At 72.0% G+C, this 454,232-nt stretch carries 404 protein-coding genes, 1 tRNA gene, 7 pseudogenes and 2 riboswitches (2 of these 414 only partly in view); of the genes and pseudogenes, 222 read left to right on the top strand and 190 right to left on the bottom strand.

The features are described 5' to 3' along the window. From BLW57_RS27150 to BLW57_RS27190, 9 genes are all read right to left on the bottom strand, one after another. On the bottom strand, positions 1-102 hold the 5' portion of the coding sequence (locus BLW57_RS27150; protein WP_176985736.1) for an MCE family protein. Its footprint begins 1,008 nt before the window's first position; the window shows 102 of its 1,110 coding nt (coding positions 1-102); the start codon lies at positions 100-102; the stop codon falls past the left edge of the window. Then, on the bottom strand, positions 99-1,079 hold the full coding sequence (locus BLW57_RS27155) for an MCE family protein (RefSeq protein WP_093480907.1): 981 nt from the start codon (positions 1,077-1,079) through the stop codon (positions 99-101). Before BLW57_RS27155 ends, BLW57_RS27150 begins: the two co-directional genes overlap by 4 nt. Before the next feature lie 257 nt (positions 1,080-1,336). Beyond that, on the bottom strand, positions 1,337-2,377 hold the full coding sequence (locus BLW57_RS27160; protein ID WP_093478073.1) for an MCE family protein: 1,041 nt from the start codon (positions 2,375-2,377) through the stop codon (positions 1,337-1,339). After that, on the bottom strand, positions 2,374-3,630 hold the full coding sequence (locus BLW57_RS27165; RefSeq protein ID WP_093478074.1) for an MCE family protein: 1,257 nt from the start codon (positions 3,628-3,630) through the stop codon (positions 2,374-2,376). The genes BLW57_RS27160 and BLW57_RS27165 overlap by 4 nt, the downstream gene beginning before the upstream one ends. Before the next feature lie 11 nt (positions 3,631-3,641). Beyond that, entirely contained in the window at positions 3,642-4,466 is an 825-nt protein-coding gene (locus BLW57_RS27170) for an MlaE family ABC transporter permease (protein WP_093478076.1), read from the bottom strand. Between the two features lie 3 nt (positions 4,467-4,469). After that, positions 4,470-5,240 carry an MlaE family ABC transporter permease gene (locus tag BLW57_RS27175; RefSeq protein WP_093478077.1) on the bottom strand — a complete coding sequence of 257 codons (771 nt, stop codon included), beginning with the start codon at positions 5,238-5,240 and terminating at the stop codon, positions 4,470-4,472. Continuing rightward, positions 5,237-6,166 carry an ABC transporter ATP-binding protein gene (locus tag BLW57_RS27180; protein WP_093478079.1) on the bottom strand — a complete coding sequence of 310 codons (930 nt, stop codon included), beginning with the start codon at positions 6,164-6,166 and terminating at the stop codon, positions 5,237-5,239. The genes BLW57_RS27175 and BLW57_RS27180 overlap by 4 nt, the downstream gene beginning before the upstream one ends. Before the next feature lie 109 nt (positions 6,167-6,275). Next, a complete protein-coding gene (locus BLW57_RS27185) occupies positions 6,276-7,331 on the bottom strand; it encodes an RNA polymerase sigma factor (protein WP_093478080.1) in 1,056 nt (351 codons plus the stop codon). A 53-nt stretch (positions 7,332-7,384) separates the two neighbouring features. Further along, positions 7,385-8,476: a lytic transglycosylase domain-containing protein gene (locus BLW57_RS27190; RefSeq protein WP_306822927.1), complete on the bottom strand. Its 1,092-nt coding sequence runs from the start codon at positions 8,474-8,476 to the stop codon at positions 7,385-7,387. Positions 8,477-8,733: 257 nt separating this feature from the next. On the opposite strand from BLW57_RS27190, the pseudogene BLW57_RS27195 reads away from it, so the two are divergent. Continuing rightward, positions 8,734-8,973: pseudogene (locus BLW57_RS27195) on the top strand (hypothetical protein); the annotation flags it as partial. Between the two features lie 685 nt (positions 8,974-9,658). Here BLW57_RS27195 and BLW57_RS27210 read toward each other — a convergent pair. Together BLW57_RS27210 and BLW57_RS27215 are read right to left on the bottom strand one after the other, a co-directional pair. Then, complete coding sequence (locus BLW57_RS27210) at positions 9,659-9,997, bottom strand: MazG-like family protein (protein WP_093478085.1); 339 nt, start codon at positions 9,995-9,997, stop codon at positions 9,659-9,661. Between the two features lie 196 nt (positions 9,998-10,193). Further along, on the bottom strand, positions 10,194-10,748 hold the full coding sequence (locus BLW57_RS27215; RefSeq protein WP_093480909.1) for a DoxX family membrane protein: 555 nt from the start codon (positions 10,746-10,748) through the stop codon (positions 10,194-10,196). 147 nt (positions 10,749-10,895) lie between these two features. On the opposite strand from BLW57_RS27215, the gene BLW57_RS27220 reads away from it, so the two are divergent. The 3 genes and pseudogenes from BLW57_RS27220 to BLW57_RS27230 all read left to right on the top strand — a co-directional run bounded on the left by BLW57_RS27220 (position 10,896) and on the right by BLW57_RS27230 (position 13,463). Further along, entirely contained in the window at positions 10,896-11,222 is a 327-nt protein-coding gene (locus BLW57_RS27220) for a nuclear transport factor 2-like protein (RefSeq protein WP_093478086.1), read from the top strand. A gap of 92 nt (positions 11,223-11,314) precedes the next feature. Further along, a pseudogene (locus tag BLW57_RS27225) lies at positions 11,315-11,962 on the top strand (aldo/keto reductase); the annotation flags it as partial. 298 nt (positions 11,963-12,260) lie between these two features. Then, entirely contained in the window at positions 12,261-13,463 is a 1,203-nt protein-coding gene (locus BLW57_RS27230) for a D-alanyl-D-alanine carboxypeptidase family protein (protein ID WP_176985737.1), read from the top strand. 220 nt (positions 13,464-13,683) lie between these two features. Here BLW57_RS27230 and BLW57_RS27235 read toward each other — a convergent pair whose 3' ends face one another. After that, positions 13,684-14,442, bottom strand: a complete 759-nt coding sequence (locus tag BLW57_RS27235) for an SDR family oxidoreductase (RefSeq protein WP_093478088.1) — start codon at positions 14,440-14,442, stop codon at positions 13,684-13,686. A gap of 98 nt (positions 14,443-14,540) precedes the next feature. Next, positions 14,541-15,557 carry a Gfo/Idh/MocA family protein gene (locus BLW57_RS27240; RefSeq protein WP_176985978.1) on the bottom strand — a complete coding sequence of 339 codons (1,017 nt, stop codon included), beginning with the start codon at positions 15,555-15,557 and terminating at the stop codon, positions 14,541-14,543. A gap of 93 nt (positions 15,558-15,650) precedes the next feature. On the opposite strand from BLW57_RS27240, the gene BLW57_RS27245 reads away from it, so the two are divergent. The 5 genes from BLW57_RS27245 (at position 15,651) to BLW57_RS27265 (ending at position 20,695) form a co-directional block, all read left to right on the top strand. Continuing rightward, on the top strand, positions 15,651-16,958 hold the full coding sequence (locus BLW57_RS27245) for a multidrug effflux MFS transporter (protein WP_093478089.1): 1,308 nt from the start codon (positions 15,651-15,653) through the stop codon (positions 16,956-16,958). After that, entirely contained in the window at positions 16,883-18,109 is a 1,227-nt protein-coding gene (locus BLW57_RS27250; RefSeq protein ID WP_371127867.1) for a serine hydrolase domain-containing protein, read from the top strand. Before BLW57_RS27245 ends, BLW57_RS27250 begins: the two co-directional genes overlap by 76 nt. Positions 18,110-18,195: 86 nt before the next feature. Continuing rightward, positions 18,196-19,173 carry a small ribosomal subunit Rsm22 family protein gene (locus BLW57_RS27255; RefSeq protein WP_093478091.1) on the top strand — a complete coding sequence of 326 codons (978 nt, stop codon included), beginning with the start codon at positions 18,196-18,198 and terminating at the stop codon, positions 19,171-19,173. Positions 19,174-19,204: 31 nt separating this feature from the next. Further along, on the top strand, positions 19,205-19,819 hold the full coding sequence (locus BLW57_RS27260) for a TetR/AcrR family transcriptional regulator (RefSeq protein ID WP_093478092.1): 615 nt from the start codon (positions 19,205-19,207) through the stop codon (positions 19,817-19,819). Between the two features lie 138 nt (positions 19,820-19,957). Continuing rightward, entirely contained in the window at positions 19,958-20,695 is a 738-nt protein-coding gene (locus tag BLW57_RS27265; RefSeq protein ID WP_093478094.1) for a bifunctional DNA primase/polymerase, read from the top strand. A 15-nt stretch (positions 20,696-20,710) separates the two neighbouring features. Here the strand turns inward: BLW57_RS27265 and BLW57_RS27270 are convergent, their stop codons facing one another. The 4 genes from BLW57_RS27270 to efeO are packed head-to-tail and all read right to left on the bottom strand — an operon-like array spanning position 20,711 to position 24,948. Then, positions 20,711-21,703, bottom strand: a complete 993-nt coding sequence (locus tag BLW57_RS27270) for an SCO2278 family lipoprotein (protein ID WP_093478095.1) — start codon at positions 21,701-21,703, stop codon at positions 20,711-20,713. Next, positions 21,663-22,535, bottom strand: a complete 873-nt coding sequence (efeU, locus tag BLW57_RS27275; RefSeq protein WP_093478097.1) for an iron uptake transporter permease EfeU — start codon at positions 22,533-22,535, stop codon at positions 21,663-21,665. The genes BLW57_RS27270 and efeU overlap by 41 nt, the downstream gene beginning before the upstream one ends. A 3-nt stretch (positions 22,536-22,538) precedes the next feature. Further along, positions 22,539-23,789: an iron uptake transporter deferrochelatase/peroxidase subunit gene (efeB, locus tag BLW57_RS27280; RefSeq protein WP_093478098.1), complete on the bottom strand. Its 1,251-nt coding sequence runs from the start codon at positions 23,787-23,789 to the stop codon at positions 22,539-22,541. Between the two features lie 22 nt (positions 23,790-23,811). Further along, complete coding sequence (gene efeO, locus BLW57_RS27285) at positions 23,812-24,948, bottom strand: iron uptake system protein EfeO (protein WP_093478100.1); 1,137 nt, start codon at positions 24,946-24,948, stop codon at positions 23,812-23,814. 240 nt (positions 24,949-25,188) lie between these two features. Here efeO and BLW57_RS27290 point away from each other — a divergent pair, with 240 nt between their 5' ends. Both BLW57_RS27290 and BLW57_RS27295 read left to right on the top strand, forming a co-directional pair. Beyond that, entirely contained in the window at positions 25,189-25,833 is a 645-nt protein-coding gene (locus BLW57_RS27290; RefSeq protein ID WP_093478101.1) for a PhzF family phenazine biosynthesis protein, read from the top strand. A 116-nt stretch (positions 25,834-25,949) separates the two neighbouring features. Then, a complete protein-coding gene (locus BLW57_RS27295; protein ID WP_093478103.1) occupies positions 25,950-26,147 on the top strand; it encodes a hypothetical protein in 198 nt (65 codons plus the stop codon). A gap of 72 nt (positions 26,148-26,219) precedes the next feature. On the opposite strand, the gene BLW57_RS27300 is transcribed toward BLW57_RS27295, so the two are convergent. Continuing rightward, on the bottom strand, positions 26,220-26,867 hold the full coding sequence (locus BLW57_RS27300; protein WP_093478104.1) for a biliverdin-producing heme oxygenase: 648 nt from the start codon (positions 26,865-26,867) through the stop codon (positions 26,220-26,222). Positions 26,868-27,029: 162 nt separating this feature from the next. Beyond that, on the bottom strand, positions 27,030-27,887 hold the full coding sequence (gene map / locus BLW57_RS27305; protein WP_093478106.1) for a type I methionyl aminopeptidase: 858 nt from the start codon (positions 27,885-27,887) through the stop codon (positions 27,030-27,032). Positions 27,888-27,945: 58 nt separating this feature from the next. Between map and BLW57_RS27310 the strand changes: the two genes are divergently transcribed. Next, positions 27,946-28,179, top strand: a complete 234-nt coding sequence (locus BLW57_RS27310; RefSeq protein ID WP_176985739.1) for a hypothetical protein — start codon at positions 27,946-27,948, stop codon at positions 28,177-28,179. 50 nt (positions 28,180-28,229) lie between these two features. Here BLW57_RS27310 and BLW57_RS27315 read toward each other — a convergent pair whose 3' ends face one another. Both BLW57_RS27315 and BLW57_RS27320 read right to left on the bottom strand, forming a co-directional pair. Beyond that, complete coding sequence (locus tag BLW57_RS27315; protein ID WP_093478107.1) at positions 28,230-29,504, bottom strand: MFS transporter; 1,275 nt, start codon at positions 29,502-29,504, stop codon at positions 28,230-28,232. Positions 29,505-29,570: 66 nt separating this feature from the next. Next, a complete protein-coding gene (locus BLW57_RS27320) occupies positions 29,571-30,167 on the bottom strand; it encodes a hypothetical protein (RefSeq protein ID WP_093478109.1) in 597 nt (198 codons plus the stop codon). 109 nt (positions 30,168-30,276) lie between these two features. Here BLW57_RS27320 and BLW57_RS27325 point away from each other — a divergent pair, with 109 nt between their 5' ends. The 3 genes from BLW57_RS27325 to BLW57_RS27335 are packed head-to-tail and all read left to right on the top strand — an operon-like array spanning position 30,277 to position 32,359. Further along, entirely contained in the window at positions 30,277-31,350 is a 1,074-nt protein-coding gene (locus BLW57_RS27325) for a sialidase family protein (protein ID WP_093478110.1), read from the top strand. Between the two features lie 38 nt (positions 31,351-31,388). After that, complete coding sequence (gene npdG / locus BLW57_RS27330) at positions 31,389-32,093, top strand: NADPH-dependent F420 reductase (RefSeq protein ID WP_093478112.1); 705 nt, start codon at positions 31,389-31,391, stop codon at positions 32,091-32,093. Between the two features lie 26 nt (positions 32,094-32,119). Next, positions 32,120-32,359 carry a hypothetical protein gene (locus tag BLW57_RS27335; RefSeq protein WP_093478113.1) on the top strand — a complete coding sequence of 80 codons (240 nt, stop codon included), beginning with the start codon at positions 32,120-32,122 and terminating at the stop codon, positions 32,357-32,359. On the opposite strand, the gene BLW57_RS27340 is transcribed toward BLW57_RS27335, so the two are convergent. Beyond that, positions 32,349-33,149: a site-2 protease family protein gene (locus BLW57_RS27340; protein WP_093478115.1), complete on the bottom strand. Its 801-nt coding sequence runs from the start codon at positions 33,147-33,149 to the stop codon at positions 32,349-32,351. The two genes, BLW57_RS27335 and BLW57_RS27340, sit on opposite strands and share 11 nt — an antisense overlap. A gap of 107 nt (positions 33,150-33,256) precedes the next feature. Here BLW57_RS27340 and BLW57_RS27345 point away from each other — a divergent pair, with 107 nt between their 5' ends. Beyond that, a complete protein-coding gene (locus tag BLW57_RS27345; RefSeq protein ID WP_256339603.1) occupies positions 33,257-33,769 on the top strand; it encodes a DUF6578 domain-containing protein in 513 nt (170 codons plus the stop codon). A gap of 14 nt (positions 33,770-33,783) precedes the next feature. Then, on the top strand, positions 33,784-37,047 hold the full coding sequence (locus BLW57_RS27350) for an AfsR/SARP family transcriptional regulator (RefSeq protein ID WP_093478116.1): 3,264 nt from the start codon (positions 33,784-33,786) through the stop codon (positions 37,045-37,047). Between the two features lie 13 nt (positions 37,048-37,060). Here the strand turns inward: BLW57_RS27350 and BLW57_RS27355 are convergent, their stop codons facing one another. From BLW57_RS27355 to panB, 3 genes are all read right to left on the bottom strand, one after another. After that, on the bottom strand, positions 37,061-37,891 hold the full coding sequence (locus BLW57_RS27355) for an ABC transporter permease (protein ID WP_176985740.1): 831 nt from the start codon (positions 37,889-37,891) through the stop codon (positions 37,061-37,063). After that, positions 37,888-38,913, bottom strand: a complete 1,026-nt coding sequence (locus BLW57_RS27360; protein ID WP_176985741.1) for an ATP-binding cassette domain-containing protein — start codon at positions 38,911-38,913, stop codon at positions 37,888-37,890. The genes BLW57_RS27355 and BLW57_RS27360 overlap by 4 nt, the downstream gene beginning before the upstream one ends. A 168-nt stretch (positions 38,914-39,081) precedes the next feature. Further along, the gene (gene panB, locus BLW57_RS27365) at positions 39,082-39,948 is read right to left on the bottom strand and encodes a 3-methyl-2-oxobutanoate hydroxymethyltransferase (RefSeq protein WP_093478119.1); all 867 of its coding nucleotides are present in this window, start codon (positions 39,946-39,948) and stop codon (positions 39,082-39,084) included. A 192-nt stretch (positions 39,949-40,140) separates the two neighbouring features. Here panB and BLW57_RS27370 point away from each other — a divergent pair, with 192 nt between their 5' ends. From BLW57_RS27370 to BLW57_RS27385, 4 genes are all read left to right on the top strand, one after another. Next, positions 40,141-41,727, top strand: coding sequence for an MFS transporter (locus BLW57_RS27370; RefSeq protein WP_176985742.1), 1,587 nt, complete (start codon positions 40,141-40,143; stop codon positions 41,725-41,727). Between the two features lie 74 nt (positions 41,728-41,801). Then, on the top strand, positions 41,802-42,431 hold the full coding sequence (locus tag BLW57_RS27375; RefSeq protein WP_176985743.1) for a TetR/AcrR family transcriptional regulator: 630 nt from the start codon (positions 41,802-41,804) through the stop codon (positions 42,429-42,431). 186 nt (positions 42,432-42,617) lie between these two features. Then, entirely contained in the window at positions 42,618-43,667 is a 1,050-nt protein-coding gene (locus BLW57_RS27380; RefSeq protein ID WP_093478124.1) for an endonuclease/exonuclease/phosphatase family protein, read from the top strand. Between the two features lie 94 nt (positions 43,668-43,761). Next, on the top strand, positions 43,762-44,985 hold the full coding sequence (locus BLW57_RS27385) for an MFS transporter (RefSeq protein ID WP_093478125.1): 1,224 nt from the start codon (positions 43,762-43,764) through the stop codon (positions 44,983-44,985). 83 nt (positions 44,986-45,068) lie between these two features. On the opposite strand, the gene BLW57_RS27390 is transcribed toward BLW57_RS27385, so the two are convergent. The 3 genes from BLW57_RS27390 to BLW57_RS27400 all read right to left on the bottom strand — a co-directional run bounded on the left by BLW57_RS27390 (position 45,069) and on the right by BLW57_RS27400 (position 48,553). Next, positions 45,069-47,012: a S53 family peptidase gene (locus BLW57_RS27390; protein ID WP_093478127.1), complete on the bottom strand. Its 1,944-nt coding sequence runs from the start codon at positions 47,010-47,012 to the stop codon at positions 45,069-45,071. 234 nt (positions 47,013-47,246) lie between these two features. Next, positions 47,247-47,879, bottom strand: coding sequence for a DUF305 domain-containing protein (locus BLW57_RS27395; protein WP_093478128.1), 633 nt, complete (start codon positions 47,877-47,879; stop codon positions 47,247-47,249). After that, positions 47,876-48,553: a DUF3105 domain-containing protein gene (locus tag BLW57_RS27400; RefSeq protein ID WP_093478130.1), complete on the bottom strand. Its 678-nt coding sequence runs from the start codon at positions 48,551-48,553 to the stop codon at positions 47,876-47,878. The genes BLW57_RS27395 and BLW57_RS27400 overlap by 4 nt, the downstream gene beginning before the upstream one ends. Positions 48,554-48,908: 355 nt before the next feature. Here BLW57_RS27400 and glnA (BLW57_RS27405) point away from each other — a divergent pair, with 355 nt between their 5' ends. Further along, the gene (glnA, locus tag BLW57_RS27405) at positions 48,909-50,270 is read left to right on the top strand and encodes a type I glutamate--ammonia ligase (protein ID WP_093478131.1); all 1,362 of its coding nucleotides are present in this window, start codon (positions 48,909-48,911) and stop codon (positions 50,268-50,270) included. Positions 50,271-50,693: 423 nt separating this feature from the next. On the opposite strand, the gene BLW57_RS27410 is transcribed toward glnA (BLW57_RS27405), so the two are convergent. From BLW57_RS27410 to BLW57_RS27420, 3 genes and pseudogenes are all read right to left on the bottom strand, one after another. Then, positions 50,694-51,161, bottom strand: a complete 468-nt coding sequence (locus tag BLW57_RS27410) for a hypothetical protein (RefSeq protein WP_093478133.1) — start codon at positions 51,159-51,161, stop codon at positions 50,694-50,696. 470 nt (positions 51,162-51,631) lie between these two features. After that, positions 51,632-52,024 carry a hypothetical protein gene (locus BLW57_RS27415; RefSeq protein WP_093478134.1) on the bottom strand — a complete coding sequence of 131 codons (393 nt, stop codon included), beginning with the start codon at positions 52,022-52,024 and terminating at the stop codon, positions 51,632-51,634. A gap of 783 nt (positions 52,025-52,807) precedes the next feature. Then, positions 52,808-53,197, bottom strand: a pseudogene (locus tag BLW57_RS27420) (tyrosine-type recombinase/integrase); the annotation flags it as partial. A 35-nt stretch (positions 53,198-53,232) separates the two neighbouring features. Between BLW57_RS27420 and BLW57_RS43150 the strand changes: the two are divergent. After that, complete coding sequence (locus BLW57_RS43150) at positions 53,233-53,490, top strand: hypothetical protein (protein WP_176985372.1); 258 nt, start codon at positions 53,233-53,235, stop codon at positions 53,488-53,490. A gap of 463 nt (positions 53,491-53,953) precedes the next feature. Here BLW57_RS43150 and BLW57_RS27430 read toward each other — a convergent pair whose 3' ends face one another. Genes BLW57_RS27430 through BLW57_RS27440 form a run of 3 tightly spaced genes read right to left on the bottom strand, consistent with a single transcriptional unit; the run spans position 53,954 to position 54,635 of the window. Then, positions 53,954-54,142 carry a hypothetical protein gene (locus BLW57_RS27430; RefSeq protein ID WP_093478136.1) on the bottom strand — a complete coding sequence of 63 codons (189 nt, stop codon included), beginning with the start codon at positions 54,140-54,142 and terminating at the stop codon, positions 53,954-53,956. A 2-nt stretch (positions 54,143-54,144) separates the two neighbouring features. After that, positions 54,145-54,324 carry a pRL2-8 gene (locus BLW57_RS27435; protein ID WP_371127814.1) on the bottom strand — a complete coding sequence of 60 codons (180 nt, stop codon included), beginning with the start codon at positions 54,322-54,324 and terminating at the stop codon, positions 54,145-54,147. Further along, positions 54,318-54,635: a hypothetical protein gene (locus BLW57_RS27440; RefSeq protein ID WP_093478137.1), complete on the bottom strand. Its 318-nt coding sequence runs from the start codon at positions 54,633-54,635 to the stop codon at positions 54,318-54,320. Before BLW57_RS27440 ends, BLW57_RS27435 begins: the two co-directional genes overlap by 7 nt. Before the next feature lie 270 nt (positions 54,636-54,905). Here BLW57_RS27440 and BLW57_RS27445 point away from each other — a divergent pair, with 270 nt between their 5' ends. Further along, complete coding sequence (locus BLW57_RS27445; RefSeq protein WP_256339604.1) at positions 54,906-56,084, top strand: protein kinase family protein; 1,179 nt, start codon at positions 54,906-54,908, stop codon at positions 56,082-56,084. A 154-nt stretch (positions 56,085-56,238) separates the two neighbouring features. Here BLW57_RS27445 and BLW57_RS40975 read toward each other — a convergent pair whose 3' ends face one another. Beyond that, the gene (locus tag BLW57_RS40975; RefSeq protein ID WP_143051623.1) at positions 56,239-57,480 is read right to left on the bottom strand and encodes a hypothetical protein; all 1,242 of its coding nucleotides are present in this window, start codon (positions 57,478-57,480) and stop codon (positions 56,239-56,241) included. A 927-nt stretch (positions 57,481-58,407) separates the two neighbouring features. On the opposite strand from BLW57_RS40975, the pseudogene BLW57_RS43155 reads away from it, so the two are divergent. The 4 genes and pseudogenes from BLW57_RS43155 to BLW57_RS27465 all read left to right on the top strand — a co-directional run. Beyond that, positions 58,408-58,494, top strand: a pseudogene (locus tag BLW57_RS43155) (glutamine synthetase); the annotation flags it as partial. Between the two features lie 139 nt (positions 58,495-58,633). Beyond that, a complete protein-coding gene (locus BLW57_RS27455) occupies positions 58,634-59,239 on the top strand; it encodes a DinB family protein (protein ID WP_093478140.1) in 606 nt (201 codons plus the stop codon). A 198-nt stretch (positions 59,240-59,437) separates the two neighbouring features. Then, entirely contained in the window at positions 59,438-62,131 is a 2,694-nt protein-coding gene (locus BLW57_RS27460) for a SpoIIE family protein phosphatase (RefSeq protein WP_176985744.1), read from the top strand. Between the two features lie 228 nt (positions 62,132-62,359). Then, a complete protein-coding gene (locus BLW57_RS27465) occupies positions 62,360-63,907 on the top strand; it encodes an MFS transporter (protein ID WP_093478143.1) in 1,548 nt (515 codons plus the stop codon). On the opposite strand, the gene BLW57_RS27470 is transcribed toward BLW57_RS27465, so the two are convergent. The 5 genes from BLW57_RS27470 to BLW57_RS27490 form a co-directional block, all read right to left on the bottom strand. Beyond that, entirely contained in the window at positions 63,837-64,274 is a 438-nt protein-coding gene (locus BLW57_RS27470) for a DUF7144 family membrane protein (protein ID WP_093478145.1), read from the bottom strand. The genes BLW57_RS27465 and BLW57_RS27470 overlap by 71 nt on opposite strands. Before the next feature lie 30 nt (positions 64,275-64,304). After that, positions 64,305-64,757 (bottom strand): SHOCT domain-containing protein, encoded by a 453-nt coding sequence (locus tag BLW57_RS27475; RefSeq protein WP_093478146.1) that lies wholly within the window; start codon positions 64,755-64,757, stop codon positions 64,305-64,307. A 124-nt stretch (positions 64,758-64,881) separates the two neighbouring features. Then, positions 64,882-65,901: a TolB family protein gene (locus tag BLW57_RS27480; protein ID WP_093478148.1), complete on the bottom strand. Its 1,020-nt coding sequence runs from the start codon at positions 65,899-65,901 to the stop codon at positions 64,882-64,884. Continuing rightward, entirely contained in the window at positions 65,898-67,181 is a 1,284-nt protein-coding gene (locus BLW57_RS27485) for an MFS transporter (protein WP_093478149.1), read from the bottom strand. The genes BLW57_RS27480 and BLW57_RS27485 overlap by 4 nt, the downstream gene beginning before the upstream one ends. 1 nt (position 67,182) lies before the next feature. Then, complete coding sequence (locus BLW57_RS27490; RefSeq protein ID WP_093478151.1) at positions 67,183-68,070, bottom strand: alkaline phosphatase family protein; 888 nt, start codon at positions 68,068-68,070, stop codon at positions 67,183-67,185. 130 nt (positions 68,071-68,200) lie between these two features. Here BLW57_RS27490 and BLW57_RS27495 point away from each other — a divergent pair, with 130 nt between their 5' ends. Next, positions 68,201-69,106: a DUF72 domain-containing protein gene (locus tag BLW57_RS27495; protein ID WP_093478152.1), complete on the top strand. Its 906-nt coding sequence runs from the start codon at positions 68,201-68,203 to the stop codon at positions 69,104-69,106. Here the strand turns inward: BLW57_RS27495 and BLW57_RS27500 are convergent. Further along, positions 69,054-69,494, bottom strand: a complete 441-nt coding sequence (locus tag BLW57_RS27500; protein WP_093480916.1) for a VOC family protein — start codon at positions 69,492-69,494, stop codon at positions 69,054-69,056. The two genes, BLW57_RS27495 and BLW57_RS27500, sit on opposite strands and share 53 nt — an antisense overlap. Before the next feature lie 617 nt (positions 69,495-70,111). Between BLW57_RS27500 and BLW57_RS27505 the strand changes: the two genes are divergently transcribed. Beyond that, complete coding sequence (locus BLW57_RS27505) at positions 70,112-73,111, top strand: bifunctional [glutamine synthetase] adenylyltransferase/[glutamine synthetase]-adenylyl-L-tyrosine phosphorylase (protein ID WP_093478154.1); 3,000 nt, start codon at positions 70,112-70,114, stop codon at positions 73,109-73,111. On the opposite strand, the gene BLW57_RS27510 is transcribed toward BLW57_RS27505, so the two are convergent. Together BLW57_RS27510 and BLW57_RS27515 are read right to left on the bottom strand one after the other, a co-directional pair. Continuing rightward, positions 73,093-73,953 carry a phosphatase PAP2 family protein gene (locus BLW57_RS27510; RefSeq protein ID WP_176985745.1) on the bottom strand — a complete coding sequence of 287 codons (861 nt, stop codon included), beginning with the start codon at positions 73,951-73,953 and terminating at the stop codon, positions 73,093-73,095. The two genes, BLW57_RS27505 and BLW57_RS27510, sit on opposite strands and share 19 nt — an antisense overlap. A gap of 139 nt (positions 73,954-74,092) precedes the next feature. Continuing rightward, positions 74,093-75,127, bottom strand: a complete 1,035-nt coding sequence (locus tag BLW57_RS27515; protein ID WP_073894112.1) for a LacI family DNA-binding transcriptional regulator — start codon at positions 75,125-75,127, stop codon at positions 74,093-74,095. A 391-nt stretch (positions 75,128-75,518) separates the two neighbouring features. On the opposite strand from BLW57_RS27515, the gene BLW57_RS27520 reads away from it, so the two are divergent. The 5 genes from BLW57_RS27520 to BLW57_RS27540 all read left to right on the top strand — a co-directional run bounded on the left by BLW57_RS27520 (position 75,519) and on the right by BLW57_RS27540 (position 82,236). Beyond that, entirely contained in the window at positions 75,519-76,793 is a 1,275-nt protein-coding gene (locus tag BLW57_RS27520) for an extracellular solute-binding protein (protein WP_093478157.1), read from the top strand. 102 nt (positions 76,794-76,895) lie between these two features. Then, positions 76,896-77,900, top strand: coding sequence for a carbohydrate ABC transporter permease (locus BLW57_RS27525; RefSeq protein WP_093478158.1), 1,005 nt, complete (start codon positions 76,896-76,898; stop codon positions 77,898-77,900). A gap of 13 nt (positions 77,901-77,913) precedes the next feature. Beyond that, the gene (locus BLW57_RS27530) at positions 77,914-78,819 is read left to right on the top strand and encodes a sugar ABC transporter permease (protein WP_093478160.1); all 906 of its coding nucleotides are present in this window, start codon (positions 77,914-77,916) and stop codon (positions 78,817-78,819) included. A 200-nt stretch (positions 78,820-79,019) separates the two neighbouring features. Continuing rightward, complete coding sequence (locus tag BLW57_RS27535) at positions 79,020-80,705, top strand: glycoside hydrolase family 13 protein (RefSeq protein WP_093478161.1); 1,686 nt, start codon at positions 79,020-79,022, stop codon at positions 80,703-80,705. 154 nt (positions 80,706-80,859) lie between these two features. Then, a complete protein-coding gene (locus BLW57_RS27540; protein WP_176985747.1) occupies positions 80,860-82,236 on the top strand; it encodes an alpha-amylase in 1,377 nt (458 codons plus the stop codon). Between the two features lie 453 nt (positions 82,237-82,689). Here the strand turns inward: BLW57_RS27540 and BLW57_RS27545 are convergent, their stop codons facing one another. Both BLW57_RS27545 and BLW57_RS27550 read right to left on the bottom strand, forming a co-directional pair. After that, complete coding sequence (locus tag BLW57_RS27545) at positions 82,690-82,938, bottom strand: hypothetical protein (RefSeq protein WP_093478163.1); 249 nt, start codon at positions 82,936-82,938, stop codon at positions 82,690-82,692. Then, positions 82,935-84,263, bottom strand: coding sequence for a S8 family peptidase (locus BLW57_RS27550; protein ID WP_093478164.1), 1,329 nt, complete (start codon positions 84,261-84,263; stop codon positions 82,935-82,937). Before BLW57_RS27550 ends, BLW57_RS27545 begins: the two co-directional genes overlap by 4 nt. A gap of 609 nt (positions 84,264-84,872) precedes the next feature. Here BLW57_RS27550 and pulA point away from each other — a divergent pair. Together pulA and BLW57_RS27560 are read left to right on the top strand one after the other, a co-directional pair. Beyond that, complete coding sequence (pulA, locus tag BLW57_RS27555) at positions 84,873-90,272, top strand: pullulanase-type alpha-1,6-glucosidase (RefSeq protein ID WP_093478166.1); 5,400 nt, start codon at positions 84,873-84,875, stop codon at positions 90,270-90,272. Positions 90,273-90,304: 32 nt separating this feature from the next. Beyond that, a complete protein-coding gene (locus BLW57_RS27560) occupies positions 90,305-90,667 on the top strand; it encodes a 5-carboxymethyl-2-hydroxymuconate Delta-isomerase (protein WP_093478168.1) in 363 nt (120 codons plus the stop codon). Positions 90,668-90,670: 3 nt separating this feature from the next. On the opposite strand, the gene BLW57_RS27565 is transcribed toward BLW57_RS27560, so the two are convergent. The 5 genes from BLW57_RS27565 to BLW57_RS27585 all read right to left on the bottom strand — a co-directional run bounded on the left by BLW57_RS27565 (position 90,671) and on the right by BLW57_RS27585 (position 96,015). Further along, complete coding sequence (locus BLW57_RS27565) at positions 90,671-91,387, bottom strand: TetR/AcrR family transcriptional regulator (RefSeq protein ID WP_176985748.1); 717 nt, start codon at positions 91,385-91,387, stop codon at positions 90,671-90,673. Between the two features lie 36 nt (positions 91,388-91,423). After that, on the bottom strand, positions 91,424-92,473 hold the full coding sequence (locus BLW57_RS27570) for a PDR/VanB family oxidoreductase (protein WP_093478172.1): 1,050 nt from the start codon (positions 92,471-92,473) through the stop codon (positions 91,424-91,426). Beyond that, positions 92,473-93,369 carry a metal-dependent hydrolase gene (locus BLW57_RS27575; protein ID WP_093478173.1) on the bottom strand — a complete coding sequence of 299 codons (897 nt, stop codon included), beginning with the start codon at positions 93,367-93,369 and terminating at the stop codon, positions 92,473-92,475. The genes BLW57_RS27570 and BLW57_RS27575 overlap by 1 nt, the downstream gene beginning before the upstream one ends. A 98-nt stretch (positions 93,370-93,467) precedes the next feature. Then, positions 93,468-95,378 (bottom strand): hypothetical protein, encoded by a 1,911-nt coding sequence (locus BLW57_RS27580; RefSeq protein WP_093478175.1) that lies wholly within the window; start codon positions 95,376-95,378, stop codon positions 93,468-93,470. A 115-nt stretch (positions 95,379-95,493) separates the two neighbouring features. Continuing rightward, a complete protein-coding gene (locus BLW57_RS27585; RefSeq protein ID WP_093478176.1) occupies positions 95,494-96,015 on the bottom strand; it encodes a tetratricopeptide repeat protein in 522 nt (173 codons plus the stop codon). A gap of 119 nt (positions 96,016-96,134) precedes the next feature. Here BLW57_RS27585 and BLW57_RS27590 point away from each other — a divergent pair, with 119 nt between their 5' ends. After that, the gene (locus BLW57_RS27590) at positions 96,135-96,563 is read left to right on the top strand and encodes a hypothetical protein (RefSeq protein ID WP_176985749.1); all 429 of its coding nucleotides are present in this window, start codon (positions 96,135-96,137) and stop codon (positions 96,561-96,563) included. Between the two features lie 133 nt (positions 96,564-96,696). Here the strand turns inward: BLW57_RS27590 and BLW57_RS27595 are convergent, their stop codons facing one another. The 7 genes from BLW57_RS27595 to BLW57_RS27630 all read right to left on the bottom strand — a co-directional run bounded on the left by BLW57_RS27595 (position 96,697) and on the right by BLW57_RS27630 (position 104,261). After that, positions 96,697-98,259, bottom strand: coding sequence for a DUF1996 domain-containing protein (locus tag BLW57_RS27595; protein ID WP_093478178.1), 1,563 nt, complete (start codon positions 98,257-98,259; stop codon positions 96,697-96,699). 173 nt (positions 98,260-98,432) lie between these two features. Then, a complete protein-coding gene (locus tag BLW57_RS27600) occupies positions 98,433-99,086 on the bottom strand; it encodes a LuxR C-terminal-related transcriptional regulator (protein ID WP_073893257.1) in 654 nt (217 codons plus the stop codon). Next, positions 99,071-100,345 (bottom strand): sensor histidine kinase, encoded by a 1,275-nt coding sequence (locus tag BLW57_RS27605; protein WP_093478179.1) that lies wholly within the window; start codon positions 100,343-100,345, stop codon positions 99,071-99,073. Before BLW57_RS27605 ends, BLW57_RS27600 begins: the two co-directional genes overlap by 16 nt. Positions 100,346-100,376: 31 nt before the next feature. Further along, positions 100,377-101,429: an NAD-dependent epimerase/dehydratase family protein gene (locus BLW57_RS27610; RefSeq protein ID WP_176985750.1), complete on the bottom strand. Its 1,053-nt coding sequence runs from the start codon at positions 101,427-101,429 to the stop codon at positions 100,377-100,379. 62 nt (positions 101,430-101,491) lie between these two features. Then, positions 101,492-102,067, bottom strand: a complete 576-nt coding sequence (locus BLW57_RS27615) for a winged helix-turn-helix domain-containing protein (RefSeq protein ID WP_093478182.1) — start codon at positions 102,065-102,067, stop codon at positions 101,492-101,494. Between the two features lie 500 nt (positions 102,068-102,567). Beyond that, on the bottom strand, positions 102,568-103,599 hold the full coding sequence (gene glnII, locus BLW57_RS27625) for a glutamine synthetase (protein WP_093478186.1): 1,032 nt from the start codon (positions 103,597-103,599) through the stop codon (positions 102,568-102,570). Between the two features lie 197 nt (positions 103,600-103,796). Beyond that, positions 103,797-104,261 carry a MarR family winged helix-turn-helix transcriptional regulator gene (locus BLW57_RS27630; protein WP_093478187.1) on the bottom strand — a complete coding sequence of 155 codons (465 nt, stop codon included), beginning with the start codon at positions 104,259-104,261 and terminating at the stop codon, positions 103,797-103,799. Between the two features lie 64 nt (positions 104,262-104,325). Between BLW57_RS27630 and BLW57_RS27635 the strand changes: the two genes are divergently transcribed. Next, entirely contained in the window at positions 104,326-105,204 is an 879-nt protein-coding gene (locus tag BLW57_RS27635; protein WP_093478189.1) for an alpha/beta fold hydrolase, read from the top strand. A gap of 3 nt (positions 105,205-105,207) precedes the next feature. On the opposite strand, the gene BLW57_RS27640 is transcribed toward BLW57_RS27635, so the two are convergent. Next, the gene (locus BLW57_RS27640; RefSeq protein ID WP_093478190.1) at positions 105,208-105,939 is read right to left on the bottom strand and encodes an RlpA-like double-psi beta-barrel domain-containing protein; all 732 of its coding nucleotides are present in this window, start codon (positions 105,937-105,939) and stop codon (positions 105,208-105,210) included. Positions 105,940-106,059: 120 nt separating this feature from the next. Beyond that, on the bottom strand, positions 106,060-106,428 hold the full coding sequence (locus tag BLW57_RS27645; RefSeq protein WP_093478192.1) for an arsenate reductase family protein: 369 nt from the start codon (positions 106,426-106,428) through the stop codon (positions 106,060-106,062). A 165-nt stretch (positions 106,429-106,593) separates the two neighbouring features. Here BLW57_RS27645 and BLW57_RS27650 point away from each other — a divergent pair, with 165 nt between their 5' ends. Together BLW57_RS27650 and BLW57_RS27655 are read left to right on the top strand one after the other, a co-directional pair. After that, on the top strand, positions 106,594-106,908 hold the full coding sequence (locus BLW57_RS27650) for a hypothetical protein (protein WP_093478193.1): 315 nt from the start codon (positions 106,594-106,596) through the stop codon (positions 106,906-106,908). Between the two features lie 276 nt (positions 106,909-107,184). After that, a complete protein-coding gene (locus BLW57_RS27655; RefSeq protein ID WP_093478195.1) occupies positions 107,185-108,525 on the top strand; it encodes a DUF2252 domain-containing protein in 1,341 nt (446 codons plus the stop codon). Here the strand turns inward: BLW57_RS27655 and BLW57_RS27660 are convergent. Then, entirely contained in the window at positions 108,520-109,278 is a 759-nt protein-coding gene (locus BLW57_RS27660) for an alpha/beta hydrolase (protein ID WP_256339605.1), read from the bottom strand. The two genes, BLW57_RS27655 and BLW57_RS27660, sit on opposite strands and share 6 nt — an antisense overlap. A gap of 150 nt (positions 109,279-109,428) precedes the next feature. Between BLW57_RS27660 and BLW57_RS27665 the strand changes: the two genes are divergently transcribed. Further along, the gene (locus BLW57_RS27665; RefSeq protein WP_093478198.1) at positions 109,429-109,701 is read left to right on the top strand and encodes a hypothetical protein; all 273 of its coding nucleotides are present in this window, start codon (positions 109,429-109,431) and stop codon (positions 109,699-109,701) included. 19 nt (positions 109,702-109,720) lie between these two features. Here the strand turns inward: BLW57_RS27665 and BLW57_RS27670 are convergent, their stop codons facing one another. The 4 genes from BLW57_RS27670 to glnA (BLW57_RS27685) form a co-directional block, all read right to left on the bottom strand. Continuing rightward, positions 109,721-110,305, bottom strand: a complete 585-nt coding sequence (locus tag BLW57_RS27670; RefSeq protein ID WP_093478199.1) for a PspA-associated protein PspAB — start codon at positions 110,303-110,305, stop codon at positions 109,721-109,723. 45 nt (positions 110,306-110,350) lie between these two features. Next, complete coding sequence (gene htpX, locus BLW57_RS27675; RefSeq protein WP_093478201.1) at positions 110,351-111,271, bottom strand: zinc metalloprotease HtpX; 921 nt, start codon at positions 111,269-111,271, stop codon at positions 110,351-110,353. Between the two features lie 132 nt (positions 111,272-111,403). Then, positions 111,404-111,658 (bottom strand): SCO2583/SCO2584 N-terminal domain-containing protein, encoded by a 255-nt coding sequence (locus tag BLW57_RS27680; protein WP_093478202.1) that lies wholly within the window; start codon positions 111,656-111,658, stop codon positions 111,404-111,406. A gap of 278 nt (positions 111,659-111,936) precedes the next feature. Then, on the bottom strand, positions 111,937-113,346 hold the full coding sequence (gene glnA, locus BLW57_RS27685) for a type I glutamate--ammonia ligase (RefSeq protein WP_093478204.1): 1,410 nt from the start codon (positions 113,344-113,346) through the stop codon (positions 111,937-111,939). Between the two features lie 210 nt (positions 113,347-113,556). On the opposite strand from glnA (BLW57_RS27685), the gene BLW57_RS27690 reads away from it, so the two are divergent. Beyond that, positions 113,557-114,024: an RDD family protein gene (locus BLW57_RS27690; protein WP_093478205.1), complete on the top strand. Its 468-nt coding sequence runs from the start codon at positions 113,557-113,559 to the stop codon at positions 114,022-114,024. 113 nt (positions 114,025-114,137) lie between these two features. Here the strand turns inward: BLW57_RS27690 and BLW57_RS27695 are convergent, their stop codons facing one another. Beyond that, positions 114,138-115,784 carry an FAD-dependent oxidoreductase gene (locus BLW57_RS27695; protein WP_093478207.1) on the bottom strand — a complete coding sequence of 549 codons (1,647 nt, stop codon included), beginning with the start codon at positions 115,782-115,784 and terminating at the stop codon, positions 114,138-114,140. Positions 115,785-115,979: 195 nt separating this feature from the next. Here BLW57_RS27695 and BLW57_RS27700 point away from each other — a divergent pair, with 195 nt between their 5' ends. Genes BLW57_RS27700 through BLW57_RS27730 form a run of 7 tightly spaced genes read left to right on the top strand, consistent with a single transcriptional unit; the run spans position 115,980 to position 121,145 of the window. After that, complete coding sequence (locus tag BLW57_RS27700; protein WP_093478208.1) at positions 115,980-117,065, top strand: SchA/CurD-like domain-containing protein; 1,086 nt, start codon at positions 115,980-115,982, stop codon at positions 117,063-117,065. A 58-nt stretch (positions 117,066-117,123) separates the two neighbouring features. Continuing rightward, positions 117,124-117,525 (top strand): cupin domain-containing protein, encoded by a 402-nt coding sequence (locus tag BLW57_RS27705; RefSeq protein ID WP_093480919.1) that lies wholly within the window; start codon positions 117,124-117,126, stop codon positions 117,523-117,525. Continuing rightward, complete coding sequence (locus BLW57_RS27710) at positions 117,522-118,781, top strand: beta-ketoacyl-[acyl-carrier-protein] synthase family protein (protein WP_093478210.1); 1,260 nt, start codon at positions 117,522-117,524, stop codon at positions 118,779-118,781. Before BLW57_RS27705 ends, BLW57_RS27710 begins: the two co-directional genes overlap by 4 nt. A gap of 7 nt (positions 118,782-118,788) precedes the next feature. Further along, positions 118,789-120,033, top strand: a complete 1,245-nt coding sequence (locus BLW57_RS27715) for a ketosynthase chain-length factor (protein ID WP_093478212.1) — start codon at positions 118,789-118,791, stop codon at positions 120,031-120,033. A gap of 20 nt (positions 120,034-120,053) precedes the next feature. Continuing rightward, entirely contained in the window at positions 120,054-120,308 is a 255-nt protein-coding gene (locus BLW57_RS27720; RefSeq protein ID WP_073893207.1) for an acyl carrier protein, read from the top strand. 1 nt (position 120,309) lies between these two features. Further along, positions 120,310-120,789, top strand: coding sequence for an SRPBCC family protein (locus BLW57_RS27725; protein ID WP_093478213.1), 480 nt, complete (start codon positions 120,310-120,312; stop codon positions 120,787-120,789). Between the two features lie 23 nt (positions 120,790-120,812). Then, entirely contained in the window at positions 120,813-121,145 is a 333-nt protein-coding gene (locus BLW57_RS27730) for a TcmI family type II polyketide cyclase (protein ID WP_093478215.1), read from the top strand. A 75-nt stretch (positions 121,146-121,220) separates the two neighbouring features. Here the strand turns inward: BLW57_RS27730 and BLW57_RS27735 are convergent, their stop codons facing one another. From BLW57_RS27735 to lipB, 6 genes are all read right to left on the bottom strand, one after another. Then, the gene (locus BLW57_RS27735) at positions 121,221-122,216 is read right to left on the bottom strand and encodes a methyltransferase (protein WP_093480920.1); all 996 of its coding nucleotides are present in this window, start codon (positions 122,214-122,216) and stop codon (positions 121,221-121,223) included. A 130-nt stretch (positions 122,217-122,346) separates the two neighbouring features. Further along, the gene (locus tag BLW57_RS27740; RefSeq protein WP_093478217.1) at positions 122,347-123,447 is read right to left on the bottom strand and encodes a right-handed parallel beta-helix repeat-containing protein; all 1,101 of its coding nucleotides are present in this window, start codon (positions 123,445-123,447) and stop codon (positions 122,347-122,349) included. A gap of 221 nt (positions 123,448-123,668) precedes the next feature. Further along, positions 123,669-124,358, bottom strand: a complete 690-nt coding sequence (locus tag BLW57_RS27745) for a DUF4191 domain-containing protein (protein WP_093478218.1) — start codon at positions 124,356-124,358, stop codon at positions 123,669-123,671. A 58-nt stretch (positions 124,359-124,416) separates the two neighbouring features. Next, positions 124,417-124,617: an SCO2195 family GlnR-regulated protein gene (locus tag BLW57_RS27750; RefSeq protein ID WP_093478220.1), complete on the bottom strand. Its 201-nt coding sequence runs from the start codon at positions 124,615-124,617 to the stop codon at positions 124,417-124,419. A gap of 230 nt (positions 124,618-124,847) precedes the next feature. Further along, positions 124,848-125,813 carry a lipoyl synthase gene (gene lipA, locus BLW57_RS27755; RefSeq protein WP_093478221.1) on the bottom strand — a complete coding sequence of 322 codons (966 nt, stop codon included), beginning with the start codon at positions 125,811-125,813 and terminating at the stop codon, positions 124,848-124,850. A gap of 108 nt (positions 125,814-125,921) precedes the next feature. Next, the gene (lipB, locus tag BLW57_RS27760) at positions 125,922-126,719 is read right to left on the bottom strand and encodes a lipoyl(octanoyl) transferase LipB (RefSeq protein ID WP_093478223.1); all 798 of its coding nucleotides are present in this window, start codon (positions 126,717-126,719) and stop codon (positions 125,922-125,924) included. A gap of 237 nt (positions 126,720-126,956) precedes the next feature. Here lipB and BLW57_RS27765 point away from each other — a divergent pair, with 237 nt between their 5' ends. Next, positions 126,957-128,414 (top strand): NsdA family TPR-like regulatory protein, encoded by a 1,458-nt coding sequence (locus BLW57_RS27765; protein WP_093478224.1) that lies wholly within the window; start codon positions 126,957-126,959, stop codon positions 128,412-128,414. Between the two features lie 39 nt (positions 128,415-128,453). Here BLW57_RS27765 and BLW57_RS27770 read toward each other — a convergent pair whose 3' ends face one another. Both BLW57_RS27770 and BLW57_RS27775 read right to left on the bottom strand, forming a co-directional pair. Then, positions 128,454-129,818 carry an NAD(P)/FAD-dependent oxidoreductase gene (locus BLW57_RS27770; RefSeq protein ID WP_093478226.1) on the bottom strand — a complete coding sequence of 455 codons (1,365 nt, stop codon included), beginning with the start codon at positions 129,816-129,818 and terminating at the stop codon, positions 128,454-128,456. 193 nt (positions 129,819-130,011) lie between these two features. Continuing rightward, positions 130,012-130,908, bottom strand: a complete 897-nt coding sequence (locus BLW57_RS27775) for a TIGR01777 family oxidoreductase (protein ID WP_093478228.1) — start codon at positions 130,906-130,908, stop codon at positions 130,012-130,014. 73 nt (positions 130,909-130,981) lie between these two features. Between BLW57_RS27775 and BLW57_RS27780 the strand changes: the two genes are divergently transcribed. Continuing rightward, the gene (locus BLW57_RS27780; RefSeq protein WP_176985751.1) at positions 130,982-131,488 is read left to right on the top strand and encodes a GNAT family N-acetyltransferase; all 507 of its coding nucleotides are present in this window, start codon (positions 130,982-130,984) and stop codon (positions 131,486-131,488) included. Between the two features lie 14 nt (positions 131,489-131,502). On the opposite strand, the gene BLW57_RS27785 is transcribed toward BLW57_RS27780, so the two are convergent. Beyond that, the gene (locus tag BLW57_RS27785) at positions 131,503-132,687 is read right to left on the bottom strand and encodes a MarP family serine protease (RefSeq protein ID WP_093478231.1); all 1,185 of its coding nucleotides are present in this window, start codon (positions 132,685-132,687) and stop codon (positions 131,503-131,505) included. 134 nt (positions 132,688-132,821) lie between these two features. Here BLW57_RS27785 and BLW57_RS27790 point away from each other — a divergent pair. Both BLW57_RS27790 and BLW57_RS27795 read left to right on the top strand, forming a co-directional pair. After that, positions 132,822-133,687, top strand: a pseudogene (locus tag BLW57_RS27790) (peptidoglycan recognition protein); the annotation flags it as partial. 93 nt (positions 133,688-133,780) lie between these two features. Continuing rightward, on the top strand, positions 133,781-134,011 hold the full coding sequence (locus tag BLW57_RS27795) for a hypothetical protein (RefSeq protein WP_093480921.1): 231 nt from the start codon (positions 133,781-133,783) through the stop codon (positions 134,009-134,011). 9 nt (positions 134,012-134,020) lie between these two features. Here the strand turns inward: BLW57_RS27795 and BLW57_RS27800 are convergent, their stop codons facing one another. The 4 genes from BLW57_RS27800 to BLW57_RS27815 all read right to left on the bottom strand — a co-directional run bounded on the left by BLW57_RS27800 (position 134,021) and on the right by BLW57_RS27815 (position 139,247). After that, a complete protein-coding gene (locus BLW57_RS27800) occupies positions 134,021-134,539 on the bottom strand; it encodes a DUF4240 domain-containing protein (protein ID WP_176985979.1) in 519 nt (172 codons plus the stop codon). A gap of 56 nt (positions 134,540-134,595) precedes the next feature. Then, on the bottom strand, positions 134,596-135,582 hold the full coding sequence (locus BLW57_RS27805; RefSeq protein ID WP_093478233.1) for a helix-turn-helix transcriptional regulator: 987 nt from the start codon (positions 135,580-135,582) through the stop codon (positions 134,596-134,598). A 78-nt stretch (positions 135,583-135,660) separates the two neighbouring features. Continuing rightward, positions 135,661-138,363: a pyruvate dehydrogenase (acetyl-transferring), homodimeric type gene (gene aceE / locus BLW57_RS27810; RefSeq protein ID WP_093478234.1), complete on the bottom strand. Its 2,703-nt coding sequence runs from the start codon at positions 138,361-138,363 to the stop codon at positions 135,661-135,663. Positions 138,364-138,623: 260 nt separating this feature from the next. After that, on the bottom strand, positions 138,624-139,247 hold the full coding sequence (locus BLW57_RS27815) for a GntR family transcriptional regulator (protein WP_093478236.1): 624 nt from the start codon (positions 139,245-139,247) through the stop codon (positions 138,624-138,626). Positions 139,248-139,545: 298 nt separating this feature from the next. Between BLW57_RS27815 and BLW57_RS27820 the strand changes: the two genes are divergently transcribed. From BLW57_RS27820 to BLW57_RS27845, 6 genes are all read left to right on the top strand, one after another. Next, positions 139,546-139,935 carry a WXG100 family type VII secretion target gene (locus BLW57_RS27820; protein ID WP_256339608.1) on the top strand — a complete coding sequence of 130 codons (390 nt, stop codon included), beginning with the start codon at positions 139,546-139,548 and terminating at the stop codon, positions 139,933-139,935. Between the two features lie 75 nt (positions 139,936-140,010). Further along, positions 140,011-140,325 (top strand): WXG100 family type VII secretion target, encoded by a 315-nt coding sequence (locus tag BLW57_RS27825; protein WP_093480924.1) that lies wholly within the window; start codon positions 140,011-140,013, stop codon positions 140,323-140,325. Continuing rightward, positions 140,325-142,070 (top strand): RNase A-like domain-containing protein, encoded by a 1,746-nt coding sequence (locus tag BLW57_RS27830; protein WP_143051625.1) that lies wholly within the window; start codon positions 140,325-140,327, stop codon positions 142,068-142,070. The genes BLW57_RS27825 and BLW57_RS27830 overlap by 1 nt, the downstream gene beginning before the upstream one ends. Positions 142,071-142,087: 17 nt before the next feature. After that, the gene (locus BLW57_RS27835; RefSeq protein WP_143051626.1) at positions 142,088-142,657 is read left to right on the top strand and encodes a hypothetical protein; all 570 of its coding nucleotides are present in this window, start codon (positions 142,088-142,090) and stop codon (positions 142,655-142,657) included. A gap of 45 nt (positions 142,658-142,702) precedes the next feature. After that, positions 142,703-143,002, top strand: a complete 300-nt coding sequence (locus tag BLW57_RS27840; RefSeq protein ID WP_093478240.1) for an RNase A-like domain-containing protein — start codon at positions 142,703-142,705, stop codon at positions 143,000-143,002. A gap of 16 nt (positions 143,003-143,018) precedes the next feature. Then, complete coding sequence (locus BLW57_RS27845) at positions 143,019-143,669, top strand: contact-dependent growth inhibition system immunity protein (protein WP_093478242.1); 651 nt, start codon at positions 143,019-143,021, stop codon at positions 143,667-143,669. An 85-nt stretch (positions 143,670-143,754) separates the two neighbouring features. Here BLW57_RS27845 and sucB read toward each other — a convergent pair whose 3' ends face one another. From sucB to BLW57_RS27860, 3 genes are all read right to left on the bottom strand, one after another. Beyond that, positions 143,755-145,563, bottom strand: a complete 1,809-nt coding sequence (gene sucB / locus BLW57_RS27850; protein WP_093478244.1) for a 2-oxoglutarate dehydrogenase, E2 component, dihydrolipoamide succinyltransferase — start codon at positions 145,561-145,563, stop codon at positions 143,755-143,757. 61 nt (positions 145,564-145,624) lie between these two features. Next, positions 145,625-147,013 (bottom strand): dihydrolipoyl dehydrogenase, encoded by a 1,389-nt coding sequence (lpdA, locus tag BLW57_RS27855; protein WP_176985752.1) that lies wholly within the window; start codon positions 147,011-147,013, stop codon positions 145,625-145,627. Between the two features lie 280 nt (positions 147,014-147,293). Further along, the gene (locus BLW57_RS27860; protein WP_093478247.1) at positions 147,294-148,838 is read right to left on the bottom strand and encodes a leucyl aminopeptidase; all 1,545 of its coding nucleotides are present in this window, start codon (positions 148,836-148,838) and stop codon (positions 147,294-147,296) included. A 353-nt stretch (positions 148,839-149,191) separates the two neighbouring features. Between BLW57_RS27860 and BLW57_RS27865 the strand changes: the two genes are divergently transcribed. From BLW57_RS27865 to BLW57_RS27880, 4 genes are all read left to right on the top strand, one after another. Beyond that, complete coding sequence (locus tag BLW57_RS27865) at positions 149,192-151,228, top strand: hypothetical protein (protein WP_093478248.1); 2,037 nt, start codon at positions 149,192-149,194, stop codon at positions 151,226-151,228. 121 nt (positions 151,229-151,349) lie between these two features. Next, positions 151,350-152,870, top strand: coding sequence for a GT4 family glycosyltransferase PelF (gene pelF / locus BLW57_RS27870; protein WP_093478250.1), 1,521 nt, complete (start codon positions 151,350-151,352; stop codon positions 152,868-152,870). Further along, the gene (locus tag BLW57_RS27875; RefSeq protein ID WP_093480925.1) at positions 152,867-154,315 is read left to right on the top strand and encodes a hypothetical protein; all 1,449 of its coding nucleotides are present in this window, start codon (positions 152,867-152,869) and stop codon (positions 154,313-154,315) included. Before pelF ends, BLW57_RS27875 begins: the two co-directional genes overlap by 4 nt. Next, positions 154,312-154,962, top strand: a complete 651-nt coding sequence (locus BLW57_RS27880; protein WP_093478251.1) for a spherulation-specific family 4 protein — start codon at positions 154,312-154,314, stop codon at positions 154,960-154,962. The genes BLW57_RS27875 and BLW57_RS27880 overlap by 4 nt, the downstream gene beginning before the upstream one ends. A 114-nt stretch (positions 154,963-155,076) precedes the next feature. Here BLW57_RS27880 and BLW57_RS27885 read toward each other — a convergent pair whose 3' ends face one another. Further along, positions 155,077-155,862, bottom strand: a complete 786-nt coding sequence (locus BLW57_RS27885; RefSeq protein WP_093478253.1) for an adenosylcobinamide-GDP ribazoletransferase — start codon at positions 155,860-155,862, stop codon at positions 155,077-155,079. Between the two features lie 60 nt (positions 155,863-155,922). Between BLW57_RS27885 and BLW57_RS27890 the strand changes: the two genes are divergently transcribed. Further along, positions 155,923-156,687 carry a hypothetical protein gene (locus BLW57_RS27890; RefSeq protein WP_093478254.1) on the top strand — a complete coding sequence of 255 codons (765 nt, stop codon included), beginning with the start codon at positions 155,923-155,925 and terminating at the stop codon, positions 156,685-156,687. Here the strand turns inward: BLW57_RS27890 and BLW57_RS41545 are convergent. From BLW57_RS41545 to cobT, 3 genes are all read right to left on the bottom strand, one after another. Beyond that, positions 156,627-157,367, bottom strand: coding sequence for a hypothetical protein (locus BLW57_RS41545; protein WP_176985753.1), 741 nt, complete (start codon positions 157,365-157,367; stop codon positions 156,627-156,629). The genes BLW57_RS27890 and BLW57_RS41545 overlap by 61 nt on opposite strands. A gap of 34 nt (positions 157,368-157,401) precedes the next feature. After that, the gene (locus BLW57_RS27900; protein ID WP_176985754.1) at positions 157,402-159,198 is read right to left on the bottom strand and encodes a phosphatidylglycerol lysyltransferase domain-containing protein; all 1,797 of its coding nucleotides are present in this window, start codon (positions 159,196-159,198) and stop codon (positions 157,402-157,404) included. A gap of 229 nt (positions 159,199-159,427) precedes the next feature. Beyond that, positions 159,428-160,525, bottom strand: coding sequence for a nicotinate-nucleotide--dimethylbenzimidazole phosphoribosyltransferase (gene cobT / locus BLW57_RS27905; RefSeq protein ID WP_093478257.1), 1,098 nt, complete (start codon positions 160,523-160,525; stop codon positions 159,428-159,430). A 132-nt stretch (positions 160,526-160,657) separates the two neighbouring features. On the opposite strand from cobT, the gene BLW57_RS27910 reads away from it, so the two are divergent. Next, entirely contained in the window at positions 160,658-161,692 is a 1,035-nt protein-coding gene (locus tag BLW57_RS27910; protein WP_093478259.1) for a class I SAM-dependent methyltransferase, read from the top strand. Here BLW57_RS27910 and BLW57_RS27915 read toward each other — a convergent pair. Then, complete coding sequence (locus tag BLW57_RS27915; protein ID WP_093478260.1) at positions 161,668-162,870, bottom strand: bifunctional adenosylcobinamide kinase/adenosylcobinamide-phosphate guanylyltransferase; 1,203 nt, start codon at positions 162,868-162,870, stop codon at positions 161,668-161,670. The genes BLW57_RS27910 and BLW57_RS27915 overlap by 25 nt on opposite strands. 151 nt (positions 162,871-163,021) lie before the next feature. Here BLW57_RS27915 and BLW57_RS27920 point away from each other — a divergent pair, with 151 nt between their 5' ends. Continuing rightward, positions 163,022-163,234 (top strand): hypothetical protein, encoded by a 213-nt coding sequence (locus BLW57_RS27920; RefSeq protein ID WP_093478262.1) that lies wholly within the window; start codon positions 163,022-163,024, stop codon positions 163,232-163,234. Positions 163,235-163,373: 139 nt separating this feature from the next. On the opposite strand, the gene BLW57_RS27925 is transcribed toward BLW57_RS27920, so the two are convergent. After that, positions 163,374-164,075 (bottom strand): class I SAM-dependent methyltransferase, encoded by a 702-nt coding sequence (locus BLW57_RS27925; RefSeq protein WP_093478263.1) that lies wholly within the window; start codon positions 164,073-164,075, stop codon positions 163,374-163,376. A gap of 83 nt (positions 164,076-164,158) precedes the next feature. Then, positions 164,159-164,788: a DUF3043 domain-containing protein gene (locus BLW57_RS27930; RefSeq protein WP_176985755.1), complete on the bottom strand. Its 630-nt coding sequence runs from the start codon at positions 164,786-164,788 to the stop codon at positions 164,159-164,161. Between the two features lie 258 nt (positions 164,789-165,046). Here BLW57_RS27930 and BLW57_RS27935 point away from each other — a divergent pair, with 258 nt between their 5' ends. Together BLW57_RS27935 and BLW57_RS27940 are read left to right on the top strand one after the other, a co-directional pair. Beyond that, on the top strand, positions 165,047-165,838 hold the full coding sequence (locus BLW57_RS27935; RefSeq protein WP_093478266.1) for a PspA/IM30 family protein: 792 nt from the start codon (positions 165,047-165,049) through the stop codon (positions 165,836-165,838). Positions 165,839-165,872: 34 nt separating this feature from the next. Next, on the top strand, positions 165,873-166,151 hold the full coding sequence (locus tag BLW57_RS27940; protein WP_093478268.1) for a PspA-associated protein PspAA: 279 nt from the start codon (positions 165,873-165,875) through the stop codon (positions 166,149-166,151). 19 nt (positions 166,152-166,170) lie between these two features. Here the strand turns inward: BLW57_RS27940 and BLW57_RS27945 are convergent, their stop codons facing one another. Continuing rightward, positions 166,171-167,547 (bottom strand): hypothetical protein, encoded by a 1,377-nt coding sequence (locus BLW57_RS27945; protein WP_093478269.1) that lies wholly within the window; start codon positions 167,545-167,547, stop codon positions 166,171-166,173. Between the two features lie 351 nt (positions 167,548-167,898). Between BLW57_RS27945 and BLW57_RS27950 the strand changes: the two genes are divergently transcribed. The 4 genes from BLW57_RS27950 (at position 167,899) to BLW57_RS27965 (ending at position 175,537) form a co-directional block, all read left to right on the top strand. Then, positions 167,899-169,215 (top strand): sensor histidine kinase, encoded by a 1,317-nt coding sequence (locus BLW57_RS27950; RefSeq protein ID WP_093478271.1) that lies wholly within the window; start codon positions 167,899-167,901, stop codon positions 169,213-169,215. After that, entirely contained in the window at positions 169,212-169,892 is a 681-nt protein-coding gene (locus BLW57_RS27955) for a response regulator transcription factor (RefSeq protein ID WP_093478272.1), read from the top strand. The genes BLW57_RS27950 and BLW57_RS27955 overlap by 4 nt, the downstream gene beginning before the upstream one ends. A 154-nt stretch (positions 169,893-170,046) precedes the next feature. Then, positions 170,047-173,163 (top strand): efflux RND transporter permease subunit, encoded by a 3,117-nt coding sequence (locus BLW57_RS27960; RefSeq protein ID WP_093478274.1) that lies wholly within the window; start codon positions 170,047-170,049, stop codon positions 173,161-173,163. An 85-nt stretch (positions 173,164-173,248) separates the two neighbouring features. Beyond that, entirely contained in the window at positions 173,249-175,537 is a 2,289-nt protein-coding gene (locus BLW57_RS27965; protein ID WP_093478276.1) for a protein kinase domain-containing protein, read from the top strand. A 39-nt stretch (positions 175,538-175,576) separates the two neighbouring features. Here the strand turns inward: BLW57_RS27965 and nadA are convergent, their stop codons facing one another. Next, positions 175,577-176,761: a quinolinate synthase NadA gene (nadA, locus tag BLW57_RS27970; protein ID WP_093480926.1), complete on the bottom strand. Its 1,185-nt coding sequence runs from the start codon at positions 176,759-176,761 to the stop codon at positions 175,577-175,579. Between the two features lie 265 nt (positions 176,762-177,026). Here nadA and BLW57_RS27975 point away from each other — a divergent pair, with 265 nt between their 5' ends. Next, a complete protein-coding gene (locus tag BLW57_RS27975; protein WP_023551351.1) occupies positions 177,027-177,383 on the top strand; it encodes an iron-sulfur cluster assembly accessory protein in 357 nt (118 codons plus the stop codon). A 95-nt stretch (positions 177,384-177,478) separates the two neighbouring features. Here BLW57_RS27975 and BLW57_RS27980 read toward each other — a convergent pair whose 3' ends face one another. Both BLW57_RS27980 and BLW57_RS27985 read right to left on the bottom strand, forming a co-directional pair. Continuing rightward, entirely contained in the window at positions 177,479-178,993 is a 1,515-nt protein-coding gene (locus BLW57_RS27980) for a hypothetical protein (protein WP_093478277.1), read from the bottom strand. A 100-nt stretch (positions 178,994-179,093) separates the two neighbouring features. Further along, entirely contained in the window at positions 179,094-179,303 is a 210-nt protein-coding gene (locus BLW57_RS27985) for a hypothetical protein (protein WP_093478279.1), read from the bottom strand. A gap of 129 nt (positions 179,304-179,432) precedes the next feature. On the opposite strand from BLW57_RS27985, the gene BLW57_RS27990 reads away from it, so the two are divergent. Further along, on the top strand, positions 179,433-180,407 hold the full coding sequence (locus BLW57_RS27990) for a carbohydrate kinase family protein (RefSeq protein WP_093478280.1): 975 nt from the start codon (positions 179,433-179,435) through the stop codon (positions 180,405-180,407). A 16-nt stretch (positions 180,408-180,423) separates the two neighbouring features. Here BLW57_RS27990 and BLW57_RS27995 read toward each other — a convergent pair whose 3' ends face one another. Further along, the gene (locus BLW57_RS27995) at positions 180,424-181,800 is read right to left on the bottom strand and encodes a cysteine desulfurase/sulfurtransferase TusA family protein (protein WP_093478282.1); all 1,377 of its coding nucleotides are present in this window, start codon (positions 181,798-181,800) and stop codon (positions 180,424-180,426) included. A gap of 302 nt (positions 181,801-182,102) precedes the next feature. On the opposite strand from BLW57_RS27995, the gene coxB reads away from it, so the two are divergent. The 4 genes from coxB (at position 182,103) to BLW57_RS28015 (ending at position 186,631) form a co-directional block, all read left to right on the top strand. Beyond that, on the top strand, positions 182,103-183,071 hold the full coding sequence (gene coxB, locus BLW57_RS28000) for an aa3-type cytochrome oxidase subunit II (RefSeq protein WP_093478283.1): 969 nt from the start codon (positions 182,103-182,105) through the stop codon (positions 183,069-183,071). Then, positions 183,068-184,801 carry an aa3-type cytochrome oxidase subunit I gene (gene ctaD / locus BLW57_RS28005; protein WP_093478285.1) on the top strand — a complete coding sequence of 578 codons (1,734 nt, stop codon included), beginning with the start codon at positions 183,068-183,070 and terminating at the stop codon, positions 184,799-184,801. The genes coxB and ctaD overlap by 4 nt, the downstream gene beginning before the upstream one ends. Continuing rightward, a complete protein-coding gene (locus BLW57_RS28010) occupies positions 184,798-185,196 on the top strand; it encodes a cytochrome c oxidase subunit 4 (protein ID WP_093478286.1) in 399 nt (132 codons plus the stop codon). The genes ctaD and BLW57_RS28010 overlap by 4 nt, the downstream gene beginning before the upstream one ends. A gap of 172 nt (positions 185,197-185,368) precedes the next feature. Then, positions 185,369-186,631: a L,D-transpeptidase gene (locus BLW57_RS28015; protein ID WP_093478287.1), complete on the top strand. Its 1,263-nt coding sequence runs from the start codon at positions 185,369-185,371 to the stop codon at positions 186,629-186,631. A 77-nt stretch (positions 186,632-186,708) separates the two neighbouring features. Here the strand turns inward: BLW57_RS28015 and BLW57_RS28020 are convergent, their stop codons facing one another. Then, positions 186,709-187,110: a response regulator gene (locus tag BLW57_RS28020; protein ID WP_093478289.1), complete on the bottom strand. Its 402-nt coding sequence runs from the start codon at positions 187,108-187,110 to the stop codon at positions 186,709-186,711. Positions 187,111-187,264: 154 nt separating this feature from the next. On the opposite strand from BLW57_RS28020, the gene BLW57_RS28025 reads away from it, so the two are divergent. The 7 genes from BLW57_RS28025 to BLW57_RS42905 all read left to right on the top strand — a co-directional run bounded on the left by BLW57_RS28025 (position 187,265) and on the right by BLW57_RS42905 (position 196,898). After that, positions 187,265-187,885 (top strand): aa3-type cytochrome oxidase subunit III, encoded by a 621-nt coding sequence (locus BLW57_RS28025; protein ID WP_014672235.1) that lies wholly within the window; start codon positions 187,265-187,267, stop codon positions 187,883-187,885. A gap of 59 nt (positions 187,886-187,944) precedes the next feature. Beyond that, positions 187,945-188,757, top strand: coding sequence for a cytochrome bc1 complex diheme cytochrome c subunit (locus tag BLW57_RS28030; RefSeq protein ID WP_093478290.1), 813 nt, complete (start codon positions 187,945-187,947; stop codon positions 188,755-188,757). Further along, a complete protein-coding gene (locus BLW57_RS28035) occupies positions 188,754-189,812 on the top strand; it encodes a cytochrome bc1 complex Rieske iron-sulfur subunit (RefSeq protein ID WP_093478292.1) in 1,059 nt (352 codons plus the stop codon). Before BLW57_RS28030 ends, BLW57_RS28035 begins: the two co-directional genes overlap by 4 nt. After that, a complete protein-coding gene (locus tag BLW57_RS28040) occupies positions 189,809-191,446 on the top strand; it encodes a cytochrome bc1 complex cytochrome b subunit (protein ID WP_093478293.1) in 1,638 nt (545 codons plus the stop codon). The genes BLW57_RS28035 and BLW57_RS28040 overlap by 4 nt, the downstream gene beginning before the upstream one ends. Positions 191,447-191,567: 121 nt before the next feature. After that, on the top strand, positions 191,568-192,632 hold the full coding sequence (gene trpD, locus BLW57_RS28045) for an anthranilate phosphoribosyltransferase (protein ID WP_093478295.1): 1,065 nt from the start codon (positions 191,568-191,570) through the stop codon (positions 192,630-192,632). 85 nt (positions 192,633-192,717) lie between these two features. After that, positions 192,718-192,834, top strand: a riboswitch (SAM riboswitch). Between the two features lie 159 nt (positions 192,835-192,993). After that, complete coding sequence (locus BLW57_RS28050; RefSeq protein ID WP_093478296.1) at positions 192,994-194,355, top strand: aminotransferase class V-fold PLP-dependent enzyme; 1,362 nt, start codon at positions 192,994-192,996, stop codon at positions 194,353-194,355. A gap of 59 nt (positions 194,356-194,414) precedes the next feature. After that, the gene (locus tag BLW57_RS42905) at positions 194,415-196,898 is read left to right on the top strand and encodes a protein kinase domain-containing protein (RefSeq protein ID WP_093478298.1); all 2,484 of its coding nucleotides are present in this window, start codon (positions 194,415-194,417) and stop codon (positions 196,896-196,898) included. Here BLW57_RS42905 and BLW57_RS28060 read toward each other — a convergent pair. Both BLW57_RS28060 and BLW57_RS28065 read right to left on the bottom strand, forming a co-directional pair. Then, positions 196,895-197,176, bottom strand: coding sequence for an Lrp/AsnC family transcriptional regulator (locus BLW57_RS28060; RefSeq protein ID WP_073893028.1), 282 nt, complete (start codon positions 197,174-197,176; stop codon positions 196,895-196,897). The two genes, BLW57_RS42905 and BLW57_RS28060, sit on opposite strands and share 4 nt — an antisense overlap. Then, complete coding sequence (locus tag BLW57_RS28065) at positions 197,173-197,916, bottom strand: rhomboid family intramembrane serine protease (RefSeq protein WP_093478299.1); 744 nt, start codon at positions 197,914-197,916, stop codon at positions 197,173-197,175. Before BLW57_RS28065 ends, BLW57_RS28060 begins: the two co-directional genes overlap by 4 nt. 155 nt (positions 197,917-198,071) lie before the next feature. Here BLW57_RS28065 and BLW57_RS28070 point away from each other — a divergent pair, with 155 nt between their 5' ends. The 5 genes from BLW57_RS28070 (at position 198,072) to BLW57_RS28090 (ending at position 203,421) form a co-directional block, all read left to right on the top strand. Further along, the gene (locus tag BLW57_RS28070) at positions 198,072-198,311 is read left to right on the top strand and encodes a hypothetical protein (RefSeq protein WP_014672226.1); all 240 of its coding nucleotides are present in this window, start codon (positions 198,072-198,074) and stop codon (positions 198,309-198,311) included. Between the two features lie 45 nt (positions 198,312-198,356). Continuing rightward, entirely contained in the window at positions 198,357-199,700 is a 1,344-nt protein-coding gene (locus tag BLW57_RS28075) for an NYN domain-containing protein (RefSeq protein ID WP_093478301.1), read from the top strand. Positions 199,701-199,912: 212 nt separating this feature from the next. After that, on the top strand, positions 199,913-200,947 hold the full coding sequence (locus BLW57_RS28080) for a C40 family peptidase (RefSeq protein WP_093478302.1): 1,035 nt from the start codon (positions 199,913-199,915) through the stop codon (positions 200,945-200,947). Positions 200,948-201,196: 249 nt separating this feature from the next. Next, complete coding sequence (locus BLW57_RS28085; RefSeq protein WP_176985756.1) at positions 201,197-202,207, top strand: C40 family peptidase; 1,011 nt, start codon at positions 201,197-201,199, stop codon at positions 202,205-202,207. Positions 202,208-202,233: 26 nt separating this feature from the next. After that, complete coding sequence (locus BLW57_RS28090; protein ID WP_093478305.1) at positions 202,234-203,421, top strand: hypothetical protein; 1,188 nt, start codon at positions 202,234-202,236, stop codon at positions 203,419-203,421. 22 nt (positions 203,422-203,443) lie between these two features. On the opposite strand, the gene BLW57_RS28095 is transcribed toward BLW57_RS28090, so the two are convergent. Then, positions 203,444-204,679: a glycosyltransferase 87 family protein gene (locus BLW57_RS28095; protein WP_093478307.1), complete on the bottom strand. Its 1,236-nt coding sequence runs from the start codon at positions 204,677-204,679 to the stop codon at positions 203,444-203,446. A 141-nt stretch (positions 204,680-204,820) separates the two neighbouring features. Between BLW57_RS28095 and BLW57_RS28100 the strand changes: the two genes are divergently transcribed. Together BLW57_RS28100 and BLW57_RS28105 are read left to right on the top strand one after the other, a co-directional pair. After that, the gene (locus BLW57_RS28100) at positions 204,821-205,963 is read left to right on the top strand and encodes a glycosyltransferase family 4 protein (protein WP_093478308.1); all 1,143 of its coding nucleotides are present in this window, start codon (positions 204,821-204,823) and stop codon (positions 205,961-205,963) included. A gap of 71 nt (positions 205,964-206,034) precedes the next feature. Beyond that, on the top strand, positions 206,035-207,672 hold the full coding sequence (locus BLW57_RS28105) for a GMC oxidoreductase (protein WP_371127815.1): 1,638 nt from the start codon (positions 206,035-206,037) through the stop codon (positions 207,670-207,672). Between the two features lie 28 nt (positions 207,673-207,700). Here the strand turns inward: BLW57_RS28105 and BLW57_RS28110 are convergent, their stop codons facing one another. After that, a complete protein-coding gene (locus tag BLW57_RS28110; protein ID WP_093478311.1) occupies positions 207,701-209,497 on the bottom strand; it encodes an AMP-dependent synthetase/ligase in 1,797 nt (598 codons plus the stop codon). Between the two features lie 296 nt (positions 209,498-209,793). On the opposite strand from BLW57_RS28110, the gene BLW57_RS28115 reads away from it, so the two are divergent. The 6 genes from BLW57_RS28115 (at position 209,794) to BLW57_RS28140 (ending at position 214,879) form a co-directional block, all read left to right on the top strand. After that, a complete protein-coding gene (locus BLW57_RS28115) occupies positions 209,794-210,591 on the top strand; it encodes a metallophosphoesterase family protein (protein WP_093478313.1) in 798 nt (265 codons plus the stop codon). A gap of 122 nt (positions 210,592-210,713) precedes the next feature. Next, complete coding sequence (locus BLW57_RS28120) at positions 210,714-211,154, top strand: SRPBCC family protein (protein WP_093478314.1); 441 nt, start codon at positions 210,714-210,716, stop codon at positions 211,152-211,154. A gap of 100 nt (positions 211,155-211,254) precedes the next feature. Continuing rightward, positions 211,255-212,436 carry an ArsA family ATPase gene (locus tag BLW57_RS28125; protein WP_093478316.1) on the top strand — a complete coding sequence of 394 codons (1,182 nt, stop codon included), beginning with the start codon at positions 211,255-211,257 and terminating at the stop codon, positions 212,434-212,436. 57 nt (positions 212,437-212,493) lie between these two features. Continuing rightward, positions 212,494-212,985 carry a DUF5304 domain-containing protein gene (locus BLW57_RS28130; RefSeq protein WP_093478317.1) on the top strand — a complete coding sequence of 164 codons (492 nt, stop codon included), beginning with the start codon at positions 212,494-212,496 and terminating at the stop codon, positions 212,983-212,985. A gap of 67 nt (positions 212,986-213,052) precedes the next feature. Continuing rightward, positions 213,053-214,006, top strand: a complete 954-nt coding sequence (locus BLW57_RS28135; protein ID WP_093478319.1) for an ROK family glucokinase — start codon at positions 213,053-213,055, stop codon at positions 214,004-214,006. Between the two features lie 126 nt (positions 214,007-214,132). Continuing rightward, positions 214,133-214,879 carry an endonuclease/exonuclease/phosphatase family protein gene (locus BLW57_RS28140; protein WP_093478320.1) on the top strand — a complete coding sequence of 249 codons (747 nt, stop codon included), beginning with the start codon at positions 214,133-214,135 and terminating at the stop codon, positions 214,877-214,879. A 48-nt stretch (positions 214,880-214,927) separates the two neighbouring features. Here the strand turns inward: BLW57_RS28140 and BLW57_RS28145 are convergent, their stop codons facing one another. Then, entirely contained in the window at positions 214,928-215,494 is a 567-nt protein-coding gene (locus tag BLW57_RS28145) for a hypothetical protein (protein ID WP_093478322.1), read from the bottom strand. Continuing rightward, a complete protein-coding gene (locus BLW57_RS28150; protein WP_073892983.1) occupies positions 215,487-216,266 on the bottom strand; it encodes an alpha/beta hydrolase in 780 nt (259 codons plus the stop codon). Before BLW57_RS28150 ends, BLW57_RS28145 begins: the two co-directional genes overlap by 8 nt. Positions 216,267-216,458: 192 nt before the next feature. Between BLW57_RS28150 and BLW57_RS28155 the strand changes: the two genes are divergently transcribed. From BLW57_RS28155 to BLW57_RS28170, 4 genes are all read left to right on the top strand, one after another. Continuing rightward, positions 216,459-217,196 (top strand): lysophospholipid acyltransferase family protein, encoded by a 738-nt coding sequence (locus tag BLW57_RS28155; RefSeq protein ID WP_176985757.1) that lies wholly within the window; start codon positions 216,459-216,461, stop codon positions 217,194-217,196. Positions 217,197-217,232: 36 nt separating this feature from the next. Next, a complete protein-coding gene (gene macS / locus BLW57_RS28160; protein WP_093478323.1) occupies positions 217,233-218,468 on the top strand; it encodes a MacS family sensor histidine kinase in 1,236 nt (411 codons plus the stop codon). Further along, positions 218,465-219,142 (top strand): response regulator, encoded by a 678-nt coding sequence (locus tag BLW57_RS28165; RefSeq protein ID WP_093478325.1) that lies wholly within the window; start codon positions 218,465-218,467, stop codon positions 219,140-219,142. Before macS ends, BLW57_RS28165 begins: the two co-directional genes overlap by 4 nt. A gap of 111 nt (positions 219,143-219,253) precedes the next feature. After that, on the top strand, positions 219,254-220,282 hold the full coding sequence (locus tag BLW57_RS28170; protein WP_093478326.1) for a 6-phosphofructokinase: 1,029 nt from the start codon (positions 219,254-219,256) through the stop codon (positions 220,280-220,282). Between the two features lie 60 nt (positions 220,283-220,342). Here BLW57_RS28170 and BLW57_RS28175 read toward each other — a convergent pair whose 3' ends face one another. Together BLW57_RS28175 and BLW57_RS43160 are read right to left on the bottom strand one after the other, a co-directional pair. Next, on the bottom strand, positions 220,343-222,205 hold the full coding sequence (locus tag BLW57_RS28175) for an anthranilate synthase family protein (protein WP_093478328.1): 1,863 nt from the start codon (positions 222,203-222,205) through the stop codon (positions 220,343-220,345). 110 nt (positions 222,206-222,315) lie between these two features. Continuing rightward, on the bottom strand, positions 222,316-222,372 hold the full coding sequence (locus BLW57_RS43160; RefSeq protein WP_073894098.1) for a trp operon leader peptide: 57 nt from the start codon (positions 222,370-222,372) through the stop codon (positions 222,316-222,318). Positions 222,373-222,478: 106 nt separating this feature from the next. Between BLW57_RS43160 and BLW57_RS28185 the strand changes: the two genes are divergently transcribed. Next, complete coding sequence (locus BLW57_RS28185) at positions 222,479-223,831, top strand: class II 3-deoxy-7-phosphoheptulonate synthase (protein WP_093478329.1); 1,353 nt, start codon at positions 222,479-222,481, stop codon at positions 223,829-223,831. 158 nt (positions 223,832-223,989) lie between these two features. Beyond that, entirely contained in the window at positions 223,990-224,214 is a 225-nt protein-coding gene (locus BLW57_RS28190; RefSeq protein ID WP_093478331.1) for a (2Fe-2S)-binding protein, read from the top strand. Here BLW57_RS28190 and bfr read toward each other — a convergent pair. Further along, positions 224,211-224,690, bottom strand: a complete 480-nt coding sequence (gene bfr, locus BLW57_RS28195; protein WP_093478332.1) for a bacterioferritin — start codon at positions 224,688-224,690, stop codon at positions 224,211-224,213. The two genes, BLW57_RS28190 and bfr, sit on opposite strands and share 4 nt — an antisense overlap. A gap of 178 nt (positions 224,691-224,868) precedes the next feature. On the opposite strand from bfr, the gene BLW57_RS28200 reads away from it, so the two are divergent. Next, complete coding sequence (locus BLW57_RS28200) at positions 224,869-225,501, top strand: sulfite oxidase-like oxidoreductase (RefSeq protein ID WP_093478334.1); 633 nt, start codon at positions 224,869-224,871, stop codon at positions 225,499-225,501. A 13-nt stretch (positions 225,502-225,514) separates the two neighbouring features. Here BLW57_RS28200 and BLW57_RS28205 read toward each other — a convergent pair whose 3' ends face one another. The 6 genes and pseudogenes from BLW57_RS28205 to thiO form a co-directional block, all read right to left on the bottom strand. Beyond that, complete coding sequence (locus BLW57_RS28205) at positions 225,515-226,042, bottom strand: DUF4396 domain-containing protein (RefSeq protein WP_093478335.1); 528 nt, start codon at positions 226,040-226,042, stop codon at positions 225,515-225,517. A gap of 75 nt (positions 226,043-226,117) precedes the next feature. Next, on the bottom strand, positions 226,118-226,999 hold the full coding sequence (locus BLW57_RS28210; RefSeq protein WP_176985758.1) for a deoxyribonuclease IV: 882 nt from the start codon (positions 226,997-226,999) through the stop codon (positions 226,118-226,120). A 56-nt stretch (positions 227,000-227,055) separates the two neighbouring features. After that, on the bottom strand, positions 227,056-228,987 hold the full coding sequence (gene pknB, locus BLW57_RS28215) for a Stk1 family PASTA domain-containing Ser/Thr kinase (protein WP_176985759.1): 1,932 nt from the start codon (positions 228,985-228,987) through the stop codon (positions 227,056-227,058). A gap of 91 nt (positions 228,988-229,078) precedes the next feature. Next, positions 229,079-229,870 (bottom strand): annotated as a pseudogene (locus tag BLW57_RS28220) (thiazole synthase); the annotation flags it as partial. Positions 229,871-229,874: 4 nt separating this feature from the next. Continuing rightward, on the bottom strand, positions 229,875-230,087 hold the full coding sequence (thiS, locus tag BLW57_RS28225) for a sulfur carrier protein ThiS (RefSeq protein ID WP_093478338.1): 213 nt from the start codon (positions 230,085-230,087) through the stop codon (positions 229,875-229,877). Continuing rightward, the gene (gene thiO / locus BLW57_RS28230) at positions 230,084-231,265 is read right to left on the bottom strand and encodes a glycine oxidase ThiO (protein ID WP_093478340.1); all 1,182 of its coding nucleotides are present in this window, start codon (positions 231,263-231,265) and stop codon (positions 230,084-230,086) included. Before thiO ends, thiS begins: the two co-directional genes overlap by 4 nt. Further along, positions 231,263-231,374: riboswitch (TPP riboswitch) on the bottom strand. Its footprint overlaps the gene before it by 3 nt. A gap of 53 nt (positions 231,375-231,427) precedes the next feature. On the opposite strand from thiO, the gene BLW57_RS28235 reads away from it, so the two are divergent. The 6 genes from BLW57_RS28235 to BLW57_RS28260 all read left to right on the top strand — a co-directional run bounded on the left by BLW57_RS28235 (position 231,428) and on the right by BLW57_RS28260 (position 236,249). Beyond that, positions 231,428-231,778, top strand: coding sequence for an avidin-fold protein (locus BLW57_RS28235; protein ID WP_093478341.1), 351 nt, complete (start codon positions 231,428-231,430; stop codon positions 231,776-231,778). A 32-nt stretch (positions 231,779-231,810) separates the two neighbouring features. Continuing rightward, the gene (locus BLW57_RS28240) at positions 231,811-233,043 is read left to right on the top strand and encodes an NAD(P)/FAD-dependent oxidoreductase (RefSeq protein ID WP_093478343.1); all 1,233 of its coding nucleotides are present in this window, start codon (positions 231,811-231,813) and stop codon (positions 233,041-233,043) included. Between the two features lie 84 nt (positions 233,044-233,127). Further along, the gene (locus tag BLW57_RS28245; RefSeq protein WP_073892950.1) at positions 233,128-233,493 is read left to right on the top strand and encodes an Rv2175c family DNA-binding protein; all 366 of its coding nucleotides are present in this window, start codon (positions 233,128-233,130) and stop codon (positions 233,491-233,493) included. Between the two features lie 91 nt (positions 233,494-233,584). Then, positions 233,585-234,232, top strand: a complete 648-nt coding sequence (thiE, locus tag BLW57_RS28250; RefSeq protein WP_093478344.1) for a thiamine phosphate synthase — start codon at positions 233,585-233,587, stop codon at positions 234,230-234,232. Between the two features lie 119 nt (positions 234,233-234,351). Next, a complete protein-coding gene (metF, locus tag BLW57_RS28255; RefSeq protein WP_093478346.1) occupies positions 234,352-235,275 on the top strand; it encodes a methylenetetrahydrofolate reductase [NAD(P)H] in 924 nt (307 codons plus the stop codon). A gap of 56 nt (positions 235,276-235,331) precedes the next feature. Beyond that, complete coding sequence (locus BLW57_RS28260; protein ID WP_093478347.1) at positions 235,332-236,249, top strand: SCO2102 family sporulation regulator; 918 nt, start codon at positions 235,332-235,334, stop codon at positions 236,247-236,249. Between the two features lie 16 nt (positions 236,250-236,265). On the opposite strand, the gene BLW57_RS28265 is transcribed toward BLW57_RS28260, so the two are convergent. The 5 genes from BLW57_RS28265 to BLW57_RS28285 all read right to left on the bottom strand — a co-directional run bounded on the left by BLW57_RS28265 (position 236,266) and on the right by BLW57_RS28285 (position 242,434). After that, a complete protein-coding gene (locus BLW57_RS28265; protein ID WP_176985760.1) occupies positions 236,266-237,774 on the bottom strand; it encodes a phytoene desaturase family protein in 1,509 nt (502 codons plus the stop codon). Positions 237,775-237,831: 57 nt separating this feature from the next. Then, positions 237,832-238,434, bottom strand: coding sequence for a DUF4126 domain-containing protein (locus tag BLW57_RS28270; RefSeq protein WP_093478351.1), 603 nt, complete (start codon positions 238,432-238,434; stop codon positions 237,832-237,834). Between the two features lie 370 nt (positions 238,435-238,804). Then, positions 238,805-239,434, bottom strand: coding sequence for a TetR/AcrR family transcriptional regulator (locus tag BLW57_RS28275; RefSeq protein ID WP_073892937.1), 630 nt, complete (start codon positions 239,432-239,434; stop codon positions 238,805-238,807). 47 nt (positions 239,435-239,481) lie between these two features. Further along, on the bottom strand, positions 239,482-241,566 hold the full coding sequence (locus BLW57_RS28280; protein ID WP_093478353.1) for a YhgE/Pip domain-containing protein: 2,085 nt from the start codon (positions 241,564-241,566) through the stop codon (positions 239,482-239,484). Continuing rightward, the gene (locus BLW57_RS28285; RefSeq protein ID WP_093478354.1) at positions 241,538-242,434 is read right to left on the bottom strand and encodes an ATP-binding cassette domain-containing protein; all 897 of its coding nucleotides are present in this window, start codon (positions 242,432-242,434) and stop codon (positions 241,538-241,540) included. The genes BLW57_RS28280 and BLW57_RS28285 overlap by 29 nt, the downstream gene beginning before the upstream one ends. A 162-nt stretch (positions 242,435-242,596) precedes the next feature. Between BLW57_RS28285 and BLW57_RS28290 the strand changes: the two genes are divergently transcribed. The 3 genes from BLW57_RS28290 (at position 242,597) to BLW57_RS28300 (ending at position 244,716) form a co-directional block, all read left to right on the top strand. Continuing rightward, complete coding sequence (locus tag BLW57_RS28290) at positions 242,597-243,160, top strand: SAV_6107 family HEPN domain-containing protein (RefSeq protein WP_093478356.1); 564 nt, start codon at positions 242,597-242,599, stop codon at positions 243,158-243,160. A 123-nt stretch (positions 243,161-243,283) separates the two neighbouring features. Continuing rightward, positions 243,284-244,054, top strand: coding sequence for a methyltransferase (locus tag BLW57_RS28295; protein WP_176985761.1), 771 nt, complete (start codon positions 243,284-243,286; stop codon positions 244,052-244,054). Between the two features lie 278 nt (positions 244,055-244,332). After that, positions 244,333-244,716, top strand: a complete 384-nt coding sequence (locus BLW57_RS28300; protein ID WP_073892929.1) for a DUF3040 domain-containing protein — start codon at positions 244,333-244,335, stop codon at positions 244,714-244,716. Between the two features lie 213 nt (positions 244,717-244,929). On the opposite strand, the gene BLW57_RS28305 is transcribed toward BLW57_RS28300, so the two are convergent. From BLW57_RS28305 to BLW57_RS28320, 4 genes are all read right to left on the bottom strand, one after another. Beyond that, complete coding sequence (locus BLW57_RS28305) at positions 244,930-247,314, bottom strand: transglutaminase TgpA family protein (protein WP_093478357.1); 2,385 nt, start codon at positions 247,312-247,314, stop codon at positions 244,930-244,932. Next, a complete protein-coding gene (locus BLW57_RS28310) occupies positions 247,311-248,672 on the bottom strand; it encodes a DUF58 domain-containing protein (RefSeq protein ID WP_093478359.1) in 1,362 nt (453 codons plus the stop codon). Before BLW57_RS28310 ends, BLW57_RS28305 begins: the two co-directional genes overlap by 4 nt. Further along, positions 248,672-249,712 (bottom strand): AAA family ATPase, encoded by a 1,041-nt coding sequence (locus tag BLW57_RS28315; RefSeq protein WP_093478360.1) that lies wholly within the window; start codon positions 249,710-249,712, stop codon positions 248,672-248,674. The genes BLW57_RS28310 and BLW57_RS28315 overlap by 1 nt, the downstream gene beginning before the upstream one ends. 248 nt (positions 249,713-249,960) lie before the next feature. Then, on the bottom strand, positions 249,961-250,509 hold the full coding sequence (locus BLW57_RS28320; RefSeq protein WP_093480929.1) for a beta-class carbonic anhydrase: 549 nt from the start codon (positions 250,507-250,509) through the stop codon (positions 249,961-249,963). 419 nt (positions 250,510-250,928) lie between these two features. On the opposite strand from BLW57_RS28320, the gene rsmH reads away from it, so the two are divergent. From rsmH to BLW57_RS28405, 16 genes are all read left to right on the top strand, one after another. Beyond that, positions 250,929-251,885: a 16S rRNA (cytosine(1402)-N(4))-methyltransferase RsmH gene (rsmH, locus tag BLW57_RS28325; protein ID WP_093478362.1), complete on the top strand. Its 957-nt coding sequence runs from the start codon at positions 250,929-250,931 to the stop codon at positions 251,883-251,885. 88 nt (positions 251,886-251,973) lie between these two features. Then, positions 251,974-252,537, top strand: a complete 564-nt coding sequence (locus BLW57_RS28330) for a cell division protein FtsL (protein WP_093478363.1) — start codon at positions 251,974-251,976, stop codon at positions 252,535-252,537. A 5-nt stretch (positions 252,538-252,542) separates the two neighbouring features. Continuing rightward, positions 252,543-254,507: a peptidoglycan D,D-transpeptidase FtsI family protein gene (locus BLW57_RS28335; protein WP_305656976.1), complete on the top strand. Its 1,965-nt coding sequence runs from the start codon at positions 252,543-252,545 to the stop codon at positions 254,505-254,507. 177 nt (positions 254,508-254,684) lie between these two features. Continuing rightward, positions 254,685-256,205, top strand: a complete 1,521-nt coding sequence (locus BLW57_RS28340) for a UDP-N-acetylmuramoyl-L-alanyl-D-glutamate--2,6-diaminopimelate ligase (protein ID WP_093478366.1) — start codon at positions 254,685-254,687, stop codon at positions 256,203-256,205. Positions 256,206-256,209: 4 nt separating this feature from the next. Further along, positions 256,210-257,625, top strand: coding sequence for a UDP-N-acetylmuramoyl-tripeptide--D-alanyl-D-alanine ligase (murF, locus tag BLW57_RS28345; protein WP_093478367.1), 1,416 nt, complete (start codon positions 256,210-256,212; stop codon positions 257,623-257,625). Then, complete coding sequence (gene mraY / locus BLW57_RS28350; RefSeq protein ID WP_093478369.1) at positions 257,625-258,695, top strand: phospho-N-acetylmuramoyl-pentapeptide-transferase; 1,071 nt, start codon at positions 257,625-257,627, stop codon at positions 258,693-258,695. Before murF ends, mraY begins: the two co-directional genes overlap by 1 nt. Continuing rightward, positions 258,677-260,119 carry a UDP-N-acetylmuramoyl-L-alanine--D-glutamate ligase gene (gene murD, locus BLW57_RS28355; protein WP_176985763.1) on the top strand — a complete coding sequence of 481 codons (1,443 nt, stop codon included), beginning with the start codon at positions 258,677-258,679 and terminating at the stop codon, positions 260,117-260,119. Before mraY ends, murD begins: the two co-directional genes overlap by 19 nt. Positions 260,120-260,187: 68 nt before the next feature. After that, on the top strand, positions 260,188-261,549 hold the full coding sequence (ftsW, locus tag BLW57_RS28360) for a putative lipid II flippase FtsW (protein WP_093478372.1): 1,362 nt from the start codon (positions 260,188-260,190) through the stop codon (positions 261,547-261,549). A 6-nt stretch (positions 261,550-261,555) separates the two neighbouring features. Continuing rightward, entirely contained in the window at positions 261,556-262,644 is a 1,089-nt protein-coding gene (gene murG, locus BLW57_RS28365; RefSeq protein WP_093478373.1) for an undecaprenyldiphospho-muramoylpentapeptide beta-N-acetylglucosaminyltransferase, read from the top strand. Positions 262,645-262,670: 26 nt separating this feature from the next. Next, positions 262,671-263,465 (top strand): cell division protein FtsQ/DivIB, encoded by a 795-nt coding sequence (locus BLW57_RS28370; protein WP_093480930.1) that lies wholly within the window; start codon positions 262,671-262,673, stop codon positions 263,463-263,465. A 280-nt stretch (positions 263,466-263,745) separates the two neighbouring features. Next, positions 263,746-264,960, top strand: a complete 1,215-nt coding sequence (gene ftsZ / locus BLW57_RS28380) for a cell division protein FtsZ (RefSeq protein ID WP_093478376.1) — start codon at positions 263,746-263,748, stop codon at positions 264,958-264,960. Then, positions 264,957-265,685 carry a peptidoglycan editing factor PgeF gene (pgeF, locus tag BLW57_RS28385; protein WP_093478378.1) on the top strand — a complete coding sequence of 243 codons (729 nt, stop codon included), beginning with the start codon at positions 264,957-264,959 and terminating at the stop codon, positions 265,683-265,685. Before ftsZ ends, pgeF begins: the two co-directional genes overlap by 4 nt. Before the next feature lie 6 nt (positions 265,686-265,691). Next, positions 265,692-266,411: a YggS family pyridoxal phosphate-dependent enzyme gene (locus tag BLW57_RS28390; protein ID WP_093478379.1), complete on the top strand. Its 720-nt coding sequence runs from the start codon at positions 265,692-265,694 to the stop codon at positions 266,409-266,411. Positions 266,412-266,539: 128 nt separating this feature from the next. After that, positions 266,540-267,181 carry a cell division protein SepF gene (locus tag BLW57_RS28395; RefSeq protein ID WP_093478381.1) on the top strand — a complete coding sequence of 214 codons (642 nt, stop codon included), beginning with the start codon at positions 266,540-266,542 and terminating at the stop codon, positions 267,179-267,181. A 59-nt stretch (positions 267,182-267,240) separates the two neighbouring features. Further along, entirely contained in the window at positions 267,241-267,528 is a 288-nt protein-coding gene (locus BLW57_RS28400) for a YggT family protein (RefSeq protein WP_093478382.1), read from the top strand. A 52-nt stretch (positions 267,529-267,580) separates the two neighbouring features. Next, positions 267,581-268,744 (top strand): DivIVA domain-containing protein, encoded by a 1,164-nt coding sequence (locus BLW57_RS28405; RefSeq protein ID WP_093478384.1) that lies wholly within the window; start codon positions 267,581-267,583, stop codon positions 268,742-268,744. A gap of 183 nt (positions 268,745-268,927) precedes the next feature. On the opposite strand, the gene ileS is transcribed toward BLW57_RS28405, so the two are convergent. After that, positions 268,928-272,065, bottom strand: coding sequence for an isoleucine--tRNA ligase (ileS, locus tag BLW57_RS28410; RefSeq protein WP_093478385.1), 3,138 nt, complete (start codon positions 272,063-272,065; stop codon positions 268,928-268,930). A 594-nt stretch (positions 272,066-272,659) separates the two neighbouring features. Here ileS and BLW57_RS43165 point away from each other — a divergent pair. From BLW57_RS43165 to BLW57_RS28435, 5 genes are all read left to right on the top strand, one after another. Further along, positions 272,660-274,405, top strand: a complete 1,746-nt coding sequence (locus BLW57_RS43165; protein ID WP_093478387.1) for a TraR/DksA C4-type zinc finger protein — start codon at positions 272,660-272,662, stop codon at positions 274,403-274,405. A 67-nt stretch (positions 274,406-274,472) separates the two neighbouring features. After that, a complete protein-coding gene (lspA, locus tag BLW57_RS28420; protein WP_093478388.1) occupies positions 274,473-275,081 on the top strand; it encodes a signal peptidase II in 609 nt (202 codons plus the stop codon). A 92-nt stretch (positions 275,082-275,173) separates the two neighbouring features. Continuing rightward, entirely contained in the window at positions 275,174-276,118 is a 945-nt protein-coding gene (locus tag BLW57_RS28425) for an RluA family pseudouridine synthase (RefSeq protein ID WP_093478390.1), read from the top strand. Continuing rightward, complete coding sequence (locus BLW57_RS28430; protein WP_093478391.1) at positions 276,115-276,582, top strand: GNAT family N-acetyltransferase; 468 nt, start codon at positions 276,115-276,117, stop codon at positions 276,580-276,582. The genes BLW57_RS28425 and BLW57_RS28430 overlap by 4 nt, the downstream gene beginning before the upstream one ends. A 73-nt stretch (positions 276,583-276,655) precedes the next feature. Beyond that, positions 276,656-278,242 carry a Na+/H+ antiporter gene (locus BLW57_RS28435; protein WP_093478393.1) on the top strand — a complete coding sequence of 529 codons (1,587 nt, stop codon included), beginning with the start codon at positions 276,656-276,658 and terminating at the stop codon, positions 278,240-278,242. A 30-nt stretch (positions 278,243-278,272) separates the two neighbouring features. On the opposite strand, the gene BLW57_RS28440 is transcribed toward BLW57_RS28435, so the two are convergent. Beyond that, on the bottom strand, positions 278,273-279,379 hold the full coding sequence (locus BLW57_RS28440) for a mechanosensitive ion channel family protein (RefSeq protein ID WP_093478394.1): 1,107 nt from the start codon (positions 279,377-279,379) through the stop codon (positions 278,273-278,275). A gap of 107 nt (positions 279,380-279,486) precedes the next feature. Here BLW57_RS28440 and BLW57_RS28445 point away from each other — a divergent pair, with 107 nt between their 5' ends. Next, positions 279,487-280,059 (top strand): dienelactone hydrolase family protein, encoded by a 573-nt coding sequence (locus BLW57_RS28445; protein WP_093478396.1) that lies wholly within the window; start codon positions 279,487-279,489, stop codon positions 280,057-280,059. 21 nt (positions 280,060-280,080) lie between these two features. Here the strand turns inward: BLW57_RS28445 and BLW57_RS28450 are convergent, their stop codons facing one another. The 4 genes from BLW57_RS28450 to BLW57_RS28465 all read right to left on the bottom strand — a co-directional run bounded on the left by BLW57_RS28450 (position 280,081) and on the right by BLW57_RS28465 (position 284,872). Continuing rightward, positions 280,081-281,751 (bottom strand): alkaline phosphatase D family protein, encoded by a 1,671-nt coding sequence (locus BLW57_RS28450; protein ID WP_093478398.1) that lies wholly within the window; start codon positions 281,749-281,751, stop codon positions 280,081-280,083. 92 nt (positions 281,752-281,843) lie between these two features. Then, positions 281,844-282,659 (bottom strand): thioredoxin domain-containing protein, encoded by an 816-nt coding sequence (locus BLW57_RS28455; RefSeq protein WP_093480931.1) that lies wholly within the window; start codon positions 282,657-282,659, stop codon positions 281,844-281,846. A 133-nt stretch (positions 282,660-282,792) separates the two neighbouring features. Then, positions 282,793-283,479 (bottom strand): hypothetical protein, encoded by a 687-nt coding sequence (locus tag BLW57_RS28460; protein WP_093478400.1) that lies wholly within the window; start codon positions 283,477-283,479, stop codon positions 282,793-282,795. Between the two features lie 67 nt (positions 283,480-283,546). Beyond that, the gene (locus BLW57_RS28465) at positions 283,547-284,872 is read right to left on the bottom strand and encodes a DUF2252 domain-containing protein (protein WP_093478401.1); all 1,326 of its coding nucleotides are present in this window, start codon (positions 284,870-284,872) and stop codon (positions 283,547-283,549) included. Positions 284,873-285,120: 248 nt separating this feature from the next. Between BLW57_RS28465 and dnaE the strand changes: the two genes are divergently transcribed. Further along, a complete protein-coding gene (gene dnaE, locus BLW57_RS28470) occupies positions 285,121-288,660 on the top strand; it encodes a DNA polymerase III subunit alpha (protein ID WP_093478403.1) in 3,540 nt (1,179 codons plus the stop codon). A 104-nt stretch (positions 288,661-288,764) separates the two neighbouring features. Here dnaE and BLW57_RS41550 read toward each other — a convergent pair whose 3' ends face one another. Beyond that, the gene (locus BLW57_RS41550) at positions 288,765-288,929 is read right to left on the bottom strand and encodes a hypothetical protein (RefSeq protein WP_176985764.1); all 165 of its coding nucleotides are present in this window, start codon (positions 288,927-288,929) and stop codon (positions 288,765-288,767) included. A gap of 225 nt (positions 288,930-289,154) precedes the next feature. On the opposite strand from BLW57_RS41550, the gene BLW57_RS28475 reads away from it, so the two are divergent. The 4 genes from BLW57_RS28475 to BLW57_RS28490 all read left to right on the top strand — a co-directional run bounded on the left by BLW57_RS28475 (position 289,155) and on the right by BLW57_RS28490 (position 292,997). Beyond that, positions 289,155-290,378, top strand: coding sequence for an NYN domain-containing protein (locus tag BLW57_RS28475; RefSeq protein WP_093478404.1), 1,224 nt, complete (start codon positions 289,155-289,157; stop codon positions 290,376-290,378). A gap of 58 nt (positions 290,379-290,436) precedes the next feature. After that, positions 290,437-291,450 carry an ABC transporter ATP-binding protein gene (locus BLW57_RS28480; protein WP_093478406.1) on the top strand — a complete coding sequence of 338 codons (1,014 nt, stop codon included), beginning with the start codon at positions 290,437-290,439 and terminating at the stop codon, positions 291,448-291,450. Between the two features lie 64 nt (positions 291,451-291,514). After that, a complete protein-coding gene (locus BLW57_RS28485) occupies positions 291,515-292,336 on the top strand; it encodes an ABC transporter permease (RefSeq protein WP_093480932.1) in 822 nt (273 codons plus the stop codon). A 34-nt stretch (positions 292,337-292,370) separates the two neighbouring features. Further along, positions 292,371-292,997: an AAA family ATPase gene (locus BLW57_RS28490; RefSeq protein WP_093478407.1), complete on the top strand. Its 627-nt coding sequence runs from the start codon at positions 292,371-292,373 to the stop codon at positions 292,995-292,997. A 30-nt stretch (positions 292,998-293,027) separates the two neighbouring features. Here the strand turns inward: BLW57_RS28490 and ybaK are convergent, their stop codons facing one another. The 4 genes from ybaK to BLW57_RS28510 all read right to left on the bottom strand — a co-directional run bounded on the left by ybaK (position 293,028) and on the right by BLW57_RS28510 (position 297,103). Beyond that, positions 293,028-293,531 (bottom strand): Cys-tRNA(Pro) deacylase, encoded by a 504-nt coding sequence (ybaK, locus tag BLW57_RS28495; protein WP_093478409.1) that lies wholly within the window; start codon positions 293,529-293,531, stop codon positions 293,028-293,030. An 11-nt stretch (positions 293,532-293,542) separates the two neighbouring features. Beyond that, entirely contained in the window at positions 293,543-294,283 is a 741-nt protein-coding gene (locus BLW57_RS28500) for an LON peptidase substrate-binding domain-containing protein (protein ID WP_093478410.1), read from the bottom strand. An 11-nt stretch (positions 294,284-294,294) separates the two neighbouring features. Beyond that, positions 294,295-295,344 carry a hypothetical protein gene (locus BLW57_RS28505; RefSeq protein ID WP_176985765.1) on the bottom strand — a complete coding sequence of 350 codons (1,050 nt, stop codon included), beginning with the start codon at positions 295,342-295,344 and terminating at the stop codon, positions 294,295-294,297. Between the two features lie 181 nt (positions 295,345-295,525). After that, positions 295,526-297,103, bottom strand: a complete 1,578-nt coding sequence (locus BLW57_RS28510) for an oxidoreductase (protein ID WP_093478412.1) — start codon at positions 297,101-297,103, stop codon at positions 295,526-295,528. Between the two features lie 212 nt (positions 297,104-297,315). On the opposite strand from BLW57_RS28510, the gene hisD reads away from it, so the two are divergent. From hisD to BLW57_RS28555, 10 genes are all read left to right on the top strand, one after another. Further along, positions 297,316-298,641: a histidinol dehydrogenase gene (hisD, locus tag BLW57_RS28515; protein ID WP_093478413.1), complete on the top strand. Its 1,326-nt coding sequence runs from the start codon at positions 297,316-297,318 to the stop codon at positions 298,639-298,641. Next, positions 298,638-299,750 carry a histidinol-phosphate transaminase gene (locus BLW57_RS28520; protein ID WP_093478415.1) on the top strand — a complete coding sequence of 371 codons (1,113 nt, stop codon included), beginning with the start codon at positions 298,638-298,640 and terminating at the stop codon, positions 299,748-299,750. Before hisD ends, BLW57_RS28520 begins: the two co-directional genes overlap by 4 nt. Beyond that, positions 299,747-300,340 (top strand): imidazoleglycerol-phosphate dehydratase HisB, encoded by a 594-nt coding sequence (gene hisB, locus BLW57_RS28525; protein ID WP_093478416.1) that lies wholly within the window; start codon positions 299,747-299,749, stop codon positions 300,338-300,340. Before BLW57_RS28520 ends, hisB begins: the two co-directional genes overlap by 4 nt. Before the next feature lie 3 nt (positions 300,341-300,343). Continuing rightward, complete coding sequence (locus tag BLW57_RS41555; RefSeq protein WP_176985766.1) at positions 300,344-300,508, top strand: hypothetical protein; 165 nt, start codon at positions 300,344-300,346, stop codon at positions 300,506-300,508. Next, on the top strand, positions 300,499-301,143 hold the full coding sequence (gene hisH, locus BLW57_RS28530; protein WP_093478418.1) for an imidazole glycerol phosphate synthase subunit HisH: 645 nt from the start codon (positions 300,499-300,501) through the stop codon (positions 301,141-301,143). Before BLW57_RS41555 ends, hisH begins: the two co-directional genes overlap by 10 nt. Before the next feature lie 3 nt (positions 301,144-301,146). Continuing rightward, positions 301,147-301,872: a bifunctional 1-(5-phosphoribosyl)-5-((5-phosphoribosylamino)methylideneamino)imidazole-4-carboxamide isomerase/phosphoribosylanthranilate isomerase PriA gene (priA, locus tag BLW57_RS28535; protein WP_093478419.1), complete on the top strand. Its 726-nt coding sequence runs from the start codon at positions 301,147-301,149 to the stop codon at positions 301,870-301,872. Then, positions 301,869-302,264 carry a RidA family protein gene (locus BLW57_RS28540; RefSeq protein ID WP_093478421.1) on the top strand — a complete coding sequence of 132 codons (396 nt, stop codon included), beginning with the start codon at positions 301,869-301,871 and terminating at the stop codon, positions 302,262-302,264. Before priA ends, BLW57_RS28540 begins: the two co-directional genes overlap by 4 nt. Beyond that, positions 302,261-303,016, top strand: a complete 756-nt coding sequence (gene hisF / locus BLW57_RS28545; RefSeq protein WP_093478422.1) for an imidazole glycerol phosphate synthase subunit HisF — start codon at positions 302,261-302,263, stop codon at positions 303,014-303,016. Before BLW57_RS28540 ends, hisF begins: the two co-directional genes overlap by 4 nt. Positions 303,017-303,116: 100 nt before the next feature. Further along, the gene (locus BLW57_RS28550) at positions 303,117-303,704 is read left to right on the top strand and encodes an ArsR/SmtB family transcription factor (RefSeq protein WP_093478424.1); all 588 of its coding nucleotides are present in this window, start codon (positions 303,117-303,119) and stop codon (positions 303,702-303,704) included. 13 nt (positions 303,705-303,717) lie between these two features. Then, on the top strand, positions 303,718-304,974 hold the full coding sequence (locus BLW57_RS28555) for an MFS transporter (RefSeq protein WP_256339610.1): 1,257 nt from the start codon (positions 303,718-303,720) through the stop codon (positions 304,972-304,974). A 3-nt stretch (positions 304,975-304,977) separates the two neighbouring features. Here the strand turns inward: BLW57_RS28555 and BLW57_RS28560 are convergent, their stop codons facing one another. Both BLW57_RS28560 and BLW57_RS28565 read right to left on the bottom strand, forming a co-directional pair. Next, positions 304,978-305,376: a VOC family protein gene (locus BLW57_RS28560; protein ID WP_093478425.1), complete on the bottom strand. Its 399-nt coding sequence runs from the start codon at positions 305,374-305,376 to the stop codon at positions 304,978-304,980. A 13-nt stretch (positions 305,377-305,389) separates the two neighbouring features. Then, positions 305,390-306,025: a TIGR03085 family metal-binding protein gene (locus tag BLW57_RS28565; protein WP_093478427.1), complete on the bottom strand. Its 636-nt coding sequence runs from the start codon at positions 306,023-306,025 to the stop codon at positions 305,390-305,392. Between the two features lie 82 nt (positions 306,026-306,107). On the opposite strand from BLW57_RS28565, the gene hisI reads away from it, so the two are divergent. The 11 genes from hisI (at position 306,108) to lgt (ending at position 315,881) form a co-directional block, all read left to right on the top strand. Beyond that, positions 306,108-306,500 (top strand): phosphoribosyl-AMP cyclohydrolase, encoded by a 393-nt coding sequence (gene hisI, locus BLW57_RS28570; RefSeq protein WP_093478428.1) that lies wholly within the window; start codon positions 306,108-306,110, stop codon positions 306,498-306,500. A gap of 11 nt (positions 306,501-306,511) precedes the next feature. Further along, positions 306,512-308,008, top strand: a complete 1,497-nt coding sequence (locus BLW57_RS28575; protein WP_093478430.1) for an anthranilate synthase component I — start codon at positions 306,512-306,514, stop codon at positions 308,006-308,008. 51 nt (positions 308,009-308,059) lie between these two features. Next, positions 308,060-308,698, top strand: coding sequence for a TIGR02234 family membrane protein (locus tag BLW57_RS28580; protein ID WP_093478431.1), 639 nt, complete (start codon positions 308,060-308,062; stop codon positions 308,696-308,698). Between the two features lie 174 nt (positions 308,699-308,872). Then, the gene (locus tag BLW57_RS28585) at positions 308,873-309,130 is read left to right on the top strand and encodes an HGxxPAAW family protein (RefSeq protein WP_093478433.1); all 258 of its coding nucleotides are present in this window, start codon (positions 308,873-308,875) and stop codon (positions 309,128-309,130) included. Positions 309,131-309,285: 155 nt separating this feature from the next. Further along, complete coding sequence (locus tag BLW57_RS28590; RefSeq protein ID WP_093478434.1) at positions 309,286-309,738, top strand: DUF2752 domain-containing protein; 453 nt, start codon at positions 309,286-309,288, stop codon at positions 309,736-309,738. Positions 309,739-309,927: 189 nt separating this feature from the next. Then, entirely contained in the window at positions 309,928-310,737 is an 810-nt protein-coding gene (gene trpC / locus BLW57_RS28595) for an indole-3-glycerol phosphate synthase TrpC (protein ID WP_093478436.1), read from the top strand. 22 nt (positions 310,738-310,759) lie between these two features. Beyond that, positions 310,760-310,942, top strand: a complete 183-nt coding sequence (gene trpM, locus BLW57_RS28600; RefSeq protein WP_073894086.1) for a tryptophan biosynthesis modulator TrpM — start codon at positions 310,760-310,762, stop codon at positions 310,940-310,942. A gap of 841 nt (positions 310,943-311,783) precedes the next feature. Then, entirely contained in the window at positions 311,784-313,067 is a 1,284-nt protein-coding gene (trpB, locus tag BLW57_RS28605; protein WP_093478437.1) for a tryptophan synthase subunit beta, read from the top strand. Then, a complete protein-coding gene (gene trpA / locus BLW57_RS28610; protein WP_093478439.1) occupies positions 313,064-313,882 on the top strand; it encodes a tryptophan synthase subunit alpha in 819 nt (272 codons plus the stop codon). Before trpB ends, trpA begins: the two co-directional genes overlap by 4 nt. 129 nt (positions 313,883-314,011) lie before the next feature. Next, a complete protein-coding gene (locus tag BLW57_RS28615; RefSeq protein WP_073892802.1) occupies positions 314,012-314,785 on the top strand; it encodes a DsbA family protein in 774 nt (257 codons plus the stop codon). A gap of 82 nt (positions 314,786-314,867) precedes the next feature. After that, positions 314,868-315,881 carry a prolipoprotein diacylglyceryl transferase gene (gene lgt / locus BLW57_RS28620; protein ID WP_093478440.1) on the top strand — a complete coding sequence of 338 codons (1,014 nt, stop codon included), beginning with the start codon at positions 314,868-314,870 and terminating at the stop codon, positions 315,879-315,881. Positions 315,882-315,968: 87 nt separating this feature from the next. Here lgt and BLW57_RS28625 read toward each other — a convergent pair whose 3' ends face one another. Genes BLW57_RS28625 through BLW57_RS40985 form a run of 7 tightly spaced genes read right to left on the bottom strand, consistent with a single transcriptional unit; the run spans position 315,969 to position 324,601 of the window. Next, positions 315,969-316,781 carry an HpcH/HpaI aldolase/citrate lyase family protein gene (locus tag BLW57_RS28625; RefSeq protein WP_093478442.1) on the bottom strand — a complete coding sequence of 271 codons (813 nt, stop codon included), beginning with the start codon at positions 316,779-316,781 and terminating at the stop codon, positions 315,969-315,971. Next, entirely contained in the window at positions 316,778-317,983 is a 1,206-nt protein-coding gene (locus BLW57_RS28630) for a CaiB/BaiF CoA transferase family protein (protein ID WP_093478443.1), read from the bottom strand. Before BLW57_RS28630 ends, BLW57_RS28625 begins: the two co-directional genes overlap by 4 nt. Next, the gene (rbsK, locus tag BLW57_RS28635) at positions 317,980-318,873 is read right to left on the bottom strand and encodes a ribokinase (RefSeq protein WP_093478445.1); all 894 of its coding nucleotides are present in this window, start codon (positions 318,871-318,873) and stop codon (positions 317,980-317,982) included. Before rbsK ends, BLW57_RS28630 begins: the two co-directional genes overlap by 4 nt. Beyond that, positions 318,870-320,243: an ADP-ribosylglycohydrolase family protein gene (locus tag BLW57_RS28640; RefSeq protein ID WP_093478446.1), complete on the bottom strand. Its 1,374-nt coding sequence runs from the start codon at positions 320,241-320,243 to the stop codon at positions 318,870-318,872. Before BLW57_RS28640 ends, rbsK begins: the two co-directional genes overlap by 4 nt. Beyond that, positions 320,231-321,460: an ADP-ribosylglycohydrolase family protein gene (locus BLW57_RS28645; protein WP_093478447.1), complete on the bottom strand. Its 1,230-nt coding sequence runs from the start codon at positions 321,458-321,460 to the stop codon at positions 320,231-320,233. The genes BLW57_RS28640 and BLW57_RS28645 overlap by 13 nt, the downstream gene beginning before the upstream one ends. A 7-nt stretch (positions 321,461-321,467) precedes the next feature. Next, positions 321,468-322,586 carry an ADP-ribosylglycohydrolase family protein gene (locus tag BLW57_RS28650; protein WP_093478449.1) on the bottom strand — a complete coding sequence of 373 codons (1,119 nt, stop codon included), beginning with the start codon at positions 322,584-322,586 and terminating at the stop codon, positions 321,468-321,470. After that, on the bottom strand, positions 322,583-324,601 hold the full coding sequence (locus BLW57_RS40985; protein WP_143051628.1) for an ADP-ribosylglycohydrolase family protein: 2,019 nt from the start codon (positions 324,599-324,601) through the stop codon (positions 322,583-322,585). Before BLW57_RS40985 ends, BLW57_RS28650 begins: the two co-directional genes overlap by 4 nt. A gap of 255 nt (positions 324,602-324,856) precedes the next feature. Here BLW57_RS40985 and BLW57_RS28660 point away from each other — a divergent pair, with 255 nt between their 5' ends. The 3 genes from BLW57_RS28660 (at position 324,857) to BLW57_RS28670 (ending at position 332,044) form a co-directional block, all read left to right on the top strand. After that, the gene (locus tag BLW57_RS28660) at positions 324,857-325,588 is read left to right on the top strand and encodes a VIT1/CCC1 transporter family protein (protein WP_093478450.1); all 732 of its coding nucleotides are present in this window, start codon (positions 324,857-324,859) and stop codon (positions 325,586-325,588) included. A 407-nt stretch (positions 325,589-325,995) separates the two neighbouring features. Continuing rightward, positions 325,996-330,588, top strand: a complete 4,593-nt coding sequence (gene gltB, locus BLW57_RS28665; RefSeq protein WP_176985767.1) for a glutamate synthase large subunit — start codon at positions 325,996-325,998, stop codon at positions 330,586-330,588. Next, positions 330,581-332,044, top strand: a complete 1,464-nt coding sequence (locus BLW57_RS28670) for a glutamate synthase subunit beta (RefSeq protein ID WP_093478453.1) — start codon at positions 330,581-330,583, stop codon at positions 332,042-332,044. Before gltB ends, BLW57_RS28670 begins: the two co-directional genes overlap by 8 nt. 131 nt (positions 332,045-332,175) lie before the next feature. Here the strand turns inward: BLW57_RS28670 and BLW57_RS28675 are convergent, their stop codons facing one another. Both BLW57_RS28675 and BLW57_RS28680 read right to left on the bottom strand, forming a co-directional pair. After that, a complete protein-coding gene (locus tag BLW57_RS28675) occupies positions 332,176-333,078 on the bottom strand; it encodes a chitosanase (RefSeq protein WP_093478455.1) in 903 nt (300 codons plus the stop codon). Continuing rightward, positions 333,075-333,992 (bottom strand): rhomboid family intramembrane serine protease, encoded by a 918-nt coding sequence (locus tag BLW57_RS28680; protein ID WP_093478456.1) that lies wholly within the window; start codon positions 333,990-333,992, stop codon positions 333,075-333,077. Before BLW57_RS28680 ends, BLW57_RS28675 begins: the two co-directional genes overlap by 4 nt. A 141-nt stretch (positions 333,993-334,133) precedes the next feature. Between BLW57_RS28680 and BLW57_RS28685 the strand changes: the two genes are divergently transcribed. Next, a complete protein-coding gene (locus tag BLW57_RS28685; protein ID WP_093478458.1) occupies positions 334,134-334,859 on the top strand; it encodes a VWA domain-containing protein in 726 nt (241 codons plus the stop codon). A gap of 8 nt (positions 334,860-334,867) precedes the next feature. Here BLW57_RS28685 and BLW57_RS28690 read toward each other — a convergent pair whose 3' ends face one another. After that, entirely contained in the window at positions 334,868-335,911 is a 1,044-nt protein-coding gene (locus BLW57_RS28690; RefSeq protein ID WP_093478459.1) for an acyl-CoA dehydrogenase family protein, read from the bottom strand. After that, positions 335,911-337,050: an acyl-CoA dehydrogenase family protein gene (locus tag BLW57_RS28695; protein WP_093480935.1), complete on the bottom strand. Its 1,140-nt coding sequence runs from the start codon at positions 337,048-337,050 to the stop codon at positions 335,911-335,913. The genes BLW57_RS28690 and BLW57_RS28695 overlap by 1 nt, the downstream gene beginning before the upstream one ends. A 53-nt stretch (positions 337,051-337,103) precedes the next feature. On the opposite strand from BLW57_RS28695, the gene BLW57_RS28700 reads away from it, so the two are divergent. From BLW57_RS28700 to BLW57_RS28710, 3 genes are read left to right on the top strand one after another with little or no spacing between them, the layout of a single operon-like run. Further along, the gene (locus BLW57_RS28700) at positions 337,104-337,889 is read left to right on the top strand and encodes an SDR family oxidoreductase (RefSeq protein ID WP_093478461.1); all 786 of its coding nucleotides are present in this window, start codon (positions 337,104-337,106) and stop codon (positions 337,887-337,889) included. 26 nt (positions 337,890-337,915) lie between these two features. Beyond that, positions 337,916-338,539 carry a TetR/AcrR family transcriptional regulator gene (locus BLW57_RS28705; protein WP_093478462.1) on the top strand — a complete coding sequence of 208 codons (624 nt, stop codon included), beginning with the start codon at positions 337,916-337,918 and terminating at the stop codon, positions 338,537-338,539. A 37-nt stretch (positions 338,540-338,576) separates the two neighbouring features. Continuing rightward, a complete protein-coding gene (locus tag BLW57_RS28710; protein ID WP_093478464.1) occupies positions 338,577-339,734 on the top strand; it encodes an acetyl-CoA C-acetyltransferase in 1,158 nt (385 codons plus the stop codon). Positions 339,735-339,808: 74 nt separating this feature from the next. Here the strand turns inward: BLW57_RS28710 and BLW57_RS28715 are convergent, their stop codons facing one another. The 4 genes from BLW57_RS28715 to BLW57_RS28730 are packed head-to-tail and all read right to left on the bottom strand — an operon-like array spanning position 339,809 to position 343,226. After that, a complete protein-coding gene (locus BLW57_RS28715; RefSeq protein ID WP_093478465.1) occupies positions 339,809-340,873 on the bottom strand; it encodes an NAD(P)H-dependent flavin oxidoreductase in 1,065 nt (354 codons plus the stop codon). Continuing rightward, positions 340,873-341,634: a CoA-transferase subunit beta gene (locus BLW57_RS28720; protein WP_093478467.1), complete on the bottom strand. Its 762-nt coding sequence runs from the start codon at positions 341,632-341,634 to the stop codon at positions 340,873-340,875. Before BLW57_RS28720 ends, BLW57_RS28715 begins: the two co-directional genes overlap by 1 nt. Further along, a complete protein-coding gene (locus tag BLW57_RS28725) occupies positions 341,631-342,482 on the bottom strand; it encodes a CoA transferase subunit A (RefSeq protein WP_093478468.1) in 852 nt (283 codons plus the stop codon). Before BLW57_RS28725 ends, BLW57_RS28720 begins: the two co-directional genes overlap by 4 nt. Continuing rightward, positions 342,483-343,226, bottom strand: coding sequence for an enoyl-CoA hydratase family protein (locus tag BLW57_RS28730; RefSeq protein WP_093478470.1), 744 nt, complete (start codon positions 343,224-343,226; stop codon positions 342,483-342,485). It abuts the gene before it with no gap. A 100-nt stretch (positions 343,227-343,326) separates the two neighbouring features. Here BLW57_RS28730 and BLW57_RS28735 point away from each other — a divergent pair, with 100 nt between their 5' ends. Continuing rightward, a complete protein-coding gene (locus tag BLW57_RS28735; RefSeq protein ID WP_256339611.1) occupies positions 343,327-344,193 on the top strand; it encodes an SDR family oxidoreductase in 867 nt (288 codons plus the stop codon). 1 nt (position 344,194) lies between these two features. Then, a complete protein-coding gene (locus BLW57_RS28740) occupies positions 344,195-345,124 on the top strand; it encodes an SDR family oxidoreductase (protein WP_093478471.1) in 930 nt (309 codons plus the stop codon). Between the two features lie 88 nt (positions 345,125-345,212). Here the strand turns inward: BLW57_RS28740 and BLW57_RS28745 are convergent, their stop codons facing one another. Genes BLW57_RS28745 through BLW57_RS28755 form a run of 3 tightly spaced genes read right to left on the bottom strand, consistent with a single transcriptional unit; the run spans position 345,213 to position 348,440 of the window. Then, positions 345,213-345,692 carry a MarR family winged helix-turn-helix transcriptional regulator gene (locus tag BLW57_RS28745; protein WP_093478473.1) on the bottom strand — a complete coding sequence of 160 codons (480 nt, stop codon included), beginning with the start codon at positions 345,690-345,692 and terminating at the stop codon, positions 345,213-345,215. 28 nt (positions 345,693-345,720) lie between these two features. Continuing rightward, on the bottom strand, positions 345,721-346,602 hold the full coding sequence (locus BLW57_RS28750; RefSeq protein ID WP_093478474.1) for a hypothetical protein: 882 nt from the start codon (positions 346,600-346,602) through the stop codon (positions 345,721-345,723). A 53-nt stretch (positions 346,603-346,655) separates the two neighbouring features. Next, positions 346,656-348,440, bottom strand: a complete 1,785-nt coding sequence (locus BLW57_RS28755; RefSeq protein ID WP_093478476.1) for a glycoside hydrolase family 35 protein — start codon at positions 348,438-348,440, stop codon at positions 346,656-346,658. Positions 348,441-348,583: 143 nt separating this feature from the next. Between BLW57_RS28755 and BLW57_RS28760 the strand changes: the two genes are divergently transcribed. The 3 genes from BLW57_RS28760 to pepN all read left to right on the top strand — a co-directional run bounded on the left by BLW57_RS28760 (position 348,584) and on the right by pepN (position 352,530). Continuing rightward, positions 348,584-349,480: a helix-turn-helix domain-containing protein gene (locus BLW57_RS28760; RefSeq protein WP_093478477.1), complete on the top strand. Its 897-nt coding sequence runs from the start codon at positions 348,584-348,586 to the stop codon at positions 349,478-349,480. Positions 349,481-349,507: 27 nt separating this feature from the next. Then, complete coding sequence (locus tag BLW57_RS28765) at positions 349,508-349,840, top strand: chorismate mutase (RefSeq protein WP_079192473.1); 333 nt, start codon at positions 349,508-349,510, stop codon at positions 349,838-349,840. 83 nt (positions 349,841-349,923) lie between these two features. Then, a complete protein-coding gene (gene pepN / locus BLW57_RS28770) occupies positions 349,924-352,530 on the top strand; it encodes an aminopeptidase N (protein ID WP_093480937.1) in 2,607 nt (868 codons plus the stop codon). 42 nt (positions 352,531-352,572) lie between these two features. Here pepN and BLW57_RS28775 read toward each other — a convergent pair whose 3' ends face one another. Further along, positions 352,573-353,157: a GNAT family N-acetyltransferase gene (locus BLW57_RS28775; RefSeq protein ID WP_256339612.1), complete on the bottom strand. Its 585-nt coding sequence runs from the start codon at positions 353,155-353,157 to the stop codon at positions 352,573-352,575. A gap of 186 nt (positions 353,158-353,343) precedes the next feature. On the opposite strand from BLW57_RS28775, the gene BLW57_RS28780 reads away from it, so the two are divergent. Next, on the top strand, positions 353,344-354,705 hold the full coding sequence (locus BLW57_RS28780; RefSeq protein ID WP_093478480.1) for a pyridoxal phosphate-dependent decarboxylase family protein: 1,362 nt from the start codon (positions 353,344-353,346) through the stop codon (positions 354,703-354,705). Next, positions 354,702-356,111: a lysine N(6)-hydroxylase/L-ornithine N(5)-oxygenase family protein gene (locus tag BLW57_RS28785; protein WP_093478482.1), complete on the top strand. Its 1,410-nt coding sequence runs from the start codon at positions 354,702-354,704 to the stop codon at positions 356,109-356,111. The genes BLW57_RS28780 and BLW57_RS28785 overlap by 4 nt, the downstream gene beginning before the upstream one ends. Before the next feature lie 89 nt (positions 356,112-356,200). Here the strand turns inward: BLW57_RS28785 and BLW57_RS28790 are convergent, their stop codons facing one another. Then, positions 356,201-358,003 carry a bifunctional metallophosphatase/5'-nucleotidase gene (locus BLW57_RS28790; protein ID WP_093478483.1) on the bottom strand — a complete coding sequence of 601 codons (1,803 nt, stop codon included), beginning with the start codon at positions 358,001-358,003 and terminating at the stop codon, positions 356,201-356,203. A gap of 249 nt (positions 358,004-358,252) precedes the next feature. Between BLW57_RS28790 and pyk the strand changes: the two genes are divergently transcribed. Then, complete coding sequence (gene pyk, locus BLW57_RS28795) at positions 358,253-359,692, top strand: pyruvate kinase (protein ID WP_093478485.1); 1,440 nt, start codon at positions 358,253-358,255, stop codon at positions 359,690-359,692. A gap of 83 nt (positions 359,693-359,775) precedes the next feature. On the opposite strand, the gene BLW57_RS28800 is transcribed toward pyk, so the two are convergent. Next, a tRNA-Leu gene (locus BLW57_RS28800) sits at positions 359,776-359,850 on the bottom strand. Positions 359,851-359,950: 100 nt separating this feature from the next. On the opposite strand from BLW57_RS28800, the gene BLW57_RS28805 reads away from it, so the two are divergent. Then, positions 359,951-360,607 (top strand): ANTAR domain-containing response regulator, encoded by a 657-nt coding sequence (locus tag BLW57_RS28805; RefSeq protein ID WP_073892743.1) that lies wholly within the window; start codon positions 359,951-359,953, stop codon positions 360,605-360,607. A 92-nt stretch (positions 360,608-360,699) separates the two neighbouring features. Here the strand turns inward: BLW57_RS28805 and BLW57_RS28810 are convergent, their stop codons facing one another. The 9 genes from BLW57_RS28810 to BLW57_RS28850 form a co-directional block, all read right to left on the bottom strand. After that, positions 360,700-361,416, bottom strand: a complete 717-nt coding sequence (locus tag BLW57_RS28810; RefSeq protein WP_093478486.1) for an ABC transporter ATP-binding protein — start codon at positions 361,414-361,416, stop codon at positions 360,700-360,702. Further along, complete coding sequence (locus tag BLW57_RS28815) at positions 361,413-362,324, bottom strand: ABC transporter ATP-binding protein (protein ID WP_093478488.1); 912 nt, start codon at positions 362,322-362,324, stop codon at positions 361,413-361,415. The genes BLW57_RS28810 and BLW57_RS28815 overlap by 4 nt, the downstream gene beginning before the upstream one ends. A 5-nt stretch (positions 362,325-362,329) precedes the next feature. Beyond that, entirely contained in the window at positions 362,330-364,153 is a 1,824-nt protein-coding gene (locus BLW57_RS28820; RefSeq protein ID WP_093478489.1) for a branched-chain amino acid ABC transporter permease, read from the bottom strand. A 5-nt stretch (positions 364,154-364,158) separates the two neighbouring features. Beyond that, the gene (locus tag BLW57_RS28825; protein ID WP_073892735.1) at positions 364,159-365,091 is read right to left on the bottom strand and encodes a branched-chain amino acid ABC transporter permease; all 933 of its coding nucleotides are present in this window, start codon (positions 365,089-365,091) and stop codon (positions 364,159-364,161) included. A gap of 111 nt (positions 365,092-365,202) precedes the next feature. Next, on the bottom strand, positions 365,203-366,438 hold the full coding sequence (locus BLW57_RS28830) for a branched-chain amino acid ABC transporter substrate-binding protein (protein ID WP_073892733.1): 1,236 nt from the start codon (positions 366,436-366,438) through the stop codon (positions 365,203-365,205). Between the two features lie 304 nt (positions 366,439-366,742). Beyond that, positions 366,743-367,378 (bottom strand): Tat pathway signal sequence domain protein, encoded by a 636-nt coding sequence (locus BLW57_RS28835; protein WP_093478491.1) that lies wholly within the window; start codon positions 367,376-367,378, stop codon positions 366,743-366,745. Next, on the bottom strand, positions 367,375-367,809 hold the full coding sequence (locus BLW57_RS28840; RefSeq protein WP_176985768.1) for a hypothetical protein: 435 nt from the start codon (positions 367,807-367,809) through the stop codon (positions 367,375-367,377). The genes BLW57_RS28835 and BLW57_RS28840 overlap by 4 nt, the downstream gene beginning before the upstream one ends. 218 nt (positions 367,810-368,027) lie before the next feature. Next, positions 368,028-368,519, bottom strand: a complete 492-nt coding sequence (locus BLW57_RS28845; protein WP_093478492.1) for a hotdog fold thioesterase — start codon at positions 368,517-368,519, stop codon at positions 368,028-368,030. Positions 368,520-368,566: 47 nt separating this feature from the next. Continuing rightward, the gene (locus tag BLW57_RS28850) at positions 368,567-370,891 is read right to left on the bottom strand and encodes an FdhF/YdeP family oxidoreductase (RefSeq protein WP_093478494.1); all 2,325 of its coding nucleotides are present in this window, start codon (positions 370,889-370,891) and stop codon (positions 368,567-368,569) included. Positions 370,892-371,069: 178 nt separating this feature from the next. Between BLW57_RS28850 and polA the strand changes: the two genes are divergently transcribed. Continuing rightward, positions 371,070-373,796 (top strand): DNA polymerase I, encoded by a 2,727-nt coding sequence (polA, locus tag BLW57_RS28855; protein ID WP_093478495.1) that lies wholly within the window; start codon positions 371,070-371,072, stop codon positions 373,794-373,796. Between the two features lie 1,188 nt (positions 373,797-374,984). On the opposite strand, the gene BLW57_RS28865 is transcribed toward polA, so the two are convergent. Continuing rightward, a complete protein-coding gene (locus BLW57_RS28865; RefSeq protein ID WP_093478497.1) occupies positions 374,985-375,863 on the bottom strand; it encodes a DUF4184 family protein in 879 nt (292 codons plus the stop codon). A gap of 320 nt (positions 375,864-376,183) precedes the next feature. Between BLW57_RS28865 and BLW57_RS28870 the strand changes: the two genes are divergently transcribed. The 3 genes from BLW57_RS28870 (at position 376,184) to BLW57_RS28875 (ending at position 379,282) form a co-directional block, all read left to right on the top strand. Next, entirely contained in the window at positions 376,184-377,947 is a 1,764-nt protein-coding gene (locus BLW57_RS28870) for a lytic transglycosylase domain-containing protein (protein ID WP_093478498.1), read from the top strand. Between the two features lie 171 nt (positions 377,948-378,118). Then, positions 378,119-378,253 (top strand): SPW_0924 family protein, encoded by a 135-nt coding sequence (locus BLW57_RS40635; RefSeq protein ID WP_107423677.1) that lies wholly within the window; start codon positions 378,119-378,121, stop codon positions 378,251-378,253. 27 nt (positions 378,254-378,280) lie between these two features. Then, positions 378,281-379,282 carry a cell envelope lipid trafficking protein PgfA gene (locus tag BLW57_RS28875; protein WP_093478500.1) on the top strand — a complete coding sequence of 334 codons (1,002 nt, stop codon included), beginning with the start codon at positions 378,281-378,283 and terminating at the stop codon, positions 379,280-379,282. Here the strand turns inward: BLW57_RS28875 and hrpB are convergent. Together hrpB and BLW57_RS28885 are read right to left on the bottom strand one after the other, a co-directional pair. Further along, the gene (hrpB, locus tag BLW57_RS28880) at positions 379,272-381,830 is read right to left on the bottom strand and encodes an ATP-dependent helicase HrpB (protein ID WP_093478501.1); all 2,559 of its coding nucleotides are present in this window, start codon (positions 381,828-381,830) and stop codon (positions 379,272-379,274) included. The genes BLW57_RS28875 and hrpB overlap by 11 nt on opposite strands. 93 nt (positions 381,831-381,923) lie before the next feature. Then, entirely contained in the window at positions 381,924-382,808 is an 885-nt protein-coding gene (locus BLW57_RS28885; protein ID WP_093478503.1) for a class I SAM-dependent methyltransferase, read from the bottom strand. Between the two features lie 312 nt (positions 382,809-383,120). Between BLW57_RS28885 and rpsA the strand changes: the two genes are divergently transcribed. Further along, positions 383,121-384,614, top strand: coding sequence for a 30S ribosomal protein S1 (gene rpsA / locus BLW57_RS28890; protein WP_093478504.1), 1,494 nt, complete (start codon positions 383,121-383,123; stop codon positions 384,612-384,614). Between the two features lie 213 nt (positions 384,615-384,827). Here rpsA and BLW57_RS28895 read toward each other — a convergent pair whose 3' ends face one another. Further along, positions 384,828-385,787 carry a right-handed parallel beta-helix repeat-containing protein gene (locus BLW57_RS28895; protein WP_093478506.1) on the bottom strand — a complete coding sequence of 320 codons (960 nt, stop codon included), beginning with the start codon at positions 385,785-385,787 and terminating at the stop codon, positions 384,828-384,830. Between the two features lie 256 nt (positions 385,788-386,043). Here BLW57_RS28895 and BLW57_RS28900 point away from each other — a divergent pair, with 256 nt between their 5' ends. From BLW57_RS28900 to BLW57_RS28910, 3 genes are all read left to right on the top strand, one after another. After that, positions 386,044-386,982, top strand: a complete 939-nt coding sequence (locus BLW57_RS28900; RefSeq protein ID WP_093478507.1) for a PAC2 family protein — start codon at positions 386,044-386,046, stop codon at positions 386,980-386,982. A gap of 208 nt (positions 386,983-387,190) precedes the next feature. Continuing rightward, the gene (gene coaE / locus BLW57_RS28905) at positions 387,191-387,817 is read left to right on the top strand and encodes a dephospho-CoA kinase (RefSeq protein WP_093478509.1); all 627 of its coding nucleotides are present in this window, start codon (positions 387,191-387,193) and stop codon (positions 387,815-387,817) included. 71 nt (positions 387,818-387,888) lie between these two features. After that, positions 387,889-388,269 carry a tetratricopeptide repeat protein gene (locus BLW57_RS28910; RefSeq protein ID WP_093478510.1) on the top strand — a complete coding sequence of 127 codons (381 nt, stop codon included), beginning with the start codon at positions 387,889-387,891 and terminating at the stop codon, positions 388,267-388,269. Positions 388,270-388,306: 37 nt separating this feature from the next. On the opposite strand, the gene BLW57_RS28915 is transcribed toward BLW57_RS28910, so the two are convergent. Beyond that, positions 388,307-388,639, bottom strand: a complete 333-nt coding sequence (locus BLW57_RS28915; protein WP_093478512.1) for a DUF6343 family protein — start codon at positions 388,637-388,639, stop codon at positions 388,307-388,309. Positions 388,640-388,817: 178 nt separating this feature from the next. On the opposite strand from BLW57_RS28915, the gene BLW57_RS28920 reads away from it, so the two are divergent. Together BLW57_RS28920 and BLW57_RS28925 are read left to right on the top strand one after the other, a co-directional pair. Beyond that, positions 388,818-389,729 carry an acyltransferase domain-containing protein gene (locus BLW57_RS28920; protein ID WP_093478513.1) on the top strand — a complete coding sequence of 304 codons (912 nt, stop codon included), beginning with the start codon at positions 388,818-388,820 and terminating at the stop codon, positions 389,727-389,729. 62 nt (positions 389,730-389,791) lie between these two features. Continuing rightward, positions 389,792-390,487 carry a class I SAM-dependent methyltransferase gene (locus tag BLW57_RS28925; protein ID WP_256339613.1) on the top strand — a complete coding sequence of 232 codons (696 nt, stop codon included), beginning with the start codon at positions 389,792-389,794 and terminating at the stop codon, positions 390,485-390,487. 264 nt (positions 390,488-390,751) lie between these two features. Here the strand turns inward: BLW57_RS28925 and BLW57_RS28930 are convergent, their stop codons facing one another. Continuing rightward, the gene (locus BLW57_RS28930) at positions 390,752-391,471 is read right to left on the bottom strand and encodes an RNA-binding S4 domain-containing protein (protein WP_093478517.1); all 720 of its coding nucleotides are present in this window, start codon (positions 391,469-391,471) and stop codon (positions 390,752-390,754) included. Positions 391,472-391,625: 154 nt separating this feature from the next. On the opposite strand from BLW57_RS28930, the gene BLW57_RS28935 reads away from it, so the two are divergent. Next, positions 391,626-392,333, top strand: coding sequence for a uracil-DNA glycosylase (locus BLW57_RS28935; protein ID WP_093478518.1), 708 nt, complete (start codon positions 391,626-391,628; stop codon positions 392,331-392,333). A 123-nt stretch (positions 392,334-392,456) separates the two neighbouring features. Here the strand turns inward: BLW57_RS28935 and BLW57_RS28940 are convergent, their stop codons facing one another. Further along, positions 392,457-392,915, bottom strand: a complete 459-nt coding sequence (locus BLW57_RS28940; protein ID WP_256339614.1) for a GNAT family N-acetyltransferase — start codon at positions 392,913-392,915, stop codon at positions 392,457-392,459. Next, positions 392,912-393,331: a RidA family protein gene (locus BLW57_RS28945; RefSeq protein ID WP_093478520.1), complete on the bottom strand. Its 420-nt coding sequence runs from the start codon at positions 393,329-393,331 to the stop codon at positions 392,912-392,914. The genes BLW57_RS28940 and BLW57_RS28945 overlap by 4 nt, the downstream gene beginning before the upstream one ends. A gap of 290 nt (positions 393,332-393,621) precedes the next feature. On the opposite strand from BLW57_RS28945, the gene BLW57_RS28950 reads away from it, so the two are divergent. The 4 genes from BLW57_RS28950 to BLW57_RS41560 all read left to right on the top strand — a co-directional run bounded on the left by BLW57_RS28950 (position 393,622) and on the right by BLW57_RS41560 (position 397,919). Continuing rightward, positions 393,622-394,389 carry a nucleotidyltransferase domain-containing protein gene (locus BLW57_RS28950; RefSeq protein WP_093478521.1) on the top strand — a complete coding sequence of 256 codons (768 nt, stop codon included), beginning with the start codon at positions 393,622-393,624 and terminating at the stop codon, positions 394,387-394,389. 244 nt (positions 394,390-394,633) lie between these two features. Beyond that, positions 394,634-396,682: an FUSC family protein gene (locus BLW57_RS28955; protein WP_176985769.1), complete on the top strand. Its 2,049-nt coding sequence runs from the start codon at positions 394,634-394,636 to the stop codon at positions 396,680-396,682. 263 nt (positions 396,683-396,945) lie between these two features. Continuing rightward, a complete protein-coding gene (locus tag BLW57_RS28960; protein WP_093478524.1) occupies positions 396,946-397,590 on the top strand; it encodes a DUF899 domain-containing protein in 645 nt (214 codons plus the stop codon). A gap of 152 nt (positions 397,591-397,742) precedes the next feature. Then, entirely contained in the window at positions 397,743-397,919 is a 177-nt protein-coding gene (locus BLW57_RS41560; RefSeq protein ID WP_093478526.1) for a hypothetical protein, read from the top strand. A gap of 45 nt (positions 397,920-397,964) precedes the next feature. On the opposite strand, the gene BLW57_RS28970 is transcribed toward BLW57_RS41560, so the two are convergent. From BLW57_RS28970 to BLW57_RS28980, 3 genes and pseudogenes are all read right to left on the bottom strand, one after another. After that, a complete protein-coding gene (locus tag BLW57_RS28970) occupies positions 397,965-399,908 on the bottom strand; it encodes an ABC transporter ATP-binding protein (protein WP_093478527.1) in 1,944 nt (647 codons plus the stop codon). A 180-nt stretch (positions 399,909-400,088) separates the two neighbouring features. Continuing rightward, complete coding sequence (locus tag BLW57_RS28975; RefSeq protein WP_256339615.1) at positions 400,089-400,544, bottom strand: hypothetical protein; 456 nt, start codon at positions 400,542-400,544, stop codon at positions 400,089-400,091. 284 nt (positions 400,545-400,828) lie between these two features. After that, positions 400,829-401,548, bottom strand: a pseudogene (locus BLW57_RS28980) (ATP-binding protein); the annotation flags it as partial. A gap of 225 nt (positions 401,549-401,773) precedes the next feature. On the opposite strand from BLW57_RS28980, the gene BLW57_RS28985 reads away from it, so the two are divergent. Both BLW57_RS28985 and BLW57_RS28990 read left to right on the top strand, forming a co-directional pair. Further along, positions 401,774-402,634 (top strand): helix-turn-helix domain-containing protein, encoded by an 861-nt coding sequence (locus BLW57_RS28985; protein ID WP_093478529.1) that lies wholly within the window; start codon positions 401,774-401,776, stop codon positions 402,632-402,634. Then, complete coding sequence (locus tag BLW57_RS28990; RefSeq protein ID WP_073892674.1) at positions 402,635-402,889, top strand: DUF397 domain-containing protein; 255 nt, start codon at positions 402,635-402,637, stop codon at positions 402,887-402,889. 203 nt (positions 402,890-403,092) lie between these two features. Here BLW57_RS28990 and BLW57_RS28995 read toward each other — a convergent pair whose 3' ends face one another. Beyond that, on the bottom strand, positions 403,093-404,541 hold the full coding sequence (locus tag BLW57_RS28995; protein ID WP_093478530.1) for a MocR-like pyridoxine biosynthesis transcription factor PdxR: 1,449 nt from the start codon (positions 404,539-404,541) through the stop codon (positions 403,093-403,095). 46 nt (positions 404,542-404,587) lie between these two features. On the opposite strand from BLW57_RS28995, the gene BLW57_RS29000 reads away from it, so the two are divergent. Continuing rightward, positions 404,588-405,136: a carboxymuconolactone decarboxylase family protein gene (locus BLW57_RS29000; RefSeq protein ID WP_093478532.1), complete on the top strand. Its 549-nt coding sequence runs from the start codon at positions 404,588-404,590 to the stop codon at positions 405,134-405,136. A gap of 75 nt (positions 405,137-405,211) precedes the next feature. Here the strand turns inward: BLW57_RS29000 and BLW57_RS29005 are convergent, their stop codons facing one another. The 3 genes from BLW57_RS29005 to BLW57_RS29015 all read right to left on the bottom strand — a co-directional run bounded on the left by BLW57_RS29005 (position 405,212) and on the right by BLW57_RS29015 (position 408,368). Next, complete coding sequence (locus tag BLW57_RS29005) at positions 405,212-406,699, bottom strand: glutamate synthase subunit beta (RefSeq protein WP_093478533.1); 1,488 nt, start codon at positions 406,697-406,699, stop codon at positions 405,212-405,214. A 290-nt stretch (positions 406,700-406,989) separates the two neighbouring features. Further along, on the bottom strand, positions 406,990-407,469 hold the full coding sequence (locus BLW57_RS29010; protein WP_093480941.1) for an anthrone oxygenase family protein: 480 nt from the start codon (positions 407,467-407,469) through the stop codon (positions 406,990-406,992). Positions 407,470-407,672: 203 nt separating this feature from the next. Further along, positions 407,673-408,368, bottom strand: coding sequence for a DUF2293 domain-containing protein (locus tag BLW57_RS29015; RefSeq protein WP_093480942.1), 696 nt, complete (start codon positions 408,366-408,368; stop codon positions 407,673-407,675). A gap of 296 nt (positions 408,369-408,664) precedes the next feature. Between BLW57_RS29015 and BLW57_RS29020 the strand changes: the two genes are divergently transcribed. Further along, complete coding sequence (locus BLW57_RS29020; RefSeq protein ID WP_176985770.1) at positions 408,665-409,306, top strand: nucleoside/nucleotide kinase family protein; 642 nt, start codon at positions 408,665-408,667, stop codon at positions 409,304-409,306. A gap of 43 nt (positions 409,307-409,349) precedes the next feature. On the opposite strand, the gene BLW57_RS29025 is transcribed toward BLW57_RS29020, so the two are convergent. Continuing rightward, positions 409,350-410,477, bottom strand: a complete 1,128-nt coding sequence (locus BLW57_RS29025) for a magnesium and cobalt transport protein CorA (protein ID WP_073892662.1) — start codon at positions 410,475-410,477, stop codon at positions 409,350-409,352. 331 nt (positions 410,478-410,808) lie between these two features. Between BLW57_RS29025 and BLW57_RS29030 the strand changes: the two genes are divergently transcribed. Next, a complete protein-coding gene (locus BLW57_RS29030; RefSeq protein ID WP_093478536.1) occupies positions 410,809-411,603 on the top strand; it encodes a class I SAM-dependent methyltransferase in 795 nt (264 codons plus the stop codon). 104 nt (positions 411,604-411,707) lie between these two features. On the opposite strand, the gene BLW57_RS29035 is transcribed toward BLW57_RS29030, so the two are convergent. Then, positions 411,708-412,646, bottom strand: coding sequence for a carbohydrate kinase family protein (locus BLW57_RS29035; protein WP_093478538.1), 939 nt, complete (start codon positions 412,644-412,646; stop codon positions 411,708-411,710). Continuing rightward, positions 412,631-413,539: a pseudouridine-5'-phosphate glycosidase gene (locus BLW57_RS29040; protein ID WP_093478539.1), complete on the bottom strand. Its 909-nt coding sequence runs from the start codon at positions 413,537-413,539 to the stop codon at positions 412,631-412,633. Before BLW57_RS29040 ends, BLW57_RS29035 begins: the two co-directional genes overlap by 16 nt. A 97-nt stretch (positions 413,540-413,636) precedes the next feature. Here BLW57_RS29040 and BLW57_RS29045 point away from each other — a divergent pair, with 97 nt between their 5' ends. Then, complete coding sequence (locus BLW57_RS29045) at positions 413,637-414,068, top strand: VOC family protein (RefSeq protein ID WP_093478541.1); 432 nt, start codon at positions 413,637-413,639, stop codon at positions 414,066-414,068. Between the two features lie 5 nt (positions 414,069-414,073). Here BLW57_RS29045 and BLW57_RS29050 read toward each other — a convergent pair whose 3' ends face one another. Both BLW57_RS29050 and BLW57_RS29055 read right to left on the bottom strand, forming a co-directional pair. Then, positions 414,074-414,628 (bottom strand): methylated-DNA--[protein]-cysteine S-methyltransferase, encoded by a 555-nt coding sequence (locus BLW57_RS29050; RefSeq protein ID WP_093478542.1) that lies wholly within the window; start codon positions 414,626-414,628, stop codon positions 414,074-414,076. 40 nt (positions 414,629-414,668) lie between these two features. Next, positions 414,669-415,559 carry a glycerophosphodiester phosphodiesterase gene (locus tag BLW57_RS29055; RefSeq protein ID WP_093478544.1) on the bottom strand — a complete coding sequence of 297 codons (891 nt, stop codon included), beginning with the start codon at positions 415,557-415,559 and terminating at the stop codon, positions 414,669-414,671. A gap of 279 nt (positions 415,560-415,838) precedes the next feature. On the opposite strand from BLW57_RS29055, the gene BLW57_RS29060 reads away from it, so the two are divergent. From BLW57_RS29060 to BLW57_RS29085, 6 genes are all read left to right on the top strand, one after another. Further along, positions 415,839-416,720, top strand: coding sequence for an MHYT domain-containing protein (locus BLW57_RS29060; protein WP_093478545.1), 882 nt, complete (start codon positions 415,839-415,841; stop codon positions 416,718-416,720). Between the two features lie 40 nt (positions 416,721-416,760). After that, a complete protein-coding gene (gene uvrB / locus BLW57_RS29065) occupies positions 416,761-418,899 on the top strand; it encodes an excinuclease ABC subunit UvrB (protein ID WP_093478547.1) in 2,139 nt (712 codons plus the stop codon). Positions 418,900-419,056: 157 nt separating this feature from the next. Beyond that, on the top strand, positions 419,057-419,635 hold the full coding sequence (locus BLW57_RS29070; protein ID WP_093478548.1) for a TerD family protein: 579 nt from the start codon (positions 419,057-419,059) through the stop codon (positions 419,633-419,635). A gap of 64 nt (positions 419,636-419,699) precedes the next feature. After that, positions 419,700-421,718: a TerD family protein gene (locus tag BLW57_RS29075; RefSeq protein ID WP_093478550.1), complete on the top strand. Its 2,019-nt coding sequence runs from the start codon at positions 419,700-419,702 to the stop codon at positions 421,716-421,718. 234 nt (positions 421,719-421,952) lie between these two features. Beyond that, positions 421,953-422,918 (top strand): TerC family protein, encoded by a 966-nt coding sequence (locus BLW57_RS29080; protein WP_093480943.1) that lies wholly within the window; start codon positions 421,953-421,955, stop codon positions 422,916-422,918. 135 nt (positions 422,919-423,053) lie between these two features. Further along, positions 423,054-424,154 carry a calcium:cation antiporter gene (locus tag BLW57_RS29085; RefSeq protein ID WP_093478551.1) on the top strand — a complete coding sequence of 367 codons (1,101 nt, stop codon included), beginning with the start codon at positions 423,054-423,056 and terminating at the stop codon, positions 424,152-424,154. 46 nt (positions 424,155-424,200) lie between these two features. Here the strand turns inward: BLW57_RS29085 and BLW57_RS29090 are convergent, their stop codons facing one another. Continuing rightward, entirely contained in the window at positions 424,201-425,505 is a 1,305-nt protein-coding gene (locus BLW57_RS29090) for an MFS transporter (RefSeq protein ID WP_256339616.1), read from the bottom strand. A 177-nt stretch (positions 425,506-425,682) separates the two neighbouring features. Between BLW57_RS29090 and aroQ the strand changes: the two genes are divergently transcribed. Next, on the top strand, positions 425,683-426,156 hold the full coding sequence (aroQ, locus tag BLW57_RS29095; protein WP_093478554.1) for a type II 3-dehydroquinate dehydratase: 474 nt from the start codon (positions 425,683-425,685) through the stop codon (positions 426,154-426,156). 7 nt (positions 426,157-426,163) lie between these two features. Here the strand turns inward: aroQ and BLW57_RS29100 are convergent, their stop codons facing one another. The 5 genes from BLW57_RS29100 to BLW57_RS29120 form a co-directional block, all read right to left on the bottom strand. Beyond that, positions 426,164-426,916, bottom strand: coding sequence for an amino acid ABC transporter ATP-binding protein (locus tag BLW57_RS29100; RefSeq protein WP_093478556.1), 753 nt, complete (start codon positions 426,914-426,916; stop codon positions 426,164-426,166). Further along, positions 426,913-427,827: an amino acid ABC transporter permease gene (locus BLW57_RS29105; protein ID WP_093478557.1), complete on the bottom strand. Its 915-nt coding sequence runs from the start codon at positions 427,825-427,827 to the stop codon at positions 426,913-426,915. Before BLW57_RS29105 ends, BLW57_RS29100 begins: the two co-directional genes overlap by 4 nt. After that, positions 427,824-428,708, bottom strand: coding sequence for an ABC transporter substrate-binding protein (locus tag BLW57_RS29110; protein WP_093478559.1), 885 nt, complete (start codon positions 428,706-428,708; stop codon positions 427,824-427,826). Before BLW57_RS29110 ends, BLW57_RS29105 begins: the two co-directional genes overlap by 4 nt. 469 nt (positions 428,709-429,177) lie before the next feature. After that, positions 429,178-429,834 (bottom strand): MBL fold metallo-hydrolase, encoded by a 657-nt coding sequence (locus BLW57_RS29115; RefSeq protein WP_093478560.1) that lies wholly within the window; start codon positions 429,832-429,834, stop codon positions 429,178-429,180. 46 nt (positions 429,835-429,880) lie between these two features. Then, on the bottom strand, positions 429,881-430,567 hold the full coding sequence (locus BLW57_RS29120) for a maleylpyruvate isomerase family mycothiol-dependent enzyme (protein WP_093478562.1): 687 nt from the start codon (positions 430,565-430,567) through the stop codon (positions 429,881-429,883). A gap of 224 nt (positions 430,568-430,791) precedes the next feature. Here BLW57_RS29120 and uvrA point away from each other — a divergent pair, with 224 nt between their 5' ends. Further along, positions 430,792-433,818 carry an excinuclease ABC subunit UvrA gene (gene uvrA, locus BLW57_RS29125; RefSeq protein WP_093478563.1) on the top strand — a complete coding sequence of 1,009 codons (3,027 nt, stop codon included), beginning with the start codon at positions 430,792-430,794 and terminating at the stop codon, positions 433,816-433,818. 197 nt (positions 433,819-434,015) lie between these two features. On the opposite strand, the gene BLW57_RS29130 is transcribed toward uvrA, so the two are convergent. After that, positions 434,016-434,927, bottom strand: a complete 912-nt coding sequence (locus BLW57_RS29130) for a carbohydrate kinase family protein (protein WP_093478565.1) — start codon at positions 434,925-434,927, stop codon at positions 434,016-434,018. Beyond that, entirely contained in the window at positions 434,924-436,006 is a 1,083-nt protein-coding gene (locus BLW57_RS29135; RefSeq protein ID WP_093478566.1) for a LacI family DNA-binding transcriptional regulator, read from the bottom strand. The genes BLW57_RS29130 and BLW57_RS29135 overlap by 4 nt, the downstream gene beginning before the upstream one ends. Positions 436,007-436,286: 280 nt before the next feature. On the opposite strand from BLW57_RS29135, the gene BLW57_RS29140 reads away from it, so the two are divergent. Beyond that, positions 436,287-436,715 (top strand): Rieske (2Fe-2S) protein, encoded by a 429-nt coding sequence (locus BLW57_RS29140; RefSeq protein ID WP_093478568.1) that lies wholly within the window; start codon positions 436,287-436,289, stop codon positions 436,713-436,715. A gap of 88 nt (positions 436,716-436,803) precedes the next feature. Here the strand turns inward: BLW57_RS29140 and BLW57_RS29145 are convergent, their stop codons facing one another. Then, positions 436,804-437,751: a hypothetical protein gene (locus tag BLW57_RS29145; RefSeq protein WP_093478569.1), complete on the bottom strand. Its 948-nt coding sequence runs from the start codon at positions 437,749-437,751 to the stop codon at positions 436,804-436,806. Positions 437,752-438,223: 472 nt separating this feature from the next. Between BLW57_RS29145 and uvrC the strand changes: the two genes are divergently transcribed. The 13 genes from uvrC to BLW57_RS29210 all read left to right on the top strand — a co-directional run. Next, entirely contained in the window at positions 438,224-440,347 is a 2,124-nt protein-coding gene (uvrC, locus tag BLW57_RS29150; protein WP_093478571.1) for an excinuclease ABC subunit UvrC, read from the top strand. Then, positions 440,344-441,360: an RNase adapter RapZ gene (gene rapZ / locus BLW57_RS29155; RefSeq protein WP_093478572.1), complete on the top strand. Its 1,017-nt coding sequence runs from the start codon at positions 440,344-440,346 to the stop codon at positions 441,358-441,360. Before uvrC ends, rapZ begins: the two co-directional genes overlap by 4 nt. Continuing rightward, the gene (gene yvcK, locus BLW57_RS29160; protein ID WP_093478574.1) at positions 441,357-442,451 is read left to right on the top strand and encodes a gluconeogenesis factor YvcK family protein; all 1,095 of its coding nucleotides are present in this window, start codon (positions 441,357-441,359) and stop codon (positions 442,449-442,451) included. The genes rapZ and yvcK overlap by 4 nt, the downstream gene beginning before the upstream one ends. Then, positions 442,442-443,431, top strand: coding sequence for a DNA-binding protein WhiA (gene whiA, locus BLW57_RS29165; RefSeq protein WP_073892612.1), 990 nt, complete (start codon positions 442,442-442,444; stop codon positions 443,429-443,431). Before yvcK ends, whiA begins: the two co-directional genes overlap by 10 nt. 174 nt (positions 443,432-443,605) lie before the next feature. Continuing rightward, complete coding sequence (locus tag BLW57_RS29170) at positions 443,606-446,560, top strand: M14 family metallopeptidase (protein WP_093478575.1); 2,955 nt, start codon at positions 443,606-443,608, stop codon at positions 446,558-446,560. Positions 446,561-446,870: 310 nt separating this feature from the next. Further along, complete coding sequence (gene gap / locus BLW57_RS29175; protein ID WP_093478577.1) at positions 446,871-447,881, top strand: type I glyceraldehyde-3-phosphate dehydrogenase; 1,011 nt, start codon at positions 446,871-446,873, stop codon at positions 447,879-447,881. A gap of 134 nt (positions 447,882-448,015) precedes the next feature. After that, positions 448,016-449,227: a phosphoglycerate kinase gene (gene pgk, locus BLW57_RS29180; RefSeq protein ID WP_093478578.1), complete on the top strand. Its 1,212-nt coding sequence runs from the start codon at positions 448,016-448,018 to the stop codon at positions 449,225-449,227. Between the two features lie 5 nt (positions 449,228-449,232). Continuing rightward, positions 449,233-450,009, top strand: a complete 777-nt coding sequence (gene tpiA / locus BLW57_RS29185) for a triose-phosphate isomerase (protein WP_093478580.1) — start codon at positions 449,233-449,235, stop codon at positions 450,007-450,009. A 108-nt stretch (positions 450,010-450,117) separates the two neighbouring features. Beyond that, positions 450,118-450,354: a preprotein translocase subunit SecG gene (gene secG / locus BLW57_RS29190; protein ID WP_093478581.1), complete on the top strand. Its 237-nt coding sequence runs from the start codon at positions 450,118-450,120 to the stop codon at positions 450,352-450,354. A gap of 213 nt (positions 450,355-450,567) precedes the next feature. Continuing rightward, positions 450,568-450,903: an RNA polymerase-binding protein RbpA gene (locus BLW57_RS29195; RefSeq protein ID WP_003957010.1), complete on the top strand. Its 336-nt coding sequence runs from the start codon at positions 450,568-450,570 to the stop codon at positions 450,901-450,903. Positions 450,904-451,025: 122 nt separating this feature from the next. After that, entirely contained in the window at positions 451,026-452,294 is a 1,269-nt protein-coding gene (locus BLW57_RS29200) for an MFS transporter (protein WP_093478583.1), read from the top strand. A 74-nt stretch (positions 452,295-452,368) separates the two neighbouring features. Next, a complete protein-coding gene (gene pgi, locus BLW57_RS29205) occupies positions 452,369-454,021 on the top strand; it encodes a glucose-6-phosphate isomerase (RefSeq protein WP_093478585.1) in 1,653 nt (550 codons plus the stop codon). Positions 454,022-454,111: 90 nt separating this feature from the next. Beyond that, positions 454,112-454,232, top strand: partial view of a DsbA family protein gene (locus BLW57_RS29210; RefSeq protein WP_256339618.1) — the start only. Its footprint extends 653 nt past the window's final position; only the first 121 of its 774 coding nucleotides appear in the window; it begins with the start codon at positions 454,112-454,114; its stop codon lies beyond the right edge, outside the window.

Genomic DNA, 454,232 nt, shown 5'->3' on the forward strand with positions numbered 1-454,232 from the left:
GTACGCCGTGACCCGGACGGGGCCGGGGCCCGGCCAGAGGACGACGGCGAGGCCGACGACGACCGCGAGCGAGGTGAACAGGGCCAGGAGTCTGCGGGTCATCGGGTGCCTCCCGTCCGTGGCGTGACCGGGGCGGCGACCAGGTTCTGGACGTAGGAGTCGAACCAGCGGCCGTTGCCGAGGGTGTTGCTGAAGAGCCGCACGTAGGGGGCGAGCAGCTGGACGCTGCGGTCGAGGCTCGCCTGGTTGCGTTCGAGCATCTTCACGAAGGTGTTGAGGTTCTTCAGGGCGGGTCCGATCTCCTTGCTGTTGTCGTCGACCAAACCGGACAGCTCGATGCCCAGCAGCGCGGAGCTCTTGAGCAGCTTGTGGATCGCCGTGCGCCGCTTGCCGACCTCCTTGAACAGCGCGTCGCCGTCCTTCACCAGCGCGGAGAAGTCCTTCGTGTGGCCGGCCAGCACCTTGGTGACTCCGTTCGCATGGTCGAGGAGCCCGCGCAGCGCCTTGTCGCGGGACGCGACGGTCCGGGAGATGCGCGACAGTCCCTTGATCGACGCCCGCACCTCCGTAGGCGAGTCCTGGAAGGTGACGGAGATCGTGTCCAGCGCCTTCGCGAGCCGGTCCGTGTCGACCTCCTCGGTGGTGGTCGTGAGGTCACTGAAGGCCTGCACGACGTCGTACGCCGACACGGTCCGCCGGAGCGGGATCTCGCTGCCCGGCTTCAACTGGCCGGGCCCCTTCGGGTACAGGGCCAGGTACTTCGCGCCGAGGATCGTCTTGACGCGGATCGACGCGCCCGTGTCGGTACCGAACCCGGGGTGGCCCTTCATCTTGAAGGTGACCTTGACGTGGTCGCCGTCCAGGTCGACGCCCTCGACCTTGCCGACCTTGACCCCGGCGATGCGTACCTCGTCGCCCGGCTTGAGCCCGCCGGCCTCGGAGAAGGCCGCGCTGTAGGTGTCGCCGCCGCCGATCAGCGGCAGGCTGTCGGCGTTGAAGGCGGCAACGGTGAGCAGCGCGAGGACGGTGAGGCCGACGGCGCCGACGACGACCGGGTTCCGCTCACGGAATGGCTTCATGCGCGGACGCCGCAGCCGGATCCTGGGCAGCTTGGGCGGCAGGACGCGCACCTTCACGAGGGGTTCGGGGCGGGGCTTGCGCTTGGGCAGCCGGGGGAGTTTCGGCAGCTTGGGCGGCAGGACGCGCACCTTCACGAGGGGTTCGGGGCGGGGCTTGCGCTTGGGCAGCCGGGGGAGTTTCGGCAGCTTGGGCGGCAGGACGCGCACCTTCACCAATGGTTCGGGGCGGCGGACCTTGCGCCGCCTGATGCGCATGCTCATCCGCCACACCTCGCCCGCGCCACGTGCAGCTCCGGGCTGATCACCTGCTTGGTCTTCGGCAGTACGATCCGGCCGTCGAAGTCGCAGAGGTAGAAGTTGAACCAGGAGCCGTAGGACGCCGTCCCGGTCAGCTTGTCGAGCTTGTTCGGCAGCCGCTTCAGGACGCCCTCCACGGTGTTCTCGTTCTTGTTCAGCGTTCCGGTGAGATCGCCGAGCCCGGCGATGTCGTCCTTCAGCGGTGGGCGCGCGTCCTTCAGCAGCCCCGACGTGACGTCCGTGAGGTCGCCGATGCTCACCAGCGACTCCCCGATGGGCTTGCGGTCGGCGGACAGCCCCGAGACCACCCGGCGCAGCTGCGTGAGCAGCCCGGAGAAGCGGGAGCCACGTTTGTCGAGCGTCTCCAGGACGGTGTTGAGGTTGGCGATCACCGAACCGATCAGCCGGTCGCGGTCGGCGAGGGTGCCGGTGAGCGAGGCCGTGTGCGCGAGCAGGCTGTTCACCGTGCCGCCCTCGCCCTGGAGGGTCTGGACGATCTCGGTGGCGAGCTGGTTGACGTCACTCGGGCTGAGCGCGGCGAACAGCGGCTTGAAGCCGTTCAGCAGGGCGTTGAGGTCCAGCGCCGGCTGGGTCCGGGACAGCGGGATGGTGCCGCCCGGCCGCAGCCGGGCGGTGCCGTCGCCGGTGCCCTCGGTGAGCGCGACGTACCGCTGCCCGACCAGGTTGCGGTAGCGGACGACGGCGTGGGCTCCCGCGAGCAGCGGCCGGTCCGCGCTGACGGTGAACGTGACCTCCGCCAGGGTCCGGTCCTTGATCCGGATGCCCTCGACCTCCCCTACCCGCACTCCGGCCACCCGGATGTCGTCGCCGGTCTCCAGCCCGGTGACGTCGGTGAACACCGCGTGGTAGGTGTCCTTGGGGGTGAAGGAGACGTTGACGATGGTGGCGGCGAGCAGCGCCGTCGCCGCGATCGTGACCAGCGCGAAGAGGCTGAACTTGATCAGCGGGGCGGCGGTCTGCCGGGCTCCTGCCCTGCTCATGCGACACTCACCGCCGTCCCGCGCGCGAGCGGCCCGAACAGCAGGGTCGCGACGGGCGGCACCTCGTCCGCGGGGACGCCCATGACGGGAGCCACGAGCGAGCCGACGGCCCGCTGCTCGGCCCGGGTGGCGGACACGTCGACGCCTCCGGGGAGTGCGCCGCCGGAACCTCCGGCCGACGTACCGTCGTTGAGACGGGGTTTCGGCCCGGGCACCTGCGGATGCGGCAGACCACGGCAGTTCGGGCCGGACCGCTCGCCGTACACCGGCTCCTCACCGGGCTGGTACGCCCCCTGGGGCCGGACGACCTCGAGGGTGATCCGCATCTCGCCGCCCCGGAACGCGTCCTCCGACGCCTTCTCCTGCCGGACCAGTCCCTGGAACAGGCACGGGTACTCGGGGGAGTAGCGGGCGAAGAGCTCCAGCGTGGGACGGGAGACCCGGCCCAGGGTGATCAGCCGGTCGCCGTTCTCGGACAGGAAGCCGTTCGCCGTGCCCGCCACGGAAGCGGTCGAGTGGAGCGCGGCGGCCAGCTGGTCCTTCTTCTCGACGATCGTGCGGCTGGTGGTGACCGTGTTGCGCAGGATCCGCATCAGGTCGGGCGCGGCGTCGCCGTACACCTCGGCGACGTCCGCGAACCGCGAGATGTCCTTCTTGAAGGAGGGCATGTGCGGGTTGAGACGGCGCAGATAGCCCTCGACCCGGGTGAGGTTGTCACCGATCCGGTCGCCGCGGCCCTCCAGGGCGGTGGCGAACGCCGAGAGCGTGGCGTCGAGTTCGCCGGGCCTGACCGTGCGCAGCAGCGGCAACAGGTCGTTCATCAGCTGCTGCACCTCGATGCCGACCTTCGTGCGGTCCTGGGAGATGACGTCCCCGGCGCGGATGGGCCGAGCCGAAGAGTGCGCAGACCCGGCGGGAGCGACCAGGTCGACGTACTTCTCGCCGAACAGCGTCTTGGGCAGCAGGCGGGCGTGCACGTCCGAGGGGATGGACGGGACGTACTGGGGCTTGAGCGCGATGTCGAGCGTGGCCTTCGTGCCGTCCGCGTGCACCTCGCGCACCTCTCCGACCAGCAGCCCGCGCAGCTTGACGTCGGCGCGTGGATCGAGCTGGTTGCCGAGGGTGTCGGCCTCCAGGGTGATGGGCACGACGGACGTGAACACCTGTTGGTAGACGGCCACCGCGAGCGACAGCAGCAGCGCGAGCACGGCGAGGAACGCGATGCCGTACAGCCTGAGTCTCATTCTGTGCATGCGCACCGCTCTCACCCCGCTATCCGTACGGTCGTGTTGGCGCCCCAGATCGCGAGGCTCAGGAAGAAGTCCAGGACGTTGATGGCGACGATCGAGGTCCGCACCGCCCGGCCCACCGCGACGCCGACACCGGCCGGGCCGCCGCTCGCGTGGTAGCCGTAGTAGCAGTGCACCAGGATGATCAGCACGGCGAAGACGAGCACCTTGCCGAAGGACCAGAACACGTCGACGGGCGGCAGGTACTGGTGGAAGTAGTGGTCGTACGTGCCCGTCGACTGCCCGTAGTAGCCGGTGGTGATGGTGCGGGCGGCCAGGTACGAGGAGAGCAGCCCGATCACGTACAGCGGGATCACCGCGACGAAGCCGGCGATCATCCGCGTCGTCACCAGGAACGGCAGCGACGGGACGCCCATCACCTCCAGCGCGTCGGTCTCCTCGCTGATACGCATCGCACCGAGCTGCGCGGTGAACCCGGCGCCGACCGTCGCGGACAGGGCGAGTCCGGCCACCAGCGGGGCGATCTCCCGGGTGTTGAAGTACGCCGACAGGAACGCCACGAAGTTGGAGGTGCCGAGCTGGTTGAGGGCCGCGTAGCCCTGGAGGCCGACCTCGGTACCGGTGAAGAAGGACAGGAACGCGATCACGCCGACCGTGCCGCCGACGACGGCGAGCGCGCCGCGCCCGAAGCTCACCTCGGCGAGCAGCCGCAGGATCTCCTTCTTGTAGCGGCGCAGGGTGCGGCCTGTCCACGCCAACGAACGTCCGTAGAAGGACAGTTGGATGCCCAGCTCTTCGAGTGGGCGCAAGGGGCGATCGAGGACTTTTCGAGGTCTCATCGGCTAACCCCTCTGCGGGACGACCTGGAAGTACACCGCGGTCATCACGAAGTTGGTCACGAACAGCAACATGAAGGTGATCACCACGGACTGGTTGACGGCATCGCCCACACCCTTCGGACCGCCCTGCGCCGTCAGCCCCTTGTACGAGGCGACGATCGCGGCGATGGCCCCGAAGACCAGCGCCTTGATCTCCGCCGCCCACAGGTCGGACAGCTGGGCGAGGGTGGTGAAGGACGCCAGGTAGGCGCCGGGCGTGCCGTGTTGGAGGACGACGTTGAAGAAGTAGCCGCCCGCGACGCCGACCACCGAGACGAGGCCGTTGAGCAGCACGGCCACGACCATCGACGCCAGCACCCGCGGTACGACGAGCCGGTGGATCGGGTCGATGCCGAGCACCTGCATCGCGTCGATCTCGTCGCGGATCTTGCGCGCCCCGAGGTCCGCGCAGATCGCCGTGCCGCCCGCGCCCGCGATCAGCAGTGCGGTGACGATCGGCGAGGCCTCGCGCAGCACGGCGAGCACGGACGCGGCACCGGAGAAGGACTGCGCGCCCAACTGCCGGGTCAGGCTGCCGATCTGCAGCGCGATGACCGCCCCGAAGGGGATCGAGACCAGAGCCGTCGGCAGGATCGTGACGCTCGCGACGAACCACGCCTGCTGGATGAACTCCCTCGCCTGGAAGGGCCGCCGGGGCAGGGTCCGGACGACGTCCAGCGCCATCGCGAAGAGGTTGCCCGAGTGCCGGAGCGCACCCGTCGGGGAGAGTCTCATGCGCTGCTCACCGCCTTCCCGTGCCGCTGGGCCTCCCGTCTCGCGATCGCCTCCCAGCGGGGCGGGCGGGTGATGCCGGGGCTGGGCAGCAGGCGGCGAGTCAGCGCATCGGCCGGGCCGCCCTCGTCGATCTGGGCCAGCTCCTGCTCGACCTGGGCCGCGTCCTTCTCCTCGGCCATGCCGATCGGCCCCTGCATCCGGCCGTTCAGGAACTGCCGTACGACGGGCTGGTCACTGGTCAGCAGCTCCTCGCGGGGCCCGAACATCACCAGCTCGCGCCGGAACAGCAGCCCGATGTTGTCCGGGACCTGGCGGGCCGAGGCGATGTCGTGGGTGACGATCAGGAAGGTCGCGTCGATCTGTGCGTTGAGGTCGACGATGAGCTGGTTGAGGTAGGCCACGCGGACCGGGTCCAGGCCCGAGTCCGGCTCGTCGAACAGGATGATCTCCGGGTCCAGGACCAGGGCGCGGGCGAGCCCGGCACGCTTGCGCATACCGCCGGAGATCTCGCCGGGCAGCTTCCCCTCGGCGCCGATCAGCCCGACCATCTCCATCTTCTCGAGCACGATGCGCCGGATCTCGCTCTCGGACTTGCGGGTGTGCTCGCGCAGCGGGAAGGCGATGTTGTCGTACAGGTTCATCGAGCCGAACAGCGCGCCGTCCTGGAACAGCACGCCGAACAGCTTCCGCACCTCGTACAGGTCGTGCTCGCGCAGGCGGGTGATGTCCCGGCCCGCGACCTTCACCGAGCCGCGCTCCGGCTTCAGCAGCCCCACGAGCGTCTTGAGGAACACCGACTTGCCCGTCCCCGAGGGGCCGAGCATCACCGAGACCTCCCCGGCGGGCAGCGTCAGCGAGACGTCCTGCCAGATGACCTGGTGGCCGAAGGACTTGGTCAGCCCTTCCACACAGATCTCGACACCCATCCGGTTCCACCCTTCGCCCGTGGAGCAGCTACGACATCTGCTCTACGGGGAGGGGCGGGGCGTCCGTCGCGGAAAATGAAGATTTTTTTGCGGACGCGTGTACAGGGCGCTACGGCAGCTTCGGCGACGGCGTGCCCGAAGGTGTCCTCGGGGCAGGGAGGGAGAGCGGAGTGGCCGGTACGGCCGAGGCCGGGGGGAGTGACGGGACCAACGGGGCGGCCGACCTCGTCGGCAGGTCCGGCACCACCTTCGGCACGTCGGGCAACTGTGGGACCTGTGGGACCTGTGGCGCCGACAGCTCCGGGAGCGGGGACGAGGCCACGTCCGGCAGGGACGGCACGGGCACCGGCAGTGGCAGGGACCATTTCCCGATGGGTGACGGCGTCCGGCCCCGGGCCCCGGGCGCCAGGGGCGAGGGGGTACGCGTCCTGAGGGCGCGCTCCCGGCCCGTGGCCTCGCTGTGCAGGACCTGCGCGTCGCTGGACACGGTCGGCCGCGGCGCCGGACCGTTCCCGTTTCCGTCCGCGTCGAGCGCGTACGGCAGCACGAACCCCGCCACCGCCAGGGTTGCCGCCGTCGAGGTGACCGCGACCGCCTGGGCCTTGCCGCCCCCGCGCGGACGCCCGCGCCCGACCAGGAGCAGCACCAGCCCGAGCGTCCCGGCCAGCGAGGCGCGCAGCGTCCGCCGGGCCCGGGCGAGCAGCGACTCGACGGTCCGGTAGCTGAGCCCCATCCGCACCGCGACCTGGCTCACGTCCAGGTCCTCGGACTTCAGCCGGAGTGCCTCCGCCTGCCGGGCGGGCAGCTCACCGCTGCGCACGGCGAGCCACTTCGCCTCGGCCCGGTCGCACACCGCCTCCTCGACGGGTACCGGGCCCGGCGCGACGAGCGTGGGGCGGCTGCCCACCTCGGCCTCGCGGTTGACCTGCCGGTACCGGTCGACGCACAGCCGCATCGTCACCGTCGTCAGCCAGGCGCCGAGCCGCTCGTCGTCGAGGTCCGGGCGCTCCGCGGCCCGCAGCATCGCCTCGTGCACGGCGTCCTCGGCGTCCTCCTGGCTCATGGAGCGCCGCCGGGCCACCTTGAGCAGCTGCTCGCGATGGCTCCACATGCGCTGCCAACGCTCGTCGGCGGCCGCTGTGTCCGCAGGCATGTCCGTCGCCATGAGGGCCCCTTCGAACTCACCCGCCGGTCCTGTGCGTCCGGCGGGTGGCGACATTACCGCCGGGTAGTCGCGGTTGTGGAGGGGGAGACGCTCATCGTGTTCCAGCTGTTGCCGGTGGTCAGCTGCCCTGCGTCGGACAGCACACCGCCGCCGGGCAGCGTGAGGGTCGGCTCGGGGACGGGGACCAGCGGCGTCCCGGACTCCCTCGGGACACCGGCCTTGGGGGACGGGCTGGGGGAGGGTGAGGCGGGCGGCGTCGACGGCGTGCGCGACGGACCGGGGCCCGGCTTCCGGCCGTCCGACGGCATCGGCGGCCGGGGCTTCAGCCTCTTCGGGCGGGACGGCTTCGGCCGGTCCGACCGGGATCCGGCGGACGCGTCCGGCACCACGCGGTGTCCGGTCAGGTAGTACGCGTACCAGGCCTTGACGGTGTGCAGATAGGCGTCCGAGTGGTTGTAGCCCAGGATCGCCCGGTCCAGGTCGGCGGGGTTCGACAGGTCCCCGCCGCCCGCGCACAGGTAGCGGCCGGCGGCGAGCGCCGCGTCGTAGACGTTGTTCGGGTCCGTCCGTCCGTCGCCGTTGCCGTCCGCGCCCCACCGGGCCCAGGTGGACGGGATGAACTGCATCGGGCCGACCGCGCGGTCGTACACCGCGTCCCCGTCGTACGCGCCGCCGTCGGTGTCCGCCACGACGGCGAAGGTGCCGCCGGTCAGCCGCGGGCCGAGGACAGGCGTCACGGTCGTACCGTCCGCGGTCACCCGGCCGCCCCGTGCCTGCCCGGACTCCACCTGGCCGATCGCGGCCAGCAGCTGCCAGCGCAGCCGGCAGCCGGGCGCGCTGCGCGCCAGCTCCTTCTCGGCACGCCGGTACGCGGCGAACACGCTCGCGGGCAGGGCGCCGCCACCCGTCACTCGCTGTTCCGAGCCCTTCTTGTGCGTCCGCAGCGGGGGAAGGTCGGTGCGGTACGGGGTGTCGCCGGACACGCTGGGGCCGTGGTCGGCGGGTGCCCCCTTCCGCGCAGGCTCCGGGGACTCGGCCGAGACCGCCCCCGGCGCCTGCGACGCGGTCAGCACGGCCATCGCCGCCGCCGCGATCGCCGTACCCCTGGCACCCCTCAGTGCCCCCTTGAGTGCACGCGCTGTCACTGTGCAGTCCCCTCCGTGGATGAATCCGTCGTCTGCTCTACGCGGCCGGAGGGCAGGTCCGTCGCGCGGAACCGGGCGGATCGGGTGGGCGCCTTGTCGGGAGCGGGGTACGCATGCGTGTCCGTCAAGGTCTCACCGAGGGGCCGGGGTGGTCGCCGACCCCGATCGCAGGCCCGCCGGAACGTGCGCGGGCCGGAGCAGATGACCCGACGGACATCCCCGCGGAGGTCGCCGACCACCTCGCCGAGCGGCTCGGGATCGCGGACGCGTCGGTGCTGGAGGCGTGGCCCGGCCACGTCACGCCGTGGGACGGGACACCCGAGTGGGAGCGCGAGGCTGCCGCCGCCGTGTGCGGACGGGTGCGCGACTTCATCAAGATCAGCGAAGGGTACGCCACACGGTCCACCCGCGAGCAGAAGGGCCGCTTCGTCGTGATCTGCTGGACCGCCCAGATGTTCAAGCACTTCAAGGACCCGACGCCCGGATACGACGCCGACTAGGCCGACCTTCCGGCCTGGCAGCAGGAGACGGACTCGGACATCTTCGAGGCTTCCGCCGCGCCAGCCTGCCCACCCAGCCCTGAGCGGCCCACCGGGCGACCGCGCCGACGAGGACGGCGATGAGCACGGCCCCCCAGTCGACGACATGTGCAAGCCCAGGCCGGAAGGCGAAGAACCCGAGTACGAACCCGGCCCCGAGAAGGAACGCGACAACCCCGGCACACCGCCGCTGCTGCTCGGTCACACGGCACTCGAGGGGCGAGCGCCCGCCTGGCTCCGATGGTGCCGCTCCGGGAGAGAGTTGTTCCGCATCGGGTCCTCTGCCGTCGGGACGTGCGGTACGTCCGGCGGTCGGTGTCGGCGTGGCCGAAGTCGATGCGCCAGTTGCAGAACCCGCTGCTGCGGACCGCGACGAATGCGCCGCAGGTCGGCATGCCGCCCACGCTGGACTCGAAGGTACGTACGGCAGCTGATCCGCTCGCCGGGGCGTGCACGCCCTGTCGGTGTGGCGAGGACGTGCATGGCCAAGGTGGTCCCTCCCGGTTGTCTCCTGTCGAGCACCTGGGACAACCCGGGGCGGGGGCCGGCGGTTGCAGGTCCGGGCTTGATCGGCCCCTATTGAGTGATCAAGAAACGATCCTCTGACCTGCAGAAACGATCACTTTGCGGGGTGAGAGCGTGTTCACTCCGCCGGGCGGAGCGGGCGGGCGTGGACCCCTTTCAGGTGGGTCTCGAAGACCTCTTCCGCGTCCGGGGTCAGGGTGCGCAGGGCCACCAGGGCGGTGATCGCCACGTCGCAGAGTTCGGACCGGACGTCGTCCCAGGTGTGCGTGGTCCCCTTGCGCGGGTTCTGGCCCGTCGCGCCGATCACCGCCTCCGCGACCTCACCGACCTCCTCCGAGAGTTTGAGGATGCGCAGCAGGACGCCCTCCTGGCCGGCGTGCACGCGCGTCGCCTCCAGACGCGACCAGAGCGCGTCGATCGTCGGCCAGAGGGGAGTGGAGTCACGGTCGTCCGTCATGCCCGGCAGCCTGCCATGCCGACGGGCCCGCCCATGGTCCTTCGGGGCCGCTTCTCGGCGTCCGGCCGCGGGGTGTCGGTGCCCGCGGCCCGCCGTCCGCTCACCACCCGCCCGGCACCCCGGGCCCGCCGAGTCACCCCGACCCGTCGTCCGCTCCCCGCCCCCCGAGCCCGCCGTACCGGAGTGGTCGTACCGGTTACTCCTCGAACCCCTCGAACAGCGTTTCCTGTTCGCCCGTCTTCTGGGCGCGGAGGCGCTTCGTCCGGGCGCCCACCACCACCGCCGTCGCCGCGGCCGTGACGCCCAGGGCGGCCGGGACCATCCAGCCGCGGTCGAAGACATGGCCGAGGGCGTGGTCCAGGGAGAGCCGGCCGGGACCCGTGATGGCCAGGCCCGCCGCCGCGAGGCCCAGGCTCGCCGCGTACTCGTAGCCGCCCTCCTGGGCGAAGAAGCCGTTGGGCACGTGGAGCGCCGCCGCCCCCGCCATCGCGCCGGCCGCCGCCGCGCCCGCCGCCGGTGTGGCCAGGCCCAGGGCCAGCAGCGTGCCGCCGCCGGTCTCGGCGAGGCCGGCCGCCGTGGCGCTCGCCCTGCCCGGCGCGTAGCCGACGGACTCCATGAACTGGCCCGTGCCCTCCAGCCCGTGTCCGCCGAACCAGCCGAACAGCTTCTGCGCGCCGTGCGCGGCCAGCACACCGCCGGTGCCGAGCCGGAGGAGGAGCAGGCCGAGGTCACGCCGGTCGAAACAGCTCACGGTGACTCCCATGCAAAGACGTGCGGACGGAAACGGACGGGTGCCGCGTATCCACCGTGGCAGGTCCGACAACCGTCGGCCCGCCCTGGACGGCGTTCGGGTGGTGCTCGGGTGGCGGGGACCGGGGACCGATGTGAGCCTGGCGCCATGACGATCCAGCCAGCCAAACTCCGCGACCCGGCCGTCCGGGCCTTCGTCAACGCCGTCAACGCCCAGGACCGCGACGGCTTCATGTCCCTCCTAGCCCCCGACGCGACCATGGCCGACGACGGCTCCGACCGTGACCTCGCCGACTGGATCGACCGGGAGATCTTCACGTCCCACGGGCACATGGAGGTCGACAACGAGTCCGGCGGCGGCCGCACCCTCGTCGCCCGCTACCGCAACGACACCTGGGGCGAGATGCGCACCAGGTGGACGTTCATCGTCGAGGACGACGGCCGGATCTCCCGCTTCGAGACCGGGCAGGCGTGACGCGACCGCGCCCCGCGCCCTGAACGGCGGAGGAGAGCCGCGCGTGGGAGGGCTTGCCTTCGCGTGCGCTTCAACTCCCAGCGTCCCCGGGCATGACGAACCTGACGAAGAGGATCCTGGGACGCAGCGGGATCGAGTCCGGCGCACTCGGTTTCGGCTGCTGGGCCATCGGCGGAGAGTGGTGGTCCGCCGACGGGCAGCCGCTCGGCTGGGGGAAGGTGGACGACGAGGAGTCCGTACGGGCCGTACGGCGGGCTCTGGACCTCGGTGTCACCTTCTTCGACACCGCCGACTGCTACGGGACCGGGCACGGCGAGACCGTCCTCGGCCGCGCCCTCGGCAAGCGCCGCGACGACGTCGTACTCGCCACCAAGTGGGGCAACGTCTTCGACCCGGACACCCGCACCGCCCTCGGCCAGGACGACACCCCGGAGTACGCCCGCCGTGCCCTCACCGCGTCCCTGCGCCGCCTCGGCACCGACCGCATCGACCTGTACCAGCTGCACATCTCCGACGCCCCTCCCGCGCGGGCCGCCGAACTCCGCCACGCGTGCGAGGAGTTCGTCCGGCAGGGACTCGTCCGCGGGTACGCCTGGAGCACCGACGACCCCGAGCGCGCCGCCGTCTTCGCCGAGGGGCCGCACTGCACGGCCGTGCAGCACGCGCTCAACGTGCTGCACGACGCCCCGGAGAGAGCGCCGACCGCCGCCGACACGCCCTTCTGCGCGCCGACCCGCTCGACGAGCGAGGACTTCAGGGCCTGACCGCCCTGGGGCGTCACCCGGTCCGAGCTCTGGCTGCTCGTTCCGCTCGACTTGGCGTCGAACCGGAACCGAACATCGCGTTCCTCGAAGGTTCTTGGCACCCGCTGTGGGCACGGCCACAAACTGGGGAGGAACCTTTGAGGGGCCCTGGGTGAGAGATGTGCAAGGGCTGAGAAACCGGGGTAGCTCATGGGATTTTCATAACGCGGCAAATTCCGAGCCGTACCGGCCCCGGGGCGCGAAGCCCCTGCTCGACGCGGTGTACGGTCCCGGGGTGCGTGAAAGTTCCCGGCTCAGTCGACGTGCCGTCCTCGGACTGACGGCCGCCGCCCTCCCTCTGTCCACGGCCACCGAGGCCGCCGCGGCGACGGTCGTCGGCGGCGACCGTCTGGCCCGCGCCGGTGTCCAGGTGCGCGGTGCCACCGGACTGCCCAAGAAGCTCACCGCCCGCTCCTGGATGATCGCCGACTGCGCGAGCGGGGAGATCCTCGCCTCGTTCAACGCGCACCGGCGCCTCGCGCCCGCGTCCACGCTGAAGATGCTGTTCGCCGACACCGTGCTGAAGAAGTTCGACCGCAACGGGCGGTACAAGGTCACGGACGCCGACCTGGCCGACATCCCGGCCGGTTCCAGCCTCGTCGGCATCAAGCCCGGCATCACCTACACCGTCGAGCAGTTGTGGCAGGGCGTGTTCCTGCGCTCCGGCAACGACGCCGTGCACGTGCTCTCCCACATGAACGGCGGCGTCGCCAAGACGGTCGCCGAGATGCAGGCCAGGGCCGAGGACCTGCAGGCCCTGGACACCCATGTGGTCAGCCCCGACGGCTTCGACCACAAGGGCCAGCTCTCCTCGGCCTACGACCTCACCCTGTTCGCCCGCCACGGCCTCAGGAACGACGACTTCCGCGCCTACTGCGGCACGCGGACGGCCGACTTCCCGGCGGGCGGCAAGAAGACCTTCCAGATCCAGAACACCGACCGCCTGCTGACGGGGGCGTGGGGCCTGAAGACGTACGACGGCCTCATCGGCGTCAAGAACGGCTACACCAGCCACGCCGGCAACACCTTCACCGGCGCGGCCACGCGCGGCGGGCGCACGCTGCTGGTCACGGTCATGCATCCGGACGCGGGCGGCAACGGCGTGTACGAGCAGACGGCCGCGCTGCTCGACTGGGGTTTCGGCCACGGGCGTTCGGCGCGGGCCGTCGGCGCGCTGGTCGATCCGCTCAGTGAGGGCGGCGCGAGCGCCAGCCCGGCACCCCGGCACAGGACGGTCCGGGCGGCGGCCGGCGCCCCCGGTTCGGCGTCCGGCAAGGACTCGCCCCTGCATCTCGCCGAGGGCGCGGCGGGGACGTTCGCGCTGCTGGGGGCCGGCGTCTGGGCCCTGCGCCGACGCCGCAGGGCGGCCGGGGCGGTCGCGCCGGCTCCGGAGCCGGCGCCCGACGTCGAGGAGGGCGGGGGCAGGCACCGCCGGTGATTTTCGCGGCGGCCGTTCCACCGGCCGGTGTGTACCCCGCTGTCCCTTGCGAGGTCCACCCCCAACTCCGGCCCGGTGGAACGACCGCCGCCTTCCCCCCTCGGTGTGGCCACGGAATGCTCGTGCTCCAAGTGTGAAGCTCTTGTGGAGGAAAGTTGAGCATATGTGGTCGACCGGCCGCAATACCGCGGATGTTGAAACTCCGTTTGTGTAAGTGGGCTCAGCCCCGCCCGATGTAGGGCATCGCCGTCGCCAGAACCGTCGCGAACTGCACGTTCGCCTCCAACGGCAGCTCCGCCATGTGTCGCACGGTGCGCGCCACGTCGGCCACGTCCATCACGGGTTCGGGTGCCGTCTCCCCGTTCGCCTGGAGCGCGCCGGTCTGCATCCGGGCCGTCATGTCGGTGGCGGCGTTGCCGATGTCGATCTGGCCGACCGCGATGCCGTACGGCCGCCCGTCCAGCGACAGCGACTTGGTCAGGCCGGTCAGCGCGTGCTTGGTCGCGGTGTAGGCGGCCGAGTGGGGGCGCGGTGTGTGGGCGGAGATGGAACCGTTGTTGATGATCCGGCCGCCCCGCGGGTCCTGCTCCTTCATCCGCCGGTACGCCGCCTGCGCGCACAGGAACGCGCCATTGAGGTTGGTGTCCACGACGTGCCGCCAGGCCTCGTAGGGCAGTTCCTCGACCGGGACCCCGCCCGGCCCGAAGGTCCCCGCGTTGTTGAACAGCAGATCCACCCGCCCGAACCGCTCCACGGTCGCCGTGAACAGCGCCTCCACGTCCTCGGGCCGGGAGACGTCCGTGCGCACGGAGAGCGAGGCGCCCCCGGGTGCCGACGCGGCCGTTTCCGCCAGCGGCTCGGTGCGCCGGCCGGCCAGGGCCACCGACCAGCCGGCGCGCAGCAGTTCCACGGCGACGGCCCGCCCGATGCCCGAACCGGCGCCGGTCACCACCGCGATCTTCGATTGCCTGTCAGTCATGGCACCGCAGCGTAGGCGCCGAGTCCGCCATGCGGAATCAGGCGTCCGCCATACGGATGGACCGTGGGCGGCTCACCGACGGCCGTCCGGCACCCCGCTCACGACAGGACGGCCGCCACCGCTTCCCCCGGGTAGCGCACCCCGATCCGCTCCCGCACCGCGTCCAGCGTCCGCAGCACGGCCAGCGTGCCCTCCAGCGGCACCAGCGGGGACTCCTTCTCACCCGCCCGCAAAGCCCGCATGACCTCCCTCGCCTCGTGCCGCAGGCTGGTGCGCGGCCCGTCGGCCGGATCGGCGGTGAACTCCTCCGGCTCCCGGCCGTCCCGGTGCAGTACGAAACGGTCGGGATGGAAGAAACCGGACGGCACGTCGATCCGGCCCCGGGAGCCGGTCACCGACGCCGTGACCCCCGTACCGCCGGTGATCGAGCAGTGCAGCGTGGCCAGCGCGCCGCTCTCCCAGGACAGCAGCGCACCGGTCTGCAGGTCGACGCCCTGCGCCGACAGCACCGCGCTCGCCGTCACCGCGTCCGGCTCGCCCAGCAGCAACTGCGCGAACGACACCGGGTACACGCCGAGATCCAGCAGCGCCCCGCCCCCCAGCGCCAGGTCCCGCAGCCGGTGGGCCGGAGGGAAGGGCCCCGCCAGCCCGAAGTCCGCCTGCACGGTGCGCACCTCGCCGATCGCCCCGTCGTCCACCAGCGCCTTCAGCCGCCGCACCAGCGGATGGCAGTACATCCACATCGCCTCCATCAGGAAGCGGTCGTGCTCCCGCGCCAGCGCGACGAGTTCCTCCGCCTCGCGCAGGTTCAGCGTGAACGGCTTCTCGCACAGCACGTTCCGCCCGGCCTCCAGGCAGAGCCCGGCAGCCGCCCGGTGCGCCACGTGCGGGGTGGCGACGTACACCACGTCGATGTCCCCGTCCGCGGCGAGGGACGCCCAGTCGCCGTACGCCCGGGCGACCCCGAACCGGTCCGCGAACGCCTCCGCCGACTCCCGGCTGCGTGAGGCCACCGCCACGATCTCCGCGTCCGGCAGATCCACCAGGTCCGCCGCGAACGCCGCCGCGATCCCGCCCGTCGCCAGGATCCCCCAGCGCACGCTCCGCTCCAGCATGGCCCCGCCCCCACTCATGTGTGCCTCGTCAGTGTGTGCGAGCTGAGAGCATAGGTGCCGGTCGTTCCGGACACCTCGGAGAGGGAGGGGCAGATGCCCGAGCACGCGGCGGCACCCACGCCGGAGACGGAGCACCCACCCACCCCCGCACCGCGGCCGGCCACCACCACCCGCCGCACCGGTCTGCTCGTCACCCTGGTCCTCGGCGGACTCACCGCGACACCCCCGCTCGCGATGGACATGTACCTCCCGTCGCTGCCGGAGGTCACCCGCTCCCTGCACGCGCCCGCCGCCACCGTCCAGCTCACCCTCACCGCCTGCCTGGCCGGCATGGCGCTCGGGCAACTCGTCGTCGGCCCGATGAGCGACCGCTGGGGCCGCCGCCGCCCGCTGCTCACCGGCCTCGCCGTCTACGTCCTCGCCACCGCGCTGTGCGCCCTCGCCCCGAACGTCGAGACGCTGGTCGCGTTCCGGCTGGCCCAGGGCCTCGCCGGCGCGGCCGGCATCGTCATAGCGCGGGCCGTCGTACGCGATCTCCACGACGGCGCGGCCATGGCACGCTTCTTCTCCACCCTGATGCTGATCTCCGGGGCCGCGCCGATCGTGGCCCCGCTGATCGGCGGCCAGATCCTGCGGGTGACCGACTGGCGGGGCGTGTTCGTCGTCCTCACCGTGGTCGGGGTGCTGCTCGCGGTGCTGGTCCGGCTGCGGCTGCCCGAGACGCTGGCGCCCGGCGAACGCCACAGCGGGGGAGTGGGGGAGGCCCTGCGCGCCATGCGCACCCTGCTCGCCGACCTGCCCTTCACCGGCTACATGCTCGCCGGCGGCTTCGCCTTCGCCGCCCTGTTCGCCTACATAAGCGCCTCCCCGTTCGTGATCCAGGAGATCTACGGCGCCTCCCCGCAGACCTTCAGCCTGCTGTTCGGCCTCAACTCGGTCGGCCTGGTGATCGCCGGGCAGATCAACGGCAAGGTGCTGGTCGGCCGGGTCAGCCTGGACAAGGTGCTCGCCGTCGGCCTCACGGTGATCGTGCTGGCCGCGACCGCCCTGCTGCTGATGTCCGCCGGTGTCTTCGGGCGGGCCGGTCTGGTCCCCGTCGCCACCGCGCTCTTCGTCCTGATGTCCGCGATGGGCATCACCCTGCCCAACGCCCAGTCCCTCGCCCTGCTGCGCACCCGGCACGCCGCCGGCTCCGCCTCCGCGCTGCTCGGCACCTCCTCCTTCCTCGTCGGCGCGGTCGCCTCCCCCCTCGTCGGCGTGGCCGGTGAGCACACCGCCGTACCCATGGCGGTGGTCCAGCTTTCGGGAGCACTGGTCGCGGCGGCCTGCTTCGTGGGAATGTGCCGTCCCTGGGGCACGCGTGGGAACACACGTGCGGGGTCGGAGGGAGACGAGAACTGAGCGCACCGAGACTGCGCGCCGACACAGCGGAACGGGCAGGGCTCGATCCCGTGGAACTCGGGCACCTGGTCGCCGAGGCGCACGCCCTGACCGCCGGAGAGCGCCCCTGGGCGGCCGGCGCCGTCGTGCTGGCCGGCCGCGGCCCCGTGATCGCCGTGGCCGAGGCCGCGGGCTGGGCGGTCCGCTACTCCGCCTACGACCCCGAGACCGACACCGGCGTCGAACTGCCGGCCGCCGCCCGGGTCCCCGTCACCGTCGGCACGCCCTTCGATCTGGCCTCCCTCACCAAACTCTTCACGTCCGTCGCCGCCGTGCAGCAGATCGAGCGCGGCACGCTCGGCATGGACGCCCGGGTCGGCGACTACCTGCCCGACTTCCGGGCCGCCGCCGCCCACGGCGTCACCGTCCGGCAGCTGCTCACCCACACCTCGGGCCTGTGCCCCGAACTCCCGCTGTACGACGGCGCGGACGACGGGGCCAGGCTGGACATGCTGCGCGCGGAGGCACCGTCCGCGGAACCGGGCACCTACCTGTACTCCGACCTGAACATGCTCCTGCTCCAGTTCGTCCTGGAGCGCATCACCGGCCGTGCCCTCGACGTCCTGATCCAGGACGGCATCACCCGGCCCCTCGGCATGACCGCCACCACCTTCGGGCCCTGCCCGGGCGCGGCGGCCACCGAGGACCAGCGCACCCCGTGGGCCAAGGCCGACCGGGGCATGCTGCGGGGTGTCGTCCACGACGAGAACGCCTGGGCGCTCGGCGGGGTCGCCGGGCACGCCGGACTGTTCTCCACCGCCCGCGACCTGGCCGTGTTCTGCCGGGCCCTGCTCGCGGGCGGCTCCTACGGCCCCGCCCGCATCCTCGGCCCCGACTTCGTGGAGCTGCTCCTCACCCCGCCGGGGCTGGGCTTCGCCGTGAACCAGCCGTGGTTCATGGGGGAGCTCGCGGGCCGGGGCGCGGCCGGCCACACCGGCTTCACCGGCACCTCCCTGGTCCTGGACCCGGAGACCGACACGTTCCTGGTGCTGCTGGCCAACACCGTCCACCCCAGACGCCGGCCGGCGGACAGCGGGCCGCGGGCGGCGCTGGGCACGCGGCTGGCGAGGGCGGTGATCGCCAAGCCACCGTGCGGCGCGACCGGCCCGTGAACCACGCGCCCCGTCCGTCCGCACCAGGGCGAGCGGATGCCCGGGGGCAGGGGAACGCGACCCCCGGCAGGACCTAGAATCGCCGGGTGAACGACCCCCTCCGCACCGCACTGGCCGAGCTGCTCGACGGTCTGCCGTCCAAGGAGGTGGCCGCCGCCGTGGAACGGCTGATCGCCAACTACCGCGGCGACACCCCCACCGACGCGCCGATCCTGCGCGACCGCGCCGACGTGGCCGCGTACGCCGCCTACCGGATGCCCGCCACCTTCGAGGCGGTGCGCTCGGCGCTGGCCGCGTTCGCGGACGCGGTGCCGGGCGGGACGCCCGGAAGCCATCTCGACGTCGGCGGCGGCACCGGCGCCGCCACCTGGGCCGTCGCCGCCACCTGGCCCGGCGAGCGCGACGTCACCGTGCTGGACTGGGCCGAGCCCGCGCTCGCCCTCGGCCGGGAGATCGCCGCCGCCAACCCGGCCCTGGGGAACGCCCGCTGGCAGCGCGCCCGCATCGGCGCCGGCCTCACCCTGGACCCCGCCGACCTGGTCACCGTGTCGTACGTCCTCAACGAGCTGTCCGCCGCCGACCGCACCGCACTCGTCGACGCCGCCGCCGGCGCCGCGCAGTCCGTCGTGATCGTCGAGGCGGGCACCCCCGCCGGGTACGCCCGCGTGATCGAGGCCCGCGACCGGCTGATCGAGGCCGGATTCCGGATCGCCGCCCCCTGCCCGCACAGCGCCGCCTGCCCGATCGAGCCCGGCCGGGACTGGTGCCACTTCTCCGCCCGGGTCGGCCGCTCCTCCCTGCACCGCCAGGTCAAGGGCGGCTCGCTGGCCTACGAGGACGAGAAGTTCTCCTACGTCGCCGCGACCCGGCTGCCCGCCGAGCCGGCCCCCGCCCGGGTGGTCCGGCGCCCGCAGATCCGCAAGGGCCAGGTGCTGCTCGACCTGTGCGAGGCCGAGGAACAGCTGCGCCGTGCCACGGTCACCAAACGCCACGGGGACCTGTACAAGGCGGCCCGGGACGCCGAGTGGGGCGACGCCTGGCCGCCCGCCGGTTCCGCGTCGTAGACCCTCCCGGCTCCTTGTTACTTTCGACCCCATGGTCAAGAAGCCCGCCCCCGACGCCACCCGCCGCAGCGAGAAGTCCCGCCGGGCGATCTACGCCGCCGCCCTCGCCCTGGTCGGCGAGGTCGGCTACCCCAGGACCACCGTCGAGGGCATCGCCGCCCGGGCCGGCGTCGGCAAGCAGACCATCTACCGCTGGTGGGCCTCCAAGGCGGACGTGCTGCTGGAGGCGTTCCTGGACCTCGGCGAGCAGGCGGCGCGGGCGGCGGGCCAGGACGCGGACGCCGTCCCGGACACCGGTGACCTCGCCGCCGACCTCAAGGCGGTGCTGCGGGCCACGGTGGACGAGCTCCTCGACCCCCGCTTCGAGACCCCGGCGCGTGCGCTGGCCGCCGAGGGGCTCGTCAACGAGCAGCTCGGCCGCGAGTACGTGGCCCGGCTCCTCGAACCCCAGCTCCAGCTGTACGTCGCCCGGCTGCGCTCCGCCCGGGACGCGGGGCAGGTACGGGACGACGTCGATCCCCGGATCGCACTGGAGCTGTTCGTCTCGCCCCTCGCGCAGCGCTGGCTGCAGCGCACCGGGCCCATCACCCACGCCTACACGGACACCCTGGTCGAGTACGCCCTGCACGGCATCGCGGCGCGCTGACCTCTCCCACCGCCCTGCGAGGCACGTCTCGCCCGCATCCCCCTTATCCGCCCACCCACCCCCCGAAGCACACAAAGGTGGGACCATGAGGCATGCTGTCCGCACACCAGCGAGGCGACGACGAGACCGAGGGGATAGATGAGCGCGACGTTCGGCGGCCGGCCCGGCCGGCAGGGCAAACTCTCCCAGTGGCTGCTCGGCCGGCGCACGAAGGAGGACGCCACCGGCGACGGCGGCCGTGAGGCCCTGCTGCTCGCCGCTGCGGCGGCGGGACTGCCCCTGGCGCCCGCCGCGTACCCCGCACCGGGCTACCGCTGCTCCTGCGACCGCGTAGGCTGCCCCACCCCGGCCCGGCACCCGGTGTCGTTCGCCTGGCAGACCCAGTCCACGACCGACCGCGGACAGATCGAGCGCTGGGCCCGGCACCAGCCGCAGGCCAACTTCATCACCGCCACCGGCATGGTGCACGACGTCCTGGACGTCCCCCTGGAGGCCGGCCGCGAGGCCCTGGAGCGGCTGCTCGGCGCCGGTGTCGAGGTCGGCCCGGTCGCCGAGAGCGACGACGGCCGCATGCTGTTCTTCACCCTCACCCGCGGCACCCCCGAGGACGAGGACGAGTGGTGGCCCTGCGAGCTGGACTGCCACCCGGAGACCATGGACGAGCACCCAGGGCTGCGCTGGCACTGCCGCGGCTCCTACGTCCTCGTACCGCCCGCGCGGCTGCCCGGTGACGAACGGGAGGTGCGCTGGGTGCGCGGTCCGGAGCATCCGCTGCCGGACCCGCTGAGCCTGCTGGAAGTGCTCACCGACGTCGGCGCCCGGTACGCCGGCGCGGCTGCCGACCAGCCGGGCGCGGCCTGGCCGCTGCGCCGCTGAGGCACGGCCGCCGGGTCACTCGCCCTCGGCGGCCGTCAGCCCCTGCACCCGCCCCAGCACCTGCACCGGAGCGCTGCCGACCGGGTCCACGGCGACCTGGTTGGCGATGGACTCCAGCGTCAGGGACTGCTTCACCTCGCCCTTGGTCAGGGCCCGCACGTCCTTGTTCGGGGCGGGCACCGCGGCCCCCGCGGCGGCGGTCTGCTTCTCGTAGTGGTGGGTGCTGAAGAACACCAGCGCCCCGCCGTCCGCGGTGCGCAGCGCCAGCGGCGCGTAGTCGCCGTGGGTGAGCGGCTCGTCGATGAACTGCCGTACCAGGCCGGGCCTCTTGGCCGCCTTCCTGCGGTCCGCGCGCAGTCCGCTGGTGTTGCGGCCGTCCGCGAAACCCTTCCCGCCGGTCTGCAGGAACGCCGTGTACGTCCGGCTCAACTCCTGCGGCGGGACGGCCAGCCGCGCGGCGTCGGCCGGCACGGCCTCGGCCCAGCCGTCCCCGTCCGTGGTGAACTTCGGCACGGAACCGGGTGCGGCCAGCGTCAGATACGCCACCCGCCAGCGCTCGCCGAGGCCGTCCCGGGTGAACACCAGCAGCCAGCGGAAGTCGCCGCCCTTGTTGCCGCGGGCGTCGGCGACGAACCAGCGGGGCCAGCCGGCCTTCCGGGGAATCGTGAACTTCGCGTCGGTCAGCTTCAGCGGCGTGTGGTTCGCGTTGCCCGAAGGGCTGTTGGCGTGGCCCGCCTTGAGCCGCGCGGCGTCGATGTCGGCCAGGGGGCCGGTGACGTAGGGCGCGTCCAGGGAGCTGTCGTAGGCCTTGTCGGCCTTGTTGTAGGCGTCGGTGAAAGCGGCGAGCGCCTTGGCGGCCTCGGCGCGCGTGGCGGCGGGAAGCCTCACCCGCTCCCCGTGCACCACGACGCATCCACTCGCCGTCAGCGACAAAGCGGTCAGCGAGGCCGCTATGAGTGCGTTCCGGCTACGCCTGCGAAGCCGTCGACGGCTGCGTTCCCTGGTCATCGGGCTCCTTCACCTTCCCCTTCCCGGAGGCGAACCCTACCGGGGCGAAGAAGATCGCGAGCGTCGGGACCAGGTACAGCAGCCACACCGTGACCTGGACGACCGTCGGGTCGGGCTGGAAGTTGAGGACGCCCTTGAGCAGCGTGCCGTACCAGCTGTCCGGCGGGATCGCGCCGCTGATGTCGAAGGCCAGCTTGTTGATGCCCGGGATCCAGCCGGCCTCCTGGAGGTCGTGGAAGCCGTACGCCAGCACGCCCGCGGCGACCACGACCAGCATGGCGCCGGTCCAGGTGAAGAACTTGGCCAGGTTGATCTTCAGGGCGCCGCGGTAGAACAGCCAGCCCAGGAGCACCGCCGTGGCGAGGCCGAGGGCCACGCCGACCAGCGGGCGCGGGGTGCCGTCGGAGGCCGCGTGCACCGACGCCCACACGAACAGGGCGGTCTCCAGGCCCTCCCGGCCGACGGCGAGGAACGCGGTGGCGACGAGCGCGCCCGTCCCCATGGCGAGGGCCGCGTCCAGCTTGCCGTGCAGCTCCGACTTCAGGTGCCGGGCGGTGCGCCGCATCCAGAACACCATCCAGGTCACCAGGCAGACGGCGATCACGGACAGCGAGCCGCCGAGCGCCTCCTGCGCCTGGAACGTCAGTTCCTGGGAGCCGAATTCGAGGGCGCAGCCGAAGCCCATCGCGATGGCGATCGCGATGCCGATGCCGATCCAGATCGGCCGCAGGGCGTCCTTGCGGCCGGTCTTGACCAGATAGGCGATCAGGATGCAGACGACGAGCGAGGCCTCCAGCCCCTCGCGCAGACCGATCAGGTAGTTGGAGAACACGGGCTACGCCTCCTTCGAGAACAGCGTGCGGCCCCACCAGTCGCCGGAGTCCCGGACGCCGGGGGGAACCGCGAAGACCGCCGAACCCACGTGCTGGATGTACTCGTTGAGCGCGTCCGTCGCCGACAGCCTGCGCTGCAGGGGGATGAAGCCCTTGCGCACGTCGCGCTGGTAGGCGAGGAAGAACAGGCCCGCGTCGAGCCGGCCGAGGCCGTCGGTGCCGTCGGTGAAGGAGTAGCCCCGGCGCAGGATCGTGACCCCGTCGTTGGAGTCGGGGTGGGCGAGCCGCACGTGCGCGTCCGGCTTCATCGCCTTCAGGAACGGCTCGTCGTGCTCCTTGGCCTTGCCGACGGCGGCGCCCTCGCGTTTGTCACGCCCGAAGACGTCCTCCTGCTCCTGCAGCGAGGTGCGGTCCCAGGTCTCGATGTTCATCCGGATGCGGCGGGCGACCAGGTACGAGCCGCCGGTCATCCAGTCCGTGCCGTCACCGTCGCCGACCCACACGAACTTCTTGAGCCGGTCGGTCTCGGTGCCCGCGATGTTGCGGGTGCCGTCCTTGAAGCCCATCAGGTTGCGCGGGGTCTGAGCGTCGGGGGTGGTCGAGGAGGTCTTGCCGAAGCCCAGCTGCGACCAGCGGACGGCGACCTTGCCGAAGCCGATGCGGGCGAGGTTGCGGATGGCGTGCACGGCGACCTGCGGGTCGTCGGCGCAGGCCTGGACGCACAGGTCGCCGCCGGTGCGGGACCGGTCCAGGTTGTCGCCGGGGAACTGCGGCAGGTCCACCAGGGCCTCGGGGCGCCGGTCGTGCAGACCGAACTTCTCGAAGAAGGAGGGCCCGAAGCCGATGGTGAGGGTCAGCCGGCTGGGCTTGAGGCCCAGGGCCTCGCCGGTGTCGTCCGGGGGCGCCTCGGCGAGCCCGCCGTAGGCACCGTCGCCGACCGCCTTGCCCGCGGTCATCCGCCGGGCCGCCGCCGTCCAGTCCTTCAGCAGCTGGACGAAGGCGTCGCGGTCGTCGGTCTTCACGTCGAACGTGGCGAAGTGCAGCCGGTCCTGGACGGGGGTGGCGATGCCCGCCTGGTGGGCGCCGTGGAACTCCACCGCGCCGCCGGCCTCGGCCGCCGCCGGGTCCATGTCGTTGCCGGCTTCGGCCATCGCGACCGCACCGCCGGCCACGGCGGCGCCGAGCGCGAGCCCGGCCCCGCCCCAGCCGAGCAGTGCCCGGCGCGAAGGGCTGCCGCCCTGGTTCTCCGTCATCGCTTCGCCCTCCCTGACCCGGTTACTTCACGACCGCCGCGGCGAGCTTGGACAGCGGCTCCGCGAGCGCGTTCACCGAGTCCTGCAGCTCCTTGCGCTGGGCCCCGGTGACCTTGTCGTAGGAGACGAAGTCGTACGAGGTCTTGTCCGAGCGGTACTTGTCCAGCAGGCCGTTCAGCGCCGTGAACTGCTTGTCCAGCTCGCCGGTCAGCGCCGGGTCGTTCTTGGTGACGACGGGCTTCAGCAGCTCGTAGGCCTTCTGCGCGCCCTCGACGTTGCCCTTGAAGTCGACCAGGTCGGTGTGCGAGTAGCGGTCCTCCTCGCCGGTGACCTTGCCGGTGGCCACCTCGTCCAGCAGCTCCTTGGCACCGTTGGCCATGGAGGTCGGGGTGATCTCGGCCTTGCCGACCCGCTTCTGCCAGTCCTTGAGGTCGGTCACCAGCTGGTCGGCGAGGGTCTTCTCCTCGGCGCCGATCTTCTTGTCCTGCCAGAGGGCCTTCTCCAGCCGGTGCCAGCCGGTCCACTTCTGGCCCTTCTCCAGGCCGTCGGCGCGGGTGTCGGTCTTCGGGTCGATGTCACCGAAGGACTCGGCGACCGGCTCGGTGCGCTCCCAGCCCAGACGCGAGGGGGCGTAGGCCTTCTTGGCGGCCTCCAGGTCGCCGGCCTTGATCGCCTCGGCGAACTTCTCGGCGAGCGGCACCGTCTGGTCGGCCTGGTCCTGGGCGTACTGGCGGTAGCCGGCGACGGCCTGGTCGAGCTTGGGGTCGCGCTTCGCGGTCCTGCCGGAGCCGGTCACGGTCAGCTTCTGCCGGACGCCGTGGCCCTTCATGCCGGGGCGGCAGGCGATCTCGTACGAACCGGCCTTCACCTCGGCGGTCAGCGTGTACTTGGTGCCGGGGCCGATGTTCTCCTTCTCGGAGACGATCCGGTCGTCGGGGAAGACGATCTCGACCTCGGTGGCCTTGGACCCCTTGTTCTCTATCTTCAGCGTGACGTGCCCGGCCGGCACGGTCTTGCTGGAGGTCTCGCACTTGCTGTCCGCGGCGGTGACCTGGATGGCGTCGCCGTCCTTGGCGTCGCTCTTGGCGGTGCAGGCCGAGAGGGCGGTCAGAGCGGCCGTGGTGACGGCGGCGGTGACGGTCAGTCGGACGGCTCGCATGCAGGCTCCAAGAGGATCTGATTCGGTGAGGCTGCCCTAACTTACATGAGGCTTACCTCACCACTACCCACGGGGGTGGTGATTCAGCTCTCACGGAAAATCACAGACACGGCTTGGTTGCGGCGGCTCAAAGCCGACGCCACAGGGGGGCAAAGGGACGGTCGAAGGGACGGTCCAAGGGGCCGTCCCGTCGCCGAGTTCCTCGGGCGCCCGCGCGGGCCACGATGTTTGAATGCACCGGTGACTGACTACGACGTACTCCGCGTCTTCTGCGGACCGAACGGCGGCTACGGCAACGAGCTGGGCGTCGTCCGCGACGGCTCGGTGCTGCCCGAGCGGGGGGACCGGCAGGAGCTGGCCGCCAAGCTCGGCTTCAGCGAGACCGTGTTCGTGGACGACCCCGAGCGCGGGCTGATCGACATCTACACCCCCACGCTGCGCCTGCCCTTCGCCGGTCACCCCTGCGTCGGCACCGCCTGGCTGCTCGACGTGCCCGAACTGGTCACCCCCGCGGGAGTGGTCGGGGCCCGTCTCGACGGCGAGTTCAGCTGGATCGAGGCCCGCGCGGAGTGGGCCCCGCCGCGCACCCTGCGCCGGTACGCGAGCGCCGCCGAGGTCGACGCGCTCGACGTGCCGCCGCCGGGGGAGTGGCTCTACGCCTGGGCCTGGGAGGACGAGGCGGCCGGCCGGGTCCGCGCCCGCGCCTTCCCCGGCCGGGACGACGGCATCGACGAGGACGAGGCGACCGGCGCCGCCGCCCTGCTGCTCACCGACCGGCTCGGCCGGGCGCTGAACATCACCCAGGGCAGGGGTTCGCAGATCCTCACCGCTCCCCAGCCGCACGGCTGGATCGAGGTCGGCGGCCGGGTCCACCTGGAGCGCTGACCGGCACCGGCGCCCGGGTGATCGTGCGGGGCTCCGTTCGGGTGGACCCGCGTGTGCGCGCCGTGTCGAACGGGGACCTCTGGGCATGACCACATAGCCTCCCCGAGAGGAGCACCATGCGCATCCGTTCTGTCCTGGCCGCGACCGTCCTCGCCGCCGCGCTTGCCGCCACCGGCGCGACGGCGGCCGGCGCCGCCGGTCTCGACACCCGGGAAGACGACGACGCCGTCTGCAGCCCGTACGCCGGCGAACTCACCTCCGCCACCAACCACGTGGCCTGGAGCGGCGCCCACTGCAGCGACTACCTGCGCTGACCCGGGCCCGGCCCCCCTCCCACGCGCCCTTCGCGCCGAGGGGGGCCCGGTCGCTTTCGGTCGTTCGGCGGTTCACGCGGACAGCGTGAACTCCTCGCCCAGGGCCCGGAAGACGGCGGTGTTCAGCGCGAACGCCCGCTTGCACTCGCCCACGACCCGCTGCCGCTCCAGGTCGTCCACCCCTATCGCGTCCAGCAGCTCCCGGTAACCGCGCTTGAACGCCGCCGGGTTGGCGATCTCCTCGAAGACGTAGAAGCGGACGCCGTCGCCCTTCCTGGCGAACCCCCAGGTCCTCTCCGCCCGGTCACGGATGATCTGACCGCCCGACAGGTCGCCCAGGTAGCGCGTGTAGTGGTGGGCGACGTAACCGCCGGGCCAGCGCTCCGCGCACTCGCGCACCCGGTCCGCGTACGCCCGCGTCGCCGGCAGGGCGCTCAGGCCCGCCCGCCACCCGGGGCCGCGCAAATGCGCCAGGTCCCGCTCCAGCGCGGGCAGCCGCAGCAGTTCCGGCCGGACGAACGGCCCGGCCACCGCGTCGGCCGTCAGGTGCTCGGCCGCGCTCTCCAGCGCCTCGTACACGAACCAGAGCTGTTCGGTGTAGCGGGCGTACGCGTCCACGCCGAGCCGGCCGCCCAGCAGGTCGCTCATGAACGTCGAGTTCTCCGCCTCCACGTGCTGTGTGTGCGACGCGGTGCGGATGAGGGACGAGAAGGAGTCCATGAGCACATCCTCTGAGGTAAGCCTTACCTAAGTCAACGTCGTTCCCGACCTAGTGTCGGTAACTTTGCCGACAGCGTGTCGGTAAAAGCCTACAAGAGAAGGCCCGCCCCCGGCAGGGAGCGGGCTCCGCCCGGGTCGGGCCAGGTCGGGGGCCGGGTCGGGTCAGGGGAGGGTCAGGATCTCCGCGCCCGTCTCCGTCACCACCAGCGTGTGCTCGAACTGGGCCGTCCGCCTGCGGTCCTTCGTCACGACCGTCCAGCCGTCGTCCCACATGTCGTACTCGTAGGAGCCCAGGGTGAGCATCGGCTCGATCGTGAACGTCATGCCCGGCTGCATGACCGTCGTGGCGTGCGGGCTGTCGTAGTGCGGGATGATCAGCCCCGAGTGGAAGGACGAGTTGATGCCGTGACCGGTGAAGTCACGGACGACGCCGTAACCGAAACGCTTGGCGTACGACTCGATGACCCGGCCGATGACGTTGATCTGCCGGCCGGGCTTCACGGCCTTGATCGCGCGGTCGAGGGACTCGCGGGTGCGCTCCACCAGCAGCCGGGACTCGTCGTCCACGTCGCCGACGAGATAGGTGGCGTTGTTGTCGCCGTGCACACCGCCGATGTACGCGGTCACGTCCAGGTTGACGATGTCACCGTCCCGCAGGACCGTCGAGTCCGGGATGCCGTGGCAGATGACCTCGTTCACCGAGGTGCACAGCGACTTCGGGAAACCGCGGTAGCCGAGCGTGGACGGGTAGGCCCCGTGGTCGCACATGTAGTCGTGGGCGACCTTGTCCAGCTGGTCCGTGGTGACGCCCGGCGCGATGATCCTGGCGGCCTCCTCCATCGCCCGCGCGGCGATGCGGCCCGCGGTCCGCATGGCCTCCACGGTCTCCGGGGTCTGCACCTCCGGCCCGGTGTACGGCGTCGGCGCGGGCTTGCCGACGTACTCGGGCCGGCGGATGTTTCCGGGCACGGAACGGGTGGGGGACAGCTCCCCTGGTACGAGCAGCGACTGGCCAGACATGCCAGCGAGTCTATCCAGCGGACATGGGGGAACATGTCGGTGGCGAGAGGAGCTGTCCATGGCCCTGTTCAAGAAGCGCACCGCCGGCAAGCCGGGCGAGTGGTACTACTGCCTGGAGCACAAGAAGGTCGAGGAGGGCCCGGACTGCCCGGGCAAGGACCGCTTCGGGCCGTACGCCAGCCCGGAGGAGGCGCGGCACGCGATGGAGACCGCCGCCGAGCGCAACCTGCAGTGGGAGAACGACCCGCGGTGGCACGACGCCTCCGCCGGGGGGAACGCCGACGAGAACTGATCCCGCCCCGCGCGCCCGTCCGCCCGTCCGCGGTGGCGGACGGGCCCCGATCACACCTCGGCGGCGGCGGCGGCGCGCCGCTCGCGCATCCGTACGGCGTGGGCGTTCGTCCGCGCGTCGTAGGACATGAGGCCGGGCAGGCCGAGCGCCAGCAGGCCCATCACGCCCGCGCAGGCCAGTCCGCCGGACCATACCGACGTCCGCACCCCGGCCCAGGCGGCGAGCCCGCCCGCCCGCACCTGACCCAGCTGCGGGCCGACCGAGTACGAGAGCAGTTCGATCCCGGCGAGCCGGCCGCGCAACTCGTCCGGGATCGTCTGGTTCCACATGGCCGCCCGGAAGACCCCGCTCACCATGTCGAAGCCGCCGCCGACGGTGAGGAGGAGCAGGACGAGCCAGACGTTGCCGCAGATCCCGGCCGCGGCGACCGCCAGCCCCCAGCCGGCCGCCGAGAGCACCACCATGAGCCCGTGCCGGTGCACCCGTGAGGTCCAGCCGCTGGTCAGGCTGACCACCAGGGCCCCGGCCGGCAGGGCGGCGTACATCAGCCCGAGCGACCACTCGGCGTGCAGCTCGTCGGCGAGGAACGGCAGCACGGCGAGCGGCATGGCCAGGAACATCGCCGCCAGGTCGACGACGTAGGTGCCGAGGAGTTCCTTGCGGCTCCACGCGTACCGGGCGCCCTCCGCGACGGCCCGCAGATTCGGCTTCGCCGCCTCGTGGGAGGCGGGGGAGGGGGCGATCCGCAGGATGAACGCCAGCGACACGGCGAACGTCAGGAGATCGGCCGCGTACGCCCAGCCCAGGCCCGCGTAGGCGACGACCACACCCGCGAGCGCCGGTCCGGCGACCCCGCCGACGGTCCAGCGCAGCGAGTTCAGCGAGGCGGCGGCCGGCATGTCGTCGTGGGCGACGATCCGGGGCCACAGCGAGTCCAGGGCGGGGCGCTGGACGGAGACCAGCGCGGAGGAGAGCGCGGCGACCGCGTACAGCGGCCACACCGCGGGCCCCGGGAGCAGGGCGTTGACCAGCAGGACCGCGCTGAGCAGGCCCTGGCCCAGCTCCGTCCACACGATGAGCCCGCGCTTGTCGAGGGCGTCGGCGAGCGCACCGCCGTAGAGCCCGCACACGACGAGCGGCAGCAGTTCCACGGCGCCGACCGCACCCACGGCCGCCGCGGACCCCGTCAGCTCCTTCAGCTGGACGGGGAGCGCGACGAAGGTCAGGAAACTGCCGAAATTGCTGATCAGTCCTGACTTCCAGAGCCGCCGGAAGTCCGCGGAGGCCTTCCAGGGGGACAGATCGGGGAGGAGAGCTCGGGTCACCGGTGCATGCTCGGACGGCCGGGACCGCCGGGCAACCGCTTTTTCCCCGCACGGGGCCCGGATCCGTCACCAGGGGGCGGGGGGCGGGGCCGTCAGGATCTCCGCCAGCCGCGACAGCCGGTCGCGCAGGCCCCGGCCGGGCCGCGGGGAGCCCGCGTTCTCGCCCGCCGCCGCGCTGACCAGGTGCTGCACAGTGTCCAGGTCCAGTTCCGCGCCCTCCGGCACGGCCAGCGTGTCGTGCGCCATCGCCGCGAGCTCGCCGCCGCCCGCGCCCAGCGCCAGCACCGTCACCCCGGCCCGCCGGGCGTCGTGCACCCGCTCCAGCAGCGCGGCCGGCTCCTCGGGTGCCACGACCAGCAGGGTCTCCCCGCGCCGCGCCGCCGCGATCCGGCCCGGCCCGACCGCCAGGTGCGCGGGGTCCGACGGGCGTGCGTGATGGCGGACGAGGGTGGGCGCCAGCTCGGGCGTACCCGACCAGGCCGCCTCGTCCACCAGGTGCGCCGCCAGGTGCCAGGGCTCGTGGTCGGGCGTGCCCACCAGCAGCAGCCCACCGCCGTGCGCGACCACCGATCCGCGCAGCACCCCCGCGAACCGCCGGGTGGCGCCGAGCCACTCGGTTCCGGCCAGCACTTCCCGCAGCAACGCGACCCGTACGGCGTCCATGTGACCGCATACTGCCGCAACCGGCCGTTTGTGACGTGGAGTTCACCCCGAATTCGCCCGAACCGGGGATGGGGGACGAACCGTTGCCGTACGTGTGAGGAGCCGCCCGATGACCGACGTGACCGTCCCCTTCCGCGCGGGCCGCGAGGGATACGCGAGCTTCCGCATCCCCGCGGTCGTCGCCACCGGCGCCGGGACCCTCCTCGCCTTCTGCGAGGGCCGCGTGGACTCCGCCGCCGACCACGGGCACATCGACATCGTGCTGAAGCGCTCCACCGACGGCGGACGCACCTGGGGCCCGCTGCGGGTCGCCGCGAGCAACGGCCGGAACCTCGCCGGCAACCCCGCTCCCGTCGTCCTGGACACCGGCCGCGTCCTGCTCGTGCACGTCCGGGCCGCGGCCGGCGCCACCGAGGCCGCCATCCTGCGCGGACAGGTGAAGGACGCCGACGGACGCCGGGTGTGGGTGCAGCACAGCGACGACGACGGCGTCACCTGGTCCGCGCCCAAGGAGATCACCGCCCGCGTGAAGAAGCCCGGCTGGCGCTGGTACGCCACCACCCCCGGGCACGCGCTCCAACTGCGCTCCGGCCGCGTCCTCGTCCCGGCCAACCACACCCTGCCGCCCACCGGCACCGACACCGGCGCGGAGGCGAAGTACAACAGCGGCCACTGCCTGCTCAGCGACGACCGCGGCGCGAGCTGGTACCTCGGCTACCTGGACGAGAACACCGACGGATACGTCAACGTCAACGAGACCACCGCCGCCGAACTCCCCGACGGGCGTGTCTACTTCAACACCCGCAACGACTCTCCCGCGCCCGGCAACCGGGCCGACGCCCACTCCCGGGACGGCGGCAGGACCCTCGTCAAGCCCTTCCGTCCGCAGGCCGGCCTCGCCGCCCCGGTCTGCGAGGCGTCCGTCCTCCAGCTCCGCGACCCCGACCTGCTGCTGTTCTCCGGCCCGGCCGACCCCGCCGCCCGCGCCCTGATGACCCTGCGTGCCTCCACCGACGGCGGCACCACCTGGCGCCCGGCGCTCACCGTCGACGGGCTGCCCGCCGCCTACTCCGACCTGGTCCGCGTCGACCGGGACACGGTCGGGCTCCTGTACGAGACGGGAGACTTCGGCGCGTACGAGACGATCACCTTCCGCCGGCTCCCCGTGCACCGGCTGACCTGACCCGGTACGGGCCCGGACGCGGACGTAGAGTCGGGCCCATGACCTCTAGCGACAGCGCACAGAAGGCCCCCGCCAAGGACCCCTGGGACCTGCCCGACGTCTCCGGGTACGTCGTCGGCGTGCTGGGCGGCACCGGACCGCAGGGCAAGGGCCTCGCGTTCCGGCTCGCCCGGGCCGGCCAGAAGGTGATCATCGGCTCCCGGGCCGCCGAGCGCGCCCGGGCCGCCGCCGACGAGCTCGGCCACGGCGTCGAGGGCGCCGACAACGCCGAGACCGCGCGCCGCAGCGACATCGTGATCGTCGCCGTGCCGTGGGACGGCCACGGCGACACCCTGAAGTCGCTGCGCGAGGAGCTGGCCGGCAAGCTCGTCGTGGACTGCGTCAACCCGCTCGGCTTCGACAAGAAGGGCGCCTACGCGCTCAAGCCGGAGGAGGGCAGCGCCGCCGAGCAGGCCGCGGCCCTGCTGCCGGACTCGCGGGTCACCGCCGCCTTCCACCACCTGTCGGCCGTCCTGCTCCAGGACCCGGAGATCGAGCGGATCGACACCGACGTGATGGTGCTCGGCGAGGAGCGCGCCGACGTGGAGACCGTGCAGGCGCTCGCCGGGCGCGTCCCCGGCATGCGCGGCGTCTTCGCGGGCCGGCTGCGCAACGCCCACCAGGTCGAGTCGCTGGTGGCGAACCTGATCTCCGTCAACCGCCGGTACAAGGCGCACGCCGGGCTCCGCGTGACCGACGTGTGAGCCACGGGCGGGGCATCGGGGGGGGCATGGGGGACACTGGTCGTCGAAGCAGTGTCCCCCGCAAGGAGCCGAGCCCCATGCCCCGCATCGCCCTCTACACCCTCGCCGTCTGCGTCCTGGCCGTGGCCGCGGCGGTCGTCTCGTTCGTCCAGGGCAGCTGGCTGGGGATCGTCTGGGTGCTGCTGGCGGGCCTGTCGTCCAACATGACCTGGTACTACGTGAAGCGCGGCCGGGCCGGCGGGCAGGGCGGCTCGGTCACCGGCTGAGCGTGCAGATCTCCGGGGTGCCCTGCCAGAAGCGGTAGAGCTCCTGCCCGCAGTACTGGTCGAGCACGTCGATGCCCAGCCCGCGCAGGATCGTGTCGATCACGTCGAAGAACGCGCTGTTGACCGACGGCACCCACAGCAGCGCGAACACGAACAGCAGGCCGAACGGCGCGAACGGCTCCACCTGCCGCTTCACCCGGTACGACAGCCACGGCTCGATGACCCCGTAGCCGTCCAGACCCGGGACCGGCAGGAAGTTCAGGATCGCCGCCGTCACCTGGAGCAGCGCGAGGAACGCCAGCGCGTACCGGAATTCCCGGGGGACGCCGTCCAGCGCGTGCAGCCAGAAGGGCGCCGTGCACACCACCGCGAACAGGACGTTCGTCAGTGGGCCCGCCGCCGAGATCAGGCTGTGCCGCCAGCGGCCCCGGATGCGGCCGCGCTCGATGAACACCGCACCGCCCGGCAGACCGATACCGCCCATGATCACGAACAGCACCGGCAGCACGATGCTCAGCAGCGCGTGCGTGTACTTCAGCGGGTTCAGCGTGAGGTAGCCCTTCGCGCCGACCGTGATGTCCCCGCTGTGCAGGGCGGTGCGCGCGTGCGCGTACTCGTGCAGGCACAGGGAGACGATCCAGGCCGCGGTCACGAACAGGAACACCGCGATGCCCGGCTGTGCGGCGAACCCCGTCCACGTGGCCCAGCCGGTCACCGCCGTCACGGCCAGGATCCCCACGAACACGGGACTGACCCGTCGCTCGCCGTGGCGGGTGGTGGCGGTGGTCATGGGAGCTCCTGTCCGGGCGGGGACGATCGGGGACTGCGACCGTACCGGCCGCGGACACGTGGGGAAAACGTCTCGCGGTGGCCGCCAGGTTCCTGGAAGGTGAAGGGATGCCACGGATGAGGGTGTTCTACGAGGACTGGCAGATGGGATGCTGCGGCACACCGTTCGCGGTGGGCGACGAGGTCGCGTGGCGGCTGGTGCCCTACCGCAGGAAGGACCGCCGCAGGAACGCCGGGCACGGCGCCGAGGCGTGGGTGGAGAACCACGGCGGACCCGACCGGGCGACCACCGGCCGCGTGCACGCCATCGAACTGGTGCACCAGGAGTACCTGGCCCGGCACGATCCGCTCGCCGTCGCCCGTCCCGAGCCGGAACCCGGCACGGTGGTCCTGCGGCCTGCCGGACGGGCTCTCGAGGAGGTCCCGGACGGCCGGACGCTGGAGCCCGTCGACGCCTGCCCGAAGTGGTTCGAGGAGGACGAGGAGCCGCCGCCGCGCCAAGTGCCGTACCGGGTCCGCCGTACCGTGGGTGCCCTCGTCACCCTCGACGCCACGGGATCCGTGGACCTCCCCCGGCCGACCCTCGACGCCACGCCGGACGAACCCGGTGACCGCCCCTGACCGCTCCGGAGACAATGGACCCCGTGCGCTATCGCCTGCTCGGCACCACCCAGGCCGTCCGCCCCGACGGCACGCCCGTCCCGGTCGGCGGGGCACGTCTGCGTGCCCTGCTGAGCGTGCTCGCGCTCCGGGCCGGACGGACCGTCCCGGTCACCGTCCTGGTCGACGAGGTGTGGGACACCGACCCGCCCGCCGACGCCGGCGGCGCGCTCCAGGCGCTCGTCGGCCGGCTGCGGCGGGTCCTCGGCGCGGACGCCGTCGCCTCCGTGGACGGCGGCTACCGGCTCACCGCCGCGCCCGACGACGTCGACCTCACCCGCTTCGACCGGCTGACCGGCGACGGCCTGCGCGCCCTCGCCGACGGCGACCCCGCCAAGGCCGCCGTCGTCCTCGACGACGCCCTCGCCCTGTGGCACGGCCCGGTCCTCGCCGACCTGCCCGGCCACACCGCCGAGGCGGCCCGCTGGGAGACCCGCCGCCTCGACGCCCTGCGCGCCCGGCACACGGCCGCCCTCGCCCTCGGGCAGGCCGAGCAGTCGCTGCCCGAGCTGACCGCCCTGTGCGACGGTCACCCGCTGGACGAGCCGCTGCAGGTGCTGCGGCTGCGCGCCCTGCGGGACGCCAGCCGCCCGGCCCAGGCACTCGCCGGCTACGAGGACGTACGACGGCTGCTCGCGGACCGGCTCGGCTCCGACCCCGGACCCGAACTGCGCGCGCTGCACACCGAGTTGCTGAACGAGACGCCCCCCGAGCCGGCCGCGGCACCGGGGGCGCGGCCCGGCAACCTGCCCGCCCGCCTCACCTCCTTCGTCGGCCGGGAACCCGACATCGAGGCCATCGGCGCCGACCTCGCCGCGGCCCGCCTCGTCACCCTGCTCGGGCCCGGCGGCGCCGGGAAGACCCGGCTCTCCCAGGAGGCCGCCGAGGCGGTGCGGCACACCGTCCGGGACGGGGTGTGGCTGGCCGAGCTCGCGCCCGTGGACGATCCGGAGGCCGTGGCGCAGGCCGTGCTCACCGCGATCGGCGCCCGCGAGACCGTGCTGCACGGCGCGGGCGCCGACACCATGCGCGCCGTCTCCGACCGGCACGACGACCCCCTCGAACGGCTCGTGGAGCACTGCGCCCGGCGCCGAATGCTGATCATCCTCGACAACTGCGAGCACGTCGTCGAGGCCGCCGCGCGGCTGACCGACCGGCTGCTGGCCCGCTGCCCCGACCTGACCGTCCTCGCCACCAGCCGCGAACCCCTCGGGGTACCCGGTGAGCTGGTGCGCCCCGTGGAGCCGCTGCCCGAGCCCGTCGCGCTGCGGCTGCTCGCCGAGCGCGGAGCGGCCGCCCGGCCCGGATTCCTCGTCGAGGACGACCCCGAGGCGTGCGCCGAGATCTGCCGGCGCCTCGACGGACTGCCCCTCGCCATCGAACTCGCTGCGGCCCGCTTCCGCATGCTCACCCCCCGGCAGATAGCCGACCGGCTCGACGACCGCTTCCGGCTCCTCACCTCCGGCAGCCGCACCCTGCTGCCCCGCCAGCAGACCCTCCGTGCCGTCGTGGACTGGTCCTGGGACCTGCTGGACGCGGACGAACGCGAGGTGCTCGCCCGGCTGTCCGTCTTCGCCGGCGGCTGCGACCTCGCCGCCGCCGAGGCCGTGTGCGGCCCGGTCGCCCTGGACGCGCTCGGCTCCCTGGTCGACAAGTCCCTGGTGGTGGCCGCCCCCACGGCCCGGGGCGGGATGCGCTACCGGCTCCTGGAGACCGTCGCCGAGTACGCCTCCGAACGGCTCGACGAGGCCGGGCAGCGCACCGGTGCCGAGCGCGCCCACCTCACGTACTACCGCGAACTCGCCCGCACCACCGACCCGTTGCTGCGCGGACCCGAACAGCGCACCGCCATCGACCGGATCCAGACGGAGTACGAGAACCTGCGCACCGCCCTGCGGCACGCCGTCGCCCTGCGCGACGAGCAGGAGGCGCTGTGCCTGACGCTGTCCCTCCAGTGGTTCTGGCAGATGCGCGACCAGCGCCTCGAAGTACGCGCCTGGTGCAAGGAGGTGATGCCGCTCGGCCCCGACCCGTTCACCGAACCCGTCCGTCGCGCCCGCCCGGTGTGGCGGCGCACCACCGACACCCCGCCGCCCTACGAGGGCGAGGTCCTGCTGGAGGCCCGGCGCGGTGTCCACTTGGCCCATCTCGCCATGATGGACACCGAGATGGAGGCCTGGCAGACCCCCGAGGCGAGGGCCAAGCTCCGCGTCATCACCCAGGTCTACGAGCCGGGCCTGCCGCAGACCTGCCGGGCCCCGGGCATGCTGTGGTTCTTCGCCGAGATGCTGACCAACGGCATGGAACGGCTGCGGGTCATCATCGACGCGGCCGTGCGGACCTGCCGGGACACCCCGGGCTACGAGTGGGAGCTGGCCGGCGCCCTGCAGATGCGCGCCAACCTCCTCGCCAACCGCACCGCCTGGGCCGGCGACGCCACCCGCGACGCGGACGAGGCCCTGCAGATGTACCGCCGCCTCGGCGACGACTGGGGCACCGCGGAGGCGCTGTCCGCCCGCGGGGAGGCCCGCGAGCGCAAGGGTGCCTTCGGTGAGGCCGCCGCCGACTACCAGGCGGCCATCGACCACGCCGAACGCCTCGGCGCGCGCGCCCAGATGGCCGTTCTGCGCTCCCGCCTGGGCAGCGTGCTCATGGAGTCGGGCGAGCTGGAGCGCGGCGAACGCCTGCTGCGCGAGGTCATCGCCAGCCAGGACGGCATCCACAACGAGGCGATGCCCGCCGCCCGGCTGTTCCTCGCCTGCTGGCTCGGCCTGACCGGGCGGATCGGCGAGGGGCGGGAGCAACTCCGGTTGATACGCGAGGAGTTCAAGATCGCGCACTTCGTCGTGTTCGACGCGATCATCCTCGGCCAGGAGGCCTGGCTGGACGCCCTCGACGACCGGAGCGAGGAGGCGCTGCCCCGGCTGCGCAAGGCGCTCCGGCTCGCCACCGACCCGCTGTCCGAGGCCATCACCCCGCACATGAACTCCATCTGCCTCACCATCGCCGCGATGGCCCTGGCCCGCGTCGACGGGGGCGTCCGGGCCGCCGACGCGGCCCGCTGCCTGGCCGCCGCCGTGCGTTTCCTGCCGCCCGGCCACGGGCTGTCCGGGGTGGAGCGCAGGCTGTACGACATGACCGAGGCCCGGATCCGGGAGGAACTCGACGGCCCCGCGTACGAGGCCGCGTACGCCGAGGGCGGTGGCCTCTCCCTCGTGGAGGCCACCGCCCTGATCTGACCGTCCCGGCCGGTCAGGCCTTGGTGCGGAACTTGTGGATCGCGACCGGAGCCATGACCGCGGTGAGTCCCACCGACCAGATGAGGGTGACCCAGAGGTCGTGGGCGACCGGGCCGCCCTCCATCAGTCCCCGCGCGGTGTCGGCCAGGGCGGACAGCGGGTTGTAGTCGGTGAACGACTGGAGCCAGCCCGGCATCGACGTGGTCGGCGCGAAGATCGACGAGCCGAACTGGAGCGGCATCAGCACGAGGAAGCCCATGGCCTGCACCGACTGTGCGCTCTTCATCATCACGCCGAGGGTCAGGAACACCCACATCAGCGCCGAGCCGAACACCGCGGACAGGCCGATCGAGGCCAGCAGACCGGCCCAGTGCCTGATGTCGTAGCCCACGAGGACGGCGACCAGCATCAGCACGCAGGTCGCGAACAGCATCCGCATCATCTCCACCGCGATCTTCGCGAAGAGGACGGAGCCGCGCCCGATGGGCAGCGAGCGGAAGCGGTCCATGACACCGGAGTTGAAGTCCTGGTTGAAGCCGGTGCCCACGCCCTGGGCCATGTTCATGCCCATCATGGCCATGAGGCCGGGGATGACGTACTGGACGTACTGCTCCTGGCCGCCGCCCAGCGACTGCCCGATGGAGCCGCCGAAGACGTACACGAACAGCAGGGTGAAGACGACCGGGAACAGGATGGCGTCGAACATCGACTCCGGGTCCTGCCGGATCCACAGCAGGTTGCGGCGGATCAGCGCGCCGGTGTGCCGCAGATGGGCCCGCAGCGGGATCGGCGTGTCGGCCTTCGCGGTGGCCGCGGCGGCCGGGGACAGGGTGGCGGTGCTCATACGGCGACCTCCTGGCGGTCTTCGGCGGGCGCGGCGTCCTGCGGGGCACTGGCACGGTGGCCGGTGAGGGACAGGAACACCTCGTCCAGGCTGGGCAGCTCGGTGGTGATGGAGGAGAGCGTGATGCCGCGCGCGGTGACCGCGCCGACCACGGCGGTCAGCTGCTCGTCGCTGAGGATCGGCACCAGCAGCGTCCCGGTCTCGTTGTCCACGGTGGTGGTCGCGAGGCCGGTGATGCCCAGCTCGTCCAGCATCCCGGCGAGCGGCCGCAGCTGGAGCGGGTCCACCGGGCGCACCCTGAGGGTGCGGCCGCCGACGCGGGCCTTCAGCTCCTCGATGCCACCCTTGGCGATGACCTTGCCGCGGTCCACGACGGTGAGTTCGGAGGCGAGCTGCTCGGCCTCCTCCATGTACTGGGTGGTGAGCAGCACGGTGACGCCGTCGCCGACCATCGCCTTCACCTCGTCCCACACCTCGTTGCGGGTGCGGGGGTCGAGGCCGGTGGTCGGCTCGTCCAGGTACAGCACGGCGGGCCGGCCGATCATGGAGGCGGCGAGGTCCAGCCGCCGCCGCATACCGCCGGAGTACGTGCTCGCCGGGCGCCTGGCGGCCTCGGTGAGGGAGAACCGCTCCAGCAGTTCGTCGGCGCGGAGCCGGGCGTCCTTGCGGGACAGGTCCAGCAGCCGGCCGATCAGGTAGAGGTTCTCCCAGCCGGGCAGCTTCTCGTCCACGGAGGCGTACTGGCCGGTCAGGCCTATCACCCGGCGCAGCTGCCGGGGCTGCCGTACGACGTCGTAGCCGGCCACGACGGCCTCTCCGGCGTCGGGGGTGATCAGGGTGGACAGAATGCGCACGAGGGTGGTCTTGCCGGCGCCGTTCGGCCCGAGCACACCCATCACGGTGCCCTGCCGGACGTCCAGGTCGACTCCGTCCAGCGCCTTGGTCTCGCCGTAGTGCTTGACCAGCCCCCGTACGGTCACGGCGGGGCGCTCGCCGGCGGGGTTGTCATCGATTCGCGTCATGCCGAAGACGGTGCCAGGGCCCGCCGACAAACCGCCGACAGCCGGCCGACACCCCACCGACAGCCCGCCGACAGGGCTGCGGACGGGCCCGCGGACCCGCCCCGGAAAAGGCGGCAGCCCGTCGACGGGGGAAGATCGACGGGCTGCCGGCGGTGTTGCCGCAGTGGTCTAGTGGACGGAGTGCTCCTCCAGCGGGAACGTGCCGCCGACGACGTCCTCGGCGAACTCCTTGACCGCGTTCCCCATGACCTCGCGCAGGTTCGCGTACTTCTTGACGAACTTCGGCACCCGGCCGGAGGTCAGCCCCAGCATGTCGGTCCACACGAGGACCTGCGCGTCCGTCTCGGAACCGGCGCCGATGCCCACCGTCGGGATGTGCAGCACGCGCGTCACCTCGGCGGCCAGCTCCGCCGGCACCAGCTCCAGCACGACCGCGAACGCGCCCGCGTCCTGCACGGCCTTGGCGTCGCGCAGCAGCTGCTGCGCCGCCTCCTCGCCCCGGCCCTGCACGCGGTAGCCCATCGCGTTGACGGACTGCGGGGTCAGGCCGATGTGGGCCATCACCGGGATGCCGGACTCCACCAGCAGCCGGATCTGCTCGTGCGAGCGCTCGCCGCCCTCCAGCTTGACCGCCCCGACGCCGGCCTCCTTCACCAGCCGGGTCGCCGAGCGCAGCGCCTGCACCGGGCCCTCCTGGTAGGAGCCGAAGGGCAGGTCGCCGACGATCAGCGAGCGGGTCGTGCCGCGTACGACGGCCGCCGAGAGCATGGTCATCTCGTCGAGGGTGACGGGCACGGTGGTCTCGTACCCGAGGTGACAGTTGCCCGCCGAGTCACCGACGAGGATCACCGGGATCCCGGACTCGTCGAAGACGGACGCGGTCATCGCGTCGTAGGCGGTGAGCATGGGCCACTTCTCGCCACGCTCCTTGGCGAGGGCGATGTCGCGGACGGTGATGCGGCGAGTGCCCTTCCCCCCGTACAGCGCCTTGCTGCCGTCGGAAGGCTTGTTCTGGGCAGCCGAAAGCTGCGTCATGGCAACGGCTCCTTCAGTCATCTCGAGGCGCCCTCACGGCGTCCCCGGATCCTCTCCATGGTGGCACCTCGTGCCAGTCACGACCAGAGGGGGCCCCGTGATCCCCGCCCATGGCCGGAATCGTGTAAGGCCTTGGTAAAGAAAATAAGATACGAGACGGTTCCGTATCGAAATGGTTCTAGGCTCGGACGCATGACAAGTCCCGTCCCTGCCTCCCGGATACCGGAAGCGGTGCACCGGCGCCGCTGGGCGATCCTCGGCGTGTTGATGCTGAGCCTGCTGATCGTGGTGCTCGACAACTCCATCCTGAACGTCGCCATCAAGACCATCTCCACCCCCGCGCCGATCGGCCTCGGCGCCACCCAGAGCGAGATCGAGTGGGCGATCAACGCCTACACCCTCGTCTTCGCCGGCCTGCTGTTCACCGCCGGACTCGTCGGCGACCGCGTCGGCCGCAAGAAGGTGCTGCTCGGCGGCATCGCCGTGTTCGGCATCGGCTCCGCGCTCGCCGCCGAGTCCGGCTCCCCGGGGCAGCTGATCGCCTTCCGCGCGCTGATGGCGCTCGGCGCCGCCTTCGTCATGCCCGCCACCCTCGCCGTGCTCATGAACGTCTTCGAGCGCGACGAGCAGCCCAAGGCCATCGGCATCTGGGCCGGCGGTGTCGGCCTCGCCATCGCCATCGGCCCGATCACCGGCGGCGCGCTCCTCGACCACTTCTGGTGGGGCTCGGTCTTCTTCGTCAACGTGCCGATCGTGATCGTCGCGCTGGTGCTGATGACCTGGCTGGTGCCCGACTCCCGCGACCCCAGCCCCGGCCGCCTGGACCCGGTCGGCGTGGTGCTCTCCGTCGTCGGCCTGGTGCTGCTGGTCTACGGCATCATCAAGGGCGGCGAGCTGGCCGACTTCACCGACGCCAAGGTGCTCGCCACGATCGTCGCCGGACTCCTCGTCCTGGCCGCGTTCGTGGTCTACGAGAAGCGCAGCGACCACCCGTCGCTGGACGTCACCTACTTCAAGAACAAGGTCTTCTCGGCCGCCATGAGCGCCATCGCGCTGGTCTTCTTCGCGCTGATGGGCGTCACGTTCTTCGGCGTCTTCTACACCCAGAGCGTGCGCGGCTACTCCCCGCTGGAGTCCGGCGTGCTGATGCTGCCGCTCGCCCTCGCCCAGCTGATCTTCGCACCGCGCGCCCGGCTGGTGGTCGAGCGGTTCGGCAACAAGGCCACCACCACGGCGGGCCTGCTGCTGATCGCGGCCACCCTGGCCGTGTTCGCCACCTTCGAGGCGGACACCCCGATCTGGCTGCTGGAGGTCGTCTTCTTCCTCATGGGCACCGGCATGGCGCACATCATGACGCCGACCTCGGTCGTCATCATGCAGGCCCTGCCGCGCGAGAAGGCCGGCTCCGCCTCCGCGCTCAGCAACACCTTCCGCCAGGTCGGCGGCGCCCTCGGCATCGCCGTCCTCGGCTCAGTGCTCGCCACGGCGTACCGCAACGGCATCGAGGGCAAGCTCGGCGCGCTGCCGGCCGGCCTGCGCGACACCGCCGGCGAGTCCATCGAGGCCACCCTCGGCGTCGCCGCCAGGCTCGGCCCGCAGGGCAGGGCCCTGATCACCCCCGCCAACGACGCCTTCCTGCACGCCATGCACGTCACCGCCCTGTGCGGCACGGGCGTCGCGCTGATCGGCGCCGTGGTGACCGCCCTGTTCCTGCCGGGCAAGCCGCCGGCCGGTCAGAAGGGCGAGAAGGAAGCGGAGTTGGTCGCCGCCGCGGACTGAGCACCGGTGCGGTTCCACGGGGGAAGGAGGAGGCTGCGGGACAATTCCCGCAGCCCATCGAGAGGACGGATCGAGTGAGCCTTGCCGACAGCCGGACGCGACCGGTCACACCCGCGCGGGGCCGACCGCGCAGTGAGGCCGTGGAACACGCCATCCTGGAAGGCGTGATGAAGCTCCTGGAGGAGGGCGTGCCCCTCGCCGAGGTCTCCATCGAGCGCGTCGCCCGCACGGCCGGCGTCGGCAAGGCCACCATCTACCGCCGCTGGAGCGGCAAGGAGGAGCTGTTCGTCGACGTCCTGCGCGCCGCCGAACCCCCCGACCCCGAACTGCCCGGCACCTCCATGCGCGACGACCTCGTCGTCCTGCTGGAGTCGCTGCGCCAGCGCGGACTCAGGAGCCGTACGTCGGCCATCCTGCACAACGTGTACGCCCAGATGAAGTCCAGCCCGAAGATCTGGGCCGCCTACCACGCCGGTGTCGTCGCGCCCCGGCGCGCGCTCTCGCTGCAAGTGCTGCGCCGCGGGCAGGAGAACGGCGAACTGCGGCCGGACATCGACCTGGAACTGGCCAACGACCTGTTCAGCGGCCCCATGCTGGTGCGCACCATCATGCGTCCCGACGGCGAACTCCCCGAGGATCTCGCGGAGCGGATCGTCGACACGGTCCTCGCGGGCCTACGACCCGTCAGCTCGACAGCCTCGTAGCATCAATGTGCGCGTTTCGTCACAGACCACGCGTGCCACGGGGGTGACCGGAACTCCCGGCCCCGCTTCGTTCGTCATCGTCTTCCGTACGGCCGTCATGGGACGGCGGAACGGAGCCGATCATCCCCTAGGGTCGGAAGAGCACGGGGGCGGACGGTGTGCACGGCAGGCAGTGAGGCAGACGGTATGGCGCAGCAGGCGTACATGACGGAGACGGACAACGGCGGCTCGGGGCCCGAGCGACCAGGATCCCGGCTTCGGCGCCTCGCGCACAGGCTGCTGCACGGGTGGCGCGGCGATCCACGGATCTGGCGGCGGGGCATCGTCCTCGCCGTGCTCGCCCTGTTGCTCGCCCTCGTGATGCTGGTGCACTCCCGCATCCCCAACCGGGTGGGGAACCTCGGCTCCCTCACCGAGACCTTCCTGCCCTGGGTCGGCGTGGCCGTGCCGGTGCTGCTGGTACTGGCCCTGGTCCGGAAGTCGGCGACCGCCCTCATCGCGCTCCTGCTCCCGGCGATCGTGTGGCTGAACCTCTTCGGCGGGCTGCTCACCGACAAGACCGGCAGCGGCGGCGACCTCATGGTGGCCACCCACAACGTCAACGCGGACAACCCCGACCCGGCCGCGACCGCCACCGACGTGGCCGCGTCCGGCGCCGACCTCCTCGCCCTGGAGGAGCTGCCCGCCTCCGCCCTGCCCGTCTACGAGAAGGCGCTCGCGGGGACCTACCGGCACCACGCGGTCGTCGGCACGGTCGGGCTGTGGAGCAAGTACCCGATGACCGACGTACGGGCCGTGGACATCAAGCTCGGCTGGAAGCGCGCGATGCGTGCCACCGTCGCCACCCCGCAGGGCCCGGTCGCGGTCTACGTGGCGCACATGCCCTCGGTGCGGGTGAAGATGAAGGCCGGGTTCACGGCGCGGCAGCGCGACAAGAGCGCCGACGCGCTCGGTGAGGCCATCGCCGACGAGCGGCTGCCGCGGGTCGTCCTGCTCGGCGACCTCAACGGCACGATGAACGACCGCTCGCTCAACGCCGTCACCTCCCAGCTGCGCTCCACGCAGGGCGCGGCGGGCAGCGGCTTCGGGTTCAGCTGGCCGGCCTCGTTCCCGATGGCGCGGATCGACCAGATCATGGTCAAGGGCGTGGAGCCGGGGAGCTCCTGGACGCTTCCGCGCACGGGCAGCGACCACTTGCCGGTGGCTGCCCGTGTGAAGCTGGACACAGGCTCGTAACCCGCTGGAATACCGGGCCTGAGAGCATTTGTTCCGACGGGGAACTTACTGCGGGACTCGAACCCCGTACACCGTCGCTCTGAGAGGTCCCTTCATGCCCCTGGCCCTGCTCGCCCTCGCCGTGGGCGCCTTCGGCATCGGTACCACCGAGTTCGTGATGATGGGCCTGCTGCCCGATGTCGCGGACGACCTGCACATCTCGATCCCCGCCGCCGGGCACCTCGTCTCGGCCTACGCGCTGGGCGTCGTCATCGGCGCCCCGCTGCTGGCCGCGGTCACGGCCCGCATGTCCCGCCGCACGGTCCTCATCGGCCTGATGGTCCTGTTCGTCGTCGGCAACGCGCTCTCGGCGTTCGCCCCCGGCAACGGCTCCCTGCTGGCCGCCCGCTTCCTCAGCGGCCTGCCCCACGGCGCCTTCTTCGGCGTGGGCGCGGTCGTCGCGACCGCGATGGTGCCGCCGGAGCGCAAGGCCCGCTCGGTGTCCCTGATGTTCCTCGGCCTGACCGTCGCCAACATCGCGGGAGTGCCCGCCGCCACCCTGATGGGCCAGCACCTCGGCTGGCGGGCCACGTTCCTCGGCGTGAGCGTGATCGGGCTCGCCGCGATCGCCTCGCTCGCCCTGCTCATCCCGCACGACCACACCCAGGCCCCCGCGACCGGCCTGCGCGGCGAACTGGCGGCCCTCACCTCCTTGCCGGTCTGGCTGGCCCTCGGCACCACCGTGGCGGGCTTCGGCGCGCTCTTCGCCGCCTACAGCTACGTCACCCCGATGCTGACGGACTCCGCCGGCTTCGCGGAGGGGAATGTGACGCTGCTCCTCGCGCTCTTCGGTGTGGGGGCCACCGCGGGCAACCTCCTGGGCGGCCGTCTCGCCGACCACTCCCTGCGCGGCACGCTCTTCGGCGGCCTGGCCTCCCTGGCCGCGGTCCTGGCCCTCTTCCCGCTGATGATGCGCTCGGAGTGGAGCGCGGCCGTCGCCGTGACCCTCCTCGGCACGGCCGCGTTCGTCACCGGTTCGCCGTTGCAGCTGATGGTGATGGAGAAGGCCGCCGCGGCCCCGTCCCTCGCCTCCTCCGCCAACCAGGCCGCCTTCAACCTCGCGAACGCCGGCGGCGCCTGGATCGGCGGCCTCGCCCTCGCGGCCGGCTTCGGCGTCACCTCGCCGGCCCTCGCGGGCGCCGTGCTGGCCGTCCTGGGCCTGGGCGTGGCGGGCGTGGCCCACGCGGTCGACCGCCGCCGGGACGAGCTCCCGGCGGCGTCCGCGGGGCGGGTCGTCACCTCGCATCTGCCGGAGGAGTCGGGGGCGTTGCGCCCCTGAAGCGGGTGCCCGGCATGACGAAGGGGCGTGGGGTGCCCGGCACCCCACGCCCCTCGGCCGATCCGCTCAGCCGATCCGCGGAATCAGTGCTTGCGGTACGACTGCACGTAGCCGTTCGCGGGCGAGCCCACGCCGGTCACGTCGTCGTAGCCCTTCACCGCGGACAGCGAGCTGTCCTTGCCCAGGCTGCGGGCCGAGGTCAGCAGGCCGTCGGCGGCGTCGAAGCCGTTGGCGAAGTCCACACGGGCGACCGCCAGGCCGGAGCCCGTCGGGTTGTCCGTGACGTCGTGGAAGACGCCCTTCTTGCCGTACTTGGCGTAGATCACCGGGTTGGCGAAGCCGAGCGCCTTGCCGCCGCGCGCCTCCTGGGCGAGGGCCTGGACCGCCGCGATGACCGGAGCGGCCAGCGAAGTGCCGCCGATGCGGTACTGGCTGTACTTCTCCGAGCCGTCGGGGAAGGTCTGGGTCTGGCCCACCAGGAAGCCGGTGTTCGGGTCGGCGATGGCCGCGATGTCCGGGACGACGCGGTTGCCGGCGGCGTTGTTGGCCGTGGCCAGCGCCTTCGGCACGACGTTCTTCTGGTAGTACGGCTGCGGCACGGTCTTGCTGGTGCCGCCGCCCGCGCCCGAGGTGTAGGCGCCGGGGAAGCCGGCCCAGCTCTTGCCGTCGGCCGACAGGGTCGCCTTCTCGGTGCCCCAGCCGGTCTCCCACTGGTACTTGTCGCCCTTGCCGACGGCCAGCGAGGTACCGCCGACCGCGGTCACCCACGCCGAGTTGGCCGGGGTGTCGACCTGCTTCGTACCGGTGTTGGCGACCTCGTCGCCGTTGTCGCCGGAGGAGAAGTAGAAGCCGATGCCCTGGACCGCGCCCAGCTGGAAGACCTGGTCGTACGCGGCGGCCAGGTCCGGCGTCTGGTTGGCCTCGATGTCGCCCCAGGAGTTGGAGACGATGTCGGCCAGGTGGTTGTCGACGATCTTGCTGAGCGAGTCCAGCAGGTCGTCGTCGTAGCAGGACGCGGCGCCCACGTAGGTGACGTCGGCGTTCGGCGCGACCGCGTGCACGGCCTCGACGTCGAGGGTCTCCTCGCCGTACCAGCCGGCCGCCCCGCACTCCTCGGTCTTCGTGTAGTTCTTCGGCAGCACCTGGTGCAGCTGACCGGTCTTCCAGGCCGCGTCACCGTTCTTCTGCGCGTACTTGCCCGCGTCGAAGGCGATGGTCGGCGAGGCGTAGGCGTCCGTGATGGCGACGCGGACGTGCTTGCCGGTGTAGGTGCCCGCGCCGTAGGCGGCGCGCAGCTGCCTGCCGGTGTAGCCCTTGATCGCGTACGGGATCTTGTGGCCGTACGCGTCCGGCAGCGTGCTCGCGGTGTTCGAGCCGTAGTACGAGGAGAACGGCCCGGCGTTCTTGAACACGGCGTCCGGCGGCGGCAGCTGGTCGTGGTGGGACGACTTGTGCGGGGCGTTGTCCAGGCCGGTGACGGTCAGGACGGCGCCACGGAGGCCGGCCGGCACGGACGCGGTCTGCGCGGGGGCGCGGTAGGTCTTCGAGCCCTTGGCGAAGTTGTGCAGCTGGGTGCCGAACGCCTTCTCGGCGGCGGCGACGTCACCGGAGACGGTGACGTAGTGCGCGGTGACCTCGGTGATCTCCAGACCGGAGGACTTCAGCCAGGACTTGACCGCGCTCACCTGGGCCTTGGTGGCCCCGAAACGGGACTCGGCCTTCTTGGCGCTCAGGAACTTGCCGTAGAGCGGCGAGCTCGGGTCGGACACGGCCTTGGCGTAGGCGGCGAGTCCGGCCGCGTCCTTGCCGGCCAGGTAGACCCGGGCCTTGACCTGGGCGCTGTTCGACGCCGCGCCCCTGTCCGCCTTGGCCGTCGCCCAGAGCGGCCTGGAACCCTTCAGTACGTCACGTGCGGGGCTGTCCGCGGCCTGTGCCGCGGGTATGCCCAGCGCCAGCGCACCGGCGATCATGGGCAGTGTCGCTGCCATGCTCACACCGGCGCGCACCTTGGCGCGGTTGGATCTCATAGAACCCCCTGCGATGCGGTTCGCATGCATGTAGTGGCTGGAACGTCGAGCTCCTGCGCGCCGGCCCGCGGCGGTATCGGCCGGCGAATGGATCACACGACGGTGGCCACTCTTGCGATGAACCGTTCATGCCAGGGGAACGTGAAGGTCAAGAGAAGCTCAAGTGCCCGTCACTTGGGGTGAATTGCGTCGTTCATCCCTCACGGTTGGATAACGGAACGGCCTGCCGGCTGTTCACGAACGCGGTCGCGCCCCGCGCTCCTCGAGCATCCCCGCCATCACCTGGAGCTCCGACTGCTGCGCGTCCACCATGCCCTGCGCGAGCCTCTTCTCCACACCGACGGTGCACTTGGCGACGCATCCCTCGGCCATGTGGATACCGCCCTTGTGATGGTCCGTCATCAGCTGGAGGTAGAGGACCTCCGCCTGCTTGCCGCTCAGCGACCGCAGCTTCTTCAGCTCCGTGTTGGTCGCCATACCGGGCATCAGCGCGCCGTCCTTGCCGGAGGCCATGTCACCCATGCCCATCCAGGTCATCGGGGGGTCGGCCGACACCTTCGGCAGGCCCCACAGGTCCAGCCAGCCCAGCAGCATCCCGCGCTGGTTGGCCTGGGTCTGCGCGATGTCGTAGGCGAGCCGCCGGACGTCCTCGTCGCCGGTGCGGTCCCGCACGATGTACGACATCTCGACGGCCTGCTGGTGGTGGACGGCCATGTCCCGGGCGAACCCGGCGTCGGCGGAGTCCGCCGCCGGCGTCTTCGGGTCCGAACCGCCGGTGTCCTCCGCGACCGCGTACGTGATCGCGCCCGCGGCGACGAGCACCGCCGCCGCGGCCCCCGCCACCCAGCCGATGTACCGCCGGCTCATTTCATGGCCCCGCCGGTGCACGAGGCGCCCGGTTCGGGTGTCTGCTGCCCCTGCACATAGGCGGCGAAGAACTTGTCCACCTCGGGATCGCTCGCGCTCTTCACGGTCACCTGGTGGCCCCACGCCGACAGGATCAGCGGCGCGTCCTGGTTCGCGTACGGGCTCATCAGCGAGTACGGCGTCTTCTTCACCTTCGCCGCGAGCGCGTCGACGTCCGCCTTCTTCGCCTTCGCCGTGTACGTCACCCAGACCGCGCCGTGCTCCAGCGCGTGCACGGCGTTCTCGTCCCGCACCGGCTCGGTGTATACGTCACCGTTGCAGTTGAGCCAGACCGGGTTGTGGTTGCCGCCCACCGGCGGGTGCATGGGGTACGACACCTTGGTCGTCACGTGCGTCCGGGCCAGCTTCCCGGACCACGCCCGCACCCCGTCCTTGCCGGTGGTGAAGTGCCCGGAGTCGCCCGAGTTCTTGGCGTCGCCGCTCGCCACCGAGTCCTTCTTGTCGGACTGCTTGTTCACGAGCACCACACCGCCGACCACGAGACCGGCGACGACGACCACGCTCGCGGCGATGGTGAGCACCCGGTTGCGGCGTTCCCGGGCACGCTCGGCGCGCCGCATGTCCTCGATGCGCGCCTTGCGCGCCGCGGTGCTGCTGTTCTTGGCGGAACCCATGAGGCGAGTCCTTCTGGGGGAAAGGGCGGATAGAAGGGGTCGGGCCCGCTGATCGTAGTGCGCGAGAGTGGCGCTTCCGTAGAGAGGGCACGGAATCCTTCGACGGGGAAGGGGGCGGCCCGCGGAAACTCACTCCACGACGCGGATCGGCCATGACGGATGCCGGGGCGAGCAGGCAAGATGGGCGAGAGGGCAGTACACCTGCCGTACGAGAGGCGTTCAGCCCGGAGTCGCTTCGGCGATCAAGGTCCGCAACGCGCATGAAATGGTGTTGTGGTGGGATGCTCAGGTGCCCGACCGCCTCCCGCGGCACCGGGAACCGGCGGCCTGACCAGCAAGGATGGGGAAGCGGAAGATGGACAAGCAGCAGGAGTTCGTGCTCCGGACCTTGGAGGAGCGCGACATCCGGTTCGTACGCCTGTGGTTCACGGACGTGCTGGGCTTTCTGAAGTCCGTGGCCGTGGCCCCCGCCGAGCTGGAACAGGCCTTCGACGAGGGCATCGGCTTCGACGGCTCGGCCATCGAGGGCTTCGCCCGGGTCTACGAGTCGGACATGATCGCCAAGCCGGATCCCTCCACCTTCCAGGTCCTGCCGTGGCGCGCGGAGACCCCCGGCACCGCCCGCATGTTCTGCGACATCCTCATGCCGGACGGCTCGCCCTCCTTCGCCGACCCGCGCTACGTCCTCAAGCGCGCCCTCGCCCGGACCTCGGACCTCGGCTTCACCTTCTACACCCACCCCGAGATCGAGTTCTTCCTGCTGAAGGACCGCCCCCTCGACGGCTCCCGCCCCATCCCCGCCGACAACTCCGGGTACTTCGACCACACCCCGACCAACGTCGGCATGGACTTCCGCCGCCAGGCGATCACCATGCTGGAGTCGATGGGCATCTCGGTGGAGTTCTCCCACCACGAGGGCGCGCCGGGCCAGCAGGAGATCGACCTGCGCTACGCCGACGCCCTGTCGACCGCGGACAACATCATGACGTTCCGCCTGGTCATGAAGCAGGTCGCGCTGGAGCAGGGCGTGCACGCCACCTTCATGCCGAAGCCGTTCTCCGAGCACCCCGGCAGCGGCATGCACACCCATCTGTCCCTCTTCGAGGGCGACCGCAACGCGTTCTACGAGTCCGGCGCGGAGTACCAGCTCTCCAAGGTCGGCCGCTCCTTCATCGCCGGCCTGCTCCGGCACGCCGCGGAGATCTCCGCCGTGACCAACCAGTGGGTCAACTCCTACAAGCGCATCTGGGGCGGCTCCGAGCGCACGGCGGGCGCCGGCGGCGAGGCCCCGTCCTACATCTGCTGGGGCCACAACAACCGCTCGGCCCTGGTCCGCGTGCCCATGTACAAGCCCGGCAAGACCGGCTCCGCCCGGGTCGAGGTCCGCTCCCTGGACTCCGGCACGAACCCGTACCTGGCCTACGCCCTTCTGCTGGCCGCCGGCCTGAAGGGCATCGAGGAGGGCTACGAGCTCCCGCCGGGCGCCGAGGACGACGTCTGGGCCCTCTCCAACGCCGAACGGCGCGCCATGGGCATCGAGCCCCTCCCGCAGAACCTCGGCGAGGCCCTGACCCTCATGGAGAGCAGCGACCTGGTCGCCGAGACCCTCGGCGAACACGTCTTCGACTTCTTCCTGCGCAACAAGAAGTCGGAGTGGGAGGAGTACCGGTCCGAGGTGACGGCGTTCGAGCTGCGCAAGAACCTGCCCGTGCTGTAGGCACAGGTCATGGGGGGGCTCACAGCGTGTACTGCGCTGGTCCGACTGCTGGGGCTGACGGGCGTGGACCGTCGGCACCGCCGCCCCTCATCAGAGTCTGGGCCGTCTCTGGGCCGTCAAGACGAAGCCCCGCCGCGTTGTAGTGCTTCGTGCGCGCCGACAGCTGCGGGGCTAGGCAGGCCGTCAGCGTTGCCTGAGGCTTGTAGGGCCTCTTTGCGCTTTCGCTTCGTCGATCAAGGCTCGCTCGGCTCACTGACCCGCCTGTTGCTTCGACCACCTAAGTCTTCCCGCCCCGCGGCGGGCGAGGTGACTGGACGCTCGCCATGGGCCGGCCTTTGGCGGCGGTGGTGGGGCAGGGCAGGCGGCCGCCGTCGCGTCACCGTACGGTGACGCGACGGCGGCCGCGGCCTTTCACGACCAGAGTCAGAGGGCGACGCAGCTCCAGCCGAAGGAGACCCTCTCCCACTGAGCAGGGGCGTCGGCATCAAGGCCGAGGAGCGTCGGTGCCCACTGCTTGTACTTGCCATGGAAGACGATCTTACTGTGGCCGAATTCGGGGTTGATCATTTCCAGGCTGCCCGTGCCCTCGAACAGGCTCTGCCCATCCCGGGATGCAAGCTCTGCCTTGTATGAGATCTCGCCCGTCCGCGTAAGAAGCTCCTTCACGATCTGCTGGTCGACGACATAGACGCCCGTCAGAGTCGGCTGACTTTCGGACATGTCGTGGATCGAAGCCCTTCCGCCGGGGGCGTCGGAAATCGCCACCGGGAGCCGCAGAGCGCTTTTTCCGAAGAGCACCGTTGCGCCTGATGCCTCGATCCCGAAAAGAGCGGCGTCCCTGAACGTGCTGTCGGCCACGCTCTTCTTCAGATCCGTGTCATACGTGGTCATCCCCGCCTCCTGCTTGTCGCGTCCTCGTGAGCTTTCTGGATGCTGTCTGGTGTCTCCACCACCCCCAAATCTTGATCTTGTTCAGTCGACCGTGCCGTTGAGCGCAGTTTCCGCATTCTGGGATTCGAAAGCGTCGTGCGACAAGTGCGATCGCATCTCCCAGACCTAGCGGGTGCCGGCGTGGCGGATGCTTGCCTAGATGGACAACCTGGTTTTCCAAGCTGGCCCAGGTCAATGACAGTCCGGGAACGGGCTGCACTCGCTCCATCTCACGAGCGCTGAGCGCCCGGACATCCGGGTGGGCCAGGAGCTCCTCGGCAGCGCGTTGATCGGCGAGTCCTACATATGCCAACTCGTCCCTGTAGACGACTACTGCGTCACCGACTTGGTATCTCGTGTCCACCGTGGCGCCCTCGTGGGCCGGCAGCCGAATCGGCACTTCCAGCCATTGAATCCTAGCCATGTGACCCTCACTCGGATCCTTGACCGCAACAACCGGCGACTGGTACGCACCAGTATGAGCATTGACATCCGGCGCACGCGTGGCACTTCACGACGCAGAGTCCGCACCTACCTGCCAGGCAAATGAGGAACTCGGCCCAGCTGCTCTTGGAGCAACTGATAGCGGCGCTGAGGCAAGTTTGCCCACAGTTATCGGCGAGGCAGTCAAGGAGCACGTCCCAGAAGCCGCCGGACCGTTCTCGCAGCTGTCCGTCGGTGTCGTCGATGAAGTGTTCCGTGACGTCATCCAGGAAATTGTCGCTTGACGTTTCGAGGGTGAAGGCTTGCACCTCCTCCTCCCCCGCCGGGTCCCCCCTGATCACGCTCGCGCACATGGCCACGAGCTTGTTGTCGTAGGTCATGCTGTTGACGATAAGCGCAGACTTGATCTGGCTTACTCCTGGACCGTTCTCGCGCCCTCGCGGGTGAACTTCCCTGTCCAGGGCCCAATCTCCGCGAAGGCCGATCGGATCTTGCACGTTGGCGTCGGCGACGTCAGCTCCGAGAACTACGGGAAGAGCTTCTCGCAGCTTGGACACCTGCGAGTAACTCTTGCTCAGGCGATCCCACTCTGCTCTCGCAGTAGCGCCGGTAATCACCGACAGAGTTTCATTCGTCGTGACAGGTATGCCTGCCATCGCTTCCTCCAACTGCGTGTACTGAAGCGGGTGATGTCCACGGTAGCCCCCCGGAACTCCGCTCAATTCTCAGCATGTACCCATTAGGCCGAAGGTGCATCTGGAGTAACCCAAAGCTTAGTTGAGGGTTTCAATAGTTGATTATTCATCAATTTCCTTTGATTGACGCGCAGTCGAGGTGTCAGCCACTTGCGAAGCCCTTATTGTTCTTGGCGCATCGCGATGCAACCCGCATTGCCGGGAGGCGTCGTGCACCGTGGAGAGGCGTAAGGAAGCCCAACGGAAATCAGTTGGGCACCGCCGCAATCGACAACGGCCGCCAGGGCGGGCCCGTATACGGCTATGGATCACCAGCAGCGAATGACAGCGGCACGGAACGCTCCTCGGTTGTCCGCGCTACACCGGTTCGGCCGGGCGGATCGACCGTCCGGCCAAACTCCTAGTCGGGAATCGCCCAAGGACCCTCCGCCGGTGCGGAATGACCAAGCGACGAGCGGGCCAACGCAGTCAAGCTACATTCGGCACCGAGACGATGCCTTCGTAGAGGCCGTCGACGGCTTTTCGGGCCCGTGCGTCGCTGCTCGGCATGAGGTGCGTGTAGACGCGGAGCGTGAAGCCCGGATCGTTGTGCCCGAGGTACTGGCTCAGTGCCTTGATGTTCTCGCCGGCGTCCAGGAGGACCGACGCGTAGAAGTGCCTCAGGGCGTGCATGCCGTGCTCCCGCGCGGCCTGGAACCTCTGCCCCGGTTCCGGCTGCGGGATCACCTTCGCCGCCACGAGAGCGGGTTTCCAGGTGTGGACGTTGAAGTCGGTTCGCCGCACCGCGCCGGCACCGTCCAGCCTGGTGAACAAGAGCTGTTTCGTGAGGGGCGGACCATCCGGCCGTAGCCAGGGGAGACGTCTCCTTGCCCCGCCCCAGATAGGCCAGCGGCGTGACCACGGCCGTGGTGATACCCGCCTGGAGCAGGGGCGGGGCGAGCGCGATCCCGGCTGCGGCGACGGCGACGCCGACGGCGGCGGTGCCGAAGCGCCAGCGGCGGGTCTGGGTCCGGGCCCAGTGCGCGGCCTGGAGCCGGGCGGCCAGGTCGACGTCCTCGGGGCGGACCTTGACCTGGGCCCGCAGGGCTTTGACGGTCGCGGTGTGGTCCTGCGCCGACAGCGTCGGCCACAGCCCGACCACGGCCCGGTAGAAGCCGCGGGCGGCCAACAGCACGGTCTTGACCAGGTACTTCGGGGCGCGGAAGCCGTGGTAGCGGGTGTGCCACCAGGTAAGCCGCCCGAACGCCCGGACGTGTGCGAGCACGGATGCGCTGGAGCGTGCCCACACCGGCAGCACCGGGGCGTCGGGGAGGGTGAGCCAGTCGGCCAGCGGATTGTCCAGCCGGTCAACCGCCTCGCCCGCCGGAGACGGCTCCGCGTCCGCCTCCGTGGCCGTGGCCGGTGCGGGGATGGTGCTGGTGTCGGGTTTGGTCAGGTCGACCACCCAGGCCTTGCGGCCGGTGCGGTGGTCGTCCAGGCGGTGGACGGTTCCCACCGGTGTTGCCTCCGTGGCGGGTTCACTCATGACGGAACTCCTGTCAGCCCGGTCGGGCGGGAAGCTTGGGGAAGCGCCGTCCCCGCCCGCACAGCTGCGGGCGGGGCGGCGGGGAGGGATCAGTGCCGGTGGGTGCGCAGGGCCGTCTTGCAGGCCGGGCACTTGCGTGCGGGGCCGGTGCCGACGACCGGGGCGGGGATCACCTGGCCGCAGACGGCCCGGGTCACGCCGAACACCAGCGGTCCGCAGTCCGGGCAGTGAAAGTGCGAGATCAGGACCCGCGTCGCGCTGCCAGCGGTGCGAGGCATGCTCACCACCACCGGGAGGGCTTCTTGGGGACGAGGTAGGGGTGGCCGTTTCGCATGTGGTCCACGCACTGCGGGCAGTCCTCACGCGGCCCCAGGCGGCGGTGGATGCTGCGGTCGTAGGCGTGCTGCCAGCACTGCGGACACTGCCCCGGAGGCGTCTCGGGAACAGCCACGCTCACCACCACCCCGACGACTTCTTCGCGGCCTTGGTCTTGGCGGCGGCGTTGACGACGCGCTGACGCTCGGCCTGGAGGGCGGAGATCTCGGCGACGAGCCGGGTCTCAGCGGACTGCCACGCGGTCTCGATCTTCCGCTCCGCCCGTCCGGGGCTGTTGCCCCGCACGACGCGGTACGAGCCGGTCGCCACGGCACCGAGGACGGCGCGGCGCTCACGTCCGTCCAGCGGCCACATCTCCCGCTGGCGGACCGCCTCCAGCTTGCGGGTCGCCTCATGGATGGCCTTGTCCAGGCGGCGGGTGTCGGGCTTACCCATCTCAGGCGCTCCTCGAGGTGGTGTCGTCGGCGGGCCGGGCGGGGGTGAGCTGGCCGGGCAGGACGGTGATGGCCTGGGACGCCATGAACCACGCCCGCTCCACAGACGTGTGGGTCGACGGCGGACGGGATGAGAGCGAGGGGGGCGAGTCGTGGGCGAGACGCCGATCTTGCGCCTTTCCCGGATTCTCGTGCCGCAAGCCCCGAACGAACCTTAACCTGGATAGGCATAGGAGGAGGAAGGCGAGCAAACCGCCAGGAGGATAGAGAAGTGGCTGACCCTACAGAGCTAATGCTGGCCGACCTCTCGAATGCGTATGCAGACGCGAAAGTTTCAAATACTTTCCTTCGTCTATATGTGAGCGACTCTCGCTTCGACCGTGCTTTCGCCAGCCTGCACGAGCGTCTGAACGGTCATTTCGCATCCATCAACGACAGGGCGGAGACGACCCACCACTACTGGGCCGAACAGAGCAGGGAGATGCTTGCACTTGTCAAGGAGGTCGCCAATTTCCTGAATTCGCTCAAGCATGCCGGCATTCAGGTGGACCTAGCTGCATCCTACGCAGGCGCCATAAAGAGTTGCCAATCATGGCTGGTGGGCAGCGGAGGCAGCACAATCCCGGATGACTTCGAACAAATCACGCTCATCCAGTACGAGCCAGTTTTTTCCCGCTCAGACACTGAGATCAAGCTAAAGAAGTCCAGCCAACGCACCCAGTTGCAACTGATCGGCGAGGGTTCGTACGCGAAGGTATTCTCTTTTGTCGACCCTGATTACGGCATTAAGTTCGCCGTCAAGCGTGCCAACAAAAACCTGAGCGCACGGGATCTACACCGGTTCCAGCAAGAGTTTGCGATCCTGAAGCGCCTACGGTTCCCGTATATAATTGAGGTATTCCAGTACGACGCAATTCGCAATGAATATCAAATGGAGTTTTGCGAGTCCACGCTCCGCAAGTACATCAAGAAGTTTAATAGCACCTTGTCGTTCTCGTTGCGGAAGAGAATCGCGCTGCAATTCTTGTACGGTGTCAATTACATTCATACTGAAGGCCTGCTTCACCGCGACGTCAGCCTTCAGAACGTTCTCATAAAGACCTTCAATGGCGGGGCTGTACTCGTGAAACTGTCAGACTTCGGCCTCGCCAAAGATAAGAATTCCGAGTACACGCGAACAAAGACAGAGATGCGTGGAACCTATCGGGATCCTGTCCTGGAGAGCTTTAAGGACTACGGCGTGCGCAATGAAATCTACTCGATCGGTTGGGTGCTTTCCTATATTTTCAGTGGAAGGGAGGCCCTTCTGTCTCGCGATGACGCGCCGAGCAAGGTTGTACGGAAATGTACGGCGCATGATGTCGCTCATCGGTACGGGAGCGTGCGCGAACTAATCGGTGACGTTGAGGGGATGGAAGCCACCCCACCCCCCGCGGACGCTCCAGCTTGACGAGGCCTCTGGTATCAACTGCTGACGAAACGGTGTTGGACGGGCATGCACGCCAGCGTCCAAGCCTGGCTGCCTCACCAACCGCGGACAGCACCTGAAGCGAGGGGGCATCGAACCCCTAAGCAGGTCTAGTCTTCCGTGGAAACTTTCCTGCTCACACGCCGAACGACCCCAGTAGTAGCCTCTTGCTTGCTTCCTGTGCTGACTGAACCGTTCCGGCTGTGAAAAGCATCTCCTCATCTTCCATGAAAAGACTCATTCGGCCAAAGCTATTAATTTGCATCTCGGTTCCGTGAAGCCTGCCTTGATGAACAGTTCTTGAGCGTTGAGGGTATGCCTTCGCTAGGTATGTCGCCTGTTCTTCATCAAGGACACCTCGGATGGCATCTTCGAAACGCTTACGGCTGCTGAGTACCATGCCGCACTCCCCGCATTTCTCAGGGTTCTTGTTGATTTGAGCGAGTGTCTCAACGGCTGCCGTGAAGCAGACCAATGCCATAGAGGGATGGTCTCGTCTAAGCATCAGCCCCTCTTGATGCATGAGCAGCGCGTGCGCCAATCGTGGAATCTGAATGATGATCCGTTCAGCATCGATAATCCACGCTGGCACAGAAATTTTCCTACCGCTATCCCGGAGGATTTCATCAGCGATAGGGCGCCATGAGTGGCCCTGGAGTGGGGCATCCGCCTCAGAGAAAGAAACGGCGGGGTCGCGGGGCCCTTCGCGAACAGTCCATGGACTATCCCATGTTAGCGAAAGAAGCGCGCTGAGTCTTCTCAATCGGGCCAGCGCCGTGACCTCACCATCTCTAAGCCAGGTGTAGCAGGAAGTCGATCCACGCACCTCGATGGGCCAGTGACAAAATTGCCCAGCCGCCACCCCTATGCCACTTAGAGGAACTCGAGCATCCTCTGAAACGCCATCAGTGAGTGAGGCAAATGACAAGTCTCCCGCAGTGAAGGGATCTCCGAGGCGCTGCCCGTTCAGCATGTAGGAATCAGGCTGGTACTGGGAGAGGATTGCAATCCACTCCCTCTCAGTTCGCGTCCCCAAGCGCACGATTGCCGACTCAATCCCCTGGCGCCATACTGCAACTTCCTCGTTGCGTTGTTCCCCTTGGCCGGCCAACGCAAGCATCAACCCATCCGGGCGATTTATCACCCACAGGCGGGGAAGCTCACGACCGTCGGAGGTGTTGAGCCTCCACTCATCTACTCGCCCAAACCTCTGGTCCGTTCGCGTCTGGCTGCTGTAGCCGTGATTGAACGTTTGCTGCATGTACTCGAAGAGGTGATGAATAAATTCATCTTTCTCCGCGTCTGGGATTGCCACGATTTCGAGTTCTGGAAGTTGCCCCACCCAATGGGGCGTCCAGACCTCAGGACTATTTTCCATCAGGTCAATATAGGGCTAGGGGCGCGGCATCACCATCGATTTTGGTGAAGTGGGGACCTCCAGACAGTGGCACAATCGCCAATGCCGAGGATTGATCAACTACTACGATGAGCTTGGTGAGGTCGATCCTCGGTCCTTCACCCAGGTCAGTGCCCAAGAGGTCCACACGATCGCACCCTCTCAAGCTGAGGGCTCACTGATGTCGTGGCCCATCAGCCCAGCTGCGCCCCCGAGCAACCGCCTTGAGCCGCCGTGCATCGCTGCGCGGAGTAGTGCGCCTTCCGCAGAGCACACGTGCCTAGTAATCCTGCGCTGGTCCGCACAACGTTCGAGACCGGGGGTGGGAGACGTGGCTCGTACGCAGTCCAGATGTGGAGCGCTCACGGAGAAGGGCACTAGGTGCCGGCGGCTCGCGATGGTCGGTGCGTCGCGATGCAACCTGCACCGTGGCGAGTGGTCGTCGTACACCATCGAGAAGCGCAAGGAAGCCGAACGCAAGGCGAAGATGCGCAAGCGTCGCAAGTGACCTCAGCTGATATGAGGTGACATCCATAACAGATATCAAAGACAGCGGACAGCGGACAGCGGCGGCACCGTGCGGTCTGACACGGCCACGGCCGCACTGCGCGGCACAGGTGGACAGGCGGTCAGACCGGAACTCCCGCGTGGCTCGTCGCCGCAAGGGGCGCGCCTTCGATCACTCCTGATGTTCACAGGTGTTCGGCGCCGACAGCGCCGATCGCCTCATAGCGCCCGGGAGGGGTTACCCCGTCCGTATTAGGTGCGTCTGAGTGGCTGATGCTGGGCCGTCCCTGGGCCGTCGAAGGGTGGCCCACGGCGGCCAACGACGACCGATGACGGCCGCTCGATTGATGGTCAGCGCGGCTCTGACGCCGATCGCGCGAGGTCGCTCGAGGCCGTCCTCACTTCCTGCGCAACAAGAAGTCGGAGTGGGAGGAGTACCGGTCCGAGGTGACGGCATTCGAGCTGCGCAAGAACCTGCCCGTGCTGTAGGGGCGGGCCGGGGCGGCCTCTGTCCAGCCGGCAAGCGGGGCCTGCAGCCGTCTGTTCCGGGACCCGGGTGCTTGCCATGCCTCCAGGGGCCGTCCGTGAGCCGTCTGTGCGGGAGCAGCCCATGGCAGGCTCATGTCGCATGATCGATGAATTCGCGAAGGACAACCTGCACGGGCGACTGCGGCGGGACCGCAAGGCGCTGCTCTGGAAACTCGACGGCCTGTCCGAATACGACGCCCGCCGACCTTTGACAGCTACCGGGACCAACCTCCTCGGCCTGGTCAAACACGTGGCCACCGTCGAGGCCAGGTACTTCGGCGAGGTCTTCGACCGCCCTTCCCCGGAACCGCTGCCCCGGTGGCAGGACTCCGACGGCAGCGATCTGTGGGCGACCGAGGACGAGACCCGCGATCAGATCATCGGGTTCTACCGGCGCACATGGGAACACTCGGACGCGACGATCGACGAGCTTCCCCTCGATGCCCCCGGCCACGTGCCGTGGTGGCCGGAGCCTTGCCCCAACACGAACCTGTTCGCCGTCATGGTCCATGTCCTCGGCGAGTCCATCCGGCATGCCGGGCACGCCGATATCCTGCGCGAGGCCCTCGACGGCCGGACCGGGGTGCGCGCCGAGAACGAGCAGCAGATCGACGAGGAAGCCCGTGCGGCCCACTGCGCGAAGATCGAGCAGGCCGCCAGGTCGGCCGCACCGATCAAGGCTCAGAGGTTGTCTCGCGTGACGTGAAGTTCGTGCGGCACCATGCCCTCAGGCAGGCCGTCCGCGGCCTGCCGGGTCCGTGCGTCGGCTTCCTCGCAGCGGTGTTATCAAGGGTGTATGGAAGCATTTTCCGGGCGCCCACGGGGTCCGGAACGACATCCGCCCGTCGGGGGCTCGCGCGCACGTCGCGCCTCCCTGCTGGACCTGCGCAGTGCGGCCGGTCAGATGTTCCTTCTCCAGGTCGTGATCGTGGTCCTGCTGGTCGTGGCCGCCGTGGGGGTCATGGTGCTCCAGGCGGCGAATGACGCCTTGCAGCAGGGGCGCAGGGAGTCGATCATCGTGGCGCAGTCGTTCGCGAGCGCTCCTGGCGTGGCCGAGGCGCTGCAGAGCCCGGATCCGACGGCGGTGCTCCAGCCTCGGGCCGAGGAGGCGCGCAAGCGCGCGGGCGTGGACTTCGTCATCGTCATGAACACGGACGGGATTCGTTATACGTATCCCTACCCGCGGGAGATCGGGAAGAAGTTCGTCGGCACCATCGAACCGGCGCTGAAGGGCCGTACCGTCGTCGAGCAGGCCGGCGGGCCACCGCTGCCCGCGGGCAAGGGGACGGACGTGCAGGCGGTGGTCCCGGTGACCGACTCGCACGGCAAGGTGGTCGGCCTGGTCTCCGCCGGAATCACGGTCAGGAACGTGGCGGGGCTGTGGCTGCCGGAGGTGCCGATCATCCTGGGCAGCGGCGTGGCCGCGCTGGCGCTGGCCGTGACGGGAACGAGGTTCGTGTCCCGGCGGCTGCGGCGGCAGACGTACGGCATGGCCCCGGTGGAGCTGGCGGAGTTGTACAGGCACCACGACGCGGTCCTGCACGCGGTGCGGGAAGGAGTGTTGATCACCGACGCCGACGGACGACTGCTGATGGCCAACGACGAGGCGACACGGCTGCTCGGACTGCCGGCGGACCCGCGGGGGCGCCCGGTGCAGGAGCTGGGACTGCCGGAGCCGATCACGCGTCTGCTGTCGTCGCCGGAGGCGGTCACCGACGAGGTCCTTCTCGTGAGGGACCGGTTGCTGGCGGTGAACAAGCGGCCGACGTACCCGCAGGCCGATCCGGAGGGCAGCGTGGTGACTCTGCGGGACACCACGGAGCTGGCGGCGGTCTCGGGGCGGGCCGAGGTCGCGCGGGAGCGGCTGAAGCTGCTGTACGAGGCCGGGGTGGGGATCGGGACCACGCTGGATGTGGAGCGTACGGCCCAGGAGCTGGCCGACGTGGCGGTGCCGCAGTTCGCCGACCTCGTCACGGTGGATCTGCTCGAAGCGGTGCTGCGGGGGTGGGAGCCGACGGCGGAGGGCTGGCGGCATCTGCGCCGGGCGGCGATCGGCGGCGACCGGCGGATGATTCCGGTGTATCCGCGGGGCCAGATGATCTCGTTCGCGCGTCGAACGCCGCAGATGCGGGCGCTGCAGGAGCGACGGGTGACGCTCGAGGCGGACCTGCGGCAGGCACAGGGCTGGCGGGAACAAGATCCGGAGCGCGCCAGGAGGGCCCTGGAGCGCGGGTTGCGTTCGCTGGTGGCCGTGCCACTGCGGGCGCGGAACGCAACGCTGGGCGTGGCGAACTTCTACCGGACGGTGGATTCCGCGGCGTTCGAGCCGGATGACCTCACCTTCGCGGAGGAACTGGCCGCGCGGGCGGCGGTGGCCATCGACAACGCCCGGAGGTTCACCCGGGAGCACGCGATGGCGGTGACGCTGCAGCGCAGCCTGCTGCCGCGGCGGCAGCCGGAGCAGGACGCACTGGAGGTGGCCTGGCGGTACATGCCTGCGGAGGCCGGGGTGGGCGGGGACTGGTTCGACATCATCCCGCTTCCGGGCGCTCGCGTGGCTCTGGTGATGGGCGACGTCGTCGGTCACGGGCTGCACGCGGCGGCGACGATGGGCCGGCTGCGCACCGCGGTGCACAACTTCTCCACCCTGGACCTGCCTGTGGACGAGGTGCTCGGGAACCTGGACGACCTGGTCGTCCGCATGGACAACGAGGAGCACACGGACGATGCCTGGGACGGCCAGGAAGGCGAGGGCGTGACCGGAGCGACCTGCCTCTACGCGGTCTACGACCCGGTGGTGGAGGCCTGCACGATGGCCCGTGCGGGGCATCCGGGGCCGGTGGTGGTGCGCCCGGACGGGACGGTCACCTGTCCTGACGTGCCGGCCTCGGCGCCGCTCGGCCTGGGCGGCTACCCCTTCGAGACCGTGGAACTGTCCCTGCCGGAGGGTTCGCAACTGGTGCTGTACACCGACGGCCTCGTGGAGGACCGTACCCAGGACATCGACGTCGGGATGGAGCGACTGCGCCGGGCGTTGGGCGAGTCCGGGGGCCGCTCGCCGGAGGAGACGTGTCGAGCGGTGATCGACTCATTGAAGCCGTCGCCCTCCTCCGACGACATCGCGCTGTTGACGGCACGTACCCGGAGGTTCCCGCGCTCGCACGTGGCCATGTGGGACGTGCCGCCGGACCCGGCGGTGGTTCCCTCGGTACGGGCGCGCTGCCGGGAGAGGTTGCTGGAGTGGGGGCTGGAGGAGACCGCATTCGCCACGGAGCTGATCGTCAGTGAGTTGGTGACGAACGCGATCCGGTACGGCTCGCCACCGGTCGGCGTACGGCTGCTCCACGGACGGTGTCTGATCTGCGAGGTGTCGGACGGAAGCGGCACGTCGCCGCGCATGCGGCGGGCGGCGACCACCGACGAAGGCGGGCGGGGACTGTTCCTGGTGGCGCAGTTCGCCCAGCGATGGGGGACGCGGTACACCCCTCACGGCAAGGTCATCTGGACGGAGCAGCTTCTCCACGACGGCGCATCCGCCGCCTCGGGCCTCGCCCCGGTCGACTTTCTTCTCGACCAGTTCGACGATCCCGGCCTGTGAGCCGCCCCGCCGCTTTCGGTCCTCCATGCAATCAGCCGATCGGATCGTCAGATCGATGTTCGGCATCGATACGTTCGGCAGGAAGGCAGAAGGAGCGGAAGAACCGGAGGTGCGGTATGGGGAGGCCCGTCGATCGCGTGGATGCCGTCGGTCGGGCGGCACGAGGACGGCGTCGCCGCCCGCTGGACCCGGGAGCTGGTGCGATGACCGCGTGCGAAGTGCCTCGTCGTGCCTTCCGCGGGTGAGGAGACGGTCAGCCCTCTGTCCTTCAGGGAACTGCAAGCGATCGCTCTCGCCTCCACGATGACGTCGCTCGACCGGACCGTGGTCGTCATCGCTCTCCCGTCCATGGCCCACGACTTGGGATTCGGGCTGGTGGCGGCTCACTGGATCATCAGTGTCTACGTGCTGACCACGGCTGCACTCGTCCTCCTCGGAGGGCGCCTCGGGAGCACGATCGGGCTCATGCGGACCTTTCGCTGCGGGGTGCTGGTGTTCACACTCGCGTCGGTCGCATGTGCGATGGTGCCGACCGCAGGTACCGCGTTTGCGGCCCTGGTCGGCTTCAGGGCTCTGCAGGGGGCCGGCGCGGCCCTGATGTGGCCCGTCGCCATCCCGATGGTGACGGGCGCCTTCGAAAAGGCGAGTCAGGGCCGGGTGGTCGCCTTGTTCTGCGGTGTGTCCCAGTTCGGCGGAGCCCTGGGGCCTGTGGTGGGTGGAGCCGTCACAGGGGCGCTCGGATGGCGTTACGTATTCTGGCTCAACATCCCGCTCGGTGTCCTCGCGTTCATCCTCACTTTGCGTGGTACTCCCGGTCCACGGCCGACCGGGGACCGGCCGCACTTCACCCAGCTGTTCCTCCTGGTGCCGGGTATCTGCCTTGTCGTACTGGCTCTTCAGCAGAGTGCGGAATGGGGCGTGGCGTCATGGCGATTCTGTGCGTCGCTGTGTGCCGGCCTGCTGATCACCTGCGTCTTCTGCCGCGCCACTCTGCGGTCCCGCCACCCCCAGGTCGACCTGCGACTTCTCGCCGGGCGACGGTTCGGCGCGGACGTGCTGGTCAATTGCGGCCTGCAACTCGGTCTTTTCGCCGTGTTCGTCAACAGCGCGCTCTACATTCAAGAGGTGCTGCGTTTCTCTCCCCTGCGGGCCGGAATCGCACAGATGCCCCTCCTCGTCGGCGTCATCCTGGGGACCCAGGCGGCCGGTTACCTGTTCGACCGCACAGGTAATGCCAGGGTCCCCGTGCTGTGCGGACTGGTCTGCGCGATCGCGGGGGTGGGGATGTGGATCGCGGCACTGTCCTGTACGTCCTACTTCTGGCACCTGCCGGGCATGGTGCTCTGCGGGCTGGGGGCCGGCACGCAGGCGTCGGTGAAGGCCGACGCCATGAACGGGGTGCCTGCGCTTCGGAGACCCGACGCGTCCGGGCTGCTCGCCGTGACGCAGCAACTCTCCGCCGTGGTGGGCCTCGCGGTCGCCGGAACGGCCACTGCGACACACGTGCGAGCGGATGCCGGACCGGCCCTCGTCGACACACAGGCCGTGACCGCGGGGTTCCTGGTCTCCCTGGGCTTTCTGGTGGTGACCCTCGGCGGAGCGGCCTTGTACATGGGCCGGTGCCGCTCGATCACCGGTCGGCGCTGCGCTCGCGGGGCCGGCGGTCACGAACCGTCGGCCCCAGGGGTGCGCCCGTGCCCTTTCGTCAGGGGGTGCGGGGAGCTTCCCGCGGCGGGGTCGTGGTCGCCGGCTGGACCACGCACAGGGCCCAGATGACGACTCCCGCGAAGGCGATCATCAGGGTGGACCAGATGGGGGAGTACGGCAGGGAGAGGAAGTTGGCGATGATGATCAGGCCGGCGATGACGATGCCGGAGATCCGCGCCCACTTCGCCGTCTGGAACAGCCCCATGCTCACCACCACGGCGACGGCGCCCAGGATGAGGGTGACCCAGCCCCAGCCGGTCAGGTCGAAGCGGAAGACGTAGCCGTTCGCCGCGATGAACACGTCGTCCTCGGCTATGCCCATGATGCCGCGGAAGATGTCGATCACCCCGGCGACCATCAGCATGACGGCGCCGAAGAGCATCAGACCGCTGGCCCAGTGCTGCTTCCTGGCCTCTGTGGTGTGTGTCGTGGTCATGTCTTTGCCTCGCTTGCTGTCGTCCGGTGATCAGTGCGGGACGGACGTCGTGGCCGAGCCGGTGCGGTCCGTGCCGTCGTCGCCGCTCAGCACCAGTGCCTTCGCCCTCTGGAACTCCTCCTGGGTGATGTCGCCGCGGTTGCGCAGCTCGGAGAGCTTGGCGAGTTCGTCGGAACTGCTGGGCCGGGCACCGCTCGCCGCCTCCCTGACGTAGGAGTCGAACGCCTTGCGCTGCCGGATCGCCTGCTCCTGCTCCCGGCGGCCCATGTCCTTGCCGCGGGCGAGCAGGTACACGAGGACCCCGAGGAACGGCAGCACGATCACGAACAGGCACCAGCCGGCCTTGCCCCAGCCGCTCATGGAGTCGTCCCGGAAGATGTCGAGGACGACCTTGAACAGCAGGAAGAACCACATGATCCACAGGAAGAACCACAGCATGGTCCCGAGGGCGGCCAGCAGCGGGTAGTCGTAGGCGAGGTTCATCTACGTGGTCCCTTCTTCGCGCATCAGGCCGTTGTCCGAGCCCACAGTGCGCCGGTGCGGGACCGCCCGCCTCACACCCCCCGGGTGATTTCCCCTGCTCCCTCGCCCACCCACGGCCCTGCAGCTAGCGCAGGTACGCCGGTGACACCGCCGCCGTGCTGATCCGCCGGGCCCTGCCCGAGCCGTCCGCCGGGACCTCGTAGAGATCCGCGCCGTAGTCCCCGGGCAGCGCGTACACGATCGTGCGGGTGTCCCGCCAGACCGCCTGGTCGTCCACGCTCCTCGGTTCGGCCAGGGGAGTCTCCCGCATCGTGCGCAGGTCGAGGACGTACAGACGCCACGGGGCGTCCGTCGGCAGCCCCGCCACCCGCTTCTTGTAGGCGACCCGCGTGCCGTCGGGGGACAGGGACGGGCACTCCACGTTCGGGTGCAGCGTGGTGACCGTACGGTGGCGCAGATCGCCGCGGACCAGGTAGGTGCGCCCCCCGGTGGCCAGCGTCGCGTAGAACGTGCGGTCGTCCGCCGCGAACGTCACGCCCCAGAAGTTGACGTCCGCCGCCCGGTAGGGCCGTCCGTCCTTGACGATCCGGAAGTCCTCCAGCGACGGGACCAGGACGCCGGTGCGGGTGTCCGCGATCGCCGTGCGCGTGGAGAAGTTCGTGCCGGCGTACGAGTCGCCGCCGACGAAGGCCGTCCAGGCGGCGAAGCGGCCGGTGGCGGAGACCCGGGCGCGGGAGGGGATGCCGGGGACGTCGTAGTGGTCCACGGTGCGCAGGCGCGCGTCGAGGATCAGGGCGCGGTAGGTGTCGGACACCGGCCCGTGCACCGCCTGGAGACACACGCCGGTGCCCGAGGCGGCGTAGAAGCGCAGGCACTTGACGCCCGAGGCGGTGCGTGGCGCCGCGGGCTCGCCGGCCGGGACGCTCGTCAGCTCGTCCCGGTGCGGTCCCCACGCCATGTTCCGGAACACCATGCGGCCGTGGCCGGTCAGCGCCACCGTGCCGGGTGTGACCCGCGGGCCACCCGCCTGGGTGCGGTCGCGGCGGTCGGCGCGGGCGGAGGCGTGCAGCACGGACGCCAGCCCGACGGCCGCGAGCACGGCGACCGCCGCCGCCAGGATCAGGACGCGGTTGCGTACGGTCATGCGGTCACCGGCTCCTTCGGGCGCAGGGTGAGGGAGAACGCGGCACACGCGGCGAGCGCCACGGCCGCGCCGGCCAGTGCGGTGCGGTCGCCCCACGCCGTCCAGGCCGCGCCGAACAGCAGCGAGCAGGCGAACCGCGCGAGTGCCTGCCCGGTCTGCACCACGGCCAGTCCGGAGGAGCGCAGCGCTTCGGGGACCCCGTCGGAGGCCGCCGCCATCAGCACCCCGTCGGTGGCCGCGTAGAAGCCGCCGTGCAGGGCGAGGACGGCGTACGGCAGGGCCGTGCCGTGCCAGGACGTGAGCAGCAGGCCGTAGGCGAGGAGCAGGGCCCCGTGCCCGGCAAGGAAGACCGTCCACCGGCCCACCCGGTCCGCGAGCCGGCCGAGCGGCACCGCCAGCAGCAGGAAGGCGGCCGCCGTGCCGAGCGGCAGCAGCGCGAACCAGCGGTCGGGCACGCCGAGGCGGCGCTGGAGCAGCAGGTAGACGAAGGAATCGCTGACCGTGGCGAGGCCCAGCAGCAGCGCGCACACGGTGATCCGGCGCAGGTCCCGGCGGCGCAGCAGCCGTACGGCGGCGCGCAGGGTCGGGCGTTCGGCGGGAGCCGCGCTCGTGGTGGCCGGGCCTCGTGGTCCGCCGCCGCGCCTGGCGCCCGGCACGAAGAGGACCAGGACCAGGACGCCCAGGACGGCCACGCAGAAGCTGACGGTGAACACCGCGTCGTACCCGTCCACGGTGGCCCGCAGGACGAGGAACGCCGCCAGCGGGCCGAGCAGGGCGCCCGCGGTGTCCATCGCCCGGTGCACGCCGAAGGCCCGGCCGCGGGACTCCGTCGTGCTCGCTAGCGAGATCAGCGCGTCCCGGGGAGCCGTCCGCAGCCCCTTTCCGGTGCGGTCGGCGGCGAGGACCAGCCCGATGGGGGTCAGTGAGTGCGCCACCAGCAGCAGGGGCTTGCAGGCCGCGGACAGGGCGTACCCGAGCCCGGCGACCCACTTGTGCCGGCCGCCCCCCCGGTCGGCGAGGTGCCCGCCGACGAGCCGGACCAGTGCCGAGAAGCCGTTGTAGATGCCGTCCAGCAGCCCGAAGCCCAGCGGGGACAGGCCGAGGCCGGTCACGAGGTACAGCGGCATGACCGCCGTGACCATCTCGGAGGACACGTCGGTGACCAGGCTGACCGTTCCGAGGGCGAGGACGGTGGGCGCGACCGCGGCACGGCGCCGCCCGGCCGGAGGCCGGACGGCGCCGTCAGCGGACGCGACGGCGCGGCTGTCCGCTACGTACACGTCAGGGCGCCCAGATACCGGTGATGTCCTTGGCGGAGGCCGCGTTGCCCGCGTGCGTACTCAGGCCCTGGGTGTCCTCCAGCGTGCGCAGCAGGTCGTAGTGGTTGTAGGTGGTGGAACTGGACGAGCCCGCGGTGACCGGCTGGCCGTACAGGACCGTCGGGATGCGGTTGCCGCTGAGCCGGTTGTCCTCGTCGAAGGTGACGACGAGCAGGCTGTTGTGGGTCTTGGCCCAAGTCGCGTACGCGCCCAGGTTGTTCTTCAGCCAGGTGTCACCGGAGGACACCGAGCAGTCGTGCATGTCGCTGCACAGGTTGGGGACGACGAACGACACCTGGGGCAGCGTCGAGTAGTCCGTCGGGAACTGGGCGAACGTCTTGGCGCTGGACGTCGGTACGTTGCCGAACCCGAACCAGGGGTTGTGCTTGCGGGCGTACTTGCCGCTGCTGCAGGTGGTCGAACCCTGGCTGGGCAGCGTCTCGTTGTAGCTGGCCCAGCTGCGGCCGGCGGCGATCAGTTCGGAGGCCAGGTTCGGCGCGGACGAGAAGCCCGGGGTGTAGCAGCTGTCGTCCGTGATGCCCTGCGTCGAACCGGAGAACAGGGCGAAGTAGTTGGGCTGGCTCGGGTGGGTCTCGGCGTACGCCTGGGACAGGTTGGCGCCGCCCGACTTCAACGAGTTGATGTAGGGCGCGCTGGAGGAACCGATGACCTGGCTGTACGCGTGGTTCTCGAAGACGACGACGACCACGTGGTCCGGGCTGGGAACGGTGGTCGCGGCGTGCGCGGACCCGCTGCCGAGACCGGTCCACAGACCCGCCGCGGCCGCGGCGAGGGCCGCCGCGGACGCCACGACGGTGCGGGCACGGCGGTACACGGAACTGCCGGACACATCAACCTCCGGGGTGGGGGGATACGGGGCTGGCGGTGCGGACAGAGCATGCACACGCCAACATTCCCGTGGCCCACGGAAGCCAACCTCGCGAGTGAAGACCGGATGAACGGCGGGTACCCGCGCCGCCATGACGCGCATTCTGGTGGGCACTTGCGGCTGGACCGACCCGGCGCTGGTGCGGAGCGGCTGGTACCCACGCGGCCACCGCGACGCCGAGGGACGCCTGCGGCACTACGCGAGCCGCTTCCCCGTGGCCGAGGCCGACTCCCCGTACTACGCCCTGCCGAGTCCGCGCACCACCCGGCTGTGGGCGGACCGCACCCCCGCCGGGTTCCGCTTCGACGTCAAGGCGTTCTCCCTCCTCACCGGCCACCCCACCCGCCCCGCCGCCCTCCCCGCGGATCTGCGCGGACACCCGCGCGACGAGGGCCTGCTCACGGAGATTTGGACGCGGTACGCCGAGGCGGTGGACCCCCTGCGCCGCGCCGGGCGGCTGGGCACGCTCCTGTTCCAGTACCCGCCCTCCCTGGCCCCCGGCCCCGACTCCGAGGCGTTCGTCCGCGCGGCCCGGGAACGCGCCCGCGACTGGCCGTTCGCCGTGGAGTTCCGCGACCGCGCCTGGTGGCGGTCCGCCCGTACGACCGCCTTCCTCAGGGACCTGGGCGCCACCGCCGTCGGCGTGGACACCCGCCAGGACCTGCCCGGTTCGCTGCCCCCGGACACCTCCGTGACCACCCCGCGCCTCGCCGTCGTCCGTTTCCACGGCCGCAGCGCCCACTGGGGCACGGGCGGCAAGGAGGACCGTTTCCGCCACGACTACACGGAGGCGGAACTCGCCGAGTGGCTGCCCCGCGTCCGCGCCCTCGCCGCACGCGCCGAGGAGGTCCATCTCCTCTTCAACAACTGCTGCGCGGACGCGGCGGTCCGGGCGGCCCGGAGCATGCTCGATCTGCTGACCGCCCGGCTGCCGCGGCAGGCGGCTAGTCCTGAGGCGCCGCCGGTGGGGCGAGCACCTGGTGCAGCGGCTCGGTGAGCCGCCGCTTGTACTCCTGGACGGCCCACCCGTTGCCGTCGGGGTCCTTGAAGTACATGAAGGTGGCCCCGTCCTGCGGCGCGAACTGCACCGGCTCGCTGACCTCGAGGCCCCGCGCGGTCAGTTCCTCGTAGGCGGCCCCGGCATCCGTCAGGCACAGCTGCAGACCGTGGTACGTCCCCGGCCGCGGTGTCCCGGTGGGCACCTGCAGCCCGTCCACCAGCGCGATGGAACACCCGGACCCCGGCGGCGTGAGCTGCACGATCCGCACGCCCTCCATCACCTCCCCGTCCAGGTCGACGTGGAAGCCGCCCTTGTCGCGGTAGAACTCCATGGCCCGGTCCACGTCGGACACGGGCAGCATGACCACTTCGAGGGACATCTGCAGGGAACGACTCCTCCTCGTCACGGCTGAACGGCTCGCCCTCACCGAAGCGGAAATCCCTCTGGGGCGCCACCGAACTCCGCCGGGGGCGGATCGAGGGAGCTGTCGGCAGCGCCGGGCGGATGCACACCGGCCCGTCCACCGATCACCTGCCCGCGCTCCGTCGCCCGCGCGGCCCCGGACGCCCGCCTGCCCCACGTCACCCGCACGGCCTCTCACGCCGTCGCCGAGTCGCAGGCATCGCCCCGGCGATCGGCCCCGGTCCCCGACAGCGCGTGCGGAACACCGACGGGATCACGGGTTCCGCGCCGCGCCCGGGTCCGCGGCGGAGTGCGGTGCGCGCTCACGCCAGGCCGAGCGCAGCTGGACCATCCCCGCGCCGCGCCATCGGCACCGGGCCCCGCACCGTGTACGACGTCGGCGGTGCCGAATTCCGACGTCGGACCCGGGTCGTCCCGCACGCACGGAGCCGCGGCGGCAACCCCCGTACCCGCGCCCAGGCCCAAGGAGCCCTGCCCCGAATCCCGCCCCGGTCCCGGGCCCGCCCCGGAGCCCGGGCCTCGTGGTGCGGTTAGGCTCTGGCCAGGACGACCTTGATCCGAGACAAGGGGAGGCCGAGGATGACGCCGGGGCGCAGAAGCAGCACGTTCACCCGTCTGCTCCGGCACGGCTTCACCGACCCCTCCGCCGCCGAGCGCCTGCTGGACGGCCCCGAGCTGGACCCCGTGCGCAACGACCCGGTCCTGCTGGAGGCCCTCGGCGCCACCGCCGACCCCGACCTCGCCCTGCACGGTCTGGTCCGCCTCCTGGAGGCGCAGAACGGCTCCGCCGCCCCGCGCGAGCTGACGGACACCCTGATCGCGGCCAAGCCGCTGCGCGACCGCCTCCTCGGCGTTCTCGGTGCCTCCGCCGCCCTCGCCGACCACCTCGCCCGCCACCCCAGCGACTGGCAGGCCCTCGTCACCTACGAGCCCCGCGACCTCCACCCGGGCGTGGCGGAGTTCGAACGCGGTCTGGCCGACGCGACCGAGCCGGTCTCCCTGCGCGTCGCCTACCGCCGCTGCCTGCTCTCCATCGCCGCCCGGGACGTCTGCGGTACCACGGACGTCGCCCAGACCGCGGCCGAACTGGCGGACCTGGCCACCGCCACCCTGCGCGCCGCGCTGGCGATGGCGCAGGCCGCCGCCCCCGAGGACGCGGCGGCCTGCCGCCTCGCCGTGATCGCGATGGGCAAGTGCGGCGGTCACGAACTGAACTACGTCTCCGACGTGGACGTCATCTTCGTGGCCGAGGCGACCGACGGCACCAGCGAGGCCAAGGCCCTCAGGTCCGCCACGAAACTCGCCTCCCACCTCATGCGGATCTGCTCGGAGACGACCGTCGAGGGCTCCATCTGGCCCGTGGACGCCAACCTCCGTCCCGAGGGCCGCAACGGCCCCCTCGTCCGCACCCTCAGCAGCCACGTCGCCTACTACCAGCGCTGGGCCAAGACCTGGGAGTTCCAGGCCCTGCTGAAGGCCCGCCCGGTGGCCGGCGACCAGGACCTCGGCCGGGCCTACATCGACGCGCTGGAACCCCTCGTCTGGAAGGCCGCCGAACGCGACAACTTCGTCGCGGACGTGCAGAAGATGCGCCGCCGGGTGGTCGAGAACATTCCCGTCGCCGAGATCGAACGCGAGCTCAAACTCGGCCCCGGCGGCCTGCGCGACGTCGAGTTCGCGGTCCAGCTCCTTCAGTTGGTGCACGGCCGCACCGACCCGTCCCTGCGCAGCGGCACCACCCTCGACGCCCTCCAGGCCCTGGCCGCCGGCGGCTACGTCGGCCGCGAGGACGCCGCCCGCCTGGGCGAGGCGTACCGCTTCCTGCGCTCCATGGAGCACCGCATCCAGCTGTACCGCCTGCGCCGTACCCACCTCGTCCCCGAGGCGGAGGAGGACGTGCGCCGCCTGGGCCGCTCCATGGGGCTGCGCGCCGACCCGGTGGCCGACCTGAACCGCGAATGGAAGCGGCACACCGGCGTCGTACGACGGCTGCACGAGAAGCTCTTCTACCGCCCGCTGCTCGACGCGGTGGCCCAACTCGCCCCCGGCGAGGCCCGCCTGAGCCCCGAGGCGGCCCGCGAACGCCTGGTCGCCCTCGGCTACGCCGACCCGGCCGCCGCCCTGCGTCACCTGGAGGCGCTGGCGTCCGGCGTGACCCGTAAGGCGGCGATCCAGCGCACCCTCCTGCCGGTCCTGCTGGGCTGGTTCGCCGACTCGGCGGACCCCGACGCGGGCCTGCTGAACTTCCGCAAGGTCTCCGACGCCCTCGGGAAGACCCCCTGGTACCTGCGGCTGCTCAGGGACGAGGGCGCCGCCGCCGAGAACCTGGCCCGCGTCCTGTCGGCGGGCCGCCTCGCCCCCGACCTGCTGATGCGCGCCCCGGAGGCGGTGGCCCTGCTCGGCCAGGGGGACGGCGGCGGCCTGGAGCCCCGCGACCGCGCCCAGCTGGAGCAGGAGATCCTCGCCGCCGTGGGCCGCGCGGAGAACGCCGAGCAGGGCGTCACCGCGGCGCGCGGCGTCCGCCGCCGCGAGCTGTTCCGCATCACCGCCACCGACATCGTCGGCTCCTACGGCACCGAGACCTTCCCCGCCGAGGCCGACCAGGGCGCCCTGGTGGACCGGGTCGGCGCGGCCGTCTCCGACCTCACCGCGGCCACCCTCGCCGGCACCCTGCGCGCGGTCGTGCGCGGCGGCTGGGGCGACACCCTGCCCACCCGGTTCGCGATCATCGGCATGGGCCGCTTCGGCGGGCACGAGCTGGGCTACGGCTCCGACGCGGACGTGCTCTTCGTGCACGAACCGCAGGACGGCGTGGACGAGCACGAGGCGGCCGCGGCCGCCAACAAGGTCGTCGCCGAGATGCGCCGGCTGCTCCAGCTGCCCAGTGCCGATCCGCCCCTGTTGATCGACGCCGACCTGCGACCCGAGGGCAAGTCGGGCCCGCTGGTGCGCACCCTGAAGTCGTACGGGGCGTACTACCGCCGCTGGTCCCTGGTCTGGGAGTCGCAGGCGCTGCTGCGGGCCGAGCCGGTCGCCGGGGACGCGGACCTCGGCCGCCGCTTCACCGAGCTGATCGACCCGCTGCGCTACCCGCCGCAGGGGCTCGCCGAGGACGCCGTACGCGAGATCCGCCGGCTGAAGGCCCGCATGGAGGCCGAGCGGCTGCCGCGCGGCGCCGACCCCAAGCTGCACACCAAGCTCGGCCCCGGCGGCCTGTCCGACGTCGAGTGGACCGTCCAGCTGTTCCAGCTCCGGCACGGCCACCAGGTGCCCGGGCTGCGCACCACCCGCACCCGCCAGGCCCTGTCCGCGGTCCGCGCGGCCGGTCTGCTGTCCGCCGAGGACACGGAGATCCTGGACGAGGCGTGGGTGCTGGCCACCCGGGTGCGCAACGCGGTCATGCTGGTCCGCGGCCGGGCCGGGGACACCTTCCCCACCGAGCCCCGCGAGCTGGCCGCCGTGGGCCGCTACCTCGGGTACGGCGCCGGACACGCGGGGGACATGCTCGACGCGTACCGCCGCACCACCCGCAGGGCGCGCACGGTGGTGGAGGAGCTGTTCTACGGCGACGGGGCCTGAGCCGGCTCGGGCGCCCGGACCGGCACCCGCCTCGGCAGCGTGTGGGGCAGGGCGCCGTACCAGAGCCGGGCCACCGCGGCGCCGAAGGCCAGGCAGAGCATGCCGCCCACCGCGTCCAGCCAGAAGTGGTTGGCCGTGGCGACGATCACCAGCAGGGTGGTCGCCGGGTACAGCAGGCCGAGCACCCGCGCCCACGGCACCGACGCCAGCGCGAAGACCGTCAGACCGCACCACAGCGACCAGCCGATGTGCATCGACGGCATCGCCGCGTACTGGTTGGACATGTGCTTGAGGTCGCCGGAGGCCATCGAGCCCCAGGTGTGGTGCACCATGACCGTGTCCACGAAGCGCCCGTCCCGCATCAGCCGGGGCGGCGCGAGCGGGAACAGGTAGTAACCGACGAGGGCCACGCCCGTCGTTGCGAAGAGCGCCAGCCTGGTGGCCGCGTACCGGCCGGGATGCCACCGGTACAGCCACACCAGCACGCCCAGCGTGATGACGAAGTGCAGCGTGGCGTAGTAGTAGTTCATGCCGACGATCAGCCAAGACACCGAGTTCACGGCGTGGTTGACCGCCCGTTCGACGGCGATGCCCAGTTGGTGCTCGGTCCGCCAGATCCAGTCCGCGTTCCGCAGCGCGGCGGCCCGCTGCTCCGGGACGGCGTTGCGGATCAGTGAGTAGACCCAGTAACTCAGCGCGATCAGAAGGATCTCGAACCACAACCGGGGCCGGCGCGGATGACGCAGCCGGCCCAGCAGACCCCGTCCCCCCTCGCCCGTGACGGCCCGCGGAACGGTCACGTCCTCGCGACCTTCCGAATCTGTCACGGTCGAGTCACTCATAGGCATCAAGTCTGCCAGACAAGGCTTCCTCGCCCGATCATCCCAAGGCCGGGTCCCCGACGCACCTTCTGCGCGGCACCGGGGACGTGCGGTACCCGGGACGCGCGGCCGACGGCCGGCCCGCGGGACGTGCCGCGGGCTACGAGGCGCGCAGGGCGTGCGGCGCCGAGGCGGTCGAGCCGCGTACCACCAGCTCCGGCATGAACACGAACTCGCTGTGCGGCGCCGGCGTACCGCCGATCTCCTCCAGCAGCGTGCGCACCGCGGCCTGCCCCATCGCCGGGACCGGCTTGCGGACCGTGGTCAGCGGCGGGTCGGTGAACGCGATCAGCGGCGAGTCGTCGAACCCGACCACCGACACGTCCCGCGGCACCTCCAGACCCCGCTGCCGGGCCGCCCGTATCGCGCCGAGGGCCATCATGTCGCTGGCGCAGACCACCGCCGTGCAGTCGCGGTCGATCAGCGCCGTCGCGGCCGCCTGACCGCCCTCCAGCGTGTACAGGGAGTGCTGGACCAGCTCGGTCTCCACCCGCTCCGCGGGCATGCCCAGCTGCTCCTGCACCGCGCGGACGAACCCCTCGATCTTGCGCTGCACCGGCACGAACCGCTTCGGTCCGAGCGCCAGCCCGATCCGGGTGTGGCCCAGCGACACCAGGTGCGTCACCGCCAGCGTCATCGCCGCCCGGTCGTCGGGGGAGATGAACGGCGCCTCCACCTTCGGCGAGAACCCGTCCACCAGCACGTACGGCACGCCCTGCGCCCGCAGCCGGTCGTAGCGCTGCATGTCGGCCGTGGTGTCCGCGTGCAGCCCGGAGACGTAGATGATCCCCGCGACCCCGCGGTCCACCAGCATCTCGGTCAGCTCGTCCTCGGTCGACCCGCCCGGGGTCTGCGTGGCGAGCACCGGCGTGTACCCCTGACGGGTCAGCGCCTGGCCGATGACCTGGGCCAGCGCCGGGAATATCGGGTTCTCCAGCTCCGGTGTGATCAGGCCCACCAGACCTTCGCTGCGCTGCCGCAGCCGGACCGGCCGCTCGTAGCCGAGCACGTCCAGCGCGGCCAGCACGGACTGGCGGGTGGTGGCGGCGACGCCCGGCTTCCCGTTGAGGACCCGGCTGACAGTCGCTTCGCTCACCCCCGCCTGCGCTGCGATGTCGGCAAGCCGTGTGGTCACGGCACTGGACTGTACCGGTCGCCTGCCCCCTTGCACACCGGCCGGACGCCGGGCGCGGGAGGCCGGGCGGCCCGGCGTGGTCTGCTGCGTCATCGCGCTCCTCGTCCTTCGGTGGGACCAACAAAAAGCAAGAGCTTGCAGAGTCTTGCACAAGTGGCCCCTCCCGCGCTGATCACCGACGTAAAGGGGTCACGAGCCGCTCGCACACAGGTCACGGCGGCGTAACCATCGTGTTCCCTTGCACTTTTTTTCTGCAAGGTCTTTCGCGCCGCTTACAACGCTGTTACGTTCCCACTCGCCCGGCGGCCGCAACGGCGCAGTCGGCAAGACCGCGGGGACGGCGGACGGGACCGCTCCCTGCTCATACGGGCTTAACCCTCAAGGAGAACTCATGCGGCGTGGCATAGCGGCCTCCGCGCTGGTGGCGTCCCTCGCCCTCACGGCGACGGCGTGCGGCGGGAGCGACAGCGACAGCGGAAAGTCGGACGGCCCGGTCACCATCACCTGGTGGGACACCTCCAACGCCACCAATGAGGCACCGACGTACCAGGCCCTGGTCAAGCAGTTCGAGGCCGCCAACAAGAACATCAAGGTCAAGTACGTCAACGTCCCCTTCGACCAGGCGCAGAACAAGTTCGACACGGCCGCCGGCGCCTCGGGCGCCCCGGACGTGCTGCGCTCCGAGGTCGGCTGGACGCCCGCCTTCGCCAAGAAGGGCTACTTCCTGCCGCTGGACGGCACCGAGGCCCTGGCCGACCAGGCCAAGTTCCAGCCGAGCCTGATCAAGCAGGCGCAGTACGACGGCAAGACCTACGGCGTGCCGCTGGTCACCGACACCCTCGCCCTCGTGTACAACAAGGCCCTGTTCAAGAAGGCCGGCATCACCGAGGCCCCCAAGACCTGGGACGAGCTGAAGGCCGACGCCGCGAAGATCAAGACCAAGGCCAAGGTCGACGGCTACTGGGGCTCCACCCAGGCCTACTACGCCCAGACCTTCCTCTACGGCGAGGGCACCGACACCGTCGACGCCGCCGCCAAGAAGATCACCGTGAACTCCGCCGAGGCCAAGAAGGCCTACGGCACCTGGCTGAGCCTGTACTCGGGCAAGGGCCTGCACAAGGCGGACACCACCGCCGACGCCTACGCCCACATCCAGGACGCGTTCGTCAACGGCAAGGTCGCCTCGATCATCCAGGGCCCCTGGGAGATCACGAACTTCTACAAGGGCAGCGCCTTCAAGGACAAGTCCAACCTCGGCATCGCCACCGTCCCGGCCGGCTCGTCCGGCAAGGCGGGCGCCCCGACCGGCGGCCACAACCTCTCGGTCTACGCCGGCTCCGACAAGGCCCACCAGGCCGCGGCGCTGAAGCTGCTGAAGTTCATGACCTCGGCGAAGTCCCAGGAGACCATCGCCCTGAAGAACTCCACGCTGCCCACCCGTGACGACGCCTACACCGACCAGGTCAAGGCCGACCCCGGGATCGCCGGCTACCAGGGCGTCCTGGCCGCCGCCCAGCCCCGCCCGGCGCTGCCCGAGTACAGCAGCCTGTGGGGTCCGCTCGACACCGAGCTGCCCAAGATCGCCGGCGGCAAGGAGTCGCTGGACAAGGGCCTGAGCAACGCCGAACTGGCGATCTCGAAGCTGGTGTCCGGCTTCAGCAAGTGAGCCCGGGTGGCCGTCGGATCCTCCCTCGAAGGGGGGGGAAGGATCCGGCGGCCACCGCCCTGTGCCCAGCCCGAATCCTTGATCCTTTGAAGGTGTCGAACCATGACAGTCGCCATCGACCGCGCGACCGGCAAGCGCCGCGGTGACCGCGCGCCTCGGCCCGGGCTGGGGCAGCGCTTCAAGAACGGCTACCAGAAACACTGGTACGCGTACGTCATGATCGCCCCGGTCGCCGTCGTGCTCGGCGCTCTGGTGCTGTATCCGCTGGTGTACGGCCTGTACCTGACGCTCACCGACGCCAACAGCCTCAACACCGCGCGCACGATCGGCGTCAACCACATCGACGCCACCTACAAGTTCATCGGGCTCGACAACTACAAGGACATCCTGTTCGGCCCGACGTCGTACGACCGCTTCTGGTCGCACTTCATCTGGACGATCGCCTGGACCGCCCTCTGTGTCGCGCTGCACTACTTCATCGGTCTCGGCCTCGCGCTGCTGCTCAACCAGAAGCTGCGCGGCCGCACGCTCTACCGGCTGATCCTGATCCTGCCGTGGGCCGTGCCCACCTTCGTCACCGTCTTCGGCTGGCGCTTCATGCTCGCCGACGGGGGCGTCATCAACTCCGCCCTCGACGCGCTGCACCTGCCGGCCCCGCTGTGGCTGGAGGACACCTTCTGGCAGCGGTTCGCGGCCATCATGGTCAACACCTGGTGCGGTGTGCCGTTCATGATGGTCTCCCTGCTCGGCGGCCTCCAGTCCATCGACTCCTCCCTCTACGAGGCGGCCGAGATGGACGGCGCCAACGCCTGGCAGCGCTTCCGGTACGTCACCCTGCCGGGCCTGAGGTCGGTCAGCTCCACCGTGGTGCTGCTCGGCATCATCTGGACGTTCAACCAGTTCGCGGTGATCTTCCTGCTCTTCGGCAACACCGCCCCGGACGCGCAGATCCTCGTGACCTGGGCGTACTACCTGGGCTTCGGACAGCAGCCGCGTGACTTCGCGCAGTCGGCCGCCTACGGCATCCTGCTGCTGGCCATCCTGATCGTCTTCACCTCGTTCTACCGCCGCTGGCTGAACCGCAACGAGCAGCAGCTCGCGATCTGAGGCAGGAGTTCCCATGACCACGACCACCGTCGAGACCTCCGCCACGGCCGTCGAGCAGCCCCCGGTGCCGGCCCGGAGCAAGCCCCGCCGGGGCGAGCGCGGACTGCTCGCGTCCCTCGCCTCCCACGGCATCCTGATCGTCGCCAGTCTGATCGCGCTCTTCCCGATCGCCTGGCTGGTCTTCCTCTCCCTCGGCCCGGACAAGGACGACTACCTGCACCCCGGCGGCATCTGGCACAAGATGACGTTCAGCAACTACTCGTTCGTCCTGCAGCACACCGGCTTCTTCGACTGGCTGAAGAGCTCGCTGATCGTGTCGCTGGGCACCACGGTGATCGGCGTCCTCGTCGCTGCCACCACCGGCTACGCGGTGTCCCGCATGCGGTTCCCCGGCTACAAGAAGTTCATGTGGGTGCTGCTGCTCACCCAGATGTTCCCGATCGCCGTCCTCATCGTGCCGATGTACCAGATCCTCTCGGACCTCCAGCTCATCGACAGCTACCTCGGTCTGGTCCTGGTCTACTGCTCCACGGCCGTGCCCTACAGCGCCTGGCTGCTCAAGGGCTACTTCGACACGATCCCGTTCGAGATCGACGAGGCGGGGCGGGTCGACGGCCTCACCCCGTTCGGCACCTTCTTCCGGCTGATCCTGCCGCTCGCCAAGCCGGGCCTCGCGGTCGCCGCCTTCTACAACTTCATCACGGCCTTCGGTGAGGTCGCCTTCGCCTCGACGTTCATGCTCGACGACAGCAAGTACACCTTCGCGGTCGGCCTGCAGAGCTTCGTCAGCGAGCACGACGCCCAGCGCAACCTGATGGCGGCCACCGCCGTGCTGGTCGCGATACCCGTGTCCGCGTTCTTCTACCTCGTGCAGAAGAACCTCGTGACCGGCCTCACCGCGGGCGGCACGAAGGGCTGACGCCCTCCCCGCCGGAGGCTCCCGCGCGCTCTCGGGCGCGCGGGTAGGTGGCCGCGGTGCCCATCCGACCCCGCTGGCACCGCGGCCGCCTCGACACCCCCGGCCCGCCCCCGCCGCCGTACCCACGCGCCTCCGAACCGAACACCTCCCCCACTCTCGACTGCGTTCGAACGGGGGACCGTCACCTTTCCAAGGACGCCATGAGCCAGCAGAACCCTGCAGCCCCGGCCACCGACTCCGCCGTCGCCGCCGTCGCCACCCGCGGCGACTGGTGGCGGGACGCGGTCATCTACCAGGTCTATCCGCGCAGCTTCGCCGACAGCAACGGCGACGGCATGGGCGACCTGGAGGGCGTGCGCTCCCGCCTGCCCTATCTGCGCGACCTCGGCGTCGACGCCGTGTGGCTCAGCCCCTTCTACGCCTCACCGCAGGCCGACGCCGGCTACGACGTCGCCGACTACCGCGCCGTCGACCCCATGTTCGGCAACCTGCTCGACGCCGACGCGCTGATCCGCGACGCCCACGGCCTGGGCCTGCGCATCATCGTGGACCTGGTCCCCAACCACTCCTCCGACCAGCACGAGTGGTTCAAGCGCGCCCTCGCCGAGGGCCCGGGCTCCCCGCTCCGCGAGCGCTACCACTTCCGCCCCGGCAAGGGGAAGAACGGCGAACTCCCGCCCAACGACTGGGAGTCCATCTTCGGCGGGCCGGCCTGGACGCGGGTGACCGAGCCGGACGGCACCCCCGGTGAGTGGTACCTGCACCTCTTCGCCCCCGAGCAGCCCGACTTCAACTGGGAGCACCCGGCGGTCGGCGACGAGTTCCGCTCGATCCTCCGCTTCTGGCTGGACATGGGCGTGGACGGCTTCCGCATCGACGTGGCCCACGGACTGGTGAAGGCACCGGGCCTGCCCGACCTCGGCTCCCACGACCAGCTGAAACTGCTGGGCAACGATGTCATGCCGTTCTTCGACCAGGACGGCGTGCACGCCATCTACCGCCAGTGGCGCACGATCTGCGACGAGTACGCGGGCGAGCGCATCTTCGTGGCGGAGGCCTGGACCCCGACCGTCGAGCGCACCGCCAACTACGTGCGCCCCGACGAGCTCCACCAGGCCTTCAACTTCCAGTACCTGGGCACCGAGTGGGACGCCGAGGAACTGCGCGAGGTCATCGACCGGACGCTGGAGGCCATGCGGCCGGTCGGCGCCCCCGCCACCTGGGTGCTGTCCAACCACGACGTCACCCGGCACGCGACCCGCTTCGCCAACCCGCCCGGCCTCGGCACCCAGATCCGCACCGCGGGCGACCGCGAACTGGGCCTGCGCCGGGCGCGTGCCGCCACCCTGCTGATGCTGGCGCTGCCCGGCTCGGCCTACGTCTACCAGGGCGAGGAACTGGGCCTCCCGGACGTCGTCGACCTGCCCGACGAGGTGCGCCAGGACCCGGCGTACTTCCGCGGCGCCGGCCAGGACGGCTTCCGTGACGGCTGCCGCGTCCCGATCCCGTGGACCCGCGAGGGCTCCTCCTACGGCTTCGGCGACGGCGGCAGCTGGCTGCCGCAGCCGGAGAGCTGGGCCGAGCTCAGCGTGGCGGCGCAGACCGGCGAACCCGGTTCCACGCTGGAGCTGTACCGGGCCGCGCTGAGCGCCCGGCGCGCGCAGGCCGACCTCGGCGCGGGCGACTCGGTGGAGTGGCTGCGGGCGCCGGAGGGCGTCCTGGCCTTCCGCCGCGGCGACTTCGTGTGCGTGGCGAACACCACGGGTGAGTCGGTGCGGACCCCCGCCTACGGCCGGGTGCTGCTCAGCAGCGGCGAGATCGCGGAGACGGGCGGCGAGGCGAAGGTGCCCGCCGACACCACGGTCTGGTGGACGACGCAGGGCTGACCCGCCGTCTGAAATTCCTTGCATCAACTTCACACCGGCCCGCTGCCTTTCCGGCAGCGGGCCTTTAACATCTGCGTCACCGCAAGTTTGCTGAAACATTTCAGCAAGCGCCTTCAGCGGCCTCCCCAAGCCTTCAAGGACGAAGGACCCCCACATGGCACGCAGAACCCTCCCCGCGGTGCTGGCCCTCGCCACCGGCCTCTTGATTGGCATGAACCCGACGAGCGCTGAGGCGTCCCCGCCCGGCACCAAGGACGTCACCGCCGTCCTCTTCGAGTGGAACTACGCCTCGGTCGCCAAGGAGTGCACCGGCACCCTCGGCCCCGCCGGCTACGGCTACGTGCAGGTCTCCCCGCCCGCCGAGCACATACAGGGCTCGCAGTGGTGGACGTCGTACCAGCCGGTGTCGTACAAGATCGCGGGCCGGCTCGGCGACCGCACCGCATTCCGGAACATGGTGAACACCTGCCACTCGGCCGGTGTGAAGGTCGTCGTCGACACGGTCGTCAACCACATGTCGGCGGGCAGCGGCACCGGCACCGGCGGCTCGTCGTACACCAAGTACGACTACCCCGGGCTGTACTCGAGCCACGACTTCGACGACTGCACCTCCCAGGTGTCGAACTACGCGGACCGCTGGAACGTCCAGCACTGCGAACTCGTGGGCCTCGCCGACCTGGACACCGGGGAGGAGTACGTCCGCGGGGCCATCGCCGGCTACATGAACGACCTGCTCACCCTGGGCGTGGACGGCTTCCGCATCGACGCGGCCAAGCACATCCCCGCCGGTGACCTGGCGAACATCAAGAGCCGCCTGACCAACCCGTCCGTCTACTGGAAGCAGGAGGTCATCTACGGCGCGGGCGAGGCCGTCCAGCCCACCGAGTACACCGGCAACGGCGACGTCCAGGAGTTCCGCTACGCCTACGACCTCAAGCGGGTCTTCACCAGCGAGAAGCTGGCCTACCTCACCAACTACGGCGAGGGCTGGGGCTACCTGAGCAGCTCCGTCGCCGGGGTCTTCGTCGACAACCACGACACCGAGCGCAACGGCAGCACCCTCAACTACAAGTCCGGCGCGAACTACACCCTGGCCAACGTCTTCATGCTCGCCTGGCCCTACGGCGCCCCGGACGTCAACTCCGGCTACGAGTGGTCCGACGCGGACGCCGGCCCGCCCAACGGCGGCGCCGTGAACGCCTGCTGGCAGGACGGCTGGAAGTGCCAGCACGCCTGGCCGGAGATCGTCCGCATGGTCGCCTTCCGCAACGCCACGCGCGGCCAGGCCGTCTCCAACTGGTGGGACAACGGCAACAACGCCATCGCCTTCGGGCGCGGCAGCAAGGGCTACGTGGCCATCAATCACGAGTCCTCGGCCCTGACCCGCACCTACCAGACCTCACTGCCCGCGGGCACGTACTGCAACGTCCAGAACAACACGACGGTTACCGTGAACTCCGCGGGCCAGCTCACCGCCACTCTGGGCGCGAACACGGCACTGGCGGTCTACGCCGGGAAGCCGAGCTGCTGACCGGTGCGCCGGCCCGGCCCTCCAGGGGGCCGGGCCCCCGTCCCCCGCGTGCAGCGAGGCGGTCATCGCCTTCGCCGCGTCGGTGTTCCTCGCACCACCGGCGTTCGCCTGCTCGCGCACCCTGCGCACGATGCGGGCCACCGCCTCCCGCACCTCCCGCGGAGTTCCGGAGTCGGCGATCGTGCCCAGGGCGGGCGACGTCCTGTACGCGAACCGGGCCATGGTGTGCCGTTCCTCCGGCTGGCTCACCGGCCGGTTCGCCGCGTCCAGCAGGGAGATCACCTCCCGCACAGCCCCGGTCAGCTGTTCCCGCACCGCTTGCGGCGTTCCCGGGGCGTCGATCACCCCCAGCGCCGTGTCGACCTGCCGCGCGCTGCTGATTCTGGGCATCTCGCATCCAGGGGCTCGCGTGGTAGTGCTTCGTCCGGTGCCGGCAGGAGGCGCAGGGGGGAGCTACTGGGCCGCAGAGCCGGGCGGGGGCAGTCGCACGATCCGCTCCCGGTCCACCGCCTCGACCCCGTCGACGGCCGCCAGGAGCGGAATCAGGTCCTCGGCGATCGTTCCGGACAACGAGCCGAGCACGGGCTGTTCGCCGGTGACCGCCAGGCCGACGCGGCGCACGGCGTCGACCGTCTGGGTGTACCGGTCGGGATCGACCGCGACGACGACCCCGACCGGTGCGGAGCCCGGTGCCTGGCTCATGGCGCCTGGAGCAGACCCGCGCCGATGTCCCGGACGGTCTGCGGCAACGGATGTGCCATGGACTGAAGTTGTGCGCCGAGCTCGGCCGCTGAGGCGTCCGGGTGCGCCTCGGTGAGCAGGGCGAGGGCACCGGCGGCATGGGGCGTCGCCATGCTGGTGCCGTCCATCGTCGCGTACGTGCCGTCGGGAGCGGCCGAGAACACCTCGACCCCGGGCGCCGCGATGTTCACCTCACCGCCCGCGCCGTTGATGCCTCCGCAGGAGAACGGCGCGGTTGCCAGGTCCTTGCCGAGCGCGGCCACGGACAGGATCGACGGGCAGTTGGCGGGACGCCCGACGGGCGCCACGAAGCCGGGACGGCGGCTCTCGTTGCCCGCCGCCGCGACGATCACCGCGCCGCGGCGCAGCACGCGCCGGGCCACGGTCTCGTAGGTCTGCGGGAACAGCTCGCCCTGCTCGACCGGTGAGCCGAGGGACAGGGAGATCACCCGGGCGCCCCGGGACACCGCCCACGCGATGCCGGCGAGGATCTGGCCGTCGGGTCCCGTCCCGCGGTTGCTGAGCACCTTGCCCGCGAGCACCCGAGCCCCTCCGGCCACGCCGTAGCGAAAGCCCTCCTCGGCCGGGCCGGCCGCGGTGCCGATGCAGTGCGTGCCGTGGCCGTGGCCGTCCTCCACGCTCTGGCCGGGGACGAAGGAGGCCGTCTCCTCGATGCGGCCGACCAGGTCCGGGTGGTCGGTGTCCACTCCGGTGTCGAGGACGGCGATCTTCACGTCCCGGCCGGTCAGCAGGGACCAGTTGGCCCGTGTCGCCTGCACGCCCCAGGTCATCTGGTACTCGTCCCAGGCCGGGCCCCGGCCGGCGGCGCCCTGGGCCCGGATGTGGTGGTCGACCTCCGTCTCGTCGCTGCGGTAGGTCGGATAGAACCCGGTCAGTGTCTGCCGGGCCTCGGTGATCACCGACGCGTACGCCACCCGCTCCGGCTCCGCCGCGATGATGTGCGCCTCCGCCTCCGCCGTGGTCACCAGCGCGTGACGCTGGTCCGGTTGGGCGGAGACCACGGCGACGCCGAGATCGTCGAACACCACCGAGACGTCCGGGCGCTGGAGGAGTTCCGCGGCGCCCCCCGCCTCGGCCCCGCCGACACGCTCGACGGCCGAGATGCCGACGGAGCTGCGCAGGGCTTCCATCCCGCGCTCCGGTTCGTCCTGGTCCAGCAGGATCACGTACCGGCCCGTGAACTCCGCCGACTGCTTGGAGATGCCCGCATCGGCCCTCTCCGGGTGCTCTCCGAAGGGACGCCTGCCCATTGGTCCGTTCACCATGGCTCTCGCTGCTTCCTGTGCGCTTCTCCGCTGGTTTCCCGTGCTGTGCGCGCGTCTCCCCGAGATCGCCGGAATCGCCCGGCCGGAGCGTCGCGCCGGTGCGCGGAGCGCCGTACACCGTGACGGGACGAGGGGGCGGTTCGATCGTGCGTCGACGCGGTGCCCTCGTCCGCTCCGTCACCGCTCGCAGTGCCGCCGCTGTCGCAGCCATCCCCTTCTCCACGCTCGCTCCGCCGACGACCCGCCGCAACCCGGGCCGCCCGGATCGCCACAGGTCATCCGCGACGTCGCCGGCCCGCGGGACCCCGTCAGCCGTTGAACGGTCAAAAAGCCCGGTGTTGAACGGTCAATGACACGGCCGCCCGGGCCGCCGGGCCCGGCGGCCCGGGTGTGAGCGCGCCGCCCCGGCGACGGCTGCCGGCCTCCGGCGGAGGCCACCCCGGAGGTCCGGCGCCGGGCCGAGCGGTTGAAAGTTCTTTCCGTCGGTTTCAAGACCCTTGCTGAAACCTTTCGTTGGGGGGTACGGTCGCGCGGGCGCCCGGCAGTGAAGCCGTGCCGCGGCGTAGGGGTCGGACCCGACAGAGCCGTAATCGCAAGGAGTTCCCGCCTGTGATACCGAGATGGCCGGCGCCCCCCACGCGCCGTACCCCCCGTGTGCGAAGGGCGGCGGCTATCACCGCCGCCGCCCTCGCGGCCGCACTCGTGCAGCCCCTCGCGGCCCACGCCGCCGCCCCGCCCGTACCGCCGTCGGACGCCGCGCTCGCCGCCCGGCCCGCCCGGCACGACGACACGCGCGAGCAGTTCTACTTCGTCATGCCGGACCGTTTCGCCAACGGGGACACCTCGAACGACCGGGGCGGACTCACCGGTTCCCGTACGAGTACCGGTTACGACCCCACCGACAAGGGCTTCTACCAGGGCGGCGACCTCAAGGGCCTGACCAAGCGGCTCGACTACATCAAGGGCCTCGGCACCACCTCCATCTGGATGGCGCCGATCTTCAAGAACCGGCCGGTGCAGGGCACGGGCGCCAACGCCTCCGCCGGGTACCACGGTTACTGGATCACCGACTTCACACAGGTCGACCCGCACTTCGGCACCAACAAGGACCTCAAGGACCTCATCGCCAAGGCGCACGCCAAGGGCATGAAGGTCTTCTTCGACGTCATCACCAACCACACCGCCGACGTCGTGGACTACCAGGAGAAGACCTACGACTACCTGTCCAAGGGCGCCTTCCCGTATCTGAGCGAGGACGGGCGGCCCTTCGACGACGCCGACTACGCCGACGGCCGCAGGAAGTTCCCCGCCGTCGACGCGGGCTCCTTCCCGCGCACGCCGAAGGTCACCCGGAAGTCCAAGGTCCCGGCCTGGCTCAACGACCCGGCGATGTACCACAACCGGGGCGATTCGACGTACGCCGGCGAGTCGACCACCTACGGCGACTTCTCCGGCCTGGACGACCTGTGGACCGAGCGTCCCGAGGTCGTCCACGGCATGGAGAAGATCTACCAGCGGTGGGTGAAGGACTTCGCGATCGACGGTTTCCGCATCGACACCGTCAAGCACGTGAACATGGAGTTCTGGACCCAGTGGGCGACCGCGCTCGACAAGTACGCGGCGGCGCACGGGCGGAAGAACTTCTTCATGTTCGGCGAGGTCTACACCGCCGACACCTCGCTCACCTCGCCGTACGTCACCCAGGGCCGCCTGGACGCGACCCTCGACTTCCCCTTCCAGGACGCGGCCCGCGCCTATGCCTCCCAGGGCGGCAGCGCCCGGCGGCTGGCGAGCGTCTTCGGTGACGACTACAAGTACACGACCGACAAGGCCAACGCGTACGAACAGGTCACCTTCCTCGGCAACCACGACATGGGCCGCATCGGCTACTTCCTGAAGCAGGACGACCCGAAGGCGACCGACGCCGAGATCCTGCGCAAGGACGAGCTCGCCAACGAGCTGATGTTCCTCAGCCGCGGCAACCCGGTCGTCTACTACGGCGACGAGCAGGGCTTCACCGGCTCCGGCGGCGACAAGGACGCCCGCCAGACGATGTTCGCCTCCAAGGTCGCCGACTACCTGGACGACGACGAGATCGGCACCGGCCGCACCCACGCGAGCGACGCGTACGACACCGGCGCGCCCCTCTACCGGCAGATCGCCGACCTCGCACGGCTCCGCAAGGCCAACCCCGCCCTGACGGACGGAGTCCAGACGGAGCGGTACGCGGCCGACGGCGCCGGCGTCTACGCCTTCACCCGTACGGACGCCAAGTCCGGCCAGGAGTACGTCGTCGCCTTCAACAACGCCGGCGACGCGAAGGACGCCACCTTCGCGACCGGCTCCGCGGACATGACGTACCGCGGGATCTACGGCACGGACGCCACGGCGAAGACCGACGGCGACCAGAAGATCACCGTCACCGTCCCGGCCGGCTCCGCCGTCGTCTACAAGGCGGCCGGTGCCCTCGCCAAGCCCGCCACCAGGCCCACGATCACCCTCAGGGCCCCGGACGCCGGTGCCACCGGGACCGTGGAACTGTCCGCCGGCGTCGACGGCGGCGGGCTCGACCGGGTCGTCTTCGCCGCCCAGGTCGGCAACGGCGCGTGGCGCACCCTCGGCTCCGCCGACCACGCCCCCTACAAGGTCACCCAGACCATCGGCAAGGACGTGCCGTCCGGCACCGCGCTGCGCTACAAGGCCGTCGTGATCGACTCCGCCGGGCGGACCGCGAGCGCCACGGCGAGCAGCAGCACCGGCACCGCGCCGGCCCCGGAGGTGCCCACGGCGGCGTCCCGGGACTACGCGATCGTCCACTACAAGCGCACCGACGGCGACTACGCCGACTGGGGCCTTTACGCCTGGGGCGACCTCGCCGACGGCGAGGCCACGAACTGGCCCGCCAGCCACCCCTTCACCGGCCGGGACGCCTATGGCGCCTTCGCCTACGTCAAGCTCAAGCCCGGCGCCTCCAACGTCGGCTTCCTGGTCATCGACAAGGACGGCGACAAGGACGTCTCCGCCGACCGGACGATCGACGTCACGAAGACGGGTGAGGTCTGGATCGAGCAGGGCAAGGCGGACGTGACCACCCAGCGGCCCGACTACCCGCCGCAGGACAAGGCCAAGGCGGTCCTCCACTACCACCGGGCCGACGGGAACTACGAGGGCTGGGGCCTGCACGTCTGGACGGGTGCCGCGAACCCCACCGACTGGTCGAACCCGCTGAAGCCGGTGAAGACTGATGCCTATGGCGCGGTCTTCGAGGTGCCGCTCACCGAGGGTGCCACCAGCCTCAGCTACATCATCCACAAGGGCGACGACAAGGATCTCCCCACCGACCAGTCGCTGGACCTCACGGCGAACGGCCACGAGGTGTGGCTGTTGAACGGTCAGGAGAAGTACCTGCTGCCGCAGCCCGCGGGCAGCGCGGCCGCCCTCGACCTGACCACCTCCAAGGCGGTCTGGATCGACCGGGACACCGTCGCCTGGAACGGCGCGGACGGCGCCGCCTCCACCCAGCTGCTGTACTCCCGCGACGGCTCCATCGCCGTCGAGGACGGGACGCTCACCAGCGACGACGAGCGCTGGATCCGGCTGGAGAAGGCCACGCTCACCGACGCCCAGAAGGCGAAGTTCCCGCACCTGAAGGACTACACCGCCTGGTCCGTCGACCCGCGCGACCGCGACCGGGTCCGTACCGCCCTGAAGGGCCAGCTGGTGGCCTCGCAGCGGGCCGCGAACGGCGCCGTGCTGGCCGCGACCGGAGTGCAGATCGCCGGCGTGCTGGACGACCTGTACCCGGGCGCGGCCAAGGCGAAGCTCGGCCCGACCTTCCACGACGGCAGGCCGACCCTCGCCGTGTGGGCGCCGACGGCCCAGAGCGTCTCCCTGGAACTGGACGGCTCGCTCAAGGCCATGCACCGCGACGCCGCCACCGGCGTCTGGTCCGTCACCGGCCCCGCGTCCTGGAAGGGCAAGCCCTACCGGTACGTGGTGAAGGTGTGGGCGCCCAGCGTCCGCAAGACGGTCACCAACAAGGTCACCGACCCGTACTCGGTCGCGCTCACCGCGAACTCCGAGCGCAGCCTCGTCGTCGACCTGAACGACAAGTCCCTCGCCCCGGGCGGCTGGTCCGCCCTGCACAAGCCCAAGGCCGTACCGCTGAAGGACGCCCAGATCCAGGAGCTGCACATCCGCGACTTCTCCGTCGGGGACCGCACCTCCAAGCACCCGGGCACCTACCTGGCATTCACCGACAAGGACAGTGACGGCTCCAGGCACCTGAAGGCACTGGCGAAGTCGGGGACGTCCTACGTCCACCTGCTGCCCGCCTTCGACATCGCCACCATCCCCGAGAAGAAGGCCGACCAGGCCGTCCCGGACTGCGACCTCGCCTCTTACCCGGCCGACTCCGGCAAGCAGCAGGAGTGCGTGGCGAAGGCCGCCGCGAAGGACGCCTACAACTGGGGCTACGACCCGTACCACTACACGGTCCCCGAGGGCTCGTACGCCACCGATCCCGACGGCACGGCCCGCACGGTCCAGTTCCGCCGGATGGTCCAGGCGCTCAACCAGGACGGCCTGCGGGTCGTCATGGACGTCGTCTACAACCACACGGCGGCCGGCGGCCAGGCGGACACCTCCGTCCTGGACCGGATCGTGCCCGGCTACTACCAGCGGCTGCTCGCCGACGGCTCGGTGGCCAACAGCACCTGCTGCGCCAACACCGCGACCGAGAACACGATGATGGGCAAGCTGGTCGTGGACTCGATCGTCACCTGGGCGAAGCAGTACAAGGTCGACGGGTTCCGCTTCGACCTCATGGGCCACCACCCGAAGGCCAACATCCTGGCCGTGCGCAAGGCCCTGGACGCGCTGACCCCGGCCGAGGACGGCGTCGACGGCAAGAAGATCATCCTGTACGGCGAGGGCTGGAACTTCGGCGAGGTCGCGGACGACGCCCGCTTCGTGCAGGCCACGCAGAAGAACATGGCCGGCACCGGCATCGCCACCTTCTCCGACCGTGCCCGCGACGCGGTGCGCGGCGGCGGTCCCTTCGACTCCGACCCCGGCGTCCAGGGCTTCGCGTCCGGGCTGTACACCGACCCCAACGCGTCCACGTCCAACGGCACCGAGGCGGAGCAGAAGGCCCGGCTGCTGCACTACCAGGACCTGATCAAGGTCGGTCTCAGCGGCAACCTCGCCGCGTACCGGTTCACGGACACCGGCGGGAAGGACGTCACCGGCGCCCAGGTGGACTACAACGGCTCGCCCGCCGGCTACGCCGACGCACCCGGTGACGCGCTCGCCTATGTGGACGCGCACGACAACGAGTCGCTGTTCGACGCCCTGACCTACAAGCTCCCGAAGGACACGTCCGCGTCCGACCGGGCCCGCATGCAGGTCCTGGCGATGGCCACGGCCGCCCTGTCGCAGGGGCCGGCCCTCTCCCAGGCGGGCACCGACCTGCTGCGCTCGAAGTCCCTGGACCGCAACTCCTTCGACAGCGGGGACTGGTTCAACGCCATCCACTGGAACTGCGCCGACGGCAACGGCTTCGGGCGCGGGCTGCCCATGGCGGCCGACAACGAGTCCAAGTGGGAGTACGCCAAGCCGCTGCTGGGCTCCGTGCGGGTCGGGTGCCCGCAGATCACCGGCGCCTCGGCCGCCTACCGGGAACTGCTGAGGATCCGTACGAGCGAGAAGGCGTTCTCCCTCGGTACGGCCGCGCAGGTGCAGGACCAGCTGTCCTTCCCGCTGTCCGGCAAGGACGAGACGCCCGGGGTGATCACCATGAAGCTCGATGACCTCGTCGTCGTCTTCAACGCCACGCCGAAGCGGCAGGAGCAGCGGATCGGCTCCCTCGCCGGGGCGCACTACCGGCTCCACCCGGTGCAGGCGGCGGGCGCGGACGCGGTGGTGAAGACCTCCGCCTACGCGGCGGGCTCGGGCACCTTCACCGTGCCCGCGCGGACCGTCGCGGTGTTCACCCGGGCGGGGAACTAGGGTGAGGCCGTTGCCGTAGAACAGGAGCGCGCATGCCGCAGATCACCGTCGACTACTCCGACACCATGGAGAACGCCTTCGACCGCGAGGGGTTCGCGCGGGCGCTGCACGAGGCGACCGTGGAGATCGCGGCGGCGAAGCCGCAGGCCTGCAAGACGCAGTTCCGGCCGAGCGCGTACACGGTGTTCGGGTACGAGGACCCCGGGGCGCGCGGGCACGCCATCGTGCACGTGACGATCGGGCTCCTCGCCGGACGCGCCGACGAGACGAAGGAGAGGCTCGCGGAGGCCGCGCTGGAACTGCTCCGCGAGCACGTGGCGGACGCGGCGTTCACCCTGCACGCCTCCGCCGAGATCCGTGACCTGGATCCGTCCTACCGGAAGTTCGACCGCTAGGGGTCAGGAACCGAGGGCGATCAGCCGGCCGACGAGCTCCGCGAAGGGGCCGTCGGCCGGTTCGTCCTTGGCCATGCCGCGCAGCAGCGCGGCGATGTCCGCGTCGTGCGTGGCGCCGACCGCGGCCAGCGCGGCGAAGTCGTGCACGAGCTGGAGCTCCAGCTCGGCGCGGGGGATCCGGCGGCCGTCCAGCCAGAGCAGGGCCGTGGACTCGGCGAGCGAGATCCACGAGCGGACCACCAGCTCCAGCCGCGGTGACGCCTCGGCCACCCCGAGATGCGAGAGCATCTGCTCGTAGGCGGCCTGCCGTACGGAGTCGATGAGCGCGTTGGTGGCCGAGACATGGTCCTTCGCGCCGATGCCGTCGGCCGAGACCGCCGGGCCGCCGCGCATCAGCGCCGAGAAACCGGGGCCGTGCTCGTCCACGAAGTCGAAGTAGCGGCGCATCACCCGCAGCAGCCGGGCGCCGAGCGGGCCCTCGTGCGGCTCCGCGAAACGACCGGCGAGATCCTCCGCGGCGCGCTTCAACGCGGCCTCGTACAGGCTGAGTTTACCGGGGAAGTAGTGGTAGACGAGCGGGCGTGAGATGCCCGCCGCCGACGCTATCTCGTCGATGGAGACCTCGTCGGGCGAGCGTCGGCTGAACAGTTCGAGGGCGACGCCGATCAGCTGCTGCCGCCGCTCGTCGACGCCCATCCTGCGGCGAACCCCGGTACTCATGCGAACACCTTACCGATCGAATTCAGCCGCCTGCGATCACATGTCGAGCACCAGGCGATCGCTCCCGGCCCGGGAGACACAGATCAGCATCGAGTCACGCCGTTCCGCGTCCGTCAGCAGCTCATCGCGGTGGTCGATCTCACCCGCCACCACCCGCTGTTGGCAGGTGCCGCAGAAGCCCTGCTCGCAGGAGTAGGCGGTGTCCGGCAGCTCACGCCGTACGGCGGCGAGCACCGTGGAGTCCGCAGGGACGGTCAAGGTCCGCCCGGAACGACGCAGTTCCAGCTCGAACGCCGTGTTCCCACCGGTGCCGGTGCGGGGCGCGAACCGCTCCAGGTGCAGGGCGGCACCCTCGGGCAGCGCCGCCTGGACCGCCGCCATCAGACCCTCGGGACCGCAGCAGTACACGGCCGTCCCGGCGGTCGCGTCCGCGAACAGGACCGCCAGGTCCGGGCGTCCCTCCACGTCCTCGGCCACCACCGTCAGCCGTTCCCCGGCGAGCTCCCGCACCTCCTCCAGGAACGGCATCGACGCCCGCGTCCGGCCGCCGTACAGCAGCCGCCACCGGGCGCCGTCCGGCAGGGCACGCAGCATCGGCAGGATCGGGGTGATGCCGATACCGCCGGCGACGAAGACGTACGACGGGGCCGCCACCAGCGGGAAGCGGTTCCGCGGGCCGCGCACCTCCAGCTCCATGCCCTCGGCGAGCTGCTCGTGCACCTCGCGGGAGCCGCCCCGGCCGTCCTCGACCAGCCGCGCGGCGACCGTGTAGGAGTCGCCGTCCCCGGGATCCCCGCACAGCGAGTACTGCCGCACCAGCCCGGAGGGCAGCACCAGGTCGAGGTGCGCCCCGGGCTCCCAGCGCGGCAGCCCGGCGCCTTCGAGCCGGAGCCGTACGACCCCGTCGGCGACCCTCTCGTGGGAGGTGAGCAGCAGCCGCAGCGCCCGCGAGCGCGGCCGGCCGGAGACGGGCGGGTCCAGGGCGGGCATCGGCCACAGCGGGGAGACCTGGATACGGCGGCGCAGGGCCTGCCGGGTCAGCAGGGCGGCGCCCGCGACCAGCGCGACGGTCAGCGGCTTCGGCATCACGCCACCGGCCCTTCCGCGGCGAGGGCCGCGGGGGAGGCGGCCAGATAGGCCACGGCCTGGGCGGTGGAGCACTCGTGCGAGGGGTGGTAGCCGCGGCTGAGGTAGCGCGGTATGGACCTCAGCATGTCCCCGGTGGCGGGCAGGGTGCCCTGCCGGCCGCGCTGGTGGAAGCCCCGGAAGGACGCCTTGCCGTCGACCAGCGTGGGGTCGTTCTCCATGAAGAAGCGGGCTCCGCGCTGCCACAGGAACACCAGGGCCGAGAAGGCCGCCGCCCAGGTGCGCACCCGGCGCCGGTAGCCGCCGTCGACGTGCATGAACAGGTCGAAGGCGACCGAGCGGTGCTCGACCTCCTCGGCGCCGTGCCAGCGCAGCAGGTCCAGCATGGTCGGGTCGGCGCCCCGCCGGTCCAGCTCCGCCGCGTTGAGCACCCAGTCGCCGAGGAAGGCGGTGTAGTGCTCGATGGCCGCGATCAGCGCCACCCGCTCCAGCAGCCACCAGCGGCGGGCCCGGCCCGGCGGCAGCGTGCGGTCGCCGAGCAGCTTCTCGAAGAACCAGTCGACCTGCGCGGTGTACGGCGTGGGGTCCAGGCCCAGCTCGCGCAGGTGCGGCAGGACCTCGTCGTGGGCCTGGGAGTGCATGGCCTCCTGCCCGATGAACCCGACGACGTCCTCCCGCAGCCGGTCGTCCCGGATCAGCGGCAGCACCTGCTTGTAGACGTGCACGAACCACCGCTCCCCGGCGGGCAGCAGCAGGTGCAGCACGTTGATGGTGTGCGTGGTCAACGGGTCGCCCGGCACCCAGTGCAGCGGTGTGTCCTCCCAGGAGAAGGACACGTTGCGGGCCTTGAGCGCGATGCGCTCGGACTCCACCGGCCGGGCCTGCATATTAGACATGGCGTCAATGTACTGACGGGTAAGGCGTCTGAGAAGCCCTGCGGTACGGCTTGTTTACGACCGTGTCAGCAACCCGGCTCCCGGTGGCGGTGCGGCGGCTACCGCAAGCCGGTGATCGACCGGCCGTCCGCCAGCGTGCCCTTCAGGTCCGCCCGCGCGCCCTGCTCGGCCCGGGCGGCGAGCAGCGCCCCCCGACCGGACGCGGTGACCCCGCCGGTGGCCCGGACCGACGCCGTGTCCCGGCTGCCCGCCGCCAGCAGGTACCAGTGCCCGCCGGCGGACTTCCACAGCACCCCGGCGAGGACATGGGGGTCACGCGGTCCGCACGCCGGCACGTCCGTGCCCTTGGCGACGACCGCTCCGGCGGCCCCGCCCGGCGTGTGGAACTGGGCGAGCGCGGCGGTGCCGTCCCCGCGCCAGGTCTCGGCGCGGGTGCACACCCAGTCGCCCGACCCGCTGCCGTCGGGCAGCGGCTGTTCGGCGTACCCCCAGGCGTTGACGCTGCGGATGCCCGCGGAGCGCTCGGCCGCCAGGGAGCAGGCGAACGGCGCCCACGACCGCAGCGCCTCGGTGCCGGACGCCTCGCCGGACGAGCCGGGGCGGCCCGCGGTGAGGTGGGCCGGCACCAGCTCGCCGAGGTCGGTGGAGAGCCGCGTGCCGGAGGCGTCGGTCAGCTGCAGCACGGTCCACGAGGTGCAGCTGCCCGGCCGGAGCACGGGGCTGGCCAGCGGTGCGGTGATGCCGTCGGTGACGGCCAGCGCGGTCGCCGCCGAGGCCGGCTTCATCAGGTCCCGCGCGGCCGCCTTCGTCACCCAGGGGGCGGTCAGGTAGCGGACGTTGCCGTCGGAGCGGCCCAGCACCAGCGCGCTCGCCTCGGCGCCGGTCGCGCCGTCGACGCGGGCGAAGTCGAGGGCGGCTCCCTGGGTGCCGTCCCGCGGTTCGGCGTAACGGGCGATGCGCAGGCCGTCGTAGAGGATCACCACCCGGGCGTTGTCCACCTCGCCGGCGTACAGCAGCTGGGGCGGGCCGGCCGGGCCGCCGGTCTGGGTCCCCGGGGTCGCCGACACATGGACCGTCTCCCCGGGGCGGGCCCACACGGCGAGGGCACGGCGCAGCAGTGCCTCGTCACCGGTGAGCGGGCCGCGCGCGGGCCACACGGAGAAGTCGGTGCGGGCCGCGGACTCCCAGGCGGTGGGCGGTACCCGAGTGAGCCTGCCGGGGTCGAGCGCGGCCCGCGCCGACGGGTTCTCCGCGTAGGCGGGCGCGGCAGCGCCGTCGGGGCCCCAGCCGCCGCCCGGCAGGACGACCAGGACCCCGCACACGGCGAGCGCGGCGGCGGTGGCGAGGGCGGCCTTGGTGTGCTGGCGGCGGCGCATCAGGTCGGTGGGCCGGGCCTGCAGCGAGCAGGGGTCGAACTCGGGGGAGGAGAGCAGCGCGTGCTGCGCGGGCACGCTGTTCGCGGCGGCCAGCGCGCCGCCCGGGTCGTCGACGCCGGCGGCCCCGAGGATCCGGTGCACGTCCGGGTCGGGCAGCCGCTCCAGGCCGCGCAGCACGTACGCCGCGCGGGCCGGGCCGGACAGGGCGGACAGCCGCTGGTCCAGGGCGAGTTCGTCGGCGCCGCCGGAGCGCGGGAACAGCCGCAGCCCCCATACCTGGGGCAGCAGCGGCGGCAGCGGGGCCAGCCGGGCCAGGCCCTTGCGGGGGCGGGCCGCCTCCAGGGCGGCGCGCAGGACGCGCTCGCGCAGACAGGCGTATCCGGGATCGGTGTCCCGGCCCGCCGTCTGGGCCGGGATGGCCGACAGCTGCTTGCGGCCCCGGGGCAGGGCGCGCTGGGCCAGGGAGTGTGCGGTCAGCACCCGGCGGCTGCGGCCGAGACGCGGGGGCAGCACCAGGTAGGCGATGCGGACCAGTCGTGGATAGTGCTCGACGAGCGCGGCCTCGGCCTGCTCGAGGTCGAGCGGTCCGGTGGCGGCGGGTGCCTGGCGCGGGGCTACATCCTGTGACTGCACATCCGGGAGAACGAGCGAAGGGGTGGTTGGTCACCGCCGGACGAGTGGTTGTGCAGGCGCGCCGGTTGCCGGAGGCTCCCGCCGCGCCGCGTGCCGGCCGGTCCGGGATCCGTCCCTACGGCTCCACGAGTGCGCGCGCGTAGTTGGCCATCGACCGCTGGTAGCGCGGCAGATGGGGGGCGAGGGCGCCGAGGACGAGGGACAGGCCCTCCCGGTCGCGCCCGAGGCTCGACAGGCACAGCGCGAGGCAGGCCCGCACCGCGTCGTCCAACTCGTCCGACGGGCCGTCCAGTTCCGGGGTGAGCAGCCGTACGCCCTCCTCCGCCTGCCCGATGTTCCGCAGCGAGCTCGCCAGCTGGATCCTGGCCCGGCGGCTCTTGTAGCCGCTCACCTCGCCGAGGCCGCCCGCCAGTGCCGCCCGGTACAGCGGCGCCGCCTTGTCCGAGTGGCCGGTCGAGTCCCAGGCGCAGGCCTGCTCGAAGGGGCCCAGCGGGCTGTCGTCCGGCAGCTCGTCGACGAGGGCGTCGATCAGCGCGCGGAACTCGTGCGCCCGCTCTTCCGGATAGTCGTCGAAGGAGGCCCAGGCGGCGGCCACGCGATCTTCCCAGTTCTGGTTCACCGGGTCACCCTCGCACACCCGTACGCGTCCGGTCAGCGGATTTGAGCGCACCGCGCACGGGAGCCGTATCCGATGGGCGGGGTCCCGCGCCGGGGCTCCACGCGGCATGCTTGGCCCCACCAGTACCGGAGGATCAGATGAGGTTGACAGGACTGCTGCTCGGCGCCGCGGCCGTGTGCGCGCTGGCGGGATGCAGCGCGGGCGGGCACACCGAGACGGTGCCGCCCACCGCGACCGGCAGCCTGGAGAGCCTGGCCGCCGAGGTGAAGTGCAAGCCGAACATGCAGACCGACGCCGACGAGATCCGCCAGGCCCTGTGCCGGAACGGTGACGGGAAGTTCATCCTCGCCACCTTCGCCACCGACCGCGGCCAGCGCGAGTGGATCAACGACGCGAAGGACTACGGCGGCCACTACCTCGTCGGCCGCAAGTGGGTCGCCGTCGGCGACGACGGGGTGGTGAAGGCGCTGCGCGGCACGCTCGGCGGCGAGGTGGAGATCGGCGCCGACCACAGCGGCCACGGCGGTGGCCACACGGACGGCGACAGCCACGCGCACGGCGGCTGACGCGCCCGTTTCCACGCGGGACGCTCGCCCGGCGATCGCACCACGCGCGCACGACGAAGGCCGGTGACGGGAGGGGGGTCCGTCACCGGCCTTCTGTCATGAGGGGCGTGCCGTCATGAGCCCGCCGCGGGAATCACGCGCAGTTCTGCCCGCGGTTGATGCAGTTGGCGATCTTGTTGGCCAGGCCGTTCTTCGTGACGCTGATGAAGTCGTCGTGGTCCGTGGCCGCCTTGTGCAGCTGCTCCGGGAAACCGTCCACCGCGTAGGCGTTCTTCACCTGCCCGTTCTGGACGGACGGCGGGTTGATGTTGTACACCAGCCGCATCGTCAGCTGCGGGATCGCCTTGAAGCCGTTCTGGCAGTTGCCGCCCGCGTCGGCGAACGCGACGTGGGTGCGGTGGTTGGCGCTGTCGATGTTCTGCCCGTCCCAGCAGCTCTGGAAGGCGAACGTCCGCACCACCTTGCTGCCCTGCGGGCAGATCGGGTACTGCGTGGTCAGCTGCACCTTGTTCTCGAAGCCGGTGCAGCTCCAGTGCGCGTTGGCGTTGGCCAGACCGTTGGTGGTGGTCTTGGCGTCACCGGTGATGATCCGCAGGAACTGCGGCATCGCGACGACCTTGGCGGTGGGGCTGCCGACGTACTTGATCTGCGCCTGGACCGGCGTCAGGATCTTGCCGACGTTGCCCTCCTTGCCGCCGCCGTCCCGGTTCTGGTCGAAGTCCTGCGAGCCGTCCTGGATCCGGACCACCGGCCAGTAGTACGACGACAGGTCGCTCTGGTTCTGGCAGCTGGTGCCGCCCTGGAGGAACGTCTGGTTGCTGGAGAAGGCGTTGACCTTCTGGTTGCCGGTGTAGTCGTGCAGGTGGTGTGCGCCGTTGGCCACGCCGGGCGCCACGATCACGTTGTCCGTGTTGTGGTTCTTGTTGGCGTTCACACCGCAGCGCGTGGTGAACGTGCCGGTCGACCCGCCGCGCTGCTGGCGGGGTTTGCCCTGCACGTTCGGCTGGACCTTGGTGATGTCCACGAAGTCGGCCGCGACCGGACCGTTGCCGGCCTGCCCGCCGATGTTCTGCTGCTGACCGCCCTGCTGCTGGCCACCGTTCTGCTGCTGGCCGCCGCCCTGCTGCTGCCCGCCGGTCTGCTGCTGACCGCCTTGCTGCTGGCCACCGTTCTGCTGCTGACCACCGTTCTGCTGCTGCCCGCCGGCGGTGGTCTGGTTGGCGTTCTGCGCCGTGCAGGCGGCGAGACTGTTCAGATCGCCGGGCGCGGTGCCGCCGACACGGGTGATCTCCAGCTTGATCCGGTCGAGGATCGCCTGACGCCGGTCCTTGAGCGGCTGCAGGATGGAGTTCTGCACGAAACTCGCGTCCTTGGCCTGCGCGTCCCGCGTGGTCGCGAGCCGCTGGTAGGCGTCGGTGATCTGACGGTCCAGGTTGGCCAGCTCGCCGGCCACGTCGGTCCGGGCGCGGTTCGGCACGTTCGTCAGCTTCTGGCCGACGTCCGGGCAGGAGATCGTCGCGACCTGGGCCTGGGCGGCCTTCGTCTGGTTGCCTCCCCACGTCTGGTGGTTCGACTCGTGCGCCGAGGCGTAGAAGTTCGCCCAGATCAGCCCGCCCCCACCGAGCGCTAGGGCCGCCGATGCGGCTATGGCCTTGGTGGCCAGCGGCGTACGGCGTTTTCGTGTGTTGCGTCCCATGGAACTCCTCTGACTTCCTTGCGGGGCAGCATCGAGGCGCCCGACAGGAGTGAAGCGGCGCCCTTCCATACGGACGCCGCCTCGGAGGTGTTCAGCGGTCTCACGAATTCCTCACGGACCCATCGCGTTTCGGCGACCTCAACAGGCTCCTGAGCAGCGGAAGTTCGTAAACATCAGCGATCGCCGTCGAGATGGGCGAGCACCGCCAGTACGCGCCGGTTGTCATCGTCCGACACCTCCAGGCCCAGTTTGGTGAAGATGTTGGAGGTGTGCTTGGCGATGGCCCGTTCCGTCACCACCAGCTGGGCCGCGATCCCCGCGTTCGAGCGTCCCTGCGCCATCAGCTCCAGCACCTCCCGCTCGCGCGGGGTGAGCCGGCCGAGCGGCCGGTCCTCGGCGGACCGCCGGGACAGCAACTGCTGGATCACCTGGGGGTCCATCGCCGTACCGCCCGCCGCCACCCGCCGTACGGAGTCCACGAACTGGTCCGCGTCGAACACCCGGTCCTTCAGCAGATAGCCGATCCCGCCGTTGCCGTCCGCGAGCAGCTCGCGCGCGTACAGCTGCTCCACGTGCTGGGAGAGGACCAGCACCGGCAGCCCGGGCCGGGCCCTGCGGGCGGCCAGCGCGCACTGCAGGCCCTCGTCGGTGTGCGTGGGCGGCAGCCGGACGTCGACCACGGCGACGTCCGGGGCCGACTCGGCCAGCGCACGCGTCAGTTCGGGGCCGGTCTCGACGGCGGCCGCGATCTCGAAGCCGTAGGCCTCCAGCATCCGTACCAGTCCGTCGCGCAGCAGGAAGAGGTCTTCGGCTAGGACAACACGCACGGGATCTCCATGGTCACCATGGTGGGGCCGCCCGCGGGGCTGCTGACGGCCAGGACGCCGTCGAATGTACCGAGCCGCCGCTCGACCCCGGCGAGCCCGGAACCGGCCCCGACCGCCGCACCGCCCTTGCCGTTGTCGGTCACCGTGATCCGCAGCATGCCGTCCGTGTGGTGCAGGTCGGCCCATATCCGGTCGGCACCGGAGTGCTTGACGGCGTTGGTGAGCACCTCACTCACCGCGAAGTAGGCGGCCGACTCCACCGGTGCGTCCGCCCGGCCGGGCAGCTCCACGGCCACCTCGGTGGGCAGCGGCAGCCGCAGTGCCAGCGCCCGTACGGCGTCGCCCAGTCCGCGTTCCGCGAGCACCGGGGGGTGGATGCCGCGTACCAGGTCGCGCAGTTCCTCCAGGGCCTCGGCGGAGTTGCGCCGTGCCTGGGCCAGCAGCTGCTTCGCCCGGGCCGGGTCCCGTTCGACCAGCATCTCGATGGTGCCGAGGTCCATGCCCATGGCGACGAGCCGGGCCTGGGCGCCGTCGTGCAGGTCCCGCTCGATGCGGCGCAGCTCGGCGGCGGAGGTGTCCACGGCGTCGCGCCGGGTCTCGGTCAGCACCCGGACCCGCTCGACGAGTTCCCCCTGGTCGCCGCCGAGGACGGCCCGGGTGAGCCGGAAGTGGGCGGTCAGCAGGCGGGGGGTGAGGTGGTAGGCGGCGAAGAGGAGCACGGCGGCGGTGGCGGCCGCGCCGAGCGCGGTCGGCTGGTCGGTGACCGGCACGAAGCCGTACCAGTAGGGGTGGCCGTCGGTGGAGACCACCCGCCACAGCCCGGCGGCCACCGCGAAGCCCTCGAACGGGTAGAAGAGCAGCACGGCCGGGAGCAGCGCGGTGACGAACCCGGCCGTCATGTCGGCGAGCAGCCAGCGCATGTCCCGCCAGGTCGCGGGGTCGCCCAGCATCAGGACCGTGCGCGTCCAGGGGTTGGCGCCCTCCGGCAGCGGCCGGTAGGACGACCGGATCGGTATCCCGCACCACTCGGCCGCGAGCCGCCGCCGGGTGTCCGCGAACTCCCGTACGCCGCCCAGGATCGCCGGGGTCGTGACGATGCCCAGGCCGAGCGGGATCAGCGCGACGGACACCAGGGTCAGGGTGAAGCAGAGTACGGCGACGGGCAGCATCGCCAGTGCCAGCACGAGTCCCCGTACGGCGGCGAGCACGACCTCGCGGACGTGGGCGCGGACGCCGTCGCTCTTCGTGTCGGTGTTCATGGGGCCAGTCTGGCCGACCCCCGCACCCGGTTCACTGGCCCGAGGCCCCCTCCTCGGAGGTGGTGCCAGGTACACCCCCGGCGGCGGCGAGCACCTTGGCCTCCACCTCGGGGTCCACGCCCACCGGCGGACGGTCCGGCCGCCGCGGCGCCACGCCGCCGATCCCCGTGAGCCACCGCCAGGTGTCCGCGACGGTCTCCTCGGCCGGCCGGCACACCAGCCCCGCGGCCAGCGCCCGGGAGACGTCCGCACGGTGGACGGGGCCGTACAGCTCGTCGTCCGGCGGCACCCACACCGGCAGCCCCGTCCACGGCTCGACCCCGGCGTCCAGGATCACCTTCGGGTCGGTCCAGCGCAGTTCGGCGTCCGCACCGGTGACCCGGACGCAGGCGTCGAGCAGTTTCCCCATGGTGGTGTGGCCGGGCGGGCCGGCCAGGTCGTACGGTCCGCTCAGCCGCTGCTCGGCCGCTGCGAGGACCCAGTCGGCGAGGTCCCGCGCGTCGATGAACGACACCGCCAGTTCACGGGGCCCGGGAGCCAGGACCGGGCCGCCGCGGGCGATCCGGGTCAGCCACCAGGGCAGCCGCCCGATGTTCTCGTGCGGGCCGAGGATCAGCCCGGCCCGCACGAGGAGCGAGTCCCGCTCGCCGAAGGTCCCGACGGCGGCCAGCTCACCGCCGCGCTTGTCCCGCGGGTAGTCCGTCGCTCCCGCGTCGGCGGCGGCGCCCTCGACCGGTGCCCCGGCCCCGGCGGGCCCGTCCAGCGAGGGCCAGGGCCAGGCGTACACGGACCGGCTGGAGAGGTACACGTACCGTCCGGCACGGCCGTGCAGCAGCCGTGCCGCCTCCAGCACGGCCCGCGGCGCGGCCGACCAGGTGTCCACCACCACGTCCCAGGTGCCGGTGTCGGCGGCGAGCGCGGCGAGGCCGTCGGGAGCGGTGCGGTCGCCGTGCAGCGACCGCACCCCGGCCGGCGGGCGGTGCCGTCCCCGGTGGAGGACGGTCACCTCCCAGCCGCGTGCGCACGCGGCTTCCACGACGGCCCGCCCCACGAATTCCGTACCACCCAGCACGAGAAGTCTCATGCCGGTGATGGTGCCCGGTCCGGGCGCGGTACGGAACGCGGGTCTGCCGAGGGCAGAGCGGGTCAGCGGCCGGTCGGCGGGGTGTACTTGTAGCCGACGCGGCGCACCGTCTGGATGGTCTGCCGGTGCCGGGCGCCCAGCTTGCGGCGCAGCCGGGCGACGTGCACGTCGACGGTGCGGCCGTCGCCGACGTGGCCGTAGCCCCACACCGTGGTGACCAGCTGGTCGCGGGTGTGCACCCGGTGCGGGTGCGCCACCAGGTGCGCGAGCAGCTCGAACTCCAGGTAGGTGAGGTCGAGTTCACGGCCGTCGAGGGAGGCGATGCGCTGCACGGGGTCGATCCGCAGCAGCGGGTCACCGTCCCCGGTGGCGGCCGTCGGCGGCTCGTCCGGGACCGCGACCGGCAGGAACGGCGGCTGCTGGTCGGCGGGGACCAGCACCAGGTAGCCGACCATCGGGGGACGACCGGGCAGGGTGGGCAGGGCGTGCTGCGGCGCGGGCAGCCAGGTGGCGCCCGGTGGCAGGAAGTCCGCGACCTCCACCACCTCGTCCCGGTCGACGGCGCGCAACCGGTGCCGGGGGCCGTCGGGGGCGGGGGCGGTCAGGGCGGCGGAGGAGAAGGAACGAGTGGTCGCCATGAAGGTCAGCTCTTTCGCGCGAGGAGTTCGTCGGGAAGTGCGGCGGCCGCGATTCGTGGTCGGGCGCGCCGGGGGACGTACGTCGTTCCGCGCTGGCCGAAGGCCGGGGTGTACGGCTTTAGAGGGCCCGCGCGTTCGTCGCGCGGCAACACACCCGGTCGAAGTCGTGGTGCTGACGGGAGGGCCAGAAGGGCTCGAGGTCATGGCGACCCGTCGCGGTGGTCTTCCGGAAGCTGGCCATGCGCCCATTGAAGCAGACGGGCGCGCCGCGCAGGAGAGTCCTCTCACTGCTTGGACGCTTCCTTGGTGTGAAGTTGACGCTTCGTGGGCTCCGGGGCTGCCCGGAAGGCGCTGGTCAGCGGATTCTTCCTGGTTCACAAATCCGAAATGCCGTCTCGGCATACGGACATGGCCCCGCTCCGCACCCCCGGCGGAGCCCCCGGAACACGACAGGGGCGCCCGCCGTCATGGCGGACGCCCCTGCCGGGAAGCGGGACGGATCAGACCTGGCCGGCCTTCTCCAGCGCGGCGCAGCAGGTGTCCACCAGCAGGCGGGTCACCACGTACGGGTCGACGTTGGCGTTCGGACGGCGGTCCTCGATGTACCCCTTGCCGTCCTTCTCGACCTGCCACGGGATGCGGACCGAGGCGCCGCGGTCGGAGACGCCGTAGGTGTACTTGTCCCACGGGGCGGTCTCGTGCAGGCCCGTCAGACGCTCGTCGATGCCGGCGCCGTAGTTCTTGACGTGGTCCAGCGGCTTGGAGCCCTCACCGAGCGACTCGCACGCGGTGATGATGGCGTCGTAGCCCTCGCGCATGGCCTTGGTGGAGAAGTTGGTGTGCGCGCCCGCGCCGTTCCAGTCGCCCTTCACCGGCTTGGGGTCCAGCGTGGCGGAGACACCGAAGTCCTCGGCGGTGCGGTACAGCAGCCAGCGGGCCACCCACAGCTGGTCGGAGACCTCCAGCGGGGCGAGCGGGCCGACCTGGAACTCCCACTGGCCCGGCATGACCTCGGCGTTGATGCCGGAGATGCCGAGGCCCGCCTTCAGGCAGTTGTCCAGGTGGGCCTCGACGACGTCCCGGCCGAAGATCTCGTCGGCGCCGACACCGCAGTAGTAGCCGCCCTGGGGGGCGGGGAAGCCGTTCTCGGGGAAGCCGAGCGGGCGGGTGCCGTCGAAGAAGGTGTACTCCTGCTCGATGCCGAAGATCGGCTCCTGGGCGGCGAACCGCCCGGCGACCTCGGCCAGCGCGGCACGCGTGTTGGACCGGTGCGGGGTCATGTCGATGTCGAGGACCTCGCACAGCACCAGGATGTCGTCGCCGCCGCGGATCGGGTCCGGGCAGGTGAAGACCGGCTTGAGCACGCGGTCCGAGGCGTGCCCCTCGGCCTGGTTGGTGGAGGAGCCGTCGAAGCCCCAGATCGGCAGCGTGTCGAGACCGGCGGCGGAACCCGTGATGATCTTCGTCTTGGAGCGGAGCTTGGCCGTCGGCGTGGTGCCGTCGATCCAGATGTACTCAGCCTTGAAGGTCACGGGGCCACATCCTTCGGGGGTGGGTCGGGCGCTGTTGCGGGTGCTGCGGCGCTGCGGCACCGGTGCGCCGCTCGATCTGCCGGGCAGCCTGTCAACAGGCCGTTTCCCGGCCATTGCCCGTATGTGAACCCCGTGTTACCTGGGCCTTTTATGGCGCGGCTCACCTTGTGAGGCGAAGGGGAGCCGGGGTATGGGGCTCATCCATGCGCGGCGGCGGCCTCCCGCACGCCCTCCAGGAAGCCCCGGATCGCGGCCCGCTGGTGGTCGTCGTAGCCGCGCAGCAGCTCCACCGAACGCTCGATCAGCGGTCCGAAGAACGCCCGGCCGATGTCCACGGCGCGCTCCTCCACCTGGACGACGACCCGCCGCCGGTCCTCGGCGGAGCGCACCCGGCGTACGTGCCCCGCTCCTTCGAGCCGGTCGAGGAGCGCGGTCGTGCCCGCCGAGTTGAGCCCCATGGCGGCCCCGAGGCGTCCGGCGCTCAGCTCCTCACCCGCCCGCCGGGCGTCCATCAGCGCGATCAGGGCCCGTACGTCCGTGGGGTGCATGCCGTTGCGGTCCGCGAACCGGGCGCTGTGCAGGCCGAGTTCGACCGTCACGGCGCGCAGCAGGTGCACGGTCTCCAGCTCGGGTGCCGCTGTGGGGCGGTGCGGGGTCGGCATGGGAGTCCTCCGCTATCATCTCGCTCAACAAGTATCTTGCTGGGCGAGATAATAGGGGGTTGCCGTGCCCGTCGGCAGGTCGAGGACGTACACGTACGACGACGAGGCGTTCCGGATCGCGTACGAGAAGGTGCTGGCGAAATGGCCGGCCGACCGGGAGGCGCTGACCGTCGCCACACCCCTCGGCGACACCCGGGTCAACGCCTGCGGCCCGCGCGAGGCGCCCCCGTTGCTCCTGCTGCCCGGCGGCGGCTCCGCGACCTCCGTGTCCTGGTACGCCCAGGCCGCCGACCTGGCCCGCGTCCGGCGTGTCTACGCCCCGGACCTGATCGGCGCCCCGGGCCTCGGCGCCCCGGCCGGCGACCGCCACCCCCGTACGGTCGCCGACCTGGCCGGCTGGGTGGACGCCCTGCTGGACGGCCTCGGCGCCGAAGCGGCCGACGTGGGCGGGCACTCCTACGGCGCCTGGATCGCCCTGCACCACGCGCTGCGTTCCCCCGCCCGGGTGCGCCGCCTGTTCCTCCTGGACCCGACCGAGTGCTTCGCCGGGTACAAGGCGGCGTACCTGCTCCACGCCCTGCCGATGCTGCTGCGGCCCTCGCCCCGCCGTGTCCGGGCCTTCCTGCGGTGGGAGACCGGGGGAGCGGCCCTGGATCCGGACTGGCTCCACCTCCAGGAGGCGGCCGCCGGCTTCCCGTCCGTCAGACCGGTGACGGGGCCGCGCCCCGCGCCGGACGCGCTGCGGGCACTACGGGTGCCGGTCCTGCTGCTCGTGGCCGCGAACAGCAGGACCCATGACTCCACCCAGGTGACGGCCCGGGCCGCCGCGCTGCTCCCGCGCGTCGAGACCGCCGTGCTGCCGGACGTCTCGCACCACGCGCTGCCAGGAGCCGCGCCGGACGCCCTGACCCGTCACCTCATCGGTTTCCTGTCCGGCCCCTGAGCCTCACCCCACCTTCTCGATCACCGCACGGCGGATGAGGAACTTGCCGGGCTCGCGGACCTGCTCGAAGGCGGAGTTGTTGAGCAGGACGCAACTGCCCGAGACGGAGGTGACCTTCACCGTCGTGGACTTGTTGTTGTCCAGGTTGGTGACCTTCAGTGTCGTGCCCGCCGGGAACTGGTTGCTGGACGCGGCCGGCGCACCGCCCTCACCGGAGAGCGTGACGGTCGAGCCCTTGCACACCTGCTGCCCGGCGGCCGCGGCGCCGCCGCCGTTGTCGCCCGCGGCACCGGTCTGCGACGGCTGCGCCTGCTGGCCGCCGCCCGCCTGCTGGCCTTGACCCTGCTGACCCTGCTGACCCTGCTGACCCTGCTGGCCGGCGTTGCCGTTCTGCGCCCCCTGGGAGTCCTGAGCCGACTCCCCAACGGTGCATCCGGCAGCCTTCTGCTGGACCTCGATCTGCTTGATGACCGCCTCGCGGTTGGCGATCCGGGCCGCCGACTGCGCGTCCGGGTTCGCCTTCTGGTCCGCGATGAACCTGTCGTTGTTGCCGTGGGCCGTGGCCAGCCCCTGGCAGACGGTCGAGTCCCCGGCCGACAGCGTCTTGGCCTGCTGCGGGCTCTGCGCGGCGTTCGAGGTGGAGGCCAGCGCGAACGCCCCGCCGCCCGCCACCGCCGCGGCGCTGACGAGCAGCGCGATCTTCTTCTTCGTGCCGAGAGTTCTCCTGCGCGACATGCGCGCCTCCTGAAAGAGGTAGGGGAGCGTACGCCGCTATGTACGAGATCCCGAAGGGGGATGCTCAGCGATCGCAGGAGCAGACGAAGTAACCTGTGTCACAGAGGAGTTGCGCGATCTTCAGCCCTTGTCGCGGGACAGCGCCTCCCGTACGGCCTCCTCGGTGCGCGCCACCAGGGCCGTTCCGTCGTCGGCGGTGATGATCGGGCGCTGGATGAGTTTCGGGTGCCCGGCGAGCGCGGCGATCCACCGGTCGCGCGAACCGGCGTCCCTCGGCCACTCCTTGAGCCCCAGTTCCTTCGCGGCGGCCTCCTCGGTGCGGGTGATGTCCCACGGCTCCAGGCCCAGACGTTCGAGTACGGCCCTGATCTCGTCCTCGCTCGGCACGTCCTCCAGGTACCGGCGGACGGTGTACTGCGCCCCCTCGGCGTCGAGCAGGCCGATCGCGCTGCGGCACTTGGAGCAGGCCGGATTGATCCAGATTTCCATGGGCCACACAGTACGCGAGAACCCGTCCGGCACCTGTGTCACGGGAGCCCCGAAAGCCCTTGTGGCCAGGGCCTTTTGTCAGTGCGGGGTCGTAGAATAGAAGCAGTGTTCGAGGATGTCGCCGGACTCGCCCGGCGGTGCCCTGACCGCGACAGGAGGATGCCCGTGCCCGCTGCCGCCCTGAAGCCGAAGCCGTTGCCGACCCAGTCCACCGCCAAGCACCCCGTGCTGTTCGACTCGCCCTACGAGCCCGTCATCAAGCGACCGCTGCCGGCCGGGCGGCCGCGCGAGTGGTACGTCGCGCACAACCGGCGCCTGAAGGCCATGCGCCTGGCGATAGCCCTGCTGGACTCCGGTGTCCACATGCCGGGCCGGGTCCGCAACGAGACCATCCGCAGCACGGCGGAGGAGATCGGCATGCGCCCGCCCTCCGACACGACGTGCCACATGGTCCGCGCGTTCATGCGCTACAGCCGCTGACCCGGACGCCGGGTGCCCCACGCACCACCGGGGCGCCCGGCCGCCGGCCCTGCTACCCGGTCCGCGGCCTTCGGCGGCGTGGCCGGGTCCTCGCTCCACGGGTGACACCATCCCCGGCTCTTCGGGCCGGCCCCGTCTCCCGCCACGGCCGGGCGCGAGCGCCGTTCACCCGTTCGCCGTACTCCGCATGCGCGTGACCGGGGGGCGGCCTTCACTGCGAGCAGGAGGTGACGCGAGCAGCCAAGGCCCGCGAGACCGTGGAGACGAGGGCGTCGTATGAGCAATCCCGAGGACCGAGCCCGGCGCGGCAAAGAGGCCCGCAAGCACGTTCCGCGCTCCGCGCACGCCGGCTGGCTGCCCTCCGTCGAACGGCCCGACCCCGTCGCCGTACTGGAACGGCAGGGCCGCGACCGCCTCACCGAGCTGCTGCCCGTCAGGTACGGCCGGATGGCCGCGTCACCGCTCGCCTTCCTGCGGGGCGCCGCCGGGGTGATGGCCGCGGATCTCGCCGCGCAGCCCCGCACCGGACTCACCGTGCAGCTGTGCGGCAACGCCCACCTGCTGAACTTCGCGGTGCACGCCTGCCCCGAGGGCCGGCTGCTGTTCGAACTCGCCGACTACGACGAGACCTTCCCGGGCCCCTTCGAATGGGACGTCAAACGGCTCGCGGCCAGCGTGGCCGTGGCCGCCGGGGAGAACGGCCACTCGAAGGCCGAGACCCGCGCGGCCGCGCGGGCGGCCGCCGCCGGTTACCGCACGGCCATGCGCCGGCTGGCCGGTCTCGGCGAGCTGGCCGTCTGGTACGAACGGATCGACGCCGCGACCCTGGCCCCCCTGCTCCGCTCCGGGCGGCGCCGGGCCCGCGCGGAGTCCACGCTCACCCGCGGCCGCCGCCACGCCGGCCTGCGCGCCCTCGGCACGCTCACCGAGGTGGTCGACGGGCAGCGCCGGATCATCCACCACCCTCCGCTCCTGGAACCCGCCGGAGCCCCCGACGCCGCCTCCGTGCGCAAGAGCTTCAGCGACTACCGCTCCACCCTCCCCGAGGAGCGCCGGCACCTGCTCGACCGCTACCGCTTCCTCGACACCGCCCGGGAGGTCGTCGGCGTCGGCAGCGTCGGTGTGCGCTGCTTCCTCGTGCTGCTCGCCGGGCGGGACGCCGACGACCCGCTGTTCCTGCGGATCAGGGAGGCCCGCAGATCGGTGCTGGAGGAACACCTGCCGACCGGGCCGTACATCCATCCTGGCCAGCGCGTCGTCGCCGGTCAGCGGCTGCTCCAGGGCGCCGCGGACGTCTTCCTCGGCTCGATGACCGGCCCCCAGGGCCGCGCCTTCTACTGGCGGCAGCTGCGGGAGGACAAGCGCTCCGCCGACGTCGCCGGCATGGGCCCGGCGGCGCTCTCCGGCTACGCCCGACTGTGCGGCACCGCCCTCGCCCGCGCCCACGCCCGCTCCGGCGACCGCATCGCCATCGCGGCCTACCTCGGCGGCGCCGACACCTTCGACCGGGCCGTCGCCGACTTCGCCGTGGCCTATGCCGACCAGACCGCCGGCGACCACGGCACCCTCGGCGCGGCCATCGCCGCGGGCCTGGTGAGGGCCGCGCCCGGACTATGAGGCCGACCAGGCGCGCGGCGGGGCCGCCGGCTCGCCCGTGTCCGACTCCCTCAGCAGCGCGGCCACGAACTCCCTCCGGTCCTCGGCGTGGTCGTGCAGCCACGACCCCAACCGGTGCCCGGCCGCCGGGAGTTCCAGCCGGGTGTACTCGGCGCGGGCCGACAGCGCCTCCTGCACGGCCCGCGTCACGTCGGGCGGGATGACCTCGTCGGTGCCCGGCACGGCCAGCACCGCCCGGCCCGCGTACCCGGCGAAGGCCGCCAGGGCGGGGGAGTCCCGCCAGCTGTCCGGTGTGCGGATGATCGTGCTGAACGGACCCAGGCCGTCGCCGAAGGGCACCTCCCAGGCCTCGGCGGCGTAGACGGCGGGTGCGCACAGGCCCACGGCCGCCACCCGGTCCCCGTGCACCCGTACCAGGTCGGCGACCGTCTGGCCGCTCATGCTGAAGCCGACCAGCACCAGCGGATCGCCCTCGGGAGCGTGCGCGTCGAGCACCGCCACCGCCTGCTCGAACCTCCGCCGCAGGCTCAGCTCCGCGAGCGCGCCGCTGCTCTCGCCGTGCCCCGAGAAGTCGAACGCCAGGGCACGGCAGCCCTGCGCGGCGAACTCGGCGAGCAGCGGGAGCAGCCGTTCCTTGCTTCCGTTGCCCGCGCCGTGCAGGAGGAGCACGGTGGCGCGGCCCTGCGGACCGGCGGTCGCCACGCTGAGGCTTTCGCCGTCGTACTCGTGGGTGAAGAGGTGGAGTTGAGCCATGAGAGCCATTCACTCATGGGGCGGCCGTGCCCGGAAAACGGGATGCGGTCGCGAACGCGGGCTCCCTACCCTGAACAAACGGCACGAAGCCGACACACCCCACCCGCACCCCTCGGTGGCACGCCGCCACTCACTCCACGGAGGTCCGAAATGCGTGGCATCGTCGCGTCCGGGACCGTCGTCCTGGTGATCCTCGGAATCGGGAACCATCTCTGGTGGCTCGCCGCCGTCGCGCTGCTCTATCTGTACGCGACGCACGGGCGCGGCTCGCCCGGCACACCGACCCCGCCCGCCGGAGCGGGCGCCGTCCCCGACAGCTACCGGACCTACCGCGAGCGCCGGGACCGGCAGGCCAGGTGGGAGCGCCGCTACCGGCGCGAGCGCCCCCTGCGGACCCGGCGGCAGGAACGGCAGAAGAGCTGATGAGCACGGGCGTCCCCGGTCACAGGCCGGGGGCGCCCCACACCGGGAACCAGCGGCTCAGGTCCTGCTCGATCCGCAGATCGTCCCCGAGCGCCGCCTTCACCCGCAGCTCCAGCGCGTTGTCCCGCCGCTCCGCGGCACCGGACAGCGGGGCGAACGGATAGAAGGTGCCGCGCTTGTAGAGGTAGACGAGCGCCAGCCGGCGCCCGGCGTCGTCCGTGAACCCGGCAAGAGAGCACAGCAGCTGCGGGCCGAACCCGTTGACCTCCATCGAACTGTTCACCGCGTGCAGGTCGTTGACCAGTTGGGGCAGCTGGTCGGGGGCCCGCCGGGACACCAGCCAGGAGTAGCCGAAGTCGTCCTGCCGCAGCTCCACCGGCGGGCCGCTGCGGTCGGCGTCCGCGTCGAGCAGCGCCTGGACCTCCCGGTGGGTCTGCTCGAAGGCCGCGCCCTCCACCGTGCCGAAGCACACCGCCCCGTGCCCGGTGGGCGTGAACCCGGCCGCCGCCTGGAGGGTGACGGCCGCCGAGGGCAGCGCGAACAGCTGGTCGAGATCCGGTGCGACCGGCTTCGTACGCCCCAGCAGGATGTCCAGCAGCCCCAACGCTCAGCCCGCCTTCCGCAGTGCCGTGTCCGTGCCGTACGTCCCTCAGCCCGCCGTCCCGGGGGCCGCGGGCTCGCCCAGCTCCGTGGAGATCCGGCCCAGCTGGTCGAGCCGCTGCTGCAGGGTCGGGTGGGTGGAGAAGAACCGCTCGATGCCGGGCTCCCTGCCCGTCGCCGGGGTGAAGTAGAACGCGTTGAACGCCTGGGCCGTGCGCAGATCCTTGGTCGGAATGCGCGCGATCTCCCCGGTGACCTTGGTGAGCGCCGACGCCAGCGCCGACGGGCGGCCGGTCAGGTGCGCGGCCGCCCGGTCGGCCGCCAGTTCCCGGTACCGGGACAGCGCGCGGATCAGCAGGAAGCTGAGCGCGTACACGGCCGCCGAGACACCGATCACGACGGCGAAGACGGCGGCCGTGTTCTGGTCCCTGCGGCCCCCGCCGAGCACCTGGGAGTAGAAGGCGAACCGCACGATCAGTCCCGCGATCACCCCGAGGAAGGACGCCACGGTGATCACGGCGACGTCCTTGTGCGCCACGTGCGACAGCTCGTGCGCGAGCACACCCTCCAGTTCGGCGGGCTCCAGCCGCCGCAGCAGGCCGGTGGTCACGCAGACCACCGCGTGGTCGGGGTTGCGCCCGGTGGCGAAGGCGTTCGGCATGTCCATCGCGGACACGGCGACCACCGGCTTCGGCATGTCCGCGATCGCGCACAGCCGGTCGACGACCGCGTGCAGCTCGGGGTACTCCTCGCGCTCCACCACCTGCCCACGCATCGCGAACAAGGCGATCCGGTCGGAGAACCAGAACTGCGCCACGAACATCGCCCCGATCAGGACGACCACCAGCAGCCAGGACTTCAGCAGCACGATCAGCGCGGCGACGAACCCCACGTACAGCAGTCCGAGCAGGAACAGCGTCACACCCATGCGCACGGTCAGTCGCCGGTCGCTCCGGAAGCGGCTCTGCATGTTGCATCACCCCGCAGTCACGCACTCGTCCCGCACTCCAGTGTGCACCTGCCGATTCCCATGAGGAGGTCGCGAACGGTCCTAGGAGCAGCAAAGACCGGTGGGGGTGCCCAGGGGGGGCCGGGTGTCCGCCTAGAAGGAGGCGTGCAGCTGCGCCCAGCCGATCACGATCATCACCACGGCCACGCAGCCGATCACCATGGCCGTCGACGCCCAGGACGTCCGGCGCGGGGGCGGGCCGGGGTCGGCGCGGAACGGCGCCGGGTCCGGCGGAGTCTCCTTCCAGCGCGCGGCGAGCATCCGGGCCCGGGCGGAGGGCTCCTTGTGCTCGGCCGAATTCGCCCAGCTGTGATCGAACTCGCGCTCCCAGTCGTCCAATTCCGCCATCCCCGTTTCCTTCTCCCTCGTCCGACAGAGTCCGGAGGGATGATCCCCCGACAATAGGAATGCTGGGAAGCGGGAAAGGTTGCACACCGGTCCGAAGACGGCGGGCCGGCACCTCCACCTACCCCGTTCCGGGTCGGCAGGACCAGGAGGGCAGTGCCCCGTGGACCGGACGGACCCGCGTCGAAAAAGCCGGTGGCCGGCTCTCCCGTGGGGGAGAGCCGGCCACCGGCCCACAGACGGTCCAGGTGCGCGGATAGCCGCGCCGACCTGGGGTGATGTCACACGTCGAAGTAGAGCTCGAACTCGTGCGGGTGCGGACGCAGCTGCAGCGGGGCGATCTCGTTGGTGCGCTTGAAGTCGATCCACGTCTCGATCAGGTCGGACGTGAAGACGTCGCCCTGGAGGAGGAACTCGTGGTCGGCCTCGAGCGAGTCGAGGACGGCGTTCAGCGAGGTCGGGACCTGGGCGACGTTCGCGTGCTCCTCGGGAGCCAGCTCGTACAGGTCCTTGTCGATCGGCTCGGCCGGCTCGATCTTGTTCTTGATGCCGTCCAGACCCGCGAGCAGCAGGGCCGAGAAGGCCAGGTACGGGTTGCCGGAGGAGTCCGGTGCGCGGAACTCGACGCGCTTGGCCTTCGGGTTCGAGCCGGTGATCGGGATACGCATCGCGGCGGAGCGGTTGCGCTGCGAGTACACCAGGTTGATCGGCGCCTCGAAGCCCGGCACCAGGCGGTGGTACGAGTTCACCGTCGGGTTGGTGAAGGCGAGCAGCGACGGGGCGTGCTTGAGGACGCCGCCGATGTAGTAGCGGGCGGTGTCCGACAGGCCCGCGTAACCGGCCTCGTCGTAGAACAGCGGGTCGCCGTTGCTCCACAGCGACTGGTGCACGTGCATGCCCGAGCCGTTGTCACCGAAGATCGGCTTCGGCATGAAGGTCGCGGTCTTGCCGTTGCGCCAGGCCACGTTCTTCACGATGTACTTGAAGAGCTGGAGGTCGTCCGCGGCGGCGAGCAGCGTGTTGAACTTGTAGTTGATCTCCGCCTGGCCGGCGGTGCCCACCTCGTGGTGCTGGCGCTCGACCTTCAGACCCTGCTTGTCCAGCTCCAGGGAGATCTCGGCGCGCAGGTCGGCGAAGTGGTCGACCGGCGGGACCGGGAAGTAGCCGCCCTTGTAGCGGACCTTGTACCCGCGGTTGTCCTCCAGAGCGCCGGTGTTCCAGGCACCCGCCTCGGAGTCGATGTGGTAGAAGGACTCGTTCGCCGAGGTGGCGAAACGCACGCTGTCGAAGACGTAGAACTCGGCCTCGGGGCCGAAGTACGCGGTGTCGGCGATACCGGTCGACGCCAGGTACGCCTCGGCCTTCTTCGCCACGTTGCGCGGGTCACGGGAGTACTGCTCACCCGTGATCGGGTCGTGGATGAAGAAGTTGATGTTGAGCGTCTTGTCCCGGCGGAACGGGTCGATGCGCGCGGTGGACAGGTCGGGGCGCAGAGCCATGTCCGACTCGTGGATGGCCTGGAAACCACGGATCGACGACCCGTCGAAGGCCTGCTCGTCGTCGGGGTCGAACGCCTCCGCGGGCAACGTGAAGTGCTGCATGACGCCCGGCAGGTCGCAGAAACGGACGTCGACGAACTTGACGTCCTCGTCCGCGATGTACTTCTTGGCCTCGTCGGCGTTCTGGAACATCCAGCTCCTCCTACTCCCGACCGTCGACGCCGGGGTGGTAGATCGTTCGTGCGGCCAGTGCGGTGGCACACGCTGGTCTCGACCCTAGGGACGGGTGATTTCTCGGGCGTGACCCGTTTGTTTCGCAGAAGTTAACCGGCCACGTGTCCACCGTAGCCCCGACACACCCCTGCGCGTAGTGCCCGAAACCGGGCGCAGTACCGTGGTCGGGTGGACAACAGGCAGGCAATCGGATCGTGGCTCTCCGGGCCCCGCGCGGCCATGGAGGACGCCGGAGCCGACTTCGGCTACCGGGGTGAGCAGCTCGGGCTCCCGGAGGAGGGACCGAACTCGCTCGCACGGCCCGGACGGCGCCTCGGCGCGATCGCCGTGGACTGGGCGCTGTGCGTCCTGATCGCATACGGCCTGATCACGCATGGCAACGGCCCCGCTACCGGCAACTGGGCGCTCGGCGTGTTCTTCGTGCTGAGCGTGCTCACCGTCGGCACCATCGGCTTCACCCCGGGCAAGCGTCTCTTCGGCATCCGGGTGGTCGCGCTGGAGACCGGCACGGTCAGCCCGCTGCGCTCCCTGCTGCGCACGGTCCTGCTCTGCCTGGCGATCCCCGCCCTCGTCTGGGACCGCGACGGCCGCGGCCTGCACGACCGGCTCGCGAAGACGGTCGAGGTGCGCATCTGACGCCTCCGCGTCGCCCGGGTCTCTGACATCGGGCTCGCCGCGGGGCCCCCGAGCGGCGAGAAGGCCACCCGCACCGACCGGTGCGGGTGGCCTTCCGCCTTGCGCACCCCGGCTCAGCCCGTGTGCAGCACCGCCGCCAGGACCTGCCTGAGCTCCGCCTCCGCGTCCGCCGCGGCTCCGGAGGCGCGCCAGGCGACGAACCCGTCCGGGCGGACCAGCACCGCCCCGTCGGGCACCGTGCCGTGGACCGCGCTCCAGTCCTCGCCGTCCGCGTCGTACGCCAGGTCGGCGTCCGCGACCGCTCCGAGACGGTACGCGTCCAGCCGTACCCCGTCCGTGCCGGCGATGCGGCGTGCCGCGGCGTGCCAGGCGGCGCCCGCGGCCGAGCCGGCGCCGCTGAGCAGCACCAGAGACCGCTCGTAGAGGTCGAGGGTGGAGAGCCGTTCGCCCGACCGGCGCAGCCACATGTGGGGCGCCCGGGTGCCCGGCTCCCCGGTCAGGCGCATCCCGTCGGGCACGACCGGCTGCGAGGGGTCGGCGCCCACGACGGCACCCTCCGGGTAGCGGTAGCCGAGGACGACGTTGAGGATGCCGCCGCGCTTCCCGCCGCCGATGCCGGGGGCGGGGGCGAATCCGGGGTGGCTGTGCTCCACGGACCGCGCCGAGGCGCGGGCGCTGGTGGCCAGGGCCACGGGCCGGCGCTCGGTGTCGTACGTGCCGAGCAGCCCCGGTCCGGCCCACCCGTCGAGGACGGCGGCCAGCTTCCAGGCCAGGTTGTGGGCGTCCTGGATGCCGGTGTTGGAACCGAAGGCACCGGTCGGGGACATCTCGTGCGCGGAGTCGCCCGCCAGGAACACCCGGTCGGCCGCATACCTCTCGGCGACGCGCTCCGCGGCACGCCAGGACGCCTTGCCGGTGATCTCCACGTCGAGGTCGGGGACACCGACGGCACGGCGGATGTGCCGGCGCAGCCGCTCCTCGGTGAACTCGTCGAGTGTCTCGCCGTTTTCGGGGTGCCAGGGGGCGTGGAAGACCCAGTGCTCCTTGTTGTCGACGGGCAGCAGCGCGCCGTCGGCCTCGGGGTCGGTGAGGTAGCAGCAGATGAAGCGCCGGTCGCCCACGACGTCGGCGAGCAGCTTGGACCGGAAGGTGACGCTGACGTTGGCGAAGAGGTCGCCGGGACCGGTCTGGCCGATGCCGAGCCGCCCCCGGACGGGGCTGCGCGGGCCGTCGGCCGCGACCAGGTAGTCCGCGCGGACCGTGTAGAGGTCGTCGCTGTCACGGTCGCGGACGTACGCCGTCACTCCTTCGGGGTCCTGGGCGAAGGACTCCAGCTCGTGGAAGTAGCGCAGGTCGCCGCCGAGTGCGCGGGCCCCCTTCAGCAGCACCGGTTCGAGGTCGTTCTGGCTGCACAGGCACCACCCCGTGGGGCTGAACCGCGCCAGCCCGCCGCCGGGGTCGATCTCCTTGAACAGCCACTCCCCGGCGTCGCCGGCGAGGGTCGGCGTCTGGAGGATGCCGTGGTTGTCAGCGAGGAGCGAGGCGGCCGTCTTGATGTCGGCTTCGACGCCGGCACCGCGGAACAGCTCCATCGTCCGCACGTTGTTGCCGCGTCCGCGCGGGTGGATCGAGGTTCCCGAGTGCCGCTCGACGAGCATGTGCCGTACGCCGAGACGGCCCAGGAACAGGGAGAGGGACAGGCCCACCAGAGAGCCGCCCACGACGAGGACGGGAACCTGGTGATCGGCTTTCTGCTGCATCAAGGACTCCTGAGGCAGTGGTGGGGGGTGAGGGGGTGTCGGAATCTCCATGCCCCCTGGGAGGGGTTACGCGTGCTCAATCACCCGCGTGGTTCACGCGAGTCGCGCACTCCGGAGGAGCGGCACAGGATCAAAAAGCGCTGACGTCGTGTCATCGGCGGCGGCCACCTCTGCCCCTGCGAAGGAGATGTCCACATGACCACCACACCGGAGAAGATTTCCGAAGAGCTGACGCGCCAGGTGTCGAAGAGGGTTTCCCAGTCCGTGTTCGACGGCTCCCGCCTCCGGGTGGTCCTGCTGGTGGACGTGTACGACGGCGCCCAGCAGCAGTTCCTGGAGGCCTACGAGGAGATGGGCAAGCAGGTCTCGTCCGTACCCGGACACATCAGCGACCAGCTGTGCCAGTCGATCGAGAACCCCTCCCAGTGGCTCATCACCAGCGAGTGGGAGAGCGCCCCGCCGTTCCTCGCCTGGGTGAACAGCGAGGAGCACGTCCAGATGGTGCAGCCGATGCACAGCTGCATCCGCGACACCCGGTCGCTGCGCTTCCACGTGGTCCGCGAGACGGGTGGCGAGAAGGCGAACGCCCAGGCCGCGCAGCGCAGGCTCCAGAGCTCCCCGCGGATCGGCGACGGAGTGATCCGGCACGCGCTCACCTTCACCGTCCGCCCGGGCAGCGAGAAGAAGGTCGCGGAGATCCTGTCGAACTACGCCTCGCCCGAGGCGCGGGTCGACGACACCACCCGCCTGTGCCGCACCTCCCTCTTCATGCACGGCAACCGGGTGATCCGGGCCATCGAGGTCCGCGGCGACCTGCTCGCGGCGCTGCGCCACGTCGCCCGGCAGCCCGAGGTCCGCGCGGTCGAGGAGGCCATCAACCCGTACCTGGAGCAGGAGCGGGACCTCAACGACCAGGAGTCCGCACGGGTGTTCTTCACCCGGGCGGCGCTGCCGGCCGTGCACCACGTCACCGCGGACGAGCTCCCCGAGGGCGAGCGGTACGCGCTGTACTACCCGGCCCGGCCGGGCTGCGGGATGGAACTCGCGGAGATCCTCGCCCGCCAGGACGAGTCCGCGGCCGAGGACCCGGCGGGCCCGGTGCTGGGCAGCACGATCTTCCAGCGGGACGACGTCGTCGTCCGGCTGGTCGACGTACGGCCCGGCCTGGGCGTCGACGCGGCCCTGCCGAAGGCCGGGGCCCAGGCCCCGCTCAGGGCCCTGCTGGACGGCGACACCGTCCGCATGGAGCTCATCACCGACCGCCGCTCGCCGGACGCCTGACCCGGCAGGCACAGCACACCAACGGAGGAACGTCGTGATCAAACCCCTTCCGAAGATCGTGGACCTCAGCGAGGTCGAGCCCAACACCCGGCGCGGCGGCGATCTGCGTGCCATGCTCACCCCGGCCACGGTGGGTTCCACCAGCGGCTTCATGGGCGTGGCCATCATCAACCCGGGCGACCGCATCGCCGAGCACTACCACCCGTACTCCGAGGAGTTCGTGTACGTCGTCTGCGGCCAGCTGGAGGTCGACCTGGACGGCGAGCCGCACCTGCTCCGGCCGGAGCAGGGCCTGATGATCCCCATCAACATGCGCCACCGCTTCCGCAACGTCGGCAAGGTGGAGGCGCGGATGGTCTTCCACCTGGGGCCGCTCGCCCCGCGGCCGGCCCTGGGCCACGTCGACACGGAGGAGACGGAGCCCGTCCCCGTCGCCGAGCGGGAACAGGTCCGCTCATGACCCGGCGCGTGGCGGTCACCGGCATAGGCATCGTGGCTCCGGGCGGGATCGGCGTGCCGGCGTTCTGGAATCTGCTGGCCGACGGCCGTACCGCGACGCGGGGCATCACGTTCTTCGACCCGTCCGGGCTGCGGTCCCGGATCGCCGCCGAGTGCGACTTCGACCCGGCCGCGTACGGCCTGGACGCCGACCAGATCGAGCGGGCGGACCGGTACATACAGTTCGCCCTGGTCGCGGGCGAGGAGGCGGTGCTGGACTCGGGGCTCGACCTCGGCCGGGAGAACCCCTGGCGGATCGCGGTCTCCCTGGGCACCGCAGTCGGCGGCACCACCCGGCTGGAGAGCGACTACGTGCTGGTCAGCCACCGCGGTGAGCGCTGGGACGTCGACCACACCGAGGCGCGGCCCCAGCTGCACCGGGCGTTCTCGCCGAGCACCGTGGCCTCCGCGGTGGCGGAACGTTTCGGCGCCCAGGGGCCCGTGCAGACCGTGTCCACCGGCTGCACCTCCGGCCTGGACGCCGTCGGCTACGCCTTCCACACCGTCCAGGAAGGCCGGGCCGACATATGCATCGCGGGGGCGTCGGACTCCCCGATCTCGCCGATCACCATGGCGTGCTTCGACGCGATCAAGGCCACGTCCCCGAACAACGACGACCCCGCACACGCCTCCCGGCCCTTCGACAACGACCGTGACGGGTTCGTCATGGGCGAGGGCGGCGCGGTGCTCGTCCTGGAGGAGCTGGAGCACGCCCGGGCTCGCGGCGCCCACGTGTACTGCGAGCTGGGCGGCTACTCCACCTTCGGCAACGCCTACCACATGACCGGCCTGACCAAGGAAGGTCTGGAGATGGCGCGGGCCATCGAGACCGCCCTGGACCAGTCGCGGCTCGACCCGACGGCGATCGACTACGTCAACGCGCACGGATCCGGCACCCGCCAGAACGACCGCCACGAGACGGCGGCCGTGAAGAAGGCGCTCGGCCACCACGCCTACGACACCCCGATGAGCTCCATCAAGTCCATGGTGGGGCACTCCCTCGGGGCGATCGGCGCCATCGAACTGGTGGCGTGCGTGCTGGCCCTCACCAAGCAGGTCGTACCGCCGACCGCCAACTACGAGATCCCCGACCCCGAGTGCGACCTGGACTACGTCCCGCGCGTCGCCCGCGAACGGAAGCTGAGCAGCGTGCTGTCCGTGGGCAGCGGATTCGGCGGCTTCCAGTCCGCGGTGATCCTGACCCGGCCGAGGGAGTGAGGACACGATGAGCGAACCACAGGACCGGCGTGCGGCCGTCACCGGAATCGGGGTGGTCGCGCCCAACGGCACCAGCACCGACACCTTCTGGAAGGCCACCCAGGAGGGCCTCAGCGTCCTCGGCCGGGTCACCCGTGAGGGCTGCGAGGACCTTCCCCTCAAGGTGGCCGGCGAGGTCCGCGCCTTCGACCCGGCCGACACCATCGAGGAGCGCTTCCTCGTCCAGACCGACCGGTTCACGCACTACGCCATGGCCGCGGCCGACTTCGCCCTGGAGGACGCCCGGCTCGGCCAGGCCGACACCTCCGAGGCGCCGTACTCCATCGGCGTGGTCACCGCCGCCGGCTCCGGCGGCGGCGAGTTCGGCCAGCGCGAACTCCAGCGACTGTGGGGCAAGGGCAGCCGGTTCGTGGGCCCCTACCAGTCCATCGCCTGGTTCTACGCGGCGAGCACCGGCCAGGTGTCCATCCGGCGCGGCTTCAAGGGGCCCTGCTCGGTCGTCGCCTCCGACGAGGCCGGCGGCCTGGACGCCCTGGCCCACGCGGCACGGGCGGTACGGCGCGGTACCGACGTGATCGTGGCGGGCTCCACCGAGGCGCCGCTCGCCCCGTACTCGATGGTCTGCCAGCTCGGCTACGACGAGCTGAGCCGCGAGACGGACCCGTCCCGGGCCTACCGCCCGTTCACGGACGGGGCGTGCGGGTTCGTGCCGGCCGAGGGCGGCGCGATGCTCGTGGTCGAGGCCGCCGGTGCCGCGCGGGAGCGCGGTGCCCCCGTCCGGGCGGTCGTGGCGGGCCACGGTGCCACCTTCACCGGCGCCTCCCGCTGGGCGGACACCCGGGAGGGTCTCGCCCAGGCCGTCCGGCAGGCGCTCGCGGAGGCCGACTGCGCCCCCGAGGAGATCGACGTCGTCTTCGCCGACGCGCTCGGGGTGCCGGAGGCGGACCGGGCCGAGGCGCTGGCGCTCGCCGACGCCCTCGGCGCGCACGGCACCCGGGTGCCGGTCACGGCCCCGAAGACGGGGACCGGCCGCGGCTACTGCGCGGCTCCCGTGCTGGACACCGCGGCGGCCGTGCTCGCGATGGAACACGGCCTGGTCCCGCCGACGCCGAACGTCTTCGACGTCTGCCACGACCTCGACCTCGTGACGGGCCGCGCCCGGGTCGCCGAACTGCGGACGGCGCTGGTCCTCAGCCGTGGACTCATGGGGTCCAACTCGGCACTGGTGCTGCGGCACGGCGCCGCGCACTGAGCACAGCAAGGAGGAAGCACATGTCGCAGATCACCGTGGAAGAACTCGCCGCGCTGATGAAGAAGGCCGCCGGGGTGACCGTCAGCCCGCAGCAGCTCACGGAGAAGCCGGACACCGGCTTCGACGTCCTCGGCGTCGACTCGCTGGGCCTGCTCGGCATCGTCGGCGAGCTGGAGAACGCGCACGGCACCCCGATGCCGGTCGACGCCGAGCGCTGCAAGACGCCCCAGCAGTTCCTGAACCTCGTCAACACCACCCTGATGGCAGGAGCCTGAGATGGCAGGACACACCCAGAACGAGATCACCATCGCCGCCCCGCTGGACCTGGTCTGGGACATGACCAACGACCTGGAGCGGTGGCCGCAGCTGTTCAGCGAGTACGCGTCGGTGGAGATCATCTCCCAGCAGCGCAACCGGACGAAGTTCCGGCTGACCATGCACCCGGACGACAACGGCACCGTGTGGAGCTGGGTCTCCGAGCGTGAGCCGGACCGCGACACCCTCACCGTCAAGGCGCGCCGGGTCGAGACCGGGCCCTTCGACCACATGGACATCCACTGGCGGTACGAGGAGGTCCCCGCCGGCACCCGGATGGTGTGGACGCAGGACTTCGCGATGAAGCCGGACGCACCGGTCGACGACGAGTGGATGACCGACAACATCAACAAGAACTCCAAGGTCCAGATGGCCCTGATCCGGGACAAGATCGAGAAGGCGGCCGCCGGTCACCGGCCCGCCCCGGCGCTGGCCGACTGAGCCGGACGACAGGAGAAGAGACCGTGCACCAGGCCCTGATCGTCGCCCGCATGGCCCCGGGTTCCGCCCCCGACATCGCCAAGGTGTTCGCGGAGTCCGACCGGGGAGAGCTGCCGCACCTCGTCGGAGTCGTCCGGCGCAGCCTCTTCCAGTTCGGCGACGTGTACATGCACCTCATCGAGTCCGAGCGCGACCCGGGACCGGCGATCGCCAAGGTCACCTCGCACCCCGAGTTCACCGAGGTCAGCAAGCGCCTCACGGCGTACGTCAGCGCGTACGACCCGGAGACCTGGCGGTCCCCCAAGGACGCGATGGCCCAGCGCTTCTACCTCTGGGAGCGCGACGCCCGCGGCTGATCCTCCGTCCGGCCACCGGTGCCGGGCCCGCGTCCGACGCGGGCCCGGCACCGGTGTTCTCGGGGGGAAGTGCGCTCACGCGGGGACGATGCAGTCGAACGCGTGCAGGTAGGGATTGACCGGCCGGATGTCGTTGACGGTCAGGCCCGCCGCCTGCAGCCGCTCGACCATGCTTTTCGTGGTGTGCTTGGCGCCGCCGACGTTCATGAGCAGCAGCAGGTCCATGGCGGTGCTGAACCGCATCGACGGGGTGTCGTCGACGAGGTTCTCGATGACCACGACCCGGGCGCCGGGGCCGCCCGCACCGATCACGTTGCGCAGCAGCCTGGCCGTGGACTCGTCGTCCCACTCCAGGATGTTCTTGATGATGTAGACGTCGGCGTCGACCGGGACGGACACCCGGACGTCGCCCGGCACGATGTCCGCCCGGTCGGCGAGGTCGCCGCCCGGCCGCAGCCGTGCCACCGCGTTCTCCACCACCCGCGGCAGGTCGAGCAGATGGCCCCGCATCGCCGGGTACTTGTCCAGCAGGCTGGCCACCACGTGGCCCTGGCCGCCGCCGATGTCCGCGACGGACGAGCTGCCGGACAGGTCGAGCAGCGCGGCGACGTCACGGGCCGACTGCTCGCTGGAGGTCGTCATCGCCCGGTTGAAGACGTCCGCCGACTCGGGGGCGTCCTCGTTCAGGTAGACGAAGAACTCCTTGCCGTAGAGGTCCTCGATCACGTTCCGGCCGGAGCGCACCGCCTCGTCCAGTTTGGGCCAGGCGTCCCAGGTCCAGGGCTCGGTGCACCACAGCGAGATGTAGCGCAGGCTGTTCGGGTCGTCCTCGCGCAGCAGACGGGACATCTCGGTGTGGGCGAACGTCCCGTCCGGCCGCTCGGCGAAGACGCCGTAGCAGGACAGGGCGCGCAGCAGCCGGCGCAGCGGCTTCGCTTCCACCTTCACCGAGGCGGCGAGGTTCTCGACGGTCATGGGGGCGTCCCCGAGTGCGTCGGCGACGCCCAGCCGGGCGGCCGCGCGGACGGCGGCGGCGCACGCCGCCCCGAACACGAGCTCTCGCAGCCGCATCGACGGCGGAGGGGTGGGGGCCGCCCCCTGGGCGGACGGGGCCGAGAGCTCGGGGGATGGTGCGGTCATGTGCCGCCTTCCTTCCTTGCGTGGGTCTGGTACGGCGCGTGGGTCGGGTACGGCCGTCCGGTCAGCACAGGCCCGCGGGCTTCGAGGCCCGGCAGGAGTTGCCGTCGAACGCGTTGGCGCTCTTGGTGGATTCCTGGTTGACGAGGTCCGCCGGGGAGTTCTCCTCCAGCCAGTTGCCGGTGATCCGGTTCCGCTCGCTGGTGACGCCCACGAAGCTCTTGAACAGGACGATGCCGCCCGAGAGCGGGGACTTGCCGGAGTGGCCGGTGACCACGTTCCGCGTCACCAGGGCCTTCTCGGTACCGGTCAGGACGATGCCGGAGCCCTTCAGGTAGGGCAGCCGGGCGGTCTTCGCGCAGTACTTGTTGTTCCGCACGACGTGGTTGCCGGTGACGGTAAGGCTGCCCGCCTTCGGCTTGTTCTCGTCACCGACGACGAACACGCCCGCGCAGTTGCCGGTGACGTAGTTGTGCGTGACGGTGAGGTTGCGCAGGCGGCGCACGGTGACGCCGATCCGGTTGTCCTCCAGGCGGTTGCGCTCGACCACGGCACCCTTGCTGTCCGTGGCGCCTTCCTCGGCCTTCACGTTGTTGGCGAGGAACAGGCCCGCGTCACCGTTGCGCCGGGCGGTGTTCTCCCGGAACACACCGCGGGTGGAGTGCTCCTGGGCGATGCCCCACTGGCCGTTGTCGTCGGCGGTCACCCGTTCCACGGTCAGCCGGTCGGTGCCCATCGACCACAGGCCGATCCTGCTGAATCCGCTCACCTTCAGGTCGGCGACGGTGACGTTCTTCAGGGGGGTGTTCTTCCCCCCGACCACGCAGACGCCGTTGCCGCCCTCGAGGCAGCTGACGGAGGCCTTGGCGCCCCGTGCCGACTTCGCGGAGTGCGCCACGGCCTTCTTCTTCACCGGCTCGATCACCGTGCGGGGGCCCACGCCCCGCAGGGTCAGTCCGGGCGTCTTGACCGTGACGCTCTCGTGGTAAGTGCCGGCCAGCACGAGCACCGTGTCGCCGGTCTTGGCGGCGTCGACCGCCTTCTGGATGGACTCACCAGGATTCACCACATGGATCCGGTGGGCGGCCGAGGCGGGGGTGGTGCCGGCCAGGGCGCCGATGAGTGCCGTCGTGCATGCGAGGTACGAGATATGGCGTTTTGTCACATTCGGCAGGCTACGAGCGCATGAGCCGATTACCGGCTGGATACTCCGTTCGGCGGCGTGTCATCCGTGCGCGGGCGGGCCCGGCGCACCGTCCGGAGGGTGCCGTCCGGCGGGCGGATACGACAACGGCGCCGACGACGACGCGGCGCCCACCCGTCCGGACCGCAGTCCGGAGCAGGTGGGCGCCGCGTCACAGTCGGCGAGCCGCCGGGGTCGCCGGGTCAGCGCCCCTTCGGCATCCGCATGCCCTTGGGCATCGGCCCCTTGGGCACCGGCATGTTGCTCATCAGGTCGCCCAGGGCGCGCAGCCGGTCGTTGGTGGCGGTCACCTGGGGGCCGGTCAGCACGCGCGGGTACTTCAGCAGGGTCGTGCGCAGCTTCTTCAGCCCGACCTGGCCCTCGCCGTCACCGACGATCACGTCGTGCACCGGGACGTCCGCGACGATGCGGTTCATCTTCTTCTTCTCGGCGGCCAGCAGGCTCTTCACCCGGTTCGGGTTGCCCTCGGCGACGAGCACGATGCCGGCCTTGCCCACCGCCCGGTGCACCACGTCCTGGCTGCGGTTCATCGCCACCGCCGGGGTGGTCGTCCAGCCCCGGCCGATGTTGTCCAGCACGGCCGCCGCGGCGCCCGGCTGGCCCTCCATCTGGCCGAAGGCGGCGCGCTCGGCCCGGCGGCCGAACACGATCGCCGTCGCCAGCAGGGCGATCAGCAGGCCGAAGATGCCCACATAGACCGGGTGGCCGATCAAGAAGCCGATCGCGAGGAAGACACCGAGGGTGCCGATGCCGACGGCCGCGAGTACAAGACCGATCTTCTTGTCGGCCTTGCGGGTCATCTTGTACGTAAGGGCGATCTGCTTCAGTCGCCCTGCGTTCGCGGCGTCCGCCGCGATTTCCTTCCTCGCCATGCCACGAAGTCTACGTGTCTCCGGAAGCGCCGACGACGGCAGTGCCGGTGCGAGGGGTTCAGGAGCGGACGGCGGCCTGCTGCTCCAGGACGCGCTGCGCCTCGACCCGGTCCTTGGCGCGGCGGCGGTCCTCCAGCACGGAGGTCCAGGCGTTGCGGCGGGCGGTGCGCTGACCGCTGCTCATGAGCAGGGACTCGACGACGCGGAGCGCGTCGGTGAAGGACGGGATGGCGGTGGCGCGAACGGGCGCGGCCTGCATGATCGAGGTCCCCCCTCGGGGCGGGTGGTGTACGAGGCGTGATACCAGAGTCACTGATTGGTGTTACCAGGACGTGACCGAGCGGTCAAACGCCAATGAAACCTTGATGCGGAACCCTCGAACGCCGACGCGGCCCTGACGGTGGCCCTCATCAGCGAGGACGGTCAGAACCGCGTCGTCTCGGCCATTACTGGCCAGTAGCTACTTGTGCGTGAATTCACACGCTCGGCTCACACCGCCTGGCCGGCGATGTACGCACCACGCTTCTCGACGGCCATCCGGTAGAGGCGCCCGGCGCGGTACGAGGACCGCACGAGCGGCCCCGACATGACGCCGGAGAAGCCGATCTGCTCGGCCTCCTCCTTCAGCTCCACGAACTCGTGGGGCTTCACCCAGCGCTCCACGGGGTGGTGCCGGACGGAGGGGCGCAGGTACTGGGTGATGGTGACCAGCTCGCAGCCCGCGTCGTGCAGCTGCCGCAGCGCCTCGCCGACCTCCTCGCGGGTCTCGCCCATGCCGAGGATCAGGTTGGACTTCGTGACCAGACCGTAGTCGCGGGCCTCGGTGATGACCTTCAGGGAGCGCTCGTAGCGGAAGCCGGGGCGGATGCGCTTGAAGATGCGGGGGACCGTCTCGACGTTGTGCGCGAACACCTCGGGGCGGGCGGAGAAGACCTCCGCCAGCTGCTCGGGGACCGCGTTGAAGTCGGGGGCGAGGAGCTCGACCTTGGTGTGCCCGCCCTCACGGCCGGCCGTCTGCGCGTGGATCTGGCGCACGGTCTCGGCGTACAGCCAGGCGCCGCCGTCCTCCAGGTCGTCGCGGGCGACGCCGGTGATGGTCGCGTAGTTCAGGTCCATGGTGACCACGGACTCACCCACGCGGCGCGGCTCGTCGCGGTCGAGCGCCTCGGGCTTGCCGGTGTCGATCTGGCAGAAGTCGCAGCGCCGGGTGCACTGGTCGCCGCCGATGAGGAAGGTCGCCTCGCGGTCCTCCCAGCACTCGTAGATGTTCGGGCAGCTGGCTTCCTGGCAGACCGTGTGCAGGCCCTCGCTCTTCACGAGGTTCTGCATCTTCGTGTACTCGGGACCCATTTTCGCCCGGGTCTTGATCCACTCGGGCTTGCGCTCGATGGGGGTCTGGCTGTTGCGGACCTCCAGGCGCAGCATCTTGCGTCCGTCGGGTGCGACTGCGGACACGACCGGCTCCCTAAGCTTTGATTCCTCGGCGCACACCAGGGTACGCCCGTGTTCCTTACGCCCTGACGGTCAGGCCAACCTCACGGATGCAGGGCGCATTCCCTTCGGTCAGGCGGTGGTCTTCTCGATCACGCGGGGTGCGAGCTCCGCGTGCTCCAGGATGTCCTTCAGGTGCTTCTCGACCACCGGCAGGACCTCCTCGATCGTGAGGTCCCGGCCCAGCTCGGCCGCGAGGGAGGCGACGCCGGCGTCCCGGATGCCGCACGGGATGATCCGGTCGAACCACTTGTTGTCCGGGTTCACGTTGAGGGCGAAACCGTGCATCGTGACGCCCTTCGCGACGCGGATGCCGATCGCGGCGATCTTGCGGTCCTCGCGCCGCTGGCCCGCGTTGGAGGGGGCGTACTCGGGGCCGTTCAGCCGGGGGTCGAACTCCTCGTCGGCCAGCCGCGGGTCGAGGTCCAGGGACAGTCCGCCGAGCGCGGGCCGCCGCTCCACCGGGTCGCCGAGCACCCACACCCCGCTGCGGCCCTCGACCCGGGTGGTCTCCAGGCCGAACTCGGCGCAGGTGCGGATGAGGGCCTCCTCCAGACGGCGCACATGGGCGACGACGTCCACCGGGCGGGGCAGCTTCTGGATCGGGTAGCCCACCAGCTGGCCCGGCCCGTGCCAGGTGATCTTGCCGCCGCGGTCCACGTCGATCACGGGGGTGCCGTCCAGCGGGCGCTCGCTGTCCGCGGTGCGGCGGCCGGCCGTGTACACCGGGGGGTGCTCCAGCAGCAGCACGGTGTCCGGGACCTCGTCGGCGAACCGGGCCGCGTGCACCCGGCGCTGTTCGTCCCACGCCTCCTGGTACTCGACGGCGTCCGCACCGAACCCCATACGGACGAACCGCAACTCACTCACGGCAAGCGCCTCCCTCAGCGACCGGTGTCAGGCGCGTGGCGCGCCCACGCCACTGTACGTCCGGCCGGCGTACGTCAGCCGTGGGGCCAATCCTCACACGATCGGATGAATCGCTGGGGAACTATGCGATCGTCTGCTCACTCTCCGCTACATTCGCGCCGTTCGTGAGGGCAAAAGGGCTGCTCACAGGCAATCCCGGCACTTCACAAGCCCGGAAGGCAGGAGACCGTACCGCAGATGACGGACCGACCCGCGCAGCGCACCCCCAACCGCCAGCTCGCCGCGCTCATCGCAGAAGCGGGGTTCTCCAACGCGGGTCTGGCTCGTCGCGTCGACCAGCTCGGCCTGGAGCACGGGCTGGACCTCAGATACGACAAGACCTCGGTCACCCGCTGGCTGCGCGGGCAGCAGCCGCGCGGCACGACCCCCGCCCTCATCGCCGAGGTGTTCACGCGCCGGCTCGGCCGTCGGCTCACAGCCCAGGACCTCGGCCTGGACGCCTGCGCCCCGGTGTACGCCGGGCTGGAGTTCGCGGCCACCCCGGAGGAGGCCGTCGACATCGTCAGCGGGCTGTGGCGCAAGGACTCCGGCAGCCACGCCGAGCTGCGGAAGATCGCCTTCACTCCGGCGGGCCTCGTGGTGCCGAGCCGGGACTGGCTGATCGGCAAGTCCGACGACCGGGTGGCCCGTGAACCGGCGCCCCGGGTGCCCGCGCAGGGGAGGCCGGCCGCGGCCAAGCCCCTGCCGCTCGCCCCGGCGCGGGTGCGCGGGCACGCGGAACGGGCCACCGGCCACCGGGTCTCCGGCGGCGACATCGCCGCGCTGCGCTCGGTCGGTGAGCTGTTCCGCACCCTCGACGACCGCTTCGGCGGCGGCCACGCCCGGCAGGCCCTGGTGCGCTATCTGGAGCACGAGTGCGAGTCGATGCTGCGCGGCAGCTACGACGAGCAGACCGGCCGCCGCCTGTTCGCGGCCGCGGCGGACCTCACCCGGCTCGCGGGCTGGACGTCGTACGACATCGCCGCGCACGGGCTCGCCCAGCGCTACTTCGTCCAGGCCCTGCGGCTCGCCCAGGCGGCCGGCGACCGCCCCTACGGCTCCTACGTCCTCGTCACCATGAGCCGTCAGGCCGTCTACCTGGGCCACGGCCGGGAGGCCGTGCAGCTGGCCCGGGTGGCCCAGCAGGGCGTCGGCACCGGCGCCCCGTCGGTCTTCCAGGCGCTGCTGCACGCGTCCGAGGCGAGGGCGCACGGCGTCCTGGGCGAGGTGCGGGCGTGCACCGCCGCGCTGGTCCGCGCCGAGCGGGCCCTGGAGGCGGCCCGGCCGGGGGACGAGGTGCCGTACTGGGCGAGGTTCTTCGACGAGGCGCAGCTCGCCGACGAGCTGGGGCACTGCCACCGCGATCTCCAGCAGTTCCGGGCCGCCGCGCAACACGCCGAGCGCTCCCTGCAGCTGCGCGCTCCCTCCTACGCGCGCAGCCGCCTGTTCTGCCGGGTCGTCCTCGCCACCGCCCGGCTCGGCCTCGGCGAACTCGACCAGGCCTGCGCGCTGGCCGCGGAGGCCGCGGGCCAGGCGGCGGAGATGCGGAGCGCCCGCGCGGTGGAGTACGTCAGGGACTTCGAACGCCGGCTGGAGCCGTACCGGGACGCGGCGCCGGTGCGCGGCTACCGGGAGAAGGTGGCCGCCCTGGGCTGAGTGGGGGCGCGCGGCTGCCCGCCCCCCCCTACGGGTGCGCTACGCCGCCCTCGGCAGCCTCGGCGCCGGGTCGGCCCGGTGCATCGAACCCGTGGCGCCGAGGTCCGTGAGGATCGCCGCGGCGGCCCGGTGGGCCGAGTGCAGGGCGCCCTGGACGGTGCTGGTGTCCCGGTGGTCGCCGCACACGTACAGTCCGGCCAGCAGCCGCACCGGCCGGCGCAGGTCGTGCGGCGGGCGCATCGCCGCTACGGCCTCCGGCGTGTGGTGCACAGCCAGCGTCTCCCAGCGGCGTGTGGAGGTGCCGTAGAGGCGGGAGAGATGGATGCGGACCGCCGTGTCCACGCTCTCCGGCGGCCTGCCCAGCACCGTCGAGGAGATCAGCACGCGTCCGGCCGGCGCCCGGCTCGGGTCCACGTTGCTGAGCACCGCCGTGTGCGCCACCGGCCCGCCCCGGTCGGCGTCCAGCAGCAGCGAGGTACCGGCCGCGAGGGACGCCGAGGGCTCGTCGGTGGTGTGGTGGACGACGGTCACCGGGTGGAAGTCCGGCACCCGGAGCCCGGGCAGCAGCTGCGCGGCGGCCCGGGCGTCGGTCGCCAGCAGTACCGCCCGGCAGCGGATCTCCCCGTGCTCGGCGGTGGTCACCGAGGTCGTGGACACGGAGGTGACCCGCACCCCGGTGTGCACGGTGCCGGCCGGCAGCGCCCGCGCCAGCAGCTCCGGCAGCATCTCGGCGCCGCCCTCCGGGACGCACAGCCGTCCGCCGGCGAAGGCCCGCAGCGCCAGGTCGGCACACCGGCTGGACGTGCTCAGCTCGGGATCGCACAGCAGCGCGGCGAGCAGCGGACGCAGGAAGCCGTCGATGGTCCGGGCGGGCACCCCGCGCTGGGCGAGGGCCTGGGCGGCGGGCATCTCGGGACGGGCCAGGATGCGCTCGACGGGGGTCGAGGCGATCCGCCCGAGCGCGGCGCCCAGCCGCGCCTGGTCCACCGCGCCGCCCACCGGCGCACCGGCCCGGCCGGGCGCGACCGCCGGGTTCCGAGGGGCGCTCGCCAGGGCGCGCACCGCGTGGAGTGCGCCCCTTGCGCTCCCTCCGGCCGCCGGTGCGCCCGCGCGGTGGGTGCGTCCGTCGCGGTGCAGGAGCACGCCCGGCGCGAACCGGCGCACGGGCAGGGATTCCAGGCCCGGCGTCAGCCGGAGTTCGGGAAAGGACGTGGACAGCAGCTGTCCTATGCGGTCGAGCCGGAAGCCGTCGACCTTCTCCGTCGACATCCGGCCGCCCGCACAGGGAGCGGCTTCCAGGACTGCGGTCGTGATTCCTGCGCTGGTCAGCCGATGAGCCGCCGAGAGACCGGCGATTCCGGCTCCCACGATGACGACGTCCACCTGGTACACGGGCTCAAGCACGAGGCCCCTCCTGTGGTTGCGCGGCCGGTGGAGACGTCATGCCCCCAACAGGCTTCGGGGATACCCGAGTTCGGGTCGAGGTTAGGGCTCCTACCGGTCAGGTTCAGTCGCGCATCGACAGGGCACGGTCGCATGGAGGTCGCATACGGTCACGTCCGTTCTCAGGTGTTACAGGCGCCGTTCCCCGGCCGGCTCAGCCCGCCGCACGGATCGCGTCGTCGATGCCCGGGAACGCGAACCGGAACCCCGACTCCAGCAGCCGCGCCGGCACCACCCGCTGACTGCCCAGCACATCGCCGGCCAGCTCGCCCAGCGCCGCCCGCAGCACCGGCGCCGGCACCGGGAACAGGGCCGGACGGCGCAGCACCCGGGCCATCGCCTCGGTGATCTCACGGTTCGTCAGCGGCTCGGGCGCCGTCAGGTTGAACGGCCCGGACAGCGTCCCCTCGTCGATGAGGTGCCGGATCGCCGCGACCTCGTCGGCCAGCGCGATGAACGACCAGTACTGCCGGCCGTCGCCGAGCCGCCCCCCGAGCCCCGCCTTGAACAGCGGGAACAGCCGTCCCCAGGAACCGCCGCCGCGCGCCACCACCAGCCCCGTCCGCACGAACACCGTCCGCACGCCCGCCTCCTCGGCCGGTGCCGCCGCCTCCTCCCACTCCACGCACAGCGACGGCAGGAAACCGTCGCCCGGCGGGGCGCTCTCGTCCACCACCCGGTCACCGGTGTCGCCGTAGATGCCGATCGCGCTGCCGCTGACGAACACCCGCGGCGGCTCCGCCAGCGAGGCGACCGCCTCCGCCAGCGCCGCCGTGCCCAGCACCCGGCTGTCCCGGATCAGCCGCTTGTACTCCGGGGTCCAGCGCCGGTCGCCGATCCCGGCCCCGGCCAGGTCGACCACCGCGTCACAGCCGATCAGCCCCGCCGCGTCCACGGAGCCCCGCTCCGGATCCCAGCGGACCTCCTCCGGACCCCGGGGCGCACGGCGCACCAACCGGACCACCTCGTGCCCGTCGGCGGTCAGTGACCGGACCAGGGCGCTGCCGATGAGACCGGACGCACCGGCCACCGCGATTCGCGAACGTTCCATGACCCCAGCATGACCGCAGGGCCCGCGCCTAACCCGGTGGGACGCCGGGGGCGCCCGCCGTAGGGTGATCGTCATGCCGCAACCGCACATACGCCCGGCCCGCCTCGACGACGGCGGCGAACTGGCCGCCCTCGACCGGGCCGTCTGGTCCACCCTGCACGCCGTGACCCCCGCGCCGGAGCCGCCCTACGAGCCCTTCTTCGACGAGCGGCACACCCCCGACGACTACCTCGTCGCCGAACTCGACGAACCCGCCGCGCTCAAGGGACGCGTCGCCGGCTACGTCCGCCTCGTCCACGCCACCCCGCTGGCCTCCAACGCGCACGTCCTCGCGATCCAGGGCTTCGCCGTGGCCGAGGAGGCACGCGGCCGGGGAGTCGGGCGCCTGCTGATCCGGGCCGCCGCCGACGAGGCGCGCAGGCGCGGTGCCCGGCGCCTCACCCTGCGGGTCCTCGGGCACAACACCCCGGCCCGCACCCTCTACGAGTCCGAGGGGTTCGCCGTGGAGGGCGTGCTGCCCGAGGAGTTCCACCTCGACGGCCGGTACGTCGACGACGTCCTCATGGGCCGCCGGCTCTGAGCCGGCCGCCCGGCTCACGAGTCGACCAGCTCGCCCGTCTCCACCGCGAGGGTCGCCGCGGCCGCCCGGGACGCGTCGTTCGCCACCTCGGCCGCCGTCAGCACGTACCCCGTCTCGGCGTCCGAGGTGGAGCGGGCGAAGACCACCCCGAACACCCGGCCCTCGGTGGTCAGCAGCGGGCCGCCGGAGTTGCCCGGCCGCACCGTGGAGCGGATCGAGTAGATCTCCCGGGTGACCGCGCGGTCGTTGTAGATGTTCTGGCCGGTCGCCCGCACCCGGTTCGCGACCGTCGCCGCCTGCAGGTTCAGGCTCCCGTCCTGCGGATAGCCGGCCACCACCGCCGAGTCGCCGCGCACCGCGCTCGTGTCGAAGCGCAGCACCGGTGCGCTCAGCTCCGGCACGTACAGCACCGCCACGTCCCGGTCGGGGTCGAAGAGCACCACCCGGGCCTCGTACGACCGCCCGACCCCGCCCACCCGCACGCTCGGCCGGTCGATGCCCGCCACCACGTGCGCGTTGGTCATCACATGCCGCGCCGAGTACACGAAGCCGCTGCCCTCCCGCCCCTCGGCCCCCGAGGCGCCCTCGATCTTCACCGTGCTCAGCCGGGCCGCGCTCGCCGCCGCCGGGGTGACGCTGTCACCGGTGGGCCGCGCCACCTGCGCCGTCGACTCGTTCTCGAACGGGTTGAAGACCTGCGGGAAGCCCGCCTCGGTCAGCGCGGACGTGGCCCGCGAGAACCACGCGGGCGTGGTGTCCGGCATCGCCTCCTGCACCGCGCCCAGCACCGCCGAGTTCCGTATCGCCGAGGCCAGGCCCTGCGAGGGGGCCGCGCCCAGCACGCTGGCCGCCACCCAGGCCACCACCAGCACCGCCACCGAGTTCGCCGCCGCACCGCCCAGGCCGTCCGCCACCCGCAGCGGGCCCCGGTCCAGCTCGCCGCGCAGCCGCAGCGCCAGCCGGCCCGCCAGCGCGTGCCCCACCACCGCCGGCACCAGCACCGTCGCCACCGCGAGCACCGTCGCCTGCGCCGAACCGCGCTCCACCAGATCCATGCCCCACGGCAGCATCCACACACCGACGGCCGCACCGCCGACGAAGCCGGCCAGGGACACGCACCCGGCCACCAGCCCGCGCCGGTAACCGGACACCGCGTAGACGAGGACCACCAGCACAAGCACCAGGTCGAGCAGGTCCACGGAGCCGCCTTTCTGTAGGACCCCTCAGTACGAACGGGGCGGGCCCGCTGATCAGCCACGCGCGCACGAGCGGCCACCCGACGGCGAACCGGCCATGTGGGCGTGTACCCGCAGAAACGTCCCGGACCAGGACGATGGTTCCACCAGGTGGCACAGCACACATCGCGGGCACGGAACAACGCCCCGAGAGTGGGACCATGCGTGTCGTCCGAAGAGCTCCGGGACCACCGGCACGGCGAGGCGCGCGGCTCCGGCGCCCTGCCGATGCTGCTCGGCTGTCTGCCCGGGCCGCCGGCCGTCCTCGCGCCGGCCCTGTGCACGGAAGGGGTCGAGCGCTCGGTCACGGTACGGCTCCGGAACGCCCGGCACCCCGCCCCGGCCCATGGCCGCCCACCGCGCCGCCCGGCCCCCCGTCGTGCCCCGCTCCGCCTGGCTGGACCGCGCCACCCGGCGCACCCAGCCGCCCCCGCGCTACGACGACCGGGTGGTCGCCGTCTTCCTGCACCACACCGACTCGCCCAACGGCTACGCCTGCACGACGCGCCCCGCATCGTCCGCCACCTCTGTGCCGGCCGGACCGGCGCCCGCGCCTGGGACGACATCGGCTACAACTTCCTCGTCGACCGCTGCGGCACGATCCACGAGGGGCGCGCCGGAGGTGTGGACCGGCCCGTCACCGGCGCCCACGCCCAGGGCTTCAACCACCGCAGCGCCGGCATCGCCGCCCTCGGCACCTTCACCGCCGGCGTCCCCGTGCCCGGGCCATGACCGACGCCATCGCCGCCCTCGCGGCCTGGAAGCTCGGCCTCGCCGGCGTCGACCCGCGCGGCCACGTCCGCATGGTCTCCAGCAACGGACCCAGCCGCTACAAGGCGGGCGCCACCGCCACCATGCCCGCCGTGGCCGGGCACGCGAGGGCTTCCCGGCCAGCTGCCCCGGCTCGGCCCTGACCGCCCGCCTCCCCGTCATCCGGGCGAAGGCGGCCCTGCTCCAGGGACGGACCCGCACAGCGACGCCACAGCCTCCCCGCAGCTCGCTCAAAGCCCGGCCTCCTACCGTCGGGGACGCCACAGGCCGACCGGAGGTGGGGATCATGAAGAGCAGTCGTACCGGGACCGCGCGGGAGCGGAGCGGCTGGATCCGGACCGCCCGGGCCCCCTGGGTGGTGGTCTGCGCGGTCGCGACCGTCGTCCTCGGCCCGGCCGCGGTCACCGCGTCCGCCCTCGACCGGGCCGACGCCGCCCCGCCGCACCACGCCGACAGGGCCGCCGGCGTCCAGGTGCACCTGCCGGCGGACACCACCCGCAGGCGCCCGGCCGCCTGACACAGGCCCTCACTGCCTGAACCGCTCCCACAGCCGCGGATACCGCTGCGCGAGCGCCCCTTCGTCCTCGAAGGCCACGGGCGTGCCCTCCGGTTCCGCGGGGGCCGGGGCGATACCGAGGTCGGGCGCGACGGTGCCGGTCAGCTGCTCGTAGGCCTCGTCCGCCGCGTAGCCCAGCTCCTCGCCGTCGCCGTCGATCTCGTCGTCGAAGTCGTCCAGCAGCTCGGCCAGGGAGTCCGGTTCGTGCACGGCGCCCTCGAAGACCTCCCGGCCCTGGCCGATCAGCCAGCACCGGAAGAAGTCGAACGCGTCGTCGCTGCACCCGTCCAGCAGCACCCAGGCGGCACCCCACAGGTCCCAGCGGTAGGCGCGGTTGTAGCGGGCCTCGAAGTGACGGGCGAAGTCCAGGACCAGTTCGGGGTCCATCTGGAGCAGCCGGTCCACGAGCACGTCGGCCTGTTCCTCGGGATCACCCTCGGCGGCCGCGCGCGTGGTGTCGATCAGCTCCCAGAACTCCGTCTCGTCCATCACGGCACCAGCATCGGGCCTGGGCCGGTGGGCCGCACGCGGAGTACCGCGGATCGTTACCCGCCGCCCGCGCCCCGGTACAGCGCCGCGATCCGGGCCGCGTCCGCCGCGAACCGCTCCCGCAGGGCCGCCGGTGCCAGCACCTCGGCCTCCGGTCCGAGCGCGGTCAGCTGGGCGTGCGCGACCTCCTCCGACTCCACCGGCAGCTTCACCGTCACCCAGCCCCCGGCGTCCGGCTCGCCCGCACCGCCGAGCGCCTCCCGCGCGGACAGCGGATCGACGGCGTACGGCAGCCTGCGCACGCCCTCGGGGGAGAGCCGTACGACGGCCTCGGCGCGCAGGATCGACCGCGCGAACCGCTCGGCCTGCGCCGCCCAGTGACCGGGCAGGTCGAAGTCCTCGTCCCGGTCGAAGCGCTCGTCCAGGACGTCCAGCGCGCCGAACCGGTCGATGCGGTAGGTCCGGAAGGAGTCGCCGCCGGCCACCCGGGCGCACAGGTACCAGACGCCCGCCTTCAGCACGAGCCCGTACGGCTCCAGCGTCCGCCGGACCTCCTCGTCCCCGCGGCGGTACCGGGCGCCGACCCGCCGGTCCTCCCACACCGCCTCGGCGAGCACGGGGAGCAGCGCGGGCGTCTCCGGCTCCCGGAACCAGGCGGGAGCGTCCAGATGGAACCGCTGGGCGGCACTGTCCGGGGCGTCCCGCAGCGACGGCAGCAGCGCGGCGGAGACCTTCAGCCGGGCGGCCGAGGCGGCGTCCTCGAGCCCCATCTCCCGCAGCGCCCCCGGCACCCCGCTGAGGAACAGCGCCTCGGCCTCGCTCCGGGCCAGCCCGGTGAGCCGCGTCCGGTAGCCGCCGACCAGCCGGTACCCGCCGGCCCGCCCCCGGTCGGCGTACACCGGCACCCCCGCCTCCGACAGCGCCTGCGCGTCCCGGGTGACCGTCCGCTCCGACACCTCCAGCTCCCGCGCGAGCTCGGCCGCGGTCATGACCGGGCGGGACTGGAGCAGGAGGACCATCTTGATGAGCCGGGCGGCGCGCATCCCCTCATGATGCCGGGGGCCACCGACGGGAAAGGGGTACGGCGGCGGCCGTACCCCTTCCCCGGAACCTCGGTGTGACTACAGCCCGTACTTCTCGCGGGCTTCCTTCACCGCCGTCGCCCTGACCTCACCGCGTGCCGCCAGCTGGGCCAGGGCCGCGACGACGATCGACTGGGCGTCGACGCCGAAGTGGCGGCGGGCGGCCTCACGGGTGTCCGACAGACCGAAGCCGTCGGCGCCCAGCGAGGACCAGTCCTGCTCGACCCACTGCGCGATCTGGTCCGGCACCTGGCGCATGTAGTCGGAGACCGCGAGGACCGGGCCCTCGGCGCCGTGGAGCGCCTGGCGGACGTACGGCACACGCTCCTCGCCGCGCAGCAGGGCCGCGTCGGCCTCCAGCGCGTCGCGGCGCAGTTCCGACCAGGAGGTCGCGGACCACACGTCGGCGGCCACGCCCCACTCCTCTGCGAGCAGCCGCTGCGCCTGCAGGGCCCAGTGGATCGCCGTGCCCGAACCGAGCAGCTGGATGCGCGGGGCGTTGGCCGGGGCGGACACGCCCGCGGACTCCGCCGTGTTGAAGCGGTACAGACCCTTGACGATGGCCTCGTCGATGCCGAGCCCGGCCGGCTTGGCCGGCTGCGGCATCGGCTCGTTGTAGACCGTCAGGTAGTAGAAGACGTTCTGGTCCTCGCCCGGCTTGGCCTCGCCGTACATCCGGCGCAGACCCTCACGGACGATCACCGCGATCTCGTAGGCGAACGCCGGGTCGTACGTCAGTGCCGCCGGGTTGGTGGCAGCGATCACGGGGGAGTGGCCGTCGGCGTGCTGGAGGCCCTCGCCCGTCAGGGTCGTACGACCGGCCGTCGCGCCGACGAGGAAGCCGCGGCCGAGCTGGTCGCCGAGCTGCCACATCTGGTCGGCGGTGCGCTGCCAGCCGAACATCGAGTAGAAGATGTAGAACGGGATCATCGCCTCGCCGTGCGTCGCGTACGCGGTGGACGCGGCGATGAAGTCGGCCATGGAACCGGCCTCGGTGATCCCCTCGTTGAGGATCTGGCCGTTCTTGGCCTCCTTGTAGTACATCAGCTGGTCGCGGTCGACCGGCTCGTACGTCTGGCCCTTGGGCGAGTAGATGCCGAGGGACGGGAAGAGCGACTCCATACCGAAGGTGCGCGCCTCGTCGGGGACGATCGGCACCCAGCGCCTGCCCGTCTCCTTGTCGCGGACCAGGTCCTTGACCAGGCGGACGAAGGCCATCGTGGTGGCCACGTTCTGCGAGCCGGAGCCCTTGTCGAAGGAGGCGAAGGCCTTCTCGGCGGGGGCGGGCAGCGGCGCCAGGGCGTGCGTGCGGCGGGCCGGGGCGGGACCGCCGAGGGCCGCGCGGCGCTCCTGGAGGTAGCGGACCTCGGGGGAGTCGGCGCCCGGGTGGCCGTAAGGCACCACGCCGTCGACGAAGTCGCTGTCCTTGATGGGCAGCTCCAGCAGGTCGCGCATCGTCTTGAACTCGTCCACCGAGAGCTTCTTCATCTGGTGGTTGGCGTTCTTCGACGCGAAGCCCTCGCCGAGGGTGTGGCCCTTGACCGTCTGGGCCAGGATCACGGTCGGCGCGCCCTTGTGCTCGACGGCGGCCTTGTACGCGGCGTAGACCTTGCGGGCCTCGTGACCACCGCGGGAGAGGTGGAAGCACTCGAGGATCTTGTCGTCGCTCAGCAGCTTCGCCATCTCGGCGAGCGCCGGGTCCTTGCCGAAGAAGTCCTCGCGGATGTAGGCGGCGCCGCGCGTCTGGTACGTCTGGATCTGCGCGTCGGGTACCTCGCGCAGGCGGCGTACGAGCGCGCCGGTGGTGTCGAGCTGGAACAGCTCGTCCCAGGCCGTGCCCCACAGCGTCTTGATGACGTTCCAGCCGGCACCGCGGAACTGGGCCTCCAGCTCCTGCACGATCTTGAAGTTGGCGCGGACCGGGCCGTCGAGGCGCTGCAGGTTGCAGTTGATGACGAAGGTGAGGTTGTCGAGTTCCTCACGGGCGGCGAGCGCGATGGCCGCCGTCGACTCCGGCTCGTCCATCTCGCCGTCGCCGAGGAAGGCCCAGACGTGGGACGCGGAGACGTCCTTGATGGAGCGGTTGGTGAGGTAGCGGTTGAAGCGCGCCTGGTAGATCGCCGACAGCGGGCCGAGGCCCATGGACACCGTCGGGAACTCCCACAGCCAGGGCAGGCGGCGCGGGTGCGGGTACGACGGCAGGCCGTTGCCGCCGGCCTCCTGGCGGAAGTTGTCCAGGTGGGCCTCGTCGAGGCGGCCGTCGAGGAAGGCGCGGGCGTAGATGCCGGGGGAGGCGTGGCCCTGGATGTACAGCTGGTCGCCGGAGCCGTCCGCCTCCTTGCCCTTGAAGAAGTGGTTGAAGCCGGTCTCGTACAGCCAGGCCGCGGAGGCGAAGGTGGCGATGTGGCCGCCGACGCCGTGCTTCGCGCCGCGGGTCACCATCGCCGCCGCGTTCCAGCGGTTCCAGGCGGTGATCCGGGCCTCCATCTCCGGGTCACCGGGCAGGCCCGGCTCGGCGGAGGTGGGGATGGTGTTGACGTAGTCCGTCTCGAGGAGCTTCGGCAGCGCGACGCCGCCCGCTTCGGCCCGCTCCAGCGTGCGGCGCATCAGGTACGCGGCGCGGTGCGGCCCCGCCTCCCTGGCCACGGCGTCCAGGGAGGCCTGCCATTCGGCGGTCTCCTCCGGGTCGCGGTCCGGGAGCTGGTCGAGCGCGCTCGGCTGGATGGCCTTGGGGTCGGTCATGTCGCCGCCTTCCTCAGTCGAAGGGGGTTCCCTCATCGGTAAGGGTTCGGGGGTGCCCTTGTGTCTTTGGCAGGACAGGGCAGCGGACCTCGGTGGAGGTCCGTCGGCGACTGTAACCCCCTGATCGATGATCGATCAAAGGGTAGAGGGTGAAAACCTCTTGATTTGGAGAAAGTCGGCACGCGGTGCCTTGCGTGCGGGCACCGGGTGCCGCTGTCGATCAGGGTTTTCGCAGGTGAGCGCGGGGATGCTCGACCGAATCAAGCGCGCGGGGCGCAGCCCAGGACGTGTGCCTTCACCAGCTCCGCGATCCTCGGGTCCCGGCGCTTGAACGCCTGCACCAGCTCCTCGTGCTCCTCCGCGTACGACTGCTGGACCGTGCCCAGCCAGCGGATCGACAGCGCCGTGAAGACCTCGATGCCGAGGCCTTCCCAGGTGTGCAGCAGCACCGAGTTGCCGGCGGCGCGTACCAGCTCGCGGTGGAAGCCGACGGTGTGCCGGACCTGGGCCGTGCCGTCGGCGTCGCGGTCGGCCTCGTACAGGGCCAGCACGTGCGGCTCCAGGGCCGAGCAGTCCTCCGCGAGGCGGGCCGCCGCCAGCTCCGCGGCGATGGCCTCCAGGCCCGCCCGGACCGGGTAGCTCTCCTCCAGGTCGGCCGCCGTCAGGTTCCGCACCCGTACGCCCTTGTTCGGCGCGGACTCGATCAGCCGCAGCGACTCCAGCTCGCGCAGGGCCTCCCGGACCGGGGTCTGGCTGACCTCCAGCTCGGTGGCGATCCGGCGCTCCACGATCCGCTCACCCGGCTGCCAGCGCCCGCTGACGATCCCCTCCACGATGTGCTCGCGGATCTGCTCGCGCAGCGAGTGGACGACGGGCGCGGTCATGAGGGCTCCTTAGGGAGGGCTGACGTTTAGACAATACGGCGGGTTCGCTCCGCGGGTAGGACACGCGGGGGTGCTTTGGTGCAGGTGAGACGAGGCGCACACGGGGCGTGTGGCGCATGCGGGAGCCGGTGCGTGGCTGCCTTCGGGGAGTGTGGGCGTTTTGCCGCATGTCACGTACTTCGCCGCGCGCCCGCCGGTCGTCGCCGGTCCGAAATCGCTCCCCGTCGAATTCGCCTTCGCATAGGTTGGGCCCGCAGGCGTCAGCACGCGATCGAGACCGAGGGGAACGGGGGGCCTGGTGAGCCGGAAAAAGGATCTGGCGGCCGAGGAAGAGGATCTGACCAAGCTGGCCGACGACCTCCAGTCGATGCAGGATCATCTGACCCGGCAGGTCACCCGTATGGACGGGCTCGTCGACGAGATCGAGCAGGGCTGGCAGGGGCCCGCAGCGGCTGAGTACCGCAAGCTCCACCGCTCGGTCGCCGAGGACGCCGTCGGGATCCGCGAGGTCCTGAGGAGGCTCGAAGAGGCCGTACGGCTGAGCCGGGACGGGTTCACCGCGACGGAACTCGATGTCCTGGCGCGCATGCGTGCCGTCAAGGTGGACGTGCAAGCCGAGGCGGACCAGCTGTCCACCCCTGCCGAGGCGCCGCCGGCGCGTCCGCGCAGCAGCCTCGACCAACTGTGACACCGACCGCTGACAGAGGACGAAGTGATCCAGGACGGCGATGCGGAGGTGCGCCCGTCCGGAACGGGGGCGAGTATGCAGGGCGACAACGCCGGAGACGACTACATAGCGGTCTCGTTCGGCACGCTGGAGCATCTGACCGCAGAGCTCGACGACATCCTTGAGCGGCTCAACGGGCGATTGGACGATCTGTACAGGCGCCTGGCTCCCGTCGTCGCCTCCTGGCAGGGTGAGGCCCGCGACGTGTTCCTCGAGGAACTCGACAAGTGGGACAGCTCGGCGAGGGACCTGCAGGCGGCTCAGAAGTGGCTGCACGAGGTCGTGACCAGTGGTCATCACGGGTACGCGGCCGCGCACCGCGCGGTACTGCGCGGATGGGGCGGCGCCTGATGGCGGAGAAGCGGCCCACCGACGAGCAGCGCAGCAAGGAGCGGGCCGAGGCCCGGACCCGCTCACCCAAGTCGAGCGGCGGTGGATTTGATGTACAGCCGCCACATCTGTATTACACCGCCCTCGTGGTGCGCGACGGGCAGTTCGACTACCACAAGGGCGCCACGGCGCTGACCGAAGTGCTGAACAAGTACAGCCAGTCCGCGGGCGCAGGCTGGGGCGCGGACGCCTTCGCCGCCGCGTACAAGAGCGTGGCCGAGAAGTTCCTCCAGCTCTGGGCCAGGAGCCTGGTCAGCGTCGGCGGTGTCGCCGTCGGCCTGACGGACACGGCGAACAAGTACGTCCAGGCCGACTGGCAGGCGCGCAGGATGTACGGCCCGCCGCCCGTGTCGAAGACGCCGCCCGCCGTCATCGAGAAGCCGCCCAGGTACGGCCCGGTCAACGACATCAAGTGGTCCGGTACCGGCGAGGACGCGGACTCCTCGGAGATCGCCGGAATCCTCGGCGAGATCCCGGACTTCCTCGCCGATGTGATCCGGCCGGCCATCGAGCACGGCCTGAGGCTCGGCAAGATGCACGAAATCACGCCGGGGTGCCGCGACGAGGAGTTCAAGGACATGGCCACCGCCTGGGGCGCGGCCCAGAAGGCGGCCAAGGGTGCGTCCGACGACTTCAACGGCGCCATCAAGTTCATCAGCAACAACAAGGGCAACGACGAGTGGCAGGGCGCCATGAAGGCCTTCTGCCAGACCATTTGGGGCACCACCGAATGGGGCCGGACCTACGACAAGCAGATGCAGCGGGTCTCCATCGGCCGTAGCTGGAACACGGACCGCAAGGTGGTGCCCGCGAAGCGGCGTCCCATCATCGACATCCTCCAGGAGACGGCGACCGCCGTGCAGAAGGAGCTGGACGACCTGGCCGGCGTGGCGGTCACCACCAGGGAGACCACCACCCGGCTCGGTAAGGAGGCGGCGAAGGCCACGGTCAGGGACCTGACCACGGGCCTCGACCCGTTCGAGATGACGCGGCTCGCGGCGACCATGGCGTTCGGCGAGATCGTGATGACGTTCCGGTCGCACATGGACAAGGCGGCAGCGAACGCGGCGGTCGAGAAGTATCACCAGGCCTTCAGCGACGCCGCCGGCAAGCTGAACGAACTGGAGCCCGAGCTGGACGAGGCCCTGCTCAGCGTGCCGACGTTCGCGGCGGAGGAGGCGCGTGCGGAGGGGTACGGAGCGCGCTCCCTCAATGATTTCAAGAAGGAGCACAGCTGGCAGCGGCCGGAGAGTCCGGTCCCGTACAAGTACAGCCTTGACCTCGCGACCGAGGAGGAGCTGTACGGCGCGCACAGCGTCGACAAGCACGTCGGCCTGACGGACATGCAGCTGACGCAGCGATTGCGGGACCAAGCCACTGGAGCCGGTGTGCCGCAGATCCCTGCCGCGTCGTCCTTCACCGACCTGGAGTCGGCCCAGAACTACACACAGTACAACATTCGAAGTAATTCGGGAGAGATCGACAAGTGGCTCAAAGGCCCTCCGAGTCCGGGTGATACGGAGGACTTCTCGGTGGGAGCGGTCGACACCGGGAATCACGCCCTTCCGGTCGTGACCGGGCGCACGGCGCAAGTGGTGAACGATCATCCGACGCCGCCGAAGGACGCTCACGGTGTCCTCACGGTGCTCAAGTACGAGCCAAACTTGGACCCGCCCTTCGTCGTTTACACGTCCATGCCCAAGTGATGAGTAGGGAGACGATGATGGCCGATGTCGACGAGCGGTCGTGGTCCGAGGCGATCGGGATGTACGCGCGCAGGTACACCATCGCGAAAGTGACGCGCAGGGATCACGAGGACTGGGCGCAGGATGTGTACACCCTGATGCGCGGTGACACGCCGGACGCGCGAGGCTGGCAGGTGAACGACCCGCTCGCGGACGAGTTCGAAAGGCTGGACGACCCGTTCTACCCCTTTGTCGAACTGCCTGCCGACCTTGAGAAGGCAGGTGCCCTCAAAGCCCGTGTGTACGAGATCCCACGCTCTTCCGCGAAAAAGCTCCTCGTAGCCCTTTCCACGCTGTGGCTCAATGTCGAAGAAACCCCAGAATTCGAAGAGAGGAGGGGTGAACTGGAGAGGAAGGCCGACATCATCCTCACGCGCTTTCCTGAAGGTTCTCGCTTCTACGCCAACACCGGACGGGACAGTGCACATCTCGACTACTACGAGCGAATTTCTAGCTGCACCACCATTTCCCGGCACGGCTGGGATCTGGGTTTGTTCCTCGTGTCCGGGACAGAGGTAGGTATGGTCTGGTCCTTCCACGCGTGGTGACCCGGCCAACTCGATTCGAAGCCCCATCACCTCGAAAGGAGCCCCGTGCGCACCCGCACCGCCACCTACCCCGACCGGGAGACCGCCCGGTGGGCGACCCAGCACGTGGTCAACCGCAACGAACAGGTCGTCCACCGCTGGCTGGCGCAGTCCACCCGGCGGCGGCTGACGATCGAGGCGGCCTGGCCGTCCCGGGAGGAGCCCGTCGGCAGGGTGCTGCTGCAGGCCATGATGCTGGCCGGTCGCGATGCCGTCGACGTGCGGGCCGCCCGGGTCGTACTGCGCCGCGAGCCGTCCGCCGAGCACGGGTTCGCCGTGCACGCCAGCTTCCCCGTCTACCTGTGAAGGCAGTGGTCCGACCGTGGCGCTGACCCCCCTCGAACACGACCGCCGCTACGGCGAACTGGACCAGGTTCTGCGCGCCTATGCCGGTCAGCAGGCCGCCGACACCGAGGAGAGGCCCAGTGCGGCCCTCACCGCGTATCTGCGGCACACCTGGCACACCCGTCCCTGGGCGCTGGCCGCCGCCGAGAGCCAGCTCCGGGAGTACGCGCGTACCCCGCCGGGGCGGCTGAGGGTGCAGCTCGGCGAGTTCTACGCCCTTCCGGACGTGGGTCTGGACGACGCGGAGATCCTGGACTGGCTCGCGCTGGTCGCCGACCACATCCGGCGAAGTGTCGAGGAGGGGCTGGTCCCGGCGCCGGCGAAGCCGGACACGCACTGGGAGTGGCATGCGAGGTTCCCCGAGCTCGGGCAGTTCCTCGGCGGTTGGTTCTCGCAGGACATGCCCGACGAGTTCGACGGTCACGACGCGGCGGTGGACGACTACGCCGGTACGACCGACCGGCAGCTCGTCGCGCGGCTGCTGGGGGAGATCCGGGAACTGCTGGCTCTCGGGCTCGACGAGGGCGAGTACGCCGTCGGCGCCGCCGAGCTGGGCCTCGAGGTGGAGCCGCCGGCCCCCTACGGCGTGAGCGGCTGGCTCGCGCTCGTGGCGGCACGTCTCGGCTGACGCGCCTCGCCGTACGACGGAGCCCCCGTCCGGAGATCGACTCCGGACGGGGGCTCCGTCGTGTTGCTGGGGGCCCTGCGAGCCTTTACAGGCCGAGCTCGACCTCGAACTCGCCCGCCTCCAGGATCGCCTTGACCGCCGTCAGGTAACGGGCCGCGTCGGCGCCGTCCACCAGGCGGTGGTCGTAGGAGAGGGTCAGGTAGGTCATGTCGCGAACGCCGATGACCGTGCCCTCCTCGGTCTCGATGACGGCCGGACGCTTGACCGTGGCACCGATGCCGAGGATCGCGACCTGGCCCGGCGGCACGATGATCGTGTCGAACAGCGCGCCGCGCGAACCGGTGTTGGAGATGGTGAAGGTCGCGCCGGACAGCTCGTCCGGAGTGATCTTGTTGGCGCGGACCTTGCCGGCCAGCTCCGCCGTGGCCTTGGCGATGCCCGCGATGTTGAGGTCGCCGGCGTGCTTGATGACCGGGGTCATCAGGCCCTTCTCGGAGTCCACCGCGATTCCGACGTTCTCGGAGTCGAAGTAGGTGATCGTGCCCTCGGCCTCGTTGATCTTGGCGTTGATGACCGGGTGGGCCTTCAGCGCCTGGGCCGCCGCCTTCACGAAGAACGGCATCGGGGAGAGCTTGACGCCCTCGCGCGCGGCGAAGGAGTCCTTGGCCTGGGCGCGCAGGCGCATCAGGCGGGTGACGTCGACCTCGACGACCGACGACAGCTGGGCCTGCTCGTGCAGGGCCTTGACCATGTTGTCGCCGATGACCTTGCGGATGCGTGGCATCTTGACGGTCTGGCCGCGCAGCGGGGAGACCTCCAGCGCGGGCGCCTTCTTGGCGGCCGGGGCAGCGGCGGCGGCCGGCGCCGGGGCGGCGGCGGCCTTCGCGGCCTCGGCGGCGGCGAGGACGTCCTGCTTGCGGATGCGGCCGCCGACACCGGTGCCCTTGACGCCGGCCAGGTCGACGCCGTTCTCGGCGGCGAGCTTGCGCACCAGCGGGGTGACGTACGCGCCCTCGTCCGTCGCCTGGGTGGCGGTCGGGGAGGAGGGAGCGCTGGCCGGGGTGACCGGAGCCGGAGCCGGAGCCGCGGGCTGGACCGGAGCCGGGGCTGCGGCGGCGGGCGCGGCCGGAGCGGCGGGGGCCGGAGCCGGAGCGGCCGGGGCCGGAGCGGCCGGAGCCGCGGGGACGGCCGGGGCTGCGGCGGCGGGCGCCGGGGCGGCCGGGGCCGGAGCGGCGGCCGGCGCGGCACCGGGGGCGCCGATGACGGCGAGCTTGGCGCCGACCTCGGCGGTCTCGTCCTCACCGACGACGATCTCGAGCAGCACGCCCGAGGTCGGCGCGGGGATCTCGGTGTCGACCTTGTCCGTGGAGACCTCGAGCAGCGGCTCGTCGGCCTCGACGGAGTCGCCCACCGACTTCAGCCAGCGGGTGACGGTGCCCTCGGTGACGGACTCTCCGAGCGCGGGCAGGACCACGTCGGTGCCCTCCGCGGAACCACCGCCGGAGGCGGCCTCCGCGGTCGGGGCCGGCGCGGGGGCGGCCTGCTCGGTGGACGGGGCGGCCGGGACGGACTCGGCGGCCGGAGCCGGAGCGGCCTCGGCGGCGGGGGCCGGAGCGGCCTCGGCGGCGGGGGCCGGAGCGGCCGCGGGGGCACCGGTGCCGTCGTCGATGACGGCCAGCTCGGCGCCGACCTCGACGGTCTCGTCCTCGGCGACCTTGATGGAGGCCAGCACGCCGGCGGCGGGCGAGGGGATCTCGGTGTCGACCTTGTCGGTCGAGACCTCGAGCAGCGGCTCGTCGGCCTCGACGCGCTCGCCCTCGGCCTTCAGCCAGCGGGTGACAGTGCCCTCGGTGACGCTCTCGCCGAGCGCCGGAAGGGTTACGGAAACCGCCATGGTTTCGGTTGCTCCTTACGAATTGCGGAAGTCTGTGTCGTCGCGCCCGTTGACCGAAGGCTCAGTCGTGGGAGTGCAGCGGCTTGCCGGCCAGCGCCAGGTGGGCCTCGCCGAGCGCCTCGTTCTGCGTCGGGTGGGCGTGGACGAGCTGGGCCACCTCGGCCGGCAGCGCCTCCCAGTTGTAGATCAGCTGGGCCTCGCCGACCTGCTCGCCCATGCGGTCGCCGACCATGTGGACGCCGACCACGGCACCGTCCTTCACCTGGACGAGCTTGATCTCGCCCGAGGTGTTGAGGATCTTGCTCTTGCCGTTGCCCGCCAGGTTGTACTTCAGAGCGACGACCTTGTCCGCGCCGTAGATCTCCTTGGCCTTGGCCTCGGTGATACCCACGGAGGCGACCTCCGGGTGGCAGTACGTCACCCGCGGGACACCGTCGTAGTCGATCGGGACGGTCTTGAGACCGGCCAGACGCTCCGCCACCAGGATGCCCTCGGCGAAGCCGACGTGCGCGAGCTGGAGGGTCGGGACGAGGTCACCGACGGCGGAGATGGTCGGAACGTTGGTGCGCATGTACTCGTCGACCAGGACGTAGCCCCGGTCCATGGCGACACCCTGCTCCTCGTAGCCGAGGCCCTGGGAGACCGGACCGCGGCCGACGGCGACGAGCAGGACCTCGGCCTCGAACTCCTTGCCGTCGGCGAGGGTGACCTTGACGCCGTCCTGGGTGTACTCGGCCTTCTGGAAGAAGGTGCCCAGGTTGAACTTGATCCCGCGCTTGCGGAACGCGCGCTCGAGGAGCTTCGAGCTGTTCTCGTCCTCGACCGGGACGAGGTGCTTCAGACCCTCGACGACCGTGACGTCCGAGCCGAAGGACTTCCACGCCGAGGCGAACTCGACGCCGATGACACCGCCGCCCAGGATGATCGCGGACTTGGGCACGCGGTCCAGGACGAGGGCGTGGTCGGAGGAGATGATGCGGTCGCCGTCGATCTCCAGGCCCGGCAGCGACTTCGGCACGGAGCCGGTCGCCAGCAGGACGTGGCGGCCCTGGATCCGCTGCCCGTTCACGTCGACCGAGGTGGGGGAGGACAGCCGGCCCTCGCCCTCGATGTACGTCACCTTGCGGGAGGCGACGAGACCCTGGAGGCCCTTGTACAGGCCGGAGATCACGCCGTCCTTGTACTTGTGGACGCCCGCGATGTCGATGCCCTCGAAGGTGGCCTTGACGCCGAACTGCTCGCTCTCGCGGGCCTGGTCGGCGATCTCGCCCGCGTGCAGCAGGGCCTTGGTGGGGATGCAACCCCGGTGCAGGCAGGTGCCGCCGACCTTGTCCTTCTCGATCAGGGCGACGTCCAGGCCCAGCTGCGCCCCGCGCAGGGCCGCGGCGTAACCACCGCTACCACCGCCGAGGATCACTAGGTCGAAAACGGTGCTGGCGTCGTTCGCCACGTCACGTCCTCCATGCATGTGCGCCTTGCGCCGGTCGTCACTGACCGGCGGGCGGCTGGTGTCCGGCCGCTTGATGCTTCGGCCCTTCGGTGGGGCCCTGTCCTGCCGGGCTCCATCTTTGCACTTGTTCGAGGCGAACGAGACGCGGGGCCTGAGTGTGAGACACCCCACGTACCGCGGAAAACGGGGGGCGTGCGCGGACAGGGGCGCGGAGCTGCGTGAACAGCCCCCGCGCCCCTGTACGTGGCGGTACCGCGGAGCGGACCTGCCGCCGGGCGGCTCAGCCCAGGTCGCCCGCGGCGGTCAGCTCGGCGAGACGGACCAGGGTGCGCACGGCGGAACCCGTGCCGCCCTTGGGCGTGTAGCCGAAGGGGCCGCCCTCGTTGAACGCCGGGCCGGCGATGTCGAGGTGCGCCCAGGTGATGCCCTCGCCCACGAACTCGCGCAGGAACAGGCCGGCGACGAGGCCGCCGCCCATCCGCTCGCCCATGTTCGCGATGTCGGCGACGGAGGACTCCATGCCCTTGCGCAGGTGCTCCGGCAGCGGCATCGGCCACGCCGGCTCGCCGACCTCGTCGGCCGCCTCGTGCAGCGCGGTGCGGAACGCGTCGTCGTTGGCCATCACGCCGAACGTCCGGCTGCCCAGTGCCAGCATCATGGCGCCGGTCAGCGTGGCGACGTCCACGATCGCGTCCGGGCTCTCCAGCGAGGCCGCCCACAGCGCGTCGGCGAGGACGAGCCGGCCCTCGGCGTCGGTGTTGAGGACCTCGACGGTCTTGCCGCTGTACATGCGCAGCACGTCACCAGGGCGCACGGCCGAGCCGGACGGCATGTTCTCGGCCAGCGCCAGCCAGCCGGTGACGTTGACCTCCAGGCCGAGCCGCGCGGCGGCGACGACGGCGGCGAACACGGCGGCGGCGCCGCTCATGTCGCACTTCATCGTCTCGTTGTGCCCGGCCGGCTTCAGCGAGATGCCGCCCGAGTCGTAGGTGATGCCCTTGCCGACGTAGGCGAGGTGCTTCTCCGCCTTGGGGTGCGTGTACGTCAGCTTCACCAGGCGCGGGGTCGCGGCCGAGCCGCCGCCCACGCCGAGGATGCCGCCGTAGCCGCCACGGGTCAGCGCCTTGTCGTCGAGCACCTGCACCTTGATGCCGTGCTCCTTGGCCGCGGCCTGCGCGATGCCGGCGAAGATCGCGGGGGTGAGGTCGTTCGGCGGCATGTTGATCAGGTCGCGGGCGCGGTTCAGCTCCTCGGAGACCGCGACGGCGCGGGCGACGGCCCCCTTGTGGGCGGCGTCGCGCGGCTTGCCGCCGAGCAGCGTGGCCTCGGCGAGCGGCGCCTTGCCGTTCTTGGCCCGGGCGCCCTTCGCCTGGCCGCCGTTCTCCTTGTAGGTGTCGAAGGAGTACGCGCCGAGCAGGACGCCCTCGCCGATCGCCTCGACGGCGCCGGGGCTGTCGACGGGCAGCGCGAACGCGGCCTTCCTGGAGCCGGTGAGCGCGCGGGCCGCCACGCCGGCGGCCCGGCGCAGCGCCTCCGCCGCGTAGCCGGTGTCCTCGTCCTTGGTGCCGGGCTCCGCGCCCAGGCCCACCGCCACCACGAGCGGTGCCTTGAAGCCGGCCGGGGCGGGCAGCTTCGTCAGCTCGCCCTCGGCACCCGAGGCGCCGAGGGTCTCCAGGACGGCGGCCAGCTTGCCGTCGTACGCCTTGTCCACGGCTTCTGCGCCCGGCGCGACGACGGGGCCCTCGGCGCCCTTGGCGACACCGATCACGATCGCGTCGGCCCGCAGGCCGGGCGCCGCGGCGGTGCTGAGAGTCAGAGCAGTCACGGTGGTGAATTCTCGCTTCCGATGTGAAGTTGCTGTGGCCGAATGGGGGTGGGTCGACCGGGCCCGAGAGCCGACCCTAGGCCCAGGCCCGGGGACAGGTGGCAACCGGGGCCTTCACCCTGTCGGCGAACACCCGGGACGAGACTACGCGCGTGCGCGCGTTCGCTCATTCCTGCGGGTGTTCACCTGTGCGTGGCGTCATGGCCATTTCCGCCCCCTGGGAGTCGGTGACCTGAGCCACACTCGTCGGGTTCCGGCGGGCCGTCTGCCCGCCGATTCGCGAGATTTCCACTGATCCTACGCAAATCCGTCATGTATCGGGTGTGGGGATCTTCTGGGGGGAGGAACCAGACATGGCTCATAGGGCGCACCGCTGGAGAGCGGCCGGCGTCACCGCGACGGCCGCGGGGCTCATCACGCTGGGACTGGCCGCGCCGGGCGCGTCGGCCGCGACCGACCCGCGCATCGACCTGAGGGTCCTGGTCGTCGACGACGGCGCGGGACCGGTCGGCGCGATCACGGCCCAGCTGAAGAGCGAGGGCATCCCGTACACCACCGTCGATCTGGGCGACTCCGGCCGTCCGACGATCAGCGCCACCTTCCTGAGCGACAGCGTCGGCGGCCGGCCCCGTGCCAAGTTCCAGGGCGTGGTCCTGCCGAACGAGGCCCCGTTCGGGGCGGGTTCGGCCGAGCAGACGGCTCTGGAGGCGTACGAGAAGACGTACGGCATCCCGCAGCTCGACGCCTACACCTGGGCCCACCCGGAGGTGGGCCTCGACTACACCGACAGCAACGGGTACGCCGGATCCCTCGACGGGCGCACGGCCACGGTCAGCACGGCCGGCCGGACGGGCCCGTTCGGGTATCTGCGGGGGGCGTTCTCGTTCGAGGACAACTCGTCGTCGGTGGACGAGAGTTACGGCTTCGTCGCGCAGCCGCGCACCGGCTTCACCAGTTACGTCGACACGGCCGTGCCCGGGGGGACCGGCAGCGGCAGCCTGCTCGGCGAGTACGCGCACGACGGCCGCCGCGAGCTGGTGGTGACGTTCGCCTACAACCAGTACCAGCAGCAGTTCCGGCTGCTGGCCCGCGGCATGGTCGAGTGGCTGACCCAGGGCGTGCACCTGGGCCAGGCCCGCAACTACTTCGCCGTGCACGTGGACGACGTCTTCGCGCCGGACGCCCGCTGGGACGCCGAGCGCAACTGCACGCCCGGCGACATCGACTGCGCGGGCGGCGGCGAGGACACCGGGACGCCGATCCGCATGACGGCGGCCGACGCCCAGTACGCGGCCTCCTGGCAGCAGAGCCACGGCTTCACCCTGGACATGGTGTTCAACGCGGGCGCCGGCGAGGAGTGGAGGAGCGAGAACGGCGGCACGGACGCGCTGACCGACCAGCTGCTGAAGGACAAGGCCAAGTACCGCTGGGTGAACCACACCTACACCCACATGTTCCTCGGCTGCGTCCAGGACACCTCGACCGTGCCGTGGAGCTGCGCGAAGAACGCCGACGGCTCGACGAAGTGGGTGAGCCGCTCGGACATCTCCGGGGAGGTCGCGGACAACTACACCTGGGCGCTCCAGCACGGACTGTCCGTCGACCGCGGCGAGCTGGTCACCGGGGAGCACTCCGGTCTGAAGACGCTGCCCCAGCAGCCGCAGGACAACCCCAACCTGGGTCCCGCGCTCGCCTCCAACGGGGTGAAGTGGACGGCCTCGGACAACTCCCGCGAGTCCGAGCAGCGGACCGTCGGCACCGGCACGCTCACCGTGCCGCGCTACCCGATGAACGTGTACTACAACGTGGGCACCAAGGCCGAGATGGCCGACGAGTACAACTGGATCTACACGTCCAGGGCGGACGGCGGCAGCGGGATCTGCGAGGACAACCCGGCCTCGACCTGCCTGTCCCAGCCGCTGGACACGGCCACCGGATTCACCGACGGCATCGTGCCCGCCGAGGCCCACACCGACCTCGGGCACGTGCTGAGCAACGATCCGCGCCCGCACTACGCCCACCAGTCCAACCTGGCCGAGGACCGCCTCCTCTACCCGGTCCTGGACCGCGTACTGGCCGACTACCAGGGGCTGTTCGCCGAGAACACCCCGATCGTCAACCTGCGGCAGAGCGCCATCGGCACCGAGATGCAGAACCGGGCCACGTGGCAGGCCGCGCTCGACGCCGGCAAGGTCACCGCCTACCGGATCGGGAACACCGTGACCGTCACGGCACCCTCCGGCACCCAGGTCCCGGTGACCGCGCCGGAGGGGACGAAGCAGCAGCAGGTGCTGGGCACCACCACGTTCGGCACCGCCTACGCCGGGCAGCGCTCGGCCTGGACGGCCCCGGGCCTGCTCCAGTCCGCGCTCACGCTGAAGCTGGCGTAACGGCGCAACGCCCCGCAGGGGCGCGGGGAACCGCGCGATCAACCGCCTCGGACCCGTAGCCGGAGTCGGGGCCCGCGGTTCCCCGCACGTCATCCGCGACACAGGGGGGAGTTGCGCAGCGATGCGCACCGGCCGTCACGTCACCATGCTCACCGAAGGCACCTACCCGCACGTCCACGGCGGGGTCAGCACCTGGTGCGACCAGCTCGTCAAGGGCATGCCCGAGGTCTCCTTCCATCTCGTCTCGCTCACCGGCAGCGGCCGCGAACCCGTCACCTGGGAGCTGCCGCCGAACGTCCGCCGGCACACCACCGTGCCCACCTGGGGCCCGCGCCCCGGCCGCGCCCGTGCCCCGCACGGCAGGGACCGGCGCCGCTTCACCGACGCCTACGAGCGTCTCCTGCTGTCCTTCCTCGACCCCGAGGCGCGCTGCGACTTCGGCGAGGCGCTGTACGAACTGGCCGCCGTCGCCCGCGAGGGACGGCTGTCCGCGGCCCTGCGCACCGAGTCCGCGCTGCGCTCGCTCCAGTGGATCTGGACGATGCCGCACCTGCCGACGGCCGCGGCCGGGCCCACCGTGCACGACGCCCTGACCGCCACCGACCTGCTGGAGCACGCCCTGCGCCCGCTGGGGGTGCGCATCCCCGTGGACTCGGTGGCCCATGCCGTCAGCAGCGGCCTGGCGACCCTGCCCGCGCTCGCCGCGCACCGCCTCGACGGGGTGCCGTTCCTGCTCACCGAACACGGCATCTACCTGCGCGAGCGCTACCTGGGACAGCGGGGCGGCGGTCACCGCTGGCCCGTGAAGGCGTTCCTGCTGGGCTTCTACCGCGAACTCAACTCGCTCGGCTACCGCGCGGCCGACCTGATCACGCCGTGCAACCAGTACAACCGCCGCTGGGAGGAGCGCGGCGGCGCCGACGCCGGCCGCATCCGCACGGTCTACAACGGCGTCGACCCGCACGCCTTCCCGCACGCCGGTCCCGAACCCGCCGTACCGACCCTCACCTGGTGCGGACGCGTCGACCCCATCAAGGACCTGGAGACCCTGCTGCGCGCCTACGCCGCCGTCCGCGCCGAACTCCCCGAGACCCGGCTCAGGCTCTTCGGGCCGGTCCCGCCCGGCGGCGAGGAGTACCGCACCCTCCTGGAGAAGCTCGCCGCGGAACTCGGTGTCGCCGACGGCCTCACGTTCGAGGGCCTTGTCACCGAGGTCTGGCGTGCCTACGCGGCCGGTCACGTGGTGATGCTGTCCTCCATATCCGAGGGCTTCCCGTTCTCCCTCATCGAGGCCATGTCCTGCGGCCGTACGACGGTCTCCACGGACGTCGGCGGGGTCCGCGAGGCCGTCGGCGACACCGGGCTGGTCGTGCCGCCCCGCGAACCGGAGAAGATGGCCGCCGCCGCGCTCTCCCTCCTCCGGGACGACGAACGGCGCCGGGAACTCGGCGAGTCGGCACGACAGCGGGTCATCGACCGGTTCACCCTGCGCCGCTCGGTCGACAATTTCCGCACCATCTACCAGGAACTCGCGGGCCTGCCCGAGCGGTACGAGCCCGCGGTCGAGACGGTGGCCGACTGGACCGCGGAGCTGCACGACCCGTGGTACGCGGCCGTCGCGGCGGACGGGAGCGACCGGTGACCGACGAGAACCGGGTGCTGTCCGGCATCCCCCGCCAGCGCAACCGGCCCGGCTGGGCCCGGCCCGACCCGATCGACGAACTCGCCCGCGAACTGGACGAGTTCGTGGCCGCCGCCGTGCACCCCGACGAGATAGCCGCGCTGCTGGAGTCCGACGGCCTCTCCGACGACCGGATACGCGAGCGCTACGGCGTCGAGGACTCCTTCGCGCTCGCCGAGCGGCTCTGGGACCGCACCCCGCGCCGCCATCCCGAACCGGACGGCCCGCCCGCGGACCCGTGGCGGATCGGCCCGCTCGGCTGTCTGCTGCGCGGAGTCCTCTTCGCCCTGCCGGGCTTCGCCTACGTGCTCGGCGCCCCGCTCCTGGCCGGCCCGCACGACACAGCCGGTCTCCCGGCCGGCACCCGCACCCTGCTGGCGGGCGCCCTGTGCGGCTGGGCCTGGAACCAGGGGCTCGCCCACCGCGCCTACTCCTGGCTGGGCCTGGGCGACCGCCCGGCGGCCCGGCGCTGCCTGCTGACCGGCACCCCGGCGGGGATTCTGCTCGGCACCCTGGTCGCGCTCGCCGTCGCGGGGCCCGGGCATCCGGCCCAGGTCGCGTTCGCCGCCGGGCAGTCCTGCTACCTGGGCGCGTCCGGGGCCCTGCTGGTGACGGGCCGCGAACGGATCCTCCTGGCCGGGCTCAGCCCGCTGGCGGTGGGCGGCCTCGTGTCCCTGGTCCACCCGCTGCCCGGACCCGCCGCCCTCGCCTCCCTGCTGATCTCGCTGACGGCCGTGGCCGTCCTCGGTCTGCTGGAGGTCGCTCCGGGGATCAGGGACGTCAAGGGGCGCGGGAAAGCGGCCGGAAACCCCGGGCGGGCGCCCGGCCCCGCCCTGCTCGCCTCCCTGCCCTACGCCGTGTTCGGGCTCGGCACCGGCGTCCTGGTGCTGTACGCGGCCCTCGGCGACATCCTGGCCGGAGGCGCCGGGCACGGCGCGCCGTCGGCCGTGGCGCTCACGCTCAGCATGGGCCCGGCCGAATGGCTGCTGTACCGCTTCCGCAGCGGGGCGCTGGCCGCCCTGCGCGGCAGCGGCACCCCGCGGGCCTTCCGCCGGGCGACCGTCCTCACCCTGGCCGGCTGCCTCACCGGATACCTCGCGGCCCTGCTCGCCCTCGCCCTGGCCACCACCGCGCTCTGGCCCGGCGCCCCGGCCCCGGCCGGTCCTCGCCTCGCCGGACTGCTCATGCTCGGCGTGGTGCTGTGGACGGGCCTGCTGCTGCAGTCCTTCGGGGCCGTCCTCGGTGCCACGGCCGTGTGCTGCGCCGCCGCGCTCGCCCAGACCCTCGCCCTGGCCGGACACGCGGGTCACCCGCACGTGGTCGCCCTCGCCGTGTACACGGCGGCGGCCGCGGCCCAGTCGGCGCTGGTCTGCCACCGGCTGGGAAGGGCGACCGCCCACCGATGAGCACTCTGCTGGTCCCCTACTACGAGCACCCCGCGGTCCGCCCCGCCGACTGGGCGGCCGTCCTCGCCGCCGCGCCCCGCCTGTACGGGGTGGTCCTCAACCCGGCGAGCGGGCCGGGCGACCGCCCGGACGCGGCCTTCGCCGAGACGGCCGCCGGGCTGCGGACGGCGGGTGTCACCGTGCTGGGCTACGTCGACACCGGCTACGCCCGCAGGCCCCATGAGGACGTCGTGCGCGACCTGGCCCGGCACCGTGCCTGGTACGGCACCGACGGCGCCTTCCTGGACCAGGTGAGCTGCGACATCGGCGAGTTCGGGCACTACGAACGGCTGGCCACGGCCGCCCGGGCCCTCGGCTGCCCGACCCTCGCGCTGAACCACGGCACCCGGCCGCACCCCGCGTACGCGGCGCTCGCCGAGCTCCTGGTCACCTTCGAGGGCCCCTGGTCGGCGTACCGGCGCACCCCCGCCCAGGCCCCGGCCCCCGCGCCGGGCGCGCTCGAATGCCATCTGGTGTACGGCGTGCCGGCCGGCGCCGACGTGGCCGCCGCGGCACGCGAACGGGGCGCCCGCGTGCACTGCGCGGTACCGGGCGACGGGGCCCACCCCTGGGGCACGCTGCCCCACGGGCTGGCCCCGGCCCACTGACACCCGACCGCCTGCCCGTGCGGCGGGACCCGGGTCCGTCGTGTGGATCATGCCCGCGTCGCGTCGGCCGACAAGGCACCGTGAGCCAGGCCGGCCTGATCCGAACGACAGGCCCTAGCGGCCGAGGGCCAGTACCACGAGCGCCGTCGTCGCCGCCGTCTCCTCCAGGGCGCCGAACACGTCCCCGGTGATCCCGCCGAAACGCTGCGTGCAGCGGCGCAGCAGGAGTTCGGCGACGGCCGCGGCGACGGCCACCGCCAGGGCGGCGCGCAGGGCGTCGTACCCGCCGAGGCAGGCCCCCGCCGCCCCGGCCGCCGCGATCACGGCCACCGCCACGGCCAGGGCGGCGCCTCTCGGCACGACCCCGGCCACCGCCGCCCCCAGCCCCTCGGGCCGCGCGGCCGGCACCCCGGTGCGCGCGGCCAGGGTCAGCGCGAGACGGGCGGCCGTCGCCGAGACGACGGCGGCCAGCGCGCCCCGCGCCCACGAGCCGCCGTAGAGCTGGGCCAGCACGCCGACCTGGGCCAGCAGCACCAGCACGAGGGTGATGACGCCGAACGGCCCGATGTCCGACTGCTTCATGATCCGCAGCGCGTCCTCGGCGGGCTTGCCGCTGCCCAGCCCGTCGGCGGTGTCGGCGAGCCCGTCGAGATGCAGTCCGCGGGTGAGCACGGCCGGAGCGGCGACCGAGGCGACGGCGGCGAGCAGCGGGCCCGCGCCCAGCAAGAGGAGCAGCAGCGCCGGCCCGGCCGAGAGGACGCCGACGACCAGACCGGCCGCCGGCGCGGTGAGCATCCCGCCCCGCGCGGCCGGCCGGTCCCACCGGTGCACCCGGACGGGCAGCACGGTGAGCGTGCCGAAGGCGAAGCGGAGGCCGTCGAGAGGGGAGGACTTGAGCACCGGCGCAGGTTACCCGGCGGTCGCGAGGCTCCCTTCCGCACCCGGGGATAAGGTGCGCATATGGGGCACTGGTGGGAGCGGAACATCCTGGAGCCGGGCAAGCTCCCCCTCCTGCTCGCCCTCACCGCCTTCGTCGTCACCTTCCTGGTCACCCGGGTCATCACCCGCATGATCCGGGCGGGCAGGGGCCCGTTCGGGAACGTCAAGGCGGGCGGCCTGCACATCCACCACGTCGTCCCCGGGGTCCTCCTCACCGTCGTCGGCGGCTTCGGCGCGGTCGCCAGCGACCGGCACGGCGCCGGCGGGGCCGTCGCCGCCGTCGTCTTCGGCATGGGCGCGGGCCTGGTCCTCGACGAGTTCGCACTGATCCTGCACCTGGACGACGTCTACTGGAGCACGGAGGGCCGCAAGAGCGTCGAGGTGGTCGTGCTCACCGCCGCCCTGGTCCTGCTGCTGCTGGCCGGCTTCTCGCCCTTCGGCGTCAACGACCTGACCCAGGACGAACTCCAGGACCGCGGCAGCGTCATCGCCACCATCGCCGGCAACTTCGTCTTCGCGCTCATCGCCCTCGGCAAGGGCAAGACCCGCATCGCGGTCTTCGGCGCGATCGTGCCGCTGGTCGCGATCGTCGGGGCGGTCCGGCTCGCCCGCCCCGGCTCCCCGTGGGCCCGCCGCTTCTACGGCCGCCGCCCCCGCGCCCGCGCCAAGACCGCCCTGCGCGCCTACCGCCACGACCGCCGCTGGGCCCGGCCGCGCCGCGCCCTTCAGGACTGGATCGGCGGCAAGCCCGACCCCCGCCCGCTCCGGCTGCCCGACCGCCGCTGAGGGTCCCGCGGCCGCCGCGGGGCGCACAGCCCGTACCGGTGCCGCACGGCCACCGCCAGGCACAGCGTCCCCACGGCCATCAGCGCGGCGAGATGCTCCTTGCCGGCCAGGTTCTCCTTGACCAGGACCTCGACGACCATCGCCAGGGTCACCGCCGCCGACGTGAGGTACGCGCCGTACCGCCAGCTGACGAACACGGCGAGCCCCACCACGGCCGCCGACGGACCGGTGTCCACCACCTGCGCGTCGGACCACGGCAGCCCGAACGGCGCGTGCGGGCCGAGTGCGATGCCCACGCGCGCGTACAGCGTCCCGGCGAGCGTGGCGAGGTAGGCGATGGCCAGCGTCCGCCACCAGCCCAGGCACACCTCGGCGATCCCGAACACGAACAGGATCTGCGCCAGCGCCCCCCACACCGGCAGGTCGAGGGCGGGCACGAAGAGCGACAGGGGAGTGCGCAGCAGGGCCGACCACAGCGGGTCCTCGGCCCGTACGGCGCCCAGGTTCTGCACGAGCCGGTAGCCCCACGGCTGGTTCTGCACGTACTGCAGGACGGCCGTCAGGCACACCGCCCCGAGCGTCATCGGCAGCGCCCGCAGGTTCCTGGTGCGCAGGGGCTCGCGCACGGTGACGTACAGCAGCCCCCATTCGGCGCGGGCCCAGTCGGCGAGCGTTCCCATCGAGCGTTCCCTCGTCCGTGCGGCTGTTCGGTGGCTATCGGTGCGTGTCCAGGTGCCTGCGGTGCAGCCACTTCGGCAGCCCCGGCGCCTCCAGGAAGCCCTCCGCGCGGGCCGCGCCGAGGCCGATGCGCGGCAGGTCCGCGCTCTTCTCGAAGAGCAGGAACCGCGGCTCCCAGATGGGCCGGTACTTGGCGTTCGCGCGGTACAGCGACTCGATCTGCCACCAGCGGGAGAAGAAGCTGAGCAGCGACCGCCACAGCCTCAGCACCGGCCCGGCGCCGAGGCGTGCGCCACGTTCGAAGACCGACCGGAACACCGCGAAGTTCAGCGACACTTGAGTGATCCCCGTCTCGCCGGAGCGCTGCAGCAGCTCGATGACCATGAACTCCATCAGCCCGTTGTCGGAGTCCCGGTCGCGCCGCATGAGGTCCAGGGACAGCCCCTTCGGGCCCCACGGCACGAAGGAGAGCAGGGCCCGCAGCCGGCCCTCGGCGTCCGTGCACTCCAGCATCACGCAGCGGCCGTCCTCGGGGTCGCCGAGCCGGCCGAGGGCCATGCTGAACCCGCGCTCGGTCGCCCCGTCGCGCCAGTCGTCCGCGCGTTCAAGCAGGTACGCCATCTCGTCCGCCGGGATGTCCTCGTGCCGCCGGATGCGCACCCGGTACCCGGCCCGCCGCACCCGGTTGCAGGCTTGCCGGACGGTCCGCATGGCCCGTCCCTCCAGCGTGAACTCGGCGATCTCCACCAGCGCCTCGTCACCGAGCTCCAGCGCGTCCAGGCCGTACCGGGCGTAGACGGTCCCGGCCTCCTCGCTCGCCCCCATCACGGCCGGGATCCACCCGTGCGCCCGCGCCTGGGCGAGCCACGGCAGGATCGCCCCGGGCCAGGCCTCCGGGTCCCCGAGCGGATCCCCGGACGCGAGACTCACCCCGCCGACGACCCGGTAGGCGACGGCCGCCTTCCCGGTCGGCGACCACACCACGCTCTTCTCCCGGCGCAGCGCGAAGTAGCCGAGCGAGTCCCGCTCCCCGTGCCGTTCGAGCAGGGCCCGCAGCCGCTTCTCGTCGTCCTCGGTGAGCGGGTCGACGGCCCGCCGGGACCGGAACGCGGCGTAGAACACGGCGAGGACCAGGGCCGTGCTGAGCACGTTGACCGCCACGTTCGCCCAGTTGGGCGGGTCGATGCCGGGGAAGCTGGACTCCTCGGCGGCCACCGACACCAGCCGCAGGGTGCCGTAGTGCCAGCGCTCCAGGAACGTCGAACGGGCCGCGTCCGGCGCCCGGTTGGTGACCGTCACCAGCAGTCCGGCGAGCAGGGAGGCGGCCAGTCCGCCGCCCACGGCGACCGTGGCCGCGAGCCGCGGGTTGGACCGGTCCCCCTTGGCGTAGAACTCGCCGCGGCCGGCGAGCAGCGCGCCGACGAACGCGGCCGTCAGCGCCAGGGAGATCCAGTTCTGCGGGTACCGCCGGATCTCCGGGAACGCCATGGCGAACGCGAACAGGGCGAGGAAGGCGCCGCTGAGCACGAGGTTCAGGATCCACGCGGCCCGTTTGCGGCGCCGCATGGTGATCGCCAGGAACGCGGTGAACACGCCCGAGGCGAAGCCGGCGGTCAGCAGGTACGGGGTGAAGAAGTCGTCCTGGTTGTGCCGGCGCACGTCCTGGCCGAGGGAGACCCACACGGCGCTGAGGAAGTTGACGAAGGCGACGGTCCGCAGATACCAGACGGCGACGGCGGCGGCGCGCCGGGAAGTCCCGGTGGACCGCCGCCCCTCCTCGCTCGGACGCCCCGGTTCGGCTTCCGGCTGCACGGCAATTCGGGCATCTCCCATAGGGGAGGATCATATGGGCGACGCCCTGACGAACCCGGCCATTCCGCCGGATGTGGTGGCACGCCGGACCCGGCCCGGGCCCGCTGCCGGAGTGCCGGAAGGGGGCTGCCGCTCCGGCGTCGGGCCGGTGCCAGGGGGCCTTCGACGAGGCCCGGTCGGGCAGCTTCCTCCTCCCGCCGCGTCGGCCGGCGCCCGACGCCGCGGGTCGCGGCGGTGCCGGGCCGGCGCGCTACTCGGCCGTCGGCGTGTCCGGCTCCTTCGGCTCCTCGGGGGTGACCGGCTCCGGCCGCTCGGGGAGTTCCGCCGCCAGGGCCGCGGCGGCCCGGACCAGCGGCAGCGCCAGCAGCGCGCCCGCGCCCTCGCCGACCTTCACGCCCTGCTCCAGCAGCGGCTCCAGGGCCATCCGGTCCAGCGCCTTCGCCTGTCCCGGCTCCCCGCTGGCATGGCCGGCCAGCCACCAGTCCGGCGCCCGGAAGGCCACCCGCTGTCCGACCAGCGCGCACGCGGCGGCCACGACCCCGTCCAGGATCACCGGCAGCTTGCGCACCGCGCACTGCAGCAGGAACCCGGTCATCGCCGCGAGGTCGGCCCCGCCCACGGTCGCCAGCAGCTGCAACTGGTCCCCGAGCACCGGCCGGGCCCGCCGCAGCGCGTCACGGATCGCCGCGCACTTGCGCATCCACGCCAGGTCGTCGATGGCGAGCCCGCCGCGCCCGGTCACCACGGACGCGTCCGTCCCGCACAGCGCGGCGACGATCACCGCGGCCGGCGTGGTCCCGCCCACGCTGATGTCGCCGAGCACCACCAGGTCAGTGCCCGAGTCGGCCTCCTCGTCGGCGAGCGCCACGCCCGCGCGCAGCGCCGCCTCGGCCTCGTCCAGGGTGAGCGCGTCCTCGATGTCGATCCGGCCGCTGCCCCGCCGTACCCGGTGCCGTACGACGTCCTCCGGAAAGCCCGCCGGATCGCAGTCCAGGGCCATGTCCACGACCCGTACCGGCACCTCCAGCCGCCGCGCGAGCACCGCGACCGGGCTCGCGCCCTCCAGCACCGCCCGCACCAGCTGCTCCGCACCGCCCGCCGGCCGCGCCGAGACGCCCAGCTCGGCGATGCCGTGGTCACCGGCGAAGAGGACCACGCGCGGCCGCTCGACCTGCCGTACCGGTACGGCGCCCTGCGCGGCGGCCAGCCACTCACCCAGCTCGTCGAGCCGCCCCAGGGCCCCGGGCGGCACGATCTGGCGCTCCCGCCGGGCCTCGGCGTCACGGCGCACGCCCCCGTCCGGGCGCTCGATCAGATCGGTGAAGTCGTCCAGATCAATCCTGCTCATTCGCCGAACAGTACCGCCCGGGAACGAACGCCCCGGCGCCACGTGGCCACCACGCCGCGACGACGTCGTTGCACCCACCACCGGCATCCCATACGTTCCGTTTTGAAGCGGAATGTCGCACAGGGAGCCGCCATGCCGAGCACGCCCCCCACGCCGTACGTCACCAACGTCACCCCGGACACCACCGACACGTTCCTGGAGCCGCGCCGCGGGAACTGCCCCTGGTGCGGCTCCGTACGGCTGCGCACTCGGCTGCGCGCGTCCGACCCGCTGCGCCACCGGCCGGGGATCTACTGCCTCGACGCCTGCGACGACTGCGGCCACGTCTTCCAGAACCCCCGCCTCACGGCCGAGGGCTTCGCCTTCTTCCACCGGGACTTCTACGAGAGGCAGCTGGAGGAGCTCACCGCCCGGATCGTGCCGGCCCGCACGCTCCGCCGCCGGCACCGCACCGCCGCGTACCGCCTGTCGGCCCTGCCCGAACCGGAGAGCTGGCTGGACGTGGGCACGGGCCACGCCCACTTCCCCGCGGCGGCCAAGGAGTTCTTCCCCTACACCAGCTTCGACGGCCTCGACCCCACGGACCGCGTGGAGCAGGCCCGGCGGGAGGGCCGGATCGAGGAGGCCCACCGGGGCCACCTCACGACCCCCGGCATGACGGCCCGGCTGCGCGCCCGCTACGACGTGGTCAGCATGTTCCACCAGCTCCAGCACGCCCCCGACCCGCGCGCCGAACTCCGCGCCGCCCTCGCCGCGCTGCGCCCCGGCGGCCACCTGATCGTCGAGCTCCCGGACCCGAGGTGCGGCCTCGCCACCCTGCTCGGCAGGTGGTGGCTGCCCCACGGCCAGCCCCGCCACCTGCACCTGCCGCCGCGGGCCAACCTCCGCGCCGAACTGGAGAGCCTCGGCTGCACGGTCCTCGTCACGGACCGCCGGGATCCGCACCTGCCCTACGACCTGTCGGCGGCCGTCGCCCTGGCCGTGGCCCATGTCCACCCGCTGCTGCGGGAGGCGGCCACCCCGGTGCAGGCGCTGGCCGCGGCCGTGGACCGGAGCCTGGCCCCGCTGCTGCGCCGCACCCCGCTCTCCAACGCGTACCGCGTCGTCGCCCGCAAGGACCGCCGCCTCGCCACGCCGCCCGCTCAGCCCCGCAGTACCAGCGCCTGACCCGCGACCACCAGCAGCACGTGCTCGCACTCCGCCCCGAACGCCGCGTTCAGCCGCCCCAGTTCGTCCCGGTACCGCCGGCCGGACGCGGTCGCCGGCACGATGCCGGAGCCGACCTCGTTGGACACCGCGACCACCGTCCGCCGAGTACGGCGCACGGCCGACGTCACCTCCCGCACCCGTTCCCGCAGCGCCTTCTCACCGCCGCCCGCCCACTCCGCGTCGTCCCAGGCCCCCACCGCGTCCATGGCGTCCGTCAGCCACAGCGACAGACAGTCGATCAGCAGCGGCGGGCCGTCCTCGGCCAGCAGCGGCACCAGATCCGTGGTCTCGGCCGTCCGCCACGACCCGGGCCGCCGGTCCCGGTGCACCGCCACCCGCTCCGCCCACTCGGTGTCCCCGCCCCGCGTCCCGCCGGTCGCCACGTACAGCACCTCCGGGAAGGACTCCAGCCGCCGCTCCGCCTCCACCGACTTCCCCGAGCGCGCCCCGCCCAGCACCAGCGTCCGGCGCGGCACGTCCGGCACGTCCTCGTACCCACCGGCCACCACCGTCGTACCGTCCGGCACCGCCCGCGCGCCGGCCGCAGCGAGCCGCCGCCGCAACTCCGCGCCGGACGGCACGTCGTGGTCGAGGTGGACGGCGAGCACATCGGTCGTCGGACCGACGGCACCCACCGCCCGCAGCCGGGCCAGCGCGTCCGGGCGGCCCACCACGTCCGCGAGGACCAGGTGGTACGACTCCGCCGTCGCCTCCTCCAGGCCCGCCGGGGCCCCGCCCGGCGGCAGGTACAGCAGCCGCTGCCCGTCCGGCCCGGTCACCGCGTACCCCGTGCCGCCCGCGTCCATCGCCACGGCCCGTACCCGATGACCCGTCAGCAGCGTCAACTCCCGTCCGTCCGGCACCCGCACGGGCTGGGGCAGTCCGGCCGGCACCTCCACCGGGGGACCGTCGTGCGGGTGCGACAGCAGCACCTGCCGCACCCCGCCCAGCGAATGCCCCGCCCGTGCCGCCGCGAACGCCGCGCCCGGCGTCAGGTCCAGCAGCAGCGTCCCGTCCACGAGCAGTGCGGTCGCCGCCCGGGCGTCCGGCCCCAGTGCGGTCGCGCACACGGCGCAGGGGCAGTCGGGGCGAGGCAGACCCGCCGGGGCACCGGTACCGAGCAGAGTGATTTCCACGCGACCGATTTTCGCCCGTCCACGCGGCTCCCGCGCACCGGCGGCCCCTCGGGGGCGTCACCGCGGGCCCGCGGAGCATCCGGGGCCTCTAACGGCCGACCCCGCGGAGCGCATACGCTGCGAGCAGGAGTTGGATCACGAGGAGGCCCATATGACGGCATGGACGTGGCGGTTCGAGAAGGCCGACGGGACGGAGGTCCAGCCCGCGGTGCAACCCGAGGAGTTCACCACGCAGGGGGATGCCGAGTCCTGGATCGGCGAGCACTGGAAGGCGCTGCTCGAGGGCGGGGCCGAGCAGGTGCGGCTGTTCGAGGAGCAGTCCGAGATCTACGGGCCGATGAGCCTGAACGCCGAAGGGGCGTAGACCGCTCCGGGACGTGCGGACGGGCGGCCGGCCCCCGGGCGGCGGCCCTCCGCGCGGCCCGCGCGCCGCGGGCCCGGCCGTCCTGCGCGGTCGGCACGCCGGCACCGGCGCCGCCCCCGCCGACGGCCCGTAGCCCGCTTCAGCCCCGTACGCCGCACAGATGCAGCAGTGCCGCCACGCCCCGGTAGGGGTCCGTGCGCCCGGCCCGCTCCTCGACCGCGAGCAGCGTCCCGAGGTCCTCGGGAACGTCCGCGTCGTCCGCTGCCGTGTCCGTGAAGACCCGGACGCCGTACCAGGCGTGCAGCGGGGCGGCGATACCGGCGAGCGTGGCGGTGAGGGAGGCCAGCCGGTCGGCCCGTACGTCGAGGCCGAGACGGTTGCGGTAGGCGGTGGTGTCGAAGGCGGCCAGCGCGCCGGCCCAGTCGCCGGACAGGCCCGGCCGCACGGCGAGCGCGTCGCCGTTGCGCACGAGGAGCGACAGCAGTCCGCCGGGCGCCAGCATCCGGGCCAGACCGGCCACCAGCGGGTCGGGCTCCTCGACGTACATCAGGACCCCGTGGCACAGCACCACGTCGAAGCTGCCCGGCAGGAAGTGCACGCCGGTGTCCCGCCCGTCGCCCTCCACCAGCCGGACCCGGGCGCGGATGCCCTCCGGTTCCCCGGCGAGGGCCGCGCGCGCGGTGGCGATCATCGTCGAGTCCTGCTCGACGCCGGTGACCTGGTGGCCGAGCCGGGCCAGCCGCAGCGCCTGCGTACCCTGGCCCATCCCCACGTCGAGCACCCGCAGCCGCTGCCCGACGGGGAACCGCCCGGCTATCTGCTCGTCGAGCTGCCGGGCCACCAGCTCCTGTCGTACGACATCACGCAGGCCGCCCAGCTTGTTCAGCCAGGCATCGGCCGCACCCCCGGTGAAAGCGTCTGCGCTCAGGGCCGCTCTCCGCGCTTGACCTGCGGCTTCGGCAGGCGGAGCCGGCGCATCTGCAGGGAACGCATCAGGGCGTAGGCGACCGCGCCGCGCGTGTTCTGGTCCGGGAAACGCTCCTTGAGCCGCTTCCGCAGCCGGAAGCCGCTCACCGCCGCGTCGAGCACGATCAGCACGATCACGACCAGCCACAGCAGCAGCGCGATGTTCTGGATCGACGGCACCCGCACCACGCTCAGCACGAGGATCACCACGGCGAGCGGCAGGAAGAACTCCGCCACGTTGAACCGCGAGTCCACCCAGGCACGGGCGAACTTGCGGACCGGACCCTTGTCGCGGGCCGGCAGATAGCGCTCGTCGCCGCTGGCCAGCGCCTGGCGCTGGCGCGCCATCGCCTCGCGCCGGTCCTCACGCTGACGCCTGACGGCGTCCTTGCGGTTGGTCGGCGTCTGGGCGACGCTGCGGCGCGTGGACTGGGCCTCACTGCGCTTGGGCGTGGGCCTGCCCTTCGGGGCCTGCGGGTCACGGGTCTGCTTGGAGAGGGTCACCTGCGCCTTGTCGGCGGTCGGGGCCTTCTCTTCCTTGGCACGGCTACGGAACACAAAACCCAAGGGTACGGGCTTCACCGGCATGGACCACAGTCCGGCGGGGAACGATCCCGCAACGCCGGGCGTCTGTAGGGGACAGACAAGACGTTTCCGGGGAGGTTCCGCCGGGGTCCGGGTGGGGGATCACCTACTCCCTGCGCCGGAGCGGTACCGTCCACGGTCGTCCTTGGGGATGAGCGCATCACCGCCCGAACAGTGCGGTAATGGAGGCAGGGCCCGTACTGTGGGTCCTGTCGCAGGATCTGTGAGCTGGAGTCCGTCAGAAGGGGGCGCGCGAAGCCCATGAGCGGTGTCATGAAGCGTATGGGGATGATCTTCCGCGCGAAGGCGAACAAGGCCCTTGACCGGGCCGAGGACCCGCGCGAGACCCTCGATTACTCGTACCAGAAGCAGCTGGAGCTGCTCCAGAAGGTGCGCCGCGGCGTCGCCGACGTGGCGACGTCCCGCAAGCGCCTGGAACTCCAGCTCAACCAGTTGCAGCAGCAGTCCTCCAAGCTGGAGGACCAGGGCCGCAAGGCGCTCGCGCTCGGCCGCGAGGACCTCGCCCGTGAGGCGCTGTCCCGCCGTGCCGCCCTCCAGCAGCAGGTGACGGACCTGGAGACGCAGCACACCACCCTCCAGGGCGAGGAGGAGAAGCTCACCCTGGCGGCCCAGCGCCTGCAGGCCAAGGTCGACGCCTTCCGGACGAAGAAGGAGACCATCAAGGCCACCTACACCGCCGCGCAGGCCCAGACCCGCATCGGCGAGGCCTTCTCCGGCATCTCCGAGGAGATGGGCGACGTCGGCCTGGCCATCCAGCGTGCCGAGGACAAGACCGCCCAGCTCCAGGCCCGGGCCGGCGCCATCGACGAGTTGCTCGCCTCCGGCGCCCTCGAAGACCCCTCCGGCATGGCCAAGGACGACATCCAGGCCGAGCTGGACCGGCTCTCCGGTGGTACGGATGTAGAGCTGGAACTGCAGCGCATGAAGGCCGAGCTGGCCGGGGGCTCCCCGCAGCAGGCCCTCGAGGGCGGCACCGGTCAGGGGCAGTCCCAGCAGCAGCCGCAGGACACCCCGCGCTTCGACAAGCAGTAGCCCGGCGCCGGGGCCCCGAGCCGAGGAGGCGGACGTGATCGTACGGATCATGGGGGAGGGTCAGGTGAAGCTGGACGACTCCCACTTCCCTGAGCTGAACAAGCTGGACGACGAGCTGCTGGCGGAGGTGGAGAGCGGCGACGACGACGGCTTCCGTCGCACGCTCACCGCTCTCCTGGACGCGGTCCACCGGCTCGGCACCCCGCTGCCGGACGACGCGCTGGAACCCTCCGAACTGATCCTGCCGTCGCCCGACGCGACGCTGGAGGAGGTCCGGGACCTCCTCGGCGACGACGGCCTGATCCCGGGCTGACCCGGGGCGGCCCCGGGGGTCAGCCCAGGGTGAACCAGGTGGTGCGGGACTTCTGCCACTCCGGGTGGGTGAGGTCCTTCGCCTCCACGCCGTCGCCGTACAGGTCGGCCGCCCCGTCGTCGGTGATCAGCTGCACCCGGGCGCCGGCCACGGACAGGTCGGGCACGGACACGACCGACTCCCAGCCGCCCGCGTCCGCCGTCGGCAGATCCAGCACCTTGACCGGCTGGTGCCCGGCCACGCCGTCCCACGAGTAGAGCGCGTACGGGTCGCTGTTGTCGTCGGCGGCCCAGGACCCCGCGACGATCAGGTACTGCCCCTGGTCGTTGCGGCGCAGGTCGCGGATGGCCAGGCCGCCGAGGTCCAGCTCGATCGGCGTGCCGAAGGTCGCCTTGGCGCCGCGCACCACCTGGTCCATGTCGGTGACCGGCACGATCAGCGCCTTCCCGCCGGTCCGCGGCGGCACCAGCGGGGCCCGGAAGCCGACGTAGGCGGTGGTCGTGGAGCCCGGCGCGAACTCCAGCCCCTCGACGTTGAAGCCGTCGATCTGCTTCGGGACCTGCCCGGCCGCGGTCCCGGCGGCGAAGCCGTACCGGTTGCCGTTCGCCTTGTCCCAGGCCACCAGGTCGTCGCGGAGGCGGTGGCCCGCGCTGCCGAAGGCCAGCTGGGTGGCGGCGCCCGAGCCGGAGACGGTCGTGGTGAACACGGTGTTCCGGTCGGCCTTGTACTCGCCGTCCTTGTTGTTGCCCAGCGAGCCCGTCCAGTAGACGGTGTTCCCGACCCGCGCGGCCCCCTCGATGTCGACCTCCTTGTCGGCGCCCAGGGCGTTGTCCAGGTCCCAGGTGCGCACCGGAGCGCCGGAGGCCGCGCCGTCGTACAGGCGCAGGGTGTTGTCCTCGTCGTTGGCGACCACGACGTACCCGCCGCCGAAGTCCACGCCGGCGGAGGCGTCCGAGGCTCCGGTCAGGTAGCGGGCGTCGGCGCTGTGCTGGACGGCCGGGGAGGCCGCGTAGCGCAGGGTCGTGGTGGCGGTCTTGCCGCCGAGCCCGGTCACCTTCAGGGTGAGGTCGGCGTAGCCCTGGGCGTGCGCGGTGACGGCGACGGTACGGGTGCCGCCGGTGCCGGTGACCCGGACGTCGCCCGTGCCGGCCACACCGGCCTTGCTGGTCCCGCTCGCGGCCACCGTCAGGGCGGAGGCGTCGGCGCCGCTCTGGGCGACGGTGACGGTGACCACCGGGTCCCCGGTGCTGCCGACCGCGCCCGAGAGGTAGGAGGCCGACAGCTTGATCGTCGGCGTGCCGTAGGTGACGGCGTGGGCGGATCCGCTGAGGCCGGTGGCAGAGACCAGGGCGGCAGCGGCGGCGGACCAGATCACTCGGAGCGGGAGGGGGCGCACGGGATGCCTTTCGTCGGCGGGATGCTGGCGAGAAGGCTGAGCGCGACCGGCCAACGGGACGCGTCCGCCGGTGGTCCGGGTACCCAACAGCTCGCGGCGGGTTGTGGATCGACGCCGGGGGCCCGGCGGCCGGGGCGGGGCGCCCGCCGGCTCGGGACGCGTCGTCGGCGGGCGGCCGCGGGACCGTCGTGACCGGTCGCGCGCTTCCCCGCGCCTCTGGGGGCGGCGGCACCTTGCACGCGCGGGCAGGCGGGCCGGCCCCCCGGCCGGCACCGGTACCGCGCACTGTCCGGCCCCGGCTCCGGGACCTTTTGGTGACCGGCATCCGAAACGCCCGTACTGTTCAGTCCCGTGAGCACTCTCGACCGCGCCCGCCGCAGCCTCAAGGCCCACCCTCTGGCGCTGGACGCGGCCATCGCCGCCGGCGTGCTGCTGTGCATGGTCGCCGGTTCCTTCGTCGTGCCGAAGGACGGGCACGGGGTCAGCTGGGGCGTCCGCACCCCCGACCCCTTCGCCCTCCTCCTCATGCTCCTCGGCGCCGCCGCCCTCGTCTTCCGCCGCCGCGCCCCCAAGACGGTCCTCGCCGTCACCGGCGGCGTCTCCCTGGTCGAGTTCGTCACCGGCGACCCGCGTGCCCCCGTGGCGATGTCCGCCGTCATCGCCCTGTACACCGTCGCCTCCACCACCGACCGCTCCACCACCTGGCGCGTCGGTCTGCTCACCATGACCGTGCTGACGGCCGGCGCCATGCTCGGCGGCCCGCTGCCCTGGTACGCGCAGGAGAACCTGGCCGTCCTAGCCTGGACCGGCATCGGCGCCACCGCCGGGGACGCCGTCCGCAGCCGGCGCGCCGTCATGCAGGCCATCCGGGAGCGCGCCGAGCGCGCCGAACGCACCCGCGAGGAGGAGGCCCGCCGCCGGGTCGCCGAGGAACGCCTGCGCATCGCCCGCGACCTGCACGACGTCGTCGCCCACCACATCGCCCTGGTGAACGTGCAGGCCGGGGTCGCCGCCCACGTCATGGACAAACGGCCCGACCAGGCCAAGGAGGCCCTCGCCCACGTCCGCGAGGCCAGCCGCAGCGCACTGAACGAACTGCGTGCCACCGTCGGGCTGCTGCGCCAGTCCGGCGACCCCGAGGCGCCCACGGAGCCCGCCCCCGGCCTCAGCCGCCTCGAGGAGCTGGCGGCCGCCGTCCGCAGCGCGGGTCTCCCGGTGGAGGTGGCCCGCGCCGACCAGGGCACCGACCTCCCGGCCGCCGTCGACCTGGCCGCCTACCGGATCGTCCAGGAGGCTCTGACGAACGTGCAGAAGCACGCGGGCGCCGGCGCCCGTGCCGAGGTGAGCGTCGTACGCGTCGGACCGCACGTCGAGATCACCGTCCTCGACGACGGGGCCGGACAGGACGCGGCGCCCGGGGGCGGCGGCGGACACGGGCTGCTGGGCATGCGGGAGCGGGTCTCCGCCCTCGGCGGCACCCTGACCACCGGCCCCCGCTACGGCGGCGGCTTCCGCGTCCATGCGATCCTGCCCGTCGAGACGCGTCCCGAGACCCGCTCCGGGACTCGTGCCGACACCCGCTGCGGGCCGCGTGCCGAGACCGGCCCCGGGACCCGTACCGACAGCCGTGCGCAGAGGCGTACGACGGCCCCGGGGGAGCCCGCATGACGATCCGTGTCCTGCTCGCCGACGACCAGGCGCTGCTGCGCAGCGCGTTCCGCGTGCTGGTCGACTCCGAGCCCGACATGGAGGTGGTGGGGGAGGCGTCCGACGGCGCCGAGGCGGTCCGGCTGGCCCGGACGGAGGCCCCCGACGTGGTCCTCATGGACATCCGGATGCCGGGCACCGACGGCCTCGCCGCCACCCGGGCGATCAGCGCCGACCCCGCCCTCGCACAGGTCCGTGTGGTCATCCTGACCACCTTCGAGGTCGACGACTACGTCGTGCAGGCCCTGCGCGCGGGCGCCTCCGGCTTCCTCGGCAAGGGCAGCGAGCCCGAGGAACTGCTCAACGCCATCCGGCTGGCCGCCGACGGCGACTCGCTGCTCTCCCCGGCCGCCACCAAGGGTCTGATCGCCCGCTTCCTCGCCCAGGGCGACGGCGACGACGGCCGTGACCCCGCCCGTTCCGAACGCCTCGGCGCGCTCACCGGCCGGGAGCGCCAGGTGCTCGTGCAGGTCGCCGGCGGACACTCCAACGACGACATCGCCGAACGCCTGGAGGTCAGCCCGCTGACCGTGAAGACGCACGTCAACCGGGCCATGGCCAAGCTCGGCGCCCGGGACCGGGCCCAGCTCGTGGTGATCGCGTACGAGTCCGGGCTGGTACGTCCGAGGACGGACTGATCTCCACCCGCGCGTACTGCGCGCGGAGTAGGGGGCGGATAAGGAACGGGACCTGGGGCCTACGGTTCGGCCCTCCGGCATGGCTCAGGGTGGTGGGGTGGGCGCGCCCGTGCGTCCCCCGCCGCTCCTGCCGCTCACAGAGAGAACCGGATCCATGTCCTGGCTGTCGAGATTCAGCCTCGCGCAACGCGCCCTCGTCGGGCTCGTCTCGCTCATCGCGCTCGCCTTCGGGCTGATCGCGATACCCCAGATCAAGCAGCAGCTGCTGCCCACCATCGAGCTGCCCATGGTGTCGGTCATCGCGCCGTACCAGGGCGCCTCGCCCGACGTGGTCGAGAAGCAGGTCGTCGAGCCCATCGAGGACAACCTGCAGGCCGTCGACGGCATCACCGGTGTCACCTCCACCGCGAGCGAGGGCAACGCCGTGATCATGGCGTCCTTCGACTACGGCAACGACACCGAGCGACTGGTCTCCGACGTCCAGCAGGCCGTCAACCGGGCCCGCAACCAGCTCCCGGACGACGTCGACCCGCAGGTCGTCTCCGGCTCCACGGACGACATGCCGACCGTGGTCCTCGCCGTCACCTCCGGCAAGGACCAGCAGGCCCTCGCCGACCAGATCGACAAGTCGGTCGTCCCGGTCCTGAAGAACATCGACGGAGTCGGCCGCGTCCAGGTCACCGGCGTCCACGACCAGCAGGTCACCGTCACCCCGGACGACGCGAAGATCGCCCGGGCCGGTCTCACCCCCGCCGCCCTCGGCCAGGCCCTCCAGGCGGGCGGCGCGACCGTCCCGGCGGGCTCCTTCGACGAGGACGGCGCCAACCGCACCGTCCAGATCGGCGGCGGTTTCACCTCGCTGAAGCAGATCCGCGACCTGCGGATCGCCGGCGAGGGCGGCAAGAGCCCCGTCCGCCTCGGTGCCGTGGCGACCGTCGCCGAGAAGCCGGCCCCGGCCGACTCCCTCACCCGCACCGACGGCCGGCCCAGCCTCGCCGTCAACGTCACCATGGACCACGACGGCAGCGCGGTCGCCATCTCCGACGCCGTCCAGGACAAGCTGCCCGGCCTGCGGACGGACCTCGGCGCGGACGCGAAGCTCACGGTCGTCAGCGACCAGGGCCCGGCGGTGTCCAAGTCCATCAAGGGCCTGACCACGGAGGGCGCGCTCGGCCTGCTCTTCGCGGTCCTGATCATCCTGGTCTTCCTGGCCTCGGTCCGCTCCACGCTGGTGACCGCGGTGTCCATTCCGCTGTCCGTCGTGCTCGCGCTGATCGTGCTGTGGACGCGCGGTCTGTCGCTGAACATGCTCACGCTCGGCGCGCTGACCATCGCCATCGGCCGGGTCGTCGACGACTCGATCGTGGTGCTGGAGAACATCAAGCGCCACCTCGGCTACGGCGAGGAGCGCAGGGAGGCGATCCTCACCGCCGTGCGCGAGGTGGCCGGCGCGGTCACCTCCTCCACCCTCACCACGGTCGCCGTGTTCCTGCCGATCGGCCTGGTCGGCGGCATGGTGGGCGCCCTGTTCGGCTCGTTCAGCATCACGGTGACGGCGGCCCTGCTGGCCTCGCTGCTGGTCTCGCTGACGGTCGTCCCGGTCCTGTCGTTCTGGTTCCTGCGCGCACCCAAGGGCACCCCCGAGGACGCGGCGGAGGCCCGCCGCCGGGCCGAGGAGAAGGAGGCGAACAGCCGCCTCCAGCGCGCCTACGTCCCCGTCCTGCGGTTCGCGACGCGCCGCCGCCTCACCAGCGTGCTGATAGCGCTCGTGGTCCTGGTTCTCACCTTCGGCATGGGCGGACTGCTGAAGACGAACTTCTTCGACCAGGGCGACCAGGAGGTCCTCACCGTCAAGCAGGAGCTGAGGCCCGGAACCAGCCTCGCGGCCACGGACCTCCAGGCCCGCAAGGTGGAGAAGCTGCTCGCCGCCACCGACGGCGTGAAGGACTACCAGGTCACCGTCGGCTCCTCCGGCTTCATGGCGGCCTTCGGCGGCGGCACGGACACCAACCAGGCGTCGTACCAGGTGATGCTGAAGGACTCGGCGTCCTACGACGACGTGCAGCGGCACCTCGAGGACGGCCTGAAGAAGCTCGACGGCATCGGCACGACCACCGTGTCCGCCGGTGACGGCTTCGGCAACCAGGACCTGAGCGTCGTGGTGAAGGCCGCCGACCCGGAGGCGCTGCGCACGGCCGCCGAGCAGGTACGCTCCACCGTCGCCGGGCTCGACCACGTCACCGACGTCACCAGCGACCTCGCGACGAGCGTCCCGCGGATCTCGGTCAAGGCCGACACCGAGGCCGCCGCCGCCGGGTTCGACGACCAGAAGCTCGGCGCCGCGGTCGCGCAGGCCGTGCGCGGCACGACGGCGGCGAAGGCGGTCCTCGACGACACCGAGCGCGACGTCGTCGTGCGGTCGGCGAAGCCCGCGACCACCCTGGCCCAGCTGAAGAAGCTGCGCCTCGGTCCCGTGAGGCTCGGCGACATCGCCACCGTGAAGCTGGTGGACGGCCCGGTGTCGATGACCCGCATCGACGGCCGGCGCGCCGCCACCGTCACGGCGAAGCCGACCGGTGACAACACGGGCGCGATCAGCACCAAGCTCCAGTCGAGGATCAAGGCCCTGAAGCTCCCCGCGGGCGCCACGGCCGAGATCGGCGGCGTCTCCTCCGACCAGGACGACGCGTTCAAGAACCTGGGCCTGGCCATGCTGGCGGCCATCGCGATCGTCTTCATGCTGCTGGTGGCGACGTTCCGCTCGCTGGTCCAGCCGCTGATCCTGCTGGTCTCGATCCCGTTCGCGGCGACCGGCGCGATCGGCCTGCTGATCGCCACCGGCACCCCGATGGGTGTCCCGGCGATGATCGGCATGCTGATGCTGATCGGCATCGTGGTGACCAACGCGATCGTGCTGATCGACCTGATCAACCAGTACCGCGCGCAGGGTCACGGCGTCGTGGAGGCCGTGATCGAGGGCGGCCGGCACCGGCTCCGCCCGATCCTCATGACGGCCCTCGCGACGATCTTCGCCCTGCTCCCGATGGCCCTGGGCGTCACCGGCGAGGGCGGCTTCATCGCCCAGCCGCTCGCGGTGGTCGTCATCGGCGGCCTGATCAGCTCCACCCTGCTGACCCTGCTTCTCGTCCCGACGCTCTACGCGATGCTGGAGCTGCGCAAGGAGCGGCGCGCGAAGAAGCGGGCGGCGAAGAAGGGTCTCCCGTCCCCGGCCCCGGCCGCCTCGGACGAGCCGGAGCCCGCGGGGGTCTGACACCCCGCACCGGCGTCCCCTCCCGCGCAGGACTTTCCTATCCTGTGATCCGGAACTGCTCTTGCGGGGGAGGGGGAACGGGGCGGTGGCACTGCACGAGGGCGATCCCGGGTCGCTCGGTGGGTACCGGATCGTCGACCGGCTGGGAGCCGGTGGGATGGGTGTCGTCTACCGGGCGAGGGCCGGATCGGGCCGCGAGGTCGCCGTCAAGGTGGTCCACGCCCAGTACGCCGAGGACCCCGTCTTCCGGGCCCGTTTCCGCCAGGAGATCGCCGCCGTCCGCAAGGTGAGCGGCGCCTTCACCGCGCCGGTCGTGGACGCGGACCCGGAGGCGCCCCGGCCCTGGATGGCCACCCAGTACGTACCCGGACGCCCGCTCTCCGCCCGCGTCCGGGACGACGGACCACTGGCCGGCGCCGAACTGCGCCGGCTCGTCCTCGGCCTGGTGGAGGCCCTGCGCGACATCCACCGGGCCGGAGTGGTGCACCGCGACCTCAAGCCCGCCAACGTCCTGATGGCCGAGGACGGCCCCCGGGTCATCGACTTCGGCATCTCGCGCGCGGCGGAGAACCAGGCGCTGACCGAGACCGGGCACATGATGGGCACCCCGCCGTTCATGTCCCCCGAGCAGCTCGCGGACGCCCGTTCGGTGGGTCCCGCGTCCGACGTGTTCTCGCTCGCCGCGCTGGTGGTGTTCGCGGCGACCGGACGCGGCCCCTTCGACGCGGACAGCCCCTATCTGACGGCGTACCGGGTGATGAGCGAGGAGCCCGACCTGACGGGGGTCGCCGAGCCGCTGCGCGCGGTCCTGTCCCGCTGCCTGGTCAAGCGGGGCGCCGCCCGGCCCGGACTCGACACCCTGGCCGCCGAGTTCGCCGCCGCCCTGCCCGAGCCGGCCGCCGCGGAGCCGCCCACCGTCCCGCACCGCCGGGCGGATCCGGAGCCGACCCGGCCTCCGGCGGCGGATCCGGCCGCCTCCGTCCCGTACCGGGCCCCGGCCGTCGCGGACCCGGACGCCGTGCCGCCCGAGGCGGCGGCCGACGCCCCCGCACGCCGCGGGCGCGGCCTGCGGGTGCCGCTCGCCGTCGGGGTGGCGGGCGTCCTGCTCGCCGCCCTCACGGCCTATCTGATCGGGCCGTTCCAGAGCGGGGCGAGGCCCGGGGCCGGCCCTTCGCCCGGTGCCACGGCCACCCGCTGGGGTGCCCTCCCGGACGGCTGGCGGCCCTGGCGGACGACGGTGTACGCGGTCGCCGCCCACGGCGTGAAGCGTTCCTCGGGGCCGGCGGACGGCCCCGGCCACGGCGGGCAGCCGTCCTGCGCGCTGAGCGGGGGAGCGGTCTACTGCGGGGGCAGCGGCACCCTGCCGATCCGCGTCGACGCGGTCACCGGCCGCACGGTCTGGCGGGCCGGCACCCAGCCGCCGGGGATCGGTCTCGACCACTACGACAGCGGGGTCGTCGGGGTGCACGAGGGCGTCGTGCTCGTCCGCGAGAGCGTCCTGAACGCGGCGGGCAACGACACCACGGCCACCGTCGCCGCGTTCGCCGCCGCCGACGGACGGCGGTTGTGGTCCCGTCCGACGCGCGACGGGAACGCGTCGGCGGTGCTCGTCGGCGGCCTCGTCCTCGTCCCGGACGGCCCGACCGTGACGGCCCGTTCCCCGCGCGACGGCTCCGCGCGCTGGTCGATGCCGGTGCCGGCCGGACACCACTGCGACTTCCTCGGCGCGGGCGGCGGCTTGTACGCGGACTGCACCGGCTACCACACCCCGTCCGGCGCCCAGCGGCGGCTGATCGCCGTCGATCCCGCCGACGGCTCCGCGCGACGGCTCCCGGCCGCGCCGCCGGTGACCGCGGACTACGCGGGAACCCTGGACGGACGGCTGGTCTACGCGGCACGGCGGTCCGTCGACCCGACGGTGCAGGACAACCCGTACACCCGGGTCGAGATGATCGATCCCCGCACCGGGGCCCGCGGGAGCCGCGCGCTGGGCGACGAGTACCGGGGGCGGGCGGCGATGGCGCACGGGGTGCTGTGTTTCGCCGCCTCGGACGGGCGGACGACCGCCGTCTCGCCCGTGACCGGCCGACAGGTGTGGCGCACCGCGACGACCCTCGAACAGCCGGCCGCGCCCGTCGCGGACGGGCGCAGCAGCGTGTTCCTGGCCAGCGCGAGCGGCCGGGTCGCGGCCCTCGACGCCCGCACGGGACACAGGCTGTGGGAGTCCTATCCGCGGGCCGGCACCGTGGTCAGCGGCGACTACCACTCGCCGGAACTGCTCGTGAACGGCGGCGCCCTGGTGGTGACGACCCCCGACGGCACACTCTTCACGCTGGATCCGGCCCGCCCCGGACGGAAACCGGCGTCGGCGTGACCTCGCACGCCGACGCCGGGCCCCGCCGGACGGGTACGGCTACGGAAGCGCGAGCATCCGCTCCAGGGCCAGCTTCGCGAACGCCTCGGTCTCCTTGTCGACCTCGATGCGGTTGACGAGGTTGCCCTCGGCCAGGGACTCCAGGGTCCAGACCAGGTGCGGCAGGTCGATGCGGTTCATCGTCGAGCAGAAGCAGACCGTCTTGTCGAGGAAGACGATCTCCTTGCCCTCGGGAGCGAAACGGTTCGCCAGCCGGCGGACCAGGTTCAGCTCGGTGCCGATGGCCCACTTGGAACCGGCCGGGGCCGCCTCCAGGGCCTTGATGATGTACTCGGTGGAGCCGACGTAGTCCGCGGCGGCGACGACCTCGTGCTTGCACTCGGGGTGGACGAGGACGTTCACACCCGGGATGCGCTCGCGGACGTCGTTCACCGAGTCCAGGCTGAAGCGGCCGTGGACCGAGCAGTGGCCGCGCCAGAGGATCATCTTCGCGGCCCGCAGCTCCTCGGCGGTCAGGCCGCCGTTCGGCTTGTGCGGGTTGTAGACGACGCAGTCGTCCAGGGACATCCCCATGTCCCGCACGGCGGTGTTGCGGCCGAGGTGCTGGTCGGGCAGGAACAGCACCTTCTCGCCCTGCTCGAACGCCCAGTCCAGAGCGCGCTTGGCGTTCGACGACGTGCAGATCGTGCCGCCGTGCTTGCCGGTGAAGGCCTTGATGTCGGCCGAGGAGTTCATGTACGAGACCGGCACCACCTGCTCGGCGACGCCCGCCTCGGTGAGCACGTCCCAGCACTCGGCGACCTGCTCGGCCGTCGCCATGTCGGCCATGGAGCAGCCGGCGGCGAGGTCGGGGAGGACCACCTTCTGGTCGTCGGACGTCAGGATGTCCGCCGACTCGGCCATGAAGTGCACACCGCAGAAGACGATGTACTCGGCCTCCGGGCGCGCGGCCGCGTCGCGGGCCAGCTTGAAGGAGTCGCCCGTGACGTCGGCGAACTGGATGACCTCGTCGCGCTGGTAGTGGTGGCCGAGCACGAAGACCTTGTCGCCGAGCTTCTCCTTCGCCGCGCGGGCGCGCTCGACCAGGTCGGGGTCGGACGGCGACGGCAGGTCACCGGGGCACTCGACGCCCCGCTCGCTCTTCGGGTCGGCCTCACGGCCGAGCAGCAGCAGGGCGAGCGGAGTCGGCTGAACGTCGAGTTCCGGGGTCTGGGCGGTGGTCACGACACGCACCCTTTCTACTTTTCGTCTAACTGACGCTATCTATCATAACCGCTTCACGTCACTTTGACGACGGCGATAGCGTCTATGTGACGTGAATCCCGCCCGGCGCCCTCCACGGGTCGCTGTGCGTGCCCGCGCCCGTGTGCGAGCATGAAGACGGAAACAGAAAACGCGACCACGCGAATGCCCGGCCCGGAATGAATCCGCGGAAGCGCCGGTTGCACTCGTCGGCAAGCAGTCTCCGTACAACCCGGGAGAGATGTAGATGTCCGTATCGGACGAGACCACCACCGTCACCGACGGCATCATCCTGACCGACGCCGCCGCGGCCAAGGTCAAGGCCCTGCTCGACCAGGAAGGCCGTGACGACCTCGCCCTGCGCGTCGCCGTCCAGCCCGGCGGCTGCTCCGGCCTGCGCTACCAGCTCTTCTTCGACGAGCGCTCGCTCGACGGCGACGTGGAGAAGGACTTCGGCGGGGTCAAGGTCGTCACCGACCGCATGAGCGCTCCGTACCTGGGCGGCGCCACCGTCGACTTCGTGGACACGATCGAGAAGCAGGGCTTCACGATCGACAACCCGAACGCGACCGGCTCCTGCGCCTGCGGCGACTCCTTCAGCTGAGCCGCCCGGCCTGCCCACGGCCCGACGGAGAAGGCGGCGGTCCCCTGTGCGGGGCCGCCGCCTTCGTCTGCGGTGCGAGTGCCGTGCGCCTCCGTTCAGCCGGTCTGCGGCCGCAGCGCCCCCGGCTTCGTCCTCGCGATCCGCCCGCCGTCGGTACCGACCACGGTCCGCCCGTCCAGCGGCGCGTCCAGCCGTACGGTCTTCACGTACTCCTTGGCGATCAGCACGCACACCTTGTCCGGCCAGGGCTTCTCGGTCACCGAGACCGTCACCCGGCCGCCCTTCTCCCGCGCCGAGGCCGTGTAGTCGGCGCACACCCCGCCGAAGAAGCTCACGGTCAGCTCCCGGCCGTCGCCCGTGTAGCCGGTCACCTTCACCTCCCGGGTGCCGCCCGGCGCCGCGGACGGTCCCGCGGCCGGGGCCGACCGGCTCGACCGCAGGTACTTCGGATCGACCGCCGGGTACGTCACGGTGAACGGCTCCGGGGCCGCCGCCCCCCGCACCTCGAACAGCCAGGACGGCACCAGCGCCTGCCGCCCGCCCACCGAGTGGGCGGCCAGCCCGAACACCGCCTTCTCGACCGTGGCCGTGCCCGCCGCCCGTTTGGGCGCCCCGGTGGCCGCGCCGCACGGCTGCTCCAGCCGGTCCTTCGCCGGCACCGGGGTCGCGCACCCGCCGATCCCCATGCGGTGACCGGTCTTCGCCGCCCCGTTCATCAGCTCCAGCGTCCTGCGCGCGTCCAGGACGGGGTACGTGTCGCCCTTCACCGGCGTGCCCAGCAGCCCGTGGCCGCCGACCACCTCACCCTTGCGGGCGACGGTCAGGCCGGTCGTCCAGCCGTACGTGGGCAGCCCGCCGACCACCGGGTCCGCGTCGACCACCCGCTGGGTGCCCAGCACCCGGCTCGCGTCGATCTTCGCGCCGTCCAGGCCGGCCGCCTTCAGCACCGGGGCCGCGGCCTTCTCGGCGGCCGCCTCGCTCGACGGGCCGCCGGTGGGGCCCACCGGGTCGTGCGCGCACAGGGGCCCCTTCTTGCAGTCGTCGGTGCCCGGCGCGTACCGGCTGTAGGTCCAGCTGCCGGGCGCGTCCCGGTCCACCCGGAGGCTCGGCCCCGAACCGTCCTTGCCGCCGACCCGCCAGGTCCGCCCCTCGTCCACCGGAGCCGCGTCGATGCCCAGCGCCCGCGCCAGACGGGCCACGGCCTCCTTGCCGACCCGGCCCCGCGGCGCGTACACGGGCGCCGCGTCCGGCCCGTCCGGCAGCTCGCCCCGGACGGTGTAGGTCGTCCCGTTCGGGTCCGGCTCGCCGGGCGCGATGCCGTTCGTGCCCGAGGAGGAGCCGTCCAGGGCCAGCGGCGGGGGAGTGCCACCGCCACCGGAAGCGCCCGCGTGCGTTCGGCCGTCCGGGCCGCCGTGCGCGGCGAGGTACGCGCCGCCCCCGCCGGCCAGTAGGACCGCCGCGGCGACGGAGGCCACGACGACGGGTGTGCGGCGCCGTGCGGACCGCTCGCCCGCCCGGTCGTCGCCGACCCGCGGCTCCTCGGCCGCACGTTCCCCGGACACCTCCGGCTCCTGCGCCTCGCCGGAGTTCTCAGGCCGCTCCGTGTTCACCGCATCGCTCCTCGCGTCGTGTCCCGCATCCCCTGCGCGGGGGACGCCGATGGGACGCGGGAGAGGAGCGCGCGGTTCCCGCGCGAATGCGCCCCGCGGGTCAGTCGCCGTAGTCGGACATCGCGTCCAGCAGTCGTGCGGACCGGGCCGGCACGCTCACCCCGTGGATGAGAGAAGGGGGTACCGGCCGTGACGTGCCGTGCTCGGGAACCACCCAGTGCGGAGCCATCCGGGCACAGTCGCCGCGCAGTGCGGCGAGGTCGCCCTCGAGGTCGGCCGGGGGGGTGAAGTTGACCCTGGGGTTCGTCATGACGGCACCGTAGGCATGTTCCGGGTCGCGAAGAAAGATCTACTATCGGGTAGTTTTGTCAGCTTCAGTGGCGCCCCACCAACAGGTAGCGTGAACTGTCAACCCACCCTCCCGCAGGAGAATGCCGACGTGCGCATCGCAGTCACGGGCTCCATCGCCACCGATCACCTCATGACCTTCCCCGGCCGTTTCGCCGACCAGTTCGTCGCGGACCAGCTGCACACGGTCTCGCTCTCCTTCCTGGTGGACAACCTGGACGTGCGCCGGGGCGGCGTCGGCGCGAACATCGCCTTCGGCATGGGCCAGCTCGGCACCCAGCCGGTCCTGGTCGGCGCCGCGGGCTTCGACTTCGACGAGTACCGTGCCTGGCTGGAGCGGCACGGCGTCGACACCGACTCCGTCCGCATCTCGGAGACCCTGCACACCGCCCGCTTCGTGTGCACCACCGACGCCGACCACAACCAGATCGGCTCCTTCTACACCGGCGCGATGAGCGAGGCCCGCCTCATCGAGCTCAAGACGGTGGCCGACCGCGTCGGCGGACTCGACCTGGTCCTCATCGGCGCCGACGACCCGGAGGCGATGCTCCGCCACACGGAGGAGTGCCGCTCCCGCGCGATCCACTTCGCCGCCGACTTCTCCCAGCAGATCGCCCGCATGGAGGGCGAGGAGATCCGGATACTGCTGGACGGCGCCACGTACCTGTTCTCGAACGAGTACGAGAAGGGCCTCATCGAGACCAAGACCGGCTGGAGCGACGCCGAGATCCTGTCCAAGGTCGGCCACCGCGTCACCACCCTCGGCGCGCGCGGCGTGCGCATCGAGCGCCACGGCGAGGACCCGATCGAGGTCGGCTGCCCCGAGGAGGAGCGCAAGGCCGACCCGACCGGCGTCGGCGACGCCTTCCGCGCCGGCTTCCTGTCCGGCCTCACGTGGGGCGTCTCCCTGGAGCGCGCCGCCCAGGTCGGCTGCATGCTCGCGACGCTCGTCATCGAGACCGTCGGCACGCAGGAGTACCAGCTGCGGCGCGGCCACTTCATGGAGCGGTTCACCAAGGCGTACGGCGACGAGGCGGCCGAAGAGGTCCGCGCCCACCTGCGCTAGGACGCTCCCCGGGCGCTCAGCCGAGCCGGCGGACCAGGTACGCCGTACCGCGCTCCGCCGGCTCCTCGCCCACGTACTCCTGCCCGCGCATCTCGCACCAGGCCGGGATGTCCAGCCGCGCGGCCTCGTCGTCGGAGAGCACCCGCACCGTGCCGCCCACCGGCACCTCCCCGATCACCTTGGCCAGCTCGATGACGGGGATCGGGCAGCGTTTGCCGAGGGAGTCGACGACCAGCTCCGCGGAGCGCACCCGGGTGGCCGGCGCCGGTGCGCCCAGCTTCTCCCGCACGGACGCGACGGCCCCCGGCAGCACCTCAAGGAACCGCTCGACGTCCGCCTCGGCCACCCCCCGGGGCAGCGACACCCGGACGTTCCCCTCGCTCAGCACGCCCATCGCCCGCAGCACATGGCTCGGCGTCAGCGTGCTGCTCGTGCACGAGGACCCGGACGAGACGGAGAACCCCGCCCGGTCCAGCTCGTGCAGCAGCGCCTCTCCGTCGACATAGAGACAGGAGAAGGTGACGATGCCCGGCAGCCGCCGCTCGGCGTCGCCCACCACCTCCACGTCCGGCACCAGTTCCGGCACCTGCGCCCGGATCCGCGCCGTCAGCTCCCGCAGCCGTACCGCCTCCTGCTCCGCCTCGGCCCGCACCGCGCGCAGGGAGGCCACGGCCGCCACGATCGCCGGGATGTTCTCGAAACCGGCGGCCCGCCCCGACTCCCGCTCGTCCACCGGCCCTTGGGCCGCGAACCGCACCCCCTTGCGGACGACGAGCAGCCCGACCCCGGACGGCCCGCCCCACTTGTGCGCACTGGCCGTCAGCAGCGACCAGTCGCCCTCGACCGGACCCCAGCCCAGCGACTGCGCCGCGTCCACCAGCAGGGGCACCCCGGCCGCCCGGCAGATCCCGGCCACCTCGGCCACCGGCTGTACGGTCCCCACCTCGTGGTTGGCCGACTGGAGCACGGCCAGCGCGGTGTCCGCGCGGAGGGCGGCGGAGTAGCCGGCGGCGTCCACGGCCCCGCCCCGGTCGACGGCCACCCGGTCGACCGTTCCCCCTGCCGCCTCGAACACTTCAGCCGAATGGAGCACGGAGGAGTGTTCGACGGCGGACACGATCAGGTGGCGTCCGGTCCGGCGTCTGCCCGCCAACGCGCCCGCGACGCCCGTGTGTACGGCCCTGGTCCCCGACGGAGTGAAGACCATCTCGTCGGCCCGGCAGCCCACGGCCTCCGCCGCCGCCTCCCGGGCCGCGTCCAGCAGCATCCGCGCCTTGCGCCCCTCCCGGTACAGCCGGGCGGGGTCGGCCCACCCGTCGTCCAGCGAGGCCAGCAACGCCTGGCGGGCCACGGGGTGGAGAGGGGCGGCGGAAGCTGCGTCGAAGTAGGCCACAGGGCAACGTTAAGACTTCGGTGGGACCGGTCCACCCGGGGGCGCGGAGAACGGCGCGACCAGCCACAACGCAGCGCCGGGCGGGACGGCAAACCGCGACAACCCGAGCCAATAGGCGCCCATCGCCGCCCCAACCGAGTGACAGGCGACGCGTATGCCCCCCTCCCCGCGAACCCCTGGAGGGCGTCGGCTAGGGTTTGGTCCGCATAAACATCCAAACCCCTGCCCGACGCAGGGCGGCGACCGACCAGCGAGAAGGCCGCAGCCGTACAGCGCGGGCGAGACTCTCGGGAAGGCGCTACGTGAGTCCCAACGGCTCCGACCGCTCGCCGCGGCGCCCGATGCGGCGGAAGCTGCTGCAGGCACTGACCGCGGGCCTGGTCTTGGCGACAGCCACCGGTTGCTCGTACAACTGGGAAGACTTCCCCCGCCTTGGTATGCCCACCCCGACCACGGAAGAGGCTCCGCGGATCCTCTCCCTCTGGCAGGGTTCCTGGGCGGCTGCGCTCGCCGTCGGCGTGCTGGTGTGGGGCCTGATCCTGTGGAGTGCTTTCTTCCACCGGCGCAGCCGCACCAAGGTCGAGGTACCTCCGCAGACCCGGTACAACATGCCGATCGAGGCCCTGTACACGGTGGTCCCGATCATCATCATCTCGGTGCTCTTCTACTTCACGGCCCGGGACGAGACGAAGCTGCTCAGCCTCACCGACAAGAAGCCCGACGTCACGGTCAACGTGGTCGGCTTCCAGTGGAGCTGGGGCTTCAACTACATCGCGGACGTTCCCGGAAGCACGGGCAACGCGAAGACCGACAAGAACCTGGCCGCCATTCCGGACCGGTTCAAGGACGCCTTCCCGGCCAACGCCGGCGGTGTCTACGACGTCGGTACGCCCGGCACGCGGAACCCGCAGACGGGCAACCCCGGTCCGACACTGTGGCTCCCCAAGGGCAAGACGGTCCGCTTCGTCCTGACCTCGCGTGACGTCATCCACTCCTTCTGGGTGGTGCCGTTCCTCATGAAGCAGGACGTCATCCCGGGCCACACCAACGCCTTCCAGGTGACCCCCAACAAGGAGGGCACCTTCCTCGGCAAGTGCGCCGAACTCTGCGGCGTCGACCACTCCCGGATGCTGTTCAACGTGAAGGTCGTCTCCCCCGAGCGCTACGAGCAGCACCTCAAGGACCTCGCCAAGAAGGGGCAGACCGGTTACATTCCCGCCGGCATCGCGCAGACGCCGCACGAGAAGAACCGGGAGACGAACAACCTGTGAGCATCCTCAACGAACCCCAGGGTGCCGCGGCAGCTGAGGACTCGTACGAGAACGAGCTGCCGGTCAGGCGCAAGCAGCCCGGAAATCTCGTGGTGAAGTGGCTGACGACCACCGACCACAAGACGATCGGCACGCTCTATCTGGTCACCTCGTTCGCGTTCTTCCTGATCGGTGGCGTCATGGCGCTGCTGATGCGCGCCGAGCTGGCCCGGCCGGGTCTGCAGATCATGTCGAACGAGCAGTTCAACCAGGCGTTCACGATGCACGGCACGATCATGCTGCTGATGTTCGCGACGCCGCTGTTCGCCGGCTTCACGAACTGGATCATGCCGCTGCAGATCGGCGCGCCCGACGTGGCGTTCCCCCGGCTGAACATGTTCGCCTACTGGCTCTACCTGTTCGGCTCCTCCATCGCGGTCGGTGGTTTCCTCACCCCGCAGGGCGCGGCCGACTTCGGCTGGTTCGCCTACTCCCCGCTGTCGGACGCGGTGCGCAGCCCGGGTCTGGGTGCCGACCTGTGGATCATGGGTCTGGCCTTCTCCGGCTTCGGCACCATCCTCGGCGCCGTCAACTTCATCACCACGATCATCTGCATGCGCGCGCCCGGCATGACCATGTTCCGCATGCCGATCTTCGTGTGGAACGTGCTGCTGACGGCCGTCCTGGTCCTGCTGGCCTTCCCGGTCCTCGCGGCCGCGCTGTTCGCCCTGGAGGCGGACCGCAAGTTCGGCGCCCACGTCTTCGACGCCGCCAACGGCGGCGCCCTGCTGTGGCAACACCTCTTCTGGTTCTTCGGCCATCCAGAGGTGTACATCATCGCGCTGCCGTTCTTCGGCATCATCTCCGAGGTCATCCCGGTCTTCTCGCGCAAGCCGATGTTCGGCTACATGGGTCTGATCGCGGCGACCATCGCGATCGCCGGTCTGTCCGTGACGGTGTGGGCCCACCACATGTACGTCACCGGCGGAGTGCTGCTGCCGTTCTTCTCCTTCATGACGTTCCTCATCGCCGTACCGACCGGCGTGAAGTTCTTCAACTGGATCGGCACGATGTGGAAGGGCTCGCTGTCCTTCGAGACACCGATGCTCTGGGCGGTCGGCTTCCTGATCACCTTCACCTTCGGCGGTCTGACCGGTGTCATCCTGGCCTCGCCGCCGATGGACTTCCACGTCTCCGACTCCTACTTCGTGGTGGCGCACTTCCACTACGTGGTGTTCGGCACCGTCGTCTTCGCGATGTTCTCCGGCTTCCACTTCTGGTGGCCGAAGATGACCGGCAAGATGCTGGACGAGCGCCTCGGCAAGATCACGTTCTGGACGCTGTTCGTCGGCTTCCACGGCACGTTCCTGGTGCAGCACTGGCTGGGTGCCGAGGGCATGCCGCGCCGGTACGCCGACTACCTGGCGGCCGACGGCTTCACCGCCCTGAACACGATCTCGACGATCAGCTCGTTCCTGCTCGGCCTGTCGATCCTGCCGTTCCTCTACAACGTGTGGAAGACGGCCAAGTACGGCAAGCCGGTCGGCGTCGACGACCCGTGGGGCTACGGCCGTTCGCTCGAGTGGGCGACCTCCTGCCCGCCGCCGCGGCACAACTTCCTCACCCTGCCGCGGATCCGCAGCGAATCCCCGGCCTTCGACCTGCACCACCCCGAGATCGCCGCGCTGGAGCAGCTTGAGCACGCCGGTCACGGCGCCGCCATCGCGGGCAGCAAGGAGGCCGGCAAGTGAAGATCCAGGGCCGGATGTTCATCTGGCTGAGCTTCTTCATCCTGATCATGGCCGTCGTGTACGGCGTGTGGTCGAAGGAGCCGGCCGGTACCACCGCACTCTTCCTGGCCTTCGGCCTGTCCGTCATGATCGGCTTCTACCTGGGCTTCACCGCCCGTCGGGTGGACGCCGGCGCGCAGGACGACAAGGAAGCGGACGTCGCCGACGACGCGGGCGAGCTGGGCTTCTTCAGCCCGCACAGCTGGCAGCCGCTCATGCTGGGCACGGGTGGCGCGATCGCCTTCCTCAGCGTCGCGGTCGGCTGGTGGCTGATCTACTTCGCGGCACCGATCATCATGATCGGCCTGTTCGGCTGGGTGTTCGAGTACTACCACGGTGAGAACCGCACCCAGTAGCACGGGAGCGCATGTGCCGGGAGCCCGGACCCTCCATCAGGGGGGTCCGGGCTCCCGCCGTTCGCGGCCGGACGGCCACCGCAACCGGGGGAACCGTCCTTTGCCGTAGCGTCCGTCCCTCGTACGAGTTACCCGCCGTGCCGGTACGGTCAGCACCTCATAGCGTGATCATATGAACCGACTTCCGCGGACCCGCACTGTCGTCAGCTGCACCCTGCTGGTGGCCGCCCTAGGTGCGGGCGTCACCGCTTGCGGTCCGGACGGCAACCCCCTGTCGGCCAAGCCGTACGACGCAGCGGACCAGATCTCCTTCAACGGCCCCACCGAGGCGGGGAAGCGGGCCGATCCGGACAAGCCCCTGGAGATCACGGCCGAGAGCGGTGACGGCCGCATCACGGACGTCACCGCCCAGGACTCCACGGGGCGCTTCGTGGCGGGCGAACTCGCGGCCGACGGCAGCCGCTGGCACAGTACGTCCCCGCTGGCCGCCAACGCCCACTACACGGTCGCGGTGAGCACCGAGGACGACGACGGCGCACCCGGCCGCAAGGTCCTGGAGTTCGACACCAGCAAGCCCACCAGCAAGAAGACCCTGGCCGTCACCTTCGGCCCGGACGCCGGCCAGTACGGCGTCGGGCAGCCCATCACCGCCATGCTCGGCCAGGAGATCAAGGACAAGGCCCAGCGGGCCGTCGTGGAGCGGGCCCTCAGGGTGGACTCCGTGCCGGCCGTGCAGGGTTCCTGGTACTGGGTCAGCGACAAGGAACTCCACTACCGGCCCAAGGAGTACTGGCCCGAGCACGCCACCATCCAGGTGCACAGCAACCTGGACGGCGTACGGATCAGCGACCGGCTGTGGGGCGGCAGGTCGAAGGCGCTGAAGATCACCACCGGTGACAAGGTCGAGGTGGTCACGGACGCCGCGGCGCACCAGCTCACCTACTACAAGAACGGCAAGCAGGTCGAGCAGATCCCCGTCACCACCGGCAAGCCCGGCTTCGAGACCCGCAACGGCGTCAAGGTCGTGCTGGAGAAGCAGTACTTCGTACGGATGCGCGGCACCACCGTGGGCATCGCCGAGGGCAGCTCCGACTCCTACGACCTGCCGGTCTACTACGCCACCCGGGTCACCTGGTCCGGCGAGTACGTCCACGCCGCCCCCTGGTCGGTGGGCTCGCAGGGGTACGCCAACGTGAGCCACGGCTGCACCGGTATGAGCACGTCCAACGCCGAGTGGTTCTTCGACAACGTCCGCGAGGGCGACATCGTCAAGGTCGTGAACTCGGGCGGCCACGAGATGGAGCCGTTCGGCAACGGCTTCGGCGACTGGAACGTCGACTGGAAGAAGTGGCGCACGGGCAGCGCCCTGACCGCGGGCACCTCGGACGGCCCGGCGCCGGGCGACGCGGTGAGACTGCGGCCGACGGCCGTGTGAACGCCCTGGAGGGGCGCGGGGAGCGGCGCGGCGAGCCGGGACGGACCGGCGGCCGCGCGACCTCGCGCCCCGCCTCCCTAAGCGCTCTGGAGGCGCTTCTGGCGCAGCAGGGAGGCCAGCGAGGCGGCGAACTCCACCGGGTCCACCGGAAGGGTGACGGCGGCGTCCGCGCGGCTCCAGGTGGCCAGCCAGGCGTCCTGGGGGCGGCCCATCAGCAGCAGCACGGGCGGGCAGTTGAAGACCTCGTCCTTGATCTGCCGGCACATCCCCATGCCCCCCATCGGCACGGCCTCGCCGTCGAGCACGCAGACGTCGATGCCGCCCTTGTCCAGCTCGCTCAGCACCGCGGCGGGCGTCGCGCACTCCACGAACTCCACCTGGGGCACGTCCGGAGCGGGCCGCCGTCCGGCGGCGAGCCGTACTTGCTCGCGGGTGTTGGAGTCGTCGCTGTAGACCAGCACCGTGGCGGTCGGCTGCATTGTTCCTCCGGGACGTCGACGTCGTACGGACGGGACGGACAGGGCCGTTTGGGCGGATGTTACTCCCATGAACACCACGTCAGCACCGGTTCGGCGGGCAGCAACACTCCGAACGGCACCCCCCGGAGTGAGGGCGGGATAAGCGACCGACATAATGTCGGTCGTGGCGACAGCAACGACAGTAGAAACCGGGCACGCGCACCCGTCGGTCAACCGGCCGAACCTCACCAGCGTCGGAACCATCATCTGGCTGAGTTCCGAGCTGATGTTCTTCGCGGCCCTCTTCGCGATGTACTTCACCCTCCGGTCGGTGACCGGACCGGCCCACTGGAAGGAGATGGCGGAGGCACTGAATGTGCCCTTCTCCGCCACGAACACCACGATCCTGGTGCTCTCCTCCCTCACGTGCCAGCTCGGCGTGTTCGCCGCCGAGCGCGGCGATGTGAAGAAGCTCCGTGGCTGGTTCATCCTCACCTTCATCATGGGTGCGATCTTCATCGGCGGTCAGATCTACGAGTACACGGAGCTGGTGAAGAAGGACGGCATCTCGCTGTCCTCCGACCCGTACGGCTCGGTGTTCTACCTGACCACCGGCTTCCACGGCCTGCACGTGACGGGCGGTCTCATCGCCTTCCTGCTGGTCCTCGGCCGTACGTACATGGCCAAGAGGTTCACTCACGAGCAGGCGACCGCCGCCATCGTCGTGTCCTACTACTGGCACTTCGTCGATGTCGTCTGGATCGGCCTTTTCGCCACGATCTACCTGATCAAGTAGCGGGACCTCCCGCACATCCAGAAGCACCGACGCAGAAGATCCTGACACCGGGGTAATCCGTGAAAAAGCTCTCCGCACGACGACGCCATCCGCTGGCGGCGGTCGTCGTCCTACTCCTCGCGCTGGCGGCCACTGGGGGGCTGTACGCCGCGTTCGCGCCCGCGGGCAAGGCGCAGGCCGATGACACCTCCCAGTCCCTGACCATCAAGGAGGGCAAGAAGCTCTACGCTGTCGGCTGCGCCAGCTGCCACGGCACCGGTGGCCAGGGCTCCTCCGACGGCCCGAGCCTGGTCGGCGTCGGCGCCGCCGCGGTCGACTTCCAGGTGGGCACCGGCCGTATGCCGGCCTCGTCCTCCCAGATGGCGCAGATCCCGAGCAAGAAGGTCGTCTACACGCAGACGCAGATCGACCAGCTCGCCGCGTACATCGCGTCGCTGGGCGCCGGTCCGAACGTGCCCACCCGTGAGCAGTACGGTCCGGAAGGCGCGGACATCGCCAAGGGTGGTGAGCTGTTCCGCACCAACTGCGCGCAGTGCCACAACTTCACCGGCAAGGGCGGTGCCCTCACCAAGGGCAAGTACGCCCCGACCCTCGAGGGCGTCGACCCGAGGCACATGTACGAGGCCATGCAGACCGGCCCGCAGAACATGCCGTCCTTCCCCGACACCACGCTGACGGAGAAGAACAAGAAGGACATCATCGCGTACCTGCACGCGGTCGACAGCAGCGAGACGACGAACCCCGGCGGTCTGGAGCTGGGCGGCCTCGGGCCGGTCAGTGAGGGTCTGTTCGCCTGGATCTTCGGACTCGGCGCGCTGATCGCGGTCGCCGTCTGGGTCGCCGCTCGGACCGCAAAGGCCAAGAAGTCATGAGTAGCCAAGACATTCCAGAAGAGAACCTGCCCGCAGCGCAGGACCACGCGCACGGCGCGGTGGGGGTCGCCGACGAGGTGAACCCGTTCGCGGACCCGGGTCTGCCCCCGCACGAGCACCGGATCCAGGACGTCGACGAGCGGGCCGCCAAGCGGTCCGAGCGCGCGGTCGCCCTGATGTTCACGGTGTCGATGCTGGCCACCATCGGCTTCATCGTCGCGTACCTGGTGATCCCGAACGACAAGTCGATCTTCGTCTTCCCGATCGGGCACATCAGCGCGATGAACTTCGCGCTGGGCCTCACCCTCGGCGTGGCGCTGTTCTGCATCGGCGCGGGCGCGGTCCACTGGGCCCGCACCCTGATGTCCGACGTGGAGGTCGCCGACGACCGTCACCCGATCGCGGCCTCCCCCGAGGTCCGGGCGAAGGTCCACGCGGACTTCGCCGAGGGTGCCAAGGAGTCGGCGATCGGCCGCCGCAAGCTGGTCCGCAACACCATGTTCGGCGCGCTGGCCCTGGTGCCGCTCTCCGGCGTCATGCTGCTCGGCGGTCTCGGCCCCGCGCCCGGGACCAAGCTCCGCCACACCATGTGGGCCAAGGGCAAGCGCCTGGTCAACATGAACACCAACCTGCCGCTGCGTCCCGAGGACGTCGCCGTCGGCTCGCTCACCTTCGCCAAGCCCGACGGGCTGGAGGAGGCCAGCGAGGACTTCCAGAACGAGATCGCCAAGGCGGCGCTGATGATCGTCCGGCTCCAGCCGGGCAACATCAAGGACAAGCGCGAGCTCGACTGGTCGCACGAAGGCGTGGTCGCCTTCTCCAAGATCTGCACCCACGTCGGCTGCCCGATCTCCCTGTACGAGCAGCAGACGCACCACGTGCTGTGCCCGTGCCACCAGTCCACCTTCGACCTCTCCGACGGTGCCCGAGTGATCTTCGGCCCCGCCGGCCACGCCCTGCCGCAGCTGCGCATCGGCGTGGACAGTGAGGGTTACCTCCAGGCGCTCGGCGACTTCGAGGAGCCCGTCGGTCCTGCATTCTGGGAGCGCGGATGAGTACTGCACCGAACGAAGCACCCCGCTCGCGCGGGAAGGCGCCGGCCGGCGAGCGTGTCGCCGACTGGGCCGACGGCCGGCTCGGGATCTACTCCCTGGCCAAGGCCAACATGCGCAAGATCTTCCCCGACCACTGGTCGTTCATGTTGGGTGAGGTCTGCCTCTACAGCTTCATCATCATCATCCTGACGGGTGTGTACCTGACGCTGTTCTTCCACCCGTCGATGAACGAGGTGGAGTACCACGGCAGCTACATCCCGCTCCAGGGACAGCTGATGTCCGAGGCGTTCAACTCGACCCTGCACATCTCCTTCGACGTGCGCGGTGGCCTGCTCGTCCGGCAGATCCACCACTGGGCCGCGCTGATCTTCCTCGCCGGCATGTTCGTGCACATGATGCGCGTGTTCTTCACCGGCGCGTTCCGCAAGCCGCGTGAGATCAACTGGCTGTTCGGCTTCCTGCTGTTCGTCCTCGGCATGTTCACCGGCTTCACCGGTTACTCGCTCCCGGACGACCTGCTCTCCGGCACCGGTGTCCGTTTCACCGAGGGCGCCATCCTGTCGATGCCGATCGTCGGCACGTACATCTCGATGTTCCTGTTCGGCGGCGAGTTCCCCGGTCACGACTTCGTGGCCCGGTTCTACTCGATCCACATCCTGCTGCTGCCGGGCATCATGCTCGGTCTGGTCGTCGGCCACCTGATCCTGGTCTTCTACCACAAGCACACGCAGTTCGCGGGTCCCGGAAAGACCAACAAGAACGTCGTCGGCATGCCACTGCTGCCGGTCTACATGGCCAAGGCCGGAGGCTTCTTCTTCCTGGTCTTCGGTGTCATCGCGGCCATCGCCGCGGTCACCCAGATCAACCCGATCTGGGCCATGGGCCCCTACCGTCCGGACCAGGTGTCCACCGGCGCCCAGCCCGACTGGTACATGGGCTTCGCCGAGGGTCTCGTCCGCTACATGCCGGGCTGGGAGATCAACTTCTGGGGTCACACGCTCGTCCTGGGCGTGTTCATCCCGCTGGTGCTCTTCGGAGTCGTCCTGGCGGCGATCGCGGTCTACCCGTTCATCGAGTCCTGGGTCACCGGCGACAAGAGCGAGCACCACATCCTGGACCGCCCGCGCAACGCGCCGACCCGCACCGCTTTCGGTGTCGCCTGGGTCACCGTGTACATGGTCGGTCTGGTCGGTGGTGGCAACGACCTCTTCGCCACCCACTTCCACCTGTCGATCAACGACGTCACCTGGTTCGTCCGGATCTCGTTCTTCGTCGGACCGGTCCTCGCGTTCATCGTCACCAAGCGGATCTGCCTGGGGCTGCAGCGCCGTGACCGCGAGAAGGTGCTGCACGGCCGCGAGACCGGCATCATCAAGCGGCTGCCGCACGGTGAGTTCATCGAGGTGCACGAGCCGCTCAGCCAGGAGCAGCTGCACACGCTCACCGCGCACAACCAGTACGCGCCGGCCGAGATCGGCCCGACGGTCGACGCGAACGGCGTCGAGCGCAAGGTGCCGGCCACGCAGAAGCTGCGGGCGAAGCTGTCCAACGCCTACTACGGCGAGGACAACCAGATCCCGAAGCCGACCGTAGACGAGTACAAGGAGATCACGAGCGGCCACGGCCACCACTGATCCCCGCGTCGCCACGCCACGGCGAAGGGCCCCGTCCGGGTTGCGGACGGGGCCCTTCGCCGTGCTCCGGGCTGGATAGGGTGGTGTACGACCTGGCAGGACTGTGTACGAGGAGCGGCTGATGAGCGCTGTGACCCCCGCTGGAGGCGACACCGCGGCGGGCCGTTCCTGGCCCGCCCTGCTGAACGGGCTGCTCGACGGCCGTGACCTCTCCGCCGACGAGACCGCGTGGGCGATGGACCTGATCATGCGCGGCGAGGCGACCGACGCGCAGATCGCCGGATTCATGGTCGCGCTGCGGGCCAAGGGCGAGACGGTCCAGGAGATCACCGGACTCGTCCGGACGATGTACGAGCACGCCAACGTGATCGAGGTGCCCGGGCCGGCCGTCGACATCGTCGGCACCGGCGGCGACGGCGCCAAGACGGTGAACATCTCCACCATGTCCTCGATCGTCGTCGCCGGCACCGGCGCGCAGGTCGTCAAGCACGGCAACCGTGCCGCCTCCTCCGCCTCCGGCTCCTCCGACGTCCTGGAGAAGCTCGGCATCAACCTGAACCTGACCCCGAAGCGGGTCGCCGAGGTCGCCCAGGAAGCCGGCATCACCATCTGCTTCGCGGTGAAGTTCCACCCCTCGCTGCGCCACGTGGCCGCGGCGCGCGGGCAGTTGGGCATCCGGACGACGTTCAACGTGCTCGGCCCGCTGACCAACCCGGCCAAGGTGCGCGCCCAGGCCGTCGGGGTCGCCGACCCGCGGATGGCGCCGATCGTCGCCGGTGTCCTCGCCGAGCGCGGCAATTCCGCCCTGGTCTTCCGCGGCGACGACGGCCTGGACGAACTGACCGTCACCGCCACCTCCAAGGTGTGGGTGGTCCGGGACGGCAAGGTCGCGGAGGAGACGTTCGACCCCCGTGACGTCGGCATCGAGCTGGTCCCCGTGGAGGCCCTGCGCGGCGCCGACGCCGTCTACAACGCGGCGGTGGCCCGTCGACTGCTGGACGGCGAGCAGGGCCCGGTGCGGGACGCGGTGCTGCTGAACTCGGCCGCCGCGCTCGCCGCCCTCCGTCCGACGGACGCGCCCCTCGCCGACCAGCTGCGCGCCGGCATGGCCGAGGCCAGGGAGTCGATCGACTCGGGCGCGGCCAAGCGGTCGCTGGAGCGGTGGGTCGCCGCCAGCAACGCCTGAGCCCGGCCGGCGCGAAGACGGGGCGCGGTCCGCATGGTGGACCGCGCCTTGCGCGCCGAGGACCGTGTGGCAGGATGTTGGACCAGGTCATGAGTGACAGTCATGAGGCCCCGGCCGACTGTCCGGCAACCCTCCGTCCGTGGCGGGGTGCCCCGGGTGAAGACCAGGTCGTGGACAGCAAGGTCCACGGCAAGCGCGGACCCCTCGCACGCCAGGGGTCCTGGTCGTCCGAGGAGCCTTCCGTGAGCAAGCGAATGCGATAGGGCCGCAGAGCCCCGCCTCCGCATCCCCTTTCACCCTTCACCGCGCTCGAGCCGTGTCCGCTCGCGCGGCGGTCCCCCTTGCCCACGGGAGTTCACCCATGTCCGTCTCCACCGCTGCCGCCGACCAGACCGTCTGTGCCCCGCTGCCCGTTCTGGGACGGGATGTCACCGTCCCTCTCGTGACGGGCGGCGAAGTCGCCTACGCCGCACTGGACTACGCGGCCAGCGCCCCCGCGCTCCAGCGCGTCTGGGACGACGTCGCCGCCTACGCGCCGTACTACGGCAGCGTCCACCGCGGCGCCGGCTACCTCTCCCAGCTCTCCACCGACCTGTTCGAGAACGCCCGCAGGACCGTCGCCGCCTTCCTCGGCTGCCGCCAGGACGACCAGGTGGTGTTCACCCGGTCGACCACCGACTCGCTGAACCTGCTGGCCCGCGCCCTGCCCGCCGACTGCCAGGTCTTCGTCTTCGAGACCGAGCACCACGCCTCCCTGCTGCCCTGGCAGGACGCCCGGGTCAGCTGCCTGGACGCTCCGCGCACCCCCCGCCAGGCCGTCGAGACCCTGGAGCGGGCCCTCGCCGACCGCGACCCGCACGGCCCGGCCCTGGTCTGCGTCACCGGTGCCTCCAACGTCACCGGTGAGCTGTGGCCGGTGCGCGAGCTGGCCGCCGTCGCCCACGCGCACGGCGCCCGCATCGTCCTCGACGCCGCGCAGCTCGCCCCGCACCACCCGGTGGACATCCGCGAACTGGACGTCGACTGGGTCGCCTTCTCCGGACACAAGCTGTACGCCCCCTTCGGCTCCGGTGTGCTGGCCGGCCGCGCCGACTGGCTGCGGGCGGCCGAGCCGTACCTCGCGGGCGGCGGCGCCAGCCGAAAGGTCACCCGGCGCACCGACGGGGGAGTGGACGTGGAGTGGCACGACAGCGCCGCCCGCCACGAGGCCGGCTCCCCGAACGTCATCGGCGCCTACTCCATCGCCTCGGCCTGCAAGGCGCTCACCGAGGCCGGCTGGGACACCCTCGTCGCCCGCGAGCAGCACCTCGTCCGCACGGTCCGCGAGGGCCTCGCCGAGGTGCCCGAGGTGCGGATCCTGTCCCTCTTCGGCGACGACGCCCCGCGCGTCGGTGTCATCTCCTTCGTGGTCGAGGGCTGGAACAGCTCCCACTTCGCCGCGGCCCTGTCCGCCGAGTACGGCATCGGCGTCCGCGACGGCCTCTTCTGCGCCCACCCGCTGGTCCGCACCCTGCTGGGCAGCGACCCGCAGACCCAGGGCGAGTGCGGCGCCCCCGAGGCGGCTCCGGGGGAGAAGTCCCTGAACGCCATCCGCGTGAGCTTCGGGGCGGGCACCCCGGACGAGCACGTGGCGCGGTTCGTGACCGCGGTGAAGGAGCTGGTCCGCGACGGCGCGAAGTGGCGGTACCGCACGGAGGACGGCCGCTGCGTCCCGGCGGTGTGAAGCTTCCCGGGGCCAAATAGACTCCCCCCGACAGCAGTTCGATCGGGGGAGAGTGCGAAGTGCAGTCGCGCGCAACCGGCCCGGCACGGATCGGCCCGTACGAAGTCCTGCGCCGACTCGGGTCCGGCGGCATGGGCGAGGTCTACCTCGCCGAGTCCCGCACCGGCCTCCGGCTCGCGGTGAAGGTCGTACGCCACGAGCACGCCGAGGACCGCACCTTCCGGGCGCGGTTCCGGCACGAGGTGCGTGCCGCGCGGACCGTCGGCGGCGAGGGCACCTTCACGGCCCGGGTCGTCGACGCCGACACGGAGGCCGAACGGCCTTGGATGGCGACGGAGTTCGTGCCGGGCCCGAATCTGCGGGACGCCGTCCTGGACCACGGGGCGCTGCCCGAGCCGGCGGTCCGCGTGCTCGCCGCGGCGCTCGCCGAGGCGCTGGCCGCCATCCACGCCAAGGGCCTGATCCACCGGGACCTGAAGCCGTCCAACATCCTGCTCGCCCCGGACGGGCCCCGGGTCATCGACTTCGGGATCGTGCGGGCCCTCGAGGCGACGGCGCTGACCCGGACCGGCGCGGTCGTCGGCTCGGTCGGCTACGTCTCGCCGGAGCAGATCCGCAACGGCGGGCAGGTCGGCCCGCCCAGCGACGTCTTCTCCCTCGGCGCGGTCCTCGCCCACGCGGCGGCCGGCCGCGAGCCCTTCGGGGAGGGTCAGGACTCGGTGATCCTGCTGCGCATCCTGACCCGCGACTTCGACCTGTCCGGCGTACCGGAGGGGGTACGGCCGCTGGTGGCGGCCTGTCTGCGCGAGGACCCGCTGGAGCGCCCGACGCCGTCGGAGGTGGTGGCGGCCGCCGGGTTCACCACGCATGCCCTGCGCGGCGCCGTCCGCCCCGGCTGGTACGGCCCGGCCGCCGGCCCCGGCCCGGCGCACGACGACCGCCCCAGCGGCGTCGAGTACCTGTCCCCGGCCGCCCCCGACGCCGCCGCCCCGGCGCCCTCCGAACCACCCGGGGCGACCGCCATGCCGGACCTGGCGCCCGGGTCCGTCGCGTCCGGTCCGGCATCCCGGGCCGCCGTGCCCGCTGCCACCGACCCGGCAACCTCCGAACGGCCCCGGCCGGCTGCCACGCCGGACCTGGCGCCCGGGTCCACCGAGCCCGGGCCCGTAACCCCGGCGCCTTCCGAACCGTCCCGGTCCGCCGCGACCCCGGACCCGGCCACCGGAGCTGCTGCATCCGGGCCCGCCTCCGCGACCCCGGCCGCCGGCGCGAGCCGAGCCGTGATCACGGCTCCCGAGGCGGCCACCGCCGTCCCTTCGGTGCCCGAGGCCACCACGGTCACTCCTGCCACCCCCGCCTCGTCCTCCTCTCCCACCACCCCCGTCGTCCGGCCCCGCGGCCCCGTCGCGCCCGGTCGGCGGCGGCTGCTGAAGGTGCTCGCCGGGGGGTCCGCGGCGGCGGGGGCCGGGGCGTGGCTGTGGCAGCGGGGGCCCGACGTCGTCAGCCACAGCGCCGGCCACAGCGACTCACTCACCTCGACCCCCGCGGCGGTCGAGCGCAGCGCGGTGCTGCGCTGGCAGTACGACGTCGGCGGCATCGGTGGCCTGGACGGGCCGTGCTGCGCGCTCTCCCCGGACGGCTCGGTCGTCTACGTCGGCACCTCGGACGGTGTGCTGCACGCGATATCCCGCGACGGCTCAAGGCGCTGGAAGGTCCGGCTCGGCGACGACGTCTCCAGCCCGGTGGCCACCCGTGAGGGGGTGTACTGCGTGGTCGGCTTCCCCGCCGAGGACGAGCGCCGGCTGACCGCGGTGAGCCCCTCGGGCCACCCGCGGTGGACCCGCACCCTCGGGGACCACGGCTACGCCGTGCCCGTCCTGCTCGGCGACGACGTGCTCGTCTCCTTCGGGGGCACGGACGCGGGCGGACTGCGCCGCTACGCCCCCGACGGTGGCACCCGGTGGAGCGCGAAGACCCCGGCCGGCCCCACCGGCACCCCCGTGGTCGCGGACGGTCTGGTGTGCACCGGCAGTTACGGGGACGTGCTGCTGGCGCTGGACGCGCGGGACGGCTCACGAGCGTGGCAGGTGCCCGCGGGCACCGACGTGACCGCCGCCGCGCTCTCGGGCACCACCCTGTTCGCCGACTCCGCCGCCGTACGCCAGGCCTTCCGGGTCAGGGACGGCCGGCGGCTGTGGCGCACCGAGGCCTACGGCAGCGGCACCATGACGGCCGGCAGCCGCTCCCTCGTCATCGGCACGGAAGCCGCGACCGTGTACGCGGTCCGGGCGGCCGACGGCTCCAGGGCCTGGTCGTACGACGTGCGGGGTGCCACCGGCGAACCCCGCGCGGTGGCCGGCGGCGACACCGTGTACGCGCGGTCCGCGGACCGGGTGTGGGCCCTGGACCTGAACGGCCGCAAGCGCTGGAGCGCGACCCTCGGCCACGGCGCCGGCGACGACCAGCACGTCCCGGTCGTCCGCGGCCGGCGCCTCTACGTCCCCTCGGGAACCGGCATCGCCGCGGTGGACGTGAGTGCCTAGTTGTCCAGGCCGATCGCGAACGCGGCCTCGAGGTCGTGCTGCGAGTAGGTGCGGAAGGCGACGTGGGTGTCGGTGCCCTCCACGCCGGGGATCTTGCTGATCTTTCCCGGGATGACGTCGGCGAGGTCCTCGTGCTGCCGAACCCGGACCATGGCGATCAGGTCGTAGGTGCCGGTGACCGAGAAGACCTCGCTGACACTCTCCAGCGCGGCGATCTGCTCCGCGATCTCGGGGATCCGGTCCACGCTGGTCTTGATGAGGACGATCGCGGTGATCACGGCTGGTTCTCTCCCTGGGACGCCGGGGCCGGTGCGGATCTCACTCTAGTCCCACGCCCGTAGCGCACCCAGGCGTAGCCGAAGCCGAGCCCGAAGCCCACCAGGTGGGCCAGGTAGGCCACGCCGGGGCCGTCGGAGGCGCGGCCCGCGGCGAACCACTGCAGGGCCGCCCAGAACGGCAGCACGACCCAGGCCGGAAAGCGCAGCGGCAGGAAGAACAGGAACGGAAGAAGACTGGTCACGCGGGCGCGGGGGAACAGGTAGAGGAACGCTCCGAGGACCGCTGAGATCGCCCCGGAGGCGCCCACCAGCGACTGTTCGGAGGTGGCGTTGGCGGCCGCGTAGCCGAGCAGGGCCAGGTATCCGCAGCCGACGTAGAACAGGGTGAACTCCATCCGGCCCATCCGCTCCTCGGTCATCGCCCCGAAGACGAAGAGGAAGAGCATGTTGCCGAGCAGATGCACCCAGCTGCCGTGCACGAACAGGGCGGTGACCGGGGTGAGCGCCTCGCGGACGGCACCGTCGAACAGGTCGGCCGGGACGACGCCCCAGTGGCGGAAGTACGCCCGCTGCGCCGGCAGCAGCGCGTCCCCGGAGCCGTACGAGGGGACGAGCCCGGAGGCGGGGCCGAGGGCGAAGATCAGGCCGCACAGGACGATGAGGCCGAACGTCACCGGGGCCGAGGTCCCACGAACCGATACGGGTGTCCTGCCGGGCGCCGGTCTCCAGGTGCTGATCATGGCTACAGAGCATGACGTAATGGGACGCAAGCCGACAGACCGCCTCGCCGCCGTGGACGGACGGGCGGCGAGGACCCGCCAGGCCGTAGGGTTACGAGCCACACGCGTCGGCCGGCGGCGCGGACCCCTGGACGAGAAGGAAGCGGACGACCACGATGACGGTTCCCCTGCCGACCGCCACGACGCGATGGCGCTGCACCCTGTGCGGCAACCTCACCCGGTTCGACGTGACGCGCTCCTCGAAGGTCGTCGAGTACGTCCACCTCGACCTGGCGGGCGAGCCGACGGTGGAGGAGCGTGAGGTGGTCAGTGAGACCATCGAGTCGGTCCGCTGTCGCTGGTGCAACGCGGTGGACCAGGTGGAACTCGTGGACAGGCCGGGCGCCGGCTCCTGAGCGGAGCGGCCCCGGGGAAGCGCTTGAGGCGATGGGGTGTGACGGATGGTGGAGACCGCAGGCGGGGGGCCGGGCGACGGCACCGCTGAGGTGCTTGACCGTCCGCTGCCCGACGGCGTGCGCCGACGCGTCGTGCAGATCGTCTCGGACGGTTTCGGCGGCCTCACCGTGGCGGAACTGCCCGCCCAGCTGAGGCAGTACGCCCGGTTCGCCCCCAATCGCCGGGCGAAGTTCGCCGGGAACGCGATGGCGACCGCGCTGGAGACCGACCCGCTGTTCCGGCAGCGGATCGGGGAGAAGTTCAGAGAGGCGCAGCCGGAACTCGCCGGCGCCCTCGACTCAGGCTCCCCGCCCCCGGCCGCGGACCCGCTGGATGTGGCGGCCGCGGCCTACGTACTGCGCCCGGCGGGCTGGGTGAAGCTGGTCACCGCGGCCGGCGAGGAGGCCCAGCGCGCGGACGCCGAGCGGGCGGACGAGGAGAGCCGGGCCGAGCTGGAGCGGCTGCGCGCCGAGCTGACGCAGGCCCGCGACCAGACCCGCGCCGAGACCGAACGGCTCCGCGTGGAGCTGGAGTCGGCGAAGAAGGAAGCCGAGTCGCTGCACCGGAAACTGCGTGCCGCGCTCAGTGACGTCAAGCGGGGCGAGGCCGCGCTGCGCAAGGCGCGGGGCGAGATCGACGGCGTACGCGCCGAGGCGCAGACGCAGGTGTCGGCGGCCGAGAGCGAGTCCCGGCGGCTCAGGGCCCGCCTCGGCGAGGCCGAGGCGACGCTGGAGGCCACCAGACGGGCCTCCCGCGAGGGCCGCAGCGTGGAGGACATGCGGGTACGGCTGCTGCTGGACACCCTGCTGGACGCCACCCAGGGGCTGCGGCGCGAACTCGCGCTGCCCCCGGTCTCCGTGCGCCCGGCCGAGACCGTGGACGCCGTCGAACCGGGACGCATGACCCCGAAGGACATCGCGGCCCGTGCCCTGTCCGAGAACGACCCCGCGATCCTCGACCAGTTGCTCGCGCTGCCGCAGGCCCATCTGGTCGTCGACGGCTACAACGTGACCAAGACCGGCTATCCCCAGATGCCGCTGGAGAAGCAGCGGCTGAGGCTGCTCGGCCAGCTCTCCGCGCTCGCCGCGCAGACCGGCGCGGAGGTCACCTGTGTCTTCGACGGTGCCGAACTGGCCGCGCCGGTGCTGCTCGCGCCGCCGCGCGGGGTGCGGGTGCTGTTCTCCAAGCCGGGCGTCACGGCCGACGAGCTGATCCGGCAGCTCGTGCGCGCGGAGCCGCCGGGCCGTCCGGTCATCGTCGCCTCCACCGACCGGGAGGTGGCCGACGGGGTCGCCAAGGCGGGTGCCCGACCGGTCGCGTCTGCGGTGCTTCTGAAGCGTCTGTCCTGAAGGTGCAACGGGCATATGCAATGCCCGAATTGGCCGTATCGTCACGCAACGTAGTGTCAATCAGGCATCACTGCACGTGAGTTGTGTGCAAAGAATGCATTGCGTCACAGGTTTTTTTGCCGTGAGGATTTGAACTGATCACAACTGGGTCACTAGGGTCTGGGCTCGAACCTCCGAACGGGTGATCACTCACAAGAAGGAGTTCGTCCTCAGTGGCGTCCCACCGTCGACCCAAGCAGCCGAGCCGCACGCGTGTCACCGTGCTGACCACCGCAGCCGCCGCTGCCGTCGCGCTGAGCGCGAACGCCGCCAACGCCGCCCCCAGCGAGAAGCTGAGCAAGGACGAGGTGAAGGCGAAGGTCGACAAGCTCTACGAGCAGGCCGAGCAGGCCACCGAGAAGTACAACGGGGCCAAGGAGAAGCAGCAGAAGCTGCAGAAGGAGATCTCCACCGTCCAGGACGACGTGGCCCGCGGCCAGCAGGAGCTCAACAAGCTCCGCGACGGCCTGGGTTCGCTGGCCACCGCCCAGTACCGCTCGGGCGGCATCGACCCCTCGGTGCAGCTGCTGCTGTCGTCCAACCCGGACGACTACCTCGACAAGGCCTCCACGCTCGACCAGTTGAGCAGCCAGCAGGTCGACGCCCTGAAGAAGATTCAGGACAAGCAGCGCGAACTCGCCCAGGAGCGGGCGGAAGCCGCGGAGAAGCTCAAGGACCTCTCCTCCACGCGTACCCAGCTGGAGGAGAAGAAGAAGGAAGTCCAGGGCAAGCTCGCCGAGGCGCAGAAGCTCCTCAACACCCTGACGGCCAAGGAGAAGGCGGAGCTCGCGGCCAAGCAGGAGCGCGCCAACCGCTCCTCCTCCGACCGCGTGGACCTCGGCGACGCCCCGCCGGCCTCCGGCCGCGCCTCGGCGGCCTTCTCCGCCGCCCAGAGCAAGATCGGCACGCCGTACGTCTACGGCGCCACCGGCCCCTCGTCCTTCGACTGCTCGGGCCTGACCTCCTGGGCCTACGGCCAGGCCGGCGTCTCCATACCGCGTACCTCCGAGGCGCAGGCGAACTACGGCACCCGGGTCTACAGCCAGAGCGACCTGAAGGTCGGCGACCTGGTGTTCTTCTACGGCGACCTGCACCACGTCGGCCTGTACGCCGGCAACGGCCAGGTGCTGCACGCCCCGCACACCGGTGCCGTCGTCCGCTACGAGGCCATCGGAAACATGCCGTTCCAGTTCGGCGTCCGGGTCTGACAGCCCCTTCGGGCGCCCGCGGAACGCGGACACGAAGGCGCCCGAACGGGCGAATCCCGGGAACCGGAACTGACTCCGCGCCCCGCCGGTGACCTGCGTCAGCGGCGGGGTGTCACGGTGAGTTGACTCCGAGGTCTTTGGTCCGGGCCCGTCGGCACGGCTACTGTCTGGCACGTTTCCCCGGCGCCCGAGGCATCCCCGTCCCCAGGCCCGGCGAAGCGGTCTCTGTCCGCCAGCAGAAGGACTGCCGTGGGGTCCCATCGCCGCCTTGCTCCGTCGTCCGGATTCGACCGGGGCGCGGCCGCCCTGTGCGTGCTGTCCGCCGCGGCCGCCACGTTCGGCGCCGTACCGGCGCACGCGGCGCCGCACGGCACCCGTGCCGAGGTGGACCGGCTCTACGAGGAGGCCGAGCGGGCCACCCAGGCCTTCGACAAGGCCGCGGAGCGGGCGGGCACCCTGCGCCGCGAGGTGCGCGACGCGCAGGACCACATCGCCCGGCAGCAGCAGCGCATCAACACCCTGCGGGAGCGGCTCGGTTCGGTGGCCGGCGCCCAGTACCGCTCCGGCGGCCTCGACCCGGCCGTCGCCCTCCTGTTCTCCGACGACCCCGCCGACTACCTGGACAAGGCCGCCACCCTCGACCGCATCGGCACCCGGCAGGCCGGCCAGCTCCGCGAACTGCGCTCCGCGCTGCGCGACCTGGCGCAGGAACGCGCGGAGGCGGCCGGCAGACTCGCCGACCTGGAGAAGAGCCGCAAGGCCGTCGTCGCCCACAAGCGGACCGTGGAGAAGAAGCTCGCCACGGCCCGTCGGCTGCTCAACTCCCTGCCCGCCGCCGAGCGCGCCGCCTACGACCGCGCCTCCCGGGGCGGCCGCGCCGACCTGCCGGACCCGGCCGGCGCCGCCGCCCCGGACAGCCGTACCGCCGCCGCCCTCGCCGCCGTCCGCTCCGCCCTGGGCCGCCCCTACGTGTGGGGCGCCAGCGGTCCCTCGGGCTTCGACTGCTCGGGCCTGATGCAGTGGTCGTACGCGCACGCCGGCATCCACCTGCCGCGCACCTCGCAGGAGCAGCGCTTCGCCGGCCGACAGGTCCCGCTCTCCCAGGCCCGCCCCGGCGACCTGGTCGTCTACCGCTCCGACGCCAGCCACGTGGCCATGTACGTCGGCAACGGCCAGGTCATCCACGCCCCCTACCCGGGCGCGCCGGTGCGCTACGACCCGGTCGGCATGATGCCCGTGTCCTCGGTCACCAGACCCTGACCCGGCTTCGGCCGTACGATCGGGAAATGGCTGGTCGAAGAGGGGTGTGGCGCGCCGGAGCCGTCGGCCTCGCCCTGCTCCTGCCCCTGACGGGATGCGGTGGGCGCCCGCCGGCCGACTCCGTCCGCGCCGAGGTGCAGCACGTGCTCGACCGGCGCGCCGCCGCTCTCGTCCGGCACGACGAGAGGGCTTACCGCGCGACCGGCTCCCGCACCGAGTACGCCCGGCTGCGCGCCCTGCCGCTGGCCTCCTGGTCCTACCGGGTCACCGGCGTGCACCGCAGCTCCTCCGGCGCCACCGCCGACGCCGAGCTGCGCTACCGTGTCGCCGGCTACGACAAGGCCCCCGTCGAGGCCCGCCGCACCGTCACCCTCGGCCGTACCGCCGCGGGCGGGTGGTACGTCACCGCCGACGCTCCCGCCAGGCCCGCCGGGCAGCAACTGTGGGACCAGGGCACGGTGACCGCCGTGCGGGGCGCGCACGGCCTGGTCCTCGGCACCGGCCGGCCCCTCGCCGAGCTGCGGGCGTTCTCCCGGATGGCCGACCGTGCCGTCCCGGCCGTCTCGCGGGAGTGGGACACCGGCTGGAGCCGGCGGGTCGTCGTCCTCGTGCCCCGGACCCTGGCGGGCATGGCGGCCCTGCTCGGCTCGCCCGCGTCCAACTACCGGGGCATCGCGGCCGTCACCACCGGCGAGGCGGCCGGTTCGGGCCGGGCCCCCGCGGACCGGGTGGTCGTCAACCCGGAGGCGTACTCCGGCCTCGGCGAGGTCGGCAAGCAGGTCGTGCTCACCCACGAGACCACCCATGTCGCCACCCGCGCGCACACCACCGCCGCCACCCCGCTGTGGCTCTCCGAGGGGTACGCCGACTGGATCGGCTACCTCGGCACCGGCCGCACCCCCACGGAGGTCGCACCGGAACTCGCCCGCGCCGTCGAGGACGGCCGGGCCCCCCGCGCGCTGCCCGCCGACAAGGACTTCGGATTCACCAGCGAGCCCACCGAGCTGGCGCGGGCTTACGAGGGCGGCTGGCTGGCCTGCCGGATGATCGCCGACCAGTGGGGCCCGGACCGGCTCGCCGCCTTCTACCGGGCCGTCGGCGCGCACGACAAGCGGGCGGGAGCGGTCGAGCAGGCGCTGGAGAAGGTCCTCGGCATCACGCCGGCGGAGTTCAGCGCCCGCTGGCGGGAGTACGTGGGGGCGCAGCTCGGCTGAGGCGCCGGCCCGGCCGCGGGCGTCAGGGGGAGACCGGGGTCTCCTGCGCCCGGGTGGCCTGCGGCGGGAACGGCGCGCTCACCGGCGGCGGCACGGTCGCCCGCCACAGTGAGCGGCCCGCCGTCACCGTGGCCGCGACCAGCAGCCCGTTGCGCAGCACCAGCAGCGTGATGCCGTACCAGTCGCTGAGGACCACGTGCGAGAAGCCGAGCGGGAACTCCAGGACCGTCAGGAAGGAGGCGAGGGCGACCATCAGCGCGGGCGCCCCCATGCGGCTCGCCCGGTGGGACACGCAGACGGCGGCCAGCCCGATCAGCCAGACCAGGTACTGCGGGCTGATCACCCGGCTGGTGACCGTGAACAGCAGCACCGCCGTGAAGGCCGCGTCGGGGAGCGTCTGCGGGGCGAAGCGGCTCGCGCGCAGCCGCCACAGCAGCAGCCAGCCGAACCCGACCCCGGTCAGCGCCAGCGCCGCCGTGCTGACCTGGTCCACGTGCGGGCCGAGGAACTCGATGGACCCGTAGTTCAGCAGCACCTGGCCGTGCCAGCCGAAGTGCCGGGCCACGTGGAAGACCAGGGAGCCCAGCGACTCCACCTCGGTACCCCGGTCCCGCTGGAAGGTCAGGAAGGCGAACGCGCCCGGCATGGTCACCGCGAACAGGGCCGCGAGACCGGCCGCGGTCACCGCCGCCGACGCCCACGGCCGCCGCCGCACGGCACCGGCCAGCAGCAGCGCCGGCCACACCTTCAGCAGCGCCCCGAAAGCGGCCAGCGCGCCCATCGCCCGCGGGTGCCGGGCCCCGGCGAGCAGGGCCGCCACGGCGACCGCCGTCACCATCACGTCGTAGCGGGCGTAGACCGTGGGCCCGAGCAGCGGTACCGCCGCCACCCACATCCAGGCCCCGCGCCGCGACCGGCCGGGGGCCCGGCCCGCGTACAGCAGCAGCGCCAGGACCGCGAGGTCGGCGAGGAAGGCCAGCACGAAGAAGGCGTGCTCGTAGGAGAGGAAGGGCAGCGCGGCGGGGGAGAGGACGGGCAGCGCGGCGGCGGGCGGGTACTGCCAGGTCACATCGTCCAGCGGAAACGTTCCGTGCCGCAGGACCTCGTACCAGCCGCGGTAGGTCACCGACACGTCGGAGGTGACGTCCGGGCCGGGAAAGACGTACACCCGGAAGACGAGCAGCAGCAGCACCACGCGGGTGGTGCACCAGGTCGCGAGCAGCACGGCCGGGGACCGCCGGGCGGCCTTCGTCTCCACGTGATCCCCTGTCCCTCGCCGCCGGCTGCGTCCGCCGTGCTGTTCGATTCCGTGTGCCCATGATGGCGTGCGGCCCCGTGCGCGTGCCACAGGCTCGGCCGCGCCCTGCCGCGTACGGCCGATTGGGTAGGGTCGGCGGCGATGCACAAGACCCTGATCGTCACCAACGACTTCCCGCCCCGGCCGGGCGGCATCCAGGCCTTCCTGCACAACATGGCCCTGCGCCTGGACCCCGACCGGCTGGTCGTCTACGCCTCCACCTGGAAGCGCGGCCGGGAGGGGACGGAGGCCACGGCCGCCTTCGACGCCGAGCAGCCCTTCACCGTCGTACGCGATCGTACGACCATGCTGCTGCCCACCCCGGGGGCGACCCGGCGGGCGGCCGGGCTGCTGCGGGAGCACGGCTGCACCTCGGTGTGGTTCGGGGCGGCGGCGCCGCTCGGTCTCATGGCGCCCGCGCTCCGGAAGGCCGGCGCGCAGCGGCTGGTGGCGACCACGCACGGGCACGAGGCCGGCTGGGCCCAGCTGCCCGCGGCCCGGCAGCTGCTGCGCCGGATCGGCGAGTCCACGGACACGCTCACCTACCTCGGCGAGTACACCCGCTCGCGGATCGCGGCCGCGCTCACCCCCGCGGCGGCCGGGCGGATGGCGCAGTTGCCGCCGGGGGTCGACGAGAAGACCTTCCACCCCGGCTCCGGCGGCGACGAGGTCCGGGCCCGGCTCGGCCTCACCGACCGGCCGGTCGTCGTCTGCGTCTCCCGGCTGGTGCCCCGCAAGGGCCAGGACACCCTCATCCGGGCGCTGCCCCGCATCCTCGCCGCCGAGCCGGACACCGTGCTGCTCGTCGTGGGCGGCGGTCCCTACGAGCAGGATCTGCGCCGGCTGGCCCGCGAGACGGGGGTCGACGCCTCGGTCCGCTTCACCGGCGCGGTGCCCTGGTCCGAGCTGCCCGCTCACTACGGCGCGGGTGACGTCTTCGCCATGCCGTGCCGCACCCGGCGCGGCGGCCTGGACGTCGAGGGCCTCGGCATCGTCTACCTGGAGGCGTCCGCGACCGGCCTGCCGGTCGTCGCCGGCGACTCGGGCGGCGCCCCCGACGCGGTGCTGGACGGGGAGACTGGCTGGGTGGTCCGCGGCGGCGAGCCGGCCGAGGCCGCCGACCGGATCGTCACCCTCCTCGGCGACGCCGGGCTGCGCCGCAGGATGGGCGAGCGCGGCCGGCGGTGGGTCGAGGAGAAGTGGCGCTGGGACCTGCTGGCGGAGCGGCTGAAGGAGCTGCTGTAGGAGCCGCGCCGGACGGCGCACCGTCGCGCGGCCCCTAGCCGGAACCGAAAAATCCGCACATGCTGCGCACCATGGCAGCAAAACTGATGCAGCGTCAGCTGACAAGACGTCACATACTCGGTATGGCCGCGCTCCAGACCGCGGCCACCCTCGGGTTCACCCGCGTGGGCCTCCAGTCCGCCCGCGCCGCCGAACCCGACGCGGTCGAATCCGCCCCGGCGATCGTCGTCGGTTCGGGCTACGGCGGGGCCGTGGCCGCCCTCCGTCTCGGCCAGGCCGGCATCCGCACCCTCGTCCTGGAGATGGGCCGGCTCTGGAACACCGCCGGCCCCGACAGCAAGGTGTTCTGCTCCACCAGCGCCCCCGACCGGCGGTCCATGTGGTTCCGCTCCCGCACCGAGGCCCCGCTCGCCACCTTCCTGTGGCTGGACCTGGTCAACAAGGCCATCGCCCCCTACCCCGGGGTCCTCGACCGCGTGCACTACGACGCCATGTCCGTCTACGTGGGCCGGGGTGTGGGCGGCGGGTCCCTCGTCAACGGCGGCATGGCGGTCACCCCGCTCAAGTCCTACTTCGCCGAGCAGTTCCCGACCGTCGACGCCGACGACATGTACGGCACGTACTTCCCGCGCGCCCGCGCCATGCTCGGCGTCAACAGCATCGACCCGGCGTGGTTCGAGTCCACCGACTGGTACCGGTTCACCCGGACCTCGCGCAAGGCCGCCGCCAACGCCGGTCTGCGGACCACCTTCGTGCCGAACGTCTACGACTTCGGCCACATGCAGCGCGAGGCGGCCGGCACCGCCACGAAGTCCGCGCTCGCGGGCGAGGTCATCTACGGCAACAACGAGGGCAAGCGCAGCCTCGACAAGACGTACCTCGCCGCGGCCCTCGGCACCGGGAACGTCACCATCCACACCCTGGAGAAGGTGCGCACGATCGCCAGGGCCGCCGACGGGTCGTACGTGCTGACCGCGGACCGGATCGACGACACCGGCGCGGTGGTGGAGACCAGGAGCTACGGCTGCCGGTACCTCTTCCTCGGCGGCGGCAGCCTCGGCACCACCGAACTCCTCGTCCGCGCCCGGGACACCGGCACCCTGCCCGACCTGAACTCCAGTGTGGGCGCCGGCTGGGGACCCAACGGCAACACCATGCTCGGCCGCGCCAACCACGTCTGGGACACCGTCGGCGCCGACCAGGCCACCATGCCCGTGATGGGCATCGACGACTGGTCCAACGCCGACAACCCCGTCTTCGCCGAGATCGCGCCCCTCCCCATGGGGTTCGAGCACTGGATCAGCCTCTACCTCGCGATCACCAAGAACCCCGAGCGGGCGTCGTTCTCGTACGACTCCGCCTCCGGGGCGGTCAGGCTCGGCTGGACCGCGGCGCAGAGCGCGGTGTCGGTGCGCATGGCCAAGAAGCTGTTCGACCGCATCAACCTGGCCAACCTCACGATCTACCGCTACGACCTGTTCGGCTCGTCGAGCAAGGTCTTCGCGGACGACTTCACGTACCACCCGCTGGGCGGCTGCGTGCTGGGCCGGGCCACCGACGACTACGGCCGGGTGAAGGGGTGTCCGGGGCTGTACGTCACCGACGGCTCGCTGGTGCCCGGCAACATCGGCGTGAACCCCTTCGTCACCATCACCGCGCTCGCCGAACGCACGATGGCGCGGGTCCTCGCCGAGGACACCGCGCCATGACGCGCTTTCAGCGGACCGGCCAGGTCCGCTACTTCGCGTAGATCGCCTCGATCTCGTCCGAGTAGTCCTTCGCCACCACGTTCCGCTTGAGCTTCAGCGACGGGGTGAGGTGGCCCGACTCCTCCGTGAACTGGGAGGACAGAATGCGGAACTTCCGCACCGATTCCGCCTTCGACACCGCGGCGTTGCCGTCGTCGACCGCCGACTGGATCGCAGCGACCAGATCGGGGTCCTCGCGCAGCGACGCCGCGGTGGAGCCCGCCGGCTTGCCGTGCTCGGCGGCCCACCGGCCCAGGAACTCGTCGTCGACGGTGACCAACGCGCCCACGAACGGCCGTCCGTCGCCGACCACCATGCACTCCGCGACCAGCGCGTGCGCCCGGATCCGGTCCTCGATCACGGCCGGCGCCACGTTCTTGCCGCCCGCCGTGACGATGATCTCCTTCTTGCGGCCGGTGATCTTGAGGTAGCCGTCCTCGTCGAGGGTGCCGATGTCACCGGTGTGGAACCAGCCGTCCGCGAGCGCCTCCGCGGTCGCGCCCGGGTTGTTCCAGTACTCCTTGAACAGGTGCTCGCCGTGCAGCAGCACCTCGCCGTCGTCCGCGATCCGGACCACCGAACCCGGCAGCGGCTGCCCGACCGTGCCGATCTTCTGCCGGTCCCACGGGTTGAACGCGGTCGCCGCGCAGGACTCGGTCAGGCCGTAGCCCTCCAGCACCGTGAAGCCGATGCCCCGGAAGAAGTGACCGAGCCGCTCGCCGAGCGGGGCGCCGCCGGAGATCGCGTACTCGCCCCGGCCGCCGAGGACCGCCCGCAGCTTGCTGTAGACCAGCCGGTCGAAGACCTTGTGCTTGACCTTCAGGCCGAACGACGGGCCCGAGGCGCTGTCGAGCGCCTTGCTGTACGCGATCGCCGTGTCGGCGGCCTTGTCGAAGATCGCGCCCTTGCCGTCCGCCTGCGCCTTGGCCCGGGCCGAGTTGTAGACCTTCTCGAAGACGCGCGGCACGCCGAGGACCAGCGTCGGCCGGAAGGCGGCGAGCTCGTCCGTGAGGTGCTTGATGTCGGGGACGCAGCCCAGCTTGATCGGCGCCATCATCGGCGCGATCTGCACGAGCCGCCCGAAGACATGGGCGAGCGGGAGGAAGAGCAGCACCGAGCACTCACCGGTGCGGAACAGCGGGCGCAGCCGCTCCACGATGTTGCCGCACTCGGCGAAGAAGCTGCGGTGGGTGAGCACGCAGCCCTTGGGGCGGCCGGTCGTACCGCTCGTGTAGACGATGGTCGCCGGGTCGTCGGCCTTGGCGAGCGAGCTGCGCTCCTCGACCGTCTCGTCCGACACGTCCTGCCCGAGCCGCGCCAGCTCCGCCATGCCGCCGGCCTCGATCTGCCAGACGTTCTTCAGCGCCGGCAGCGACTCGCGGACCGCCTCCACCGCCGCCGCGTGGCCGTCCAGCTCCACGACGCACGCGGTCGCGCCCGAGTCGGACAGGATCCACTGCACCTGCTCCGGCGAGCTGGTCTCGTACACCGGCACAGTGATCGCGCCCGCGCTCCAGATCGCGAAGTCGAGCAGCGTCCACTCGTAACGGGTGCGGGACATCAGAGCCACCCGGTCGCCCGGCTGCACCCCGGCGGCGACGAGCCCCTTGGCGGCGGTGCGCACCTCTGCCAGGAACTCCCGGGCCGACACGTCCTGCCAGACGCCGCCCACCTTGCGGGCGATGACGGCGACGTCGGGATGCTGCGCGGCGTTTCTGCGGACGATGTCGGTCAGATTGCCGTCCGCAGGGACCTCGTACAAAGCCGGAAGGCTGAACTCGCGCAAGACTGCTGCTCCTCATAGGGCGCCGGCGCCACGACACTGTGTGATGCGACGGTGCGGTCCAAGGCTCGGGCAAGTGCTCGCGGATTCACATGTTGAAATCCTGAGCACGACTGGACTGCCCGGACGTTACCCGCCGGTATGGCGTCTACGACAGGGGGTCCCGGCGAGATGTTCGCTGCGTCACACAGACTGGCGTTCCTTCGCGCACAGTAGTCCACGGCTTAACCGACCGGCGAGTAACCGCAGGCCGGACCGCCACTGTTCACGCAGACCACACAGGCTTACGCTTGATCGCCATGGCATCCACACCCTCCGGCGACCGACGGACCCGCGTCCACGTGGTCAGCGACGTGCACGGCAACGCCCGGGACCTGGCCCGGGCCGGCGAGGGTGCCGACGCCCTGATCTGCCTGGGTGACCTGGTCCTCTTCCTCGACTACGCCGATCACTCGCGCGGGATCTTCCCGGACCTCTTCGGCGAGGAGAACGCCGACCGGATCGTCGAGCTGCGGACCGCGCGCCGGTTCGCCGAGGCCCGCGAGTTCGGCGCCCGGCTGTGGGCCGGCATCGGCGCCGACCGGGCCACGGCCGTGGAGAGGGCGGTGCGCAAGCAGTACGCCGAACTGTTCGCCGCGTTCCCGACCCCTACGTACGCCACCTACGGCAATGTCGACATGCCGCCCCTGTGGCCGGAGTACGCCCGGCCGGGCACCACGGTCCTCGACGGTCAGCGGGTGGAGATCGGCGGCCGGACCTTCGGCTTCGTCGGCGGCGGCCTGCGCACCCCGATGCGCACCCCGTACGAGATCGACGACGAGGAGTACGCGGCGAAGATCGAGGCGGTCGGCGAGGTCGACGTGCTGTGCACGCACATCCCGCCGGAGGTGCCCGAGCTGGTCTACGACACCGTCGCGCGCCGTTTCGAACGGGGCAGCCGCGCCCTGCTGGACGCCATCCGCCGCACGAAACCGCGCTATTCGCTGTTCGGGCACGTCCATCAGCCGCTCGTGCGCCGGATGCGCATCGGCTCGACCGAGTGCGTCAACGTCGGCCACTTCGCCGGGACCGGCAGGCCCTGGGCGCTCGAATGGTGATCAGCGGGACATCGGGTGAAGGCGCCAGGTCGGTGGCGCGGTAGCCTTCACGCTGCACACACGTGCGCAGCCCGGCGCGCACGGACCCCTCAACACGGCCTGCATCCGGAGGAGCCACGGCGATGGCGGAACACACCAGTTCGAGCATCACGATCGAGGCGGCTCCGGCCGACGTCATGGCGGTGATCGCCGACTTCGCACGCTACCCGGACTGGACCGGCGAGGTGAAGGAGGCGGAGGTCCTCGGGGCCGACGCGCAGGGCCGCGCCGAGCAGGTCCGCCTCGTCATGGACGCCGGCGCCATCAAGGACGACCAGACCCTCGCCTACACCTGGACCGGCGACCACGAGGTCTCCTGGACCCTGGTCAAGTCCCAGATGCTCCGCTCCCTGGACGGCACCTACCTGCTCAAGCCGGCCGGCGCGGGCGCCACCGAGGTCACCTACCGGCTCACGGTGGACGTCAAGATCCCCATGCTCGGCATGATCAAGCGCAAGGCGGAGAAGGTCATCATCGACCGTGCCCTCGCCGGCCTGAAGAAGCGGGTCGAGTCGGACCGCTAGCCGGCCCGCGGGCCGGGGCACGCGGCGGGGCCGGGCACGGCCCGGCCCCGGGCGACGGTCCCACGCCCCCCACCCCCGCGGTCCGTTACGGTTCACCCTCATGCGCACCATCCTGATCACGGGTCCGGGCGGCAGCGGTCGTACGACCATCGCCGCCGCCACCGCACTGCGCGCCGCCGAAGCGGGCGACCGCACCCTCCTGCTCAGCGCCGACCGCACCGACACCCCCGGCGCGGCCCTGGGCACCCGATCAGGACCGGTCCCGGCACAGGCCGCCCCGAACCTCACCGTCTGGCGTCCGGACGCCACGGAACGGTTCCGCGAGGACCTCACCGCCTTCCAGAACCGCGCCGCGGGCGTCCTCGACCTGCTCGGCGCCGCCCGCCTGGACGCCGAGGAGGTCACCCCGCTGCCCGGCGCCGAGGAACTGTCCTTCCTGCGCGCACTGCGCGACGCGGCCCTCTCCGAGCGCTACGACCTCCTCGTCGTCGACCTGCCGCCCCTCCCGCAGGCCCTCGCCCTGCTGGCCCTGCCCGAGGAGCTGCGCCGCTACCTGCGCCGTATGCTCCCGGCCGAGCGGCAGGCCGCCCGCGCGCTGCGCCCGGTCCTCGGCCGGCTGGCCGGCGTCCCCATGCCCGCGGAGTGGCTGTACGAGACGGCCGCCCGCTGGGACGTCGAACTCGCCGCCGTCGGAGCCGTCCTCACCGACCGGAACACGGCCGTCCGCCTGGTCGCCGAACCCGGACCGGCCGGCGCCGACGCGGTCCACGACGCGGCGCTCGGTCTCGCCCTGCGCGGCCTGCGCACCGAGGCCCTGATCGCCAACCGCGTCCTGCCCGACGCCGGCGGCGACACCTGGCTCGCCGGACTCCTCGCCCAGCAGCGCAAGACCCTCGCCGACTGGCAGGACACCGAGCGGTCCCACGACGTGCACCCCGTCCGGCACCTCGGCCGCGACCCGCACGGCACCGACGACCTCGGCGCCCTCGCCGTCCCCGGCGTCAACCCGGAGGCCGCCCCGGTCGAGTGGCCCGTCGCCGACCGCCTCGCCGAGGACGGCGTGCTGGTCTGGCACATCCCGCTGCCCGGCGCCATACGGGAGGAGCTGGACCTGATCCGGCGCGGCGACGAACTGCTGATCGCGGCCGGTCCCTTCCGCCGTATCGTCCCGCTGCCGTCCGCCCTGCGCCGGTGCACCGTCGCCGGAGCCGGACTCCGCGAGGGCGAGCTGCGTGTCCGGTTCGCGCCCGATCCCGACCTGTGGCCCGCCGGCGGACGCTGAACCGGGCACGCCCGTTCGGGTAACGTCGTAAGGGCGAACCGTAGTCAGGAGTCCGCCATGAGCGAAGAGCGTCCCACGTCCGGTCCCCACGAGGAGGAGCAGCCGCGGGCGACCGACGCCGACGCCTGGGCCACGGCCTGCGCCGAGGACCTCGCCGCCGAGAAGGGCCGGCGCCGCGCCGGGCACGGCCCGCAGCCGGGTTCGGCCGCCGAGGAACTGCGCAAGTTCGTGGACACCGTGGCCGACAAGCTGTCCGGCCTGGAGTCCCCGCTCCTCACGGGCCTCGCCGGACCCGCCGCCCAGCAGGTGGTGCGGCAGGTCGTCCAGCAGGCCAAGGCCGCCGTCGAGCCCGTCGTCGAGCGCAACCCGGACGTCTTCGACCATCTCGCCGCGGCCGGCTCCGAGCTGCTGGCCGCCTACCGCTCCGCCGTCCAGGCCCAGGAGCGCCGCTGGACCACCGGCGCGTCCGGCCCGAAGGACGACGACCGGCCCGACCGTCCCGACCGGGGCGAGGGCACCGGTCCGGGCGAACGCATCGACCTGGACTGAAGCCCTTCCACGGCAGGGGCTCGGGTACGGTTGGCCGTAGCGGGGCTCGACCGGAACTGAGGGATTCATGGGACTCACCATCGGCGTCGACATCGGCGGCACGAAGATCGCGGCCGGCGTGGTCGACGAGGAAGGCAACATCCTCTCGACCTTCAAGGTGCCGACCCCCACCACGCCCGAGGCCATCGTGGACGCCATCGCCTCGGCGGTGGAGGGAGCGCGTGCGGGGCACGAGATCGTCGGCGTGGGCATCGGTGCGGCCGGTTACGTCAACCGGCAGCGCTCCACGGTGTACTTCGCGCCCAACATCGACTGGCGCAGCGAGCCGCTGAAGGAGAAGGTCGAGGCCCGCACCGGCCTCCCGGTCGTGGTCGAGAACGACGCCAACGCCGCCGCCTGGGGCGAGTACCGGTTCGGTGCGGGCAAGGGCCACCGCAACGTCATCTGCATCACGCTCGGCACCGGCCTCGGCGGCGGCATCATCATCGGCAACAAGCTGCGCCGCGGCCACTTCGGCGTGGCCGCCGAGTTCGGCCACATCCGGATGGTCCCGGACGGCCTGCTGTGCGGCTGCGGCTCGCAGGGCTGCTGGGAGCAGTACGCCTCCGGCCGCGCCCTGGTCCGCTACGCCAAGCAGCGCGCCAACGCCACCCCCGAGCGCGCCGAGGTGCTGCTCGCGCTCGGCGACGGCACCCCCGACGGCATCGAGGGCAAGCACATCTCCATGGCCGCCCGCCAGGGCTGCCCGGTCGCCGTCGACTCCTACCGCGAGCTGGCCCGCTGGGCCGGCGCGGGCCTCGCCGACCTGGCCTCCCTGTTCGACCCGTCCGCGTTCATCGTCGGCGGCGGCCTCTCCGACGAGGGCGACCTGGTCCTCGACCCGATCCGCAAGTCGTACAAGCGCTGGCTGGTGGGCGGCAACTGGCGCCCGGTGGCCGACGTGATCGCGGCCCAGCTCGGCAACAAGGCGGGCATGGTGGGCGCGGCCGACCTGGCCCGCGAGCCCGACCCGATCATGTGACGCTCACTTCCTGAGCTTCGACGCCTGCGCGGCCTTCGGGGCGCGGGGACCGAGCGACCGGCCACCACGCACCGGCGGTCGCGCACGCTCCCCGCGCCCCGAGCCGTGAGGCGTACATTGATCCATATGGCGCTGCTCCCCAACTCCACGACAGAGCCCGACGGTTCGGCCGTCATCCGTGTGCTGAGCTACAACATCCGCTCGATGCGCGACGACACGGACGCCCTCGCCCGCGTCATCACCGCCTGCGCCCCCGACCTCGTCCTCGTCCAGGAAGCCCCCCGCTTCTTCCGCTGGCGCAAGAAGCTGGCCCGGCTCGCCGCCGCCTCCGGCCAGGTGATCCTCACCGGCGGCGCCACGGCGGCGGGACCGGCGATCCTGTGCGGTCTGCGGGCCACGGTCGAGCGCACCGAGGACGTCCTGCTCCCGCTCACCCCCGGCCTCCACCGGCGCGGCTTCGCCACGGCGGTCGTACGGTTCGGCGGCGCCCGCCTCGGCGTGATCAGCTGCCACCTCAGCCTCCAGCGGGACGAGCGACTGGAGCAGGGCGGCATGCTCCTCGACCGCCTCGCCGGACTGGGCGTGGAGCACGCCGTCGCCGGCGGCGACCTGAACGAACGCCCCGACGGCCGCACCTTCCGGCACCTCGCCGCAGGTCTCCAGGACTGCCGCGCCACGGCACCCTGGGGCGGCGAGTTCACCTCCACCCCGGCCCACCCGCACCAGCGCATCGACGCGGTCTTCGCCACCAAGGGCGTCGAGGTGCTCGGCTGCGGTGTCCCACTGGACCAGCCGGGGGTCACCCGGGCCGACCTGACGGCCGCGACGGACCACCTGCCGGTGCTGGCGGCACTGCGCGTGCCGGCCGCCTGAGCCGCACATGCCACGCGCCGGCGTCCCCCGCCGGCGCGCGTCGCGGGCTCAGACCACGGCCCCGCGCCCCGGATCGTCCTCGTCGTCGTCCGTCCGCATCCGCATGACCAGCGTGGCGAAGCCGCCCAGGAAACCGCCGATGCCGAGGGTCGCCAGCCACCAGGTCATGTCCCAGCCGAGGACGACCGCGAGCAGCAGCAGGATCGGGCCGCCCACGACACCGAGCCAGGCGAATTTGGCGGACGCGTCGGCGACCGGCAGCGGCGGCGGCTCCGGCGGTACGAAGTGGCCCTCGTCGTCCGCGTCGAAGTCGTCGTCGGACGGCTCGGGCGCCACATGGTCGCGCGGCCCGACGCCGGGCGCGAACGAGACCGAGCCGCCCAGCGGGCGGGCGGCCCGGGGCTCGGCCGGATCGTCCCGGTCTCCGGTGGTGTCCGTCTCCGGCAGCGCGAGGTCCTCCACCGGCTTGAAGGGCTTGCTGCCCGGCGGATCCGGCGGCTCCGTGCCGTACCCGGCGACGATGGCCCGCCAGGCGGCGTCCTCGTCGAAGGGCACCCCCTGCTCCTCGGGCTCCCGCTCCTCGCGGTTGTCGCGGTCGGAGTCGTGCTCAGCCAACTGCGGCCGTCCCTTCCTTGCCGACACTGGGTGCGAGCCGGCCGATGAAGGCGAGGCTCTCCTCGAAGACCCGGTCCGCATCCTCGTCCAACGTCGCCACGTGGTAGCTGTGTTCCAGCACGAGCTCCGTCACGTCCGTGGACGACACCCGGCTCAGCACCCGGGCGGAGTCCGCCGCCGGGACCACATGGTCCTGGGCGCTGCGCAGCAGCAGCAACGGCTGGGTGACCTGGGGCAGCTCGCCGTCCAGCCGGCGCAGGAAGACCCGCAGCGAGTGCGCCGCGTGCAGCGGCACCCGGTCGTAGCCCAGCTCCGCCGCACCCTCCTTCGCGATGTCGCTGGCGATGCCCTTCGTCGTCCGCACGAGGTGCCGGGCCACCGGAAGGGCGTACGCCGACAGGCCGTGCACCCGGTTCGCCGGGTTGACGGCCACCACGCCCGCGACCCGCTCGCCGTGCCGGGCGGCCAGCCGCAGAGCCAGCGCGCCACCCATCGACAGGCCCGCGACGAACACCCGCGAGCAGCGGTCGGAGAGCAGGCGCAGCTCGCGGTCCACCTCCGCGTACCAGTCCTGCCACCCCGTGAGCTGCATGTCCTCCCAGCGTGTGCCGTGGCCGGGCAGCAGCGGCAGCGAGACGGTCAGGCCGTGGGCCGCGTGGTGCTCCGCCCAGGGGCGCAGCGACTGGGGGGAGCCGGTGAAGCCGTGACAGAGGAGAACGCCCACCTCCCCGCCGTCGTGGCGGTACGGCTCGGCTCCGGGGAGAACCGGCACCTTTCGACTCTCCTGTTCCTGTGCAGGGCCTCGTCGGGTGACCGGCGGAACTCGTCCGGTGACCGGCGCAGGCGGAAGAAACGCGCGGATGTGCTTCACCGTACGCGACCGCACTGACACCGACCAGGGCCGTCGGGTCCATCGACGGTCCTCCGGGTTAAGGTCTGTCCGACGGAAACAGGAGGCACACGGGTGTTGTACGGCACGATGAAGGTCGCCATCGGCGGGCCGCTGAAGGTTGCCTTCAGACCATGGGTCGAGGGGCTGGAGAACATTCCGGCCGAGGGCCCGGCCATCCTGGCCAGCAATCACCTGTCCTTCTCGGACTCGTTCTTCCTCCCGACGATGCTGACCCGCAAGGTCACCTTCATCGCGAAGGCCGAGTACTTCACCACGCCCGGCGTGAAGGGCCGCCTCACCGCCGCCTTCTTCAAGGGCGTCGGGCAGCTCCCGGTGGACCGCTCCGGGGCGCGCGGCGCCGGCGAGGCGGCCATCAAGAGCGGCATAGAGGTGCTCCAGCGGGGCGAGCTGTTCGGCATCTACCCGGAGGGCACCCGCTCGCCCGACGGCCGGCTGTACCGGGGCAAGCCCGGCGGCCTCGCGCGCGTGGCGCTCGCCACCGGAGCGCCGGTCATCCCGGTCGCCATGATCGACACGGAGAAGATCCAGCCGCCCGGCAAGGTCGTGCCCAAGCTCATGCGGCCGGGCATCCGCATCGGCGAGCCCATGGACTTCAGTCGCTACCAGGGCATGGAGCACGACCGTTTCGTGCTGCGCGCCCTGACCGACGAGGTCATGTACGAGATCATGAAGCTCTCCGGGCAGGAGTACGTCGACATCTACGCGACCGCGGCCAAGCGCCAGATCGCCGAGGCGGCGAAGGCGGCCAAGGAGGCGGAGAAGGCCGAGAAGAAGCAGGCCGACTCCTAGACGGGGGACCGCGGGGAATACGGGGGGCGGGGGGACATGCCCAGGCGCGAGCGGGTCATGAGGATGTCGGTCGAGCTGCCGCTGTGGCGTGCGCTCGCCGGCTACCGCGTGCTGACCATGCTGTACGCGATCGGCCTGTGTGCCACCGCGTACTCCCACTTCGTCCGCCCCTGGGTGGCCGTCGCCTACTACGCCGTCCTGGTCGTGTGGACCCTCGCCACCCTGCCCCGGGTGGCGAGCGCGACCGCCTGCACCAAGCGGTTCCTCGCCGCCGACCTGGCCGTCGCCCTCACCGGCATCCTGCTCACCCCGTTCGCCGACAACCACGAGCGGATCGCGAGCGGCGGACCCACCCTGCCCTCGATATGGACGGCCGGCGCGGTCCTGGCCTTCGCCCTCAAGGGCGGCTGGCGCTGGGCGGCGGTCGCCTCCACGGCCGTGGCCGCCGTCAACCTGGTCGAGCGCGGTCGACCCGCCCGGGACACCGTGCACAACGTGATCCTGGTCTGGGTGGCCTCCATCGCCATCGGCTACGTCGTGGAGGTCGCCCGCGCCTCCGAGCGCACCCTCGCCCGAGCCCTGGAGATCGAGGCCGCGACCCGGGAGCGGGAGCGGCTGGCACGGGACATCCACGACAGCGTGCTCCAGGTCCTGGCGATGGTGAAGCGCCGGGGCGCGGCCCTCGGCGGCGAGGCGGCCGAACTGGGCCGGCTCGCCGGGGAGCAGGAGGTGGCCCTGCGCACGCTGGTGTCGGGCGGCCTGGTGCCGGTGTCCCGGGTGTCGGAGGACGTCTCCGACGGGGCGGTCGTCCGCGTCGTCGAGGAGCCGTACGAGGACGGACCGGCCGGTCCGGTCGACCTGCGCTCCCTGCTCGCCCCCTACGCGTGCGGCCGGGTGAGCCTCGCCGAGCCCGGCGCCCCGGTGCTGCTGCCGTCCGCGGCGGCCCGCGAGGTGGCGGCGGCGGTCGGGGCCGCCCTGGACAACGTGCGCCGGCACGCAGGCGAGGACGCCCGGGCCTGGCTGCTGGTCGAGGACGAGCCGGACGAGGTCGTGGTGACCGTCCGGGACGACGGCCCCGGCATCCCCGAGGGCCGGCTCGCCCAGGCCGAGGGCGAGGGGCGGCTCGGGGTGGCCCAGTCCATCCGCGGGCGGCTGCGGGACCTCGGGGGCGGCGCCGAGCTGATCTCGGTCCCCGGCCAGGGCACGGAAGTCGAACTGAAGGTACCGAAGGGCGCCGAAGGGGCGCGGGGGAAGAAGGCGGAGCGGCGATGACGGAGCAGCGGGACACGATCCGGGTCATGGTGGTCGACGACCACCCGATGTGGCGGGACGCGGTCGCCCGGGACCTGGCCGAGTCCGGCTTCGAGGTGGTCGCCACCGCGGGCGACGGCGAGCAGGCGGTCCGCCGCGCGAAGGCGGCCGCTCCCGACGTCCTCGTGCTGGACCTCAACCTGCCCGCCAAGCCCGGTGTGCAGGTCTGCAAGGAACTCGTCGGCCACGACCCGGCGTTGCGCGTGCTGGTCCTGTCGGCCAGCGGCGAGCACGCCGACGTGCTGGAGGCCGTGAAGTCGGGCGCGACCGGCTACCTGCTGAAGTCGGCCTCGACCGAGGAACTGCTGGACGCGGTGCGCCGTACCGCCGTGGGAGACCCGGTGTTCACCCCGGGCCTCGCCGGGCTCGTCCTCGGCGAGTACCGCCGGCTGGCCTCCGAGCCCGCGCCCGCCCCCGACGCGGACGGGCCCGGGGCGCCCCGGCTCACGGACCGGGAGACGGAGGTGCTGCGGCTGGTCGCCAAGGGCCTGAGCTACAAGCAGATCGCCGAACGCCTCGTCATCTCCCACCGCACGGTCCAGAACCACGTCCAGAACACCCTCGGCAAGCTCCAGTTGCACAACAGGGTCGAACTCGTGCGGTACGCCATCGAGCGCGGCCTCGACGACGAGTAGGCCGGATTCCGGCGCAACTCACCGGAATCACCCTTCCCGCCTCTCCCGATGTGACGCGGATCACCATTAGCGTGACCGATCGTCAGGCAACCGCGGCGAAGGGACATTTCCATGCGGGTCGGAGTACTGACCGGAGGCGGCGACTGCCCCGGGCTCAACGCCGTCATCCGGGGCGTCGTACGCAAGGGCGTACAGGAGTACGGCTATGACTTCGTCGGCTTCCGGGACGGCTGGCGAGGTCCGTTGGAGGGCGACACCGTCCGCCTCGACATCCCCGCCGTGCGCGGCATCCTGCCCCGCGGCGGCACCGTCCTCGGCTCCTCCCGGACCAACCCCCTCAAGGTGGAGGGCGGTGTCCGTCGGATCAAGGAGAACCTCGCCAAACTGGAGGTCGACGCCCTCATCGCGATCGGCGGCGAGGACACCCTCGGCGTCGCCGCGAGCCTCTGCGACGACTACGGGATGCCGTGCGTCGGCGTACCGAAGACCATCGACAACGACCTGTCCGCCACCGACTACACCTTCGGCTTCGACACCGCGGTCAACATCGCCACCGAGGCCATCGACCGCCTGCACACCACCGCCGAGTCCCACATGCGGGTCCTGGTCTGCGAGGTGATGGGCCGGCACGCCGGCTGGATCGCCCTGCACTCCGGCCTGGCGGGCGGCGCCAACGTCATCCTCATCCCCGAACAGCGCTTCGACCTCGACCAGGTGTGCGCCTGGATCACCTCCCGCTTCAAGGCGTCGTACGCCCCGATCGTCGTCGTCGCCGAGGGCGCCATGCCGAAGGACGGCGAGATGGTCCTCAAGGACGAGTCCCTGGACTCCTTCGGCCATGTGCGGCTCTCCGGGGTCGGCGAGTGGCTGGCCAAGGAGATCGAGAAGCGCACCGGCAAGGAGGCCCGCACCACGGTCCTCGGGCACATCCAGCGCGGCGGCACCCCCAGTGCCTTCGACCGCTGGCTCGCCACCCGTTTCGGCCTGCACGCCATCGACTGCGTCCACGAGGGCGACTTCGGGAAGATGGTCGCCCTGCGCGGCCCCGACATCGTCCGCGTCCCGATCTCCGAGGCCACGGCGAAGCTGAAGACCGTGGATCCGAAGCTCTACGACGAGGTCGGGGTGTTCTTCGGCTGACGGCCGCTCCCGACTTCTCCGGGGCCCGGCGGCCGCACCGGCCGCCGGGCCCCGGTTCCCTCACCTCGCGCCGCTCGCCGCGCGCAGCCGGGCGATCAGCTCCCGGAGCACCGGGGCGCCGTTCAGCGTGAGGACCGACTCCGGGTGGAACTGCACCCCGGCGAACCCGGGACCGCGCAGCGCGTGCACCTCGCCGTTGCCCGCCCGGCTCACCTCGACGCCGTGCGCGGACAGCTCCCGGGCGGCCTCCTCGTCGCAGCGGGCCACGAAGCTGTTGTAGAAGCCGACGGTCTCGGGCCGCCCGAACAGATCGATCACGGTCTGCTCCCCCTGGCAGGGGACCTCCTTGCGGACGATCTCCAGCCCCAGCTCGGCCGCGATGAGCTCATGGCCGAGGCAGACCCCGAGCACGCCGTAGCGGTGCTCCCGGAGAACCGTGGCGGTCAGCGCGCGCAGGACGCGCATCTTCGGGTCGGTGAGATCGCCGGGGTCGCCCGGACCGGGGCCCAGCACCACCGGGCCCTCGTGCGCGAGCACCTCGTCCCGCAGCCCCGGCTCGTCGTACCGCCGTACCGTCACCTCCAGCCCGCCGGAGCGCAGCACGTGCGCCAGCATGGCGGTGAAGGTGTCCTCGCCGTCGACGACCAGGGCGTGGCCCGTCAGCTCCCGGGCCTGCTCCTGCATCCGCAGCCAGAACGGCGCGAGCGCGGAGCGCCGGCCGTCCAGGGCGGCCCGCACCCGGGGGTCGTCGGCCAGCCGCGGGCGCTCCCGCTCCACGCGCGGCCGGGGCGGCCGCACCCCGAGGGCCGCCAGGACGCCCGCCGCCTTGGCGTGGGTCTCCGCGACCTCGCCCGCCGGGTCCGAGCCGCGGACGAGCGTCGCCCCGACCGGGACGCGCAGCCGGCCGTCGGCGTCGATGTCGGCGGTGCGGATGAGGATGGGGGAGTCCAACGTCTGCGCGCCCCCCAAGTCCCGGCCCAGCAGCGCGAGCGCGCCCGCGTAGTAGCCGCGGCCGCCCACCTCGTGGCGTTCGATGACCCGGCACGCGTTCTGCACCGGCGACCCGGTCACCGTGGCCGCGAACATGGTCTCCCGCAGCACTTCCCGCACGTCCAGGGAGGACCTGCCGCGCAGCTCGTACTCGGTGTGCGCGAGGTGCGCCATCTCCTTCAGCCGTGGCCCGACGACCACCCCGCCCCGGTCGCCGACCGTGCACATCATCTTCAGTTCCTCGTCGACGACCATCGACAGCTCCTCGATCTCCTTGCCGTCGGCGAGGAAGTCCAGCAGGTGCTCCGGCGTGGGGCCCTCGGCGGGATAGCGGTAGGTGCCGCTGATCGGGTTCATCACGACGGTGCCGCCGGACATGCGCACGTGCACCTCGGGACTGGCGCCCACCAGCGTCCGGTCCCCGGTGTGCACCACGAACGTCCAGTAGGCGCCCCGCTCGCCCTCCAGCAGCCGGCGGAACAGCGCGAGCGCGTCCGCGCGGCCGAAGCCGGGGATGTCGCCCCGGTACGTGCGCCGGATCACGAAGTTGGCGCCCTCGCCCCGGCCGATCTCCTCGGCCAGCACCCGTCCGACGATCCCGGCGTACCGCTCGTCGTCGACGTCGAAGCCGCCGCCCTCGACCCGCACGTCGTGGCCGGGCAGCGTCCGCAGGGCCTCGTCGAGCGGGATCTCGTACGACTCCTCGGGGGTCAGCACCAGCAGCGGGGTGCCGTCGTCGCGGACGTCGAAGCCGCGCTCGCGGATCTGCCGGAACGGGACCAGCGCGAGGCCCTCGTCGGGCAGGTCGGCGAGCCGCTCGCGGCTGGTCACCGGGCCGAGCAGCACCTCCACCACCGCCTCGTCGCGCCCAGGGGTGCGGCGGCGGAGCAGGGCGAAGGGGCGGGGGTCGGAGAGCAGGTCGTGCAGGTTCACGGGTCGGGCTCCTTCTCGTACGTCTGAGTTCGTCTGACGGAGAGGAACGACCCGGGAAACGCCGAAGGCCGCCCCTCGGGCGGCCTTCGCGAAGTCTGTGTGCGCGCGAATCAGTGGGCCGCCGGAGAAGCGGTCCACCACCAGTTCTGGATCGAAAGCGCGAACATGCCAGGAACCCTACCCCACCCACCGGCGTTCCACGGGGCGATCGCCCCGTCTCACTCTGCGAGCAGCAGGAAAAAACATCCGACACGACCCCGTAGTGTTTACGGGGTGACCGTGAACGCTAAGACCAGCCCGAGCGCTGGCAACACCTGGCGCGACCTGCCCGCGGCGCAGCAGCCCGAGTACCCCGACACCGAGGCTCTGCGCGCAGTGATCGCGGACCTCGAGTCGTATCCGCCGCTCGTCTTCGCGGGCGAGTGCGACCAGCTGCGCGCCCGGATGGCGGCCGTCGCCAGGGGTGAGGCGTTCCTCCTCCAGGGCGGCGACTGCGCCGAGGCCTTCGACGCGGTGTCCGCCGACCACATCCGCAACAAGCTCAAGACGCTGCTCCAGATGGGCGCCGTCCTGACCTACGCGGCCTCGGTGCCCGTGGTGAAGGTGGGCCGGATCGCCGGGCAGTACTCCAAGCCGCGCTCCAAGCCGACCGAGACCCGTGACGGCGTGACGCTCCCGGTGTACCGGGGCGACTCCGTCAACGGCTTCGACTTCACCGAGGCCAGCCGCTACCCGGACCCGGAGCGGCTCAAGCGGATGTACAACGCCTCGGCGTCCACGCTGAACCTGGTGCGCGCCTTCACCACCGGCGGTTACGCCGACCTGCGCCAGGTGCACGCCTGGAACCAGGACTTCGTGCGGACCTCGCCGTCGGGCCAGCGCTACGAGCAGCTCGCGCGCGAGATCGACAGCGCGCTGAACTTCATGCGGGCCTGCGGCACCGACCCGGAGGAGTTCAAGACCGTCGAGTTCTACTCGTCGCACGAGGCGCTGCTGCTGGACTACGAGTCGGCGCTGACCCGCGTCGACTCCCGCACCGGCAAGCTGTACGACGTCTCCGGGCACATGGTGTGGATCGGTGAGCGCACCCGGCAGCTGGACGGCGCGCACATCGAGTTCGCCTCGAAGATCCGCAACCCGATCGGCATCAAGCTCGGCCCGACGACGACGGCCGAGGAGGCGCTGCAGTACATCGACCGCCTCGACCCCGAGCGGGAGCCGGGCCGGCTGACGTTCATCGTCCGCATGGGCGCCGGCAAGATCCGCGACAAGCTGCCCGAGCTGGTGGAGAAGGTCACGGCGTCCGGCGCCACGGTGGCCTGGGTGACCGACCCGATGCACGGCAACACCTTCGAGGCGGCCTCCGGGCACAAGACCCGCCGCTTCGACGACGTGCTCGACGAGGTCAAGGGCTTCTTCGAGGTGCACAAGGCCCTCGGTACCCACCCGGGCGGCATCCACGTGGAGCTGACCGGCGACGACGTGACCGAGTGCGTGGGCGGCGGCGACGAGATCTTCGTCGACGACCTGCACCAGCGCTACGAGACGGCCTGCGACCCGCGGCTCAACCGCAGCCAGTCGCTGGACCTGGCGTTCCTCGTGGCCGAGATGTACCGGGACCAGTGACGGTCTCGCCCGTCACACCGGCCTGAGTGGGGCGCGGATCACACCCGATCCGCGCCCCCCGCCACTTTTGCGCTCACCGAGGCATGGGTAAGGTTAGGTTTGCCTCACCGAGAATCGGGACGGCAGTAAGCGAGCGATCCCGTCGGGAGGTGAGCCGGATGTTCGTCTGCAGTTGCTTCGGTGTCACCGAGCAGCAGGTGCAGCAGCACGCGGAGAACGGCGCCTGCACCCCGCGCCAGATCGCTTCCGCCTGCAAGGCCGGCACCGACTGCGGCTCGTGCGTCCGGCGGATCCAGGCCATCCTCGGCCGGGGCGCGTGCCCACGCCGCGAACTGGCCGACCAGGGCAGGCCCGTCCTCGCGGAGATCCCGGACGCCGCCTAGCTCTCCGGCTGCTCGATCAGCTGGGCGAGGTAGAGCGCCTCCCCGAGCTTCTCCAGCAGCTCCAGCTGGGTGTCCAGGTAGTCGATGTGGTGCTCCTCGTCGGCGAGGATGTCCTCGAAGATGTTCGCCGACGTGATGTCGCCCTTCTCCCGCATCACCTTGATGCCCCGCTTGAGGCGGTCGATCGCCTCGACCTCGATCTGCCGGTCCGCCTCGAACATCTCCCGGATCGTCTGCCCCACCCGGACGTGGAAGAGCCGTTGGTAGTTGGGCAGCCCGTCCAGGAAAAGGATCCGGTCGGTGAGCACCTCCGCGTGCTTCATCTCGTCGAACGACTCGTGCCGCGTGTACTTGGCGAGCTTCGTCCAGCCGAAGTTCTCCTGCATCTTCGCGTGCAGGAAGTACTGGTTGATCGCGGTCAGCTCGCCGGTGAGCTGCTCGTTGAGGAACTCGATTACCTCGGGGTCGCCCTGCATCGCAGCGGGCTCCTTCCACAGTGGAGGGACGGGGGAGGCGTGCGGCGGCATGATGTCACCGGCGAGAAAGATCGTCCAGTAAGTGCGTACTTAGTAAGTTAGTGATGAGTTGATGCCTCTTGTCCGCTTCGGTGGAGGGTGGTCAAGGGCACTGCCCGAGGTCTGTCAGGATGGATACATGGGGCATCCGGTGGAGCGAGAGTCTGGAGCAGCGGCAGGGTCCGAGCTTCCGCCGGGTCAGCGGCTCCAGCGCGGCTGGCCGGTCACGCACTACGGGCCCGTCCCGAAGTTCCGGCCCGAACGCTGGGAGTTCCGGGTCTTCGGCGCCACCGCCGACGGCGACAAGCGCACCTGGGTCCACGAGGAGTTCGCGGCCCTGCCGTACACCAGCGTCGTGGCGGACCTGCACTGCGTGACGAAGTTCAGCATGGTCGGCGCGGAGTGGGGCGGTGTTCCGGCCCGCGCGATCCTGGACCTCGCCCCGCCGGCGCCGGACGTCACCCATGTGATGGTCTGGGCGGAGTACGGCTTCAGTTCCAACCTGCGCCTGTCGGACTTCGCCTCCGACCGCACGATCTTCGCCACCCACAAGGACGGTGAACTGCTCACCGCCGAGCACGGCTTCCCGGTCCGCCTGATCGTCCCCCACCTGTACGCCTGGAAGGGCCCGAAGTGGGTCCGCGGCGTGGAGTACATGACCGCCGACCGCCGCGGCTTCTGGGAGGAACGCGGCTACCACAACCTCGGCGACCCCTGGAAGGAACAGCGCTACTCCTACCAGGAGGAGCCCGGGGACGGCCCCGAGCTCTGAGTTCCCGGTCCGCTCAGTGGTGGTACCGGTGGACCACCGCGTGTCCCTTGCCCCGCCCGATCGTCCACTTGTTGACGGGGGTCGTCACGACGAAGGCGATCACGAGCGAGGCCGCCAACGAGATCCAGAACAGCGGCTCGGCGAGCGTCGCGTCCATCGCGGACGGCCAGACCAGGATCACGCCGTTGTCGATCAGCTCCATCACGGCAATGGACAGGGTGTCCGCGGCGAGCGCCACGCGGAAGGCGGTGCGGAAGTCGACACCGGCCCGCAGCACCCCGCGCAGCGTGAACGAGTAGCCGAAGAAGAAGGCCAGGACGACCGCCAGCAGTGTGGTCGGCAGGTTGCCCCAGCCGAACGCCGTACCGACGACCATGCCCAGCACCTCGCCGACGGCGCAGCCGGTGAGGCAGTGCAGCGTGGCCTGGACGGCCGTCGACCAGGTGGCCGCAGGGCCGTGCCCCTGGTGCTGCCCGTGCGTGGGCGCTCCGTGCGTGTGCTCGTGCTGCTGCTCGTGTCCGGTGTGAGCGGTGTGGTCCATGGTTTCCCCCATCCCGAGTGACGGTTCCTGCAACCGACAGGAACCGTATACCCCCCAGGGGTATTCCGGAACGGGTCAGGAATCCCGGAGTTTCTTCAGCCGCTCCACGTCGGCCGCGTGGCCTTCCTTGCCGCCCGGCGTCTCGATGATCAGCGGGACGCCCGCCGTTGCCGGGTGGGTCATCAGGGCGTGGAAGGGGTCCTCGCCGATGTGACCCGCGCCGATGTTCTCGTGCCGGTCCTTGTGCGCCCCGGCCACGTCCTTGGAGTCGTTGGCGTGGATCAGCCGCAGCCGGCCCTCGCCCACGGTGTCCACCAGCAGGTCCAGGGTCCGGTGCATGCCGCCGGGCTCGGCCAGGTCGTGCCCGGCGGCGAAGACGTGGCAGGTGTCCAGGCACACGCCCAGCTTCGGATGGGCGTCCAGCGCCGCGAAGTACGGCCCGAAGTCCCAGGTGCGCGAGCACAGCGACGCGCCCTGCCCGGCGGTCGACTCCAGCAGCAGGTACGGATCGTCGTCGTGGGTCAGCTCGTCCAGCACCGGCAGCAGACGCTCCCGCACCTGCTCCAGCGCCACCTCCCGCGCCCGCCCGCCGGTCGCGCTGCCGGTGTGCACGACGACGCCCAGCGCGCCGATCTCCCGGCCGCGCCGCAGCGAGTGGCGCAGCGACTCCACCGACCGCTCCACCGTCGCCTCGGTGTGCGAGCCGAAGTTGATCAGGTAGGGAGCGTGCACGTACGCCGGGATCGACTCCTCGGCGCACGCCGCGCGGAACGCCTCGTCCTGGCGCGGGTTCCCGGCGGGCGTGGCCCAGCCGCGCGGGTTGGCGACGAAGACCTGCACGGTCTCCGCCTTCAGGTCGTGGGCGTACGACAGGCCCACGGAGTGCAGGCCGCCGGCCACCGGGACATGGCCGCCCACCGGGTTGCGGGGCAGGAGGGGGGAGGGATCGGGACTCACCCGTTCAGGGTGTCATGCCCGCTCCGGCCCCCGGACCACGGTCCCGGTGACCCCCGTCACCGGATGGTGATGGTGATCGTCGACCCCTTGGGCGCCCGGTCGCCGCCCGCCACCGACTGCTTCTTCACGGTGTCGCCGAACAGCCCGAGCAGACCGCGGTCCTCGTCCACCTCGAAGCCGGCCCCCTCCAGGGCCTTGTGGGCGTCGTCCACGCTGTCGCCGACCACGTCCGGGACCTGGATCATCGGCGGGCCCTTCGACAGCGTCAGTTTCACCGTGTCGCCCTCGGCTGCCTGGCGGCCCTGCTCCGGGCTCTGCGCGGCGACCTTGCCCTTGTCGATGTCCGAGTTGATCCGCTCGGGGACGATCTCGACCTTCAGGCCGGCGTCGGTCAGCTCCTGCCGGGCGCTGTCCGGGTCGTCACCGGTGACGTCGGGGACGGCGATCGCGCGGCCCTTGCTGACGGTCAGCGCGATCGCCGAGCCGGCGTGCCGCTTGGTGCCCGCGGCAGGCGTCGTGGCGATCACGGACCCCTTGTCGACGTCCTCGCTGAACTGGCGGGTGACCATGCCCGGCTCCAGCGCGTCCGCCTTCAGCCGCGCCCGCGCCTTCGCCAGCGGCTGCCCCCGCAGATCCGGCACGTTCACCGTCTCCGGGCCCAGCGAGACGGTGAGCTTCACCGAGTCGTTGTCCCGGATGCGGGAGCCGGGAGCGGGGTCGCTGCTGATGACCGTGCCCCGCTCGACGGTGTCGTTGTAGGCCCGCTCGACCTTCCCGACGTCCAGGCCGGCGGCCTTCAGCCGCTGTCTGGCCTGGTCCTCCGTCTTGGTCAGCAGCGGGGGCACCTTGGTGAACTGCCCCGAGTTGATGTACCAGACGCCGGCGCCCACGCCGAAGACCAGCAGCACGGCCACGAGCACCGCCAGCAGCCCGCGCCGGGGGCGCCGCGCCGAAGGACCGCGGGGCGGCTCGGGCGGCGGGGACTGCAGCAGGGTGGTGCGGTGGACGCCGTCCTCGGCCGGGTCCTCGTTCACGGGCAGCGGCCGGGGCACGGTCAGCGAGCGCGGGATGACGCTCGTCCGGTCCTCGGCGATGTCGTGCTCCGCGGTCAGCGCCTGCGGCGGCAGCCGGTCCAGCTGCTCCGTGGTCAGCCCCTGACGGGCCCCGCGCGCCAGGGCGAGCAGCGCCACGGCGTCGTGCGGGCGGACGCCCGGGTCGCGCGCGGTGGCCGAGGCGACCAGCCCGTCCAGTTCGTACGGCAGTCCCGGCACGAGCGCCGAGGGCGGCGGCACGTCGTCGTGCAGGTGCTTGTAGAGCACCTGGGCGGGGGAGTCGCCGGAGTGCGGCTTCTCACCGGTCAGCATCTCGTAGAGGACGACACCGCAGGCGTACACGTCGACCCGCGGATCGGCGGTGCCCTGCTCTATCTGCTCCGGAGCGAGGTACGACACCGTCCCGAGGACGGCACCGGTCGTGCTGGTCACGGTGTCCACCGAGCGCACCAGCCCGAAATCGGCGACCTTGACCCGGCCGTCGTCCCCTATCAGGACGTTCTCCGGCTTCATGTCCCGGTGGACGAACCCGGCCCGGTGCGCGGCGCCGAGCGCGGCCAGCACCGGCTCCAGGATGTCCAGCGCGGCCCGCGGCTGCACCGCCCCCCGCTCGCGCAGCACGTCCCGCAGGGTGCACCCGGCGATGTACTCCATCGCCAGGTACACGTACGACCCGTCGGTGCCCTGGTCGAAGACCTGCACCACGTTGGGGTGGTCGAGCCGGGCGACGGACTTGGCCTCCCGGATGAACCGCTCGACGAAGGAGCCGTCGGTCGCGAGCGCCGGGTGCATCACCTTCAGCGCGAGGACGCGGTCCAGGCGGGTGTCCAGGGCCCGGTAGACCGTGGCCATCCCGCCGGCCGCGATCCGTGCCTCGACGCGGTAACGGCCGTCGAGCACCTGCCCGACGAGGGGGTCCTGAAGGGTCGTATCCACGCAGGGGAGTCTACGAGGGGCGAACGGCGCTCCCACCCGTTGCGCCATTGTGGGGACGGAATGCAGCAGAGCTGTGACTGTCGGGTGACGGGAAGGCGGGGCGCTCGGGGTCCAGCTGCGCGCGCCCCTCGGCCGGGGAGGACGCCTCGGCGAAGTGGCGGCGCGGGATCCGCCCCGCCAGCCGGGCCAGCCGGCCGGCCTCGACCGCGTGCCGCATGGCCGCGGCCATCGTCTCCGGCTCCTGCGCCCGCGTCACGGCGGAGGCGAGCATCACGCCCGCGCACCCCAGCTCCATCGCCAGCGCCACGTCGGACGCCGTACCGGCGCCCGCGTCCAGGATCACCGGTACGCCCGCCCGCTCGACGATGAGCTGGAAGTTGTGCGGATTGCGGATGCCGAGCCCCGATCCGATCGGGGAGCCCAGCGGCATCACCGCGGCACAGCCGACGTCCTCCAGCCTGCGCGCGAGCACGGGATCGTCGTTCGTGTACGGCAGCACCGTGAAACCGTCGTCGACCAGCGTCTCCGCCGCGTCCAGCAGCTCCACCGGGTCCGGCAGGAGGGTCCGCTCGTCGGCGATGACCTCCAGCTTGACCAGGTCGGTGCCCAGTGCCTCCCGGGCGAGGCGCGCGGTCAGCACGGCCTCCCCGGCGGTGAAACAGCCCGCCGTGTTCGGCAGCACGCGGATGCCCAGCTTCTCCAGCACCGACAGCACCGAGCCGTGCACGGACGGGTCCACCCGCCGCATCGCGACCGTGGTCAGCCCGGTGCCGGAGGCGGTCAGCGCCCGCTCCAGCACGTCCAGACTGGGCGCGCCGCCCGTGCCCATGATCAGCCGGGAGTCCAGGTGCACACCGCCCAGGACGAAGGGGTCGTCGGCCATCGGTTCAGCCTCCCTGGACTGCGGTGAGTACTTCGACGCGGTCGCCCTCGGCGAGCGCGGTGGTCGCCCACTGGCCGCGCGGCACGACCGTCTCGTTGACGGCGGCGGCCACCCCGGAGGGCGCCGCGGTGAGGGTGCGGACGAGGGCGTCGAGAGCGGTGCCCGGGGCGATCTCGCGGTGCTCCCCGTTGACGGAGACGGTGAGGCTGAGGGTCATGCGGACTGCTCCATGAGACGTGCGGGCCGCTCCGGCGGCGGGGCGGTGAAACGCTGGGGCGTGAACGGGCGGGCCTCCTCGGGGAGGTCACCGGTGGCCAGCGCGTGCGCCAGCACGTCCCCGGTGACCGGCGTGAGCAGCACGCCGTTGCGGTAGTGCCCGGTGGCCAGCAGCAGTCCGTCCAGGCCGGACGGGCCGAGCAGCGGGGCGTTGTCGGGGGAGCCGGGCCGCAGTCCGGCCCGGGTCTCGGTCAGCGGGAGCTCGGTGATGCCCGGGACCAGCTCGTGGGCGTCGCGCAGCAGCTCGTACACGCCCCCCGCCGTGACCGTCGTGTCCCAGCCCAGCTCCTCGGTGGTGGCGCCGACGACCAGCTCGCCGTTCTCGCGCGGCACCAGGTAGACCTGGCTGCCGCGGACCACGGCCCGCACGGTCCGGCTCAGGAACGGCGCGAACCGCCGGGGCACGGCCAGCCGCAGCACCTGCCCCTTCACCGGACGGACCGGCGGCAGCAGCGCGTCCGGCACGCCCGCGAGGCGCCCGCTCATGCTTCCGCCGGCGAGCACCACCTGCTCCGCGCGCAGCTCGGTGCCGTCCGCCGTGGTGACGCCGGCGGCCCGCTCGCGCACGACGTCGAGCCGCTCGGCCCAGGTGCGGTGGAAGACCACCCCGGCGTGCTCGCACGCGGCCACCAGGGCCGTCGCCAGCCGCCGCGGGTCGATCTGATGGTCGCCGTCGACCCGCAGTCCGCCGCGCACCACGGGCGCCAGCATCGGCTCGAGACGCCGGCAGTCGCGCCCCGACAGCCACTCCGACTCCAGGCCCGAGCGCTGCTGGAGCGCGTGCAGTTCCCGCAGGTGGGCGCGGTCGTCGGCGTCCAGCGCGACCGCGAGGGTGCCGCACCGGCGGTAGCCCAGGTCGTGGCCGGTCAGCTCGGACAGCTCGGCCGCGAAGCCGGGATAGCGGCGCGCCGACTCCAGGTTCAGGGCGAGCAGCGTCTCCTCGCCGTAGTGCAGTTCCGTGACCGCGGCGAGCATCCCCGCAGCGACCCGCGCGGCCCCGCCGCCGGGCTCGGGGTCCACCACGGCCGTGGTGAGCCCGCGCTGCGCCGCGCGCCAGGCCGTGACCAGACCGATGATCCCGCCCCCGATGACGAGGACGTCGGACGTACGTGACGACATGGGCGTCCAGCCCCTCCCTTCGCCGGCATGACCCGGATCAGGTTCGTACGGTCGGAGGCCGCCAGCCTCCCTCTCAGCCCGGTGCGTCCGGGCTCCCGCGAGTGCTTGTACGGTGGCCACCCTAGCCCGCCCCGCTCGTCACCCGTAAGGGAGCCCTCCGTCATGCACCGCTCGCTCGACGGTCTGATCCTCGCCCCCGTCGCGGACCAGGCCCCAGGTCAGGTGGGTACCCGCACCCGGTTCGCCTACCACGAGAAGGACGGCGAGGTCTGGGCGGAGTACGCGGGCGGCGAGGTCGTGCGCGGCCATCTGGTCGGGACCCGCGAGGGCGACCGGCTGGACTTCCGGTACGTGCAGCTGCGCACCGACGGGACCACGGCCTGCGGGCACTGCGTGTCCACCGTCGTGGAGCTGCCCGACGGCCGGCTGCGGCTGGAGGAGACCTGGGAGTGGGAGTCCGCTCCGGGCAGCGGTACGAGCGTTGTGGAGCAGGTCACCGAGCACGCCCCCTGACTGACGTTTCGTCAGTTGTCTATGGTGATCGGGTGAGCGAGCAGACACCGCAACAGGGCACGTCACAGGAACGGCGCGTGGTCGTCGTGGGCGCGGGCATGGCCGGGGTGCAGACCGCGGTCGCCCTGCGGGAACAGGGCTTCGAGGGAGCCGTGACCGTCATCGGCGCCGAACCGCACCAGCCGTACGACCGGCCGCCGCTGTCCAAGGCCGTGCTGCTCGGCACGGCCGAGGGCTCCGCCTTCGACGTCGACTTCGAATCCCTCGGCGTCGAGCTTCGGCTCGGCTGCGAGGCGCAGGGCCTGCGCCCCGCCGCACGCGTGCTGGACACCGAGGCGGGCCCGGTGCCCTACGACGTCCTGGTCCTGGCCACCGGCGCCGAACCCATCACCCTGCCCGGCACCGAGGGCGTACCCGGCGTGCACCTGCTGCGCACCCTGGACGACGCCGAACGGCTTCGGCCCGTGCTGCTCCGGCAGCACGACATCGTGGTCGTCGGCGCCGGCTGGATCGGCGCCGAGTTCGCCACGGCCGCCCGGGAGGCGGGCTGCGCGGTGACCGTCGTCGAGGCCGCCGACCGGCCGCTCGCGGGTGCCCTGCCCGCCGAGGTGGCCGCGCCCATGGCCGCCTGGTACGCCGACAGCGGGGCCGAACTGCGCACCGGCGCGCGCGTGGAGCGCGTCGAACCGGGCGCGGTGGTGCTGACCGACGGCACCCGGCTGCCCGCGGGCGCCGTCGTCGTCGGCATCGGCGCCCGCCCGGCCACCGGCTGGCTGGCCGGCTCCGGCATCGAGCTGGGGCCGCACGGCGAGGTCGTCGCCGACGCCCGCCTGCGCACCGGGGCCGAGGACGTGTACGCGGTCGGCGACTGCGCCTCCTTCCCCTCCGCCCGCTACGGCGAGCGGCTGCTCGTCCACCACTGGGACAACGCCCTCCAGGGGCCCCGCACGGTCGCCGCGAACATCCTCGGCGAGACCCCGGCGCTCTACGACCCGGTGCCGTACTTCTGGTCCGAGCAGTTCGGCCGCTTCGTGCAGTACGCCGGGCACCACGCCGCGGCGGACCGCCTGGTGTGGCGCGGCGACCCGGCCGGCGCCGCCTGGTCGGTGTGCTGGCTGCGCGAGGGCCGGCTGGTGGCGCTGCTGGCGGTGGGCCGGCCCCGCGACCTGGCCCAGGGCCGCCGCCTGATCGAGGCGGGCCGCCGCATGGACCCCGAGGCCCTGACCGATCCGGGCCGCCCCCTGAAGAACGCCACGGCCGACTGATCGGCGCCGGGGCAGGGCGACCGGCGCCGCGGTCGGCCGCCGGCATCGAGCGGCACCTCGGGCGGAGCGCCTACCCTAGGACTCGTGACCGAGATTGACGCAAAGATCGATGCTCTCGTCCCCGCCTGGCTCACCCTCCCCGACATCGCCGAACAGCTCGGCGTCGAGGTGACGCGTGTGCGGCAGCTGGTCAAGGAGGGCCAGCTGATCGCCGTACGCCGTGGTGAGAACCGGGCGCTGCACGTCCCCGCCGCCTTCATCGACGGGGACAAGGTCGTCAAGGGCCTGACCGGCACCCTGACGCTCCTGCGGGACGACGGCTTCACGGACGAAGAGATGATCGAGTGGCTCTTCACCCCCGACCCCACCCTGCCCGGCACCCCCGCGCAGGCCCTGAGTGAGAATCGCGGCACGGAGGTGAAGCGCCGCGCCCAGGCGCTCGCCGTCTGAGCCCAGCCGCACCAGGGGGGTGGCGTACGCGCCCCGGGCCCGCACGCCACCCGAGAACCACCAGGTACACCGACCACGGGGGGACCCACGCATGTCCGACACCGCCCGCGCCGCCCTCGCCGACGCCCGCCTGTACCTCTGCACGGACGCCCGCCGGGACCGGGGCGACCTCGCGGGGTTCCTGGACGCGGTCCTGGCCGGCGGTGTCGACATCGTGCAGCTGCGCGAGAAGGGCATGGAGGCCGCCGAGGAGCTGGAGACCCTCCGGGTCTTCGCGGACGCCTGTGCCCGGCACGGCAAGCTGCTCGCGGTCAACGACCGGGCGGACGTCGCGCACGCGGCCGGTGCCGGGGTGCTGCACCTCGGCCAGGGCGACCTGCCGGTCCCCGCGGCCCGCGCGATCCTGGGCGACGACGTCCTGATCGGACGCTCCACGCACGCCGAGTCCGAGGCCGCCGCGGCCGCCGTGCAGGACGGCGTGGACTACTTCTGCACCGGTCCGTGCTGGCCCACCCCCACCAAGCCCGGCCGTCACGCCCCCGGGCTCGACCTGGTCCGGTACACCGCCGGCCTCGGCACCGACCGTCCCTGGTTCGCCATCGGCGGGATCGACCTCGCCAACCTGGACCAGGTGCTGGACGCCGGCGCCCGCCGGGTGGTCGTCGTACGCGCCCTCACCGAGGCGGCGGACCCGGGTGCCGCGGCTGCGGAGTTCTCGAAGCGGCTGCGGCAGCTCTGAGGGCGCCGGGCGTGGCCGTTGTCCGGGATTCTGTCCAATGGGTGGACAGCAAGCCGACAAATCAGCCAAATTACCGGCGTCCGGTTGGGGTACCGCCCACCCCTGGCTAACCTGCCCGTATGGCCCTCGGAACCGCATCCACCAGGACTGATCGCGCCCGCACCGTGCGCGACATCCTCGCCACCGGAAAGACGACGTACTCGTTCGAGTTCTCGGCGCCGAAGACGCCCAAGGGCGAGCGGAACCTGTGGAGCGCGCTCCGGCGGGTCGAGGCGGTCGCTCCCGACTTCGTCTCCGTGACCTACGGCGCCGGCGGCTCGACCCGCGCGGGCACGGTCAAGGAGACCGAGCAGATCGTCGCGGACACCACGCTGACCCCGGTCGCCCACCTCACGGCGGTCGACCACTCCATCGCGGAACTGCGCAACATCATCGGCCAGTACGCGGACGCGGGCATCCGCAACATGCTCGCCGTGCGCGGCGACCCGCCCGGCGACCCCATGGGCGAATGGGTCCCGCACCCCCGGGGCCTGGCCTACGCGGCCGAACTCGTGCGGCTCATCAAGGAGTCGGGCGACTTCTGCGTGGGCGTCGCCGCGTTCCCGGAGATGCATCCGCGGTCCTCGCAGTGGGACACCGACGTCCAGCACTTCGTGGACAAGTGCCGGGCGGGTGCCGACTACGCCATCACACAGATGTTCTTCCAGCCGGAGTCGTATCTGCGGCTGCGCGACCGGGTGGCGGCCGCCGGCTGCGACACCCCGGTCATCCCCGAGGTCCTGCCGGTCACCAGCGTGAAGATGCTGGAACGGCTGCCCAAGCTCAGCAACGCCCGCTTCCCGGACGCCCTGAAAGAGCGGATCCTCACAGCGAAGGACGATCCGGCGGCGGTACGCTCGATCGGTATCGAGTTCGCCACGGAGTTCTGCGCACGGCTGCTGGCCGAGGGAGTGCCCGGACTGCACTTCATCACGCTCAACAACTCCACGGCGACCCTGGAAATCTACGAGAACCTGGGCCTGCACCACCCCCCGCAGGCCTAGACCGGCCGCACCGCGGTACGACACACTGCGTAGCGGCCACTGGGAGAGGGGCGTACATGGGCTGGACGGTCCTCTACATCGCGTTCGGCGGCGTCGCACTGTGGCTGCTGGGCGAGGTACTGCTGCAGTACAAGGCGCGGCTTCGCTGGCGGCTGCTGGCCTTCGTCGGCTTCCTCGGTGTCGTGCTCGGCGTGCTCATGCCGTCCGTCGTGGTGATCGGCCTCGGCGCGATCGCCTTCGCCATCGGGCAGACCTACGTCACCCTGTCCTTCCGCCGCGGCTTCGCCGCGGGCTGGGCGGTCAAGCGCCCCGACGCCGAGGACGAGCCGGGCGGCAGCAAGCGGCGGCGCGGCCGGGCCGACCGGTACGAGGCGGACCCCGAACTGTCCGCGGCCGGGACGGGCGACGACCGGGACGCCGACCACGGCCCCGAGCACCCCGGCTACGACGACGACTACGACCGCGACGACGTCTTCACCCCGGCCCGCTCCGCCGAGCCCACCGCCGCCGAGTCGACCGCCGTCTACGAGCCGCAGCCCATGCCCGACGACACCGGCAACTACGGCGTCTACGGCGACACCGCCCACGCGAACGCCGGCCAGCCCCAGGGCGACGGGCAGCAGGCCTACGCCTACGACTACTCCGGCTACGGCCAGCAGCAGGGCTACGCCGGCTACGACGCGGGCCAGCAGGGCTACGCCAACTACTCCGACCCGTACATCGGCAGCCAGTCCTACGGGGACGCCGGCTACGACCCGGGCTACGGACAGCAGTACGGCCAGCAGGGCTACCCCCAGGACCCGTACGCCACCGGCGGCTACCAGCAGACGCCGGCCGGCGGGGTGTGGGTGCCGCAGCAGCGCACCGACGAGAACTACGGCGGCGAACTCCCGCAGGAGCAGCCCTACCCCTACCAGGCGGGCAGTCAGCAGACCCAGCCCGGCGCCGGGTACGACGAGCAGTACCGCTTCTGAGCCGCCGGGCCCCCGCTCACTGCGAACCGCGGAACTCCGGGCCCTCCACGATCAGTCCGGCCACCAGCGCTCCCGACATGCCCGCGTGCGGCAGACCGCCGCCCGGGTGGGACCAGCCGCCGGCGGCGAACAGGCCGGGCAGCGCGGTGGCGTTGGCCGGGTGCAGCACACCCTCCGGCGCGGCCAGCGCGGGCGGCGGCACCGCACCGCCCGTCGCGCCCGTCTCCCGCTCGGTGTCCAGGGGCGTACGGACCTCGCGCCACAGCACCCGCTCGCGCAGCCCCGGCACCGCGCGCTCGGCGGCGGCGGCCATCCGGTCCGCGAAGGCGTCGGCGGCGCCCGGCGCGGCCCAGTCGTACTCCTTCGCCGCCGGAACCGTCGCCGTCAGCACCACGGACTCGTGCTCCGGGCCGGGACGCAGGGCCGGGTCGTCCGGGCGGTCCACCAGGACCGTCGGCAGCTCGGGCAGCACCCCGTGCCGGAACAGATCGAGATCACCCTCGCCGTCCGCCGCGTGCACCACCGTGCGGTGCACGGCGCCGGGCTCGCGTGCGCCGCGCAGCGCCAGGCACACCACCATCCGGCCCGGGTAGCGGTCCTCGCGCTCCGCCGGCACGTCCCGGGCGCCGTAGAGGTCCCTGCCCGGGAGCATGCCGCCCAGCCGCCAGGGGCCCGTGCCGACGACGAAGTCCGCCTCGGTCGCCGTCCCGTCCGCCAGCTCCACGCCGGCCGCCCGGCCCTCCTTCTCCAGCACCCGGGCGACCTCCGCGCCGAAGGAGAACTCCACCCGACGCTCCAGGCACCGCTCGTACACCGCGCGGGCCAGCTCCCGGATGCCGCCGCGCACGTACCAGGTGCCGAAGGCGTGCTCCATGTAGGGCAGCACGGCCGCGCTCGCCGGGGCCGTCCCCGGATCGACGCCGTACGCGAGCGCGCAGTCCGCGAGCAGCGCCGCAAGGCGGGGGTCGCGCAGCTCCCAGGCACCGATCTCGTGCAGCTTGAGCGCGCGGCGGGTGCGCAGGAACCGCTTGTGCGGCACGCCCGGATAAGGCTCCTTCCCGTCCAGCACCTGCCAGTTCGGCCACAGCGGCTCCTCCAGCAGCGGCCGGCGCGTGCGGTCCCAGGTCTCGCGGGCCCGCACCAGGAAGTCGCCCCAGCGCTCGCCGGCGCCCCCGCCCAGCGCCTCGTCGAGGGCGGCGACGACTCCCGCGCGCGAGGCGTTCGGCAGGGACACGTCGGTGCCGTCCGCGAAGACGTGCCGCGCGGCCGGGTCGACCTGGATCAGCTCGACGCGGTCCTCGAGCGCCTCCTTGCCGGTCTTGACGAACAGATCGCGGTACACGGCGGGGAGGGTCAGCAGCCCGGGCCCGGTGTCGAAGGCGAACCCGTCCCGCTCGAACCGGCGCACCGCACCGCCGTACGTCTCCGTGCGCTCGTACACCGCCACCCGGTGGCCCGCGACGGCCAGCCGGGCAGCGGCCGCCATCGCGCCCATCCCGGCGCCGATCACCGCAATCCGTGCCATGCCCGTGACTTTATCGACCGCCACCGACAACCCGGTCGGCGGGCGGCCCGGTGCAGGTCAGGGCGCCCGTGAGGCCAGGCGCCGCTCCTCCCGGCGCTGGGCTCTGCGGCGCAGGAAGCGCCGGATGCGCGACACGAGGAACCACAGCGCCAGCAGCCCGCCGGCCAGCAGGACGGCCGCGACGACGGCCGCCGCCTCCGGGTGGAACATCGCGAACGACACGACGCCGGCCACCCCGAGGTCCTCGGCGAGGCTCAGCACGAAGTTGCTGAACGGCTCCGGCGAGGTGTTGACCGCCATGCGGGTCCCGGCCTTGACGGTGTGACTGGCCAGCGCGGTCGAACCGCCGATCAGCCCCGCGGCCACGTCCGAGACCGAACCGCTCTGCCCGGCGAGCAGCGCGCCCACCCAGGCACCCGCGAGCGGCCGGACCACCGTGTGCACGGAGTCCCACACCGAGTCGACGTACGGGATCTTGTCGGCGACCGCCTCGCACAGGAACAGCGCGCCCGCGACGATCAGCACCTCGGGGCGCTGCAACGTCTGCGGGACGTCGTCGCTCACGCCCGTCATGCCGAACAGGCCGAGCAGCAGCACCACCGCGTAGGCGTTGATGCCGCTGGCCCAGCCGCTGGTGAAGACCAGGGGGAGTACGGACACGCAGGCGATCGTAGCCAGCCGGCGCCCCGCCGGGCAGGGCACGTGCGCGGACTGCTGAGTACCCGTACCTAGGCCGCGAGATGAGTACGCGCGCGGATGGGCCCGGGCCCTGGCGGACGGGACAGTGGAGGCACGGCAAGGGGCGGGGCCCCGGCACCGCCGGCACGGGGCGGCGGAACGGTGTCCCGCCTCCTCGCCGCTCCTTCCGCCGATCCGTCGGCGGAAGCGAGTCGGGGGACCCGGGGACGACCGCCCACGGGGTCGTCGGGGGAGGCCCGTACGGGGGAGTGCGGGACAGCACGGGGGAAGGGGAAGGCGCCGGTCCGGCAGCGGACCGGCGCCTTCTCGTGCGCCGAGGGTGTCCCGGCGCTCAGTCTCTGCCGCTGACCCGGCCCTGCAGCAGCCGGGACAGGGCCGCGTGCACGTCGTCCAGGGAGCGCTCCGGCTGGAAGGACTTCCAGTCCAGGGCGGCCACCAGGACCATGCCGACCAGCGCCGCCGCCGTCAGCTGGACGTCGATCTCGTCGCTGAACTCCCCGGCCGCCACGCCCTCCCGCAGCACCCCCTCGACCACCGCGACGGCCTCCTGCCGGACCACCATCAGCGTGGACTGCCAGGCCCGGTTGGTGCGCCACAGCTCTGCCACGTACAGCTGGGTGAAGGCCGGGTAGCGGTCGATGAAGACCAGACCCGCGCGGACCATCGCGTCCAGCGCGTCCACCCTGCTGCCGCCCTCTGCGGCCGTCCGCTCCGCCGCCTCCCGCAGCGAGGCGGTGAGCAGGCCCACGCCGTGCCGCAGCAGCTCCTCGAAGAGGACCGACTTGCTCGCGAAGTTGTAGTAGACCGTGCCCTTCGCGACGCCCGCCCGCTCGGCGATCTCGTCCACCGTGGTGGCGGAGAAGCCCTGTTCGGCGATGAGCGTGACGGCCGCCTCGTAGAGCTTCTGCCGGGTGGCCTCGCGGCGCGTGCTGCCGCCGGACCTGGTGCTGCTGCTTTCCATGGCCCCGATTGTCACAGGTACGCGCGCGTGCAGGGACGCTTCGGGGATCACAGGCTCAGCTCCGGGTGCAGCCGGTCCAGCGTCCACACCTGGCGGCGCCGGGCCGCGAGGGCGGTCAGCGCCAGCGCTCCCGCGGTGAACATGACGAGCACGCCGCACGCCTGCCAGACCGGACCGAGCCCGCCGCCCGTGATCAGCCGGCGCAGCGCCTCCACGATGTAGCTCATCGGCAGGTAGGGGTGGATCGCGTTGAAGAAGCCCGGACTGGTCTGCACGGGGTACGTGCCGCCCGCCGAGGTCAGCTGGAGCATCAGCAGCGCGAGGACCAGGATCCGGCCGGCCGCGCCGAACCGGGCGTTCAGCCACTGCACGATCGCCGCGAACGTGGCGGTGACCAGGAACAGGAACCCGATGGTGCCGGCCGCGCGCGGCATCTGCAGACCGATCGCCCAGTGCAAGACGGCCATCAGGGCGCCCACCTGGAGCACGCCCACCGCGGCCACCGGCAGCCAGCCGGCCAGCGCGATCCGCCAGGAGGAGGAACCGGCCGCCAGGGCACGCCGGTTGAGCGGCGGGATCAGCATGTAGGCCACCATCGCGCCGACCCACAGGGAGAGCGGGATGAAGTACGGGGCGAACCCGGTGCCGTAGTTGGGGGCCTTGTGCAGGTCCCGGGAGGCCAGCTGGACCGGGTCGGCCATCACGTCCGTGCGCCGGTCGCGGTCCTGCTTGCCGTAGTCCGGGATCTTCTTCGCGCCGTCGTGCAGCCCGCCGGCCAGCTTGCCCGATCCGTCGGACAGCTTGTACAGGCCGCCGTTCAGCGTCTGGGCGCCCGACTCGGCGGTGCCGATGCCCTTGTCCAGGGCGACGGCGCCGGTGTACGCGGTGCCGAGCCCGGTGTGCAGCTTCTCGGCCCCGGTGGCGACCTGGTGCGCGCCGGTGTTCAGCTTGTTGATCTTCTTGACGGCGTCGTCGACGTCCTCGTGGAGGTGCGGTGCGCGGGCCTCAAGGGCGCGCGCCTGCTTCTGGAGCGTGCCGAGGTTGTCCCGCATCGTCTTCAGGTCGCCGTCCTGGTCCGCGATGAGCGTGTTCAGGTCGTCGGCGACATCGGCCACGTCGGCGGCGGCGGTCTTGGCCCGCTTCAGTTCCGGGCAGGCCGGGTCGGGGAGCGTGGCGGTCTCGCAGCGCGCCGCGTAGATCTTGTCGAGGACGGCGGAGGAAGCGTGGGCGGCCTTCGCGGCGCCCGGCGCGAGCTTCACGAGGTGGTCGAGGTTGTCCTCGACCGTCTTGGCCGAGTCGGCGACCAGCCTGGCGGTGTCCCCGATGGTCTTCTCGTTGGTCTTCAGGAACGGGCCGGCCTCGGCGTAGACGGGGTTGACCTTGTCGGCGAGCCGCTGGGTGCCGTCGGCGACCTGCCGGGCACCGGTTCGGAGGTCTCCGGAGCCCTTGTCCAGCTTCTTCAGGCCGGTGGCCAGCTTGCCGCTGCCGCCCTTGGCGTCCTTCAGCCCGTCGGCGAGGTCCTTGGAGCCCTTCTCCGCCTTCCCGATGCCGGAGTTCAGCTTGTCGGCGCCCTGGGCGGCCGTGACGGTCTTGTCGTGGATGTCGGAGAAGGACACGAAGATCTTGTCCAGGAAGCCCCGGGAGGCCTTCGTGGACGCGGCCCTGCGCACCTCGCCGAAGACGGTGCGGGAGATCTGGCCGACGATGTAGTTGTTCGCGTCGTTGGTGCGCACCTGGAGGGCGCCGGTCTCGGGGGAGTCGCCCGAACTGGACGCGATCCGGCCGCTGAAGTCGGCCGGCATGGTCAGCGACAGGTAGTAGGTGCCGTCCTCGACTCCCTTGCGGGCCTCTTCGTCGTCGACCTCGTGCCATTCGAAGGTCCGGCTGTCGCGCAGCCCGTCGACGATGTCGTCGCCCGCGGTGATCTTCCTGCCGCCCGCCGTGGCTCCCTTGTCGTCGTTCACCAGGGCCACCGGGATGCGGTCCAGGCGGCCGTACGGGTCCCAGAACGACCACAGGTACAGGGCGCCGTAGAGCAGGGGCAGCACGAGCAGCGCCACCATGGCGGCGCGGGGCAGCTTCCCCCGTCCGAAACGCCTCAGCTCAAGCGCGGCCAGCCTCGGTGAGCGCATCGCCGGTCCCCTCCTTCGCCTCGATGTCCGGCCCGGTGGTGTCCGGTTCGGTGGTGTCTCGCCCTGCGGTGTCTCGCCCTGCGGTGTCCGGCCCGGTGGTGTCCGGGTCCGGCTCGGCGCCCGTGTCCGTGGGGGTGCCTGTGCCCTCCGGCTCGGCCCTGGTGTCCTTCCGTCCGGCGTCCCCCGCCCCGGTCGACACGGTGACGCAGCCCTCGGGAGCGGTGCGGCACACGACCGCGACCGTCGTTCCCGCGCGCGTGAGGGACCGCAACAGGTCCCAGACCTCGGCGCGCTCGGCGTCCGAGAGCTTCGTCTCGATGTCGTCCACACCGAGCAGCCGGGGCCGGCCCACCAGGGCGAGGGCGACGGACAGGCGCAGCTCCTGGAGCCTCTCCAGGTCGCGCACGGCCGTCCTGGAGCCCTTGGGCAGCGTCTCCGGATCGAACCCGGCGGCGGCCAGGGCCGCGTCGATCCGCAGCCGCGCCTCGTGCCCGCGCTGGGCGCGGGGCCGCAGCACCTCGCGCAGCGAGTCGCCGAACCTGCTCTGCAACAGGGCCCGTTCGCGCAGGTGCTCGCCCACGGTCAGGGCCGGGTCGAGGTCGGTCACCCCGGCCACGTTGGCCACCGCCGCCACGCGGCGCAACGCCGCCATGTGCCGGGGGAGTTTGAACCCGCCGACCGCGGCCACTCCTTCGGTGGGCTTCATCCGTCCCGTGAGCGCGAGGAGCAGACACGTGCGGCCGGAGCCGGACGGTCCCTCGATCGCGATCAGTGATCCGGGCTGTGCGTCGAGGGTGATGCCGCGAAAGGCCCACCCCCGTGGCCCTTTGAGCCCGAGGCCTTCGGCTGTGACGTCCACGCCGTCCACAAGCCCCCCTGGTTGGCAAATTTGAACTGACTGGTCAGTGCAAAAATACGCCCGAACCTTCGATCGAAGCAAAGCCCCAGGTCAGAACGGATTGTCAGTGGCATACCTCACGATGGGCACATACGGCACCTGTGCCGTCACCCAGACGACAGGAGGTTCGTCATGGCCAACTCCTCCGCAGCTGCCGCCCGCCGGCGCCGCGCCACCGGCCCTGCCCCCTCACTGACCGGCCCGGCGAGCGACGTGCACCCCGTGCTCCGCCGGGCCACGGCCCCACCCGCCGCCCTCGACCTGCTCGCCCAGGCCCGCTCCGGCCTGGAGGAGGCCGCTGTCCTGGAGACGCCGAACGAGCGTTACGCGACGGCCCACCTCGCCGCCCTGCGCACCGCCGCCGCGGTGCTCGCCGCCCGCGGCCGCCCCGAGACGTCCCCCCGCCGCCGGGCCAAGATCCGCAGTGCCTGGGAGGTACTGCCCGAGATCGCCCCCGAGCTGACCGAGTGGAGCGCGCTGTTCGCCGCCGGCGCCGCCCGCCGCGCCCGCGCCGAGGCCGGCATCCAGGGCGCGGCCGGCCGGCGGGACGCCGACGACCTCATACGTGACGTGGCGATGTTCCTCCGCCTCGTCGAGCGGATGCTGGTCCCCCAGCCGGTCCTGCCCCAGCCCCGCCAGGACGCCGGGGAACGCGACGGACCGGGAGCGCGCGGTGACCTTCCGGACGCGGGCTGATCACCCGAGGTCCGCCGTACGAGACGCACCGGCCGTCCACGGCCGCGGTGACCGGCTCCGGCGGCGGAGGCAATAGGGTGGAGTTCGCCTGAAGCCTTCCGTCCTGCCGAGGAGTCAACTGCCGTGTCGGACCCGATGCGCCCCCGCGTCTCCCTCCGTACCGCCGTGGTCTGGGAGGTCCTGCAGGACGCTCTCGACCGCCGGGTCAAGGCCACGGGGCGGGACGCGCTGGACGTCCTCGACACCGGGGGCGGCAGCGGCAACTTCGCCGTGCCCGTCGCCAGCCTCGGCCACCGGGTCACCGTGGTCGACCCCAGCCCGAACGCGCTGTTCGCGCTGGAGCGCCGCGCCGCGGAGGCCGGCGTCGCCGACCGGGTCAAGGGCGTCCAGGGGGACGCCCTCGGCCTGTTCGACGTGGCCGAGCGCGGCGGCTACGACGTCGTGCTGTGCCACGGCGTCCTGGAGTACGTCGACGACCCGGCCGAGGGCCTGCGCAACGCCGTCGCCGCGCTGCGGCCCGCGGGTGTCCTCAGCCTGCTCGCCGCCGGCCTCGGCGGTGCCGTGCTCGCCCGCGCCCTCGCCGGCCACTTCACCGAGGCCAAGCAGGCCCTGGAAGACCCGGACGGCCGCTGGGGCACCGGTGACCCGATGCCGCGCCGCTTCACCGCCGAGCAGCTCACCGAGCTGGTGGAGAGCGCCGGCCTGAAGGTCGGGGCCGTGCACGGCGTGCGGGTCTTCGCCGACCTCGTGCCCGGCGTCCTGGTCGACACCGAGCCCGGCGCCCGCGACGCGCTCCTCAAGCTGGAGGCCGCCGCGGCCGAACTGCCCGCCTTCCGCTCCGTCGCGACCCAGCTGCATGTGCTCGGCGAGACGCCGGGTGCGGCCGGGGCCTGAGCGCACTGCCGGGACCCCGCCGCTGATCAGGGGCTCGGCGGCGGATGGAGTACGCCACAAGCCCCCCGATCGAGGGGTTTGCGCCGTATGATCGAGGTACACCGCCCGGCATGACGGGTCGGCCGCCGGGGAATGGAAGCCTCAGCGAGTCGGGGTCGTCATGACGGGTTCCGATTGGCCAACTGGCGTAGTGGGGCGGGTTTCACGGGGGCGGTTCCCTGCCTATCCTGAAGGGACCCCCCGGGTCGCCCCGGCGACTGCACGATGAGGAGGACTCCGTGCCGCTCTCGGAGCACGAGCAGCGCATGCTCGAGCAGATGGAGCGAGCGCTGTACGCCGAAGATCCCAAGTTCGCGTCGGCGCTTGAGGGAAGCGGACTGCGCACGTACACCCGGCGTCGGGTCTACCAGGCGGTCGCAGGCTTCCTCGTGGGTATCGCGCTCCTCATGGCCGGAATGGTCGCGCAGCTGATCTGGGTCAGCGTGGTGGGTTTCCTCGTCATGCTGGGCTGTGCCGTGCTCGCCGTCACCGGATGGCGCAAGGCGCCGAAACCGGGGGAGCAGCCCGCGGGCGCCGCTCGCCGCCAGGCACGGCCGAAGCGCTCGATGATGGACCGGATCGAGGAGCGCTGGCAGCGCCGCCGGGACGAGCAGGGCCACTGACCCGCGGTTCACCGCGGACGACGACAGACGCACCCGAGGGGTGACCACCGACAGGTGGTCACCCCTCGGGCGTGTTCCCGGGGCGGCGGCCTTCCGGCCGTGGCCGCTCTGTGGTGGGGCGGCCGTGTCTTCGCGCGCGACCGGTCCGCACCTGCCCGTCCCCACCTGCCCGTGGCCGCCGCCCTCCCGGAGGACGGGCGGCGGCCACGGGCCCTAGCTCCGCTGTCCCGACGGCCGGCGCAGCGGCGGCCGGACCGAGGCGGCCCGGGCCCTGAGCGCCGACCAGCGGGCCGACACCGCCCACAGCACCCGTGCGGCCGAGCGGGGCAGGAACAGCGCCCGCAGCCGGGTCCCGGTGCTCACGTTGCCGGCCAGCGCGCCGACCACCCGGCGCACATCCTGCGCCAGACCCGCCGTGGGGCTCGGCCGGGGAGCGTAGAGCACCTGCTCCACCGCGTCCGCCACCCGGTGCACCGAAGCCCCGGCGGCCGGGTCCAGATGCCCGAGCCGCACGATCCGGGCGGCCGCACCGCGCGGGGTCAGCGACTCGTCCGGCGGGATGCCGTGGTCCCAGGCGCTGTCGGTCAGCTCCTGCCAGACGGCCAGCGTGTGCGCCGCCGCGCCTTCGGGCGTCCGCGCATGTCCGCCCAGTCTCCGGGACCGCGTCCGTTTCCGCCACAGCAGCGGGGACAGCGGGATCGCCAGTGCCACCAGGACCCCCGGCACGAGCAGCAGCCACCACCAGGGGCTCGGCCCGCCGTTCCCGGGGTGCGGGGCCGCCGCGGCCGACGGGCTGTCGCAGGCCTGCAGCCGGCGCAGCTCGTTCGCGCAGCTCTCGCTGGGCGAGGCCGCCGCCGAAGGCTCCGACGACGCGTTCTTCGACGGCAGGGCCGGGTCCGGCTGCGCGTCGCCGGGGGTGTCCGACCGGGTGTACGACGGTGTGGTGCCGCGGGTCGGGGTCGGCTCGAAGCGGGTCCAGCCGATGCCCTCGAAGTACAGCTCCGGCCAGGCGTGCGCGTCCCTCTCGCTCACCGACACCGTGCCGTCGGCCTGCGGGGTGCCGGGCGCGAAGCCCACCGCGACCCGCGCCGGGATGCCGAGGGTGCGGGCCATCGCCGCCATCGCGAAGGAGAAGTGGACGCAGAAGCCCTCCTTCTGCTCCAGGAAGTTCACGATGGCGTTCGGACCGCGGCCGACCTTCACCTGGGTGTCGTACTGGAAGCCGCCGTTGACGGCGAAGTAGTCCTGGAGCCGGACGGCCTCCTCGTAGTGGCTCTTCGCGCCCGAGGTGATCTCCTTCGCGGTGCGGGAGACCTCCTTGGGCAGCGAGGACGGCACGCGGGTGTACTCGCGCTCCAGGGCCGCCGGCGGCTCCGGGGCGTCCGCCAGCTGCTCCGCGCTCGGCCGCACGTTCAGGCTGGTCACCTGGTACGTCTCCCCGCGGGTGCTCTGGCCGTGGTCGCCGACGACCGTCATCCCGACGGGCTCGTACCGCCACCGGCCGGCGACCTTCACCTCGCTCGGCGGGTAGGGCATCGGCAGCCAGTTCTGCGCGTACCAGTCCGCCGCCGTGACCGTCGTCCGCACCTTGCCGCGTTTGACGTCCGTGCCCAGGCCGACGGGCGTGGGCAGCTCGTCCGGCACCCCGACGACGTGCCGCCGGGCAGGCGTCCAGGTGGTGCCGTCGAACTCGTCGAGGGAGACGATCCGCAGGTACAGGTCCGAGATGTCGCCCGTGCTGGTCCGCAGCGACAGCACCCGGCGGTCGTTGTCGGTGTTCAGGCTGTCGCGCAGGGACACCAGCGGGTTGACCGCGGAGATGGTGCCCCCGTCGCCGTTGCCCGCCCCCACGCCGGTGCCCGCCGCGTCCAGCAGTCCCCCCTGCATCGCGGGCAGGGCCGCCGGCACCAGCAGGGCCACGCCCAGCGCGACCGCGCCGATCCGGCGACCGGTGCGCACGGGGGCCGCGACGCCGGGATCCGGTGAGCCCGGGGAGCGGGGCGCGCCGCCGAAGACCCGGCCCCACTGCGCGAGCCGGTCCCGGCCCTCCGCGAGCAGCAGCATCAGATAGCCGGCCGCCGCCACCAGGAACCACAGCCAGTCGGCAGCGCCGTCGGACAGTCCGGCGGCCACCGAGTACAGCGCGAGCAGCGGCAGCCCGGCCGGGGCCGCGCTGCGGAAGGTCACCGCGATCGTGTCCACCAGCAGGCCGATCAGCAGCACGCCGCCGATCAGCATCAGCTTGATGCCGTCGGTGAGCGGCGCCGGTATGGCGTACTGGCTGACGTCGTCCGAACCCTGCTGGAGCAGCTCGGCGAGGTACCGGAAGGTGTCCGGCCCGGGGATCAGCCCGGCGAGGGCGTGCTCCCGTGCGAACACCAGCGTCAGCAGCATCAGGGTGACCAGCGTCTGCGCCGCCACCGTCAGGGGCCGGCCCAGCGGGACCCGCCGGGCCGCCGCGCCCACCCCGGTCTGCACGGCCACCAGCGGCACCAGTTGCAGCAGCCAGGTCGGCTCGGCCACCAGGGGCAGCAGCGCGCAGGAGGCCATCAGTGTGGCCGCGGCAGCGCACAGGGCCAGTCGTGCCCGCCCGCTCATCCCCGTGCCTCCCCGCCGACGGCGGTCAGACCCGAGCGTTCCCGGTCCGCCTGCCGCCACAGATCGTTCAGCGCGGCGCCGCGCGGCACGCTCAGCGCCGTCCAGCCGGCCTCGCGCAGCATGCGCAGCCGCTCCGCGTGCCGGTCGCCCGGGCCCGGCACGTCGGTCGCCTCGCGCACCCAGGTGTCCGGGTCCAGCACGAAGGCGACGGCACCGCCGCTGCGCCGGCTCATCTTCGCGACCGTCGTGGCCTGCTCCTCGTCCAGGTCGCCGAGGAAGGCGATCAGCAGCCCCTCGTTGCCGCCGCGCAGCACGTCGTACGCCCGGGACAGGCCCGTGCCGTCGGAGTGGTCGATCACCGCGAGGGTGTCCATCATCAGTCCGGCCGCCTCCGCCGTCTCCTGGCCGGCGCCCGCGAACCCGTCGGCGCCCTCCCCGGGCACCGAGCTCCCGCCGTCCGTCAGCAGGCGGACCGAGAAGCCGCGTTCGAGCATGTGCACCAGCACCGAGGCGGCACCGGCGACCGCCCACTCGAAGGCCGAGTCGGGGCCCGCGCCCTCGTAGGCACCGCCCCGGGTGTCGAGCAGCACGGTGCACCGGGACCGCCGGGGCTGTTCCTCGCGGCGCACCATCAGCTCGCCGTAGCGCGCGGTGGAGCGCCAGTGGACCCGGCGCAGGTCGTCGCCGTAGCGGTAGCCGCGCGGGATCACGTCGTCCTCGCCCGCCAGGGCGAGCGAGCGCTGCCGCCCGTCGCCGTAGCCCATGGCCTCGCCGCTGAACCGGACCGGTGTCAGCGGTTCCACGCGCGGGATGACGGTCAGGGTGTCGTACGTGGAGAAGGACCGGGTCAGTTCGCACATCCCGAAGGGGTCCGTGAGCCGCAGTTGCAGCGGGCCCAGCGGGTAGCGGCCGCGCAGGTCGGAGCGGACCCGGTAGGACACCTCGCGGCTGCCGCCCGGCTCGACCCGGTCCAGCACGAACCGGGGCCGCGGACCGAGGACGTACGGCACCCGGTCCTGGAGCATCAGCAGCCCGGTGGGCAGCCGGGAGACGTTGTCCATGCGCAGGTGCACCCGGGCCTCGCCGGCGGCCGGCACGCGCGCGGGGGAGAGCCGGCGGTTCGCGGCCACCCGGTAGCGCGTGCGGTACAGCACCGCCGCGCAGACCAGCGGCAGCGCGGCCAGCAACAGGCCGACCCGCAGCAGGTCGCTCTGGCCGAGGACGTACGCGCAGATCGCGGCGGCGATCCCGGCGGCCAGGAAGGAACGGCCGCGGGTGGTGAGCCCCGCCAGGGCCGTACGGACGCCGCCCGCCTCCCCGCGGTCGGCGTCCGCATGCCCGGCCCCCCCGGCGCCCATCACAGACCCCGCGGGGGCTGCTGGGGATAGGCCGGCACGCCGCGGCCGAGCCCGCCGAAGCCGCTCTGCTGTCCGGGCGTCGCGGGCACCGGGGTGTGCTGGAGGATCTCCAGCACCACCTGTTCGGACGTACGGCGGTTCAGCTGGGCCTGCGCGGTGGGCAGCAGCCGGTGGGCGAGGACGGCGACGGCGAGGGTTTGGAGGTCGTCCGGCAGGGCGTACTCCCGGCCGGCGAGGGCCGCGGACGCCTTCGCCGCGCGCAGCAGATGCAGCGTGGCCCGCGGGGAGGCGCCGAGTCTGAGGTCGGGATGGCTGCGGGTGGCCGCGACCAGCTCGACCGCGTACCGCCGGACCGCCTCGGAGACGTGCACCCCGCGCACCGCCTCGACCAGTTTCACGATCTCGTGCGCGTGCGCCACCGGCTGGAGGTCCGCCAGCGGGCTGACCCCGCCGTGCACGTCGAGCATCTGCAACTCGGCCTCGACGCTCGGGTACCCGACGGAGACGCGGGCCATGAACCGGTCGCGCTGCGCCTCGGGCAGCGGGTAGGTGCCCTCCATCTCGACCGGGTTCTGCGTGGCCACCACCATGAAGGGGCTGGGCAGTTCGTAGGTCTGCCCGTCGATGGTGACCTGCCGCTCCTCCATGGACTCCAGCAGCGCCGACTGGGTCTTGGGCGAGGCGCGGTTGATCTCGTCGCCGATCACGATCTGCGCGAAGATGGCGCCCGGCTTGAACTCGAAGTCCCGGCGCTGCTGGTCCCAGATGGACACACCCGTGATGTCCGAGGGCAGCAGGTCGGGCGTGAACTGGATACGCCGCACGGAGCAGTCGATGGACCGCGCCAGTGCCTTGGCGAGCATCGTCTTGCCGACTCCGGGCACGTCCTCGATCAGCAGATGGCCCTCGGCGAGCAGCACGGTCAGCGCGAGTCGTACGACCTCGGGCTTGCCCTCGATCACGCCTTCCACCGAACCGCGCACCCGTTCCACCGTGGCGGTCAGATCAGTGAGGCTCGCTCGATCGTCATAGGTCGTCACCCGGCCCTCCTCGGCCCGTTCATTGCCGGGCCGACGCTCTGTGATGCGAAACCGGCCCACCCCGAAACACGGACACCACGCGGAAACAGTTCCGCGTGACGCCACACCCCGCATTCTTGCTGCCGTTACCGATTCGTGTCACTCGCCTGTGGACAACTGCCCGCACGATGTCGGCCTTACGGCTTTTCCGACCACATTTTCGATACGGGGAGGGCGGGATGGTCCGGGGCGGCCGGCCGGTGCTCCGGTCAGACCGGGTCGACCTCACGCAGCAGACCGGTGCGCACGTCGAAGACGAACCCGCGTACGTCGTCGGTGTGCAGCAGGAACGGCGAGGTGCGCACCCGCTGCATCGACTGCCGCACGTCCTGGTCGACGTCCCGGAAGGACTCCACCGCCCACGCCGGACGCTGGCCGACCTCCATCTCCAGCTCGGTGCGGAACTCCTCGGTGAGGGATTCCAGGCCGCAGCCGGTGTGATGGATCAGCACGACGCTGCGGGTGCCGAGCTTGCGCTGGCTGATCGTCAGGGAGCGGATCACGTCGTCGGTGACCACGCCGCCCGCGTTGCGGATCGTGTGGCAGTCGCCGAGCTGGAGGCCGAGGGCCTTGTGCAGGTCGAGCCGGGCGTCCATACAGGCGACGACGGCGACGTGGAGAACCGGGCGGGCGTCCATGCCGGGGTCGGTGAAGGCTTCGGCGTAATGCTGGTTCGCGTCCACGAGGCGGTCGGTGACGGTACCGCCGGTCGTTATGGCCCCTTCGGGTCCGGTGGGCACTGCTGCTGAAGTCGTCATGCCGACGACGTTACTGGTCACGTACTGGTCCGGCCCGATGTGAGTGGGGACAAAGAACGCCATCGCCGCTTGTTGTGAGCCAATCCACACGAAGGCGAACCCGGTGTCACCCGGATGAACCCGTTCGAATTGTGGTCCCGGCCGTGAGGCGGTACGCGACGCGCAGGCCGGTTGATTGACCGCGAGACAGGGTGGACTAAAGTGGCGCGAAGCGGGAGGCGAGGCCCTCCCTGCTGGTGAAGTCCCCGGAGACCCCGGCACCCGCCCGGACCGTCTCCCCACGTGCGCGGCGCGTACGTACGGCTCGGCCTCCTCCCGCTTCCGGTCGGCTGTCGCTTCCGGCGCCGGCAGGCCTCCCGTTCACGAGCGGGCGGGGACCCGGCGGTGCGTACGGCCACGCCGGATCCTGAGAGGCCCCCTTGAGCCAGAGTCGACACGTCCCGGTGATGCTTCAGCGGTGCCTGGATCTGCTGGCGCCCGCCCTGGAGCGCCCGGGAGCCGTGGTCGTCGACTGCACCCTCGGCCTCGGCGGCCACAGCGAGGCACTGCTGGCCCGGTTCCCCGAGGCACGGCTGATCGGCCTCGACCGGGACAAGGAGGCGCTGCGCCTGTCCGGCGAGCGGCTGGCGCCGTACCAGGACCGCGCCTCCCTCGTGCACGCCGTCTACGACGAGCTCCCCGAGGTGCTGCGGCGGCTCGGCGTCCCGCGCGTGCAGGGCGTGCTGTTCGACCTCGGCGTGTCCTCCATGCAGCTCGACGAGGCCGACCGCGGCTTCGCCTATGCCCAGGACGCGCCGCTGGACATGCGCATGGACCAGACGACCGGCATCAGCGCCGCCGAGGTCCTCAACACCTACCCGGCGGGCGAACTCGTGCGCATCCTGCGCGCGTACGGCGAGGAGAAGCAGGCCAAGCGGATCGTCTCGGCGATCGTCCGCGAGCGCGAGAAGGAGCCGTTCAGCAACAGCGCACGGCTCGTGGAGCTGATCCGGGACTCCCTGCCGCAGGCCGCCAAGCGCACCGGCGGCAACCCGGCCAAGCGCACCTTCCAGGCGCTGCGCATCGAGGTCAACGGCGAACTGTCCGTCCTGGAGCGGGCGATCCCGGCCGCCGTGAAGGCCCTCGGCGTCGGCGGACGCATCGCCGTGCTGTCGTACCACTCGCTCGAAGACCGCCTGGTCAAGCAGGTGTTCGCGGCCGGAGCCGCGTCCACCGCGCCGCCCGGGCTGCCGGTCGTGCCCGAGCGCTACCAGCCGAGGCTCAAGCTGCTCACCCGCGGTGCCGAACTTCCCACCGAGGAAGAGGTCGCCGAGAACCGCCGCGCCGCACCCGCCCGGCTGCGGGGCGCCGAGCGCATCAGGGAGGACGCCGAGTGAGCGACACGGGTCGGTTCCATTCCCCCACCCGCAGGGGGAGCGCCTCCCCGGCCGACCGGGGGAGCCACTCCGCCCCGCTGGGGGAGTGATGGGCAGCAAACCCGCACTGAAAGGCCGGGCGGCCCGGCTCGCCCGGCTCTTCCCGGCCGGCCGCGCCAGGGCGGCCCGCGCCCCGTTCGTCCTCCTCGTCGTCCTGCTCCTCGGCGGCGGCCTCATCGGGCTGCTGGTGCTGAACTCCGCGCTCAGCGAGGGCTCGTTCCGCCTCGCCGACCTGCAGAGGCGGACGAAGAACCTCACCGACGCGGAACAGGCCCTGCAGCGGGACATCGACGCCTACTCGTCCCCCGACGCCCTGCAGCGCCGCGCCCGCGCGCTCGGCATGATCCCCGGCGGCGACCCCGCCTTCCTCGACCCCGACGGCAGGGTCAGGGGCGTCCCGAGCCCCGCCGCCCCCGAGCCCGCCGCCCTCACCGGGCCGGGAGCACCCGCGACCATGGACCCGGCCGTCGGCCTCTCCACGTCCCCGGCCCCCACGGCGGCCGGCACCGCGCCGCCCGCCCGGCCCCAGGGCGCGCCCACGGCCTCCGCCCCGGCGCCGGCGCCGCCGCCCGCCCAGCCCCAGTCCGCCTCCACCCCGACCCCCGGCAGGTGACGGAAGTGTCCGACAGGGAACCGCCGCGCCGCCGCGTGCCCGCGCCCGCCAGGCCACCCCGGCCGCGGGAGGCCGTCCGGCGCCGGCCCGGGCCCGCCGCCCGCCCGGCCCGCCGCCCGGGCGGGTCCCGGCCCATGCCCCCGCCGCCGCTCCGGCTCGGCAGCCCCCGGCCCCGGCTGCGCCTGGTCGCCCTCGCCCTGACCCTGGTGCTGCTCGCGTTCGTCGTCCGGCTGCTCCAGGTCCAGGCCGTCGACGCGAGCGCCTACGCGGCCCGCGCCGAGCAGAACCGCTACGTGGTCCACACCCTGGCGGCCGAACGCGGCGGCATCACCGACCGCAACGGCGTGGCCCTCGCCATCAGCGAGGACGCCTACGACATCACGGCCGACCCGACGATGTTCCGGGCCAAGCAGCTGAAGGTCGACGACGGCCCCGAGCAGGCTGCCACGCTGCTCGCGCCGATCCTCGGCCAGGACCGGGACAAGCTCGTCAAGAAGCTCCGGCCCGCCAACCCCGACTCCCGCTACGCCCGGCTCGCCACCCGGCAGACTCCGCAGGTCTGGAAGCAGATCAAGGACCTCAAGAGCGCGCTCACCAAGAAGTCCGAGACGGACCGCGGCACCGTCAACGTGCTGGCCGGCGTCTTCGCCGACCCCAGCAGCCAGCGCGTGTACCCCAACGGCGATCTCGCCGCCGGGATACTGGGCTGGGTCAACGCCGACGGCAAGGGCGGCGGCGGCATCGAGCAGCAGCTGGACAAGCAGCTCTCCGGCAAGGACGGCAAGGTCCGCTACGCCCAGTCCGGCGGCCGCGAGGTGCCCACGGCAGGGTCCACGGAGACGCCCGCCGTGCCCGGTTCCGACGTCGAGCTCACCATCGACCGCGACATCCAGTGGGCGGCGCAGAACGCGATCAGCGAGCAGGTGAAGAAGTCCAAGGCCGACCGCGGGTACGTCGTCGTCCAGGACACCCGCACCGGACAGGTCCTGGCCATGGCGAACTCTCCCGGCTTCGACCCGAACGACCTGTCGAAGGCCGACGGCGACGCCATGGGCAACGCGGCCCTCCAGGACGCCTACGAGCCCGGCTCCACGGCGAAGGTCATGTCGATGGCGGCCGTGCTGGAGCGGAACGTGGCGACCCCGCTCACCCACGTCGTCGTACCCAACCGGCTGCACCGCGGGGACCGTCTCTTCCAGGACGACATCGACCACGCCACCTGGAACCTCACGCTGAACGGCGTCCTCGCCAAGTCCAGCAACATCGGCACCATCCTGGCCACCGGCGAACTCGGCAAAACGCAGCCCGAGGCCAACAAGGTCCTCTACTCGTACCTGCGCAAGTTCGGCATCGGCGGCTACACCGGGCTCGACTTCCCCGGCGAGACCCGCGGCATCCTCGCCCCGCCGCAGAAGTGGTCCACCTCGCAGCAGTACACGATCCCCTTCGGCCAGGGCTTCTCCATCAACGCGATGCAGGCCGCCTCCGTGTACTCGACCATCGCCAACGGCGGCGTCCGGGTCGAGCCGTCCCTGCTGCGGGGCACCAAGGGCGCCGACGGGCGCTTCACCCCGGCGCCGAAACCCGAGGAGACCCGGGTGGTGGGCGCCAAGACCGCCAGGGAACTCGCCCGGATGCTGGAGTCCGTCGTGGACGACGAGCAGGGCACCGGCGTGAAGGCCCGCATCCCCGGGTACCGGGTCGCGGGCAAGACCGGCACGGCCAACCGTGTGGATCCGGCCACCGGCAGGTACCGCGGCTACACGTCGTCGTTCGCCGGTTTCGCGCCCGCGGACAAGCCGCGCATCACCGTCTACTGCGCGATCCAGAACGCCACCGTCGGCAGCTACTTCGGCGGCCAGATCTGCGGGCCCATCTACAAGCAGGTGATGGAGTTCGCCCTGAAGACCCTCCAGGTCCCGCCGACCGGCGCGAAGTCCGCCAGCCTGCCCGTCGACTACAAGCCCTGATCAAGCCGTGATCAGCGCCCCGGAAACACCAGGAACGAGCTCGTGACAACGATCACCCCGAACGCCGGGAACCAAGGGGCCGAGAACCCTCCACTTCGCTCCGGAGCGGGTGCGCCCGGTACGCTCACCGCCGTGCCACACGCTGATCAGTCCCAAACCACCCAGAAGGGCGCTTCCGTGACATATCCGGGACCGCCGCGACCGGTTCAGGTCTCCGCCACACCCCTCGCGGAGCTCGCCGATCAGCTGGGTACCGCCGCACCCGCCGACTCCGCCGGGATCACGGGGATCACCCACGACTCGCGCGCCGTCCGCCCCGGCGACCTCTACGCCGCGCTGCCGGGCGCCCGCCTGCACGGAGCCGACTTCGTCACCCAGGCCGCCGGCCTGGGCGCGGCCGCCGTGCTCACCGACCCGACGGGCGCCGAACGCGCCGCCGCGACCGGACTGCCGGTCCTGGTCGTCGACGACCCGCGCACGCGGATGGGCGAACTGGCGGCGACCATCTACGGCCGGCCGGGCCGCGGACTGCTCCAGATCGGCATCACCGGCACCTCCGGCAAGACCACCACCGCCTACCTGGTCGAGGGCGGCCTGAGGACCACCCGCAGCACCGGCCTCATCGGCACCGTCGAGATGCGGATCCGCGACGAGCGCATCAAGTCCGAGCGCACCACCCCCGAGGCCACCGACCTCCAGGCCCTGTTCGCCGTCATGCGTGAACGCGGCGTCGAGGCGGTCGCCATGGAGGTCTCCAGCCACGCCCTGGTCCTCGGCCGGGTCGACGGCTGCGTCTTCGACATCGCCGTGTTCACCAACCTCAGCCCGGAACACATGGAGTTCCACTCCGACATGGAGGACTACTTCCGGGCCAAGGCACAGTTGTTCACCCCGCGGCGCAGCAAACTCGGCGTCGTCAACGCCGACGACGAGTACGGCCGCCGGCTCGCCGCCGAGGCGACCGTCCCGGTCGTCACGTACTCCGCCGAGGGCCACCCCGACGCCGACTGGCGCGCCGAGGGGGTCGAGGTCGGTCCCATGGACTCGACGTTCACCGTCGTCGGCCCCCAGGGCGAGCGGGTGCACGCCAGGTCGCCGCTGCCGGGGCCCTTCAACGTGGCGAACACCCTCGCCGCGATCGTCGCCCTCGCCGTGGCCGGAATCGACCCGCAGGTCGCCGCCGACGGCGTCGCGGCCGTGCCGGGCGTCCCCGGCCGGCTGGAGCGCGTCGACGCCGGGCAGCCCTACCTCGCGGTCGTCGACTACGCCCACAAGACCGACGCGGTCGAGTCGGTGCTCAAGGCGCTGCGCAAGGTCACCAAGGGCCGTCTGCACGTCGTCCTCGGCTGCGGCGGCGACCGCGACCAGACCAAGCGCGCCCCGATGGGCGCCGCCGCGGCCCGGCTGTCCGACACGGCCGTGCTGACCTCCGACAACCCCCGCTCCGAGGACCCGCTCGCGATCCTCGCGACCATGCTCCAGGGCGCGGCCTCCGTGCCCGCGCACGAGCGCGGCGAGGTGCTCCTCTTCGAGGACCGGGCCGCCGCGATCGCCGCCGCAGTCGGCCGGGCGCAGCCCGGCGACACCGTGCTGGTCGCGGGCAAGGGCCACGAGCAGGGCCAGGACATCGCCGGCGTGGTCCGTCCCTTCGACGACCGCCAGGTGCTCCGCGAAGCTATCCAGAAGACCCAGGGATGAACTTGTGATCGCCCTCTCCCTCGCCGAGATCGCAGAAGTCGTCGGCGGGCAGACGCACGACATACCGGATCCGTCCGTCCAGGTCACGGGACCGGTGGTCCGGGACTCCCGCGAGGTGGTCCCCGGCAGCCTGTTCGCCGCCTTCGTCGGCGAGCGCGTGGACGGCCACGACTACGCGGCTCAGGTCACCGGGGCAGGTGCGGTCGCCGTGCTGGCGTCCCGGCCGGTCGGTGTCCCCGCGATCGTGGTCGAGGACGTGCAGACCGCCCTCGGCGCCCTCGCCCGGCACGTCGTACGCCGGCTCGGCGCCACCCTCGTCGCCCTGACCGGCTCCGCGGGCAAGACCAGCACCAAGGACCTCATCGCCCAGGTGCTCGGGCGCAAGGCGCCGACGGTGTACACGCCGGGCTCGCTCAACAACGAGATCGGGCTGCCGCTGACCGCCCTGTCCGCCACCGAGGAGACGAAGTTCCTCGTGCTGGAGATGGGCGCCCGCGGCATCGGACACATCCAGTACCTCGCCGGACTGACGCCCCCGCGGATCGGCCTGGTGCTCAACGTCGGCACCGCCCACATCGGCGAGTTCGGCGGCCGTGAGCAGATCGCCCAGGCCAAGGGCGAACTCGTCGAGGCGCTGCCCCCGGCGGCGGACGGCGGTACGGCGGTCCTCAACGCCGACGACCCGCTGGTCCGGGCGATGGCCTCCCGTACCAAGGCGAAGGTGGTCCTTTTCGGAGAGTCGGCCGAAGCGGACGTACGCGCCGAGAACGTGCGACTCACGGACAGCGGACAGCCCGCCTTCAGGCTTCACACACCCTCCGGTGCAAGCGATGTGACCATGCGCCTGTACGGTGAGCACCACGTGTCGAACGCGCTCGCCGCGGCCGCCGTCGCCCATGAGCTGGGCATGTCCGCGGAAGAGATCGCTCTCGCGCTCTCCGAGGCGGGCTCCCTCTCCCGCTGGCGGATGGAGGTCACCGAGCGCCCGGACGGCGTGACCATCGTCAACGACGCCTACAACGCCAACCCCGAGTCCATGCGGGCCGCCCTTCGGGCGCTCGCGGCCATGGGCAAGGGGCGCCGCACGTGGGCGGTGCTCGGCAAGATGGCCGAGCTGGGGGACGAGGCGCTCGCCGAGCACGACGCCGTCGGACGGCTCGCCGTCCGGCTCAACGTCAGCAAGCTCGTCGCCGTCGGGGGGATTGAGGCCTCCTGGCTGCAACTGGGCGCATATAACGAGGGTTCGTGGGGTGAGGAGTCGGTGCACGTGTCCGACGCACAGGCGGCGATCGACCTGTTGCGCAGCGAGTTGCGCCCGGGGGACGTCGTACTCGTGAAGGCGTCCCGTTCGGTGGGGCTGGAGAGCGTTGCCCAGGCGCTCGTCGAGTCCGGTGCCGAGGGTGAGGTTGCCGCCCGATGATGAAGCAGATTTTGTTCTCGGGAGTCATTGGCCTCTTCCTGACGCTGGTCGGCACTCCGCTGCTGATCAAGCTGCTGGCCCGCAAGGGCTACGGCCAGTACATCCGCGACGACGGCCCACGCGAGCACGCCAGCAAGCGCGGTACGCCGACCATGGGTGGCATCGCCTTCATCCTGGCGACGATCGCCGCGTACTTCCTGAGCAAGCTCATCACCGGTTACGCGCCGACCTACTCGGGTCTGCTGGTCCTCGGCCTGATGTCCGGCATGGGCCTGGTCGGCTTCCTCGACGACTACATCAAGATCGTCAAGCGGCGTTCGCTGGGCCTGCGGGCCAAGGCGAAGATGGCCGGCCAGCTGATCGTCGGCATCGGCTTCGCGGTGCTGTCGCTGATGTTCTCCGACGCCCGCGGCAACACCCCGGCCTCCACCAAGCTGTCCTTCATCACGGACTTCGGCTGGTCGATCGGCCCGGTGCTGTTCGTGGTCTGGGCGCTGTTCATGATCCTCGCCATGTCGAACGGCGTGAACCTGACCGACGGTCTGGACGGCCTCGCCACCGGCGCCTCCGTCCTCGTCTTCGGCGCCTACACGTTCATCGGCGTCTGGCAGTTCCAGGAGTCCTGCGCCAACGCGCAGACCCTGACCAACCCGGGCGCCTGCTACGAGGTGCGCGACCCGCTCGACCTGGCCGTGATCGCCTCCGCGCTGATGGGCGCCTGCCTGGGCTTCCTGTGGTGGAACACCTCGCCCGCGAAGATCTTCATGGGCGACACCGGCTCGCTCGCCCTCGGCGGCGTCCTCACCGGCCTGGCCATCCTCTCCCGCACGGAGCTGCTGGTGGCCATCATGGGCGGCCTGTTCGTCCTCATCACCATGTCGGTCGTCATCCAGGTCGGCTCGTTCCGGCTCACCGGCAAGCGCGTCTTCCGGATGGCGCCACTCCAGCACCACTTCGAACTCAAGGGCTGGTCCGAGGTCCTCGTGGTGGTCCGATTCTGGATCATCCAGGGTATCTGTGTGATTGTCGGACTCGGCCTCTTCTACGCAGGATGGGCAGCGGACAAGTGACCTCCTCGGTGCCTTCGGGGACCTTCGAACTCCAGGGCAAGCACGTCACCGTCGCCGGGCTCGGCGTCTCCGGCGTCCCGGCGGCCAAGGTGCTGCACGCGCGCGGGGCGGTCGTCACGGTCGTCAATGACGGTGACGACGCACGCGCGCGCGAACAGGCCGCGGAGCTGGAGGCGCTCGGGATCACCGTGCGCCTCGGCGACGGCGCGACCCTGCCCGAGGGCACCGAGCTGATCGTCACCGCGCCCGGCTGGAAGCCCGACAAGCCGCTGTTCCTGGCGGCCGGGAAGGCCGGCGTGCCCATCTGGGGCGACGTCGAGCTGGCCTGGCGCCTGCGGGGACCCGACGCGGCCCCCTGGCTGGCCGTGACGGGCACCAACGGCAAGACCACCACCGTGCAGATGCTCGCCTCCATCCTCGCGGCCGCGGGCCTGCGCACGGCCGCCGTCGGCAACATCGGCGTCTCCCTGCTGGACGTGGTCCTCGGCGAGGAGCGGTACGACGTGCTCGCCGTGGAGCTCTCCAGCTACCAGCTGCACTGGGCGCCCTCCCTGCGCGCCCACTCCGCGGCCGTCCTCAACCTCGCCCCCGACCACCTCGACTGGCACGGCTCCATGGAGGCGTACGCCGCCGACAAGGGCCGCGTCTACGAGGGCAACCAGGTGGCATGCGTCTACAACGTGGCCGACGGGCGCACCGAGGACCTGGTGCGCGAGGCCGACGTCGAGGAGGGCTGCCGCGCCGTCGGGTTCACCCTCGGCACGCCCGGGCTCTCCCAACTCGGCGTCGTGGAGGGCATCCTCGTCGACCGCGCCTTCGTGCCGGACCGGCACAAGAACGCGCAGGAGCTGGCCGAGGTCTCCGACGTCAACCCGCCGGCCCCGCACAACATCGCCAACGCCCTTGCCGCGGCGGCCCTCGCGCGCGCCTTCGGGGTGCCCGCCGCCGCCGTCCGCGAAGGCCTGCGGAACTTCCGTCCCGACGCGCACCGCATCGCGCACGTGGCCGACATCGACGGGGTCGCGTACGTCGACGACTCCAAGGCGACGAACACCCATGCCGCGGAAGCCTCGTTGGCGGCATATGAACCGATCGTATGGATTGCGGGCGGTCTGGCGAAGGGCGCGACCTTCGACGAACTCGTCGCCACGTCGGCCAAGCGGCTGCGCGGCGCCGTCCTGATCGGTGCCGACCGCGCGCTGATCCGCGAGGCCCTCGCGCGACACGCCCCGGAAGTACCCGTGGTGGACCTCGACCGGACCGACACTGGGGCGATGCTCCAGGCGGTGACGGAAGCGAAGCGGCTCGCTCAGCCCGGCGACACGGTGCTGCTGGCCCCGGCCTGCGCCTCCATGGACATGTTCACCAACTACAACCAGCGCGGTGACGCTTTCGCGGCGGCGGTCCGCGAACTGCGCGCCTGACCCCGGCCGCCCGCCGGGCGGATCTAGGGAGGGACGCGTGGGACGGTCGACGCGCAGCGGAGGCGCCGATGCCCAGTAGCCGTACCGGCCGGCCACCCGTGCAGCGGGCGTCCCGGCGCCCGGCCGTGTCCCGTCCCGCGCGCGAGAACCCCGTACAGCGCTTCTACGGGCGCGCGAAACGGGCCTGGGACCGGCCGCTGACCGCCTACTACCTGATCCTCGGCGGCAGCGTGCTGATCACCGTGCTGGGTCTGGTGATGGTCTACTCGGCCTCCCAGATCACCGCGCTGCAGCTGTCGCTGCCCGGGTCGTACTTCTTCCGCAAGCAGGCGCTCGCCGCGCTCATCGGCGGCGCGCTGCTGTTCGCCGCCTCCCGGATGCCGGTGAAGCTGCACCGGGCCCTGGCCTACCCGATCCTCGCCGGCGCCGTGTTCCTGATGGTCCTGGTGCAGGTACCCGGGATAGGGATGGCGGTCAACGGGAACCAGAACTGGATCTCCCTCGGCGGCTCCTTCCAGATCCAGCCCAGCGAGTTCGGCAAGCTCGCCCTCGTGCTGTGGGGCGCGGACCTGATCGCCCGCAAGCAGGACAAGAAGCTGCTGACCCAGTGGAAGCACATGCTGGTGCCCCTGGTGCCGGTCGCCTTCATGCTGCTCGGGCTGATCATGCTCGGCGGCGACATGGGCACCGCGATCATTCTCACGGCGATCCTGTTCGGCCTGCTCTGGCTCGCGGGCGCGCCGACCCGGCTGTTCGCCGGCGTGCTGTCGATCGCCGGCCTGATCGGTGTGGTCCTGATCAAGACCAGCCCCAACCGGATGGCCCGTCTCGCCTGCATCGGCGCCACGGAACCCAAGGCGGGCGTCGCCGACTGCTGGCAGGCCGTGCACGGCATCTACGCCCTGGCCTCCGGCGGACTCTTCGGATCCGGTCTCGGCGCAAGTGTGGAAAAATGGGGCCAACTCCCCGAAGCCCACACCGACTTCATCTTCGCCGTCACCGGTGAGGAACTGGGCCTGTCGGGGACGCTGTCGGTACTCGCCCTGTTCGCGGCTCTAGGCTATGCGGGTATCCGCGTGGCCGGACGCACGGAGGACCCCTTCGTGAGGTACGCCGCGGGAGGTGTGACCACCTGGATCACCGCCCAGGCGGTGATCAACATCGGTGCGGTGCTCGGCCTGCTGCCGATCGCCGGCGTCCCCCTCCCGCTGTTCTCCTACGGAGGGTCCGCCCTGCTGCCGACCATGTTCGCCATCGGGTTGCTGATCGCCTTCGCGCGCGACGAGCCCGCTGCGCGGGCGGCGCTTGCGACGCGGCAACCTCGCTTTGGTAGAAAGCGGGCGGGAGGCTCCGGTGCCGAGCGGGGGCCTCGGAGATGGAACACGATGCGACGGCGTGCCACAGCGGCGCGTTCGTCCGGAGAGCGGTGAATTTCGGTGCATGTCGTACTCGCCGGTGGGGGGACCGCCGGCCACATCGAGCCAGCGCTCGCCCTCGCGGACGCCCTGCGCAGGCAGGACCCGACCGTGGGAATCACGGCCCTGGGCACGGAGCGCGGTCTGGAGACGCGGCTCGTCCCGGAGCGCGGCTACGAGCTGGCGCTGATCCCGGCGGTGCCGCTGCCGCGCAAGCCCACCCCTGAACTGATCACGGTCCCGGGCCGGCTGCGCGGCACGATCAAGGCCGCCGAGCAGATCCTGGAGCGCACCAAGGCGGACGCCGTGGTCGGCTTCGGCGGCTACGTCGCCCTGCCCGCCTACCTGGCCGCCAAGCGGCTCGGTGTGCCCATCGTGATCCACGAGGCCAACGCCCGCCCGGGCCTGGCCAACAAGATCGGCTCGCGATACGCGGCCCGGGTCGCCGTCTCCACCCCGGACAGCAAGCTGCGCGACGCCCGCTACATCGGCATCCCGCTGCGCCGCTCGATCGCCACCCTGGACCGCGCCGCCGTGCGCCCGGAGGCACGCGCCCGATTCGGCCTCGACCCGAACCTGCCCACGCTGCTCGTGTCCGGCGGCTCCCAGGGCGCCCGGCGGCTGAACGAGGTCGTCCAGCAGGTCGCCCCGTGGCTCCAGCAGGCCGGCATCCAGATCCTGCACGCGGTCGGCCCGAAGAACGAACTGCCGCAGGTGCACCAGATGCCGGGGATGCCCCCCTATCTCCCGGTAAGTTACCTGGACCGGATGGACCTCGCGTACGCCGCGGCCGACATGATGCTCTGCCGCGCGGGCGCGATGACCGTCGCCGAACTCTCCGCCGTCGGGCTCCCGGCCGCCTACGTCCCGCTGCCCATCGGCAACGGCGAACAGCGGCTGAACGCCCAGCCGGTGGTCAAGGCGGGCGGCGGGCTCCTCGTCGACGACGCGGAGCTCACGCCCGAGTGGGTGCAGCAGAACGTCCTGCCCGTGCTCGGCGACCCGCACCGGCTCTACGAGATGTCCCGCGCGGCAAGCGAGTTCGGCCGCCGGGACGCCGACGAACTGCTCGTCGGCATGGTGTACGAGGCGATCGCCTCACGCCGTTAGGACCATATGACGAAAGGGCAGTGAGCGTGGCCGGACCGACGACCGCCGAGCGCGGTGACCGCCAGCAGGAGTCGTCCGGCCCGCCGCCCGCCCGGGGGCTCGGAGGGCGGCGCCTGCGCGCGCTCGCCGTCCTGGCCGTGCTCGTCATCCTCCTGGGCGCCGGTGGCACTTGGGCGCTGTACGGCTCCCACTGGCTGCGCGTCGGGCACGTCTCGGTGTCCGGCACGCGTGTGCTGACCCCGGCGGAGGTGCGCGAGGCGGCCGCCGTTCCGGTGGGTGCCCCGATGATTTCCGTCGGCACGGACACCATCGAAGCCCGACTTCGCCGGAAATTGCCCCGAATTGACACCGTCGACGTGGTGCGTGCCTGGCCGCACGGAATCGGCCTGAAAGTGGTGGAGCGCACTCCGGTGCTGCTTGTCCGAAAAGGCGGCGATTTCGTCGAAGTCGACGACGACGGTGTCCGGTTCGCCACGGTTCCGGACGCGCCGAGGGGCGTTCCGATGCTGGAAATGTCCGTCTCGCGCACCGGTTCGGGCGCCGCGAGTTTCCGGCGCTTCGGGACCGACCGGCTCGTGGTCGAGGCGGTCCGGGTCGCCGGTGAGCTGCCGGCCGCGGTCGCACGGGGCACCCGGGCCGTCCAAGTCCGCTCCTACGACGCCATCTCGCTGGCCCTGGCCGACGGGCGCACGGTCGCCTGGGGAAGCGGCGAGAACGGCCGCGCCAAGGCACGAGCCCTCACAGCACTCATGAAAGCAGCTCCCGGTGCGCGGCACTTCGACGTGAGTGTCCCCACCGCCCCTGCGTCATCGGCGAGTTGACGCACATCAGCGCAGGCCAGCACCCTGGTTGGGCACCGCTACGGCTGATCACATAGGGTGAAAAGAAAAACGGGAGGTTCGGCGTGTTCGTTGAACGGGCGCCACTTGTCGACTTAGTGTCCTGTTCAGAGACTTCAAGGAACAGACACACTGGTAACCCTAAACTTCAGGGTTAGGGTTCGGGTCGGCGCTACGGACCGTCCCATTCGGCATCTGTCGTACCGGCGCGGGGAACCCCGCACCGCGACGACAACGTAATTCGAGGCGAGAGGCCTTCGACGTGGCAGCACCGCAGAACTACCTCGCAGTCATCAAGGTCATCGGTGTCGGCGGCGGTGGTGTCAATGCCATCAACCGGATGATCGAGGTCGGTCTCAAGGGCGTCGAGTTCATCGCCATCAACACCGACGCACAGGCGCTGTTGATGAGCGACGCCGACGTCAAGCTCGACGTCGGCCGTGAACTCACCCGCGGACTCGGCGCCGGAGCCAACCCGGCCGTCGGCCGCAAGGCCGCCGAGGACCACCGCGAGGAGATCGAGGAGGTCCTCAAGGGGGCCGACATGGTCTTCGTGACGGCCGGTGAGGGCGGCGGCACCGGCACCGGCGGCGCGCCGGTGGTGGCCAACATCGCGCGCTCCCTCGGCGCCCTCACCATCGGTGTGGTGACGCGCCCGTTCACCTTCGAGGGACGGCGCCGCGCGAACCAGGCCGAGGACGGCATCGCAGAACTGCGCGAAGAGGTCGACACCCTCATCGTCATCCCCAACGACCGGCTGCTGTCCATCTCGGACCGCCAGGTCTCGGTCCTGGACGCCTTCAAGTCCGCGGACCAGGTCCTGCTCTCCGGTGTCCAGGGCATCACCGACCTCATCACCACCCCCGGTCTGATCAACCTCGACTTCGCCGACGTCAAGTCGGTCATGTCCGAGGCCGGTTCGGCCCTCATGGGCATCGGTTCGGCCCGCGGCGACGACCGGGCGGTGGCCGCGGCCGAGATGGCGATCTCCTCGCCGCTGCTGGAGGCGTCCATCGACGGCGCCCGCGGTGTGCTGCTCTCCATCTCCGGCGGCTCCGACCTCGGCCTCTTCGAGATCAACGAGGCCGCCCAGCTGGTCAGCGAGGCCGCCCACCCCGAGGCCAACATCATCTTCGGCGCGGTCATCGACGACGCCCTCGGCGACGAGGTCCGGGTCACCGTGATCGCGGCCGGCTTCGACGGCGGCCAGCCGCCGGCCCGCCGGGACAACGTGCTCGGCTCGGCCTCCGCCTCCTCGTCCTCCGCGCCCCGCCGCGACGAGCCAGCCCCGGCGCGGCCGGCCGAGCCCAGCCGCCCGTCCTTCGGCTCGCTCGGCAGCGTGAAGCCGAAGGAGGAGCCGGAGCAGGCGCCCGAGCCGGTGGCCGAGATCCCGGTCGTCCCGCCGGTCACCCCGGCCCCCCGCACCTACACGGACAGCGGGGCCGAGGAGCTGGACGTGCCGGACTTCCTCAAGTGATAGGACAGCGCGAGAGCGTGAGCGGCGCGCACTTCGCCTTCACCGACCGGTGGGGCGGGGTGAGCGCCGCTCCGTATGAGGAGCTCAACCTCGGCGGCGCGGTCGGCGACACGCCCGAGGCGGTGCGGGGCAACCGGGAGCTGGCGGCGAAGTCGCTGGGCCTGGAAGCCGGCCGGGTCGTCTGGATGAACCAGGTGCACGGCGCCGACGTGGCCGTGGTCGACGAGCCCTGGGGTGAGCGGCCGGTGCCGGAGGTGGACGCGATCGTCACCGTCCGTCGCGGACTCGCACTCGCGGTCCTCACCGCCGACTGCGTGCCGGTACTGCTGGCCGACCCCGTCGCCGGGGTGGTGGCCGCCGCCCACGCCGGCCGGCCCGGCATGACCAAGGGGGTCGTCACCGCCGCCGTGCGGGCCATGACCGGACTCGGTGCCGAACCGGAGCGCATCGTCGCCCGCACCGGACCGGCCGTGTGCGGCCGGTGTTACGAGGTGCCGGAGCAGATGCGCGCAGAGGTGGCCGCCGTCGAGCCGGCGGCGCACGCTGTAACCGGCTGGGGCACGCCGGCGGTCGACGTGAGCGCCGGGGTGCACGCGCAGCTCGACCGGCTCGGGGTGTGCGACCGGGCGCAGTCGCCGGTGTGCACGCTGGAGTCGGACGACCACTTCTCGTACCGCCGTGACCGCACGACCGGGCGGCTCGCGGGCTATGTGTGGCTGGACTGATGGGGCATGACGGACCGTAGAACCGAACTCGCCGCGAATCTGGCGAAGGTGGAGGAGCGCATCACCGCCGCGTGCGTGGCGGCCGGGCGCGAGCGGGAGGAGGTGACCCTGATCGTGGTCACCAAGACCTACCCGGCGAGCGATGTGCGGATCCTGTCGGAGCTCGGCGTGCGCCACGTCGCCGAGAACCGCGACCAGGACGCGGCGCCGAAGGCGCAGGCCTGTGCCGATCTGCCCCTCTCGTGGCACTTCGTCGGCCAGCTCCAGACCAACAAGGTCCGCTCCGTGGTCGGATACGCCGACGTCGTGCAGTCCGTCGACCGCTCCCGGCTGGTCACGACGCTGTCGAAGGAGGCGGTGCGGGCCGGGCGCGAGGTGGGCTGCCTGATCCAGGTCGCGCTCGACGCCGGCGCGAGCGGCCGCGGCGAGCGCGGTGGGATCGGCCCCGACGGAATCGAAGAGTTGGCCGATCTGGTGGCGCGGGCCGACGGGCTGCGGCTCGACGGACTGATGACCGTCGCCCCGCTCTCCGGGGAGTACGCGGGGCGCGAACAGGCGGCGTTCGGGCGGCTCATGGATTTGTCGACTGACCTGCGCCGAGCCCATCCGGCTGCAACCATGGTGTCCGCAGGGATGAGTGCGGACCTCGAACAGGCCGTGGCGGCCGGAGCGACACATGTGCGCGTCGGCACTGCGGTACTCGGAGTCCGACCCAGGCTCCGGTAACGTCGCCAAGAAGTCGGACCACAGCAGAAAATATGGTCAATGCCTAGGGAACCGGGCACAACGACCTCGTGGATCGCAGGCACTTGGCAGTCGTCAGCCGATCCACCACAGAGCGGAGGACTCAGAGCATGGCCGGCGCGATGCGCAAGATGGCGGTCTACCTCGGCCTCGTGGAGGACGATGGGTACGACGGCCGCGGATTCGACCCCGACGACGACTTCGAGCCCGAACTGGACCCGGAGCCCGAGCGGGACCACCGACGGCACGAGCCGTCCCACCAGGCGCACGGTGCACATCAGTCCCAAAGGGACGAAGAGGTGCGAATCGTGCAACCGCCCGCGCAGCGCGAGCCGATGGCCCGAGCGACCTCGCTCGCCGCGGAATCCGGACGTCCGGCGCGTATCGCGCCCGTGGCATCCATCACACAAGAACGCCAGTCCCTGGAGAAGAACGCACCGGTGATCATGCCCAAGGTCGTGTCGGAACGAGAGCCGTACCGGATCACCACGCTTCACCCCCGGACGTACAACGAGGCCCGTACCATCGGGGAACACTTCCGTGAGGGCACCCCGGTGATCATGAATCTGACTGAGATGGATGACACAGACGCAAAGCGACTTGTCGACTTTGCGGCCGGTTTGGTGTTTGGTCTTCACGGCAGCATCGAGCGGGTGACGCAGAAGGTGTTCCTGTTGTCTCCTGCTAACGTCGATGTCACGGCGGAGGACAAGGCCCGCATCGCAGAGGGCGGGTTCTTCAACCAGAGCTGAGAAGCACCACCAGACCAAGTGCGGAAGAGCACGGAGCAGGGGAGAGGGAAACGCAGGCCATGAGCGTGTTCGCGCAGGTGATCTACATCGCGCTGATGGTGTTCCTCGTCGTGCTCATCTTCCGGCTGGTCATGGATTACGTGTTCCAGTTCGCCCGCTCGTGGCAACCCGGCAAGGCGATGGTGGTCGTACTGGAGGCCACCTACACTGTCACCGATCCACCGTTGAAGCTTCTGCGGCGGTTCATCCCGCCGCTGCGTCTCGGGGGCGTGGCGCTCGACCTGTCCTTCTTCGTGCTGATGATCATCGTCTACATTCTCATCTCCCTCACGAGCCTAGCGAGATGAATGTGGACGATACGGTCTTGCCGACTGCCGATGACTACGTTGAGGTGAAGAGATGCCGTTGACCCCCGAGGACGTGCGGAACAAGCAGTTCACGACCGTCCGCCTCCGAGAAGGCTATGACGAGGACGAGGTCGATGCCTTCCTCGACGAGGTCGAAGCCGAACTGACCCGTCTGCTCCGCGAGAACGAGGACCTGCGCGCCAAGCTGGCCGCGGCCACGCGCGCTGCTGCCCAGAACCAGCAGAACATGCGCAAGCCTCCGGAGCAGGACCAGCAGCATCCTCAGCAGCAGGGCATGCGAGGTCCCGGCGCGCCGGTGCCCGCCGGCATATCGGGCCCGCCGCAGCAGCAGATGGGTGGCCCCATGGGTGGCCCGCCCCAGCTGCCGAGCGGTGCCCCGCAGCTGCCTGCCGGCCCCAGCGGCCAGGGCGGCCCGCAGGGTCCCGGCCCGATGGGTCAGGGTCCGATGGGCCAGGGTCCGATGGGTCAGGGTCCGATGGGTCAGGGCCCCATGGGTCAGGGCCCCATGGGCGGTCAGCCGCCCATGCAGCAGCAGATGGGTGGCCCGATGGGCGGCCCCATGGGCGGTCCGATGGGCGGCCCCGGTCAGGGCCCCGGTGGCGACAGCGCCGCCCGTGTCCTCTCGCTGGCTCAGCAGACCGCCGACCAGGCGATCGCCGAGGCCCGCTCCGAGGCCAACAAGATCGTCGGTGAGGCCCGCAGCCGCGCCGAGGGTCTGGAGCGTGACGCCCGCGCCAAGGCCGACGCCCTGGAGCGGGACGCGCAGGAGAAGCACCGCGTCGCCATGGGCTCCCTGGAGTCCGCCCGCGCCACGCTGGAGCGCAAGGTCGAGGACCTGCGCGGCTTCGAGCGCGAGTACCGCACGCGTCTGAAGTCGTACCTCGAGTCCCAGCTGCGTCAGCTGGAGACCCAGGCCGACGACTCCCTGGCGCCGCCGCGTACTCCGGCGACCGCGTCGCTGCCGCCGTCCCCGGCGCCCTCCATGGCTCCGGCCGGCGCGAGCGCCCCGTCCTACGGCGGCAACCAGACGATGGGCGGCTCGTCCGCTCCGTCCGCCCCGTCCTACGGCGGCCAGCAGCAGATGACCCCGGCCATGACCCAGCCCATGGCCCCGGTCCGTCCGCAGGGTCCGTCCCCGATGGGCCAGGCTCCCTCGCCGATGCGCGGGTTCCTGATCGACGAGGACGACAACTGAGCACCGGGCACGGTGTGTAGTACGCCATAGGCGTCGGCAGAGTTCAGGGCGGGACCCCGGATCGCACGATCCGGGGTCCCGCCCTTTTTACGCGTGTTGAGACCGGCTCCTGGAGAAGGGCCCGGACACGGAGAAGGGCCCGGCCTCCGAACGGAGACCGGGCCCTTCTCCGGAGTCGGGCGCCTACGCCTTGCGCAGTCGGAAGACCAGGCTCAGCCCCTCGTCCGTGAAGGCGGATCCGTACGTGTCGTCGGCGTCGCCCTGCGCGAAGTCGGCGGCCAGCACCTCATCGGCGATCAACTCGCTGTGCTCGGACAGCGCGGCGATCACCGCGGGGTCGGTCGAGGTCCAGCGCAGCGCGATCCGGTCGGCCACGTCGAGGCCGCTGTTCTTGCGGGCCTCCTGGATCAGCCGGATCGCGTCACGGGCCAGACCGGCCTGCCGCAGCTCTTCGGTGATCTCCAGGTCCAGGGCGACCGTCGCGCCGGAGTCGGAGGCCACCGACCAGCCCTCGCGCGGGGTCTCGGTGATGATCACCTCGTCCGGGGCGAGAGCGACCGTCTCGCCGTCGACCTCCACGGACGCCGTGCCCTCGCGCAGCGCGAGGGACAGCGCGGCCGCGTCGGCGCCGGCGATCGCCTTGGCCACGTCCTGCACCCGCTTGCCGAACCGCTTGCCGAGCGCCCGGAAGTTGGCCTTGGCGGTGGTGTCCACCAGGGAACCGCCGACCTCGGACAGCGACGCCAGGGCGGAGACGTTCAGCTCCTCGGTGATCTGCGTGTGCAGCTCGCGGTCCAGGGAGTCGAAACCGCTCGCCGCGATCAGCGCGCGGGACAGCGGCTGGCGGGTCTTGACGCCCGACTCCGCGCGCGTGGCGCGGCCCAGCTCCACCAGCCGGCGCACCAGAACCATCTGCCGGGACAGCTCCGGGTCGATGGCGGAGAGGTCCGCCTCCGGCCAGGGGGCCAGGTGCACGGACTCCGGCGAGCCCGGGGTGACCGGGACGATCAGGTCCTGCCACACCCGCTCGGTGATGAACGGGGTGATCGGCGCCATCAGCTTGGTGACCGTCTCCAGCACCTCGTGCAGAGTGCGCAGCGCGGCCTTGTCGCCCTGCCAGAAGCGGCGGCGCGAACGGCGGACGTACCAGTTGGACAGGTCGTCCACGAACGCCGAGAGCAGCTTGCCGGCGCGCTGGGTGTCGTACGCCTCCAGCGCCTGGGTCACCTGGTCGGTGAGCGCGTGCAGCTCGGACAGCAGCCAGCGGTCGATCAGCGGGCGCTCGGCCGGGGCCGGATCCGCGGCGCTGGGCGCCCAGTTCGACGTACGGGCGTACAGGGCCTGGAAGGCGACCGTGTTCCAGTACGTGAGGAGCGTCTTGCGGACGACCTCCTGGATGGTGCCGTGGCCGACCCGGCGGGCCGCCCACGGGGAGCCGCCGGCCGCCATGAACCAGCGGACCGCGTCCGCGCCGTGCTGGTCCATGAGCGGGATCGGCTGCAGGATGTTGCCCAGGTGCTTGGACATCTTGCGGCCGTCCTCGGCGAGGATGTGGCCGAGGCAGACGACGTTCTCGTACGACGACTTGTCGAAGACCAGGGTGCCGACGGCCATCAGCGTGTAGAACCAGCCGCGGGTCTGGTCGATCGCCTCGGAGATGAACTGGGCCGGGTAACGGCTCTCGAACAGCTCCTTGTTCTTGTACGGGTAGCCCCACTGCGCGAACGGCATAGAACCCGAGTCGTACCAGGCGTCGATGACCTCCGGCACGCGCGTGGCGGGCTTCGCGCACTGCGGGCACGCGAAGGTGACGTCATCGATGAACGGGCGGTGCGGGTCGAGGGCCGACTGGTCCGTGCCGGTCAGCTCGGTCAGCTCCGCGCGGGAGCCGACGCAGGTGAGGTGGTCGTCCTCGCAGCGCCAGATCGGCAGCGGGGTGCCCCAGTAGCGGTTGCGGGACAGCGCCCAGTCGATGTTGTTGTTCAGCCAGTCGCCGAAGCGGCCGTGCTTGACCGTGTCCGGGAACCAGTTGGTGCCCTCGTTCTCCTGGATGAGGCGGTCCTTGATCGCCGTCGTGCGGATGTACCAGGAGGGCTGCGCGTAGTAGAGCAGCGCGGTGTGGCAGCGCCAGCAGTGCGGGTAGCTGTGTTCGTACGGCAGGTGCTTGAAGAGGAGGCCGCGCTGCTGAAGGTCCTCGGTGAGCCGTTCGTCCGCCTTCTTGAAGAAGACGCCGCCGACCAGCGGGACGTCCTCCTCGAAGGTGCCGTCCGGGCGGACCGGGTTGACCACGGGCAGGCCGTAGGCGCGGCAGACCTTGAGGTCGTCCTCACCGAAGGCCGGGGACTGGTGGACCAGGCCCGTACCGTCCTCGGTCGTCACGTACTCGGCGTTCACCACGTAGTGCGCCGGCTCCGGGAACTCCACGAGCTCGAACGGGCGCCGGTAGGTCCAGCGCTCCATCTCGGCGCCGGTGAAGGACTGGCCGGTCGGCTCCCAGCCCTCGCCGAGCGCCTTGGCGACCAGCGGCTCGGCGACGACGATCTTCTCCTGGCCGTCGGTCGCGACGACGTAGGTGACCTCGGGGTGCGCGGCGACCGCCGTGTTGGACACCAGGGTCCAGGGGGTCGTCGTCCACACCAGCAGCGAGGCCTCGCCGGCGAGCGGGCCGGAGGTGAGCGGGAAGCGGACGTACACGGACGGGTCGACGACCGTCTCGTAGCCCTGGGCCAGCTCGTGGTCGGACAGGCCGGTGCCGCAGCGGGGGCACCAGGGGGCGACGCGGTGGTCCTGGACCAGCAGCCCCTTGCCGAAGATCTCCTTCAGCGACCACCACACCGACTCCACGTACTCGGGGTCCATGGTGCGGTAGGCGTCGTCCAGGTCGACCCAGTAGCCCATGCGGGTCGTCAGCTCGGCGAAGGCGTCGGTGTGCCGGGTCACGGACTCACGGCACTTGGCGTTGAACTCGGCGATGCCGTACGCCTCGATGTCCTGCTTGCCGGAGAAGCCCAGCTCCTTCTCGACGGCCAGCTCGACGGGCAGGCCGTGGCAGTCCCAGCCGGCCTTGCGGGCCACGTGGTAGCCGCGCATGGTGCGGAAGCGGGGGAAGACGTCCTTGAAGACGCGCGCCTCGATGTGGTGGGCGCCCGGCATGCCGTTGGCGGTGGGCGGCCCCTCGTAGAACACCCATTCCGGGCGGCCCTCGGACTGCTCCAGGCTCTTGCTGAAGATCTTCTGGTCGCGCCAGAAGTCGAGCACCGCGTGCTCAAGCGCGGGCAGGTCGACCTGGGCGGGCACCTGGCGGTACGTCGGCGCTGTCATCTGCGAGCATCCTCCAACGGACTTGCTGCCTTCCGTCGGAGGGACGAGAGCCTTCGTTCCTGTCTACGCCGTGTGCGGCGCGCTCCCGCGGTACCACCCTCCTTGGCCCTCCGCCGCGCCGTACACGCCGGTGAGCCCCCTCATTGGGGTCGCGAAGCCGGTTCTACTCGCCTCGGCCCGTGGGCTGCGGCTTTCCTCCGGCGGCTCCGGGGTGATCTTCACGTCGCGCTGACCCCCGGGCTCACACCGTCCCCGGGTCGCTCTCGGCCGCCTACGCCGCTACTCGTCCCCATCCACGCTTTTCGCTCCGCCCAGTGTACGGCGCCGCGCGGACCGTGGCCGACCGGATTTCCGGGTGGTGGGAGCACCGGCCGGGGTGACCCGAATGGCGAGGGGGTGGCCGGGCTCCTGCCGTGCGGGTACGGCTCGGCGGATTACCCGGCGGGGAGCTGGGCACAACGGATGCAGGCCCGCTGCGCGGGGGGTGCGGGCGGGCGAATCGGGCGGTGTGCCCCGTTGCCGCGGGACTCAAGTCGATTTATCGTCCCAGCACGATTCGCGTGCGAGATCACAATATGTGAAGGGGCCGCGGCCATGGTGGCGAAAAAGACCGCCGTAGAGCAGCCGGCGACCAGCCGGCCCAGGGGCGCGGCCGCCTCCGGCGCCGAGAAGAAGGGCACGCGCGCGGGGGCGCCGAGCACGGCGGCGAAGGAGACGGCCGCGACCGCGAAGAAGAGGGCCGTGCGGGGGTCGGCCGAGGCGACGGTCACTGCACACGCGGACGACCGGAAGACCGCGGGGAAGAAGCAGGCCGGAAAGGCCGCGGCGAGGACGAGGCCCTTCGACGAGAGGACGGGCGTCGCCGAGAGCACGGCTGCGGAAGGCACCCCCGCGCGTACGGCGGCCTCGCGGACGGCCGCGAAGAAGCCACGGGCCAGGACGACACCGGACGAGAGGGCGGCCGCTGAGAAGCGGCCGGGCGACGCGGTGCCCGCCAGGAAGCCGCGGGCCGAGAAGGCCAGGGCCCACGAGCCGCCGACCGGAAGGGCGCCCGCCGAGAAGGCGACGGCCCACGAGCCGCCGACCGGAAAGGCGTCCGCCGAGAAGGCGACGGCCCATGAGCAGCCGGGCGACCGGTCACGGGCCGGCAAGGCCCCGGCGGGGAAGGCTCCGGGTCACGAGCCGTCCGCCGAGAAGGGGGCGGGCAAGGAGGCGGTCGGCGGGAAGTCGTCGGCCGGGAAGGCTTCGGCTCACAAGCCTTCGGCCGGGAAGTCGCAGGCCGACAGCGCGACGGCCCACGAGCCGGTGGCTGAGACGCAGCAGGCTGCGGGCGGGAAGGCGCGCGCCGGGAAGCGGCCGGGCGGAAGGACGACAGCCACGAAGCAACGGGCCGACAAGCCGCGGACCCACGAGCCCGCGGCCGAAGAGACGCCCGCCGTGACGGCATCGGCTCACAAGCCGCCGGCCGAAGAGACGCCCGCCGTGACGGCATCCGCCCGCAAGACGCCGTCCGAGGAGCCGCGGGCCGTGGAGGCACCGGCCCGCAGGACGCCGGCCGAGAAGTCACGGGCTGGGAAGGCGGCCGGGAAGACGACGGCTCACCGGGCGGCGGCCGGGAAAGCGCAGGGCGGCGAAGCACAGGCGAAGACGCCGGCCAGGAAGGGGACGGGCAGGAAGGCTGTCGCCGGGAAGGTCGTGGCGGACAGGCCGGCGGAGGGAGGGCCGGCCGACGAGAGGCCGGCGGCGAGGAAGGTCGCCGCCGGGAAGGCGGACGGTGCGGACGTCTCCACGAGGGCGGCCGCGAAGAGCACGGCCAAGGAAGCGGGCGCGGCGCGGGCCGCAAGGCAGACGGGAGCCACGACAGTGGTTGCGAAGAAGACTCCTGGCACGGCCACGACGGCGCAGTCCGCCGTTCCCAAGGCGCGGGTCGCCGCGGCGGATCCCGGCGAGCTGGCGGTGCGCCCCGGCGAGGACCCCTGGACCCCGCAAGAGGTCGACGAGGCCCGCGCCGAGCTGCTGTCGGAGGTGGAGCGGCTGCGGACCGAGATCAGCACCTCCGAGGCGTCCCTCGTGGGCCTGATGCGCGACTCCGGGGACGGCGCGGGCGACGACCAGGCCGACACCGGCACCAAGAACATCACGCGCGAGCACGAGATGGCGCTGGCCGCCAACGCGCGCGAGATGCTGACCCAGAACGAGCACGCCCTGGAACGCCTGGACTCGGGCACCTACGGCCTGTGCGAGAACTGCGGGAACCCCATCGGAAAGGCCCGCATGCAGGCCTTCCCGCGAGCCACCCTGTGCGTGGAGTGCAAGCAGAAGCAGGAACGCCGCTCCTGAGCACGAGGGCCCCTCGGCACGTGCCGTACTCTCGTCCTCAGTCAGGCACCTAGGTTGAGGGACTCACGTGGCAGAGGCGGAGCGCATCATCGGTACGCCGGACACCCCGGAAGACAGCGGCGAGCGGACGGCGGCGGCCGGCGCGACCGGCGTGGGCGAGCGGCAGACCCAGGCGGAGCGGCGCACGGGCCGCGGGCGCCGTATCGCCGTGCTGTTCGCGGTGGCCGCGTTCGCCTACGCCGTCGACCTGATCAGCAAGCTGCTCGTGGTGTCAAGGCTGGAGGGCCGCGCGCCGATCCGGCTCGTCGGGGACCTGCTCGAACTGCACGCCATCCGCAACCCGGGCGCCGCCTTCGGCTTCGGCGCGGCCTTCACGATCATCTTCACGCTGATCGCCGCCGCCGTGATCGTGGTCATCATCCGCCTGGCCCGCAAGCTGTACAGCTTCCCCTGGGCGGTCGCCCTCGGCCTGCTGCTCGGCGGCGCGCTCGGCAACCTCACCGACCGGATCTTCCGGGCCCCGGGGATCTTCGAGGGCGAGGTGGTGGACTTCATCGCGCCCAAGGGCTTCGCGGTGTTCAACCTCGCCGACTCGGCGATCGTCTGCGGTGGCATCCTGATCGTGCTGCTGTCCTTCCGCGGCCTGGACCCGGACGGCACGGTCCACAAGGACTGAGCCGGCGCACGAGGACCGCGTCGACGGGTCCCGCGGCGGAGTTGTCCACAGGCCCGTGCGGGAGCGTCCGGCCGGTCCGGCATACTCGACGGGTGAGCACAGTTCCCGAGGTCCGTACCCTGCCCGTGCCCGACGGCCTGGAGGGCGAGCGCGTCGACGCCGCCATCTCCCGCATGTTCGGCTTCTCCCGCACGAAGGCGGCGGAGCTGGCCGCGGCCGGCAAGGTCCAGGTCGACGGCACGGTGGTCGGCAAGTCCGAGCGGGTGCACGGCGGGGCCTGGCTCGAGGTCGAGATGCCGCAGGCGCCCGCGCCGGTCCAGGTGGTGGCCGAGCCGGTCGAGGGCATGGAGATCGTGCACGACGACGACGACGTGGTCGTGATCGTCAAGCCCGTGGGCGTGGCCGCACACCCGAGCCCCGGCTGGAGCGGACCGACCGTCATCGGCGGCCTCGCGGCCGCCGGGTACCGGATCTCCACCTCCGGCGCCGCCGAGCGCCAGGGCATCGTGCACCGTCTCGACGTCGGCACCTCCGGACTGATGGTGGTCGCCAAGTCGGAGCGTGCCTACACGTCGCTCAAGCGCCAGTTCAAGGAGCGCACGGTCGACAAGCGGTACCACACCCTGGTCCAGGGCCACCCGGACCCGACGAGCGGCACGATCGACGCCCCGATCGGCCGCCACCCGAACCACGACTACAAGTGGGCGGTCACCGCCGAGGGCAAGCCCTCCGTGACCCACTACGACCTCATCGAGGCTTTCCGCGCCGCCTCCCTGCTCGACGTGAAGCTGGAGACCGGCCGCACCCACCAGATCCGGGTCCACATGTCCGCCCACCGCCACCCCTGCGTCGGCGACCTCACCTACGGCGCCGACCCGACCCTCGCCAAGCGGCTGGGGCTGACCCGCCAGTGGCTGCACGCCGTCCGGCTGGGCTTCGAGCACCCCGGGGACGGCCAGTGGGCGGAGTTCGAGAGCGCCTACCCCGAGGACCTGGAGAAGGCCCTCGAGCAGGTCCGCGAGGAGACGTGGGCATGAGCGGCCCGTACACCCTGCGGGTCGCCGAGGACCCGGCCGACCGCGAGGCCTGCTTCGCGGTCCGCAAGGAGGTCTTCGTCGTCGAGCAGGGCGTCGACGAGGACATCGAGTACGACGCGTACGACGCCGTGGCCGTGCACGTCCTGGCGGTCCGCGCCGACGGCGTGCCGCTCGGCACCGGGCGGCTGCTGCACGGGGAGGCGGCGGCCGCGAAGACCGGCGGCGACCCGGCGGTGGGCTCCCTCGGGCGGCTGGCCGTCACCCAGGACGCGCGCGGGCTCGGGGTCGGCGCCGCCCTGGTGCGGGCCGTCGAGGACGCGGCCCGCGCGCGCGGCCTCGCCGCGGTGGACCTGCACGCCCAGACCCACGCCCTGGGCTTCTACGAGCGCCTCGGCTACGAGGCGTACGGCCCGGAGTTCCCCGACGCGGGCATACCGCACCGGGCGATGCGCCGCGCTCTGTAGAGCCACGCTTTCCCGCCTGGCGGATGGCAGGCTTGAGGTCTGCGTGTGATCGTCGACCCCCGGAGCGCCGGCCGTGGATCAGTTGGCTCTGTTGTTCGTCCTGCTGCTCGGGGCCCTGGTGAGCGTCCCGTTGGGGGACCGGCTGGGACTGCCGGCGCCCGTGCTGATGACGCTGTTCGGCGGGGCGCTGGCGGTGGCCGACTTCGTCCCCAACGTGAACATCCCGCCGGAGCTGATCCTGCCGGGTCTGCTGCCGCCGCTGCTCTACGCCGCGGTGCGCCGCACCTCCTGGCGGCAGTTCGCGGCCAACGTCCGCCCGATCTTCCTGCTGGCCGTCGCCCTGGTGTTCGTGACGACGGTGTGCGTGGCGTTCGTCGCCAACGCGATCGTGCCCGGACTGCCGATGGCCGCGGCCGTCGCCCTCGGCGCGCTGATCGCCCCGCCCGACCCGGTCGCCGCGACGAGCGTCGCCGGACAGCTCGGGCTGCCGCGCCGCCTGGTGTCGATCCTGGAGGGCGAGGGGCTCTTCAACGACGTCACCGCCATCGTGCTGTACCACGTGGCGATCGCCGCCGCCGTGAGCGGCACCTTCTCACCCTGGCGGGCCGGTCTCGACCTCGTGCTGTCCGCCGTCGTCGCGCTGGCCGTCGGACTGGTGCTCGGCTGGGGCGCGAACAGGCTGATGGATCTGCTGGGGGACCCGACCCTCCAGATCGGCATGACCCTGCTGGTGCCGTACGCCTCCTACGTCCTCGCGGAGAAGCTGCACGGCTCCGGGGTGCTCGCCGTGCTCACCACGGCGCTGTTCCTCGCCGAGTACGCCACCGACGCCGACGACGTGATGACCCGGCTCGCCGGGCACACCTTCTGGGACATCATCGACACCCTCGTCACGGGCGTCGCCTTCGGACTCATCGGCCTGGAGCTGCACAACGCGATCCGCACGGCCGCGGGCCGGTGGGGCGAGATGCTCGGCTGGGCCGCCGCCGTGGTGGGCGTGGTGGTCGTCGTACGGCTGGTGTGGCTGCTGCCCGCCACCTGGCTCACCAAGCGGCTGCACGCCCGCCGCGACTACGACGAGGAGATCCCGGTGAGCTGGCGGGAGACCGTCGTGATGTGGTGGTCCGGGATGCGCGGGGTGGCCTCCGTGGCGCTGGCGCTGGCCGTGCCGCTGGAGACGGACGCCGGGACGCCGTTCCCCGACCGGGACGAGATCATCTTCATCGCGTTCGGGGTGATCGTCGCCACCCTGGTGCTCCAGGGACTGACCCTGCCGTGGCTGGTGAAGCGGCTCGGGGTGCAGGCGGACTCCGAGCGGGAGAAGGACTTCGAGAAGGAGCTCGCGGTGCGGGCCGCGAAGGCGGCCAAGCGCAGGCTGCGGGAGATCGAGCAGGTGGAGGAGCTGCCCGAGGAGCTGTCCGAGCAGATGCTGCGGCGGGCCTTCGACATCGGCATCCGGATCAGCCCGGACATGGGGGAGGAGGAGCGCCGCGAGGCGCAGCACCAGCGGGCCAAGCGGATCAAGCGGGTGCGGCGCATCCAGAACGAGATGCTCAGCGCCGCCCGGCACGAGGTGCTGGCGGCGCGGAGCGAACCGGGGGCGGACCCGGAGATCGTGGACCGGGTGCTGCGCCATCTCGACGTACGCAGCCTGCGCTGAGGCCGGCCCGCCCCCGGCGGGCGGTGCCCGTCAGCCGCGGCCCGTACGCGGGAAGTCGTACGCCCTGCGGAGCGAGGAGCTGTCCGGGGACGGGACCCGGTAGGGCGGCAGGACCGCGTCGGAGGTGTTGACCCGCGGCAGCGCGTACGGGTGCTCCGTGGACAGCCAGGTGATCATCTCCTCGCGGACCGCGACCCGCACCGTCCAGATGTCGTCGGCGTCCTTCGCGGTCACCAGCGCCCGCACCTGGATGCTGTTCGGGGTCGTGTCGGTCACCACGAGGTTGCAGGCGCGGCCGTCCCAGGCCGGGCACTGGCGCAGGATGTCCCGCAGCTTCTCGCGCATCGCCTCGACGGGTGCGCTGTGGTCCAGGTGCCAGTAGACGATGCCGGTCATCTGCGGGGTGCCGCGGGACCAGTTCTCGAACGGCTTGGACGTGAAGTACGACACGGGCATGGTGAGCCGGCGCTCGTCCCAGGTGCGGACCGTCAGGAAGGTCAGGGTGATCTCCTCGACCGTGCCCCACTCACCGTCCACGACGACCGTGTCGCCGATGCGCACCATGTCGCCGAAGGCGATCTGGAGCCCCGCGAACAGGTTCGACAGCGTGGACTGGGCGGCGACACCGGCCACGATGCCCAGGATGCCGGCGGAGGCCAGCAGTGAGGCGCCGGCCGCGCGCATCGCCGGGAAGGTCAGCAGCATCGAGGCGATCGCCACGACGATGACGACCGCCGACACCACCCGCATGATCAGCTCGACCTGCGTGCGCACCCGGCGCACCCGGGCCACGTCCCGGTGGGCGCGCGCGTAGCGGTTGTAGGAGGTCTCCACGATCGCCGCGGCGATCCGGATGACGAGCCAGGCCGCGGAGCCGATCAGCACCAGGGTCAGCGTCCGGCCGATGCCGACCTGGTGGGCCTCCAGCACCTTCGTCTGGTCGTAGGAGCCTCTGAGCAGCGCGGCGCACAGGACGAGCTGGTAGGGGATGCGGGCGCGCCGCAGCAGCTCCCACAGCGGGGTCTCGGCGTTGCGCTCGTCGGCCTTGCGCAGCAGCAGGTCGGTGGCCCAGCCGATGGCCACCGTGAGCAGCACCGAGCCGCCGAGCACGATCAAGGGACGGAGTACGTTCTCCATGCCTCCGCGCCTAACCGGTCTCGCGGGCTCATGAACATGTGAGTTCCGGCACGGCCTGGGTAGGGCCGCGCTGGGGCCGGGCCGATCCCGGCTGGCACCATGGCCTCATGAACATCATGCTCTTTCACTCGACCTACGGCCTGCGGCCCGCGGTGCGCGAGGCCGCGGACCGGCTGCGCGCGGCCGGCCACGAGGTGTGGACGCCGGACCTCTTCGAGGGACGCACGTTCGACACAGTCGAGGAGGGCATGGCGTACAACGACGAGCTGGGCAAGGAGGAGCTGCTCAAGCGGGCGGTGCTGGCGGCGGCGCCGTACTCGGACCGGGGCCTGGTCTACGCCGGGTTCTCGCTCGGCGCCTCCATCGCCCAGACCCTCGCCCTCGGCGACGACAAGGCGCGCGGGCTGCTGCTCCTGCACGGCACCTCGGACATCGCGCCGAACGCGGAGGCGGACGGGCTGCCGGTGCAACTGCACGTGGCCGAGCCGGACCCGTTCGAGACGGACGACTGGCTGAGCGCCTGGTACCTGCAGATGGGGCGGGTGGGCGCCGACGTCGAGATCTACCGCTACGCCGGGGCCGGCCACCTCTATACCGACCCCGAGCTGCCGGACTACGACGCGGAGGCCGCCGAGGCCACCTGGCGGGTGGCGCTCGGCTTCCTCGAGTCGCTGGGCTGAGCGGGACGCTCCGGCGGGCGCCTACACCGGGTCGTAGGTCCGCTCGATCTTCTGCGTGCCGCTGCGGGTGCGGTACGAGCGCGTCCAGCTGGACGTGGCGTCGGGGCTGGTGCGGTCGGACAGGACGTAGTAGTCCATCTGCGCGTGGTCCGCGGTGATGTCCAGGACGCCGTAGCCGTGCCGGTCGGTGTCCACCCAGTGGACGTGCCGGTTGGCGGCCTTGATGACCGGCGAGGCGATCGCGGAGACCGTGCCCTCGGGGACCTTCACGATGTCGTCGAGGTTGTCGGAGGTCACCGAGGTGATCACGAACTCGGTGGCCGCCGACGCCGACAGCGGGTAGGTGCCCGCGTCCACCGGCACGTCGTTGGCCCACGCCATGTGGATGTCACCGGTCAGGAAGACCGTGTTGCCGATGGCGTTGGAGCGCAGGTGGGCCAGCAGCTCGCGGCGGTCGTCGGTGTAGCCGTCCCACTGGTCGGTGTTGGCGGCGATGCCCTCCTGCGGCAGCCCGAGCAGCTTGGCGAGGGGCTTGAACAGGTCGGCGGAGAGCGAGCCGAAGGAGAACGGCGAGATCATCACGGAGTTGCCGACGAGCCGCCACTTGGTGTCGGACGCCTTCAGCCCGGCCTTCAGCCAGTCGAGCTGGGCCCGCCCGGTGATCGTGCGGTCCGGGTCGTCCACCGAACCGCTGGCCGTGCCGGCCTGCTGGGAACGGAACGAGCGCAGGTCCAGCAGGGACAGGTCGGCGAGCTTGCCGAAGCGCAGCCGGCGGTAGGTGGTGCCGGCGATCGCGGGACGGACCGGCATCCACTCGAAGTAGGCCTGCTTCGCGGCGGCCTGACGGGACGTCCAGGTGCCCTCGGCGCCCTCGGTGTGGTTGACCGCGCCGCCCGACCAGGCGTTGTCGGCGAACTCGTGGTCGTCCCAGATCGCGACGACCGGCGCCTTCAGGTGCAGCGCCTGGAGGTCGGGGTCGGTCTTGTACTTGGCGTGCCGGGTCCGGTAGTCGGCGAGGGTGAGGATCTCGTTCGCCGGGGCGTGCGGGCGTACGACCTTGCCGCGGGCCGCGTACTCGCCGGACTTGTACTCGTAGACGTAGTCGCCGAGGTGCAGCCAGGCGTCCAGGTCGTTGCGGGCGGCGAGGTGGCGGTAGGCGGAGAAGTAGCCCGCCTCCCAGTTGGCGCAGGAGACCACGCCGAAGCGCAGGGAGGAGACGGCCGCGTCCGCCGCCGGCGCGGTGCGGGTGCGCGCCACCGGGGAGTCGGTGCCGCCGGCGGTGAAGCGGAACCAGTAGTCGGTGGCCGGGTCCAGACCGCGGATGTCGGCCTTGACCGTGTGGTCGGAGGCGGCCGTCGCGGTGGTGGAGCCCTTGGCGACGACGGCCGTCAGCGCCTTGTCCTTGGCGACGACCCAGCTGACCTGGGTGTCCGGGCCGACGCCAGAGCCGGGTATCGCGTCCGGGGTGGGGGTCACACGGGTCCACAGCAGGACGCCGTCGGGCAGCGGGTCGCCGGAGGCGACGCCGTGCAGGAAGGCGGGGGCGTCCGTGGCGGCGCGGGCCGGGAGCGCGGCGGCCAGCGGTCCTGCCAGGACAGCAGTCGCCGCCGCGGCCTTGACGACCGTACGGCGGCGGGGCGAAAGCGAGTTGAGGCCCTGGGACGCCTCGGATGATCTGTATCGACTGGTCACGACCGATCAGGTTACTGATCGGTATGCGCGAGAGTGGGCGAACGTCGAATGTTCGCCCACTCTTCACGTCGAGGCCCGTTTGTGAGGAGCCGTCAGCCCTTGAGGGCCGCGCCCACCACCCGGTTGAAGTCGGCCACCGTCAGCAGCGGGGTGCCCTGGCTGTCGGCGGTGAGCTTCTTGCCGTCCATGACGAAGCCCGGAGTGCCGGTGACACCGTCCTTGTTGGTGTCGAAGGTCTTCGACATGGCCATCGCCCAGGCGTCGTAGGTGCCCTTCTTCACGGCGTCGTCGAACTTGGCGTTGTTCTTCAGCGCCGGGACGGTGTCGGCGATCTTGATGAGGTAGTCGTCGTCCTTGAACTTGTCGTCCGCCTCTTGCGGGTGGAACTTCGTGGAGTACAGCGCGCTCTTGTACTCGAGGAAGGCCTCCGGGGAGACGTTCAGCGCGGCACCGAGGGAGCTCAGCGCGTTCTTTGAGCCCTCGCCGTCGCCGCGGTCCAGGAACGTGGCGCCGATGAACTGGATCTTGAACTTGCCGTCGTCGAGGTCCTTCTTCACCGTGGTGCCCACGGTCTGCTCGAACTGGGCGCAGACCGGGCAGCGCGGGTCCTCGTAGACCTTCAGGGTCTTCTTGGCGGTGTCCTTGCCTATGACGACCGTCGTGCCGTCCGTGCCCGAGGTGTTGGCCGGAGCGGTGACCTTGGCGTCCTTCAGACCCTCCCAGTAACCGGGCTTGTTCATCTGGACGACGGCGTAGCCGATGCCGCCGGCCGCGGCCAGCACGGCCACCACCGAGGCGGCCACGACGACCTGCCGCCTGGCCTTGTCCCGCTTGGCCTGCCGCTCGCGCTCCTCGCGCAGCCGCTCCCGGGCCGCCGTCTTCGCCGACTGGCTGTTCCGCTTGCTCATCTTGGTGATCTCCATGTGGGACGCGCACGTGCCGTACGCGGATACGTGTGGGGGACTGGTCGTGCTCAGCGGCCGTCGCCCGCGGCGGAGCCGTTCGGCTCGCCGGGCCGGCCACGAGGGACGCGGTCCTCGCTCAGGCGAGGGCGGCGACGGGCGAGCATGGAGGTCCACGCCGTCCCAGGGAGTGCACGAGAAGCCGGTCGCGGGCGGTGCCGCGGCGCGGGGCCGGGCGGGGCAGCCGGCGCACCGGCGCCGGCCGCACGGTGACCGCGGCCACCGCCAGCAGCAGCGGCCGGAAGGTGGTGGCGGCGACCGCGCGCAGCAGTTGCGTCAGCGCCCGCTCGCCCCGGCGCAGCCAGGCGGCGGCGAGCAGGCCCACACCGACGTGCGCGGCGAGCAGCAGCCAGGCGGCGGCCGGGCTGGCGTGGGAGAGCAGCGCGGCCGCCCGGTCCGGGCCGCCGGCCACCTGCGCCAGCGGGGTGCCCACCGGCCCCTCGCACAGCACGTCCAGACCGAACGCGTGCAGCGGGCCGGCGATCGGGCCGCCGGCCCGGCCGTAGCAGGCGTCCTGGCCGGTGGTGAACACCGTGTCGGCGGCCAGCTCCAGCGGGATGAGCAGGGCCGCGATCCGGCCGAAGCCGCGCTCGCGGCCCGCCAGCGCGTACGCGGTGACGAACACCCCGGCGGCGACCGCGGTCACGGTCGCCACCGGCAGGGGGGCCCGGGACAGCAGCACGTGCGACGCGGTGCTGAGCGTCACGGCGAAGGCCGTGAACAGCGCCGCGCGCACGGCTCTGAGCTGGGTCCCGGAAATGTCCATAGCGAGAGGAGAGTGTGTCACGTACGCGAGTAAGGGACCCCTAAAGGGTGCCTGTGCGTACGGGACGTCACAGCCCCGGGATCCGGCCGTTGCGGAACAGGTCGAGGAAGATCTGGTGGTCGGCCCGCGCGCGTGCGCCGTACCCGTGCGCGAAGTCCACCAGGAGCGGCGCGAAGCCCTCCTCATCGGCCGCGAGCGCCGCGTCGATGGCCCGCTCGGTGGAGAACGGGACCAGGGACTCGCCGGACTGGTCGTCGGCCGCAGCGTGCATGGTGGCGGTGGCCCGGCCCAGGTCGGCGACGACGGCCGCGATCTCCTCCGGGTCGTCGATGTCGCCCCAGTCCAGGTCGACCGCGTACGGCGAGACCTCGGCGACCAGCTGGCCGGTGCCGTCGAGTTCGGTCCAGCCGAGCCACGGGTCGGCGTGTGCCTGCAGGGCGCGCTGGGAGATCACCGTGCGGTGGCCCTCGTGCTGGAAGTACTCCGCGATCGCCGGGTCCGTGATGTGCCGGGAGACGGCGGGGGTCTGGGCCTGCTTGATGTAGATCACCACATCGTTCTCGAGGGCGTCGCTGTGGCCCTCCAGCAGGATGTTGTACGACGGCAGGCCCGCCGAGCCGATGCCGATGCCCCGGCGGCCGACGACGTCCTTCACGCGGTACGAGTCCGGGCGGGCCAGCGAGGAGTCCGGCAGCGTCTCCAGGTAGCCGTCGAAAGCCGCCAGGACCTTGTAGCGGGTGGCGGCGTCCAGCTCGATGGCACCGCCGCCCGAGGCGAAGCGGCGCTCGAAGTCGCGGATCTCGGTCATCGAGTCCAGCAGCCCGAAGCGGGTGAGGGAGCGGGCGTCACGCAGCGCGTCCAGCAGCGGACCCTGCGCGGTGTCCAGCGTGAACGGCGGCACCTCGTCCCGCTTGGCACCCGTGGCCAGGGCGTGGACGCGCTCGCGGTAGGCGGCCGCGTAGACCGTCACCAGCTCGGTGATCTGCTCGTCGCTGAGCGCCTTCGCGTACCCGACGAGCGCGATCGAGGCCGAGAAGCGCTTCAGGTCCCAGGTGAAGGGGCCTACGAAGGCCTCGTCGAAGTCGTTGACGTTGAAGACCAGGCGGCCGTTGGAGTCCATGTACGTGCCGAAGTTCTCGGCGTGCAAGTCGCCGTGGATCCACACGCGCGAGGTGCGGTCGTCCAGGTACGGTCCGCCGCGCTTCTCGGCGTCGAGGTCGTGGTAGAAGAGGCACGCCGTGCCCCGGTAGAACGCGAACGCGGAGGCCGCCATCTTGCGGAACTTCACCCGGAACGCGGCCGGGTCGGCGGCCAGGAGCCGGCCGAAGGCGGTGTCGAAGACGGCGAGGATCTCCTCGCCGCGCTGCTCGTCGTTGAGCTGGGGGACCGACATCGCGGGGTGCCTCCTGGTGCATGACGGGTGGTGCGTGAATGTGCAGGTACGGGTCGGACGGCGCTTCCGCCGTCTCCAACGGGCGACGCCACGCGGGAGTGCCCGGTTCCCGCATGAAGGTACGCGGGGAAGGCCCGCGCGTGTCAGTACCGGGGCATAGACTTCGACGCTGTCCCCCAGACTGTCCGCAGTCGGTCCGCAGCCGGTCGGAAGATCGTCGACGCCCGTTTTCCTTGGAGGCCGAAACCGTGTCGAAGCCGCCGTTCACGCACCTGCACGTCCACACCCAGTACTCGCTGCTGGACGGTGCCGCGCGGCTGAAGGACATGTTCGACGCCTGCAACGAGATGGGCATGACGCACATCGCCATGTCCGACCACGGCAACCTGCACGGGGCGTACGACTTCTTCCACACCGCGAAGAAGGCCGGAATCACCCCGATCATCGGGATCGAGGCGTACGTCGCCCCCGAGTCCCGGCGGAACAAGCGCAAGATCCTCTGGGGCCAGCCGCACCAGAAGCGGGACGACGTCTCCGGCTCCGGCGGCTACACCCACAAGACGATGTGGGCCGTGAACCGGACCGGGCTGCACAACATCTTCCGCCTCTCCTCCGACGCCTACGCCGAGGGCTGGCTGCAGAAGTGGCCCCGGATGGACAAGGAGACCATCGCCCAGTGGTCCGAGGGCGTCGTGGCCTCCACCGGCTGCCCCTCCGGCGAGGTGCAGACCCGGCTGCGCCTCGGGCACTTCGACGAGGCCCTGAAGGCGGCCTCCGAGTACCAGGACATCTTCGGCAAGGACAAGTACTTCCTGGAGCTGATGGACCACGGCATCGAGATCGAGCGCCGGGTCCGTGACGGCCTGTTGGACATCGGCCGGAAGCTGGGCATCCCCCCGCTGGTCACCAACGACTCGCACTACACGTACGCGCACGAGGCGGGGGCGCACGACGCCCTGCTGTGCATCCAGACCGGCAAGAACCTCTCCGACCCGGACCGCTTCAAGTTCGACGGCACCGGCTACTACCTGAAGTCCACGGACGAGATGTACGCCATCGACTCCTCGGACGCCTGGCAGGAGGGCTGCGCCAACACGCTCCTCGTCGCCGAGATGGTCGACACCACCGGCATGTTCGAGGCCAAGAACCTGATGCCGAAGTTCGACATCCCCGACGGGTACACCGAGGTGACCTGGTTCAAGGAGGAGGTCCGCCGCGGGATGGAGCGCCGCTTCCCGGGCGGCATCCCCGACGACCGCCAGAAGCAGGCCGAGTACGAGATGGACGTCATCATCCAGATGGGGTTCCCGGGCTACTTCCTCGTCGTCGCCGACTTCATCATGTGGGCCAAGAACAACGGCATCGCGGTCGGCCCCGGCCGAGGCTCCGCGGCCGGTTCGATCGTCGCCTACGCCATGGGCATCACCGACCTCGACCCGATCCCGCACGGCCTGATCTTCGAGCGCTTCCTCAACCCCGAGCGCGTCTCCATGCCCGACGTCGACATCGACTTCGACGAGCGCCGGCGCGTCGAGGTCATCAGGTACGTGACGGAGAAGTACGGCGCCGACAAGGTCGCCATGATCGGCACGTACGGCAAGATCAAGGCCAAGAACGCGATCAAGGACTCCGCGCGCGTGCTGGGCTACCCGTACGCCATGGGCGACCGGCTCACCAAGGCGATGCCCGCCGACGTCCTCGGCAAGGGCATCGACCTGAACGGCATCACCGACCCCTCGCACCCGCGCTACGGCGAGGCGGGCGAGATCCGCGGGATGTACGAGAACGAGCCGGACGTGAAGAAGGTCATCGACACCGCCAAGGGCGTCGAGGGCCTCGTCCGTCAGATGGGTGTGCACGCGGCCGGCGTGATCATGTCCAGCGAGACCATCACCGAGCACGTCCCGGTGTGGGTGCGCCACACCGACGGGGTGACCATCACGCAGTGGGACTACCCGAGCTGTGAGTCGCTCGGCCTGCTGAAGATGGACTTCCTCGGCCTGCGCAACCTCACGATCATGGACGACGCCGTCAAGATGGTGAAGTCCAACAAGGACGTCGACATCGATCTGCTGAGCCTCCCGCTCGACGATCCGACGACCTTCGAACTGCTCCAGCGCGGCGACACCCTCGGCGTCTTCCAGTTCGACGGCGGTCCCATGCGCTCGCTGCTGCGCCTGATGAAGCCCGACAACTTCGAAGACATCTCCGCCGTGTCGGCGCTCTACCGGCCGGGTCCGATGGGCATGGACTCGCACACCAACTACGCGCTGCGCAAGAACAAGCTCCAGGAGATCACCCCGATCCACAAGGAGCTGGAGGAGCCCCTCGAAGAGGTCCTGGCCGTCACCTACGGCCTGATCGTCTACCAGGAGCAGGTGCAGAAGGCCGCGCAGATCATCGCGGGCTACTCGCTCGGCGAGGCCGACATCCTCCGCCGCGTGATGGGCAAGAAGAAGCCCGAGGAACTGGCGAAGAACTTCGTCCTCTTCCAGGACGGCGCCCGGAAGAAGGGGTACAGCGACGAGGCGATCCAGGCCCTGTGGGACGTCCTGGTCCCGTTCGCCGGCTACGCCTTCAACAAGGCCCACTCGGCCGCGTACGGCCTGGTGTCGTACTGGACCGCCTACCTGAAGGCGAACTACCCCGCCGAGTACATGGCCGCGCTCCTGACCTCGGTCAAGGACGACAAGGACAAGTCGGCGATCTACCTCAACGAGTGCCGCCGCATGGGCATCAAGGTGCTCCCGCCCAACGTCAACGAGTCGGTCCACAACTTCGCCGCCCAGGGCGACGACGTGATCCTCTTCGGCCTGGAGGCCGTGCGCAACGTCGGCACCAACGTGGTCGAGTCGATCATCAACAGCCGCAAGGCCAAGGGCAAGTACGCCTCCTTCCCCGACTACCTCGACAAGGTCGAGGCGGTCGCGTGCAACAAGCGCACCACGGAGTCGCTGATCAAGGCCGGGGCGTTCGACACCCTGGGCCACACCCGCAAGGGGCTCACGGCCCAGTACGAACCGATGATCGACAACGTGGTCGCGGTCAAGCGCAAGGAGGCCGAGGGGCAGTTCGACCTCTTCGGCGGCATGGGCGAGGAGACCAGCAGCGAGCCCGGCTTCGGCCTCGACGTGCAGTTCACCGACGAGGAGTGGGACAAGACCTATCTGCTCGCCCAGGAGCGCGAGATGCTCGGTCTCTACGTCTCCGACCACCCGCTCTTCGGCCTGGAGCACGTGCTGTCGGACAAGGCCGACGCGGGCATCGCCCAGCTGACCGGCGGTGAGCACTCCGACGGCGCGGTCGTCACCATCGGCGGCATCATCTCCGGCCTCCAGCGCAAGATGACCAAGCAGGGCAACGCCTGGGCGATCGCCACCGTGGAGGACCTCGCCGGCTCCATCGAGTGCATGTTCTTCCCGGCCACCTACCAGCTGGTGTCCACGCAACTCGTCGAGGACGCCGTGGTGTTCGTCAAGGGCCGCCTCGACAAGCGGGAGGACGTGCCCCGCCTCGTCGCCATGGAGCTGATGGTCCCGGACCTGTCCAACGCGGGCACCAACGCCCCCGTGGTCCTCACCATCCCGGCGGTGAAGGTCACTCCGCCGATGGTCAGCCGCCTCGGCGAGATCCTCAGCCACCACAAGGGCGACAGCGAGGTCCGGATCAAGCTCCAGGGCCCGCGCAAGACCACCGTGCTGCGCCTGGACCGGCACCGGGTCAAGCCGGATCCGGCCCTGTTCGGCGACTTGAAGGTGCTGCTCGGCCCGTCCTGCCTGGCGGGCTGAACGTCCCGGCGGCCCGTCCCGGACGCCGCACGGCCACCGCGGCACGCGAAGGGGCGCACCCACAACGGGTGCGCCCCTCTGCGTGCCTGGGCTTCAACTGCCCTTTAGTTGTGGCCGAATCGCTTCTGCTGCTTACGTGCAACATCCGCGGGGCTGCCCTGGATGTGCGACACCGGCTCGTGCTCCTCGGCCGTAGGACGCTGTGCGTGCTCGGTCTGCTGAGCGCGGTTCTGCGGGCCAGCCTGCTTGCGGTTCTTGTTCTTGGCCATGGTGATCTGCCTCCTGTGGGGGATCTAGGGGCCAGGGCCGGCTTCAGATTCACATACGCTGACATCAGGCGCATGTCGGATAATTACCGTGTGTGACAGGGTGGGTGGGCGAGCGAAGGCCGCAAACGCCACGCCGAAGATCGAGTTCGGGCCGTTAACCCCCGCGCCGTCGGGCAGACTCGAAGGAAGTCCGAAACAAAGCCTCCCGGGAAGAGGGTGAGTCGCGTGGACCGCTGCATCGTCCTGGTGGACGCCGGGTATCTGCTGGGTGCCGCCGCCAGCCTCCTCGCCGGCGAGCCCTCGCGGTCCCGGATCACCGTCGACCACCCCGCACTGATCCAGGCCCTGCGCGTACGCGCGGAGTCCGAGACCGAGCAGCCCCTGCTGCGCATCTACTGGTTCGACGGAGCCCCCGACCGGGTCCCCCAGCCGGAGCACCGCCGGCTGCGCGTGATGCCCCGGGTGACCGTCCGTCTCGGCGCCCTCACTCGCAGTGACGGACGCTGGGCCCAGAAGGGCGTGGACGCCGCCATGCACGCCGAACTGACCGAGCTGGCCCGCAACCGCGCCTGCTCCGACGTCGTCCTGGTCACCGGCGACGGCGATCTGCTGCCCGGCATGATGGCCGCCAAGGAGCACGGCGTCGCCGTCCACCTGTGGGCCGTCCAGGCCGCCGACGGCGACTACAACCAGTCCGAGGACCTGGTCGCCGAGGCCGACGAGCGGCGCGTGCTGGACCGGGCCTGGATCACCCAGGCCGTCCGCGCCAAGGAGCTGACCGGCGTCTGCGCGCCGCAGCCCGTGCCGCGCCCGGAGATCGCCGCGATCCTCTCCGCCCCGCTGCCCGAGTCCGCGCTCGCCGCCGCGGCCGACCGGACCGCCGAGCAGGTCCCGCACCCGCCGGCCGCCACCGCCGCCGAGAACGGCGTCCAGGAGCGGGTTCCCGCCCCCAAGGGCGTCCCCACCCCCAAGGACCTCGCCGCGCTGCGCGCACCCGGCACCCAGCCCGCCCAGGCCCCCACCACCGCGACCCTGCGCTGGTCCTCCGACAGGGGCTGGGTGGACCGGCCCGGCGCGGTGCCCGAGCCGCCCGAGGTCGCCTCCATGCCGACGCTCGCCCAGCTCACCACCGCCGAGCAGCGCTGGGCCGACCGCGAGGAGGACATCACGACCGTCGGCGGCGACCCGTACGAGGTCGGGCAGGTCTTCGCCCGCCGCTGGATCTCCCGCCTCGGCGACCAGGGGCAGCTGCAGAAGCTGTCGCAGATGTACCCGCGGGTCCCGCACCGCATCGACGGGGAGCTGCTGCGGTACGCGGCCCGGTTCGGTCTGCTCGCCCACAAGGACGACCAGATCGACGAGCACGACCGCTACGCCATCCGGGCCGGCTTCTGGCGCGAGATCGACGTCCCGGCGGCCGGGGAACAGCACGCGCCCGCCGTCGACTGAACCCCTGCGGCCGCCCCGGGGACGAGTGGGGGCCCCGGACCCCTTAGGCTCGTCCCTTGTGAGTACGCGCGCGGGACAGGACCTCCGGGACGACGAGGTCGTACGCGTGCGCGGGCTCAGCAAGACCTATCCGGCCGTTCGGGGGCGGCGCGGCGCGCCCGGCATCCCCGAGGTGCGGGCCACCGACGCGGTCGAACTGGACGTGCGCCGCGGCGAGGTCTTCGGACTGCTCGGGCCGAACGGCGCCGGCAAGTCCACCCTCGTACGACAGCTGACCGGCCTGCTGCGGCCGGACGCCGGCCAGGTGGAGATTCTCGGCCACGACGTCGTACGGCACCCGGAGCGGGCCGCGCGGATCCTCGCCTACCTGGGCCAGGAGTCCAGCGCCCTGGACGAGCTGACCGTCTCCCTGGCCGCCGAGACCACCGGACGCCTGCGCGGCCTGGAGGTACGGCGGGCGCGGGCCGAACGGGACGCCGTCCTGGAGGAGCTGGGCCTCACCCCGATCGCGGGACGTCCGCTGAAGAAGCTCTCCGGCGGGCAGCGGCGCCTCGCCTGCTTCGCCACCGCCCTGGTCGGGGAGCGGCCGCTGCTCGTGCTCGACGAGCCGACCACCGGGATGGATCCGGTGGCCCGGCGCGCGGTCTGGGCGGCCGTGGACCGGCGGCGCGCGGAACGCGGTACGACCGTCGTGCTGGTGACCCACAACGTCATCGAGGCCGAGACCGTGCTCGACCGGGTCGCCGTGCTCGACGAGGGACGGGTCATCGCCTGCGACACCCCGGCGGGGCTCAAGGAGCGGGTCGCCGACGAGGTGCGGGTCGAGCTGGTGTGGCGCGAGCACGCGCCGCTGGAGGTGCCCGAGGTCGCCGTCCTGCGCGAGCGGGCCGTGGAGTCCGGCCGGCGCTGGACGCTCCGGCTCGCGCCCGAGGAGGCACGCGCCGTGGTCGCCACGGTGACCGGTGGGGCGGCCTTCGCCGCGCTGGACGACTTCACGCTCGCCACGCCCAGCCTGGAGGACGTCTACCTGAAGCTGGGCGGCGCCGCCCGGCAGGGGCTGGTGAAGGCGTGAGCGCGCGGGGCGCCACGTGCGCAGCGATGTGCGCGACCGCCGTACGGAAGAGGAGCAGCTCGTCGTGAGTGCCGTACCCGCCGAGGTTCTGCCGGGCGGTGCCCGGGCCGTGCCGGAGACGGCGCGCGGCGCTGCCGAGCTCGGTCCGGCCGCCCGGCTGTGGCCGTCGCTGGTGGCCGTCTACCGGGCGCAGCTGTCCCGGGCCCGGGTGGCCCGCATCCCGCTGCTGTTCGTGGCCACCTTCCAGTCCGTCGGCATCACGGTGATGATGCGGGGTGTCGTCGACAGCGGCGGTGAGGCCCAGTCCGTGGTGGCGGGCTCGTCCGTGCTCGTCGTCGCGTACGTGGCGCTGAACCTGCTGTCGCAGTACTTCGGGCAGCTGCGGGCCAGCGGCGGGCTCGACCACTACGCCACCCTGCCGGTGCCGCCGGCCGCGGTGGTGCTGGGCGCGGCGGCGGCGTACGCCTCCTTCACCGTGCCGGGGACCCTGGTGACCGCCGTCTTCGGTTGCGTGCTGTTCGGGCTGCCGCTGGCCAACCTGTGGATCCTGGTGGCCGTGATCCCGCTCGCCGGGGCCGCGCTCGCCGGTCTCGGCGCCGCCTGCGGGCTGCTCGCGCCCCGGCCGGAGCTGGCCACGCTGCTCGGACAGCTGGGCATGTCGGCGGCGCTGCTGCTGGGTGTGCTGCCGGCCGACCGGATGCCGGAGATCGTCCGGCTGGCCCGTGATCTGCTGCCGTCGACCTATGGCGTGGAGGCGTACGCGCGGACCTTCGGGGCACACCCGGACTGGGCCGTCGTCCTGGTTGACCTGGGGGTGTGCGCGGGTGTCGGAGTGGTCTCGCTGGCCGTGGCGACCTGGGCGTACCGCAGGGCCGCCGTCCGGTGACGCGGCCCACAGCGCGACCTGGCACGATGTCAGGGTGACCGCACCGCTTACTCCGCCTCCGCCGCCGCATGACAACTCCCCGCACCAGGTCTGGCAGGCGTCGCCGCCCGCCGGGTCACCGGGCGCGGGAACGTACGGACAGGACGGCCCCGGCATGAAGACCGAAGTGCGGGAAGCCGCCGTGATCACGGTGGCGATGACGGTCTGCGGGCTGCTGCTGGGGCTGCTGTGGTGGTGGCTGGCGCCGCACGTGCCGCTGGTCGGTGACGAGAGCGGCGGCGGCTGGGTCGTCTACCTCAAGGACAGCGAGGGGGAGCAGGCGGCCGGTGTGGACGGCACGTTCACGCTGCTCGGCCTGGGCCTGGGACTGGTCAGCGCGGTCGTCGTCTTCCTGCTGCGGCGCCGCGGCGGTGTCCCGCTGGTGGTGGCACTGGGCCTCGGCGGACTGCTCGGCTCGCTGGTGGCCTGGCGGCTCGGGGTGTGGCTGGGGCCGACGTCGGACGTGCTCGCTCATGCGAAGGCGGTGGGCAAGGGGGTGACGTTCCCGGCGCCGCTGAAGCTGTCGGCCAAGGGGGCGCTGCTGGCCTGGCCGCTCGCCGCGGTACTGGTGCACCTGGGACTCACGGCGCTGTTCGGCCCCCGGGACCCGGAGCTGCAGTGACCGGGGCGGCGCCCAAACGGGCCGGCCCGGTCACCCCCGCCCGATGGGCGCCGTCACCGCGTTCGTGAGCTTGGCCAGGTCCGTCGGGGCGAGTTCCACCTCGAGGCCCCGCCGGCCCGCCGAGACGCAGATCGTCGGGTGCCCCTGCGCCGAGTCGTCGAGGACCGTCGGCAGCCTCTTGCGCTGGCCGAGGGGGGAGATGCCCCCGCGCACGTACCCCGTGGTGCGTTCGGCGAGCGCCGGGTCGGCCATGGCGGCACGCTTGCCGCCCACCGCGGCCGCCAGGGCCTTCAGGTCCAGGGAGCCGGCCACCGGGACCACGCCGACGACCAGGGCGCCGTCCACGTCGGCGACCAGCGTCTTGAAGACCCGGTCGGGGGAGACCCCCATCGCCTCGGCCGCCTCCTCGCCGTAGGAGGGGTGGGACGGGTCGTGGTCGTAGGCGTGGACCGTGAAGTCCACGCCCGCCGCCGTCAGGGCCACCGTCGCGGGCGTCCCCCCGGACTGCTGCTGCTTCTTCGGCTTCTTCGCCATCCCGGTCTTCCTCAGTTCAGGCTCGTCGGCGTCCGCGTCAGCTCGGACGCGGGCAGCGACGGCAGGCTGCGGATGATGGCCGTCTCGGCGCGCAGGAGCGTGAGCTCGTCCCGCAGCCGGGACGCGGTGTCGGGCGCCTGGAGCAGCCGCTGCTTGGTCGGGGTGTCGTGCACCATCGCCGCCGCCACCAGGTACGACACCACGCTCGGGTCGTCCGGCAGTTCGGCACCGGTGGTCAGCGAGCGCTCGCGGGCGCCCGCCAGGCGCTTCTGGTACTGGCGGAAGGAGCGCAGGACCCCTTCGGCCAGCGCGCCGGCCTCCTCGCCGGGCTCCTCGGTGAGCTCCTCCAGCTCGGCCGTCAGGTACGGACCCGAGGCGTCGACGGACAGCAGCCTCATCCGGCTCGTGCCGGTCGCGAGCACCTCGAACGTGCCGTCGGCCCGCTCGCGGATGGTCGCGGCGTCCGCCACACAGCCCACGGCGTGGACGGCCTTGAGGGGGTCGGGGCCGAAGCCGGCTGCCGGGCCCCGGTCGGGCTGTGCCGTGGGATCCGGCATGCCCGGGGCGCTGGGCGCCACCTCGTGCCCGTCGCGGATGGCGGCGACGGCGAAGCGGCGCGGCTCGTCCTCGGGGGTCTTCATCAGTTCGCGCATCATGGCGCGATAACGCTCCTCGAAGATGTTCAGCGGCAGCACGAGCCCCGGGAACAGCACCGAGTTCAGCGGAAAGAGCGGGAGACGGACGGTGGTCACGGCGCCCCAGCCTAGTGGTCACCGGCGCGGACGTGTCCTCGGTGGTCACCGACCGGGTCCGCGGGCCCCGGCACCAGCCCCGCCGGGACGGGATCCGGGCCGCCCGTGAGCAGGTGATCGCGCAAGCGCAGGAAGTGGCCGAGCGGGTCGTCCGAGAACCGGTCCCAGGGGAAGGACGTGGCGTACGGGCCGATCAGGCGCGCCTGGGTGGCCGCGTCGTCCCGCCGGTCCAGCCGCAGGAGGACGTACAGGAGCTTGTTGCGGACCTCGGCGGGCCACGGGTCGGCCGCCGGGAGACGGCCCGAGAGGGCGACCGCCCGGTCCGCCGCGGCGTCGAGCCGCGCACGCCCCATCTCGGGGCCGCAGCCGTCGGTCAGGTAGCCGAAGGCCGCCCGGGCCGGCAGCGCCTGGACGAGCGAGTCGGCGGGGGCGTCCTGCGCGGCCAGGTCGGCGAAGTCGAAGCACGCGTGGTGGGAGCCGTGCCAGAGCGCGGCCAGGTAGCGCAGGGCGGCCACGTGGCAGCCGTAGTGGTGCGGGGCGCGCCGGACCGCCGCCTCCCACAGCTCCTCGAAGTACCGGTGCCCGGCCCGGGAGCCGCGGGCGTGGTCCAGGGCGATCCGCCACGGCACGGGGTCGCGGTCGTCGGCGCGGGCGGCCGCCGTGATGAGCGGGCTCGCCTCGCGCAGCAGTTCGGCGCGGGCCGGTGAGGGCCAGGCGCGGTCCACCGCCAGCTGGGCGTCCAGCAGCAGGGCGTCGGGATCGCCGGGGGCGGCCTTGCGCCAGTTCTCGAACCATTCGGGGCGCGAGCGCGCGAACGCGGCGAGGCGTCTGACGTACCGGTCGCGGTTCTCCCACTCGGCCGCGGCCCGGGTCGCGGCCAGCAGCGCGGCCGCGCCGGCGTGGTCGCCGCGGGCGGCCGTGACCAGCGCGGGCGAGAGGCGGTCGTCGGGCGCGTCGAGCACGGCCTCGTCCGCGGCCGGGGGTCCGGCCGGGCGCGCGGGGCGTTTGGTCATCCGGGTGGGGCGGATGAACGAGGGCAGCAGAGCCATGGTGTCGACCATTGAAAGTCCGCAGGTCCAGGGCGCGCCAGAGGGTCCACGGAAGTTACGTAAGGTTGTACGTCCTATGGTCAAGGAGCAGTAAAAGGTGATGGTTCAACCATTGTGGTGAACCTGTACGCGAAGGGTGAAGATCCGGCGCACGTCCGGTGGTCCCGCGGTGCGGAAGGGTGCCGCGGCGGTGTCAGCTCCGTCGCAGCAGCCGGGTCGCCCCCGCCGCCACCGTCGTCGCCAGGATCCAGCCGAGCAGGATCATCGCCGCCGCCAGCCACTGCCAGCCGCCGCGCAGCTGCCACTGGCCCGCCTGGCCCAGGTCGATCACCGGCAGCAGCAGGTCCAGCGTGAACAGCGATGGGCTCCAGGACGGGTGCCCGTCGTGGTTCACCGGCGGATGGTCGGCGTGCGCGAACGCCAGCGTGCCCGCCGCCCACAGCACCGCCATCCACACCGCCGCCCGGCCCGGACGGTAGCCGTAGGCGACCGTCCAGTCCTGGACGACTCCCCAGAACTTCCCGGCGAGCGGAAGCGTCTCCCGGCGCCGGCGCTGCTTGGCGAGCAGCACCTCGCGCGCGTCCTCGTCCTCCCCGGCCGCCCGCAGTACCGAGGCCAGCCGCTCGTACGGCTCCGGGGCGTACTCGGCGGTGGCCGCCGCCACCCAGTCCAGGCGCCGGGTCAGCGGAAAGGGCCCCTGCGGTACCAGGCTCTCGTAGGCGAATCCGCCCATGTGCAGGTTCCCGGCGTCCGGCCAGCTGCTCGCCCGGTCCACCAGGTTCACGACCCGCGCCCCCGACAGCACCACCTTGCCGCGCTGCGGCTTGTCCCCGAGGAAGCGCAGCTCGGGCGTCTGCACCCGGCGCAGCGACAGCTCCTGGTCGTCGGTGAAGGTGAACCGCGCCCGCTCCAGGTCGACGGCGTCGCCGAACCGCCCGTCGTCCAGCCGGATCCCGCCCCGGCACTCGAACCGCTGGATCCGCGTACCGCGCGCCGGCGTCGTCCCGCTCAGCAGCGGACTGCCCACCCCGGCCGGGGTCAGGTACAGGGTGCGCTCGACCGTCAGCTGGGGCGCGTTCAGGGCGAGGCGGGCGTACGGGTTGGCCAGCCGCGCGCCCCGCAGACTGAGCGAGACGCCGACCTTGGCACCGCGCAGGCTCAGCTCGCCGTGCGACTCCAGCATCTCCGCCTGGAGATCCTGGCCGACGGTCATGCCGTCCGCCGCCATCGACCGGCCGCCGCGGTCCCGGTACACGACCGCCTGGTTGAGCAGCAGATCCGTGCCGATGTGCGCGTCGGTCAGCCGGATCCCGTTCTGGAACCGGCAGCGCGGCAGGTGCAGATCGCCCTCGGTGTGCACCCGGGCCGCCTCCAGGCGCGGCACCGAGCAGTCCACCAGGCGCACGGTCGTGAACCGGGCCTCCGGCAGCCGGACCTCGTCGTCGAACCGGCAGCCGCGCAGCTCCACGTACGGCGTGACCGTGCCGCCCGCCAGCTCCAGGGTGCCCGTGATCCGGACGCCGACGAGTTTCAGGGCGGACACCCGGCCGGCGAGCGCCGGCGGTCCGTCCAGCAGCAGCCAGGCGACGATGCGCGCCCGCACGGTCCGCCCGGGCCCCCAGGGGTGCCCGCCGTGCGGATCGTCCACGGCGCCGTCCCCGCTGCTCAGGTCGTACACGCTGCCGTTGCGGAAGGCCTGCCACATGCCCGCCTCGGCCGCGGTCAGGTCCTCGGGCAGGTCCCCGGCGTCGCTGCCGGTCCCCTCGGTCACCGCTGTTCCTTCTCTCCTCGCCCGTTCGGGCCACTGCTGGGTCACCTGTGTCGTACTGGCGTTCATGCCCGGTGCGTGACGCCCGGAACACTCCTGGTGAACGTGATCTTCCGGGTTCCGGCCACCCTATGTACCGGCGATTGGCCCACGCTCTGTATCAGCCATTGATACGCGCGAACGGCTCCGGACGCCGGTCTGAGAGAATTGGGACTGTGATTTCCCGAATCGATCTGCGCGGCGACGCCCTTCCCGAGGGCCCCGCCCTGCGCGACCTGCTGCCCCGAGCCGACTTCGACGTTGCGGCCGCCCTGGAGAAGGTGCGTCCGATCTGCGAGGCCGTGCATCATCGTGGCGACGCGGCGCTGATCGACTTCGCCGAGAAATTCGACGGAGTACGGCTGGAATCCGTCCGCGTCCCGGTCTCGGCGCTCACCGAGGCGCTGGACGGCCTCGACCCGGCGGTGCGCGCCGCGCTGGAGGAGTCCATCCGCCGCGCCCGCATGGTCCACCGCGAGCAGCGCCGTACGACCCACACCACCCAGGTGGTGCCCGGCGGCACCGTGACCGAGAAGTGGGTGCCGGTCGAGCGCGTCGGTCTGTACGCGCCCGGCGGACGCTCGGTCTACCCCTCCTCCGTGGTCATGAACGTCGTGCCCGCGCAGGAGGCCGGCGTCGAGTCCATCGCGCTCGCCTCCCCGGCCCAGGCCGCGTTCGGCGGTCTGCCGCACCCGACGATCCTCGCCGCCTGCGCCCTGCTCGGCGTCGACGAGGTCTACGCGGCGGGCGGCGCCACCGCCGTCGCGATGTTCGCCCACGGCACCGAGTCCTGCCCGCCCGCGAACATGGTCACCGGCCCCGGCAACATCTGGGTCGCCGCCGCCAAGCGCTACTTCACCGGCAAGATCGGCATCGACGCCGAGGCCGGCCCGACCGAGATCGCGATCCTCGCCGACGACACGGCCGACCCGGTGCACGTGGCCTCCGACCTGATCAGCCAGGCCGAGCACGACCCGCTGGCCGCCGCCGTCCTCGTCACCGACTCCCAGGAGCTGGCGGACGCGGTGGAGAAGGAGCTGGAGCCGCAGGTCGCGGCCACCCGGCACATCGACGACCGGATCGTGCCCGCGCTGAAGGGCAGGCAGTCCGCGATCGTCCTCGTCGACGGCATCGAGGAGGGTCTGCGGGTGGTCGACGCGTACGGCGCCGAGCACCTGGAGATCCAGACCGCCGACGCCGCCCGGATCGCCGACCGGGTCAGGAACGCCGGCGCGATCTTCGTCGGCCCCTGGGCCCCGGTCTCGCTCGGCGACTACGCGGCCGGGTCCAACCACGTCCTGCCCACCGGCGGCTGCGCCTGCCACTCCTCGGGCCTGTCCGTCCAGTCCTTCCTGCGCGGCATCCACGTCGTCGACTACTCGAAGGACGCGCTTGCCGAGGTCGCGCACCACGTGGTCACGCTGGCGGAGGCGGAGGACCTGCCGGCCCACGGCGCGGCGATCAAGGCCAGGTTCGGCTGGAAGGTACCCGAGAGCAAGTGAGCGACGTGCGGATCGACGATCTTCCCGTACGGGACGAGCTGCGTGGCAAGTCCCCCTACGGCGCGCCCCAGTTGGACGTCCCCGTACGGCTGAACACCAACGAGAACCCCTACCCGCTGCCCGAACCGCTGGTCGAGCGGATCGCGGAGCGGGTGCGGGAGGCCGCCCGCGGCCTGAACCGCTACCCCGACCGGGACGCGGTCCGGCTGCGCACCGAGCTGGCCGCCTACCTGACGAAGACCGGCAAGTACCCGCTCGGCATGGCGAACGTGTGGGCGGCCAACGGCTCCAACGAGGTCATCCAGCAACTGCTGCAGACCTTCGGCGGCCCCGGCCGTACGGCGATCGGCTTCGAGCCGTCGTACTCGATGCACGCCCTCATCGCGCGCGGGACGGGGACGGGCTGGATTTCGGGTCCGCGGGCCGAGGACTTCACGATCGACCTCGCCGCCGCGCGGCGGGCGATCGCCGAGCACCGGCCCGACGTCGTCTTCATCACCACGCCCAACAACCCCACCGGCAACGCGGTCCCGCCCGAGACGGTCCTCGCGCTGTACGAGGCGGCGCAGGCCGCCAAGCCGTCGATGGTGATCGTGGACGAGGCGTACGTCGAGTTCAGCCACGGCGACTCGCTGCTGCCGCTGCTCGCGGGCCGCCCGCACCTGGTCGTCTCCCGCACCATGTCGAAGGCGTTCGGCGCCGCCGGGCTCCGCCTCGGCTACCTCGCCGCCGACCCCGCCGTCGTGGACGCGGTCCAGCTCGTACGGCTGCCGTACCACCTCTCGGCGATCACCCAGGCGACCGCGCTGGCCGCGCTGGAGCACACGGACACGCTGCTCGGGTACGTCGAGCAGCTGAAGTCGGAGCGCGACCGGCTGGTCGCCGAGCTGCGCGCGATCGGCTACGACGTCACCGAGTCCGACGCCAACTTCGTGCAGTTCGGCCGGTTCGGCGACGCCCAGGACGCCTGGCGGAGGATCCTCGACCGGGGCGTCCTCGTCCGGGACAACGGCGTACCGGGATGGCTGCGGGTGTCCGCCGGCACCCCGGAGGAGAACGACGCGTTCCTGGACGCGGTACGTGAAGTGAAGAAGGAGCTTGAGGCATGAGCCGCGTAGGACGCGTGGAGCGCACCACCAAGGAGACCTCGGTCCTGGTCGAGATAGACCTCGACGGCACCGGGAGGACCGACATCGCCACCGGCGTCGGCTTCTACGACCACATGCTCGACCAGCTCGGCCGGCACGGTCTGTTCGACCTGACCGTGAAGACCGACGGCGACCTGCACATCGACTCCCACCACACCATCGAGGACACCGCCCTCGCGCTCGGTGCCGCGTTCAAGCAGGCGCTCGGCGACAAGGTGGGCATCTACCGCTTCGGCAACTGCACGGTCCCGCTGGACGAGTCCCTCGCCCAGGTCACCGTCGACCTCTCCGGCCGCCCCTACCTCGTGCACACCGAGCCCGAGAACATGGCGCCGATGATCGGCGAGTACGACACGACGATGACCCGGCACATCCTGGAGTCCTTCGTCGCCCAGGCGCAGATCGCGCTGCACGTGCACGTGCCGTACGGGCGCAACGCGCACCACATCGTGGAGTGCCAGTTCAAGGCGCTGGCCCGGGCGCTCCGTTACGCCTCCGAGCGCGACCCGCGCGCGGTCGGCATCCTCCCCTCCACGAAGGGCGCTCTCTAACCCATGAACGGTCTGTCGACCCTCCTGATCGTCGTCGGCCTCTTCCTGGTCGGCGGCATCGTCTCCTTCGTGAAGCAGAAGATGCCCGCGAGCCTCATCGTGCTGCTCTCCATCGGTGCGGGCATGTGCCTGGTCGCGGGCGTCCTGCGGCTGGAGGTGTGGAATTGAGCACCAAGAAGGTCGTGGTCTTCGACTACGGCTTCGGCAACGTCCGGTCCGCCGAGCGCGCCCTCGCGCGCGTGGGCGCCGACGTCGAGATCACCCGTGACTTCGACCGGGCGATGAACGCCGACGGCCTGCTCGTGCCGGGCGTCGGCGCCTTCGCCGCCTGCATGCAGGGTCTGCGCGCCGCCCGCGGCGACTGGGTGATCGACCGCAGGCTGTCCGGCGGCCGCCCGGTGATGGGCATCTGCGTCGGCATGCAGATCCTCTTCGCACGCGGCATCGAGCACGGCGTGGAGGCCGAGGGGCTGGACGAGTGGCCGGGCACGGTCGCCCCGCTCCAGGCCGACGTGGTGCCCCACATGGGCTGGAACACCGTCGACGCCCCGGCCGGCTCCCGGCTCTTCGCGGGCCTCGACGCCGACGCCCGCTTCTACTTCGTGCACTCCTACGCCGTCCACGACTGGGCCCTGGAGACGCACAACCCGGTGATCGAGGCCCCCAAGGTCACCTGGTCGACGCACGGCGAGCCGTTCGTGGCCGCCGTGGAGAACGGCGCCCTGTGGGCGACGCAGTTCCACCCCGAGAAGTCCGGCGACGCCGGCGCGCAGCTCCTCACCAACTGGATCGGAACCCTGTAGACCATGGCCAAGCTCGAACTCCTCCCCGCCGTCGACGTCCGCGACGGCCAGGCCGTGCGACTCGTCCACGGCGAGTCCGGGACCGAGACCTCCTACGGCTCGCCGCTGGAGGCCGCCCTCGCCTGGCAGCGCTCGGGCGCCGAGTGGCTGCACCTGGTCGACCTGGACGCCGCGTTCGGCACCGGCGACAACCGGGAGCTGATCGCCGAGGTCGCGCGCGCGATGGACATCAAGGTGGAGCTGTCCGGCGGCATCCGCGACGACGACACCCTCGCCGCCGCCCTCGCCACCGGCTGCACCCGGGTCAACCTGGGAACCGCGGCCCTGGAGACCCCCGAGTGGGTCGCCAAGGTCATCGCCGAGCACGGCGACAAGATCGCGGTCGGCCTGGACGTGCGCGGCACGACCCTGCGCGGCCGCGGCTGGACCCGCGACGGCGGCGACCTCTACGAGACGCTGGCGCGCCTCGACAAGGAGGGCTGCGCCCGCTACGTCGTCACCGACATCGCCAAGGACGGCACCCTCCAGGGCCCGAACCTGGAGCTGCTGAGGAACGTCTGCGCGGTCACCGACCGCCCGGTCGTGGCCTCCGGCGGCGTGTCGTCCCTGGACGACCTGCGCGCCATCGCCGGGTTGGTTCCCCTCGGCGTCGAGGGCTCCATCGTCGGCAAGGCCCTGTACGCGAAGGCGTTCACCCTGGAAGAGGCCCTGGAGGCGGTGGCCGAGTGAGCGACGTCCGACGCGTGTCGACCGGCGCGCCCTGGGAGGAGCAGTTCGGCTACTCCCGCGCGGTGGAGCTGCCGAACGGCCTGGTCCTGGTCTCGGGCTGCACGTCCATCGTGGACGGGCAGATCGCCGGGGGCGGCCCGTACGAGCAGGCGGTCAACGCGTTCGAGGTCGCCCTGGGGGCGCTCGGGCAGCTGGGGCTCGGCCGTGACGACGTCGTGCGCACGCGTATGTACCTCACGCACGCCCGTGACGTGGACGAGGTCGGCCGCGCCCACAAGGAGCTGTTCGACGCCGTCCGGCCCGCCGCGTCCATGATCATTGTCTCCGGCTTCGTGGACCCCAGCCTGGTCGTCGAGGTCGAGGTGGAGGCGTTCCGAGGAGTGACGGCATGACCCTGGCCATCCGAGTCATCCCCTGCCTGGACGTGGACAACGGCCGCGTCGTCAAGGGCGTCAACTTCCAGAACCTGCGCGACGCGGGCGACCCCGTCGAGATGGCCAAGGTGTACGACGCCGAGGGCGCCGACGAGCTGACGTTCCTGGACATCACCGCGTCCTCGGGCGACCGGGAGACGACGTACGACGTGGTCCGCCGCACCGCGGAGCAGGTGTTCATCCCGCTGACGGTCGGCGGCGGTGTCCGCACGGCCGAGGACGTGGACAAGCTGCTGCGGGCCGGCGCCGACAAGGTCGGCGTGAACACCGCGGCCATCGCCCGTCCCGAGCTGATCCGCGAGATCGCGGAGCGCTTCGGCCGGCAGGTGCTGGTCCTCTCCGTCGACGCCCGCAGGACCGAGTCCGGATCCTTCGAGGTGACCACCCACGGCGGCCGCCGGGGGACCGGCATCGACGCCGTCGAGTGGGCGCACCGGGCGGCCGAGCTGGGCGCGGGGGAGATCCTGCTGAACTCCATGGACGCGGACGGCACCAAGGACGGCTACGACCTGGAGATGATCGCGGCCGTCCGCAAGCACGTCACGGTCCCGGTGATCGCGTCCGGCGGCGCGGGCAGCCTCGCGCACTTCCCGCCGGCCGTCACGGCGGGCGCGGACGCGGTGCTGGCCGCGTCGGTGTTCCACTTCGGCGACCTGCGGATCGGCGAGGTGAAGCAGACCCTCCGCGAGGCGGGGCACCCCGTGCGCTGACATCCCGTCGCCCCGGCACCGCTTCGAGTACGGCCGAAAACGAAAGAGAAGTTGCGCAAAATAAGTTGTGCAACTTCTCTTTCGTATCTAGGGTCGCGGTATGGCGAGTCGGGAAGAGCGGCGGATCACGGACACGGGCACCCTCAAGGCCCTCTCCCATCCGCTGCGCATGAAGCTCTACCGGCTGCTGTTCGTCGCCGAGGCGGCCACCGCCTCCCAGCTGGCCGAGCAGGTCGACGAGGCCGTCTCCCTGGTCAGCTACCACCTGCGCAAGCTAGCCGAGCACGGACTGATCGAGGCCGCCGACCCGCAACGCGCGGACGGCCGCGAACGCTGGTGGCAGCCCTCGTCCGAGACGGTCTCCATCCGCGACGAGGACTTCCGCGACGCCCCCGAGAAGGCGGCCGCACACCTCGCCGCCTCCCGCATGTTCCTGGACCAGCGGGCCGAGATGTACCGCGGATACCTGGACGCCCGCGCCCACTGGGGCGCGGAGTGGAACGAGGCCGCCCACGACTCCGAGTCCCTGCTCCGGCTCACCGCCGAGGAACTGGGCGAGCTGAAGAAGGACCTGCACGACCTGCTCAGGCGCTACGACGAGCAGGGGCGGGCCCGCGAGGCCGCCGGCGACACCGAAGGGCGCGAGCACGTCGCGCTGCACGTGTACGGATTCCCGTTCCGCGTCTGACAAGGGACCCCTGGTGACCGACACCCTGATACCCGCGCCCGCCGCCACCGCGGCCGACGCGCCCGCCCACCGCGACCCGAACGTGCTGCGCTGGCTCGCCGCCTACACCTCCTCCATGCTCGGCGACGGCGTCTACTACCTGGCCCTGTCCTGGGCCGCCGTCCAGGCGGGCTCCCCGGCCCAGGCCGGACTCGTGATGTCCGCCAGCGCGCTGCCCCGGGCGGTGCTGATGCTCGGCGGCGGAGTGATCGCCGACCGGCTCGGCCCGCGCCGGGTCGTCATCGGCAGCGACGCCGTCCGCTGCGCGGCCGTCCTCGCCGTGGCCGCCCTGCTGTTCCTCACCAGCCCCGGACTGTGGCCGCTCGCCCTGCTGGCCCTGGTCTTCGGCACGGTCGACGCGGTGTTCATGCCCGCCGTCGGCGCCCTCCCGGCCCGCCTCACCGGCAAGAGCCAGCTCGCCCGGGTCCAGGGCATGCGCGGTCTCGCCATCCGCTTCTCCAACGTGCTCGGCGCCCCGCTCGGCGGGCTCGGCGTGGCCGTCGGCGGGGCGTCCGCCGCGTTCGCCCTGGCCGGGCTGCTCATCGCCGTCTCCGTGCCGCTGCTGATCTCCGTACGCGTCCGCGACCTGCCCGCGGACGACGAGCCCCGCGCGGGCGCCACCACCGCCCGGGGCGACCTTGCGGCGGGCCTGCGGTACATCCGCCACCACCGCGTCCTCGCCCCGCTGATGCTGGCCATCGCCCTCGGCGACTTCGGCTTCGTCGGCCCGCTCAACGTCGGTCTCACCCTGCTCGCCGACCGGCGCGGCTGGGGAGCCTCCGGCATGGGCTGGGTCCTCGCCGGTTTCGGGGTCGGCGCGGGCGCCGCCGCGCTGCTGCTGGCGGTGCGCGGCCGGGTGCCCCGCGCGGGCGTCGTCATCGGCTGCGCCTGCACGGCCGGTTCGGTGGCCATCGGCGCCCTCGGTTTCGTTCCCGCCCTCGCCGGCGCCGTCGCCGTGGCCGCGCTCGTGGGCCTGCTCGCCGGGCTCAGCGGCGCCCTGTGCGGGGCCCTGCTGCAGACCTGCGCCGACCCCGCCTACCTCGGCCGGGTCACCGCCGTCGCCGGACTGGTCAGCCTCGGCCTCGCCCCGCTGAGCATGCCGTTCGCGGCCGCCGCGATCGGGACGTGGGGCCTCGGCCCGGTCTACGTCGTCAGCGCGGTCGTCTGCGGTCTCGGCGGGGTCGTCGCCCTCGCCGTCCCCGGCCTGCGCCGCGCGGAACTGCCCGGCTGACCGTCAGCCTTTCGGCTGGACCAGCTGCACGAGATTGCCCACCGTGTCGTCGAGCACCGCCGCCAGCACCGGACCCTGCTCCTGCGGCTCGTGCGCGAACCGCACACCGAGGCCGGTCAGCCGGGCGTACTCGGCCGCCAGGTCGTCCACCGAGAAGACGATGCACGGCAGACCGGCCTCGTACACCGCCCTGCGGTACGGCTCCGCGACGGGCCCCTGGCCGGGCTCCAGCAGCAGCTGCAGATCCGGCTGGGCCCCCTGCGGCGCCCCGACCGTGACGAACAGCGTGTCGTTGCCGAGATCCATGTGGACGCGCGTCTCGAAGCCGAGGACGTCCGTGTAGAAGGCGTGCGCCCTGGCCACGTCGTCGACGTACACGTTGGTCATCGCGACCTTGATCACGGGAGGTGCCCCCTCAGATGCCGAGCTGCCGGGACTCGTGCAGGGTGTCGATCGCCTCCGCGTCGCCCTCCAGCTCCACCGCGGCCGCGTCCTGCCGGCCGTAGGCGAACATCAGCAGCTCCGACGGCTCACCCGTCACCGTGACCACCGGCGCGCCGCGGTGCGCCACCACCGTCTGGCCGTCCGGACGGCGCAGCACCAGACCCGTCGGCACGCCCCGGCCCATCAGCCGCGCCATCCGCTCCAGCCGGGACCACAGCGTGTCCTGGAACACCGTGTCCAGCTCCCGCCGGCCCCAGTCCGGCTGGGCACGGCGCACGTCCTCCGTGTGGACGTAGAACTCGACGACGTTCGCCGCCTCGTCCACCTGCTTGAGCTGAAAGGGTGAGAAGCGGGGCGGGCCGGTACGGATCAGCTTGATCAGCTCCTCGTACGGCTTCGCGGTGTACTCCGCCATCACCTTCTCCAGGCGCGACGCGAGCGGCTTGATCAGCGCGCCGCTCGCCGCGTCCGGACGGCGCTCACGCACGATCACGTGCGCGGCCAGGTCCCGGGTCCGCCAGCCCTCGCAGAGGGTCTGGGCGTCCGGACCGACGGTTTCCAAGAGGTCGGCGAGCAGGAGCCGTTCACGCTTGGCGAAGGTCGACATGGACTCAGCCTACGACCGCGCGCAGGGTCCGCCCAGTGGACACGGACGGTCACCACCCCACCCGCGCGGCACAATGGCACCCATGACCAGCACGCCCCCGCCCAGCGGCCTCGACCCGGAGATCGCCGCCCGCCTCAAGCGCAGCGCCGACGGCCTCGTCCCCGCCATCGCCCAGCAGTACGACACCGGTGAGGTGCTGATGCTGGGCTGGATGGACGACGAGGCGCTGCACCGCACCCTCACCACCGGCCGCTGCACCTACTGGTCCCGCAGCCGCGGGGAGTACTGGGTCAAGGGCGACACCTCCGGCCACTTCCAGTGGGTGAAGTCGGTCGCGCTGGACTGCGACGCCGACACCGTGCTGGTCAAGGTCGACCAGGTGGGCGCCGCCTGCCACACCGGCGCGCGCACCTGCTTCGACGAGGACGTCCTGCTCAAGGACGCCGATTCCGGCCCCAACCGCACCGGTCAGTAAGGTCGACGGCCATGGACCTCGAGACCTTCCGCAAGCTCGCCACCGACCGGCGCGTCATCCCGGTCACGCGCAAGCTCCTCGCCGACGGCGACACCCCGGTCGCGCTCTACCGCAAGCTCGCCGCCGAGCGCCCCGGCACCTTCCTGCTGGAGTCCGCGGAGAACGGCCGCTCCTGGTCCCGGTACTCCTTCGTGGGCGTCCGCTCGGCGGCCACGCTCACCGCGCGCGACGGCCGGACGCACTGGCTCGGCGACCCGCCGGTCGGCGTCCCCGTCGACGGCGACCCGCTCGCCGCCCTGCGGGCCACCATCCAGACCCTGCACACCCCCCACCACGAGGGCATGCCGCCCTTCACCGGCGGCATGGTCGGCTACCTCGGCTACGACATCGTCCGCCGCCTGGAGAAGATCGGCCCCGGCGAGCGCGACGATCTGCGGCTGCCCGAGCTGACCATGCTCCTGACCAGCGACCTCGCCGTGATGGACCACTGGGAGGGCTCGGTCCTGCTGATCGCCAACGCGATCAACCACAACGACCTGGACACCGGCGTCGACGAGGCCTGGGCGGACGCCGTGGCCCGCCTCGACGCCATGGAGGCCGACCTCACGCGCGCGGTGGCCCAGCCCCCGGCCGTCCTGCCGCCCTCCGAGCTGCCCGAGTACACCGCGCTGTGGGGCGGCCCGGACTTCCAGCGGGCCGTCGAGGACGTCAAGGAGCGCATCCGGGCCGGCGAGGCCTTCCAGGTCGTGCCCTCCCAGCGGTTCGAGACGCCCTGCACGGCGAGCGCCCTCGACGTCTACCGGGTGCTGCGGGCGACCAACCCCTCGCCGTACATGTACCTGTTCCGCTTCGACGGGTTCGACGTCGTCGGCTCCTCCCCGGAGGCCCTGGTCAAGGTCGAGGACGGGCGGGCCATGGTCCACCCCATCGCCGGCACCCGGCACCGCGGCGCCACCCCTCAGGAGGACCAGGCCCTCGCCGACGAACTCCTCGCCGACCCCAAGGAGCGCGCCGAGCACCTGATGCTGGTGGACCTCGGCCGCAACGACCTCGGGCGCGTCTGCGAGCCGGGCTCGGTCGAGGTCGTCGACTTCATGTCCATCGAGCGCTACTCGCACGTCATGCACATCGTCTCGACCGTCACCGGCCAGGTGGCCGAGGGCCGCACGGCCTTCGACGTGCTCACCGCGTGCTTCCCCGCGGGCACCCTCTCCGGCGCCCCCAAGCCGCGCGCGATGCAGATCATCGACGAACTGGAGCCCTCCCGCCGGGGCCTGTACGGCGGCTGCGTCGGCTACCTCGACTTCGCCGGCGACTCCGACACCGCGATCGCCATCCGCACCGCCCTGCTGCGGGACGGCACGGCCTACGTACAGGCCGGTGCCGGCATCGTCGCCGACTCCGACCCGGTGGCCGAGGACCAGGAGTGCCGCAACAAGGCGGCGGCGGTCCTGCGTGCCGTGCACACCGCCAACCGCCTGGACGGACGGCTCGGTTCCGCCGAGTAGGGCGCATCTCATGGAACCCCGGGTGACGGTTCGCCCGGGGTTCAGGCGATAGTGGACTACGTGACTGCTGTTCCCCACCCCCGTTCCGAAGCCGCCGCACCCACCCGGTCCGGCCGGCGGAGCCTCGCCGCGGCCCTCCTGTTCGGTGCCCTCGGCGCGGCCGTGGCGCTCCTCGCGACCCGGCAGCGCTGGGCGGAGGGCACCGCGACGGTGGCCGGCGGCGCGTTCCCGCTGACCGTGAAGGGCAGCGACGTCACCGGCGTCCCCGCGGCCCTCGCCATAGTGGGCCTCGCCGCGCTCGTCGCCGTCTTCGCCGTCCGCAGGGCCGGCCGCCTCCTCGTCTCCGCCCTGCTCGCGCTGTCCGGAGCCGGCATCGTGGCCGCCGCCCTCGTGTCCGCCTCCGACGCCTCCGTGCTGGACGAGAAGGCGGCCCAGGCCAGCGGCGACACCTCCGCCACGGTCGCCGCCCTCAGCCACACCGGCTGGCCCTACGTCGCGGCCGTCGGCGGTGCCCTGATCCTGCTCGCCGGCCTGCTCGCGCTGCGCTTCGGCAGCCGCTGGCCCGCCATGTCCGGCCGCTACGAGCGCGGTACCGACCGCCCGCGCCGCACCGCCCGCCCGGCCGACCCGGAGCGCCCCGAGGAGATCTGGAAGGCCCTGGACCGCGGCGAGGACCCCACGGGCGCCTGAGCGCCCCCACGGGCGGGCCGCCCGGGAATGTGGCGAACCAGACGCCACCCCCGCGTCCGGCGGCCGCGCCCGTACGGGACAATGGAGGCGAGCGTCCGGCTCGGACAGTGACGGGCGGGCTCGGAACCGTACGGACACGTACTACGACACGTACACAGCAACGAGGAGCAAGTCATGGCGGGCAGCAGCCACGGTCACACCCCGGCCGCCTGGACCGGTGTCACTATCGCTTTCATCGGTTTCTGCGTCGCGGGCGCCTTCATGGTGATGGCCCAGCCGCTCGGTTTCTGGGCCGGCATGGTGATCATCGCCCTCGGCGGTGTCGTCGGCGGCATCATGCGCGCCATGGGTCTCGGCATGCCGAAGGAGGCGCACGCCCTTCCCCAGAAGGCTCCCGTCGCGACCCGCGAGCCCGCCGGCGTCGAGGGCTGAGCCCCCAAGGCCTTCCACGAGGGGCGGCCCGGCATCCGGAAGGGTGCAGGCCGCCCCTCGTCGTGTGCGGGTCGCCCGGGGTCGAGGGCCGTACGACCGGCCGGGCGGCCGCTTCGCACGCGCGCGTGCCAGGGCCGGCGGGGCAGAATGCCGGCGTGAACGCCGACAGCCGCCCGGTCCCCGCCCCGGCTCCGCACCCCGTCCCGCCCGCCCCGGCATGGCGGCGGCTCGCCGTTCCGGCCGGGCTGTTCACGGCCGTCGCCGGGGCCTTCGCCTACGTGGGCGCCGTCGACCCCAACGAGCCCGGCCACTACCCGGTCTGTCCCCTCTTCCGGCTCACCGGTCTGTACTGCCCCGGCTGCGGCGGACTGCGCAGCGCGCACGCCTTCGTGCACGGCGACCTCGGCACCGCCCTGCACGACAACGCGGCCGGTGTCGTCGCCTACGTGGGCTTCGCCGTGCTGTGGGCCGTCTGGGTGGTCCGGGCGGCACGCGACCGGCCACTCAGGCCGGCCCTCGGCCCGGCGCACCTGTGGGCGATCGGCACCCTGCTGCTGGCGTTCACCGTGCTGCGGAACCTGCCGGCCGGAGCCTGGCTGCGTCCGTGACACGGCCCCGACGGTCGGCCCGCCGCGAGGTCCGGCAGGTGGCCCGCCGGGCGGTCACGGGGTGAAATGTCCAGGTAGTGGGACCGCCGTCCGCCGGATGCGAGGCCACCCCGTTCCTGCGGATACCATCGCAGTGACCAGAGGTTTTCAGAACCTGAAGGAACCACCGTCCGGAAGGGGGCCGCTCGCGTGAGTGTGCTCGACGAGATCATCGACGGAGTCCGTGCCGACCTCGCGGAGCGGCAGGCACGCGTCAGCCTCGACGAGCTCAAGGAGCGCGCGGCCAAGGCCCCCGCCGCCAAGGACGGGGTGGCCGCGCTCAAGGGCGACGGCGTGAAGGTGATCTGCGAGGTCAAGCGCTCGAGCCCCTCCAAGGGCGCGCTGGCCGCGATCGCCGACCCGGCCGGGCTGGCCGCGGACTACGAGGCGGGCGGCGCGGCCGTCATCTCCGTCCTCACCGAACAGCGCCGCTTCGGCGGCTCGCTGGACGATCTGGAGGCCGTCCGCGCGCGCGTGGACATCCCGGTCCTGCGCAAGGACTTCATCGTCACGTCCTACCAGCTGTGGGAGGCCCGGGCGTACGGTGCCGACCTCGCGCTGCTGATCGTGGCCGCCCTCGACCAGCCGGCCCTGGAGTCGCTGATCGAGCGGGCCGTGTCCATCGGGCTCACCCCGCTCGTCGAGGTGCACGACGAGGACGAGGTCGAGCGGGCCGTGGACGCGGGCGCCAAGATCATCGGTGTGAACGCGCGCAATCTCAGGACGCTGGAGGTCGACCGCGGCACCTTCGAGCGGCTCGCCCCGGAGATCCCCGACCACCTCGTGCGGGTCGCCGAGTCCGGTGTCCGCGGACCGCACGACCTGATCGCCTACGCCAACGCCGGTGCGGACGCGGTCCTGGTGGGCGAGTCCCTCGTCACCGGACGCGACCCCAAGGCCGCCGTCTCCGACCTGGTCGCCGCGGGCGAGCACCCCGCGCTCCGGCACGGCCGGGGCTGATCCTTCGGTAGGCTTGGTGCCGATGATGCTTCCGATCACCCCGGCGACGCGGGACCCGTATGCCCGCCTCGCCCGCGGCTGCCGGCCCCGCGGCTGCCGTGCCCCCGCGCGACGGGTGCACGGGCGGCGGGTCCGCTATGTGATCGGCGACGAGCCCGGCCAGGTGAACGGCATGCGATGGCGTCCCGCCGTGTGCGCCGGCTGAGCGGCCGTATTCCTCCGACCCTCGGCTGAGCCTCACCCTCGCCCCACCCGGGCCGACCCGGGGCTCCGGCCCCTCGGCCCTCGCCCACCCACCGGCTCTCCGGCCCGCGACGGTTCGCTGCTCGGCCCGCCGAGCGATGACCCACCCGGGGTCCGCGACGCGGTCGGCCGACGGGCGGCCCTGCGGGCTCGCGCCCGGTCCGGCCCGCGGCTCGGCCGGCTGACGAGCGGCCCGTCCGGTTCGCGACGCGGCCGTCGGGAGCGCCCCACGGGATCCCCGGACCGGTTGTCCGGCGGCGACCCCACCGGGTCCGTGACCCGCCTCGACCGGCCGCGGCCCGCACGGGACGTGCTCGGTCGACCGGACGCGGTCCCTTCGGGGTCGTGAGCGGCTGACCGGAGAGCGACCCACCGGGTTCGCGACACGGGCGATCGGATGCGGTCCCCACGGGATCGTGAGCCGGTCGCCCGGAGAACGCCCACCGGGTTCGTGACCGCTCGACCGGAGCGGCCGGTCAAGGACCGCGACCCGGTCGGCCGGAAGCGGCCCGCCGGGTCGTGAACCGATCGCGGAACGGCCCCGCCGGGTCGGCGACCGTCGATCGGACACGGCCCCCGGGACGACCGTGAGCCGGCCGGCCGACGGTGACCTGGCCGTATCGCGGCTCGGTCCGCCGGCGGAGTCGTGCGGTGGGCGGAGCCCGGTAGCCCGGGAGGGTGCTTGTCCGGGCCCTGCCGACAGGCGGGGCCGGGCGGGTGGGAGAACACCGGCGAGGCCGGCGCACGCGTACCCGTACCCCAAGCCCAGCGACCCGGGGCACCAGCCCCTGCGAGGTATCCGCATGCCCAGCGAGTTCTTCATCCCCGATCCCACCGGCCAGGTGCCCAGTGCCGAGGGCTACTTCGGCGCGTTCGGCGGCAAGTTCATCCCGGAGGCGCTCGTCGCCGCCGTGGACGAGGTCGCCGTCGAGTACGACAAGGCGAAGGCCGACCCCGAGTTCGCCCGCGAGCTCGACGACCTGCTCGTCCACTACACCGGCCGCCCCAGCGCCCTCACCGAGGTGCCCAGGTTCGCCGAACACGCCGGTGGCGCCCGGGTGTTCCTCAAGCGCGAGGACCTCAACCACACCGGCTCCCACAAGATCAACAACGTCCTCGGCCAGGCCCTGCTCACCAAGCGCATGGGCAAGACCCGGGTCATCGCCGAGACCGGCGCCGGCCAGCACGGCGTCGCGACGGCCACCGCCTGTGCGCTCTTCGGCCTCGAATGCACCATCTACATGGGCGAGATCGACACCCAGCGCCAGGCCCTCAACGTGGCCCGCATGCGCATGCTCGGCGCCGAGGTGGTCGCCGTGAAGTCCGGCAGCCGCACCCTGAAGGACGCCATCAACGAGGCGTTCCGCGACTGGGTCGCCAACGTCGACCGCACGCACTACCTCTTCGGCACCGTCGCCGGGCCCCATCCCTTCCCGGCCATGGTGCGCGACTTCCACCGGGTGATCGGCGTCGAGGCCCGCCGCCAGATCCTGGAGCGCGCCGGACGCCTGCCCGACGCGGCGATCGCCTGCGTCGGCGGCGGCTCCAACGCCATCGGCCTCTTCCACGCCTTCATCCCCGACGACGGCGTCCGCCTGATCGGCTGCGAGCCGGCGGGCCACGGCATCGAGACCGGCGAGCACGCGGCCACCCTGACCGCGGGCGAGCCCGGCATCCTGCACGGCTCCCGGTCCTACGTCCTGCAGGACGAGGAGGGCCAGATCACCGAGCCGTACTCGATCTCGGCCGGTCTGGACTACCCGGGCATCGGCCCCGAGCACTCCTACCTCAAGGACTCCGGCCGCGGCGAGTACCGCGCGGTCACCGACGACGCCGCCATGCAGGCCCTGCGCCTGCTGTCGCGCACCGAGGGCATCATCCCGGCCATCGAGAGCGCCCACGCCCTCGCCGGCGCCCTGGACGTCGGCAAGGAGCTGGGCAGGGACGGCCTGATCGTCGTCAACCTGTCGGGGCGCGGCGACAAGGACATGGACACCGCCGCGCGCTACTTCGGCCTGTACGACACCGACGCCGAGGTGGCCGCCAACGAAGCCGACACCGCCGAGATCGAGGGGGACGCCAAGTGAGCGGCAACATCCAGCTGCTGGCGGACACGCTCGCCGCCGCCAAGGCGGAGGGCCGGGCCGCGCTCATCGCCTACCTCCCCGCCGGGTTCCCGACCGTGGACGGCGGCATCGAGGCGATCAAGGCCGTCTTCGACGGCGGGGCCGACGTCGTCGAGGTCGGTCTGCCGCACAGCGACCCCGTCCTGGACGGACCGGTCATCCAGACCGCCGACGACATCGCCCTGCGCGGCGGCGTCAAGATCGCGGACGTCATGCGCACGGTCAAGGAGGCCCACGCGGCCACCGGCAAGCCCGTGCTCGTCATGACGTACTGGAACCCCATCGACCGCTACGGCGTCGAGCGCTTCACGGCCGAGCTGGCCGAGGCGGGCGGCGCGGGCTGCATCCTGCCCGACCTGCCGGTGCAGGAGTCCGCCCTGTGGCGGGAGCACGCCGAGAAGCACGGCCTCGCGACCGTCTTCGTCGTCGCCCCCAGCAGCAAGGACGAGAGGCTCGCCCGGATCACCGCGGCGGGCAGCGGCTTCGTCTACGCCGCCTCGCTGATGGGCGTCACCGGCACCCGCGAGTCGGTCGGCGCGCAGGCCCAGGACCTGGTCGAGCGCACCCGCGCCGCCGGCTCCGCGCTGCCCGTGTGCGTCGGACTCGGCGTCTCCGACGCGACCCAGGCCGCCGAGGTCGCCGGCTTCGCCGACGGCGTCATCGTCGGCTCGGCCTTCGTGAAGCGGATGCTGGACGCACCCGACGACGCGACCGGCCTGGAGGCGGTCCGCGCGCTCGCCGGGGAACTCGCCAAGGGCGTGCGCGGACAGGCGTAACAGGCGTAACCGCAGGTCACCTGTCCTATCAGCACATCCCGCACGACCACCGTGGAACATTCGGTCACTCGAACGAGTGGACCTCGGTCCGGGGAGGCGCGCTGCGCCTCCCCGGTTCGTTCTGGGGGTGTGAGCGAGAAGAACCGTGACGGAAAGCGCACCGCCCGGGAGCGGCTGGCGGTCGAGCGTGAGAAGCAGAAGTCCGCGGACAGGCGTCGGCGCACGCTGATCGTGGGCGCGAGCGTCGTCTGCGTCCTGGCGCTCGCGGCGGTGATCGGCGTGCTCGCCGCGAACGCCGGCAAGGACAAGGGCGGCAGCGCGGGCCCGGCCGTGGCGCCTTCGGGCGCGCAGGGCAAGGACAGCCTCGCGATCCCGGTCGGCAAGGACGGCGCCAAGTCGACGCTCACCGTCTGGGAGGACTTCCGCTGCCCGGCCTGTCAGGCCTTCGAGGCGGCGTACCGGCCTACGCTCCACGAGCTGACGGACGCCGGGAAGCTGCGGGTCGAGTACCACCTGGTCCGGCTGATCGACGGCAACCTCGGCGGCACCGGCTCGCTGCGCGCGGCGAACGCCGCCGCCTGCGCCCAGGACGCCGGGAAGTTCCGTGACTACCACGACGTGCTGTACGCGAACCAGCCGAAGGAGACCGACGACGCCTTCGGTGACGACGCCAGGCTGATCGAGCTGGCCGGCAAGGTGAACGGCCTGGACACGCCCGCCTTCCGCACGTGTGTGAAGGACGGCACCCACAACAGCTGGGTCGACAAGTCCCACGCGGCCTTCAAGGCCGGAAACTTCGGCGGCACGCCGACGGTCCTGCTCAACGGCAAGAACATCTACCAGGACCAGACGATGACCCCGGCCAAGCTCAAGCAGATGGTGGAGGACGCCGCCAACGGGTAAGCGTTTCTCACGCCCCCGTTATGGACCCGTAGCCGGGCGGCTTGCCGTCCCCACCGCCCGGCACGGTAGCGTCGGACCTGTCATGGAACTTGCCTACATTCCCAGCCCGTCGCACGGGGTGTTGTACCTCGGCCCCATCCCGCTGCGCGGCTACGCCTTCTGCATCATCATCGGTGTGTTCGTCGCCGTCTGGCTCGGCAACAGGCGCTGGATCGCCCGTGGCGGACGTTCCGGAACGGTCGCCGACATCGCGGTCTGGGCCGTGCCGTTCGGGTTGATCGGCGGCCGGCTCTACCACGTGATCACGGACTACGAGCTGTACTTCAGCGACGGCCGCAACTGGGTGGACGCCTTCAAGGTGTGGGAAGGCGGCCTGGGCATCTGGGGTGCGATCGCGCTCGGTGCGCTGGGCGCGTGGATCGGCGCCCGGCGTCGTGGCATCCCCCTGCCCGCCTACGCCGACGCCGTCGCGCCCGGCATCGCGTTCGCGCAGGCCATCGGCCGCTGGGGCAACTGGTTCAACCAGGAGCTGTACGGCCGCGAGACGCACGTTCCGTGGGCGCTGCACATCACCTCCTCCGAGGGCGGCCGGGTGCCGGGCTACTACCACCCGACCTTCCTCTACGAGTCACTGTGGTGCGTGGGCGTGGCGCTCCTCGTCATCTGGGCCGACCGCCGCTTCAAGCTGGGACACGGCCGGGCGTTCGCGCTGTACGTCGCCGCGTACTGCGTGGGCCGCGGCTGGATCGAGTACATGCGCGTCGACGACGCCCACCACATCCTGGGCCTGCGCCTCAACGACTGGACCGCGCTGTTCGTCTTCCTGCTGGCCGTGGTGTACATCGTGGTGTCGTCGAGGATCCGGCCCGGGCGTGAGGCGGTCGTCGAGCCGGGTGCCTCCGACGGCGCCTCCGAGACTCCGGCGGACGGGTCCGCCACCGGTTCGGCCGAGGACGCCCCCGAGGAGCCGGCCGACGGTGTCCCGGACGGCCCGTCCGACGGCACGGAAACCGTCGCCGACGCCGACGGGAAGGCCGGGCCGGCCGCCGGGCAGGTGACGGAGGAGACCGCCGAGTCCGCTCCGAAGAAGAGCTGACCGCGGGTCGTACGTGACCGAGGGCGCCCGGGATCTCCGGGCGCCCTCGGTGTGTTCCGGGCGCGTGGCCGCGGTGGCGGGGTCCCGTCACCCTCTGCGGGCCAGCGACAGGGTCCGCTGGGCGAGGGCGACCACCGCCGCGTCGACGAAGCGGCCGTCGGGCAGTGCCTGGGCGCCCGGGTCCGCCGCCGCGGCCTTGATGATCGTCTCGGCCTGCTCGATCTCCGCGGGAGTGGGGAGATAGGCCCGCTCGATGACCGGCAGCTGCCGGGGGTGGATGGCGGCGCGGCCCAGGAAGCCGAGGGCGCGGCCGTGGGCGCAGGACGCGGCGAGCCCGTCCAGGTCGCGGATGTCGGGGTGGACGGACTGCGGCGGCGGGGCGAGTCCGGCCGCGCGGGCGGCGACGACCACGCGGGAGCGGGACCAGTCCAGGCCCGCGTCGGCCCGGACACCCAGGTCGGCCCGGAGGTCGGCCTCGCCCAGGGAGATGCCCCGCAGGGAGGGGTGGGCGCCGGCGATCTCGTGGGCGTGCTCGATGCCGAGGGCCGACTCCAGCAGGGCGTACAGCGGGAGCGGCGTCGTCACCGCGACCTGCCTGATCTGGCCGGGCGAGGTCACTTTCGGCAGCCGCAGCCCGCGGACGCCCGGCAGGGTGGCCAGCGCCGTGAGGTCGGCGGCCGCCCAGGGGCCGTCCAGGGCGTTGACGCGGACGTGCACCGGGACCGGCTGGGGGGCGCGGAGCAGCTCGGCCGTGGCCGTGCGGGCGTACTCCTTGCGGTCCGGGGCGACCGCGTCCTCCAGGTCGATCACCACGACGTCGGCGCCCGCGACGAGCGCCTTGGTGACGACGTGCGGGCGGTCGCCGGGGACGTAGAGCCAGGTGAGCGGGGTCGGGGTCACAGGGCGCCCTCCGCGCGCAGGGCGGCGATCTCGTCCGGGCCGAGGCCCGCCTCGGTGAGCACGGCCTCGGTGTCGGCGCCGTGCGGGCGGCCGGCCCAGCGGATCGCGCCGGGGGTCGCGGAGAGGCGGAAGAGGACGTTCTGCATGCGCAGGGCGCCCAGCTCGGGGTCCGGGACGGTGGTGACCGTGTCCAGGGCCTGGTACTGCGGATCGGCGAGGACGTCACGGACGTCCTGGACCGGGGCCACCGCCGCCTCCGCCTTCTCGAACGCCGCCAGCACCTCGGCGCGGTCGCGGACGGCGATCCAGGAGCCGACCGCCTCGTCCAGCACGTCGGCGTGGGCGGCCCGGTCGGCGCCGGACGCGAACCACGGTTCCCCGATCAGCTCCGGGCGGCCCACCAGGCGCATCACCCGCTCGGCGACCGACTGCGCCGAGGTGGAGACGGCGACCCAGGCGCCGTCGGCGGTGCGGTAGGTGTTGCGCGGGGCGTTGTTCGCGGACCGGTTGCCGGTGCGTTCCTGGACGTAGCCGAGCTGGTCGTACCAGGTGGGCTGGGGGCCCAGGACCGACAGGATCGGCTCGATGATCGCCATGTCGACGACCTGGCCCGTGCCGGTGCGCTCCCGTGCGGCGAGCGCGGTCAGCACGGCGCACGCGGTCGCCAGGCCCGCGACGGAGTCCGCGAGCCCGAAGGGCGGGAGCGTCGGCGGCGCGTCCGGCTCGCCGGTGATCGCGGCGAAGCCGCTCATCGCCTCCGCGAGGGTGCCGAACCCCGGGCGGCGGGCGTACGGGCCGAACTGGCCGAAGGCGGTGACCCGGGCGAGGACGAGCCGTGGGTTGGCCGCCGACAGCTCGTCCCAGCCCAGGTCCCATCTCTCCAGGGTGCCGGGGCGGAAGTTCTCGATCACGACGTCGGCACCGGCGGCGAGTCGCAGCAGCGTGGCGCGGCCGCCGGACGTGGACAGGTCGAGGGTGACGGTCCGCTTGTTGCGGCCGAGCACCTTCCACCACAGGCCGACCCCGTGCTTGGCGGGGCCGTGCCCCCGGGAGGGGTCGGGCCTGCGCGGGTGCTCGACCTTGATCACCTCGGCGCCGAAGTCGCCGAGCATCGTGGCGGCCAGCGGGCCGGCGAACAGGGTCGCGAGGTCCAGGACCCGCAGACCGTCCAGGGCGGGGGGCGTGGGCGTGGTCGTCCTCATGCGGTGTACTGCGCCTCGATCTCCGGGCGGTACGGCATCGACGCGGACGCCCCGGCCCGCTGGACGGAGAGCGCCGCCGCGGCGGCCGCCCAGGACAGGGCCTCCCGCACCGGTTTCTCCTCGGCGAGGGCCACCGCGAGCGCCCCGACGAAGGTGTCGCCCGCACCCGTGGAGTCGACGGCGGGCACTTGGGGCGCCGGGACCACCAGGGGTTCGACGCCTCGCGCCAGGTAGAGGCTGCCGGTCGCGCCGAGGGTGACGACGACCTCCGGGACCTGGTCCAGCAGGGCGGCGGCGGCCTCCCGCGGGTCGGTGCGGCCGGTGAGGGTGACCGCCTCGTACTCGTTCGGCACCAACAGGTCGGTCGCCGCGAGGAGTTCGGCCGGCAGGGGCTGGGCGGGGGCCGGGGTGAGGACGGTGCGGACCCCGTGTCGGCGGGCCGCCTCGGCGCCCGCGACGACCGCGGCCAGGGGGATCTCCAGCTGGAGCAGCAGGGCGTCGGCGGAGGCGATCACCCCCTCGTCGCCGGGGGAGAGGTGGTCGACGGTGCCGTTCGCGCCGGGGACGACGACGATCGAGTTGCCGCCCTCGTCGTCGACCACGATGTGCGCGGTGCCGGAGGGGCCCTCGACGGTGCGCAGGGAGTCGGTGTCCACCCCGGAGTGTTCGAGGGTGTCGCGCAGGCGCAGGCCGAATGCGTCGTTGCCGACGGCGCCGATCATCGAGACGGTGGCGCCGGCGCGGGCCGCGGCGACGGCCTGGTTGGCGCCCTTGCCGCCGGGGACCGTGCGGAACTCCCGTCCCGTCACGGTCTCCCCGCGCTGCGGGGCCTTGCCGACATAGGCGACGAGGTCCATGTTCGTGCTGCCGAGGACGGCGATATGGGTCATGAGCGGGTCGCCTCCGGGTGGGTGACCAGGTGGGTGAGGTGGGCGAGGGAGTCGAATCCGGTGCCGTCGAAGTCGCCGACGGTGGTGGCGAGCCGGTTCTTCAGCGGGGCCCGCCAGCGGTCGGGGAGAGCCGCGGGGTCGCCGGCCAGGAGCCCGGCGACGCTGCCGGCGGTGGCGCCGGCCGAGTCGGTGTCCCAGCCGCCGGACACCGCGCGTCCGACGGACCCGGTGAAGTCGCCGTCCGCGTGGCTGAGGGCGGCGGCGATCAGGGCGGTGTTGGGGACGGCGTGCACCCAGTGGTGGGTGGCGGCGTAGGTGGCGTGGAGTTCGTCCACGATCGTGTCGAAGTCCTCGTGCGCGGCGGCCAGCCGGACGGCGTGGTCGACCGCCCCCGCCAGCCGGGACCGGGACGGGACCACCGCACGGCCGGCGCGCAGGCAGCCGTGGACGTCGTCGGTGCCCGCGGCGGCGGTGGCGATGACGGCGGCCGTGAACATCGCCGCGTAGACGCCGTTGGCGGTGTGGGTGAGGACGGCGTCGCGGTGTGCCTGTTCGGCGGCGGCGGCCGGGTCGCCGGGGTTGCTCCAGCCGTGCACGTCGGCGCGGATCAGGGCGCCGATCCACTCCCGGAACGGGTTGCGGTGACGTGCGGTGTGCGGGGGCTCGATACCGCCCAGGAGGTTGCGGTAGGCGATGCGCTCCGCCGTGAAGGTGCGGCCGGGCGGGAGTTCGTCCAGCCAGAGCCGGGCCACGTCCGCGGTGGTGAAGGACTTTCCGTGGCGCTGGAGGAGCAGCAGGTTCAGCAGGGGGTAGTTGAGGTCGTCGTCCTCGGGCATGCCGTCGATGTTCTCGGCGAGGGAGGTGGCGGCCGAGCGGCGATTCCAGGGGTAAGTGTCGAGAAGCGCGGCGGGGACGCCCCTGGCGGTGAAGTAGCCGGTCAGGGGCCAGTTCCCAGCGGCCTGGGCGAGGGCGCGGACACCGTCCAGCGGGAGTTTCTCCACCGGCTTGCCGAGCAGGCAGCCGATGGCCCGGCCCAGCCAGGCGGCCTCCAGGGCGGCCGGGGCCGGCCCGGGGAGGTCCCGTGCGGCGGGCCAGTCCGGACAGGCGGCCCTGATCCCGGGCAGGTCCGTCGGCTCGTCCTCGGCCAGTCTGCTCGGCAGGTCGGCGAGTTCGTCCAGCAGGTCATCGGCCAGCAGGCGCAGGTACCGGGACACGCGATGCGGGGACGCCCCCGCGCGGTCCGGCGCGTCCGGGCCGCCGGCCGCGCGCCAGCGCGCCGCGACCGCCGCCGGCTCCCGGCCGTCCAGCCGGGCCTGGCGGAGTTCGTGGCCCAGGAGGTCCTCCGGCTGGACCCAGGTCAGGCGCAGCACGGGCGGCCTCCGAGCGCGGTGAACGCCTGCTCGTGGGAGCGGCGGCGCAGTACGTCCCGTTCGAAGACCTCGCGGGTGACGGCGGTGAGCGTGCGGGCCGGGGCCCACAGGTCCAGGCGGCTCGCCTCCGCGACGGTCTTCGCCCAGTCCTCGGGCACGGGGGAGCCGAGGGCGCCCGCGAGGGCCCCGGCCATCGTCGCGATCGAGTCGCAGTCGCGGCCGTAGTTCACCGAGCCGAGGACGGCGTGCCGGTAGTCGCCGCCGGAGACCAGCAACATGCCGAGGGCGACGGGGAGTTCCTCGATGGAGTGCAGCCGGGAGGGGCGGCGGGCGCCGAGGGAGGGCGCGCGGTAGTCGGGGCCGACCGTGTCGTACGGGGCGACCGCCGTGCGCAGCGGGCCGAGCGCCGACTCGAAGTCGCTGTATCCGTACGCCACTTCGCAGACCTTCTCGATCGCCGCGCGGGTGCCGTCCCGGGCGAGGGACAGGCAGGCCGTCACGACCGAGTCCGGGGTGGCGTCCGGTGCGGTGGCGGCGGCGACGGCCGCGGCGAAGACCCCGGCCGCCTCTCGGCCGTACGACGACTGGTGCGCACCGGCGACGTCCAGCGCCTCGGCGTACGCTGCGGCCGGGTTGGCGGCGTTGACCAGGCCGACCGGGGCCATGTACATCGCCGCGCCGCAGTTGACGATGTTGCCGGTGCCCGCCTCCCGGGGATCGACGTGGCCGTAGGCGAGCCGGGCCACGAGCCACTTCTCGGCGAGGAAGACGCGGTGCAGCGGCAGCGCCTCCGCCTCCAGTTCCGGGATCCAGCGGGGGTTCGTCATCAGATCCGGGACCAGGTGGTCGGCGATCGCGTACGCGTCGAGGTGGTCGCGGACGCGGTCGTAGACCCGGATCAGCGCGTGGGTCATCAGGGTGTCGTCGGTGACGTGGCCGTCGCCCTTGTGGTACGGCGCGATGGGGCGGGCGGTGCGCCAGTCGGCGCCGTGCCAGGGCCCGACGACGCCGTGGATCCGGCCGCCGTGGCGTTCCGTGATCTGGTCGGGGGAGTAGCCCTCGACCGGGCCGCCGAGGGCGTCGCCCACGGCGGCACCCACGAGCGCTCCGGTGATCCGCTCGTCGAGTCCGTGCCGGGGCGGTTCGCCGCGGTCCGCCTCCGCGGATCGAGGAGGGTCGGTGGCTCGTTCGGGGTCTTTGGGTTCTTCGGGCGTCATGCCCGAATCATCCTCCCGGAAGGGCCGGTTGCGCGGCTTCCAGGAGTCCGGCGAGTTCCACCAGGTCGGTGCCGGTGAGGCGGGGCAGGGCGCAGCCGGACAGGGTGCGGCAGGCGTCCCGCCAGGTCTGCGGGATCGCCGCGCCGCCGCCGAGGGCGCCGGTCAGCGCGCCCGCGAGGGCGGGGGCGGAGTCGGCGACCCGGGACAGGCAGGCTGCGGCGGGTACGGCTTCGGCGATACGGCCGCGCGCGGCGGTGGCGAGGGCCAGGGCGACAGGGACGGTCTCGGCGGCGGCGATGCCGTAGCTGTAGACGTGGTCGACGATCTGGTGTTCGAGGAGCGGGACGAGGGCGAAGGCCGACTCGCCGTCCTCGGCCAGTGCGAGCGCGTGGCGGGTGTTGCGGCCGATCTCCGTGTCCGCGGGAAGTTCGGCGAGCGCGGCGGTCACGCAGGTGCCGGTGTCCGCTCCGGCGAGGGCCAGCGCCAGGGCCGCCGCCATCGCGCGGGCGCCGTGCACGCCGTCGCCGTCCTGGGTGTAACGGGCGTCGAACTCGGCGAGGGCGGCGGCGCGTCGGGCGTCTCCGGGGTGGGCGACCGCGAGGACGCAGGCGCGGACGCAGGCCGCGTCGTCGAAGTAGTGCGGGTTGTCGTGTCCGGTGGCGGGCGGGCGCAGGCCGGCGGCGAGGTTGCCGAGCCCCGCCCGTACGGAGATGCGGGCGCGCAGGGGGAGGACGGCCGCCTCGATCTCCGGGGCGCGTTCCGCGGCGGCGGCGACCTCGCAGGCGACGGCGGTCCAGGTGAGGTCGATGGCGGCGCGCATACGGCGTTCCCGGCTGAGGTCGCCGAGGACGTCGTCGTCGCCGGCCCGCAGGACCGCCTCGGCGGCGAACACGGCCCACTCGGCGTCGTCGGAGGGGCCGAGGCGGAGGGGCTCGGGGGGCTGGTTGAGGGCGATCGGCACCGGGAGGGTGGTGGTGGCGTTCTGCTCCGCGAAGGTGTCCAGTTCCCGGGTCAGACGGCGGGTCCACTCGGGCATGCGGGCGGCACGGTGCCTCGCCGCGGGCCAGCCGGCGGCGTCTCCGGCGGCCAGACCGAGAAGGAGTCCCTCGACCCGGCGCGCGCTCACGACCGGCCCTCGCTGTCCTGCGACCCACCGTTCCCGGCCCCGACCAGCGGGCTCTGTTCCCCGGCACCCGGGCCACCCGCGCCGGGCCGGGCCGGGAGGGGCGGGGGCTGTCCGGCGGGGGCGGACGCGGGGGGCGGGGTCGCGTCGGCGGGGTGGGGGGAGGTCGCGCGGGGGGCGGGTGGGTCGGTGGGCCCGGAGGCGCTCGGTCCGGTCGGCCGGGGGGCGAGGGGGAGCGCGCCGGGTCGCTCGGCGGCCTCGGCCGCGGGCGCGGGCGGGGGGAAGTGTCCGCTCGGCCGGGGCGTGGTCGGGAGGGGGATCGGTTGTTCGGCGGGCGGCAGGGCCGGGGGGCGTTCGGCGGACGCGGAGGTGGTGGGGCGGGCTGGGGGCCGTTCGGTGGGCGGGGGAGTGGGCGCCGGGGGTGAGGGGCGCTCGCGGGGCCCGGTGGCGGGGACGAGTACCGGGGGTTGCCCGGCCGGCTCCTCGGCGGGCGGCAGGGCCGGGGGGCGTTCGGCGGACGCGGAGGTGGTGGGGCGGGCTGGGGGCCGTTCGGTGGGCGGGGGAGTGGGCGCCGGGGGTGAGGGGCGCTCGCAGGGCCCGGTGGCGGGGACGAGTACCGGGGGCTGCCCGGCCGGCCCCTCGGCGGGCGTGTGCGGTGGTGGACCGGCCGGCTCGGGGGCCGTGGGCAGGGAAGCCGGGGCCGTGGCCGGTCGGGAGGCGGACAGGAGGGAGGCCGGGGCGGCCGCCGACGCGGCGGCCGGCTGCGGTGCGTCGTCGGCGGCTGCGGACACGGCGGCCGGCCGTGGCGGGCTGTCCGTGGTGTGCGGTGCCGGCGTGCTCCCCGTGGCGGGCGCCGCCTCCCGGGCCGGTTCCCGCCCGAGGCTCTGCGGCAGCACCTGCCTGACCTCGTGGACGGGCTGCGAGGTGTCCGGGACAGGGTCGGGAGCGGGCCCCCGGAGCAGCCCTCTCAGGCGTTCCGGCAGTACCTCCGGCAGGACGACGTCCGCGCCCCACTTGCCGCCCTCGCCCGGCACCAGGAGTTCCGCCACGTCCAGGACGTGGTGGCCCGCCATGGAGGGCAGGCAGCGGCCGCGGGCGGGACCGATGGCGGACGCCCAGTCGGGCGGGATCGCGGCCAGCCCCTGGGTGGCCCCGGCCAGCGCGCCGGCCACCGCCGCCGTCGTGTCGGCGTCGCGGCCCATGTTGACGGCCGTCAGCACCGCCTCCCGGAAGTCGCCGTCCGCCGCCGCGTACGCGCCGAAGGCGAGGGCGACCGCCTCCGGGGCCAGGTCGGTCCAGGGGTAGCCGCCGATGACCACCGCGGAGCGGACCGCCCGCTCGCCGCGGTGGGCCACGGTGACCGCGCGCCGCAGGGAGCGGGCCGTCCAGGAGTCGTCCGGGACGACCGCGAGGGCGGAGGCGATCACCACCGTCACCGGCGCTCCCGCCATCGCCGCGGCCACTCCCGCGGCGACCGCCTGGCCGCCGTAGATGCCCTCGCCCTCATGGCTGATCGAGCCGTCCACGGCCACCAGCCGGGCCGCCTCCCCGGGGCGTCCCGCCGCGAAGACCCCGAAAGGAGCCGCCCGCATCGCGAGCCCGTCGCTCCAGGCATGGCGGTGCTGGGCGGAGATGGGCGCGGCCAGGCCCCGGCGGAGGTTCTCCAGGGTGCCGCGTTCGCTGAAGCCCGCGCCCCGGAAGGGGCCCTCGGCCCGGTCCGCGATCCACTCGTGCCAGGCCGCCTCCACATGGGCCGGGGTCAGCGCGGAGCCGTGCCGGGCGAGCAGCAGCCCGGAGAAGATCGCGTACTCGGTGTCGTCCGTGCCGGACGGCCTGTCGGTGACGTACCCGGTGATACGGCCCCAGCGGGCGCGGATCTCGGACGGTCTGAGGTTCTCCGCCGGCGCCCCCAGCGCGTCACCGACCGCAAGGCCCAGCAGGGCGCCGCGGGCCCGTTCGCGGAGTTCGGCGGCGTCCCCGGGCGCCGGGACCGGGGGATTGCGAGCGATCGACACCATCGGGCGGCCTCCTTCGCAGGACCACTTTGCGGATGTGTCCCACGACAGCCGTCGCCACGAGCCTCCACGGACGTGGAGTCACCCGCTCGGCATCTGAGCAGCTCTTCGCACGAACGAGCGACCGACGGTAAAAGCGCAGGTTAGCCCAGCCTTTCCTTGCTGGCGGGATCGGAATGATCAGCGTAGGTTCGGGGTTATCAAAAAGTAGAACTCGTCCAAAGTTAGCTTTGGCTAAGCTATCCCCGGGGGTCCCGCATGGCCATCATCGACACCGAGGCCGCGCTGCACGAGGCGCACCGCGACAACCACACCCACCGCGACGTCAACGGCGGCTGGCTGCGCCCCGCCGTCTTCGGCGCGATGGACGGCCTGGTCTCCAACCTCGCCCTGATGACCGGTGTGGCCGGCGGTTCGGTGGGTCAGCAGGCGATCGTCCTCACCGGGCTCGCGGGCCTCGCCGCCGGCGCCTTCTCCATGGCGGCCGGCGAGTACACCTCCGTCGCCTCCCAGCGCGAGCTGGTCGAGGCCGAGCTCGACGTCGAGCGCCGTGAGCTGCGCAAGCACCCCCAGGACGAGGAGGACGAGCTCGCCGCGCTCTACGTCGCCCGCGGGGTGGAGCCCGCGCTGGCCCGGGAGGTGGCGCGGCAGCTGTCGAAGGACCCCGAGCAGGCCCTGGAGATACACGCCCGCGAGGAGCTGGGCATCGACCCCGGCGATCTGCCCTCGCCCCTGGTCGCGGCCGTCTCGTCCTTCGGTTCGTTCGCCCTCGGCGCCCTGCTGCCCCTGCTGCCGTACCTGCTCGGCGCGACCGCGCTGTGGCCCGCCGTGCTACTCGCTCTCGCCGGTCTCTTCGGCTGCGGTGCCGTCGTGGCCAAGGTGACCGCACGGAGCTGGTGGTACAGCGGTCTGCGGCAGCTCGCTCTCGGTGGCGCGGCGGCCGGTGTGACGTACGCCCTGGGCAGCCTGTTCGGAACGGCCGTAGGATAGCGCCGCCGGTACTTATGCATTGGGCTGTATAAGTAGCCGTTACTCACTGGTTTCGAATGCTTAACCGGTGGGCATGAGCCGTAAGCACTGCGGGCAATGACGCCCGCCGCATCCCCGTGGGGTGGGCCGACGAGGCTCCCCCCGCCCCCCAGGGCCGACGGACACCGATCCGACCGATCTCGTCCGCAGTGGTCCCCCGCATACGTTTCGCCGCCCCGCGCGGCACCCCGCCGCACCCGTGTGGCACCCGGCCACGGACCCCGTGGCGTCCGCATGGTGGAACGGAGTATCCGGTTCCCGAGTCCGGATCCATCATGTAACCTGCACGAAATTTTGCACTTATCGCAGAGGGCCAACGTCGTCCCTCGGCACTTGCCACATGCCACATGACGACGACGGGAGAGCCGATGCGTACGCCGCGCCAGCCGTCCCAGCATTCCGCGAATGGCCAGAACTGGTCCTTCATGGATGCTCGCCCTGCTGCACAGGGTATGTACGACCCCCGCAACGAACACGACGCCTGCGGCGTCGGTTTCGTCGCCACTCTCACCGGCGACGCGTCGCACACGCTGGTCGAGCAGGCGCTCACCGTACTGCGCAACCTGGAGCACCGCGGCGCCACCGGCTCCGAGCCCGACTCCGGCGACGGCGCGGGCATCCTCTCCCAGGTGCCGGACGCCTTCTTCCGTGAGGTGGCCGGATTCGGCCTCCCCGCGGCCGGCTCCTACGCCGTGGGCATCGCCTTCCTGCCGGAGGAGGGGACCGAGGACGCCGTCTCACGTATCGAGACGATCGCGGCCGAGGAGGGCCTCACGGTCCTCGGCTGGCGCGCGGTCCCGGTCGCCCCGGAGCTGCTGGGCGCCACCGCCCGCTCCACCATGCCGGCCTTCCGGCAGATCTTCGTCGAGGACGGCGCCAGCGAGGGCATCGCGCTGGACCGCAAGGCGTTCGCGCTGCGCAAGCGCGCCGAGCGCGAGGTGGGCGTGTACTTCCCGTCCCTCTCCGCCCGGACGATCGTCTACAAGGGCATGCTGACCACCGGCCAGCTGGAGCCCTTCTTCCCGGACCTGTCCGACCGCCGCTTCGCGTCGGCCGTCGCGCTCGTCCACTCGCGTTTCTCCACCAACACCTTCCCGTCGTGGCCGCTCGCGCACCCGTACCGCTTCGTCGCGCACAACGGTGAGATCAACACCGTCAAGGGCAACCGCAACTGGATGCGCGCCCGCGAGTCCCAGCTCGTCTCCGAGCTCTTCGGGGACCGCGACCTCGAGCGCCTCTTCCCGCTGTGCACGCCCGACGCCTCCGACTCGGCCACCTTCGACGAGGTGCTGGAGCTGCTCCACCTCGGTGGCCGCTCGCTACCCCACTCCGTGCTGATGATGATCCCGGAGGCGTGGGAGAACCACGACTCCATGGACCCGGCCCGGCGCGCCTTCTACCAGTTCCACTCCACGATGATGGAGCCCTGGGACGGCCCCGCCTGCGTCACCTTCACCGACGGCACCCAGGTCGGCGCCGTGCTCGACCGCAACGGTCTGCGCCCCGGCCGCTACTGGGTCACCGACGACGGCCTCGTCGTCCTCGGCTCCGAGGTCGGCGTCCTCGACATCGACCCGGCCAAGGTCGTCCGCAAGGGCCGGCTGCAGCCCGGCAGGATGTTCCTCGTCGACACCGCCGAGCACCGCATCATCGAGGACGACGAGATCAAGGCGTCCCTCGCCGCCGAGAAGCCGTACGCGGAGTGGCTGGAGGCCGGCGAGATCGAGCTGGGCGACCTGCCCGAGCGCGAGCACATCGTCCACACCCACGCCTCGGTCACCCGCCGCCAGCAGACCTTCGGCTACACCGAGGAAGAGCTGCGCGTCATCCTCGCGCCGATGGCCCGCAGCGGCGCCGAGCCGATCGGCTCCATGGGCACGGACTCGCCCATCGCGGCCCTGTCCGAGCGCCCGCGGCTGCTCTTCGACTACTTCACCCAGCTCTTCGCGCAGGTCACCAACCCGCCGCTGGACGCGATCCGCGAGGAGCTGGTCACCTCCCTGCGCTCGTCGCTGGGCCCGGAGGGCAACCTGCTGGAGCCCACGGCCGCCTCGTGCCGCTCGGTGACCCTCCCCTTCCCGGTCATCGACAACGACGAGCTGGCCAAGCTCATCCACATCAACGCCGACGGCGACATGCCCGGCTTCAAGGCCGCGACCCTCTCCGGCCTGTACCGGGTCTCCGGCGGCGGCGACTCGCTCGCCGCCCGCATCGAGGAGATCTGCGCCGAGGCCGACGCGGCCATCGACAACGGTGCCCGGCTGATCGTCCTGTCGGACCGGCACTCGGACGCCGAGCACGCCCCGATCCCGTCGCTGCTGCTCACCTCGGCCGTCCACCACCACCTCATCCGCACCAAGCAGCGGACCCAGGTCGGCCTGCTGGTCGAGGCCGGTGACGTCCGCGAGGTCCACCACGTCGCCCTGCTCATCGGCTTCGGCGCGGCCGCCGTGAACCCCTACCTGGCGATGGAGTCCGTCGAGGACCTGGTCCGCGCCGGCACCTTCCTGTCCGGTGCCGAGCCCGAGCAGGCCATCCGCAACCTGATCTACGCCCTCGGCAAGGGCGTCCTGAAGGTCATGTCCAAGATGGGCATCTCCACCGTCGCCTCCTACCGCGGCGCCCAGGTCTTCGAGGCCGTCGGCCTGGACCAGCAGTTCGTCGAGAAGTACTTCAACGGCACCGCCACCAAGATCGGCGGCGTCGGCATCGACGTCATCGCCAAGGAGGTCGCCGCCCGCCACGCCAAGGCCTACCCGGCCTCCGGCATCGCTCCCGCGCACCGCGCGCTGGAGATCGGCGGCGAGTACCAGTGGCGCCGCGAGGGCGAGCCGCACCTGTTCGACCCGGAGACCGTCTTCCGGCTCCAGCACTCCACGCGCACGGGCCGCTACGACATCTTCAAGAAGTACACGGACCGCGTGAACGAGCAGTCCGAGCGCCTGATGACGCTGCGCGGCCTGTTCGGCTTCACGTCGGACCGCCCGTCGATCCCCGTCGACGAGGTCGAGCCGGTCAGCGAGATCGTCAAGCGGTTCTCCACGGGCGCCATGTCGTACGGCTCCATCTCCAAGGAGGCGCACGAGACCCTCGCCATCGCCATGAACCAGCTGGGCGGCAAGTCCAACACCGGTGAGGGCGGCGAGGACCCGGAGCGCCTGTACGACCCGGCGCGCCGCTCGGCGATCAAGCAGGTCGCCTCCGGCCGCTTCGGCGTGACCTCCGAGTACCTGGTCAACGCGGACGACATCCAGATCAAGATGGCCCAGGGCGCCAAGCCCGGCGAGGGCGGCCAGCTGCCCGGCCACAAGGTGTACCCGTGGGTCGCCAAGACCCGTCACTCGACGCCGGGTGTCGGTCTGATCTCGCCGCCGCCGCACCACGACATCTACTCCATCGAGGACCTCGCCCAGCTGATCCACGACCTGAAGAACGCGAACCCGCAGGCGCGGATCCACGTGAAGCTGGTCTCCGAGGTCGGCGTCGGCACGGTCGCGGCCGGTGTGTCCAAGGCGCACGCGGACGTCGTCCTGATCTCCGGCCACGACGGCGGCACCGGCGCCTCCCCGCTGACCTCCCTGAAGCACGCGGGCGGCCCCTGGGAGCTCGGCCTCGCCGAGACCCAGCAGACCCTGCTGCTCAACGGCCTGCGCGACCGGATCGTGGTGCAGACCGACGGCCAGCTGAAGACCGGCCGTGACGTGGTCGTCGCCGCACTGCTCGGCGCCGAGGAGTTCGGTTTCGCGACCGCTCCGCTCGTCGTCTCCGGCTGCATCATGATGCGCGTCTGCCACCTGGACACCTGCCCGGTCGGCATCGCCACCCAGAACCCGACGCTGCGCGAGCGCTTCGCCGGCCAGGCCGAGCACGTCGTCAACTTCTTCCGGTTCATCGCCGAGGAGGTCCGCGAGCTGCTCGCGGAGCTGGGCTTCCGCTCCATCGAGGAGGCCGTCGGTCACGCCGAGGTGCTGGACGTCGAGCGCGCGGTCGACCACTGGAAGGCGCAGGGCCTGGAGCTGGAGCCCCTGTTCCACGTGCCGGACCTGCCCGAGGGCGCCGTCCGCCACCGGGTGATCGCCCAGGACCACGGCCTGGAGAAGGCGCTCGACAACGAGCTGATCAAGCTCGCCGCCGACGCCCTGGCCGCGAGCGACGCGACCGAGGCGCAGCCGGTGCGCGCCCAGGTCGCCATCCGCAACATCAACCGCACGGTCGGCACCATGCTCGGCCACGAGGTGACGAAGAAGTTCGGCGGCGCGGGCCTGCCCGACGACACCGTCGACATCACCTTCACCGGCTCCGCCGGCCAGTCCTTCGGCGCGTTCCTGCCGCGCGGCGTCACGCTGCGCCTGGAGGGCGACGCCAACGACTACGTCGGCAAGGGCCTGTCCGGCGGCCGGATCGTCGTCCGCCCGGACCGCGCGGCCGACCACCTCGCCGAGTACTCGACCATCGCGGGCAACACGATCGGCTACGGCGCCACCGGCGGCGAGCTGTTCCTGCGCGGCCGTACCGGTGAACGGTTCTGCGTCCGCAACTCCGGCGCGCTGGTCGTCTCCGAGGGCGTGGGCGACCACGGCTGCGAGTACATGACCGGTGGCCACGCGGTCGTCCTCGGCCCGACCGGCCGCAACTTCGCGGCGGGCATGTCCGGCGGCGTCGCCTACGTCATCGACCTCGACCGCGACAACGTCAACGTCGGCAACGTCGACGCCGTCGAGGCGCTGGACGACACGGACAAGCAGTGGCTGCACGACGTGGTGCGCCGGCACGCCGAGGAGACCGGCTCGACGGTCGCCGGGAAGCTGCTCGCCGACTGGGACGCCTCCGCGGAGCGCTTCAGCAAGATCATCCCCAGCACGTACAAGGCAGTGCTCGCCGCCAAGGACGCCGCCGAGCGAGCCGGTCTCTCCGAGACCGAGATCACCGAGAAGATGATGGAGGCGGCGACCAATGGCTGACCCGAAGGGCTTCCTGAACCACGGCCGTGAGGTCGCCAAGTCCCGTCCCGTCGAGGTGCGCCTGAAGGACTGGAACGAGGTCTACGTCCCCGGCTCCCTGCTGCCGATCATCAGCAAGCAGGCCAGCCGCTGCATGGACTGCGGCATCCCGTTCTGCCACAACGGCTGTCCGCTCGGGAACCTGATCCCGGAGTGGAACGACTACGCCTACCGCGAGGACTGGTCGGCGGCGTCGGAGCGGCTGCACGCCACGAACAACTTCCCGGAGTTCACCGGCCGGCTCTGCCCGGCCCCCTGCGAGTCGGCGTGCGTGCTCGGCATCAACCAGTCGCCGGTCACCATCAAGAACGTCGAGGTCTCGATCATCGACAAGGCGTGGGAGACCGGTGACGTCGCCCCGCAGGCGCCCGAGCGGCTGTCCGGCAAGACGGTCGCGGTCATCGGCTCGGGCCCGGCGGGCCTGGCCGCCGCCCAGCAGCTGACCCGGGCCGGTCACACCGTCGCCGTCTACGAGCGCGCGGACCGCATCGGAGGCCTCCTGCGGTACGGCATCCCCGAGTTCAAGATGGAGAAGCGGCACATCAACCGCCGTATCGAGCAGATGCGCGCGGAGGGCACCCGCTTCCGTACCGGTGTCGAGGTCGGCCGGGACATCAACGCCCGCGACCTGAAGAAGCGGTACGACGCGATCGTGATCGCCGCCGGTTCCACGACCGCCCGCGACCTTCCGGTGCCGGGCCGTGAACTCAAGGGCATCTACCAGGCGATGGAGTTCCTGCCCCTGGCGAACAAGGTCCAGGAGGGCGACTACGTCACCGCCCCGATCTCGGCCGAGGGCAAGCACGTCGTGGTCATCGGCGGCGGCGACACGGGCGCGGACTGCGTGGGCACCGCCCACCGCCAGGGCGCGGCCTCCGTCACCCAGCTGGAGATCATGCCCCGCCCGAACGACGAGCGGCACGCGACGAACCAGCCCTGGCCGACCTTCCCGATCCTCTACAAGGTCACCTCGGCCCACGAGGAGGGCGGCGAGCGGATCTACTCCGCCTCCACCACCCACTTCGAGGGCGACGAGGACGGCAACGTGCAGTGGCTGCACCTGGCCGAGGTCGAGTTCGTCGACGGCAAGCTGAACCAGAAGCCGGGCAGCGAGCGCAAGATCCCGGCCCAGCTGGTCACCCTTGCCATGGGCTTCACCGGCACCGACCGGGAGAACGGCCTGGTCGAGCAGTTCGGCCTGGAGCTCGACGAGCGCGGCAACGTCGCCCGCGACGCCGCCTTCCAGACGAACGTGCCCGGCGTGTTCGTCGCCGGCGACGCGGGCCGCGGCCAGTCGCTGATCGTCTGGGCGATCGCCGAGGGCCGTTCCGCGGCCCGCGGTGTCGACCGCTTCCTGACCGGCGCCAGCGACCTGCCGGCCCCGATCCGCCCGACCGACCGCGCGCTCGCGGTCTGACCCGCCCGAGGGCCTGACAAGCCCTCACGAGACGTCCCGTACAAAGGCGTACGGAACACTGACGGCGCCCGCCCACCTGTCCCCGACCGGACTCTTGGGCGGGCGCCGCCGCATGCCCGGCAGCCTCGCGGCTACGGCACCCGGTACGACTCCCCGTACACCTTCCACCGGAGCGGCGTGCGCAGGTCCAGGTTGCCGTCGTAGAGGAACTCCCGCTGGGCCGTGTCGATGCGGGAGGTGTCGATGGTGGCCTTCCTCGCCTTCATGGCCTTGCGGCGCACATCCAGGAAGATGTCCAGGTAGTTCTTCTCGCTGCCGCCCTCGGAGGGGCTGTCGGCCTCCGCGAGGGCGCGCTCGCGCAACCCGTAGAAGCTGTTCGGGCCCGTGCCGGGGCCGTGGAAGACCATTGCGTCGAAGTAGACGAACTGGCCCAGCGTGCCCAGGCCGTCGAGCTTGGCGAGCCGGACGGCCGGCTCGAAGTAGACGCGGTCGCGCTCCTTCTCCTGCGCGTCGCGGAACGCGGGGACCTTCGCCTCCCGCTTCCACGCCGGGACGAAGCCCGGCTCCAGACCCTTGTGGGAGGGCGTACCGTCGACCTTGCGCAGGGCGGGCAGGTAGCGCGCCAGCCCGTTGTGCGGGTGGGCCTCGGTGTAGCGCTCGACCAGGGTCCGCAGGTCGTGGGTGCCGGTGCAGAAGCCGATGATGCCGGCGGTGTAGCCCTGCCCGTCGCCGATGTCCTCGATGTAGCCGTAGGCGCTTTGCCAGTCGAGCGTGGAGTTCTCGGCGCTCGCCACGAGCCGCTGCGCCAGCTCCTTCTTCGCGGGCGCCTCCAGACCGGCCGGGGCGTCGGCGATGACCTCCGCGTCCTCGGCCCGCTCCGACTCGGCCCGCGTCTTGGCCTCCTGGCGGGCCTGCTGGGCGGCGGACAGGCGCGTGCCCCCGGAGTCGCCGGACCCGTCGGGGGTGGCGGCGTACACCGCCGCGGTGACGACGACCGGCACGGCCGCGAACAGCAGGACTCCGGCTCGTCTCATGCGCCGGCCCCTCCCGTGAGATCCGATACCTTCACCAGCGCCAGGATGAGCAGCAACGCCGACAGGGCCACGCAGGCGCCCGTCTGGACGAGGGTACGGCGCCCGTCCCGGGGAGCGTACGCGTAGGCCAGCGTCACGGCGCCGCCGGCCAGCAGCCCGCCGAGGTGCGCCTCCCAGGACGTCACCCACGCGGACAGCACCAGCCAGAGCAGCAGGCCGCCCATGTGCTGGTTGACCGACCGCATGTCGTAGCCGAGGCGGCGGCCCATCACGTAGTAGGCGGCGCCGAGACCGAAGATCGCGCCCGACGCGCCGATCGTCAGGGCCTCCGGGGCGACGAGCAGGACGAGGACCGAACCGCCCAGTGCCGACAGCAGGTAGAGGGCGAGATAGCGGACGCGGCCCAGCTGCGCCTCCACGACACGGCCGACGGTCCACAGCGAGGCCATGTTCATCACGATGTGCAGCACGCCGATGCCGTCGTCCGGCGGCATGTGCAGGAAGGCGCTGGTCAGCAGCCGCTCCCACTCACCGCCCACGAGGCCCTCGGCGTGCATCGAGCCGTACGGGTACTGCCACAGGTAGTGCGCGCCGTCCGTGTCGCGCAGCCCGGCGCCCAGCATGCCGAACCGGTCCACCACCGAGGGCCGTGCCAGCTCCGCCAGGTAGGCGAGCACGTTGAGCCCGATCAGGACGTACGTCACCAGCGGCACGGCGCTGATCCGGCCGCCGAACACGGTCCGCGCCTGCCGTACCGTCCGCGCGCCCTCCTTCACGCACCCCACGCACTGGTGGCCGACCGCGGCCTCGCGCATGCAGGACGGGCAGATGTAGCGGTCGCAGCGGGTGCAGCGGACGTGGGACTCCACCCGGGGATGGCGATAGCACGTGGTGACGGCTGACTCGGCGGTCACAACCGGCTCCTTGGAGGAAGGCTGGGCAGGAAACGAGCCGGTGGGGACGGCGGCGAACAAAATAGCGAACGGTGGCGGCCGCGGGGACACCAGGGGCGCGTGATCACGTAGGCTCGGCGCCCCGGACGGCGAGGGGGGACCATGGCCGCGATCAGTCTGCGCAAGGTGGAGGAGACGGCACCCGCGCTGGTGGGCGCCTACCGGTCGGCGGGGGTGTCACTGCGCAAGCACGGCCTGGACGGGCTGCGGGCCGCCGTGTACCTGGTGGTCGACTACTCGGGCTCCATGCGGCCGTACTACCAGGACGGCAGTGTGCAGGCGCTCGCCGACCGGGTGCTGGGCCTGTCCGCGCACCTGGACGACGACGGCCGGGTGCCCGTGGTGTTCTTCTCGACCGACGTCGACGCCGTCACCGACATCGCCCTCGACGGCCATGCGGGCCGTATCGAGCGGATCGCGGCCTCACTCGGGCACATGGGCAAGACGAGCTACCACCTGGCGATGGACACCGTCATCGACCACTACCTGGACAGCGGCGCGACCGCACCCGCGCTGGTCGTCTTCCAGACCGACGGCGGCCCGATCAACAAGCTCGCCGCCGAACGCTACCTGTGCAAGGCGGCGAGGCTCCCGTTGTTCTGGCAGTTCGTCGGCTTCGGCGACCCGGGCAGCCGGCAGTTCGAGTTCCTGCGCAAGCTGGACGAGCTGGCGGTGCCCGGCAAGCGGCCCGTGGACAACGCCGGCTTCTTCCACGCGGGCCGCGACCCGCGGCGGGTGTCGGACACCGAGCTGTACGACCGTCTCGTCGGCGAGTTCCCGCAGTGGCTGGCGGCCGCACGCGTCGCGGGCATCGTGCCGTCGGCCTGAGCCACCGGTCACCGGCCCGGGAGCCCCGACGCCGCGCCGGCCGCGTCCTCGAGGACCGCGTCCCGGCACTCCTCGGGTGTGCCCCATGCCGAGCGCAGGGCGCGGGCTCTGGTCAGCAGCAGGGACAGGTCGTCCTCGGCCGTGTACCCGATCGCGCCGTGCAGTTGGAGGGCCGCGCGGGCGGTGCCGTACGCCGCCTCGCAGGCCTTCAGTTTGGCGGCCGCCACATCGGCGGGACGCAGGGTGGTCGCCGCGCCGAAGAGCAGCGGCCGGGCGAACTCCAGGGCGATCATCGCGTCGGCGAGGCGGTGCTTGACCGCCTGGAACGAGCCGATGGGCACGCCGAACTGGGTGCGCCGCCTGACGTGCGCGACCGTCCGGTCCAGCAGGGCGAGCCCGGTGCCGAGGGCCTGGGCGGCGGTGGCGAGCCGGGACCAGGTGAGCGCGTGCTCCACGGCCGGGCGGACCCCGGGGCCGCTCGCGAGGACCTCACCGCCGGACGGCAGGAGGGACAGCCGGCGCGCGGGGTCCAGCGAGGGACGCGAGCCGGCGGGGGCGGGAGCGAGGCGGACTTCGGCGAGGCCGGTGCCGCGGCCGGCGGGGGGACGGGCCGCGCCGCCGGCGCCGTGCACCGCCAGCCGGACGGCGGCCGCCTCCGCGTCCAGGGCGTACGACCCGGCCGGCGCCAGGGTCGCCATCGACTCGCCCGACAGCAGCCCGGGCAGGAACCGGCCGGCCGGTGCCGGGTCGTCCAGGGAGGCGAGCAGCACGGCCGCGCCCACCGTCTCGGCCAGCGGTCCCGGCAGCGCGTGCCGGCCCGACTCGACGCAGGCCACGGCGACTTCCACCGGACGCGGGCCCCAGCCGCCCCGCGCCTCGGGGACGGCGAGCCCGAACACCCCCGCGTCCGCGAACCGGCGCCACAGCGCACGGCCGCCCGCGCGCTCGCCCCGGCTCCACTCCCGTACCGCCGACGCGGTGTCCGTGGCCGTCAGCAGCGCGCGCAGGGAGTCGGCGAAGGCCCGCTGCTCGGTGTCGAGGAGAAAGCGCATCAGCGGCGTCCCTTCGGCAGGCCGAGCAGGCGCTCGGCGACGATGTCCCGCTGGATCTCGTTGGTGCCGGCGTAGATGGGGCCCGCGAGGGAGAACACGTACCCCTCCGCCCACGCCGTGTCCGCCAGCTCGCCCTCCTCGCCGAGGAGATCGAGTGCCGTCTCGTGCAGCGCGAGGTCGAGTTCGGACCAGAACACCTTGTTCATGCTGGACTCCGGGCCGAGCGCGGCGCCGTCCAGGAGGCGGGAGGCGGCCGCGTAGGTGAACAGCTGATAGGCACGGGCGCCGATCACGGCGTCCGCCACCCCGGCCCGCGCCCGCCCGGGGCTGCCCTGGGCCCGCCACAGCTCCAGCAGCCGGCCGGCGGCGGCGAGGAACCGGCCGGGGGAGCGCAGGGTGAGGCCGCGTTCGTCGCCCGCCGTGGACATCGCGATCCGCCAGCCCCGGCCGGGCTCGCCGATCACGTCCTCGTCCGGCACGAACACCTCGTCCAGGAACAGCTCCCCGAAGGCGGGTTTCCCGTCCAGGCGGCGGATCGGACGGACGGTGACGCCGGGGGCCCGCAGGTCGAACATCAGGTACGTGAGCCCCTGGTGCGGCCGCTCGGCCGCCGGATCGCTGCGGAACAGCCCGAAGGCCCGGTCGGCGAAGGCCGCCCGGGAGGACCAGGTCTTCTGCCCGCTCAGGCGCCAGCCGCCCGGGGTGCGCACCGCCCGGGAGGTGAGCGAGGCCAGGTCCGAGCCCGCCTCCGGCTCCGACCAGGCCTGCGCCCAGACCACCTCGCCGGAGGCCATCGGCGGCAGCACGCGCGCGCGTTGCTCCTCCGTGCCGTGGTCGAAGAGGGTGGACGCGAGCAGACTGACGCCGTTCTGCCCGACCCGGCCCGGCGCGCCCGCCGCCCAGTACTCCTCCTCGAAGACCAGCCAGCGCAGCAGCCCGGCGTCCCGGCCGCCGTACTTCTCCGGCCAGGACACCACCGACCAGCGGTCCGCGGCCAGTTCGGCCTCCCAGGCGCGGTGCGCCGCGAAGCCCTCCGCCGTCTCCAGGGACGGCAGCGGTGTGCGCGGCACGTGCGCCTCCAGCCAGGCCCGGGCCTCGGCGCGGAACTTCTCGTCGTCCTCGGAGTGGGTCAGGTCCACGGTCGCCGTCACCAACCTTCCCTAACAAGTGTTTGGTAGGTTAGCGTGGCCCTATGACAGGCGTCGAGAGCCCGGCCTACGTACCCGGGCACGGACTGCTGCGGGGGCGCACCGCCGTCGTCACCGCGGCGGCCGGTGCGGGCATCGGCGGCGCGACCGCGCGCCGGTTCCTGGAGGAGGGCGCACGGGTCCTCATCAGCGACGCCCACACGCGCCGGCTGAAGGAGTACGAGGCCGAGCTGGGCCGTGAGTTCCCGGGCGCGGTGAGCGCCGAACCGTGCGACGTCACCGACGAGGCACAGGTGCGGGCCCTCTTCGACGCGGCCGCGGCCGAGCACGGCCGGCTGGACGTCGTCGTCAACAACGCCGGACTCGGCGGCACCGCGGAGCTCGCCGACATGACCGACGAGCAGTGGACCCGCGTCCTCGACGTCACCTTGAACGGCACCTTCCGCTGCACCCGGGCGGCCCTGCGCGCCATGCGGCAGACCGGCGGCGGGGTGATCGTCAACAACGCCTCGGTCGTCGGCTGGCGCGCCCAGGCCGGGCAGGCGCACTACGCCGCCGCCAAGGCCGGGGTGATGGCCCTGACCCGCTGCGCGGCCGTCGAGGCGGCCGCGTACGGCGTGCGGGTCAACGCGGTCGCCCCGAGCCTCGCCATGCACCCGCACCTGGTGAAGGTCACCTCCGCCGAACTGCTGGCGGAACTCACCGCCCGCGAGGCCTTCGGGCGGTACGCGGAGCCCTGGGAGGTGGCCAACGTGATCGTGTTCCTCGCCTCCGGCTACTCCTCCTACATGACCGGCGAGGTCGTCGCCGTCAGCAGCCGGCACGCGTGATGACCCGGGCAGACCACAATGGGGGCGTGCCGACCAAGAAGAAGCCCCAGGTGACCGCCGCGGCCGCCCGGCGCGGCGAACTCCTCACCACCGCCGCCGAGGTGTTCGCCGAGCACGGCTACAACGCCACCACCGTCCGCAGGATCGCCGACCACGCGGGGATGCTCGCGGGCAGCCTCTACTACCACTTCGACTCCAAGGAGTCGATGCTCGAGGAGATCCTGCGGACCTTCCTCGACGAGCTGTGGGACGGCTACGACACCGTCCTCGCCTCCGGACTCGGGCCCCGCCGGACGCTGGAGGCGCTGGTCACCGAGTCCTTCCGGGAGATCGACCGGCACCGGGCCGCCGTCGCCATCTACCAGAAGGAGAGCAGGCAACTCGCCGCCCAGGACCGGTTCGCGTTCCTTGCCGAGTCGCAGCGCCGGTTCGAGACGGCCTGGCTCAGCACGCTGGAACGCGGCGTCGCCGAACGGGTCTTCCGCGCCGACCTCGACGTGCGGCTCACCTACCGCTTCGTGCGGGACACCGTGTGGGTCGCCGCCTCCTGGTACCGGCCCGGGGGACAGCACAGCCCCGAGGAGATCGCCCGGCAGTACCTGTCGATGGTGCTCGACGGGATCGCCGTACGCGACGAGCAGAGCGGATAGAGCCCACCCAACGTCCCTTCCAGGCAGGGGAGTCGTCATGGCCGAGGCCTACATAGTCGAAGCGGTCCGCACGCCCGTCGGGCGGCGCGGGGGAGGGCTCGGCGGGGTGCACCCGGCCGATCTGGGCGCGCATGTGCTCACCGCGCTGATGGAGCGGACCGGCATCGACCCGGCCGCCGTGGAGGACGTCGTCTTCGGCTGTCTGGACGCGGTCGGACCGCAGGCCGGGGACATCGCCCGCACCTGCTGGCTCGCCGCGGGGCTGCCCGAGGAGGTGCCGGGCGTGACCGTCGACCGGCAGTGCGGCTCCTCCCAGCAGGCCGTGCACTTCGCCGCGCAGGCCGTGCTGTCCGGCACCCAGGACCTGGTCGTCGCGGGCGGCGCGCAGAACATGACCCAGGTCCCCATCGCCTTCGCCTCCCGGCAGGCCGCCGCCCCGCTCGGGCTGACCGACGGCCCCTTCCACGGCAGCGCCGGCTGGCGAGCCCGCTACGGCGACCAGCCCGTCAACCAGTTCACCGGCGCCGAGATGATCGCCGCCCGGTGGCACATCAGCCGCGAGGACCAGGAGGAGTTCGCCCTGCGCTCGCACCGGCGGGCGATCCGGGCGATCGACACCGGCCGCTTCGCACGCGAGATCGTTCCCCACCAGGACGTCACGGTGGACGAGGGCCCGCGCCGGGACACCACCCTGGAGAAGATGGCCGCGCTGAAGCCCGTCGTCGACGGCGGCACCATCACCGCCGCCTGCTCCTCCCAGGTCTCCGACGGTGCCGCCGCCCTGCTGCTCGCCTCCGAAGGGGCGGTACGCGACCACGGGCTGCGCCCGCGCGCCCGCGTCCACCACCTCTCCGTACGCGGCGAGGACCCCGTCCGCATGCTGTCCGCCCCCATCCCGGCCACCGCACACGCGCTGCGCAGGACCGGACTGACCATCGACGCCATCGACCTGGTGGAGATCAACGAGGCCTTCGCGCCGGTCGTTCTCGCCTGGCTGAAGGAGACCGGCGCCGACCCCGGCAGGGTCAACGTCAACGGCGGCGCGATCGCCCTCGGCCACCCCCTCGGCGCGACCGGCGTCCGTCTGATGACGACGCTGCTGCACGAACTGGAGCGCACCGGCGGCCGCTACGGCCTCCAGACCATGTGCGAGGGCGGCGGCCAGGCCAACGTGACGATCATCGAACGGCTCTGAACCCGGCCCGCGCCCGCTGAACGCCGCCCACGGTCCGAGCCCACCGGCGGGGGAGCCGTGCCGGGCGCCTCGGCTCATGCGTGCGTCGAAGCGCCGCCCGTCCGGAGCGCACCGATGATCTCCCCGGCCTGCGCCATCATCCCGTCCACCAGCTCCGCGCACGACGGCAGATCGTCGATCACCCCGGCCACCTGACCGGCCGCCATCACTCCGCGGTCCGTACGCCCCTCGACCATCGCCGACCTGAGCAGCATCGGCGTGTTCGCGGCCAGCAGCACCTGGCTCCAGGACAGCTCCTTGCCGTGTCTCAGCGCGAGCCCGTCACGGACCAGCTGCCGCCGGCTCAGCCCCGACAGCCGCCGGAAACCCGCCGCCTCCCGGAGCGCCCGGGCGAAGGCACGCGCCCGGCCCGACCGCTCCAGCGCGTCCACCAGCTCCGTGCGCAGCATCCGGTGCGGCAGCCCGTCCACCGCGCGCGTCACCGTGACGTCCCGCACCGTCGCCGCCAGATACCTCGCCTTCACCGCGTCCGGCACCGTCGAGTCGGAGGTGAGCAGGAACCGCGTGCCCATCGCGACCCCGGCCGCCCCGTACGCCAGCGCCGCCACCAGCCCCCGCCCGTCGAAGAAACCGCCCGCCGCCACGACCGGTATCCGCACCGCGTCCACCACCTGCGGCAGCAGCACGCTCGTCGCCACCTCACCGGTGTGCCCGCCGCCCTCGCCGCCCTGCACGATCACCGCGTCCGCGCCCCACGCGGCCACCTTCTCGGCGTGCCGCCGCGCCCCGACGGACGGGACGACCACCACCCCGGCCTCCTTGAGCGCGGTGATCAGCTCACGTGAGGGGGCGAGGGCGAAGGAGGCCACCCGCACGCCCTCCTCCAGCATGATCCGCACCCGGTCGGCCGCGTCGCCCGCGTCGGCCCGCAGGTTCACCCCGAACGGCGCCCCGGTCCGGGACCGCACCTCCCGTACGGCCTCGCGCAACTGGTCGAGCGTCATCGTCGCGGACCCCAGGATGCCCAGGGCGCCCGCGTTCGCCGCCGCCGAGACCAGCCTGGGCCCGGCCACCCACCCCATCCCGGTCTGCACGATCGGATGGCGGACCCCGACCAGCCGGGTGAGCGCGGTCTCCATCAGTCCCTCGCCCCCTCCGGCACCTCGTGTGCCCGGTCCCCGGCCGGATCCAGCACCTCACGGATCAGCCGCAGCTCCTCGGCCCCGGCCCCCCGGGTGCACGGCACGCGCTCCGGCACCGCGAGCGGGAAGCCCGTGGCCTCCCGCACCTGCTCCGGGCTCACCCCGGGATGCAGCGAGGCGAGCCGCATCGAGCGGTCCGGTGTCGAGAAGTCGAAGACCCCGAGATCGGAGACGACCCGGACGACACGGTGGAAGCGGGCCGTGGCGCCGAGCTCCGCCGCCCGGTCGTACCCCACCCCGCACACCATGTCCACGCGCTCCACGAACACCCGGCGCGAATGCCGGGGGACCCAGTAACTCGTCGGGTTGTTGAGCGTGTTGAGCGACGCCCCGCGCACCCCGAGGAGCTGCCGGCGGGGGTGCTCGAAGTCGCCGACGCAGGAGATGTTCTGGTTGCCGTACCGGTCGATCTGGCTCGCGCCCATCATCACGTGCCGGCGCCCGCCCGCCACCAGGGTCAGGTGCTGCCGGTACGGCAGACAGCCCTCGGGTGTGCCGTCCGGGCGGACCAGCAGCGCCTCGCCGTCGGTCAGCAGCAGATCGGGCGCGAAGGTGAGCCGTGCCAGCCGCGCCCCCAGCGAGGGGATCAGGCCCATCGGGCTCGCCAGGATCTCGCCGGCGCCCCGCCATGCCTCGGCGCAGGCGATCACGCAGTACTCGGCCCGGGTGACGCCCGTCCCGGCCCGGGTGACGCTCATCGCCCCTGCTCCTTGCGCCACTCGTGCACCGCGGTCCGGTACGCGTCCTCGTCCGCGCCGAGGAACCGCCCTGCGAACTCCGGCCACGGCGTGGACGCGTAGCACCGCTGGAACTCCTCGTCCCGGCCGTACTCCGGGGCGCAGGAGGTGAAGTGCGCGCCGTCGGGTGCCTCCACCACGCCGGTCACCGCGAGCCGCTTGAGGAGCAGCGAGTGCGGAGCCGCCTCCTTGGTCAGCTCGGCGGTGTCCACGATCCGTTCGCAGGAGACGTAGGCCGCGTCCGCCGCCTCGCAGAACAGGTCGTCGAAGTACGGATCCGGGCCGAGGCACTGGCCGTTGCCCAGCCGGTCGGCGCGGTCGACGTGCACCAGGGCCGCGTCCAGCCGCAGGGCGGGCATGGCCACGAGCGTCTCCCCGTCCTCGTACGGCGAGGTGATCGTCCGCAGCCGCGGGTTGACCCGCATCACGTCCGAGCCGACCCCGGCCCGCACCGGCAGGAAGGGCAGCCGCTGTGCCGCCGCCTGGAGGCCCGACAGGAACATCCCCTCGTCGACCTCCGTGAGCCGGAGGCCGTCGCCCTCGCGTGCCGCCCGGTAGTGCGGCTCCAGCGGGATCGTGTCCAGCGTGACGAAGGCCGTGACCAGGTGGCTGATCCGGTCGGCCGCGGCCAGCATGCCGACGTCCGGGCCGCCGTACGAGACGACCGTCAGGTCCCTGACCCCGGACCGCAGCAGCGCACGGACGAGGGCCATCGGCTTGCGGCGCGACCCCCAGCCGCCGATGCCGAGCGTCATGCCGCTCTCCAGCCGTGCGACCACCTCGTCCGCGGTCATCGTCTTGTCGCCCATCTACGCGCCCTCCTTCCCGAACGTGTCGCGGATGTGGTCGGCCAGCCCGCTGAGATTGGCCTCGAAGGTGAAGCCCTGTTCGAAGCGGTAGCTGCGGCGCACGTCGACCGGATCGATGCCGTTGATGGCCGACTTGGCCATGCGCAGCAGCCGCCCGTCCTTGGCGGCGATCTCCCCGGCCAGCTCCAGTGCCGCCGACGGCAGATCCGCGCGCGGCACCACACGCCAGACGGAACCGTGCCCGTGCAGCTCGGCGGCGGTCGCTCTGCGCCCGGTGAAGTACAGCGCCCGCATCAGGTGCTGCGGGACCAGCCGGGCCAGATGGGTCGCGGCGCCCAGCGCGCCCCGGTCCAGCTCCGGCAGGCCGAAGGTGGCGTCCTCGCTCGCCACGATGGCGTCCGCGTTGCCCACCAGACCTATCCCGCCGCCCAGGCAGAAGCCCTGCACCGCCGCCACCACCGGTGTCTCGCACTCGTAGACCGCGGCGAAGGCCTCGGCGCACCCCTGGTTGGCGCCGATCAGCGCCCGGCGGCCGGCCGTCTGTATCTCCTTGATGTCCACGCCCGCGTTGAAGCCGCGCCCCTCGGCGGCCAGCACGACGCACCGGACCCCCGGATCGCGGCCTGCCGCGCGGACGGCCTCGGCCAGCGCGAACCAGCCGGCCACCGGCAGCGCGTTCACCGGTGGGAAGTCGATCGTGACGAGCGAAATCCCCTTTTCCGGGGACGAGGTGGAGACACCCATGGACGCATCAGCTACCTTCGCACTCAACGCCTTTCCACCAAACATTTGTTAGGTGTGAGGCTTCGAAGCTAGCAGTCGGCGAAGACGAGCGGGAGAGCCTGTGGACAACTCGGCGGCGCACCCTGTGGACAGCTCGCTGCACGGCCGTACCGTCGTCGTCACCGGCGGCACCCGGGGCGTCGGCGCCGGGATCGCGCGGGCCTTCGCCGAAGCCGGGGCCCGGGTCCTGGCCTGTGCCCGCAGACCCCCCGAAGAGCCCCTGGAAGGCGTCGGGTTCACCGCGCTGGACCTGCGCGATCCGCCCGCCGTCCGCGCCTTCTTCGCCGCGCTGCCCCGCCTCGACGTGCTCGTCAACAACGCCGGCGGAACGCCGTACCGGCCGCTGATCGAGCCCGGTGCCGACGCCGTCGCCCTCGCCGAACGGCATGCGCGCATCGTCGAGCTGAACCTGATCACCCCGCTGACCGCGTCCCTCGCCGCCTACGGGCACCTGCGCCGCAGCCGCGGCTCGGTCGTGATGGTCGGCAGTGTCAGCGGAGCGCGCCCCTCGCCGGGTACGGCCGCCTACGGCGCGGCCAAGGCGGGCCTCGCCGGGCTGGCCGCCTCGATGGCCGTGGAGTGGGCGCCGGAGGTCCGCGTCAACACGCTCGTGGTCGGGATGGTCCGCACCGAACTGGCCCATCTCCACTACGGCGGCCCCGACGGTCTCGCCGCCGTCTCCCGCACCGTCCCGCTGGGCCGGCTGGCCGCCCCCGCCGACGTGGGCGCCGCCGCCGTCTTCCTCGCCTCCGCCGCGGCCGCGTACATCAGCGGGGCGAGCCTTCAGGTCCACGGAGGCGGCGAACGGCCCGCGTTCCTGGACGCGGCGGCCGTCGGTACGACCGTGCGGCCGGACGGCCGGGAAGCGGCCGGCGAGGCCGCCGGACACCGGGCGACGGATGCCTCGACCACACCCCTGGAGGGCTGAGATGGACGATGACGAATCGGCCGGGACGGGCGGGATCTGCGACGGGCGGGTCGTCGTGGTCACCGGAGCGGGCCGCGGGCTCGGCCGCGCCCATGCGCTGGCCTTCGCGGCGGAGGGGGCGCGGGTCGTCGTCAACGATCTCGGTGTCGGTCTCGACGGCCGCCCGGGACCGGACGGCCCCGCGGCCCGGGTGGTCGAGGAGATCCGGGCCGCGGGCGGTGAGGCGGTCGCGCACGGCGGCGACATCGCCACCGGCGCGGGTGCCGAGTCCCTGATCCGGACCGCCGTGGAGACGTACGGCCGGCTCGACACCCTCGTCTGCAACGCCGGATTCCTGCGCGACCGGATGCTGGTCAACCTCGACGAGGACGACTGGGACGCGGTGATCCGCGTCCATCTCAAGGGCCACTTCCTGCCCCTGAAGCACGCCGCCGTCCACTGGCGGGCCGAGGCCAAGGCGGGGCGCACTCCGGCGGCCCGGGTGGTGCACACCGGCAGCGGGGCCGGCCTGCTGGGCTCGGTCGGCCAGGCGAACTACAGCGCGGCCAAGGCCGGGATCGTGGGCCTCACCCTCGTCGCGGCGGCCGAACTGGCCCGCTACGGCGTCCAGGTCAACGCCGTCGCCCCGGCCGCCCGCACCCGGATGACGGAACGCACCTTCGCCGCGGCCATGGCGGCGCCGGCCGACGGTTTCGACGCCATGGCGCCGGAGAACGTCTCCCCGCTCGTGGTCTGGCTCGGCTCGGCCGCGAGCGCCGGTGTCACCGGCCGGGTGTTCGAGGCGGAGGGCGGCCGGATCACCGTCATGGAGGGCTGGCGACCCGGCCCCACCGCCGACAAGGGGGCGCGGTGGACACCGGCCGGGGCGGGGGAGCTGGCACGCGGACTGCTGTCGGCCGCGGAACCGCCCGGGGCGGTCTACGGGTCCTAGCGGCGGAGCCTGCGGGCCATGAAGGGCGCGGTCGGCCGTGAGGGTGGCGGGGCCGGCCGGTCAGGGGCGGCCGGTCAGGGGTGGTCCGTCACGAGGGCGGCGCGGTCAGCCGGGCCGCCGCCGCGCGCTGGCGCTCGTCCATGACCGACAGGAACCGGATCACGGTCTCCAGTTCGCCGGTGTCGAACTCCGCGCAGGCCTCGGCGACCTCCCGCGCCCAGTCGTCGAGGAAACCGGCCGGCCCGGCGGGCTCCTCCTCGTTCAGCTCGACGACCACCCGGCGCTTGTCCGTCGGGTGCCTGACCCGCCGGACGAAGCCCTTGGCCTCCAGACGGTCGAGCAGACCGGTGACGGAGGCGGGGGCGAGACCGGTCAGCCCGGCCAGGTCCTTGGCGGTCAGCGGGCCCTCGCGCCGCAGGTGGTCGAGGGTCCGCACCTCCGTCGCGTTCAGTCCCCGCTGCGCGGAGAGGGCCGAGTGGAACATCACCGTCACCGCGCCGTGGGCCCGCCCCACCTCCACGAGCCGCCCCAGTACCTCCGCGCGCTCCGCCCCGTCCCGCTTCGTCATGGGCCCAGGCTAACGAGGACCGGCCGGCCTACGTGTCGCACTCCAGCACCGTCCGGCACAGCCCGCACCGCGCGCGGACCCGCCCCCGTACCGGCACCCTGATCCGCTGGTGGCAGGTCGGGCAGGGGAACGACACACGGAGCTGTCCGGCGGGGTCGGGTGCGAAGGCGTAGGGCGCCGTCGGCCGGACCCCCGAGGTGTGCCGGCGGTCGTGGGCGTAGCGGCGTCGCCCCGCCCAGCCCGCCGCGGTCAGCGGCGGCTGCTGCTCGTCCCGGCGGGCCAGGGTCATGCCCTCGCGGTAGGCGGTGTAGGCCTGCGGGCTGGTGAACCACACCGAGGGGTCCTCGTCGAAGAGCAGCGCCCGCTTGGCCAGGACGTAACCGAACTCCTCCGGGGTGAGGTAGCCCAGCTTCTGCGAGGAGACCCCGTCCTCCCGGAAGGCGTCCAGCAGCAGCCAGCCCGCGCCCAGGTAGGCCGTCACCGTGTCCGTGAGGATCTCGTTCTCCGCCGTGGTGGGGAACGACAGGTCCAGGCGGTGCAGGTAGACGTGGGCCACCTCGTGGGCGAGCGCCGCGCCGATGTCCCTGCGATGGGTGCGGAAGCGGTCGTTCAGTTCGACGAAGTACTCGGGCCCCGCCGTCAGTTCGACGTTCGCCGCATGGGTCATCTCCCGGAAGCAGACGACCAGCCGGGCGTCCGGCAGCCGGAAGTGCCGCACCATCTCGTGGGCGACGCGCTGCGCCCCCAGGTGCAGGTCGTCGGTGTCGCAGAAGGCCACGTCGGCGGGGGCCACGCTGGTCGAGAACGTCTGGACGGTGTCCCGGGACAGCCGCCGGTAGAGCGCCGTGATCGCGGCCCGCACCGTCTCCAGGTGCGGGTAGCCGTGCCGGACCGGTCCGCCGTTCGCCACGTCCGCACCCCCAAAGACGCCCGGACTCCACTGTAAGGGCGGCGGCCGACCGGTCACACGGGCAGCAGGCGGGGCGCCGGCCGGTCCGGACCGGTCCGCTGGAGCTCCAGCAGCCACACCTCGTTCTCGCCCTCGCGCAGCACCGGCCCGGGGACGTACAGGGACCGCTGCGGGCCGACCGACCAGTAGCGGCCCAGGCCGAAGCCGTTGATCCAGGCGAAGCCGCGTGTCCAGCCCGGCAGTTCGAGCCGGGCGTCCCCCGCCCCGCGGACGGTGACCGTGCCCCGGTACAGCCCCGCCGCGCCGGCACCCGCACCGGGGACCGCCTCGGCACCCGCCTCGGGCACGGGACCGAAGGCCACCCGTCCGACCCCGTCGGCGAAGGCGTCGAGATCCAGCCCCCGCGCGCGTGTCCCGTGCAGGTACTGCCGCTCGTGCAGGACACCCCCGGTGATGCCCTTGGGCTCACCCGAGCGGGGCCCGTAGTTCACCCGGCCCAGGGACTCCACCCACAGCTCCACGCGCGCGGGGCCCGCCACCGGCTCCTGAAGCCGCGGCTCCTCCTCCGTGAGCACCCCGGCCCACTCGCCGTCGACGTACACCGTGGCGAGGTCCCGCAAGCCCCGCACGGTCAGCGGGTACGGCTGCCGCGGCCCCGGCACGTCCACCGCGTACCGGACGAGCCCCCGGGTGATCCCGAGATCCTCGAAGGAGGGCGGCACCGGCGTCACGGTCTCCGCGCCGCCCAGCGCCTCCAGTACGCCGTCCAGGCCCGCCCAGCCGGTGAGCGCGGCCTCGGCCGGGGCGCCCAGGGGAGCCGGCCGCGGCGGAGGTTCGGGCAGCGGGCCGTCGGCGTACGCGGCCAGCACCTCCCGCAAGCGCCGGAACTTCTCCGTGGGCCGGCCGTACTCGTCCACGGGGGCGTCGTAGTCGTACGACGTCACGTCCGGCTCCAGCGGGCCCTCGTGCAGGTCCCCGCCGCGGTTGGCCCCCGCCCAGCCGCCGAAGCTCGTCCCGCCGTGCGCCATGTAGAGGTTCACCGACGCCCCGCACTCCAGGATCTCCCGCAGGGCCCCCGCGGCGTCCCCGGGGTCCCGCACCACCTGCTCACCGGCCCAGTGGTCGAACCAGCCGCACCAGAACTCCATGCACATCAGCGGGCCCGCCGGCCGGTGACGGCGCAGCGTCGCGAAGGCCTCGCGCGCGTGGGAGCCGAAGTTCACCGTGGCGAGCACACCGGGCAGCGAGCCGCCGGTCAGCATGTGGTCCTCCGGGCCGTCCGAGGTGAACAGCGGGGCCGTGACGCCCTCGGCGCGCAGCAGCGCGGCCAGCTCCGCCAGGTAGCCGGCGTCGCTGCCGTAGCTGCCGTACTCGTTCTCCACCTGCACCATCAGCACCGGGCCGCCACGGTCCACCTGCCGGGGGACGATCTCGGGCAGCAGCCGGTGGAACCAGCTCCGGACGTGCCGGAGGAAACGTTCGTCACGGGTACGCGCGCGTGCCCCGAGCTCACCCGTCACCCACGACGGCAGCCCGCCGTTCTCCCACTCGGCGCAGATGTACGGCCCCGGCCGCACGATCGCCCACAGGCCCGCCTCCCGCACCGCGTCCAGGAACCGGCCGACCGCCCCCACGTCCCGGTGACGCCCCGGAGCCGGCTCGTGCAGGTTCCACGGCACGTACGTCTCCACGCAGTTCAGGCCCATCGCCCGCAGCATCGCCAGCCGGTGCCGCCACTGCCCCTCGTGCACCCGGAAGTAGTGCAGCGCCCCCGACAGCAGCCGCACCGGCCGCCCGTCCAGCAGGAAGTCCGATTCCCCCACCGTGAATGCGCTCATGCGTCCGCTCCCGCCCCCACCTCGCCCACGCGCCCCAGCCTCGGCCCTGGCGGCGCCCGGCGCCATGGACGAAGATCGGCGCTGCCTGGACAAAAATCCGCCGGGACGGAGATCCACCGCCCCCGACGCCGGGAGGAGCAGCGATGTACCAGACCTGGATGCGGTTCTTCAGCCCCGGCCCCGCCCACCACCGGCTCGGACTGGTCTGCCTCGGCGTCGGCCTCCAGCACGGCCCGCTGCCCACCGTCGGCCCACGCACCCTCGACCACCACGTGGCCGTCGTGATCAGCGCCGGCGGCGGCTGGTACCGGGGCGCCGACGGCCGCCGCACCACCGTCGCCGCGCCCGCCCTGCTCTGGCTCACCCCGGGCGTGCCCCACCACTACGCCCCCGATCCGGACACCGGCTGGGACGAGGGCTTCGTCGACTTCGCCGGACCCGCCACCCCCACGTACACCGAACTGGGCTACATCGAGCCCGAGCGGCCCGTCGTCCCGCTCTCCGACGCCTCCGGGCCCCGCCGGGTCGTCGCCCGCATCGCCCGCGCCGCCCGGCGCGGCAATCCCCTGCTGGAGGTGGAGACCGGCGCGGCCGTGCACGAGCTGCTCGTCGCCCTGCGCCGCGCCCGCGCGGACCTCGCCCCCGACGGCGACCAGGTACTGGAGGCGCTGGCCCGCGACGCCTGCATGCCCCTCAGCGTCGCCGGCCACGCCGCCCGGCACGGCATGACCACCGCCGAACTGCGCGGCGCGGTCCGCCGGGCCGCCGGATGCAGCCCCAAGGACTACCTCCTCGGCATCCGCCTCGGACGCGCCAAGGAACTCCTCGCCGCCACCGAACTCCCCGTCGCCGCCGTCGCCCGCCGCGTGGGCTACGACGACCCCGCCTACTTCTCCCGGCTGTTCACCCGCCGCGTCGGCCTCGCCCCCGTCCGCTTCCGCGCCCAGCAGGGCCGCAGCGTCCCCGGCGGCTGGAGCGACCGCGTCCCCGACCCCGGCGATCCCCCGATGATCCACTCTCCGGACACTCCCCGGGGGTGATCCGGCGACCGCATAGGGTGGACGCCCATGACCACCAGCAACACCGGCACCGGTGACGTGGACCCCGAGGTCCGCCAGGAACTGGCACGGCTGCGCGACAGCATCGACAACATCGACGCGGCCGTCGTCCACATGCTCGCCGAGCGTTTCAAGGCCACCCAGCAGGTCGGCAGGCTCAAGGCCGTGCACCAGCTGCCGCCCGCCGACCCGGCGCGCGAGGCCCGGCAGATCGAGCGGCTCCGCCGCCTCGCCGAGAACGCCAAACTCGACCCCGCGTTCGCCGAGAAGTTCCTGAACTTCATCATCGCCGAGGTGATCCGCCACCACGAGCGCATCGCCGAGGACACCCACGGCCGCTGATCCACGAGGGGCACGGGCCGGACAAAAGCCGTGTAACGGCCCACCCCTGTGCGACGCCGGTCCCATCAGGCAGCATGGCCTGCATGTCCGTACTCACGCGCGATGAGGCGCAGCTCCGAGCACAGTTCCTCGACGTCCACCGCTACACCGTCGAACTGGATCTCACCACCGGTGAGGACACCTTCGGCTCCCGCACCGTGATCCGCTTCACCACGCGGTCCGACGGGGACACGTTCGTCGAGCTCAAGCCCGCCGAGCTGCGCGACGTCACGCTGGACGGGCAGCCCCTCGACCCGGACTCGCTGCACGACGGACGGCTGCCGCTGACCGGCCTCACCGCGGGCGCGCACGAACTGCGCGTCGACGCGGTCATGCGCTACTCCCGCACCGGCGAGGGCATGCACCGCTTCACCGACCCCAGCGACGGTGAGACGTACGTCTACACACAGATGTTCATGGACGACGTCCAGCGGGTCTTCGCCGCCTTCGACCAGCCCGACCTGAAGGCCGTCTTCGAGGTCGCCGTGCAGGCACCCGAGGGCTGGACCGTGCTCGCCAACGGCGTCACCGAGCAGCGCGCCGACGGCGTCTGGCAGGCCGCGCCCACCCCGACGATCTCCACCTACCTCGTCGCCGTCGCCGCCGGCCCCTGGCACTCGGTCCACTCCGAGCACCGCGGACTGCCCTTCGGCCTCCACTGCCGCCGCTCCCTCGCACCGCACCTCGACGCCGACGCCGACGAAATCCTCGACGTCACGCGCGCGTGCTTCGACCGCTACCACGAGAAGTTCGAGGAGCCCTACCCCTTCGACTCCTACGACCAGGCGTTCGTCCCCGAGTTCAACGCCGGCGCCATGGAGAACCCGGGACTGGTCACCTTCCGCGACGACTTCGTCTACCGCTCGGCCGTCACCGACACCGAGCGGCAGACCCGCGCCATGGTCATCGCCCACGAGATGGCCCACATGTGGTTCGGCGATCTCGTCACCCTCAAGTGGTGGGACGACATCTGGCTGAACGAGTCCTTCGCCGAGTACATGGGCTACCAGACCACCGCCGAGGCCACCCGGTTCACCGGCCCCTGGACCGAGTTCGGCGTCACCCGCAAGCCCTGGGGCTACGACGCCGACCAGCGGCCCACCACCCACCCGGTGGCCCCCGAGGCCGTCGACGACACCGCCTCCGCGCTTCTCAACTTCGACGGCATCTCCTACGCCAAGGGCGCCTCCGCGCTGCGCCAGCTCGCCGCCTGGCTCGGCGAGAAGGACTTCCTCGCCGGCATCAACACCCACTTCGCCCGGCACAAGTTCGGCAACGCCACCCTCGCCGACTTCATCGACTCCCTCGCCTCGGCCACCGACCGCGACGTCCACGCCTGGGCCGACAGCTGGCTGCGCACCACCGGCGTCGACACGCTCACACCCGTCATCGCCGCCGCCGACGGCACCTGCACGCTGGCCGTCGACCGTGCCGGCAGCCGCCCGCACCGCCTCACCGCCGGCCTCTACGACCACGACCTCGCCGACGAGGGCCGGCTCGTGCTCCGCGAACGCCTGGACCTCGACGTCCCCCAGGCCGCCCCGCAGCCCATCGGCAAGCGTCCCGCGCTGCTCCTGCTCAACGACGGCGACCTCACCTACGCCAAGGTCCGCTTCGACGACCATTCCTTCGACGCGCTGCGCACCGGGCTGTCCGGGCTGCCCGACCCGCTCACCCGCGCGATCGCCTGGAACGCCCTGCGCGACGCGGTACGCGACGGCGAGCTCCCGCCCGCCGCCTACCTGGAGACGGCCCGCGCCCATCTCCCGCACGAGACCGATCTGGCCCTCGTCCAGGGCGTCCTCGTCTTCGCCTCCGGGCAGATCGCCGACCAGTACCTGGCACCCGAGGACCGCCCGGCCGCGCTGGCCACGCTCACCTCCCTCTGCCGCGACCTGCTGCGGCGCACCGAGGACGGCGACAACCCCGGTCTGCGCCTGATCGCCGTACGGCACCTGATCGACGTGGCCGCCCACCCCGACACCATCGCCGCCTGGCTCGCCGACGGCACGGTGCCGGGCGGACCGGAACTCGACCCCGACCTGCGCTGGCGCGTCCTCGCCCGGCTCGCCGTGCTCGGCGCCACCGACGAGGCGGCCATCGCCGCCGAACTGGACCGCGACCCGAGCGCCACCGGCCAGGAGGGCGCCGCCCGCTGCCGCGCCGCCCTGCCCGACCCGGAGGCCAAGCGCGCCGCCTGGGAGGCGATGTTCACCGGCGACGATCTGTCCAACTACCTGTTCACGGCCACCGCCCAGGGCTTCTGGAAGCCCGAACAGGCCGAGCTGGTACGGGAGTACGTGCCGCGCTTCTACGAGGCCGCGGTCCCCGTCGCCGCCCGCCGCGGCCCCGCCATCGCCGTCGCCGCCGGCCGCTTCGCCTTCCCGGCCCACGCCGTCGACGCCGAGCATGTCCGCCTGGGCGAGGCCTGCCTGCTCGACGCCGGCCTCACCCCGGCCCTGCGCCGCACCCTCGCCGACCGCCTCGACGACCTGTCCCGCGCCCTCCGGGTGCGCGACGGACGGGGCCCGGGCGACGAGGGGGCCGAGACCCCGGCGACGGCCGGCACCCCCGAGAAGCGCGAGAAGGCCAAGAAGAGCGACAAGGGCAAGAAGGGGAAGGGCGAGGGGAAGACGGACCAGGAGGCGTGACGGCAAGGCGGCGGGCGCGGCCGCTCCCGGCCCGCCCGCGGCTCACAGCCGCGCCCCCTCACCCGGCCCGCCCGCGGCCTCGGCTCCGGCGGGCCGCAGAACCGCCCGCCGTACGCCCGCCCCGCGCGGGCCCGGGCGACGGCCGGCCGGATCCGGCCGCGCCGCCGGAACGGCGTCCAGGGTGAACCCGAGCCGCCGCAGGAAGCGTTCACCGGGGGCCCAGCCGGGCGGCACCGTGGCCGTCACCACCGTGCCGCCCCCCGCCCGGGCCAGCAGGGAAGCGGCCAGCGCCCGGCCGAGGCCGCGCCCCCGCGCCCACGGCGCCAGCAGGAACAGGCCCACCGCCACGGCACCCGGCTCCGGATGGTTCCGCACGGCGTCCACCACGCCCGCGACCACCCCGTCCCGCTCCAGCACCAGCAGCACCTTGTCCTCGGGGTCCGCGCCCTCCGGCAGCGCGTAGAACAGGCTCTGCACGTCACCCGGCCCCGACGGCAGCCCCGTCGCCGCCACGAACCAGTCCTCGCACTCGTCGAACAGCGTGAGCAGCGGCCCCTCGTCCGCCGGGCCGAGTTCGCGCACCAGCACCCGCTCACCGGGCACGTCGATCATCCACGCGTCAACCATCCGACCGACGTTAGCGCGTGGGACCACCTCCCCACACGTTTTCCTCGCACGGCAGTACCCACTTTCGGGTACTGATCCCCGGGCTTTCGGGACGCGGGGCACCCTTCCCGTACAAGCTGGAAACCGCGTACGGAAAGGTCCGTGCCGAAGCCTCCGCACCCCGTTCCCGCGCCCCGGAGGAAACCCATGAGCACGCCGCCGCCCCTCGCCTCGGGACCCGACGGCCCCGACGCCCTGCGGCCGCTCCTCGACACCGTCCTCGACGCGCTCGCGGCCGGCGGCCGGGCGCGCGGCGGACCACTGCCCGCCGGCGGACCGGAGGCCGTCGCCGCCCGCCTCGCCGACACCCTCGGGGACGTCCTCCCGGACGACGGCGACCCCGACGCCCTGCGCGCCCTCGTGCACGCGCTCGCCGCGGGCGCCGCCGACCCCGCCGACCCGCTGTGCGCCGCCCACCTGCACTGCCCGCCGCTGGCCGTGGCCACCGCCGCCGACCTCGCCGTGAGTGCCCTGAACCCCTCCCTTGACTCCTGGGACCAGGCCCCGGCCGCCTCCGCCCTGGAAGCCGCGGTCACCCGCGCCCTCGCCCACACCGCAGGCCTCGCCGACGCCCTCGTCACCACCGGCGGCACCGAGTCCAACCAGCTCGCCCTGCTCCTCGCCCGCGAGGCGCACGGCAGCGGCCTGCGACTGGTCTGCGGAGCGGGCGCCCACCACTCGCTGCCGCGCGCCGCCTGGCTGCTCGGCCTGCCCGACCCGGTCGTCGTCCCGACGCCGAACGGCATCCTCGACCCGGCCGCGCTGCACCACGTCCTCACCGGCCTCACCGGGCCCCTCCTGGTCGCCGCCACCGCCGGCACCACCGACGCCGGCCTCATCGACCCGCTCCCCGAGATCGCCGGGCTGTGCACCGCCCACGGTGCCCGCCTGCACGTCGACGCCGCCTACGGCGGAGGCCTCCTCTTCAGCGACCGGCACCGCGACAAGCTCGCCGGACTCGAAGCCGCCCACACCGTCACCCTCGACCTGCACAAACTCGGCTGGCAGCCGGTCGCCGCCGGCCTCCTCGCCGCGGCCCGCCCCCGCGAACTCGCCGCCCTCCACCAGCGCGCCGACTACCTCAACGCCGACGACGACACCGAGGCCGGATACCCCGACCTGCTCGACCGCTCACTGCGCACCACCCGTCGCCCCGACATCCTCAAGATCGCCGTCACCCTGAAGACCCTGGGCCGCAGCGGACTGGGTGCCCTGGTCGACCAGGTGTGCGCCCGTGCCCGCGAGTTCGCGGCCCTCGTCCACACGCACCCCGGCTTCGAGCTGTACGGCCGGCCCGTGATCAGCACGGTCCTGTTCCGGCCCGCCGGCGCCGACGACGACACCGTGGCCGCCGTACGCCGCGGGCTGCTGGAGGAGGGCAGGGCGGTCCTCGGCCGTGCCCGCCTCGGCGGCCGCCTCTGGCTGAAGGCCACCCTCCTCAACCCCCACACCGGGCCGGACGAACTGGCCCAGCTCCTCGAACTCGCAGAAAGAACAACCACCGGATGACCACCCCCGCGTGCCACGAACCCACATCCCCCCGCGACCTGGTCGGCATCGGCATCGGCCCGTGCAACCTCTCTCTCGCCGCCCTCGCCCACCCGCTCGCCGAACTCGACGCCGTCTTCTACGAACAGCGCCCCGGCTTCGACTGGCACCCCGGCCTGCTCATCGACGGCGCCACCATCCAGGTGCCCTTCCTCGCCGACCTGGTGACGCTCGCCGACCCCACCAGCCCCTGGAGCTTCCTGAACTACCTCAGGAACCGCGAGCGGCTCTTCCCCTTCTACTTCGCCGAGCACTTCCACATCCAGCGCGCCGAGTACGACGCCTACTGCCGCTGGGTCGCACAGAGCCTCCCCGGGCTGCGCTTCGGCCACCAGGTCGACGCCGTCCGCTGGAACCCCGAACGGGACGTGTTCGAGGTCGACTTCACCCAGCTCGACGCCGACGGCGAGGCCGAAGCCCTCGGCCGCACCCACACCCGCAACATCGTCCTCGGTGTCGGCACCGTCCCGCACGTGCCCGACCCGCTCAAGCCCCTGGTGGACGCGCCCGGCGTGCCCGTCGTCCACGCGGCCGACTACCTCGCCCACCGCGACACCGTCCTCGCCGCCGGCCACGTCACCGTCGTCGGCTCCGGACAGTCCGGCGCCGAGATCTTCCTCGACCTGCTGCGGCACCGACCGCCCGGCCGCGAGAAACTGCACTGGATCGGCCGCAGCGAGGCGTTCGCGCCGATGGAGTACTCAAAACTCGGCCTGGAGCACTTCACACCCGACTACACCCGCTACTTCCACGCCCTCGCCGAGCCGGTCCGCGACCGCCTGGTGGCCGCCCAGTGGCAGCTGCACAAGGGCATCGACGCGGGCACCCTCGCCGCCATCCACGACGAGCTGTACCGGCGCACCCTCGACGGGGGCTGGCCCGACACCGTCCTCACCCCCGGCGTCCAGGTCCGCACGGCCGGCCGGATCGCGACCACGAAGGTCGAACTCCACCTGGAGCACCTCCAGCAGGGCAGCCGCTCCCGGCTCACCACCGGCGCGGTCGTCCTCGCCACCGGCTACCGCGAGCGCTCCCTCGACCGCATCCTCGCCGGACTCGACCCCTACATGCGCCGGGACGGCAGCGAACGCCCGCGCATCGACGAGGAGTTCCGGCTCGTCCTCGACCCCTCGGTGACCGGTTCGATCCACGTCCAGAACGCCGAGCTGCACACCCACGGCGTCGGCGCCCCCGACCTCGGCCTCGCCGCCTGGCGCAGTGCCACCATCCTCAACACGCTCACCGGCAAGGAGACGTACCCGCTGCCCACCCGGACGGCCTTCACCAGCTTCGGCCTCGACGACGCCCGCACCCGTGTGCCGCAGGCCCGCCCGGTACGGCAGCTGACCCCGCTCGTCGACGGCTGACCGCCCGTGCGGGCGGTGCGCGGCACGGAAACGGCGTTGGCGCTCGCGCAGGCGAGCGCCGACGCCGTCGGCCCGTCATCGAGGAGACGCTAGAACATCGGCGTGCCGTTGCGCGTCAGCTTCCAGTCCACCGAGGCGAAGTCCTTCGGGTCCAGCTCACCCTTGGCGGTGACCCACTCCGCGATCCGGGTACGGATCTCCGTCGACTCCGACCACAGCTCCTTGGCCGTGGCGACATGCGGGAAGGCGCCGCCGCCGTTGGCGCGGTAGTTGTTCACCGCGAGCACGAACTGCTGGGCGTCGTCCAGCGCCGCCCCGCCGAAGGTCAGGTTCTTGATCCGCGAACCGGCCGGCTGGGCGACGTCGATGTCGTACGCCAGTCCCGAGACGTAGTCGTAGTTGTAGTCCGGACGGCCCCCGGCGTTGGTCAGCTTCTCCACGTCGACGGCGGCGTCGGCGGCGGTCTGGACGTAGTACTGCGCGGAGTACTCCAGGTACGCGCGCACCTGGGCGCCCGTCATCAGCTTCGCCACCAGCGTGTTGTCGTACACGTACAGGCTCGACAGGTCCCGGATGGTCACGTCGCCCGCGGGGATCTCCGAGGTACGGGAGAACGGCGAGGCCTGGGCGATCACCGGCAGCGAGGCGTACTCGGTGCCCTTGAGCGCGGCCTTGACCACGTCCTCCTGGACCTTGGTGATCAGGTCGATGATCGGGGCGTCCTTGTAGCGGGCGTCGACCGTGGTCAGCGTCTCGGTCGCCCGGCCCACGACCTGGTTCACGTACGCGACGACCTTGGCGTGCTCGTCGGTGAGCAGCTTGGTGATCTTCGGGTCGTCGGCGACCGAGTTGGAGTTGCGCAGCGACGCGGAGACCGACTCGACCTCCCACCGGCCCTTGCTGAACACCAGCTCGATGTCGAAGAGGGTGAGCCGCTCGGCGTAGCACAGCGGCTCGGACAGCACGACGGTCCGGCCGGTCTTCTCGTTGACGACCTTCAGCTCCGGGATCTCCAGGTGCGCGTGGCCGACCAGGATCGCGTCGATGCCCGGCACCTGCTTGGCCACGTTGGCGGCCGCGTTCTCCACGTACGGCACCTGGTCGCCGTACGACGACGTGCCCGACGTGCCCGAGTGCGCGGAGACCACGACCACGTCCGCGCCGAGCGCCTTCAGCTTCGGCACCCACTTCGCGGCCTGCTCCTCCAGGCCCTCGAACTTCAGCTTGCCCTGGACGTAGGCCTTGTCCCAGATGGCGATGCCCGGGTTGGTCAGACCGAGGACGGCGACCTTGACCGGCTTGGCGCCCGGCACGTGGAACGTCTTGACGAAGTACGGCGGGAAGGCCGGCTTGAGCGTCTTGGCGTCGACCGCGTTGGCGCCGAGCAGCGGGAAGTCGAGCTGCTCCTCGAACCGGCGCAGGGTCTCGATGCCGTAGTTGAACTCGTGGTTGCCGAGCGCGGCGGCGTCGTACCCGATCGCGTTCATGGCCTGCGCCATCGGGTGCACGGGGCCGCCCTTGGCGGTGATCGGGTCGACCTTGGCGTAGTAGTACGTCAGCGGGGTGCCCTGGATGGTGTCACCGGCGTCCAGCAGCAGCGTGTTGCAGTGGCCCTTCTCCGCGCGCACCTGGTTGACCAGGGTGGAGATCCGGGACAGGCCCGTGGCGTTGCCGGCCTTGTCGGAGTACTCCGCGTTCTTGAAGTAGTCCCAGTTGAAGACGTGGCCGTGCAGGTCGGTCGTGCCCATCACGGTCAGGGAGTACCGCTTCGCCGGGTGACCGGGCTTCGTCCGCTCGGCCGCCTCGGCCGCCGGAGCCGCCGCACCGGCGATCGCCACTCCCGCTCCGGTGGCGGCGGACTTCTTCAGGAACTTCCGGCGGTTCAACGGCATCTCTCGGCTCCTCGGCGAACGGTCGACAACGCGCGTAGATTCTGACCTGGGCATGACGTGCGGCAACAGGGCCGGGAGGTTGCGATCTGGTGACCTCTTCCCCGAACTCCTGGCCGGCACCCAGGGAATTCGCTCATAGGAGCGGGCCGTCGCACAATTCAACACTTGTCAATAAGGCTTCACGCAAAGGTGGTTGAGTCGTCATGCGGCCCAGATTCTCTACCCGCGGGTAAGGCCTAGGCTCGAACCATGCGCCGAGCAAAGATCGTCTGTACTCTGGGGCCCGCCACCGACTCGTACGACCAGATCAAGGCACTGGTCGAGGCCGGAATGGACGTCGCCCGCTTCAACCTCAGCCACGGCACGCACGCCGACCACGAGGAGCGCTACCAGCGGGTGCGCAAGGCGGCCGACGAGACCGGCCGCAGCGTCGGACTTCTCGCCGACCTTCAAGGCCCGAAGATCCGGCTCGGCCGCTTCGCCGAAGGACCCGTACTCCTTGAACGCGGCGACACCTTCACCATCACCGTGGAGGACGGCGTCCAGGGCGACCGCCACCGGTGCGGCACCACCTACGCCGGCCTCGCCGCCGACGTCACCCCCGGCGAACGCGTCCTCGTGGACGACGGCAAGGTCTGCCTGGAGGTCACCGCGGTCGACGGCCCCTGCGTGCACACCCGCGTGATCGAGGGCGGAGTGATCTCCGACCACAAGGGCCTCAACCTCCCCGGCGTGGCCGTCTCCGTCCCCGCCCTCTCCGAGAAGGACGAGGACGACCTGCGCTGGGCGCTGCGCACCGGCTTCGACGTCGTCGCCCTCTCCTTCGTCCGCAGCGGCGACGACGTCAGGGCCGTGCACCGCATCATGGCCGAGCAGGGCCGGCGCCTCCCGGTGATCGCCAAGATCGAGAAGCCCCAGGCCGTCGACAACCTCGACGGCATCGTCGCCGCCTTCGACGGCCTCATGGTCGCGCGCGGCGACCTCGGCGTGGAGATGCCCCTGGAACAGGTTCCGATCGTCCAGAAGCGCGCCGTCAAACTCGCCAAGCGCAACGCCAAGCCGGTCATCGTCGCCACCCAGATGCTCGACTCGATGATCGACAACTCCCGGCCGACCCGCGCCGAGGCGTCCGACGTGGCCAACGCGGTCCTCGACGGCACCGACGCGGTGATGCTCTCCGGCGAGACCAGCGTCGGCAAGTACCCCGTCGAGACCGTGCGCACCATGGCGAAGATCGTCGCCGCGGCCGAGGAGGACATGCTGGCCAAGGGCCTGCCGCCGCTGACCGAACGGAACAAGCCGCGCACCCAGGGCGGCGCGGTCGCCCGGGCCGCCGCCGAGATGGGCGACTTCCTCGGCGCCAGGTTCCTGGTCGCGTTCACCCAGTCGGGCGACACGGCCCGCCGGCTCTCCCGCTACCGCTCGCCGATCCCGCTGCTCGCCTTCACCCCCGAGCAGGCCACCCGCTCCCAGCTCAGCCTCACCTGGGGCGCCGAGACCTTCCTCGGCCCGCACGCGGACTCCACGGACGCGATGGTCGACCAGGTGGACGACCTGCTCCTCAGGTACGGCCGCTGCCGGAAGGGCGACATCGTGGTGATCACGGCCGGCTCCCCGCCCGGCGTCCCCGGCGCGACCAACATGGTCCGAGTCCACCACATCGGCGAGGACGACAGCCCGAAGGCATGAATTCCGACGGTGGCAAGGCGCGAAAAAAAGCCCCTCTCTCGGAGGGGACCCGCGGAATGCTGACCTTGGAAACCAAGGAAAAGTGCCCCGGGTCGGACTCGAACCGACACTGTACGGGTTTTGAATCCGTTGCCTGCTGCCAATTGGGCTACCGGGGCTCGCAGAATCCAAGGTTTCCCCCGACCCTCCGCGCGTCCACCTTACCGCAGCTAGGTAGGCTCTTGTCAGCAGTGCCCCTGCCCTGAACGAGGAGCCCCCGTGACCCCCGAGTCGCCCCAGCCCGTGGACGCGCCCGACGACGACAAGTCGCACGTGCCTCCGCTGACGACCCGAGTCGTCATCGCCGAGGACGAGGCCCTGATCCGGCTCGATCTGAAAGAGATGCTGGAGGAGGAGGGGTACACCGTCGTCGGGGAGGCGGGCGACGGTGAGCAGGCCGTGGAGCTGGCCCGTGAGCACAAGCCCGACCTGGTCATCCTGGACGTGAAGATGCCCAAGCTGGACGGCATCTCCGCGGCCGAGAAGATCGCCGAGGAGTCCATCGCGCCGGTCCTGATGCTCACCGCCTTCTCGCAGCGCGACCTCGTCGAGCGCGCCCGCGACGCCGGCGCGATGGCGTACCTGGTCAAGCCGTTCAGCAAGAGCGATGTCGTGCCGGCCATCGAGATGGCCGTCTCCCGCTTCACCGAGCTGAAGCAGCTGGAGCAGGAGGTCGCCGACCTCACCCTGCGGCTGGAGACCCGCAAGCTGGTCGACCGGGCGAAGTCCGTCCTGCAGAGCGAGTACGGCCTGACCGAGCCGGCCGCCTTCCGCTGGATCCAGAAGACGTCCATGGACCGCCGGATGTCGATGCAGCAGGTCGCCGAGGCCGTCATCGCGGACAACGAGGAGAAGAAGGCCGCGAAGAACGGCTGACGCCCGCCCCCGCGCACACGACATTGCCCGCGCCCCCTCGCAGGGGGCGCGGGCAATTCCGCGTGACCGGTCACGACGGGCCGGCCGAGCGTCTAGTCCTCGCCGAGGTAGGCCTTGCGCACCGACTCGTCGTGGAGCAGGTCCCGACCCGTGCCGGACAGGACGATGCTGCCGACCTCCATGACGTGACCCCGGTCGGCGAGCGAGAGCGCCGCCTGGGCGTTCTGCTCGACCAGCAGGATCGTGGTGCCCTGGGACTTCAGCTCGGCGATCGTCGCCATGATCTTCTGCATCATGATCGGCGACAGACCCATGGACGGCTCGTCCAGCATCAGCAGCTTCGGCTGGGACATCAGCGCCCTGCCCATCGCCAGCATCTGCTGCTCACCGCCCGAGAGGGTGCCGGCCGCCTGCTTCCTGCGCTCCCCGAGGATGGGGAACAGGTCGTAGGCGCGCTGGATGTCCTTCTCGATGCCCGGCTTGTCGTTGCGCAGGAACGCCCCGAGGCGCAGGTTGTCCTCGATGGTCATGCGCGGGAAGATGTGCCGCCCCTCGGGGGAGTGGGCGAGGCCCAGCGAGACCACCTGGTGGGCGGGGACCTTCTTCAGCGACTTGCCGTTGAACTTGATCTGGCCGCCGACCGGCTTGAGCAGACCGGACAGCGTGCGCAGGGTGGTGGTCTTGCCGGCGCCGTTGGTGCCGATGAGGGTGACCACCTGGCCGGCCTCGACCTTGAACGAAATGCCCTTGACGGCTTCGATCTTGCCGTAGGCGACCCGCAGGTCCTCGACTTCGAGCAGTGCGGTCATCGGTCGTTCTCCTTGCCGGGCGCGGCGTCCGTCGTGGTCTCGGCCTGCGCCTCGGCAGCCTCGACCTCGGCGACCTCGTCGTCGCCGGGCGCGTTCTCGAAGGGCTCGCCCAGGTAGGCGGCGATCACCCGCTCGTCGCCCTGGACGGTCGCGCTGTCGCCCTCGATCAGCTTCTCGCCCTGCACGAGCACGGCCACCCGGTCGCACAGGTTCATGATGAAGCGCATGTCGTGCTCGATGACGAGGACGGCGATGCCCATGTCCCGGATGGCGAAGACCAGTTCCTCGGTGGCCCGGGTCTCCTGCGGGTTCATGCCGGCCGTCGGCTCGTCGAGGAGCAGCAGACCGGGCTCGCTGGCGAGGGCGCGGGCGATCTCCAGCTTGCGCTGCTCTCCGTAGGGGAGGTTGCGGGCCAGGTGCTCGGCCTTCTTGTCCAGGCCCACGAACGCCAGCAGCTCCATGGCCCGCTCGCGGGAGGCCTTCTCCGCACGGTGGAAGCCCGGTCCGCGCAGGAGCGCGGACCACAGGCCCTCCTTGGTGCGGGTGTGCCGGCCGACGAGCACGTTCTCCAGGACCGTCATGTTGGCGAACAGGCGGATGTTCTGGAACGTGCGGGCGATGCCGGCCGCGGTGACCTTGAAGGACTTCGGCGGCAGTACCCCGCCCTTGTAGCGGACCTCGCCCTCGGTGGGGATGTACAGGCCGGTCAGGCAGTTGAAGAAGGTCGTCTTGCCGGCGCCGTTGGGGCCGATCAGACCGACGATCTCGCCGCTGTTGACGGTGAGGTCGACGTTCCGTACGGCCGTCAGGCCGCCGAACCGCATGGTGACGCCGCGTGCGTCGAGGACGACCTCGCCGGGGGTGGAGGCGCCGGGGGCGGCGTCCTTGGTGGTGGTGTCGGTAGTCATCGTGGTCAGGCCCCTGCCTTGCTGAGGACGGCGGGCGCTTCGGTCTCCTCGTGGAACTCGAGCTGCCGGCGCCGGTTGGGGATGAGGCCCTCCGGACGGAAGCGCATCAGCAGTACGAGCGCGACGCCGAAGGCGAAGAGCTGGTAGTCGCCCAGGAACTGGAGCTTGGCGGGGATCAGGTACAGCAGCGCGGCGCCGACCAGCGGACCGGCGATGGTGCCCATGCCGCCGAGGACCACCGCGGCCAGCAGGAAGGCCGAGTTGGGCGGCACGACGTGCGCGAACTGGTACTGCTCCGGGGTGACCGTGTAGGTGACGTGGGCCTGGACGGAGCCGGCGAGACCGGCGAGGGCGGCACCCAGGGCGAAGGCGATGAGCTTGACCCGGAAGCCGTTGATGCCCATGGCGAGCGCGGCGGTCTCGTCCTCGCGGATGGCGATCCAGGCGCGGCCGATGCGGGAGTCGCTGCTGCGCCGGAAGACCACGACCACGATGAACGTGATGAGCAGCATCAGCAGGAAGTAGTTCGCGAACCGGCCGACGGTGGCGCCCAGCAACTGGTGTTCCTGGCCGAAGTCGAAGCCCAGGATGTCCAGGTTGGGGATCGAGGAGATGCCGTTGGAGCCGTTGGTGACGTCGGGGCCGGAGGTGCCGTCCATGTTGAGGACGGTGATGCGGAAGATCTCACCGAAGCCGAGGGTCACGATGGCGAGGTAGTCGCCGCGCAGTCGCAGGGTCGGGGCGCCGATGAGGACGCCGAAGACCATGGCGACCGCCGCGCCGAGCAGGGCGGAGGCCCAGAAGGGCCACTGCACGTGCAGGGGCGAGGAGGGGGAGCCGGAGACCAGGGCCGCGGTGTAGGCGCCGACACCGAGGAAGGCGACGTAACCGAGGTCGAGGAGGCCGGCGAGGCCGACGACGATGTTCAGGCCGAGGGCGACGGTGGCGAAGATCAGGATGTAGACGCCGATCGTCGCGTACTGGTCGTCGGACTGGGTGAGCGGGAAGGCGGCCGCGGCGGCGAAGGCGCCGGCCATGGTGATGTTGCGGTGGCGGGCGGTGATCGCCGAGACCCGGGCCACGAGCCCGGCCTTGGCGAGCGCGCCGAAGCCGAAGCCGGCGGTGAGGAGGAAGCCGATGAACAGCTGGTCGTACTCGGTGCCGATGCCGTAGGTGAAGACGATCAGACCGAGGGCCATGGCGGCCACGATGACGAGGATCTCGGCGTAGGCCGGCAGCTTGCGGGCCGGGGCCGGGGCCTCGGAGGCGAAGGCCGCCTTGACGTTGTTCCACTTCTGGCGGCTCTGGTGGCGGAACCGCTCGCGGCCGGTGTCGTCCGGGTCGAAGGGCTCGGGCTCCGGGCGCTCGAACGGCAGGGCCAGCGCGCCGAGCAGGGCGGCGAGCGTGGCGACGGCGACGACGTAGCCGCCGGGCTCCAGGTTCACCAGGCCGCCCAGCTTGGCGCTGATGGCGAGGACGGTGTACCAGGCGGTGGCGAACGTGCCGAGCGCGGCCGTCTTCAGGGCGCTGTCGGCGCTGCCGGGGGTCAGCCAGCCCAGTCCCTTGACGCCGTAGGAGGCGACGCCGAAGAGGGTGGTGAGGATGCCGCCGATCAGGACGAGGACCTGCAGGCCGCCCGGGTAGCCGTAGACCGTGAGGTCACCGGGGAACGCGGCGGTCCAGGTCCAGGCGAGGAAGGTGGAGACGATCGTCAGGACGCCGCCGCCGGTGGCGAGGGCGCGGCCGAGCGGCGCGGGCAGACCGATCAGGCCGGCCTGGGCGGCCGTGGGGGTGCTGGGCGTCTCTGCTGCGGTGGTCTGTGTGGTCATCGGTGTCACGCCCTGTCCGCGACGCGCTCACCGAGCAGGCCCTGTGGCCTGAACAGGAGCACGAGGATGAGGAGTACGAACGCCCAGACGTCTGCCCAGGACTGGCTGCCGAACTTGTCCATGCCGGGGATGTCCGCGATGTAGGCGGTGGACAGAGCCTCGGCGACACCGAGGACGAGGCCGCCGAGCATGGCGCCGTAGATGTTGCCGATGCCGCCGAGGACGGCCGCGGTGAAGGCCTTCAGACCGAGGATGAAGCCCATGCGGAAGTCGATCTGACCGTACTTCAGGCCGTAGGCGACCGATCCGACGGCGGCGAAGGCGGCGCCGAGGGCGAACGCGATCACGATGATGCGGTCGGTGTTGACGCCCATCAGCTTCGCGGTGTCCGGGTCCTGGGCGGTGGCCTGCATGCCGCGTCCGGTGCGGGTGCGCATCACGAAGTAGGCGAGGAAGGCCATGCTGAGGGGGGCGGCGGCGACCAGGAAGACATCACCCGTCTGGATGGTGACATTGCCGATCTCGAAGGGACCGCCCGGGATGCTCGGGAAGGTGCGGGCGCTCTTGGCGCCCGGGTACCAGGCCCACACCGCCTGCTGGAGGGCCAGGGAGAGGCCGATGGCGGTGATGAGGGGCGCGAGACGCGGGGCGGTGCGCAGAGGGCGGTAGGCGAATCGTTCCGCTCCGACGGCGACGGTGACGGCCACCAGGATGGCGCCGATGAGCATCAGTGGCAGGGCCACCCACATCGAGGTGCCGTCGGGCAGGATGTACGCGTAGACCGTGAGCGCGCCGAACGCGCCGGTCATGAATATCTCGCCGTGGGCGAAGTTGATGAGCTGGACGATGCCGTAGACCATTGTGTAGCCGATGGCGACCAGCCCGTACATGGATCCTAGTAGCAGGCCGTTGACCAGCTGCTGCGGCAGTTCGTTCACCGCAAGTCCTCCGAGACGTTCGGAAAGTTCGACGGATGAGGCCGGATGCGAGTCCGCGCGGGGCGCCAGTGGAACAGCGCCCCGCGCGGCTCAGGTGATGCGGGTTGTGGGTCAGCTGCCGTTGTAGGTGCCGGACTCCACGGCCTTCCAGGCGCCACCCGTGACGGAGTAGACGGTGAGCTGCTTGTTGGTCGCGTCACCGTACTCGTCGAAGGAGACCTTGCCGGTCACACCGTCGAAGGAGACGTTCTGCATGGCCTCGGTGACCTTCGCGCGGGCGTCGTCCGGCAGCTTGCCGCCGTTGTCGTCGACGACCTTCTTGACGGCCTCGATGATCGACCAGGCGGAGTCGTAGGAGTAACCGCCGTAGGCCGCGTAGGCCTCCTTGTAGCCACCCGCCTTGTAGTTGGCGACGAACTCCTTGGCGGACGGCAGGGTCTCGACCGGCGCGCCGACCGAGGTGGCGAGGTCACCGGTGCCGGAGGCACCGGCCAGCTTGATGAAGTCGTCGGCGTAGATGCCGTCGCCGCCGACCAGCGGGATCTTGGCACCGGCGGCCTTGATCTGCTTGCTGAGCGGGCCGGCCTGCGGGTACTCGCCGCCGTAGTAGACCACCTGGGCACCGGAGTTCTTCACCTTGGTGGCGACCGCGGAGAAGTCCTTGGTGTCGGGGTTGATGTGCTCGGTGCCGACGATCTTGCCGCCGAGCTTCTTGAACTCGTCGCTGAACGTCGCGGCGAGGCCGGCGCCGTACGTCTTCTTGTCGTCGATGATGAAGGCCTTCTTCTTCTTGGCCTTGTTGTAGACGTACTGCGCGGCGAACGGGCCCTGGATGGCGTCCGTGGTCGCGGTGCGGAAGTACGACTTGTACGCCCGGGTCTTCGACTTCTGCCAGTCGTCACCCTGGGTCAGCGCCGGGTTGGTGTTGGCCGGGGAGACCTCGACCAGCTTCGCGTCGTCGAAGACCTTCTGCATCGACTGGGCGACGGAGGAGTTCAGCGGGCCGACGACACCGAGGACGTCCTTCTCGCCGACGAACTTGGTGGCGTTCGACTGGCCGGAAGAGGGCTGCGCCTGGTCGTCCGCGGCCTCGATCTTGAAGGTGACGCCCTTGACGTAGTTCTTCTTGTTGGCCTGCTTGGCCGCGAGGTCCACCGAGTTCCTGATGCCCAGGCCGAGAGCGGACAGGTCGCCGGTCAGCGGGGCGTCGACGCCGATGACGACGGTGGTGCCGCCGCCGTTGGAGTCCGAGCCCTTGTCGCCGCTGTCGCGCGAGCCGCAGGCGGTGAGGGTGAGTGCTCCCGCCGCCAGGGCGGCGGTGATGGCGATGAGCGAACGTTGACGCACGATCAGTCCTTTCCGCTGAACGACCGCATCCCCGTGGAGGCGGTCGAGCCGCGCGCCTGGCCGAAGAGTGACGGGCCGGAGTGGAGAATCCGGCGGCGCGGTGACTGGCCGTGACTCTAAGCGTGTGTGGACAACGTGGAGGAGAGTCTGACCAAGGCTGTGACGCTCTTGTTATGACACGAGGTAATGCAGAGCGGTACCTGGTGGGGGGAACGGCGGAATTCCGGCCGTTTCGCCCCGTCCGCATTGTGAGAACCCGCAGGACCCACCGAGATCCGTTCAGGTGTCTCGGGGGTTTTGGTGATTACCCACCACTGTTGCTGCAGGCGACTTTCAGGGCCTGGGAGAGGTGCTGCGCGTAGCGCGGACCGAGGATGAAACTGTGGTTTTGTATTGCACGCGTATTACGCAGAGTTACGTCCAGGAAAGGCATCCCGGCGTCCATGGGAACTTTTCCGCATTCGGTCACGTGCATCGTTATGGTGATCATGCGGGCCGAACCCGCCCTTGTCCGGAAGGGCGCCACAGGGTCCGTCGTCAGCGTCAGCCCCGCGTACGGCTGGGTCACCCGGGTCACGGTGACCGGCGGCCCGGAATCCACGCCCACCAGCACCCCGAAGCGGAAGCTGTGCGGCGGGGCGCCGGCTGCGGTGGGCAGGTCCTCCAGGTACGTCACGTCCACCACCTGTGCGGGGTAAGGCGCCCCCGACGGCTGGGGAGTAGGGGCCGGCGGAGCTTGCCGCGGCCGGGTGCCGTAGAGGTATCCACCGCCCGCCAGGAGGACGGCCAGCGCGACGAGGGAGAGGGTCAGCCGCCGGTGGTGGGCGTACCGGCCGGCGAGCGCGGTACGCGTCCGGCCGACCGAACGCGCTTGCTCGGTAGGCGAGTTGTCCTGGGCGGTGGTGCCTTCGCCGGGTTCCAGGGGGCCGATGCCGCTCACTGCCAGGGGCCTCCGCTCGGGGTCCCGTCACGGTAGCGCTCGGTGCATGCCCGACGCGCCTGACGATCGATCAACTTATCGACACGCGCGGTGCCTTGGTGCCGCTTCGCGACCCGTGCCGCGTCCACGACGTCCCGGAGGAGCTCGTACTGCCCGTTGGACAGGCCCATCGACTGGTAATCGCCGTAGGTGCCGCTGTCGAGCGCCTGGCGCGACCAGTGCGCGACGAGCCGGGTGCACAGCTCGGCGTCAGAGGCCGCCGACGCCGAGCCCGGTGCCGAGCCGGGTGTCGCGGGGGCGGGTGCGGGGGCGGGCGCGGTGTGCGGCGCGCCGCCGGACCGGTCGCAGCCGGTCACCACGAGCAGTGCCGAGAGCGCCGGCCCGAGCACCAGGAACCTCGCCCCCGCACGGAGGCCTCCTCGCCGTCCCATGTGCCGAAGCTAAGGGGGAGGGGTGGGAAGGGGCAACGGCCCTGCCGAGGCGGGGCGGGCCGCGGAAGAGGGAGAGACCCAGGGGGCCGGTCACTCGGCCGGTGCCGGTGCCGGTGCCGGTGCCCGGAGTCGGGAGGCGGAGGGGGGCCTCTGGCCCCACAGCCGCGAGGTTGTCGGGGCGGCTGTGGGGCAGGGGGCGGGCGACTCGGGAAGGGCGGTCAGTCGGTGGTGGGGCGGGGGCTGGGCGCGTCGCCCTGCTGCACGTCCCGCAGGAGGCAGGTGAGGCGGGCCGTGCAGACCCGGCGGCCCTCCTCGTCGCTGATCACGATCTCGTACGTCGCCGTCGAACGCCCCCGGTGCACGGGCGTGGCCACGCCGGTCACCAGGCCCGAACGGACACCGCGGTGGTGGGTGCAGTTCAGGTCCACGCCCACCGCGATCTTCGAGCTGCCGCCGTGCAGCATCGAGCCGACCGAGCCCAGGGTCTCCGCCAGCACCGCCGAGGCGCCACCGTGCAGCAGTCCGTACGGCTGGGTGTTGCCCTCCACCGGCATCGTCCCGACGACCTTCTCCGGGCCGGCCTCCAGGATCTGCACACCCATCCGCGTGCCGAGGTGACCGGCCGAGAACAGGGCGGGCAGGTCCACGCCGAGCGCCGCGTACTCGTCGATGATCTCCTGCGGGAACTTCACTCGCTGCTGCTCACCCATCGGCCCGGCTCCGTTCGTCGTACACCTGTCTCTGGCTGAGCAAACGCTCAGTCGGTCGCCGATTGTTCCAGACGGCTCCCCGCGCGGTCCGCGAGGTCCGGCGTCCGGTGCTCCAGCCGTACGACGACGGACTTGCTGGCCGGGGTGTTGCTGGTGTCGGCCGTGGCGTCCAGCGGCACCAGCACGTTGGTCTCGGGGTAGTAGGCCGCCGCACAGCCCCGGGCTGTCGGATACAGGACGACGCGGAACCCGGGCGCCCGCCGCTCCACGCCGTCCCGCCACTCGCCGACCAGATCCACGTACGCTCCCTCGGCGACCCCCAGCCGCCGCGCGTCCTCCGGGTTCACCAGCACCACCCGGCGCCCGCCCGTGATGCCCCGGTAGCGGTCGTCGAGCCCGTAGATCGTGGTGTTGTACTGGTCGTGCGACCGCAGGGTCTGCAGCAGCAGCCGGCCCTCGGGCAGTTCGGGGAACTCCACCGGCGCCGCCGTGAAGTTCGCCTTGCCCGTGGCGGTCGGGAAACGGCGCTCGTCGCGCGGGGCGTGCGGCAGGGTGAAGCCGCCCGGCCGGGCCACGCGCGCGTTGAAGTCCTGGAACCCGGGGACCACGCGCGCGATGCGGTCACGGATCGCCGCGTAGTCCTTCTCGAACTCCTCCCACGGCACGACGCTGCCCTCACCGAGCACCCGGCGCGCCATCCGGCACACGATCGCCGGCTCCGACAGCAGCCCCGGACCCGCCGGCGCGAGCCGCCCGCGCGAGGCGTGCACCATGCCCATGGAGTCCTCGACCGTCACGAACTGCTCACCGCTGCCCTGGAGATCGCGCTCCGTACGGCCCAGCGTCGGCAGGATCAGCGCCCGCGCGCCCGTGACGACGTGCGAGCGGTTCAGCTTGGTCGACACGTGCACCGTCAGCCGCGCGCGCCGCATCGCCGCCTCGGTCACCTCGGTGTCGGGGGAGGCGGAGACGAAGTTGCCGCCCATGGCGAAGAACACCTTCGCCTCGCCGTCGCGCAGCGCGCGGATGGCCCGGACGACGTCGAAGCCGTGCTCGCGCGGCGGCGCGAACCCGAACTCCTTCTCCAGCGCGTCCAGGAAGGCCGGCGCGGGCCGCTCGAAGATGCCCATCGTCCGGTCGCCCTGCACGTTGCTGTGCCCGCGCACCGGGCACACTCCCGCGCCCGGACGGCCGATGTTGCCGCGCAGCAGCAGGAAGTTGACGACCTCGCGGATGGTCGGCACGGAGTGCTTGTGCTGGGTGAGGCCCATGGCCCAGCAGACGATGGTCCGCTCCGAGGCGAGCACCATGCGCAGGGCTTCCTCGATCTCCGACCGGGACAGACCCGTCGCCGCGAGCGTCTCCTCCCAGTCGGCGGCACGGGCGGCCGCGGCGAACTCCTCGAATCCGTGGGTGTGCTCGCGTACGAACGCCTCGTCGACCGCGCCGTCCGTCTCCAGGACCAGCTTGTTGAGCAGGCGGAAGAGGGCCTGGTCGCCGCCGATGCGGATCTGCAGGAACAGGTCGGTCAGGGCGGCGCCCTTGAGCATGCCCTTGGGGGTCTGCGGGTTCTTGAACCGCTCCAGACCCGCCTCGGGCAGCGGGTTCACGCTGATGATCCTCGCGCCGCCGGCCTTGGCCCGTTCCAGCGCGGACAGCATGCGCGGGTGGTTCGTGCCCGGGTTCTGCCCGGCGACGATGATCAGGTCGGCCTGGTGCAGGTCCTCCAGCAGGACGCTGCCCTTGCCGATGCCGATGGTCTCGGACAGCGCCGAACCCGACGACTCGTGGCACATGTTCGAGCAGTCCGGCAGATTGTTCGTGCCCAGCTCGCGCGCGAAGAGCTGGTACAGGAACGCCGCCTCGTTGCTGGTGCGGCCCGAGGTGTAGAAGACGGCCTCGTCGGGGGAGTCCAGCGCCGCGATCTCCTCGGCGATGATGTCGAAGGCACGCTCCCAGCCGACCGGCTCGTAGTGCTCCCCGCCCTCGGGGAGGTACATCGGGTGGGTGAGCCGCCCCTGCTGCCCCAGCCAGTAGCCGCTGCGGCCGGCCAGGTCGGCCACCGGGTGGGCGGCGAAGAACTCCGGGGTGACCCGGCGCAGCGTGGCCTCCTCGGCGACCGCCTTCGCGCCGTTCTCGCAGAACTCCGCCTTGTGCCGGTGGTCCGGCTCGGGCCAGGCGCATCCCGGGCAGTCGAAGCCGTCCTTCTGGTTCACGCGCAGCAGCGTCAGCGCGGTGCGCCGCACACCCATCTGCTGCTGGGCGATGCGCAGCGTGTGCCCGATGGCGGGCAGTCCCGCGGCGGCGTGCTTCGGCTCCGCGACCTGCGGCGCGTCCTGGACCGGATCACCCTTGGGCGGCTTCGTCGCCATCGCCCGCTCCCCCTTCGACAGCGTGTGAGAAGTACGGCGACGATCCTCCCACGCGCCGCTGACCAGGCGTCCGCCCCCTGTGCGGACGGGAACCACCGCGGGTGCCGGACCGGCGACCGACGGCGGCCCGCGAACCGCCCCGCCCGGAGTGTCAGTGCGGCGTGGCAGGATCGGGGACGTGGCAGAGACAGCATCGAAGAAGACCGACAAGACCCCCGGCGGCATCCGTCCACGGCTGATGCTCATGGACGGGCACTCGCTGGCCTACCGCGCGTTCTTCGCGCTGCCCGCGGAGAACTTCACGACCGCGACCGGCCAGCCGACGAACGCGATCTACGGCTTCGCGTCGATGCTGGCCAACACCCTGCGTGACGAGGCGCCCACGCACTTCGCGGTGGCCTTCGACGTCTCGCGCAAGACGTGGCGCTCCGAGCGGTTCACGGAGTACAAGGCGAACCGCTCCAAGACCCCGGACGAGTTCAAAGGCCAGGTCGAGCTGATCGGCGAGCTGCTCGACGCGATGCACGCGCCGCGCTTCGCGGTCGACGGCTTCGAGGCGGACGACGTCATCGCCACCCTCGCCACCCAGGCCGAGGCCGAGGGCTTCGAGGTGCTGATCGTCACCGGCGACCGCGACTCCTTCCAGCTCGTCACCGAGCACACCACCGTGCTCTACCCGACGAAGGGCGTCTCGGAGCTGACCCGGTTCACCCCGGAGAAGGTGCTCGAGAAGTACGGATTGACGCCCGCCCAGTACCCGGACTTCGCGGCCCTGCGCGGCGACCCGTCCGACAACCTCCCCGGCATCCCCGGCGTCGGCGAGAAGACCGCCGCCAAGTGGATCAACCAGTTCGGGTCCTTCGCCGATCTGGTCGAGCGGGTCAAGGAGGTCAAGGGCAAGGCCGGGCAGAACCTCCGCGACCACCTGGAGGCCGTCAAGCTCAACCGCCTGCTCACCGAGCTGGAGCGCCGGGTCGAGCTGCCGAGGACGGTCACGGACCTGGAGCGGACCCCGTACGACCGCAAGGCCGTCGCGATGATCCTGGACACCCTGGAGATCCGCAATCCGTCCCTGCGCGAGCGGCTCTTCGCCGTCGACCCCGGCGCCGAGGAGGCCGAGACCACCCCGGTCACCACGGAGGGTGTCGAACTCGACGGCACGATCCTGCGCACCGGCGAGCTGGCCCCCTGGCTGGCCGAGCACGGCGGGGAGACCCTGGGCGTCGCCACCGTCGGCACCTGGGCGCTGGGCACCGGCTCGGTCGCCGAGATCGCCCTCGCGGCGGGCGGGGGAGCGGCCGCCTGGTTCGACCCCGCCGAGCTGGACGAGGCCGACGAGAACGCGTTCACGGCCTGGCTGGCCGACGCCGGCCGCCCCAAGGTGTTCCACGACGCCAAGGGCGCCATGCGCGTCTTCGCCGAGCACGGCTGGAGCATCGAGGGCGTCCGCATGGACACGGCGCTCGCCGCCTACCTGGTCAAGCCGGGCCGGCGCTCCTTCGACCTGGACGCGCTGTCCCTGGAGTACCTGCACCGCGAGCTGGTCCCGGCCGCCGCGGCCGACGGCCAGCTGGCCTTCGGTGCGGACGAGGGCGCCGAGGCCGAGGCCCTGATGATCCAGGCCCGCGCGGTCCTGGACCTGGGCGAGGCCTTCGAGGCCCGGCTGCCGGAGGTCGGCGCCGCCGACCTGCTCCAGGACATGGAGCTGCCCACCTCCGCCCTGCTCGCCCGCATGGAGCGGCACGGCATCGCGGCCGACCGCACGCACCTCGAGGCGATGGAGCAGATGTTCGCCGGCGCGGTGCAGCAGGCCGTGAAGGAGGCCCACGCCGCCGCCGGTCACGAGTTCAACCTGGGCTCGCCCAAGCAGCTCCAGGAGGTCCTCTTCGGCGAGCTGGCCCTGCCGAAGACGAAGAAGACCAAGACCGGCTACACCACCGACGCCGACGCCCTGGCCTGGCTCGCCACCCAGACCGACAACGAGCTTCCGGTGATCATGCTGCGGCACCGGGAGCAGGCGAAGCTGCGCGTCACCGTCGAGGGCCTGATCAAGGCCATCGCGGGTGACGGCCGTATCCACACCACCTTCAACCAGACGGTCGCCGCGACCGGCCGTCTCTCCTCCACGGACCCGAACCTGCAGAACATCCCGGTCCGCACGGACGAGGGCCGGGCGATCCGCCGTGGTTTCGTCGTCGGCGAGGGCTTCGAGTCCCTGATGACCGCCGACTACAGCCAGATCGAGCTGCGGGTGATGGCCCACCTCTCCGAGGACGAGGGCCTGATCCGGGCGTTCACCTCCGGCGAGGACCTGCACACCACGGCCGCCTCCCAGGTGTTCGGTGTCGAGCCCGCCGCGGTCGACGCCGAGATGCGGCGGAAGATCAAGGCGATGTCGTACGGGCTCGCCTACGGCCTGTCCGCGTTCGGCCTGTCCCAGCAGCTGAACATCGAGGCGGCCGAGGCGCGCGCCCTGATGGACGCCTACTTCGAGCGTTTCGGCGGGGTCCGGGACTACCTGCGCCGGGCGGTCGACGAGGCCCGGGCGACGGGCTACACGGCGACGATCTTCGGTCGCCGCCGCTATCTGCCGGACCTCAACAGCGACAACCGTCAGCGCCGTGAGGCGGCCGAGCGGATGGCCCTCAACGCGCCCATCCAGGGCACGGCGGCGGACATCGTCAAGATCGCCATGCTCAAGGTGGACAGCGCGCTGCGGGCGGCGGAGCTCAAGTCCCGCATGCTCCTCCAGGTCCACGACGAAATCGTCCTGGAGATCGCCCCGGGCGAGCGTGCGGCCGCGGAGGAGATCGTCCGCCGCGAGATGGCCGCCGCCGTCCAGCTCCGAGCCCCTCTGGACGTCTCGGTCGGTGTGGGCCCGGACTGGGAGTCGGCAGCGCACTAGCCTGCGGCGCTTCAGCAGGGGGTCCCGCGGCCGCGGGGTGCCCTGAGCCGGGTTCTGTGGGGCAGGGGGCGGCGGCGTCTCGCGATGCCCGTCGGCCAGGGGCGCAACGTGCGCGGCGCCCCTGACCGACAGGCGTGCCTCACCGGGACATCGGTCCGGGCCGCGGGGCGTCCCGCCCACGGGCACCGGAGAGGCTCCTCGCCGGTCGCGTGAGGTCGCGTGAAGATCGAGCGGGTGTAGAGGCGCCCTCGCCAGAGGCGCCGTATGCGGGGGGCTGCGGCGCCCCTGGCACCACGCCGATGCCCCTGTCCCCGCCACGGCGCTCCCGCCCCCGGGCCGGGCTCACCGGCACTCGCAGAGCGCCCCCGGCGGAACCGAAGCGGAACCGAACCTGCCGCAACGCCCGCACAGAGCGGCTCCCGGCCGCGCACAGGCCCAGCCCGCGGCGCCCTAGCCAGGGGCGTCGTATGCGGGGGCAGGCGGCGCCCCCCCGGCCCGCTCCCGCCCCCAGGCGTCTTCCGGCGGTGCCGGGCTCACCGGCTCCTGCAGGGCGCCCCGGCGGAACCGAAGCGGAACCGAACCTGCCGCAGCAACGCCCGCACAGGGCGGGCCCCCGACGCGCACAGGCCCAGCCCGCTCACGGCCCGGCCGTGCCCGTGACCTCGGCCTCCCGGATCCGCGGTGCGCGACCGTCCCGCACCCGGCCCCCTGCCCGAGCGCACCAGTCGGACCCACCCCTCACCAGCGCTTCATACGACCCGGCGCCGATACCACCCGTCGGCCGAACCCCCGGAAGGGGCGTCACTCACGTGGCCCCCGCCAAAACGCCCCCCGGCCTCCGCAGCCGCAAAACTGCGGGCATGGGTATACGCATGCTTCACCGCCGGACGCCCGAGGCAGTCACCCGGGCCTGGGCGGTCACCGCCTCGGCGCAGGCCATGCCCGCCTCGCCGGTCCCGGCCCTCGCGGCCGACGCAAGCACCGCCCGCATCCCGGCAGCCCCGGGCACGACCGTACGCAGGGCCGCGAACCGCGTCAGACGCGGGCTCGCCGGCCTGACCGCCCGCACGGGCCACGCCCCGGACTGGCGCCAGTGGGCCGACCTGACCCGCGGCTATCTCGCGCTCGCGCTCACCGCGCTCCCGAGATCACGCCCCCGGCCCACCCTCACCGTCTTCGTCGCGTCCCTCACCGAGAGACCGGCCGCCCCCGGCCGGACCCGACCGTCCCAGCGGGGCTCCCGGCCTCCACAGGAGCGTCCGGAACCCGGCACGGACGCCACACCCTGACCCCGACCGCGTACAGCAGCACACCGAGCAGCGATCCGGCGCCCACCCCGAAACAGAGGGTGGGCAGCAGGTCCCACGCCCGCGCCGGCTCACCCCGCAGCTCCTCGAACCGCGCGACCCGCTGCACCGCCCCGGCCAGCGCGCAGCCGCCGAGCACCGCCAGCGCCCACCACCGGTCGCGCACGGACAGCACCGGCACCCCGGCGGGCCCGGAACGCGGCGCCCGCCGCAGCGCCCGTACCAGAACGGTGGCGATCACCACGGCCCCGGCCACGGACGAGCCGTACTGCAGCCACGAGAACAGCGGCAGGCCCGCCGGACGGTCCCGTCCGATGGCCGGAATCAGCCGTGTCCCCCACCGGTCGTGATGCGTGAACGCGTCCCACACCACATGGGTCAGCGCACCGAGCACCGCCGAGCCGTACCACCTGCCCGCAGCGGCGGCCCGCACCCGCGCGCGGGGCGCCCCGCAGCGCAGCACGGCGGCCGGCCGGCCCTGCCGTGCCCGGGGCAGCAACGCGACCAGCGGCTCCCGGACGAGCAGCCACAACCCCACCAGGGCCCACGCGATGAGCACATCGACCGTGACGACCCCGGCGAACCCGTGGGTGACCGCGCCGAATTCCATGGCGTCCGGCAGGACGCCCGCCGTGTAGTAGGTCAGGTCCGGCGCGAAGGAACCCGCGACGAGCACCGCCGGCACCAGTCCGGCCCGCCCGCTGCCGTCCCGGCGCAGTGCGGGCAGCACGGCCGCCGCGTGGCTGAGCGTGAACGGCAACGGGGCCCCCTCGAACGGTCGTCGGCCGTGGCACCGCGACCGGTGATCACGTGTCGTCCAGTATGCGTGACCCCCTCCGGGGCGCCGTCACGACAACGGCAGTTGGCCAACCGGTGAAAATCGGGCGCGAACCGGTGCCCCCTCAAAGCAAGTTGTCGTAGGGTCACCTGGGTCCGCCGTGCCGCGCGCACGGTCGAACACACATCGCACGAAGGCAAAGGCGGCACAGGGGCAACCACAGCACCGGGTCAACCGTCACACCAGAGCGAGGCAGACAGACGGAGACGGACGCAGCGGCGTCCACGGGAGGGGTTCACTCTATGGCGGCGCATTTCGGCAGTCGGCTGCGCAAGGGGGCGGCGACCACCGCCGTGGCCGCGGCGGCGGTCGCGGCTCTGTCCGCGTCCCAGGCTCCGGGAGCGACCGGCGAGGACCACGGCAGACAGACCGCGGCCGGCGCCGCCACCGCCGCACCCGACCTGACCACCGACTCCAGCGGTGACGCCACCGGCAGCTCGCCCTACTACACGGACCTGCCGCCGCTGAACAGCCCCGAGCCCAGCCCCTCGTCGAGCATCGGCACCCCGGTCACCAGGGGCGGCTCCGAGGCCGGCATCCCGGCGACCGTCCTCGACGCCTACAAGCGGGCCGAGGCCGAACTGCGCGCCTCCAAGCCCGGCTGCAACCTGCCCTGGCAGCTGCTCGCCGCGATCGGCAAGGTCGAGTCGGGTCAGGCCCGCGGCGGCCGGGTCGACGCGAACGGCACCACACTGGGCCGGATCCTCGGCCCCCAGCTCGACGGCAACGGCTTCGCCCTCATCCCGGACACCGACCACGGCGCGTACGACGGCAACAGCCGGTACGACCAGGCCGTCGGCCCCATGCAGTTCATCCCGTCCACCTGGGCCTGGGCCGGCCGCGACGGCAACGACGACGGCAAGGCGGACCCCAACAACATCTACGACGCCGCCCTCGCCGCCGGGCACTACCTGTGCCGCAACGACTGGGACATGTCGGCCACGGCCGGCCTGCACAGCGCGATCCTCAGTTACAACAACTCGCAGGACTACCTGAACCTCGTCCTGAACTGGGTGGAGTACTACCGCAAGGGCACCCACACCGTGCCCGACGGGACCGGCCCGGTGCCGGAGCACCGCAGCGACGACAGCACCCCGCACCACGGCACGTCCCCGAAGAAGCCCTCGGACCCGCCGTCCGGCAAGCCGCCGCACCGGAAGCCCGACGACAAGCCGCAGAAGCCCGGCGGCGGCGAGAGCCCGAAGCCGCCCGCCCCGCCGAAGCCGCCCGTGCCGCCGACGCCCCCGCAGACGCCCACCGACACGGTGGACCACCTGGAGGACGCGGGCACGGCCAAGCTCACCGCGACGGCCGGAGACGCCTTCGCCGAGCGCATCGGCACCCGCGCCGAGACCAAGGCCGGCAAGACCGTCGGCAAGGTCAGGGTCCGGTTCACCATCACGGGGGACACCGACGCCACCTTCACCGGCGGCGAGCGGGTCGCCACCGTCGCCACGGACGCCAAGGGCACCGCGCACGCCCCGGCGCTCCAGGCCGGCGAGAAGACCGGCGCCTTCAAGGTCACCGCGACCGTCGTGGGCCGCTCGGTCAAGGGCGTCGACTACACCGCCACCGTCACCGAGCGCACCGCCGACACCCTCGCCCGCACCGGCGACACCCCGCTCACCTGCACCCCGGGCGGCGAGTTCGCCGACCAGGTCCAGCTGAAGGCGACGTACAAGGGTGCCGTCGCGGACAAGGTCGCGGCCACCGCCACCCTGATCAAGTCCGACACCGACGCCACCGAGAACGACAAGGGCCCGTACTTCAAGGACGCCGACGGCAAGCCGGTACGCACCCTCACCGACCTCCGGACGGACGGCAAGGGCCTGCTCACCCTGCCGAAGCTGTACGCGGACGACACCACCGGCACCTTCCTGCTCCGCGTCACCACCACGGGCGGTGCGACGCTCACCGTGGAGCTGAAGGTCGAGCCGGCCGCGGACTCCTCCGGCGACCCGGGCACGACCCCGGGCACCACCCCTAGCCCGTCCGCCTCCGGCTGAGGCCGCACGCGACGACAGGGCGCCCTCCCCGCCGCGGCGGGGAGGGCGCCCTCGTTCGTGCGTGCACCGCTGTTCTCATCTCGCCCGGCCGTTGCTACGGTGCCTGACGACCTCACCTGACGATCCGTCAGGAACCGGTCAGGTCACCGACCGTCCACCGGGAGGCCCCGCATGCGCGCCCTTGCAGCCGCCGCGACCGGTCTCGTCCTCGCGCTCGCCCTGGTCCTCACGATCAGCGCGACGGGCGCACCGACGGGCGGCACGTCCCCCAAGCCGCTGCTGACGACGGTGCCCGCGCACCCGTAGCCGCGCCCGTCCGGGAGGGAGGCCGGAATGCGCCGCAAGGCCGGCCTGGTCCTGCTCGCCTGCGCCGTGTTCTGCGCGGCGCTGTCCCCGCTGCTGCGCTGGTACGCCTTCCCGCGTCTGGCCAGGATCCCCGCCGGCCAGTACCAGGACATGGTCCTGGAGGCCAAGGACGCCACCCTCCTCGACTACGGCACCATGCGGGCGAAGAAGGTCTCCAAGGTCACCATCGTCCAGACCCTCAAGGGCGACGTGGAAGCCGCGAAGAGGATCGAGCGGACGGCGGACCGGCCCGTCGTCGTCTGGGACAGTCTGTCCTACGTCCAGGGCCCCGACGGCAAGATGGTCTCCCGCATCCCCGAGCGCTACATCTTCGACGCCCACAGTCAGGACCCGGTGCACGCCACCGGAGAGACCGTCGACGGCGACCCGGTACGACGCGACGGCATCGAGTTCAAGTGGCCCTTCCTCACCCAGAAACGGGACTACGAGTACTTCGACGCGCAGACCCGCACCACCAACCCCATCCACTACAAGGGCACCCGCACCTTCCGCGGCCTGGACGTCTACTACTTCGAGCAGACCATCCCCTGGACCAAGGTGCCCATGCCCAAGACCATGCCGGTCAAGGGCATCACCCCGGAGTCCGTCGCCAGGACCGGCACCACCCGCTGGTACACCACCGTCCGCCGGTTCTGGGTCGAACCCGTCACCGGCGCACCCGTCTACGGTGAGGAGATCCACCGGGAGGAACTGCGCGGCGGCACCCTGCTCGGCGACCGCGCCAAGGTCACCGCCTTCGCCGGACACGTGAAGATGCGCGAGGACTACATCGAGCACACGGTCGCCCTGGTGAAGCACAACCGCACCATGGTCCTCATGCTCACCTCCTACCTCCCCTGGGGATCCCTGATCCTCGGCCTGCTGCTCCTCGCCCTCTCGCTCTGCCTGGAGGCCCGCGCCCGCCGCCCGAAGGACCCGGACGACCCCGAGGCGAGCGAGACGGCCGCACCCGAGCCGGTCAGCGCCTGAGCCGCGCGTTCGTGTGCCGGGTCGGCTCGGCGGCCGCCGGGTCCTCCGGCCACGGATGCTTCGGGTAGCGCCCGCGCAACTCCGCCCGCACACCCCGGTAGCCGTCCGCCCAGAAGGAGGCGAGGTCCGCCGTGACGGCGGCGGGCCGCCCCGCGGGGGAGAGCAGGTGCACCAGCAACGGCACCCCGGCCACGGCCGGCGTCTGCCGCAGTCCGAACATCTCCTGCAGCTTCACGGCGAGGACCGGCCGCTCGGCGTCCCGGTAGTCGATCCGGATCCTGGACCCGCTGGGCACGGTGATCCGCTCCGGCGCCAGCTCGTCCAGCCGCGCCGCTTCGCCGCTCGCCCAGGGAAGCAGCCGCGCGAGCGCCTGGCCGGCGTCGATCCGGGCGAGATCGGCCCGCCGCCGGGCCCGGCCCAGCTCCGGCTCCAGCCATTCGTCCACGCGCGCGTACAGCGCCGCGTCCGACACGTCCGGCCACGGCTCCCCGAGGTGCGCGCGCAGGAACGCCAGCCGCTGCCGCAGCACCACCGCGTCCGGCGACCAGCGCAGCAGCTCCGGTCCCTCCTGCCGGAGACCTTCGAGCAGGGCGGCGCGGACGAGCGCGGGGTCGGCGTCCCTCAGCGGCCGCACGGCCAGCTCGATCGCCCCCAGCCGCTCGACCCGCCGGGCCACGACGTCCCCGTCCGCCCAGCGCACCTCCTCGCGCTCCTCCATAAGCGCCCGCGCGGCCGCCCGCGCCACGTCCTCCGGCACGGCGGCGCCGAGCCGCACGCGCGCGTGCCCCTTCCCGGCGGGCCGGTCGGCCACGGCGACGACGATCCACGGCGCCCCGCGCAGCCCCGACCCGTCCGACACCTCGGCCCGCGTCCCGGAGGCCATCAGGTACGACCCCCCGTCCGCCTTCGCGACCCGCTCGGGAAACGCGAGCGCGGACACCAGCCCGGCCAGCCCGTCGTCCCCGCCGGACCCCGCGACCGGACCGGCGCCGATGCCGCCGGTCTCCGCTCCCGCCCCGGCGGCCACCTCCGGCCCGCGCCGCCCCGCCGGGCGCTCGGACTCCCCGGAAACACCCCGCAGGCGCCGCACCTCCGCGGTCCACCGCCCCGCGTACGCGTCACCCCCGCGCCGCGCCCGCCGCAGCGCGGCGGCGAGATCGTCCCCGTACTCCCGCGGCACCTCCTCGGAGAGCAGCGCGACCACCGGCGCACCCGCCCCGGCCGTGTCCAGCAGCGCCCGCCCCAGTCGAGGATGCACACCCAGCCGGGCCAGCCGTCCGCCCACCGCCGTGGCCCGCCCGGCGGAGTCCACCGCCCCCACCGCCGCCAGCGCCGAGCGCGCCGCCGCCATCGCCCCGCCCGGCGGCGGATCGAGCAACGCCAGCCCCGACGCGTCCGGATCGCCCCAGCAGGCCGCCTGAAGGGCGAACGCCGTCAGATCGGCCACCTCGATCTCCGGAGCCGGAAACGCCGGCAGGCGGCCGTCCTCCGCCTCGGACCAGCACCGGTACACCACACCCGGCGCCTCACGCCCGGCCCGCCCCGCCCGCTGCCGCCCCGCCGCCCGCGACGCCCGTACCGTCGTCAGCCCGCTCAACCCGCGCGCATGGTCCACCCGGGGCTCCCGCGCGAGCCCGGAGTCCACCACCACCCGCACCCCCGGCACGGTCAGCGACGACTCGGCGACCGACGTGGCCAGCACCACCCTGCGCCGCCGCCCCGGCGCCAGCACCGCGTCCTGCACGGCGGCCGGCGCCCGCCCGTGCACCTGGAGCACATCGACGTCACCGAGATCCCCCAGCTGCCCCGCCACGCGCGCGATCTCCCCCACACCGGGCAGGAAACACAGCACGTCCCCCTCCCGCTCCGCCAGCGCCCGCCGCACCACCGACGCCACGTGCGCCAGCAGCGCCGGATCCACCCGCATCCCGTGCGGCGGCCGCACCGTACGCGCCGCGGGCGCCCACACCGGCTCCACGGGATACGCGACACCCGAGGCCTCGACCACCGGCGCACCGCCCAGCAGCCGCGCCCACCCCTCCGCGTCCGTGGTCGCCGACGCCGCCAGCAGCCGCAGCTCCGGCCGCAGCGCCTGCCGCACGTCCCACAGGAACGCGGCCGCCGTGTCGGCGTCCAGATGCCGCTCGTGGCACTCGTCGAGGACGACGACGTCCACACCCGTCAGCTCCTGGTCGCGCTGCAGGCGCTGCAGCAGCACGCCCGTCGTCACGACCTCCACGCGCGTGTGCCGCCCCACGGCCCGCTCGCCGCGCACCGTGAAGCCCACGCTCTCACCGGGCCGCTCGCCCAGCAGCCACGCCATCCGCCGGGCCGCCGCCCGCGCCGCGATCCGCCGCGGCTCGGCCACCACGACCCGCCGCGCGGGCCCGCCCCCGACCAGCCCCGCCAGCACGAGCGGCACCAGCGTCGTCTTCCCGGTGCCGGGCGGCGCCACCAGTACGGCCGTGCCGTCACCCTCCAGAGCGTGGGTCAGGGCGGGCAGGGCCGAGCGCACGGGCAGCGCGTCCAGGGCGTCGTAGCGGATCACGCCCCCAGTGTCGTACGAGCACGCGAACGGCCCGCACGCGTGCGTGCGGGCCGTTGCTCACCGAACCGCCTCCGGTCCCCCTCGGGAACCGCCTCAGTCCCGCTCGCAGACGAAGATCGCCGTCCCCGGGATCAGGTTGCCGCGCAGCGGGGACCAGCCGCCCCACTCCGAGGTGTTCCAGGTCGGCCACTCCGGCTCCACCAGGTCCACCAGCCGGAAGCCCGCGCCCACGACGTCCCGCACCCGGTCGCCGAGCGTCCTGTGGTGCTCGACGTACACCGCGCGGCCGTCGTCGTCCTGCTCCACGTAGGGCGTGCGGTCGAAGTAGGAGGCGGAGACCGACAGGCCCTCGGGCCCCGGCTCGTCCGGGAACGCCCAGCGGACCGGGTGCGTCACCGAGAAGACGAACCGGCCGCCCGGCCGCAGCACCCGGCGCACCTCGCGCAGCACCAGCCGCGGGTCGGCGACGAACGGCAGCGCCCCGTACGCGGAGCACGCCAGGTCGAAGGCGCCGTCCGCGAAGGGCAGCGCGCCGGCGTCGGCGCAGACAAGGGGAAACGATCCGCCGATCCGCAGGGCGTGCTGCAACTGGCGGTGCGAGAGGTCCAGGGCCACCGGACGGGCGCCCTGGGCGGCCAGCCAGCGCGAGCACTGGGCCGCGCCCGCGCCGATCTCCAGCACGTCCTTGTCCTTGAGGTCCTCCTGCGGGCCGAGCAGCTCGGCCTCCACCTCGTCCAGGCCCTCCGGGCACCAGACGAAACGGTCGTCACCGAGGAACGTGCCGTGCTCGACCTGGTACTCGTCGGCGTTGCGGTCCCACCAGCCCCGGTTCGCCCGGCTGCTCTCCGCGACCCCGGCGTCACGCCGGGTGGCCTCCGGTTCGAACCCCTCGGATTCCCCGGATTCGTGCGCTTCCGGCTCTTGGATGATCGGCTCCCTCGTCGTAATCTTCCGTCCAACCCGCCGGGGGTCGTGCAGGCGGCCCGGGGGCCCACGTGGCCTCCTGGGACGATTCTTCTGCCGGAAATGCGGCGAACCGCCCCGGGTGTGCGCCTTCGCGCATTGACCCTTTCCCGCTGCCCCCGTATGCTACAAGTTGCGCTGCGGGCCTGCGCACCTCAGACGTAGCAGGCTGCGCTCGCATCTGTTGTATGTCCCCTCGGTTGTCGAGGCGCCATCACCAGTTCCTGGTGGGGCGCTTCCTTGGCTGTCCGGCTTCTTCAGAGCGATACGGGCTCCCGGCGTAGCAGTACCTACGACTTCAATGTCCGTACCGGAGCCCTTTCCCACATGACGAGCAGCACCGAGACCACCGCCACCACCCCGCAGGTTGCGGTCAACGACATCGGTAACGAGGAAGCCTTCCTCGCCGCGATCGACGAGACGATCAAGTACTTCAACGACGGCGACATCGTCGACGGCGTCATCGTGAAGGTCGACCGGGACGAGGTCCTGCTCGACATCGGTTACAAGACCGAAGGTGTCATCCCGAGCCGCGAGCTCTCGATCAAGCACGACGTCGACCCCAACGAGGTCGTCGCCGTCGGTGACGAGATCGAAGCCCTTGTTCTCCAGAAGGAGGACAAGGAAGGCCGCCTGATCCTCTCGAAGAAGCGCGCCCAGTACGAGCGTGCCTGGGGCACCATCGAGAAGATCAAGGAAGAGGACGGCATCGTCACCGGTACCGTCATCGAGGTCGTCAAGGGTGGTCTCATCCTCGACATCGGCCTCCGTGGCTTCCTGCCGGCCTCCCTCGTCGAGATGCGCCGTGTCCGCGACCTCCAGCCCTACGTGGGCAAGGAGCTCGAGGCCAAGATCATCGAGCTGGACAAGAACCGCAACAACGTGGTCCTGTCCCGCCGTGCCTGGCTGGAGCAGACCCAGTCCGAGGTCCGCCAGACGTTCCTCACGACCCTCCAGAAGGGTCAGGTCCGTTCCGGTGTGGTCTCCTCGATCGTCAACTTCGGTGCCTTCGTGGACCTGGGTGGCGTCGACGGTCTGGTCCACGTCTCCGAGCTGTCCTGGAAGCACATCGACCACCCGTCCGAGGTCGTCGAGGTCGGCCAGGAGGTCACCGTCGAGGTTCTCGACGTGGACATGGACCGCGAGCGCGTCTCCCTGTCGCTGAAGGCGACCCAGGAAGACCCGTGGCAGCAGTTCGCCCGCACCCACCAGATCGGCCAGGTCGTGCCCGGTAAGGTCACGAAGCTGGTTCCGTTCGGTGCGTTCGTCCGCGTGGACGAGGGCATCGAGGGTCTGGTCCACATCTCCGAGCTGGCCGAGCGCCACGTGGAGATCCCGGAGCAGGTCGTCCAGGTCAACGACGAGATCTTCGTCAAGGTCATCGACATCGACCTCGAGCGCCGCCGCATCAGCCTCTCGCTGAAGCAGGCCAACGAGGCCTTCGGTACCGACCCGGCGACGGTCGAGTTCGACCCGACCCTGTACGGCATGGCCGCGTCGTACGACGACCAGGGCAACTACATCTACCCCGAGGGCTTCGACCCCGAGACCAACGACTGGCTCGAGGGCTACGAGACCCAGCGCGAGGCGTGGGAGCACCAGTACGCCGAGGCGCAGCAGCGCTTCGAGCAGCACCAGCAGCAGGTCATCAAGAGCCGCGAGGCCGACGCTGCCGCTGCCGCCGAGGGTGGCGAGGCTGCCGCTCCGGCCGCGTCGGGTGGCGGTTCGTACTCCTCCGAGGGTGCGGACACCTCCGGTGCCCTGGCCTCGGACGAGGCGCTTGCCGCGCTGCGCGAGAAGCTGGCCGGCGGCCAGAGCTGAACGCTGCCGCTGAGGCTTAGCCGATAGTCGGCTGAGGGGCCGTACCTTTCGGGGGTACGGCCCCTCGGTGCGTTCCCGTCCCGTCCCGGGCGGGACGGGACGGGGTCGGCGGGTCGGTCGTCGGTTGCCGGGCATGTGGTGGCTGATCGCGCAGTTCCCCGCGCCCCTGGCGAGTCGGGGGAGTCGCCATGTCCCTCGCCAGGAGCCTCCCCGTCAGGGGGTGACCGGGATGTTCGTCAGGCCCTTGCCGCCGGTCACCGTGTTGTTGCCGTACACCGTCGTCCGGCAGCTCGCGCTGTCGTTGGTGACGTCGATCGCCAGCCGTGTGGAGCCCCCGGCGCCCGTCAATGTCGACTTGTTGCTTTTGAAGACGGTGCCGCAGCCCCAGCCGGACCGCTGGGTGTGGGTCTGGTAGCCGTCGTTCGTGGTGTTCTTGCCGGTGTTGTCCTGCACCAGGACGTCGTTGCCCTTCACGTCGACCCAGGAGTCGTCGAAGTTGGCGCCGGTCAGCCCGCTGCCGTCGAAGGTGTTCCCGACGATCCGCGCCCCGGTCGTCCCCTCCTTGATGTCGACGTTCTCGCCGCCCACGTCCGGCCCGATCGTGTTGCCCAGGATCTGTATGCGGTCGCTCCGGTCGGACAGGGTGTTCGCGGTGCCCACGTACACCCCCTCGCCCATGCCGCGGCCGTCGTTCCCGGTGTCGTAGATCCGCGAGTTCCTGATCAGGCTGTCGGTGCTGGAGGTGCGGAAGTGCACGCCCTCCATGTCCAGGCCGTGCACCGTCACCCCGTCGACGACCACATCCTTCGCCGCGTCGATCATGATGCCCTTCTGGCCGCCGGTCACGGTCAGCCCGCTGACCGTCCAGTAGGAGGCGCCGTTCAGATGCAGGCCGTAGCCGCCGCTCGCGGTGAGGACGGCCCCGGGGGAGCCGGTGAGGGTGACGCGGGCCGTGGCGGTGCCCGGTGCGGTCGCCTTGAAATTGCCGGTGTACGTGCCGTCCGCCAGGTGGATCGTGTCGCCGGGCCCGGCGCCTGCCAGAGCGGCCTTGAGCTGTGCGGAGGTGCCGACCTCGATGGTCGAGGCGGCCGGGGCGGGGCCGGCGCAGAGGAGGAGCCCGCCGGTGGCGGCGGTCGCGGCGAGCAGGGAGGTGAGCAGCGTACGCGTGCGCATGGGGGTGCCTTCCTGTCGGGTTCCTGACGTGGACGTCCTACTCCGGACGTTCCGGCGACGTTCCGAGGCTGATCTCTTGGCGATCTCATACATGAACGATGGATGTTCATATGAACACCCCTGCTCGCGAAGGTACGGACCATGTGACGGAGCGTCAAGAGATCCCGCACGAGATGCCTGCTCAGCGGGCCGGCGCGGGAATGCCCACGCCCCAGCGCGCGTTGACCACCACTGGACACGAGGAGGAGCGGTCACAGTGCTTGATCCGCAGGGTTTGTACGCATGGGAGCCGAAGGGCGTCGCCGTCGTCGACATGGCGCTCGCCCAGGAGTCGGCCGGTCTTGTCATGCTCTACCACTTCGACGGATACATCGACGCGGGCGAGACCGGCGACCAGATCGTCGACCGCCTGCTCGACTCGATGCCCCACCAGGTCGTCGCACGCTTCGACCACGACCGGCTCGTCGACTACCGGGCACGCCGGCCCCTGCTGACCTTCAAGCGGGACCGCTGGGAGGACTACGAGGTCCCGGCCATCGAGGTACGCCTCGTCCAGGACACCACGGGCGCTCCCTTCCTCCTGCTGTCCGGCCCCGAGCCGGACGTGGAATGGGAGCGGTTCGCGGCGGCCGTGCAGCAGATCGTGGAGCGGCTCGGCGTCCGCCTGTCCGTGAACTTCCACGGCATCCCCATGGGCGTCCCGCACACCCGGCCCGTGGGTCTCACCCCGCACGGCAACCGCACCGACCTCGTCCCCGGCCACCGCAGCCCCTTCGACGAGGCACAGGTGCCCGGCAGCGCCGAGTCGCTGATCGAGTACCGCTTGATGGAGGCCGGACACGACGTCCTCGGCGTCGCCGCACACGTGCCGCACTACATCGCCAGGTCCCCCTACCCCGACGCCGCGCTGACCGTCCTCGAGGCGATCACCGCCGCCACCGGACTGGTCCTGCCCGGCGTCGCGCACTCCCTGCGCACCGAGGCGCACCGCACCCAGACGGAGATCGACCGCCAGGTCCAGGAGGGCGACGAGGAACTGACCGCGCTCGTCCAGGGCCTAGAGCACCAGTACGACGCCGCCGCCGGCGCCGAGACCAGGGGCAACATGCTCGCCGAGCCCGCGGACATCCCCTCGGCCGACGAGATCGGACGCGAGTTCGAGCGGTTCCTGGCGGAACGGGAGGGCGAGGGCTGACGGCACGCGCCGCCCCGGCGCAGGCGCGCCGCCCACGTGGCACGCGACCTCGGCAAGCTGCACGCGAACCCTCCACGTGGGACGCGGCCTCTCCTCGTGGTGGGACGCGGCCTCTCCTCGTGGCATGCGGCCCCGCCACTCGGGACCGGCCGCCACCGGCCCGCACCCCTCGCCCCAGCCCCTGAGGGGAACGTCTAGGCTTCCGACCATGCTGAAAGTGGGCCTGACCGGCGGCATCGGCGCCGGCAAGAGCGAGGTGTCGCGGCTGCTCGTGGAGTACGGCGCCGTGCTGATCGACGCGGACCGCATCGCGCGCGAGGTCGTGGCACCCGGCACCCCCGGCCTCACGGCCGTCGCCGAGGCCTTCGGCGAGGACGTCCTGGCCGCCGACGGCAGCCTCGACCGGCCCCGCCTCGGCTCGATCGTCTTCGCCGACCCCGAGAAACTCGCCCTCCTGAATTCGATCGTCCACCCCCTGGTGGGCGCCCGCTCCCAGGAACTGGAGGCCGCCGCGGCCGACGACGCCGTGGTGATCCACGACGTACCGCTCCTCACCGAGAACGGCCTGGCGCCGCTCTACGACGTCGTGGTCGTCGTCGACGCGACCCCCGAGACCCAGCTCGACCGGCTGGTGCGGCTGAGGGGAATGACCGAGGACGACGCACGCGCGCGTATGGCCGCACAGGCCTCGCGCGAACAGCGCCGGGAGATCGCCGACATCGTGATCGACAACGACGTACCGCTCGACGCGCTGCGCAAGCGTGTCGCCGAGGTGTGGGACGATCTCGTGCGCCGGGTACCCGAAGGCGCGGAGAGGTCAGGCGACGGGCCTTAGCAGGACGGCGGTCCGGAATAACGGCCCTGTCCGCGGGCGTTGAACCGCCGGAGCGAGGGAAGGACTCTGCCGTGCCCGAGACCAGCGGTTCCAGCGGACGTACACCGGAGACGCATGTCATCGACTTCCGTGCCGCCGAGCATCTGCTCAACGCACGGGACCCGCGGGGCGCGGTGAAACTGCTCGACGGAGTCATCGCCGCGTACCCCGAGAACACCGCCGCGCGACTCCTCCGCGCGCGTGCCTTCTTCGCCGCGGCGCAACTGCGGCCCGCCGAACTCGAATTCACCATCGTGCTGGAGCGCGAACCGGACAACGCGTTCGCACACTTCGCGCTCGCCCGCACCTACGAACGCCAGGGCCGCCCCGAGCAGGCCAAACGCCACTTCCGGCTGGCGGCCGCGCTCGACCCCAACCCGCAGTACCTGAAGGCCGCCCACTTCGACGACTGACCGTCGTCACCGGGCGCCGTCACCCGCCGCCGGTGCCTCACGGATGCCGGTGCCTCGGCGGGCCCGGATACGGCCGCGATCCCGGGTACGACGACGGCCCCGGGGGCGGCGGTCCGGCATCCGGCGGCCGGTACGGCGGAACGTCACGGCCTGGCTGATAGTGCGGACCCTGCCGGAGGTGCCTGAGGATCATGGCCGTGTCGACGGTGACCACCAGCCACAGCACCCCGCACGCGGCCGCCCAGCCGGGACGCCCGGCGAGGGCGAACGCCGCCGTGCCGAAGATCGCCCAGACCAGTCCCCACATGCTCAGCCAGAACCGCGCCCGCAGGGCACTGCGCGCGGTCACCGGTTCACTGCCCGTACGCATCGGATCACCACTCCTCCCTGCAACGTACTCTTCGACGCCGATGCGCGACAACGCCCCGGCGAGAGCGCACCCCCGATACCCGCACCCGGCGCCCCCGCCCCGCCCGGCCCCGGACGGGGCGGACGTGCGCGCTCGCCGCACATCGAGTAGGTGACCGTTCACCGAAGGGGGAACCACCGTGCTGCCGGACGCCGACGACCTTCCCGACCTGCTGCTCGACCTCGCCGTACCGCACGAGGACATCAACGAACTCGTCGCGCTGGGACGCCGAGTGAGCGGCGACCCGGGCACACTGCGCCTGCTGGAGGCGTGCGTCGAGGAACTCTTCCGCGACCTGGACGACGTGGGACGCACCCCCGACCTCGGCGGCCTGCTCGCCTCCGCGCCGGCCGAGCTCACCGACTGCTTCCCCGTGTACGTCTTCCTCGCCGCGCTTCCCCGCACCCTCGCCCACCAGCGTGAACGCGGCATCCCGGCCGAGATCACCCGGCGCACCCTGGCCGACCTCGGCCGCCAGATCGCGGTGCACCGCCGGCGGCACGGCAGAGCCGGGCTCCAGTCACCGCGCTGGCCGGCCCGTCACTTCCGCGGCGAGCTGTACCAGCTGGGGCGGCTGCAGTTCGAGCGGGCGCGACTCGGCCGGCGCACGGCACAGGCGCTCGCCGCGCGCGGGACGGACGCGGCGCCCGGCGGGGCCTGCCTGCTGCTGCACATCCCCGACTTCCTTGGCCCGCTGACCCCGTCCGCGTGCGATCGCGCGCTGGCCCTGGCGCGCACCTTCTTCACCCGCCACTTCCCCGAGGAACGGCCGAAGGCCGTCGCATGCCATTCCTGGCTGCTCGACCCGCAGTTGACGCGGTACCTGCCCGCGGACTCCCACATCGTCCGGTTCCAGTCCCGCTTCCGGACCGCCCGCGAGGACACCGAGCCCGCCGACAGCGAACCCGTCCAGTTCGTCTTCGGGGACCCTGACCTGCCGGTGGCCGAACTGCCCCGCCGCACCTCCGTGGAACGTGCCGTGGGCGACCATCTGCGGATGGGCGGCCACTGGCACATCGGGCACGGATGGTTCCCGCTCCACACCGAATAGCTCGAACGAGTGAACCAACCCAGGACGGGAACGGCCCCCCGATCACCACCCGTTGTTCAGGCATGACAGTCGAAATGCGTGAGGGATACGAGGGCACGGGCCCCGGTGCGATCACTCCCGACGGCTGCGCGGTCGAGCTGTACGCGCGGCTGCCGGTGGGCGAGGAACCGGACATCGTCGCCGCCGCGATACCGGCAGGGGCTCACATTCTCGAACTGGGCAGCGGAGTGGGCCGGGTGACCCACGCCCTGCTGGACCGGGGCTTCACGGTCACCGCGGTGGACGAGTCCGCGGACATGCTCGCCCGGATCCGCGGAGCGCGCACCATATGCGGCCCCATAGAAAACCTCGACCTGGGCGATGAGCGCTACGACGTGGTGATGCTCGCGTCGTTCCTCGTGCACACCGGTGACGAGGAGGTCCGCAGAGGCCTCCTGCGCACGTGCGCCCGGCACGTGGCACACGGCGGCTGCGTGCTCATCCAGCGGGAGGGCGGGGACTACCACACGAACATCCCCCGGGAACGGGTCGACCCGAGCGGCTTCACCGTGCGCATCGCCTCGGCGGAGCCCGTCGGGGACGGGGTGCACTCGGTCCGCGCCGAGTACGTGTTCCCCGACGCCGTCTGGACGCAGACGTTCCTCTCCCGGCCCCTGACCAAGGAGCAGTTCGAATCCGCCCTGGCGGAGGCGGGACTGGAGGTGGCCACCTATCTGACACCCGACGGCATGTGGGTGAGGGCGGTGCCGACGGTCTAGGCGTGGCGGGGGTGCGGCCTGCTGCGCCGGTACGGCGGTGGTGAGCGCACCGACCGGCATCACCGCCGTCGGCCCGGCGCGGGGGTCCGGTCGACGGCAGTGATGCGTTCGCGATTCCCGGGTGCGTCGGCAGTGCCTTTGCCGGCGCGTCCGCTGCTCCCCGATCCCGGGCGGCCCCTTGGGCCATGGCCGGAGTCCGCCGGCCAGGCACTCGGCGGTACGGACACCCGCCGTCTTCCGGGCGCGGCCGGCGAGTGGACCGGCTCAGCGGGAACGTCCGCCCGATCCGTGGGAACCGCCCGGCCCACCGGATCCGCGCGGCGTGCCTCGTCCACTCCCTCGTCCACCGGATCCACGGGAGGAACCCGATCCACCGGGTCCACCGTGCCCTCCGAGTCCGGGGACGCCGCCGAAGTCCGGGGAACCGGAGGGGCCGGGCGGGCCGGCGAGGCCGCGGAGGCGCTCCATCTCGCGGCGGTCCCGCTTGGTGGGGCGGCCCGCGCCGCGGTCGCGGAGACCGGCGGGGGCGATGGCCCCCCGCGGCGGGGGCGGAGGCGAGTTGTCGACGTAGCACTGGGCGGCCACGGGCGCGCCGACCCGCTTGCGGATCAGCCGCTTGACGATCACGATCCGTTCCCGGCCCTCGTTCCGCAGGCGCACCTCGTCACCGATGCGCACGGAGTAAGCGGCCTTCACCCGCTCGCCGTTGACGTGCACGTGGCCGCCACGGCAGGCGGCGGCCCCCAGGGAACGCGTCTTGATCAGCCGCACGGCCCAGATCCAGCTGTCGATCCGGACCGTTTCCCCGTTGGCCGCCCCAGCGGCCTCGGCGGCGGCCACCGCGGCGGCGGTCTTCGGATCGAGCGGCTGGTCGGCGGAGGCGTCGGTATCGGCGTCGGAGCGCTGGACACCCTGGGCGGGGCTCGTCCCGTCCGGCGTGCCGGACCCACCGTTCACGTTCTCGTCCGCATCCTCGGAAGCCATGTCCCGACCTTAACTCCAGGAGTCGGGGGACCCGGACGGGATTTCCCGCGAAGCAGCACGCGCCCGAATCGGGGGCCGTGCGGGTGACCGCCTCGTCCGTCGGGGCTGCGTCGGGGCTGCGTCGGGTCGCCCGGCCGGGGCATACGGTGGCGGTATGGACGACAGCAGTGCCCTCGCCCGGCTCGACCGCCGTGTCGCGGACTGCGGGGCGTGCCCCCGGCTGGTCGACTGGCGCGAGGAGGTCGCCCGGACCAAACGGGCCGCGTTCGCCGACTGGACGTACTGGGGGCGGCCGGTGCCGGGGTTCGGTCCCGAGGACGCCCGGCTGGTGATCATCGGGCTTGCGCCGGCCGCGCACGGCGGAAACCGCACGGGCCGGATGTTCACCGGGGATCGCTCCGGAGACGTGCTCTACCAGGCTCTCCACGACGTCGGTCTGGCCTCTCAGCCCACCTCCGTGAGCATCGACGACGGCCTGGAACTGTACGGCGTCCGGGTCACGGCGCCGGTGCACTGCGCGCCGCCCGCCAACAAGCCGACCCCCGGCGAACGCGACACCTGCCGGCCCTGGCTGGTCCAGGAGCTCAAGCTGCTGCGCCCCACGCTGAGGGCGGCGGTCGTCCTCGGTGCCTTCGGCTGGCAGGCCGCGCTGCCCGCGTTCGCCGAGGCGGGCTGGACCGTTCCCCGTCCCCGCCCGTCCTTCGCCCACGGCACCAGGGTCGCCCTCGACGGCCTTGACCTCTTCGGCTGCTTCCACGTCAGCCAGCGCAACACCTTCACCGGGCGCCTCACCACCGAGATGCTCCGCGAGGTACTGCGCACGGCGGCGGACGCGGCCGGACTACCGAGACGACTACCGTGACCGCTCCTCCTTGGCCGGGGACGGACGGCAGGGCTCACCTGCGCCACGGCGTCGTCACCACCCTCGATGGCTCCCGCGGCCAGGTCGAGGACAGCCTCGGGGCGGCCGGCCCCGCTGCGCCCCTCAGGGCCGCCAGACGTAGCGCACGTCCGGCTCGCGTTCCTCGTTGCCGCTGCCGTCGGTGAACTCGGCGGCGGTGAATCCGTGCCGCTCGTAGAAACGGTGGGCCGGTTCGTTGACCTGGAAGGTCCACAGGACCAGTCCGTCGGGGCTGCGCTCCTTGGCCAGGGTGACGAACCGGTCCCCGAGGCCCCGCCCCCGCCAGTCGGGGTCCAGGTACAGCTGCGACAGCGTCTCCCCGTCCAGCACCATCAGGCCGACGATCCCGGTTCCGGCGGCCTCCGCCACCCAGGTCTCCCGCAGCGGCACCACGACGTCCCGGATGTAGTCCCGTACGTCGTCGTCCGTGCGCGGCCGCACGACCGTCGGCAGCGCGGCGGTGAAGGACCGCAGCCAGACGTCGGCGGCGGCCCGGGCGTCGGCCGCGGTGGCGCGGCGCAGCACCACTCCCTCGGCCGTCACCGGCTGCCGTCTTCCCGCTCGGGCACCACGGCCGTGGCGGTGATCTCGACCAGCTGGCCGGTGTACCCGAGGCAGGCGACGCCGAGCAGCGTGGACGAGTGCGGGCCCTTGCTCAGCCCCGACTCCTCCACGACCTCCCACACCGCGGACAGCACCGAGGGCTCGCCGCTCACGACGTACACCTCGGTCACGACCACGTGCTCCAGGTCGCTCCCGACCGCACGCAGTTGCTCGCGGAGGTTGGCGATCACCCGCTCGGCCTGCCGGACGGGGTCACCCGGGCCCACCACCTCCCCCTTCTCGTCGAGGGGCACGGCGCCGGCGAGGAAGGCGAGCTTCGTGCCCGCCTCGACGACGGAGGCGTGGGAGTACGTGGGCGGCGGGAAGAGTCCGGGCGCGGTCACTCGCCGGATCACGGCGGCTCCTTGGGGTCGGGGGCGGAGTCCGGCTCGGGGTGCCGGAGGCGGGCCGGGCCGAGGCGTCCGCCCGATCTCGGAGTTCGGCCTTCTGGCCCAGGTGCGGGCGACTTGAGTCAGGGATCGCGGCCGGCAGGCCGAGGCCCTCGCCCGATCATCGGCGGGGCGCACCGTCCCGCGCATCCCTTTTTCCGGCGGCGGACACGCGGTACCCGCCCGAATCCGCTCGCCCCGCACCCCGCCCACCCCCTACGCTCCCCACCCGCGCACCCCACAGGAGGCCGTCGAGCATGCCCGCCCTTCCCGACCGAGTCTTCCTCTCCACCACCGCGGACCGTCTGGCCTCGCTGCCGGCCGTGGAGGCCGTGGCCCTCGGCGGTTCCCGTGCCCAGGGCACCCAGCGGGACGACAGCGACTGGGACCTGGCCGTGTACTACCGCGGCCGTTTCGATCCCGGCGATCTGCGGGCCGTCGGGTGGGAGGGCGAGGTGTCCGAGGTCGGCGGCTGGGGAGGGGGCGTCTTCAACGGCGGGGCCTGGCTGACCGTCGACGGACGCCGGGTCGACGTTCACTACCGGGACCTGGACGTGGTCGAGCACGAACTGGCGGAGGCGGCGGAGGGACGGTTCCGGGTGGAGCCGCTGCTGTTCCACCTCGCCGGGATCCCCACCTACCTGATCGTGGCCGAACTCGCCGTCAACCACGTCCTCAGGGGGAACCTGCCCCGCCCGGCGGGCTACCCGGACAGGCTGCGCGCCACCGCCGCGGAGCGCTGGGGCGGCACCGCCCGCGCCACCCTCGCCTACGCCAAGGACAACCACGCTCCCCACGGCCGCCTCACGGAGACCGCGGGAGCCGTCGCCACGGCCGCGGCCCAGGCCGCCCACGCCGTACTCGCGGCACGCGGCGAGTGGGTGACCAACGAGAAGAGGCTCCTGGAGCGAGCTGGACTGCGCGCGGTCGACGCGGTGCTGGGCGCGCTGCGGCCCGCCCCCGGGACGCTCGTCCCCGCCGTCACCGAAGCCGAGGCGATCATCGCCGGGGCGCTGCGGTCATGACGGCTTTGTGTTCATGGAAAAATGGACGGTACAGCGGAATTGCGTTCATAAAGAAACCGGCCCCTCCGGGCAGGTTTCACCTCCCTGAAACGTGATCGTCCCGTTCGCTCGTGGAACGCGCCCTACCGTGGGGATCACCACGCCCGGCACCAGCGGGTGCCGGCCGCGTGAGAGCCCCTCGTGGGATCCGTCCGGCCACCGTCGTCCGAAGGCCCACCCCTTCCCTCGTACGAACAGGAGCCCTGTGTCCCGGCCCGCCGCACCCCCATGGCTCGCCCACGCCTTCCGTGCCCAGCGCGGCCCCGTCCCCTGGAGCGCGGTGACCCGTGGCGCGTTCGCCGTCGGGCCGCTGCTGCTCGCCGGTGTCCTCGGTGGACGGACGTCCGTCGGGGTGCTCGCCGCCGTCGCCGCGATGCTCGCCGGGATCAACGACCGTCCCGGCAGCCGCCGCGCCTCCGTCAAGCGCCTCGGGGTGCCCGCCCTGGCCGGAGCCTTCGGGCTGCTCGTGGGCACGTACGCCGGGCAGGGGATGACGGCCGTACCGCTGGCCCTGGCGTTCACCGGACTCGGGCTGGTCGCGGGCGGCGTCAGCGCGGTCGGACCCGTGGCCAGCGCCGCGGGCACCCAGCTCCTCGTCGCCGTCGCCTTCGGCGCCGGGATGCCGGCCGCGGAGAGCGGCTGGCAGCGGGCCCTCGCCTTCCTCGCCGGGGCCGGCTGGCTGATGCTGCTGCGGCTGGCCCTGCCCTCGCCCGGCTCGCCCTCCGGTGACTTCCGCTTCGACGGGGAGCGGGCGGCGGTAGCCGACGTGTACGACGCGATCGCCGCGCTCCTCGACGCCGCGGGCGGCCCCCACGCCACCGCCCGGCGGGCCGCGCTCACCGCCGCCCTCGACCACGCGCAGGACGCACTCGACGGACCCCGGCTGCGCCGGCACGCGAGCTCGGCCGCCGAGCGCCGGCTGCACGCCCAGTACGCGGCGGCGCTGCCCCTCGCCGAGGCCGCGACCGCGCTTTTCTGGGTGGGGGAGCCGGTCGCGGCCAGGGCGTCCGAAGGGCCCCGGCGGCTCGCCGCCGCCGTCCGCGGCGACACGGCGGCCGGACCGCTGCCCGCTCCCCGCGTCCCCCGTGCCGGGCTGCACCTGCGGGCCGCGGCCCCCGTCACGCCCGCCCTGCGGGCCCTCGACGACGCCCTGCTGCGTGCGGCCCAGGCCTTCGACCGGGCCGAGGGCGCCCACCACCGGCTGATCGCCAGGCGTCGGAGCGTCCGCGACGTGGCGCGGGCCGTGTTCGGCGCCGGTGGCCGCGAGTACGGGCTGCGGGTCGCCCTCTGCTTCGGCGGCAGCGCCGCCATCGCCCAGATGCTGCACCACACCCGCTGGTACGGGCACCACCAGCACTGGTACTGGCTGCCCGTCACCGCCGTCTTCCTCGTCAAGCCCGATCTCGGACCGCTCGCCTCGCGCGTGCTGTGCCGGGCCGCCGGGACCGTGCTGGGCGCCCTGGTCTTCGCCGGTCTCGCCGCGTTGCTGCCCCGCCCGGCGGGACTGTTCCTGCTGGTCGCGGTGTGCGGGGCGCTGGTACCGGTCGCCGTCCGGCACTTCGCCGCCCTGACCGCGGTCATCACCGTCCTGGTGCTCGCTCTCGTCATGGTCGGCGGGGAGCCGCAGGCCTCCGTGAGCCGGATCGGCGAAACGCTCCTGGCCTGTGCGCTCGTGCTGGTCGTCGGACATCTGCCGGTGCCGGGCCGGCGCGGCGGCGCGGTCAAGGCCCGCCTCGCCACGGCCGGTACCGCCGCGCACGCCTACCTCGCCCACGTCCTCGGCGACCCCGGCCACCCCGCCGACGGGGCCGAGCGGAGGACGCCGAGCGGGCCCGCCGACCTGGCCGGGCGATGGTCACAGGAAGAGCCCGCCGGTCGAGCCGCGTGGCCGGCGAAGGAAGAACCCGCCGGTCGAGCCGCGTGGCCGGCGGGGGACGGGCCCACGGCAGGGGCGCCCGCCGGGTGTGACGACCGCCCGGAGCGGTGGGCGTTGCGCCGGGAGGCCTACCGCACCCTCGCGGAGGCCCGTACCGCCATCGCGCTCGCCGCCGCCGAACTGCCCGCCCTGGCCCGGCACACCGAGGGGACGGACGCCGTCGCGGAGGTGCTGGAACGGCTGGTGGACACGACGACGGCCTGCGCCGTCCACCTCGACGACACCGGCCGCCTCACCCCCCGCCACGTGCGGCAGCTGCGCGCGGCACTGACCGAGCTGGAACTCCAGGGGATGCGGGCGCCGGCACCCGCCGCCTGAGCCCGGCCGCGCGGCCGTCTCATCGATGTCCCGGTCGCCGTACGGCAGTTGCAGGAGAGCCGGCTGCCCCGGCCGACCGCAGGCACGTACGACGCGTCCAGGCGTACGGCAGCTGAGCAGGCGGTTTCCCCGAGACGGAACTCACCGACGGCGAGCCGTCGCGGCCCGCCGGGAAATCGGCCGAAAAAAATCTCCGCGCGCGGCGATGAGTTTCGTATCCGAGGTCGGTCACCACCGTGACCGACCGTCGGACAGGAGGGCCCATGTCGCTTCCCGAGATCGTCTCGCGTGAGCAATGGCGCGCGGCGCGCGAGGAGTTGCTGCGGAAGGAGGAGGCGGTCAGGCGGGCCCGCGAGGCCCTCGGCGCCGAGCGGCGACGGCTGCCCATGGTCGAGGTCGACCCCGAGTACGTCTTCGAGGGCGGCGACGGCAAGGCCACCCTCCTGGACCTCTTCGAAGGCCGCGCACAACTCGTCGTCCACCACTTCATGTTCGCGCCGGAGTGGGCGGAGGGCTGCCCCTGCTGCGCGGCCTTCCTGGACCAGGTCGGCCACCTCGCGCATCTGCGCGCCAGGAACACCTCGTTCGCGGCCGTTTCCCGTGCCCCGTTCACCCGCATCCTGCCGTTCAAGGCACGGATGGGCTGGGCGGTGCCCTGGTACTCCTCCGGTCACGGCGACTTCAACCGCGACTTCGAGGCCACCGTCCCCTCGGGCGGGGACCAGGTCGAACGGCCGGGCGTCAGCTGCTTCCTGCGCGACCACGACCGGGTCTTCCACACCTACTCGGTGTACGACGACGCACTGGACGGAGTCGGCACCCTCGCCGGCCTGCTCGACCTGACCGCGCTCGGCCGGAGCCCGGTCGGAAGCGACCCTCTCCGCCTCCACGACGAGTACGAGAACTGACACGGAGGGTCCCGTTCCTGTCACGACGTGAACGGACTCTCACCGTCCGCGCCCACCAGGTGTAGACAATGTCTCAGTCCCGTCACCGAGCGAGCCGTTTCCCCTCTCCAGGGCGTTAACTCCAACAAGTACGACGCTTCTGGAGGTGCGAGATGGTGAACGGGCGAACGGTGCTCGAACGCTTTCCCGCCGGTGGTCCGCGGGGATCCTGGCCCGCGGAGGAGTTCGCGCACGCACGACGTCAGGAAGGCCTGCCCGCCGAGGTCGTGATGGACCTCGCGACGGACACCTTCCTCGTGATCGTGCGCGGGGGCGAAGCCGTCGAGTGACACCGCCGGCGCCGTCCGCGCGGCGGCCGGTGACGCCGAGCCGGGTCAGGCCGGTTTCGGCGCGGGGATCCGCATCGTGAACTGCTCCGCCTGGAGTGCGTACAGCTCGGCGTAGACGCCGCCGCCGGCCAGCAGTTCCTCCGGGGTGCCGGACTCCACCAGCCGCCCGCCCTCCAGTACGTGCACGAGATCGGCGTGCCGGACCGAGGCCAGCCGGTGGGTGATCAGCACGACCGTCTGCCCGCTGCCCGCCAGCGCCCGGATCTTCTCGAACACCCCCAGCTCGGCCCGCGCGTCGAGGGCCGCGGTCGGCTCGTCCACGATCAGGATCCGTCCGCGCCGGTACGCGGCCCGGGCGATGCCGAGGCGCTGCCACTGGCCGCCGGACAGCTCGTGTCCACCGCTGAAGACGCGAGCCAGCAGCGTGTCCAGGCCGCGCGGCAGGTCCTCGACGACCTCACCGGCGCCCGCCTCGGCGATCGACGCGGCCAGCCGTTCCTCGGTCATGGGCACGGAGGAACGGCCGACGGCCACGTTCACCCGGGCGGTGAACGGCCACCTCTTGAAGTCCTGCGCCACCATCGCGACGCGCTCGGCGAGCAGCCGCCGGTCCGCCCGCGCGGCGTCGACACCGTCCCACAGGATCCGCCCCCGGTCCGGCGTGTACAGGCCCGCGAGCAACTTGACCAGGGTCGTCTTGCCCGAGCCGTTCTCGCCGACGAGCGCCACGATCCGGCCCAGGGGCAGGGCGAGGGTGACGTCGTCCAGCGCCGGCCGGGCCGCGTCACCCGGATAGCTGAACGTGACGTTCTCGAACCTGATCTCCTGGGGATCCTCCGGCAGCGCCTCCCCGCCCACCGGGATCGCCCGCTCGGCCGCCTCGACGTACATCCGCTCGAGATCGCCCACGAACAGGGCCTCCTCGTGCAGCTGGTTGATCTGCAGCACCAGAGTGTCCAGGCTCGCCGCCCCGGTACGGATCGCGAGCACCGCCGTACCGGCCACGGACAGGGCCATCGCCCCGGACAGCAGCAGGGCGCCCAGCGTGGCGTACGTCGCGAGCGTGGCGAGACCCGTCCAGGCGGCCGCGATCAGACCGGTCCGGGCGGCCAGCCGGGAGAGCCGGGCCTGCTCCGCCTCCGCGGTCTCCGACATCGCCCGGAAATGCCGCAGCAGGAAGGGCCCCACCCCGTGCACACGGATCTCCGGGGCCGCGCCCGGCTCGGTGAGCAGGCTGCTGATCAGCTGACCGGCGCGGGCGTGCTGCACCCAGGTGTGGAACGACTCGTAATGGCGCCGTGCGTTCGTCAGCGCGCTCCAGGCGCTCGGCAGCGTCATGGTGACCAGCAGCGGCAGCAGCGCCGGATGCAGCACGGTCAGTACGCCCGCCGCCGCGACCAGCGAGATCATCGCGTTGACGACCTGGGTGCCGTACCCGATCATGCGCCGCGCGGACCGGGCGCCGTACTGTGCCGTGTCCAGCAGCTTGTGGAACGCGTGGTCCTCGATCGCGGCCAGCTCCACGTTCGCCGCCCGCTCCAGATACAGCTCCGTCGCCACCCGCTCCACTTTGGGCTCCAGCCGCCCGGTGGCGTAGACGGAGGCGGCCCGCAGCAGCGCGGCGAGCAGCATCACGAAGGCGACGACGACCAGGGCGGGCGCGGCCGAGTGCAGGCGCCGCGCGATGTCCGGGCCGGTGAGCAGCTTCCCCAGCGCGCTGTTCACGGCCAGCAGGCTCACCGCCTGCGCGGCGCCCCGGCCCGCCTCCGCGGCCAGCACGATCCAGGAGGCCCGGGGATCCGCCTGCCGGGCCAGGCGCAGACTCGACAGCAGCATCCCGGGGAGCCGGGCCACCATCGCGCGGAAGTTCAGCTCGAGAAACGCGTCCGCGTGCTTGTTCCAGCCCGTGTCGTACCGCAGCGGCCCGCCGAACAGCAGCCGCTCCGACTCCGACACCGCGGACTCGGCCGCCCCCCGTCGCTTCCCCACGTGACCTCCCGAACCGTCGCGGAACGGCCACTATCGCGGGCGCGCCCGGCACGTCGGCAGGGCGCGAGTGGAAGGAATCGGGGGCGCGGAGGGGGCGCGAAGTGTCCGCGGGTGTGGCGCGGGGACGGGTTCACTCCGGGCGGCCGGATGCGCTCCATCTGCGACGAACCTGCGCCGCCCCTACGCCGACACGGCCCTCGACCAGTCCGGGGGCGTCCCGGTCGCCCGGCACAGGGCCAGGTACAGCGGGATCGGCGGGGTGTAGGGGACCGTGCCCTCCGGGCGGTGGATGAGCCGGGCGGTGCCGGTGATCAGGGCGCCGGGCGCGTACTGGGCGGGGGCGGGCCAGCGCAGGGCGTGGTCGGAGTCCGCCGGCACGATCCACCACCAGTGCGTCCCGTCGGCGTACACACAGCCCAACCGCGGCAGCCTGGGGACGACGAGCGGGCCGAGACGGTCGGGCACGGCCACGGCGTCACAGCCGAGCGGAACCGTCATGCCCTCCGGCATCGGCAGCCGGCGGGGCGCCTCCGTGGCCGGCCGCCGCCGCTGCAGACGCACCAGGGTGTCCAGACCGATCGGCCCCTCAGGGCCGCTGCCGGCTCCCCGGCCGAAGCCGTCATCGGCGGCGGTCACGGCCGCTCCCCGGCGCGATGCTGCTCCGGGGCCCGGCGCAGGGGCTGGTCCACCGCGCGGTGCCGGTGCTTCTCGAACGCCGGATGCGAGGGCTGCTCGACCGTGCGGTACCGGTGCTGATCAGGGCTTTTGTGCCCATGCTGCTCGGGGCTCGCGGTCCTGTACGGCTCAGGGTTCCCGTGCCGGTGCTGTTCCGGGGTGCCGTTGCCGCCGTGCCCGTGCTGCTGCGGGCCTCCCTGGCTTCCGTGGCCGTACTGCTCCGGGGTCCGGTGCAGCGGCTGGTCCGCAGCGCGGTGCCGGTGGTGCGCGGGGGTGTGGCGGTGTGCCTCGGCCGGGTCGTCGCCGCCGGAGTCCTCCGGGCGGCCGGGCTTCGGCCGAGCGCCCCAGCCCAGGTCGTTGGACGGTTCTGCGGTGCCGCGCGATGCGCCCGTGCCAGAGATCGCGTCCGTGCCGTGGACCGGGTCCCTCCCGGAGGCCGCGTCGATGTCGGTGCCGATGTCGGTGCCGGCGCCGGGCAGCGTGTCCGTCCCGCGGGCCAGCTCCGCCCAGACCAGCAGCCCGGAACCCTGTTCGTGTGCGCCCCAGGCCCGGCACAGGGCGTCGACGAGAAGCAGTCCCCTCCCGTGCTCCTCGTCAGGGCGCTGCGGGGACGGGTGGGGATCGCCGGGAGCACAGCCCTCGTCGCCCACGGCTATGCGCACCATGTCGTCGTGGTCGTGCAGCTCGCACACCACATGCGTGCTCGCGGTGTGCACGATCGCGTTGGTGACCAGCTCGGATATGACCAGAGCCGCGTTGTCGCAGGTGTCCGCGCACACCGACCAGCCGGTCAGCCGGGCGTGCGCGAGCCGTCTCGCCTGAGCGACGGAACCCGGATGTGCGGCCAGCTCGAAGCGGAACCGGCGCTGGGCAGCACCCCCCGGAGGGGTCGCTCCCGTTGCGTCACCGAGACCGGAACGGTCTGCGGCGGCGGCGTCTGTTCCTAAGGGCGCGGACGGAATCACGCCTGCCACTATCTCCCCGCCATGGACACTTGGCAAGTATCACTCTGAAAATTGCAGAGTGCTGTGTGACTCGGTCAGACGCCGTGGCACACTGCTCGCAACAGCACGTCGAGCGGCGCCAATTGGAGTCATCGGAGAGCCGACCCGGTCTTCGAAAGAATCTTCGAATGGCGCCGCAGGGCTGTCGTGGAACTTTCGGTGGAGGCTTTCGGTGGAGGTGGGAGCGTGAGCGAGCCGCGGTCCGCGCCGACGGTGGGCCAGGTGGTCCTCGGCCGGCGCCTGCTGGACCTGCGGGAACGCGCCGGGCTGAAGCGCGAGGAGGCCGCCCGCGTCCTCCGTGTCGCCCCCGCCACCGTCCGCCGCATGGAGATGGCCGAGGTCTCCCTCAAAATCCCGTACCTCCAACTGCTGCTGAAGGCCTACGGCGTCCCCGACGACGAGGCCGAGCTCTTCGTCCAGCTGGCCGAGGAGGCCAACAGGCCCGGCTGGTGGCAGCGGTTCCACGACATCCTGCCGGGCTGGTTCTCCATGTACGTCAGCCTGGAGGGCGCGGCCGCCCTCATCCGCTCCTACGAGCCGCACTTCGTCCCCGGCCTGCTCCAGACCGAGGACTACGCGCGCGGGGTGCTGAAGTCCGGCGCCATCGGGCAGACGAGCCCGGACGACATCGAGCGCCATGTCGCCCTGCGCATGCAACGCCAGGAACTGCTCACCCGTCCGGACGCCCCCCGTTTCTGGGCGGTGATGGACGAGACGGCCCTGCGCCGCCCGATCGGCAGCCCGGAGGTGATGCGCGCGCAGATCGACAAGTTGCTCGAGGCCACGAAGCTGCCCAATGTGACGCTCCAGGTCGCCCCGTTCGCCAACGGGCCGCACCCGGGGACGTACGGGCCCTTCGTGCTGTTCCGATTTGCCATGTCAGAACTGCCGGACATGGTCTACAGCGAGTACCTGACCGGCGCCGTCTACCTGGACGCGCGCGCCGAGGTGGCGACCCACCTGGAGGTCATGGACCGCATGGCGGCGCAGGCCGCTACGGCGCAACGCACGAAGGAGATCCTCCGGGATCTCCGCAAGGAGCTGTGAATGGATCGCATCAAGCCGCGCGGGCACGTCTACAACGGCATGCCCGCACGGGAGTTGGGCAGCGAGGGCTGGCACAAGCCCTGGAGCGGCGGGAACGGCGGGAACTGCCTGGAGGCGATGAAGCTCGCCGACGGCCGGATCGCCGTGCGCCAGTCCACCGACCCCGACGGCCCGGCGCTGATCTACACCTCGGACGAGATGACCGCGTTCATCGAAGGCGCCAAGGCGGGCGAGGCCGACTTCCTGCTGTCCTGAGGCCGGGGTCGTGGACGCCCCTTGCTGAACCGTTTCTGTACAGAGCTCAACTCCCCTTTGTGCAGACGGGCTTGACGGGGTAACAGGTCCCTTCTCCTCGGGAGCCGGGAGCCGGGAGCCGGGAGCCGGGAGCCGGGAGCCGGGAGGCGCGCGGCGAGATCCGCGGGGCCGGGAGCCTGGTGGCTGGGGGACCCGAACCGCCCTCACTCCGGTGGCAGCACCGCGCACAGCGCGTCCAGAGCCGCGCCGTACGCGTGTTCAGCCGGTGCGGCGTACCCGACCACCAGACCGTCGGACGGCGGCATCCCCGTCTCCGGATGCCGGAACGCACCGAGGCCGTCGAGGGCGATCCCCTGCCACGCGGCGGCCTTCACCACGGACCGTTCGCTGCCCGGCGGCAACCGCAGCACCGCGTGCAGTCCGGCCGCGATCCCCGTCACCTCCACGTGCGGCGCCTGCGCGGCGAGCGCCGCGACGAGCCGGTCACGCCGGCGACGGTACCGCTGCCGCATGCGCCGCACATGACGGTCGTACGACCCCGAGCGCACGAAGTCGGCCAGGGCGAGCTGGTCCAGCGCGCTCGCCCAGCCCTCCCGTTCGCCCTTCGCCCCGATCACCGGCCCCACCAGGTGCTCCGGCAGCACCATCCAACCGAGCCGCAGCGCCGGGGACAGGCTCTTGCTGACCGAGCCGAGGTGGATCACCCGCTCCGGATCGAGGCCCTGAAGCGCGCCGACGGGTCTGCGGTCGTACCGGAACTCGCCGTCGTAGTCGTCCTCCAGCACCACCGCCCCCTGCGCGCGGGCCCAGTCGACCACCGCTGCCCGCCGCTCCGGGTGCAACGGGCCGCCGGTCGGGAACTGGTGCGCCGGCGTGAGCAGCACGGCCCGCTCCCGCCCGAGCGCCTCCACCCGCGCCCCGTGCTCGTCCAGCGGCAACGGCACCGTCCGCACCCCGGCCGTCGCGAGCAGCCCCCGGTGGAAGTCCAGCCCGTACGCCTCCACGCCCAGCGGGCCGCGCAGCACCCCGCCCGCCCCCTGTCCGAACAGCAGCCGCAGCGCATGCGCGAAACCCGAGCAGACGACGATCCGGCCCGGCTCGGCACGCACCCCACGCGCGCGTGCCAGATATTCCGCCAGCGCCTCCCGCAATTCCCACCGCCCGGCCGGGTCACCCGGCCCGAACGCCTCGCTCGGTGCCGCCTGCAGCGCCCGCCGGTACGAGGCCGACCAGGCCGTACGCGGAAACGCCGACGGGTCCGGCGACCCCTGCCGCAGATCGTGCCGCGGCCCACGCGCGCGTGGCGGCGTGGCCACCGGTGTCCGTACTGCGGCCCGCCTCGGCTCCGGCTTTCCCGGCCGCCCCAAGTGAGCCATGCCCGTCGCGACCCGCGTCCCCGAGCCCTGCCGGGCGGTCAGCCAGCCCTCCGCGACCAGCTCCGCATAGGCGTCGGCCACCGTGTTGCGGGCGACGCCCAGGTCGGCCGCGAGCGAACGGTACGGCGGCAGCCGGGTGCCCGGCGCGAGCCGCCCACTGCGCACCGCGTCCCGCAGGGCCCGGGTCAGCGCGGCCCGCCGTCCGCCCGGTCCCGACAGCTCCAGGTGCAGATCGACGCCGATCCGCTCCGCGGAATTGACCCACGATTCCGTCATGGAAGTGCACCCTACAGCCGGTCTTTCCACGGCCTAAATTGGAGACATGACGACGAACACCACCGCAACTCCCCAGGCCAACACCACCGTTGACGCCACTACCGTCGACACCACCGCCGGGATCGGCGCGGCCGAGGCCGCCCGGACGCGCCTGGACTTCGCGAAGGCCGCCCCCAAGGTCTTCCGGGCCATCGTCGGCCTCGACATCGCCGCCCGCACGGGGCTCGACCCCGCGCTGGTCGAGCTCATCCAGATCCGCGCCTCACACCTCAACCACTGCGCCTACTGCCTGCACATGCACACCAACGACGCCCGCAAGGCCGGCGAGAGCGAGGACCGGCTGCACATGGTCGCCGTCTGGCGGGAGGCCCGCCACTTCTTCACACCGAAGGAGCAGGCGGCCCTGGCACTGACGGAGGCGGTGACCCTGGTCTCCGACGCGGGCGTCCCCGACGCCGTCTACGCCGAGGCCGCCGCCCAGTTCGAGGAGGAGGAGCTGGCCCACGTCCTCGCCCTGATCCTCACCATCAACACGTGGAACCGCGTGTCCCTCGCCACGGGCAAGGTCGCCGGCACGGACGAGAGGCGCCCCTGACCGCGTGCCTCGCCCGGTCCGGCCGGGGTTCCCTTGCCCGGCGTACGATCCGTCCCCAAGGCCTCGGTGCCGTTCTCACACCCTCATCGGCCGGTCGCCCGGAGCGACCGGCGCGGGCAGCTGCGAAGTGCCCATGAGGTAGCGGTCGACGGCCGCCGCCACCGCCCGCCCCTCCGCGATCGCCCACACGATGAGCGACTGTCCGCGCGCCGCGTCCCCCGCGGCGAACACCCCGGGCACATTGGTGGCGAAGCCGTCGTCCCGCGCGATGGTGCCGCGGGGCTGGAGCACCAGCCCCAGCTGGTCGACCAGGCCGTCCTCCTGGTCCGGCCCGTTGAACCCCAGCGCGAGCAGCACGAGATCGGCGGGAAGCACACGGTCGGTCCCGGGCACCGGCTCACGCCGTACGTCGACCTCCACCAGATGCAGCTCCCGCACGTGCCCGTCCGCGTCCCCGGTGAAGCGGAGCGTGGACGCGGCGAACAGCCGTGCGTCCGCGTCCGCCGCCGGCGCCGTCCGCAGATCCCGCGCCTCCTCGTGCGCGGCCGACAAACGGTAGACCTTCGGGTACGTCGGCCACGGCTCGACGTCCTCGTCGCGCTCGGCACCCGGCTGCGCGTAGATGTCCAACTGGGTCACGGACGCCGCCCCCTGGCGCACCGCCGTGCCCAGACAGTCGGCCCCCGTGTCCCCGCCGCCGACGATCACGACATGCTTCCCGGCCGCCGACAGCGGTGAGACCTCCAGATCCCCCTCGCACACCCGATTCGCCAGCGGCAGATAGACCATCGCCTGATGGATACCGCTCAACTCCCGACCCGGCGCCGGAAGTTCCCGCCACGCCGTCGCCCCCGTGGCCAGCACCACCGCGTCGTACCGCGCCCGCAGATCCGCCGCCGAGATGTCCCGCCCGACCGCCGTGGACGCACGGAACTTCGTCCCCTCCGCCAGCATCTGCGCGATCCGCCGCTCCAGATGCCGCTTCTCCATCTTGAACTCGGGGATGCCGTACCGCATCAGCCCGCCGATCCGGTCGTCCTTCTCGTACACGGCGACCGTGTGCCCGGCCCGCGTCAGCTGCTGCGCCGCCGCGAGCCCCGTGGGCCCGGATCCGACGACCGCGACCGTCCTCCCCGACAGCCGCTCCGGAGGCCGCGCGGGCGTGAAGCCCTCCTCCCAGGCCCGGTCGGCGATTGCGCACTCGACGTTCTTGATCGTGACCGCCGGCTGGTTGATCGCCAGCACACACCCCGCCTCGCAGGGCGCCGGACACAGTCGGCCGGTGAACTCCGGAAAGTTGTTGGTGGCGTGCAGCCGCTCGCTCGCCGCCTTCCAGTCCTCCCGCGAGACCAGGTCGTTCCATTCGGGGATGAGATTGCCCAGCGGGCAGGCCTCGTGGCAGAACGGCACACCGCAGTCCATACAGCGGTCGGCCTGCTTGCTGATGATCGGCAGCAGCGCTCCCGGGACGTACACCTCGTCCCAGTCCCGCACCCGCTCCTCGACGGGCCGCCGCGCCCACTCCTGGCGCGGCGTGGTCATGAACCCCTTGGGATCGGCCATGGCGGTCTTCCTCGCGTACCGGCACCGGAGGGCACCGGGTGTACGGCGGGCCGTGCGTCATCGGGCGGCACTCTTCCGGCCACGATACGTCCGCCCCGACAGCCCCGCAGAGCGGCGGACAGCTCTTGCCGAGGAGCCGCCCGGCGCACGACCGGAAACCTCTCCGCCACTGATCAGCATGGGCCGGGGCCGGGGCCGGGGCCGGGGCCGGGGCCGGGGCCGGGTCGGGTCGGGGGAGGGTGAGGACAGGGGAGGACCGGGGAGGGGAGGGAAGAGGGGCAGCCGGGTTGTCACGTGAGCGCCAGCACATAGACGAGAGCGGCCGCGGCGGACGCCGCGGTCCGGACATGGTTCCAGAACGTCCACTCGCGCACGTACGCCGGCCAGTACACGGCGGCCTCCGGCGCACCCGCGGTCATCCGGGCCAGCCTGTCGTTGCGGGGCACGTTCGCGACGAGCGTCAGCCCGAAGGAGCCGGCCAGGTACAGCGCACTGCCCAGCAGCAGCTCCACCTTCCCCTCGCCCGGCCAGACCACGAACGTCACCACGGCTATCAGCACGCTCAGCACCGCCGAACCCGTGAAAACGGCCATGAAGGCAGGTCGCACCGCGGCCACGTTGATCGCGTTCATCGCGGCGACCCCCTGCGCGGGCGGCAGCGCGGCGAGCCCCCGCATCACGAACGTCGAGAATCCGCAGAAGACGCCCGCCACCAGCCCGGTCCCGAGAATCCCCAGCACCACCAGGACGAAGAACGGCCCGTCGATCATCTCCACACCCCCTTTGTCGTTCCACCCGGGCCCGGAAGCCCGGCATCACCATCACTTCCAGTGAAAGCCCGCGGCAAGCGGCCGACCATGGCCGAGGGACGCGGCGCCATACGCGAGCGTCCATACGCCGCACGCCGTGAGTCGCATGGACCACCTTCGTTCGGCACCACCGCACGGCCTCCCCGGCGCCCCTGCCATCCCCTTCAGCCCACGTCCTCCCCAGCGCCCTGCCAACCCCGCAGCACGCCGTCCACGGCCGAGGCGATCCTGCGCCGCGCCTCGAACCGTCCGACCCCGCTCATCAGCAGCTGGTCGTACGGCGTGTCCACGTGCCGCACGGCCGCCACGACCGCCGAGATCACCGCCCCTTCGGTCAGCGCCCGCCCGGCGGCGCTGCGACCGACCCGCCCGCTGCCCCGCAGGGACGCGTGCGCCGCGATCGCCCGGGCCCGCTCCACCGGGCAGCCGGGGAACAGCCGGAGAATCTCGGCCGCGAACGCCGCCGCGAACCGGTCGTCCTCCGCCGCCCTGCGCCGCGCGTCCCGCGCCCGACGTCGGCGTCGCGCCTCCGCGTCCGCCAGGCAGCGCTCCTCGGCCCGCGCCAGAGCAGCCTCCTCCACGAGCACGCCCTGCCGCTCGTATCGGCTCTTGCGCCGGTTGTAGCGGACGACCACCACCGACAGCCCGCTCTCCTCCCGCGACCTGCGGGTCAGCGCGGTGTCACCGCGCGGCAGGAACACCAGGTGCCCGAGGTCGGCACAAGCCAGGCAACGTGGTGCCCCGTCCTCCAGCACGAGCAACGACAGCGGACCACGGAGGCAAGCGGCACACCGCTTCTGCTTCAGCGACTGGACGGCGACAAGACGACCGGGGGAGTGGGGAGTTGCGGGAAGGGCCATACGCGGTACTTTCCCCGTCACCACCCGCGTGTCCCTCCCCGGGGCGTGCTCGGCCCGCCGCCTCCCGACCCGCCCCTTCATCAGCGGCGTGTCCCTCCGTGGTGCCGTGCTCGGCCCGCTGCCGATCGACCGATCGCCGTACCCGCCGCTCGCTGGGCCCGCCCAGGCGGTGCCGCCGACGGCCGACCCGGCCACGGCCGCCCGGAGACGGCACCCGTGCCCTCCGCCGGGTGGGACCCTGCTCAGGTCAGGCGCCGGCTCCCGCCCGTCTCCGGTCTTCGGGTCCACCCGGCATCATGGGCTCTGTGCGACTCGAAGCGATCACCTGGGACCGGCTCGCCGATCTGCTGGCCGACCGGCTGGCCGGCCTGGCACCGGCCGACGGAGGAGCCTGGCCGCGGGTCGGTTTCGACGGGGCCCCGGCCGCCCGGCCCGGAGACCTCGCCGTGCGGGTCGGCGAGGCGCTGCGGGTGCGCGGCCGGCCCTCGCTCGTCGTCGGCACCGAGGGCTTCCTGCGCCCTGCCTCGCTGCGCCTGGAACACGGACGCCGGGACGAGGAGTCGTACTACAGCGGATGGTTCGACACCGCCGCTCTGTGGCGCGAGGTTTTTGGACCGCTCGATCCCGGCGGCAGCGGCCGCGTCCTGCCCGACCTGTGGGATCCGGCCACCGACCGGGCCACCCGCAGCCCCTACTCCCAGCTTCCGCCCGGCGGAATCCTGTTGCTCCACGGCCCCCTCCTGTTGCGCCACTGGTTTCCCTTCGACCTGACCGTGCACGTCCTCCTCACTCCGGGCGCCCTGCGCCGCCGCACTCCCGAGGCCGACCACTGGACGCTCCCCGCCTTCGAGCGCTACGAGGCCGAGACGGATCCGGCCGGCACGGCGGACGTCCTCGTCCGGGCCGACGACCCGCGCCATCCCGCGTGGGGCGGGTGACCCGGAGCCGCGCGGCGGAGCCGGACGCTCCGGGGCATCGCCGTCAGAGCCAGCCGTTGCGCCGGAACCCCCGGTACAGGGCCAGACACGCCCCCGCCATCACGACCATGACCAGCGGATAACCGAACTGCCAGTGCAGCTCCGGCATATGGTCGAAGTTCATGCCGTACACCCCGCACACCATGGTCGGCACAGCGATCACCGCCGCCCACGCCGTGATCTTCCGCATGTCCTCGTTCTGCGCGACGGTCACCTGCGCGAGGTGCGCCTGCAGAATGGAGTTGAGGAGTTCGTCGAACGCGGCGATCTGTTCCTTGGCCCGTATCAGATGGTCCAGTACGTCGCGGAAGTACGCCTGTATCTCCGGGGCCACGACCCGGATGGGCCGGGTGGCGAGATCCTCCACGGGGCGGCCCAGTGGCACCACCGCCCGCTTGAGCTCCAGCAGTTCGCGCTTCATCTGGTAGATGCGACCCGGGTCCAGCCGCGCGCCGATCTCCGAAAAGACCTCCGTCTCGACCTGGTCGATGTCGGCCTGCACCGCGTCCGTGACGCTCAGGAAGTCGTCGACGACGTGGTCGGCGATCGCGTGCAGCACCGCCGCCGGCCCCTTGGCGAGCTGCTGCGGATCCGACTCCAGTTCCTCCCGCAGCGGCCCCAGCGAGCCGTGCATGCCATGGCGCACCGTGACGACGAAGTCCTCGCCGACGAACACCATGATCTCGCCGGTGTTCACCACTTCGCTGGTCGCTGTGAGCTCTTCGTGCTCCACGTAACAGACGGTCTTGAACACCGCGAACAGCGTGTCCCCGTAGTGCTCCAGCTTCGGGCGCTGGTGTGCCTCGACCGCGTCCTCCACCGCCAGCGGATGTAGATCGAACAACTCGGCGATCCCCGCGAACTCACGGGCCGTCGGCTCGTGCAGCCCCAGCCAGACGAACCCGTCGCCCCTCTTGCGCACCAGTCGTACGGCGTCCTCCAGGTCGGCGCACTCCGGCACCCGCGCGCCGTCCTGGTACATCACGCAATTCACCACCGAGGAGCCCAGCGGCGACCGGGCGGGATGGCTCAGGTCCACGCGAGGCCGCCGCCTGGCCAGACGCGCGACCTTGCGCAGGCCGCCGACCCGGTCCAGCCGTGTGACCTTCCGCAGATTCCCTGCCATGGACATCTGGATCTCCTCGTGTGGATCTCCTCGCGCGACGCTTGCGCGCCTTGCCCGGCAAGTCTGCCAGTTGCGGGCAAAGGGCGGGCAAGCCTGTGGGAACGGCGAGTTCCGCTTGGTTCCCGCCTGTGGACGGACGCCGCGGATCGCTCCTTGAACCGGCGCTCACCTGGGCACCATCCATGCCAGGAGTGTCGAACCCCTGCTCAACTCGGTTCCCTCCGAACACGGATGTGAGCCATCGCTCACCTCGCATGCTCACCGTCGCAGGGCAGGCGGCAGGTCGGCGGGTCTGCCGGGCGATCCGGACAAGCCGGGTGACTGGGATGATCGCGGCATGACGCAATCCGACGGGTACCTCCTCGACAACCGGCAGAGCGAGGCGGCCCGGCGTTTCGACGCCTTCGCCGACCTGTTCGACCCCACGACCTTCCGGCACATCGAAGGCCTGGGCATCCGCCCCGGCTGGCGCTGCTGGGAAGTCGGAGCCGGTGGCAGCTCCGTCGTCTCCTGGCTCGCCGAGCGGGTGGGCCCGACGGGCACGGTGGTCGCGACCGACATCGACACCACGCGGCTCGCTTCCGTGGCCCGCCCGCCGGTGGACGTCCGCGTACACGACGTGGGTGCCGAGGAACCGCCGGGCGACGGCTTCGACCTCGTCCACGCCCGGCTCGTCCTCGTTCATGTGCCCGACCGGGAAAGGGCGTTGCGGTCCATGATCCAGGCACTGCGTCCCGGCGGCCGCCTGCTGATCGAGGACGCGGACCCCGTGCTCCAGCCCCTGATCTGCCCCGACGAACACGGTCCCGAGCAGCGGCTCGCCAACCGGCTGCGCCAGGGCTTCCGCAAGCTGCTCGCCGAACGCGGCGCCGACCTGGCCTACGGCCGCAAGCTGCCGCGACTGCTCCGCGAGGCGGGGCTGCGGGAGGTGGAGGCCGACGCCTACTTCCCGGTGGCCTCCCCTGCCTGCACCGCCCTTGAGGCCGCGACCGTCCGCCAGGTCCGTGACCGGCTCGTCGCCGCCGGGCTGGCCACCGACGAGGAGATCGATCAGCACCTCGCCCATGTCGAGGCCGGCGACATGGACCTGGTCACCGCCCCGATGATCTCGGCGTGGGGCCGGAAGGCGTAGGCACCGACACCGCAAGCGCAAGCCCCGGCACCTGTCACAGTGTGCGGAAAGCGAGACCAGTAGCCCGGCCGGCCTGCACACGGTTCGCCGCGAGGGCCCGGCCCCTACCCGCCGCCCCCCTGACACGGTGGTCTGCCCCCCACCCGTCCGACCGCCTCCGCCCCTGCCCGGCACCCGAGTGCCGCCGCCTCCTCCGGGGCGGCGCCCGCGACCAGGGCCGCGAGGAACGCGCCGGTGAAGGCGTCACCGGCGCCCGTGGTGTCCCGAGGAATCGCCGACGCGGCCGGGACCCGGGCGGCCACGGTGCCGGACCGGGCCACCAGCGCACCGTCAGCACCCGCCTTGGCCACGACCAGCGGGACAAGACGGCTCAGCTTCGCCGCCGCGTCCGCCGGGTCCGGCAGCCCCGTCAGCAGGCACGCCTCGTCCCGGCTGGGCAGCAGCACGTCCAGCCTCTCGGCGAACGTCAGGAACCGGTCCACCCCCAGCTCCACCAGGAAACCCGCCGACGCCGGGTCGAGGCTGACCGGCACACCACGCGCGCGTGCCGCCGCCAGGGCTCTCTCGGCGAGCGCCCGGCTGGTCTCCGTGAACAGCAGATAGCCCGACAGATGCAGCCGGGCGACGCCGTCCAGCAGCTCCTCCGACCAGTCGGAGGGTCCGAGCCGCAATGAGGCCCCGCTGTCCGTGAGGAACGTGCGCTCGGCCGCCGCTCCCTTGTCCACCAGGCAGATGACCGTCCCGGTCGCCGCCTCCGGATCGACCACGAGCCGCGCCCGTACCCCCGCCGCGGCCAGCTCCCGCTCGTGCCACGCGGCCGCGTCGGCGCCGACCCGTCCCAGCAGCCGTACGTCCGCGCAGCCCGCGTGCGCGGCCCAACAGGCCACGTTGGCGCCCGCGCCGCCCGGCAGCGTGCGGATCACGGCGGCCGTGTCGGTGCCCGCCGCCAACGGCCCGAGGTGCCGGGCGACCACGTCGGTGACCACATCACCGACGACCAGCAGCGCTCCGTGACGCCGCCCCGAGGTCACCCCCGTGCCCACGCCGAGGCGATCCGCGCCGCCAGCCGTACGTTTCCGCGCACCGCCGCCAGATTGGCGCTCAGAGAAGCACCGTCCGTGTGCCGGACCAGATAGTCCAGCAGGAACGGCGTCACCGCCTGCCCGGTGACACCCCGCTCCGCGCAGGCGGCGAGGGCGTCGGCGAGCACGCGCGCGTGGAGCCCGGGATCGAGCTGCTCCGCCTCCGGCACGGGGTTGGCGACGATCAGCGCCGACTCCGGCGCGGTGAGCGCGTCCTGGGCCCGCATCACGCCCGCGACCTGCTCCGGGCTGCCCAGCGTCCAGTCGACGGGATACCCCGAGTCGGCCAGGTAGAAGCCGGGGAAGCGATCCGTGCCGTACCCGGCGACCGCCACCCCCAGTGTCTCCAGCCGCTGCAGGGTCGCCGGCACATCGAGGATCGACTTCACGCCCGCGCACACGACCGTGATCCGCGTGCGGGCCAGCAGCCCCAGGTCCGCCGACTCGTCCTGCGTCACCGTCCACTCCCGGTGCACACCGCCGAGACCACCCGTCGCGAACACCCGTACGCCCGCCGACGCGGCAAGCTGCGCCGTCGCCGACACCGTCGTCGCCCCGCTCGCACCGGCCGCCACAGCGAGCGGCAGATCACGGTGGCCCAGCTTGCGGATGCCCTCCTCGTTCGCGACCCGCTCCAGCTGCTCCTTGTCCAGGCCCACCAGGGGACGGCCGTCGAGCACCGCGATCGTCGCGGGCACCGCGCCCTCGCGCCGGACCGCGTCCTCCAGCTCCAGCGCCACCTGCAGATTCCGTGGGCGCGGCAGACCGTGCGCGATGATCGTGGACTCCAGCGCCACCACTGGCCGTCGCCCGGCGATCGCCTCCCGGACCTCTTCAGACACCACCAGCACCACGCGCCCGCCTCCTGTCCCTCGTCCTTCCTCATCTCTGGCGGGCGCCGACCGCCGTTAAACGCTTGCGGCCTGTGGGGCACGCCACCAGCCTGGTCGCATGACGAACAGCAGCACACGACTCGACCACGTCGTCCTGTGGGTGGCCGATCCGGTGGCAGCCGCCGCCTTCTACGAGGAGGCCGTCGGCTTCGAAGCCCTGAAGGTCACCGAGTTCGCCGAGGGAAAGGTGACCTTCCCGTCCGTGCGCGTCAACGAGGAGACCATTCTCGACCTCGCCCCGCACAGTGCCGCGGACCGCATGAACATGCTGCCCGGCTCGGCCGGCAGTGCGGGCCACCCCGTCAACCACGTGTGCCTGGCCCTGCCCGCCGACGCCTTCGACGCCCTGCGCGCCCGCCTCCGCGAGCACGGCGTGCCCATGAGCGACATCGGGCGCCACTCGTCCGGCGCGCGGGGCGACGCCACCCGCAACTTCTACTTCCGGGACCCCGACGGCAACGTCTTCGAGGCCCGGCACTACGACGACTAGCCGCCTCAGAAGAGCGGCTCGGGCAGCACACCCTCCAGGGCGAGCAGCTTCCGCTTGGTCTCCAGTCCGCCTCCGAACCCTCCGATGCCACCGTCGCTCTCCACCACCCGATGGCACGGCACCACCAACGGCAGCGGATTGGCGCCCATCGCGGCGCCGACCGCCTGCGCCCCGCCCGGCTGCCCGACCCGCGCGGCGAGATCGCCGTACCCCACCACGGCGCCGTACGGCACACCGGACGCCAGCTCACGCAGCACCTGCCGGTTGAACCCGGAGATCAGCGACCAGTCCAGCGGCAGATCGAAATCGAGGAGGTCGCCCGCGAAGTACGCCCGCAGCTGGCGTATCGCCTCGGCCAGCAGCGGCGAGTCCGGGTCCTCCACGGGCTCGCCGCCCAGCCGCGCCGCCAGCCGCTCCAGGGCCCGGTCGCGCACCGCGTCGGTGGCGTGGAACACGACGTTGACCAGGCCCTCCCCGGTCGCCGCCAGCATCAGCGGGCCGATGTCGCTGCCGACGACTGCCCACACGACCCGCTGCTCACCCTGCCCATCGCTGTCCATGCGCCCACGGTACGACCCGCCACTGACAACGCCGCCCGGCTCAGCCCGCGTCGACCGCCGACCGCACCACGTCGGGCTTGTTGGTGATGATCCCGTCGACGCCGTAACCGGCCACTTTGCGGGCGGTGGCCATGTCGTCGACCGTCCACGCGAACACCCCGAGCCGCCTGCCGTGCGGCCCTTCGAAGGCATGCACGGCGGAGACGTACCCACGGGAGAGCGAGCCGTACGAGGGGTTGATCAGATCCGTGAACCGGGCGTACCGGGGCAGCTGTCCCGCGCCCGGCTTGCCCAGGTAGGCGGTGGTCACCGCGGGCTTGAGCTCGTGGACGGCCAGCACGCTGTCGGTGCTGAAGCTCTGCACGACGAGCCGCCCGAGGTGGCCGGGGTCCAGCCAGCCCTCGTTGCCGAGGAGTTTGAGCGTGTCCCGCTCGATTCCCGGGTACAGACCGGGGTTCTTGATCTCCAGGAGCAGCTTCTCGTGGTTGTGCTCGACCCGGCGCATGTACTGCTGGAGCGTCGGCACGCGCGTGCCCGCGTACGCGGGGGAGAACCAGCTGCCCGCGTCCAGCCGGGCGATCTCGGCGGCCGTGAAGTCCTTCACCTTCCACGGCGCCCGGCCGGGGAAGACGTCCTCGACGTTCGTCGTGCGCTCCAGGCTGTCGTCGTGGATCACCACGAGCTCGCCGTCCTTGGTGCGCTGGACGTCGTTCTCCACCCAGGAGAAGCCGAGCTCCGCCGCGTTGTCGATCGCGGCCAGCGTGTTCTCCGGCCCGTAGGCCGCGGCGCCCCGGTGGGCGATCACCGTGGGCCCGCCCGGCTCGGCCGCCTCACCCACCTCGCCGGCCCGGGCACCGGAGCCGGGACTCAGCAGGGACAGCCCCGTCCCCAGGATCGTGGCGGCCGTGGCGGCAACTACGCGCGCGTGCATGCAGTCTCCTCGCGTCGAGCGAATACCGACAGCAACAGACTGACAGCAGATGGTAACCGGCACGCGGGTGCACGACGACCACAGATTGAATGGAGATGTCCAAGAGCGCTCACGAGTGCCGCGCAAGTGCGGCAAGGCCGTGTTTCTTTGCCGGAAAATCGTTCGACCATTCCGGTGGGGGTCATACTCTCTGCGACAACCCTGACCGCCCCCGCGGTCCTGGGACGGGGGCACACAGCCGGTATTCCGGGACGCAACAGGGCGGAAGGGCAGCCGCGCATGCAAGGCACGGTCGACGGATTCAGCTACGGGGCCGTCACCCCGGTGGTGGCCTACCTCATGGCCTGCCTGGGCGGTGCCCTCGGTCTGCGCTGCACCAGCCGGTCCCTGCTGGTCGCGCGCTCCCGGCGGCCCGCGTGGCTGGCCCTCGGGGCCGCCGCGATCGGCTCCGGCATCTGGACCATGCACTTCGTCGCCATGATGGGCTTCAGCGTCGAGGAGACCTCGGTCCACTACGACAAGCCGATCACCTACGCGAGCCTCGCTCTCGCCATCGTCATGGTCGGTGTCGGGATCTTCATCGTCGGCTACCGGGGTGCCAGCGGCACCGCTCTGTTCACCGGCGGCACGATCACCGGTCTGGGCGTCGCCTCGATGCACTACCTGGGCATGGCGGGCGTGCAGTTCGACGGCCACTTCACGTACAACACGCTCACCGTCGCCGCCTCCGTGGTCATAGGCGTCGTGGCGGCCACGGCCGCACTGTGGGCCGCCGGGCACGTCCGGGGCGCGCTGTGGAGCGTGGGCGCCAGCCTCGTCATGGGACTCGCGGTCAGCGGCATGCACTACATGGGCATGGCAGCCCTCGGCGTCCAGCTCCATGGCAGCCACCACGCCGCCGCCGGAGGCGGCCCCGAGGCGTCGGTGCTCGTGCCGATGCTGATCGGCCCGCTCGCCTTCCTGCTCCTGGCGGGCGTGGTCGTGGTCTACGAACCGCTGACCGTCATGGGGCGGCCCGCCCGCACGCCCGACGAGGACAAGCCGGGTGTCCCGGCCGCCGCCGTCGCCCCGCGCCATAACCGCCGCACCGCCCTCCACCAGGGCCGCAGGCCGGTCCGCCGACCCGAGTACCACGGCTCCCGCACCCCGCAGAACCGCTGACCGGGACCCGTTGTCAGTGGGGGGTCGTACGGTTGATGGCATGCGGCCCGTTTCCCACATCGAACGTACGGTGGCGCCCTTCGAGGTCGTCAGCCCCTACCAGCCCAGCGGCGACCAGCCGACGGCCATCGCCGACCTTGCCAAGCGCATCGAGGCCGGCGAGAAGGACGTCGTCCTGCTGGGCGCGACAGGCACCGGCAAGTCCGCCACCACGGCGTGGATGATCGAGAAGCTCCAGCGCCCCACACTCGTGATGGCGCCGAACAAGACACTGGCCGCCCAGCTGGCCAACGAGTTCCGCGAGCTCCTGCCGAACAACGCGGTCGAATACTTCGTCTCGTACTACGACTACTACCAGCCCGAGGCGTACGTCCCGCAGTCGGACACCTACATCGAGAAGGACTCCTCGATCAACGAGGAGGTGGAGCGCCTGCGCCACTCGGCGACGAACTCGCTGCTGACCCGCCGTGACGTCATCGTGGTCGCCTCGGTGTCCTGCATCTACGGCCTCGGTACTCCACAGGAGTACGTTGACCGCATGGTCCCCCTCCGGGTCGGCGACGAGTTCGACCGGGACGAGCTGCTGCGCCGTTTCGTGGACATCCAGTACACGCGCAACGACACGGCCTTCACCCGTGGCACCTTCCGGGTGCGCGGCGACACCATCGAGATCTTTCCGGTCTACGAGGAGCTGGCCGTCCGCATCGAGATGTTCGGTGACGAGATCGAGGCCCTCTCCACGCTCCACCCCCTCACCGGCGAGATCATCAGCGACGACCAGCAGCTGTACATCTTCCCCGCCTCCCACTACGTCGCCGGCCCCGAACGCATGGAGCGGGCCGTCAACGACATCGAGAAGGAGCTGGGGGAGCGCCTCGCCGAGTTGGAGAAGCAGGGCAAGCTCCTGGAGGCCCAGCGGCTGCGGATGCGCACCACGTACGACATCGAGATGCTCCGCCAGATCGGCACCTGCTCGGGCGTGGAGAACTACTCGATGCACTTCGACGGCCGTTCGCCCGGCTCCCCGCCGAACACGCTGCTCGACTACTTCCCGGACGACTTCCTGCTCGTCATCGACGAGTCGCACGTCACGGTCCCGCAGATCGGCGCCATGTACGAGGGTGACGCCTCCCGCAAGCGCACCCTCGTGGACCACGGCTTCCGCCTGCCGTCCGCCCTGGACAACCGTCCTCTGAAGTGGGAGGAGTTCCAGGAGCGCATCGGGCAGACCGTCTATCTGTCGGCCACCCCGGGCACCTACGAGCTGTCCCGCTCCGACGGCGCGGTGGAGCAGATCATCCGCCCGACAGGCCTGGTCGACCCGGAGGTGGTGGTCAAGCCCACCGAGGGCCAGATCGACGATCTGGTGCACGAGATCCGCATGCGGACCGAGAAGGACGAGCGGGTCCTCGTCACCACGCTGACCAAGAAGATGGCCGAGGACCTCACCGACTACTTCCTGGAACTCGGCATCCAGGTCCGGTACCTGCACAGTGACGTCGACACCCTTCGCCGTGTGGAGCTGCTGCGTGAGCTGCGCGCCGGTGAGTACGACGTCCTGGTCGGCATCAACCTGCTCCGTGAGGGCCTCGACCTGCCCGAGGTGTCCCTGGTGGCGATCCTCGACGCGGACAAGGAGGGCTTCCTGCGCTCCGGCACCTCGCTGATCCAGACCATCGGCCGCGCGGCGCGCAACGTCTCCGGCCAGGTCCACATGTACGCCGACAAGATCACCCCGGCGATGGAGAAGGCCATCGAGGAGACCAACCGCCGCCGGGAGAAGCAGGTCGCGTACAACAAGGCCAACGGCATCGACCCGCAGCCGCTGCGCAAGAAGATCAACGACATCGTCGCGCAGATCGCCCGCGAGGACGTCGACACCGAGCAGCTCCTCGGGTCCGGCTACCGCAAGGCCAAGGACGGCAAGGGCGCCAAGGCGCCCGTCCCGTCACTCGGTGACAAGGCGCTCAAGGGGGCCAAGGCCGCCAAGTCCGCGAAGGGCGCGACGGTTCCCACGGACCGTCCGGCGGCCGAACTCGCCGAGCAGATCGAGGAGATGACCGAACGCATGCGCGCCGCCGCCGCGGAGCTGCAGTTCGAGATCGCCGCCCGGCTGCGGGACGAGGTCTCCGAGATGAAGAAGGAACTCCGCCAGATGCGGGAGGCCGGCATCGCCTGACCTCGCCGACGACCGTCCCGGGCCCCGGTGCGGGCGCCAAGTGTTGCAACACCGACACAAAGCGCGAGCCGGGGTTCGGCGCTGTCGGTGCCCCTGCGTAGGGTTCTGGCAACCGCGCAGTTCGCGGCAGCAGGGGACGTCGAGAGGGGAACCAGCCGTGTCCGTCAATTTGACCAAGGGTCAGGCCATCAGTCTCGCCAAGAACGACGGGGCCACCTTGACCGCGGTCCGCATGGGGCTCGGCTGGCAGGCGGCGAAGCGGCGCGGCCTGTTCGGCTCCCGCACCCGTGAGATCGACCTGGACGCCTCGGCCGTACTGTTCGCCGAGAAGCAGCCGGTCGACGTGGTCTTCTTCCGCCACCTGGTGAGCGACGACGGTTCCGTGCGCCACACCGGTGACAACCTCGTCGGCGGTGTCGGCCAGGGCGGGGACGACGAGGCGATCCTGGTGGACCTCCAGCGCGTGCCGGTCCACATCGACCAGATCGTCTTCACCGTCAACTCCTTCACGGGTCAGACCTTCCAGGAGGTCGAGAACGCGTTCTGCCGCCTCGTCGACGAGACCAACGGCCAGGAACTCGCCCGCTACACGCTGGCCGGCGGCGGCCAGTACACCGCCCAGATCATGGCCAAGGTGACCCGCGCGGGCGCCAGTTGGACGATGACCGCCCTGGGCACCCCGGCCAACGGCCGTACCTTCCAGGACCTGATGCCGGCGATCCTGCCGCACCTGTAGGACCGACAGCGCCCGCCCACGGGCGGGCGCGCACCACATCAGGACACAGGGGGGGGCGACGGCGATGACGGCCGAGCTGGTGCGGGGGCAGAACCACCCGCTGTCCCAGGTACGGCTGACGATCCGGATCTCGGCCGGCGTGCCGGTCCTGGTCGGAGCCGCACTCGGCGACGAGAACAGCACGGTGCGTGGCCCCCAGTGGGTGGCTCATCCCGGCGCCCCCGCGCTCCCCGGTGTCGAGGTGTCCCGGCAGGCCGCCGCCGAACACCGCCTGGCCGTCGACCTGGATGCCCTGCCCGAGGCCGTGCACCGGGTCGACGTGTTCCTCGCCCTGCCGCCCGCGACCGCCGGGCCGCGCCGCTTCGGTGCCTTCCCGTCGCCGTTCAGCGCCGTCGAGGATTCCGACGGCACCGAACTGGCCTCGTACACCCTCACCGGTCTGGACACCGAGACCGCCGTGCTCGTCCTGGAGCTGTACCGCAGACAGGGTGCGTGGAAGGTGCGCGCCATGGGCCAGGGCTACGCGGGCGGCCTCCACGCGCTCCTCGACGACCAGGGGCTGCCCCAGGCCGGCGATCTCGCGGCCGCCATCCAGGAGGCGACGGCCCAGAGCCTGGCCCGTGCGATACCGGCACCGTCCGCCAGGCCCGTGCCGACGTCCGCGCCCCAGGACACCTCCGCGGCGACGCCGTCCACCTCCGCGACGGGCGAGTCGACCTCGCCGTACGACCCGCAGCACCTCTCCCGCGGCGGCGGCAACCCCTACGACGGGCCGGCGGACGCCGCACCGCAGCCGCACGCCGCCGACGCGAATCCGTACGACGCCGAGACCCTCGGCGCCACCCCGCAGGCGCGGGCCGTCGGCGGCCCGGTCGACTACACGCATCCGCGCCGCCACAGCACTCCGCCCCCGCCCCCGCCCTCCGCGACCCCGGCCGGTGACGGACAGCATGCCCGGCCCGTGGCGGGCGACGCCGTGGGCTGGTCGATGGACGAACGGCTCTACAACCAGGTCTGGGGCATGTTCGAGGATCTGGCCCGCACCACCGCCGCGTACCGCAGTGCCGTCGACTTCGCCGACACCCGTCTGGAGAAGGAGATCGACCAGGCCCTCGCCGACCCCCGTGACCGGCTCGGCAGCTCGGGAGACGCCGCCCGCGAGGCGGCGCAGGCGCGCCGGACCCAGCTGGTCGACCAGGCCCGCGCGGTCCTAGATCGTGATCTCGCCCAGCTCACGGCCGAGGGAGAGGTGGTCGAGCCCGCGCTGCCGCCCGCGTACGCCGGGTGGGACAGTCCTGTCTGGCACGGCTACCGCGTGCCCAACGAGCCGCCGCTGGCGCTACGACTGGGGGAGCTCCACCTGCCCGAGAGCGTGCCCTTGCGCATCCCCATGCTGGTCAGGCTGCCGCTGGAGCGGGGCCTGTGGATCGACAGCGGACCGACGGCGGCGCTCGACGACTCCTTCCGGGACTCCGCCGAGCTGCGGCACCTGGCCATGGAGGTCGCCGTCGCGCTCGCCGCCCGGCTGCTCGCGGTGCATCCGGCCGGGGAGTTCGCCGTGCAGGTCATCGACCCGGCCGGTGCCGGGGTTCGGGCGCTGCTGCCGCTGACGGGGGCCGGGGTGCTCGCCGCTCCGCCGGCGACGGGGGCGGCGGGTGTGACGGAGATTCTGGAGAGGCTCACCCGGCGGGTGGACCTGGTACAGATGGCGCTGCGCGGCGGAGCGGCAGCAGCGCTGCCGGCCGATGTCGACATGGCGCAGCAACTGCTCATCGTGAACGACTTCCCGCACGGTTTCGACGACCGCGCGGTGACCCGGCTGCGCTACCTGGCGGACGAGGGCCCGGCGGTCGGCGTCCACCTGGTGATGGTCGCCGACCGGGAGGACGCGGCCGCGTACGGCCCCCTGCTCGACCCGCTGTGGCGTTCGCTGATGCGACTCACTCCGGTGCCCGACGACCACCTCGCCGACCCCTGGGTCGGCCATGCCTGGACCTACGAGCCCTCGCTCGTGCCTGGCGGCAGCCAGATCGTCCAGCGGGTGCTCGCCGAGGTGGCGAGAGAACGGACCAAGCGCAGGTAAAGCGTGCCTGAGCTGCACACTTGGCCTTTCCTTTACTTTGCCCTTTACCTTCCCTTGGTGATTGGGGTACTCTCTTCCGTACGGAGGGGAGTACTCCCTGACTGCGGCGCACCCGTCAGTACGGACTGGTTACAGGTCCCGGGTCGTCGGCCCCGCGCGGGTGGAAGAGACCTCCGGCAGCGACAACGCTGATGTTTGCCGTCACGCAATGCCGGAGGTGCAGTGGAAGTCACCATGGGCCTGTGGGTCCTCACCATCGTGGGCCTCGCCGCCCTGATCGCCGTCGACTTCTTCATCGGTCGCAAGCCGCATGAGGTGTCGATCAAGGAAGCCGGAATCTGGACCGTCGTCTGGATCGCCCTGGCCGGACTCTTCGGCCTCGGTCTCCTCGTCTTCGGCGGCGGGCAGCCGGCCGGAGAGTTCTTCGCGGGCTTCATCACCGAGAAGTCCCTGAGCGTGGACAACCTCTTCGTCTTCGTCCTGATCATGGCGAAGTTCGCGGTGCCCACGCAGTACCAGCAGCGTGTGCTGCTCGTCGGCGTGCTCATAGCCCTGGTCCTGCGGGCCCTGTTCATCGCCGCCGGAGCCGCCATCCTCGCCAGCTTCTCCTGGGTGTTCTACCTCTTCGGCGCCTTCCTGATCTGGACGGCGTGGAAACTCGTCCAGGAGGCGCGCGCCGACGAGGAGGACGAGGTGTACGAGGAGAACAAGCTGCTCAAGGCCGCGGAGCGCCGGTTCGGTGTCGCCGACCGGTACCACGGCACCAAGCTGTGGATCCAGGAGAACGGCAAGCGGGTCATGACCCCGATGCTGGTCGTGATGCTCGCCATCGGCACCACGGACGTCCTGTTCGCACTGGACTCCATCCCCGCGATCTTCGGCCTGACGCAGGACCCGTACATCGTCTTCACCGCGAACGCCTTCGCGCTGATGGGTCTGCGGCAGCTGTACTTCCTCATCGGCGGCCTGCTGAAGAAGCTGGTCCACCTCTCTTACGGCCTGTCGATCATCCTCGGCTTCATCGGCGTCAAGCTGGTGCTGCACGCACTGCACGAGTCCGGCGTCCACGTCCCCGAGATCAGTATCCCGGTCTCTCTCGGCGTGATCTGTGCCGTCCTTATCGTCACCACCATCACCAGCCTGATGGCGACGAAGAAGCAGGCCGCCGAGGACCGTCAGAAGGACAGCATCGGCGCCTGACCCTGCCGACCGCTCGGGAAGGAGCGGGACGACGTGGGGCCCGGTCCGCCAGGACCGGGCCGCCCACCGGAAAGGATGAGAGGTATCCGGAAAGAACGGAATGCGAACCCTGTACGTCTCTGCGAACATCGCGGCATGATCACTAGGCTGAGGTCGCTCACCGGGCTATGGACGGTCCTCGTGCCGGTGCTCGCCATCATCCTGCTGGTCTTCACCTGGGGCCGTGACCTGCCCGGCGCGGTCGTCGCCCTGGCGACTCTGGTGCTCGCCGGCTCCGTCCTCGCGGCCGTGCACCACGCCGAGGTCATCGCCCACCGGGTCGGCGAGCCCTTCGGCTCCCTGGTCCTGGCCGTCGCCGTCACGATCATCGAGGTGGCCCTGATCGTCACCCTCATGGTGGACGGTGGCGACAAGAGTGCCACCCTCGCCAGGGACACGGTCTTCGCCGCCGTGATGATCACCTGCAACGGCATCGTCGGCCTCTGCCTGCTCGTCGCCTCTCTGCGGCACGGCACCGCCGTCTTCAACCCCGAGGGCACCGGCGCGGCCCTGGCGACCGTGGCGACACTGGCCACGCTCAGCCTGGTCCTGCCGACCTTCACCACCAGCAAGCCCGGACCCGAGTTCTCCACCGTCCAGCTGACCTTCGCCGCGCTGTCCTCGCTGATCCTGTACGGCTTGTTCGTGACCACCCAGACCGTGCGCCACCGGGACTACTTCCTGCCGCTCACCCGGCAGGGCGAGGTCATCACCGCCGATGACCACGCCGAGCCCCCGTCCGCGCGTACCGCCTGGATCAGCCTCGGCCTGCTCGGCCTCGCCCTGATCGGGGTGGTCGGCCTGGCCAAGGGCGTGTCGCCGACCATCGAGGCGGGCGTGAAGGCCGCCGGCCTGAACCAGGCCGTCGTCGGTGTGGTCATCGCCCTGCTCGTCCTGCTGCCCGAGACGATCGCCGCGCTGCGCTCCGCCCGTCGCGACCGGGTGCAGACCAGTCTCAACCTCGCGCTCGGCTCGGCCATGGCCAGCATCGGCCTGACCATCCCGGCCGTGGCCCTGGCCTCCGTCTGGCTGTCCGGGCCGCTCGTCCTGGGCCTCGGCCCGGTACACATGCTGCTGCTCGCGCTGACCATCGTGGTCAGCTCCCTGACGGTCGTGCCGGGACGCGCGACACCCCTGCAGGGCGGGGTCCATCTGGTGCTGTTCGCGGCCTACCTGGAGCTGGCGGTCAACCCCTGAGAACGGGCCGTGAGCGGGGACCCCGAACAACACGGCCGCACGCCCGTCACCCGGCCACCGGCTCCACCGCCGGTACCGGGACCGGCCGGGTCTCCGGCAGCAGCGCGAAGCACCCGAGGCTGAACAGCGAGATGCCCGTCAGGTAGAGGCCCACGCCCCACGGGACACGCCCGCCGTGGGCCGCGAGGGCCGTGGCCACGATCGGGGTGAGCGCGCCGCCGAGGACCCCGCCGAGGTTGTAGCCCACGGCGGCACCCGTGCAGCGCACCCGCGCCTCGTACAGTTCCGGCAGGTAGGCGGCGATCACCGCGAACATGGTGACGAAGGCCAGCAGCGCGCCCAGGATGCCGAGGAACATCAGCAGCGGCTCGCCCGTGGCCAGCAGCGCGACCATCGGCAGCATCCACAGGGCGCAGGCGGCGCACCCCGCCAGGCACATCGGCCGGCGCCCGAAACGGTCGCCGAGCAGCGCCATGAGGGGCGTGAGCGCTCCCTTCACGACCACCGCGGCCATGACACAGGTGAGCATGACCGTGCGGCTCACGCCGAGTCGTTCCGTGGCGTAGGACAGCGACCAGGTCGTCACCGCGTAGAACACCGCGTACCCGGCGGCCAGCGCCCCCGCGGTCAGCAGCACCAGCCGCCCGTGGTGCCGTACGACCTCGGCGAGGGGCACGCGCGCGAGATCGTCGAGTTCCAGGAACCTGGGGCTCTCCGTGAGGGACGACCGCAGCCACAGACCGGCCAGTGCCAGCGCTCCGGCCGCCCAGAACGGCACCCGCCACCCCCAGTGCGCGAACTGCGCCTCGGACAGCGCCGCCGACAGCGCCAGCATCACCCCGTTGGCGAGCACGAAGCCGACGGCGGGCCCCACCTGGGGGAAGCTCGACCACAGTCCACGCCGCCCGGGAGGCGCGTGTTCGGCGGTCAGCAGCACGGCCCCGCCCCACTCCCCGCCGAGCCCCAGCCCCTGCAGGAAGCGCAGGACCAGCAGCAGCACGGGCGCGGCGACACCGATCGACCCGTACGACGGCACGCAGCCGACGGCGACCGTCGAGGCGCCGGTGAGCAGCAGCGAAAGGACGAGCACCGGCCGCCGTCCGCGCCGGTCGCCCAGGTGCCCGAACAGCACTGAGCCCAGCGGCCGGGCCACGAAGCCCACACCGAAGGTGCCGAAGGCCGCCAGGGTCCCCGCGACCGGTGAGAAGGTCGGGAAGAACAGCGGCCCGAGGACCAGGGCGGCGGCGGTGCCGTAGGCGAAGAAGTCGTAGAACTCGATCGCGGTCCCGGTGAGGGACGCGGCGGCGAGCCGCGGCATGGAGGGTGTGGCTACGGTGCGTACATCGTGCATGCCGCGTCAACCACCAGCGGTGATCATGGGTTACGGGGGCGTGCGGTGGCGGCCGAACGCCCCTGGAGCGTGCGCCGAGGCGACGGCGCACACGGCCGGCCGCCCGCTCCGGCCGGCGTGATACACCGGGTGCGAGCGGCGGTCGTCGACGCACCGCCCCGACGGACCGGAGGAACCGTGCCCCGCACCCTGGCCAACGCCCCGATCATGATCCTCAACGGGCCCAACCTGAACCTGCTCGGCCAGCGCCAGCCCGAGATCTACGGCAAGGACACGCTGGCCGACGTCGAGGCGATGTGCGCCGATGCGGCGGCCGCGCACGGTGGCACGGTGGACTTCCGGCAGTCCAACCATGAGGGTGAGCTGGTCGACTGGATCCACGAGGCACGGCTGAACCACTGCGGGATCGTCATCAACCCGGCCGCGTACTCCCACACGTCGGTCGCGATTCTGGACGCGCTCAACACCTGCGACGGCGTGCCCGTGCTGGAGGTGCACATCTCCAACATCCATCAGCGCGAGGCGTTCCGGCACCACTCGTACGTCTCCCTGCGCGCCGACGGTGTGATCGCGGGCTGCGGAGTGCAGGGCTATGTGTTCGGCGTGGAGCGGGTCGCCGCTCTGGTGGGAGCGGCCCAGGCCGACGCGTAGCCGGCGGCTACAGGCGGCCGGCGTCCACGATCCGCCGCAGGAAGCGCCGGGTGCGCTCCTGCCGCGGATCGCCGAAGACCTGCTCGGCGGTTCCGCGCTCCAGCACGACCCCTCCGTCCAGAAAGCAGACCTGGTCGGCGACGTCCCGGGCGAACCCCATCTCGTGCGTCGCAAGCACCATGGTCATGCCGTCGTCCTTCAGACCGCGGACCATCTCCAGCACCTCGCCCACGAGTTCGGGGTCGAGTGCCGCCGTGATCTCGTCCAGCAGCAACAGCCGGGGCCGTACGGCGAGGGCCCGGACGATCGCCACACGCTGCTGCTGGCCGCCGCTGAGCCGGTCCGGATAGGCGTCCGCCCGGCCCGCGAGGCCGAGGCGTTCCAGCAGCTCACGGGCCCGTTCCTCGGCCTCGCCGCGGGAGACGCCGTGCACCCGGCGCGGCGCGAGGGTGATGTTGTCCAGCACGGTCATGTGCGGGAACAGGTTGTACGACTGGAAGACCACGCCGATCCGGCGCCGTACTGCGTCCTGGTCGACGCGCGGGTCGGTGATCTCCTCGCCGTCCAGCCAGATCGCGCCGTCGTCGATCTCCTCCAGGAGGTTCGCGCAGCGCAGCAGCGTGGATTTGCCGGAGCCCGAGGCACCGATCAGCGCGGTGACCGTGTGCGGAGCGACCTCCAGATCGACGTCGCGCAGCACGACGGCGTCGCCGAAGGTCTTGCGGACGGACTCCAGACGCAGGACGGGTGCCTCGCTCACAGTGCTCCTCCCTGGGCGCGCCGCCGGTCCATCCGCGCCGTCACCCAGTCCGTGAAGCGGGTCATCGGGATGGTCAGCGCGACGAACACCAGCCCGGCGACGATGTACGGCGTGTAGTTCAGGCTGCGGCCCACGATGATGTCGGCCGCCCGTACGGCGTCCACGGCACCGCCGATCGACACCAGACCCGTGTCCTTCTGCAGTGACACCAGGTCGTTGAGCAGGGGCGGCACCTGCCGGCGCACCGCCTGGGGAAGCACGACGTGGCGCAGGGCCTGCCGGTTGGTCAGGCCCAGGGAGCGCGCCGCCGCCCGCTGGGAGGGGTGGACGGACTCGATGCCGGCCCGGAACACCTCCGCCACGTAGGCCGAGTACGTCAGCGTCAGCGCCGTACCGCCCAGCAGTACCGGGTCGACCGTCACACCCTGCAGCCGGAGTGCGGGCACGCCCAGGACGACGATCATCAGATTGATGATCAGGGGGAGGCCGCGGAAGAAGTCGGTGTACGCCGCCGCCAGCACCCGCAGCGGGAAGAAAACCGGGCCGCGCAGCGTCCGCGCGACGGCGATCAGCATGCCGAGGACCAGGACGGCGGCACCGCAGACCAGCAGCAGGCGGATGTTCAGCCACAGCCCGTCGAGGACCTTGGGGAACGCCTCGCGCGCGTACCGCGCGCTGAAGAAGGTCTCCCGGGTGCGTGGCCAGCCCGGCGCGTTGACGACGACCAGGTAGAGCACGGCGGCCGTGACGAGCGTCGAGATCGCGGCGAGGGCCGTGGCGCGACGGGCACGCGCGCGTTTGTGGCGCTCGCGCTCCAGACGCCGTTCGGAGGGTGTGTAGGCGCCTCCGGCGGTCATGTCACCCTCGTCGTCCGCTCCTTCCCGGGCGGACTCGCCCTTGGTGACCGTCACTTGAGGACCGGGGCGTCGACGGCGTCGGAGAGCCACTGCTTCTCGAGGTCCGCCAGGGTGCCGTCCCTGCGCAGGGCGTCCACTGCGCCGGTGACGCACGCGGTGAGCGCGCTGCCCTTGTCCAGCACGAGCCCGAACTGCTCGGGGGTGCCGCCCCGGTTCTCGAACTGGCCGACGATCTTCGCGTTCGTCACCTCGGCGCCGGTGATGTAGAACGCGGTCGGCAGGTCGACGACGACGGCGTCCACCTGACCGTTCTTCAGCGCGGACTTGGCCTGGTCGTTCTTCGCGTAGACGGCGGCCTCCTGCTTCGGCTTCACCACGTCGGTGATGTAGTCGAGGCTCGTGGTGCCCACCTGGGCGCCGAGCTTGAGGTTCCTCAGGTCCGCGACAGTCTTCGCTCCGGCCGCCTTGCCGCCCTTGAGCGCGACGACGGCCTGGCGCACGTCGTAGTAGCCGGAGGAGAAGTCCACGGCCTTCTTGCGTTCGGCGCTGATCGACACCTGGTTGATGTCGAAGTCGAAGGTCTTCACACCGGGGGCGAACGCCTTGTTGAACGGGACGCTCTGCCAGACGACCGTGTCCTTGGAGTACCCCAGCCGCTTCGCCACGGCGTAGGCGACCGCCGACTCGAACCCCTTGCCGCTGGCGGGCTTGTCGTCCTTGAACCACGGCTCGTAGGCCGGCTCGTCCGTCGCGATCGTCAGCTTCCCGGGCGTGCTGGTGGTCAACTTGCCCCGTACGCAGCTCTTCGCGGCCGATCCGGAGGCGGGAGTCGAGGCCTTCTCCTCGGGCTGCGGAGCACAGCCGAGGGCGGTGGCGAGCAGGGCGACGGTGGCGGCGGCCACCGCACGGCGCAGAGTGCGAGGGGCAGAGTGCATGGCGGGAGAGTGGCAGCGAACTCTGCGTTTGTCGAGGTCATGGCGGTGAAAGTCCGCATGCTGGGAACGGTGTTGCGGCCGTGTGAACGCCGTCCGTGGCCTGCGCTCGCGACGGGTGCCCCTGCCTGGGCCGCCGGCCGAGGGCGGGGTTGGAGGCCGGCGGCCCATACCGCTCAGGAGCCGTCATCCTGCGCGGGGCTGCCACCAGCTGACCGCGCGGCAGCGGTGCGCGGGAGCGCGCACGGGTGTCCGGCGCGTGCGAAGCGTTCACACGGGGCGCGCGCAGAGAGGCGCACGCCGGGCGGGTGCGCGGGCGGCGCACTTCGTGAGCGGGGCGCGCGCCGAGGAGAAAGCACGCGGGCGGCCGCTCACGTACGCGCGACCGCTCACGTACACGTAGGCCTGGCGAGCTCACGTGCACGCGACCGCGCGTCGGCCGGGCCGCCCGAGTCAGCGGACACCTGGCCGCCTACCACCCGCGCGCGTGCCACTCCGGGAGGTGCGGCCGTTCGGCGCCCAGCGTGGTGTCGTTGCCGTGACCGGGGTAGACCCAGGTCTCGTCCGGAAGCACGCCGAAGAGCTTCGTCTCCACGTCGTGGATCAGGCTGGCGAACGCCTTGGGGTCCTTGCGCGTGTTGCCGACGCCCCCCGGGAAGAGGCAGTCGCCGGTGAAGACGTGCGGATGACCGTGCGGGTCGTCGTAGACCAGCGCGATCGAACCCGGCGTGTGCCCCACGAGGTGGCGCGCGGTGAGTTCCACGCGCCCCACCCGGATGACGTCGCCGTCGTCGACGAGGACGTCGGTCGGCACGGGGATGCCCGGGGCGTCCTCACGGCCGGCATGAGTGCGTGCGCCCGTGCCGGCGACGACCGCGGCCAGGGCCTGCCAGTGGTCGCCGTGCTGGTGGGTGGTGACGACGGACGCGATGCCGTCGTCACCGATCATGCCGAGGAGCGTCTCGGCCTCGTTGGCGGCGTCGATCAACAGTTGCTCGTCGGTGGCCCGGCAGCGCAGCAGATAGGCGTTGTTGTCCATCGGGCCGACCGCGATCTTGGTGATCATCAGGTCTTTCAGCTCGTGCACGTCCGCCGGTCCGCCGACCTTGACCTCTCCGGTGTACGTCATGGTGATCAGCCTATAGCGGGCCGGGCGCCGGCGGACGGCCGTCGCACTACAGCGGGGGGAGCTTCGGGAGCGTCCCGCCCCGCACCTCCAGCGCCGCGCCGTCGCGGCGTCCCGCGAGCCAGCCCACCAGCTCCGCCGGCCGGCCGGCGACCTCCACCTCGGGCTCGTCCGCCGCCCGCCCGGTGCTCCACGCGCGCGTGCCGTCCGTGACGCGGGTCGCCGGGACGTCGGCGTGGCCGGCGAAGCGCTGCGTGAGGAAGCCGGTCTCCCGCTCGGCGAACTCGGCCGGGAGATCCTCCAGCTCGTAGCCGATGCCGAGATCCACGTGGTGCAGTTCCACCTCGACCCAGCGCCGGAACGGCACCCGGGCCGCGGTGTCGGTGACGCCGTTGCGCAGCTCCACCGTGCGGGCCCAGTCCGCGGGGAGGTCCGCGACCGCCTGGAGGCGGGCCGCGCTCTCGCGCAGGTCGGCGAGCTGCTCGTCCAGCGGGCGTCGCGCGTCGCGCTCGATGTCGGCGTCCCGGGTCTCGGCGCTCGCGTACATGGGCCGGCCCTCCAGAACGTTCACGATCGCGTCGGCGTTCCGGGAGAGGTGGGCGAGGACGTGCCCCCGGCTCCAGCCGGGCAGCCGTGACGAGTCTGCGAGCGAGGCGTTGTCCAGTTTGGCGACAGCGGTGAGGAGCCGCTCGGTCGCGTCACGTACACATGCCAGGTCATGAGCGTGATCAATCATGGTGCTGACCCTAGTCGTGCCACACCTTCGGGTGAAGGTGGTGAACCTCGCCCGCAAATCGAAAGCACGTGCTATATCGTCGAGAGTGGCGTCGGGCATGCTGGAAGGTCGGGGGTTGTTATGCGACCGGGCAATCCGACCGGCGTTGTCAGTGGCTCCCCCTAGTCTGAAGAAGCACGGGGGCCCCGCCCCTGTCACTTCTCTCAAGAAAGGTGCGGACCGGCGTGGCCGACCGTCTCATCGTCCGTGGCGCGCGCGAGCACAACCTGAAGAATGTCTCGCTCGACCTGCCTCGTGACTCGCTCATCGTCTTCACGGGTCTGTCCGGGTCGGGCAAGTCCTCCCTGGCCTTCGACACGATCTTCGCCGAGGGTCAGCGTCGCTACGTGGAGTCGCTCTCCTCGTACGCCCGGCAGTTCCTCGGCCAGATGGACAAGCCGGACGTCGACTTCATCGAGGGTCTGTCCCCGGCGGTCTCCATCGACCAGAAGTCGACCTCGCGCAACCCGCGCTCGACGGTCGGCACCATCACCGAGGTCTACGACTACCTGCGTCTGCTGTTCGCGCGCATCGGCAAGCCGCACTGCCCCGAGTGCGGCCGCCCGATCTCCCGCCAGTCGCCGCAGGCCATCGTCGACAGGGTCCTGGAGCTGCCGGAGGGAAGCCGCTTCCAGGTGCTGTCGCCGCTCGTGCGCGAGCGCAAGGGCGAGTTCGTCGACCTCTTCGCCGACCTGCAGACCAAGGGCTACTCCCGCGCCCGTGTGGACGGCCAGACCATTCAGTTGTCCGAGCCGCCGACGCTGAAGAAGCAGGAGAAGCACACCATCGAGGTGGTCGTTGACCGCCTCACCGTGAAGGACTCCGCCAAGCGCCGCCTCACCGACTCCGTCGAGACCGCCCTCGGCCTGTCCGGCGGCATGGTCGTGCTCGACTTCGTCGACCTCCCGGAGGACGACCCCGAGCGCGAGCGGATGTTCTCGGAGCACCTGTACTGCCCGTACGACGACCTGTCCTTCGAGGAGCTGGAGCCCCGCTCCTTCTCCTTCAACTCGCCCTTCGGCGCCTGCCCCGAGTGCACCGGCATCGGCACGCGCATGGAGGTCGACCCCGAGCTGATCGTCCCGGACGAGGACAAGTCCCTGGACGAGGGTGCCATCCACCCCTGGTCGCACGGGCACACCAAGGACTACTTCGGCCGCCTGATCGGCGCCCTCGCCGACGCGCTGGGCTTCCGCACGGACATCCCCTTCGCGGGGCTGCCGCAGCGCGCGAAGAAGGCGCTGCTCCACGGCCACAAGACCCAGATCGAGGTCCGCTACCGCAACCGGTACGGCCGCGAGCGTGTGTACACCACGCCCTTCGAGGGCGCCGTGCCCTTCGTCAAGCGCCGGCACAGCGAGGCGGAGAGCGACGCCAGCCGCGAGCGCTTCGAGGGCTACATGCGCGAGGTGCCCTGTCCCTCCTGCCAGGGCACGCGCCTGAAGCCGATCGTCCTCGCGGTCACGATCATGGAGAAGTCCATCGCCGAGGTCGCCGCCATGTCGATCAGCGACTGCGCGGACTTCCTGGGCCGGCTCAAGCTGAACGCCCGCGACAAGAAGATCGCCGAGCGGGTGCTCAAGGAGGTCAACGAGCGCCTGCGCTTCCTGGTCGACGTCGGCCTGGACTACCTCTCGCTGAACCGCGCGGCCGGCACGCTCTCCGGCGGCGAGGCCCAGCGCATCCGCCTTGCCACGCAGATCGGCTCCGGCCTCGTCGGTGTCCTGTACGTCCTGGACGAGCCGTCGATCGGCCTGCACCAGCGGGACAACCACCGGCTGATCGAGACGCTGGTCCGACTGCGGGACATGGGCAACACGCTCATCGTCGTGGAGCACGACGAGGACACCATCAAGGTCGCCGACTGGGTCGTGGACATCGGCCCCGGCGCCGGTGAGCACGGCGGCAAGGTCGTGCACAGCGGCTCCCTGAAGGAGCTGCTCGCCAACACCGAGTCGCAGACCGGTGCGTACCTCTCGGGCCGCAAGGCGATCCCGCTCCCGGACGTGCGCCGTCCCCTCGACCCGTCCCGGCAGCTCACGGTCCACGGCGCCCGTGAGAACAACCTGCGGGACATCGACGTGTCCTTTCCGCTGGGCGTGTTCACGGCCGTCACGGGTGTCTCCGGGTCCGGCAAGTCGACGCTCGTCAACGACATCCTCTACACGCACCTGGCCCGCGAGCTGAACGGCGCCCGGAACGTCCCCGGACGGCACACGCGCGTGGACGGCGACGACCTCGTCGACAAGGTCGTCCACGTCGACCAGTCGCCGATCGGCCGCACGCCGCGGTCCAACCCGGCGACCTACACGGGCGTCTTCGACCACGTCCGCAAGCTGTTCGCCGAGACGACCGAAGCGAAGGTCCGCGGCTACCTGCCCGGCCGCTTCTCCTTCAACGTCAAGGGCGGCCGCTGCGAGAACTGCGCGGGCGACGGCACGATCAAGATCGAGATGAACTTCCTCCCGGACGTCTACGTCCCGTGCGAGGTCTGCCACGGCGCCCGGTACAACCGGGAGACCCTGGAGGTCCACTACAAGGGCAAGTCCATCGCCGACGTGCTGAACATGCCGATCGAGGAGGCCACCGACTTCTTCGAGGCCGTCCCGGCCATCTCCCGGCACCTGCGCACGCTCAAGGACGTCGGTCTCGGCTACGTCCGCCTCGGCCAGTCCGCCACCACGCTCTCCGGCGGCGAGGCGCAGCGTGTGAAGCTCGCCAGCGAACTGCAGAAGCGATCCACGGGACGCACGGTCTACGTCCTCGACGAGCCGACCACCGGTCTGCACTTCGAGGACATCAGCAAGCTGCTGAAGGTCCTCGGCGGTCTGGTGGACAAGGGCAACACGGTCATCGTCATCGAGCACAACCTCGACGTGATCAAGACCGCCGACTGGGTCGTGGACATGGGCCCAGAAGGCGGCGCCGGAGGCGGTCTCGTGATCGCCGAGGGGACGCCCGAGGAGATCGCCGGGGTTCCGGCCAGCCACACCGGGAAGTTCCTCCGCGAGATCCTGGGCGCCGAGCGCATCAGCGACGCGGAGCCCGTGAAGGCGTCGCGCCGCACGACGGCCAGGAAGACGGCGGCCGCCACCACGGCGGCGAAGAAGACGGTGACCGCCAAGGCCAACAACACCACGACGGCCAAGGCCGCCACGGCCGCGAAGAAGGCGACGCCCGCGAAGAAGACGACGCGCGCCCGCAAGGCCTGAAGCGGCGGGTCCCGTCCGGACCGTGACCACGGTGGCGGAACGGCCTGACACAACATCACAAACCGGCGCCCCACGGAAACTCCCCGTGGGGCGCCGGTCGTTCCACCATCAGCCGCTCCGGACCCGAAGTGCACCACCAGGTCCCGACACCGCGGATCCGGCCGAACCTTGACAAGACCACAGGGAAGACAGAGGGCTCACCACTCGCCCAGTTCGGCCGCGTACGGCGGCTCGGCCCCCGCCCGCGAGCACGTGATCGCCGCCGCGCGTGCCGCGAAGCGCAACAGCCTCGTCCAGCCCTGTGCCCCCAGGGTGGCGAGCGCTTCCCAGGACAGCGCCTCCTGGGCGGACAGCCCGTGCAGCAGGGCAGCGTTCACGGTGTCGCCGGCACCGATGGTGTCCACCACATCGACCTTCTCGCCCGGCACGGAGTGCTCCCCGCCGTCCCGGGTGAACACGGTCAGGCCGTCCCCGCCCCGGGTGACCACCACGGCCGACGGCCCCGCGGCCAGCCACTCCCTCGGAGTGCCGCCCAGCCAGGCGGCGTCCTCCGCAGACAGCTTCAGCAGCGTCACCGAGGGCAGCCAGCTCTTGAAACGCGCCCGGTAGGCGTCCGCGTCCGGGATCAGGCCTGCCCGGACATTGGGGTCCAGCGCCGTGAACAGCCCCTGCCCGGCTGCTACCCGCATCAGCTCCTCATAGGCGCTCGCCCCGGGTTCCAGGACGAGCGAGCAGGTACCGAAGGACACCGCACGCGTGCCGGCGGGCAGGGCGGCCGGGGCGGTGAACAGGCGGTCGGCGGTGCCGTCCACGTAGAAGGAGTAGGCGGCCGAGCCTCCGCCGTCGAGTGTGGCCACCGCGAGGGTCGTCGGCTCCGGCCCGCGCTCCACCCCCGACACGTCGACCCCGGCCCGCCGCAGCCCGTCCAGCAGGGCCTCGCCGAAGGCGTCGGAGGACGTCCGGGAGCAGAAGGCGGTACGCGAGCCGAGCCGGCCGAGCGCCACGGCGGTGTTGTACGGGCCGCCGCCCGGCGCCGGCTTCAGGTCCGCGAGGGCACCGGGGCCCTGCGGTACCAGGTCGATCAGTGCCTCACCGGCGACGACGATCACGAGTCGGTTCCCTTCTCGGACGGCTTGGGGGAGGGAGTGCGCCCGGACTCCTCGGTCCGCCCGGGCTTCTCGGGGCACCCGCACGAGGTGCGGTGCATGAACGCGCACGGCAGCCGCACCGTCCGGGACGGCCGGCTCGGCTCGGTGAGACGGTCCAGCAGCATGCGGACGGCCCGAGCGCCGAGTTCCCTGCTGGGCTGGGCGACCGCGGTGAGCCGTGGCGAGAACAGGTCGGCCCACGCGAAGTCGTCGAAGCAGCACAGGGCGATGTCCTCCGGCACGGACAGGCCATGTCGGCGCAGGGCCCGCAGGGCTCCGATGGTCATCGCGTTGTTGGCGGTGACGAGTGCCGTGGGTGCGTCCGGCAGGGCGAGCAGCGCGTCCGTGGCCTGCTCGGCACCGGCGGACTCGGAGTTGCCGGTGACGAGGAGACGCTCGTCGTGCCCGAGGCCGGCGGCGCTGAGTCCGTCCTGGTAGCCGGCGATGCGCTCACCGGTCGTGCTGAGCCCGGGCAGGCCGGCGACCAGACCGATCCGGCGATGCCCCAGCCCGGCGAGATGGGTCACGAGCCGGGCCGTCGGTTCGGCGCTCTCGGCACAGACCTGATCGAAGAACGGAGCCGGCACCCGCGGGTCGATCAGCCGGTCCAGGAACACCGTCGGCACGGTGTGGCGGCCCAGGTAGCCGACGAGATCGTGCGGCTCCGCGGAGGGGGCGACGATCATGCCGTCCACCCGGCGCTCGTGGAGGAGCTGGACGACCTTGCGTTCATGCCCGGGATCGTCGTGCGGGTCGGCGATGAGGAGGCTGTAACCCGCTTCCAGGGCGGCCGCCTCGACCCCCTGGAGGATCTCGGTGAAGTACGGATTGCTGATCGCCGACACCGCGAGGCCGATGGAGCGGGTCCTGGAGGTCACCAGCGAGCGGGCCAGGGTGTTGGGCGTGTAGCCGAGGGCGTCGACGGCGTCCAGCACGGCCTGGCGGGTGTGCGGCAGCACCGGGCGGGTGCCGTTGAGGACATGGGAGACGGTGGCCACGGAGACTCCGGCACAGCGGGCCACGTCCGCCATGGTGGGCATCGGATTCTCCTCCCGGGAACGGCGCGACCGCCTGTCGGCACACCTGGCGACGTACCTCGGCCTCACGGCCGGGAACGTACCCCAGCGGGCGGTCTCGCGTAAACGCTTACGCAAGCGTTTACGTCGACCGATCCATCCCCGACCGACGCCACTCCGTCTCTCGGCCGCGCCTTCGGACCGGCCTCTCCGCCCTCAGCGCCTGCCCTCGGCCCCGCCCTCCGAGCGGCCTTTCTGCCCGGGTATCGTCGCCCTGCCCACCCCCTGACCCGTGGAGTTCCAGATGCCCGCCCGATCGTCCGCGAGCCGCCGTACCGTTCTCCGAGGAGCCGCCGCGGCCCCGGTCGCCGGGATCGCACTGGCTGCCTGTTCCGCTCCGGGCGGCGGGGACACGGCCTCCTCCGCGCCCACCGCACCGGTCGACCTCGGGGCGGAGAGCGAGATCTCGAAGGGCGGCGCCAAGCTCTACCGGGATCACAACGTGGTGGTCAGCCGCGGAGCGGACGGGACGCTGAAGGCGTTCAGCACGGTGTGCACGCACGCCGGGTGCCCGATCAACAAGCTGCAGGGCACCACTCTGATCTGCCCCTGCCACGGCAGCCGGTTCGACGCGGCGACGGGCAAGGTGGTCCAGGCGCCGGCCACCGAGCCCCTGACCGAGCTGTCGGTGAAGAACGCGAACGGCCGGATCGTGGCGGGCCCCGCCGACTGACCCGGAGAAGCCCCGGAGTCACCGACGCTCCTCGCACCACGTCCCTCCCGTCCCGGCAGCCGGGTTCCTCAGAGGGCCGGCGGCCCGTTCACTCCCACTGCCAGGCGATCCCCAGGATGCCCGGCCGTATACGCGGCTCGACGACGTGGACGCAGTGGTGCGGCTCGGTGATGGAGAGTTCCTGCCGGCCGTTGCGGGGAGCCGCAGCCGAGTGCTGGGTGAAGCGGTGGCAGCGCCCCGGCAGTGCGGCCGTCTCGAAGTGCACCTGGAGGGAGTACTGCCCGCCAGGGAGGTCGAAGCGGTTCAGGTACTCGCCGGAGACGCCGGCCGTGCCGTCCTCGACGCCGTACCGGAAGAGGAACGTGTCGCCGGAGCGGAGCCGGGTGCCGAAGAGCAGCTCGGCCACCAGGACGCCGGTGTCCTGGTCCCAGTGGACACGGCCCGTGCGGCAGTTCTCCAGCGCCCGCACCCGCATGTCGCGCGGGCTGCTGCCGGGGTCGCCGTGGTGCACGGCGAGGAACCGGTCGACGCCGTCGCGGTGGGCCCGCACGATGTGATGGGCCTCGCGTCCGGCCAGCTCGCGCCGGGCGCCGATCCGGACGTGTTCATGGTGGCCGAGGGTGTGCAGCCCGCCGTCCAAGGACCCGCCCAGCTCGGCCCGGAGCCGGTCCTGGACGTCCGAGGCCTCGATCAGGGAGCGGTAGGAGCGGCCCGCCGGGCGGCCGGCCGTCGCGCGGTCGTCGGACTCGGCGAGCAGCCGGATCAGTGACTCGTCCGGCAGGCGCAGGATCTCCTCCAGTGCCCGCACGGCCCGGAGTGACTCGGGGCGCTGCGGGCGGCGCGCCCCCTGCTGCCAGTAACTGAGACTGGTCACACCGACCTTGACCCCGTACCGCGACAGGTGGTGCTGGACGCGCTGGAGCGGCAGCCCGCGTGCGGCGATCGCGGCGCGCAGCGCCACGTGGAAGGGGCCGCCCCGCAAAGCTGTGTCCAGTTCCGCGGTGGGGAAGTCCGCGTGCTCTGTGGCATGCCGCATGCCGAGGGGCCTCTCTGTGAAGTGTCACTACGGCTGGTCAGACCGTCTGCGCGGGTGTGGGCGCGGCCACACCCGTGAGCGCCATGGGCGCCCGTGGCCGTGCGTGTCGCGCCCCCGTCCGCGTGCACGCACCGCCCCGATTCCCGTGCATTGAAGCGTGTTGACCAGACACCGACAACACCTGGAACCCGCCCGCCGCACAGTCCTGGCCGGACAGCGGCCCCCGCGACGGGCGCCGAAGAGCCCGTGCGGGTTCGCCCGGACCGGGCCGAACGGCGCCGCGCCGAGAGCCGGAGGGAGAGCCGGACGGCCCCGGCATGGCCGAAACGCGCCGTTCGGAGGGCCGGCGCTCCCCTGGAAGGCTGCCCGGGAAAGACCGGGAAGCCCGCACCTCCCGGGCGGTGCAACGTGCCGGGCGGCCGTTGTCCACAGGCCCGACGCGGTGTCGGTGCGCGCCAGTAGGGTGTGAGACATGGCCGACCCCTCCAGCTACCGCCCCAGGCCGGGAGACATCCCGGACACTCCCGGGGTGTACAGGTTCCGCGACGAGCACCGCCGGGTGATCTACGTCGGAAAGGCGAAGAGCCTGCGCCAGCGCCTGGCGAACTACTTCCAGGACCTGGCGAACCTGCACCCGCGCACCCGGACGATGGTGACGACCGCCGCGTCCGTGGAGTGGACCGTGGTGTCCACGGAGGTGGAGGCCCTGCAGCTGGAGTACTCCTGGATCAAGGAGTACGACCCCCGGTTCAACGTCAAGTACCGCGACGACAAGAGCTACCCGTACCTCGCGGTGACGATGAACGAGGAGTTCCCGCGGGTGCAGGTGATGCGCGGTCACAAGAAGAAGGGCGTCCGGTACTTCGGCCCGTACGCCCACGCGTGGGCCATCCGGGACACCGTCGACCTGATGCTGCGGGTCTTCCCGGTGCGCACCTGCTCCGCCGGCGTCTTCAAGAACGCCTCCCGCACCGGCCGGCCCTGCCTGCTCGGCTACATCGGCAAGTGCTCCGCGCCCTGCGTCGGCCGGATCAGCCCCGAGGACCACAGGGAGCTGGCCGAGGAGTTCTGCGACTTCATGGCCGGCCGCACCGGTACCTACCTCCGCCGTCTGGAGAGGCAGATGATGGAGGCGGCCGAGGAGATGGAGTACGAGCGGGCCGCCCGCCTGCGCGACGACGTCGGGGCCCTGAAGAAGGCCATGGAGAAGAACGCGGTCGTGCTCGCCGACGCGACCGACGCCGACCTCATCGCCGTCGCCGAGGACGAGCTGGAGGCCGCCGTCCAGATCTTCCACGTGCGCGGCGGGCGGGTGCGCGGCCAGCGGGGCTGGGTGACCGACAAGGTCGAGGAGGTCACCACCGGCGCCCTGGTGGAGCACGCCCTGCAGCAGCTGTACGGCGAGGAGACCGGGGACGCCGTGCCCAAGGAGGTCCTGGTCCCGGCGCTGCCCGAGCCGGTCGACCCGGTCCAGGAGTGGCTGACCGCCCGCCGCGGGTCGAGCGTCTCGCTGCGCATCCCGCAGCGCGGCGACAAGAAGGCACTCATGGAGACCGTCCAGCGCAACGCCCAGCAGTCCCTCGCCCTGCACAAGACCAAGCGCGCCTCCGACCTGACCACCCGCTCGCGCGCGCTGGAGGAGATCGCCGAGGCCCTCGACCTGGACAGCGCCCCGCTGCGGATCGAGTGCTACGACATCTCCCACCTCCAGGGCGACGACGTGGTCGCCTCCATGGTCGTCTTCGAGGACGGTCTGCAGCGCAAGAGCGAGTACCGCCGCTTCCAGATCAAGGGCTTCGCCGGGCAGGACGACGTCCGCTCCATGCACGAGGTGATCACCCGCCGCTTCCGGCGCTACCTCGCGGAGAAGGAGAAGACGGGGGAGTGGACCGAGGGGAGCGGGGCCGACGGCGCGCTCGCCGACGGTGACACGGCTCTCACCGGCCCGGACGCGATCACCCGCGGCCTGGAGGAGGACGTGGTCGACGGCTCCCTCAAGGACGACGACGGCCGCCCCAAGAAGTTCGCCTACCCGCCGCAGCTCGTCGTGGTCGACGGCGGCCGGCCGCAGGTCGCGGCGGCCCGGAGGGCGCTGGACGAGCTCGGCATCGACGACATCGCCGTCTGCGGCCTCGCCAAGCGTCTTGAGGAGGTCTGGGTGCCGGACGAGGAGGACCCGGTGGTGCTGCCCCGCACCAGCGAGGGCCTCTATCTGCTCCAGCGCGTCCGTGACGAGGCCCACCGGTTCGCGATCACCTACCAGCGCGCCAAACGCGCGAAGCGTTTCCGCTCCAGCCCGCTCGACGACGTGCCCGGCCTCGGCGAGACCCGCAAACAGGCGCTCATCAAGCATTTCGGCTCGGTGAAGAAGCTGCGGTCCGCCACAATCGAGCAGATCCAGGAAGTGCCCGGGATAGGCCGGAAGACGGCCGAGACCATCGCCGTGGCCCTCCTCCGGGCGGCCCCGGCCGCACCCGCCGTGAACACGGCGACCGGAGAGATCATTGAGGACGAGGAACCCGACACGACGGGGGGTTCCTCGGGGGAGCCCGTGACCGCGGGCGCCCCGGACGAACGACGGGGGCAGGAGACATGACCGAGCACGAGACACAGCCCACGGCGCCGCGGGATCGGGCGCACGGCGGAACGGGCGACGACGTCGTCCGGGACACGGCCGGGCAGGACACGGTTCAGGACAACGGAGCACAGGTGAGTACGGGCAGCGAGACAGCCGGAGCCCCCGAGGCGGCCATCCCCGAGCTGGTGATCATCTCCGGCATGTCCGGAGCGGGCCGGTCGACGGCCGCCAAGTGTCTGGAGGACCTCGGCTGGTTCGTCGTGGACAACCTCCCTCCCGCGCTCATCCCCACCATGGTGGAGCTGGGCGCCCGCTCCCAGGGCAACGTGGCGCGGATCGCGGTCGTCGTGGACGTCCGCGGGCGCCGCTTCTTCGACAACCTGCGCGAGTCGCTGGCGGACCTGGAGGCGAAGAACGTCACCCGGCGGATCGTCTTCCTGGAGTCCTCCGACGAGGCCCTGGTCCGCCGCTTCGAGTCGGTGCGCCGCCCGCACCCGCTGCAGGGCGACGGCCGGATCGTCGACGGCATCGCCGCCGAGCGCGAGCTGCTGCGCGAGCTGCGCGGCGACGCGGACCTGGTGATCGACACCTCCAGCCTCAACGTGCACGAGCTGCGCGCCAAGATGGACGCCCAGTTCGCCGGCGAGGAGGAGCCCGAGCTGCGGGCCACCGTCATGTCCTTCGGCTTCAAGTACGGCCTGCCGGTCGACGCCGACCTGGTGGCGGACATGCGGTTCCTGCCCAACCCGCACTGGGTCCCGGAGCTGCGCCCGTACACCGGCCTCAACGAGGAGGTCGCCGCCTACGTCTTCAACCAGCCCGGCGCCAAGGAGTTCCTCGACCGGTACGCCGAGCTGCTGCGGCTCATCGCCGCCGGGTACCGGCGCGAGGGCAAGCGCTATGTGACCATCGCCATCGGCTGTACCGGCGGAAAGCACCGCTCGGTCGCGATGTCGGAGAAGCTCGCCGCGCGCCTCGCGGCCGAGGGCGTGGAGACGGTGGTCGTACACCGGGACATGGGACGGGAATGACGGAACGTACACGGCGGCTGAGCAGGCTCCGCCGGATGGTGCCGGAGGGCCGCTCGAGCCGCGCCACGGCCGAGTCGCGGACGGCGCGGCCCGTCGAGGCCCGCGGCGGCCGGCCCCGCCGGCGCGGCACCCAGCCCAAGGTCGTCGCGCTCGGCGGCGGCATGGGCCTGTCCGCCTCGCTCGCCGCGCTGCGCCGGATCACCGGTGACCTCACCGCCGTCGTCACCGTGGCCGACGACGGCGGTTCCAGCGGCCGGCTCCGCGACGAGCTGGGCGTGCTGCCGCCCGGCGACCTGCGCAAGGCGCTCGCCGCGCTGTGCGGCGACGACGACTGGGGCCAGACCTGGGCCCGGGTCATCCAGCACCGCTTCCAGTCCCAGGGCGACCTGCACGACCACGCGGTCGGCAACCTGCTGATCGTCGCCCTGTGGGAGCAGCTGGGCGACCACGTCCAGGCCCTGGACCTGGTGGGCAAGCTGCTCGGCGCGCACGGGCGCGTGCTGCCCATGTCCGCCGTACCGCTGGAGTTGCAGGCCCTGGTCAAGGGGCACGACCCGGAGCGGCCGGAGGACGTGGACACCGTGCGCGGTCAGGCGACCGTCGCGCTCACGCCCGGTGAGGTGCAGTCGGTGCATCTGCTGCCGCACGACCCGCCGGCCGTGCCGGAGGCCCTGGCCGCGGTCCTGGACGCCGACTGGGTGGTGCTGGGACCCGGCTCCTGGTTCTCGTCGGTGATCCCGCATCTGCTCGTCCCCGAGCTGCTGGACGCGCTCACCGAGACCAAGGCGCGCAAGGTCCTCTCCTTGAACCTCGCCCCGCAGCCGGGAGAAACCGAAGGCTTCTCCCCGCAGCGTCATTTGGAGGTTTTGGGGCGACACGCCCCTAAACTCGCCCTGGACGTGGTGCTGGCCGACGAGGCCGCCGTGCCCGACCGTGACTCGCTCACCGAGGCCGCCAAGCGGCTGGGAGCCGCGGTCGAGCTGGCGCCTGTCGCCCGGACCGACGGAAGCCCCCGGCACGACCCGGAGCTGTTGGCCGCCGCGTACGACCGTATTTTTCGGATGCATGGAAGGATCGGCCCATGGCGATGACGGCAGCGGTGAAGGATGAGATCTCCCGGCTCCCCGTCACCCGCACCTGCTGCAGGAAAGCGGAGGTCTCCGCCATCCTGCGGTTCGCCGGCGGCCTTCACCTGGTGAGCGGGCGCATCGTGATCGAGGCGGAGCTGGACACCGCGATGGCGGCCCGGCGTCTCAAGCGGGACATCCTGGAGATCTTCGGCCACAGTTCCGAGCTGATCGTGATGGCTCCCGGCGGGCTGCGGCGCGGCTCGCGGTACGTCGTGCGGGTCGTCGCCGGCGGTGACCAGCTGGCCCGTCAGACGGGCCTGGTGGACGGCCGGGGCCGACCGATCCGGGGTCTGCCCCCGCAGGTCGTGTCCGGGGCCACCTGCGACGCGGAGGCGGCCTGGCGCGGGGCCTTCCTGGCGCACGGCTCGCTGACCGAGCCGGGCCGGTCCTCCTCCCTGGAGGTGACCTGCCCCGGGCCGGAGGCCGCGCTCGCGCTGGTCGGTGCCGCCCGCCGGCTCTCCATCGCCGCCAAGGCCCGCGAGGTGCGGACCGTGGACCGGGTGGTCGTCCGGGACGGTGACGCGATCGGCGCGCTGCTGACGCGGCTCGGCGCGCACGAGTCGGTGCTGGCCTGGGAGGAGCGGCGGATGCGCCGCGAGGTGCGGGCCACCGCGAACCGCCTCGCCAACTTCGACGACGCCAACCTGCGCCGCTCGGCCCGCGCCGCCGTGGCCGCCGGTGCCCGGGTGCAGCGCGCCCTGGAGATCCTCGCCGACGAGGTCCCCGAGCACCTCGCCGCCGCGGGGCGCCTGCGTATGGAGCACAAGCAGGCCTCCTTGGAGGAGCTGGGCGCGCTCGCCGACCCGCCGCTGACCAAGGACGCGGTCGCGGGCCGTATCCGCCGGCTGCTGGCGATGGCCGACAAGCGCGCGTCCGACCTGGGCATCCCGGGCACGGAGGCCAACCTCTCGGAGGAGCTCGCGGACAACCTCGCGGGCTGACCACCTCACGTCAACACACCGGTGCCGACGGCCACTTGGATCCGTCGGCACCGGCGCCTCCGGGCCGGGCCCACCGCCGTTTGCGTGTCCATGAGGCGCTCTTGACTCCATCATCGAGTGACATGAGCCTGGCAACCTGTTCGCCGCCGTGGCGGACCACCGCTAGGGGGGTTCATGAGACACAGGGCGAGATCGATCCTCGCTGTCGGCGCGCTTCTCATCGGCGGAGCGAGCCTTGCACCCGTAGCCCAGGCACAGAGCGGAAACCCGGCGAAGTCCGACCAGGACGAGGTCAAGGTCTTCCGCGCCGACGTCACCAAGCAGCAGGTACCCCTCCTGCTCAAGGCCGGCCAGGACGGCCACGAACTCGGCGAGCGGGCCGCGGCGCGGGGGAGGACCCGGGTCGAGGTCTACCTCACCGACGAGCAGGCCGCGAAGCTCCGGAAGCAGGGCGTCGACCTCACCGAGCACACCCTCTCCGCGAAGGCGGAGGCACGCGTGGAGGGCGCCGCACAGGGCGTGTTCCGCCCGTACAGCGGGAGCGGGGGGCTCCGGCAGGAGATCCTCGCGGCCGCCCGGGCCAACCCCGGTCTCACCAAGGTCGAGTCCATCGGGAAGACCGTCGACGGCCAGGACATCCTCGCGCTCCGGCTGACCAGGAACGCCCGCAAGTCCACGGACGGCTCCAAGCCGTCCGTGCTGTACATGTCCAACCAGCACGCGCGCGAATGGATCACGCCGGAGATGACCCGCCGGCTGATGCACTACTACCTGGACCACTACCGGACCGACAAGCGCGTCAGGAAGATCGTCGACTCGACGGAACTGTGGTTCGTGCTCTCGGCCAACCCCGACGGCTACGACTACACGTTCAAGAGCGCCGACAACCGCCTCTGGCGCAAGAACCTGCGGGACGTCAACGGCGACGGCGCCATCAGCACCGGCGACGGCGTCGACCTCAACCGCAACTTCGCCTACAAGTGGGGCTACGACGACGAAGGTTCGTCCCCCAACCCCACCAGCCAGACCTACCGCGGCGCGAGCCCGGCTTCCGAGCCCGAGACCAGGGCCCTCGACGCCTTCGAGAAGCGCATCGGATTCACGTACGGCATCAACTACCACTCCGCCGCCGAGCTCCTCCTCTACGGCGTCGGCTGGCAGGTGGCCACCCCGACCCCGGACGACGTCCTGTACAAGGCACTCGCCGGCACCCCCGACAACCCGGCGATCCCCGGCTACCGTTCGCAGGTCTCCTCGGAGCTGTACACCACCAACGGCGAGGCGGACGGCCAGGCGTCCAACGTCAACGGGATGGCGATGTTCACCCCCGAGATGTCGACCTGTCAGACCGCGTCGGACGTCGACCCGGACGACGCGTGGAAGGCCGCGGACTGCCGGTCGGTCTTCAACTTCCCCGACGACGAGAAGCTGATCCAGCAGGAGTTCGCCAAGAACGTCCCGTTCGCGCTCTCCGTCGCGGAGACCGCCGCGCACCCGGACCGGCCGGTCTCCCCGGTCGGCCTGAGCGCCGCCGACTTCACCCCGGCCGCGTTCACCACGTCGTACTCCCGGGGCGCGGACCAGCAGGTCTCGGTCGTCGTGCGCAAGGCGATCCGCGACAAGGAGCTCAAGTACCGCGTCAACGGCGGCCGTGTCCGCGACCGGGCGCTGAGGCACTGGAAGGGCGGCGAGGTCTACGGCGGCCAGGACGACCTCTACTTCGACGAGTACCGGGCCGCGGTACGCGACGGCGAGCCCGGCGACAAGGTCGAGGTGTGGTTCACCGGCAGGACGAAGGGCGGCAAGAAGGTCTCCGGCGCCCACTTCACGTACACCGTCACCCAGCGGCCCGGGGCGGACACCCTGGTGGTCGCCGAGGAGGGCGCGGCCGCCACGCAGGCACGCACGTACGCGGACGCGCTGAAGGCGGCCGGGCACAGGGCGATCGTGTGGGACGTGGCCACACAGGGCGTGCCGGACGCGCTCGGCGTTCTGAAGCACTTCCGTACGGTCGTGCACTACTCAGGCGCCGAGGGCCCGGGCAACCCCGTCCAGCTCCAGCTGCGCGCCTACCTCAACGAGGGCGGCCGGCTGATCGAGGCCGGCGAACTCGCCGGCGGCAGCGTCGACCTCGGCGACGGCACCCCGTCGGACGACTTCAGCCAGTACTACCTGGGCGCGTACAGCCGTACGTCGACGAAGGGGGCCACCGGCTTCACCGGGACGGGTGGCCTCGACGGCTTCAGCGCCGCCCTCGCCGACGCCCCCGGCAACCCGCTGGACAGGGCGGGCACGTACGGCGTCACCTCCGACGAGCTGCCGGCCTCCGCCTATCCGCAGTTCAGCAGCGCCGGCGCGGGCCGGTTCGCCGGGACCGTCAACCCGTACGGGCCGTACTCCGGCTCGGGCATGGCCGCCGCCGTCCACACGGACGACGCCTACAAGCGCCTCACCCGCACCATCGACCTCACCGGTGTCACCGCTGCCGACAGGCCGGCCCTGAGCACCCGGCTGCTGTGGGACACCGAACCCGGTTACGACCACGCGGTGATCGAGGCGCACACTGTGGGCGCCGACGACTGGACGACCCTGCCGGAGGCCTCCGGGGCCACGAAGACGGCCGTGCCGGCCGAGTGCGGGGCCGGATTCATGATCAACGAGCACCCGTGGCTCAAGCACTATCTGACGCTGTCCGGCAGCACCTGCGCCGCGAGCGGCACCACGGGCACCTGGAACAGCCTCACCGGCAGCTCCGCCGGCTGGCAGCAGGTGAGCTTCGACCTGAGCGCGTACGCCGGCAGGACGGTCGAGCTCTCCATCAGCTACGTCACCGACCCGGGCAGCGGCGGCCACGGTGTGCTCGCCGACGACGCCTCGCTCGTCACCGGCACCACGGCGAGGGACACCGAGGGCTTCGAGTCGTCACTGGGGGCGTGGAAGGCGGCCGGACCGCCGCCGGGCAGCCCGGCGGTGCTGAAGGACTGGACGCGCACCGGAACCCTGTTCCAGACGTACGGAGCGGTCACCACCGGCGACACCGTGCTGCTCGGGTTCGGCCTCGAACAGGTGCCCTCTGCGGCCGATCGGGTAGCGCTGCTGAGGAAGGCGTTCACCTCGCTCGGCCGGTGAACGAAACAGGTGAGCGGAACCCCCTCTCAGGGGTGCGGGAATGGGGTAGTCGACAGGTGAGCAGACCCGCTCACGAACGAGTGAAAGAGGCGCCGAAAACGGGCCGCAATCAGTAATGAATACGGGCGAAACCACAGTCGATCCCTGGTGTTCCGTACCCCTACCGACGGGTACGGAACGCCTGCCCTCTATGCGGCATCTCGATGTCACTCCGGGGGCCCCGGAGGGGTAGGGTCGGGGGTGGTCGGGGACATCCCAAATACAGCTCGCCGGCACCGCATGGCCGGCGTACCAACGAGGAGATCGGTTCGTGACGATCCGCGTAGGCATCAACGGCTTCGGCCGTATCGGGCGTAACTACTTCCGCGCGCTGCTGGAGCAGGGTGCCGACATCGAAGTTGTGGCTGTCAACGACCTTGGTGACACCGCCACCACCGCTCACCTGCTGAAGTACGACACGATCCTGGGCCGCCTCAAGCAGGAGGTCTCCCACACCGCCGACACGATCACCGTCGACGGCCACACCATCAAGGTGCTCTCCGAGCGCAACCCCGCCGAGATCCCCTGGGGCGAGCTGGGCGTCGACATCGTCATCGAGTCGACGGGCATCTTCACCAAGCGCGACGACGCCGCCAAGCACCTCGCCGGCGGCGCCAAGAAGGTCCTCATCTCGGCTCCGGCCAAGGACGAGGACATCACCATCGTCATGGGCGTCAACCAGGACAAGTACGACCCGGCGCAGCACAACGTCATCTCCAACGCCTCCTGCACCACCAACTGTGTGGCGCCGATGGCGAAGGTCCTCGACGAGAACTTCGGCATCGTCAAGGGCCTGATGACGACGGTGCACGCGTACACGAACGACCAGCGCATCCTGGACTTCCCGCACAAGGACCTGCGCCGCGCCCGTGCCGCCGCCGAGAACATCATCCCGACCACGACGGGCGCCGCCAAGGCCACCGCCCTGGTCCTGCCGCAGCTCAAGGGCAAGCTGGACGGCATCGCGATGCGCGTCCCGGTTCCCACCGGCTCGGCCACCGACCTCGTGGTGCAGCTCCAGCGCGAGGTCACCAAGGACGAGGTCAACGCCGCGTTCAAGAAGGCCTCCGAGGACGGCGACCTCAAGGGCTATCTGGCCTACACCGAGGACGAGATCGTCTCCTCGGACATCGTCGGCGACCCGGCCTCCTGCACCTTCGACTCCTCCCTGACCATGGTTCAGGACGGCAACTCGGTGAAGATCCTCGGCTGGTACGACAACGAGTGGGGCTACTCCAACCGCCTCGTGGACCTCACGGTCTTCGTCGGCGACCAGCTCTGATCGTCGAAGCAGGACCTTGAAGTGAGAGCAGGGCTCGGGCAGCGCACCGTCGCGCTGTCCGGGCCCTGTCCTACGCCCGGACCACGTCCTCTTACGATCAGGTGCACCACGAGCCCTCCTCAGGAGTCCACTCAATGAAGACGATCGACGAACTTCTCGCCGACGGCGTGAGCGGTAAGCGGGTATTCGTCCGCGCCGACCTCAATGTGCCGCTCGCCGACGGGACGATCACCGACGACGGCCGCATCCGCGCCGTCCTGCCCACCGTCAAGGCACTGGCCGACGCGGGCGCGAAGGTGGTCGTCGCCTCGCACCTGGGCCGCCCCAAGGGTGCCCCGGACCCCGCCTTCTCGCTGCTGCCCGCCGCCGAGCGCCTCGGTGAACTGCTCGGCGCCCCGGTCGCCTTCGCCCAGGACACCGTCGGCCCCGCCGCGCACGACGCCGTCGACGGCCTCCAGCCCGGCCAGGTCGCGGTCATCGAGAACCTGCGCTTCAACCCCGGAGAGACCTCCAAGGACGACACCGAGCGGGGCGAGTTCGCCGACCGGCTCGCCGCCCTCGCCGACGTCTACGTCGGTGACGGCTTCGGCGCGGTCCACCGCAAGCACGCCTCCGTCTACGACCTCCCGGCCCGGCTGCCGCACTACGCCGGCTACCTGATCGCCACCGAGGTCGGCGTCCTGAAGAAGCTCACCGAGGACGTCAAGCGCCCCTACGTCGTCGCGCTCGGCGGCGCCAAGGTCTCCGACAAGCTCGCCGTCATCGACCAGCTGCTCGGCAAGGCCGACCGGCTGCTCATCGGCGGCGGCATGGCCTACACCTTCCTCAAGGCCAAGGGCTACGAGGTCGGCATCTCCCTCCTTCAGGAGGACCAGGTCCCGGTCGTCACCGAGTACCTGCAGCGCGCCGAGAAGCAGGGCGTGGAGCTGCTGCTCCCCGTCGACGTCGTGGTCTCCCGGGAGTTCCCGGACCTGAAGACCAAGGCGCCGACCGAGAACACCGTGGTCGACGCGGACAAGATCCCCGCCGACCAGGAGGGCCTGGACATCGGCCCGAAGACCCGAGAGCTGTACGCCTCGAAGCTCGCCGACGCCGAGACCGTCTTCTGGAACGGTCCCATGGGCGTCTTCGAGCACCCCGACTACGCCGAGGGCACCAAGGCGGTCGCCCAGGCCCTCGTCGGATCGAAGGGCTTCACCGTCGTCGGTGGCGGCGACTCCGCCGCGGCCGTGCGTACGCTCGGCTTCGACGAGAACGCATTCGGCCACATCTCGACCGGTGGCGGCGCCTCCCTCGAATACCTCGAGGGCAAGACGCTCCCCGGCCTCGCCGCACTGGAGGACTGACCTACATGAGCACGCGCACGCCGCTGATGGCGGGCAACTGGAAGATGAACCTCAACCACCTCGAGGCCATCGCACACGTCCAGAAGCTCGCCTTCGCCCTGGCCGACAAGGACTACGAGGCCGTCGAGGTCGCCGTCCTGCCGCCCTTCACCGACCTGCGCTCCGTGCAGACCCTGGTCGACGGCGACAAGCTCAGGATCAAGTACGGCGCCCAGGACATCTCGCCGCACGACTCCGGTGCCTACACCGGCGAGATCTCGGGCCCGATGCTGGCCAAGCTGAAGTGCACCTTCGTGGCGATCGGCCACTCGGAGCGCCGCCAGTACCACGGCGAGACCGACGAGCTGGTCAACGCCAAGGTCAAGGCCGCGTACAAGCACGGCCTGACCCCGATCCTGTGCGTCGGCGAGGAGCTGGACGTCCGCGAGGCGGGCGACCACGTCGCCCACACCCTCGCGCAGATCGAGGGCGGCCTGAAGGACCTCCCGGCCGAGCAGGCCGAGACCGTCGTGATCGCCTACGAGCCCGTGTGGGCCATCGGCACCGGCAAGGTCTGCGGCGCCGAGGACGCCCAGGAGGTCTGCGCCGCCATCCGCGCCAAGATCGCCGAGCTGTACTCGCAGGAGCTGGCCGACAAGGTCCGCATCCAGTACGGCGGCTCCGTGAAGGCGGGCAACGTCGCCGAGATCATGGCCCAGGCCGACATCGACGGAGCCCTGGTCGGGGGCGCCTCGCTGGACGCGGACGAGTTCGTCAAGATCGTGCGTTTCCGCGATCAGTGATCATGTCCGCGAGTAGGCGGTAGCGGCGATACGTCGTACCCTTGCGGGGGCGCAGCCGAGACGCTGTGCCCCCGTCGTCCATCCGAATCCGAGGAAGTTGGTCCAGCCGTGGTTTTGGGGTTCTCGATCGCCCTGATCGTCTTCAGCCTGCTGCTGATGCTGCTGGTGCTGATGCACAAGGGGAAGGGCGGCGGCCTCTCCGACATGTTCGGCGGCGGCATGCAGTCCTCCGTCGGCGGCTCCTCGGTCGCCGAGCGCAACCTCGACCGGATCACCATCGTGATCGGTCTGTGCTGGTTCGCGTGCATCATCGTCCTCGGCATGCTGATGAAGACGAACATCTGATTCGCACAGCAGGCACATCACGCATATTCCGCACGTAACGCCCCATGTTCGGTACGCGCTCCTGAGCGCGGCCTATCATGGGGCTTGCGTCTTGATATGGGGGCTGTAACTCCAATCACTGGACGCGCGTTGGGCCTTACGTAGACTGAGGCGCTCGCGGCGAAGCGGAACGCCGACTCGCTTCGCGGCACCATCACGCAGGGAGTTACGACCGTGGCAAGTGGCAACGCGATCCGAGGAAGCCGGGTCGGTGCGGGGCCGATGGGCGAGGCCGAGCGCGGCGAGTCCGCGCCGCGTCTGCGCATCTCCTTCTGGTGCTCCAACGGGCACGAGACCCAGCCGAGCTTCGCCAGCGACGCTCAGGTCCCCGACACCTGGGACTGCCCGCGCTGCGGATTCCCGGCCGGCCAGGACCGGGACAACCCGCCGGACCCGCCGCGCACCGAGCCGTACAAGACGCACCTCGCGTACGTACGGGAGCGGCGCAGCGACGCGGACGGCGAGGCCATTCTCGCCGAGGCGCTCGCCAAACTGCGGGGCGAGATCTAGAACTTCTCATCGGCCGGGCGCCTGCGGGCTCCTGGCCGAAGCCGTCTCGTCCCGCCGCGGACGGCCCGTTGTCAGTGGTGCCCCCTACGGTTGGCCACAACGGCACATCGTGAGGGGGACGTGTGGCTGCGGTCGAGGGGGCGGGCGAGGGCGCCCCCACCTGGCGCGGGGGATTCGGACGGCTGTGGACGGCAGCGGTGGTCTCCCGGTTCGGGGACGCGCTGCGGACCGCCGCGCTGCCGCTGCTCGCCGTGCGGCTGACCGACGATCCGCTCGTCGTCGCCTCGGTGACCGCGTGCGGCTATGTGCCCTGGCTGCTGTTCGGGCTGTTCGGCGGAGCCGTGGCGGACCGCGTCGACCAGCGGCGGGCGATGTGGTCCGTGGACGCGGTACGGGGCTTGCTCGTCGCCGGTTTCGCCCTCGCCGTCAGCCTGGGGCACGCCTCGATCCCCCTGCTGATCGCGCTGGCCTTCTCGCTCACCGCGCTCCAGACGCTCTTCGACAACGCCGCCACCGCCCTGCTGCCCTCCCTCGTGCGGAGCGAGGCCCTCGGCGGCGCGAACGCGCGGCTGATGACCGGTCAGCAGTTGGCGGGCGGGCTGCTCGCGGGCCCGTTCGTGCCCCTGCTGCTGACGGCGGGCGCGTTCATGCCGTTCGCGGCGGACGCGGGCACGTACGCGCTGGCGGCCGTCCTCGTGGCGTCCCTGCGGACCCGGCCGCCGGAGCGTGCGCCGCGCCCGGCCGGCAGCACCCTGCGCTCGGAGATCGCGGCGGGCCTGCGGGTCCTGTGGCGGGACCGGGCGCTGCGCGCGGTCTGCGTGGCGACGACCCTGTGCAACGTCGGCATGGGCGCCCTGATCGCCACCCTGGCGCTGCACGTCACCCGCTGGCTGCACGCCGGCGGCACCGGATACGTAGCCGCCATGACGGCGTACTCGGCCGGCAGCCTGGCCGGCGGTTTCGTCGCCCAGCGGATCGCGCGCCGCACCGGGCGGGTACGGGCCCTGCTGCTCGGCGGGGCGGTGCAGACCGGCTCGCTGCTGCTCATCGGCTCGGTACGGCACCTGTCCGCCCTGATCGCCGGCATGCTGCTGCTGGGCGCCATGAACATGGTGTGGAACGTCAACCAGGTCACGTTGATGCAGCAGCGCAGCCCCGCCGCCATGGTGGGCCGCGTCTCCTCCGCGTTCCGCACGGCCTCGACCTCCGGCGCCCCGCTCGGTGCCCTCCTCGGCGGAGTGGCCGCCCGGGTGTACGGGCTGAACGGGCCGGCCCTGCTCGCCGCCGTCCTCTTCACGCTGGCCGTCACCGCGCTGATACCGGCGCGCCGTCCGGACGTACCTGTTGTTGGCCGTGAGGACAGCGTCGCGAGCGCTCCTCCCGCGTGGTGATCAACTAGGTTGGGACCGGCAGCGGGGCAAGGTACGCAGCAGGACAGGTGCAGGAAAGAAGGCTGAGGTCGGAAATGAACGCAGACGGCCGTACCAGGCTCGACCAGACGCCCGAATGGGCCGCTCTCGCCAAGCACCGCGAAGAATTCGCGGACACCCGTCTGAGGGATCTGTTCGCCGCCGATCCGCAGCGCGGCGACGGGTACACGCTCCAGGTCGGTGACCTTTACATCGACTATTCGAAGCACCTCGTCACCGACGAGACGCTGCGGCTGCTGCGCGAGCTGGCCGCCGCGAGGGACGTGTTCGCGTTGCGGGACGCGATGTTCCGTGGTGAGCGGATCAATGTGACCGAGAACCGGGCGGTGCTGCACACGGCGTTGCGTGCGCGGCGGGACGCGGTGGTCGAGGTCGATGGTGAGAACGTCGTGCCCGCTGTGCATGCCGTGTTGGAGAAGATGGCCGGTTTCGCGGACCGGGTGCGTTCGGGTGAGTGGCGGGGTCATACCGGCCGGCGTATCCGGAACGTGGTCAACGTCGGGATCGGTGGGTCGGATCTGGGCCCGGCGATGGCCTACGAGGCGCTGCGTGCTTTCACCGACCGTGATCTGACGGTGCGTTTCGTCTCCAACGTGGACGGTGCGGATCTGCACGAGGCCACGCGGGATCTGGATCCGGCCGAGACGCTGTTCGTGATCGCGTCGAAGACGTTCACCACGATCGAGACGATCACCAACGCGACGTCCGCCCGTAAGTGGGTGCTGGACGCGCTGGGCGACGAATCGGCGGTGGCGCGGCATTTCGTGGCGCTGTCGACGAACGCCGAGAAGGTGGCGGAGTTCGGTATCGACGTGGCGAACATGTTCGAGTTCTGGGACTGGGTGGGGGGCCGGTACTCCTACGACTCCGCGATCGGCCTGTCGTTGATGATCGCGATCGGTCCGGACCGGTTCCGGCAGATGCTCGATGGTTTCCATCTGGTCGACGAGCATTTCCGCACGGCGCCGGCGGAGGCGAACGCGCCGTTGCTGATGGGTCTGCTGGGGATCTGGTACGGCAACTTCCATGACGCGCAGTCGCATGCGGTGCTGCCGTACTCGCATTACCTGTCGCGGTTCACGGCGTACCTGCAGCAGCTGGACATGGAGTCCAACGGCAAGTCGGTGCAGCGTGACGGTGAGCCGGTGCACTGGCAGACGGGTCCGGTGGTGTGGGGCACGCCGGGCACCAACGGGCAGCATGCCTACTACCAGTTGCTCCATCAGGGCACCAAGCTGATCCCGGCGGACTTCATCGGGTTCGCCCGTCCGGTCGGCGAGCTGCGCGGGGAGCTGAAGGACCAGCATGATCTGCTGATGGCGAACTTCTTCGCGCAGACGCAGGCCCTGGCGTTCGGCAAGACCGCCGAGGAGGTCCGTGCGGAGGGTGTCGCCGAGGAGCAGGTCGCGCACCGCACGTTCGGCGGCAACCGTCCCACCACCACGATCCTGGCCCGGGAGCTGACCCCCTCGGTCCTCGGTCAGCTCGTCGCGCTGTACGAGCACAAGGTGTTCGTCCAGGGCGCGGTCTGGAACATCGACTCCTTCGACCAGTGGGGCGTCGAACTCGGCAAGGTCCTCGCCAAACGCGTCGAACCCGCCCTCACCGAAGGCGCCGACGTCCCCGGCCTCGATACCTCCACCGAAGCACTCGTCGGCAGGTACCGGGAGCTGCGCGGACGCGGCTGACCACCCCGTCCTGGCCCGCCCGGCGATACCCGCTGTGCGTTTCCCGTGCGCATCCCCTAGGGTTCCGCTGATCCAGGGGAGGACGCACGCATGATGCGCAGGGGGTTCGCCGCGGCGGTCGCGGTGGCCGTGGTGGGGATGTCGGTGGCGGGCTGCGGCGGCAGGTACCGCCCGCCCAAGGGGGAGGACGGCGCTCCCGCGGCCACCGTCA

This window comes from Streptomyces sp. 1222.5 (genome assembly GCF_900105245.1).
GTDB lineage: Bacteria > Actinomycetota > Actinomycetes > Streptomycetales > Streptomycetaceae > Streptomyces > Streptomyces albidocamelliae.

What these genes read in the sequence shown, in the direction of transcription:
- BLW57_RS27155 (WP_093480907.1), bottom strand. Translation starts at nt 1,079, where the DNA reads ATGAAGCCATTCCGTGAGCGGAACCCGGTCGTCGTCGGCGCCGTCGGC.
- BLW57_RS27160 (WP_093478073.1), bottom strand. Translation starts at nt 2,377, where the DNA reads ATGAGCAGGGCAGGAGCCCGGCAGACCGCCGCCCCGCTGATCAAGTTC.
- BLW57_RS27165 (WP_093478074.1), bottom strand. Translation starts at nt 3,630, where the DNA reads ATGCACAGAATGAGACTCAGGCTGTACGGCATCGCGTTCCTCGCCGTG.
- BLW57_RS27170 (WP_093478076.1), bottom strand. Translation starts at nt 4,466, where the DNA reads ATGAGACCTCGAAAAGTCCTCGATCGCCCCTTGCGCCCACTCGAAGAG.
- BLW57_RS27175 (WP_093478077.1), bottom strand. Translation starts at nt 5,240, where the DNA reads ATGAGACTCTCCCCGACGGGTGCGCTCCGGCACTCGGGCAACCTCTTC.
- BLW57_RS27180 (WP_093478079.1), bottom strand. Translation starts at nt 6,166, where the DNA reads ATGGGTGTCGAGATCTGTGTGGAAGGGCTGACCAAGTCCTTCGGCCAC.
- BLW57_RS27185 (WP_093478080.1), bottom strand. Translation starts at nt 7,331, where the DNA reads ATGGCGACGGACATGCCTGCGGACACAGCGGCCGCCGACGAGCGTTGG.
- BLW57_RS27210 (WP_093478085.1), bottom strand. Translation starts at nt 9,997, where the DNA reads ATGACGGACGACCGTGACTCCACTCCCCTCTGGCCGACGATCGACGCG.
- BLW57_RS27220 (WP_093478086.1), top strand. Translation starts at nt 10,896, where the DNA reads ATGACGATCCAGCCAGCCAAACTCCGCGACCCGGCCGTCCGGGCCTTC.
- BLW57_RS27235 (WP_093478088.1), bottom strand. Translation starts at nt 14,442, where the DNA reads ATGACTGACAGGCAATCGAAGATCGCGGTGGTGACCGGCGCCGGTTCG.
- BLW57_RS27240 (WP_176985978.1), bottom strand. Translation starts at nt 15,557, where the DNA reads ATGCTGGAGCGGAGCGTGCGCTGGGGGATCCTGGCGACGGGCGGGATC.
- BLW57_RS27245 (WP_093478089.1), top strand. Translation starts at nt 15,651, where the DNA reads ATGCCCGAGCACGCGGCGGCACCCACGCCGGAGACGGAGCACCCACCC.
- BLW57_RS27260 (WP_093478092.1), top strand. Translation starts at nt 19,205, where the DNA reads ATGGTCAAGAAGCCCGCCCCCGACGCCACCCGCCGCAGCGAGAAGTCC.
- BLW57_RS27265 (WP_093478094.1), top strand. Translation starts at nt 19,958, where the DNA reads ATGAGCGCGACGTTCGGCGGCCGGCCCGGCCGGCAGGGCAAACTCTCC.
- BLW57_RS27270 (WP_093478095.1), bottom strand. Translation starts at nt 21,703, where the DNA reads ATGACCAGGGAACGCAGCCGTCGACGGCTTCGCAGGCGTAGCCGGAAC.
- efeB (WP_093478098.1), bottom strand. Translation starts at nt 23,789, where the DNA reads ATGACGGAGAACCAGGGCGGCAGCCCTTCGCGCCGGGCACTGCTCGGC.
- efeO (WP_093478100.1), bottom strand. Translation starts at nt 24,948, where the DNA reads ATGCGAGCCGTCCGACTGACCGTCACCGCCGCCGTCACCACGGCCGCT.
- BLW57_RS27295 (WP_093478103.1), top strand. Translation starts at nt 25,950, where the DNA reads ATGCGCATCCGTTCTGTCCTGGCCGCGACCGTCCTCGCCGCCGCGCTT.
- BLW57_RS27300 (WP_093478104.1), bottom strand. Translation starts at nt 26,867, where the DNA reads ATGGACTCCTTCTCGTCCCTCATCCGCACCGCGTCGCACACACAGCAC.
- map (WP_093478106.1), bottom strand. Translation starts at nt 27,887, where the DNA reads ATGTCTGGCCAGTCGCTGCTCGTACCAGGGGAGCTGTCCCCCACCCGT.
- BLW57_RS27310 (WP_176985739.1), top strand. Translation starts at nt 27,946, where the DNA reads ATGGCCCTGTTCAAGAAGCGCACCGCCGGCAAGCCGGGCGAGTGGTAC.
- BLW57_RS27320 (WP_093478109.1), bottom strand. Translation starts at nt 30,167, where the DNA reads ATGGACGCCGTACGGGTCGCGTTGCTGCGGGAAGTGCTGGCCGGAACC.
- BLW57_RS27325 (WP_093478110.1), top strand. Translation starts at nt 30,277, where the DNA reads ATGACCGACGTGACCGTCCCCTTCCGCGCGGGCCGCGAGGGATACGCG.
- npdG (WP_093478112.1), top strand. Translation starts at nt 31,389, where the DNA reads ATGACCTCTAGCGACAGCGCACAGAAGGCCCCCGCCAAGGACCCCTGG.
- BLW57_RS27335 (WP_093478113.1), top strand. Translation starts at nt 32,120, where the DNA reads ATGGGGGACACTGGTCGTCGAAGCAGTGTCCCCCGCAAGGAGCCGAGC.
- BLW57_RS27340 (WP_093478115.1), bottom strand. Translation starts at nt 33,149, where the DNA reads ATGACCACCGCCACCACCCGCCACGGCGAGCGACGGGTCAGTCCCGTG.
- BLW57_RS27345 (WP_256339603.1), top strand. Translation starts at nt 33,257, where the DNA reads ATGCCACGGATGAGGGTGTTCTACGAGGACTGGCAGATGGGATGCTGC.
- BLW57_RS27350 (WP_093478116.1), top strand. Translation starts at nt 33,784, where the DNA reads ATGGACCCCGTGCGCTATCGCCTGCTCGGCACCACCCAGGCCGTCCGC.
- BLW57_RS27355 (WP_176985740.1), bottom strand. Translation starts at nt 37,891, where the DNA reads ATGAGCACCGCCACCCTGTCCCCGGCCGCCGCGGCCACCGCGAAGGCC.
- BLW57_RS27360 (WP_176985741.1), bottom strand. Translation starts at nt 38,913, where the DNA reads ATGACGCGAATCGATGACAACCCCGCCGGCGAGCGCCCCGCCGTGACC.
- panB (WP_093478119.1), bottom strand. Translation starts at nt 39,948, where the DNA reads ATGACGCAGCTTTCGGCTGCCCAGAACAAGCCTTCCGACGGCAGCAAG.
- BLW57_RS27370 (WP_176985742.1), top strand. Translation starts at nt 40,141, where the DNA reads ATGACAAGTCCCGTCCCTGCCTCCCGGATACCGGAAGCGGTGCACCGG.
- BLW57_RS27380 (WP_093478124.1), top strand. Translation starts at nt 42,618, where the DNA reads ATGGCGCAGCAGGCGTACATGACGGAGACGGACAACGGCGGCTCGGGG.
- BLW57_RS27385 (WP_093478125.1), top strand. Translation starts at nt 43,762, where the DNA reads ATGCCCCTGGCCCTGCTCGCCCTCGCCGTGGGCGCCTTCGGCATCGGT.
- BLW57_RS27390 (WP_093478127.1), bottom strand. Translation starts at nt 47,012, where the DNA reads ATGAGATCCAACCGCGCCAAGGTGCGCGCCGGTGTGAGCATGGCAGCG.
- BLW57_RS27395 (WP_093478128.1), bottom strand. Translation starts at nt 47,879, where the DNA reads ATGAGCCGGCGGTACATCGGCTGGGTGGCGGGGGCCGCGGCGGCGGTG.
- BLW57_RS27400 (WP_093478130.1), bottom strand. Translation starts at nt 48,553, where the DNA reads ATGGGTTCCGCCAAGAACAGCAGCACCGCGGCGCGCAAGGCGCGCATC.
- glnA (WP_093478131.1), top strand. Translation starts at nt 48,909, where the DNA reads ATGGACAAGCAGCAGGAGTTCGTGCTCCGGACCTTGGAGGAGCGCGAC.
- BLW57_RS27410 (WP_093478133.1), bottom strand. Translation starts at nt 51,161, where the DNA reads ATGACCACGTATGACACGGATCTGAAGAAGAGCGTGGCCGACAGCACG.
- BLW57_RS27415 (WP_093478134.1), bottom strand. Translation starts at nt 52,024, where the DNA reads ATGACCTACGACAACAAGCTCGTGGCCATGTGCGCGAGCGTGATCAGG.
- BLW57_RS27430 (WP_093478136.1), bottom strand. Translation starts at nt 54,142, where the DNA reads ATGCCTCGCACCGCTGGCAGCGCGACGCGGGTCCTGATCTCGCACTTT.
- BLW57_RS27440 (WP_093478137.1), bottom strand. Translation starts at nt 54,635, where the DNA reads ATGGGTAAGCCCGACACCCGCCGCCTGGACAAGGCCATCCATGAGGCG.
- BLW57_RS40975 (WP_143051623.1), bottom strand. Translation starts at nt 57,480, where the DNA reads ATGGAAAATAGTCCTGAGGTCTGGACGCCCCATTGGGTGGGGCAACTT.
- BLW57_RS27455 (WP_093478140.1), top strand. Translation starts at nt 58,634, where the DNA reads ATGATCGATGAATTCGCGAAGGACAACCTGCACGGGCGACTGCGGCGG.
- BLW57_RS27460 (WP_176985744.1), top strand. Translation starts at nt 59,438, where the DNA reads ATGTTCCTTCTCCAGGTCGTGATCGTGGTCCTGCTGGTCGTGGCCGCC.
- BLW57_RS27470 (WP_093478145.1), bottom strand. Translation starts at nt 64,274, where the DNA reads ATGACCACGACACACACCACAGAGGCCAGGAAGCAGCACTGGGCCAGC.
- BLW57_RS27475 (WP_093478146.1), bottom strand. Translation starts at nt 64,757, where the DNA reads ATGAACCTCGCCTACGACTACCCGCTGCTGGCCGCCCTCGGGACCATG.
- BLW57_RS27480 (WP_093478148.1), bottom strand. Translation starts at nt 65,901, where the DNA reads ATGACCGTACGCAACCGCGTCCTGATCCTGGCGGCGGCGGTCGCCGTG.
- BLW57_RS27495 (WP_093478152.1), top strand. Translation starts at nt 68,201, where the DNA reads ATGACGCGCATTCTGGTGGGCACTTGCGGCTGGACCGACCCGGCGCTG.
- BLW57_RS27505 (WP_093478154.1), top strand. Translation starts at nt 70,112, where the DNA reads ATGACGCCGGGGCGCAGAAGCAGCACGTTCACCCGTCTGCTCCGGCAC.
- BLW57_RS27510 (WP_176985745.1), bottom strand. Translation starts at nt 73,953, where the DNA reads ATGAGTGACTCGACCGTGACAGATTCGGAAGGTCGCGAGGACGTGACC.
- BLW57_RS27520 (WP_093478157.1), top strand. Translation starts at nt 75,519, where the DNA reads ATGCGGCGTGGCATAGCGGCCTCCGCGCTGGTGGCGTCCCTCGCCCTC.
- BLW57_RS27525 (WP_093478158.1), top strand. Translation starts at nt 76,896, where the DNA reads ATGACAGTCGCCATCGACCGCGCGACCGGCAAGCGCCGCGGTGACCGC.
- BLW57_RS27530 (WP_093478160.1), top strand. Translation starts at nt 77,914, where the DNA reads ATGACCACGACCACCGTCGAGACCTCCGCCACGGCCGTCGAGCAGCCC.
- BLW57_RS27535 (WP_093478161.1), top strand. Translation starts at nt 79,020, where the DNA reads ATGAGCCAGCAGAACCCTGCAGCCCCGGCCACCGACTCCGCCGTCGCC.
- BLW57_RS27540 (WP_176985747.1), top strand. Translation starts at nt 80,860, where the DNA reads ATGGCACGCAGAACCCTCCCCGCGGTGCTGGCCCTCGCCACCGGCCTC.
- BLW57_RS27545 (WP_093478163.1), bottom strand. Translation starts at nt 82,938, where the DNA reads ATGAGCCAGGCACCGGGCTCCGCACCGGTCGGGGTCGTCGTCGCGGTC.
- BLW57_RS27550 (WP_093478164.1), bottom strand. Translation starts at nt 84,263, where the DNA reads ATGGTGAACGGACCAATGGGCAGGCGTCCCTTCGGAGAGCACCCGGAG.
- BLW57_RS27560 (WP_093478168.1), top strand. Translation starts at nt 90,305, where the DNA reads ATGCCGCAGATCACCGTCGACTACTCCGACACCATGGAGAACGCCTTC.
- BLW57_RS27565 (WP_176985748.1), bottom strand. Translation starts at nt 91,387, where the DNA reads ATGAGTACCGGGGTTCGCCGCAGGATGGGCGTCGACGAGCGGCGGCAG.
- BLW57_RS27570 (WP_093478172.1), bottom strand. Translation starts at nt 92,473, where the DNA reads ATGCCGAAGCCGCTGACCGTCGCGCTGGTCGCGGGCGCCGCCCTGCTG.
- BLW57_RS27575 (WP_093478173.1), bottom strand. Translation starts at nt 93,369, where the DNA reads ATGTCTAATATGCAGGCCCGGCCGGTGGAGTCCGAGCGCATCGCGCTC.
- BLW57_RS27590 (WP_176985749.1), top strand. Translation starts at nt 96,135, where the DNA reads ATGAGGTTGACAGGACTGCTGCTCGGCGCCGCGGCCGTGTGCGCGCTG.
- BLW57_RS27595 (WP_093478178.1), bottom strand. Translation starts at nt 98,259, where the DNA reads ATGGGACGCAACACACGAAAACGCCGTACGCCGCTGGCCACCAAGGCC.
- BLW57_RS27605 (WP_093478179.1), bottom strand. Translation starts at nt 100,345, where the DNA reads ATGAACACCGACACGAAGAGCGACGGCGTCCGCGCCCACGTCCGCGAG.
- BLW57_RS27610 (WP_176985750.1), bottom strand. Translation starts at nt 101,429, where the DNA reads ATGAGACTTCTCGTGCTGGGTGGTACGGAATTCGTGGGGCGGGCCGTC.
- BLW57_RS27615 (WP_093478182.1), bottom strand. Translation starts at nt 102,067, where the DNA reads ATGGCGACCACTCGTTCCTTCTCCTCCGCCGCCCTGACCGCCCCCGCC.
- BLW57_RS27630 (WP_093478187.1), bottom strand. Translation starts at nt 104,261, where the DNA reads ATGCCGACCCCGCACCGCCCCACAGCGGCACCCGAGCTGGAGACCGTG.
- BLW57_RS27640 (WP_093478190.1), bottom strand. Translation starts at nt 105,939, where the DNA reads ATGTCGCGCAGGAGAACTCTCGGCACGAAGAAGAAGATCGCGCTGCTC.
- BLW57_RS27645 (WP_093478192.1), bottom strand. Translation starts at nt 106,428, where the DNA reads ATGGAAATCTGGATCAATCCGGCCTGCTCCAAGTGCCGCAGCGCGATC.
- BLW57_RS27655 (WP_093478195.1), top strand. Translation starts at nt 107,185, where the DNA reads ATGAGCAATCCCGAGGACCGAGCCCGGCGCGGCAAAGAGGCCCGCAAG.
- BLW57_RS27660 (WP_256339605.1), bottom strand. Translation starts at nt 109,278, where the DNA reads ATGGCTCAACTCCACCTCTTCACCCACGAGTACGACGGCGAAAGCCTC.
- BLW57_RS27665 (WP_093478198.1), top strand. Translation starts at nt 109,429, where the DNA reads ATGCGTGGCATCGTCGCGTCCGGGACCGTCGTCCTGGTGATCCTCGGA.
- htpX (WP_093478201.1), bottom strand. Translation starts at nt 111,271, where the DNA reads ATGCAGAGCCGCTTCCGGAGCGACCGGCGACTGACCGTGCGCATGGGT.
- BLW57_RS27680 (WP_093478202.1), bottom strand. Translation starts at nt 111,658, where the DNA reads ATGGCGGAATTGGACGACTGGGAGCGCGAGTTCGATCACAGCTGGGCG.
- glnA (WP_093478204.1), bottom strand. Translation starts at nt 113,346, where the DNA reads ATGTTCCAGAACGCCGACGAGGCCAAGAAGTACATCGCGGACGAGGAC.
- BLW57_RS27695 (WP_093478207.1), bottom strand. Translation starts at nt 115,784, where the DNA reads ATGCAGCAGAAAGCCGATCACCAGGTTCCCGTCCTCGTCGTGGGCGGC.
- BLW57_RS27700 (WP_093478208.1), top strand. Translation starts at nt 115,980, where the DNA reads ATGACCACCACACCGGAGAAGATTTCCGAAGAGCTGACGCGCCAGGTG.
- BLW57_RS27710 (WP_093478210.1), top strand. Translation starts at nt 117,522, where the DNA reads ATGACCCGGCGCGTGGCGGTCACCGGCATAGGCATCGTGGCTCCGGGC.
- BLW57_RS27715 (WP_093478212.1), top strand. Translation starts at nt 118,789, where the DNA reads ATGAGCGAACCACAGGACCGGCGTGCGGCCGTCACCGGAATCGGGGTG.
- BLW57_RS27720 (WP_073893207.1), top strand. Translation starts at nt 120,054, where the DNA reads ATGTCGCAGATCACCGTGGAAGAACTCGCCGCGCTGATGAAGAAGGCC.
- BLW57_RS27725 (WP_093478213.1), top strand. Translation starts at nt 120,310, where the DNA reads ATGGCAGGACACACCCAGAACGAGATCACCATCGCCGCCCCGCTGGAC.
- BLW57_RS27735 (WP_093480920.1), bottom strand. Translation starts at nt 122,216, where the DNA reads ATGCGGCTGCGAGAGCTCGTGTTCGGGGCGGCGTGCGCCGCCGCCGTC.
- BLW57_RS27745 (WP_093478218.1), bottom strand. Translation starts at nt 124,358, where the DNA reads ATGGCGAGGAAGGAAATCGCGGCGGACGCCGCGAACGCAGGGCGACTG.
- BLW57_RS27750 (WP_093478220.1), bottom strand. Translation starts at nt 124,617, where the DNA reads ATGCAGGCCGCGCCCGTTCGCGCCACCGCCATCCCGTCCTTCACCGAC.
- BLW57_RS27765 (WP_093478224.1), top strand. Translation starts at nt 126,957, where the DNA reads ATGACGGACCGACCCGCGCAGCGCACCCCCAACCGCCAGCTCGCCGCG.
- BLW57_RS27775 (WP_093478228.1), bottom strand. Translation starts at nt 130,908, where the DNA reads ATGGAACGTTCGCGAATCGCGGTGGCCGGTGCGTCCGGTCTCATCGGC.
- BLW57_RS27780 (WP_176985751.1), top strand. Translation starts at nt 130,982, where the DNA reads ATGCCGCAACCGCACATACGCCCGGCCCGCCTCGACGACGGCGGCGAA.
- BLW57_RS27795 (WP_093480921.1), top strand. Translation starts at nt 133,781, where the DNA reads ATGAAGAGCAGTCGTACCGGGACCGCGCGGGAGCGGAGCGGCTGGATC.
- BLW57_RS27800 (WP_176985979.1), bottom strand. Translation starts at nt 134,539, where the DNA reads ATGGACGAGACGGAGTTCTGGGAGCTGATCGACACCACGCGCGCGGCC.
- BLW57_RS27805 (WP_093478233.1), bottom strand. Translation starts at nt 135,582, where the DNA reads ATGCGCGCCGCCCGGCTCATCAAGATGGTCCTCCTGCTCCAGTCCCGC.
- aceE (WP_093478234.1), bottom strand. Translation starts at nt 138,363, where the DNA reads ATGACCGACCCCAAGGCCATCCAGCCGAGCGCGCTCGACCAGCTCCCG.
- BLW57_RS27815 (WP_093478236.1), bottom strand. Translation starts at nt 139,247, where the DNA reads ATGACCGCGCCCGTCGTCCACTCGCTGCGCGAGCAGATCCGCGAGCAC.
- BLW57_RS27825 (WP_093480924.1), top strand. Translation starts at nt 140,011, where the DNA reads ATGCAGGGCGACAACGCCGGAGACGACTACATAGCGGTCTCGTTCGGC.
- BLW57_RS27830 (WP_143051625.1), top strand. Translation starts at nt 140,325, where the DNA reads ATGGCGGAGAAGCGGCCCACCGACGAGCAGCGCAGCAAGGAGCGGGCC.
- BLW57_RS27835 (WP_143051626.1), top strand. Translation starts at nt 142,088, where the DNA reads ATGGCCGATGTCGACGAGCGGTCGTGGTCCGAGGCGATCGGGATGTAC.
- sucB (WP_093478244.1), bottom strand. Translation starts at nt 145,563, where the DNA reads ATGGCGGTTTCCGTAACCCTTCCGGCGCTCGGCGAGAGCGTCACCGAG.
- BLW57_RS27865 (WP_093478248.1), top strand. Translation starts at nt 149,192, where the DNA reads ATGGCTCATAGGGCGCACCGCTGGAGAGCGGCCGGCGTCACCGCGACG.
- pelF (WP_093478250.1), top strand. Translation starts at nt 151,350, where the DNA reads ATGCGCACCGGCCGTCACGTCACCATGCTCACCGAAGGCACCTACCCG.
- BLW57_RS27880 (WP_093478251.1), top strand. Translation starts at nt 154,312, where the DNA reads ATGAGCACTCTGCTGGTCCCCTACTACGAGCACCCCGCGGTCCGCCCC.
- BLW57_RS27890 (WP_093478254.1), top strand. Translation starts at nt 155,923, where the DNA reads ATGGGGCACTGGTGGGAGCGGAACATCCTGGAGCCGGGCAAGCTCCCC.
- BLW57_RS41545 (WP_176985753.1), bottom strand. Translation starts at nt 157,367, where the DNA reads ATGGGAACGCTCGCCGACTGGGCCCGCGCCGAATGGGGGCTGCTGTAC.
- BLW57_RS27900 (WP_176985754.1), bottom strand. Translation starts at nt 159,198, where the DNA reads ATGGGAGATGCCCGAATTGCCGTGCAGCCGGAAGCCGAACCGGGGCGT.
- cobT (WP_093478257.1), bottom strand. Translation starts at nt 160,525, where the DNA reads ATGAGCAGGATTGATCTGGACGACTTCACCGATCTGATCGAGCGCCCG.
- BLW57_RS27910 (WP_093478259.1), top strand. Translation starts at nt 160,658, where the DNA reads ATGCCGAGCACGCCCCCCACGCCGTACGTCACCAACGTCACCCCGGAC.
- BLW57_RS27920 (WP_093478262.1), top strand. Translation starts at nt 163,022, where the DNA reads ATGACGGCATGGACGTGGCGGTTCGAGAAGGCCGACGGGACGGAGGTC.
- BLW57_RS27930 (WP_176985755.1), bottom strand. Translation starts at nt 164,788, where the DNA reads ATGCCGGTGAAGCCCGTACCCTTGGGTTTTGTGTTCCGTAGCCGTGCC.
- BLW57_RS27935 (WP_093478266.1), top strand. Translation starts at nt 165,047, where the DNA reads ATGAGCGGTGTCATGAAGCGTATGGGGATGATCTTCCGCGCGAAGGCG.
- BLW57_RS27955 (WP_093478272.1), top strand. Translation starts at nt 169,212, where the DNA reads ATGACGATCCGTGTCCTGCTCGCCGACGACCAGGCGCTGCTGCGCAGC.
- BLW57_RS27960 (WP_093478274.1), top strand. Translation starts at nt 170,047, where the DNA reads ATGTCCTGGCTGTCGAGATTCAGCCTCGCGCAACGCGCCCTCGTCGGG.
- BLW57_RS27975 (WP_023551351.1), top strand. Translation starts at nt 177,027, where the DNA reads ATGTCCGTATCGGACGAGACCACCACCGTCACCGACGGCATCATCCTG.
- BLW57_RS27985 (WP_093478279.1), bottom strand. Translation starts at nt 179,303, where the DNA reads ATGACGAACCCCAGGGTCAACTTCACCCCCCCGGCCGACCTCGAGGGC.
- BLW57_RS28015 (WP_093478287.1), top strand. Translation starts at nt 185,369, where the DNA reads ATGAACCGACTTCCGCGGACCCGCACTGTCGTCAGCTGCACCCTGCTG.
- BLW57_RS28020 (WP_093478289.1), bottom strand. Translation starts at nt 187,110, where the DNA reads ATGCAGCCGACCGCCACGGTGCTGGTCTACAGCGACGACTCCAACACC.
- BLW57_RS28025 (WP_014672235.1), top strand. Translation starts at nt 187,265, where the DNA reads ATGTCGGTCGTGGCGACAGCAACGACAGTAGAAACCGGGCACGCGCAC.
- BLW57_RS28035 (WP_093478292.1), top strand. Translation starts at nt 188,754, where the DNA reads ATGAGTAGCCAAGACATTCCAGAAGAGAACCTGCCCGCAGCGCAGGAC.
- BLW57_RS28040 (WP_093478293.1), top strand. Translation starts at nt 189,809, where the DNA reads ATGAGTACTGCACCGAACGAAGCACCCCGCTCGCGCGGGAAGGCGCCG.
- trpD (WP_093478295.1), top strand. Translation starts at nt 191,568, where the DNA reads ATGAGCGCTGTGACCCCCGCTGGAGGCGACACCGCGGCGGGCCGTTCC.
- BLW57_RS28050 (WP_093478296.1), top strand. Translation starts at nt 192,994, where the DNA reads ATGTCCGTCTCCACCGCTGCCGCCGACCAGACCGTCTGTGCCCCGCTG.
- BLW57_RS28065 (WP_093478299.1), bottom strand. Translation starts at nt 197,916, where the DNA reads ATGATCAGCACCTGGAGACCGGCGCCCGGCAGGACACCCGTATCGGTT.
- BLW57_RS28070 (WP_014672226.1), top strand. Translation starts at nt 198,072, where the DNA reads ATGACGGTTCCCCTGCCGACCGCCACGACGCGATGGCGCTGCACCCTG.
- BLW57_RS28075 (WP_093478301.1), top strand. Translation starts at nt 198,357, where the DNA reads ATGGTGGAGACCGCAGGCGGGGGGCCGGGCGACGGCACCGCTGAGGTG.
- BLW57_RS28090 (WP_093478305.1), top strand. Translation starts at nt 202,234, where the DNA reads ATGGCTGGTCGAAGAGGGGTGTGGCGCGCCGGAGCCGTCGGCCTCGCC.
- BLW57_RS28100 (WP_093478308.1), top strand. Translation starts at nt 204,821, where the DNA reads ATGCACAAGACCCTGATCGTCACCAACGACTTCCCGCCCCGGCCGGGC.
- BLW57_RS28105 (WP_371127815.1), top strand. Translation starts at nt 206,035, where the DNA reads ATGGCAGCAAAACTGATGCAGCGTCAGCTGACAAGACGTCACATACTC.
- BLW57_RS28115 (WP_093478313.1), top strand. Translation starts at nt 209,794, where the DNA reads ATGGCATCCACACCCTCCGGCGACCGACGGACCCGCGTCCACGTGGTC.
- BLW57_RS28120 (WP_093478314.1), top strand. Translation starts at nt 210,714, where the DNA reads ATGGCGGAACACACCAGTTCGAGCATCACGATCGAGGCGGCTCCGGCC.
- BLW57_RS28125 (WP_093478316.1), top strand. Translation starts at nt 211,255, where the DNA reads ATGCGCACCATCCTGATCACGGGTCCGGGCGGCAGCGGTCGTACGACC.
- BLW57_RS28130 (WP_093478317.1), top strand. Translation starts at nt 212,494, where the DNA reads ATGAGCGAAGAGCGTCCCACGTCCGGTCCCCACGAGGAGGAGCAGCCG.
- BLW57_RS28135 (WP_093478319.1), top strand. Translation starts at nt 213,053, where the DNA reads ATGGGACTCACCATCGGCGTCGACATCGGCGGCACGAAGATCGCGGCC.
- BLW57_RS28140 (WP_093478320.1), top strand. Translation starts at nt 214,133, where the DNA reads ATGGCGCTGCTCCCCAACTCCACGACAGAGCCCGACGGTTCGGCCGTC.
- macS (WP_093478323.1), top strand. Translation starts at nt 217,233, where the DNA reads ATGCCCAGGCGCGAGCGGGTCATGAGGATGTCGGTCGAGCTGCCGCTG.
- BLW57_RS28165 (WP_093478325.1), top strand. Translation starts at nt 218,465, where the DNA reads ATGACGGAGCAGCGGGACACGATCCGGGTCATGGTGGTCGACGACCAC.
- BLW57_RS28170 (WP_093478326.1), top strand. Translation starts at nt 219,254, where the DNA reads ATGCGGGTCGGAGTACTGACCGGAGGCGGCGACTGCCCCGGGCTCAAC.
- BLW57_RS28190 (WP_093478331.1), top strand. Translation starts at nt 223,990, where the DNA reads ATGTTCGTCTGCAGTTGCTTCGGTGTCACCGAGCAGCAGGTGCAGCAG.
- bfr (WP_093478332.1), bottom strand. Translation starts at nt 224,690, where the DNA reads ATGCAGGGCGACCCCGAGGTAATCGAGTTCCTCAACGAGCAGCTCACC.
- BLW57_RS28200 (WP_093478334.1), top strand. Translation starts at nt 224,869, where the DNA reads ATGGGGCATCCGGTGGAGCGAGAGTCTGGAGCAGCGGCAGGGTCCGAG.
- BLW57_RS28205 (WP_093478335.1), bottom strand. Translation starts at nt 226,042, where the DNA reads ATGGACCACACCGCTCACACCGGACACGAGCAGCAGCACGAGCACACG.
- thiS (WP_093478338.1), bottom strand. Translation starts at nt 230,087, where the DNA reads ATGACCCTCAGCCTCACCGTCTCCGTCAACGGGGAGCACCGCGAGATC.
- thiO (WP_093478340.1), bottom strand. Translation starts at nt 231,265, where the DNA reads ATGTCGTCACGTACGTCCGACGTCCTCGTCATCGGGGGCGGGATCATC.
- BLW57_RS28235 (WP_093478341.1), top strand. Translation starts at nt 231,428, where the DNA reads ATGCACCGCTCGCTCGACGGTCTGATCCTCGCCCCCGTCGCGGACCAG.
- thiE (WP_093478344.1), top strand. Translation starts at nt 233,585, where the DNA reads ATGTCCGACACCGCCCGCGCCGCCCTCGCCGACGCCCGCCTGTACCTC.
- metF (WP_093478346.1), top strand. Translation starts at nt 234,352, where the DNA reads ATGGCCCTCGGAACCGCATCCACCAGGACTGATCGCGCCCGCACCGTG.
- BLW57_RS28260 (WP_093478347.1), top strand. Translation starts at nt 235,332, where the DNA reads ATGGGCTGGACGGTCCTCTACATCGCGTTCGGCGGCGTCGCACTGTGG.
- BLW57_RS28265 (WP_176985760.1), bottom strand. Translation starts at nt 237,774, where the DNA reads ATGGCACGGATTGCGGTGATCGGCGCCGGGATGGGCGCGATGGCGGCC.
- BLW57_RS28275 (WP_073892937.1), bottom strand. Translation starts at nt 239,434, where the DNA reads ATGGAAAGCAGCAGCACCAGGTCCGGCGGCAGCACGCGCCGCGAGGCC.
- BLW57_RS28280 (WP_093478353.1), bottom strand. Translation starts at nt 241,566, where the DNA reads ATGCGCTCACCGAGGCTGGCCGCGCTTGAGCTGAGGCGTTTCGGACGG.
- BLW57_RS28290 (WP_093478356.1), top strand. Translation starts at nt 242,597, where the DNA reads ATGGCCAACTCCTCCGCAGCTGCCGCCCGCCGGCGCCGCGCCACCGGC.
- BLW57_RS28305 (WP_093478357.1), bottom strand. Translation starts at nt 247,314, where the DNA reads ATGAGCGGGCGGGCACGACTGGCCCTGTGCGCTGCCGCGGCCACACTG.
- BLW57_RS28310 (WP_093478359.1), bottom strand. Translation starts at nt 248,672, where the DNA reads ATGGGCGCCGGGGGGGCCGGGCATGCGGACGCCGACCGCGGGGAGGCG.
- BLW57_RS28320 (WP_093480929.1), bottom strand. Translation starts at nt 250,509, where the DNA reads ATGACGACTTCAGCAGCAGTGCCCACCGGACCCGAAGGGGCCATAACG.
- BLW57_RS28330 (WP_093478363.1), top strand. Translation starts at nt 251,974, where the DNA reads ATGGGCAGCAAACCCGCACTGAAAGGCCGGGCGGCCCGGCTCGCCCGG.
- mraY (WP_093478369.1), top strand. Translation starts at nt 257,625, where the DNA reads ATGAAGCAGATTTTGTTCTCGGGAGTCATTGGCCTCTTCCTGACGCTG.
- murD (WP_176985763.1), top strand. Translation starts at nt 258,677, where the DNA reads ATGGGCAGCGGACAAGTGACCTCCTCGGTGCCTTCGGGGACCTTCGAA.
- ftsW (WP_093478372.1), top strand. Translation starts at nt 260,188, where the DNA reads ATGCCCAGTAGCCGTACCGGCCGGCCACCCGTGCAGCGGGCGTCCCGG.
- BLW57_RS28390 (WP_093478379.1), top strand. Translation starts at nt 265,692, where the DNA reads ATGACGGACCGTAGAACCGAACTCGCCGCGAATCTGGCGAAGGTGGAG.
- BLW57_RS28395 (WP_093478381.1), top strand. Translation starts at nt 266,540, where the DNA reads ATGGCCGGCGCGATGCGCAAGATGGCGGTCTACCTCGGCCTCGTGGAG.
- BLW57_RS28400 (WP_093478382.1), top strand. Translation starts at nt 267,241, where the DNA reads ATGAGCGTGTTCGCGCAGGTGATCTACATCGCGCTGATGGTGTTCCTC.
- BLW57_RS28405 (WP_093478384.1), top strand. Translation starts at nt 267,581, where the DNA reads ATGCCGTTGACCCCCGAGGACGTGCGGAACAAGCAGTTCACGACCGTC.
- ileS (WP_093478385.1), bottom strand. Translation starts at nt 272,065, where the DNA reads ATGACAGCGCCGACGTACCGCCAGGTGCCCGCCCAGGTCGACCTGCCC.
- BLW57_RS43165 (WP_093478387.1), top strand. Translation starts at nt 272,660, where the DNA reads ATGGTGGCGAAAAAGACCGCCGTAGAGCAGCCGGCGACCAGCCGGCCC.
- BLW57_RS28430 (WP_093478391.1), top strand. Translation starts at nt 276,115, where the DNA reads ATGAGCGGCCCGTACACCCTGCGGGTCGCCGAGGACCCGGCCGACCGC.
- BLW57_RS28440 (WP_093478394.1), bottom strand. Translation starts at nt 279,379, where the DNA reads ATGGAGAACGTACTCCGTCCCTTGATCGTGCTCGGCGGCTCGGTGCTG.
- BLW57_RS28445 (WP_093478396.1), top strand. Translation starts at nt 279,487, where the DNA reads ATGAACATCATGCTCTTTCACTCGACCTACGGCCTGCGGCCCGCGGTG.
- BLW57_RS28455 (WP_093480931.1), bottom strand. Translation starts at nt 282,659, where the DNA reads ATGAGCAAGCGGAACAGCCAGTCGGCGAAGACGGCGGCCCGGGAGCGG.
- BLW57_RS28460 (WP_093478400.1), bottom strand. Translation starts at nt 283,479, where the DNA reads ATGGACATTTCCGGGACCCAGCTCAGAGCCGTGCGCGCGGCGCTGTTC.
- BLW57_RS28465 (WP_093478401.1), bottom strand. Translation starts at nt 284,872, where the DNA reads ATGTCGGTCCCCCAGCTCAACGACGAGCAGCGCGGCGAGGAGATCCTC.
- BLW57_RS41550 (WP_176985764.1), bottom strand. Translation starts at nt 288,929, where the DNA reads ATGGCCAAGAACAAGAACCGCAAGCAGGCTGGCCCGCAGAACCGCGCT.
- ybaK (WP_093478409.1), bottom strand. Translation starts at nt 293,531, where the DNA reads ATGGCGAAGAAGCCGAAGAAGCAGCAGCAGTCCGGGGGGACGCCCGCG.
- BLW57_RS28505 (WP_176985765.1), bottom strand. Translation starts at nt 295,344, where the DNA reads ATGGTCGACACCATGGCTCTGCTGCCCTCGTTCATCCGCCCCACCCGG.
- hisB (WP_093478416.1), top strand. Translation starts at nt 299,747, where the DNA reads ATGAGCCGCGTAGGACGCGTGGAGCGCACCACCAAGGAGACCTCGGTC.
- BLW57_RS41555 (WP_176985766.1), top strand. Translation starts at nt 300,344, where the DNA reads ATGAACGGTCTGTCGACCCTCCTGATCGTCGTCGGCCTCTTCCTGGTC.
- priA (WP_093478419.1), top strand. Translation starts at nt 301,147, where the DNA reads ATGGCCAAGCTCGAACTCCTCCCCGCCGTCGACGTCCGCGACGGCCAG.
- hisF (WP_093478422.1), top strand. Translation starts at nt 302,261, where the DNA reads ATGACCCTGGCCATCCGAGTCATCCCCTGCCTGGACGTGGACAACGGC.
- BLW57_RS28550 (WP_093478424.1), top strand. Translation starts at nt 303,117, where the DNA reads ATGGCGAGTCGGGAAGAGCGGCGGATCACGGACACGGGCACCCTCAAG.
- BLW57_RS28565 (WP_093478427.1), bottom strand. Translation starts at nt 306,025, where the DNA reads ATGTCGACCTTCGCCAAGCGTGAACGGCTCCTGCTCGCCGACCTCTTG.
- hisI (WP_093478428.1), top strand. Translation starts at nt 306,108, where the DNA reads ATGACCAGCACGCCCCCGCCCAGCGGCCTCGACCCGGAGATCGCCGCC.
- BLW57_RS28575 (WP_093478430.1), top strand. Translation starts at nt 306,512, where the DNA reads ATGGACCTCGAGACCTTCCGCAAGCTCGCCACCGACCGGCGCGTCATC.
- BLW57_RS28585 (WP_093478433.1), top strand. Translation starts at nt 308,873, where the DNA reads ATGGCGGGCAGCAGCCACGGTCACACCCCGGCCGCCTGGACCGGTGTC.
- trpM (WP_073894086.1), top strand. Translation starts at nt 310,760, where the DNA reads ATGATGCTTCCGATCACCCCGGCGACGCGGGACCCGTATGCCCGCCTC.
- trpB (WP_093478437.1), top strand. Translation starts at nt 311,784, where the DNA reads ATGCCCAGCGAGTTCTTCATCCCCGATCCCACCGGCCAGGTGCCCAGT.
- lgt (WP_093478440.1), top strand. Translation starts at nt 314,868, where the DNA reads ATGGAACTTGCCTACATTCCCAGCCCGTCGCACGGGGTGTTGTACCTC.
- BLW57_RS28630 (WP_093478443.1), bottom strand. Translation starts at nt 317,983, where the DNA reads ATGAGGACGACCACGCCCACGCCCCCCGCCCTGGACGGTCTGCGGGTC.
- rbsK (WP_093478445.1), bottom strand. Translation starts at nt 318,873, where the DNA reads ATGACCCATATCGCCGTCCTCGGCAGCACGAACATGGACCTCGTCGCC.
- BLW57_RS28645 (WP_093478447.1), bottom strand. Translation starts at nt 321,460, where the DNA reads ATGACGCCCGAAGAACCCAAAGACCCCGAACGAGCCACCGACCCTCCT.
- BLW57_RS40985 (WP_143051628.1), bottom strand. Translation starts at nt 324,601, where the DNA reads ATGGTGTCGATCGCTCGCAATCCCCCGGTCCCGGCGCCCGGGGACGCC.
- BLW57_RS28660 (WP_093478450.1), top strand. Translation starts at nt 324,857, where the DNA reads ATGGCCATCATCGACACCGAGGCCGCGCTGCACGAGGCGCACCGCGAC.
- gltB (WP_176985767.1), top strand. Translation starts at nt 325,996, where the DNA reads ATGCGTACGCCGCGCCAGCCGTCCCAGCATTCCGCGAATGGCCAGAAC.
- BLW57_RS28670 (WP_093478453.1), top strand. Translation starts at nt 330,581, where the DNA reads ATGGCTGACCCGAAGGGCTTCCTGAACCACGGCCGTGAGGTCGCCAAG.
- BLW57_RS28675 (WP_093478455.1), bottom strand. Translation starts at nt 333,078, where the DNA reads ATGAGACGAGCCGGAGTCCTGCTGTTCGCGGCCGTGCCGGTCGTCGTC.
- BLW57_RS28685 (WP_093478458.1), top strand. Translation starts at nt 334,134, where the DNA reads ATGGCCGCGATCAGTCTGCGCAAGGTGGAGGAGACGGCACCCGCGCTG.
- BLW57_RS28690 (WP_093478459.1), bottom strand. Translation starts at nt 335,911, where the DNA reads ATGCGCTTTCTCCTCGACACCGAGCAGCGGGCCTTCGCCGACTCCCTG.
- BLW57_RS28700 (WP_093478461.1), top strand. Translation starts at nt 337,104, where the DNA reads ATGACAGGCGTCGAGAGCCCGGCCTACGTACCCGGGCACGGACTGCTG.
- BLW57_RS28710 (WP_093478464.1), top strand. Translation starts at nt 338,577, where the DNA reads ATGGCCGAGGCCTACATAGTCGAAGCGGTCCGCACGCCCGTCGGGCGG.
- BLW57_RS28715 (WP_093478465.1), bottom strand. Translation starts at nt 340,873, where the DNA reads ATGGAGACCGCGCTCACCCGGCTGGTCGGGGTCCGCCATCCGATCGTG.
- BLW57_RS28720 (WP_093478467.1), bottom strand. Translation starts at nt 341,634, where the DNA reads ATGAGCGTCACCCGGGCCGGGACGGGCGTCACCCGGGCCGAGTACTGC.
- BLW57_RS28725 (WP_093478468.1), bottom strand. Translation starts at nt 342,482, where the DNA reads ATGGGCGACAAGACGATGACCGCGGACGAGGTGGTCGCACGGCTGGAG.
- BLW57_RS28730 (WP_093478470.1), bottom strand. Translation starts at nt 343,226, where the DNA reads ATGGGTGTCTCCACCTCGTCCCCGGAAAAGGGGATTTCGCTCGTCACG.
- BLW57_RS28740 (WP_093478471.1), top strand. Translation starts at nt 344,195, where the DNA reads ATGGACGATGACGAATCGGCCGGGACGGGCGGGATCTGCGACGGGCGG.
- BLW57_RS28745 (WP_093478473.1), bottom strand. Translation starts at nt 345,692, where the DNA reads ATGACGAAGCGGGACGGGGCGGAGCGCGCGGAGGTACTGGGGCGGCTC.
- BLW57_RS28755 (WP_093478476.1), bottom strand. Translation starts at nt 348,440, where the DNA reads ATGAGCGCATTCACGGTGGGGGAATCGGACTTCCTGCTGGACGGGCGG.
- BLW57_RS28760 (WP_093478477.1), top strand. Translation starts at nt 348,584, where the DNA reads ATGTACCAGACCTGGATGCGGTTCTTCAGCCCCGGCCCCGCCCACCAC.
- BLW57_RS28765 (WP_079192473.1), top strand. Translation starts at nt 349,508, where the DNA reads ATGACCACCAGCAACACCGGCACCGGTGACGTGGACCCCGAGGTCCGC.
- pepN (WP_093480937.1), top strand. Translation starts at nt 349,924, where the DNA reads ATGTCCGTACTCACGCGCGATGAGGCGCAGCTCCGAGCACAGTTCCTC.
- BLW57_RS28775 (WP_256339612.1), bottom strand. Translation starts at nt 353,157, where the DNA reads ATGGTTGACGCGTGGATGATCGACGTGCCCGGTGAGCGGGTGCTGGTG.
- BLW57_RS28780 (WP_093478480.1), top strand. Translation starts at nt 353,344, where the DNA reads ATGAGCACGCCGCCGCCCCTCGCCTCGGGACCCGACGGCCCCGACGCC.
- BLW57_RS28785 (WP_093478482.1), top strand. Translation starts at nt 354,702, where the DNA reads ATGACCACCCCCGCGTGCCACGAACCCACATCCCCCCGCGACCTGGTC.
- BLW57_RS28790 (WP_093478483.1), bottom strand. Translation starts at nt 358,003, where the DNA reads ATGCCGTTGAACCGCCGGAAGTTCCTGAAGAAGTCCGCCGCCACCGGA.
- pyk (WP_093478485.1), top strand. Translation starts at nt 358,253, where the DNA reads ATGCGCCGAGCAAAGATCGTCTGTACTCTGGGGCCCGCCACCGACTCG.
- BLW57_RS28810 (WP_093478486.1), bottom strand. Translation starts at nt 361,416, where the DNA reads ATGACCGCACTGCTCGAAGTCGAGGACCTGCGGGTCGCCTACGGCAAG.
- BLW57_RS28815 (WP_093478488.1), bottom strand. Translation starts at nt 362,324, where the DNA reads ATGACTACCGACACCACCACCAAGGACGCCGCCCCCGGCGCCTCCACC.
- BLW57_RS28820 (WP_093478489.1), bottom strand. Translation starts at nt 364,153, where the DNA reads ATGACCACACAGACCACCGCAGCAGAGACGCCCAGCACCCCCACGGCC.
- BLW57_RS28840 (WP_176985768.1), bottom strand. Translation starts at nt 367,809, where the DNA reads ATGGGACGGCGAGGAGGCCTCCGTGCGGGGGCGAGGTTCCTGGTGCTC.
- BLW57_RS28845 (WP_093478492.1), bottom strand. Translation starts at nt 368,519, where the DNA reads ATGGGTGAGCAGCAGCGAGTGAAGTTCCCGCAGGAGATCATCGACGAG.
- BLW57_RS28850 (WP_093478494.1), bottom strand. Translation starts at nt 370,891, where the DNA reads ATGGCGACGAAGCCGCCCAAGGGTGATCCGGTCCAGGACGCGCCGCAG.
- BLW57_RS28870 (WP_093478498.1), top strand. Translation starts at nt 376,184, where the DNA reads ATGGCGGCGCATTTCGGCAGTCGGCTGCGCAAGGGGGCGGCGACCACC.
- BLW57_RS40635 (WP_107423677.1), top strand. Translation starts at nt 378,119, where the DNA reads ATGCGCGCCCTTGCAGCCGCCGCGACCGGTCTCGTCCTCGCGCTCGCC.
- BLW57_RS28875 (WP_093478500.1), top strand. Translation starts at nt 378,281, where the DNA reads ATGCGCCGCAAGGCCGGCCTGGTCCTGCTCGCCTGCGCCGTGTTCTGC.
- rpsA (WP_093478504.1), top strand. Translation starts at nt 383,121, where the DNA reads ATGACGAGCAGCACCGAGACCACCGCCACCACCCCGCAGGTTGCGGTC.
- BLW57_RS28895 (WP_093478506.1), bottom strand. Translation starts at nt 385,787, where the DNA reads ATGCGCACGCGTACGCTGCTCACCTCCCTGCTCGCCGCGACCGCCGCC.
- coaE (WP_093478509.1), top strand. Translation starts at nt 387,191, where the DNA reads ATGCTGAAAGTGGGCCTGACCGGCGGCATCGGCGCCGGCAAGAGCGAG.
- BLW57_RS28915 (WP_093478512.1), bottom strand. Translation starts at nt 388,639, where the DNA reads ATGCGTACGGGCAGTGAACCGGTGACCGCGCGCAGTGCCCTGCGGGCG.
- BLW57_RS28925 (WP_256339613.1), top strand. Translation starts at nt 389,792, where the DNA reads ATGACAGTCGAAATGCGTGAGGGATACGAGGGCACGGGCCCCGGTGCG.
- BLW57_RS28930 (WP_093478517.1), bottom strand. Translation starts at nt 391,471, where the DNA reads ATGGCTTCCGAGGATGCGGACGAGAACGTGAACGGTGGGTCCGGCACG.
- BLW57_RS28935 (WP_093478518.1), top strand. Translation starts at nt 391,626, where the DNA reads ATGGACGACAGCAGTGCCCTCGCCCGGCTCGACCGCCGTGTCGCGGAC.
- BLW57_RS28950 (WP_093478521.1), top strand. Translation starts at nt 393,622, where the DNA reads ATGCCCGCCCTTCCCGACCGAGTCTTCCTCTCCACCACCGCGGACCGT.
- BLW57_RS28960 (WP_093478524.1), top strand. Translation starts at nt 396,946, where the DNA reads ATGTCGCTTCCCGAGATCGTCTCGCGTGAGCAATGGCGCGCGGCGCGC.
- BLW57_RS41560 (WP_093478526.1), top strand. Translation starts at nt 397,743, where the DNA reads ATGGTGAACGGGCGAACGGTGCTCGAACGCTTTCCCGCCGGTGGTCCG.
- BLW57_RS28990 (WP_073892674.1), top strand. Translation starts at nt 402,635, where the DNA reads ATGGATCGCATCAAGCCGCGCGGGCACGTCTACAACGGCATGCCCGCA.
- BLW57_RS28995 (WP_093478530.1), bottom strand. Translation starts at nt 404,541, where the DNA reads ATGACGGAATCGTGGGTCAATTCCGCGGAGCGGATCGGCGTCGATCTG.
- BLW57_RS29000 (WP_093478532.1), top strand. Translation starts at nt 404,588, where the DNA reads ATGACGACGAACACCACCGCAACTCCCCAGGCCAACACCACCGTTGAC.
- BLW57_RS29005 (WP_093478533.1), bottom strand. Translation starts at nt 406,699, where the DNA reads ATGGCCGATCCCAAGGGGTTCATGACCACGCCGCGCCAGGAGTGGGCG.
- BLW57_RS29010 (WP_093480941.1), bottom strand. Translation starts at nt 407,469, where the DNA reads ATGATCGACGGGCCGTTCTTCGTCCTGGTGGTGCTGGGGATTCTCGGG.
- BLW57_RS29015 (WP_093480942.1), bottom strand. Translation starts at nt 408,368, where the DNA reads ATGGCCCTTCCCGCAACTCCCCACTCCCCCGGTCGTCTTGTCGCCGTC.
- BLW57_RS29020 (WP_176985770.1), top strand. Translation starts at nt 408,665, where the DNA reads ATGGGCTCTGTGCGACTCGAAGCGATCACCTGGGACCGGCTCGCCGAT.
- BLW57_RS29025 (WP_073892662.1), bottom strand. Translation starts at nt 410,477, where the DNA reads ATGTCCATGGCAGGGAATCTGCGGAAGGTCACACGGCTGGACCGGGTC.
- BLW57_RS29030 (WP_093478536.1), top strand. Translation starts at nt 410,809, where the DNA reads ATGACGCAATCCGACGGGTACCTCCTCGACAACCGGCAGAGCGAGGCG.
- BLW57_RS29045 (WP_093478541.1), top strand. Translation starts at nt 413,637, where the DNA reads ATGACGAACAGCAGCACACGACTCGACCACGTCGTCCTGTGGGTGGCC.
- BLW57_RS29050 (WP_093478542.1), bottom strand. Translation starts at nt 414,628, where the DNA reads ATGGACAGCGATGGGCAGGGTGAGCAGCGGGTCGTGTGGGCAGTCGTC.
- BLW57_RS29055 (WP_093478544.1), bottom strand. Translation starts at nt 415,559, where the DNA reads ATGCACGCGCGCGTAGTTGCCGCCACGGCCGCCACGATCCTGGGGACG.
- BLW57_RS29060 (WP_093478545.1), top strand. Translation starts at nt 415,839, where the DNA reads ATGCAAGGCACGGTCGACGGATTCAGCTACGGGGCCGTCACCCCGGTG.
- uvrB (WP_093478547.1), top strand. Translation starts at nt 416,761, where the DNA reads ATGCGGCCCGTTTCCCACATCGAACGTACGGTGGCGCCCTTCGAGGTC.
- BLW57_RS29075 (WP_093478550.1), top strand. Translation starts at nt 419,700, where the DNA reads ATGACGGCCGAGCTGGTGCGGGGGCAGAACCACCCGCTGTCCCAGGTA.
- BLW57_RS29080 (WP_093480943.1), top strand. Translation starts at nt 421,953, where the DNA reads ATGGGCCTGTGGGTCCTCACCATCGTGGGCCTCGCCGCCCTGATCGCC.
- BLW57_RS29085 (WP_093478551.1), top strand. Translation starts at nt 423,054, where the DNA reads ATGATCACTAGGCTGAGGTCGCTCACCGGGCTATGGACGGTCCTCGTG.
- BLW57_RS29090 (WP_256339616.1), bottom strand. Translation starts at nt 425,505, where the DNA reads ATGCACGATGTACGCACCGTAGCCACACCCTCCATGCCGCGGCTCGCC.
- BLW57_RS29110 (WP_093478559.1), bottom strand. Translation starts at nt 428,708, where the DNA reads ATGCACTCTGCCCCTCGCACTCTGCGCCGTGCGGTGGCCGCCGCCACC.
- BLW57_RS29115 (WP_093478560.1), bottom strand. Translation starts at nt 429,834, where the DNA reads ATGACGTACACCGGAGAGGTCAAGGTCGGCGGACCGGCGGACGTGCAC.
- BLW57_RS29120 (WP_093478562.1), bottom strand. Translation starts at nt 430,567, where the DNA reads ATGATTGATCACGCTCATGACCTGGCATGTGTACGTGACGCGACCGAG.
- BLW57_RS29135 (WP_093478566.1), bottom strand. Translation starts at nt 436,006, where the DNA reads ATGCCCACCATGGCGGACGTGGCCCGCTGTGCCGGAGTCTCCGTGGCC.
- BLW57_RS29140 (WP_093478568.1), top strand. Translation starts at nt 436,287, where the DNA reads ATGCCCGCCCGATCGTCCGCGAGCCGCCGTACCGTTCTCCGAGGAGCC.
- BLW57_RS29145 (WP_093478569.1), bottom strand. Translation starts at nt 437,751, where the DNA reads ATGCGGCATGCCACAGAGCACGCGGACTTCCCCACCGCGGAACTGGAC.
- uvrC (WP_093478571.1), top strand. Translation starts at nt 438,224, where the DNA reads ATGGCCGACCCCTCCAGCTACCGCCCCAGGCCGGGAGACATCCCGGAC.
- rapZ (WP_093478572.1), top strand. Translation starts at nt 440,344, where the DNA reads ATGACCGAGCACGAGACACAGCCCACGGCGCCGCGGGATCGGGCGCAC.
- yvcK (WP_093478574.1), top strand. Translation starts at nt 441,357, where the DNA reads ATGACGGAACGTACACGGCGGCTGAGCAGGCTCCGCCGGATGGTGCCG.
- whiA (WP_073892612.1), top strand. Translation starts at nt 442,442, where the DNA reads ATGGCGATGACGGCAGCGGTGAAGGATGAGATCTCCCGGCTCCCCGTC.
- BLW57_RS29170 (WP_093478575.1), top strand. Translation starts at nt 443,606, where the DNA reads ATGAGACACAGGGCGAGATCGATCCTCGCTGTCGGCGCGCTTCTCATC.
- pgk (WP_093478578.1), top strand. Translation starts at nt 448,016, where the DNA reads ATGAAGACGATCGACGAACTTCTCGCCGACGGCGTGAGCGGTAAGCGG.
- tpiA (WP_093478580.1), top strand. Translation starts at nt 449,233, where the DNA reads ATGAGCACGCGCACGCCGCTGATGGCGGGCAACTGGAAGATGAACCTC.
- pgi (WP_093478585.1), top strand. Translation starts at nt 452,369, where the DNA reads ATGAACGCAGACGGCCGTACCAGGCTCGACCAGACGCCCGAATGGGCC.